Source organism: Vibrio sp. 1CM23M, from assembly GCF_023161755.1.
Taxonomy (GTDB): Bacteria; Pseudomonadota; Gammaproteobacteria; order Enterobacterales; family Vibrionaceae; genus Vibrio; species Vibrio coralliirubri.
This window is the reverse complement of record NZ_JALNTR010000001.1, coordinates 519,043-980,415: the sequence shown is the minus strand read 5'-3', so window position 1 is coordinate 980,415 and position 461,373 is coordinate 519,043. Positions and strand designations below refer to the sequence as shown.

Annotated in this window: 400 protein-coding genes and 2 pseudogenes (2 of these 402 cut by a window edge); 214 read left to right on the top strand and 188 right to left on the bottom strand. The window is 44.9% G+C overall.

Going from position 1 to position 461,373, the window contains the following annotated elements:
• Positions 1-321, bottom strand: partial view of a methylated-DNA--[protein]-cysteine S-methyltransferase gene (locus tag MSG35_RS04165; protein WP_248382963.1) — the 5' portion only. It extends 162 nt beyond the left edge of the window; 321 of the gene's 483 nt are visible here — the first part of the coding sequence; the start codon lies at positions 319-321; its stop codon lies beyond the left edge, outside the window.
• 25 nt (positions 322-346) lie between these two features.
• On the bottom strand, positions 347-1,723 hold the full coding sequence (locus tag MSG35_RS04160; protein WP_248382962.1) for an AlkA N-terminal domain-containing protein: 1,377 nt from the start codon (positions 1,721-1,723) through the stop codon (positions 347-349).
• A gap of 242 nt (positions 1,724-1,965) precedes the next feature.
• On the opposite strand from MSG35_RS04160, the gene MSG35_RS04155 reads away from it, so the two are divergent.
• Positions 1,966-2,169, top strand: coding sequence for a hypothetical protein (locus tag MSG35_RS04155; RefSeq protein WP_048610044.1), 204 nt, complete (start codon positions 1,966-1,968; stop codon positions 2,167-2,169).
• A 215-nt stretch (positions 2,170-2,384) separates the two neighbouring features.
• Here MSG35_RS04155 and MSG35_RS04150 read toward each other — a convergent pair whose 3' ends face one another.
• Positions 2,385-3,275, bottom strand: a complete 891-nt coding sequence (locus MSG35_RS04150; protein ID WP_029405267.1) for a LysR family transcriptional regulator — start codon at positions 3,273-3,275, stop codon at positions 2,385-2,387.
• A gap of 154 nt (positions 3,276-3,429) precedes the next feature.
• Between MSG35_RS04150 and MSG35_RS04145 the strand changes: the two genes are divergently transcribed.
• Positions 3,430-3,783 (top strand): DUF413 domain-containing protein, encoded by a 354-nt coding sequence (locus tag MSG35_RS04145; RefSeq protein ID WP_019819999.1) that lies wholly within the window; start codon positions 3,430-3,432, stop codon positions 3,781-3,783.
• A 604-nt stretch (positions 3,784-4,387) separates the two neighbouring features.
• Positions 4,388-5,188 carry a glucosamine-6-phosphate deaminase gene (gene nagB / locus MSG35_RS04140; protein WP_019819998.1) on the top strand — a complete coding sequence of 267 codons (801 nt, stop codon included), beginning with the start codon at positions 4,388-4,390 and terminating at the stop codon, positions 5,186-5,188.
• A 224-nt stretch (positions 5,189-5,412) separates the two neighbouring features.
• Here nagB and MSG35_RS04135 read toward each other — a convergent pair whose 3' ends face one another.
• The 3 genes from MSG35_RS04135 to MSG35_RS04125 all read right to left on the bottom strand — a co-directional run bounded on the left by MSG35_RS04135 (position 5,413) and on the right by MSG35_RS04125 (position 9,224).
• On the bottom strand, positions 5,413-5,949 hold the full coding sequence (locus tag MSG35_RS04135) for an MltR family transcriptional regulator (protein ID WP_017065079.1): 537 nt from the start codon (positions 5,947-5,949) through the stop codon (positions 5,413-5,415).
• Between the two features lie 50 nt (positions 5,950-5,999).
• Positions 6,000-7,148: a mannitol-1-phosphate 5-dehydrogenase gene (locus MSG35_RS04130; protein ID WP_248382960.1), complete on the bottom strand. Its 1,149-nt coding sequence runs from the start codon at positions 7,146-7,148 to the stop codon at positions 6,000-6,002.
• Positions 7,149-7,331: 183 nt separating this feature from the next.
• The gene (locus MSG35_RS04125) at positions 7,332-9,224 is read right to left on the bottom strand and encodes a PTS mannitol transporter subunit IICBA (protein WP_248382958.1); all 1,893 of its coding nucleotides are present in this window, start codon (positions 9,222-9,224) and stop codon (positions 7,332-7,334) included.
• Positions 9,225-9,795: 571 nt separating this feature from the next.
• Between MSG35_RS04125 and MSG35_RS04120 the strand changes: the two genes are divergently transcribed.
• The 4 genes from MSG35_RS04120 to norW all read left to right on the top strand — a co-directional run bounded on the left by MSG35_RS04120 (position 9,796) and on the right by norW (position 14,558).
• A complete protein-coding gene (locus MSG35_RS04120) occupies positions 9,796-10,662 on the top strand; it encodes a glycerol kinase (RefSeq protein ID WP_248382957.1) in 867 nt (288 codons plus the stop codon).
• Positions 10,663-10,953: 291 nt separating this feature from the next.
• Complete coding sequence (locus MSG35_RS04115) at positions 10,954-11,610, top strand: NAD(P)H-dependent oxidoreductase (RefSeq protein WP_048614093.1); 657 nt, start codon at positions 10,954-10,956, stop codon at positions 11,608-11,610.
• A gap of 277 nt (positions 11,611-11,887) precedes the next feature.
• Complete coding sequence (gene norV, locus MSG35_RS04110) at positions 11,888-13,387, top strand: anaerobic nitric oxide reductase flavorubredoxin (RefSeq protein WP_248382955.1); 1,500 nt, start codon at positions 11,888-11,890, stop codon at positions 13,385-13,387.
• A gap of 1 nt (position 13,388) precedes the next feature.
• Positions 13,389-14,558 carry an NADH:flavorubredoxin reductase NorW gene (gene norW, locus MSG35_RS04105; RefSeq protein ID WP_248382953.1) on the top strand — a complete coding sequence of 390 codons (1,170 nt, stop codon included), beginning with the start codon at positions 13,389-13,391 and terminating at the stop codon, positions 14,556-14,558.
• A 201-nt stretch (positions 14,559-14,759) separates the two neighbouring features.
• On the opposite strand, the gene gltS is transcribed toward norW, so the two are convergent.
• Entirely contained in the window at positions 14,760-15,986 is a 1,227-nt protein-coding gene (gene gltS, locus MSG35_RS04100; RefSeq protein ID WP_248382952.1) for a sodium/glutamate symporter, read from the bottom strand.
• A gap of 316 nt (positions 15,987-16,302) precedes the next feature.
• Complete coding sequence (locus tag MSG35_RS04095) at positions 16,303-16,659, bottom strand: YibL family ribosome-associated protein (RefSeq protein WP_017060971.1); 357 nt, start codon at positions 16,657-16,659, stop codon at positions 16,303-16,305.
• Between the two features lie 326 nt (positions 16,660-16,985).
• Between MSG35_RS04095 and MSG35_RS04090 the strand changes: the two genes are divergently transcribed.
• The gene (locus tag MSG35_RS04090; RefSeq protein WP_248382950.1) at positions 16,986-17,783 is read left to right on the top strand and encodes a DUF4344 domain-containing metallopeptidase; all 798 of its coding nucleotides are present in this window, start codon (positions 16,986-16,988) and stop codon (positions 17,781-17,783) included.
• A 104-nt stretch (positions 17,784-17,887) separates the two neighbouring features.
• Here MSG35_RS04090 and MSG35_RS04085 read toward each other — a convergent pair whose 3' ends face one another.
• Complete coding sequence (locus tag MSG35_RS04085) at positions 17,888-18,274, bottom strand: tautomerase family protein (protein ID WP_017070218.1); 387 nt, start codon at positions 18,272-18,274, stop codon at positions 17,888-17,890.
• 252 nt (positions 18,275-18,526) lie between these two features.
• Here MSG35_RS04085 and MSG35_RS04080 point away from each other — a divergent pair, with 252 nt between their 5' ends.
• From MSG35_RS04080 to MSG35_RS04005, 16 genes are all read left to right on the top strand, one after another.
• Complete coding sequence (locus MSG35_RS04080; protein WP_059017996.1) at positions 18,527-19,147, top strand: LON peptidase substrate-binding domain-containing protein; 621 nt, start codon at positions 18,527-18,529, stop codon at positions 19,145-19,147.
• Positions 19,148-19,257: 110 nt separating this feature from the next.
• Complete coding sequence (locus MSG35_RS04075; protein WP_248382948.1) at positions 19,258-19,905, top strand: sigma-70 family RNA polymerase sigma factor; 648 nt, start codon at positions 19,258-19,260, stop codon at positions 19,903-19,905.
• The gene (locus MSG35_RS04070; RefSeq protein ID WP_248382946.1) at positions 19,898-20,578 is read left to right on the top strand and encodes a ChrR family anti-sigma-E factor; all 681 of its coding nucleotides are present in this window, start codon (positions 19,898-19,900) and stop codon (positions 20,576-20,578) included. The genes MSG35_RS04075 and MSG35_RS04070 overlap by 8 nt, the downstream gene beginning before the upstream one ends.
• Before the next feature lie 143 nt (positions 20,579-20,721).
• Positions 20,722-21,669 (top strand): DUF523 and DUF1722 domain-containing protein, encoded by a 948-nt coding sequence (locus tag MSG35_RS04065; protein ID WP_048614107.1) that lies wholly within the window; start codon positions 20,722-20,724, stop codon positions 21,667-21,669.
• Complete coding sequence (gene phrB / locus MSG35_RS04060; RefSeq protein ID WP_248382945.1) at positions 21,666-23,081, top strand: deoxyribodipyrimidine photo-lyase; 1,416 nt, start codon at positions 21,666-21,668, stop codon at positions 23,079-23,081. The genes MSG35_RS04065 and phrB overlap by 4 nt, the downstream gene beginning before the upstream one ends.
• Before the next feature lie 14 nt (positions 23,082-23,095).
• Positions 23,096-23,527, top strand: a complete 432-nt coding sequence (locus MSG35_RS04055; protein ID WP_248382943.1) for a nuclear transport factor 2 family protein — start codon at positions 23,096-23,098, stop codon at positions 23,525-23,527.
• On the top strand, positions 23,527-24,258 hold the full coding sequence (locus MSG35_RS04050; protein ID WP_248336350.1) for an SDR family NAD(P)-dependent oxidoreductase: 732 nt from the start codon (positions 23,527-23,529) through the stop codon (positions 24,256-24,258). The genes MSG35_RS04055 and MSG35_RS04050 overlap by 1 nt, the downstream gene beginning before the upstream one ends.
• A gap of 2 nt (positions 24,259-24,260) precedes the next feature.
• Positions 24,261-25,532, top strand: coding sequence for an FAD-dependent oxidoreductase (locus MSG35_RS04045; protein WP_248382942.1), 1,272 nt, complete (start codon positions 24,261-24,263; stop codon positions 25,530-25,532).
• Positions 25,529-26,335 (top strand): DUF1365 domain-containing protein, encoded by an 807-nt coding sequence (locus MSG35_RS04040; RefSeq protein WP_017061280.1) that lies wholly within the window; start codon positions 25,529-25,531, stop codon positions 26,333-26,335. Before MSG35_RS04045 ends, MSG35_RS04040 begins: the two co-directional genes overlap by 4 nt.
• A 105-nt stretch (positions 26,336-26,440) precedes the next feature.
• Positions 26,441-27,721, top strand: a complete 1,281-nt coding sequence (locus MSG35_RS04035; protein WP_248382940.1) for a cyclopropane-fatty-acyl-phospholipid synthase family protein — start codon at positions 26,441-26,443, stop codon at positions 27,719-27,721.
• Complete coding sequence (locus MSG35_RS04030) at positions 27,699-28,220, top strand: DUF2878 domain-containing protein (protein ID WP_017061278.1); 522 nt, start codon at positions 27,699-27,701, stop codon at positions 28,218-28,220. The genes MSG35_RS04035 and MSG35_RS04030 overlap by 23 nt, the downstream gene beginning before the upstream one ends.
• Positions 28,221-28,223: 3 nt before the next feature.
• Positions 28,224-28,799: a chalcone isomerase family protein gene (locus MSG35_RS04025; protein WP_248382939.1), complete on the top strand. Its 576-nt coding sequence runs from the start codon at positions 28,224-28,226 to the stop codon at positions 28,797-28,799.
• Positions 28,796-29,338 carry a DUF3833 domain-containing protein gene (locus MSG35_RS04020; protein ID WP_050647555.1) on the top strand — a complete coding sequence of 181 codons (543 nt, stop codon included), beginning with the start codon at positions 28,796-28,798 and terminating at the stop codon, positions 29,336-29,338. The genes MSG35_RS04025 and MSG35_RS04020 overlap by 4 nt, the downstream gene beginning before the upstream one ends.
• A gap of 246 nt (positions 29,339-29,584) precedes the next feature.
• Positions 29,585-29,851, top strand: a complete 267-nt coding sequence (locus MSG35_RS04015) for a DNA polymerase III subunit epsilon (RefSeq protein ID WP_248382938.1) — start codon at positions 29,585-29,587, stop codon at positions 29,849-29,851.
• Between the two features lie 251 nt (positions 29,852-30,102).
• A complete protein-coding gene (locus tag MSG35_RS04010) occupies positions 30,103-30,777 on the top strand; it encodes an SDR family NAD(P)-dependent oxidoreductase (protein ID WP_248382937.1) in 675 nt (224 codons plus the stop codon).
• Between the two features lie 131 nt (positions 30,778-30,908).
• Positions 30,909-31,148, top strand: coding sequence for an RNA-binding protein (locus MSG35_RS04005; protein WP_248382935.1), 240 nt, complete (start codon positions 30,909-30,911; stop codon positions 31,146-31,148).
• 142 nt (positions 31,149-31,290) lie between these two features.
• Here MSG35_RS04005 and MSG35_RS04000 read toward each other — a convergent pair whose 3' ends face one another.
• The 4 genes from MSG35_RS04000 to MSG35_RS03985 form a co-directional block, all read right to left on the bottom strand.
• The gene (locus MSG35_RS04000; RefSeq protein WP_048610087.1) at positions 31,291-31,635 is read right to left on the bottom strand and encodes a ribosome recycling factor family protein; all 345 of its coding nucleotides are present in this window, start codon (positions 31,633-31,635) and stop codon (positions 31,291-31,293) included.
• Positions 31,636-31,810: 175 nt separating this feature from the next.
• Complete coding sequence (locus MSG35_RS03995) at positions 31,811-33,043, bottom strand: PatB family C-S lyase (protein ID WP_248382933.1); 1,233 nt, start codon at positions 33,041-33,043, stop codon at positions 31,811-31,813.
• 122 nt (positions 33,044-33,165) lie between these two features.
• On the bottom strand, positions 33,166-33,633 hold the full coding sequence (locus MSG35_RS03990) for an OsmC family protein (RefSeq protein WP_248382932.1): 468 nt from the start codon (positions 33,631-33,633) through the stop codon (positions 33,166-33,168).
• Positions 33,634-33,662: 29 nt separating this feature from the next.
• Positions 33,663-34,055 (bottom strand): GFA family protein, encoded by a 393-nt coding sequence (locus MSG35_RS03985; RefSeq protein WP_050651206.1) that lies wholly within the window; start codon positions 34,053-34,055, stop codon positions 33,663-33,665.
• 207 nt (positions 34,056-34,262) lie between these two features.
• On the opposite strand from MSG35_RS03985, the gene MSG35_RS03980 reads away from it, so the two are divergent.
• The gene (locus tag MSG35_RS03980) at positions 34,263-35,105 is read left to right on the top strand and encodes a LysR family transcriptional regulator (RefSeq protein ID WP_050632604.1); all 843 of its coding nucleotides are present in this window, start codon (positions 34,263-34,265) and stop codon (positions 35,103-35,105) included.
• 233 nt (positions 35,106-35,338) lie between these two features.
• Positions 35,339-37,366 (top strand): alkyl sulfatase dimerization domain-containing protein, encoded by a 2,028-nt coding sequence (locus tag MSG35_RS03975; RefSeq protein WP_248382930.1) that lies wholly within the window; start codon positions 35,339-35,341, stop codon positions 37,364-37,366.
• A gap of 132 nt (positions 37,367-37,498) precedes the next feature.
• Here the strand turns inward: MSG35_RS03975 and MSG35_RS03970 are convergent, their stop codons facing one another.
• Positions 37,499-38,428 (bottom strand): LysR family transcriptional regulator, encoded by a 930-nt coding sequence (locus tag MSG35_RS03970; protein WP_050643582.1) that lies wholly within the window; start codon positions 38,426-38,428, stop codon positions 37,499-37,501.
• A gap of 173 nt (positions 38,429-38,601) precedes the next feature.
• Between MSG35_RS03970 and MSG35_RS03965 the strand changes: the two genes are divergently transcribed.
• The 4 genes from MSG35_RS03965 to MSG35_RS03950 all read left to right on the top strand — a co-directional run bounded on the left by MSG35_RS03965 (position 38,602) and on the right by MSG35_RS03950 (position 42,778).
• Positions 38,602-39,285: an SDR family oxidoreductase gene (locus MSG35_RS03965; RefSeq protein ID WP_248382928.1), complete on the top strand. Its 684-nt coding sequence runs from the start codon at positions 38,602-38,604 to the stop codon at positions 39,283-39,285.
• A 106-nt stretch (positions 39,286-39,391) separates the two neighbouring features.
• The gene (locus MSG35_RS03960; protein WP_248383250.1) at positions 39,392-40,600 is read left to right on the top strand and encodes an MFS transporter; all 1,209 of its coding nucleotides are present in this window, start codon (positions 39,392-39,394) and stop codon (positions 40,598-40,600) included.
• A gap of 59 nt (positions 40,601-40,659) precedes the next feature.
• Positions 40,660-41,748 carry an alkene reductase gene (locus MSG35_RS03955; protein WP_248382926.1) on the top strand — a complete coding sequence of 363 codons (1,089 nt, stop codon included), beginning with the start codon at positions 40,660-40,662 and terminating at the stop codon, positions 41,746-41,748.
• A 208-nt stretch (positions 41,749-41,956) separates the two neighbouring features.
• Positions 41,957-42,778 (top strand): HNH endonuclease signature motif containing protein, encoded by an 822-nt coding sequence (locus MSG35_RS03950; protein WP_248382925.1) that lies wholly within the window; start codon positions 41,957-41,959, stop codon positions 42,776-42,778.
• Between the two features lie 258 nt (positions 42,779-43,036).
• On the opposite strand, the gene rlmJ is transcribed toward MSG35_RS03950, so the two are convergent.
• The 17 genes from rlmJ to MSG35_RS03865 all read right to left on the bottom strand — a co-directional run bounded on the left by rlmJ (position 43,037) and on the right by MSG35_RS03865 (position 63,522).
• A complete protein-coding gene (gene rlmJ / locus MSG35_RS03945; RefSeq protein ID WP_248382924.1) occupies positions 43,037-43,903 on the bottom strand; it encodes a 23S rRNA (adenine(2030)-N(6))-methyltransferase RlmJ in 867 nt (288 codons plus the stop codon).
• A gap of 201 nt (positions 43,904-44,104) precedes the next feature.
• The gene (gene secF, locus MSG35_RS03940; protein ID WP_050647564.1) at positions 44,105-45,043 is read right to left on the bottom strand and encodes a protein translocase subunit SecF; all 939 of its coding nucleotides are present in this window, start codon (positions 45,041-45,043) and stop codon (positions 44,105-44,107) included.
• Positions 45,044-45,045: 2 nt separating this feature from the next.
• Positions 45,046-46,845, bottom strand: coding sequence for a protein translocase subunit SecD (gene secD, locus MSG35_RS03935; protein WP_017065097.1), 1,800 nt, complete (start codon positions 46,843-46,845; stop codon positions 45,046-45,048).
• Between the two features lie 173 nt (positions 46,846-47,018).
• Positions 47,019-47,483 (bottom strand): hypothetical protein, encoded by a 465-nt coding sequence (locus tag MSG35_RS03930; RefSeq protein WP_248383249.1) that lies wholly within the window; start codon positions 47,481-47,483, stop codon positions 47,019-47,021.
• Between the two features lie 299 nt (positions 47,484-47,782).
• The gene (locus MSG35_RS03925) at positions 47,783-50,551 is read right to left on the bottom strand and encodes a M16 family metallopeptidase (RefSeq protein ID WP_248382923.1); all 2,769 of its coding nucleotides are present in this window, start codon (positions 50,549-50,551) and stop codon (positions 47,783-47,785) included.
• A gap of 238 nt (positions 50,552-50,789) precedes the next feature.
• Positions 50,790-51,638, bottom strand: coding sequence for a LytTR family DNA-binding domain-containing protein (locus MSG35_RS03920; protein ID WP_248382922.1), 849 nt, complete (start codon positions 51,636-51,638; stop codon positions 50,790-50,792).
• 72 nt (positions 51,639-51,710) lie between these two features.
• Positions 51,711-52,745, bottom strand: coding sequence for a histidine kinase (locus MSG35_RS03915; RefSeq protein ID WP_248382921.1), 1,035 nt, complete (start codon positions 52,743-52,745; stop codon positions 51,711-51,713).
• On the bottom strand, positions 52,745-54,037 hold the full coding sequence (locus MSG35_RS03910) for a hypothetical protein (protein WP_248382918.1): 1,293 nt from the start codon (positions 54,035-54,037) through the stop codon (positions 52,745-52,747). Before MSG35_RS03910 ends, MSG35_RS03915 begins: the two co-directional genes overlap by 1 nt.
• A 9-nt stretch (positions 54,038-54,046) precedes the next feature.
• Entirely contained in the window at positions 54,047-54,829 is a 783-nt protein-coding gene (locus MSG35_RS03905) for an outer membrane lipoprotein-sorting protein (protein ID WP_248382917.1), read from the bottom strand.
• Positions 54,822-56,114: an FtsX-like permease family protein gene (locus tag MSG35_RS03900; protein WP_248382915.1), complete on the bottom strand. Its 1,293-nt coding sequence runs from the start codon at positions 56,112-56,114 to the stop codon at positions 54,822-54,824. The genes MSG35_RS03905 and MSG35_RS03900 overlap by 8 nt, the downstream gene beginning before the upstream one ends.
• A complete protein-coding gene (locus MSG35_RS03895; RefSeq protein WP_248382913.1) occupies positions 56,102-56,800 on the bottom strand; it encodes an ABC transporter ATP-binding protein in 699 nt (232 codons plus the stop codon). Before MSG35_RS03895 ends, MSG35_RS03900 begins: the two co-directional genes overlap by 13 nt.
• A gap of 45 nt (positions 56,801-56,845) precedes the next feature.
• On the bottom strand, positions 56,846-57,526 hold the full coding sequence (locus MSG35_RS03890) for a hypothetical protein (protein WP_248382912.1): 681 nt from the start codon (positions 57,524-57,526) through the stop codon (positions 56,846-56,848).
• A gap of 199 nt (positions 57,527-57,725) precedes the next feature.
• Positions 57,726-59,171 (bottom strand): sugar porter family MFS transporter, encoded by a 1,446-nt coding sequence (locus MSG35_RS03885; RefSeq protein ID WP_059017946.1) that lies wholly within the window; start codon positions 59,169-59,171, stop codon positions 57,726-57,728.
• 42 nt (positions 59,172-59,213) lie between these two features.
• Positions 59,214-59,870 (bottom strand): hypothetical protein, encoded by a 657-nt coding sequence (locus MSG35_RS03880; RefSeq protein ID WP_061037751.1) that lies wholly within the window; start codon positions 59,868-59,870, stop codon positions 59,214-59,216.
• The gene (locus tag MSG35_RS03875) at positions 59,849-60,703 is read right to left on the bottom strand and encodes a PfkB family carbohydrate kinase (RefSeq protein ID WP_061040086.1); all 855 of its coding nucleotides are present in this window, start codon (positions 60,701-60,703) and stop codon (positions 59,849-59,851) included. The genes MSG35_RS03880 and MSG35_RS03875 overlap by 22 nt, the downstream gene beginning before the upstream one ends.
• 18 nt (positions 60,704-60,721) lie before the next feature.
• Positions 60,722-61,774 (bottom strand): class II fructose-bisphosphate aldolase, encoded by a 1,053-nt coding sequence (gene fba, locus MSG35_RS03870; RefSeq protein ID WP_248382910.1) that lies wholly within the window; start codon positions 61,772-61,774, stop codon positions 60,722-60,724.
• A 224-nt stretch (positions 61,775-61,998) separates the two neighbouring features.
• Positions 61,999-63,522 carry a glycoside hydrolase family 32 protein gene (locus MSG35_RS03865; protein ID WP_059017939.1) on the bottom strand — a complete coding sequence of 508 codons (1,524 nt, stop codon included), beginning with the start codon at positions 63,520-63,522 and terminating at the stop codon, positions 61,999-62,001.
• A 223-nt stretch (positions 63,523-63,745) separates the two neighbouring features.
• Here MSG35_RS03865 and MSG35_RS03860 point away from each other — a divergent pair, with 223 nt between their 5' ends.
• Positions 63,746-64,975, top strand: coding sequence for an ROK family transcriptional regulator (locus MSG35_RS03860; RefSeq protein WP_059017936.1), 1,230 nt, complete (start codon positions 63,746-63,748; stop codon positions 64,973-64,975).
• An 83-nt stretch (positions 64,976-65,058) separates the two neighbouring features.
• Here the strand turns inward: MSG35_RS03860 and MSG35_RS03855 are convergent, their stop codons facing one another.
• Both MSG35_RS03855 and MSG35_RS03850 read right to left on the bottom strand, forming a co-directional pair.
• The gene (locus MSG35_RS03855; protein ID WP_248382909.1) at positions 65,059-65,934 is read right to left on the bottom strand and encodes an NAD(P)-dependent oxidoreductase; all 876 of its coding nucleotides are present in this window, start codon (positions 65,932-65,934) and stop codon (positions 65,059-65,061) included.
• Positions 65,935-65,946: 12 nt separating this feature from the next.
• Positions 65,947-66,849, bottom strand: a complete 903-nt coding sequence (locus MSG35_RS03850) for a LysR family transcriptional regulator (RefSeq protein ID WP_248382907.1) — start codon at positions 66,847-66,849, stop codon at positions 65,947-65,949.
• A gap of 85 nt (positions 66,850-66,934) precedes the next feature.
• Between MSG35_RS03850 and MSG35_RS03845 the strand changes: the two genes are divergently transcribed.
• Positions 66,935-67,186: a DUF2798 domain-containing protein gene (locus MSG35_RS03845; protein ID WP_248382906.1), complete on the top strand. Its 252-nt coding sequence runs from the start codon at positions 66,935-66,937 to the stop codon at positions 67,184-67,186.
• A gap of 151 nt (positions 67,187-67,337) precedes the next feature.
• Here MSG35_RS03845 and MSG35_RS03840 read toward each other — a convergent pair whose 3' ends face one another.
• The 4 genes from MSG35_RS03840 to phhA form a co-directional block, all read right to left on the bottom strand.
• Positions 67,338-68,054 carry a YebC/PmpR family DNA-binding transcriptional regulator gene (locus MSG35_RS03840; RefSeq protein WP_017057670.1) on the bottom strand — a complete coding sequence of 239 codons (717 nt, stop codon included), beginning with the start codon at positions 68,052-68,054 and terminating at the stop codon, positions 67,338-67,340.
• Positions 68,055-68,150: 96 nt separating this feature from the next.
• Positions 68,151-68,360, bottom strand: a complete 210-nt coding sequence (locus MSG35_RS03835) for a DUF3283 family protein (RefSeq protein ID WP_008216860.1) — start codon at positions 68,358-68,360, stop codon at positions 68,151-68,153.
• Between the two features lie 250 nt (positions 68,361-68,610).
• Positions 68,611-68,949, bottom strand: a complete 339-nt coding sequence (locus tag MSG35_RS03830) for a 4a-hydroxytetrahydrobiopterin dehydratase (RefSeq protein WP_004732613.1) — start codon at positions 68,947-68,949, stop codon at positions 68,611-68,613.
• The gene (gene phhA / locus MSG35_RS03825) at positions 68,939-69,733 is read right to left on the bottom strand and encodes a phenylalanine 4-monooxygenase (RefSeq protein WP_248382904.1); all 795 of its coding nucleotides are present in this window, start codon (positions 69,731-69,733) and stop codon (positions 68,939-68,941) included. The genes MSG35_RS03830 and phhA overlap by 11 nt, the downstream gene beginning before the upstream one ends.
• A 199-nt stretch (positions 69,734-69,932) precedes the next feature.
• Between phhA and MSG35_RS03820 the strand changes: the two genes are divergently transcribed.
• On the top strand, positions 69,933-71,936 hold the full coding sequence (locus MSG35_RS03820) for an acetoacetate--CoA ligase (RefSeq protein ID WP_248382903.1): 2,004 nt from the start codon (positions 69,933-69,935) through the stop codon (positions 71,934-71,936).
• 523 nt (positions 71,937-72,459) lie between these two features.
• A complete protein-coding gene (locus tag MSG35_RS03815) occupies positions 72,460-73,389 on the top strand; it encodes a carbamate kinase (protein ID WP_248382901.1) in 930 nt (309 codons plus the stop codon).
• A 211-nt stretch (positions 73,390-73,600) separates the two neighbouring features.
• On the opposite strand, the gene maiA is transcribed toward MSG35_RS03815, so the two are convergent.
• The 4 genes from maiA to hppD are packed head-to-tail and all read right to left on the bottom strand — an operon-like array spanning position 73,601 to position 77,575.
• The gene (gene maiA / locus MSG35_RS03810; protein WP_248382900.1) at positions 73,601-74,290 is read right to left on the bottom strand and encodes a maleylacetoacetate isomerase; all 690 of its coding nucleotides are present in this window, start codon (positions 74,288-74,290) and stop codon (positions 73,601-73,603) included.
• 38 nt (positions 74,291-74,328) lie between these two features.
• Positions 74,329-75,366 carry a fumarylacetoacetate hydrolase family protein gene (locus MSG35_RS03805; protein ID WP_248382898.1) on the bottom strand — a complete coding sequence of 346 codons (1,038 nt, stop codon included), beginning with the start codon at positions 75,364-75,366 and terminating at the stop codon, positions 74,329-74,331.
• Positions 75,367-75,378: 12 nt separating this feature from the next.
• Positions 75,379-76,509, bottom strand: coding sequence for a homogentisate 1,2-dioxygenase (locus MSG35_RS03800; protein ID WP_248382896.1), 1,131 nt, complete (start codon positions 76,507-76,509; stop codon positions 75,379-75,381).
• Positions 76,502-77,575, bottom strand: a complete 1,074-nt coding sequence (gene hppD / locus MSG35_RS03795; protein WP_248382894.1) for a 4-hydroxyphenylpyruvate dioxygenase — start codon at positions 77,573-77,575, stop codon at positions 76,502-76,504. Before hppD ends, MSG35_RS03800 begins: the two co-directional genes overlap by 8 nt.
• An 83-nt stretch (positions 77,576-77,658) precedes the next feature.
• Here hppD and MSG35_RS03790 point away from each other — a divergent pair, with 83 nt between their 5' ends.
• Positions 77,659-77,841 carry a hypothetical protein gene (locus MSG35_RS03790; RefSeq protein ID WP_248382892.1) on the top strand — a complete coding sequence of 61 codons (183 nt, stop codon included), beginning with the start codon at positions 77,659-77,661 and terminating at the stop codon, positions 77,839-77,841.
• 94 nt (positions 77,842-77,935) lie between these two features.
• Here the strand turns inward: MSG35_RS03790 and MSG35_RS03785 are convergent, their stop codons facing one another.
• Together MSG35_RS03785 and MSG35_RS03780 are read right to left on the bottom strand one after the other, a co-directional pair.
• Positions 77,936-78,595, bottom strand: coding sequence for an HAD family hydrolase (locus tag MSG35_RS03785; RefSeq protein WP_248382890.1), 660 nt, complete (start codon positions 78,593-78,595; stop codon positions 77,936-77,938).
• Between the two features lie 253 nt (positions 78,596-78,848).
• Positions 78,849-81,281 carry a response regulator gene (locus tag MSG35_RS03780; protein ID WP_248382889.1) on the bottom strand — a complete coding sequence of 811 codons (2,433 nt, stop codon included), beginning with the start codon at positions 81,279-81,281 and terminating at the stop codon, positions 78,849-78,851.
• Between the two features lie 88 nt (positions 81,282-81,369).
• On the opposite strand from MSG35_RS03780, the gene MSG35_RS03775 reads away from it, so the two are divergent.
• The gene (locus tag MSG35_RS03775) at positions 81,370-82,128 is read left to right on the top strand and encodes a transporter substrate-binding domain-containing protein (protein ID WP_081229172.1); all 759 of its coding nucleotides are present in this window, start codon (positions 81,370-81,372) and stop codon (positions 82,126-82,128) included.
• 174 nt (positions 82,129-82,302) lie between these two features.
• Here the strand turns inward: MSG35_RS03775 and MSG35_RS03770 are convergent, their stop codons facing one another.
• Positions 82,303-82,863, bottom strand: coding sequence for an NADAR family protein (locus tag MSG35_RS03770; RefSeq protein ID WP_248382888.1), 561 nt, complete (start codon positions 82,861-82,863; stop codon positions 82,303-82,305).
• Positions 82,864-83,052: 189 nt separating this feature from the next.
• Positions 83,053-83,247: a hypothetical protein gene (locus MSG35_RS03765; RefSeq protein ID WP_048660531.1), complete on the bottom strand. Its 195-nt coding sequence runs from the start codon at positions 83,245-83,247 to the stop codon at positions 83,053-83,055.
• 362 nt (positions 83,248-83,609) lie between these two features.
• Between MSG35_RS03765 and MSG35_RS03760 the strand changes: the two genes are divergently transcribed.
• The 3 genes and pseudogenes from MSG35_RS03760 to MSG35_RS03750 all read left to right on the top strand — a co-directional run bounded on the left by MSG35_RS03760 (position 83,610) and on the right by MSG35_RS03750 (position 85,890).
• The gene (locus tag MSG35_RS03760; RefSeq protein WP_248382887.1) at positions 83,610-84,434 is read left to right on the top strand and encodes an ABC transporter ATP-binding protein; all 825 of its coding nucleotides are present in this window, start codon (positions 83,610-83,612) and stop codon (positions 84,432-84,434) included.
• Between the two features lie 9 nt (positions 84,435-84,443).
• Positions 84,444-85,375 (top strand): annotated as a pseudogene (locus MSG35_RS03755) (ATP-binding cassette domain-containing protein).
• Entirely contained in the window at positions 85,372-85,890 is a 519-nt protein-coding gene (locus MSG35_RS03750) for a transcriptional regulator (RefSeq protein ID WP_248382886.1), read from the top strand. Before MSG35_RS03755 ends, MSG35_RS03750 begins: the two are co-directional and overlap by 4 nt.
• Positions 85,891-86,268: 378 nt before the next feature.
• On the opposite strand, the gene MSG35_RS03745 is transcribed toward MSG35_RS03750, so the two are convergent.
• Positions 86,269-88,248 carry a replication initiator protein RctB domain-containing protein gene (locus tag MSG35_RS03745; RefSeq protein ID WP_017071247.1) on the bottom strand — a complete coding sequence of 660 codons (1,980 nt, stop codon included), beginning with the start codon at positions 88,246-88,248 and terminating at the stop codon, positions 86,269-86,271.
• Positions 88,249-89,509: 1,261 nt separating this feature from the next.
• On the opposite strand from MSG35_RS03745, the gene MSG35_RS03740 reads away from it, so the two are divergent.
• From MSG35_RS03740 to MSG35_RS03725, 4 genes are all read left to right on the top strand, one after another.
• Positions 89,510-90,727, top strand: a complete 1,218-nt coding sequence (locus tag MSG35_RS03740; RefSeq protein ID WP_017061213.1) for a ParA family protein — start codon at positions 89,510-89,512, stop codon at positions 90,725-90,727.
• Between the two features lie 5 nt (positions 90,728-90,732).
• The gene (locus MSG35_RS03735; protein WP_017065141.1) at positions 90,733-91,707 is read left to right on the top strand and encodes a ParB/RepB/Spo0J family partition protein; all 975 of its coding nucleotides are present in this window, start codon (positions 90,733-90,735) and stop codon (positions 91,705-91,707) included.
• A 93-nt stretch (positions 91,708-91,800) separates the two neighbouring features.
• Entirely contained in the window at positions 91,801-93,894 is a 2,094-nt protein-coding gene (locus tag MSG35_RS03730) for a GNAT family N-acetyltransferase (RefSeq protein WP_248382884.1), read from the top strand.
• A gap of 419 nt (positions 93,895-94,313) precedes the next feature.
• Positions 94,314-95,984 carry a FapA family protein gene (locus MSG35_RS03725; RefSeq protein WP_248382883.1) on the top strand — a complete coding sequence of 557 codons (1,671 nt, stop codon included), beginning with the start codon at positions 94,314-94,316 and terminating at the stop codon, positions 95,982-95,984.
• A 124-nt stretch (positions 95,985-96,108) separates the two neighbouring features.
• Here MSG35_RS03725 and MSG35_RS03720 read toward each other — a convergent pair whose 3' ends face one another.
• The 6 genes from MSG35_RS03720 to MSG35_RS03695 form a co-directional block, all read right to left on the bottom strand.
• A complete protein-coding gene (locus MSG35_RS03720) occupies positions 96,109-98,223 on the bottom strand; it encodes a type I secretion system permease/ATPase (protein ID WP_017061209.1) in 2,115 nt (704 codons plus the stop codon).
• Positions 98,224-98,241: 18 nt separating this feature from the next.
• Complete coding sequence (locus tag MSG35_RS03715; protein ID WP_050647601.1) at positions 98,242-100,152, bottom strand: LapD/MoxY N-terminal periplasmic domain-containing protein; 1,911 nt, start codon at positions 100,150-100,152, stop codon at positions 98,242-98,244.
• A gap of 5 nt (positions 100,153-100,157) precedes the next feature.
• Complete coding sequence (locus tag MSG35_RS03710) at positions 100,158-100,826, bottom strand: transglutaminase-like cysteine peptidase (protein WP_248382867.1); 669 nt, start codon at positions 100,824-100,826, stop codon at positions 100,158-100,160.
• A 59-nt stretch (positions 100,827-100,885) separates the two neighbouring features.
• Positions 100,886-102,277 (bottom strand): HlyD family type I secretion periplasmic adaptor subunit, encoded by a 1,392-nt coding sequence (locus MSG35_RS03705; protein WP_248382865.1) that lies wholly within the window; start codon positions 102,275-102,277, stop codon positions 100,886-100,888.
• 112 nt (positions 102,278-102,389) lie between these two features.
• Positions 102,390-103,685, bottom strand: a complete 1,296-nt coding sequence (locus tag MSG35_RS03700) for a response regulator (RefSeq protein ID WP_248383247.1) — start codon at positions 103,683-103,685, stop codon at positions 102,390-102,392.
• 68 nt (positions 103,686-103,753) lie between these two features.
• On the bottom strand, positions 103,754-105,676 hold the full coding sequence (locus tag MSG35_RS03695) for an ATP-binding protein (RefSeq protein WP_248382863.1): 1,923 nt from the start codon (positions 105,674-105,676) through the stop codon (positions 103,754-103,756).
• Between the two features lie 167 nt (positions 105,677-105,843).
• Here MSG35_RS03695 and pdxH point away from each other — a divergent pair, with 167 nt between their 5' ends.
• Entirely contained in the window at positions 105,844-106,479 is a 636-nt protein-coding gene (gene pdxH / locus MSG35_RS03690) for a pyridoxamine 5'-phosphate oxidase (protein WP_017061203.1), read from the top strand.
• 102 nt (positions 106,480-106,581) lie between these two features.
• On the opposite strand, the gene MSG35_RS03685 is transcribed toward pdxH, so the two are convergent.
• From MSG35_RS03685 to MSG35_RS03675, 3 genes are all read right to left on the bottom strand, one after another.
• Positions 106,582-107,364 (bottom strand): helix-turn-helix transcriptional regulator, encoded by a 783-nt coding sequence (locus tag MSG35_RS03685; RefSeq protein WP_248382859.1) that lies wholly within the window; start codon positions 107,362-107,364, stop codon positions 106,582-106,584.
• A gap of 364 nt (positions 107,365-107,728) precedes the next feature.
• Positions 107,729-109,558, bottom strand: a complete 1,830-nt coding sequence (locus tag MSG35_RS03680; protein ID WP_248382857.1) for a formylglycine-generating enzyme family protein — start codon at positions 109,556-109,558, stop codon at positions 107,729-107,731.
• A 243-nt stretch (positions 109,559-109,801) separates the two neighbouring features.
• On the bottom strand, positions 109,802-110,905 hold the full coding sequence (locus MSG35_RS03675) for a PEGA domain-containing protein (RefSeq protein ID WP_048610150.1): 1,104 nt from the start codon (positions 110,903-110,905) through the stop codon (positions 109,802-109,804).
• Between the two features lie 507 nt (positions 110,906-111,412).
• Here MSG35_RS03675 and MSG35_RS03670 point away from each other — a divergent pair.
• From MSG35_RS03670 to MSG35_RS03640, 7 genes are all read left to right on the top strand, one after another.
• Positions 111,413-112,237, top strand: coding sequence for an AraC family transcriptional regulator (locus tag MSG35_RS03670; RefSeq protein WP_017061200.1), 825 nt, complete (start codon positions 111,413-111,415; stop codon positions 112,235-112,237).
• Between the two features lie 182 nt (positions 112,238-112,419).
• Positions 112,420-115,557, top strand: a complete 3,138-nt coding sequence (gene putA / locus MSG35_RS03665) for a bifunctional proline dehydrogenase/L-glutamate gamma-semialdehyde dehydrogenase PutA (RefSeq protein ID WP_172378505.1) — start codon at positions 112,420-112,422, stop codon at positions 115,555-115,557.
• A gap of 11 nt (positions 115,558-115,568) precedes the next feature.
• Positions 115,569-116,273 (top strand): 1-pyrroline-5-carboxylate dehydrogenase, encoded by a 705-nt coding sequence (locus MSG35_RS03660; RefSeq protein ID WP_048614230.1) that lies wholly within the window; start codon positions 115,569-115,571, stop codon positions 116,271-116,273.
• Positions 116,274-116,422: 149 nt separating this feature from the next.
• Entirely contained in the window at positions 116,423-117,949 is a 1,527-nt protein-coding gene (gene putP, locus MSG35_RS03655; RefSeq protein WP_170930181.1) for a sodium/proline symporter PutP, read from the top strand.
• A gap of 282 nt (positions 117,950-118,231) precedes the next feature.
• Positions 118,232-119,122: a helix-turn-helix transcriptional regulator gene (locus MSG35_RS03650; protein WP_248382850.1), complete on the top strand. Its 891-nt coding sequence runs from the start codon at positions 118,232-118,234 to the stop codon at positions 119,120-119,122.
• Positions 119,123-119,351: 229 nt separating this feature from the next.
• Positions 119,352-120,152, top strand: coding sequence for a hypothetical protein (locus tag MSG35_RS03645; protein WP_248383245.1), 801 nt, complete (start codon positions 119,352-119,354; stop codon positions 120,150-120,152).
• 327 nt (positions 120,153-120,479) lie between these two features.
• On the top strand, positions 120,480-120,704 hold the full coding sequence (locus tag MSG35_RS03640) for a hypothetical protein (RefSeq protein WP_081008942.1): 225 nt from the start codon (positions 120,480-120,482) through the stop codon (positions 120,702-120,704).
• Positions 120,705-120,766: 62 nt separating this feature from the next.
• On the opposite strand, the gene MSG35_RS03635 is transcribed toward MSG35_RS03640, so the two are convergent.
• Entirely contained in the window at positions 120,767-120,937 is a 171-nt protein-coding gene (locus MSG35_RS03635; RefSeq protein ID WP_019823299.1) for a hypothetical protein, read from the bottom strand.
• A gap of 278 nt (positions 120,938-121,215) precedes the next feature.
• Here MSG35_RS03635 and MSG35_RS03630 point away from each other — a divergent pair, with 278 nt between their 5' ends.
• A complete protein-coding gene (locus MSG35_RS03630; RefSeq protein WP_004732526.1) occupies positions 121,216-121,704 on the top strand; it encodes an Lrp/AsnC ligand binding domain-containing protein in 489 nt (162 codons plus the stop codon).
• Between the two features lie 110 nt (positions 121,705-121,814).
• Here the strand turns inward: MSG35_RS03630 and MSG35_RS03625 are convergent, their stop codons facing one another.
• Both MSG35_RS03625 and MSG35_RS03620 read right to left on the bottom strand, forming a co-directional pair.
• Positions 121,815-122,519, bottom strand: coding sequence for a hypothetical protein (locus MSG35_RS03625; protein WP_017065155.1), 705 nt, complete (start codon positions 122,517-122,519; stop codon positions 121,815-121,817).
• A gap of 287 nt (positions 122,520-122,806) precedes the next feature.
• The gene (locus MSG35_RS03620; protein WP_248382849.1) at positions 122,807-124,657 is read right to left on the bottom strand and encodes an ABC transporter ATP-binding protein; all 1,851 of its coding nucleotides are present in this window, start codon (positions 124,655-124,657) and stop codon (positions 122,807-122,809) included.
• Between the two features lie 586 nt (positions 124,658-125,243).
• Between MSG35_RS03620 and MSG35_RS03615 the strand changes: the two genes are divergently transcribed.
• Positions 125,244-126,218 carry an arginine deiminase-related protein gene (locus MSG35_RS03615; RefSeq protein WP_017061193.1) on the top strand — a complete coding sequence of 325 codons (975 nt, stop codon included), beginning with the start codon at positions 125,244-125,246 and terminating at the stop codon, positions 126,216-126,218.
• A gap of 132 nt (positions 126,219-126,350) precedes the next feature.
• On the opposite strand, the gene MSG35_RS03610 is transcribed toward MSG35_RS03615, so the two are convergent.
• From MSG35_RS03610 to MSG35_RS03570, 9 genes are all read right to left on the bottom strand, one after another.
• Complete coding sequence (locus MSG35_RS03610) at positions 126,351-126,983, bottom strand: alpha/beta hydrolase (RefSeq protein WP_248382848.1); 633 nt, start codon at positions 126,981-126,983, stop codon at positions 126,351-126,353.
• Positions 126,984-127,098: 115 nt separating this feature from the next.
• The gene (locus MSG35_RS03605) at positions 127,099-127,938 is read right to left on the bottom strand and encodes an AraC family transcriptional regulator (protein ID WP_248382841.1); all 840 of its coding nucleotides are present in this window, start codon (positions 127,936-127,938) and stop codon (positions 127,099-127,101) included.
• Positions 127,939-128,052: 114 nt separating this feature from the next.
• Positions 128,053-128,868 carry a GNAT family N-acetyltransferase gene (locus tag MSG35_RS03600; RefSeq protein ID WP_248382839.1) on the bottom strand — a complete coding sequence of 272 codons (816 nt, stop codon included), beginning with the start codon at positions 128,866-128,868 and terminating at the stop codon, positions 128,053-128,055.
• A gap of 105 nt (positions 128,869-128,973) precedes the next feature.
• Entirely contained in the window at positions 128,974-130,113 is a 1,140-nt protein-coding gene (gene flhB, locus MSG35_RS03595; RefSeq protein ID WP_050651151.1) for a flagellar biosynthesis protein FlhB, read from the bottom strand.
• On the bottom strand, positions 130,106-130,885 hold the full coding sequence (gene fliR, locus MSG35_RS03590; protein ID WP_050651150.1) for a flagellar biosynthetic protein FliR: 780 nt from the start codon (positions 130,883-130,885) through the stop codon (positions 130,106-130,108). Before fliR ends, flhB begins: the two co-directional genes overlap by 8 nt.
• A 5-nt stretch (positions 130,886-130,890) precedes the next feature.
• Positions 130,891-131,160, bottom strand: a complete 270-nt coding sequence (fliQ, locus tag MSG35_RS03585) for a flagellar biosynthesis protein FliQ (RefSeq protein ID WP_048610132.1) — start codon at positions 131,158-131,160, stop codon at positions 130,891-130,893.
• Positions 131,157-131,897, bottom strand: coding sequence for a flagellar type III secretion system pore protein FliP (gene fliP, locus MSG35_RS03580; RefSeq protein WP_048610130.1), 741 nt, complete (start codon positions 131,895-131,897; stop codon positions 131,157-131,159). The genes fliQ and fliP overlap by 4 nt, the downstream gene beginning before the upstream one ends.
• 26 nt (positions 131,898-131,923) lie before the next feature.
• Positions 131,924-132,307, bottom strand: coding sequence for a FliM/FliN family flagellar motor switch protein (locus MSG35_RS03575; protein ID WP_048610127.1), 384 nt, complete (start codon positions 132,305-132,307; stop codon positions 131,924-131,926).
• The gene (locus MSG35_RS03570) at positions 132,300-133,067 is read right to left on the bottom strand and encodes a FliM/FliN family flagellar motor C-terminal domain-containing protein (protein WP_048610125.1); all 768 of its coding nucleotides are present in this window, start codon (positions 133,065-133,067) and stop codon (positions 132,300-132,302) included. Before MSG35_RS03570 ends, MSG35_RS03575 begins: the two co-directional genes overlap by 8 nt.
• A gap of 171 nt (positions 133,068-133,238) precedes the next feature.
• Between MSG35_RS03570 and MSG35_RS03565 the strand changes: the two genes are divergently transcribed.
• The 19 genes from MSG35_RS03565 to flgA all read left to right on the top strand — a co-directional run bounded on the left by MSG35_RS03565 (position 133,239) and on the right by flgA (position 148,873).
• Positions 133,239-133,586, top strand: a complete 348-nt coding sequence (locus tag MSG35_RS03565; protein WP_048610376.1) for a flagellar basal body protein — start codon at positions 133,239-133,241, stop codon at positions 133,584-133,586.
• A gap of 20 nt (positions 133,587-133,606) precedes the next feature.
• A complete protein-coding gene (gene flgC, locus MSG35_RS03560) occupies positions 133,607-134,035 on the top strand; it encodes a flagellar basal body rod protein FlgC (protein ID WP_248382837.1) in 429 nt (142 codons plus the stop codon).
• A 36-nt stretch (positions 134,036-134,071) separates the two neighbouring features.
• Positions 134,072-134,740, top strand: coding sequence for a flagellar hook capping FlgD N-terminal domain-containing protein (locus MSG35_RS03555; protein WP_248382835.1), 669 nt, complete (start codon positions 134,072-134,074; stop codon positions 134,738-134,740).
• Between the two features lie 152 nt (positions 134,741-134,892).
• Positions 134,893-136,119 (top strand): flagellar hook protein FlgE, encoded by a 1,227-nt coding sequence (gene flgE / locus MSG35_RS03550; protein WP_248382833.1) that lies wholly within the window; start codon positions 134,893-134,895, stop codon positions 136,117-136,119.
• A gap of 4 nt (positions 136,120-136,123) precedes the next feature.
• Positions 136,124-136,858: a flagellar hook-basal body complex protein gene (locus MSG35_RS03545; protein ID WP_048610119.1), complete on the top strand. Its 735-nt coding sequence runs from the start codon at positions 136,124-136,126 to the stop codon at positions 136,856-136,858.
• An 11-nt stretch (positions 136,859-136,869) separates the two neighbouring features.
• A complete protein-coding gene (gene flgG, locus MSG35_RS03540) occupies positions 136,870-137,655 on the top strand; it encodes a flagellar basal-body rod protein FlgG (RefSeq protein ID WP_048610117.1) in 786 nt (261 codons plus the stop codon).
• 134 nt (positions 137,656-137,789) lie between these two features.
• On the top strand, positions 137,790-138,425 hold the full coding sequence (flgH, locus tag MSG35_RS03535; protein WP_048610372.1) for a flagellar basal body L-ring protein FlgH: 636 nt from the start codon (positions 137,790-137,792) through the stop codon (positions 138,423-138,425).
• On the top strand, positions 138,425-139,552 hold the full coding sequence (locus MSG35_RS03530) for a flagellar basal body P-ring protein FlgI (RefSeq protein WP_086968999.1): 1,128 nt from the start codon (positions 138,425-138,427) through the stop codon (positions 139,550-139,552). Before flgH ends, MSG35_RS03530 begins: the two co-directional genes overlap by 1 nt.
• Positions 139,552-140,070 (top strand): rod-binding protein, encoded by a 519-nt coding sequence (locus MSG35_RS03525; protein WP_248382831.1) that lies wholly within the window; start codon positions 139,552-139,554, stop codon positions 140,068-140,070. The genes MSG35_RS03530 and MSG35_RS03525 overlap by 1 nt, the downstream gene beginning before the upstream one ends.
• On the top strand, positions 140,070-141,449 hold the full coding sequence (gene flgK, locus MSG35_RS03520) for a flagellar hook-associated protein FlgK (RefSeq protein ID WP_248382829.1): 1,380 nt from the start codon (positions 140,070-140,072) through the stop codon (positions 141,447-141,449). The genes MSG35_RS03525 and flgK overlap by 1 nt, the downstream gene beginning before the upstream one ends.
• A gap of 10 nt (positions 141,450-141,459) precedes the next feature.
• Positions 141,460-142,344, top strand: coding sequence for a flagellar hook-associated protein FlgL (gene flgL, locus MSG35_RS03515; RefSeq protein ID WP_248382827.1), 885 nt, complete (start codon positions 141,460-141,462; stop codon positions 142,342-142,344).
• Positions 142,341-143,243 (top strand): OmpA family protein, encoded by a 903-nt coding sequence (locus MSG35_RS03510; RefSeq protein ID WP_248382825.1) that lies wholly within the window; start codon positions 142,341-142,343, stop codon positions 143,241-143,243. Before flgL ends, MSG35_RS03510 begins: the two co-directional genes overlap by 4 nt.
• Before the next feature lie 29 nt (positions 143,244-143,272).
• On the top strand, positions 143,273-143,647 hold the full coding sequence (locus tag MSG35_RS03505) for a flagellar hook-basal body complex protein FliE (protein WP_086968991.1): 375 nt from the start codon (positions 143,273-143,275) through the stop codon (positions 143,645-143,647).
• A gap of 14 nt (positions 143,648-143,661) precedes the next feature.
• Complete coding sequence (fliF, locus tag MSG35_RS03500; protein ID WP_050651144.1) at positions 143,662-145,335, top strand: flagellar basal-body MS-ring/collar protein FliF; 1,674 nt, start codon at positions 143,662-143,664, stop codon at positions 145,333-145,335.
• A 33-nt stretch (positions 145,336-145,368) separates the two neighbouring features.
• Positions 145,369-146,373 carry a FliG C-terminal domain-containing protein gene (locus tag MSG35_RS03495; RefSeq protein ID WP_048610108.1) on the top strand — a complete coding sequence of 335 codons (1,005 nt, stop codon included), beginning with the start codon at positions 145,369-145,371 and terminating at the stop codon, positions 146,371-146,373.
• Between the two features lie 13 nt (positions 146,374-146,386).
• Positions 146,387-147,394, top strand: coding sequence for a hypothetical protein (locus tag MSG35_RS03490; RefSeq protein WP_172378516.1), 1,008 nt, complete (start codon positions 146,387-146,389; stop codon positions 147,392-147,394).
• 61 nt (positions 147,395-147,455) lie between these two features.
• Positions 147,456-147,743: a flagellar biosynthesis anti-sigma factor FlgM gene (locus MSG35_RS03485; protein WP_048610104.1), complete on the top strand. Its 288-nt coding sequence runs from the start codon at positions 147,456-147,458 to the stop codon at positions 147,741-147,743.
• The gene (locus MSG35_RS03480; protein ID WP_048610101.1) at positions 147,733-148,152 is read left to right on the top strand and encodes a hypothetical protein; all 420 of its coding nucleotides are present in this window, start codon (positions 147,733-147,735) and stop codon (positions 148,150-148,152) included. Before MSG35_RS03485 ends, MSG35_RS03480 begins: the two co-directional genes overlap by 11 nt.
• 13 nt (positions 148,153-148,165) lie before the next feature.
• Positions 148,166-148,873: a flagellar basal body P-ring formation chaperone FlgA gene (gene flgA, locus MSG35_RS03475; RefSeq protein ID WP_048610364.1), complete on the top strand. Its 708-nt coding sequence runs from the start codon at positions 148,166-148,168 to the stop codon at positions 148,871-148,873.
• Positions 148,874-148,900: 27 nt separating this feature from the next.
• Here flgA and MSG35_RS03470 read toward each other — a convergent pair whose 3' ends face one another.
• Positions 148,901-150,988, bottom strand: a complete 2,088-nt coding sequence (locus tag MSG35_RS03470) for a flagellar biosynthesis protein FlhA (protein WP_122081370.1) — start codon at positions 150,986-150,988, stop codon at positions 148,901-148,903.
• Between the two features lie 166 nt (positions 150,989-151,154).
• Here MSG35_RS03470 and lafA point away from each other — a divergent pair, with 166 nt between their 5' ends.
• From lafA to MSG35_RS03415, 11 genes are all read left to right on the top strand, one after another.
• Positions 151,155-151,991 (top strand): lateral flagellin LafA, encoded by an 837-nt coding sequence (gene lafA / locus MSG35_RS03465; protein ID WP_048610097.1) that lies wholly within the window; start codon positions 151,155-151,157, stop codon positions 151,989-151,991.
• 95 nt (positions 151,992-152,086) lie between these two features.
• Positions 152,087-153,409, top strand: a complete 1,323-nt coding sequence (gene fliD / locus MSG35_RS03460) for a flagellar filament capping protein FliD (RefSeq protein WP_048610096.1) — start codon at positions 152,087-152,089, stop codon at positions 153,407-153,409.
• Between the two features lie 10 nt (positions 153,410-153,419).
• Positions 153,420-153,824 carry a flagellar export chaperone FliS gene (fliS, locus tag MSG35_RS03455; protein ID WP_048610093.1) on the top strand — a complete coding sequence of 135 codons (405 nt, stop codon included), beginning with the start codon at positions 153,420-153,422 and terminating at the stop codon, positions 153,822-153,824.
• Positions 153,808-154,107, top strand: a complete 300-nt coding sequence (locus MSG35_RS03450; RefSeq protein ID WP_248382824.1) for a hypothetical protein — start codon at positions 153,808-153,810, stop codon at positions 154,105-154,107. Before fliS ends, MSG35_RS03450 begins: the two co-directional genes overlap by 17 nt.
• A gap of 2 nt (positions 154,108-154,109) precedes the next feature.
• Entirely contained in the window at positions 154,110-155,363 is a 1,254-nt protein-coding gene (locus MSG35_RS03445) for a flagellar hook-length control protein FliK (protein WP_248382822.1), read from the top strand.
• Between the two features lie 2 nt (positions 155,364-155,365).
• The gene (locus MSG35_RS03440; RefSeq protein WP_050643529.1) at positions 155,366-155,800 is read left to right on the top strand and encodes a flagellar biosynthesis sigma factor; all 435 of its coding nucleotides are present in this window, start codon (positions 155,366-155,368) and stop codon (positions 155,798-155,800) included.
• 9 nt (positions 155,801-155,809) lie between these two features.
• Positions 155,810-156,517, top strand: coding sequence for a sigma-70 family RNA polymerase sigma factor (locus MSG35_RS03435; RefSeq protein ID WP_050651137.1), 708 nt, complete (start codon positions 155,810-155,812; stop codon positions 156,515-156,517).
• Positions 156,505-157,377, top strand: a complete 873-nt coding sequence (gene motA, locus MSG35_RS03430; RefSeq protein WP_048610084.1) for a flagellar motor stator protein MotA — start codon at positions 156,505-156,507, stop codon at positions 157,375-157,377. Before MSG35_RS03435 ends, motA begins: the two co-directional genes overlap by 13 nt.
• A gap of 10 nt (positions 157,378-157,387) precedes the next feature.
• On the top strand, positions 157,388-158,356 hold the full coding sequence (locus tag MSG35_RS03425; RefSeq protein ID WP_248382820.1) for an OmpA family protein: 969 nt from the start codon (positions 157,388-157,390) through the stop codon (positions 158,354-158,356).
• A complete protein-coding gene (locus tag MSG35_RS03420) occupies positions 158,349-158,639 on the top strand; it encodes a hypothetical protein (RefSeq protein ID WP_048610080.1) in 291 nt (96 codons plus the stop codon). Before MSG35_RS03425 ends, MSG35_RS03420 begins: the two co-directional genes overlap by 8 nt.
• Before the next feature lie 109 nt (positions 158,640-158,748).
• Positions 158,749-159,468 (top strand): lytic transglycosylase domain-containing protein, encoded by a 720-nt coding sequence (locus MSG35_RS03415; RefSeq protein WP_248382819.1) that lies wholly within the window; start codon positions 158,749-158,751, stop codon positions 159,466-159,468.
• Positions 159,469-159,534: 66 nt separating this feature from the next.
• On the opposite strand, the gene MSG35_RS03410 is transcribed toward MSG35_RS03415, so the two are convergent.
• Both MSG35_RS03410 and MSG35_RS03405 read right to left on the bottom strand, forming a co-directional pair.
• Complete coding sequence (locus tag MSG35_RS03410; RefSeq protein WP_248382817.1) at positions 159,535-161,157, bottom strand: phosphoethanolamine--lipid A transferase; 1,623 nt, start codon at positions 161,155-161,157, stop codon at positions 159,535-159,537.
• Positions 161,158-161,390: 233 nt separating this feature from the next.
• The gene (locus tag MSG35_RS03405) at positions 161,391-161,975 is read right to left on the bottom strand and encodes a porin family protein (RefSeq protein ID WP_086968973.1); all 585 of its coding nucleotides are present in this window, start codon (positions 161,973-161,975) and stop codon (positions 161,391-161,393) included.
• Positions 161,976-162,167: 192 nt separating this feature from the next.
• Here MSG35_RS03405 and MSG35_RS03400 point away from each other — a divergent pair, with 192 nt between their 5' ends.
• Entirely contained in the window at positions 162,168-162,707 is a 540-nt protein-coding gene (locus tag MSG35_RS03400; RefSeq protein WP_248382815.1) for a hydrolase, read from the top strand.
• A 53-nt stretch (positions 162,708-162,760) separates the two neighbouring features.
• Complete coding sequence (locus tag MSG35_RS03395) at positions 162,761-163,303, top strand: AAA family ATPase (protein ID WP_248382813.1); 543 nt, start codon at positions 162,761-162,763, stop codon at positions 163,301-163,303.
• Between the two features lie 121 nt (positions 163,304-163,424).
• Here the strand turns inward: MSG35_RS03395 and MSG35_RS03390 are convergent, their stop codons facing one another.
• Both MSG35_RS03390 and MSG35_RS03385 read right to left on the bottom strand, forming a co-directional pair.
• Positions 163,425-164,288, bottom strand: coding sequence for a MurR/RpiR family transcriptional regulator (locus MSG35_RS03390; protein ID WP_248382811.1), 864 nt, complete (start codon positions 164,286-164,288; stop codon positions 163,425-163,427).
• Positions 164,289-164,490: 202 nt separating this feature from the next.
• Positions 164,491-165,765 carry an amino acid deaminase gene (locus tag MSG35_RS03385; RefSeq protein ID WP_248382809.1) on the bottom strand — a complete coding sequence of 425 codons (1,275 nt, stop codon included), beginning with the start codon at positions 165,763-165,765 and terminating at the stop codon, positions 164,491-164,493.
• Positions 165,766-165,941: 176 nt separating this feature from the next.
• Between MSG35_RS03385 and MSG35_RS03380 the strand changes: the two genes are divergently transcribed.
• From MSG35_RS03380 to MSG35_RS03355, 6 genes are all read left to right on the top strand, one after another.
• Positions 165,942-167,375 (top strand): D-aminoacylase, encoded by a 1,434-nt coding sequence (locus tag MSG35_RS03380; RefSeq protein ID WP_059017843.1) that lies wholly within the window; start codon positions 165,942-165,944, stop codon positions 167,373-167,375.
• 104 nt (positions 167,376-167,479) lie between these two features.
• Positions 167,480-167,872 (top strand): RidA family protein, encoded by a 393-nt coding sequence (locus MSG35_RS03375; RefSeq protein ID WP_017065166.1) that lies wholly within the window; start codon positions 167,480-167,482, stop codon positions 167,870-167,872.
• Positions 167,873-168,079: 207 nt separating this feature from the next.
• The gene (locus MSG35_RS03370) at positions 168,080-169,594 is read left to right on the top strand and encodes a sodium:solute symporter family protein (protein WP_081229195.1); all 1,515 of its coding nucleotides are present in this window, start codon (positions 168,080-168,082) and stop codon (positions 169,592-169,594) included.
• Positions 169,595-169,685: 91 nt separating this feature from the next.
• The gene (locus tag MSG35_RS03365) at positions 169,686-170,633 is read left to right on the top strand and encodes a sugar kinase (RefSeq protein WP_248382807.1); all 948 of its coding nucleotides are present in this window, start codon (positions 169,686-169,688) and stop codon (positions 170,631-170,633) included.
• Positions 170,634-170,647: 14 nt separating this feature from the next.
• Positions 170,648-171,277: a bifunctional 4-hydroxy-2-oxoglutarate aldolase/2-dehydro-3-deoxy-phosphogluconate aldolase gene (locus MSG35_RS03360; protein ID WP_161750467.1), complete on the top strand. Its 630-nt coding sequence runs from the start codon at positions 170,648-170,650 to the stop codon at positions 171,275-171,277.
• A gap of 141 nt (positions 171,278-171,418) precedes the next feature.
• Positions 171,419-173,869: a family 20 glycosylhydrolase gene (locus MSG35_RS03355; RefSeq protein WP_248382805.1), complete on the top strand. Its 2,451-nt coding sequence runs from the start codon at positions 171,419-171,421 to the stop codon at positions 173,867-173,869.
• Positions 173,870-173,966: 97 nt separating this feature from the next.
• Here MSG35_RS03355 and MSG35_RS03350 read toward each other — a convergent pair whose 3' ends face one another.
• The 5 genes from MSG35_RS03350 to MSG35_RS03330 form a co-directional block, all read right to left on the bottom strand.
• Positions 173,967-175,523, bottom strand: a complete 1,557-nt coding sequence (locus tag MSG35_RS03350) for a M28 family metallopeptidase (RefSeq protein ID WP_248382803.1) — start codon at positions 175,521-175,523, stop codon at positions 173,967-173,969.
• 160 nt (positions 175,524-175,683) lie between these two features.
• Positions 175,684-178,053 (bottom strand): M4 family metallopeptidase, encoded by a 2,370-nt coding sequence (locus tag MSG35_RS03345; RefSeq protein WP_248382801.1) that lies wholly within the window; start codon positions 178,051-178,053, stop codon positions 175,684-175,686.
• A 573-nt stretch (positions 178,054-178,626) separates the two neighbouring features.
• A complete protein-coding gene (locus MSG35_RS03340) occupies positions 178,627-178,902 on the bottom strand; it encodes a hypothetical protein (protein WP_017065177.1) in 276 nt (91 codons plus the stop codon).
• A gap of 100 nt (positions 178,903-179,002) precedes the next feature.
• Positions 179,003-180,322, bottom strand: a complete 1,320-nt coding sequence (locus MSG35_RS03335; protein ID WP_193841195.1) for an ATP-binding protein — start codon at positions 180,320-180,322, stop codon at positions 179,003-179,005.
• Positions 180,323-180,358: 36 nt separating this feature from the next.
• A complete protein-coding gene (locus MSG35_RS03330) occupies positions 180,359-181,063 on the bottom strand; it encodes a response regulator transcription factor (RefSeq protein ID WP_065677243.1) in 705 nt (234 codons plus the stop codon).
• A 278-nt stretch (positions 181,064-181,341) separates the two neighbouring features.
• On the opposite strand from MSG35_RS03330, the gene MSG35_RS03325 reads away from it, so the two are divergent.
• The 14 genes from MSG35_RS03325 (at position 181,342) to MSG35_RS03260 (ending at position 198,409) form a co-directional block, all read left to right on the top strand.
• On the top strand, positions 181,342-182,451 hold the full coding sequence (locus MSG35_RS03325; protein ID WP_248382799.1) for an alpha/beta hydrolase: 1,110 nt from the start codon (positions 181,342-181,344) through the stop codon (positions 182,449-182,451).
• A gap of 431 nt (positions 182,452-182,882) precedes the next feature.
• Complete coding sequence (gene betI, locus MSG35_RS03320) at positions 182,883-183,485, top strand: transcriptional regulator BetI (protein ID WP_004732441.1); 603 nt, start codon at positions 182,883-182,885, stop codon at positions 183,483-183,485.
• A 125-nt stretch (positions 183,486-183,610) separates the two neighbouring features.
• Complete coding sequence (gene betB / locus MSG35_RS03315) at positions 183,611-185,071, top strand: betaine-aldehyde dehydrogenase (protein ID WP_248382797.1); 1,461 nt, start codon at positions 183,611-183,613, stop codon at positions 185,069-185,071.
• Between the two features lie 72 nt (positions 185,072-185,143).
• The gene (gene betA / locus MSG35_RS03310; protein ID WP_248382795.1) at positions 185,144-186,856 is read left to right on the top strand and encodes a choline dehydrogenase; all 1,713 of its coding nucleotides are present in this window, start codon (positions 185,144-185,146) and stop codon (positions 186,854-186,856) included.
• Between the two features lie 119 nt (positions 186,857-186,975).
• The gene (locus tag MSG35_RS03305) at positions 186,976-187,947 is read left to right on the top strand and encodes a choline ABC transporter substrate-binding protein (RefSeq protein WP_048610016.1); all 972 of its coding nucleotides are present in this window, start codon (positions 186,976-186,978) and stop codon (positions 187,945-187,947) included.
• 95 nt (positions 187,948-188,042) lie between these two features.
• Positions 188,043-188,885 (top strand): choline ABC transporter permease subunit, encoded by an 843-nt coding sequence (gene choW, locus MSG35_RS03300; RefSeq protein WP_248382793.1) that lies wholly within the window; start codon positions 188,043-188,045, stop codon positions 188,883-188,885.
• A gap of 2 nt (positions 188,886-188,887) precedes the next feature.
• Positions 188,888-190,099, top strand: coding sequence for a choline ABC transporter ATP-binding protein (choV, locus tag MSG35_RS03295; protein ID WP_081229208.1), 1,212 nt, complete (start codon positions 188,888-188,890; stop codon positions 190,097-190,099).
• A 362-nt stretch (positions 190,100-190,461) separates the two neighbouring features.
• On the top strand, positions 190,462-190,944 hold the full coding sequence (locus tag MSG35_RS03290; protein WP_017061075.1) for a MarR family winged helix-turn-helix transcriptional regulator: 483 nt from the start codon (positions 190,462-190,464) through the stop codon (positions 190,942-190,944).
• 275 nt (positions 190,945-191,219) lie between these two features.
• On the top strand, positions 191,220-192,635 hold the full coding sequence (locus tag MSG35_RS03285; RefSeq protein ID WP_248382792.1) for a coniferyl aldehyde dehydrogenase: 1,416 nt from the start codon (positions 191,220-191,222) through the stop codon (positions 192,633-192,635).
• 72 nt (positions 192,636-192,707) lie between these two features.
• On the top strand, positions 192,708-193,151 hold the full coding sequence (locus tag MSG35_RS03280) for a hypothetical protein (RefSeq protein ID WP_017070129.1): 444 nt from the start codon (positions 192,708-192,710) through the stop codon (positions 193,149-193,151).
• Between the two features lie 209 nt (positions 193,152-193,360).
• Positions 193,361-194,566 carry an iron-containing alcohol dehydrogenase gene (locus tag MSG35_RS03275; protein ID WP_248382791.1) on the top strand — a complete coding sequence of 402 codons (1,206 nt, stop codon included), beginning with the start codon at positions 193,361-193,363 and terminating at the stop codon, positions 194,564-194,566.
• Positions 194,567-194,760: 194 nt separating this feature from the next.
• Positions 194,761-195,192 carry a tetratricopeptide repeat protein gene (locus tag MSG35_RS03270; RefSeq protein WP_248382790.1) on the top strand — a complete coding sequence of 144 codons (432 nt, stop codon included), beginning with the start codon at positions 194,761-194,763 and terminating at the stop codon, positions 195,190-195,192.
• Positions 195,193-195,296: 104 nt separating this feature from the next.
• Complete coding sequence (locus MSG35_RS03265) at positions 195,297-197,042, top strand: arylsulfatase (protein ID WP_248382789.1); 1,746 nt, start codon at positions 195,297-195,299, stop codon at positions 197,040-197,042.
• A 119-nt stretch (positions 197,043-197,161) separates the two neighbouring features.
• Positions 197,162-198,409, top strand: coding sequence for an anaerobic sulfatase maturase (locus MSG35_RS03260; protein ID WP_248382788.1), 1,248 nt, complete (start codon positions 197,162-197,164; stop codon positions 198,407-198,409).
• Positions 198,410-198,523: 114 nt separating this feature from the next.
• Here the strand turns inward: MSG35_RS03260 and MSG35_RS03255 are convergent, their stop codons facing one another.
• Positions 198,524-199,114 carry a TetR/AcrR family transcriptional regulator gene (locus tag MSG35_RS03255; protein WP_248382787.1) on the bottom strand — a complete coding sequence of 197 codons (591 nt, stop codon included), beginning with the start codon at positions 199,112-199,114 and terminating at the stop codon, positions 198,524-198,526.
• A gap of 319 nt (positions 199,115-199,433) precedes the next feature.
• On the opposite strand from MSG35_RS03255, the gene MSG35_RS03250 reads away from it, so the two are divergent.
• The 9 genes from MSG35_RS03250 to MSG35_RS03210 all read left to right on the top strand — a co-directional run bounded on the left by MSG35_RS03250 (position 199,434) and on the right by MSG35_RS03210 (position 206,902).
• Entirely contained in the window at positions 199,434-200,090 is a 657-nt protein-coding gene (locus MSG35_RS03250; RefSeq protein ID WP_017061081.1) for a QnrS family quinolone resistance pentapeptide repeat protein, read from the top strand.
• A 118-nt stretch (positions 200,091-200,208) separates the two neighbouring features.
• Positions 200,209-200,640 carry a GNAT family N-acetyltransferase gene (locus tag MSG35_RS03245; RefSeq protein ID WP_048610000.1) on the top strand — a complete coding sequence of 144 codons (432 nt, stop codon included), beginning with the start codon at positions 200,209-200,211 and terminating at the stop codon, positions 200,638-200,640.
• A 539-nt stretch (positions 200,641-201,179) separates the two neighbouring features.
• Positions 201,180-201,623: a PTS sugar transporter subunit IIA gene (locus MSG35_RS03240; protein ID WP_017065190.1), complete on the top strand. Its 444-nt coding sequence runs from the start codon at positions 201,180-201,182 to the stop codon at positions 201,621-201,623.
• A gap of 29 nt (positions 201,624-201,652) precedes the next feature.
• Positions 201,653-203,059 (top strand): PTS mannitol transporter subunit IICB, encoded by a 1,407-nt coding sequence (locus MSG35_RS03235; RefSeq protein ID WP_348983472.1) that lies wholly within the window; start codon positions 201,653-201,655, stop codon positions 203,057-203,059.
• Positions 203,060-203,106: 47 nt separating this feature from the next.
• Complete coding sequence (locus MSG35_RS03230; protein ID WP_248382786.1) at positions 203,107-204,378, top strand: zinc-binding dehydrogenase; 1,272 nt, start codon at positions 203,107-203,109, stop codon at positions 204,376-204,378.
• Positions 204,379-204,434: 56 nt separating this feature from the next.
• Positions 204,435-204,953 (top strand): MltR family transcriptional regulator, encoded by a 519-nt coding sequence (locus MSG35_RS03225; RefSeq protein ID WP_164091097.1) that lies wholly within the window; start codon positions 204,435-204,437, stop codon positions 204,951-204,953.
• Between the two features lie 8 nt (positions 204,954-204,961).
• Positions 204,962-205,696 (top strand): nucleoside/nucleotide kinase family protein, encoded by a 735-nt coding sequence (locus MSG35_RS03220; protein WP_019824521.1) that lies wholly within the window; start codon positions 204,962-204,964, stop codon positions 205,694-205,696.
• A gap of 18 nt (positions 205,697-205,714) precedes the next feature.
• Entirely contained in the window at positions 205,715-206,461 is a 747-nt protein-coding gene (locus MSG35_RS03215) for a phosphatase (protein WP_248382785.1), read from the top strand.
• 180 nt (positions 206,462-206,641) lie between these two features.
• The gene (locus MSG35_RS03210) at positions 206,642-206,902 is read left to right on the top strand and encodes a DUF5062 family protein (protein WP_017061084.1); all 261 of its coding nucleotides are present in this window, start codon (positions 206,642-206,644) and stop codon (positions 206,900-206,902) included.
• A gap of 200 nt (positions 206,903-207,102) precedes the next feature.
• Here MSG35_RS03210 and melB read toward each other — a convergent pair whose 3' ends face one another.
• The gene (melB, locus tag MSG35_RS03205; protein WP_248382784.1) at positions 207,103-208,530 is read right to left on the bottom strand and encodes a melibiose:sodium transporter MelB; all 1,428 of its coding nucleotides are present in this window, start codon (positions 208,528-208,530) and stop codon (positions 207,103-207,105) included.
• 70 nt (positions 208,531-208,600) lie between these two features.
• On the bottom strand, positions 208,601-209,953 hold the full coding sequence (locus MSG35_RS03200) for an alpha-glucosidase/alpha-galactosidase (RefSeq protein ID WP_052879301.1): 1,353 nt from the start codon (positions 209,951-209,953) through the stop codon (positions 208,601-208,603).
• A 327-nt stretch (positions 209,954-210,280) separates the two neighbouring features.
• On the opposite strand from MSG35_RS03200, the gene melR reads away from it, so the two are divergent.
• Positions 210,281-211,285, top strand: a complete 1,005-nt coding sequence (gene melR / locus MSG35_RS03195; protein WP_048610301.1) for a transcriptional regulator MelR — start codon at positions 210,281-210,283, stop codon at positions 211,283-211,285.
• Between the two features lie 99 nt (positions 211,286-211,384).
• On the opposite strand, the gene MSG35_RS03190 is transcribed toward melR, so the two are convergent.
• The 3 genes from MSG35_RS03190 to MSG35_RS03180 all read right to left on the bottom strand — a co-directional run bounded on the left by MSG35_RS03190 (position 211,385) and on the right by MSG35_RS03180 (position 214,544).
• The gene (locus tag MSG35_RS03190; protein WP_248382783.1) at positions 211,385-212,014 is read right to left on the bottom strand and encodes a bifunctional 4-hydroxy-2-oxoglutarate aldolase/2-dehydro-3-deoxy-phosphogluconate aldolase; all 630 of its coding nucleotides are present in this window, start codon (positions 212,012-212,014) and stop codon (positions 211,385-211,387) included.
• 15 nt (positions 212,015-212,029) lie between these two features.
• On the bottom strand, positions 212,030-212,998 hold the full coding sequence (locus MSG35_RS03185; RefSeq protein ID WP_248382782.1) for a sugar kinase: 969 nt from the start codon (positions 212,996-212,998) through the stop codon (positions 212,030-212,032).
• Between the two features lie 112 nt (positions 212,999-213,110).
• Positions 213,111-214,544, bottom strand: coding sequence for a PTS transporter subunit EIIC (locus tag MSG35_RS03180; RefSeq protein WP_248382781.1), 1,434 nt, complete (start codon positions 214,542-214,544; stop codon positions 213,111-213,113).
• Positions 214,545-214,805: 261 nt separating this feature from the next.
• Here MSG35_RS03180 and MSG35_RS03175 point away from each other — a divergent pair, with 261 nt between their 5' ends.
• The gene (locus MSG35_RS03175; protein WP_248382780.1) at positions 214,806-216,005 is read left to right on the top strand and encodes an enolase C-terminal domain-like protein; all 1,200 of its coding nucleotides are present in this window, start codon (positions 214,806-214,808) and stop codon (positions 216,003-216,005) included.
• 781 nt (positions 216,006-216,786) lie between these two features.
• The gene (locus MSG35_RS03170) at positions 216,787-217,881 is read left to right on the top strand and encodes a carbohydrate porin (RefSeq protein WP_059017772.1); all 1,095 of its coding nucleotides are present in this window, start codon (positions 216,787-216,789) and stop codon (positions 217,879-217,881) included.
• A gap of 119 nt (positions 217,882-218,000) precedes the next feature.
• On the opposite strand, the gene MSG35_RS03165 is transcribed toward MSG35_RS03170, so the two are convergent.
• The 4 genes from MSG35_RS03165 to MSG35_RS03150 all read right to left on the bottom strand — a co-directional run bounded on the left by MSG35_RS03165 (position 218,001) and on the right by MSG35_RS03150 (position 224,554).
• Positions 218,001-218,708, bottom strand: coding sequence for a GntR family transcriptional regulator (locus tag MSG35_RS03165; RefSeq protein WP_017078485.1), 708 nt, complete (start codon positions 218,706-218,708; stop codon positions 218,001-218,003).
• 334 nt (positions 218,709-219,042) lie between these two features.
• Entirely contained in the window at positions 219,043-221,733 is a 2,691-nt protein-coding gene (ygjK, locus tag MSG35_RS03160) for an alpha-glucosidase (RefSeq protein WP_248382779.1), read from the bottom strand.
• 179 nt (positions 221,734-221,912) lie between these two features.
• Positions 221,913-222,680, bottom strand: coding sequence for a transcriptional regulator (locus MSG35_RS03155; RefSeq protein ID WP_248382778.1), 768 nt, complete (start codon positions 222,678-222,680; stop codon positions 221,913-221,915).
• A 629-nt stretch (positions 222,681-223,309) separates the two neighbouring features.
• Positions 223,310-224,554 (bottom strand): membrane dipeptidase, encoded by a 1,245-nt coding sequence (locus MSG35_RS03150; RefSeq protein WP_048609972.1) that lies wholly within the window; start codon positions 224,552-224,554, stop codon positions 223,310-223,312.
• A gap of 328 nt (positions 224,555-224,882) precedes the next feature.
• Here MSG35_RS03150 and MSG35_RS03145 point away from each other — a divergent pair, with 328 nt between their 5' ends.
• The 3 genes from MSG35_RS03145 to MSG35_RS03135 all read left to right on the top strand — a co-directional run bounded on the left by MSG35_RS03145 (position 224,883) and on the right by MSG35_RS03135 (position 227,545).
• Complete coding sequence (locus tag MSG35_RS03145) at positions 224,883-225,836, top strand: helix-turn-helix domain-containing protein (RefSeq protein WP_248382777.1); 954 nt, start codon at positions 224,883-224,885, stop codon at positions 225,834-225,836.
• 214 nt (positions 225,837-226,050) lie between these two features.
• Positions 226,051-226,674 carry an HAD family phosphatase gene (locus tag MSG35_RS03140; RefSeq protein WP_248382776.1) on the top strand — a complete coding sequence of 208 codons (624 nt, stop codon included), beginning with the start codon at positions 226,051-226,053 and terminating at the stop codon, positions 226,672-226,674.
• A 37-nt stretch (positions 226,675-226,711) separates the two neighbouring features.
• Positions 226,712-227,545, top strand: coding sequence for a hypothetical protein (locus MSG35_RS03135; RefSeq protein WP_248382775.1), 834 nt, complete (start codon positions 226,712-226,714; stop codon positions 227,543-227,545).
• Between the two features lie 114 nt (positions 227,546-227,659).
• On the opposite strand, the gene MSG35_RS03130 is transcribed toward MSG35_RS03135, so the two are convergent.
• A complete protein-coding gene (locus MSG35_RS03130; RefSeq protein ID WP_248382774.1) occupies positions 227,660-228,226 on the bottom strand; it encodes a sugar O-acetyltransferase in 567 nt (188 codons plus the stop codon).
• Positions 228,227-228,344: 118 nt separating this feature from the next.
• Positions 228,345-229,343, bottom strand: coding sequence for an adenosine deaminase (gene add, locus MSG35_RS03125; RefSeq protein WP_048610321.1), 999 nt, complete (start codon positions 229,341-229,343; stop codon positions 228,345-228,347).
• A gap of 126 nt (positions 229,344-229,469) precedes the next feature.
• Between add and MSG35_RS03120 the strand changes: the two genes are divergently transcribed.
• Together MSG35_RS03120 and MSG35_RS03115 are read left to right on the top strand one after the other, a co-directional pair.
• On the top strand, positions 229,470-230,417 hold the full coding sequence (locus tag MSG35_RS03120; RefSeq protein ID WP_017061092.1) for a LysR family transcriptional regulator: 948 nt from the start codon (positions 229,470-229,472) through the stop codon (positions 230,415-230,417).
• 118 nt (positions 230,418-230,535) lie between these two features.
• Positions 230,536-231,990 carry a glutathione synthase gene (locus MSG35_RS03115; RefSeq protein ID WP_248382773.1) on the top strand — a complete coding sequence of 485 codons (1,455 nt, stop codon included), beginning with the start codon at positions 230,536-230,538 and terminating at the stop codon, positions 231,988-231,990.
• Positions 231,991-232,106: 116 nt separating this feature from the next.
• On the opposite strand, the gene MSG35_RS03110 is transcribed toward MSG35_RS03115, so the two are convergent.
• From MSG35_RS03110 to MSG35_RS03070, 9 genes are all read right to left on the bottom strand, one after another.
• Positions 232,107-232,487: a hypothetical protein gene (locus tag MSG35_RS03110; RefSeq protein ID WP_048609959.1), complete on the bottom strand. Its 381-nt coding sequence runs from the start codon at positions 232,485-232,487 to the stop codon at positions 232,107-232,109.
• Between the two features lie 64 nt (positions 232,488-232,551).
• Positions 232,552-234,600, bottom strand: coding sequence for a glycoside hydrolase family 3 N-terminal domain-containing protein (locus MSG35_RS03105; protein WP_248382772.1), 2,049 nt, complete (start codon positions 234,598-234,600; stop codon positions 232,552-232,554).
• 272 nt (positions 234,601-234,872) lie between these two features.
• Complete coding sequence (locus tag MSG35_RS03100; RefSeq protein ID WP_017057788.1) at positions 234,873-235,376, bottom strand: YgjV family protein; 504 nt, start codon at positions 235,374-235,376, stop codon at positions 234,873-234,875.
• Positions 235,377-235,505: 129 nt separating this feature from the next.
• Positions 235,506-236,132 (bottom strand): bifunctional 4-hydroxy-2-oxoglutarate aldolase/2-dehydro-3-deoxy-phosphogluconate aldolase, encoded by a 627-nt coding sequence (locus MSG35_RS03095; RefSeq protein WP_017068137.1) that lies wholly within the window; start codon positions 236,130-236,132, stop codon positions 235,506-235,508.
• A gap of 9 nt (positions 236,133-236,141) precedes the next feature.
• Positions 236,142-237,134, bottom strand: coding sequence for a sugar kinase (locus MSG35_RS03090; protein ID WP_248382771.1), 993 nt, complete (start codon positions 237,132-237,134; stop codon positions 236,142-236,144).
• A 3-nt stretch (positions 237,135-237,137) separates the two neighbouring features.
• Positions 237,138-238,550, bottom strand: a complete 1,413-nt coding sequence (gene uxaC / locus MSG35_RS03085; protein ID WP_248382770.1) for a glucuronate isomerase — start codon at positions 238,548-238,550, stop codon at positions 237,138-237,140.
• Positions 238,551-238,562: 12 nt separating this feature from the next.
• Positions 238,563-240,026, bottom strand: coding sequence for a fructuronate reductase (locus tag MSG35_RS03080; RefSeq protein WP_248382769.1), 1,464 nt, complete (start codon positions 240,024-240,026; stop codon positions 238,563-238,565).
• 96 nt (positions 240,027-240,122) lie between these two features.
• Complete coding sequence (locus tag MSG35_RS03075) at positions 240,123-241,430, bottom strand: TRAP transporter large permease subunit (protein ID WP_048609953.1); 1,308 nt, start codon at positions 241,428-241,430, stop codon at positions 240,123-240,125.
• 15 nt (positions 241,431-241,445) lie between these two features.
• Complete coding sequence (locus MSG35_RS03070; protein ID WP_248382768.1) at positions 241,446-241,958, bottom strand: TRAP transporter small permease; 513 nt, start codon at positions 241,956-241,958, stop codon at positions 241,446-241,448.
• Positions 241,959-242,257: 299 nt separating this feature from the next.
• Here MSG35_RS03070 and MSG35_RS03065 point away from each other — a divergent pair, with 299 nt between their 5' ends.
• The 3 genes from MSG35_RS03065 to uxuA all read left to right on the top strand — a co-directional run bounded on the left by MSG35_RS03065 (position 242,258) and on the right by uxuA (position 245,526).
• Positions 242,258-243,241 carry a TRAP transporter substrate-binding protein gene (locus tag MSG35_RS03065; RefSeq protein ID WP_054542902.1) on the top strand — a complete coding sequence of 328 codons (984 nt, stop codon included), beginning with the start codon at positions 242,258-242,260 and terminating at the stop codon, positions 243,239-243,241.
• 107 nt (positions 243,242-243,348) lie between these two features.
• Complete coding sequence (locus tag MSG35_RS03060; protein ID WP_048610343.1) at positions 243,349-244,131, top strand: FCD domain-containing protein; 783 nt, start codon at positions 243,349-243,351, stop codon at positions 244,129-244,131.
• Between the two features lie 207 nt (positions 244,132-244,338).
• Entirely contained in the window at positions 244,339-245,526 is a 1,188-nt protein-coding gene (uxuA, locus tag MSG35_RS03055) for a mannonate dehydratase (protein ID WP_248382767.1), read from the top strand.
• 100 nt (positions 245,527-245,626) lie between these two features.
• Here uxuA and MSG35_RS03050 read toward each other — a convergent pair whose 3' ends face one another.
• A complete protein-coding gene (locus MSG35_RS03050) occupies positions 245,627-246,400 on the bottom strand; it encodes a helix-turn-helix transcriptional regulator (RefSeq protein ID WP_248382766.1) in 774 nt (257 codons plus the stop codon).
• 97 nt (positions 246,401-246,497) lie between these two features.
• Between MSG35_RS03050 and MSG35_RS03045 the strand changes: the two genes are divergently transcribed.
• From MSG35_RS03045 to MSG35_RS03030, 4 genes are all read left to right on the top strand, one after another.
• Positions 246,498-247,631 (top strand): multidrug effflux MFS transporter, encoded by a 1,134-nt coding sequence (locus MSG35_RS03045; RefSeq protein ID WP_248382765.1) that lies wholly within the window; start codon positions 246,498-246,500, stop codon positions 247,629-247,631.
• A 188-nt stretch (positions 247,632-247,819) separates the two neighbouring features.
• Complete coding sequence (locus MSG35_RS03040; protein ID WP_050643468.1) at positions 247,820-248,338, top strand: TetR/AcrR family transcriptional regulator; 519 nt, start codon at positions 247,820-247,822, stop codon at positions 248,336-248,338.
• The gene (locus tag MSG35_RS03035) at positions 248,335-249,390 is read left to right on the top strand and encodes an alcohol dehydrogenase family protein (RefSeq protein ID WP_248382764.1); all 1,056 of its coding nucleotides are present in this window, start codon (positions 248,335-248,337) and stop codon (positions 249,388-249,390) included. Before MSG35_RS03040 ends, MSG35_RS03035 begins: the two co-directional genes overlap by 4 nt.
• A gap of 234 nt (positions 249,391-249,624) precedes the next feature.
• Entirely contained in the window at positions 249,625-250,719 is a 1,095-nt protein-coding gene (locus MSG35_RS03030) for an HDOD domain-containing protein (RefSeq protein WP_248382763.1), read from the top strand.
• A 101-nt stretch (positions 250,720-250,820) separates the two neighbouring features.
• Here MSG35_RS03030 and MSG35_RS03025 read toward each other — a convergent pair whose 3' ends face one another.
• The 5 genes and pseudogenes from MSG35_RS03025 to MSG35_RS03005 form a co-directional block, all read right to left on the bottom strand.
• Positions 250,821-251,219, bottom strand: coding sequence for a DUF1090 domain-containing protein (locus MSG35_RS03025; RefSeq protein ID WP_172378581.1), 399 nt, complete (start codon positions 251,217-251,219; stop codon positions 250,821-250,823).
• A 152-nt stretch (positions 251,220-251,371) separates the two neighbouring features.
• Positions 251,372-252,892 carry an SgrR family transcriptional regulator gene (locus MSG35_RS03020; protein WP_248382762.1) on the bottom strand — a complete coding sequence of 507 codons (1,521 nt, stop codon included), beginning with the start codon at positions 252,890-252,892 and terminating at the stop codon, positions 251,372-251,374.
• A gap of 10 nt (positions 252,893-252,902) precedes the next feature.
• The gene (locus MSG35_RS03015) at positions 252,903-253,913 is read right to left on the bottom strand and encodes a Gfo/Idh/MocA family oxidoreductase (protein WP_248382761.1); all 1,011 of its coding nucleotides are present in this window, start codon (positions 253,911-253,913) and stop codon (positions 252,903-252,905) included.
• A gap of 113 nt (positions 253,914-254,026) precedes the next feature.
• Positions 254,027-254,926 (bottom strand): homocysteine S-methyltransferase family protein, encoded by a 900-nt coding sequence (locus MSG35_RS03010; protein WP_248382760.1) that lies wholly within the window; start codon positions 254,924-254,926, stop codon positions 254,027-254,029.
• A gap of 152 nt (positions 254,927-255,078) precedes the next feature.
• A pseudogene (locus MSG35_RS03005) lies at positions 255,079-255,260 on the bottom strand (IS110 family transposase); the annotation flags it as partial.
• Positions 255,261-255,358: 98 nt separating this feature from the next.
• Here MSG35_RS03005 and MSG35_RS03000 point away from each other — a divergent pair.
• From MSG35_RS03000 to MSG35_RS02990, 3 genes are all read left to right on the top strand, one after another.
• Positions 255,359-256,261: a restriction endonuclease gene (locus MSG35_RS03000; RefSeq protein WP_248382759.1), complete on the top strand. Its 903-nt coding sequence runs from the start codon at positions 255,359-255,361 to the stop codon at positions 256,259-256,261.
• A gap of 122 nt (positions 256,262-256,383) precedes the next feature.
• Entirely contained in the window at positions 256,384-257,085 is a 702-nt protein-coding gene (locus MSG35_RS02995) for a lipoate--protein ligase (RefSeq protein ID WP_248382758.1), read from the top strand.
• Positions 257,086-257,224: 139 nt separating this feature from the next.
• The gene (locus MSG35_RS02990; protein WP_248382757.1) at positions 257,225-258,232 is read left to right on the top strand and encodes a LacI family DNA-binding transcriptional regulator; all 1,008 of its coding nucleotides are present in this window, start codon (positions 257,225-257,227) and stop codon (positions 258,230-258,232) included.
• 73 nt (positions 258,233-258,305) lie between these two features.
• Here the strand turns inward: MSG35_RS02990 and edd are convergent, their stop codons facing one another.
• Together edd and MSG35_RS02980 are read right to left on the bottom strand one after the other, a co-directional pair.
• Positions 258,306-260,102: a phosphogluconate dehydratase gene (gene edd / locus MSG35_RS02985; protein ID WP_248382756.1), complete on the bottom strand. Its 1,797-nt coding sequence runs from the start codon at positions 260,100-260,102 to the stop codon at positions 258,306-258,308.
• Positions 260,099-260,623, bottom strand: coding sequence for a gluconokinase (locus MSG35_RS02980; protein WP_017059452.1), 525 nt, complete (start codon positions 260,621-260,623; stop codon positions 260,099-260,101). The genes edd and MSG35_RS02980 overlap by 4 nt, the downstream gene beginning before the upstream one ends.
• 242 nt (positions 260,624-260,865) lie before the next feature.
• Here MSG35_RS02980 and ascF point away from each other — a divergent pair, with 242 nt between their 5' ends.
• The 3 genes from ascF (at position 260,866) to MSG35_RS02965 (ending at position 264,495) form a co-directional block, all read left to right on the top strand.
• Positions 260,866-262,344: a PTS cellobiose/arbutin/salicin transporter subunit IIBC gene (ascF, locus tag MSG35_RS02975; protein WP_248382755.1), complete on the top strand. Its 1,479-nt coding sequence runs from the start codon at positions 260,866-260,868 to the stop codon at positions 262,342-262,344.
• A 71-nt stretch (positions 262,345-262,415) separates the two neighbouring features.
• Positions 262,416-263,846: a 6-phospho-beta-glucosidase gene (gene ascB / locus MSG35_RS02970; protein ID WP_248382754.1), complete on the top strand. Its 1,431-nt coding sequence runs from the start codon at positions 262,416-262,418 to the stop codon at positions 263,844-263,846.
• A 31-nt stretch (positions 263,847-263,877) separates the two neighbouring features.
• Positions 263,878-264,495, top strand: a complete 618-nt coding sequence (locus MSG35_RS02965; protein WP_248382753.1) for a bifunctional 4-hydroxy-2-oxoglutarate aldolase/2-dehydro-3-deoxy-phosphogluconate aldolase — start codon at positions 263,878-263,880, stop codon at positions 264,493-264,495.
• Positions 264,496-264,551: 56 nt separating this feature from the next.
• On the opposite strand, the gene tsaA is transcribed toward MSG35_RS02965, so the two are convergent.
• Together tsaA and MSG35_RS02955 are read right to left on the bottom strand one after the other, a co-directional pair.
• Entirely contained in the window at positions 264,552-264,962 is a 411-nt protein-coding gene (gene tsaA / locus MSG35_RS02960; protein ID WP_248382752.1) for a tRNA (N6-threonylcarbamoyladenosine(37)-N6)-methyltransferase TrmO, read from the bottom strand.
• Positions 264,963-264,995: 33 nt separating this feature from the next.
• Positions 264,996-265,886 (bottom strand): DMT family transporter, encoded by an 891-nt coding sequence (locus MSG35_RS02955; protein WP_248382751.1) that lies wholly within the window; start codon positions 265,884-265,886, stop codon positions 264,996-264,998.
• A gap of 119 nt (positions 265,887-266,005) precedes the next feature.
• Between MSG35_RS02955 and MSG35_RS02950 the strand changes: the two genes are divergently transcribed.
• Positions 266,006-266,590, top strand: coding sequence for a TetR/AcrR family transcriptional regulator (locus MSG35_RS02950; RefSeq protein WP_248382750.1), 585 nt, complete (start codon positions 266,006-266,008; stop codon positions 266,588-266,590).
• A 131-nt stretch (positions 266,591-266,721) separates the two neighbouring features.
• On the opposite strand, the gene MSG35_RS02945 is transcribed toward MSG35_RS02950, so the two are convergent.
• The 3 genes from MSG35_RS02945 to MSG35_RS02935 all read right to left on the bottom strand — a co-directional run bounded on the left by MSG35_RS02945 (position 266,722) and on the right by MSG35_RS02935 (position 269,692).
• A complete protein-coding gene (locus MSG35_RS02945; RefSeq protein WP_017059456.1) occupies positions 266,722-267,597 on the bottom strand; it encodes a radical SAM protein in 876 nt (291 codons plus the stop codon).
• A 217-nt stretch (positions 267,598-267,814) separates the two neighbouring features.
• A complete protein-coding gene (locus tag MSG35_RS02940; RefSeq protein WP_248382749.1) occupies positions 267,815-268,636 on the bottom strand; it encodes an SDR family NAD(P)-dependent oxidoreductase in 822 nt (273 codons plus the stop codon).
• Positions 268,637-268,846: 210 nt separating this feature from the next.
• Positions 268,847-269,692: an enoyl-CoA hydratase/isomerase family protein gene (locus MSG35_RS02935; RefSeq protein WP_004732302.1), complete on the bottom strand. Its 846-nt coding sequence runs from the start codon at positions 269,690-269,692 to the stop codon at positions 268,847-268,849.
• A gap of 326 nt (positions 269,693-270,018) precedes the next feature.
• Here MSG35_RS02935 and MSG35_RS02930 point away from each other — a divergent pair, with 326 nt between their 5' ends.
• Together MSG35_RS02930 and MSG35_RS02925 are read left to right on the top strand one after the other, a co-directional pair.
• Positions 270,019-271,392: an MATE family efflux transporter gene (locus MSG35_RS02930; protein ID WP_248382748.1), complete on the top strand. Its 1,374-nt coding sequence runs from the start codon at positions 270,019-270,021 to the stop codon at positions 271,390-271,392.
• A gap of 9 nt (positions 271,393-271,401) precedes the next feature.
• Positions 271,402-272,316, top strand: coding sequence for a LysR family transcriptional regulator (locus MSG35_RS02925; protein ID WP_248382747.1), 915 nt, complete (start codon positions 271,402-271,404; stop codon positions 272,314-272,316).
• A gap of 127 nt (positions 272,317-272,443) precedes the next feature.
• On the opposite strand, the gene MSG35_RS02920 is transcribed toward MSG35_RS02925, so the two are convergent.
• Entirely contained in the window at positions 272,444-274,516 is a 2,073-nt protein-coding gene (locus MSG35_RS02920; protein WP_122081320.1) for an alkyl sulfatase dimerization domain-containing protein, read from the bottom strand.
• 188 nt (positions 274,517-274,704) lie between these two features.
• On the opposite strand from MSG35_RS02920, the gene MSG35_RS02915 reads away from it, so the two are divergent.
• Positions 274,705-275,607 (top strand): LysR family transcriptional regulator, encoded by a 903-nt coding sequence (locus MSG35_RS02915; protein WP_048609931.1) that lies wholly within the window; start codon positions 274,705-274,707, stop codon positions 275,605-275,607.
• On the opposite strand, the gene MSG35_RS02910 is transcribed toward MSG35_RS02915, so the two are convergent.
• The gene (locus MSG35_RS02910; protein WP_082242634.1) at positions 275,604-276,503 is read right to left on the bottom strand and encodes a DMT family transporter; all 900 of its coding nucleotides are present in this window, start codon (positions 276,501-276,503) and stop codon (positions 275,604-275,606) included. The two genes, MSG35_RS02915 and MSG35_RS02910, sit on opposite strands and share 4 nt — an antisense overlap.
• Before the next feature lie 209 nt (positions 276,504-276,712).
• On the opposite strand from MSG35_RS02910, the gene MSG35_RS02905 reads away from it, so the two are divergent.
• From MSG35_RS02905 to MSG35_RS02885, 5 genes are all read left to right on the top strand, one after another.
• Positions 276,713-277,102 carry a VOC family protein gene (locus MSG35_RS02905; protein ID WP_048609928.1) on the top strand — a complete coding sequence of 130 codons (390 nt, stop codon included), beginning with the start codon at positions 276,713-276,715 and terminating at the stop codon, positions 277,100-277,102.
• A gap of 51 nt (positions 277,103-277,153) precedes the next feature.
• A complete protein-coding gene (locus MSG35_RS02900; RefSeq protein WP_248382746.1) occupies positions 277,154-277,678 on the top strand; it encodes a hypothetical protein in 525 nt (174 codons plus the stop codon).
• Between the two features lie 169 nt (positions 277,679-277,847).
• Positions 277,848-279,287, top strand: a complete 1,440-nt coding sequence (locus MSG35_RS02895; protein WP_248382745.1) for a 6-phospho-beta-glucosidase — start codon at positions 277,848-277,850, stop codon at positions 279,285-279,287.
• A 99-nt stretch (positions 279,288-279,386) separates the two neighbouring features.
• On the top strand, positions 279,387-280,385 hold the full coding sequence (locus MSG35_RS02890; RefSeq protein WP_248382744.1) for a LacI family DNA-binding transcriptional regulator: 999 nt from the start codon (positions 279,387-279,389) through the stop codon (positions 280,383-280,385).
• Between the two features lie 203 nt (positions 280,386-280,588).
• Entirely contained in the window at positions 280,589-281,149 is a 561-nt protein-coding gene (locus tag MSG35_RS02885) for a sugar O-acetyltransferase (RefSeq protein ID WP_108100351.1), read from the top strand.
• 45 nt (positions 281,150-281,194) lie between these two features.
• Here the strand turns inward: MSG35_RS02885 and MSG35_RS02880 are convergent, their stop codons facing one another.
• From MSG35_RS02880 to MSG35_RS02840, 9 genes are all read right to left on the bottom strand, one after another.
• On the bottom strand, positions 281,195-282,121 hold the full coding sequence (locus tag MSG35_RS02880) for a LysR family transcriptional regulator (protein WP_248382743.1): 927 nt from the start codon (positions 282,119-282,121) through the stop codon (positions 281,195-281,197).
• Positions 282,122-282,277: 156 nt separating this feature from the next.
• Positions 282,278-283,633 (bottom strand): GGDEF domain-containing protein, encoded by a 1,356-nt coding sequence (locus MSG35_RS02875; protein WP_248382742.1) that lies wholly within the window; start codon positions 283,631-283,633, stop codon positions 282,278-282,280.
• A 52-nt stretch (positions 283,634-283,685) separates the two neighbouring features.
• Complete coding sequence (locus MSG35_RS02870; RefSeq protein WP_248382741.1) at positions 283,686-284,567, bottom strand: hypothetical protein; 882 nt, start codon at positions 284,565-284,567, stop codon at positions 283,686-283,688.
• Positions 284,560-286,974 carry a pilus assembly protein PapC gene (locus MSG35_RS02865; RefSeq protein WP_248382740.1) on the bottom strand — a complete coding sequence of 805 codons (2,415 nt, stop codon included), beginning with the start codon at positions 286,972-286,974 and terminating at the stop codon, positions 284,560-284,562. Before MSG35_RS02865 ends, MSG35_RS02870 begins: the two co-directional genes overlap by 8 nt.
• A 44-nt stretch (positions 286,975-287,018) precedes the next feature.
• On the bottom strand, positions 287,019-287,693 hold the full coding sequence (locus MSG35_RS02860; protein ID WP_048609919.1) for a fimbria/pilus periplasmic chaperone: 675 nt from the start codon (positions 287,691-287,693) through the stop codon (positions 287,019-287,021).
• A gap of 52 nt (positions 287,694-287,745) precedes the next feature.
• Positions 287,746-288,414: a hypothetical protein gene (locus MSG35_RS02855; RefSeq protein ID WP_248382739.1), complete on the bottom strand. Its 669-nt coding sequence runs from the start codon at positions 288,412-288,414 to the stop codon at positions 287,746-287,748.
• A 122-nt stretch (positions 288,415-288,536) separates the two neighbouring features.
• Entirely contained in the window at positions 288,537-289,181 is a 645-nt protein-coding gene (locus MSG35_RS02850; RefSeq protein ID WP_248382738.1) for a response regulator transcription factor, read from the bottom strand.
• Between the two features lie 33 nt (positions 289,182-289,214).
• A complete protein-coding gene (locus tag MSG35_RS02845) occupies positions 289,215-289,973 on the bottom strand; it encodes a helix-turn-helix transcriptional regulator (protein ID WP_048609916.1) in 759 nt (252 codons plus the stop codon).
• A gap of 391 nt (positions 289,974-290,364) precedes the next feature.
• Positions 290,365-291,555, bottom strand: a complete 1,191-nt coding sequence (locus MSG35_RS02840) for an MFS transporter (RefSeq protein WP_048609915.1) — start codon at positions 291,553-291,555, stop codon at positions 290,365-290,367.
• A gap of 246 nt (positions 291,556-291,801) precedes the next feature.
• Here MSG35_RS02840 and MSG35_RS02835 point away from each other — a divergent pair, with 246 nt between their 5' ends.
• From MSG35_RS02835 to MSG35_RS02825, 3 genes are all read left to right on the top strand, one after another.
• A complete protein-coding gene (locus MSG35_RS02835; protein ID WP_248382737.1) occupies positions 291,802-292,683 on the top strand; it encodes a LysR family transcriptional regulator in 882 nt (293 codons plus the stop codon).
• Between the two features lie 244 nt (positions 292,684-292,927).
• The gene (locus MSG35_RS02830) at positions 292,928-294,175 is read left to right on the top strand and encodes an anaerobic sulfatase maturase (protein WP_248382736.1); all 1,248 of its coding nucleotides are present in this window, start codon (positions 292,928-292,930) and stop codon (positions 294,173-294,175) included.
• A 30-nt stretch (positions 294,176-294,205) separates the two neighbouring features.
• A complete protein-coding gene (locus MSG35_RS02825) occupies positions 294,206-295,690 on the top strand; it encodes a sulfatase-like hydrolase/transferase (RefSeq protein ID WP_248382735.1) in 1,485 nt (494 codons plus the stop codon).
• Positions 295,691-295,819: 129 nt separating this feature from the next.
• Here MSG35_RS02825 and MSG35_RS02820 read toward each other — a convergent pair whose 3' ends face one another.
• The 4 genes from MSG35_RS02820 to MSG35_RS02805 all read right to left on the bottom strand — a co-directional run bounded on the left by MSG35_RS02820 (position 295,820) and on the right by MSG35_RS02805 (position 298,340).
• Entirely contained in the window at positions 295,820-296,494 is a 675-nt protein-coding gene (locus MSG35_RS02820) for a Crp/Fnr family transcriptional regulator (protein WP_081229259.1), read from the bottom strand.
• A 145-nt stretch (positions 296,495-296,639) separates the two neighbouring features.
• Positions 296,640-296,930 carry a putative quinol monooxygenase gene (locus MSG35_RS02815; RefSeq protein WP_248382734.1) on the bottom strand — a complete coding sequence of 97 codons (291 nt, stop codon included), beginning with the start codon at positions 296,928-296,930 and terminating at the stop codon, positions 296,640-296,642.
• Positions 296,931-297,136: 206 nt separating this feature from the next.
• Positions 297,137-297,634 carry a hypothetical protein gene (locus tag MSG35_RS02810; protein ID WP_248382733.1) on the bottom strand — a complete coding sequence of 166 codons (498 nt, stop codon included), beginning with the start codon at positions 297,632-297,634 and terminating at the stop codon, positions 297,137-297,139.
• A 139-nt stretch (positions 297,635-297,773) separates the two neighbouring features.
• Positions 297,774-298,340, bottom strand: a complete 567-nt coding sequence (locus tag MSG35_RS02805) for a dihydrofolate reductase family protein (RefSeq protein WP_248382732.1) — start codon at positions 298,338-298,340, stop codon at positions 297,774-297,776.
• A gap of 60 nt (positions 298,341-298,400) precedes the next feature.
• Here MSG35_RS02805 and MSG35_RS02800 point away from each other — a divergent pair, with 60 nt between their 5' ends.
• Entirely contained in the window at positions 298,401-298,964 is a 564-nt protein-coding gene (locus MSG35_RS02800) for a TetR/AcrR family transcriptional regulator (protein ID WP_054542625.1), read from the top strand.
• A gap of 160 nt (positions 298,965-299,124) precedes the next feature.
• Complete coding sequence (locus MSG35_RS02795; RefSeq protein WP_248382731.1) at positions 299,125-300,657, top strand: phospholipase D family protein; 1,533 nt, start codon at positions 299,125-299,127, stop codon at positions 300,655-300,657.
• A 121-nt stretch (positions 300,658-300,778) separates the two neighbouring features.
• Here the strand turns inward: MSG35_RS02795 and nfsA are convergent, their stop codons facing one another.
• The 3 genes from nfsA to MSG35_RS02780 all read right to left on the bottom strand — a co-directional run bounded on the left by nfsA (position 300,779) and on the right by MSG35_RS02780 (position 304,403).
• On the bottom strand, positions 300,779-301,501 hold the full coding sequence (nfsA, locus tag MSG35_RS02790; protein ID WP_248382730.1) for an oxygen-insensitive NADPH nitroreductase: 723 nt from the start codon (positions 301,499-301,501) through the stop codon (positions 300,779-300,781).
• A gap of 248 nt (positions 301,502-301,749) precedes the next feature.
• Complete coding sequence (locus MSG35_RS02785; protein ID WP_248382729.1) at positions 301,750-302,862, bottom strand: outer membrane protein transport protein; 1,113 nt, start codon at positions 302,860-302,862, stop codon at positions 301,750-301,752.
• A gap of 140 nt (positions 302,863-303,002) precedes the next feature.
• The gene (locus MSG35_RS02780; RefSeq protein WP_248382728.1) at positions 303,003-304,403 is read right to left on the bottom strand and encodes a DUF1254 domain-containing protein; all 1,401 of its coding nucleotides are present in this window, start codon (positions 304,401-304,403) and stop codon (positions 303,003-303,005) included.
• Between the two features lie 242 nt (positions 304,404-304,645).
• Here MSG35_RS02780 and MSG35_RS02775 point away from each other — a divergent pair, with 242 nt between their 5' ends.
• The 6 genes from MSG35_RS02775 to MSG35_RS02750 all read left to right on the top strand — a co-directional run bounded on the left by MSG35_RS02775 (position 304,646) and on the right by MSG35_RS02750 (position 312,055).
• Positions 304,646-305,797, top strand: coding sequence for an anaerobic sulfatase maturase (locus MSG35_RS02775; protein ID WP_248382727.1), 1,152 nt, complete (start codon positions 304,646-304,648; stop codon positions 305,795-305,797).
• A gap of 17 nt (positions 305,798-305,814) precedes the next feature.
• Complete coding sequence (locus MSG35_RS02770) at positions 305,815-306,711, top strand: LysR family transcriptional regulator (RefSeq protein ID WP_248382726.1); 897 nt, start codon at positions 305,815-305,817, stop codon at positions 306,709-306,711.
• Positions 306,712-306,896: 185 nt separating this feature from the next.
• Positions 306,897-308,435 (top strand): sulfatase-like hydrolase/transferase, encoded by a 1,539-nt coding sequence (locus MSG35_RS02765; protein ID WP_017096312.1) that lies wholly within the window; start codon positions 306,897-306,899, stop codon positions 308,433-308,435.
• Positions 308,436-308,495: 60 nt separating this feature from the next.
• A complete protein-coding gene (locus MSG35_RS02760) occupies positions 308,496-309,173 on the top strand; it encodes a hypothetical protein (protein WP_248382725.1) in 678 nt (225 codons plus the stop codon).
• 12 nt (positions 309,174-309,185) lie between these two features.
• Positions 309,186-310,634, top strand: a complete 1,449-nt coding sequence (locus MSG35_RS02755; RefSeq protein ID WP_248382724.1) for a DUF1254 domain-containing protein — start codon at positions 309,186-309,188, stop codon at positions 310,632-310,634.
• 176 nt (positions 310,635-310,810) lie between these two features.
• Positions 310,811-312,055: an NADH:flavin oxidoreductase/NADH oxidase family protein gene (locus MSG35_RS02750; RefSeq protein ID WP_248382723.1), complete on the top strand. Its 1,245-nt coding sequence runs from the start codon at positions 310,811-310,813 to the stop codon at positions 312,053-312,055.
• Positions 312,056-312,182: 127 nt separating this feature from the next.
• On the opposite strand, the gene MSG35_RS02745 is transcribed toward MSG35_RS02750, so the two are convergent.
• Positions 312,183-312,809: a TetR/AcrR family transcriptional regulator gene (locus MSG35_RS02745; RefSeq protein ID WP_050643423.1), complete on the bottom strand. Its 627-nt coding sequence runs from the start codon at positions 312,807-312,809 to the stop codon at positions 312,183-312,185.
• A gap of 124 nt (positions 312,810-312,933) precedes the next feature.
• Entirely contained in the window at positions 312,934-313,842 is a 909-nt protein-coding gene (arcC, locus tag MSG35_RS02740) for a carbamate kinase (RefSeq protein WP_050620375.1), read from the bottom strand.
• Between the two features lie 396 nt (positions 313,843-314,238).
• Here arcC and MSG35_RS02735 point away from each other — a divergent pair, with 396 nt between their 5' ends.
• From MSG35_RS02735 to MSG35_RS02710, 6 genes are all read left to right on the top strand, one after another.
• A complete protein-coding gene (locus tag MSG35_RS02735; RefSeq protein ID WP_050620376.1) occupies positions 314,239-315,675 on the top strand; it encodes an APC family permease in 1,437 nt (478 codons plus the stop codon).
• Between the two features lie 16 nt (positions 315,676-315,691).
• Positions 315,692-316,783, top strand: coding sequence for an agmatine deiminase (gene aguA / locus MSG35_RS02730; protein WP_061040106.1), 1,092 nt, complete (start codon positions 315,692-315,694; stop codon positions 316,781-316,783).
• Between the two features lie 171 nt (positions 316,784-316,954).
• Entirely contained in the window at positions 316,955-318,001 is a 1,047-nt protein-coding gene (gene argF / locus MSG35_RS02725) for an ornithine carbamoyltransferase (RefSeq protein ID WP_017078525.1), read from the top strand.
• A 176-nt stretch (positions 318,002-318,177) separates the two neighbouring features.
• Positions 318,178-319,443 carry a RidA family protein gene (locus MSG35_RS02720; protein ID WP_248382722.1) on the top strand — a complete coding sequence of 422 codons (1,266 nt, stop codon included), beginning with the start codon at positions 318,178-318,180 and terminating at the stop codon, positions 319,441-319,443.
• A 177-nt stretch (positions 319,444-319,620) separates the two neighbouring features.
• The gene (locus tag MSG35_RS02715) at positions 319,621-320,604 is read left to right on the top strand and encodes an HAD family hydrolase (protein ID WP_151416807.1); all 984 of its coding nucleotides are present in this window, start codon (positions 319,621-319,623) and stop codon (positions 320,602-320,604) included.
• 247 nt (positions 320,605-320,851) lie between these two features.
• Positions 320,852-321,766: a LysR family transcriptional regulator gene (locus tag MSG35_RS02710; RefSeq protein ID WP_248382721.1), complete on the top strand. Its 915-nt coding sequence runs from the start codon at positions 320,852-320,854 to the stop codon at positions 321,764-321,766.
• A 106-nt stretch (positions 321,767-321,872) separates the two neighbouring features.
• Here the strand turns inward: MSG35_RS02710 and MSG35_RS02705 are convergent, their stop codons facing one another.
• A complete protein-coding gene (locus MSG35_RS02705) occupies positions 321,873-322,913 on the bottom strand; it encodes a DUF1214 domain-containing protein (RefSeq protein ID WP_248382720.1) in 1,041 nt (346 codons plus the stop codon).
• Between the two features lie 279 nt (positions 322,914-323,192).
• Between MSG35_RS02705 and MSG35_RS24015 the strand changes: the two genes are divergently transcribed.
• The 4 genes from MSG35_RS24015 to MSG35_RS02690 all read left to right on the top strand — a co-directional run bounded on the left by MSG35_RS24015 (position 323,193) and on the right by MSG35_RS02690 (position 325,987).
• Positions 323,193-323,315, top strand: a complete 123-nt coding sequence (locus tag MSG35_RS24015; protein WP_258182976.1) for a hypothetical protein — start codon at positions 323,193-323,195, stop codon at positions 323,313-323,315.
• Positions 323,316-323,514: 199 nt separating this feature from the next.
• On the top strand, positions 323,515-324,387 hold the full coding sequence (locus tag MSG35_RS02700; RefSeq protein ID WP_248382719.1) for a radical SAM protein: 873 nt from the start codon (positions 323,515-323,517) through the stop codon (positions 324,385-324,387).
• A gap of 274 nt (positions 324,388-324,661) precedes the next feature.
• On the top strand, positions 324,662-324,898 hold the full coding sequence (locus MSG35_RS02695) for a YdcH family protein (RefSeq protein WP_017067743.1): 237 nt from the start codon (positions 324,662-324,664) through the stop codon (positions 324,896-324,898).
• A 192-nt stretch (positions 324,899-325,090) separates the two neighbouring features.
• Positions 325,091-325,987, top strand: coding sequence for a LysR family transcriptional regulator (locus tag MSG35_RS02690; protein WP_248382718.1), 897 nt, complete (start codon positions 325,091-325,093; stop codon positions 325,985-325,987).
• Positions 325,988-326,091: 104 nt separating this feature from the next.
• Here MSG35_RS02690 and MSG35_RS02685 read toward each other — a convergent pair whose 3' ends face one another.
• The 5 genes from MSG35_RS02685 to MSG35_RS02665 all read right to left on the bottom strand — a co-directional run bounded on the left by MSG35_RS02685 (position 326,092) and on the right by MSG35_RS02665 (position 332,500).
• On the bottom strand, positions 326,092-326,901 hold the full coding sequence (locus tag MSG35_RS02685) for an SDR family NAD(P)-dependent oxidoreductase (RefSeq protein WP_248382717.1): 810 nt from the start codon (positions 326,899-326,901) through the stop codon (positions 326,092-326,094).
• 256 nt (positions 326,902-327,157) lie between these two features.
• Complete coding sequence (gene glpD, locus MSG35_RS02680; protein WP_029224413.1) at positions 327,158-328,717, bottom strand: glycerol-3-phosphate dehydrogenase; 1,560 nt, start codon at positions 328,715-328,717, stop codon at positions 327,158-327,160.
• A gap of 270 nt (positions 328,718-328,987) precedes the next feature.
• Positions 328,988-329,773 (bottom strand): DeoR/GlpR family transcriptional regulator, encoded by a 786-nt coding sequence (locus MSG35_RS02675; protein ID WP_050712352.1) that lies wholly within the window; start codon positions 329,771-329,773, stop codon positions 328,988-328,990.
• Positions 329,774-330,065: 292 nt separating this feature from the next.
• Positions 330,066-331,586: a glycerol kinase GlpK gene (glpK, locus tag MSG35_RS02670; protein WP_017064019.1), complete on the bottom strand. Its 1,521-nt coding sequence runs from the start codon at positions 331,584-331,586 to the stop codon at positions 330,066-330,068.
• Positions 331,587-331,645: 59 nt separating this feature from the next.
• Positions 331,646-332,500: an MIP/aquaporin family protein gene (locus MSG35_RS02665; RefSeq protein WP_019827050.1), complete on the bottom strand. Its 855-nt coding sequence runs from the start codon at positions 332,498-332,500 to the stop codon at positions 331,646-331,648.
• 449 nt (positions 332,501-332,949) lie between these two features.
• On the opposite strand from MSG35_RS02665, the gene MSG35_RS02660 reads away from it, so the two are divergent.
• The 7 genes from MSG35_RS02660 (at position 332,950) to MSG35_RS02630 (ending at position 342,217) form a co-directional block, all read left to right on the top strand.
• Positions 332,950-333,618: a response regulator transcription factor gene (locus tag MSG35_RS02660; protein ID WP_016795398.1), complete on the top strand. Its 669-nt coding sequence runs from the start codon at positions 332,950-332,952 to the stop codon at positions 333,616-333,618.
• A 15-nt stretch (positions 333,619-333,633) separates the two neighbouring features.
• Entirely contained in the window at positions 333,634-335,103 is a 1,470-nt protein-coding gene (locus MSG35_RS02655; RefSeq protein WP_248382716.1) for a sensor histidine kinase, read from the top strand.
• Positions 335,103-336,242 (top strand): ABC transporter substrate-binding protein, encoded by a 1,140-nt coding sequence (locus MSG35_RS02650; protein ID WP_248336189.1) that lies wholly within the window; start codon positions 335,103-335,105, stop codon positions 336,240-336,242. Before MSG35_RS02655 ends, MSG35_RS02650 begins: the two co-directional genes overlap by 1 nt.
• Before the next feature lie 246 nt (positions 336,243-336,488).
• Positions 336,489-337,553, top strand: a complete 1,065-nt coding sequence (locus tag MSG35_RS02645) for a 4-oxalomesaconate tautomerase (protein ID WP_248382715.1) — start codon at positions 336,489-336,491, stop codon at positions 337,551-337,553.
• 304 nt (positions 337,554-337,857) lie between these two features.
• Positions 337,858-339,036, top strand: coding sequence for a tripartite tricarboxylate transporter substrate-binding protein (locus tag MSG35_RS02640; protein WP_228012779.1), 1,179 nt, complete (start codon positions 337,858-337,860; stop codon positions 339,034-339,036).
• Between the two features lie 288 nt (positions 339,037-339,324).
• Positions 339,325-341,328: a tripartite tricarboxylate transporter permease gene (locus tag MSG35_RS02635; RefSeq protein WP_248382714.1), complete on the top strand. Its 2,004-nt coding sequence runs from the start codon at positions 339,325-339,327 to the stop codon at positions 341,326-341,328.
• A gap of 16 nt (positions 341,329-341,344) precedes the next feature.
• Positions 341,345-342,217 (top strand): universal stress protein, encoded by an 873-nt coding sequence (locus tag MSG35_RS02630; RefSeq protein ID WP_048610471.1) that lies wholly within the window; start codon positions 341,345-341,347, stop codon positions 342,215-342,217.
• Positions 342,218-342,434: 217 nt separating this feature from the next.
• On the opposite strand, the gene MSG35_RS02625 is transcribed toward MSG35_RS02630, so the two are convergent.
• The gene (locus MSG35_RS02625) at positions 342,435-342,866 is read right to left on the bottom strand and encodes a PACE efflux transporter (protein WP_248382713.1); all 432 of its coding nucleotides are present in this window, start codon (positions 342,864-342,866) and stop codon (positions 342,435-342,437) included.
• A 130-nt stretch (positions 342,867-342,996) separates the two neighbouring features.
• Between MSG35_RS02625 and MSG35_RS02620 the strand changes: the two genes are divergently transcribed.
• Positions 342,997-343,884, top strand: coding sequence for a LysR family transcriptional regulator (locus MSG35_RS02620; protein WP_248382712.1), 888 nt, complete (start codon positions 342,997-342,999; stop codon positions 343,882-343,884).
• Between the two features lie 112 nt (positions 343,885-343,996).
• Here MSG35_RS02620 and arsB read toward each other — a convergent pair whose 3' ends face one another.
• From arsB to MSG35_RS02605, 3 genes are all read right to left on the bottom strand, one after another.
• Positions 343,997-345,052: an ACR3 family arsenite efflux transporter gene (arsB, locus tag MSG35_RS02615; protein WP_248382711.1), complete on the bottom strand. Its 1,056-nt coding sequence runs from the start codon at positions 345,050-345,052 to the stop codon at positions 343,997-343,999.
• Between the two features lie 105 nt (positions 345,053-345,157).
• Complete coding sequence (locus MSG35_RS02610; RefSeq protein ID WP_248382710.1) at positions 345,158-345,499, bottom strand: winged helix-turn-helix domain-containing protein; 342 nt, start codon at positions 345,497-345,499, stop codon at positions 345,158-345,160.
• 134 nt (positions 345,500-345,633) lie between these two features.
• Complete coding sequence (locus MSG35_RS02605; RefSeq protein WP_248382709.1) at positions 345,634-346,158, bottom strand: HPP family protein; 525 nt, start codon at positions 346,156-346,158, stop codon at positions 345,634-345,636.
• A 140-nt stretch (positions 346,159-346,298) separates the two neighbouring features.
• Here MSG35_RS02605 and MSG35_RS02600 point away from each other — a divergent pair, with 140 nt between their 5' ends.
• The 4 genes from MSG35_RS02600 to MSG35_RS02585 all read left to right on the top strand — a co-directional run bounded on the left by MSG35_RS02600 (position 346,299) and on the right by MSG35_RS02585 (position 349,818).
• Positions 346,299-346,871: a TetR/AcrR family transcriptional regulator gene (locus MSG35_RS02600; RefSeq protein WP_248382708.1), complete on the top strand. Its 573-nt coding sequence runs from the start codon at positions 346,299-346,301 to the stop codon at positions 346,869-346,871.
• Between the two features lie 78 nt (positions 346,872-346,949).
• On the top strand, positions 346,950-347,747 hold the full coding sequence (locus MSG35_RS02595) for a Cof-type HAD-IIB family hydrolase (protein WP_248382707.1): 798 nt from the start codon (positions 346,950-346,952) through the stop codon (positions 347,745-347,747).
• A gap of 180 nt (positions 347,748-347,927) precedes the next feature.
• On the top strand, positions 347,928-348,575 hold the full coding sequence (locus tag MSG35_RS02590; protein ID WP_248382706.1) for a DsbA family oxidoreductase: 648 nt from the start codon (positions 347,928-347,930) through the stop codon (positions 348,573-348,575).
• 34 nt (positions 348,576-348,609) lie between these two features.
• Complete coding sequence (locus tag MSG35_RS02585; RefSeq protein WP_248382705.1) at positions 348,610-349,818, top strand: crosslink repair DNA glycosylase YcaQ family protein; 1,209 nt, start codon at positions 348,610-348,612, stop codon at positions 349,816-349,818.
• Between the two features lie 28 nt (positions 349,819-349,846).
• On the opposite strand, the gene MSG35_RS02580 is transcribed toward MSG35_RS02585, so the two are convergent.
• A complete protein-coding gene (locus tag MSG35_RS02580) occupies positions 349,847-350,704 on the bottom strand; it encodes a LysR substrate-binding domain-containing protein (RefSeq protein WP_017069718.1) in 858 nt (285 codons plus the stop codon).
• A gap of 106 nt (positions 350,705-350,810) precedes the next feature.
• Here MSG35_RS02580 and MSG35_RS02575 point away from each other — a divergent pair, with 106 nt between their 5' ends.
• On the top strand, positions 350,811-351,134 hold the full coding sequence (locus MSG35_RS02575; protein ID WP_061037920.1) for an antibiotic biosynthesis monooxygenase: 324 nt from the start codon (positions 350,811-350,813) through the stop codon (positions 351,132-351,134).
• 3 nt (positions 351,135-351,137) lie between these two features.
• Positions 351,138-352,112 (top strand): Gfo/Idh/MocA family oxidoreductase, encoded by a 975-nt coding sequence (locus MSG35_RS02570; RefSeq protein ID WP_248382704.1) that lies wholly within the window; start codon positions 351,138-351,140, stop codon positions 352,110-352,112.
• A gap of 111 nt (positions 352,113-352,223) precedes the next feature.
• Here the strand turns inward: MSG35_RS02570 and MSG35_RS02565 are convergent, their stop codons facing one another.
• The 7 genes from MSG35_RS02565 to MSG35_RS02535 all read right to left on the bottom strand — a co-directional run bounded on the left by MSG35_RS02565 (position 352,224) and on the right by MSG35_RS02535 (position 358,780).
• On the bottom strand, positions 352,224-352,862 hold the full coding sequence (locus tag MSG35_RS02565) for a 2-dehydro-3-deoxy-6-phosphogalactonate aldolase (RefSeq protein ID WP_248382703.1): 639 nt from the start codon (positions 352,860-352,862) through the stop codon (positions 352,224-352,226).
• Complete coding sequence (locus tag MSG35_RS02560) at positions 352,852-353,760, bottom strand: 2-dehydro-3-deoxygalactonokinase (RefSeq protein ID WP_248382702.1); 909 nt, start codon at positions 353,758-353,760, stop codon at positions 352,852-352,854. Before MSG35_RS02560 ends, MSG35_RS02565 begins: the two co-directional genes overlap by 11 nt.
• A 134-nt stretch (positions 353,761-353,894) precedes the next feature.
• The gene (locus MSG35_RS02555) at positions 353,895-355,040 is read right to left on the bottom strand and encodes a mandelate racemase/muconate lactonizing enzyme family protein (protein ID WP_248382701.1); all 1,146 of its coding nucleotides are present in this window, start codon (positions 355,038-355,040) and stop codon (positions 353,895-353,897) included.
• Between the two features lie 14 nt (positions 355,041-355,054).
• On the bottom strand, positions 355,055-356,323 hold the full coding sequence (locus MSG35_RS02550) for a TRAP transporter large permease (protein WP_248382700.1): 1,269 nt from the start codon (positions 356,321-356,323) through the stop codon (positions 355,055-355,057).
• Positions 356,324-356,332: 9 nt separating this feature from the next.
• Positions 356,333-356,806, bottom strand: coding sequence for a TRAP transporter small permease (locus MSG35_RS02545; protein WP_017089486.1), 474 nt, complete (start codon positions 356,804-356,806; stop codon positions 356,333-356,335).
• Between the two features lie 134 nt (positions 356,807-356,940).
• A complete protein-coding gene (locus MSG35_RS02540; RefSeq protein WP_248382699.1) occupies positions 356,941-357,996 on the bottom strand; it encodes a TRAP transporter substrate-binding protein in 1,056 nt (351 codons plus the stop codon).
• A gap of 58 nt (positions 357,997-358,054) precedes the next feature.
• Positions 358,055-358,780, bottom strand: coding sequence for an IclR family transcriptional regulator (locus MSG35_RS02535; protein ID WP_248382698.1), 726 nt, complete (start codon positions 358,778-358,780; stop codon positions 358,055-358,057).
• Positions 358,781-359,004: 224 nt separating this feature from the next.
• On the opposite strand from MSG35_RS02535, the gene MSG35_RS02530 reads away from it, so the two are divergent.
• Positions 359,005-359,343, top strand: a complete 339-nt coding sequence (locus tag MSG35_RS02530) for a Fis family transcriptional regulator (RefSeq protein WP_248382697.1) — start codon at positions 359,005-359,007, stop codon at positions 359,341-359,343.
• Positions 359,344-359,781: 438 nt separating this feature from the next.
• Positions 359,782-362,013, top strand: a complete 2,232-nt coding sequence (locus MSG35_RS02525) for a hypothetical protein (protein WP_248382696.1) — start codon at positions 359,782-359,784, stop codon at positions 362,011-362,013.
• A 43-nt stretch (positions 362,014-362,056) separates the two neighbouring features.
• On the opposite strand, the gene MSG35_RS02520 is transcribed toward MSG35_RS02525, so the two are convergent.
• A complete protein-coding gene (locus MSG35_RS02520; protein WP_248382695.1) occupies positions 362,057-362,518 on the bottom strand; it encodes a hypothetical protein in 462 nt (153 codons plus the stop codon).
• 180 nt (positions 362,519-362,698) lie between these two features.
• A complete protein-coding gene (locus tag MSG35_RS02515) occupies positions 362,699-363,457 on the bottom strand; it encodes a DeoR/GlpR family DNA-binding transcription regulator (protein WP_017072299.1) in 759 nt (252 codons plus the stop codon).
• A gap of 280 nt (positions 363,458-363,737) precedes the next feature.
• On the opposite strand from MSG35_RS02515, the gene ltnD reads away from it, so the two are divergent.
• The 8 genes from ltnD to MSG35_RS02475 all read left to right on the top strand — a co-directional run bounded on the left by ltnD (position 363,738) and on the right by MSG35_RS02475 (position 373,123).
• On the top strand, positions 363,738-364,652 hold the full coding sequence (ltnD, locus tag MSG35_RS02510) for an L-threonate dehydrogenase (RefSeq protein ID WP_248382694.1): 915 nt from the start codon (positions 363,738-363,740) through the stop codon (positions 364,650-364,652).
• A gap of 2 nt (positions 364,653-364,654) precedes the next feature.
• A complete protein-coding gene (otnK, locus tag MSG35_RS02505; protein ID WP_102442334.1) occupies positions 364,655-365,911 on the top strand; it encodes a 3-oxo-tetronate kinase in 1,257 nt (418 codons plus the stop codon).
• A gap of 11 nt (positions 365,912-365,922) precedes the next feature.
• Positions 365,923-366,570 (top strand): aldolase, encoded by a 648-nt coding sequence (locus tag MSG35_RS02500; RefSeq protein WP_171349682.1) that lies wholly within the window; start codon positions 365,923-365,925, stop codon positions 366,568-366,570.
• Entirely contained in the window at positions 366,570-367,346 is a 777-nt protein-coding gene (gene otnI, locus MSG35_RS02495; RefSeq protein ID WP_248382693.1) for a 2-oxo-tetronate isomerase, read from the top strand. Before MSG35_RS02500 ends, otnI begins: the two co-directional genes overlap by 1 nt.
• Positions 367,347-367,525: 179 nt before the next feature.
• Complete coding sequence (locus MSG35_RS02490; protein WP_050620404.1) at positions 367,526-368,980, top strand: TRAP transporter large permease subunit; 1,455 nt, start codon at positions 367,526-367,528, stop codon at positions 368,978-368,980.
• A gap of 113 nt (positions 368,981-369,093) precedes the next feature.
• Positions 369,094-370,281 (top strand): glycerate kinase, encoded by a 1,188-nt coding sequence (locus MSG35_RS02485; protein ID WP_248382692.1) that lies wholly within the window; start codon positions 369,094-369,096, stop codon positions 370,279-370,281.
• A gap of 300 nt (positions 370,282-370,581) precedes the next feature.
• Positions 370,582-372,033: a catalase gene (locus tag MSG35_RS02480; protein ID WP_048609850.1), complete on the top strand. Its 1,452-nt coding sequence runs from the start codon at positions 370,582-370,584 to the stop codon at positions 372,031-372,033.
• 217 nt (positions 372,034-372,250) lie between these two features.
• Entirely contained in the window at positions 372,251-373,123 is an 873-nt protein-coding gene (locus MSG35_RS02475) for a patatin family protein (protein WP_248382691.1), read from the top strand.
• Positions 373,124-373,243: 120 nt separating this feature from the next.
• Here the strand turns inward: MSG35_RS02475 and MSG35_RS02470 are convergent, their stop codons facing one another.
• From MSG35_RS02470 to MSG35_RS02460, 3 genes are all read right to left on the bottom strand, one after another.
• A complete protein-coding gene (locus MSG35_RS02470; protein ID WP_248382690.1) occupies positions 373,244-374,236 on the bottom strand; it encodes a 2-hydroxyacid dehydrogenase in 993 nt (330 codons plus the stop codon).
• Positions 374,237-374,724: 488 nt separating this feature from the next.
• Positions 374,725-375,057 (bottom strand): DUF1971 domain-containing protein, encoded by a 333-nt coding sequence (locus tag MSG35_RS02465; RefSeq protein WP_009845875.1) that lies wholly within the window; start codon positions 375,055-375,057, stop codon positions 374,725-374,727.
• A gap of 65 nt (positions 375,058-375,122) precedes the next feature.
• Positions 375,123-375,926, bottom strand: coding sequence for a ferredoxin--NADP reductase (locus MSG35_RS02460; protein WP_248382689.1), 804 nt, complete (start codon positions 375,924-375,926; stop codon positions 375,123-375,125).
• Between the two features lie 342 nt (positions 375,927-376,268).
• On the opposite strand from MSG35_RS02460, the gene MSG35_RS02455 reads away from it, so the two are divergent.
• Positions 376,269-377,213, top strand: a complete 945-nt coding sequence (locus tag MSG35_RS02455; protein ID WP_048614542.1) for an acyltransferase — start codon at positions 376,269-376,271, stop codon at positions 377,211-377,213.
• A gap of 152 nt (positions 377,214-377,365) precedes the next feature.
• Here MSG35_RS02455 and MSG35_RS02450 read toward each other — a convergent pair whose 3' ends face one another.
• From MSG35_RS02450 to glgX, 3 genes are all read right to left on the bottom strand, one after another.
• Positions 377,366-378,088 carry a tRNA (adenine(22)-N(1))-methyltransferase TrmK gene (locus MSG35_RS02450; RefSeq protein ID WP_248382688.1) on the bottom strand — a complete coding sequence of 241 codons (723 nt, stop codon included), beginning with the start codon at positions 378,086-378,088 and terminating at the stop codon, positions 377,366-377,368.
• Between the two features lie 131 nt (positions 378,089-378,219).
• On the bottom strand, positions 378,220-379,962 hold the full coding sequence (locus tag MSG35_RS02445; RefSeq protein WP_248382687.1) for a diguanylate cyclase: 1,743 nt from the start codon (positions 379,960-379,962) through the stop codon (positions 378,220-378,222).
• A 231-nt stretch (positions 379,963-380,193) separates the two neighbouring features.
• Positions 380,194-382,188, bottom strand: coding sequence for a glycogen debranching protein GlgX (gene glgX, locus MSG35_RS02440; protein WP_248382686.1), 1,995 nt, complete (start codon positions 382,186-382,188; stop codon positions 380,194-380,196).
• 434 nt (positions 382,189-382,622) lie between these two features.
• Here glgX and MSG35_RS02435 point away from each other — a divergent pair, with 434 nt between their 5' ends.
• The 3 genes from MSG35_RS02435 (at position 382,623) to MSG35_RS02425 (ending at position 385,829) form a co-directional block, all read left to right on the top strand.
• Positions 382,623-383,942 carry a carbohydrate porin gene (locus MSG35_RS02435; RefSeq protein ID WP_248382685.1) on the top strand — a complete coding sequence of 440 codons (1,320 nt, stop codon included), beginning with the start codon at positions 382,623-382,625 and terminating at the stop codon, positions 383,940-383,942.
• Positions 383,943-384,023: 81 nt separating this feature from the next.
• A complete protein-coding gene (locus MSG35_RS02430) occupies positions 384,024-384,890 on the top strand; it encodes a MalM family protein (RefSeq protein ID WP_248382684.1) in 867 nt (288 codons plus the stop codon).
• A gap of 111 nt (positions 384,891-385,001) precedes the next feature.
• The gene (locus tag MSG35_RS02425) at positions 385,002-385,829 is read left to right on the top strand and encodes an alpha/beta hydrolase-fold protein (protein WP_248382683.1); all 828 of its coding nucleotides are present in this window, start codon (positions 385,002-385,004) and stop codon (positions 385,827-385,829) included.
• A gap of 76 nt (positions 385,830-385,905) precedes the next feature.
• Here the strand turns inward: MSG35_RS02425 and MSG35_RS02420 are convergent, their stop codons facing one another.
• From MSG35_RS02420 to MSG35_RS02410, 3 genes are all read right to left on the bottom strand, one after another.
• Entirely contained in the window at positions 385,906-388,731 is a 2,826-nt protein-coding gene (locus MSG35_RS02420; RefSeq protein WP_248382682.1) for an amylo-alpha-1,6-glucosidase, read from the bottom strand.
• A gap of 30 nt (positions 388,732-388,761) precedes the next feature.
• Entirely contained in the window at positions 388,762-389,940 is a 1,179-nt protein-coding gene (gene malE / locus MSG35_RS02415; RefSeq protein WP_048610530.1) for a maltose/maltodextrin ABC transporter substrate-binding protein MalE, read from the bottom strand.
• 368 nt (positions 389,941-390,308) lie between these two features.
• Positions 390,309-391,940: an alpha-glucosidase gene (locus MSG35_RS02410; RefSeq protein ID WP_248382681.1), complete on the bottom strand. Its 1,632-nt coding sequence runs from the start codon at positions 391,938-391,940 to the stop codon at positions 390,309-390,311.
• A gap of 194 nt (positions 391,941-392,134) precedes the next feature.
• Between MSG35_RS02410 and MSG35_RS02405 the strand changes: the two genes are divergently transcribed.
• A complete protein-coding gene (locus tag MSG35_RS02405; protein ID WP_248382680.1) occupies positions 392,135-393,052 on the top strand; it encodes a LysR family transcriptional regulator in 918 nt (305 codons plus the stop codon).
• Between the two features lie 154 nt (positions 393,053-393,206).
• On the opposite strand, the gene MSG35_RS02400 is transcribed toward MSG35_RS02405, so the two are convergent.
• Both MSG35_RS02400 and pulA read right to left on the bottom strand, forming a co-directional pair.
• On the bottom strand, positions 393,207-394,973 hold the full coding sequence (locus MSG35_RS02400) for an alpha-amylase family protein (protein WP_248382679.1): 1,767 nt from the start codon (positions 394,971-394,973) through the stop codon (positions 393,207-393,209).
• 259 nt (positions 394,974-395,232) lie between these two features.
• Positions 395,233-398,874, bottom strand: coding sequence for a pullulanase-type alpha-1,6-glucosidase (gene pulA / locus MSG35_RS02395; RefSeq protein ID WP_248383242.1), 3,642 nt, complete (start codon positions 398,872-398,874; stop codon positions 395,233-395,235).
• A gap of 617 nt (positions 398,875-399,491) precedes the next feature.
• Between pulA and MSG35_RS02390 the strand changes: the two genes are divergently transcribed.
• On the top strand, positions 399,492-399,881 hold the full coding sequence (locus MSG35_RS02390; protein ID WP_248382678.1) for a DUF1294 domain-containing protein: 390 nt from the start codon (positions 399,492-399,494) through the stop codon (positions 399,879-399,881).
• Positions 399,882-399,929: 48 nt separating this feature from the next.
• On the opposite strand, the gene MSG35_RS02385 is transcribed toward MSG35_RS02390, so the two are convergent.
• The gene (locus MSG35_RS02385; protein WP_017058847.1) at positions 399,930-400,514 is read right to left on the bottom strand and encodes a LysE family translocator; all 585 of its coding nucleotides are present in this window, start codon (positions 400,512-400,514) and stop codon (positions 399,930-399,932) included.
• Between the two features lie 140 nt (positions 400,515-400,654).
• Here MSG35_RS02385 and MSG35_RS02380 point away from each other — a divergent pair, with 140 nt between their 5' ends.
• Together MSG35_RS02380 and MSG35_RS02375 are read left to right on the top strand one after the other, a co-directional pair.
• Entirely contained in the window at positions 400,655-401,095 is a 441-nt protein-coding gene (locus MSG35_RS02380; protein ID WP_009845852.1) for an Lrp/AsnC family transcriptional regulator, read from the top strand.
• A gap of 26 nt (positions 401,096-401,121) precedes the next feature.
• Positions 401,122-402,051 carry a LysR family transcriptional regulator gene (locus MSG35_RS02375; RefSeq protein ID WP_081229330.1) on the top strand — a complete coding sequence of 310 codons (930 nt, stop codon included), beginning with the start codon at positions 401,122-401,124 and terminating at the stop codon, positions 402,049-402,051.
• A 143-nt stretch (positions 402,052-402,194) separates the two neighbouring features.
• On the opposite strand, the gene MSG35_RS02370 is transcribed toward MSG35_RS02375, so the two are convergent.
• From MSG35_RS02370 to dsrO, 5 genes are all read right to left on the bottom strand, one after another.
• The gene (locus tag MSG35_RS02370; protein ID WP_248382677.1) at positions 402,195-403,256 is read right to left on the bottom strand and encodes a c-type cytochrome; all 1,062 of its coding nucleotides are present in this window, start codon (positions 403,254-403,256) and stop codon (positions 402,195-402,197) included.
• A gap of 9 nt (positions 403,257-403,265) precedes the next feature.
• Positions 403,266-403,907, bottom strand: coding sequence for a c-type cytochrome (locus MSG35_RS02365; protein ID WP_048610546.1), 642 nt, complete (start codon positions 403,905-403,907; stop codon positions 403,266-403,268).
• Between the two features lie 410 nt (positions 403,908-404,317).
• Positions 404,318-407,410, bottom strand: a complete 3,093-nt coding sequence (locus tag MSG35_RS02360) for a tetrathionate reductase subunit A (RefSeq protein WP_248382676.1) — start codon at positions 407,408-407,410, stop codon at positions 404,318-404,320.
• Between the two features lie 14 nt (positions 407,411-407,424).
• Positions 407,425-408,573, bottom strand: a complete 1,149-nt coding sequence (gene nrfD / locus MSG35_RS02355; RefSeq protein WP_248382675.1) for an NrfD/PsrC family molybdoenzyme membrane anchor subunit — start codon at positions 408,571-408,573, stop codon at positions 407,425-407,427.
• On the bottom strand, positions 408,570-409,406 hold the full coding sequence (gene dsrO / locus MSG35_RS02350) for a sulfate reduction electron transfer complex DsrMKJOP subunit DsrO (RefSeq protein WP_248382674.1): 837 nt from the start codon (positions 409,404-409,406) through the stop codon (positions 408,570-408,572). The genes nrfD and dsrO overlap by 4 nt, the downstream gene beginning before the upstream one ends.
• A gap of 221 nt (positions 409,407-409,627) precedes the next feature.
• Between dsrO and MSG35_RS02345 the strand changes: the two genes are divergently transcribed.
• The 3 genes from MSG35_RS02345 (at position 409,628) to MSG35_RS02335 (ending at position 413,628) form a co-directional block, all read left to right on the top strand.
• Entirely contained in the window at positions 409,628-411,499 is a 1,872-nt protein-coding gene (locus MSG35_RS02345; RefSeq protein WP_248382673.1) for a sensor histidine kinase, read from the top strand.
• Between the two features lie 11 nt (positions 411,500-411,510).
• Entirely contained in the window at positions 411,511-412,113 is a 603-nt protein-coding gene (locus MSG35_RS02340; protein WP_248382672.1) for a response regulator, read from the top strand.
• 306 nt (positions 412,114-412,419) lie between these two features.
• Positions 412,420-413,628 carry a tetratricopeptide repeat protein gene (locus MSG35_RS02335; protein WP_248383240.1) on the top strand — a complete coding sequence of 403 codons (1,209 nt, stop codon included), beginning with the start codon at positions 412,420-412,422 and terminating at the stop codon, positions 413,626-413,628.
• 196 nt (positions 413,629-413,824) lie between these two features.
• On the opposite strand, the gene sstT is transcribed toward MSG35_RS02335, so the two are convergent.
• From sstT to malT, 7 genes are all read right to left on the bottom strand, one after another.
• Positions 413,825-415,039, bottom strand: a complete 1,215-nt coding sequence (sstT, locus tag MSG35_RS02330; RefSeq protein WP_048609829.1) for a serine/threonine transporter SstT — start codon at positions 415,037-415,039, stop codon at positions 413,825-413,827.
• 391 nt (positions 415,040-415,430) lie between these two features.
• Positions 415,431-416,495, bottom strand: coding sequence for a ribosome small subunit-dependent GTPase A (gene rsgA, locus MSG35_RS02325; RefSeq protein ID WP_248382671.1), 1,065 nt, complete (start codon positions 416,493-416,495; stop codon positions 415,431-415,433).
• 484 nt (positions 416,496-416,979) lie between these two features.
• Positions 416,980-417,438: a copper chaperone PCu(A)C gene (locus tag MSG35_RS02320; RefSeq protein WP_248382670.1), complete on the bottom strand. Its 459-nt coding sequence runs from the start codon at positions 417,436-417,438 to the stop codon at positions 416,980-416,982.
• A gap of 83 nt (positions 417,439-417,521) precedes the next feature.
• Positions 417,522-418,118: an SCO family protein gene (locus MSG35_RS02315; RefSeq protein WP_050620424.1), complete on the bottom strand. Its 597-nt coding sequence runs from the start codon at positions 418,116-418,118 to the stop codon at positions 417,522-417,524.
• Entirely contained in the window at positions 418,115-418,555 is a 441-nt protein-coding gene (locus MSG35_RS02310) for a hypothetical protein (protein ID WP_086773612.1), read from the bottom strand. The genes MSG35_RS02315 and MSG35_RS02310 overlap by 4 nt, the downstream gene beginning before the upstream one ends.
• Positions 418,556-418,758: 203 nt before the next feature.
• Entirely contained in the window at positions 418,759-419,679 is a 921-nt protein-coding gene (locus MSG35_RS02305) for a DUF368 domain-containing protein (protein WP_017064236.1), read from the bottom strand.
• 569 nt (positions 419,680-420,248) lie between these two features.
• Positions 420,249-422,957: an HTH-type transcriptional regulator MalT gene (gene malT / locus MSG35_RS02300; RefSeq protein ID WP_248382669.1), complete on the bottom strand. Its 2,709-nt coding sequence runs from the start codon at positions 422,955-422,957 to the stop codon at positions 420,249-420,251.
• 567 nt (positions 422,958-423,524) lie between these two features.
• Between malT and MSG35_RS02295 the strand changes: the two genes are divergently transcribed.
• The 3 genes from MSG35_RS02295 to glgB all read left to right on the top strand — a co-directional run bounded on the left by MSG35_RS02295 (position 423,525) and on the right by glgB (position 430,700).
• Entirely contained in the window at positions 423,525-425,978 is a 2,454-nt protein-coding gene (locus MSG35_RS02295; RefSeq protein ID WP_048614594.1) for a glycogen/starch/alpha-glucan phosphorylase, read from the top strand.
• 185 nt (positions 425,979-426,163) lie between these two features.
• Positions 426,164-428,344, top strand: coding sequence for a 4-alpha-glucanotransferase (gene malQ, locus MSG35_RS02290; RefSeq protein WP_248382668.1), 2,181 nt, complete (start codon positions 426,164-426,166; stop codon positions 428,342-428,344).
• Positions 428,345-428,519: 175 nt separating this feature from the next.
• Positions 428,520-430,700, top strand: coding sequence for a 1,4-alpha-glucan branching protein GlgB (glgB, locus tag MSG35_RS02285; protein WP_248382667.1), 2,181 nt, complete (start codon positions 428,520-428,522; stop codon positions 430,698-430,700).
• Between the two features lie 97 nt (positions 430,701-430,797).
• On the opposite strand, the gene MSG35_RS02280 is transcribed toward glgB, so the two are convergent.
• From MSG35_RS02280 to MSG35_RS02255, 6 genes are all read right to left on the bottom strand, one after another.
• Positions 430,798-431,262 (bottom strand): TetR/AcrR family transcriptional regulator, encoded by a 465-nt coding sequence (locus MSG35_RS02280; RefSeq protein ID WP_248382666.1) that lies wholly within the window; start codon positions 431,260-431,262, stop codon positions 430,798-430,800.
• 225 nt (positions 431,263-431,487) lie between these two features.
• Entirely contained in the window at positions 431,488-432,327 is an 840-nt protein-coding gene (locus tag MSG35_RS02275; protein WP_248382665.1) for an energy-coupling factor transporter transmembrane component T, read from the bottom strand.
• Positions 432,324-434,018, bottom strand: coding sequence for an ABC transporter ATP-binding protein (locus tag MSG35_RS02270; RefSeq protein ID WP_248382664.1), 1,695 nt, complete (start codon positions 434,016-434,018; stop codon positions 432,324-432,326). The genes MSG35_RS02275 and MSG35_RS02270 overlap by 4 nt, the downstream gene beginning before the upstream one ends.
• A 6-nt stretch (positions 434,019-434,024) precedes the next feature.
• Entirely contained in the window at positions 434,025-434,573 is a 549-nt protein-coding gene (locus MSG35_RS02265) for an ECF-type riboflavin transporter substrate-binding protein (protein WP_004732085.1), read from the bottom strand.
• A 302-nt stretch (positions 434,574-434,875) separates the two neighbouring features.
• Positions 434,876-436,006, bottom strand: a complete 1,131-nt coding sequence (locus MSG35_RS02260) for an HlyD family secretion protein (RefSeq protein ID WP_050650987.1) — start codon at positions 436,004-436,006, stop codon at positions 434,876-434,878.
• Entirely contained in the window at positions 436,006-436,401 is a 396-nt protein-coding gene (locus MSG35_RS02255) for a DUF3302 domain-containing protein (protein WP_048610582.1), read from the bottom strand. Before MSG35_RS02255 ends, MSG35_RS02260 begins: the two co-directional genes overlap by 1 nt.
• A 250-nt stretch (positions 436,402-436,651) precedes the next feature.
• Here MSG35_RS02255 and MSG35_RS02250 point away from each other — a divergent pair, with 250 nt between their 5' ends.
• Positions 436,652-437,554, top strand: coding sequence for a DMT family transporter (locus MSG35_RS02250; RefSeq protein ID WP_050650986.1), 903 nt, complete (start codon positions 436,652-436,654; stop codon positions 437,552-437,554).
• 80 nt (positions 437,555-437,634) lie between these two features.
• Here MSG35_RS02250 and MSG35_RS02245 read toward each other — a convergent pair whose 3' ends face one another.
• From MSG35_RS02245 to deoD, 4 genes are all read right to left on the bottom strand, one after another.
• A complete protein-coding gene (locus MSG35_RS02245) occupies positions 437,635-439,215 on the bottom strand; it encodes a GGDEF domain-containing protein (protein ID WP_248382663.1) in 1,581 nt (526 codons plus the stop codon).
• On the bottom strand, positions 439,215-440,684 hold the full coding sequence (locus MSG35_RS02240; RefSeq protein WP_102394047.1) for a hypothetical protein: 1,470 nt from the start codon (positions 440,682-440,684) through the stop codon (positions 439,215-439,217). Before MSG35_RS02240 ends, MSG35_RS02245 begins: the two co-directional genes overlap by 1 nt.
• A 186-nt stretch (positions 440,685-440,870) precedes the next feature.
• Positions 440,871-442,340, bottom strand: a complete 1,470-nt coding sequence (locus tag MSG35_RS02235; protein WP_065676461.1) for a lactate dehydrogenase — start codon at positions 442,338-442,340, stop codon at positions 440,871-440,873.
• 82 nt (positions 442,341-442,422) lie between these two features.
• Positions 442,423-443,133, bottom strand: a complete 711-nt coding sequence (gene deoD / locus MSG35_RS02230) for a purine-nucleoside phosphorylase (protein WP_017061880.1) — start codon at positions 443,131-443,133, stop codon at positions 442,423-442,425.
• A 346-nt stretch (positions 443,134-443,479) separates the two neighbouring features.
• Here deoD and MSG35_RS02225 point away from each other — a divergent pair, with 346 nt between their 5' ends.
• On the top strand, positions 443,480-444,454 hold the full coding sequence (locus tag MSG35_RS02225) for a L,D-transpeptidase family protein (protein ID WP_019821668.1): 975 nt from the start codon (positions 443,480-443,482) through the stop codon (positions 444,452-444,454).
• A 179-nt stretch (positions 444,455-444,633) separates the two neighbouring features.
• On the opposite strand, the gene MSG35_RS02220 is transcribed toward MSG35_RS02225, so the two are convergent.
• Positions 444,634-444,900 (bottom strand): Lpp/OprI family alanine-zipper lipoprotein, encoded by a 267-nt coding sequence (locus MSG35_RS02220; RefSeq protein ID WP_017061882.1) that lies wholly within the window; start codon positions 444,898-444,900, stop codon positions 444,634-444,636.
• Between the two features lie 361 nt (positions 444,901-445,261).
• On the opposite strand from MSG35_RS02220, the gene MSG35_RS02215 reads away from it, so the two are divergent.
• Positions 445,262-446,593 (top strand): DEAD/DEAH box helicase, encoded by a 1,332-nt coding sequence (locus MSG35_RS02215; RefSeq protein WP_048609810.1) that lies wholly within the window; start codon positions 445,262-445,264, stop codon positions 446,591-446,593.
• 134 nt (positions 446,594-446,727) lie between these two features.
• Here MSG35_RS02215 and MSG35_RS02210 read toward each other — a convergent pair whose 3' ends face one another.
• Positions 446,728-447,975, bottom strand: a complete 1,248-nt coding sequence (locus MSG35_RS02210; protein WP_248383239.1) for an SGNH/GDSL hydrolase family protein — start codon at positions 447,973-447,975, stop codon at positions 446,728-446,730.
• 481 nt (positions 447,976-448,456) lie between these two features.
• On the opposite strand from MSG35_RS02210, the gene MSG35_RS02205 reads away from it, so the two are divergent.
• From MSG35_RS02205 to MSG35_RS02175, 7 genes are all read left to right on the top strand, one after another.
• Positions 448,457-449,398, top strand: a complete 942-nt coding sequence (locus tag MSG35_RS02205; protein ID WP_248382662.1) for a triacylglycerol lipase — start codon at positions 448,457-448,459, stop codon at positions 449,396-449,398.
• A 38-nt stretch (positions 449,399-449,436) separates the two neighbouring features.
• Positions 449,437-450,324 (top strand): lipase secretion chaperone, encoded by an 888-nt coding sequence (locus tag MSG35_RS02200; protein ID WP_248382661.1) that lies wholly within the window; start codon positions 449,437-449,439, stop codon positions 450,322-450,324.
• 258 nt (positions 450,325-450,582) lie between these two features.
• Positions 450,583-452,604 (top strand): prolyl oligopeptidase family serine peptidase, encoded by a 2,022-nt coding sequence (locus tag MSG35_RS02195; RefSeq protein ID WP_248382660.1) that lies wholly within the window; start codon positions 450,583-450,585, stop codon positions 452,602-452,604.
• Complete coding sequence (locus tag MSG35_RS02190) at positions 452,605-454,746, top strand: TonB-dependent hemoglobin/transferrin/lactoferrin family receptor (protein ID WP_248382659.1); 2,142 nt, start codon at positions 452,605-452,607, stop codon at positions 454,744-454,746.
• A gap of 9 nt (positions 454,747-454,755) precedes the next feature.
• A complete protein-coding gene (locus tag MSG35_RS02185) occupies positions 454,756-457,083 on the top strand; it encodes a proprotein convertase P-domain-containing protein (protein WP_248382658.1) in 2,328 nt (775 codons plus the stop codon).
• A 4-nt stretch (positions 457,084-457,087) separates the two neighbouring features.
• Complete coding sequence (locus MSG35_RS02180; protein ID WP_248382657.1) at positions 457,088-458,572, top strand: DUF1566 domain-containing protein; 1,485 nt, start codon at positions 457,088-457,090, stop codon at positions 458,570-458,572.
• A gap of 2 nt (positions 458,573-458,574) precedes the next feature.
• Complete coding sequence (locus MSG35_RS02175; protein ID WP_050643358.1) at positions 458,575-459,132, top strand: DUF1566 domain-containing protein; 558 nt, start codon at positions 458,575-458,577, stop codon at positions 459,130-459,132.
• An 88-nt stretch (positions 459,133-459,220) separates the two neighbouring features.
• On the opposite strand, the gene MSG35_RS02170 is transcribed toward MSG35_RS02175, so the two are convergent.
• Positions 459,221-460,864, bottom strand: coding sequence for a methyl-accepting chemotaxis protein (locus MSG35_RS02170; RefSeq protein WP_248382656.1), 1,644 nt, complete (start codon positions 460,862-460,864; stop codon positions 459,221-459,223).
• A gap of 468 nt (positions 460,865-461,332) precedes the next feature.
• Here MSG35_RS02170 and MSG35_RS02165 point away from each other — a divergent pair, with 468 nt between their 5' ends.
• Positions 461,333-461,373: the start of a phosphate ABC transporter substrate-binding protein gene (locus tag MSG35_RS02165; RefSeq protein WP_048609800.1), read on the top strand. 781 nt of this gene lie beyond the right edge of the window; only the first 41 of its 822 coding nucleotides appear in the window; the start codon lies at positions 461,333-461,335; its stop codon lies beyond the right edge, outside the window.

The following is a 461,373-nucleotide window of genomic DNA, read 5'->3' as shown; positions in this document are numbered from 1 at the left end:
CGGGTTGCCTATCGCATCAGCCAGTTGTGCATAACTCCAAGTCTCTCCATAAGGAATGGTCGTCAGCGCCTGCCAAACCGACTGCTGAAATGGCGTGCCCTTGGCTGCGATCGGCACAGAAAACTGAATAACTTCGCCTGAGAAATAGCGATTAAGCTGCTCGATAGCCAATGCAAAGATCGGAAAGCTATCATCTTGAACACCCAACTGTTCCGGCTTGGTGGTATGTGTCTCGAACCAAAGGCCGAGCAAACCTTCATCGTTCGCCTGTAACGTCACGGTTCCCAATGGGCTGTCATAGTAAGTAAAACGGTTGTCCATGATATCTCCTAGCTTAGTATTCCAATTAAGACTGATTCCAACAGTGGAACGTGGCGTAACTCCCCCAAGGTGAAACGCTCTCTGCATTAATGGCAGGTCGATGCTCAATAAACTTCTTCACCACCAAGTCACCAACCAACAAATGATTAGGTTCGCTTAACCCGCGAAGCAGTGCATATTGAATCGTCCAAGGCCCAATGCCTTTTAGCTCAATCCATTTGGAAGGATGTTCAGCTTCATTGTCGACCATGTATTCGGCAAAACGCTTTAGGGTCTCTTTGCGGCTTCCCGGCATTCTCAAGAAGCTAACATCAGCGTCCGCTATCTGTTTTGGGGTTGGGAAGCTGGCTTTCTCATGTTCATCACAAAGCTCTTTGACCAATAAGTTAAGCAGACCAATCGCCGCGGTTACCGAAACTTGCTGCCCTAGAATCGCCCTAACTCCGGCTTCCCAAGCACTCCACACGCCAGGAATACGGATGCCACTCTTAGCCACCAAGTTAGGATCGATAATCGTGAAGAACGCTTCGACCTTGGCAATATCGACATCAAGATCGAACATACGGCGGATATTCGCAATCAAGCTTCTTAACTGGCTTATATCGTCCAACTCAAATTCAATATCCAAGCGGTTCTCTTTGGCTAAAGTCGCCTTGAACCAACCCTTTGACCCGTTCACATTTACCGAACGCTGATAATAATCTTCGCCAACATCTTCTAAGCCCTCAATCATTCTTCGTCGATAAAACCCCAACAAGTGATTCCAATCTAAGGGTCCATGAAAACCAAGCTGAATATGATTACGCAGGGTGTCACTTGGCTTGGCTCGCCTAATTTGGGTTGGCGAAAGCTGCAGCTCTTTTTGAAAGGCATCATTAAAACGGCGCGTACTATTGAAGCCACTAGCAAAGCCGACATCCGTAATGCTCATGCTGCTGGTGTGCAGCAACTGCTTGGCGAACATCAGTTGGCTGTACAGACTATATTGCTTGGGTGACACACCGATGTAATTTTCGAATAAGGTTCGTAAGTAACGATCTGAAATACCTAGCCGCGTTGCAAGGTCGACGATAGATCCTGAATTCAGTGCGCCATTATCAATCAACTGCATCGCACGCAAGAAAGTGGTTTCGACGCCCTTCCATGCTGGCGAAAAAGGCGCGCTGTCTGGTCGGCAACGTAAACAAGGACGATACCCCGCTTTCAATGCTTGAGCTTGATGGGAAAAATATTCGACGTTTTCTTCTTTGGGCGGACTTGCTGGGCAAATCGGGCGACAAAAAATTCCTGTCGTTTTCACCGCTGTAAAAAACATCCCATCAAAGCGAGCATCTCGCGCATATCGAGCCAAATGGCACTGTTCACTGGTTAAGGTGCTGTTGTGATTGATCTTTTTCGACATGCCGTACTCTTCCCATTTACCATAGCGTTTGATCCGATACCTAAAAGTTTACCGTGAACCACCATTGTCGCTAGCCACTTTCGGAAGCGAAGGTCAGATAAATCACAAAAAAGGGTTTTAATTTTATTCAATTCGACTAAATTTAACCTAGAGAAGGCAATCTTCTCACAACGTCAACGATCGGTACTTAGCACGCCAAGATGCAGAGACCGATCGAATATAAATATAAAAAGGAAAAGGCTATGGTTCTTCACACGTGTCGTATTGTTTTATCAAACCAACAGGTTCTCACCAGTCAATCAGTCGAGCAGTCTCTGAGCTTTCTTGAAGACAAAGCGGACAACGGGATTTCTATGATTGAGATTGACGCAACGGATGGCAGTCAAATCCATTCGTACATGTCACACTCTCTTGAAGAGTCTATTGAGAATCTAATGAATCTCTAGAATTTTCGAAGAATAGTGCTTTGAAGTGATAGGGCTGTTAAAAAAGGCTACACATACCAGGCTTAAACGATATTTATGGAATTAGAAACGATCTCTAGTTCCGAAAAGAAGTACATTTCTGGTTTAAAACAAAAATGGCTCCCAACTATACAATTAGTTGGGAGCCATTTTTTATTGAATCTAATCAATAAAGCCATTGCTTACCGCGAATGCCGTTACTCAGGCGCTTGTTCAGCGGCTTGCTGCAATGTGTAAGCAGTCGATGGGTCAATCTCATTAACCAACTTCTCAACCTGCATGATCGCATCAACCGAAGTACTGCTTTTACGGTAGCTCAGATAAATTGGGCGATACCAGTCTTCAACCCCTTTCACCTTATGCAGCTGACCCGAATCGATAAAAGGTTCGACTAGAGACACCGGAAGATACGCACTGCCACCTTTCTCTAAAATGAAATCGAGGGCAATACGCGCTGTAGAGGTGCGTAAATAAGGTGCTGGCACTTTAGGGTGACGTTCTGCGTGTTCAGAACCAAAACGCGTTCCCCAATCCACATACACATACTTGTGTTGGAATACAGATTCCAGATCATCTTGCTGCGTTGATACCAATACCAAAACCAAGTCAGCGACTTTTTTACAGTTCAGCTCTTCTGCTTTGATCTGATCGAACGCGAAAGCCATATCTAAGGTTCGTTCTAACAAATTACGGTTCAGTTGCTCGCGCCCCATCACCTCTGCCATAAAGCCGTAACCACCAAAAGAGTCGGTTACCACACTTAAACAGTTTTGCAGATACGCATCCCAAATATTCGGCGTGCCGCCCAGCGTTAACTGCAAGGCTTTACCACTCTCTAACGACAGCTCAAATTTGGCTTGTTGTAGAGTGGACACCATCACTTCGGCATAACCAATCAAACGTTCACCGGAAGATGTGAGTTTGATGTTATTGCGGTCACGAATGAAGAGCTGAGTATCAAAATAGCCTTCAAGCTGTTTGATCCGCGCACTCACCGCCGCTTGTGTTAAATACAAGTTTTCAGCTGCACGCCCAAAATGGCGCACCCTTGCAACCTCAAGAAAGGTTCTAAATACTTTCACATCCATCAAATACATCTCTGTAATAAATCTGCTAACTAGCCGATCTAGGATTGTTTATCGTAAAGGCAAAAACGTTTTGTTTCCTATTTTAGCCTTTTAACAATATTTTCGCGTGAGCAATAAACACTAATTTCTATCTAACCACATTACTGAGGCTGATATGTCTGAGACCGAATTCCGACACGGAAAAAAACGTTTTTATGACACCATTAAATTCCCGAGAGGGTTCGCTAAGTCGGGTGATTTTACTCTTTCAGAAGAGGAAATCCTAACCTTGTTTGGTGACACTATGCTTGCACTTGAAACTGGTGAACTAGCACCAATCAATGCAGAAGAAAAACACTTCATTAAAGTGTTGTCTCACCCTCATAAGGCAAAGTCCAAGTTAGAGCGTGTTTGGTTGAAGTACATTCAACTGGCTCGTGGACGCCGTCGCTTTCACACCCTAAACGGCTGCAAACGCGGCGAAGTGCCTAGGGAAGAATACGAAAGTGAGTTAGTGTTAGAAGATTAGTAAAATCGCTCAAAGTGATACCTCATCACTTTGGGCTTTTTTTTGCCTTCAAACACATCTTCTTTGTAATTGGTAAGTTTAGCCAACCTGTCCATTTTTACCAATATTTATATACAATTCATAGCGATAGCGTGACTAAAACACAGCTCTCGTTCAATCTTATGGGTATTCATCCCACTGAGATTCATCGTTATTCATCCTGCCCCTGTCTTTTATCACGATAGCGCTCCATTGCCATCATTATTTTTCTAGCTTCAACTATGCTATCAACGCTTGTTTATACGCCGAAACACGTTAATACACCAAAGTTCGTCAATGGCTCGAGCGACGCCATTATCGCAAAAGCGTATCAAAACATAGAAACACACCAACCCTTTCAGGTGCTGAATTAGATCGATATTGCTGTATATGACAAACGTATTAATCTTGTTTAACGCCACCAAATATCCATACAATAATTGTGCAATTTTGAGAGTTCCAGTCACAGTTACGACGAAAAAAGCAAAAACTTGACCTAAAACAATAGCGGAACTGGATAACTTATTTTATAATGCGAATTAATGTTTCAGAACACTATAAAATTTTATTTCTAGGGGCAAAATCAATGAGACTTATTCCATTAAGCAACAAAGCAAAAGTAGGTAAATGGGCTGCTCGTCATATCGCAGATTCGATCAACAAATTCGCTCCAACTGCTGAGCGTCCATTTGTACTAGGTCTTCCTACTGGTAGCACACCTCTAACTACTTACGCTGAGCTAATTGAACTTTACAAAGCTGGCGAAGTAAGCTTCAAGCACGTTGTAACATTCAACATGGATGAGTACGTTGGTATCGAACCAAACCACCCAGAATCTTACCGCACATTCATGCACGAGAACTTCTTCAACCACGTTGATATCCAAGCAGAAAACATCAACCTGCTAGACGGCAAAGCTGAAGACATTGATGCTCACTGTGCAGCATACGAAGAGAAAATTCGTTCATACGGCAAAATCAACCTATTCATGGGCGGCGTAGGCATCGACGGTCACATCGCATTCAACGAACCAGGTTCTTCTCTATCTTCACGCACTCGTATCAAAACGTTGACTGAAGACACTCGTATCGCGAACTCTCGTTTCTTCGATGGCGACATCAACCAAGTTCCTAAATACGCACTAACTATCGGTGTTGCGACTCTTCTAGATGCTGAAGAAGTGATGATCCTTTCTCTAGGCCACAACAAAGCTCAAGCGCTTCAAATGGCTATCGAAGGTTCTGTAAACCACATGTGGACTGTTACAGCTCTACAGATGCACCGTAAAGCTATCATCGTTGCTGATGAGCCAGCTCAACAAGAGCTAAAAGTTAAGACGCTACGCTACTTCCAAGAGCTAGAAGCTGAGAACATCCAAGACCTATAATCGATTGTCTTGAATAGAAAAAGCCACTGAATGTGGCTTTTTTTGTGCCTGTTGATTTTGTATTTAATGGGGAGAGGTATCGGATATTTTTAGAGGAACAAAAACAACAAAGCGATTTATCCAGCGAGAGAAACCGCCATCATTTTAAACTTTGTATTGAAACGAACCAACAGCTACAAGATATGTAGGATGTGAAACAAGATAAGCAGGACTGCAAACTAGAGCTAAGAGCTCAGCGCGTTATCTCGGCATAGGGTCGTAATAATGTCAGTGATAGCCAATACGATCGTCGACTTCACCTTTTGATTATGTCGCCCCAAGAACATTTCAAGCATTGGGCCAGACATGGTTTCCACCATCTCCGCGTCATATTCGATAGGCATAATACGCTGAATCGCGTGCACCTTGTTGAGCTCAAATATCACATCAACTTCTGTGAAGCTGGTGTCTTCACCCTGTATTTTTGCCCACTCTTTCAAGGTAACGAAAACCTCGAGATCGTCGTAGAGTTCTTTACTGATCACGCCAAGCCCGAGTAGCAACTTAGCACGAATCATGATCTCGCCTAACGGCCCACCACTGTTGAGAAGTGGCTCGACAACGAACTTAATTGCAGTGTCGTCTTTCTTAAAGATGTTTTTTAATACGGCATCTACCGTGTCGTCCAATGCATCGTAAGCAGCCATTAGGCAGGCGCCAGCACTCTCAGCTTCCGAAAGGGCTTCGAGTAATTCAGTTTCATGGCTTGTTTGTATTGGCATAACGGCTCGACAATAAGAAAGTGCCACTGGTGTGGCACTTTGATGGTTTATCATTTCAATGCTAGATAAGCTTCTTCCGCTAGTTTAACAACTTCTGAGTCACTATTCAGCTCAGAATAATGCGCTAATGTCTCAGCAAAGCCTTTTTCTGCGAACATTGCTTGAAGTTCAACCGCTTGAGGGTCGTCTTCGTTCTTGTAATGGAACGCAGCTGCGATTGCTTTTACTAGGTGAGCATTCGGTAGGCCGTACTCTAATGTACCGTTTAGAGGCTTAACTAGGCGGTCTTGCGGGCTCAGTTTACGAATTGGCTGACGACCAACGCGGTCTACTTCATCACGTAGGAACGGGTTAGCAAAACGACCTAGAATCTTTTGGATGTAGGCAGCGTGAGCTTCTGGAGCAAAGCCATAACGCTTAATCAGAACCGCACCACTCTCTTCCATCGTCGCTGTTACTTCAGCGCGGATTACGTCATCTTCGATAGAGTCTTTAATAGTCTCATGACCTGCAAGCACACCAAGGTATGCCGTTACCAAGTGACCCGTGTTTAGCGTGAACAGTTTACGCTCAACGAAAGCCATTAGGTTGTCAGTGCATTCCATACCTGGGATGTTTGGAATCTCACCTTTAAATTGTGTTTGGTCTACGATCCACTCGCTGAACGTCTCAACCGTTACCGCTAGAGGGTCTGTTTCGCCCGCTTCTGCCGGTGGAACAATACGGTCAACCGCAGAATCAACAAAGCCAATGTGCTCTTCAGTGAAGGCTTTCATTTCATCAGAAAGGTGCTCTAACACGGCTGCTTTTAATTGGCTAGTACCGCGAACCATGTTCTCTGCCGCGATGATGTTCATTGGTGCAGTGTTGTTTGCTGCTGCACGCTTTTCAATGCCTTGAGCGATAGACTTAGAGATGATTTTAAGAACCGTAGGACCCACTGCAGTCGTCACAAGATCAGACTCAGCAATGCAATCTACTACTGCGCTTGTTGCTGAGTTTACTGCTGTCACGTTCTTAACAACTTCGACAACACACTCTTCGCCAACAATCTTAACTGGGTATTCTTGGCGTTCAATTAACGCATTTACAACCGTTTCATTTACGTCAGCAAACGTAACCTTCATACCAGCATCAGAAAGAAGCTTACCAATGAAACCACGACCGATATTACCTGCACCAAAATGTAACGCTTTCATAATTTTGACCTTATAAATATTTGAATCTAGATAGCTAACTGCTCAACAACATGCCTTGACGATGTGCCCTAGGCATTAAGCAGTAAGCTATTCAGACTGAATCTTGTTAGAAAGATTAAGACCGAAAATGAGGCCAGTAGGGGGATACCGGCCTCCTTCACTCAGGAGCTTGACTAGAGCTTTTTAGTTTCCGTTGAGAATACGTAGAACATCAGCAGGGTTTGTTGTGTTCTGTAGGCATTCCACAGCTTCTTCATCATCGAGTGAATTGGTAATAGCCATCAGCACCATGTTGTGCTCATCGCCTTGTGCGGCAATACCGATAACCATCTTCGCGATATCATCTTCATCTTCGCCCCACTGAATACCTTCAGGGTACTGACAGAAAACGATGCCGGTTTTTTGTACGTACTGTTTCGCTTCGATTGTGCCGTGTGGTACTGCGATAGACTCACCTAGGTAAGTAGACACAAGCTCTTCACGAGCAAACATGCCGTCTACGTATTCTGGTGATACGTTGCCAAGTTTTACTAATTGTTCGCCAGCAAACTTGATTGCGTCTTCTTTTTGAGTCGCTTTAAGGCCAAGGAAGATGCTGTCGTCAGTGAGTGCAAGCTTGTTGCCTTCTTGCGCTGGAGCTGCTGCAGGCGCCGGAGCTTCTACTTTCGCTTCACCACTTTGAGCATCGACAAGTTCTGCAACTAGTTGGTCGTATACGCCGCCGTCTAGGAAGTTGCTTAGAGACATATGCATCGCACCTGGCACAGTGCTACGAGCACGGTCTGTTAGGTCTTTATGCGTAATAACGATTTGCGAATCAGCCGGTAGGTTGTTGATTGCGTAGTTGGTCACTTCAATGTCTAGGCCAGCTGTTGCTACTTTCTTACGTAGTAGACCTGCACCCATTGCACTTGAACCCATACCCGCATCACACGCTACATAAACTGCTTTTACATCCGCTAGGTTTACGTTTGCTTCTGATGCTGCACCTTTAGAAGACGCTTTCATGTCTTTCATTTGTGCAGAAGCTTTTTCTAGAGACTCTTCGTCGTCATCTTGAGCTGAAGTCTTAAGCAGAATTGAAGCCACTAAGAAAGATACTGCTGTTGCTGCGATAACCGATAGAATCACGCCGATGTAAGAGCCTTTTGGCGTCATCAGTAAGACTGCGAAGATAGAACCTGGAGATGCTGGAGAGATAAGGCCAGAATCGAACATTACGTTAGTGAATACACCCGCCATACCACCTGCGATCACCGCAAGAATTAGACGTGGGTTCATTAGAACGTAAGGGAAGTAAATTTCGTGGATACCACCTAGGAAGTGGATGATAGATGCACCAGCAGCAGATTGCTTCGCGCTACCTTTACCAAACACCATGTAAGCAAGTAGAAGACCAAAACCAGGACCTGGGTTTGCTTCGATTAGGAAGAAGATAGAGCGACCCATCTCTTCAGATTGCTGGATACCTAGTGGAGAGAAGATACCGTGGTTGATTGCGTTATTTAGGAATAAGATTTTCGCAGGTTCAACAAAGATAGATGCTAGAGGTAGTGCACCCGCTTCTACCATTGCGTTTACACCAGCCGCAAGTCCGCCAGACAGAATCTTAACCGCAGGACCAATCACGATGAACGCGATGATCGCACAGATCATGCCGATGATACCGGCAGAGAAGTTGTTCACTAGCATTTCGAAACCACTCTTCACTTTACCGTGAACAGCTTCATCGAATTTCTTAATTGCGATACCACCTAGTGGACCTACAATCATTGCACCCATGAACATTGGGATATCAGTACCAACGATAACACCCATTGTTGTGATAGCGCCCACTACCGCACCGCGGTCACCACCAACCATTTTACCACCGGTGTAACCAATCAATAGTGGCAGTAGGTATGTAATCATAGGACCAACCATTGATGCTAACGTTTCGTTAGGCCACCAACCTGTTGGAATGAATAGTGCAGTAATGAAACCCCACGCAATAAATGCGCCGATGTTTGGCATTACCATATTGGATAAGAAACGACCAAAGTTTTGAACCTTAATCTTTGCTTCTGGTGATAACATAGGTAGAACCCCGTAATGTATTGGTTGGTCAAATGACCGAAAGTGTGTACTCAAAAGTCGATTAAAATGTATCACAACATTTCCAAAATGCACCTTAGCCCAACTTTCGTGATATCCATCACACACGAAAAACACTTTCGGGTTAACAAGCACACCTTAGATCACAAAAACACCATGAATTTAAATTACAAAGCCAAATCAATGAGAATAAATATCATTAACACATGATCAGGATCACATTTTATTTTGTAATACTTAAAAATAAATAGTGATCAAAATCACACTTAATAAAATATAGCATCTAAGATCTATATAAACCGTATAAAAAAACATCGTGTCACGTATATAAAATATGCATCCAGATGAGCAAAACCTCTATATTCGTAATTTAATTACAGATTAAGTTACATTTTGCTAAAAATACAAAACGAGACCTAACGCTCTACTAAAAACATAGACCACTGAACTGCAGTTAGTATTGATAGATGTGATATGGTATTTACCAACGCTAACGCATCATATATATCTCCAACACCCATCAGCTGATCACTCCGCTATTTGAGAAAAGACTATGTCAGACAAAATTTCCACATCCGCACTCGCTAAACAAAAAGGCATAGAAGCTAAAGCTTTATTTAGCGATCTAAAAACAGCGGGCTATATAGTGCGTTCACAAGAGCGTTGGATTCTCACTGAGCGGGGAGAAAGCTTTGGTGGGAAATATGTCGAACACAAGAAGTTTGGTGTCTTTATTGTCTGGCCAGAGAAACTGCTTATCGATTTGGAGTCATTCTCAGGGAAAACTCTCACCGCCACCCAGCTTGGTAGCGCCTTTCAACTCAGCGCAAAGAAAATCAACTTACTGCTCAACGAGCTTGGTTGGATAACAAAAGAAGAAGACGGCTGGCACGTTACCTCTACAGGCCTAAAAGCCGGAGGTGAACAAAGGGAAGACAAAGCGACTCAAAACTTATTCGTGGTATGGCACGACTCACTGGTTCGCAATAAACGTTTAAAGCAGTCTGTTGTTGAATTCCTGGGGCATGATGCTGAAAGCCACTCAACCGATGTGTCATTCTCCAGTTTTCGTCAGAAATTCGAGGCGAAGCACCGAAGCTTAGATGGGCATTATGTTCGATCAAAGGGAGAGCTGATCATCGATAACTGGCTTTATATGGCAGGAGTGGTTCATGCGTACGAGCGTCCGCTTCCGATATCAAAAGAAGTGATCAGCGATTTTTATCTACCAAGTGGCAAAGTATACATCCAGTTCTGGGGAACCGATTCTGCGCCCATCGCCGAAGATAAACGTGAAGCGACGAGAAAAATCTATGAAGAGCATGGTTTTGGTCTAATCGAAATCACGCCAGAAGATATCCCCAACCTAGACAGCGTACTTCCGCCATTATTGCGCCAATATGGTATCAAGGCTTACTAAGCTACTGAATCTAGAGATTCCACCTCCATTAAGATCACATTTATCGAATCATTATGGACATTATTAACCATAGTGATTTGATATGTTCGCTATTTTTCCCGAGTCATTCTTCTATTATCTTACACCCATCGACTTGAGCTACCGCAGATACTCGATTTATTGGGGCATGTTCGATAACTATTTAGACGTTCAATCTATAGAGATTCGTTTAAATTCGTTATCCGTTTATTGTTGACGTGACTGAACATAAAACCCTACAACATTTATTATTGATAGATATTAGGATTCAACATGACTCATCCAATCATTACTGATCTAAACACTCGTTACACAGCTAAAAAATACGATGCAGAAAAACGCATCTCTGCGGAAGACATGGAAGTAATCAAAGAAGCACTTCGCTTGTCAGCTTCTTCTATCAACTCTCAGCCTTGGAAATTCATCATCATTGAGAGTGACGCAGCAAAACAACGCTTCCACAATACTTTCGAAAACATGTTCCAGTTTAACCAACCACATGCGAAAGAAGCGTCACACACGATCCTGTTTGCTCACGATCCTAAGTACACTAAAGAGAAATTCGCGAAGCGTGCTGATACAGAAGTAAGCTCTGGTCACCTACCAGCTGAAATGTACGAGCAATTCTTAGGTGCTTACGCATTCGCAGAAATGAACACAGACGAAACAGGTTTCAACGGTAACTGGACTAAGTCTCAAGTTTACATCGCACTAGGTAACACGCTGCACACACTAGCTCGTCTAGGTATCGCTTCAACGCCTATGGAAGGTGTAGACGCAGCTATGATCAGCGAAGAGTTTGCTGACGAACTAGAAGGTCACATTGTTGATGTAGCATTGGCTATTGGCTACCACAAAGACGGCGAAGACTACAACTACGGCAAACCAAAAGCGCGCCTAGCTCTTGATGAAGTCGTTACTACGCTATAACAGACACTGATCTGTAATAGCTGACACAAACAAATCGCACTGCTTTATTTGGCCAGACGCTCGTCTGGCCTTTTTTGTATCTGTTATTTATCCAAACCACTACCTGCCACCAAGTCATAAAGACACATTAAAATCAATATGATTACAAAAATCAACAAGTCATAAAGACACAAAATAGAGCTCAAAAAGCAAACAAAGACAACTAAAACAGCAACTTAAAAACATGGCACGACTAGTGCAATGAGAGCCTTAGATATTTCAATAAGGTATTATCATTATGACTATTCACGTTAAATCAAATGTTCATTGGGTCGGCGTCCACGATTGGGAAACCGAGCACTTCCACGGTAAGGAATACCACATGAACAAAGGCACGAGCTATAACTCATACCTGATCCGTGAAGAGAAGACAGTGCTTGTCGATACTGTCGATCATCGCTTTACTGAGCAATTCCTTGCAAACCTAGAGATGGAAATCGATATCAATGAGATCGACTACATCATTTGTCAGCACGCCGAAGAAGACCACTCAGGCGCGCTCTCTGCGCTGCTTGCTAAAATTCCGAACACGCCAGTTTATTGCACTGAAGCGGGTGTAAATTCCATTGTTGGTCATCACCACCAACCAGACTGGAATTTCAGAACCGTCAAAACTGGCGATACGCTCGATGTGGGGAACGGCAAGCAACTTATCTTCGTTGAGATGAAAATGCTGCACTGGCCAGACTCAATGGCGACTTACTTAACCGGTGATGAAGTCCTGTTTAGTAACGACGCTTTCGGCCAACACTACTGTGACGAAAACCTATTCAATGACCAGCTAGACCAAGTTGAACTACATGAACAATGTCTGCGTTACTTCTCGAACATCCTGACACCGTTTGCGCCGCTAGTTAAAGCAAAGATTGAAGAAGTGCTGAGCTTAGGCGTGCCGATCGATGTCATTGCAACCTCTCACGGCTGTATTTGGCGCGACAACGCGACTCAAATCGTTGAGCAATATTACGAGTGGTCGAAAGCCTACAAAGAAGATCGCATCACGATTGTCTACGACACCATGTCCAACAACACTCGCATGATGGCTGACGCGATCGCAAAGGGTATCCGTAAAGGCAGTCCAGAAACGGCAATCAAGGTCTTCAATATTTCTAAGCACGACAAGAATGACATCCTTGCCAATGTCTTCCGCTCGAAGGGTGTACTTGTTGGCTCATCGACCATGAACAACGTGATGATGCCGCAAATCGCCGCGCTACTTGAAGAAATACACGGCCTGCGCTTTGCAGGAAAAAGAGCCGCAGCATTTGGCTCTTCAGGTTGGACTGGCGGCGCAGTAAAACGCATCGATGCTCGCTTACGTGAAGCCAACTTCGAGGTGAGCGCACCTCAGCACATCCACTGGAAACCAGATACAGACGCACTTCGTCAATGTATTGACTACGGGATGACACTGGCCGAGGTTTGGCGCACCGATGCGGACGAGGTTAGTGAGCCTAAACAAGTTGAGCGCAACGTTCAACGTATTGAATCAGCACCGACAAGCACCCCAACAGAGCTAAAAGACACGACAGAGCAGAAGTCAGAAGAAGCGCAAGATAAGCCTGTACATAGCGCAGATTGCACTTGCTGGCGCTGTACTGTGTGTGAATGGGTGTACGACCCACAACTGGGTGAACCCTACCAAGGCGTTGAACCCGGAACACCATGGGCACAAGTGCCAGATGATTTCCTTTGCCCTGAATGCCATTTAGGTAAAGAAGTGTTTGTGGAGAAGTAACATGTCGAACATTGTGATTGTGGGCGGTGGTTTCGCCGCCCTACAAACCATAAAGATGGTACGTAAAATTGACCAAGATGTCGCGATTACCATGATCACGGCAGATGCAGGGATTGAGTACAGTAAGCCAAATCTTTCACACGCATTCAGCCAAGCTCAAACACCACAGTCGTTAGCCGTTAATAACGCTCAGCAATTAGCTGAGCAGTACAACGTGGTCATCAAAACCAAGGCTTTAGTCAGTGAAATCGATACCAAGCAGCAGTGTGTTCATGTTGACGGGCAAATCATCCACTATTCGAAGTTGGTATTAGCAACGGGGGCTACACCTTTCATACCCCCAGCGAAAGGGCTTAAACGCAGCGCGACCATTACGCTAAATAGCTTGGAAGAGTTCGATAAACACAAAGCTCAGATCGATGAAGCTCAACGTATCACTGTGATCGGTGGAGGCTTGATTGGGGTCGAGCTTGCATTCGACCTTCAAACTGCGGGCAAAGATGTCACGATTATCGAACCCGCAAGTTATCTATTGAACAGCCTTGTGCCGCCTTTCGTTTCACTTGAGTTGGAAAGGGAGCTGGCAAAAGCAGGGGTTACCGTCGAAACCGACTCTGCGATTTGTAGAGTGACTTACCTCCACGATGGAGTCAGGCTACAAACTACCGCCTCTCGATTAATACGAGCAGATATCGTGATTGCCGCAGCAGGATTAAGGCCAAATACGGCTTTAGCCACGCAAGCGGGAATCGAGATCAGCAGAGGCATTGTAGTTGATGACACCCTAAAAACCAGCGCCAACAATGTGTATGCGATTGGTGATTGCGCTGAAATTGAAGGTCGTGTGATGGCCTATTTGCAGCCAGCAATCTTGTCGGCAAACGTATTGGCGAAGCAGCTGACTATGGGTAAAGGCGAGATCAAAGTGGGCGAAGCAAAGCTCAGCTTGCCTCATATGATCACCAAGGTGAAAACACCGAGTTACCCGATTCAGCTAGCAGGGCGCGATATTCACACAGCTCAGAGCTGGGAAACTCGATTCGATCCTAAAGGCATTGTCGCTAAGGGCTTCAATGAAGATAACCAGTTGGTTGGCTTCATTGTCACGGGAGAGCACATCAAGGCTGCATTTCCTTTATTAAAGGAGTTGCAAATCAGTTCACCATCATAAGTACAAAGGTGTAGAAGCCGTCGACTCATTACATAGTTCGGCTGTATTCAACACAAAAATGCACATCAAATTCGGGAAAATTTGATGCTTATACTAGAGCAACTCGAGTATAAGCAAGCAATAAAAAAGCCAGTCAACAGACTGGCTTTCTTGTGTTCATCTTAGTGCGATGAGCTCATCGCATTTAAGCACAGGCGAACATTAACCGATAAACGAGATGTAACCCTGAAGGATAATCAGGTTAACGATATCGATAAAGAAGGCACCAACAATTGGCACCACCATGAAGGCTTGTGGCGATGGACCGTAACGATTCACCAAAGAGCCCATGTTCATTACCGCTGTTGGTGTTGCACCTAGGCCGAAACCACAGTGACCACCTGCCATAACCGCTGCGTCGTAGTTAGAACCCATTACTTTAAACGTCACAAAGTAAGAGAAGATACCTAACACCACCGCCTGAACCGCAAGGATAACCAAGAACGGAATCGCAAGGTCAAAGATGTTCCAAAGCTTAAGGCTCATTAGCGCCATTGCTAGAAACAGTGACAATGACACCGTACCAAGAATATCGACCGTTTCGCTGTCAGTCTTATGCAGCTTAGTCACTTCAAACACGTTAGTGATGAACACACCGATAAACAACGCGTAAACGAAGTCAGGAATCATCAACCAAGAAATTTCAAAAGTCGCCACCCACTGCTCTAGGTACTTCGCACCCGTGATACAGATAAGAAGGATGAACAACACTTCAATCACCTTCTTCGCCGTCACTTTGTCTTCTTCATACTCGTTGTAAGTAACAAGTTCAGGGAAGCGTTCATGCGTTTGCGTGCCAGTGCCGTACTCAGATTCAAGCTGGTTTTTATCAATCAGCTTTTGCGCCACTGGGCTACCGATAATACCACCGATGATCAAACCAAAGGTCGCTGAAGCCATCGCGATTTCTAGCGTATTTGCAATGCCAAACGTGTCTGCAAAAGTTTGAGACCAAGCCGCGCCTGTGCCGTGACCGCCCGAAAGGGTGATAGAGCCAGCAATCAAACCCATCAAGGGTTCAAGGCCTAGTGCCGTAGCTAAGGTTACGCCTACACCGTTTTGGATAATGATGTAAACCGACGCTACCCCTAAGAATAGGAATACCTTAGCACCACCTTTTATCAGCTGCGTGTAGTTCGCCGCAAGACCGACCGTTGCAAAGAACATCAACATAAACGTGTTCTGCAGGGGCAAAGAAAACTCAAGATCAAGGCCGTTAAAGTGCAGGGCTGTAATAGCAAAAGCGACAATCAAGCCGCCGACAATGGGCTCTGGAATGTTGTACTTTTTGAGAATCGGAAGCTTTGCATTGACGAAATGACCTAGAAACAAAACACTAATCGCGATTAGGAAGGATTCTAATGGTCCAATTGAAATTAATTGATTCATATAACCTCTATTTTTTTACGTTCTCATCTTCCCTAATGAGTCTAGTTTTATCTGTAATTATTTGTGCTGCTCTACCTATATTTATACAAACTGGAGAGAAAGTGTGGATTCGAAAAGCGAACACATTACTGCGATCGCTTAGTGCCATGTTAGTAGCACGTTAACTTTTATAGGAGATAAAAGGATTTGTGACAACAATCACCTCCTAAAAGTTGAAAACGGCGTGAGTATCAATGCCGCTGACTCTGCTTTCTTAATACCTAAAAAAGCAAAAAGGAGCTATTTCTAGCTCCTCTTTCATCACCATCGCTGGTAATTAGAATTTTTTCGGCGCGTAACCAGTCATAACCTCAATGCGAAGTTCTTTACCGATCTTCGTCATTGGGTGAACAATGACGAGTCCTTTAACTGACTTTTTAAGTTTACCCATATCCGCTTGCTCAGCCTTAGTGATTTCACGGCTAAATGGCATATCAACCAGAGACTTACGCTCTTGGTTCACATCGTAGCTTTCTTTGTGTTTAAGCTGGGCAATTTTCTTAGTTAGCTTCTTAATCTCTTCCTCGAACTGACGAACAACAGGACGATCATTACGAGTTTTAGCAGCATCTAACTTGTGGCGACACTTGTCTAGACGGTTGTTAATTTGTTGAAGTTCGTTTTTAACACTCATAATAATTTCCTAAGATTAAACAAGCCAATTCGGATTGGGGCGCGGAGTATAGCACAAGGGTTCTGTTGAACCGAAATTTATCTGTTAATTACCAACAGAAACGAATCACATCGACACCGCTCATTCAGCTTGCCTATTCTTTGTGGCGAAACTCTAAGCGGATTATTCCTTGATAGGATAGCGTCTACTTCAAAAATTGCAGTTCTCGATGCATCAAAATTCCGTCTAAACTTATACTCTAACGCAATAACTAAATCAGGGTACACAGCTTGGCGTTGTTACCCCCTGCACGACTCTGATTCACCATGTAATCACAAGGATAGCCGATGACATTATTGAAACGAACATTGACCTGCAGCCTAGCCCTGAGTGCAATGTTTGCCACAACTTATGCATCTAGTGAACAAACAACCCAAAGTAACCTGCTCGTCGAGTACTCTACACCGCAAAATACCGAAGAAGAACAGCTCAAACGAGAGATTCAAAGCAGTGGCGTTAATGACACCGTGGTCGACCTATCCAACCAACGGTTCATGTTTGAGAAGCCATTAACCATTCAATATGGCGGGGAAGAAGGACCGCTCTACGATCCGCAATCCCATCAAGTGCTGATCCCTTATAGCTTTTACGCTGAGTCACTCAATTACTTTGAGAAGAACCAATACGAAAAAGAGTATGGGAAATCTGCGCAAACTGGCGCTATCGATACCTTGCTGCACACCCTACTACACGAAGCTGGGCATGCGTATATCGAAGATCAGAACATTGCCATATTGGGTAAAGAAGAAGATGCAGTTGATAACCTAGCGACGGTGCTACTACTTAACTACGTAGAGCATGGGGCCGACGCTGCTATCAGCGCTGCAGACATGTTCGCTTTCGAGTCAGAAGACCGCCCGGAGTATTACGACTTGGGGGAATACATCGACGAGCACAGTTTCGACCTGCAGCGTTACTTCTCCACGTTATGCTTAGTGTATGGCAGCGATCCTGATGCCTATAAGAACTTGCTCGATGAAGTGGAAAACGACTATTTGAAAGACCGAAAAGAGTTCTGCGTTGAGCACTTTGACGTGATCAATGAAAATTGGCATCAGTATTTAAAAGAGAGTGACGATACTTAGATGCTTAAAGGTTAGTGTCGAGAACTAGGAAAACGGCTTTGGCATCAAATTCCAAAGCCGTCACTCGATAGGTGGGCTTAAGTCTTACGTGTTAAGAGTTAACTCTAAACCTTCACTTTATACTTCAGATCTTGAGCTTCATCGCCGGTCATGCCTCGAAATCCCCAACAGTGCGATGGCTGTTCCTTAATGGTGATTTCAATATCAATTGGAGAGATAGCTAACTGCTTCTCTATCTCAGAAAATATCTTCTTAATTAAGCGCTTTTTGGTGTTTACCGCTCGACCTTCCATCATGTTGATCTCAATGACGGTATAAGCTTCTGTTCTTCCTTCCGGGTAAAAAAAGTCATCTCGTTCCAATGGCACAAACCGATGTGCTCGCTTGTCATCGGGTAAACCCATTTCACTGTTTAAGCACTGCTGCAACACATTAGAGAGCTGCAACTTAATTGGATTTAAGCACTCTTTGATACCATAAATAACAATCATGACCATTCCTTTGATGCGATGTTAGGTATAGAAGAACGTCAGATAGAAGCATCGTCTGGCGACTACCCATTCGCTTACTATTTGTACATATATTACCTAATGACGCGTATGAAAAAAGGTAAAAACAATGAATTTATGAACAGGTGCAACAAAATACCTATCCCTTTGCAAACATAAGCCGAAGCGAATTGATCGAACACCACCCTCCCCGCGTATATCTTCTCAAATCACATCTGAACTAAGGAGTACTATGTGCCGAATTCACCTAGGAAGACCACACGGACAGACGCCGAACCAGAAACACCCGTAGAGTCTTCTCTAGAGCTCGCAGTGTTTCCCCTCCCCATCTTCCTTTTACCGGGAGGCAGACAAAGACTGCGCATTTTTGAGCCAAAGTACCTCGCGATGGTTGCTCACGCAGCGCAGGGAGATGGTTTCATTATTGCCACTCAAGACAACTCTAGCTCTGGTCACCTCAGCTCTTGGGGAACAAAGGTGTGCATCGTTGACTTCAATATGTCGGATGACCAAATATTAGAAATTGATGTCGAAGGCGAAAAATTAGTGCAGTTGCACGGGTCGTTTCGAGACGATGATGACCTGATTAAAAGTAAGTTCAGCTCGTTACCCCACTGGCCAGCCCATGAATATAAAGTGCCTAACGTGTTTACCGCTTTTTTGGTTCAGTTGTTTCGTGACCACGATTCGATAAGAACACTCTATCCCACTCCAGATTTCGAGAGCCCACAATGGATTTGTGCGCGATTGCTCGAAATGATGCCTATCCCATTGGAAAAGAAAACAGAATTTACTGAGCCAGCCAGTTTTCCGTCTCTAGTTCCTTTTTTGAATCAAATCATTACGGGGCAATAAGCACTTTTCTTCACTATAATTTTGTATAGTAGAAATTAATTTAAATTAAAGTGATCCCGACTTTCTCCTTTCACGTAGTGCCTATCAAATTCGCATGATGGTTAGTTACTATGCAAATGGAAAGCAGAAGTTCAGGGAACGGCAAGGAGCATGTCATTATTCCCGATAACAAAGTACCTACAGACAACAAAGTACCTACAGAGCTCTCAAGCTGGTTGGTGTTGGTTGGTACAGACCGAGACAAGCAGGCGTTCACCTGTTTGTTCAAGTTCTTCGCTCCTAAGATTAAGCGTTTTGGTATCAGTAAGTTGGGTGGCGAAGCTGCTGCCAACGAGCTAGTTCAAGACACGATGACTAATGTTTGGAAGAAAGCACATCTCTACAATGCAGATAAAGGCGCTGCGACCACTTGGGTCTACACGGTAATGCGTAATGCAGCATTCGACATGTTGCGTAAAGTGAAAGCGAAAGCCGAACAAACGATAGCCGACGATATCTGGCCAATCGATGCGATGGTAGCCGAGTCTCAAAGCGAAGATTTGCCATTTGGTGATCATTTGATGAGTCGACACGTAATGACTCAGATAGAGAAATTGCCTCTCGCTCAGAAAACCATCGTCAAAGGTGTCTATTTTCAAGAGCTCTCTCAAGAGCAACTCGCTCAGCAACTTGGCGTCCCACTTGGAACGGTGAAATCACGTTTAAGACTCGCTTTAGCAAAATTAAAAGTTCACATGGGGGAACAAGACCATGATTAAACATCACCCAAACGCGGCAATCTTGAAAGACTTCGTCGATGGCACGCTGGCTGATTCAGTTTCTTTGATTGTTTCTAGCCATGTAGAACTGTGTGAACACTGCCAACAACAAGTTAAGCAGCTCACTGCTGAAGCGGCGAATAGTGCATTTGACGCAGAGCCAGTCTTCTCAAATGAAGATCTAGACAACTTCTCAATGGACGACATGGATTTTGATTTTGACGCGATTGAGCAAATCACAGCCGATGCTTCACAGTCAGTTGAATTGACTCCAGAGGTTCAGAAAGTAACCGTCGCAGACACAACATTCACAATTCCTCGCGCCCTCAACTCAGTCGCGAGAAAGGACTGGATGAACCTAGGCAAAATTTCACGAGCAAGACTCGATTTTGCTGACGAAGCACACCACACCAGCTTGTTGCACATCGACAAAGATGGACAAGTGCCTTGTCACACCCACAAAGGCTTCGAGATCACGCTTCTTCTAGAAGGCAGTTTCGAAGACGAAATGGGCGTCTACAACAAAGGTGACTTCATCTGGTTGGACGGCAATCACACTCATCAACCTGCAACAAAAGAAGGTTGTGTCTGTTTAACCGTTTCAAGTGATGCGTTGTACTTCACTAAAGGCGTGAGTCAACTGTTCAACCCACTAGGTAAATACATTTATTAGATTGAAGTATTTACTGGGCTCGTCACAAGACTCGCATAGTTGGCTAGGTAGAAAAGTAATAACCGAACTAAAGTAATGTGGAATAAGCAACAAACCACATAATATAAGAATAACGATGAGCAATGATCGTAAGGAATTGACCAATGGATAAAAAAATAAAAATAGGCATCAGTGCATGTGTCGCCGGTCATAAAGTTCGGTTCGATACTGGACACAAACGTTCGCGCTTCTGCACAGACGATCTTGCAGATTACGTAGAGTTAGAACCGGTTTGTCCCGAAATGGGCGTCGGCCTTCCAACTCCTCGCCCAACCATTCGCCAAACAAGAATGTTAGATGACATCATTCACGTTTCTCGCCCAGATGGTTCAGGTGATGTGACCAACGAACTGATCGAGTTCGGTCAAAATTACTCAAAGAACAACCAACACATTGCTGGCTTTATTGTGTGTCAAAAAAGCCCAACCTGTGGCATGGAACGCGTGAAGGTGTACCACCACCATGGTCGCGGCTCTGAATCGACTGGCGTAGGCATGTTCACCCAACAAATTATGGACGGTAACCCGTTACTTCCCGTTGAAGAAAACGGCCGCCTTAACGATCCCATTTTGCGTGAAAACTTCATGACTCGAGTGTTCACTTACCAAAAATGGCTCGATCTTGTTGATGAAGGCATAACCAAACACAAACTGATTCAGTTCCACAGCGCCCACAAATACTTAGTCATGTGTCACCACGTTGAGGGTTACAAAAGCTTAGGCAAACTGTTAGCGGGTAATGAGTTAGACATCGACGAATTGGCGGCTCAATACATCGAAGGTTTGATGAAGGCGTTATCGCATCACGCGAATCGAGGCAGTCACGCCAATACGCTGCATCACTTGCAAGGTTACTTTAAGAAACAATTGAGTAGCGCTCACAAGCAAGAACTCACCAACCAGATCGATTCTTTCAGAGAGGGCGTGATTCCACTGCTAGTACCGCTGACACTGATCAATCACTACCTAATGGAATACCCAAACGAGTACTTGGAATCACAGGTTTACCTAAACCCTCACCCACAAGAACTTAAGCTGAGATACGGATATTGAGCGACATTTTATGGATACGACGAGACATGAGGATTCACGATAACCCAGCGCTCGTCGCAGCAATTGAAAACGGCGTATCTATCGCCGTTTTTATTTCAACCCCACAGCAATGGCAGCAACATCACCTTGCACCAATCAAAGCTGATTTCATCTATCGTCATCTAAAACAACTCGATTCCCAGCTCGCTGAATTCGGGATGACTTTGCTTCACCTGAAAGCGACCGATTTTGACGACCAATCCAGACAGCTCATCGATTTATGCCAGCAGCTTGATGCCAAGTGCGTCTACGCTAACTCTGAACCAGAGGTCGATGAACAAGCTCGCGATAAAAAGCTGATTTTAAGCGGCTTAAACCTAAAGATCAGCGATTGTGACGTTATGCTGCCACTCGGTAGCGTTCTCAACAAACAAGGCGAGATGTTCAAAGTCTTTACGCCCTTTAAGAACGCTTGGTTAAAAGAAGTTCAGGTGAAAGGCATCATCTGCAGTCCAGCTCCTGTCGTGCCGACTGAACGTTCACAAACACAGCTTCCTGACGACTTACAAGCCTTAACCCTCTCCGCTGACTATGATTTCGACTTTCCTCGTGTGGATTCGAGTCGCTGGCCATTAAGCCAAGATGTATTGGGCAATGTGATCCCCAATTTCTTAGGCAATAAAGTCAACGACTACGCACGTCTGAGAGACATTCCCTCAGTTAAAGGGACATCAGGGCTATCGCCTTATTTAGCGATTGGCGCCGTGAGCCCACGTTGGTTAGCGATTCAATTGATTCAGCAACAGCCCGATCTGTTATTTGATACGCAATTACCGGCCTTTTGTTGGCTCAATGAATTGATTTGGCGAGATTTTTATAAGCATTTGATGTTCCACCATCCTAAACTGGTTAAAGGTGCTAACTTTCAGCAAAAATACAATGGGTTAGATTGGTATCACGATCATCCTAGCTTCAAAGCTTGGTGCGAAGGAAAAACAGGATATCCATTGGTTGATGCAGCAATGCGTCAACTGGTTGAAACGGGCTGGATGCACAACAGGCTAAGAATGGTGGTGGCAAGCTTCCTAACCAAGCACCTGCTTATTGACTGGCGTTGGGGCGAACGTTTCTTTATGTCACACCTTATCGACGGTGACTTTAGTGCCAACAATGGTGGCTGGCAGTGGGCTTCAAGTACTGGCTGTGATGCTCAACCTTACTTCCGAATTTTCAATCCAATCACCCAGAGTGAAAAGTTTGATCCAAAAGGAATTTTTATTCGTAAGTACATACCAGAGCTGCAAAATATCCCAGATAAGCATGTGCATTTCCCACATGAATTTATCGCTAAAAACGGAATAGACAGCGAATACTGGCAACCCATCGTTGAGCATAAAGAAGCACGATTGAGAGCCTTAGCCTTCTTCAAATAATTAGAGTGAATATTATGGATAACTCTCTATGGCTTGATAACTTTCTCAACATGTATCAAGAACTAGGAACCGACAATTTCGACGTGCTAAAGACGGTTTATCACCCTGATATTGAATTCCAAGATCCGCTGCATCATGTCAGCGGTATTTCGGCGCTTACGCACTACTTCGAGAACCTCTATACCCAAGTAACCAGCTGTTACTTTCATATCGAACACACTTTCGAAGTGAACGACGAAGCTTCTGTTTACTGGACGATGCAATTTGCTCACAAACAATTAAATGGGCAAAAGCCAATCGAAGTACAAGGACACAGCCACCTCAAAATGCTCGACGGTCAAGTGGTCTACCACAGAGACTATCTCGACGTCGGCTCTATGTTGTACGAACACATTCCAGTACTGGGCTGCGCGATCAAATCCATCAAAAAGAGGGCGAGCCGATAATGCGTATTATGATTACAGGCGCCACCTCAGGTATCGGCCAATCCCTCGCTAAAGATTACGCTCAGCAAGGGCATCAAGTGATTGCTTGTGGCCGCAACTCAGACAAGCTGCAAGCCTTAGTTGATTCGCACGAGACAGACGTCGCGCATTCATCCATTACGCCGCTCTGTTTCGACCTGACTGATTACCACAACTTCCCAGAACTCGACCAAGACAAGCCGCTCGATCTGCTGATTTTAAATGCGGGTGATTGTGAGTACATCGACGACCCAGTGAATTTTGATGCCGAGCTTTTCGAGCGCGTCATCAACATAAACCTAATTTCAATTGGCTATGCCCTTAAAGCCTGGTTAAAAAACATCAAGCCCGGCGGCCGTTTGGTTTTAGTCAGCTCTAGCGCCAGCTTTTTACCTTTGCCAAGAGCCGAGGCTTATGGCGCTTCAAAGGCAGCCCTCACCTACTTAGGCAGAACACTTTCGGTTGATCTGGCAACGCACAACATTCATGTCTCAATTGTGCACCCAGGCTTTGTTGAAACGCCATTAACCGAGCGAAATACGTTCTCTATGCCTATGATTATTAGTAGTGAGGCCGCAACTCAGCGAATCGTAAATGGTATCGCTCAAGGAAAGAGTGAAATCGATTTCCCAAGACGATTCATCATGTTGATGAAGCTACTAAGAATGCTTCCAACTCCAGTTTGGCAAAAACTCGCTTCAAGGATGGTATAACAATGAAGAAAATCGCCATTATTGGTTCAGGTATCTCTGGACTCACTTGCGCGCATATATTAGATAAGCACCACGACGTAACAGTATTCGAAAAGAATGATTACGTTGGGGGGCACACCGCGACCGTTGATATTGAACATCAAGGCTCGGCGTTTTCGATAGATACAGGTTTCATCGTATTCAACGATCGAACCTACCCGAATTTCAATCAGCTTCTAGAACAACTCGGTGTCGAAAGGCAACCGACCGAGATGAGCTTCAGCGTCCACAACACGACTACCAAGTTTGAATACAACGGCCACAGCATTAATTCGTTATTCGCGCAGAGGAGCAACATCTTCAAACCTCAGTTCTGGTCTTTAGTGTCTGACATTCTCAAGTTCAACAAACTGTGTAAGGCTCAGTTTGAAAGCAATGAATTCACACCAGACGTTACCCTCGGCAGCTTCCTACGCGATAATCAATTCTCCGACTTTTTCAGCCAGCACTATATCCTACCGATGGGCGCGGCGATTTGGTCGACAAGCTTGGAAGAGATGGAAGAGTTTGAGCTGAAGTTCTTCATCCAGTTTTTCTACAACCATGGATTGCTCGATATCGCGAACCGTCCTCAGTGGTATGTGATTCCAAAAGGATCGCGTTCTTATGTTGAAATCATCCTTTCACGCCTAAGTAAGCCTGTTGCACTGAATACATCGATTAAACAAGTGACTCGCAATGAAACAGGCGTCACGATTGAGTTTGAAGATGGCAGCAGACAAGACTTCGACGAAGTAATCTTTGCTTGTCACTCAGACCAAGCCTTACGTCTGCTTGGTGATGCGACAGAACAAGAGCAACAGGTACTGGGCGAGATCCCATACAGCCGTAATGAAGTGGTTCTGCACACCGATACTCGATTGTTACCAGACAGGAAACTGGCTTGGGCAAGCTGGAACTACATGTTGGATGGTGACAGTAAACGACCTGCTTGTGTCACTTACAACATGAACATTCTGCAAGGCATTGAAAGCCAAGTCACCTTCTGTGTCACCTTGAATCAAAGCGAAGCCATCAACCCAGAAAAAATCATTCGCAGCTTTGTTTATCATCACCCGGTACTTAATTCGAACACGGTCGAAGCTCAGCACAAGCGTGAGCAGATCTGTGGCAAAAACCAGACTCACTTTGCCGGCGCGTACTGGTATAACGGCTTCCATGAAGACGGTGTCCACAGTGCACTCGATGTGACCAAACGCTTCGGTTTAGATTTGAGTACGAGTTCAGCGCTATGAACAGTCAAACCCTGACACCCGAGATGGGGATCGCATCCGAAAAGAGTGAAGAGCTCAGCGGTATCTATTGGGGTAACGTCAGACATCGCCGCTTTGGCGACATCACACATGAGTTCAGCTATCAGCTTTATATGATGGGGTTAGATCTTGATGAGCTGCCCCAAACCACTGCGCGCAGTGCGCTGTTCGGAACTCGTTGGTACAACCCGATTCGCTTTGTCGAATCGGATTATCTCGCTGAAAAAAAAGAAAATGTCACCACGGATGAACCAAAATCACTTAAGCAACGTATAGCTTCCAAGGTGCAACAACTTGGTGGAGTTTGGTCTGATTCAAACCGTGTGACGATGCTGGCTCAGTGCCGCTGTTTAGGCATCTATTTCAGCCCAATCAACTGTTTCTTCTGTTATGACGAAACTGGGGATTGCAAGTACATGTTGGCTGAGGTGAGCAACACGCCTTGGCGAGAAAGACACTACTATCTCATCGACATGCACCAAGAATTGAAGGTAAAAAAAGAGTTTCACGTTTCACCGTTCATGGATTTGAACATGACTTATTTTTGGAAAATTAAGCCACCAGCGAAACGCACGTTAGTTCACATCGAAAGCCGCCGAGACGATAAGCTTTTCGATGCGACACTGGCTCTGACGAAACAGTCAGTAACCAAGACAAACATTAGACGAACGGTATTCAAGATTCCGGCGATGACGATAAAAGTCGTGATGGGAATTTATTATCAGGCTCTCAAATTATTCCTGAAAAAAGTACCGTTTGTGGCGCATCCAGACTCAACATCTTAAGCGCTTAAAACAGAAATCGATTCTAGCTTGGGTTCGCTCCAACCAAGGAGCAGAACTCAACTTAGTTGGCACAAAATATTAGAATGAGTTATCAGCGAGGTTTACATGGAACAGCTTGCCAAACAAAACAACAATATTGAACAACAAGCTAAAGCCGTTGCTGTTTCAAGCAACTGTAAATATCGAGCTTTAATCTTCAAGGTTTTAGAAAGCCTACAATTCGCGACGCTTGAGATCATTGAGCGCGACCAGCATTCGGTGTTCGGTGATCGAGAAGCAGACTTGAAAGGTCGAATCGTGATTCATGATGCGACCTTTTTTAGAGATGTCGTCATCAACGGCAGTATTGGCGCATCTGAAGCGTACATCGATGGTAAATGGACCAGTCCAAATCTCACGCGTGTGATTCAAATCATGGCTCGTAACCAAGCCCAATTGGATGAGCTTGATGACAAGACGCAATGGATTTCTCGCATCAAAAACCTCTTGCTGCGTCGTAAGAATGCCAACACCGAGCAAGGCTCCAAGCGCAATATTCTCGCTCACTATGACATTGGCAACGAACTGTACGAGCGCTTCTTAGATAGCTCGATGCAGTACTCTTCCGCTATCTACAGCGAAGACGCAGAAACCTTGTCAAAGGCTCAGCAAAACAAAATGAAAACCATCTGTGAGCGACTAGAGCTGTCGGAGAAAGATAGCGTGGTCGAGATAGGCACAGGCTGGGGCGGCTTAGCCATCTTCATGGCGCAACACTACGGTTGCCACGTCACCACAACCACGATTTCAGATGCCCAACATGCGCTTGCTGAACAGAGAGTAAAAGCGCTTGGTTTAACCGATAAAATCACTCTGCTTAAAGAGGATTATCGCAATCTCACTGGTGAGTATGACAAGTTGGTTTCGATCGAGATGATAGAAGCGGTCGGCCATGAATATCTACAAACCTTCTTTGAAAAGTGTTCGTCGTTACTTAAGCCCTCAGGCAAGATGCTGATTCAAGCGATTACTATTGCTGACAGTCGTTACGACAAATACCGCAAAGGTGTCGACTTTATTCAAAAGTACATCTTCCCCGGCGGTTGCCTACCTTCGGTTTCAGTAATGACCCAACACCTTGCGACCAGCACCGATCTTGTGGTTCAAGAAATTGATGACATTGGCCTACACTACGCTCGAACACTGAATGATTGGAACATCGCCTTTGAAAATAGTTGGGAAGAGTTAGAGTCCCTCGGCTATTCAGAAGAGTTTAAGCGCTTGTGGAGCTTCTACTTCTGCTACTGTGAAGGCGCATTCAAAGAGCGCGTGATCAGCACTCACCATGTAGTCGCAAGAAAACCTCGTTACTTTGGAGCAAAAGATGAAGCGGTTTTGGATTATTAATCTCGTACTGTTTCAAGCGACCTGGGTTTGCAGTGCCTTTTTTACCGCGCAAGCCCCGTTCGTCACACCACTGATTGTAGTGGTTCACTTCCTTCTATCACCGACTCGCAGTAGCGATCTGAAGATACTCATTTTATTACCATTGGGGCTATTGCTTGATAGCCTCTTACTTCACTTCGGCGTGTTTGCCGTCGACTCTGAAATTGCTAATCAATCGTGGTTCCCAGTGTGGCTTGTCTGCCTGTGGATCATGTTCTTAATCAGTTTTAACCACAGCCTAAATTGGCTATTAAAATGCTCGAAAGTGATCTTGTTTGTCATAGGGTTCGTAGCAGGTACTAGTAGTTATTGGGGAGGCATCAAAGCAGGTGCTCTTCTTACTACTTGGCCAGATGCATCGGTAGTTGCTGCCCTTGCAATAAGTTGGGGGATTTTGTTGCCCTTACTGGTGGCCGCCTACTCCAACTTAATACAACCTAAAATGGCAATAACGAGGTGACTTATGGCTTATCCACGCAACCCGACACAAACGTTCAAACCTGAGCGCGGTATTGTTCGCCCTCATCAGCAAGCAAAAAACACACTTTTAAGCTTTATCACTCTCTCGCTAATTTTTGCTGCGCTGCTATTTGCCGGAAACGCTAAAGCCTCTGCTGTCGATGATTTAAGCAAACGTGGTGAAGGTGAAATGAGTTACCTGTTTTGGACTCTCTACTCCGCAGAATTCTACGCGACTCCAACCAACTCTGAACGAGCTTTGAAGCTTGAGTATTACCGCTCTATCGATAGCAAAGACCTCGTAGACGCGACCGAAGATCAGTGGAACAAGCTTGGCTACTCTAATAACAACATTCAACGTTGGTTGAAACCCTTGTACGCGATGTGGCCGAACGTGGAAGAAGGAAGCACACTCACGATTCGTGTCGCAGAAGATAACGTGAGTCGTTTTTACTTCGATGAACAACCGATAGGCACCATTCAAGACAAACAATTCGGCGAAGCCTTTCTAGCGATTTGGTTATCTGAAAACACCTCTGAACCCGGTCTTCGTAAACAACTTTTAGGTTTGAACAAATGAATCCAAAAACAACAATAATAAAATTCGCTCTGGTATTTTTTTCACTCACTTGGCTAGTGGGCTGTGGCTCTGCAAGTTTAGAAGACCATGTCGACACTACGCCAGAGCTCAAGCTTGAAACCTTTTTTAATGGCGAGCTCATGGCCTACGGCATGGTGCTCGACCGCTCTGGTAACCTACTGCGCCGCTTTGATGCCAAACTTATTGCGACTTGGGACGGTGACAACGGAGAAATAAAAGAGTGGTTCTCTTTTGCTGATGGCGAGCGCTCTACTCGTGTTTGGAATCTGCTCAAAACGGGCGAAAACACCTATTCGGGCACCGCCAACGATGTCGTTGGAACCGCTTATGGTGAGACCCAAGGTTCTGCGCTGTATTGGAAATATGATCTGGAGATTGAAGTAGACGGCAGCACCTATGAAGTGGTGCTTGATGATTGGATGTTCTTGATGGACGATAAACGCTTATTCAACAAGACTGAGATGTCTAAGTTTGGCTTTAAAGTCGGAGAGGTCATCTTATACATAGAGAAGATTTAATTTAGCTGCCGTTTCTAATTCTTAGTTTTAAATCGATGACTACATCTACAGTACGTAACAAAACAGCCCACGACGAAAATTGTGGGCTGTTTTATTTAATCCCTCGAATAGCATACCTGCATGCTCAAGCCACTGTGCTAAGATGCGCCACCAGCATACAAATGGACTAGACTGACACTAAGCAGTTCCCATTTGTTTCGCTAAGCGTAGATTCCCTACCATGAATAATTGAAAAGGCTTTAAAGCATGAGCAAGTTGACCTCAGCGGAGCGTAAAGCTCGCGACAATGAACGTTTCTCACAACGCGTAAACGAGCGCAGAGAAAAAGGTGAAGACGTAGTTGCTTACGCACTGACCAACAAAAAAGCTGTAAAATTCCTGACTAAGTCAGAGAAAAAACGTTTCAACGAAACGAGAGCGACTCTGCAAGAAGAGAAGCGAGTGAAAGAACAAGAAGAGCTTAACCGAATCGAAGACGCGTTCACGATCAAACAGTTCGACGACGAAAAATAATCACTTATGATTACTCAAAAGCGCTGGCTCTTATGCCGGCGCTTTTACTTGTTGGTTCGTTATTTTTTAACACTGTTATTTCTGACCAAACCCGTCGATTCTTAACGACTTTCCCCACACTCTTATTCCCCCCCTACCGCTCAACCTATCAACCTATCAACCAGGCTATCGATCAACTTTAGCCATAGATCTCAGAAAATCTTAGCCTAGCCCCTTACTATCTCGAATCAACTCTACAAATTTAAGACAGTATGATTTTAATTACCGGATCAAGCAGCGGTTTAGGCGCAGCTCTCGCGAAACAATATGCTAACGCCGCAACCGACGCTCAGCGCGTAGCCATCACAGGTCGCAACGCACAACGTTTAGCAGAAGTGGCGCAAGGCCTGCCTGCGAATACCATTAGCCAAGCGTGTGATCTCTGCGACCCTCACTCTGTGAGCAAGTTATTGGATACGTTACCTGAAATGCCGAAGCTGGTGATCCACAGCGCTGGCAGTGGCTACTTCGGTAAAATAGAACAGCAAGACCCAGCCACCATCAGCGACATGCTGAAGAACAATATCGAGTCTTCGATCTTTTTGATTCGCGAGCTTGTGCAGCGCTACAAAGATCAATCGGTCACCATTGCTGTGGTGATGTCGACGGCGGCACAAGGTGCTAAAGCGGAAGAGTCCACCTACTGCGCGGCAAAATGGGCCGTGAAAGGCTTTATCGAATCGGTAAGGTTGGAGCTAAAAGGTCATCCGATGAAAATCGTGGCGGTTTATCCTGGAGGAATGGCGACCGAGTTTTGGAATACAAGCGGTAAAGACATGGATACCTCGAGCTTTATGACCGCGCAAGAAGCCGCTCAAATGTTGCAGCAGGCGTTAACCAGCACAGAGCATGGATTCGTATCAGATATTACGATAAACCGCGGCTAGCAGGTAAAAAGCTCGCTTAATCGGTAAATAGAGCGAAGCGTTACCAAAGAAATGATTAGAGTAATTATTTGTGAGGGTGAGCATGAAAGTGTGCGACAATGCTCGGCGTAAATTCATATTCAAGGTTTATTATGAAACTTCTAGTTCGTAACCTATCACGCTCTACATCTGAGCAAGACATCCGTGTGCTATTTTCTGAGTTCGGTTCAGTAAAAGAGTGCAGCCTAGTTTTAGACCAAGAAACTGGCGACTCAAAAGGCTTTGCTTTTGTTGAAATGCCAGAGCAAGAAGAAGCTAAAGTGGCACTAAACAAGCTGAACTTGTCAAAGCTTGGCAAAAACACGATTCGTGTAAAAGTAGCGAACTCTTAATCGAGTCAATGCTTCAAAGCCGCATGGCTTAGCTTAACAGCAGCACAGATGATAAAGCCCGTAACGATATGACGTTTCCAGCGCAATATCGTTACGGGCTTTTTGCTGCTCGCAATTCTCTTTTCACACGATTTGAATACGCCTACAGACCTTCATGTTCATCAATAGCACGTCTTGCTTCGGCCATTGAACATCCAGATTCCATCACCAGTTGAGCCACAGTCATTGAAGGTGTTGCGGCCAACAGAGATGCCAAACACACCACAGGTTTAGGCAGCACTTTGTCGATTGCAATTGCAATCCAACCGTCTTTTTCGTGGGTTAACATCGTTTTAAATTCAATGAGTTGATGCTCTTGAGCGACCAACAGCCAATTACGCGAGCGACGAACTCGTTTCAACTGACATCCACATTCCGCAGCATTCGCCATCACTTGGCTTTTATCACTCACACGATGTACAAAACTATTCAATGGGACGCTAAACATAACTCTCTGCTAATCAATCTATTCCTACCATTCAAGAGCTCTCTACCTATCTCTCAGAACTTTCTAACTGTCACTCAATTAAAACCGTACGTAGGATTACACAGACACAAAAAAACCGCCAGTGATGCACTAATCAGCCTCGCGGTTTTTCGTTCTTTGAGCCTAACGCTCGATATCAGCAGCAGCTTTTTGAAGCGCCGCTATCACAACAAGTTGAACGAGACAGGCTTCCTCGCTCAAAGCCATCAATCGCGTCCGCTAACGCAGTAAATGATTGCTCGATATTGTCACGTGACGTTGCGATGTTCATTCGCATAAAGTTAGGGCTTTGCGCACCAAACCAACCACCTGGGGTTAAGCCCATCTTAGCCTGCTCAAACACCACATTTTTTAGCTCTTCTTCCGAAAAATCCAAGCCAGAGAAATCAAACCACACTTGGTAAGTGCCTTGCGGTTGGAAGACTTTTAACTGAGGAATGCGCTGCTCCGCAAACTCAGTGATCCATTTCACCGTGTCTTGCAGATACACCAACATGCCATCGAGCCACTCACCACCTTTCTCAAAGGCCGCCACGGTTGCAAACGTACTGAACGCATTACCATGGTCAAGATACATCGCCACCACATTAGCTTTGAACGCTTCAAATAACTCATTATTATTGGTGTACACATAGCCGTTTGAGATGCTGTGCATGCCGAAGGATTTCGCCGGAGAACCAATCAAAGCAATAACCTTGTCGTAATCGAAGCTGGTTAAGCTCGTAAAAGCGTGACCTTCAAAAATAATGTCGGAATGGACTTCGTCGCTGATGATCAGCACGCCGTGGCGCTTGGCGATTTCGATGATTTGTTCAAGCTCTTGAGGTGTCCACACTCGCCCAGTCGGGTTATGCGGATTACAGAAAATCATCGTCTTCACTTGTTGGTCGATGATCTGTTGCTCCATACCATCGAAATCAATCTGATAACGCTGTCCGTCATTAATCAACGGGCTATTCACGACCTGACGGCCTGCCTTATTCACCAAATTAGCAAACTGATGGTAAGCCGGCGTATGAATAAGCACACCATCACCCTCATTGGTAAATTGGCGCAGTAACAACGCGATGCCTGGTAACACTCCCGGAACTTGTACGAACTTGTCAGAAGATAGGTTCAGCCCATGACGCTTTGAATACCATTGAGACAGCGCCTCAAACACTGCCTGTTCATTGAACTCATACGAGTATACTCCACGCTCAACTAAGCGATTCAGCTCTTGAGTGATCGGTTCCGCCACCTGAAAATCCATATCGGCAACCCAGTAAGGAAATACATCGGTGGTGTTGTAAATGCTCTCAAGCATCTCTGGTTTGCTTTTGATAAATGCATTTTCACCGTAATTCGATGCACTGTTAAACGCTGTCATGGAGGTGTCCTCAAATAGTATGTTCGGTCTTTTTGCAATCAACGAAATTGCATCAATACCCTTAAGACGATAGCGAGATAAAAAGGACGAAGCTTTTAAAGAAATCTTGTGATTGTTTTAAATTAATCTCTCATCTCGACCACAATCTCTGTTTTTACCGAGTTCGCGATAAAGCAGTTTTTGTGCGCCAAGTGATGCAGTTTGTCGAGCTGCTTGGCGGTGGGCTTTTTGGTACCTAAAAACACTATCTCAGGTCGCAGAGTCACATTAGTGACAGACGAGCGGCCAGATTCATCTTCTTCCAACACACCAATTGCATCATCAACATAAGACTCAATGACGTACTTCTGCTTTGCCGCTATGCCCAAAAACGTCAGCATATGACAGCTAGAAAGTGCCGCGATAAACGCTTCTTCTGGATCAACATTCGCTTCCACCGAAAACGGCAGCGGTACAACATGTGGAGAGGACGAAGCAGGCACAGTGACACCACCATCGAACTCCCACGTATGACCGCGACTGTATTGATTGTCGCTAAAGGCTTCATCTTCTGCTTTTTTCCAGCGAATGATCGCTCCATATTCAGACATAATTTCTTCCCTTTTTAATGCTCAATAAATTAACGATCAGCTGGATGATTGACACCATCGTTGGTCACCACATCACCAATATCAAAAGGATTCACCCCTTCCAAACAGCCGATGTTAAAACCGTATTCATTTGGGCTAGAACGGCGCTGATGATGGGTATAGATACCGCAGTTTGAGCAAAAGTAATGCTTTGCGGTGTTGGTATTGAATTGATAAAGCTTGAGATGCTCTGCACCTTTGAGGATCTTGATGCCATCCAGCGCAACAGAGCCCACAATCGCTCCCCTGCGACGACAGATAGAACAATCACAGCGACGCGGCTTTTCTATCCCGTTAGGTAAGCTGAGCTCTAGTTCAACCGCACCGCAATGGCAGGTTGCCTTGTGAAAAGGTTGGATAACGGTGTTACCGACTAATTTCATGAGCACTCCTTGTACTGGTCACTTTTCACCCATCATATCTTGATTTGTTATTTTGGTAAAAAAATGTGTTTTCCAACAAATATATAGCGCATGTTTTCAATACATAATTTAAGCTAAATCTCGACGCTACTGACTCTACCGTTATCGACACAACGATCACCGAGTCGTATTCAAACTATTTAATCTCTTTCTACAGGGCACACCTATATGAATCTAAATCTGATTAAACACTTTCTCGCAGCCTATGATTTCAATAGTATTTCGAAAGCAGCAGAACATATGAATATGACTCAGCCATCGATGACCGCCGCGATCAAAAATTTTGAAGAGCAGAGCGGAAAAATCATGTTTTATCGCACCAGTCGTTCAATTCAACCGACAGAAGATGCGCATTATCTTGCTGAGCAATGTCGAGAAATATTAGGTCGCCTCGACTCAGTATTTAAAGAAGAGAGAAAACTAAAAATCTGCTGCCCAGAAGTGATCATGCAGGCACTTCCTGGCTATGAAGGGGTCTACTTTGTTGAAACTCCCGCCATTGAATACAGTATTTTAGATAAACTAAGAACCGGAGAGGTGGATATTGTTGTCGACGATATCTCTGTTACTGATCACTCCTTTATTGTTGAATCGATCGGCTCTCAAAAGCTCGCACTCGCATGCCGTAAAGACCACCCGACAATTGGCGATAGCATCTCTCTTGAGCAATTCAAAAACGCCGAGCACATCATGCTGCGCCTAAAAGACAAAAACGTAAGCGCGCTAGAAACCCGAACTGAAGAAGCATTTGATCGTAACGTGGTTCGAGAAGTTTCCGGCCAATCGAATCTACTGTTGAATGCCCGTAATTCAGACGCCGTGTGCATTGTCAGTGAATCCATGTTTGATTTAGCAGAAGAGCTAGGGCTAAAAGTTCTAGAACCACCATTTACACTGCGTGACTACGAAATGAAAATGATTTATCACAAACGTAGTATTCAAGATCAACGACATGCTCAAGTTCGAGAGCACATCAAAAAGCATCTAACAACACCTTCAAAAAATAAATAAAAACTATGCAATAAGTGATAAATCGTAATTAATGGCAATATATTTCACTTTATATAGATAAAATCTATGCTTTTTATAGCTACTACCCAATGGTTCGCCGCTTAAGAACTGCCTAAGATATCGTCATCAACGAGGCACATTACACAACCTCGTATCCTTCAACTTTTGAAGAATGACGAAACAGGATGGATTCTGAGTCTGATTCATACGAAATACAGAACCAGGGTAACACTATGAAAAAAACCATTATTGCTCTCTCAATTTTAGCGTCTTGCAATGTGATGGCTCACTCTCATCATGCATCAGAACGTTTAACTCACGGCGACCATGACCACTCATTCGATATGAGCGAGTACGACGTCGTACTTTCCAATAACTATGACCCGTTTGCTAATGGTATTGAGTTCCTCTCTCCAACCATGTCTGCTGAGCAGCAAAGTTACTTCCCTTTATCTGAAAATTCCTCGACAAAACTAGCGGGGTCATTCCCAGAAATAATTTGGCGAGGTGAGCCTCTATTCACGCCTGAATACAACAAAGAAAACATGGAAAAGGCTTTGCAAGAAGGCAAAATTCATCCAGAGCTAGCAGCTATGGAAGAAGCAATGACCAACCCTGTGATCTTTAAGTTATCAGACCGCATGTACAACGCATTTGGTTTTGAGGGCGCTTCGATCACCTTCCTTCAGGGTGACAAAGGACTGATCATTATCGACGCTGGTTCAACGGCTGAAACTGGTGAAGCCATGCTGTCAGCTTACCGTGAAGCGACTGGGGACGAGCGTGAAGTTCATACGATTTTCTATACTCACCACCACCCAGATCAATGGGCAGGAACCGAGGGGTTAGCAACGCGAGAAGACTTCGAATCAGGCAAAATTAATGTCATCGCTCATGTTGATTTTCAAAAGAAAATGAATGAAGAGTCTGGTATTTATCTTAATCAACAGTCGATTCGAACCGCGTATGCATTTGGTGCCTTTATCCCTCATAACAATGACTACGATAAAGGTGTAAACCAAGGTGTTGGCTACCCAGCAGACATCGTGATGCAATCGCAAAACAAATCCTTCTTCGCGCCCAATATCTTAGTTGACGATCTGATGATCATGAAGGTCGATGGGCTTACATTGGAGTTTTTCCACACACCTGGTGAAGCGCCAGATGGTGTTGCACTCTACGTACATGAAACGGGAGACATGGTCGGTGGCGATACCATTCAAGGTGAAACCATTCCAAATCTCTACACCATTCGTGGTGCCGAGTACCGTGACGGCCTTGAGTGGGCAGATTCTATAGACCGCATGCGTCGCTATCAGCCAAAAACGCTCTCGCTACACCACGGCCGTTCTGCAGTCAGCCAAGAGCGTGCTGAAGATGTGATGAAAGCCTACGCGGATTCACTGCGTTACATGCAAGATCAAACGGTTCGCCATATCAACAAAGGCTATACGATGCATGAGCTTTCGGACAGCATTCGCCTTCCAAAAGAACTCAAGGATCATGACTACTTGCGCCCGCTGCGTGGCTCAGAATATCAAAATGTTGCCAATATCTATGCAGGCAATGTTGGTTGGTTCAATGGTGATGCCAGTGAGTTTGCGAAGCCACCACACAAGGACATGGCGCAACTGTATGTTGATATGATGGGTGGCCCAGACGCCATTAAAAAGGCCGCAGACCGTATGATCGAAAAACAACAGTACGGTGAAGCGATGCAGATCCTAACGCATGTTATCCGCGTCGATCACAGCGATATGTATGCTCGTGGACAAAAAGCCGTTGCACTAGAGCGTTGGGGCTGGGAACAATCGACTCCGGGTTGGCGTCACTGGGCACTCACTGGTGCAGCAGAGCTTCGCGGAGAACTAGATGGTGTACTCGATACAATGAACTTCTTCGGCGATGCCAGCAAGTTCGTTGAGGCACCAACTGATGACGTGATGTCACTGATTCCAACTCGCCTCATAGCGGAGCAACTGAACACCAACGAAACGCACGTTATCAACCTTGTCGTAGATGGAAGCCCATACCTTGTGAACGTCTCTAACCGCACGATGGCTGTCGACAATGGTTTTAGTTCTGAGAGCGCCGATCTCAACGTCGAGATGTCAAAACAAGACCTTGTTCATTTATTCCTAGTCAAAGACATCAATGTTGAAGAATCAACGGCGAAGGCAACCAAGGGTGATATCAAGCAACTTCAACGTTTAGTTGATTTAATTGATACCTTCTCTCCGTTCTACCTACACCTTCGTTAACCCCAACAAATAACCCGTGCCTCATTCATTTGAGGCACGATAAGAGGTTCTCATGATAGACAAAGATACCTTTATCCCAAGAGCGTTAGCGGTTGCCATCGTTGTATTTCTCTTATTTTCGTAACTTGAAAATCAACAACTCGAGTTGACGCAATCTCCAAACCGCTCAAACAGAAAATCAAGAAACAGCCGGATACGCTTCGGCTGATACTTCTTGCTGATATACACCACATTCAAATCGGCACTCGACACCGACATCGCGGTGTTGAAGTTCTTCATGTAGCCATTAAGCAGCGTCACAAGGCGCTGGTTATTGATGTCGTCTTGCACATCCAGCACCGATTTAAGGGCAATGCCCTCGCCTTTTAATGCCCAGTAGCGAATCACTTCACCATCGTCTGAAAATCGCTTTGGAACAACGGTAATCGACTTCTTCATATCATGATCTTGGAAGTGCCATGTCTTGAGCTCTTCATTGCTGCGCAGCATGGCTAAACAGTCGTGCTCAACCAAGTCTTGCGGCGTTAACGGTGTGCCATGCTTGGCAAGATATTCAGGTGACGCACACAGTACACGCCGGCTTGGCGACAAGCGTCTGGATATCAAACTGCTGTCGACCAATTCACCATAACGGACCACGATATCCATGCCAGATTCAGCAATATTCGAGAGGTTATCGTTCAAATAGAGATAAGGGATCACGTCGGGATATTGCTGACAGAACTCAGAGAGAATAGGAAGAATGTACTGCTTTCCGATATCTTTCGGCGCGGCGATTTTGAGTGGACCTTTGACTTCTTTGACGCCATTTTGGATCAGGTTTTCGGCCTCACTGACATTATCTAATATCTCCAAACACGCCTTGTGATACAACTCTCCAGAGTCGGTCAAAGACACATGGCGCGTACTTCGATTCAACAACTTCACACCATATCGTTCTTCAAGTGCCTGAAGCCTTGCTGTCATGGTCGCAGGCGATAAACCCAGTTCACGCCCCGCCGCCGCTAACCCGTGATGCTTAACAATACTGACGAACATCGCCATATCTGAAAACTTATCCATACGATTCTCGCTTCCACCTCTTCGTCTTACTTCTCGATCTTAATGCTCGATCTGAATACTCAGCAACACTATTCAGATTAACCGAATAATGAATTTATATTTTAGCCAATTATCAAATTTAATCGAATAAATATAATGACAAACATCAACAGAACAACGCAGGAATTCAGAGCATGACTAACGAATCGACTAAACAAGAGCAACGCACTTTCGTCATCATTGGTGGCACATCAGGCATCGGCAAAGCACTCGCGATGAAATTGAGAAACGAAAACAACACAGTGCACGTCGCTAGCCGACATACAGGACTTGATATCAGCAATGAAAAATCAATTTGTGAATACTTTGAATCGATTGGCGTGTTTGACCACTTAGTCGTAACAGCTGGCTCATCCGCTCCCGCAGGAAAAGTAACAGACGTAGCAACCGCAGACGCTAAGACAGCTTTTGACACTAAGTTTTGGGGCAGCTTAAACGTAGCAAAACATGCCGCACGCTACATGACGCCAAATGGCTCTATCACGTTCACGACAGGCATGTTGTCTCGCAAAGTAGTGGCTGGCACTTACGTAAAAACCGCCATCAATGCCGCATTAGAAAGCGTGACTAAAATACTGGCGAAAGAGCTATCACCGATTCGCGTCAATACTGTTAGCCCCGGCCTGACCATGACCGAAGCCTACAAAAACATGGACGATTCCGCTCGTGCAAGCATGTACGACAACGCCAAAAACAATCTACCCGCAGGTAAGGTTGGCGAGCCTTCAGAGGTGGCTATGGGTTACCTATTCGCGATTAATAACCCATACGTAACAGGGTCAATCATCGATATCGATGGCGGCGCTCTACTCGGCTAACACCCCGCAAAGACATAAAGACACAAAGAACAATCGTTAGGGCGTTTATCTCAACGTCCTAACAAACAAGAATTTACATAGGTAACTCATCATGAAATCAAAAGCCATGACACAAGAAACCATCCATAAAGAAAAGATGCCATTCCAAGTTTGGATACTGACACTCGCAGCATTTGCAATCGGCACGGCTGAGTTTGTTATCGCAGGTATTCTTCCACAGATCGCCACATCACTTTCAATCACAGAAGGCCAAGCTGGCTACCTTATCAGTGCTTACGCGTTGGCTATCGTTATCGGCGGCCCGATCTTAACCATCTACCTTGCGCGCTTTAATAAGAAGATGGTGCTGATTGGCTTAATGGCACTGTTCATCATCGGTAACGTCTTGTCTGCACTAGCACCAAGCTATCCGCTACTCCTCGCGAGTCGTGTTATCGCAGGCTTAGTGCAAGGCCCTTTCTATGGCATCGGTGCGGTTGTCGCAACCAACTTAGTGTCTGAAAAAATGGCAGGTCGTGCCGTTGGCCAAATGTTCGCAGGCTTAACGCTCGCTAACGTTCTTGGCGTTCCAGCTGGTACATGGGTTAGCTTGCAATTCGGCTGGCACACAACCTTCTTCACAGTAGCAGCACTTGGCACCATCGCAATGATTTCAATCCTGACATCGATTAAATCGACCGGTCACAGTGAAGCAAAAGACATCAAAACTCAGCTGTTTGCGTTCAAAAACCCAATGCTGCTGATCAGCTTGGCAATCACCGCTTTTGCTTGGTCTGGCTTCATGACGCTTTATGGGTACCTTGCACCAATCGCTATGCACATCACTGGCTACGGTCAAGAGTCTGTTACTTGGATCTTAGTGGTTGTGGGTGTCGGCTTAATTATCGGTAACACCTTGGGCGGACGTTCTTCAGATAAAAACCTAGGCAAAGCTTCAATGTTTTGGACTGTCGCAATGATCGTTTCATTGGTTGTAGTTGGCCTTGTGGTAGACAACAAAATCCTATTCGTTGCAGCAGCATTTGTCTTTGGTATTGCATCATTTGCAAACGTTCCTGCCATGCAACTTCGAGTGATGAACAACGGTGGCGAAGGCCAAGAACTGGCAGCAACCGCGAATATCTCAGCGTTTAACTTGGCCAATGCCTTCGGTGGGTTCCTTGGCGGCATGGTACTCGACAGCCAATTAGGCGCAGGCATGATTCCATTCGCAGCCGTTGTTGTCCCAGTGATTGGTTTGCTGCTTATCGCCAAAGCCAACCGAGCTGAAAAGCCACAGAGCAACTCTATTTTCAGCCCAGCAGAAAGCAAGTAACGCTACTCATAGCCCCAACACAAAACTAAAAAACACTGAATTAAAACAAGGTAGACACCATGAACAAATTATTCGAAACATCAGAACTGAAAGGCCTAGCACTACAAAACCGCGTGGTTATGGCACCCATGACACGCGCTCGTACTAGCCAACCTGGAAACGTACCAAACGACATGATGGCAACCTATTACCAACAACGCGCAAGTGCAGGTTTAATCATCACTGAAGCCACCCAAATTTCAGATGACTCTCAAGGTTACTCATTCACACCCGGCGTTTATACCGATGCACAAATCGAAGGTTGGAAGTCAGTAACCACAGCAGCCAAAGAACAAGGTGCCGCGATATTCTGCCAGCTATGGCACGTAGGCCGAGTATCACACCCTACCTTTCAAAAAGGCGAGTTGCCGATTGCACCTTCAGCGCTGGCACCAATCGAAACTCAGGTTTGGATCTCTGATGAGAATGGAAACGGCAACATGGTCGATTGCATCCAACCAAGAGAGATGACCCAAACAGACATCAACCGTGTTGTTCAAGATTTTGCTAACTCAGCGAAAAAAGCGGTCGAGGCAGGATTCAACGGCGTCGAGATCCACGGCGGCAATGGCTACCTTATCGATCAATTTCTAAGAACCAATTCAAATAAGCGCACCGACAACTATGGTTGCAGTCGTGAGAACCGACTTCGCTTCCTAATTGAAGTCGTGGATGCGGTAATTGAAGCGATTGGTGCTGACAAAGTGGGCGTACGTTTGGCTCCGTTCATCACCTTCAAAGACATGAACTGCCCAGATATCGTGCCAACGATTTTAGAAGCGTCAAAGGAACTGCAAGCTCGTAATATCGCTTATCTGCACCTATCAGAAGCCGACTGGGATGACGCACCTGTGATACCTGAAAGCTTCCGTGTCGAACTAAGAGCCTTGTTCTCTAACACCATCATCGTTGCCGGCAGCTACACACCACAACGCGCTGAAGAAGTACTAAGTAAAGGCTACGCCGATCTCGTCGCATTCGGTCGCCCATTCGTTGCTAACCCAGACCTAGTTTCACGCCTACAAAACGGCAGCGAACTATCAGAACTCGATGGCGCTACGTTATTCGGCGGCAACGAAAAAGGCTATATCGATTATCCGGCGTTGTAGTTGTATAGCATTAAACACGCACCAAGCCTGCATGAGTCCTGCAGGCTTGCCTCTTTAGAAACGTGACCGATCCGATACCTTTTTACACTCAAAAATTCACTTGCATATTTTGACCTAAACCACTGTTATATTTGAACTTTACATGAAATTTAAATTATAAAAATATCAATAATAATTAGAATTTAGACGAATAAACGAGGACTCTCCATTGTTCAATGTAGGACAGGTTTACAATCGACGCACAGATATACACGGTCGCTACAAAGGTCAGCAATATGGTGGTATCGCTACGCCTGCAGCCCACCCATATGTATTTATCTTCACTAGCGATGCTGGTGAAGAATTTGGCTACTCTGATGGTTTTAGTGCAGATGGCACTTTCCGATATACAGGAGAAGGGCAAGAAGGTGATATGCAGATGGTTAAAGGAAACTTGGCCATCTTTGAACACCAAAACAACCTTAAAGAAATTCTCTTATTTGAATCTGTCTCAACTGGTTTTGTTAGATTCGTCGGAGTGTGCAACTACCTCTGTCATCACATTGAGCAACGCCCCGACAAGAACGACCAACTTCGTGATGCAATAGTTTTCCATCTAGATATCGTCCCACAAAGTGTCGGCAATACCATTCAAACACCAAAAGCTTCATACCTAACGAAGCCAACTAAAAGTAAATCATTAAGGCAATTACGAGACATCGCCTTAGCTTCAACACCACTTAAAGCTGACCCCAAAGAACAACTCACGCATGTGAAGTATCGTAGTGAAGCCATTAAGCTTTACGCAAAAAAGAGGGCAAATGGTATCTGTGAAGGTTGTGGAGTGCCCTCACCTTTTGAGACCAAGTCAGGTCCTTACCTAGAAGTACACCACCTGACACGGTTAGCAGATGGCGGCGCTGATTGCCCTGAAAATGTGATCGCACTTTGTCCGACCTGTCATCGAGAAGCACACTACTCGCTGGACTCCGCAGATTTCAATGCAAAACTCATCAAGAAAGCGCTAAAGATTGAAAAGAACCTGCTGTAAGCATTTCCTTCAGGCAAAAGAAAGGCTCGCATGACTAGTGCGAGCCTAATGCAGTTTAGGGGGTAAACCACAATCTAGTTTAATTATTTAACTTATGAGCCATTATGCACTTGTGCGCATTGATATTCTATTTTTAAATGATTCACTGCAATTAATCAATCGATAAAAGTTAGCGTTTGGTCAATTTAAACCACATAGATAACAGTGATTTAGTGAGTGATGTCTAGAAAACCATCATAAAACCCATAAAAATCAGATCTATAAGCGTCTCATCTGCCAGTAACCTTCACCACTAGTCGCAAGTTGGCTGTGTAAATAATCGAGCGTATCTGCGACCGTTCCCGCAATGCCTTGTGGTGGATTGAACAACAGCAAGCCACTGCCGATCAGGCGATCATCACCCTTGGGATCTCGAAGGCGAAGCTCCGACTTAATCGGACTGGGTAGCAAACCATCTTTCACCGCTGTCACACAGTGGTTCAGAATCAGTGAGCTCTTGTCATCCGTATAAAGTGGATACCAAATCAAGGCAGATACCTTCTCAGATTGCTGATACGCCTTAACCAAGGCATCAATCACTGCGAGATATTCAGAATCGGTTTCATAGGGTGGGTCGATAACGATCAGGTGATGATTATCGTGCTTTGCCACATCATCAGGCAGCGCTTTGAGCCCGTCGCCTGCGGTAATAGTGAGCTTGCTTGAAACATCAAGATCGCGTTGCAGCTTCTCAATGTTGGTTTGTAATAAGTCGGCTTCATCTTGCTGAATGTCTGAAAAATAGAAGCTATCTTGGCTGCGACCTTGTTGATATGCGATGGCAGCAGAACCGGGATACAAAGAGATAAGCTGATTCGGATTGTAGTATTCCAGCACCGACATAAAAGAGCTGAATGCCGACGGAAGATAAGCCTTGTTGCGCCATAAGTACCCGACCCCTTCCGCAAACTCACCCGCGTGATTGCTTGGTGCTGTGGTGAGGTCATAACACCCAGTACCTGAGTGTGTGTCGATAACGTTGAGGCGAGAGTGTTGCTGCATTAATGACTGAACAAGTGCACTCAATACTGGATGCTTTAGCGCATCACCATGGTCGCCTACATGACATTGATGTCGATATTCCATTCCCTTGCCTCATTTCTACGAACGTCATCTAAACATACTTCATATCATGAGGGCTTGCCTGCTCAATCCATCGTTTTTTGAAATAGGCTCTCTTTTCTGTAACTGTTTGACTCTTATAAAAAATAAAGCCCCTCGTTTTGCTATAAACGAAGGGCTTTGTTGACGTTACTGACTAAGTTGTACTGTTAACCAATAGAGAGCCTAAGGGTACTCGCCCTCAACTTCTACTGGCGCTTTCACTTGGTAGTGACAAGGCTGTAGACCAAGTAACTTAGGCAGTGTGATACCTACTGAAACTGAAGACCACGTACCGCTGACAATACCTACAACCAGTGCAATCGCGAAACCTTGCAGCGCAGCGCCACCAAGTAGCCAAAGCGCCGAAACGGTGATTAGAGTTGTTCCTGAAGTCACCATGGTGCGTGAGAAGGTCGCTTTAACCGATTCGTTAAGCAGGTTATCCGTATCGCCGTTTGGATTGCCACGCAGCATTTCACGCACACGGTCAGCAATGATGATCGAGTCATTCAATGAATAACCCAAAATCGCCAACACAGCCGCTAACACAGTCAGGTTGAACTCGAACTGAGTAAAAGCGAACAGACCCAAGATAAGCGTCACGTCATAAATGATCGCGGCAAGGGCGCCGAGTGCTAAACGCCATTCAAAACGTACACTCAGGTACAGCATGATCATTAGGAAACACACCAATACCGCTAAGCCACCTTGGTCAACCATGTCTTGACCGACTTGAGGGCCAACCACACTGCTGTTAAGCACTTTTACTTGGTCACTTACAGAAGACAAAGCATCCACTAGGTTTGGCTGTGGGGCGTCTGTCAGTTGGCTGTAACGGATTGTCCAGCGATCCTGTTCTGCCATACCAACCACTTGCACGTCTTGTTGGAAAGCCGTATCAAGTTTAGTTTTTAACGCATCTTTGGTGACTTGATCAGAGAGCTGAACCTCGGCAACCACACCGCCTGTGAAGTCCAAGCCCCAGTTAAAACCTTTCACCGCCACCAGCATCACAGAGCTCATGAACAGCACAATAGATATCGCAGACATCACCTTACGAAGGCGAGTCATATTACTATTTGAAAAATAGCGGTCTGAAATAGTCATTTTTGAAGTACTCATACTTAAATCCTTACATCGTGGCGTTGGTCACGCCCCCAAACCAAATTGATGATCGCTCGTGAAGCAAAAATGCCCGTGAACATACTGGTTAGAAGACCTAAGCCCAGTGTCAGAGCGAAGCCCTGAATCGGTCCATTACCGATTGTGTATAGAGCCACAGCAACGATCATGGTGGTGACGTTAGCATCGAAAATTGACGAGAATGCGCTATCGAAACCACGATCGATAGAGCTAGCAAAGCTGCGCCCTTCTTTCATCTTGTCTCGAATACGCTCGAAGATAAGCACGTTAGTGTCTACCGCCATACCGACGGTCAGTACCAAGCCCGCAATACCTGGCAGAGTTAACACCGCACCCGGTAGCAAGGCAATCAAACCAAACAACGTGGTCATGTTAACCACCAATGCACAGTTCGCGACCCAACCAAGGCGGCGGTACCATAGCGCCATAAACGTTAGAGTAAGACCAAGGCCAAGAGCCAAAGCAGCAAAGCCATTCGTTACGTTTTCAGCACCCAGAGATGGGCCAATGGTACGCTCTTCAATGATGGTGACAGGCGCTGTTAATGAACCTGCACGTAGCAGTAGAGCAAGCTCTTGTGCTTCTGCCATGCTGCCTGCACCTGTGATTCTGAAGCGGCTACCCAGTTGAGATTGGATGTTCGCCACACTGATCACTTCACTGGTTTTTTCGCTGTTACCGGCTCTATCACGGCTGTATTCGCTGTAAACGGTCGCCATTGGCTTGCCGATGTTATGGCGAGAAAACTCAGACATTTTCTTACCACCAGAAGAATCCAACGTGATGTTTACTTCTGCACTGCCCATTTCACCAATGCCACTGCGTGCATCGATAATGTGTTCACCGCTCAGCACTGCTTTGCGAGCAACCACGACACGATTACCATCTGAATCTTTCAGAGTTTGAGTATTGCGCGTTGCGTTGTCGTACACCGAATAGAACGCAAGCGAAGCCGTAGCACCAATCACGTCTTTCGCAGCTGCAGGGTCCTGTACTCCCGGTAACTCGATACGGATACGGCTTTCACCTTGGCGTTGAATCGATGCTTCAGTGATGCCTAGCTCTTCAATACGGCTGCGCATGATTTGCAGGTTTTGTTGAACCGTTAGGTTGCGTAGCGTTCTTTGTTCTTCTTCAGACTGAGTTAACGTTAGCGATTTATCTGAACGGTCACGTTGCCATTGTGGGAACTCTTCACGAATCAGTTTCTGTGCTTTCTCGAAATCTGCATCAGTTCGGAAGTTAAACTCAACTTGGTTATTCACCACTTTACCGCGTGCATAACGCACTTGGCTGGTGATCTCGTCGACCACAGATTGCGCTTGTGCGTGGTAAACCGGTTCCATGTCTACTTCTAGCAAGAACTGCACACCACCACGTAAATCAAGGCCTAACTGAATCGGTGCGAAGCCCATGTCAGTCAACCATTTTGGTGCTGCTGGCTCCATCGCTAGCGCAACCGTCGCGTTGTCCAATAGGCGCTCATTCAGCACCTCTTTAGCCTTCGCTTGTTGCTCTGCATCTTCCAAGATCACGACTAAACGTTGGTCTTTTTGAAATGCCGATTTAGCTTGGATGCCTTCGCTCGCAAGGTATTGGGTAATTTGACTCGCATCGATGGTCTGTTCAGAACGATTGTTAATTTGAACCGATGCATTCTCGCCATACCAAGAAGGTAAAGCACTCAGAACCATGATGATGATAGTGGCGATAAGCACCACGTATTTCCACTTTGAGTAGTGGTTTATTTGTTTTCTTTGAATGCGTTTTTTCACAGTCAAGATCTCTTCTTTGAACTAATATTTTGCAAACACGAGCAATGGCTAATCGCAACCAGAACAAGCTGATTGAACGGTAGTGATGCTAAAGCTGATGTCGCTATGTTTGTTTTGGTTAATTGGCGAGTTCAACGGGCACAAGTGACCATCGATACAACCAATTTAGGGTCAAACGATTAGCTAAGAAGTTCTCGGAAATGCGAGTATTGGATGTTGCCCTCTTTCCACCCAGAAAGCCGGGAGGACGGAGAACTCACAATACTGGTCCAGTGCTGCTTGGAATCCAACAACGGCGTGTTGAAAAGCAGAGAAGCCAGTAATGAAGGGGGAGAGAAGTCGATCAGTAGGTGATAAGCTGGCTCAAGATCGGCCACGCTTTCTTGCTCGTTACTGAGCATACGTCTGAAGTTTGCTGCTTGAAGGCTTGATTCGGTGTCGTGATAGTTAGAACTGTCACCAGAAGGCACAGTGCCAAACTGAGCCTTATCGCACTCTAAGTAGCTCGACGGATTATCCGTATCAGCTTGTTTACAAAGATTAGTCTGCGAAGATTGCTCTTGAGCCGAATGAATTTGAAATGGCTTAGAAGGAAACGAATAGCCGTTAGAATTCACTAAGCCAAAGCTCAGTAAAAACAACATTAAGACTAATCGGGTACCCAGTTTAAGCAATCTAATATCCAAACAACATTCTCGTAGATCGTCAATCTACAATACAAATGAAACGCTGTCTTGATTTAAAACATTTTTTTAGGAAATGATACGATGCAACTGATTAAGCGTTCTCGAAATTTAGATTTACATAGATCTAAAACGGCTTAACAACAGATGATACATAGACGTTATGAATGGTGAAAAAACAAGAAAGCCAAGCGATACTCGCTTGGCTTTGAGTTGTCTCTTTCTGTTGGTTTCAGGCTTTAGGCTTTAGGCTTTAGGCTTTAGGCTTTAGGACGCATGATGTTCTTAACCTTACGGCTATTTTCACCAAAGATGCTTTGCACTAACACATTCATCTCTTCTACAGAGACCGATCTCGCAACACGCTCTACTTGAGACAAAGCTTCGACACCGTAATCATGGAGCAAGTAGCGAGACACATACCACGCTTGGTCGATAGAGCTCTTCTCGAGAGGCGTGAAGTCCGCTTCAAACTGTTTCACGACTGCGTGCATTTCCTTTTCAGAAACGCCTTGTAAAAGGTCTGCAATCACTTTATCGATCGCCACTTCGACTTGGTCTACATTTTCTGGCGCTATCATCGCACCAATAACCCACTCATAACTCGGCTCGCTGTCTCGTAACGTTGCATAGGTATATGGCGAGTAATCTAAGCTCAACTCTTCACGAATATAGGTATCTAGACGAGTCGCCAGCAAGCGCTGCAGTAAGTCTTCCATGAAAACATCTTTTGCCGACATTTTAACTTCAATATTAGGCACAGAGATAACTCGTAGGATGTACTCTGCACTATTCACATTGTTGATCGCTACATCAATACGTGATTCAGATGGCTGCTTGTAAGCCACCTTAAAGTCCGGAACCTCGGCATTTTCTAATGGAATCGAAGCCAAGTATTGCTCAACCAAAGGCTTTAATTCACTTGGGTCGATATCACCCACGACCACCAATTGGTTATGTCTCAATTGGCCAAACAGCTGCTGATGAAGATTAGCGACGTCTTCCACAGAAACCGTTTCAACACGCTCTTTATCTACAAGATAATGACCACTTTCCTGACGATAAATATTGTGGTTTACCGCTCGTTCAAACTGACCAACAGGGCTACTCAAGAAAGATTCTTGACCTTGTACAAACTCCTGCTTCACTGCCTCTAACTGCTCGGGAACAATTTTAGGCGCAGTGATGAAGGTATACAGCGCAGCAAACGTATCTTTGAGCCCATCTTTGTTAATACTAAATTCAACACCATGGCGGGTGTTGCCAATAAAGGAATCAGCTCTAATATCTTCACGATCAAAATGCGCTAAAAGCTCAGACCCCGTAAATTCACCGACACCACTTCGAGCGAAGGTAGGTAACGCAACCTCAACAGCTGGGTACAAGCTCGGATCCAAAGCGGCTTTTCCGCCGAGGCTCATGTACATCACCCCAACATCATCACCTGCCTCATAATCACGCAGGTACCACATGTCGATGCCATTGCTTAACGTCCACTTTTGGATGTATGGGTCGACAGACATTTGTTCAGCAAGTACAACCTCGCCTTGTGAGCTAGGTACAGCAAAAGCACTGGCTGTTCCTATCGCAAGCGGCGCAATTCCCGCCTCGCTATACGTGGCTTTTAAACTATCGAGAGAGTTGATGATCGCTGTTCTGTCTTCGGAGTCATCCATCCCAATAACAATAAAGTAATCATCAGAAAGTAGATTCTTGATGTTGTCGTTAATCACTTCAAGGCTCAAGTTAGCAATGAAGGCTTCCAAACTTGCTTGATAGTCGTTCTGTGATTGGACGATTCGATCAGTGACTAACGCACTCGCTTTGTAGTTCGCGTGTTCAACGCTATCCAATTTATCCCAGTCACGCTCGATATTATCCAGCAAGTCTTGGTAGTAGTGCTGTTCGCCAACAATATCCGTTTCCGAAACACCAAAATCACGCAATGACGCCAATGTAGAAAGCAGATCTTGTTGGATAACTTCACGGTCTCCAGCCGGAAACCCAACACTTATTGATGAATAGTGCAGAGCGCCCATCTGATAGCCATCAGATGCTATCCATTGAGTCGGCAGCGCAGCATCATTGAACACCGCTTCTAATCGTAGTCGAATCAATTGTTGAGCGGTTTCATCTAACCAGCGTTGATGCTGCTGAGCATGATTTTCAACTCTATTTAAACCTCGGTTAAACGTCAGAGTGATGCTTGGCGCTTCTCTTCCTGCGTACTCAACATAATCATCTTCATTGAATGACGTCGTTTTCTGTTTCTCTGGTCTCGGCGTATCACCACGCTCCCAGCTAGAAAACTTTTCTTCAATGAGTGGAATCACGGTTTTGATGTCCACATCACCAGAAACGACCAGCTCAACTATTTGAGGTTGATACCAAGTCTGATAAAAGTTGGTGATGCCTTGAGGAGTAGCATTCACAATCGACGATTTCGTCCCTAGTGCATCTTGCGATTCGTACGGGCCGCCTTCAATGAAGTGATCATAATATATATCTCCGAATGACTTATCATCGAGGCGAGCCATACGGAACTCACCAAGAACCACGCCTTTTTCTTTTTCGACTTCTGAACTTGATAGATCCAGGCCATCACCAATGTCACGCATCCACGTCAAAGCAGACTGCAATTGAATGTTATCTGGCAAATCTAACTGGTAGACCGTCTCTTCATAAGAGGTGTAGGCATTAATATCAGCACCAAAGCTAGCGCCTGCGTCTTCGAATAAGCGAATCACATCGTTCTGAGAGAAGTTTTTACTGCCATTGAATGCCATGTGTTCCAAAAAGTGCGCGTAGCCTTCTTGCTGGTCAGTCTCTTGAATCGAACCGGCGTGCACGACTAAACGGACAGATACGGATTCTTCATGATCTGGATAAACATGATAAGTAAGGCCATTTTCTAGTTGGCCTGAAGTCCATGCCGGATCCGGCTGGATTGGCGTTTCGGTAGTTTTTGATGTTGAGCTACAGCCAACTAAGGTGAGGCATAGAGCCGTCGCTAAATAATATGTTTTCATAACAACCTCTTAATGTCATTCACCGACAATATACAGATTGGGATAACGATTATTATTTAATATTGAACCGGATGAGTATCTTTGTGATCTGGATCTTTATTTTATAAATCACCAATCGTTATGTAAGGTCGCTGTGCTCATTTAAATAGGCATTTAGATAAGAGCCTATTACATCGATTTTAGACTCGCTAACTACATATATTAAAATCAATAAGCTACATAAATGTCAGCCAGTTCTCTACATACCCTTAAACAACGCTTGCGAGGCACGACTGATCGGTAGCTTTTCCCCTGACACATACGCCGACATCTGACCTGAGAGCCCTTTCTTCACCTTATCGATGGCCGACACTTTCACCACCACCGAGCGATGGATCTGCCAAAACTCATCTGGGTTAAGCTGCGCAATCAGCTCTTTTAATGATACGCGAAGGATATACTCCTCTAGCGAACCGCCTTGGCCCTTCTTAAATATAGACACGTACTTGTCTTCTGCTTTGAAATAAGCGACATCATCGACGGCGATAAGGTGGATGTCTTCTCCGACACTGGCTTTGAGCCATGTGAGATACTTTTTCTGCGATAGATAAGGAGGCTGCGTTTGCTGTGACGTCGACTGGGATAGCTGTTGAAGCTGAGCCATTAACGCCGTGATATCGGGCTGTTCTGGCGTGCTACCTGTTTGCGTTTGGTTGCTCGACAAACGCGCTTGCACCTTCTGACATGTCGCCAGTAAACGCTCTTCATTGATTGGCTTAAGTAGGTAGTCCATCGCATTGTGCTCAAAAGCTTTGACCGCGTATTCGTCATAAGCCGTGATAAACACAATCAATGGCGGTGAAGCTAGCTTGTTGAGTTGTTTCGCCAGAGAGATACCATCCAGTTCCGGCATACGAATATCGAGAAAAGCCACGTCGGGCTTGAGCTGCTGAATACTCTGCATCGCCTCCAAACCGTTTTGTGCTTTACTGACGATTTCTAACTCCGGCCAAACCTCAGCAAGGCTCTTGTCTAAGTGGTGCCTTAACAGTGCTTCATCGTCTGCGATTATCGCCGTTACGCTCGGCTGTACTGCTGGGTTGTTCATGGTTAGTCCTTTAAATTCACACTGTAAATCGTCTATTTTCCGTCACTGTTCGGTGCTTTCGGGTCTGTAGTTCTAACCTACTGCATCAGCCAACGGCAACAAGATCGTCGAGACTACCCCGCCTTCAGCGTGTTCAGTAATCGTGAGGCTCGCCTTATCACCATAAAGGGTTTCGATTCTTTGACGAATATTGCTCAACCCAACACCGTAACCCGTATTCGCAGAAGGCGTTTTCAACCCAGCGCCATTATCAGCCACTTCAATTTTTAGCTGCAGTGCTTGTTGAGTAATACGAATATTCACTTGGCCACCAGCGGCTTTGGGCTCGATACCGTGCGTGAGTGCATTCTCGACCAAAGGTTGAATCAAGAACGGTGGAATCACCTGCAAATCGCTAATCTCGTGTGTTTCAATCGAGAACGTTAAGCGCTCACCCAAGCGTATCTTTTGGATATTAAGATAAGCGTCTAACAAGTCGACCTCTTGTGCGATGGTCGATTGCTCGGTGCGACTGTTTTTCAAAGTCACACGCAACAAGTCGGTCAGTTTTTCGAGCATCAACTTGGCTTTCGCGCTGTCACTCTCAATCAATACATTGATGGTCGCAAGCGTGTTGAACAAGAAGTGCGGTTCAATTTGGCTCTGTAGTTGTTTAAGCTGACTGAGCACCACCACCTTCTCTTGATCGGCCTGACGACGCTTGGCCACTTCCAATTCGTTATCGGCTCGTAACTGCTGCTCTCGTGTGTAGAAATAGTAATAGCAAACCGAACAGAAAATCACACCGAGCAACACGACAGATTTAAGGTCCGAGATATTGGATCCAAAATATCCGTTCAACCAATAGTGCGCGTTCAAGGTACCAAAGGTCATCGCGATCACCATTGAGATACCCACTTCAAGCGTTCGAGATGTCCTCTTAAACAACTTCACCAAGATGAAAGAAGAACCCACGGCGCTGTAACCAAAGCCAAAACTGATTGCCAGGTTAACCGTTAATCCGCCGCCCCAAATTGTATGGGTTGTAATCGCAATAAGAACACAAAATAACGTGGTGAACGCGAAGCTTTTAATCCATGAAAACCGACTGTTTGAAGAAGTGTCCATTAAAATCGTCCTTTGATATTTAAGAGAATCATATGACTATCGGGTAAGTTGGCGTAAGCAGAATCACTTTTACCGCCTAGAAAGCGTGCAGCAAGTTCCAAATCCAACGATGAATTGCCATTATCTAAAGCCTGATAGTTGAGCCACTGGGTAGCAATAAAGCCGCCGTCTTGAGGAGACAACATGACGTCGAATGTCGGGGTGATATCTTCGAGCCAGCCATGTGTCGAATCCAAAGACCAGTGAAACATGATGTTGTGTTGAACCAAATTGGCGTGTTGATAACCTTGAGCGTAAGAACCAGCCAGTGATGCTGTCATCGGATTAACCGACAAAGACTCGGCACTTTCTATGGCACTTTGCCACTCAGAATCACTCCACGCTCGGCTATCAAACCAGTATTCCAACACCACATTGTGGCCCGTGTCATTGGCCCATGTTACTCCTACTAACGCTTGATAGGCCTGGCCCTGCTCTTCAAGATAAACCGGTTTAAGCATTGAGTCTGGTTGACTGTAGCCAAGGCTTTGTCGCTGATAAACCATCGAACCATGGAACTCCCATGCGAGGTTTAATACCGACACTAAACTCGCCCCAAGTAAACCATGGCGTACATCGTCGTAATAAGCGACCCACTGATATTCGTGGTCGCCAATCAGATTGTAACGACGTATCCCAAAGCCTTGTTGCTGATTCTGCTTTTCGAATTCATTTACATCTTGGGAAGTCCATGACGAATCGCTGTAAAGCAGTGTCCATTCGCCCGTCATATCGAACAGTGACGCAGAGGCCACACCCGCACCCTCTTCTGCGACAATGCCTACTGGGTTTTGTCGATACGGCTTGATGATGTCTAACGGTCGATAGCCATAACCCACACCCCAATCCAAACGAACCTTACCAAGCGTGACATCAAGGTAGTGGTCACCGATTACTGAATTCGACAACTCAACACCACCTTGCCAAAACAACTCACGCACAATAAATTCAGACTCAAAGCTCGCGTCTTGTTCTTGAGGGCTATTACTCAGAATATCGTTGGCTTTCACTGCGAACAGACCAAGCCAATTGCCGTAACCAACCTCTAGATCCAGCAAGCCATTTAAAGACTGACGATTATCAGACGCTAAAGGGCTGAATGGCGACTCTCTCGATTCAACCGCTTCTGCACTCAGTTGCCAGTCCCACGCCAAGCTCAGGTCATCCGCTTGAATCGTGTTACTCACACAAGACAAGGTAAGCAAAGTCGCGATTGAAGGCTTGATGTGGAATCGGCAATTGGAAGCTTTCATGACGCTCACCTACAGACCAGACACGCTGTTACGCGATAGGTAGGCAGGGTTGTAATACTTGTCTTCCAAGCTTTGCTCAATCACTTCGCTATACTCAATCACGGTTTTCTTGCTTGGCTGAATCTTATCGAGCAAGGTCATCGATACCACTGTTGGTAATCCATCACGCACGCCTTCGGTAAACCAAGCTTGTTTCGCCAACTTTCCTGAACGCAGATAAAGATCCGCTTTAACTGGAAACGCTCGGTCTGCCGTTAACCACAGATCAATCGACTGGTAACTCGCACCCTTGGTTTTCGCCGTTAGCTTTAGATGATGAGTATCGAGCGTCTCGCCAGTCGGCATCTCAACTTGTTGCTCGGCAACCCACTCACCTTGGTAGTCTTCGCTCCAAGTGAGTGTCGAGATATCGCCCACCGAGGCTTCACCCAACAATTTTTGCATCGGTGTGATACGAATTGGTCGGCGCGATTTCGGCATCAACAGCCAGTAATTATCTTCAATCATCAGCATCTTCTGACCTGCCTCGACAGCCGATTTGAACACGACCAACGACTCTCGGTTTGGTCTTGTGTAGACGTTGTACTCACGGGTTTTATCGAGCTGTTCGTCTTGATACAGCGCCACCAAAGAAACCACCTTAGACGCTTGTGCACTGTTCAAACGGTAGCTATCGGCCTTAGCGATCATATCAGTGGCTTGTTGTGAATCGACTGCCCAGCTTGGAGTTGATGCTAGAACCAAAACCAATACAGAACCTAAAACAGTGGGTGAACGAGTAAATTTATACATAAACCAGCGCCTCCGTGATTGGCTTATTCACGCCTTTACGAGCAGAGAAATAAGCAGCCAGCAAACATATCGTCAGCACACCTAAAGTGGCGTAACCAACCAATTCCAATGAGAAGTAAATGTTGAGTGGGTAGCCCTCGGTTCTGCCGGGAGGTGGTGGCATTTGGATATCAACCACTAGCAATAACACCGATACTAAGCCACTCACTAACGCGCCAATCGCGCTGCCAATCAGTGCCAGCAATCCCGCCTCTTTTAAGAAACCAGCCACGATTTCAGAAGGGTAACTACCGAGTGCCGACAAGGTGCCAATCTCACGAGTGCGTTCCGTCACCGACATGGTCATAGTATTAAACAGCGACACGAACACCACTAATGCCATAACTGCGCCCATGATGCCGAAGATCCGATCGTAAAGATCTTTAACCTTGGTGTAGAAAAACGCGCGATCTTGCCACGGGGTGATCTCTGTGCCTTGATCGCTTTGGCTCGCACTATTTCGATCTAAAGCTATTTGGATACGCTGTTGAACGGTCGAGGTCTTGCTTGTCTCAAATAGGAACACCGACAAGGTACTGACTTTGTCTGAGGCCAAAAGCTCTTGAGCGGTGGTGATGTGTACATATAACTGACGTTTATCTAGCTCAGGTACCCCTGTCGAGTAGATGCCCTGCACCTTAAAATCAAAGGCGTTCAAAGCACCGTCACTGGTGGTCGCGAGCAATGTTACCCAATCGCCAACGGCAACTTTGAGGTTACGAGCAAGGTCGGTTCCCAGCATCACTTGTGGTTCTTGGTTGTCGTATCTTGGTGATTTCACATCCGATAGGGTTTGACCACTGCGCACATCAAGGAAAGGTCCTTTCATGTCGAACTCGCGCTCATTAACGCCTGTTCCCATAAAGATGGTCGACTTGCTTCCGTTAGACACCAAACCGCTAAAATAAACTCGTGGCTGCACCCCACGCACATCGCTGTCACCAATAATGCTCTTGGTGAGCGCTTGAACATTATCGAGACCATTGCTCAGCGGCATGTCTTCATCTTGCTCAAAATAACCCGGTGTGCTCAAAGTAAGATGACCAGTATCGCGCGCGGTCGATTCTCTCAAAGATTCGTAGGTGTAAAGCCCGTAACCTCCTGCCGACGTCAGCGCAAATACCGCAATCGCGATGATCAATACAGACAGCAAACTACGACGACCGTTTCTTAATAAGTTAAGCCAAGCCAAACGCACCGAAGTTGGAAGTAAAAACGTGCTCATTCTTTGTGTTAACTTGCCCATGAGATCGCCTCCGTGGTTGCATCTTGTGGAGCCAGTTGGCCGTCGATAAGTTCAAACACTCGATCACAACGCTGCGCCATTCTTGGGTCGTGCGTTGCGACGATAAAAGTCGTGCCCATTTCGTGGCCAAGCTCTTTCATAATGTCGATCACAAGGTTGGCAGTGTGGCTGTCTAGGCTCGCGGTCGGCTCATCGGCAATCACCAAGCTTGGGTTGTGAATCAACGCTCTGGCTATCGCGACACGTTGCTGTTGCCCGCCAGAAAGGTTGTCTGGGCGGTGATGAACGTAATCTCCTAGCCCAACACGCTCTAACATGTCTTGCGCTCTGGTCTGCTGTTCTTGTTTCGTGCATTGGTTCAACATCAATGGGTAAGCGACGTTTTCAAGCGCCGTCATCACAGGAACCAGATTGAAGCGCTGAAACACAAAACCCAACGACTGACGACGAAAACGTGCAGCAGCGATTTGTTCTGTTGGATACGCTTTGCCATCAATGTTTATCTCGCCTTGATAGTCCATATCCAACAAACCAAGGATATTCAACAGTGTGCTTTTTCCAGAACCTGATGGCCCACATAACGCCACCATTTCACCACGTTGGATGTGTCCATCGACCCCGTTTAATGCATCAACACGTTGACCGCCCGTGACATATGCTTTGCCGATATCTTTAAATTCAATCATTCCTTTGTCCTCCGCTGACCCATAATTTTTTAGCGTTCGCAGCTGTTATTTGGCTTTCGCTATTAGGGCTTTAGCCGTCATTGTCTCGATGTTGCCAGCATCTGTGTTTTCCATCTTTTCAAGCCACACCTGTGCTTGCTCGAAGTCTTCAGCACGAATCGATGCGGTAATGGCGTAACGGTAAATCCATGAGGTCGCAGCGAAATGCTGTTGTTGGAAATCTTCTTCAGCGAGTAACGAGAGGAAGAGGTCATAACCACGATCAAAATGGTTAAACATGTCTGGCAGAGAGGTGTAAGTAACGGCGGCCATTGCGCGAGTTAGGTAAGAATCTGGCAGCCCTTGAACACGAGGTTGCTCATGAATCGGTTGGTCTTCGTCTTTCAGCAGCACCAGTGATTTATCAATGGTTGATAAGCCTTTCTCCACATACTTCATCTTGTTCCAAGGCAAGAACGCATCACGCCCCATCAGGGTTTCTGTGCTTCCGAGGTAAACCAAGGTCAGTGGTGTCGCACCGTCTTGTTGCAGCGTGTCATTCAGGCGTTCATACGCCACCTCAACCAAATCTTCATTGCCTTGCGCCGCTTGGCTGTAGATATCGAGCACGTCTGAACTTGGGTTCGCCAAAGCTAACGACGGTGCAAACGAAACAAGAGCAACCAGTAATGAACGCTTAAGCAGAGAAGTGGTAGAGCCTGAATTAAATGAGTGTGAAGTAGTCATGATTTCTAATCCCTTTCAAATGTTGACGTTGAAAGGTTAACTAGAATTTGTCATGCCGTTTTATCAATGCGACGAATGGTAATAATGAGGAGTGAATGGTTGAGTTGGGGCGTGAGTGGGGAATATACGTGATAAGTTTCGTGAAAGTAAAAAGCCTCCACATACTGGAGGCTCTATCTATATTAACAACAACTAATCGCTATACTTGCTTTGGCTGAAGTTCTTTTTCTTCGACCTCTTTTATATCAAATCGTTGCTTTAACTCTTTCTCGATACTTTCTAAACTACGATTTGCTGTCTCAGGAAGGATTTTTATCGCAAACCAAACTTGGCCAAGCAGGATAATCGCGAACATGATGAAGAGTGCCGATGTTCCAAATGATTCTCTAAAAGCTGGTGTAAATGAGTTCAAGATAACACCTTGAATCCAGATTGCTGCCGTTGTTATTGAGACCGCGCGGCCACGGACTGAAGTTGGTAAAATCTCAGCTGAAATCGTGAACTTCAGAGGACCTAAACCTAGTGCTGTGAAGGCAACAAAGAACGCCATTAAACCAACTATCAACATAGGTGGAGTATCAGGTCTGTCGAAGAATATTGCCAAACCAATCAAACAAGTGAAACAACCAAGTGCAGAGGTTATTAGCATTTTTCTGCGACCCACTTTATCGATGAATACCATTGATAAAGAGGTAAATATAACGCTTACTAAGCAGATCCAACCAAAACCTCCCAGTGCAGAACCTTGGTTGCCCATTATCTCTTCTAGCATTACAGGGCCGTAGTACATCACAACAGTTACGCCAGACCACTCTGACCATATTGCTAGTAATACACCCGTCATCAAGCCGAAACGCATCACTGGATTTTTGACTAATTGTTTATATGACCCTGCTTTCTCTGAGCGAATTACTTGACGACATTCAATAATCGCTTCTTCTGCTTCACCCTTGGTTAAGAACTTTCTCAGAATGTTAGCCGCTTCCTTTTCTCTAGCTTTAGATATCAACCAACGAGGTGATTCCGGAAAAAATGCTACCAAACCAAGGAAAATAACTGCAGGCAAAAATTCAACAGAGAACATGCCACGCCAGTTTTCAGTAATAAAGAAATGGTCAAGGTAATGACCCGTAACAACGGCAGCCTGGCTGTAGTTAACAATCAATGTGTTGGTGATCACTGAGCAAGTTAAACCGATCACAATGGCAACTTGAAACAGATTACTGAGTTTTCCTCTATGCCTTGCTGGAGCTACTTCGGCAATGTACATAGGGCAAACCACGGTCGCGATACCAATGCCAAAGCCACCAATGATACGTGCCCAGATCAGTAAGTTGAATGAGTTTGCGTACATACAGCCAAGCACCGATACGATAGCTAGTAAAGCACCTAGCATCAGAGGTTTTTTACGCCCAGCATAGTCAGCAATAGGACCTGCGATTATGCTACCAAATAAGCAACCCACAAGCGCTGATGATACATACCAACCTTGTTGTAAGGTCGATAATTCGAACTGTTGTGTGATTTGCGTGATCGTGCCGCCAATAACAATGGTGTCCATTCCAAATAGGAACCCACCAATCGTTGCCGCAGCGCAAATGAATGTTAAAAAGAACATCTTCTTATTGTTTTCGCTAAGAATCATTTGATCTCTCCATGAGAATTGTAGGGTACATGGGACGCTGTTCTAGTGCGTCTGGATTACGTAGTCTGCGTTTGATTCGTATTGTTTTATTTTTAACGCATTGACTAGATCCACGCGCTCGGTTTTATCGAGCGCCTCTTGTTTCGACTTTCCACCAGCTAGGTGTCTTGATATTAATCGCTCTCTGAGTACTTTTTCACTTGCTGTGAGAAAGATCTTCAAGTCAATTAAATCGCTGACTGGTCGCCAGTCTTCGTCGGTTGAGTAGATGTAATTGCCCTCGAGTAAAATAATTTGAGTGTCTGGCTCAATTAAAAAACCTTTTGCAATGGGATCGTGTAACTCACGACAGTATTTCGGCCAAAAAAATGCGTCAGTGTTTGGCGTCACCGCTTTGGAAAGCAAATGTGCCAATGAGGTTACATCAAATGTTTCGATGCTACCTTTGACTGACGTCAGTCCTTTCTCTTTCAGTACCGAATTGGAGTAGTGAAAGCCGTCCATTGGACACAGTTGGGCTTTAAATCCTAACAGTGACAGTCCAGACAGTAGGGATTCAGACAATGTTGATTTACCCGTCGCTGGAGCACCAGAGATACCGATGACAAGAATTTGTTTCCCAGACTCTTGGTAGGTATTGGCGACCAGTTGAGGAACGCTTGCAATGTCATCAACCGTTAACGAATGTGTTTTAGCCATGATCTGGTTCCTAATTCGGTACATGATAATGCCGCTATGTGACTGGCTTTCTTCAGAGAGTCACGGAAATCTTGACTCTCCAAGTAGTAATGGCAAAAAGCCCCATGGAAAATATCTCCAGCACCTAGCGTATCGATAGCATCCACTTTAGGTGCAGGGATTAACCCGCTACCGGACTCATCACTATAAAAAACACCTTTGTCGCCCAGCGTCATTGCCCACTTTTTGATCCCGTGTTGGTCGCAAAGTGCCTGCATTTTATCTTTGTCACCATTGGTGAATTCCTCTGAAACAATAGGAATAGTACAGAGAGATAAAAACTGTTCGCTGTGCGATTTCCAAGTACCAGCGTCTAACACAATATCCCCAGTAAACTCAGCCAAAGCTTGTACGTTTGCGCTAACAAACGGATGCTCATATTGATCAAGTAATACGAGCTTTGCATTATCTAGCCATTTCGGGTCTAAACTCATCACCTTTTCGCAATCGGGCTGACTAGCGTTGACGATGAGCCTAGATGCCGTTTGCTTTGCAGAGATAATGTTCGATAGTGGTAGCTGGTATTCATCGTCTAAACTTAAATCCACAACCGAAATTTCGTGTTCATTAAGCTCTGCTGTCACTATCGATTTATAGAGGTGCTCTTTACCTAAACATGTCCAAAGGTGTACATCAGAGCCTAATGCGTTGCATGCAATGGCAGCATTGAGTGCAGACCCACCACCACCAATAAAATCAGCAATTGCATTCACCTTTTGATCAGGATCAGGCATCACTTCAACAAAGCTCATCAAATCAATCGTGCTTCTGCCTATAAATACACAATTTCCCATACGTAGAACTCCTTTGAATTACAGCTCACCGCTAGCGTAGCGCGTAGCCATATCATCCATAGAAATTTGTGTAATCTTGTCACCGTGACCAGCACAACCAAATCGTTCAAATCGGTTTAAACAAAGCTTCGTTAATTCGTCCATTCCAGCTAACAGGAACTTACGTGGGTCAAACTCTTGCGGATTTTTCATCGCGAGTTCACGAAAGCGACCAGACATCGCCATACGACAATCAGTATCGATATTTACCTTACGAACACCATGTTTGATACCGCGCTCAATTTCTTCGATTGGCACACCATATGTTTGAGGCATTTCACCGCCATTCTCATTGATCATATCCTGAAGGTATTGAGGAACCGATGAGGCACCATGCATAACTAGATGAGTCGTTGGGAGCTTCGAGTGAATTTCTTCGATAACGTTCATCGCTAAGATATCGCCATCCGGTTTGCGAGTGAACTTGTAAGCACCATGGCTTGTACCACAAGCGATAGCTAGTGCGTCAACCTTTGTTCTTTTCACAAAATCAACGGCTTGATCTGGGTCTGTTAGCAATTGGCTCTTTTCAAGGATACCAACAGCACCAACGCCATCTTCAGCTTCCGCTTCGCCAGTTTCTAAAGAGCCAATACAACCCAACTCACCTTCAACTGAAGCACCTACCCAGTGCGCAGATTGAGCGATACGAGAAGTAATATCTACATTGTAATCGTAGCTGCTTGGTGTTGAAGCATCACGCTCCAATGAGCCATCCATCATTACCGATGTAAAACCGTGGCGAATTGCTGACAAGCATGTTTCTTCGCTATTGCCATGATCTTGGTGAAGAACGATTGGTGTTTTCGGGAACATTTCAGCGAGAGCGCAAACCATCTTATAAAGCATCACGTCACCAGCGTAGCTTTTACGAGCATTGATGCTCGCCTGCAGAATGACACCTGAATTACATTTTGCTGCAGCGCGAACAATAGCAAGCCCTTGCTCCATGTTGCTGATGTTGAATGCTGGAACTGCGTAACCATTTTCTGCTGCGTGATCCAGTAATTGTCTTAGTGTAACGATAGCCATTTTCTTCTCCAAAGTGATTTAATTGTTTCTTGCAATTAAATTTACTTAATTTAATTGCAAGAAACAATTAAATAGAATTTAGAATGTGAAAAGGATCGTGTTTTTGTTTTGAGGATCGTTATTTGAGTTGGATAACCAGGACTTTTATTAGGGGATACTTTTTGAGGTACAAAAAAGCCCAGCAATAAGCTGGGCTAAAAAGAAGAAGGAGAAAGCTGAATCAGTTACTCAGCAACACTTTTCATACCGAATGTTTTTAGTGTCTCAATTCTTGCATTACCGTTCTGAGCGTAGACATAGAGACCTGCACTGTCTTCATCAGAGAAGATGTTATTGGTCATCACAGTACGGCCGCCATCGGTAAAGATTTCAACAGAAATACTGTCCATAAAGATACGGATGTTTGCTCGATCTTTACTCGCACACTCTAGTGGACATGTTCTACGTAAGGCTGAACGACTGCCCGATTGAGTGCGATCGAAAGCCAGTTCGCCTTTCTTTAGATCCAACTCAATCAGTGTTTTCTGCTCACCTTTACTGCGAATTTCAAATACAACGCTGTCACAATCGCTTGCAGCTAGGTCAATGTCCGCAATGATTTCACAGTGAACATTATCACCAGCTTCAAATGCGAATTTTTCACCATCGTTTAACTGGAGCTCTGTATGTCTTTTGGGAGAATGGCGCAATTTTTCAACTTCTTGCACAGGCGTGAACTTCAGTTTCCCATCGTGACATAAAGAGACTTCTCGGGCCAAAGTGATACTACCGTACCAACCCAGTTCACTGGTATCGTAAGTGCCATCACACCATGGCATGAATGGCCATGAACCAATCCATGCTTGGATTAGGGTACGCCCATTTTCATCATCGAATACTTGTGGTGCGTAGTAGTCGAATCCCCAATCTAGAGAGCCCATCGTAGACCAATGGAACTTACCGGTTCGGTAATCAAGGTCACCAACAAGGTAAACTACTTGACGTTGCTGCATACCCATAGGTGAATACATAAGGACGTGTTTGTCACCCAATTTGAAGATATTTGGGCACTCAAGCATTGTCCCGAGTTCGCCCATACTCTCTACACAATAACCTACGAATTCCCAATCGGTTAAATTGTCTGATTTGTGAAGGCAGACTTTACCGAATCCATTGGTCTCGTAGTTTGATGGGTTAATTAGATCGCTCACGCCATCTGTTACACCGGTCACCATGTACCATGAGCCTTCATGCTTCCAAACCTTTGGGTCGCGGAAGTCATGTAGGTTAATTCCCTCTGGTGGATCAGATAAAATTGGGTTCCCGTCATATTTGTCAAAGTTAACGCCATCAGTCGACGTTGCCATACATTGAACTTGGCGAGCTTGTGCACATCCCGTATAGAAAAGAGTCATCACACCATCGTTATTCACAGCACTACCCGTGAAGATACCTCCGCCATCCCAACCGTCATATTCTTCGCTTGGTGCTAAAGCTTCTGGCAGTGTTTCCCAGTGAATGAGATCTTCGCTGACTGCATGCCCCCAGTGCATGGTTCCCCACTTACCAGTGAAAGGATGGTGTTGATAGAAAAGGTGATATTTACCCTGATATTGAATCAGTCCATGCGGGTCATTGATCCAGCCTACCGGTGCTTGGTAATGGTAATGCTCACGCCAATGGTGCTGCTTAACCGTATCTTTATGCTCAGCGATGTATTCTTCAACTTGATCAATAATTGCCTGATGCTTCTTCTTATCGAATACCACAAGGACCTCCAATGTTATCGAAATATATTTAATTGCAACCTGCAATCAAATATATTTCATTTAATTGCAGCTAACAAATATAGTATGATGAACTTGAGATTGCGCTCACATAAGTAAAGTAGACTCAATTTCTAACTATATGATTTTATTGAAACTTAACTTTTTCTATATATTGTGTAGATCCATTGGAACGTTATTGCAGATCAAATTGGTCAGGAGAACTATGAATAAGCCTATGAGAAGCGGACTGGGCGTTTCGTTAGATGATGTACAAAATCATAATAAGCGCGTCATTCTTAATGCACTTCACAATAGTGGTAGTTGCTCCAGAAAAGAGATCAGCCAATTGGTTGGACTTGACCAAGCGACGGTGACTAGAGCGATAAAACCTTTAATTGAACAAGGGCTTATTGTTGAAACTGGTGTGCGAAAAGCGGCACGTGGTCGAAGCTCTATCTATCTGGGGTTCAATACCCAACATCTACGAATTGTGTCCGTTCGAATACAGCGTACTAACTTCTCAATTGATACCTACGATCTCAATGGTGTTTCGCTAACCAGCATAGTCAAACCAATTAATACTGATAATAGCCCAGAAGAGCTGATCGAGTATTTGACCAAGCAAGTGAGCGATGTTCTGAAAGATCAGGAAGGTGACATTTTAGGGATCTCGGTTGCGATGCCCGGCCCATTCTTAGAGCAAGATAATAAAATTATACTGATGACTGACGCAAAAAATTGGCAAGATGTTGATTTTATTTCCCACATGCGAGAGCAATTTCCAGACTATCCAATTTATGCAGGCCATGATGCAAAATTGGCTGCGCTCGCGGTTTGGCGCCAGCTACAAAGCACTTATGAAGCAAGCGTTTTACTGTATGTCTCTCTTGGGCAGGGTGTAGGTTCGGGCTTAGTAATTGAAGGGCAGGTTTATCACGGTAGTTTAGGGACGGCTGGAGAAATTGGTCACACATCGATCAATTTTCAAGGGCCGCAATGTAAGTGTGGCAATCTAGGTTGCCTTGAGCTGTATAGCTCAACAACAGCCTTGGTTGAACGTTACAAGGAAGAGGCCTCATTAGAATCCGCGGACTTTGAAATGGTAATAAATGCATTTCATGACAGAGAATCTGCTGCGATAAACGCGGTTGATTACTTAGCTAAGTGCTTAGCACATGGATTAGTGAACAATATTAACCAATTAAACCCTGATTTAGTGGTAATTGGTGATGAACTGACGCAATTAGGGGCTGATTTCTTAAATCGTGTAAAGGAATACACATTTCGTTTATTACTTCCGGATCTGGCAAGCAATATCGAACTGGTTCTTGATGAAAGTGATGAAGATTTGGTTCATAAAGGTAACTATCACAACGTGATGTCAAATGAGCTACTTCTGCCTTTGGCACATCTAGGGATTAAAGCCACCAACACACCTGAAAGTTCTAAATAAAGTTAGCTAACACAAACAAAAATAGCCGCTAATCAGCGGCTATTTTTAATTATCTAAACGAAGCTTCTGTTACTTCGATCTTTCTACTTCTTTGTCTCTTCAACCACAGCTTTCATCAATACCGAGGTATCCATGCGGCCTTGCCCTTCGGCAGACAGTGCCTTGTAAGCGTTGTTCGTCTTTTCAGTTAGTGGAAGTTGGATGCCTTGGCGCTCAGCTTCATCTAGGCAGAAGCCTAAGTCTTTGATCATCCAGTCAATGGCGAAGCCGAAATCAAATTTATCTTGCGCCATTGTCGTAGCGCGGTTCTCCATCTGCCATGAACCTGCTGCGCCGTTTTTAAGGCAATCAACTAGCGTTTGAATGTCCAAGCCTGACTTTTCAGCAAGTACCAAGCCTTCAGACAAGCCATTTAGTACACCTGCAATGCAGATCTGGTTAACCATTTTTGCGCGCTGGCCTTGGCCTACTTTACCCATCAGAACTGACGACTTACCGTAAGCTTCAAATACAGGTTGAAGATCGTTGAATAGCTCCTGTTCACCACCACACATGATGGTTAGCACGCCGTTTTCTGCGCCCGCTTGGCCACCAGATACAGGTGCATCCATAAAGCGAATACCGGCTTGCTTCGCTGCCACTTCAAGCTCTTCAGACAGAACTGCAGACGTTGTAGTGTGATCGACAAGAATCGCGTTTGTCTTCATTGCTGCCAATGCGCCTGTTTCGCTGGTTGTCATGCTGCGTACGTCGTCATCGTTACCCACACAAACCAATACCACGTCAGCTTCCGCTACACATTCAGCCACAGATTCTGCCGCTTTACCTTGGTGTTTATCAGCCCAGTCTAGCGCTTTGCTGTGAGTGCGGTTAAATACCGTTACTTCAAAACCGGCTTTGACTAGGTGGCCTGCCATTGGGAAACCCATAACGCCTAGCCCGATAAAACTTACTTTCATTTCTTTCTCCTTTTATTTGACCAAACCATCGCTATGAAAAGATCGAACACTCTCAATCAATGCATCAATAAGCAAGGTCAAAGCCTTTGGCTGATATTTTCTTTCTTTGTACACTAAATACGCTTGGCGATCACCCCGATGATATTCGGGAAGCACTTGAATCAAATTCATCTCTCGGGATACATGACGAAAAGGCAATGATGCAAGCCCTAAGCCTTTTTGCGCCGCTGCTGCCACCGCATGAATGTCGTTAACGATGAACTTAGGTTTAATCGTGATCATCTGCTCTAAGCGGTCGGATTTGTAGAGCGGCATATCAAACACATCATCAACGTTAATCCAATCTTGAAGCTCTAAGTCGTCCGGCTTTTCTATTGTTGCTCGCGAATCTAAGTATTCTGGGCTTGCATAAAATCCGTGTTTGGCTTTGAAAAGTGGTCGAGCAATCATGCCTTCCATATCCGAGATCTTAAACGTGATCAGTAAGTCACGATCGGTCTGTGGAATAAGCTGCTGCTGGCTCAGGGTTAGGTCGAGTTGAACCTTTGGATATTGAGTGAGAAATTGCTCTACCGTCGAGCGTAGAAAGCCACTGTAGAAGTTATGAGGCACTGCGAGCTTAATCTTGCCTTGGATAGCATCACGCTCTTCCAACAAGCTATTAAAGCCTTGATGGATAGACTCCATGCCACTGCTCAGTGCAGCAAAGGCCGCCTCGCCGTCTTTAGTGGCCACCAGCTCACGACCTTTCTTTTCTAAAAGTCGGATATTGAGGCGATCTTCCAATGCGGTTAGCCGACGCGACATAGTCGACACAGGGAGTTGCAGCCGTTTCGAAGCCGATAGCAAAGAGCCCTCTTCAACCACTGCACAGAATAAGAACAGATCATCAATGTTTCCAAATATGGAATTCATACTTCTACATGTGCCTATTTTTCTCATTAATGGATAAATGTAACCTTATCTCATCAACATCAGAAAATCACGGGAGAAACACAGTATGAGCAACAAACAATTTTGGGTAACCGCGATTTTATCTTCACTGACCATGGCGACCATCATGTCTGGGTTAATTTCTGGCTACAAAATGGGATTCAGCCCCGAGTGGCCGCCAATTTGGCTGCAAAGCTTTTTCATTGCTTGGCCGTGTGCCATCACACTCAACCTCACCGTGCTCCCTTTGATCAGAAAACTCTCAGCATGGATTTGTCGCCCGAGAACGCTTTGCGAACCTGAGATCACGGAACGATGATCAAGGACTTATGACCAAGGAGCTATAGTCTAGGTTCTGCGATCAAAGAGATGCGGTAAAAAGCTATGTTCATGGATAAACGCCTGAATTACAGACATAAAAAAACCGAGCACTAGGCTCGGTTTTTTAATAACTGTTATTACTGTAAAGATTACAGCTCAGCGTTGTGGTAAACCTGCTGAACGTCATCACAGTCGTCAAGCATGTCTAAGAACTTCTGGAATTTCTCAGAATCTTCTTCAGCAACTGGAGTAGTTGTTTGAGGAACGAAAGTGATTTCCTCAACGTCTAGCGTTAGCTCTGGGAACGCAGTGTTTAGTGCAGTCTTCGTTTTGAAGAACTCAGTCGTTGGAGCGAATACAGTGATAACACCGTCTTCTAGCTCAACGTCAGTCACGTCTACGTCTTCCATCATTAGCGTTTCTAGGATGATCTCGTCGTCTTCACCTTTAAACTGGAATACAGCTTGGTGAGCGAACATGTGAGAAACAGTACCTTCAACACCGATTTTCGCACCAGTCTTAACGAAACATTGGCGAACGTCTTGGAAAGTACGGTTGCCGTTGTCAGTTAGACAGTCAACGATTACGCTTGTGCCACCTGGGCCAAAACCTTCGTAACGAGCTGGTTGGAAGTCTTCACCGCCGCCGCCGTTCGCTTTATCGATCGCTTTGTCGATAACGTGAGCGGGTACTTGGTCTTTCTTCGCTTTAGCAATCAGGTGCTTAAGAGGTAGGTTCATGTCTGGGTCAGAGCTACCGTTCTTAGCCAGTACGTAAATCTCTTTACCGTATTTAGAATAAACTTTAATTTTTGCGCCTGCAGTTTTCGCCATTGAGGCCTTGCGCACTTCAAAACTTCTTCCCATCGGGATCTTCTCTCTGATTCAATTAACGGTGCAAATTCTAGCAAATTACTGTGTCATTTCAATTCTACAGCACTGCTGGGCAAGGTTTGTCTGCGTTTATGCGACACCCATTACCCGTTTGTATTTTTCTACAGACTGTTCAAACCACACCTTTTCATCTGGGTCACCTAGCTTCATTGCTTCTTCAACAATGGCTTCAGGACCACATTTCGCTTGCTTCAGTTTCCATACAAGAAACGATGCTTGCTTATCCAGTTCGATTTTATTTTTCTCGCTGGGTGGAAGGAGTGAAAGGTTGATAGACATTATTAGCCTTCGTCTGTAATACACTTGGCCGAGAAATATATCATAGAGCAGCCTCATAAAACCAATACTATGAGTAACAGAAAGGGTTTATGAGACAAGAAACCAAGCAAGTCGCTGATGCAGGTCAAGCTAGTTTGAGAGAAGTTGCGCCCCATGATGAGAAAGTATCACGTATTCGACTCACCTAATGAGACAAATAATGAGTTAATCGCTTCACAGAGGTTGCAAGAGTAACTCCTAACCTACAAAACTATTCACTCACCGCGAACACATCGCAGCGTGAGGCGCAGATGAAATCATTCTTATGCAAGCCTTTGATTGAGTGACTCCACCAAGTAACGGTGACTTTGCCCCACTCCAGTAAGATCGAAGGGTGGTGGAACTCTTCTTCTGCTAACTCTGACACTTTGTTGCTGAATGCCCACGCTTGTTTGTAGTTCTTAAACTTAAACACCTTCTCAAGCTGCGGGATGCCGTCTCTTTCGATAATCTGCCAATCAGACAACTCCAACAGTAAAGATTGTTGCTCATCTTTACTTAGGGCAATCGCGTCGATACTGCAGGCTTCGCATTTTTGTTCATTCAACATGTGTTGGTTCCTTGGGTTCAAAAAGTGGTGGTAGTAACCCCGCGTCTATGGCGAGATCAGCTTGCTGTAATAGGTTTTCCTGACTGATTTTGAAGAGCTCAGATAGCTCGGCGATCACGTAATATTTCGGCTGCATGATGTCGATGCGATAAGGGGTTCTTAACACCGTTTGCAGATCGAATCGCTCCCGAACCGCCAAATCACCGCCCAATGCGTACATGGTTTCCGCCGGAGAAGAGAGAATGCCACCGCCATAGATTTTCAATTGTTGGCCTTCTTTTACTAAACCGAACTCGACCGTAAACCAATACAAACGGGCAAGATAAGCGCGCTGTTTAGATGTGGCGGCTTGGCCTAGTTTTCCATAATGCTCAGTGAAAGCCGCGAAATCGGCATTAGTGAGCATGGCACAATGGCCGAAAATTTCATGAAAGAAATCAGGTTCTTGTAAGTAATCGAACTCGTCTCGCGTTCTCAAAAATGTCGCAACTGGGAATTTCTTATTGGCGAGCAAATCAAAGAATCGGTCAAAATCGATCAATGCAGGCACAGGCTGAACTTGCCAACCTGTTGTTTCCATTAGCACTTTGTTTATCTCTGGCAGCTGGGGAACTCTGTCTAATGGCAGATCCAGCAGGGTCAAACCGTGCAAATAAGCATCGCATGCGCGGTCATTAATCACGTCCAGTTGCCTTTTCACTAAGTCGTGCCAAATGGCGTCTTCTTCGAGGCTCCACTCAACCCATCCCTCTTGGCTCACGGGCTTAGAATGATATTGAGTCATTACACACCTCCTTTCGAATGTCTCACTTTAAGCCTATCTCCACTCCTTATATCCGCCAATTTGCACGATTTTTCGAAACGGGCGATCGTGTAACATTTTATTTACACAATTCCGACAACCCCTTATTTTGCTGATCTTTTGACTTTGTAAAACCTAAATACCAGACTGAAATCGTTAACTTTTTGTTAAAGGTAAAGGAATGCACGAGAGCAATAAGCCAATTTGGCAACCCAGTGACCAACGTATCGCACACGCCAACGTAACCCGATTTATGAATAACCTCGATCAACAGGGCGTATTCGAGCGGAAATTGAAAAACTACACGGAGCTTCATCAATGGTCTGTGGATCAGCCGGAGTCGTTTTGGCATAACGTGTGGCAGTTTTGTGGAATGGTGGGTTCACAAGACTGTATTAGCAAGGCAGAAAGCGAGCACATCAAAACTCAAGGTGAAAGTCGCTGGCAGCAGCCGAAATCGAATCGCGATGCGGTGTGGTTTCCTAATGCTCAAGTTAACTACGCCGAAAACTTGCTGCATTCAGCAAAAGCGTTGCCAAACGAACTTGCGATTTGGTTTGAGAACGAGCGTGGCGAACAGCAAAGCTACACATGGCAAACCTTGTGTGAGGAAGTCTCTAACATTCAACAATGGCTCGTGGATTGTGGTGTACAACAAGGCGATTTGGTCGCCGCTTATACCCCTTATCTGCCACAAACCGTGGTTGCGATGCTAGCGACCACCAGCTTAGGCGCGATTTGGACATCAACCTCGCCTGATTTTGGCGTAGAGAGTGTGATTGAGCGATTCGGACAGGTGAAACCTAAGGTGCTGTTCACCTGTGACGGTTACACCTTCAATGGCAAGACGTTCGATATGACGGACAAGAACCGTGAAATCATCGAGCACTTAAACGCGCTAAAACAGGTGTGTCAGATCGGATATTTGGGAAGGAATGACTTTGAACATGATGTATCGATTCTAAGCTGGCACAGCATCATTCATCACCATCAGCCAAAACCTCTTCGATTCACTCGTGTGAACTTCAATGAACCTCTGTTTGTGCTCTACTCTTCCGGCACAACGGGCAAGCCTAAATGCATTGTGCATTCTGTTGGTGGCACTATCATCAACCACCTTAAAGAGCATCAGCTTCATTGCGATATTAAACCGAGAGATCGCGTGTTCTACTACACCACTTGTGGATGGATGATGTGGAACTGGCACGTCTCTGCGCTCGCGAGCGGGGCTTGTTTGGTTATCTTTGATGGTAGCCCGATTTATCCGCAACCTAACGTTCTATGGGATTTAGCACAGCGAGCTGATGTATCGACATTTGGCACCTCAGCCAAGTACCTAGAGGCGATTGAGAAAGCGGAACTCTCACCGATCGACAGCCATTCTCTTTCTCACTTAAGAACACTGTGCTCGACGGGTTCTGTGCTCTACCCAGAGCAGTTCGATTACGTTTACAAGCACATAAAGCAAGACCTGCATTTAGCGTCCATTTCTGGCGGCACGGATATTTGTGGCTGCTTTGTTTTAGGCAACCCTATCTCGCCAGTGTATCGCGGTGAGTGCCAACAGGCAGGGCTCGGCGTCGACATCAAGGTGTTCAATTCGTTTGGCCAACAGGTTAATCATGAACGTGGCGAACTAGTATGCACCAACTCCCTACCCAACTTTCCTGCCGGATTCTGGAATGACACCGGAGAGCGCTATCACAGCACCTATTGGGATAGGTTTGATAATGTGTGGCATCACGGTGATGAAGTCGCACAGACCGAACATGGCGGTTATCTGTTCTACGGGCGAGGCGACACCACACTCAACCCTGGTGGTGTGCGAATTGGTACCGCTGAGATCTACCAGCAAGTGAACACCATAGACGGCATTGTCGATTCCATCGCAGTCGGTAAAGACATCGACCGCAACGAGCAGATATGGCTGTTTGTTCAGTTACAACAAGGTGTGGTTCTGGATGATGAGTTACTGACAACCATCAAAAGCAAACTCAAATCATCCTGCTCGCCAAGGCACGTGCCAAGCCAGATATTTGCGATCAGCGACGTGCCAAAAACACGCTCAGGAAAACTGGTGGAGTTGGCGGTGAAACAGGTGATCAATAGTAAGAGTGTAGAAAACCTCGGGGCTATCGCTAACGCCGAGGTTTTGGAAGAGATAAAGAGTGTTGTTTCGCTTTAGTGTTGAACCTTAGAAAGTGACTAACTATCTCCGATTTTCATTTGGCTGTCAGATAACACCTAGAGTAAAGGCAGCCGATTGAAAACCGAATCTAAACTTCTATTTAAGCTTGTGAACCCTCGCCTCAGTATAGCCCCGTACTTTTTCTAAAGCTCTTAATGCGATCTGCTCATCATATTTAAAACAAAAATAGAAAATTAATCATTTTATAGCCTGAGATAATATTCACTAAAGACGAATCATTTATTCCAAAAAAGACTCCACCGCTAGATTGTATCCAAGCTTATGGATATTTAATCGAATTGCAATAACTCCCATTTCCACAGCTCCATTTCTAGTGAAATAATAATTTGATAACTATCACATTTAGGACGGTTATTTTCCCATACTATCTCGGCATGTTAATTACTTAAGAGTAATTAAAAACTTAGTCACTGTTATTAACAAGCTTGAATTTAATTAGAAACAAGCGGTTAATCCCTACGTAAAATAAAATCATTATTAAATGATCGGAGACATTATCATGCGTATAGTATTAGCTTTAGGCGGTAACGCTCTTTTAGCAAGAGGCCAAGCATTAACGGCTGAAAACCAACGTGAAAATATAATCAAATCAGCGGCGAGTATTGCCGCGATCGCACGCGAGCATGAGATTGTTATCGTTCATGGTAATGGCCCACAAGTAGGTTTGTTGATGGAACAAAACGCGGCTTATAACGAATATTCACCAGAGACGACCCCGTATCCAATGGATGTACTAGGCTCTCAAACCTGTGGCATGGTGGGCTACATGTTGCAGCAAGAACTAAGAAACATTGACCCTGAATTAGACGTAGCGACGCTAGTCACGCAAACTGAAGTATGCAAAAAAGACCCTGCGTTTGCTAACCCGACTAAATTTGTTGGCCCTGTATATACAGAGCAACGAGCTAAAGAGTTAATGGCTCAAAGCACAATGCAGTTTAAAGCTGATGGCGAATACTACCGTCGCGTTGTGCCTTCTCCTATGCCAAAGAACATTGTTGAAATTCAGCAAATTGAAACACTTCTAGATACAGAAAACCTTGTTATCGCTTGTGGCGGCGGTGGTGTTCCCGTGAGTATTGAGCAAGGTAAGAGTAGTGGCGTAGAGTGCGTGATTGACAAAGATCTTACGGCTGAATTACTGGCTGAAAAAATCCATGCTGACCTATTTATTATCTTAACCGATGGTTCAATTTTCCGTAACTATGGTAAAGAAGACCAAGCAGAAATGAAGCAAGCAACGCCTGCTGGTTTAGCAGAATTTTCATTCCCTGCTGGTTCTATGGGGCCAAAAATTGATGCCGTTTGTAAATTCGTTGAAGCTGGATTGGGTAATGCGGCGATTGGTTCATTATTTGATTTAGATAAAATAATCACCAATGAAGCTGGTACTCTGATTACGAAAGGCGAAGGTATTGTTTATTATTAATATTATCGAATGACAATCACCACTAATATAAAACCTTGGGTTAAAGCCTCTTATTTAATAACGAGGCTTTTTTATTAGGCCTATATTAGTGCTAAACGGGATAAATATTCATACGCTTACTGCATTTAATATATTTAATTTTGGAAACCGCTTCTTCCAAGAAGCGGTTTTGGTAGCTCAAGGGAAGAGTATTTGCGTTTACACAGTGAATCTACATGGACTCATTCGCATCCGCTTGGTTCTCTGGCATCGCATCAATAAAAGCAGGTAACTGATTACACGCTTCGACAATTGAGTTAATCAGCGGATAAGGCGACATATCAACGCCAAAGCGCAGCGCGTTATAGACTTGTGGCACTAAGCAGATATCGACAATGCATGGTGAATCGGTGAGGCTATACACCGAATCACCGTGTGTTTGACGATGCTTAGAAAGCTTCTCTTCTAATGCCGAAAAACCTTGGCTCATCCAATAGTGAAGCCAATCCATTTTTGCCTCTTGCTCGCAAGATAATTCTCGCTCCAAATACTGCAACACACGAAGGTTATTGAGAGGGTGGATCTCTACCGCAATATCCTGAGCCATCGCCAACGCTTGATAGCGCAGTGGTGTTTGCTCTGGAATCAACAAGGAGTCTGGGCTGCTCTCACACAAATAGTTTTCGTCCAAGTATTGCAAGATCGTCAGCGACTGATTGAGTTGAACTTCACCATCCACCAGCACAGGCACTAACTCACTGGCGTTGAGCTCGCGATATTGTGGATCATGCTGCTCGCCGCCATTACGCACCAAATGCACCGATTTAGACTCATAGTCGAGTTGCTTTAGGTTCAATCCAATACGCACCCGATAGGCGGCCGAAGAGCGCCAGTAACCGTAAAGTGTCATGTTCTGATTCATACAATGATCTCGCTTGAGCTGAATCTTTATAATATGGGCTATAACGCTCGATATTGACTGACTTTTTGGTCAATCGCGCCAAAAATGGAGTCACCCGCGGCATCGAACATCTCTAGACGAATAGAATCACCAAACGACATGAATTGAGTCGAAGGCTTACCATCACGAATCGTCTCTATCATGCGCATTTCAGCAATGCATGAATAGCCTACGCCGCCCTCGGAAATTGAGGTGCCGTGGTCAGTGCCTTGCTTATTCGATACCGTGCCCGAACCAATGATCGCACCAGCCGACAGTGGACGAGTCTTCGCAGCATGGACAATCAGCTCCGCAAAATTGAAGGTCATATCGACACCGGTATTCGGGCAACCAAAAGGTGTGTCGTTGTAGGTTGAAGTCAGTGGCAGGTGTACCTTGCTGCCTTTCCAGTGATCTCCTAGCTCATCAGGTGTAACGGCAACCGGAGAGAACGCCGAAGACGGTTTAGATTGGAAGAAGCCAAAGCCTTTCGCTAGCTCTGCCGGAATCAAGCCACGCAAAGACACATCGTTCACCAACATCAGTAGACGAATCGAATCATGCGCTTGCTTAGCGCTAGCACCCATAGGTACATCACCGGTGACAACCGCGACTTCGCCCTCGAAATCGATACCCCACTCGTCGCTGGCAAATTCGATGTTGTCACGAGGGCCGATAAAGGCATCTGAGCCACCTTGATACATGAGCGGATCGACCCAGAAGCTTTCTGGCATTTCAGCACCACGAGCCTTACGCACCAGCTCAACGTGGTTTACATAAGCGCTGCCATCAGCCCATTGATAAGCGCGTGGCAGAGGCGATTCACAATACTGAGAAGCAAACACTTCACTGCCTGTCACATGCCCGTTGTTTAACGAGGTGTATAACTCTTCTAACTGAGAAACAACGCTGTCCCAGTTATCCAACGCCACCTGCATGGTGGGTGCCAGGTGCATCGCGTGAAAGATTTCGGTGGCAGCTACACACTGTTTGAGATCTTTACTCACGACCATCAATAGACCATCGCGAGTACCATTTTTCTTGGTTGCTAATTTCATCCTTGTTGCCCCTTACTTCTCTTGCCAACTGTAGACATATTCTTTGTTCTCAACGCTATCGAGTTCGTCAGAGAACTGCAGTGCATGGCGAGTATCAATCATCACCGCCACTTCGTCGGTAAACTTCTTCTTGTGCGCTTGCCCAGCCTTAAAGGCTTTAGGGTGAGGGCCATGTGTGAAGCCTGCCGGGTGGAAAGTCACCATTCCCGCTTCAATATTGTCGCGGCTAAAGAAGTCACCAGCGTGATAGAACAGTACTTCGTCGTAGTCGTCATTGTTGTGGTAGAACGGCACTTTCAACGCCCCAGGATCGCTCTCAATCGGACGTGGCACAAAGGTACACACCACAAATCCCGCACCAACAAACGTCGTGTGCGCAGAAGGTGGCAAGTGGTAACGATGTGACATCAGCGGTCTGATATCGCGCCAGTTCACTTTCACCACCGCTAAGTCGCCATGCCAGCCAATTGCGTCCAATGGATTGAACGGATAGGTGATGACACTGACTTTGTTGTGGCGCTTCACCTGAACTTGGGTTTGTTTTTCAGAGTACTGAGCGCGGAACTGGTCGTTGATAGAAGGAATATCAAGAACTGCTGGATCAAACACCGCGTGATTGCCGACCATGCCTTTCTCTGGCAGGGAGTAAGCCGCGTCTGTGTTCTCTATCATCAAGATGAACATCGGCTCGCATGGCTCTAAACGCCAGTTGGTTGAGCGCGGGATCATCACGTAATCCCCTTCACTCACTTCTAAATGGCCATAGTCGCAATAGAGATCAGCACTGCCTTGATGAATGAACAGCAGCTCATCACCATCAGAATTACGCACTAAGAAATCCATCTTCTCATCCATGCGCCACACGCGGATTTTGCAGTCCGCATTGTGCAAAAGATGAGGCACAGCCCAAGGGGTTATCTGGCTAGCTTTCTCCACCAGCGTAAAATCAAAAGCGCGAGGACGCAGATCGCCCTCCCACTCCGACCAACCTGTTGGGGCATGTTGGTGATGAAAGTGAGCGGCAGGGCCGAAGAAACCACTCCGACCCGCTTCTCGCTCATAGATGGCCTCTTCGGGGAAGTCGGCATGCGCTTGTTTAGAGCACACCCCCTCCCGATGAGGAAACGAGATCCATTTATGCATCGTCTAATACTCCTCGACGAATCTGGTCCTCTTCAATCGATTCAAACAGCGCTTTGAAGTTACCTTCACCAAAGCCTTCGTTGCCTTTACGCTGAATGATTTCAAAGAACACCGGACCAATTACCGTCTGTGTGAAAATTTGCAGCAAGATGCCGTCTTTGGTCGGCGCGCCATCAATCAGAACGCGAAGCTCGCGCAGCAGATCAGTGTCTTCACCGTGGCCTTTCACACGATCGTCAACTTTCTCGTAGTAGGTATCTGGGGTTGGCATAAAGTCCATGCCGCGATCACGGAGAGTTTTCACGGTTTTGTAGATGTCATCGGTGGCGAGTGCGATGTGTTGGATACCTTCGCCGTTATATTCGCGAATAAACTCTTCGATTTGTGATTTGTCGTCGGAAGACTCATTGATTGGTATGCGGATCTTGCCACACGGTGAGGTCATAGCGCGGCTCACAAGGCCTGTCAGCTTGCCTTCGATGTCGAAGTAGCGAATCTCGCGGAAGTTGCCAAGACGCTCATAGAATCCAGACCACACATCCATATTGCCTTGCTTCACGTTGTGCGTGAGGTGGTCGATTTCATACAAACCAACATTGGCTTTGGCCATACGCTCTTCAGCATCATCATAGAATCGGAAATCGACGTCATAGATGCTCTGCTTGCCATAGCGATCCACAAAATAGAGCAGGCTTTCACCGATACCGTAAATAGCAGGAATGCTCAGCTCCATTGGCCCTATTTCTGTTTTGTACTCTTCACCACCGCCCTTGAATGCTTGCTCCATGGCAGCCGTTGCTTCGTTGACACGAAAAGCCATGCCGCACACCGATGGCCCATGCACCTTAGCGAACGCTTCCGCTTGGCTGTGAGGCTGTTCATTGACGATAAAGTTGATGTCACCTTGTCGATACAGCCAAGCCTCTTTTGAGCGATGCTTGGCGATCTCAGCAAAACCAAGTGACACAAACAGCGCTTTAAGTTGCTCAATTCCCTTGTGGTCAACGGCCGTGTATTCAACAAACTCGAATCCATCCGTGCCAAGCGGGTTGTATGTATCCACCATGAACTTTCTCCTTGTACCTATTGGTTTTGTATTACGTGGTTTTTGTCCTTAATTAAATTTGGCCCACAAGCGGGAAGATTGGAATGGATGGAAGGAAATGGGCAATAACGCTCAAAACCCGTCAAGTTGTAAAATATTTGTTACACACAAAACCTCACAACAACAAAGTGAGTGCTATCAAGGGATTGAAAGATGGTGGTTTGATTTACAGCAGAGCAAGAGATGTTATTGAATTGTTACATGTATCCTTTTGTCAGCTAAGGTGATAAATCAAACATTAGACTGATGATGCAAAAAAGCCGCTGTAGTCAGCGGCTTTATGAGTTCTAGAACGAACCTAATTTGAATATAAGATTCAATTTAATCCCAGTTGAGAATCGACCAATTCGGTTGATCGGCTAACGCTTTTAAACGCGGACATGGGTTTACCAGATAGGCAAAATTAGCGTGTTCACATAAAGGTAAGTCGTTGATTGAATCAGTATAAAAGTGAATATCTGAGTAGTTGGTTTCTTGATTGTCTAACCACTCTTTTAAACGCGTCACTTTGCCTTCACGGTAGCTTGGCACACCTGATATTTGAGAAGTAAAACGGCCTTGGTTTTCAATCAAATCAATACCGAGTGCGTTCTCGATACCAATCTTACGACCCACCGCTTCCACTAAGAAAGTCACGCTGGCAGAGATGATCAGCATATCAATATCATCATTCTCAAGCTGCTCAATCAAAGGTTTCGACTGCTTAAACTGTTTAGGCAAAATATGCTGTTCAACACACTCTTCCACCAAGGCAGTCACTTGCTCTGTTGGCATATCGGCTAATGGCTGCATGGAAAACGTGAGGTAATCTTCCATGTTCAGTTTGCCTTCCGAATACAGGCCCATTAAGCGTTTATCTTCTTCAATAAAGTTGGGCGCAGTGGCAATGCCCTTTTCAACCAAGAACTCATTCCAGAGCATCGCTGCATCGGCATTGATCAGCGTTTCATCCATATCAAATACATACAAAGGTTTGAACATCTTAGGCTCTCACAGGTTGAATTTCGTTAAGGTTAAACAGGAGTTCAAGTTGGCTGAATGCTATAGCGAATGTATGACAATTAGAGCGCATTTCTGTGGCAATTATGTTTCGTGAAGATGACAATCAAGTCTACTCCATTTATTCTAAAATGATAAAGAGGTAGAAAGGAATTCACTTACTGAATACATACAAAAACTCCGACTGACTAGGTCGGAGTTTGGGGTTTAACGATTGGGTTTAATGACGCCTGAGCTAAACAATCTTCTGCTCACTTTCGTCCGTTAGTTTACTCTTATCAGACAAGAAACTGGCTACGATCTCTCTCAGTTTCCCCTGGTTAACAGGCTTAGGTAAAAACTCATCCATACCCACATCAAAACATAGGTGCTTGTCTCGCTGTACGACGTTGGCCGTCAGCGCAACGATTGGAATGTGTTTTGAAGACCCTTCTTCGAGCGATCGGATCTGCTTGGTCGCTTCGAAGCCATCGAGAACCGGCATCTGACAATCCATAAAAATCATCTCGTATTCGTTGGCCTTGAATTTATCGACACCAATTTCACCGTTGTCGGCAATATCAACCTCAAAGCCTAGCTTCTTGAGCATCATCTTGGCAACTTGTTGGTTTACTCGCGAGTCTTCAACGACCAAAACCGTACCACTAAATTCTCCGGCAGCCGCGACAGGTTTTGACTCTGCTTGAACTGGAGCTTGTTTATCGGCTTGTGGGGCGTTTACAGAGACAGTCGGTGCCTCTTTAACAACTGCCGCTGGTTTGGTTAACGGCACAGGCTCATTGTCTTTAAACGCAACCTCACCTCTGTTCGGATAGGTAAAGGTTGAGGTATCAGCGGCTCTCGCGAGTACCTCACTGATGGTCCATTTAAGCTGATTATCTTGGTAAGGGCGCGCAATGTAGGCAACAAAACCGACTTGTTTAGCACGAGCTTCATCTTGCTTTCTAGGGTCAGCCGAGATCATCACTAATTTAGGACACTCGCTACCAAAGCGTTCAACTAAGCTTCTTGCCAGTTGAAAGCCATCAACGGACGGCATTACTTTGTCTATCAGCACGAGATCATAAGGTGATGACTTTGCCACAGACTCTGAAACCAACTCTAATGCTTGGTTTGCCGTTTCACAGCACTCAGACTTAACGCCAAAGGATTGAAGCTGTGTAGACGTTATACGCATGTTCAGCTGGCTATCATCCACAAGCAGAACCGAAACCTTATTGAAATCGATATTCCTTTCATCGGCTTCTAAACACGGGTCAAAGTCAGCCGTAAAAAAGAATGTACTGCCCTTACCTTCAACACTGATGAGTTCAAGCTTGCTGCCCATCAATGTCACGATCTTCTCGCATATTGTTAGACCAAGCCCAGTGCCTCCGTAAATACGTGTGGTACTGCCGTCGGCTTGTTGAAACTTATCGAACACCGATTTCTGTTTGTCTTCTGCAATACCGATACCGCTGTCGACAACCTCGAACTTCACTCTGAGTTTTTGCTCAGGTTCAACCACCTCTTCCAAACGAAGTGAGAGCGTAACGTGGCCGTGCTCGGTAAATTTAATCGCGTTGCCTACTAAGTTATTTAGGACTTGTCTTAGTTGAGTACCGTCGCCAATCACCATGGTTGGGATCTTAGGGTCTATCGCTAATTGGAATCGAAGCCCTTTCTGTTCAGCTTTCACTCGGAAGGTTGATTCAACGTCGGCCGCAATGCCCATCATTTTCATCGGCTCTTGCTGAAGTTCTAAACGACCCGCTTCAATTTTCGAATAATCCAAAATGTCATTGATAAGGTCTAGAAGGGTTAGCGAAGAGGTATTGAGCATGTTGACGTACTCTTTTTGCTCTTTCGGCATATCCATTTCAGAAAGTAGAGACGACAGCCCGATAATCCCATTCATTGGGGTGCGGATCTCGTGGCTCATGTTAGCCAAGAATTCACTCTTGTTACGGTTAGCAACTTCAGCCGTCTCTTTGGCTTTAATCAACTCTTGATACTGTTGACGAATACGTTCAACAGACTGGTTATAGCTACTCTCTAATGTCGAGATCTCGTCGTTATAAGTAAATTCGGTTGGTGTTATGAAGCGCGGTTTGTTGTCTTCAACCTGTTGCTGGTTGATCTGAGAAGACATGGTCATTAAACGTTTTACGACCAGACGATACACGATAGTTAAACATACCAAAGACAACAAGAAGATTTTAACGGCTTCGAAGGCGAGTAACAGTAACACTCGTACTTCAAAGTCATCTAGGATCATGCTCAAGTCTGATTGCACCGTGAGCGTCGCCAACGGGAAGTCTATGCCGCCCATCTGGTGCACCATTTCCCAAGACTGAGAATAAGATTGGCCTTCGGTCTTTTGACCTAACTCTAGAATTTTTTCATCGGGACTTTCGATAAGAAGGTAACTGACCGAAGGGAGGCGAGAGATGCCTTCGGCTTGCACAAACAATTGCTCTCTATCTTCAACCCACAAGCTGGCCGTTAAACCAGACAGGTAGCCAGCCTTGACCTGCTCGATCTGAGAGCTGAGAAAAGAAACTCGACTTTGGTACTCTACATACAACCCGAGACCTGTCACTATAACTGTGAATAAGGTACTGATCGCTATTATCATCCCGATCAACTGTCGGGAGAGTCCAACGTAGCGTTTTCCTTTTGTCACCATACACAAATTACCATTATTGTTATCCTAGCAAACTACAATTACTCAACTAGTATAATAGTAGTCATTCATCAAATAACTAGGGAAGGTTATGAAAAAACATCTTATCGTTGCATCCATAGTCAGTTTGTTTTCAAGCAGTTATGCTTTTGCAAGCGAACCTCTTCACTACTACATTATTGCGAGCCAAGCGCAACCTTTTCAGATCGAAACTGACGGGTCATCTCACAGAGGAATGGTTTCGGATATTGTGGAAGCCGTGTTTGATGACAGCCAATATGAGATCAACTATCACACCTACCCTTTTAATCGAATGATCGACAAGCTCAATGCGAGAGAGAACCCAAACTGGGTTACCTATGGCAGCCCTAGTTGGGGGAATATCCAATCTGTAAACCTATCTGAGGATCCGATTTACAATGTAAAACACGTATTACTCAGCAGCGGAAAAAAGCCGTTTGAGTTCAATACAATCGATGATCTCGATGGGAAAGCAGTGGTATTGCTGAAGGGATTTGAGTATCCGAACTTGGAACCTTATATCCAACAGGGCAAGCTCAACGAGATTCGAGTAAAAGATTACACTGCTGCGTTTCGTGTGCTGAACCGAGCACCTGGCGACACCGTGTTTGTGGAAATGGAATCACGAATCAAATACAACCTAAACGAACAAAAACTGAGTATTGATGATTACCAGATGCAAGAGTTTGGTTCTGTAATCAATAACTACCCTATCCATTTGGCGTTTGACCCTGAGATGGATCCTAAGCTGCAAAGCTTCATCAACCAACGCCTCGACCAAATGAAAGACGATGGACAGCTCAATGACATCGTACAGAGTTACTTGTAGCACCAGCGTTACATCGAACTTAGCAACGGATAGCTTAGTCACGTACTTTAACTCTCGTTAATGCCTGACTCTCTAAAACCTAAAAGGCCGCCCTGCTTAATGCTAGATAGCAGAGCGGCCTTTTAAATGCGTCTAAGGGGTAATCATAAGCATGCCGCTATCTGAATCGACGAATCAGTGCGAAGCAATTAAATGCAGTTGCTGAGTGCGAAGCTGGTGACGCACTGCCATCAGAATCCTGCCTAAATGGTTCTCGCCGGTTCCATCGCCGCCATCGCCCCAGAAGTGGTCTTTGTGCGAATGTTCTTTGATCACTGAATCTCCGGTATTGGTAAGAAACAGCGCAAACTGTGGATTCTGTCTGAACTTCTCAGTCACAATGAACTGCATCACGTCAACACGAATGTCATACCAGTCTTCTCGAACTTGGTCTTCATAGTCACGACTTAAAGAGAACGCTTCAGCAGGGGTACTGGCCTCAAAAATGGCATTGCGTAACGCTCCAGAGGCAAACTTCATCGCTTGATAATAATGTTCGCTAGTTGCCCAAATTTGATCATCAACCTTAATGGGGCAAGCTGCAAAATTTGACAGGTATCCGTTTGGATCTTCAGGTTCATAAAACAGCACTTCTTTGGCTTTAGCCACAGAATTAGACATAGCCTTCTCCTTACCAACGACATCGCATATTTTTGCTTTAACTTTAAAATTAGTGGCGTTGCATATTACTGTCAAACAACTTAGTTCAAGAGTATGTCATGTGTGTGTTTTTCATCTAAAAAGCGTAATGTCAAAAAGGGATCAGCTTAGCGAAACAGTGAGGTCAATAACTAAGATATTGATTTAATCTAGACGGGATTTATGAAAAAAACTTATAAATCAAAGGGTGGCATTGTACCACCCTTCTAAATGCAATGAGGGTTATTAGTGAATAAGACCTAGCTCCCTTGCTTCTTCCAGACTCAAACCGCTTTCTCTAATTTCTCTTAGAGCCTCGATACGACGACGAGCTTCAGCAGACTTCATTTTCTTTTCTGGTTTGAAAGCTACTTCTTCTTCAGCATCCCATTTGTTTGCAATGTTTGTCATTTCATCATGGTTGATAGAATTAATGGACATGTTTTCCTCCGAAAAGCACCATGTAATGGACAGGTAATCTGTAGCAAATGCTTTTTCGCTTGTTAAGAAATTCTGTACTGAAGTGTGATGATTACGACGCTTCATAAAGCTAATTAATAAATGCCTCATTTAAACTTTGCCAAAGCCATTTTCTGCAATTACATTTAAAAGATTCCCCATAAGAAATGTGGTTTGATCCAACTCTCATTTTCCCCGCTTTCAATGCTTCTCTTCTGCTGAAAATTAGTGAAATAACCCAAGATAAATTTCGAGGCACTTCATCCTTTTCGTGCTCGTCGCTTCCACTAAATCCAACACATGTTAATGATAATGGTTATCAATATCATAACTGAGTATTTATCATGTCTGTGGGAAATTCAGATAAACCACTTCTCGAAGTGAAGAATCTATGTGTCGACTACATCACCGATGACGGTGATTTCAAAGCCGTCAAATCCGTTAGCTTTAACATAGGCCAAGGCGAGATTTTCGGCTTAGCCGGAGAATCCGGTTGCGGCAAAAGCACCATCGCATTTGCCATTAACCGCCTGCATAAGCCGCCAGCTTTCATCTCGGGAGGACAGATACTGTTTGGTGGGCAAGACCTACTGAGTTTATCGGACAGCCATTTGAATACCTTGCGTTGGAGTGAGATCGCGATGGTGTTCCAAAGCGCCATGAATTCACTCAATCCCGTATTAACCATCGAAGAGCAGTTTGCTGATGTGCTGCGTCACCATAAAGGAATGAGTAATGAACAGGCCAAAGATCGCGCCGAGAAACTGCTCGACCTTGTGAATATTCCACGCCATCGCCTAACAGAGTACCCGCATCAATTCAGTGGCGGCATGCGTCAGCGTTTGGTGATTGCCATTGCTCTCGCCCTTAACCCGAAGCTGATCATCATGGACGAACCGACCACAGCGCTGGATGTGGTTGTACAGCGCGAAATATTGCAGCAGATACACCAACTCAGAGAGGAGTTTGGATTCTCGATACTCTTCATCACCCATGACCTCGCACTGATGAGCCAGTTGTGTGATCGCATTGCAATCATGCGCCACGGCAAGATAGTTGAGGTCAATAATGCCCATGAGATTCGTAACAACCCACAACACTCCTACACCCAAAAGCTATGGAGTTCTTTCCCTAATATTCATGAACATGCTCACGCGACGGCGTGCTAGGAGAGCTCTATGTCACAACCTATTTTTCAAGTAAAAAACCTCGTTAAAGAATTCACTGTTGGTGGTGGATTTGGCAAAGAAGAGATCTTTAGAGCACTGCATGGTGTGAGTTTTGACTTACATGCAGGCAAAACACTGGCACTGGTTGGCGAATCTGGCTGCGGGAAAAGCACCTGCGCACGATTGATGACCAAGGTTTACCCTGCGACAGAGGGAGAGATACTGTTCAAAGGCAGAGACATCTCTACGCTCAAAAGCCGTAAAGATATCTTGGATTATCGCAGCCGTGTGCAAATGGTTTTTCAAGACCCCTTTGGTTCACTCAATCCCACTCACACCATTGAGCACCATTTAACGCGCCCACTTAAGATCCATAAACAGGTAGCCACTAAACAGGCTCTCACAGAGCGCCTCAAAGAGTTATTAACGCTGGTGGAGTTACCCATCGAAACGCTCGCCAAATACCCGCATGAGCTCAGTGGAGGCCAAAGACAGAGGGTTAACCTAGCCAGAGCACTGGCCGTTGGCGCAGAGGTTATTCTTGCTGACGAACCCACCTCGATGTTGGACGTTTCGATTCGACTTGGCGTGTTGAACCTAATGCAAAAAATGAAAAAAGAGTTGGGGATTGGCTTTTTGTACATAACCCACGATCTTGCCACAGCACATTACATCGCAGAAGAGACAGCGGTGATGTACAAAGGACAGATCGTCGAATGGGGATCAACCCAGTCGATCTTGACCAATCCACAACACCCGTACACTAAGCTGTTGATCTCTGCCGTACCAGATCCCGATCTGCCATTTGGCGAACTCGTCAAAAATGAGCCAAACTATTCAATAGACGCAGATCGTATTCGAGAGCAGAGCAGTGAAATACAGCATGAAATCAAACAAGTTTCTGATAATCACTTGTAAAACAGTGGGATAACGTTGCATGAATGAACTAGACACTTGGTTAGAGCGGATCGGAGATTGGTACAAAGACCGAAAGCATGATCAAGTGGACCGGTTAGAACCTTTGATCTTAACGCCTCCAGATGCACTCTGGGGGCCATTGATCACGGATGAGCAGAGCAAAGGCATCGCATGTTGGCTAGACGGATGCCTGAGAATCTTTACATTCTATCGCCACCTCGCGGATTCATCGAATCCGGGGTTGGCTTCGCAGGAGGCCAGCAGTTCAAGCCATCAAGAAAAGGCCTACCAATACCTGATGTTTGCCTACAGTAAGCTGCAAGCGGTGTCATGCGACCCAAAATCAGAAGCAGGGTTGCAAGAGTGGTGTACACAGCGGCTACAACATTTGTGTGTATTAGCTTTGGAGTTTAAGAACCAACAGCAAGAACCACGTTGGAAAGCAGAATCAGAGAAATTGATCGAATCGCATGTGCGTTTTATGGCAACCCATCCCCGAAACGATGATCAAGGTAGTACTCGACACCACCTCCACTGATCAAGCCCTTCTCGATCAAACACCAAATCAGAATCTCATCAGGGTTAGATCCGTAAAGCATGATCTAGCCTTGATCATGCTTCGGTGTTTAATTATGTAACCTATTGAATTTTAATGATTGACTGAATTTCAGGCAAAAAAAAGCGAGTCCCTTAGGAACTCGCAAAAATCTATTCAGTATGATGTAACAAAATATGAGCCAATCTATTAATCATAAGAAAGGACAAAGGTTGTCTATTCGGGATAAATAATAATCAACTGGATGCGTTACTTTGTCATCACTTTGTCAGCGTTAGGTGCGATTTTAATCAGCACCTAATGTGTTCAAAACTATCCATTCAGCGACGGTAAAACAGGCTTATCGCGATAGGATAATGACTAGTGGCCAATCGCCATTTCATCGAGCGCAAGGAACACGTTTTCGTCTAAATGACCTTCATGAACTTGTTTACACACTTTACGACGCACCGCTAAACCAGAGATCAAACGTTCAATGGACAGATGTCGATTGCTGGTGCTATCACGGTCGTTGTAAAGCTCAATTAAGCGACTCAGTGTTTCGTATGGGATAACGTCCTCCCCTACTCTCAACCAATCAAGCTTCTCAATGAGCTCTGAGCACTCTTCTTTGATTGAGGCATGTGAGTGCCCTGTCATAGCGGATAAAGCCGTTATGCTGCGTTCTAGAGCCTCTGCTGAGGTATATTTAGAGAGAGTAATCATGATCTCGTCTGCATTGATCTCAACAGAGTGTTTACGCTGCTTAACTCGACGTCCCAATTTGCCTCTTGGCGACGGTGCTTTACGCTGAATTGGCTCAAACTCACCGTCGATAATCTCAGACAGCTCTTCCAGCTTCTGCTTAGACACCATCTCGTTACGAAGTGGGTTCGGCAACGTTGGTGCCATATTACGCTTACCTGCGTTAGTGGTACGCGCTCTTGAGTAACGTAAGACCTCTTCCACATTACATTTGATATCTACCTGATAATCGGTCGTTTTCCCTTTTTCGATCAACGCGGTGATCGTCAAGTGATAACCCCAAAGGTTAACCAGGAAGGTATCTTCTTGATCACCGACTTCACCCAGCTTTCTGAGCTCGCGGATCAGATCCATCGAGAAACGACGCCAATCGATGTTACGCGCCAATTTCTGGTTGAGCTCACTGAGCAACATGCTATCTGAATGGCGACGTGCCATGCGGCTTCTAAAGTACGAATACATTTGGAAGACCAAGGTATGTTGCTTCAGGATTTCTGGCGGAAATAGGAAGAAATAGTCACGCGTCAGCAGCTCTTCGTAGAACGAAGGTTCCCAAACCAGGATGTATAGGTTCGGTTTAATGCGAATTTCGCCGTCAGAGCCCTCTGTAGGCGCTTCTTCCGATGCGGTAATGGTTCTAGCTAAGAATCGGAAACGATCACTCTTAAAGCCTTCTGGCATGTTCTCACTAAGCCAACGGCCTGTAAGCTCGTGCAGTTGGAAATCCGTGAATTCGATACGATCAATACTATCGCGGATCGAATCACGTGCAGGACCGCTGTCTTTCTTACCACGTAAAGACAAAATATCAGTGATGTAGAGTGGTGTTTTGTTCGGCGTGTGTTTCGCGTCTAGATGGTAATCATCTTGGTGATGATCATGATATTGAACGGTGAGCGTGAATAACGCGAATAGCGTCATCAGATCGTCAACGGTCATGATATTTTTAGAAGATCTTGTCTCGATCACAGCTCGAGTACCAGAGATCGAAACCATGGATTTCTGGTAGCTCTTACGAGTTCTAGGTGGCGCTAACGCTTGATCAATAATCCCCGCCCAATTGGTTGGCGAAACAATGAATTGATCCGCTTCATCTTTCATCGTTGGTGGGGTATTCAGTCCATGTTCATTCAGTAACCGCTTGTTTACTTTGGTTTGAGCTAGGGCTTTAGAGCGCTTTTGCTTTTCATTTTGCTTCACGCTTTCTGTCACTAAGCTGGTGGCACCCAGTACCGATATCAATTGGTTTGGGTTCACAAAGCGATGCAACATGGTTTTACCAGCAAGGCCTTCTTCAAAGCGAACGGGGATTTGTTTGAACAATCCGATATTGACTGCTGCTCTCAGCCTTTGCTGTAAGGCCGCGCGAGTGACTTGACCATCGGTTGATTCAATAATCTCAGTGGTGGAAACGTACCCGTCTTTGCTGCTAAACCCACGAAGTGAAATTAGGTTAAGAAGCTCAACTATGCTTTTGGTGACACCTTTGAAGTGTTGATATTGTTCTATCCATTCAACGGCTGTTTCAGATACCTCAAATAAATGACCATCTTTGTGGCTTCGTGCCTTAATTAACAATTTCTCTTCTGGTTTCATTTTTGATCCGTATCACACTAACCGTAATTTCACTATAGTTCCTGAATGATAAAGAAAGAATGATCATAAATAAAGAGAATTTATTGGCTTTTAAATAACTGATCTTTTTGATTAATATGATCTTAAATGATTAAGTGATCTAATGATCTGGACGTAACTTTGCTTTTAAGTGGCTGAATTTAAAGTATTAAAATAAATCGCCTTGGAAAGCATGATCATAAAGGTTCCGAAACTATGATCATTAAACTTAAGAAAGCATGATCACAGAACATCAGAACGATGATCATTAAGTCATTGTAAGCATGATCATTATTGGTTCGAAAGCATGATCATTATACTTATACAGCTTATCCACAGATCGGAATTCAACATCGGTTTCTAAGTCGCTTTTGACTTGTCTATGTGGACACTTGTGGCGGCCAATCTATCGGAACAATGATCAAGAGAGCATACTTTTTTATCGTTCCTACCCTATTGAGTGCAAAATTTAGTCTGTATCCGCTGGAAATGGATTGCTTTGATGTATTTAGCGCTGGTGGGTCTTAACTAGGAAGCATGATCATGAAATTGTCATGTTTGTGTATTCTCGGTCTGTGTCGATTGAATTTTCAATCATTGAGCCCTTATTGGCGTTGAATCCCCATTCCAAAAGCATTTGTCCGTAACTTAGCTCATAAATTACATGCTTCCGGAACGATGGTTACTTGATCATTTTTCCGGAAGTTGATCGTTTCCAATGTGCAGTTGCTCGGATCAATATTGCTAAGTTTACGCCTTGATCATGCTTCATAATTTGGCGTTATTAATTATCTTACACTGGATGTGTTCCATGATCATTCTTCCGGTTGAACTCCAATCCTTTGTCGTTTTTTGACACCCCATCTTCTCTTCTGTTTTGAATCTTTTTGTTCATTGAGTGTTTTTTAATTTTTATTGGATTGAAAATCTATAAATTCGAATGCAAATCACACCAACCGTAATCTACGGTTGTATTTCAATCGTTCCGAAGATTTTTTGCTGAAATTCCATTTACATTGTAAATAAGTGATGCTGTAACATTTTAAATGTAAGCAAGAAATAACATGGTTATGCATGATAAAAGCGGTGATTTTTGTGTTTGTCTAAGGCGATGTTTCATCAAATTGTAAAAACGCGGTCTATTTTATGTGATTTCACTCATAAATGTATGTTCATGTTTTTGTTGTGTTTGTTGTTAATCGCTGTACAATTTGTACTTAGTTAATCATTACGGAAACTGGCAATGAAAAGAGAACAAACGATTGATAAGCTCTATCAGCTAGCCGAACAAACTCAACAAGTTCAGGCTGACCGAATTGAGATTATTTTGGAAGAGCGAAGTGATGAACATTTCCCTCCAATGTCTAAAGCTATGATGGAGACTCGTTCTGGTTTAACGCGTCGTAAACTCGATGAAGCGATCACTAAACTTGAAGCTGATGGCCATCAGTTTACAAAGAACAACGCCAATCATTACTCGATTTCATTGACAGAAGCTCACATGCTGATGGACGCGGCAGAAGTGCCAAAGTTCCATGAACGTAAGCAGCACGCTGACAATAAGCCATGGATTATCAACGTACAAAACCAGAAGGGTGGTACGGGTAAATCAATGACAGCGGTTCATTTAGCCGCTTGTTTGTCTCTGAACTTGGATAAGCGCTACCGTATCTGTCTGATTGACTTGGACCCACAGGGCTCTTTGCGTCTGTTCCTAAATCCACAAATTAGTGGGGCAGAGCACGACAGCATCTATTCTGCCGTCGATATCATGTTGGACAACGTGCCTGAAGGCCAAGATGTCGATCTAGAGTTTCTTCGTAAGAACGTACTATTGCCAACTCAGTATCCAAACCTGAAGACAATTTCTGCTTTCCCAGAAGATGCGATGTTTAACGCTGAAGCGTGGCAAAGCCTTTCACAAGATCAGTCACTTGATATTGTTCGTCTGTTAAAAGAGAAGCTTATCGACAAAATCGCCGATGATTTCGATGTGATTATGATTGATACCGGCCCGCACGTTGACCCTCTAGTATGGAATGCAATGTACGCGTCGAACGCACTTCTGATTCCATGTGCAGCTAAGCGTTTGGATTGGGCTTCAACGGTTAACTTCTTCCAGCACTTACCAACGGTTTACGAAATGTTCCCGGATGACTGGAAAGGGCTCGAATTTGTTCGTCTAATGCCAACCATGTTTGAAGACGACAACAAGAAGCAGGTGTCAGTTCTGACTGAAATGAACTACCTGTTGAATGACCAAGTAATGATGGCAACCATTCCAAGAAGCCGTGCTTTTGAAACCTGTGCCGACACTTACAGCACGGTTTTCGATCTAACGGTGAGCGACTTTGAGGGCGGTAAGAAAACTCTAGCTGTTGCTCAAGACGCAGTACAAAAAAGTGCTCTAGAATTAGAGCGCGTATTACATAGCAACTGGCCTTCACTTAATCAGGGATAACAAGAATGGCAATTAAAACATCTGACTTAAATGCAAAGCTATTTGGTAAAGCAAACAAACGTCGCGTAGCAACACCACAAGAAGCGCAAACTGCGGCAAAAGAACAGGCTCAAGTGATCGAGCTTTCTGTTGCTGGCGAAGATCTGGTTTCATTTGAATTGGTTCGAATTCCTGCGGCTGAAGTGGCTACTCGAACGGTTGTTTTTGAAGAGAACGCTCGTGAGCAATCTTTCTTAAACGAGCACGCGCTTTCTGATGTTCTTACAACATTGAAAGAACGTGGTCAGCAATACCCAGCAGTTGGTCGTAAGAACAAAGACGGTAAGATTGAAGTTCTTGATGGTAGCCGTCGTCGTATGTCATGTATTTTGGCTGACAAAGAGTTCCTAATTTATGTTGCTGAAAACATTAACGGCGAACACGCTAAGTTCCTATCAGACGTAGCTAACGCTCATAAACCGCTTTCTCTTTACGAGAAGGGCAAAGAGATGCAAGCGAAGCTGGACAAAGGCGAAGCTGAAGACCAGAAAGCACTGGCAAAAATGTTCCAGTGCAGTGAAGCTTTGGTGAGTGGTGCATTGAAAGCAGCCGCTTTGCCACTTGAATTGCTACAAGCTTACCCAAATGTGAGCGACCTTGGTCGTCCAACTATTGTTAAACTGCACAAGCAGTTTGGTGGATTGACGAGTGAACAGCAGCAAACACTGCTGACTAAGTGTGATGCTTCTGAAGGTTTTGTATGGCAGCGTAGTGAAGCTCAAGGCGTAACTCGTCTAACCAAAGACGTGACAGAAACTTTGGAAGGTTGGATTCTTGAATTGGCGCCAGCGCCAGCGAAGAAAGCTTCTCCAAAAGTTGAGCTTATTAAGGGCCGCGCATCATACAGCCGCAAGGGTTCAAACTTGGCGTTGAACCTTAAGAAGGTTGATGATGCAACAATGGAAGAAATCCTCGCCTTCGTTCAATCGAAGCTCGACTAAGTCGACGACTTTTCATTACTCCTCTAAAGCCGCTTAATGCGGCTTTTTATTTGGCTGTGATAAACTGTGTTTAGATGAATCTGGACGCTAACTATGACAAACCCAACCAACACTTTTCTGCATACACTTTCTAATATCGCTCAACATAACGATCACCGTTACGGCGTGGTCTTTGATGGCGATTTTGATTGGCAAAACTCAGCTGTTTTTACCTTCCTTCAAGACTCACACACTCCGAGCATCTTCCAGATTGGCGGTACGCCATTTGAAGGTGTGATTCATGCTCCAGTAAAAAAAGGCCAACAACTGCTTGGTCGTGAGTGCCAAGTTCTTGTTTGTGACTTTAGAGAGCAGTTTGATGCGAATGGTTTTAGTGCTGCGCTGGGTTCGTTAGTCGGTGGTGGGCTGCTGTTGGTGTTGCCGCCAAAAGTTGGTGCCTCTGAAGATAGCGAGAGCTTTGGTCAACGTTGGTTAAAACGTCATTTCGATAAACTGACCTCTGTTTCACAACACAATGAAGCCGGCGATGTAGTTCAAGCAACTCACGCTCTTCCTCAGATGCAAAGCGCCCAAAACGGATTGGATAAATTTGAACAGCAAAATACGGCTGTTGAATTAGTTAAAAAGGTAGTGTCTGGACATCGTAAACGTCCTTTGATTCTCACTGCGGATAGAGGACGTGGTAAAAGCTCGACATTGGGTATTGCCGCAGCGCAGCTGTTAGTTGAGCGTCACGGGTTTAATATTATTGTTACCGCGCCTTCAGTGAAAGCGGTAGAGCCGGTATTTTCTCATGCTAGCCAAGGGTTAGAATCTTGCGAAGTGGTAAACGCTACTCACATTCGTCATCAAGGTGGCAGTTTAAGATTCGTCGCGGCAGATGAATTACTTAAATCTAAGCCTGATTGCGATCTGTTATTGGTTGATGAAGCAGCTGCAATTCCAATTCCGATGCTTAAATCCATGGTCGACATCTATCACCGTATGGTCTTTTCAACTACGGTACACGGTTACGAAGGCTGTGGACGAGGGTTCGGTATTAAGTTTGAATCTTGGCTTTCTGAGCATCGTCCGGGGTGGAAAGGCTTTAAGCTCGAACAACCGATTCGTTGGAATAACAACGATCCGCTAGAAGCTTGGTTGTTTGATTGCTTCCTACTTGGTAATGACGCATCACTCAGTGAATCGGCGGTTGCTGAACTCGATGGCTTTTCTGCCGAGGTAATCAACCAATTAAACTTGGTCGAGTTATCAAAAGCAGAATGCTTGGCTAATCCTGAGCAGCTACAGCAATGTTTTTCTCTTCTTGTGGATGCGCACTATCAGACGTCGCCAAATGACTTAATACAGTTTCTCAACAATCCAGCAATCCGTTTATACGCCGCTTGGAAGCAAGATGAATGTTTAGGCTGTATGTTAGTGACGGAAGAGGGAGGTTTGGACTGCGAGTTGATTGCTCAAATTCAACTTGGAAAACGCAGGCCTCAAGGTCACCTTGCTCCTGTATTACTGGCAAACCAACTTGGTTGTACTCAGGCGGCGATCAGTCGTTGCCTACGAGTTATGCGTATTGCCGTTTCAACTCGTCATCAAGGTTTGGGTATTGGCCGTTGGATGTTGGCTCAGTTATCACAGCAAACCAGCCAAGCAGATTATCTAGCGACAAGTTTTGGCGCGACCAGCGAATTGATTTCTTTTTGGCGGGGTAGTGAATTCGAAGCTGTGCACATCGGCCACCAGCGAGATCAGGCCAGCGGCTGTCACTCGGTTCTGATGGTTAAGGCGCTTAACTCAAACTCTCAAGGCTGGATAAACCAAGTTAAAAATCACTTCGAGCGTAGCTACTGTTTTCTTGTTTCAGGTTCTTTGGCTTCACTTGAAACCGATATGGTACGAGCGCTGCTGCCAAAGAGTGTTCACACTGTTAGCGAGTTTGAAACTCAGTTAGTTAGAAATTACGTGAACGGTGGCAACAGTTATGATGCGATCAGCTTCAGCGTACTGAACTTGATTCTACTCAGTAACGATCGAAACATAGGTATTTCTGACTTACTCATCGCAAAGGTTGTTCAGCAGAAAGAGTGGGGGACTTGTGTCGAACAGTTTAATCTTGTTGGTCGCAAACAAGCAGAGATTCAGTTTCGTAAAGATGTCGATGCTCTGCTAGCCTATTTACAGTGTAAATAGGCTAGCCATTATTTAAATAGACTGACCGCTACAAATTAGATTTACAGTGTAAATTAGAATCTTGGATTTACACTGTAAACTGAAGCTCCTTATCGAAATCTTTTTTACCCTGATTATCAGTTTCATCACTTCTGTTTCATCTACCCACGACAGCCTTTAATCTTCTAAAGCTATTCGCTTTTACTATCTAGCCCTACATCGAATCAACATTCAATCGCACGAAATATATTGAAAAAAACTTCCCTATGTATTTGTAAAGGCGAAGCAGATCATAAAATGTGTAAGTCTTATTTATGAGTCATGTTTGCAGAATCGAAAGTAAGTGATGTGACGCTGATTATTCTAATAATGTGATACTCAGCGCAGAATGAATTATATAGACTGAATAACAACTGAGTCATTAGGGATACTCAATTCGAATGTGGGATAACATCGTTACATTGTCGGAAGACAAGCAACAAGTAATGGCATGTCTGCCAACCGGGACTGTGGTTGACGCAAGCTTTGGTAACAAGACGCTGCCACCAACCTTGGAAGCTTTGAATGCATCAAACTATTTTCTTTTCGAAGAAGAGGTGTTGCGTTTCGTTACTCTTGCTAAAGAAGGTAAGGGTGAAGCTTATGAAGGAATCTTGATTGCCGAAGTTCGAAATGCCACTGTTGCGGTCGAACTGTCTGATGATGAGATGTTGGCGAGTCTCGTGGTCACTGGTCCCTACAATGGACACCCACTGCGTGGCAGCGACATCATTCATTGTTTATCTCAAGCTCAAATAACAAAAGGAATAAATAAGTTAGCGCTCAGAAAAGTTCTGATGATGAGTAGCAAACTTAAGCCCGGCGAAAAGTTTACTCAGCCAGTCGCTAAAGGGACACAACCAGTAAAAGGTAAAGACGCTAAGTTTGCCGCTTTGGTTGAAGATATTACTCGTCAAGTCTTGAAGCCTCGCAGTAAAGACGAAGGCAAGATTGATATGCGAGACTTGGGACAAACCATTACCGTTGGTCAAAATGATCACTTAATGAAACGTACCCCCGCTACCAAAGGTATCGCTGGCTTTACCGTTCAAGGCCGAATTATCCCACCGCTTCCTGGACAAGACAGTTTAATCAAGCCTGGAAAGGGCACCTACATCTCCCCTGAAGATCCCAATTTACTACTTGCCTCACACCCTGGATTGCCCATCATTAAAGATCGAACCATCGAAGTGGATGACGCCTTATGTGTCAGCAACGTCGATGTCTCAACTGGGCACGTTAAATTTAAAGGTAATGTCTTTGTCTCTGGCAACATCGAGCCGGGTATGATCGTCAAGGCGACCGGAAGTGTTACGGTTGGTGGCTTTATCGAATCGGCCGAAGTTCAAGCTCAGGGGGATATCAAAGTCGCCAAAGGGATTATCGGCCATACGACCAAAGAGGGTGAGCCAAAAAGTTGTAAGGTATTTAGCAAAGGCTCTATCACAGCAAGCTACGCACAGAATGCCGAGCTACAAACGGCCAACGACCTTAGACTTGGTGTGCACAGTATGAGTAATGACATTCGCTGTGGTAACAACCTTATCGTGATGGACAGTTTGAAAAAACACGGCACCCTCAGCGGTGGTGAAGCCAAAGTCGGCGGAAAAGTAGAATGTGTCTTCTTAGGTGTTGAGGGAGATACCGCAACCAAGGTACATGGTTTTGCGCGCTACGATGGTTACCGCCAAAAAATAGCCGAGCTGAAGGAAACTTATAAACACACTCAAGAACAAACCATGGGTGTGATTCGCCAAGAATTAGAATTTAAGAAGCGTCCGAAAGCAGAGAGAAGCGAAGAGCAAGCTCTAGAAATTGAGCAGCAACGTGAGAAGAATAACCTCGCAATTGAAAATACAAAGTCGCAGTTAGATACACTCGAAGCGGAGTTTGAAACCAACCTTGCTGAATGCACGGTAGAGGTACACGAAAAAGTGTATACCCGAGTGACGATTCAATTTGGTGATGAGACAGTCACAACCAAGAGAACCCACGGCGGAAGTGTTTTCTCATTCAACCAATACGAGATTCAATGTTCATTCAAGATGGAGCAAGAGGATATTGCTTTGTAGACTTTTGTGCTGAACACAAAGTGACGTATTGTCTAGGTGTCGATACTGACAAATAGAAAAAGGGGAGCTGATGCTCCCCTTTTGCTTTCTACTGATAATGATTTATTTAGGTGGATTGCGCGTTTTAGCTAACCGCTCTTACTCGGCCTTGTTTAAGGTCTGAAAGAACCTGTGCTTTTGGACCATCTGCAATGATGCAGCCTTTCTCCATTACGATCACTCGATCGACAATATCCAACATCGACGTTTTGTGCGTAATCAGAATCAACGTCTCGCTTGGTAGCAATTGGTTAAGTTGGTGTTTGATGTGCATCTCTGAACGGTTATCCATAGCACTGGTCGGCTCATCCATTAGCAATACTGGCGGACGGCCTAGAAAGGCTCTTGCAATGGCAATTGACTGACGTTGACCACCAGATAGTAAAGCACCACCTTCACCCACTTGGCGTTCTAAACCTGCCGGATCTTGTTGAGTAAATGCGGTTACGCCTGCACGGTTCGCTGCATCCATCACGTCACGGTCATCCACCAAAGGGCGACCTAAGGTGATGTTGTCTCTTACCGAGCCGTAGAACAGGTTACTGTCTTGTGGCACACAGCCTATATTGCGTCGTACGTCGACATGATGCAGTTGCTCCATATCGGTGTCATCAATGCGTACATGGCCTTCTGTGGGCTTGTACAGGCCCATAATCAGGCGTTCTAGCGTGGTTTTACCGGAACCAATACGACCAATGATCGCCACTTTCTCTCCTGGGCTAATATTGAGGGTTAAGTCTCTAATAGAAGCCACGGGTGAATCTGGGTAGTGGAACGTCACTTTATCTAGCGCGATATGACCCTGAATAATCGGACGATGGATATAACGTTTACCTTCTTCTTGTTCATCCGGCATCGACATCACTTGCTCAATCAGAGTCATTGATGACTTCGCTTGGTTGTAACGAGTCGAAAGCAAAGACAACTGAACAAGAGGACCAATCGCTCGGCCGCTCAACATGGTCGCGGCGATCAAGCCACCCATCGTAAGTTCACCTTCCGCTATTAGGTACACGCCGAAAATGATCATACCAACGTTAGTACTTTGCTGAACAAAGCCGGCGGTGTTTTGGATGCTGTCAGTGATGCGTCGGCTTTTGATATTCCAATTCGCCATGTGAGCAACCGCTTCTTCCCAACGGAATTGGAATTGGCTTTGCGCACTGAACAGCTTAACCGTCTCTAACCCTGCCAAACTCTCGATTAAGTTCGCGTACTTCTGCGAAGCAAGACGAGAGCCTTCTTCAATGGTACGGCGCAGTGGGCCTTGGATTAGCAATGCATAGACGATCAAAATGACCACGCCAGCAACGGGAACGAATACAAGGTTTCCAGCCATTAACCAAATGAGTGCTAAGAACATCAGTGCAAAGGGGAGGTCGATGAGCGAGCCAATGGTTGCAGAGGTAAAGAATTCTCGGATTGATTCAAATTCTTGCAGGTTTTTAGCGAAAGCACCGACAGAAGCTGGCTTCGCTTCCATACGAATCCCCAGTACTTTACTGAACAGCTTGGAGGAAATGAGAATATCGGATTTCTTACCAGCAACATCAATGAAGTAGCTTCTCATCAATTTGAGCAGCAAATCGAATAGGAACACGACAAAGATACCACTCGCTAGCACCCATAAAGTTTCAAAGGCGAGGTTGGGTACTACCTTGTCGTACACCAAACGTGTGAACATGGGCGCGGCAATCGCGAAGATGTTGATCAGAATGGAGGCAATCAACACATCTCGGTAGATGTTTTTAGATTCCCAAATCGTACTCCAAAACCAATGCCCTTTGCGTGTTTTTAGAACCTCTGGTGAACGTTCATCATAACGGAACTGTTTCTTGACCAAGAAGTAGCGACCGATGAATTGTTCTTTCAGCTCTTCGACAGGAATGATGATTGGCACCATTCCGCTTTCCGCTGTAATGATTTCCGCTTCTTGCTTCTCTAAATCGATACTGTTGAGAACGCACGCCTCACCTTGTTTAAGCAGTAAAACCGCAGGCAGAATCAGGTGAGGGATCTTTTCTAAGTCGGAACGGTTTTCTTTCGCCACTAATCCTGCTCGTTCAGCAGAACGAGGGAATAGGAAAGGGGTTAGCTTTCCATCGGATAGTGGTAGCCCATTGATCAACGCTTCGGGCGAGTTAGCTAACCCGTAATACCGGCTAACGTAGATCAGTGAGTTCAATAGTGGATCTTGCATGTGATATAACCCTTACAACTATTTATCAACAATGAAGCCTTGGAACACTTCTACGTAGTTATCAGACAGGATATCTAGCTGAGTCTGAGTTTCTATTCGTGACGCGATGGTGGTGACGCCTAGGTTGTGAGCGGTTCTAGAGATCGACGTTAAGGTGAACTTCTGTTTTTCGTCATCAAGATTATGTGTGAACAGGTAATCTAGCTTCACATAGCTTGGACGGTATTCGTTGATGTAATCCAGTGATTGGAAGTTACGTCCGTAGTTATCGACACCAAACACCGCTTCAGCGTTGCGAATGGTGTTACACAAGAGTGCGGTGTAGTGCGGAACGTTGATGAAGCAGTTTTCTGGAATCTCAAAGTGCAACAGGTGAGCGATTGAAGCATTCTGTTCAAGCGTCTTACCGATCCAACGGATGAAGCTTGGTTGAGAAATACTGCTTGGTGAAATATTAATAGCGACAGGGCTGGTTACTTCTTTTGCATTAAGCTTTTCAATCATCTTCTCGATAACGTATTGGTCGAGAATGTGGCTCATTTCAAGCTGTTCTAGGGCGTATAGATACTGGTTTGCACCGTAACGCACGCCATCTTTTTCAATCGCAGAGAACACTTCTTGGTGATACGTTTTACCAAAGGCATTGTTTGCAGCCTGCAGACGGAAGGTAATGAGGTCGTTGATGATCGCTTCTTCAACCAACATGCGCCATTGTTGTTTGCCCATCACAGCGCCGTGATCGTCTGCGGTTACGTAGCCGTAAGACAGCTCTCGGTTCGCCTTGGCACTTGAAAGTGCGTTATCCACCAGCGACATGATTTCAGTACTGGTTTTACGCGTGTTGCTGTATGTCACACCAAGAGCAATGTGTGGGTTCGCAGTGCCTGTTGGGTCTGAACCTAGGCTCTGAATACAGTTTACGATGCTGCTCGCGACAAGTTTCAGTTCGCTCTCATCAATGTTTGGCATGATGAAACCGAACTCGTCACTAGAAATACGAGCGATGGTGATATCTGGTGATGAGATTGAAGCTTGTAGCTGTTCAGCCAGTTGATGAACCAGGGCATCACCTTCTTGATAGCCCTTTTCATCGTACTCTTCACTAATAAATTCCGCTTTAAGCACCGCTAAACCACCTAAGCTCGACTCTTCTAACCATTGTGTTAACTGAGACATGTAGTAAGCACGGTTACCGAGCTGAGATACAGGGTCGATATACGCTCTTTCACGTAACTTCTGAGCTTCTTTCGCTTGGTTTTTAAATGCCAGTTCAACTTGAGTCGACATGTGGTTGATACCATCGACAACCAAGGTTAGATCTTTTGTCTTTGGACGAGCCAGAGGTTCGCCAAACTGATTCTTAGCGATCTGATCCATCTTCGTAATGATCAACGAGAGCGGGCGTAAAGCGCGCTTAAGGATCCAAGAAATAGATACCAAACCGAGCAAGAAGATCGTGCCAAATATGCTCAGTAAGCGGATGAATGCTTGCCAAAGTTGATCATAGGCAGGGCCAGGATGACTTACGATCTCGACTTCGGCCAATTGCATCCAGCCACTGGTGATCACGCGGCGGTCATGAACAGGCTCGAACAGGTTTAGGTTGGTAAACCACTCCGGTACGCCGGTTGGCTTTACAGGGTATGAGCGGAGAATGTCTTCACCGCTGTCGAGAAAGATTAATCGAACGACGGAATAAGAACTGCCATCAAACAGGGCGTTGATAACAGACTCCACTGCCACCTTGTCCTTTTCTTCTAAGTAAGGGGCGAGAGCCAGTCCAACAGTATTAATGGTATTACTTACCTCAGAGCGTTGCTGCTCCTCTAAGTATCCACGGGTGGTATTGAATTCGATCATAAAAACTGACGTCATCAGCAGTATGAACACTGCAACCATCCCGACCACAAGCTGTTTATATAAAGTCATTGTACCTACTCATCGTAATTGATAATGGGTTTGTTTAATTTTAGAGAGCGCTCACGTGAACGTAAGTCGTTCCATAAGCTCAATCTTGAAGATTTCCCTGCTAACTTGCCGCTGCCTGCTGCCGACTTGATCAACCAAAGGTTTTTACCGTTGAAACTGTAAATTGGTCGTAGATCTGGGCGTTTGGAACCGCGTTTAATTTCAGGGTTTAAGTTGTCCAAAATTAGTGGCTCTGCACTCGGTGTTGAGTAGTACGCCAACACCATGTGGAACTGGTTTAGCTCCAGTGCTTTTACGTACACTAATCGTAATTTTTTATCTGGGACGCCCAGTTCAAGCAAAGAGAAGTATTTTGCGATAGTGAAGTCTTCACAATCACCGGCGTTGCTGCCTAAAAATTCCAGTGGTGTTGCCCAGTAGTCATTCTTTCCCCACAGTATGTTGTCATCGACAAAGTACATCTGGTTGAAGAACTGGTTCACCGATCTGAGCTTCTCTTTTTCACTTAATCCGTCGTATGACGTCATATTTGAGCGCCACGTTGTCACTCGCTTTCCGGCTCTATCGCCGTAGGTTTTGGTCACCGCATCTATCCACCGTTGGTCGCTCTTGTTGAGCGCCACAGAGGTAAAAGAGGTGAGGACCAGCAGCAAGAGCGAAATCCGAGACTTCATAGCCTCTGCTCTTGTCTATTTACTGTGTGTTGAAAGGCGTTGTTAAACATCAAACGTCCTTACTCTTTTAGTGCATTGTTTTGAGCGCTTAATATTGGCTTCAACATGTACTCAAGCACGGTTCTTTTACCCGTGATGATGTCGACAGAGGCCGTCATTCCCGGAATAATTGGCAGTTCTTCGTTTTTACCAAAATTGTGTTTTTCGGTGCGTACACGCACGATGTAGAAGCTGTTGCCTTCTTCATCTTGAGTGGTATCGGCGCTGATGTGCTCTAACACGCCTTCTAGACCACCGTATTTAGTGAAGTCATAGGCACTAAATTTAACGATGGCAGTCAATTCTGGGCGCAGGAAAGCGATATCTTGCGGGGCGATCTTCGCTTCAACCAATAGAGAGTCTTCTGTCGGTACAATCTCAACGATGTCCATACCCGGTTGGATAACCCCGCCGACAGTATTAATACCAAGAGTTTTAACGGTGCCGGTTACCGGAGAAACCACCACAGTACGGTTTACTCGGTCTTCAAGGCCAACAGCCGATTCGGTCATTGCAGAGAGCTTATCTTGCGCTTGATTGAGTTTTTCTTGTTGTTCGGAGCGGAAGTTCAGTGCGGCATCAATACGGCTGAGCATGGATTCTTTGATGGCTGAACGTAACAGAGGGATTTTTAGCTCGCTTGAGGTCATTTCTCGGCGAGTGTCGTTGACTTGTCTTTGCAGTTTAAGTAATTCAATTCGTGGTACTACCCCTTCATCGGCGAGGGGCTTGGTGATATCCAGCTCTTGGCGAGCAAACTGGTAGCTCTGTTTTAGGTTTCGAACACGCGCTTTAATCTCAACTAGGTCTTGCTGTTTCTGTTCAACTTGTTGATCAAAAACGGAAAGTTGGTTTCTCAGATTATTGAGATCTTGACGATATTCTGCTTTTTGACGATTAACCAGTTGAGGTTGAAGTTCATAGAATTTAGGTGGGAAGGCGAGCTTGCCATAATCGAGAGTGACACTTTTCTTCCATTCTTTTTCAGAGAATTCTTCGTTGATGACAACACTGGTCAGGGAAGCGGAAAGCATTAACACGTTGGCGGTCAAGTTCGCGACTTGTTGTTCACGTTCGCGGAAGTCAGAACGGAATCGTGTGTCATCGATTAACAGCAGTTGTTGGCCTTTTTGAACTTGTTGGCCTTCTCTAACTAAGATCTCTTTAACCAAACCACCCTCAAGGTTTTGCACCACTTGGAGCTGAGAGGAAGGGATGACTTTGCCTTGGCCAACGGTAACTTTGTCGATCTCTGCCCAGGCAGACCACCCAATAGCAGCAATAAAAAACAGAACGATCACCCACAACATAATACGCGCACTGGTGGGCGTATTGAGGAGCAGTGCCGCTGTTTTATCATCGACATACTCAAGCTCGGTCTCGTTCAATTTGCTGAAATTTTTCTGACTCATAACAGTCCTTGTTCGCTAAATAAAAGTGCAACCCTATTGAGTGTATTCTTACTTTTGATAAATGTTAAGATTTTGCTCCTTTAAATCTTTGAATTTATATATTTTTTAAGACTTATCGGTTCTTGAAATCTGTTTTATCGAGTTGGTGCTTTCTTAGTTTGTCATACAGTGTTTTTCGCGACACCTGCAGCTCTTGTTGTACTTCTTTTAAACGACCTTGATGACGATGTAGCGCCTCAATCAAGAGAATTTGTTCAAAGCTATCGGTGCGTTGGTTTAACGACCGTTGTTGTACTTCAATACTCATATCGAGTTCATTGTCGTCATTTGGCTCATTAGTATCGCTGTCGAGCGACGGCTGTTTAATTTGAGTCAGCACTCTGAGTTCAGCATGTTGGCGAAGCTGACGAATGTTCTCCGTCCAATGCGTTGCAATGAGTCGCTGAATCTCTTTTTCTGTAATGACGGGTGGCGGCAGTTGATAGCGACTGGCTGCACCGCGAGCAAAGTGCTTGAACAAAGAGCCAATATCTTCCGTTCTTTGCGCCAAGGGTAGTAAATTAAATCGGCGCAGTTCACCTGTAATTGTAGTAGGAACTACTGTAGTTGCGATAATGATACAAGTTGCATTGGTCTTGCATGAGTTTTCACGAAGTAGAGTGGGTTTTAGGTTCGCTAACCACAGCCATTGATCCTGAGTTAATGCTTCTGTCTCATGGATATAGAGTGTTCCACCTTGATGCTTCAAGAATAGTTGCAAAACAAACTGATGGAATGTCGCTTCGTCACTACGTGGCAAATTAAACGCAGCGACAGGGCAAAGCTCTGCGGTCTGATGACTGTGTAAATCATGGGTGTATTGTGCAGTGACCCTTTTCCCCGTCCCTAAATCACCAACAAACAATAGAAGTGGGTTAGTTTTGGTATCTAGGGTGATCAACTCTCTGCGTAATGCCTGCATCGATGGTGATTGACCAATCAGTTTCGGGCCAACCTGATTTTGCATTGCCAACTCTTTACGCAATAGGTTGTTCTCTTCAACCAGTGCGAGTTTATCTGTCGCTTTTTTAACGGCAGTGAGTAGAGCATCGACCACAAATGGCTTTTCCAGAAAATCGTAAGCGCCGGCTTTCATCGCGGACACCGCGGTTTGCACGTCACCATGTCCAGTCAGCACGATGATCTGAAAATGAGGATTTTGGCTCAGTAACTTTTGCGTTAATTGAATGCCATCCATTACCGGCATGTGAATATCGGTGATGACAATTCCGGCTTGCGTGGTATCTATTTTCTTTAATGCCTCAATAGCATTGGGAAAGCAGACGATATCGATGCCTTCAATGAGCATGGCTTGTTCTACGGAGTCTCGAATGGCGGGTTCATCGTCGACAAAATAGAGTTTAGGCATAGAGTGCAAAAGTCGAGTCCTTAGCAGTAGGTGAGATTCGTTTTCTAATCAGCGATAACAACGGCGTGTTAGCCCTTATCGTTATATAACGGGATGTTTAGCGAGAATACCATGCCTGAAGGCTCTAACCGGTTCGCGCTGATCGTGCCGTGATACGCTTCAATAATCCGTTTCGATATTGAAAGCCCTAGCCCTAAACCTTCCGGTTTGGTGGTAAAAAACGGGTCGAACAGCTGATCTAGCTTATCGTTCGGCATGCCAATTCCGTTATCCCAAATGATCAGCTGACAAGAGTCATGATGCAGTTGCCATTCGATGCCTACCTGTGGGCTAGCCTGTTGGTCAACGCTTTCCAGGTTTTGTTGCTCCTGCAAGATTTTCTGTTCAAGAACTTGCTGTTGAAGCGCTTGAGTCGCGTTGTGAATCAGGTTCACCAGTACTTGTTCGAGTTCGGTTGGATGAATCGCAATATTGATATCATCTGGCACCGTGCTTAGCCTCAGCGTAATACCTTGCTTGATCATCAGCGCACTGAGAATGCTGGTGGCGTTATTGACCGCTTGATGCAGGTTCGCCACATGATGTTCTTGTTTGGTGACCTTGCGAGTAAAGACTTTGAGTCGCGCGATGATGTCGGTAATGGTGTTGTTGAGGCCAATCATTTTCTCAAGATTGCTTTTCACCAAATCGGTTCGTTCCATTTCAAGCAGTTTTAAGCTGTTCTCACTGTAGGTTCGCAGTGCTGCAAGCGGTTGGTTGATTTCGTGGTTAATGCTGGCTGACAGCTCACCGAGTACCGCTAATTTCGCGGTTTGTGTCAGCTCTTGCTCTGTCTGTTTCAACTTAGATTGCGACTCTTGGTATTGAAAAAGGGTTTGTTGCAGCTGTTGATTGGATTGCTTCAAGTAGTGGGTACGTTTATCTACGGTTTGTTCTAGGTTTTGGTTGAGTCGGGTCAACGCCACTTTCGCGAGATAAGTCTGGCGCCACGACCAAGCGATGAGCATCACCAAGCTGTAAATCACCACGAAGATGACATCGATCTGCAAGATTTTAATAAGTTCAGCTCTGGTCTCTTTTAGGGCGACGACTTGGTACTGGTTGTTGCTGACCGCTGCAGGGTAAAGATTAAAAGCACCAAGCTTGAATAACTGGTTGGCGGTAAGCTCTTTTCGGATGTCATTGGATTTAAGGTTATTAGATTGATTGGCGTTGCTCGCTTCTGACTGAGAGCTTGAAGAACGAAAAACTTCGATGATCGAAATTTCGCTTTGACCGTATTGGCGCTGAAGTGCGATATCCGTTTGTTGTTGCTGCGTTAATGGCAATAATGAATGGTAAAGCCACGGAGCTTGGCTTGATAGAAAGACCACTTGGTTAGAGTCGAGTACTACGATCTCAAAATCGTCGCTGGTTAGGATGTTTTCGAGATTTTCCAAGCTCACTTTTACGGTGATAACGCCAACAATTTCCTTGTCGATATACAGAGGTGAAGACAGAAAATAACCTCGTACGTTCGAGCGAGCGCCTAGCGCGACATATTGTGTGTTGTTACCTTGAATTGCAGAAGCAAAGTAGGGACGAAACGAGAAGTTCTCACCTACAAAAGTACGAGGCTTTTGGTAATTACTGGAAGCGACCACAGTACCGCTCGGGTCGTGAATATAGATGGTGTCGGCCTGGCTTTGATTCGACCATTCAAACAGCAATTGATTGAGCTGCGCAGCGGAAATCTTGTCTGATTGTGGTGATGAGTCAAAATAAGAGAGCAAGCGCGGGTCATGGCTGAGCAAATCCGGGATCTGTTTGAATTTATCCAATTCAGAGTCGATTTGTAGATTGGCTTTATTCGCTGCTTCATCGAGTTGCTGAGTGACGATTTTTTCTTGGAATTGCACTGCCAGAAAGTGGGTTGCAGTCAGCCCTGCAGCTCCCAATAACAATGAGAATAAAACAAAGGGCGTCATTAGGTTAGGCAGTATTTTTGTCACTCGGATTTCAACTTGTCATCGGTTTGTATAAAGATTATCAATATGATGGAGAGAGTACCGAGATCTTGTTAACACAGAGCACCTTCTGTGAGACAAAACCATGGCTTAGACTTGTGTTTCAAAGGATTACGGCGCAAAATCACAAAAAAATTAAAAGGAGCAACCAAATGGAACTGACAGATATTCGTCGCGAATACGCTAAGGGTGGATTGAGACGCAAAGACTTGGCCGCAGACCCGATTGAGCAATTCAATCTATGGCTAGAGCAAGCCATTGAAGCGAAGTTGACGGACCCTACTGCCATGACAGTTGCTACGGTTGATGAAAATGGTCAGCCATTCCAACGAATTGTTCTGCTGAAGAATGTTGATAAAGACGGTTTCGTTTTTTACACCAACTTAGGTAGCCGTAAAGCGCACCAGCTTGAGCACAACAGCAAAATCAGTTTGCACTTCCCTTGGCATCCACTTGAGCGACAAGTTCATATTACAGGCACGGCTGAAAAGCTGACCGCTATGGAAAATATGAAATACTTCTCGTCACGTCCAAAAGAGAGCCAATTGGCCGCGATTGCAAGTAAGCAGAGTAGCCGCATCTCAGCGCGTGGGATTTTAGAAGGTAAGTATCTAGAGCTTAAACAGAAGTTTGCCAAAGGCGAGATTCCCGTGCCTTCTTTCTGGGGTGGCTTCCGAGTTCGTGTTGATAGCATTGAGTTCTGGCAGGGTGGTGAACACCGCTTGCACGACCGTTTCTTGTTCTCTCGCCAAGACAACAGCTGGGATATTGATCGCCTAGCGCCTTAGGCTGCTTGATCGCTTAGCTGCTTAATAGATCCAAAAATGCCGTTGATTAGACTTATCAAATCAACGGCATTTTTTTGTCTGCATTTTCAGTTGAACAGTCAATCAGTCACTGTGTAGAACAACAGATATCTGTTTTTTGAGCAGAGTTTCAGGGATCACTGAGCCTAATCCTGAGTCCAACGCATACTCAATCAATTGGCTTTTACTGCGTGCATCGAACTTCTGTTTCAATCTGGCGACATGACCTTCGACCGTTTTGATTGAAATGTTTAACGTTGACGCGATGTACTGTGGTTTCTTGCCGAAAAGCAGTAAGAACAGTACCTCTGATTCTCTCGAAGTCAGCCGCTTTTGCAGCTTAGACACGCGCGGCTCTGACCCTGCAAGCGATGCCTGATCGCCTTTTGTCCCTGTGGCCTGACAAACCCAATGACCGACCTCTAAGATCGCGGTATCAGTAAGCTCTTGGCCATAGAAGATGGTGCCTTGGACGTTGTCGTCATCATCAAGCCAAGGGGTTTTGGTAAAGATATGGGCGTGCCAGCGTCCGTCTGGATAGGGGTGAATATCGAGAATCTTAAGGGTGCTGCGTGTATCCATCACATGTTTGTCTTGAGCTCTGAAATCTTGTGCGCACTCAGTGGTTTGACTGGGCATGTCGAAGTCGGTCAAGCCAGTACAAGTTTCATTGGGTTTTAAGCCAATCAATTGGTTGTAAGCAAGGTTGGCGTACACGAAGACCGAGTCAGTATCTTTGCAGCCCCAGCAGCCTGGAAGTTGTTCGAATAAAGAACGATGTATGGAGTTGAGAGGATCTGGCAAGGTTTTATCTCGTAAGCTGAGGTATGGCAATGATATCAGTTTCTTATAGCGCTGCAATGTCAATTAGAGTACGAAAAATAAGGGGTGACTGACAGTTAAACGGACTGCTGATTAACTGTGTCAATCACGGGGGATCGATGGGCATAAAGGGTGATAATCAGGCAAAAAAAAGCCAGCCTGAAGAGGGGCTGGCTAAAGACAAGATATGCCTTGTCGACATGTAGAAGATTTTCAGTCTAATTTACGAGGGTCAGGTAAATTAAACTGAGGCATCAATTTGATACCCAGAGTGACTTACTACTCTATCGACGAATCTACTCCTAGGAGTGCTTATGTATAAGGGGGGAATTCCCCTATAAATGCTGCTCAATGTGATAATTGAGAACCTAGAGTAAATATTGGGGGTTCTGAGCCTATGACTGGGAGCCTACAGCTCTCGTACTACTCGGAATCCTAGATAGTTCGCTGCCGTTGAAGGCGGTACGTACAGTTCGTTAAACACCTTTGCCTCTTCAGGAGAGAAGCTCCACGCGCCACCCTTCGCTAGGCCTTTCTGAACGGTTGTCCACTCCCATACATTACCCACCATGTCGTAGAAGCCTGTTGGCGTTGGTAGGAATGACTTAACTGGAGATGTGCTAACGTTTGACCAAGGTGTACCCGCCCAACCTGTGTTGGCTTTGCCTGAACGGAATTCATTGCCCCACCAGAAGTTGGTGTCTTGGCCAGCTCTTGCTGCAGCTTCCCACTCTTGTGGTGTTGGCAAGCGGTAAGTGAAGCCGGTGTTTTTAGATAACCAACGTGTATAAGCTTTGGCATCGTTTTGGCTAACACAAACTACCGGTGAGTTATCAGCTTGCTTAAAGCCTGGGTTCTGCCAGTCATTGTCTGAAACGGTTGTGATCTCTGCATTGACGAATGTATCGCAGGTGTTCATCAGCTCAGCGTCTGTCTGGTAGCCTGTGTTTTTTACGAATGCTTTGAAGTCTTGAACACGGGTTGGTGTTGCGGCTAATGCAAACGGCTGTTTGATCGTCACTTGTTGTGCGTTGTTTTCACCCAGTAGGTAGCGACCCGAGCCGACAACAATCATTTCAGGGCTCTGAATGTCGTTACCCATCGGATCGGCAAACTTGGTGCCGACATTTAATGAATTCTGTTTGGCTTGCAATACGGCTCGTAGGTTGTGATCACGGGCAATCTTCAATTCTTGGTGGAAAGAAAGGTAGCCTTCTTTTTCGATCGTGACCATGTGTTGGCCTGTCGGTAACATCACCTCAACCGGTGTACTGCCATAGTTCACGCCGTTGATAGAGACATTGTCGTTGTATTGATTTGAACGCACCACCAAGTTAACCCAAGCCACTTCTTTTTGCTGGTCGTTGGCTTGCTGCTCGCTTTGCGTGAAACAGTTTGATGACTGAATACCAAGCAGGCGACAAGGTGTGTTCTTATCTGGACGAGTTTCTAGGTTCGCCGCAATCACCGCTCGGTAACGGTTATCTTCAGAGAAGCCAGAGGATTTCACTTTATGTTGCAGAACGTGAATGTTCAGCGAAGCAGACGCAAGGTGCTCCTTCACTGTTTTCGATTCAGTCGCGTTATCGACTAGGCTGTGTTGAAATTGTCTTACCGCTTTTTGAAGTGCCAAAGTCACCGTTTGGTCTGAACACTGTGCTAGTGTCATATCGCTGCTGCAGCGGTTGGTAAAGCTAACCGTTTGCTCTTCCGTTTGAGTGATCTCGTTTCTTAGTCGCTCTGCTCTTGCTCTTAGCTTGTCTTGGTTCAGGTTTGCGATTGAAGCTTCTGCCGCGGATTTCTCGGCTTGGATAGCCTCAAGCTCGATCACTAAGCCTTGCTGCTTTTGCTCTGAGTCTGAAATCGCAAGCTTGCCCTCTTTTACGGTTTTCCAAGCGTCTTGGAAGCGGTTTTGAGCAGGCGAGATATCGAAATCGGGCTCATCAATCATGCGCGTGTAATCTTGCTCTAGGCTGGCTTTTGCCTTTGTGAGTGTTTGCTCTGCTTGAGCCGATAACTTAGCTAGACGTGCCGTTTGCTGCGCCTGATTGTCGACTTCGTTTTGTTTGTCAGCTAATTTCTTCCCAACAGCCGTTAAGTCGGCATGCTTTTCGAAAAGTGAGCTTTCAATGTCGGTGACAGAAGGCGCGATCGCTGGTGGTGTTGCCTCAGCAAAAACAGCAGGCGTCATTAAGCAGGGAGCAAGTGCAAATAATAGAGTAGGAAGACCTTGGCGCATGATGGGCTACTTCAATCGTAATTTAGGTTAATCGAATATTCTAAACGAGAACGCCATTTCGTCTGCAGCTACTGTTTATAACGATAAAACAAGGTTATAACGACCATACAAGTTTGTAACGATCATACAGTTTATAACTATCAACAAAATGGCGAGTGTTCATTCAGCTTTGTGAAATAGGCACGGCTATCTGATATAGAGCTAAGCGTTTTGAATTGGCTCAGCTCTATGTAGAAAGGGTATTTAGCTTTCTTTGCTAGGAAGAAGCTTAACCCAAATCGTGTCGCTGCCGTTGATGGTAACTGTGCGGTTGTAAGACTCGTAACCTTGTTTTGAAATGGTTACTTGATGACGACCACTTGGTAGCGCAACCTCAAGAGGTGTACTGCCATACTTAATGCCGTTGATGGTTACTGAGTCGTTGTACTGATCAGAACGAACCGTTACGTTAGCCCACTGCTTGTCACTCTTCTTAACGACTGCTGCGTCACTGCCTGTTAAACAGTAGCGAGTCGAAACATTCAATAGGTTACACGCTGCCACTGCTTCAGGTTTTGCTTGAAGTTGAGCTTGCATCTGCATGAAGTAAGAGTTGTTACCAGAGAAACCACTCTTGATCGCTTGGCTGTCTTGAACATGGATATTCAGCTGAACACCTTGTAAGTTTTGCTTCGCAAGTGTGCTTTCTGTGAGCTGCTCAAGTAATTGGCTCTTGAACGTTTGCACGGCTTTTTGATTGGTCAGGTATTTACCCTGAGCAGTACACTCACCCAGTGTCATTGTTGATGAACATGTGGTGGTGTAGCTGGTTTCAAGAACCGCACTTTCACGCAGTTCTGTTGCGATGCGTTTTACGCGAGCTTCAACTTTTGACTCTCTCAAGTTTGCCAGCTCATTATTTAGGCGAGCTTGCTTTTGCTTGATTTGAGAAAGGTGAATTTCGCTCTCGTTGATCGCTTGTTCGTTATCTAGCTGAGACGATTGATTCTCTTTAACCGCAGCCCAAGCATCTTGGTAACTTTTCTGGAAAGAGACCAAATCCGTTTCTGGATCTTCAAGCAAGCGACTGTACTGTTTGTCGAGTACAGACTTGGCTCTGTTGCGTTTTGCCTTAAGTTCTTCACCTTCGCGCAACAACTTACTGTTTTTGTTTTGTAGTTGTTTTAGGTTCTCAGTCGCCGATACTTTGGTTGCTGAAATACGCTCAATATCTGAGTTTTTCTCTGTTAGCTTTGCATCGATAGCTGAAACGGGATCGACTTGATTCAGTTCTTCAGCGGATACCGATGCAGATACCCAAAGTGGGGATAGCGCAAGTAAAAGCGCTGAAATTCGAAAGTTAGTCATAGGTCCCTGCAACTTGTAGATTGAAAATTGGCTCGTTAATAAAGTGTCTACTTCCTAGTTGTGAGTCACTAGTTATTAGCAATTAACACAGTACCCGTCTTTATACCGTTTTATTGCTATCCAATCTACTCAAAAGCCAAGTTTCGGTACTTCGGATACACTTTTTACAGGTTTATCGCCAATTATTTGAGCTATATAAGAAAATTTATTCATTATTTTGGCGTGATGAAGCATTTATTGACCACATGGTTTTTCGTGCTTGTGTGATTGCTTGTGTGATTGCTTGTGTGATTGCTTGTGAAGTCCCTAAACTCGCCGGAACGATTGGTTTTACAATGCCCGTAGTTTGTACACTCTTGATCATCTTTCCGGAGGCATGATCAAGACGATCGCCGTAATGATCTTCTGTTTAAGGCGAGGAAATGACTCTCATGATCATTTACAAATTCATCTTGTGCAGATTTCAGAGTATTATTCTCACTATGTCGATCTGAGTACTTTGCTGTCATGCCAAAACCTTTACCCTTTCCAAACCTAGACTTGTCCCCGCTAGGCCTTACTGGCCCTCGCCCTGCGGAGATCATTACTTTGCCTTCGCATATGGATTGTCACGATCACCACTATTCGCAAGTCGTGATTGGTTTAAATGGTCAGGCGGAATTTGAAGTTTGTGGTAAAGGTAATCTTATCGGGCCGGGTCAAGGTTGTGTGGTAACAGCGAGCTCTGATCATGCTTTCGGTGGGGTGGTTGGTCAGTCGGATATCCTAGTGCTCAATATGCCTGTGCCAACCGATGATGACCCTCTAATGTTAGAGAAGATTAACCAGTTAGAATCATCGAACGTCTACTTCCAATTAGACGCGCAAATTCAAAAGCTTATCCATATGTTGGTGCAAGAAATGCAGGCGAGCCCGGATGATCTATTGTTAAGCCGTGCCTGTAATGACACGGTGATCGCTCTGATGCAAAGGCACATTTCGGCATTTGAAACCTCAATTAAAGACTCGCGTTTTGATCTTGAAGCACTGGATCGCTACATCGAACAACACCTCGCGAATAAGATCTCCGTCGCTCAGCTTGCGGGCAGCGTGTTCTTGGGAGAAAGCCAGTTCCATATGCTGTTCAAAGAGCAAATGGGCATTACCCCTCACCAGTATGTACTTGGTAAGCGTATCGATCGTTCTCGCCGCTTAATTGAACAAGGTAATCTTAGCCTTGGTCAGGTCGCAGAACTGGCTGGTTTCTCCGGTCAATCCTCTTTTACTCACACCTTTTCACGCCTTCAAGGCATGTCTCCATCCCAATACAAAAAGAAAATTTCTGTTAAATAGTGAAACAAAACGGCATATTATTTTAAAGTTTCATATGTGACGTTGTGTTTGTTTTGTTAATAAAGCGAGTTTTTAGCAAAAAACTCGGAGTTTTTGACAAGTAATCCTTATATACTCTAAATACACTGCAGCCATTGTAGAGATCCCCGGGCTAATTCCGGGTGTGAGATTAAGGAAAACGCATGTTTACAGCTACTGATGTGTTAAAGCCAGAATTCAATGAGCAGTCGCTTACTGATCTATGGTCGCTTATCTCACCATTATATATGGTGGATGAAACCCAATGGCTAGAGCAACTTCTGCCGCTAGCTACCCCTTCTGAGTCAGAAAAGCAGCAAATTTCAGAGAAAACGACCTCATTGATCGAAGCTATCCGTGCGGATAAGACTTCTATCCAGATGATCGATGCACTGTTGCTTGAATACAGCTTAGATACTCAAGAGGGCATCTTGCTGATGTGTCTGGCGGAAGCCTTGATGCGTATTCCTGATTCAGCAACCGCTGATGCATTGATTCGCGACAAACTCAGCGTTGCGGATTGGAAATCTCACCTAAAGAATTCTGATTCAGTGTTTGTTAACGCATCCACTTGGGGCTTAATGCTAACGGGTAAGGTGGTTGGGCTTTCATCTAAAGAGCAGAGTGCAGGTCAAGCGGTTAACCGTTTAGTGAACAAGCTTTCTGAGCCGGTAATTCGTAAAGCGATGCACCAAGCAATGAAGGTGATGGGTCACCAATTCGTTCTTGGCCGCAGCATTGCTGAAGCGCAAAAGAACGGTAAGTCTATGCGTGATAAAGGTTTTACCTACTCATACGACATGCTAGGTGAAGCGGCACTGACCACTGCTGATGCAAACAAATACTTCAAAGATTACCTAATGGCGATTGAAGCCGTAGGTCGAGACACATACGTCTCTTCAAAATCTAGCCCAGCACCGTCTGTTTCTATCAAGCTTTCTGCGCTTCACCCTCGTTATGAAGTGGCGAACGAAGACCGCGTATTGACGGAACTTTGCGACACGCTAGAACAGCTATTGCGCCGTGCAGTCGAGCTTGATGTTGCAATTACGATTGATGCGGAAGAAGCGGATCGCCTAGAGCTTTCTCTTAAATTATTCGAAAAACTGTACCGCACTGATCTAGTAAAAGGTTGGGGTAAATTTGGTCTGGTTATTCAAGCTTACTCAAAGCGTGCACTTCCGGTTCTAGTATGGCTAAACCGCCTAGCGAAAGAGCAGGGTGATTTGATCCCGCTTCGCTTAGTGAAAGGCGCTTACTGGGACAGCGAAATCAAATGGTCGCAACAAGCGGGCTTTACTGATTACCCAGTTTACACACGTAAAGAAGCGACAGACGTAGCTTACCTTGCATGTGCGCGTTACCTATTGAGCCCAAGTGTTCGTGGCAATATCTTCCCGCAGTTTGCGAGCCACAATGCTCATACGGTTTCTGCTATTGCAGTAATGACCGAGCATAAAGACTTTGAATTCCAACGCTTACACGGTATGGGTGACTCACTTTACAACCATGCGATGGAAGCTTACCAACAGTCAGTACGTATCTACGCACCAGTTGGCAGCCACAAAGATCTACTGCCATACCTAGTACGTCGCTTGCTAGAAAACGGTGCAAACAGCTCGTTTGTACACCGTCTAGTTGATGCTCGTTGCCCTGTGGCAGAGCTGACCCAACACCCTGTCGATATGCTTCTTGCATTCGATACGCTGCACAATACTAAGATTCCTCTGCCTCCAGCGGTATTCCCTGAGCGTAAAAACTCATACGGTGTGAACATTGATATTGAAAGCGAAGCGCATCAGTTTGAAGAGCAAGTAAAAGGCTTCTTAAACAACCAATGGACTGCGGGCCCTGTGATCAACGGTGAATCTCTTGCCGAAAGCATGATCAAGGCTGATCAGAATGTTGAGCAAGTGACTGCACCTTATGATCGTCGTATTAATGTCGGTCAGGTGGCTTTCGCTAACCTTGATCATGTTTCCGCAGCGATCACTGGCGCAGATGCAGCATTTGCTGATTGGAACGCAACTTCAGTTGAAACCAAAGCGGCAGCGCTTGATAAGCTGGCTGACCTGATGGAAGACAACCTTGCTGAGCTGGTGGCAATTTGTCATCAAGAAGCAGGTAAGACGATTCACGACAGCGTTGATGAAGTGCGTGAAGCAGTCGACTTCTGTCGTTACTACGCAAAACAAGCGGATAACCTACAAGGTTTCGAACTAAAAGGTTTTGATGGTCAAACACGAATCGCTTCTCGACAAGGTCGTGGTGTGTTCGTTTGTATCAGCCCTTGGAACTTCCCTCTAGCTATCTTCCTTGGCCAAATTACAGCAGCTTTGGTTGCGGGTAACACGGTTGTGGCGAAACCTGCCGAGCAAACAAGCTTAATTGCAGCTCGCGCAGTGGAACTGATGAATGAAGCGGGTTTCCCTGCTGGCACGATTCAGTTATTACCGGGTCGTGGCGCTGAGATCGGCAGTGCACTCACCAGTCATGATGCGATTGCGGGCGTTGCCTTTACGGGTTCAACACCAACAGCACAACGTATCAACGTGTCATTGGCGAGTCGTAACGCTAAGCCTGTTCCGTTTATCGCGGAAACCGGTGGTCAGAATGCGATGATCGTCGACAGTACCGCACTGCCTGAACAGGTAGTCCGTGATGTTATTCGTTCGGCATTCGCTTCAGCAGGTCAACGTTGTTCTGCACTGCGTGTGCTTTACATCCAAGAAGACATCGCAGACCGTGTGATTGCATTGATTCACGGTGCAATGGATGAGCTGAGTGTTGGCATTCCACACCTTCATAAAACCGATGTGGGCCCTGTGATCGACCAAAACGCGAAACAGAAGTTGTTGGCACACTTAGAAAACATGACCAATACCCAGAAGAAGGTGGCTCAACTTTCTCTAGGTACGGATTGTGAACATGGTGACTTTGTTCCACCAAGTGCGTTTGAAATCGATGACATCAGCTGCTTGAAAGAAGAACAGTTTGGCCCTGTGCTGCACATCGTTCGCTTCAAAGCGAGTGAACTGACACAAGTAGTAGACCAAATTAACCAAACTGGTTTTGGCCTAACTATGGGTATCCACAGCCGTAACGAAACAACTTACCGTTGGATCGAGAAACACATTCGTGTGGGTAACTGCTACATCAACCGTGACCAAGTGGGCGCTGTTGTTGGTGTTCAACCATTCGGCGGTCAAGGCTTGTCGGGTACTGGCCCTAAAGCGGGTGGTCCTCACTACCTATACCGCTTTACTGATGTTCATTTTTCTCAATCACAAGACAAGGCATAAGGAGCAATATTATGGTTCATCAAGTGACAGGTTTTTCTGATGCTTTGTTAGCGTGGGAACAATGGAATCTTACCGACTTTGATCATAAGAGTGCTCAGGTACTTTCATTTAAATCAGAGATCGAAAGCCAATCTGCGCCTTTGGCAGCGGTGGCGACTTATCATCTAGAGCAAGCCTCTGCGCTGCTTTCTGAACATCACCTAATGGCGGGTCCAACGGGCGAAACCAACGAGTTGTATGCCGCTGGCCGCGGTGTGGCTTTGGTGATTGTTGATGATTGCGAAGAGAAGCTGCCGGCACTGCAAACTGCAACAGCGATGATTACTGCAGCACTATTGGCAGGTAACAGCGTTCAATTGTGCAGTGATGACGTGCAGTTCAACACCTTAATTGCTGACGCCGCGAAACAAGCGAATCTACCAACTAACTTAGTACAGGTTTCCTCGTATGACGCTGCTCAACAGCTGCTGTCTTGCGATGTGCGAAGTGCAGGTTACGTGGGTAATTCACAAACGGCACAAGCTATCAATTTACAGCTTGCTAAGCGTGACGGTGCAATCGTCGGTTTAGTGGCTGAAACGGATCTGGCGACAATGAATGTTGCTAATGATCCACACCTATCGCTGCGCTTCATTACCGAGCGTACGCGAACTATAAATATAACAGCCGTGGGCGGTAACGCGACCTTGCTCGAACTTGGAAGCGAAGCTCACTAACCTTCAGTAAAATTGGCTCTAAGCACTTTGGGTTTGTCCATTGTTGGTTTTTTCCATTTTTGGATTTAACCCTTAGTGCTTTGGAGCCTGAATACCTAACTCAATGCACTCGCTTGCCTTTACGGTGAGTGTCTTGCATTGAATTAGGCATGGAAGGCTTTCTACAAAATGAGGACTATCAAATGATAGAAAACAGTTTTGCAATAACGACGACGTTCATTGCGTATCTAATTATGATGCTAGCGATCGGTGTTATTGCTTACAAACGTACATCTAACTCAACTGACTACTTCCTAGGTGGTCGTTCGTTAGGCCCATGGCCTGCTGCACTTTCTGCTGGTGCATCAGACATGAGTGGTTGGTTGCTACTTGGCCTGCCTGGTTACGCTTACGCTGCTGGCTTTGAAGCATTCTGGCTTGCTGGTGGCCTACTGGTTGGTACTTGGGCAAACTGGTTGATCAGTGCTAAACGCCTACGTACTTACAGTATTACAACTGAATCACTGACGCTGCCTGAATTCCTATCTCGTCGCTTCAACGATAACTCTAAGCTGATCCAAACAATTTCTGCTTTCTTTATCCTTTTATTCTTCCTTTTCTACACAAGCTCAGGCTTGGTAGCAGGTGGTAAATTGTTTGAAACGGTATTCGGCCTAGATTACACAACGGCGGTAATCATCGGTACCGTATGTGTGGTTTCGTACACCTTGTTTGGTGGTTTCCTAGCGGTATCTTGGACTGACTTGGTTCAAGGCTTACTAATGTCTGCTGCGCTATTGATTGTGCCAATCGCAGCAATGAACGGCGGCCTTGGCCAGCTATCGACTGACCTTCACAACATCAACCCAGAGCTACTCACGCTATGGAATGATGCGAAAGGTGAGCCCCTTTCTGCTATCGCGATCATCTCGCTAGCGGCATGGGGTCTAGGTTACTTCGGTCAGCCACACATCCTTGCTCGTTTCAAAGCAACGCGTAGCAATAAAGACCTAACAACCGCGCGTCGTATCGCAGTGGTATGGACTGCACTGTCTATGATTGGTGCAATGTTGGTTGGTCTTGTTGGTCTAATCTACGTAACTAACTCTGGTGCACCTAAGCTAGACGATGGCGAGAAGATCTTCATGCTTCTTGTGAACGCGATGTTCCACCCAGTAATTGCAGGTATTTTACTGGCGGCAATCCTAGCGGCAATCATGAGTACTGCGGATTCACAACTTCTTGTTTCTTCATCTGCAATGGCAGAAGATTTGTATAAGCAAGTTCTGAAGAAAGACGCTACGTCAGAAGAGATTGTTCGTGTAGGCCGTTTCGCGGTTATCCTAATCTCTCTTATTGCACTTGTACTAGCGATGACGCCAGACAGTTCAGTACTTGGCCTTGTGTCTTACGCATGGGCTGGTTTTGGTGCTGCATTCGGCCCAGCTATCGTATTGAGCCTGTACTGGTCTCGTATGAACCGTAACGGCGCTCTAGCGGGTATCGTGGTTGGTGGTGTGACGATTGTACTTTGGAAACAGTTCACGGGCGGTTGGTTCGATGTGTACGAAATCGTACCGGGAATCATCCTATCGACTCTTTCTATCGTTATCGTGAGTCTAATTACGGGCGAGCCTGAAGACGAAGTTAAGAAGCAACACGCTGAGTTCGAGAAGAACCTCGTTGAGCTAGACTAATTTACATTGTAAAACAGATGTGAATTAGCAAAGAACGTTAGCTAAAAAGAAATTGAAAAATAAAAGCAATAGAGTCACTTCGGTGGCTCTATTTTTTTGCCTATATCTCAATGCTTTGACCTTGTGTTGCGTCTGGTAAGTTGAGTGTATTTAGTATGTTTACCTTGTTGGTGACGCTGGTTAAGTCATACTTCTAAGCTCGGAGCATTTCAGTTCCCACTGCGATACATTACTCTTGCTAAGAGCAGTTGAGCAGTTGAGTAGATGAATAGGAAGTTAATAGTGCCTCAAGTAATCCCGAATATTGGCTTTAACCATGAGAAAACGGCGCAAGCTGAGCTGGAGTTTGTGCCCTTGTCTCGGCTCTATTCAGAAAGCAATATTAACCACGATCCTCAATTGCCACATCGTGTCAGCTTCTTCCTGATTCTGTTTATTGAGCAAGGCTTTGGCACGCACATGGTCGATTTCCAAGAATATCCTTTTAGCCAAGGGAGCGTGTTGTTCATTCAAAGAGAGCAGGTGCACGCCTTTGATTTTAGTAACAAGCCACAAGGCACTGCGGTTTTGTTTACTCAAGCGTTCTTAGACAGCGTTCACGCTAATATGAAGTTGCCAAACTACACGCCTACTCATTTGAACAAGGCGCACTCGGCATTGTTGTCACTTGATGAGTCCCACCAAGAGCGGACGCAAAGTATTATTCAGCAAATTATGACGGAACTGAATCAGCCAGAATCCGATCCCTTGATTGTGATGTACTTGTTCTCAGCACTAGCTCTGATTCTTCATCGCCTGCGACCAGAAGTGAAGCAAGACGCCTTGAGCTTGCAGCAGAACATTAAGTTTGCCCGCTACTTTGAGCTTCTTCAAAACAACTACCTGCGCGTGCGTGATGCAAACTGGTACGCCAATCAAATTAACACCACCTACAAGACGTTGAACCAAGTGTGCAAAGTCGCAACGGGGTTAACTGCTAAGCAGATCATCGATTCTTTTACCGTTTTAGAAATGAAGCGTCAGCTGGTGGTAACCAATATTACGTCTCAGAAAATGGCGTTGGATTTTGGGTTTGAAGACGCCAGTAATTTCGTTAAGTACTTTAAAAATCATACTCAGATGACGCCGAGTGAGTTTCAAAAGAAGTATTCCAAGCCTTCACTCTCTGAATAACTAGTAGGTCGACACGAATCATCTAAGGTTCGATATCTACCATTTTTCTGCCTAAATCCACTCTGCCGTGAGCCTCTTTAGTTGACTAATATAGTTTCCAAGCCAACGAGAGGACTCAATAATGAAAACAATAACCAACGCATTCCCAACAGCAACATTCAAAGCAGCTGAATCTACAGCGACGAAACTCAAATCAACACTACTCACGGCAAGCGTACTCGCGGCCTCTATGATTACCGGCACGGTTGCGGCACAAGAGATATCTATTCAAGAAAAAGCGGTAGCGGTTATTTCGATCATTGAAACGGGCGACGCAAAAGCGGTGAGCTACATTAACCCTGAAAAGTACATTCAACATAACCTAGCGGTAGGTGATGGCTTAGCGGGCTTTGGTGAAGTATTACAAATACTTCCAGAAGGTTCAGCGAAAGCACAAGTGAAGCGCTCATTTCAAGACGGTGATTTCGTAGTAACACACACTGAATACAACTTCTTCGGCCCTAAAGTCGGCTTTGACGTGTTCCGTTTTGAAGAGGGACAGATAGTTGAACATTGGGATAACTTGCAAGAAATTGCCAAGCCAAACGCAAGTGGACGAACTCAATTAGATGGTGCGACTAAAGTCGTAGACCTCGAGAAAACGGATAAAAATAAGCAACTGGTCAGTGGGTTTGTCAAAGACATCCTGATCGGAGGTGATATGGCGAAGATTAATAACTATATCGACCATGAAGACAGTGCTTACTTACAGCACAACCCAGGCGTAGCCGATGGCCTAAGCGGTTTGGGTGAAGCTTTGGGGGCGTTAGCGGAAGCGGGCATGCCAATGGTTTATACCGCTAACCACAAGATTTTGGGCCAAGGTAATTTTGTGTTGTCGATCAGTGAAGGCCAGTTCATGAATAACCACGTCGCTTTTTATGATCTGTTCCGTGTTGATAACGGCAAGATCGTTGAGCACTGGGATACCATCGAAACCATTCCTGCGCGTTCAGAGTGGAAAAATGACAATGGTAAATTTGGCTTTTAAACCTAAGTGAAATTGAAGCAAATATGACTTATTTAAGCGGTACTTTCATCGAGGAAGTGCTGCTTTTTTATTGCTCAATTTGGTGGTTAACATGGGGGAGGTACTGTCGTTATAGGATTTTACAATGTAAATTGAAACGAGTGAACGAGAGAAATTGCATGGAAGAGGTTGGACCTTTCTGGCGTTTGATGTCAAAAAATGAAACAGAAAAATGGCTATTTTTTGAACTTGGCGCTCACTTTTGTGATTAGCTCGGTGAATTGTTGAACTGAATTGGACATGATGTGTCAATTGTCAGTAACCACTAAAGACCTATAGGACAAAGGTATGCCTGATCTCTATTGCAAAGGATGTAAAAAAACAACACTACATAAGTCTATAATGAAACGTTGTGAGTCAGAGCCCGAGACAACTTCTGGCCGTATGATGCAATGGACATCAAAGCTATTTAGTGGAAATCTGTATTACGATATGGAAACTCAGCACTTCTGCCGCACGTGTAACTGCCGTTGCGAAACAGGAAGTACAGTGCCCCAAGTTGGTTTAGCTTAACTTACAGTAAGCGCTCACTAACTTAGATCAAAAAACCTCCGTTTTAGGAGGTTTTTGCGTTTCTATGCGGCTTTGAGTGCTAGCTCAGCATCAATGGCGTCGCCATCAATCTTCACATCCCAACCGTAGTTTGAGTACTCATTTGCTAGTGCCTGAGCAACATCTTTTGATACCGTTACGTGTGTCCATGAACCAATACCGTAAGGTTTATATGCGAGTTCTTGCGTTTTCATAATAGAGTCATCCTTTCTCTTTGATAATTCTATTATTCACTTTGGCCTATATGCTTTCTTTCGTTTCCGGCTCAACTTATTTGTTAATCGGGTCATTTCTATAATAATTTGTTAATAACCAGAGTTTGATTTATAAGGGTTGTTATCTATTTGTATGTATTTATATTTGGTGTGAATATCATCTGTGCATTTAGTTTTTAAATGTGTGAGCGAGGTTTTCTTCGATTGCTCTTGGTATGGAATATACTGAGCGGAATTTAGAATGTTTAAGGAATGTTATGTCTCAGCATCAGCTCGATCGTATCGATAAAGAGATACTAAGAATTCTGCATATGAAAGGGCGTTTACCTGTGGTTGAACTGGCAAAACAGGTCAACCTTACGACGTCACCTTGCTCTGATAGACTCAAGCGATTGGAGAAAGAGGGCTACATCACGGGCTATCATGCTGAGCTTTGTTCAGAAAAGCTGGGACTCGATGTTCAAGTCTTTATCCATATTCGTCTCGATCAGACTAGCTTTTCGATCTTCGACAAATTTGCCCAAGCGGTAGAGATGATGCCTGAGGTGGAAGAGTGCTACTCACTGTCGGGTGACTTTGACACCATGATCAAGGTTCGAGTGAAAGACATGAAGGCGTATCAAGCGTTTATGGCAACGAAGTTGGGCACCTTACCTGGTGTGATTCAGACACGCAGTGAAGTGGTGATTGAAGAGCACAAAAAGGGCTTTGGTGTGAACCCTGAGTTGTTGGCAACTCTAAAATAGTGGCCTGATTTCGCCTTACCAAGGTGATTTAGATATAAAAAATGGAAGCTAATAAGCTTCCATTTTTTGTTGAGCGTCAGATAAAGAGCAATCCGATAAACGTGTTCGGCTTACAGCGTAATGGCCGCAGAGATTAAGCCAATCACACCACCGAAGACACCGCCCCAAACCACAAGCCAGCCAAGGTGTTTCTTGATCATGGTCTGAACCATCTCTTTAACCAGCTTAGGTGTTAGTTCATTCAAGCGCTGATCGATGATCGCCTCAATGTTCTCTTTAATTTCATCCATCATCGCAGGCGATTCTAGCTCGTCTTTGATGGCATTTTTTACAGAGTCACTCTTGCTGATTTCAATCACTGATTCTTGCATCTTCTCAACAAACGGCGCTTTCATTGGCTCTAGTGCTTCTGTGCCACCAAACATTGCCAACATACCGCCAAACTGAGAGTTCTCGATAACATGCACCAGTGAGTCGAATGCAGGGTTAAAGTCGATCTTCTGAATCACAGGCTCTAGATTGAGCGACTTTCCTGTCATCTCGCTGCTTAGGAAGCGATCGATGTTACTTTCTGTAAAGAATTGCTCCATCATCAGTTGCTTGATGGCTGCCTTGAACTCTTCAAAGCGCGCTGGAATAACGCCAGAACCGTATAGGCCGGGTACTTTCTCGAACAACATGTGAATCGCAAGCCAGTTGGTGATGGCACCAGAAAAGGCGAATAGGCCTGCATAAAGCAAGTATTGGTTTGCTGTCGCATAGCCGCCAGCAAGCAGTGCTAACGCAATAACGTTAGTTAAGACACTTTTGTTCATGGTTGATCTCTAGAAAGAATATTGCGCGCATTTTAAGAAAAAAACGCCAAGAAAAAAACAAAAGGATCGATGAAGTTTATTGGACAGGTAACAAAGAGCACCAAATAGCAGGCATAAAAAAGGCTAGCCTCCCCCCGAAGTCTAGCCTTATTCCAGAACGCGCAAGCGAGGCGTCTTTGGTGTTAATGTCATTATATAATTACGACATAACATTCTGCCACGTGTAATTTTACCGCTAATAAACAAATTGGTGTGAATCACGCCGCACTTTTAAAATAGCACAAAAATTAAGCGCTCGTGGCTTGCTCAAGGTCATCGGCAATGAAGCCACCGGTTTGGTGATTCCATAGCTGCGCATAAATACCATTCTGGTTAATCAGCTCTTGGTGCGTGCCTTCTTCTACGATATTGCCGGCATCAAGCACGATCAGGCGATCCATCGCAGCAATGGTCGACAGGCGGTGTGCAATCGCAATAACCGTTTTGCCTTCCATTAGCTCAATCAAGCTCTCTTGAATCGCTGCCTCTACCTCAGAATCGAGTGCAGACGTTGCTTCATCGAGAACAAGTAATGGAGCATTTTTCAGAAGAACACGTGAGATAGCGACACGTTGACGCTGACCACCAGAAAGCTTAACGCCACGTTCACCCACTTGAGCATCGTAACCAACGTTGCCAAACGGGTCGGTTAGCGTTTCGATAAACTCATGCGCGTGCGCTTGTTTAGTCGCCGCGTATACCTCTTCGTCTGATGCCTCTGGTCGACCGTAAAGAATGTTGTCTTTGATCGAACGGTGCAGCAGTGAGGTATCTTGAGTCACCATACCAATGTTGCAGCGCAGAGAATCTTGAGTAACGCTCGAGATCTCTTGGTCATCAATCAGGATGCGGCCACTTTCTACATCGTGGAAACGCAGTAGTAAGTTAACTAGGGTCGATTTACCTGCACCTGAACGGCCAACCAAGCCCACTTTTTCACCCGGTTTGATGTTGAGGTTGAGGTTGTTGATCACCCCCTTATTCTCACCGTAGTTAAAGCTCACGTTGTCGAAGTGGATACCGCCTTGTGGAACGTCCAGAGGCTTCGCGTCTTTCTTGTCTTCGATAGCGATAGGTTTAGACAGGGTTTTAATGCCATCAATCACGGTACCTAGGTTTTCAAACAGGCCACCAATTTCCCACATGATCCATTTCGACATGCCGTTAATACGCAGAGCCAAGCTGACCGCAATCGCAATCGCACCCACGGTGATCGCATTGTCTAACCATAGGTAGATAGAGATACCCGCAATGCTGAACACCAATAAATAGTTAGCGAACTCAACGCAGATGTTGAAGCCAGTAACCAAGCGCATTTGGCGATGAACCGTATCTAAGAAGCCTTCCATGCCTTCTTCTGCGTATTCGGTTTCTCGCTTGCTGTGTGAGAACAGTTTCACGGTTGCGATGTTGGTGTAGCTATCAACAATACGACCTGTCATCAGTGAACGAGCATCCGCTTGCTCTGAAGACACGTCTTTTAGCTTTGGCACGAAGTGCAGTTGAATGCCGATGTAAACGAATAGCCAAATCAGCATCGGAGCCATCAAGCGCCAATCTGATTCAGCAAGCATGAACAGCATCGCCGTGAAGTAAACCGTTACGTAGACAAACACATCGACCATTTTGGTCACGGTTTCACGCACCGCGAGCGAGGTTTGCATCACTTTAGTCGCGACACGTCCGGCGAAGTCATCTTGATAGAAGGACAGGCTTTGCTTCAAAAGGTAGCGGTGCGCTAACCAACGAATCGACATTGGGTAGTTGCCCAGCAAAGTTTGGTGAAGCAATAGCGAGTAAACACTGATCAAGATTGGCATCACAACCAACAGCAGAATACCGAGCCCCATCAATGTCGATTCGTTGTCTGCTAAGAAAGTGTCTGGGTTGCTTGTTGATAGCCAGTCGACCAACTGCCCCATGTAACCGAACAGCGCGACTTCGATGATCGCGATGGTCATGCTCATCAACCCGAGCAAGATCAACGGTTTTTCGAAACCTCGAGTGTAATGGCGGCAGAATGCCAGTATGCCAGTAGGAGGTTGTATCGGCTCTCCCTTTGGAAAGGCTTCAGTAAAGCCTTCAAATTTCTTGTACATAGATTTCCCTTTATAAACTAGTGCATCTATAAGCGACTGCATCGTTGGTGCAGCTTTGTTTTTATGGTCTTGATTTGAAATTTAACTGTCTTAGTTTGAAATTATATAAGCGCCCATGGGTTCTTATCAGTATTAAGTCATTCGATGGATTTTGTTCTAGCGCCTATTTAGGCACTTGGCTTTAAAACACTAAAACTTTGTCTAAGCGATGCAGGAAAGGTCCAAAGAGTGTCTTTCATGACGCTTATTTTAGATTGAATTAGACAGGAAAAGTTAAGCTTATTTCAAACGTAATTGATTGTTATGCAACGGTGATAATCCTAACGTTAAATGGATTAAATTGTAATCAAAACTCGTGATAGGCGAGAAAATGGAATCAGAATATTTATCCATAAAGTGACTTAACGAATATGCATACAGTTGGTTCTTTCTGATGTGCTGTTATCTTGCAGTAAAAATTACCGATTAATCTAAGATCTGCAGTAATTGTTTGGGATAAATATTCAAATCATTATTCTTTTCAGTGAATCTTGTCGTAACAAGTTGTTTACAATTCTGAAGTAAATAAAAGATAGGGACGGTCGAAATGTTAAACCTACACAAAAAATCACTTCATATTACTAATGTTCAAAACGCCAATTGCGTTGTTATGGTGCCGCCAAAAGAGTTTAAATTTAACGAAGAAACAGCACGTGATAACGAATTTCAGCACAGAGTGAATCTGACCGAAGCTGAGGTGAAGGTAGAAACGATGGCTGAATTTAAGGCCATGGTCGCTTCGTTGCGTAAAGAAGGTGTGCAAGTTGTAGAGTTTGATTACCCAGAATTGGGCGTTGAAACGCCGGATGCTGTTTTCCCAAACAACTGGTTCAGTACCTGCAGTGATGGAAGCTTATTCACGTTCCCTATGGCGTGTGAAAACCGTCAAAACGAAGTTAAGCCAAATGCTCTTATTGAAGCGTTAGAAGCGTCGGGTCGTATTGTTAACCACAGCGAGTCTCTAGAGTCTTACATCGCGCAAGGCTCTTATCTAGAGAGCACGGGCGTGATGGTTATCGACCATATCAACAAGACCATCTACGCTGCGCTTTCTCAGCGTTGTGACCGCGAAGTATTGGAAGATTACGCAAAGCGCATTGGCTATTCTCGCGTGGTCTCGTTCCAAACGGCATTACCGTCTGGCCAACCGATTTACCATACCAATGTGATGATGGCGATTGGTGATAACTTCTGCGTGATCTGTGATGAAGTGATCCCAGAGTTTGAGCGCCGTTTTGTGGTGAAGTCGCTTGCTAAAGATAAGCAGGTTATCTCTATCTCAATTGATCAGATGAACCGATTCTGCGGCAACATTCTGCAACTGGAGACGGTGAATGGCGACAAGGTGATCGCGATGTCTCAATCGGCTTACGATGCGTTTTCTCCAGCCCAGTTAGCTCAGCTTTCGACACATGGCAAGCTGCTGCCATTTAACGTGAAAACGATTGAAGACATTGGTGGTGGTTCGGTGCGATGCATGTTGGGTGAGGTGTTCCTACCAACGCGAGTAAATCGTCTTTAACAAGCACTCACTTTAGCAATGAATCTTTGAATACCACTCTTATCGCAGAGTGGTATTTTTGTTTTTATCTATCACAAATAAGAGAACAAGAGCTCGATACAGGAGTCAACGCTCAACAGCTAACGGAAAAAGCTATGAAGCGTCCTTGAAAGCTCTGTGTTCGATGAACTGAACCGACAGTGTCACGACTTCCTTGGAGTAGACAAGCGCTGTGTGGTTGAGTTTGAGGGCGTAAGTATCCGTTGCTCCTCTCAGGTTGGCGTCTTCGAGTGTGACTGTGCCATCGCCAGGGTTTCTTCCCAGAACAATACGTCCGACTCCGGCGTCGTAGGTACCCGTAATGACGCCAATCGGCACATCAATATCGTAGTCACCCAAGCCATCGCTTAAGATCATTTTGCTCGAACCAAATATAAATCCAAGCCCATGATTAGACAGTGTTTTGGCGATGGTTGCCCCATTGTGCGGCGTACCTGCCGTAATAATGCAGGTGTCGGCAAAATTGGGCTGATAAAACTTAAAGTAGTGACGAATGAGTAAGCCACCGAGTGAGTGACCAAAGAAATAGACCTCATCGTACTCATTAAAGCGAGCATTTACGAAGCGATTGAGGCGTTTGGCTGCAGAAGGGAAACGCAGCGAGTTGTAGGCAAACTTGTGCGTTGTAAAGCCGCGTTTTTTGAAGTTTCTATCTAGATATTGCATGATCAACGCAGGCATATATAGACCATGAATTAAAACTATATGTTTGTTTTTATTATTCATTTTTGTCCTCCGTCTGATGATGTCCCCAGTATATTTAGTCGCAAATCTAAACTCAATAAAACTTGCGACTAATGGGACACAAAAGACAGAGAGTCCTTGATCGATAAAGGTTGGGTTAGTCCGATCTCACTCCACCATAAACATCTATGGTTAAACCGCCTTGTTTGGCGTAAGTATTGGGTGTTAGACCGATGGTTTTCTTTAGGTAACGAATCAGGTGCGGTTGGTCGCTAAACCCAAATTGAAAGGCGACGTCCATCCAGTCGATGTCATCCAAATTTCGCTTATACAAGTATTCCAACATCGCTTCGAGTTTGTTCATCGATTGGCACTGTTTTAATGTCAGCCCTGTTACCTTGTTGAAGCTTCTTTCCAATGTTCTTTGCGAGCAAAACAGCTTGTGTCCAAGCTCTGCAATCGGTGTCGAACCAAGCACACCCAACACCTTGCGTGTGAGTTCGCTGTGCCTATCCGTTTTAGCTGTCGATAGCCAAGGAAGCAGCAAATCATCTAACTGCTGACAGCAGGCCTCAACATCGGTTTGAGCAAGCTTGATCAGCGACATTGCTTCGGCATTAGGATTATCTAACAAACTCGCGAGATCGATAGGGTTAACAGTGTCTAGGCTGGGGTGCGGACAGTCTGGAATATCTAACGTGTACAAGGCTCCGACATGGAATTTAATACCTAGGTGAACAAAGGGCTTTGAGTGATCCAATTCGATGGCTTTATGGTGTGGTAACAGCAGATGGCAGCCAACGCCTTGATCGACCTGTTGCTCAATCGTGTAGTGATATGCCTGCTCGCTTGGCGATAAGATCAGGTGTGCCGATGGATCGGGATTGAGTATCGGAAATTGATGAGTTTGAGCGTCGGGCGTCTTTTCAATCAGCCAGTAGCAATCAATGAACTGAGCAACTTCAAGAGATTTTGGAGACTGTAACCAATTGATCATTAGACCTTCTATTCGAAATGACTGCCATCCACAACTATATGTGTATATCGCTGCAGGTGACAGTTTTTATCAGTATCTATTATCAGAACTGAACTTTCAGCTTAGTTCTGAAATTTAGTCAAAATCAAACTGTAAGATACGATGTTTTGAAGACAATCCAGCGCGAGTGATGGCCTTTTGTGCTCCAATGTTGCTGCTTTCCGTAGAACACATAGCTTCTAACCCTTGGCTGTTAGCGAGCTGCTTTAGAAAGTTAAGAACACGCGTTGCTAAGCCTTTACCGCGTTCTTTTGGAGCGACAATCATGCCTAAGTCAGCATACTGCGTTTGATGCTCATCGAACTTACGGCACTCTCCTGTCGCTAGAACACGGTTATTTTCCCAGTAGCCCCATAGCTCTTGGCGAGCAATTAAGTTGCTGTAGTAACCGGTCAGCCATTCTTTGGGAGCGCCAATCGCTGATGAAGCAAATTCGACTAGTTGCTCGAGTTGCTCTTGCGTCGCGAGAGTCATCTCGATGTTTTCAATGCTGTTTTCGACGGCTGTTGGACGCTGGCGAAACATCAGTGCGTTGACTTTGAAGGACTCAGTATTGTCCAAGCATAGTGATAAGTATTGAGGCTCTGCGGTGCTCACGAATGCGCCTTGTACTTCACCAATCACTGAGCTGTTGTTTTCTACGATTAAGGTAAACAAGTCTGCAATATTGGTGTTGGCGGTTGGTGCTAGATAGAATTGAAGTAAGTAGCCTTCACCATTCAATACGCAATAACCGACAAGTTTGTCGCCTTCGTAAAAGCTGTAATGGTCAGACATAGGTACAAAGCCGAAGTGCCACATGCCATCAAGTGGTGCTGTTGACTCAGCAAAGTAAGCCGTTTTAAGTTCGCTCAAGTCGCTAAGTGATGTGATTTTTTTGATGTCTAACATCGCGTTAATTCCTGTTGTTTCAATAGCTGCAAGTGTAGGCGACTGCTTTAAGAAGGTATTGAATAAAAACGACAGTTTTATGTGTTTCACTAGTGGAGTAGCGGCCTAATCGTTTGGATCAGACCATGATTTAGGAATGTTGAAGTGGGGCAAATTGGTGGGTTTGTTTCTTTCGCCTTTGCGCCATGCTTTTAGCTGATTCACATAAGTTAGGATGTGCGCTATCGCGACAAAGAGTTGGTTTGGAACCATTTGGTCGATTTGAGTGGTGTTGTAAATCGCCCTGGCAAGTGCAGGGCTCTCGACGACTTCAACCTCGTTTTTAGTCGCAAGCTCTCTAATGTAAAGTGCCACATCATCTTGCCCCTTCGCGACAACAAACGGTGCCTCTGCTTGGCTTAAATCATAAATTAGGGCAATGGCGTAACGGGTCGGGTTGGTTAACACAACGCTCGCTTTAGGCACGCGCTCATTGGCACTTCTCTTGGCATTTTGAGTCTGTATCTGACGGATTCGAGCTTTAACCTCGGGCCTACCTTCTTGGTCTTTGTGCTCATCTTTGACCTCTTGCTTGGTCATTTTCATCTGTTTTGTAAATTCATGCCGCTGATAAGGGAAATCAAATAAGCCAAACAGTAAGACGATTAAAAGAAGGTAGCCTAAGTACTCAATGGTAATGGTTGCTACGGAAAGTACGACGGTATCAAAGTGGGCACTGACTAGGTTTGTGATCACCGAGATGTAGCTCGATATTACCCAATACAGTAGGGTAAAGAACAGAGAGACCTTAATGATGTTCTTAAACAGTTCGACGATCGATTGAGAGGAAAATATGCGTTTCAGTCCTTTGAGTGGGCTTATCTTTTCCCACTTGGGGATCAATAAAGATGGGCTGAATATCCACCCACCAAGTAGCGTTGAGCCGACGATCGCGGCGATCATTTGATAAATCAGTAGCGGGAAAAATAGCGTGATCATCGAAAAAAGCGCGGTGCCTACTAACTCAACGATAGCCATTGGCTGGCTGACTGTTTGGCTATCAAACTGAAAGCTCACAAGAAACAGTTCAATGAAGGTCTGTTTAATCATGTCTACATTCAACACATAGTAAGCAACGACGCTGACAAGGGTTATTGAAGAAACGAACTCTTTAGCGCGCGGTACTTGCCCTTCTCGCCTAGCTTTGGCGAGCTTATGTTGACTGGGTTGCTCGCTCTTATCTCCGGAGTCTTGATGATCAGACATTAGGCAGCCTCAACATATAGTGCAGATGCTGGTTCAACTCTAATACCAGATCAAAATAGTGATCGCCGATACCGGTTAGGGAGGCCATTAATGCGAATAAGCCAAGTAGCATGGTCATTGGAAAACCAAGTGCAAAGACATTAAGAGACGGTGCCGCTTTGTTCATTAGACCAAACGTGATGTTGCTCAATAGCATCACGACAATAGCAGGCACCGCAACCAGCAGGCCGGTCGCAAACATCCAAGAGACCATTTTCAAGACGTATTCAATGCTGTTGAAAGGGAAGGCTGAATTGAGAGGCCAATATTCAAAGCTTTCTTTAAACACAAGCAGCATCACTAGGTGTCCATCTAAAGAGAGGAAAAGCAGCATAGAGGTGATGAACATGATTCTGCCAATGATGGCGATACTAACGCCGTTGGCAGGGTCATTCATTATTGCCATGGCTAACCCCATTTGCATGGAAATCGCTTGCCCCGCAATTGAAAAAATCGTGAAAAATATCATCACCGCAAAGCCAATTAAAAACCCAAATATGAGCTGGTAAAAAGAGAACAGTAGAGTGTCGATGCTGAAAGGGTTAAATGGAGGAACCTCCTTCACTAAGGGAGCGAGAAGCAAAGAAAAAATAAAAGCAAACAGCAACTTAACTCTTACCGGTATCGCGTTATCACCAAAAAATGGTGCGATAAGAAAAAGCCCAGTAAATCGGACAAATGGCCACCAGAGTATCCCTAGCCATTGGGTGATATCAGTAAAGGTTATTTGCATTAGGGCTAGCCAACCTTGCTTGGTATCGTATTGAAGATAAACAAGAATAGGTCGTTGATCTCTTGTAATAACCAATGGCCTGAAAGAATGATGCATAACAGAGTTACTAATAGCCTAGGAAGGAAGCTAAGGGTTTGTTCATTGACTTGAGTTACCGCTTGGAAAATTGCGACGACCAAACCCACGACAAGGCTAGGCACAATAAGAACCGACACCATAAGAATGATCAGCCAGATTGCTTGGCTTACCAGGGTGACGGCTTCTTCCGGACTCATCCACTTATCCAAAAACTGTTGGCTAAACTCCCCATGAGTAAGCCCCAGCCATCGACGATGACAAATACCAGCAGTTTAAAAGGCAGAGAGACAATCAAGGGCGACAACATCATCATCCCCATCGACATCAGAACAGATGCCACCACTAAATCGATGACAAGAAAGGGCAAAAACAACATAAAGCCAATTTGAAAGGCGGCCTTTAGCTCGCTCAGTAGATAAGCCGGCAGTAATACTAAGAAGGGAATATCCTGATCGGACTCTATGGAGGTTTCGCCTGCTATTTTGGAGACTTGTTCGAGTGCCTTACGTTGCGTTTGGTCCAGCATGTATCGACGCAGCGGCTTTTCTGCTGTGGCTAACGCTTCCATCAAGGACACTTCATCGTTCGAGTATGGAATGTAAGCGGTATCGTAAATCTTGGTCCAGACTGGCCTCATGATCAGCAAAGTAAAAATGAGTGCAATCCCCACAAGCACCTGATTTGGTGGCGTTTGTTGCAGACCGAGCGCTTGCCTTAAAATGGCCAAGACAATGACGATTCGCGTGAAGCTGGTGCACATGATCACGAAAGCTGGAACGAAGCTCAGTAATGTCATCAGGATTAGAATCTGCAATTTAATGCTGTATTCAGTGCCGTCAGATGTGGTTGTTTCACTGAGAATCGTCAGCCCTTCTGCGTGCGATGTACTCGCGAATAACGCAAAAGCTAGCGTGAAGAATATTCGTTTCGGCATCGTACTCTTTGCGTTATTCAAAGGAGCTACTTACTTGGTTTCTTGATGATGCTCAGTAACCTAACGCCATACTGACCATTCTTGGATACTATCTCCCCTGTGCCAAACGCGGTGCCATTGATCTTGATATCGACGGGGTCGCCTTCATGTTTTTCCAGCATCACGACACTGCCTGCTTTTAAGTTCAGTAGCTCATCTAATATCAATGTCTTACGTGCAACCTCAACGGTGATGTCGACAGGGATACTTTTTAGCAGAGAGATGTTACTCATATGCTCTTTGTCGTCTCCCAAGTCCAAGTCGTCGGTAAGATCATCCAAATCTAAGTCATCAAGATCTGGTAATTCATCATGAAGGTTTAAGTCGCTCATTGAGCTGTCAATGTTGTGTGTCTCTTTGTCGTTAGCCATCGATTTCGACTCCCAGTTCAGAGTTTATGGATTGAAGTTTGCCAAAAAAAGTAGGGTGTCCGTTGACCTTGACCGTGAGGTTTTTGCACAAGGTCATGGGCATAAAATCCCCGGGTTTTAGCTGAGAAAGCTCATGGAGTGTGCACTGCCGGTGAAGCATGACGCACCCTAGCTCAACGGGCTGATAGCGTAAGTTGTCGAGTATCTCTTCCCGATCAAAGGTTTCGTTACTTTCCATCATGTCGCGCAGCTTTTTCACGTATTTGTTGTCGATCATGAAGGTCAGATCGAGCTGTTGGTCGTCGAACTCAAACGTAATGGTGACACCAATGTCAGAGGGCTGATGGTCGGTGTGCTCAATGGCATAGTGATTGGCATCGGCAGTCAGCGCGTTGGTTATCGCCATGGCGAATTTTTGAAAAAGCCTTAGGTGGGTTTGGGTTAGCGCAATGTCGTTATTGCTACGCTTTGATTTCTTGAGTGGTAACGGGTTGTTGAGGTGCTTGTGTAGCAGAATATCGGCAGCTTGTGGCGCAATAAAGAAAAAAACATGCCCAAATTCCTCAATATGAAGAACGGTTTTGATGCTATTTGCTGGAGGTCGACGAGCTTCTGAAAACGTCGCTTTTACGTGACGGCCCGCAAAGTTAAACTTAAAAATATCAATAATTTCTGTAGAGAAATGGCTTGAGTGCCTTAACAGAAACTTACGCATTTTTATGCTCGGATTTCCGAATTCAGTCAATGATAACTTCTTCATGTCAAGTACCAATTGTTGATTTTTGCGGTCATTCTCAAATTTGACACGCTAATTAATCCTAACTATAGGTTAAAGCAATCTCATTTCAACTTCGGTTGTGAGAGAAAATATAAAAAGTTAAAGGCCTACTTCTTAAAAGGATTAAGGCCAAACAACGACGAGGCTAGGGCAATGATTCACTTAGACGATGCGCTTGGGGTACACCCAAAAATGGTGCAGTTTCGTTTGGACAGAGCAGCAGTATTGAGCTCCAATATTGCTAACGTGGACACGCCTAATTACAAAGCGATGGATCTAAGATTCGAGGCGGTACTCAGTGGTATTGGTCACTCAAAAGACTGGTACATAGGTACGACGGCTCAATATCGGATTCCTGTGCAAAGAACACGAGATGGCAACACTGTTGAGCTAGAAAATGAGCAAGCTAGGTTCGCGAAAAATGTGATGGATTATCATCAGAGCCTTGCGTTTTTGCAGTCTAAGATCAACGGGATAAAGTCTGCCATCAAGGGACAATAAGTGAATTAGGTAGGGACATCATGGCTTTCTTAGGTATCTACGAGACGGCAGGCTCAGCGATGAGTGCGCAGACCGTCAGGCTTAATACTATCTCCAGTAATTTGGCGAATGCCGATTCCGTATCTGGTGACCCATCACAAGTCTATAAACCGCTAAAACCGATTTTCTCAGCGGTCTATAACCATTTCAATGCACAGCAAACTCAACTGCAAGGTGTGGTGCCGATTCGTATTGCCGATGTTGTGGAAGTCTCCTCAATGATGGAAGGGCGTTACGAGCCCAACAATCCTCTCTCCAATGACGAAGGGTATGTTTATTACTCTGGCATTAATGTCGTTAACGAAATGGCTGACATGATATCGGCTACTCGTAGTTTTGAAGCCAGCGTAGAAGTGCTCGGCAACGTAAAGTCGATGCAACAATCACTGATGGGGCTTTGGCGTAGTTAATGTAACTGCTGCCAATGACGCCAGAGGAATTACACCATGACGACGATATCCGGTGCGGCGCAGGTCAATAATATTGAGTCTGCGTCAACGATCACCCCTCAAGATAATCCGAATAGCGCGAGTGCATTAAAGAATGAGTTCATTACTTTAATGGTGGCTCAGATTGAAAATCAAGATCCACTCAACCCAACTGACGGCACGGAATATGTCGCACAGTTGGCGCAGTTCTCTCAGGTTGAAAGTACAGAAAACCTTGTTCAGCTGACGCAAAACAACTCGACAATGCTCGATAACTTACAAGTGCTTAGCACCGCCGCGCTGATTGATAAAACAGTGACGGTAAAAAGTGAACGCTTGTCTGCATCGGGTGTTGATCAGCATGCGGGATACGTTGAGTTACAGGCGCCATCGAATACCGTGATACTGGAGTTAGTTGACTCACTTGGCAACGTTAAGTCGATGAACCTTGGTCCGAACAGTGCAGGGCGAGTGGATTACACATTGGATGCGCAAGCCATGGGGCTGACGGGTGAGTACCAAATGCGTATCAAATTGGACAGTGGACAAGATTATCAGCCATCGATTTATCAGTATGGCCAAGTGGAACATGTGACGACACCTTTAATCGGTGGTACCAGTCACTTGCAGGTAAAGGGAGTTGGCATGGTGGCGTTTTATGACGTTGCTGCCTTCTCAAATGAGTAAAGTTTGAAATAGGTTAAAAGATTTTCGCTATATTTTTTCGGCTTTTGCCGGTTTTAGTTTGTTTTTTAAAGTAAGTAAGATGGCGGCTGTCGTTCTTCGCTAGCTAAGTAAACATGCGGAGATAGCCTCTTTAGCGTGAAGAGGAAGACATTATGAGTTTTAGTATTGCACTGAGCGGGCTTAATGCCTCGAACTCAGAGCTGAACACCATTTCGAATAATATTGCTAATGTTTCTACGACAGGTTTTAAAGAGTCGAGAACCGAGTTTGCTTCCGTTTATAGCGGTAGTGAAGCTGGTGGCGTTGAAGTGGTTGGGGTTTCGCAAAACTTTGAGAAAAGTGGAACGGTTACAGGTACAGGGCGATCTCTGGATATGGCATTGAGTGGTAATGGCTTCTTTGTGCTTGAAGACAGTAAAGGGCAAACCCTCTATACCCGTTCTGGTATTTTCAACATGAACGCCGATGGCGTGATCACAGCAAATAGTGGTGCGGCTCTGCAAGGTTACTCGGTTGATGGCAATAATAACCTGCTGTTGGGGTCGGTAGGCACCGTGCAGATCAGTACTGCATCCTTGCAGGCTAGGGAAACAGATGCCATTGAGTTTGTTGCCAATTTAGATGCCAGAGAGCAAGTTCCCGCCACCGCATTTGATTACGGTGATTCATCCACCTACAACCATTCCTATACCACTCCAGTTTATGACTCTCTAGGTAACCCACATACGGTGAGTCAGTACTTTGTAAAAGGTGCATCCAATGATTGGGATGTCCATGTTTTGGTTGATGGTAAAGCGATTGATGGCGCTGATGCCTTGATACCTGTCGCGTCACCAACTGCAACAGACACAGCAAATTTTACTTTTAATGCCGATGGCACCATTTCGTCAGGGGGAAATTATTCAGTCAGTTTTGACCCTGCGAATGGGGCGAACAGTGTTACGGTTAATATTGACCTTGCTGCGGTCACTCAATTTGGTAGTGACTTCGTTGTCTCCAAAAATAGCCCGAATGGTTATACCTCTGGTGACTATGCCAGTGTTCGTATGGAAAACGATGGCCGTATATTTGCGACCTACACCAACGGCCAATCTCAATTGCAAGGTCAGGTGGTGCTTGCCGACTTTGCTTCTCCTCAAAACATGATCAAAACCAGTGATACCGCTTGGTTGCAAAGTTTCAGTTCCGGTACGCCAGTTCTTGGTACCGCGGGCAGTGGGGTATTCGGTGATTTGACTTCTGGTGCACTCGAAGGTTCTAACGTCGATCTGACGTCTGAATTGGTGGCCTTGATGACGGCTCAACGTAACTATCAAGCCAATACCAAGTCGATATCGACATCGGATCAATTGACGCAAGCCTTGTTCAACGTGGTGTAGCGCTATGAATCCTATTCTATTCAGTGCAGCGAAAGGTGCAGAGCGAACCATGCTCGCTCAGCACGTTCGCGCAAATAATTTGTCCCATGCGGATACCGTAGGTTTTAAAGCCTTAATGGAGCACTCAACACCGATGCGCCTTGAGGGCTCAGGCTTTCTGACTTCCGTCACGTCTAGAACCAACTCATCGATTAATAACTTTGCTCAGGGTGAAGATATACGTACAGAGCGACCATTGGATATTGCGATCAATGGTGATGGTTTTATTACGCTCGAAGGGCTAGAAGATGAACCTGCTCAGCTCTTTACCCGGGCGGGTAATTTTCGATTGGATGGTAATGGGCAACTCTATCTTGGTGAGCGTCGGGTGATGTCGACAGAAGGTCCAATGGTGTTACCAGATTTTGAGTTTGTGTCGGTGAGCTCGAATGGGTTGGTGTCTATTACCCCAATTGGTGGTGAGGCGTCGCTAGAGGTTGGCGCCCTCAAGCTGGTTAAGCCTGAGAATGAGCAAATGACCATGCATGCCAGTGGTCATTTTGTTCCGAAAGGTGGGCAAGCATTGGCTGAAGATTTTACCGTTCAGGTTCGTTCAGGTTATTTAGAAGCGAGTAATGTCTCCAGTTTAGAAGAGCTGGTCAGCATTATGTCGCTTACTAGACAATACGAAATGCAAATTGAAGTGATGGCATCTGCAGATGAAATCGCTCAGATAGGCAATAAGCTTCTCAAAGCTTAAGGAAGGGAATTATGCACAGTGCCTTATGGATATCCAAAACAGGGATGGCCGCACAAGATGCAAAAATGACGGCTATTTCGAACAACCTTGCCAATATCAATACGGTGGGTTTCAAGCGTGACCGCGTGGTGTTCGAAGATCTTTTTTATAGCGTCGATAAACAAGCGGGTACCGAAACCACAGAGCTCAATGAACATCCAACAGGTATTCAGCTTGGTAATGGTGTTCGAGTGGTCGGCACCGAGAAAGTGTTTACCCAAGGGAATATTCAGAATACGAATCAACAGTTTGATTTAGCTATTTTGGGGGATGGTTTTTTCCAGATAGAGAACTCAGAAGGAGAACTGCTTTATACCCGAAATGGGCAATTTCAAACTAACTCTGATGGGCAGCTAGTCAACACGCAAGGCTATCCTTTGATTCCTGAAGTTGTCATTCCTCCAGAAGCGACCCTAGTCAGCATTACTGCTGATGGTGTGGTCAGCGCCACGATACCGGGCCAAGTTAACCCTGAAGACCTAGGGCAAATTACCATCGTTAAATTCATGAATCCTGCGGGGCTTTCTGCTCAAGGGGGAAACCTATTTATTGAAACTGAAGGTTCAGGTGAAGCGGTCGAGCTCGTCGCCGGAACAGAAGGTTCAGGCCAATTAAAACAAGGAGCACTTGAAGGGTCGAACGTACAGGTGGTGGAAGAGATGGTCGATATGATCGCCACCCAACGCGCTTATGAGATGAGCGCCAAGATGGTCAGCGCAGCCGATGAGATGCTGCAGTACATCGCGCAACAATCATAGCTTTCGCTTTAACGAGCGAATAGCGATGGTCGTTAGGGAGTTCTGACATGGAAAAGTCAATCAAACCAGGGTTGGGTAAGGCGCATGCAATCTGTGTGATTTATTACCTAACCGTAGTTACCTTGCTGGTGGTGATGGTTGCCGGCTGTGCTGGTCGTCAAGACGATTTTATTCCACCATCGCCGAATGATGAAGCGTATGCACCGCCAGAGCTGGACTATCAAGTGACAAGAGTCAGCAAAGGCAGCCTTTATACGGGCACCACCTCGATGACCCTGTTTCAAGATCGAAGAGCGTACCGTGTGGGCGATATTTTAACGGTGTTGTTGGATGAAAAGACAGAGTCAGATAAGAGTGCCTCAACTCAATATGGCAAAGATTCCAGTGCCAACATTACCGCGCCCACATTGGGCAACAAGACGTTTGATGACGTGAGTGCTTCCGTTGATGCCACCCGTGATTTTGATGGTGCTGCTGCCTCAAAGCAAGGCAACAGCTTATCAGGCTCTATTACTGTCACCGTTTACAACGTCTTGCCCAATGGTGTGCTTAGGGTAAGAGGTGAAAAGTGGCTCAAGCTGAACCAAGGGGACGAATATATTCGTCTGACCGGCAATGTCAGGGTCGATGATATTCAGGCAGACAATACCCTCTCCTCCCAGCGAATCGCTGATGCAAGAATCACTTATGCTGGCCGCGGCTCGTTTGCTGATACCAATACTGCAGGTTGGTTGACCCAGTTCTTCAATTCGCCATGGATGCCATTCTAATGAAATCCCAAATTCGCTTCTACTTAACCTCGTTGGCGTTGCCTTGGTGCTTGCTCTGTTTTACTTCGGTGGTCGATGCAGCGCGGCCGATTGCTGAAGTCGCAGAGGTGTATGGAGACAGACAAAACCAACTTATTGGCTATGGATTAGTTGTCGGCTTGGACGGGTCTGGTGATAAATCGCAAGTGAAGTTCACGCAACAATCAGTGGTTAACATGATCAAACAATTTGGGGTGCAACTGGATGATTCCACCAACCCTAAACTGAAAAATGTCGCCGCCGTTAGTGTCACAGCCATGGTGGAGCCTCACCAAGGAGCAGGTCAAACCCTGACGGTGACGGTGTCTTCATTGGGGGACGCGAAAAGCTTGCGCGGCGGCACCTTATTGCTAACTCCATTACGAGGTATCGATGGCGAAGTTTACGCAATAGCACAAGGCAGCCTAGTTGTTGGTGGCTTCAATGCTACCGGTGAAAACGGAACCAGCATTACAAGAAACACACCGACCGTCGGGCGTATTCCCAATGGTGCGACCTTGGAGCGTGAGGTCTCGACCGGTACTGATTTAGAGCCAACGATACGCTTGCAACTCAAACAACCGAATTACGAAACCGCGCTCAATGTTTCCAAAGCCATTAATAAGATGTTCGGCGGGCAGGTAGCCAAAGCGCTCAATAAAGGTCAGATCCAAGTCTCTGCCCCGATTGATAGCGAAGACCGAGTGATGTTTGTTGCCATGATTCAAGAGCTTGAGGTTGAAGAGGGGCGACGACTGCCTAAGGTCGTGTTCAACTCTCGCACCGGAACTGTGGTGATCAGCCAGAACGTGACGGTGTCTGAAGCTGCGGTCAGTCAAGGCGGGATTACCGTGACGATATTGGAATCTCAATCCGTTTCTCAGCCTGGTGGTGCTTTCAATACTGCTGGAGAAACCGCGATTATTCAGAACTCTCAAGTGAGTGTTGATGAGGAAGATGGGACCACTATGGTTTGGCCGAAAGGGACTAATCTGCAAGAGATCGTTGATGCGATTAACAACATTGGTGCGACACCAGAAGCGCTTATGCAAATATTGCAGGCACTCGATGAGATAGGTGCCATTAACGGTGATTTGGTGGTGATCTAATGACGAATCTAACGGCTTTGACTCACGTGGCGCTTGAACCGATATCGAGTAACCAAGCGGCGCCAATACTGGACAACCCCAAAATGGCAGTGTCGGTTAAACATGCTGATCATCCGCTGCCATTTGCAAGATTAATGATGAATAGAGCGCCTGAAACGGTGCACATGGCGAAAGCCAGTGCAGGTTCAAGCCAAGCTATGACCAACTTTTACTTAGACAACAACGCGCTTGCTAAATTGAAGCATGACAATTCTGCCTCAGGATTATTAGCGGCTTCACAGCAGTTTGAGGCGTTGTTTTTACAACAAATGCTGACCCGAATGCGCTCTGCCAGCCAAGCGCTTAGTGACAAAGATAATCCGTTGTCGATGAAATCAGACGATATGTTTCAGGGCATGCTAGATGCTCAGCTTGCACAACGAATCAGTCGTCAATCGTCGTTTGGATTAGCCGAGATGATTTTTAAACAGTTGTCATCACAAGTTATCGGCCGACCTTTTGATAAGGAGAATCAGTAATGGGAATGACCAACATCGGATTAAGTGGTGCGCTCGCCAACCGTGTAGCTCTCAATACAACGGCGCAAAATACCGCTAATGTGAATACCCCTGGGTATAGCCGTCAAATCGTGACGATGGAAGCCAGTTTATCTGGCAATGCCGTGAATGGTATTAACTTAGGCTCCGGCGTTGAGGTTAGCGATATCCTGCGGATTGCCGATCAATCGTCTATTAATCGACTAAGAGAAGCGACGGAATCTGCCCAATATAGCCAAAGCTATTTTAATGGTTTGTCCAATTTGGAGAACTTGTTAGGAGCTGATGGACTTAGCCTCACACAGGGAATGAATGGATTTTTTGCTGCCATTGATGAGGCCAGTGTGACACCTGAAAGCGTCGCTTTTCGCCAGCAAGTACTGACAAATGCTGATGCTCTAGCGCAGCAGTTTAACGCCGTATCCGCTCAGTTGAGTCAGCAAGAAGCCGCGCAAAGTGAGCGTTATGGCGCACTGGTTACCCATGTGAATAGCCAATTAGAAAGCATCGCTTCTCTAAACCAAAAACTGCAAGAAGATGCGCTGCTCGGCAAGAGCGTTGGTGGCTTACAAGATGCGATGGATAAACACCTCAATGAACTCTCTAAGTCTCTCGATGTTAAGGTGATCTACACCAATGGCGGCGTCGAACTCTCGACACCAAACGGTCAGCCTTTAGTAATTGGTGGTTATGCCGCATCGCTTGAGCGAGACCTATCCAGTGGCGATCCTTACAGCACAGATCTGAACATTACCTTTCAGTCGATGACGACGCCTGTTGATGCTTCGTTAGGTGGAGAGTTAGGGGCGCTCGAAGCGCTAAAAACGAACCAATACGATCCCATCCAAACGCTGTTAGCAGATCTTGCCAAAGGCTTGGCTGATGGAGTGAATACGGCATTGAGTTCAGGGTTTGATCTTAATGGTGTAGCTGGTCAGAACTTGTTTACCTACACCCCAGGCAGTGAAGCCTTATCTTTGGCGATTGATCCTAACCTCACTGCACAAGACTTAGCCTTTTCATCGAGTGCGACCCTTGCCGGAAACGGCGATGTGTTGAAAGACCTATCGATGTTGTCACAAACACCACTAACCAATGGCTCTGTGGTGGGAGAAACACCCTACAGCGCCTATTCAGGGTTACTCGGTGATATCGGTATTTTCACTCGACAGGCGCAGAGCGAGGCAACGGCAGCTCAAGTCAGCATGGAAGACGCACAAGTGGCGAGAGACAGTGTCAGTGCGGTTAATTCCGATGAAGAGGCCGCCAACATGCTGCTGTACCTCAACGCTTATGAGGCCAACATGAAAATTATTAGTACGGCGAATCAGATGTTTCAGACCTTGCTAAGAGCATTCTAGGAGAAAAGTGATGCGTGTAACGGACTCCCAATTTAACGCGGTGATGCAGCGTTCATTAATGGACAACAATATCCGCTTGAACAAAGTTTTTGAGCAAATGTCGACCGGGCTGAAGATCAATCATTTATCCGATGACCCGATTGCCGCTGTGCGCCTTGAAGGGCTCAAAAAGACCGTCTCTGACAATCAGCAGTACCAACGCAATATCGAAAACGTGCAGTCACAGCTGACGCGCTACGAAACTAACGTCAACACGCTTGAGGAGCTCTCTCAACAAGTGAACGAACTGCTCCTACAAGGGAAAAACGGTACGCTTGATTCACAGAGTAGAGCGGGGATAGTGCTAGAACTTAAGTCCCTCAAAACGGAAATGTTGAACACATTGAACCAAGCCAATGATGGCAGTTATCTCTTTTCAGGAACGGATATCAGCACCCCAGCGATCGCTACAACACCGCCTTATGCCTTAAATCCCAACTTAGATTATCGCGAGACTAAGGTCGGTGATAATCAGTACGTACCGAGTAACTTAACCATCACCGATACCATAGGTAGTAGTGCAATTTTTACTGATTTAGACAATGCGATAGCAGAATTGGAGCTTCCAACTGGGGGATTTACTGCTGCTTTAGATAACGCGCTCAATACCAATCAAGCGCTTCATCAAAGCTTGTTGGTTTCATTAACTGATATTGGGAGTCAATACAACGCCTTAGACAGGCTGAAAGAGACCAGTATCGATATGGTGTTCTTTGCAGAAACCGTTCGCTCTGAGCTAGAGGAACTCGATTATGCAGAGGCATCCGTTGAACTTAACCAAGGTATGATCGCGCTAGAAGCTACGCAAAAAACCTTTGCGCGTGTTGCCGGAATTTCACTGTTTGATTTGCTATGAATAAATACTTTTGGGCAACCGTTAGCTTGGGCACTTTCTCTGTCTTTCGCCGTGCACTTGGCAAGATGCTGAGCGCATTGCTGATAGGCTGGGGAGTGGTGCTGTCGACTCAGGTTTTGGCGCAGCGCTACATTGTTCCGTTCGATAGTGTCGAGTGGCGGTTCACAGAGTCTGTCGATCAGTGTGAATTGAACTCTTTCGATCCTCACACCGGCTTTTCTGTGCAATTCATTTTGTTGGCGGCAAGCCCGATGGAGGTCAGAGTGGAAAAGCGTGGTGTGCGTTCACTTCCGACATCAACGTCATTCAATACTACAGAGCCTGTTTGGGGAACGTCCCAGTCTTACACCACAACCACCATCGAAAGAGTAAACAAGCAAGGGGCCGCTCTCGTGACAGACGATGGCGCAACCTTGATGTTGGATGATATGGCAAGTGGCGCTTGGTTTAACGTTAATGCGATGGACTTTGATGTCTATTTCCCAACCACCAACTTTAAGCCAGCTTTAGAGCAATTTAATGAGTGCCGTTATGGCTTGCCGCCGGTCAACTTCCAGCATGCGCGTCGAGTTGAATTGCGCTTTCAGCAAGGGGCGGTGTCACTCACCGAAGGGCAGAAACGCACCATTAATGACATCAGCACCTTGGTCAAACGAGACTCGAGAATCATTAGAATCCTGATTGATGGTTACACCGATAATTCCGGTGATTCCGTCGCTAATTTACAACTTTCAAAGCAGAGAGGATCCGACGTTGCGCAGTGGTTTATGGGCAATGGCGTGTCAAAGAAAATGATTGAGATACGTGGCCACGGTGATCGTTATCCAAAGTATGACAACACGACTCAGCAAGGCCGGGATAAGAATCGTCGCGTAGAGATTCGGTTAGTGCGCAAGTGATGCAACCGCGAGGGTAAACAATGGAAAAGATGACTGCAGTCCAAATGCAACAAGCAATGTTAGGGAAGATAGAGCAGCAGCAAGAGGTTGCCAGTAATCCGTTCTCTAACCAGGCTGTCACGGGAGCGATGGTGAGAGGCATCACGCATGACAATCACACGGTTAACCCGGTATCCGATAATTCACTGGCGTTCAGCAACACCTTGAAAAGTGTGCTCGATACCGTAGATAGATACCAATCTCATGCTTCGGAAAAAATCACTGCCGTTGAGTTAGGTAAAAGCGATGATTTATTGGGAGCGACGGTCGCATCACAGAAAGCTCAGCTCTCATTTAATGCATTGATGCAAGTGCGCAACAAGATGGTGTCCAACTTTCAAGACATCATAAAAATGCCAATTTAGGCTAGGGATTAGCGATGGCAGCAGAAGCAGAAACTCAACCCGCGTTGACCAATAATATGGGAGTAGCCAAAGAGAAGCTCACTGAGGCCTCTAGTTGGCTCACGAGGTTTTGGCAGAGTTCACAGCGCAACGTCATTATCATCACTATTTTTGCGACGATTACTGCGGCGATCATCGTGATTATGTTGTGGACGTCATCAGAACGGTTTAGACCTCTCTATAGCAAATCAGCGAACTTCGATTCTAGCCAAGTGCTGCAAATGTTGGATGAGGAATCAATACGTTACCAGTTGAGTCAGGACGATGGGCAAATACTGGTTCCCGAAGGTGACGTCGCCAAAATCCGCATGATATTGGCGTCTAAAGGCTTAAAAGAACAATTGCCGAGTGGCTTTGATTCGCTAGATAGCTCAAAGAGCCTCGGCGAGAGTCAGTTTATGGAAAATGCTCGCTATCGCCATGCTCTAGAGGGCGAGTTAGCGCGCAGTATCACCACCATGAGTGCAGTGAGCTTAGCTCGTGTTCATTTGGCCATACCGAAGGAAAGTTTGTTTATGCGTGATGACGCTGAGCAGCCGAGAGCCTCGGTGATTGTACATATTATCAATGGAATGGATCTTAAGCCGACTCAGGTTGAGTCCATCATTAACTTAGTGTCTGGTGCGGTTATTGGACTTAAATCGGAACATGTGCGAGTGGTCGATCAACATGGTCGTTTGTTATCAAATGATGCGACGGTTGGGGACATTACCGTGACGACTGGCAAGCAATCCGATTACAAGCGTAACCTTGAAAAAAACTTGGTCGCTCAAGCGACTGACATGCTGACCCCAATTCTCGGTGCAGCCAACTTTCGAGTTCAAATTGCCAGTGATATTAATTTTTCTAAGGTTGAAGAAACAGAAGAAATCTACGCTGATCCTGTGGTTCGAAAAGAGACCTTATTGAGTGACATGAACGAGTCGTCGATGGCGCTCGGGATTCCGGGGGCATTGAGCAACACACCACCAGTGACCGATGGAGAGCCTCAACCAGAGCCTAACGCCAAGGTCAATCGAAGTGAAACATCGCGTGATTATGCGGTGAGTGGCAAGGTTCGCCATACTCAGCATCAGCAAGGTGTATTGCAGAACCTTTCTGTCTCTATTGTGGTGAACGACTTAGCGAACCCCAATCAAACTTGGACACCTGAAGAGCTTACTAATGTTGAGAATGTGGTTCGTTCGGCAATAGGGTTCAATACCGAGCGCGGCGACAGCATTCACATCACTCACTTCCCTTTTGTGATTGCCAGTATTCCAGAGCAAGCCCCGATTGCTTGGTTTGAGAACACGCATATTATGCAGCCTCTTAAATATCTACTTGGAGTGATGCTCAGTGGCTTGATGATCATGGTGGTGCTGCGACCTCTAGCACAATACCTTACTAAGTCAGCGGAGCAAGAAGAGCTGGAAGCGGAAAGCATGGAATACGATGACGTCATTACCAAAGAAGAGCGTGCCGCTGATGCAGCCTTACAATCCAAACTGGAATCGTTAGGTATTGATGCAACCGGTATTAAGGCGCTTGATGACAACTTGCCATCTGCGGATAGCCCACTCGAAGTTCAAATTAAACATCTCAAATTAATCGCAAAAGAAGACCCGAATAGGGTGGCTGAGATTTTACGTACTTGGATACAAGCATAACGAATCAAATAAAAGTCAGTAGGGAGAAGGTGCATGGATGGTAAACAAACCTATCAATCAGTGGATGGCGTCGCGATGTTGGTGTTGACGATGGGAGAGGACATCGGTTCTGAAGTACTCAAAGGCTTCACCCATGAAGAGATCAAACAGATCACGCATGCCATGAGTAAAATGAAGGACATCAAAGCCAAAGATGCGCTGGTCTCTTTGTCGGGCTTTTTTGATGATTTTCGTAAGCACTCCGGGATTCTCGGCGGGACACGACAATACATCACCAATGTGCTGGAAAAGACGTTAAACGGCAATTTGGCGAGAGATCTTGTGTCGGAGATTTATGGCGATGAGATCCGCTCACATGCTGAAAAGCTGGCATGGATTCCTCCGGAGCTTTTGGTCAATGATCTCAAGAAAGAGCACATTAACCTGCAAGCGCTATTGATTGCCCACCTCCCTTTGGAATACAGCGGTCGTGTTATGGAGGAGTATGAGGAACAAGAGTGCCATGCGTTAATCCTGCAAATCTCTAAGACACAGGTGTTAACCTCTGGTTTGATGGAGACACTAAAAGACCTTATCGATCGCTGCAAAGTCAATTATCACAGCGGCGGGTCTGCCAGCCTGCAGGGTTCGAAAGTGGTCGCGAACCTTATCAACCGTTATTCCGGTGACAAAAGCAATTTATTCCAATTCCTTCATGATCAAGACGCTGAAGCCGCAGAGCTGGTGGAAGAGGCGATGTTTGATTTCTTCACCCTATTTAATCAAGACCTAGAAACCATCAACCTGATTAACGAAAGAGTCAGCCTGGAGCAATGGGCATATGCACTCAAAGGTACCAATAAAGATTGTCGCCTTTACATCATCAACTCTATGCCACAACGGGTATCGACAGAGCTCAAAGAAAATCTGGTACGCATTGGTGCTGTGCCGGTCAGTCAGGTTGAGCAAGCACGTAAAGATATCATTGATATCGTCAAACAAATGCAATCGGAAGAGATCATCAAGCTGAACTTTGCTAACGAGCCAAGGTTGACCTAATCGGAGATGTGGTATGAAACTCACGGGTATTACGCAGCGCAAAAATCAGGTGAATCCGACAACGACGGGAAAAATTAAAAAGCCGGAAAAGCTAACCAGTAACAAGCCGAACAATGCACTCGTTAGGCAGCAAATGGTGCAAATGAACTTGCAAGAAAGGCCTAAGCTGATTGCTGAGGTTGCCGATTCTCACAAAATGTACAGCAGGCTTATGATGGCGGGGGAAGTGCTACGAACTGTGGCGAGCGAATTGATTAAGCTGCGCCAGTTAGCAGAACTGAATCAATACAGCCCAGAACAAGCCAATCACATTGATGTGATTAAGAAAAAATTGGTGTTTTGGAGTCAGAAAAGATTGTTTGGTGACTATGTCGTGGACTCGAGTTTTGCACCGATTCAAGGCGATAATCCTTTTATCGAATTTACGATTCCGGGGCTCGACTTACAGCGAGAACGGTTTCGTGATGAGGTTGTCTCTCTGTACATCAATAACCGTTTGATACCGTTGGCGTTTGAACGTTCAGAAGACAGAGAGGTATTGCTAGAACAATTCAAGATGATGTTTGCTTATGCGCACTTGCAGCTCAGAATTAATGAACAACAAGAGTTTGTGATCGGTATTCGGGACCAACAATGGCGTTTGTGGGATGGGCAGGTTTTCGTTTCAGGCCAAGGTGGTCGGTATGCTGAAGGGCCTCCGATTGCGGTGCCGGCTCAAGCTCGCTATCCCGTGTTGGACGACATCAGTCGCTTGTTGGTCAATGAGCCGGGCTCAAATCAACAAATCGACGCCTTGCTTGAACGGGTTAATAAACTGTATTTGGCATTATCGAAAATGTTGAAAATGAAAAGGCAAAAAGCTGACCAGCTTATCGCGTTTTGTTCACACCCCGAGTTGCAAAAATTAGGCAGTTTTAAGCATCAGTTAGTGAGTAACCCAGAGCTGTCGCTTAGGTCAATTCATCGCGGCTTTAGTGGGCCAACCAGAGACAATGTAATCAAACTATTAAGAAAAAGGTGAAACAGAGACGAAATACTGCCGTTATAGTTAATTAGTAGTGCAGCAAAATGGGTAGGCAGAGATGAGTCAAATTAAGGTCGACAATGTGAAACACGTTGTGCCTCATACTCAGGTAGATGTGGTTCAAAACAAAAAAACCGAGCCCGATCAAAAAGCGAAGGTGAAGCCGATTAACCTCTCTCAGCATGAAGTGGAGTTACTCGATAATACCAAGAGCCTTTTTGACGGTATAGACGATATCGATATGGCTAAAGTCGAGCAGATTAAAGCGCAAATTTCCACGGGAGAGTTAGTGTTTGATATGGATGAGCTAGCGAAAGTCATTACGAGACTGGATCATGGAACGTAGAAGTGACCTGATTGGTTATATTACCTATGGTCAGCATGTGCTGGCTTTGTCGGGCGAGTTATCTGCACGTTTAGATGATATTCGTGCTGCGATATTGAATCGTGAGTATCAGAAGCTGGAATCCCTCAATCAAGCGGTCACATCACTGACTCAACGGTTAGCTGACGCTGACGCCAAGCGATTTGCTCTGGCCAAACGGCTCGGTTGTAAGGAGCGACAGTACGCAAAAAACATGCAGGCTCGGCTTAAAGGAAAGGCACTGCAACGCGTTCAAACGTTGGATGCGGAAATTGAGCAGTCGATAAACCAGTGTAAAACCAAGTTGGCGCGCCAAGGCAGTGTCATGGTGATGCAGCATCAAGCAATGGAAGAGGCGCTTGGTAAGCATCAATTAAGAGTCAATGTTTAGGCTGAGGCGGTGTATGGTTAGGTTATTAAAGCTAGCTGGTACATTGCTGCTCGTCTATGGTTGTGTGACCAAGGTGAATGCAGAATCAGATAGCATTGCACTTGAACAACAACTCTCCACTCAAATCCATTCGCTCATTGAGCAAACCATTCGCTACCGCTATCCCCAACAGTACCAACTCGATGTTCAGCTGCGTTTTTCTCGGGCTATTCATCAGTTACCGCCGTGTACTGAGTCTGTTGAAGTGACCCATAGAAGCAAGATCAAGCTTGGCAAACAAAAGTGGAATGTGCGCTGTGCGCCTGAGAGATGGACCCTTTCTGCGACCTCAACGTCGACAATAACCGTCTGGACTGCGACAGCTAATAAAGCACTTAAGAAAGGCCAACGGCTAACGCATGACGATATTACGATTGAACCGATCAAGCTCTACAAAGACCAAAAGGTGTTCTTCAAGGCCAGCGAAATCGTTGGCAGCAAAATTAAGCGCTCAGTGAACAAGGGAGGTTTGTTGACCACTTCCTCTATGTATTTGGATTATGACGTTGAAAAGGGGCACTCTGTCGATGTGGTTTTTCAATCGAATCGTATACGTTTAGAAACGTTAGGAATGGCGTTAGAAAGTGGGCTGATAGGCGACACGGTCTCTGTTAAGAATCGACAGTCTGGAAAGTTACTACGCGGCGTCGTCATTGAAAAAAACAGAGTTCGTGTGTTCTAAAATCAGATTCAATGAGCGAATTATTATTTACTCCACATCCCCTAATACATTTAATCCATACTCATTTGGGATCTCATTGTAACTCAGAACAATCAGCTCTTTGGCAAAGGCCTTGGCTAACTTGGCTATCATAGGGCGTGTGGTGGGAGGTACTACGATGACCGGTGGCAGGTTTTGGCTCTGCATGGTTTGTACTATGGTCGGCATGCGATTTTGGAATTTCTGCAAGATCGTCGGTTCAACAGGAATCGAGTCCAGAGGAATATTGGGGTCGCTTTGCTGACTCAAAGAGATCGCGCCCTTTAACTCTCCTTCTAAGATTGCACCAATAATGAAAGCATGGATAGTCTTGCTGTTTGGCGAGATCAAATTGACGATGGTTCGTTTTAACGCGACCCGGATATTAGAAGACAGCAAGATTGGGTCTTTTATGGTGTCGACGCTTTCAATAATAGTGTTGGCGATGGTCCTCACGTTAATGATAGGCACTTGTTGAGCCAGTAACTGACGGATGACCTGCATTTGTAGGTTCGGACTAATAACGTTTGCTAGGTTCTCTGCAAGCTCTGGATGCTGCATAGCAAGTCGCTGGTTGAGGGCTTTCACGTCATCATAATTGAAGATGTTTTCTAGGTGTTCGCTGCACACTTTACTGACGTGAGTGGCGATGACATCATGCACCTCAATAACTTGAAAGCCATGATTGATCGCTTTGGTTTTATCCCCTTTTTTAATCCATAGCGCTGGAAGCTGATAGGCTGGGTCGATGCCAACAATGCCATCGAGATCAGGATGCTCAATATGGTTGCCTACTGCCATCGCTTTATCGGCATAAACTTCGCCACGCTCAATCTCATCGCCATCAATGCTAATGGCGTACTCGGAAGGTTTTAGTGAGAGGTTGTCGGTTATCACCACCTCTGGCATCACAAAGCCTATTTGTTCACTGAGTGTCTTTCGGCTGCCACGAATACTCTTAATCAGGTTACCGCCCTTTTGAGAGCTTGCTAAAGGAACCAACTTGAAGCCTAACGACAGGGCAATCACATCCACGTTGGGAATAATGCTCCAATCAATCGTATTTTCTTGATGAGGCTGAGGAAGCGTATCTAAATCGGGGCTTGTATCGGGCGTAACATGCTGAAATTTAGATTGTCTCCAACCGACAAACGCTAACAATACGGTAAAGGTATAAAAGGCTAAGTGCGGCATGTTTGGTACGCTACCAATAACAAACATGACTCCCGCAGCCATGTATAAATTGTTCGGTGACGCAAGTAACTGCCTTTTCACCGTTTGTGCCATGTCGTTATCGTTATCACTAATTCGCGTCACGATGATAGCGGCGGATGTGGCCAGTAACAGCGATGGAATTTGTGCAACCAGACCATCACCAATGGTCAGTAGGGCATAGGTTTGGAAAGCTGCTTCTGCGGTTAGGTTGTGCTCAAATATTCCTATTAGAACCCCACCGATTAAGTTGATGAACAGGATTAATAGCCCAGCAATCGCATCACCACGAACGAACTTACTGGCACCGTCCATTGCGCCGTAGAACTCCGCTTCTTCTCCTACTTCTAAACGTCGAGTTTTGGCTTCTTTCTGATCGATAGCGCCTGCATTTAAGTCTGCATCAATGGCCATCTGTTTCCCTGGTAGGGCGTCCAGAGTAAAGCGTGCTGATACTTCTGAAATCCGTTCGCCCCCCTTGGTGATGACCACAAAGTTAATGATCATCAAGATCACGAACACCACGATACCGACAACGTAGCTCCCGCCGATAACCACTTCACCAAAAGACTGAATCACCTTACCAGCGGCGTCTCCGCCATTGTGACCTTCGAGTAGAACGATACGGGTAGAGGCTACATTGAGGGTTAATCGAAGTAGGGTAGCGACAAGTAATAGCGAGGGAAATATAGAGAAATCAAGCACTCGTGAAACGGTACTGCTGACCAGCAAGACGACGATGGCAAGCATGATATTAAAGGTAAAAAACGTATCCAATAAAATTGGTGGCAGCGGCAGAATCACCATCGCCAAGATCATGAGTAACACAATTGGAATTGTTAGCCGTGCAGCTATTGCATTTAATACGTGTCTCATAACAACCATTATTATGAATATTGTTGATTAATATACTAGGATACTTTTACGCACTTCTCATTTTTGAGTCTTGCTATTTTTAAATTTAGTGATCTTTTTTCCGAAAAATATGAAATGAATTTTTTCCACTGTCGTTAACAGTTAGTGAACAGCAAACACAGATGGGGAACATCAGATGGCTATATCAGTACATACAAATTACGCAAGCTTAGTGACTCAAAATACATTGCAGTCGACCAACAGTGCATTAACTAAATCCATGGAAAAACTGTCTACCGGCTTTCGAATTAACTCAGCTGCCGATGATGCGGCAGGCCTACAAATTGCTAACCGCTTGGAAGCTCAATCACGCGGGATGAATGTAGCAATGCGTAATTCTCAGGATGCGATTTCTATGATGCAAACTGCAGAGGGGGCCTTTGACGAGATGACCAATATTGCTTATCGAATGAACGACCTAGCCGTTCAGTATGCAAATGGGACTAATTCTACAGCAGACCAAACTGCGATTGATGTTGAGTTTAATGCGCTCAGTGATGAGTTAGCTAACATAGCGTCGAATACAAATTTTGGTGGTACCAATTTGCTCACTACAGGTAGCTTTGGTGCCGGTGCGGTTGTGTTTCAGATAGGTACCTCATCAACGGAAACCTTATCGGTTGATGCATCAACTGAAGTCGGTGCGGTGACAGGTCACGCACTAGCTGCTGGTGGCGGTGCTTTAAGTGCAGCATCTAATATTGATGCTCTATCTGGTACAGGTGGCCTTATTGAGCTGTTGGGTACTGCGCGAGCAGAGTTCGGTGCGAATATTAACCGTCTTGAACACACTATTACCAACCTTGGCAATATGACGGAAAACTTAGAGTCTTCTAAAGGTCGAATCATGGATACCGATTTTGCCTCTGAGTCTGGAATGATGAGCAAGCAGCAAATGCTTATGCAATCGGGTGCTTCTATGCTGAGTGCATCGAAGATGGTGCCTCAATTAGCGATGAGCCTATTGGGCTAGTTTGAGTAGCAATTATTTACTCAGTAGCGGCTATATATTAGCCGAGTAGCAGGAGGGTAGAGCTGTACCTCCTATACGAGTTAAGGGGAAGAGTTATGAACGTTGATGCGGTTCAGTTAGCTAGCAATTTTGCTAGTCTAGATGTGCAGCCTTTTGAGTTGCGCTATACCCAAAAGTTGTCAACGATTACCTCAAAGAGCTCTGCGATTGGTAAAGTTAAAACGGCCCTTCAGTCGCTTGAAGATAAAATTTACGAGTTTACTCAATCTGGGTCCAGCCTAACTCAAACGTCAACCTCGACATCGAGTGATGACTATTTCTCTCTCTCCGTCGACTCTGGTGTGAATGACATCAACTTAGATGTTTTTGTGCAACAGATGGCTTCCAATCATCAAGTAGTTTTTGATGCCAACTCGGTCGATTCAAATGATGTTATGGCGTCGGGAGGCGTGTTTTCTGTCACTCAAGGCGGCGTTACTACAGACATCAACATTATGGATGCAGACACTGACGTAAGTGGTGATGTTACGTACAGCGAGTTTGTAAGTTACTTCAATGATCAATTTGACGGTTCTATTCAAGCCACTCTCGTTAAGTCGCAAGGGTCGATGAAAGTGCTGTTTGGTTCTGAAAATGAAGGCGCTGACGCTGCTTTTACTTTGTCTGCAGATGCCGCCAGCGGTTGGGATACGGTGGTGGCAGCAGCAAGCGCCGCACCAATGCAAACAGCCCAAGATGCGGTGATCGCACTCGGTGGCGAGTTTGGCACTCAACTTACTAATTCAAGTAATACCTTTGAATCACTCATTGATGGCGTTGACCTTACGGTGACTAAATCGAACAACAGCGGAGATTCAGCAACAAAGATTGAAATTGGCGATGATCTTTCCGCCACGGTCGCTTCCTTACAAGAATTTGTTGATGCCTATAACAGCGCTGTTACTGAGATCACTAACCTAACCGCTTCTGGTAATGAGGATGAGACAAGGGGCGTATTGGCTTCGGATAGCGCAGTGCGCAGCATCAAAAACCAACTGGCTAGCGTTATACGTGATGACTACAACGGTACTCGCTTGTTTGAGTTAGGACTTGAAATCGACCGCGATGGCAAACTTAGCCTCGACTCCAGCAAATTTGAAAGTGCGGCAACGACGGTCGATTTTGAAACACTATTCACTGGAAGCGGTGGAGTCTTTGAAGCTTTTGAAAGCAAACTTGAAACCTATATCGACTTCTCTAACGGCTCCCTGAGTCGACGAATAGATACGCTCGATAATGAAAAGAGCCGCATTAATGACGCCTTAGCGGCGCTCGACACTCGCTATGAGACTTACTACAACCGCTACCTGTCTCAGTTTACTCAACTGAACTCACTCAGTAGTCAATTGGATTCGGTATCTGGACTTTTCACTATCTAAGGAGCAACACATGCTTTTAGGGAAACAGCAGCAAGCCAACTATGCCAATGTTCAAGTGACGGCTAATGCTTCAGTGTCGTCGAGCTTTGAATTGATTTGTATGTTACACGAGCGACTGATCCAAGAGTTAGAAAGTGTCAAATTTTCAATTGAAACCAAAGACTTGGAGCTCAAGTCTAACGCAACGCAAAAATCGATTGATATCTTAGTTGGGCTCGATGCATCTCTGGATTTATCTACTGGGGAAGAGCTTATCCAAAACATACACGCCTTGTATGAGCACGCCATTGCGACTGTATTTGAGGCATCGAAAGAGATGAATACCGAACTTATCGTTAAGTTGATTGGTGTCGTGACCGATCTGAAAGAGGGATGGGAAGGCGCAATGGAGTGGCTTGATGAAGCCCAGTCCTAAACAGGTAGAACGTCTTGTCAGTAAGTTAGAGGACGCAGAAAATCGCAAAAAATTTGCTGAGATCGTGAAGCTTAATCTGTTGGTGAAAAAGGTGCTGCTAGAGGTTGAACAGTCGCACCCTGATTATGTTGCTATCGTTAGGCGACTTAAGTCGGCTCATGAGCAATGTCGAATCTTAGTGACTCATGAGCAAGCCTTATTAAAACAGCAGCTTAGTAACAATATCAGTCTACGTGAACGTGACAAAGCCTATGCTCAGACACAGGTCAGAGCGGGAGAGTAATTATGGAATTGCAAGCACAAACGTCGCCTTATCGGGGCAGTTTGGATTTACTGTCGACGGCAAGTCCTTCAGTGAAAAGTAACACCGCGAGTACCTTAACGGCGCCTCTAGCTTCTGAGCTGGGCGAGATACGTATGACGCCGCTTGCGCAGTCTTTTCAGTCGCTATTTTCGGTGCTTGATCAGGTGAGTTCGTCTATGTCTGCAATTTCTCCAGATTCCGCTTTGATACCTAATATGAGTGCCTCTGAAAGCACGGCTAGTTTTTCTCATTCGGTACTTTCTTACTCACAACTATCTAATCCTGAACTATTGAGTCCTGAGTTTGATACTACTCATTCTCACTCACCTCTAACTCGATTGGAGGCATCAGGGGAAGGGTTGAATTTGGGTGATAGAGCTGTGGTGGAGTCACTCGACTCGCCACAAGATCTCGTGCAGCAGCCACAGGTTCAACTGCCGCAGTTAAGCACGATTGCTCGTCTTGTTACCCAGCAGTTGGAATTGATGAATCAAAGACGGGGAGCGGGTTTTGAATTCAGTTTAAAGAGAAGCTCGCTATTATCTTCTAAAGGAGTGGATCATTCAGGGGCTGATTGGCAAGCGAGCACGCCTTCATTTGTTGGTCACACCCCCAATAGGTATACCAGCTCAGAGTTGGCCTTGTCGTTTAATCATCAGCTAGCCAGTTCAATGTTCAATGCCACTCCAGCAAGCCTTAAGTTAGGGGCTACTTCCACCACTCTATTGTTAATGGGGCAGCCCATCGTTGAAGCGGTTAATGCTACCAGTGATAGCAGCTATGTTAGGACTTCGGCTCCGATGGTAGAGACGACCAAAGAGCTTAGCTTAGAAAGTCAAAGGCAGATACATCAAGTATTGAGGGATAAAATCCAGCTTCAGTTCGACACGTTAAATCAGGCGGCTCGAATTCGCTTTGATCCACCAGAGTTAGGCAAGGTAGAGATGTACATTCGCGTTGATGGTGACAAAGTGAACATCCAAATGAGTGCGTCATCGGCGCTAACCAGAGAGGCGATCTTAGCGACATCGGAGCGTTTGCGACACGAATTGATTTCGCAAAATTCAGAGTTGTCTGAGGTGAACATTAGTCTTGACCAACCTAGCCACCATCAACCTGAGTCGAAGCAACAAAATCAGCCGTTCGAACAAGAACGCTTATCCTCTAGTGATGCTCATACGCAAGATCAACCCGAGTATGTACTGGAATACCAAGCATATATTGCGAGGGTCTGAACATGATTAAAGTTTTCATCACCTTTGCTTTAACTCTCGCATTATGTGTGACCGGATTTTGGTTTTATCAAACCAATCAACTGAATATGGGACTGTTGAGTTCATGGTTAACCCCAAGTGAGCCGGAACCGGCTCCAACGCAACAGATCGAGGTTCAGTTAGAAAATGTACTCGTACCGATTAACCTAGGTAACCGACAAAGTCTGTTGTTATTGGATGTCTCTATGTTTACGCCAGAACGGAACAGTGGTTACGTGCACGAGCAGCTCAGCCGAATCAAAAATCGAATCATAAAAAAATTCAGTGTGAAGGAGGCGTCTTACTTCTATAACAAACAGTTTATTTATGTCATTCAAGACGACTTAAAAGACGATTTGGACGAGTTACCCAGCTTACAAGTGGGTGATGTGCTTGTGACGAAAGCGGTATTTCAATAGGTCGCCATCATGTTAATGCAGCCTAAGTATCAACATACCCAAACCGATGACCAAGCGACGCTACAGGAGCTCGAGAAGTTGGTATTGCAGCAAAACATTAAGTTGATTAATGGGCTGCTGTATCAATATCGCTATGCGGTTGATGAGGGGACGTTTGAGGACCTTAAACAAACCGCCATGATGACCTTAGTGATTGAACTGAGAAAGTTTGACCATGTTGCAAATGATGATTTTCGCCGTGCCGTTGCGGTGCGCATTCGTGGTGAACTGATCGATGAATTGCGTCGACGTGACTACATGGAACGAGATAAACGCCAGCTCGTCAACCGCATCAAACATGCCGAGCGGCAGTTACTTCAGCAACTCGGTAGGGAGCCAACCAGTAATGAAGTCTGTCGACACTTAGGGGTAGAAGCGGATGATTACCAGCAAGCAATGACCCTCGTGGATGTTTTTGATGATATCGAGTTGGAATCTGTAGTTACTGCAGTGCCCGAAACCGATAAAGAAGTATTGTTTAACGAGGTGAAGCTGGTACTGAACTCACTCCCAGCAATGGAACAGCGGATTTTGTATCTGATTTATGTGAAGAGCTTGAGCACCAAAGAGACGGCGTTAGTCCTCGATATCAATGAGATTAAGGTTCACAGGCTCAAACATCGAGGTTTAGACATTCTCAAAAGCAGAATTAAGGAGAGTGATGTATGCAAAAGTTAATCGGCATTGTTGTCGTATTAAGTGTGATTTTTGGTGGCTTCATTTTCCTTGGTGGTAAGTTTGAGTTCATCTTTAAGCTGTCAGAGATCATCATTATTTTTGGTGCAGCCTTCGCTAGCTTGCTGATGTCTACGACCTCTTCAACCCTCAAATTGATGGTGCAACAGATTGGTATTGCGTTTCGCTCTACTCCTTACAACAAGGACTATTATCAGCAGTTACTGTCTTTGATGTTTGAGCTGATTAATACCGCGAGAGTGAAGAACATCAAAGCGTTGGATATTCATGTTGAGAACCCGGAATCGAGCAAGATTTTCGCGAAGTATCCTCGAATTACCAAAGACGCGTTAACCACACAATTCATTATCGATTCATTTCGTCAGGTGATTACGGGCAAGCAATCTCAGCATTTGCTCGAGGCTTTTCTTGAAGAAGAAATCGAACATTTGGAAGACGAATATACTAAGCCGTCGGAGAAGCTACATGCCACTGCTGAGGCGATGCCAGGGTTAGGGATCTTAGCGGCTGTGATGGGAATAATCCTCACTATGCAGGGGCTGGATGGTGAGATAACCGAAATTGGTAAGAACATTGCTGGCGCATTGGTGGGTACCTTCACTGGCGTTTTTGGGTGTTACTGTGTGTTAGGTCCGATGTCGAGCAGCATTAAAGATGTGTCTGAGAATCAGCTCGCGCCACTGTTTTGTGTTAAGTCGATATTGTCAGCTTATGCTCAAGGCCAGTCGGCTCACATGTGTGCTAATGCAGGTCGAAAAAATATCGAGACTCGCTACAAACCATCATTTGTTGAACTTGAGAAGGCGGTTGAAGTGTTAAGACAACAGCCGTCATCAAGTTGAGGAGACGATGATGCAGCAACCTCAAGTCATTATTCAGAAAAAAGGTCGCCGTAAGCGCAATGAACTGCAACATGGTGGCTGGAAGGTCGCAATGGCGGATCTGATGATTTCGTTGATGTGTCTCTTTTTGGTGCTGTGGATTTTGCAGGTGGTGGATGTGGATGATCAGAAGAAACTGCTTAACTACTTTGCTTACGGAAATGATCCAATCATGCACCTAGGTACCAGTGAAAGTGGTGGTAATTCCATAAACCCATTGCCACTGCCTCATGTCGCGACCTCTCACTATGATGCCGATCTTCATCGAATTAATGATACCTCAGTGTTAGAAGGCGAGTTTAATAGCCAACAGGAGCTTGAATTGCTGGCACAACGTATAACTCAAGAGCTTTCAGGTATTGATGCACTAGGCAGTGTCAGTGTTTTCGTTACGCCGCAGGGAGCCAGATTGGTGATTGCTGATTCAGACAAAGGGCCGATGTTTTTCCGAGGCGGAGCTAAAGTGACGCCATTTTATCAAGACCTGTTATTGAACCTCGCAAGGTTACTCGAAAAAATCGAGAACAAGATGATCATTACTGGTCACACAGATGCCAGTCGTTATAAGGGTAGCCGCATGACGAACTGGGAACTATCAAGCAATAGGGCAAACAGCGCACGTTACTATCTCAATAAAGGGGGGCTTCAAGAGCACCATATCTTTCAGGTCACGGGTATGAGTGATACCGCCCCTGTTGACTATGAGAATACGAAATCTGGAGTCAACCGTCGTATAGAGTTGTATATATTGACCGCAAATACCCTAGAGCAGCTGAATAAAGTCTATAAGTCGTTTTCGATAGGCAGTGCCACAAGAGCTTCTCCACTTGGTCAGCATGAGTTAGATAAGGTGTTGCCCGAAAGTAAGAGAAGAGCCGTTAGACAAGCGGAGTTGAACCAACCTGTCACTTCTTTTGAAGTGCTAAGTCGTTATGACTGAATCAATCAACGTCATGTTTAATTCACGGAAGTGCCTGGCTTGGTTAGTGCTCATTGATTATATTTTAATTGGCTATTACGTCTATTTAGCGACGAGTTTGCTGTATTTCGATGTTTTTATCGTAGGTTTGCTGATTGCTATCTACAATATTTTGCTAGTCATGTTTATCGTTCAACAGCCACAAGGTTTTATCTCTCTCGAGAAGGATAAGCATTTAGTGATTCCCATTTGTTTTGCGGTATTTTTGGGTTGCACCATCGTGGTATTAACCTTTTTTTGGTGATTCTTTGAGTGAACAGATCTATAGGTGTGCTTCCAAGGCTGACGGTGGGTATCAACAGGGATAAGAACAATTAACACTTATAATAACAATACGATGATGGAGCGATGTTTTGGCTAAAGGCTTTGGCTTTCAACTTCTGGTGCACTGGTTTTTAGGACTGGTGTTATTAATTATGTGCTTTCAAAGTAGCTCCAGTTATGCGCAAAACCGTCCATCCCAAAATGTCATCCAACCCCACATAAACACGCTTAAACCATACCAAAACCAAATACTGAAAAAGCTAGAAGAGTTCGACCCACTGGTTAACGAAATCTTTAGACAGCTTGCCGAGCGGTCTTTACCTGATAGCTTTGTGTTTGTGCCTATGCTTGAGTCTTCGTACAACTCCAATGCTATATCCCCCGCTAAGGCGGCAGGCTTATGGCAGCTGATGCCAGCCACTGCTGAAAGGTTTGGTTTGACGGTTAATGACAGGCAAGATCAAAGGTTTGAGATTGAGCCTAGCACTCATGCGGCTATGCAGTATCTCGATTTTTTATATCGTAAGTTTGATGGTGATATTAACCTGACTCTTGCGGCATATAACGCTGGAGAAGGACGGGTACAACGAGCAGTAAAAAAGGCGGGTAGTCGGCAGTTTTCCGATTTAAGGTTACCCAAAGAGACGGTTGACTATGTACATCGTTTTTACGCCCTGTTGGTGTTAGTGGATGTTACTTCACTCAAACAGAATACGGTTGCTCCAATGTGGTTATTTGCCAGTGAAAGTCACTGGCAAAGTACTCCTTTGGTTAACTTGACTCCTTTGCCGCCATTGATTTCGCTGTAATGGCGACCGAATGGTGCTTATGTAAACTAACCTTTGGAAATTAATTTAAATAAGTCACCTATAAAACTAACGACACGCAGCGAAAATATCTTGGTTCTCTCGGTATTCTTTGGTTTGCACGTCCATTAGGCCAAGGAGTGAGTCAAACAGGTTGTCTTGGGAAAAGCTCTGTTCTTTGCCTGCCTTTCTTAAGCAGGTTTGGTTTATCCCTTTCTGCTCGGCAAAACCATCAGACATCCACACGATCATAGGCACATGGGTTTGCTCTTTCGGTGCCAATGAATAAGGCATGCCGTGCAAGTAGACGCCGTTTTCCCCTAAAGATTCACCATGATCGGAAATGTACATCAGCCCCACGTTGTACTTATCAGTGAGTTTCTCTAGCTTTTTCATCGCCTGTGAGAGAAAGAAATCCGTATACAAGATGGTGTTGTCGTAGGTGTTAACCACTTCCTCTTTGGTGCAGTTTTCGATATCTGCACGAGCGCAGTCAGGCGTAAATTTCTTATGTTCTTCTGGATAACGCTCAAAGTACGTTGGGCCGTGAGATCCCGCAATATGATAGAAAATGATGCTATTTTGCTTGAGATCTTGCGTATCTTGTTCGAAGTTCTCTAGCATCGCTGTGTCGTAGCATACGTCGTTATTACACAACGGGTCGCTGTCCTTGGCGACGAGCGTCATCTCTTTGATTCGGTGTGCGACCGCCTTATCCCCACCATCATGTTCTCTCCAGATAGAGTGAATGCCCGCGCGGTTCATAATGTCGACCACGTTATCTTGGTTGTAGGCTTTGTCGCGATCATAGTTGCTGTGATTCATGTTTGAGAACATGCAGGGTACAGAAACTGCGGTGGCTGTACCGCACGACTGAACATCAGAGAAAAATATTGGGTTATAAGGCTTGGTATGAGCGTTGGTTTCTCTCTCATAGCCATGATATTGGTAGTTATACACGCGAGCGGTTTCGCCAAGTACAAACACCAATAAGGTCGGTTTGGTTGCCGCTTTTGCTTGTGGTTTGAGTTGAGCATCTAACCCCAATTCTTGATAGGGGATGGGCTGTTTGATGTAGGTGTTATTGATGTATTTGACCGTTGATGCCACATACTCGGTCGGAATGATCATCTTTTTGATGTGCGAGTTATTGCGGCCAAACGATACGTAATCTTTGTAGAAAAGCCCGGCAATAATCGCAATGACGATCAAAGAAGAAAGTAAGCCAATCGATTTCCAGACAAAGAAATCCTTCCAAGACTCTTTATCAAGTTTGGTAAATAACAGGATGAGTGACGGAATACCACCCATAGCAAGTAGCCATAAGATCGAGTGACCACTGATATAGCTTGCTGCTTCACCGCTATTGGTCTCAAACACATTCTCTATCATGCCGTAGTCGACGAATATACCGTAATTAAACATGCTGTAACTGACTAAGGTTGACGTGATCAGCAATAAGATGAAAAACGGCTTAGAGAAGATAGGCCAGTTGAAAACTTGGAAGATGAAATTAAAGGCAGCAAGGAAAAAGATAGGAATGGAGATAAGAAACGCAACGCTTTCAGATTTCGATGCCTGAACAATACTAAACAGTTCTTGGGAGAGAGGTAGATTAACGACAAGCAGATAATACACGGCCAAAATAAAAGGCAGCTTGTTTATCGACATGTTTAAGCTTGGTAGATTCATAGGTCTTGTTTTCCTGCGTCTCTTATCCCTTTATTTTAGTCTCGCTACCAAGAAAGCTCTAATATCAACGCATAAAGCTCAATAAGTGGTGGTGAGCGATAAACCGGCTAAAGTGAAATGACGCGATAGGGCGTGTAGAAACAAAAAATTCACTTTACTGAGTGACCTTCATGACAAGGTGGAACAGCAAAGTGAATTAGTATGTTCAGCTCGTTCTATGTGGTTCAATCACATTAGAAGTTGTATGAACCACCGAAGCTAATGCTGTTGAAGGCAAGCGTGTGGTCACCAGCTGATATCTGAGAGTTACCAATTTGGACCGTGTCGTCTACGCTTACTGCATCCGCTTGCGAGATCAAGCGTAGCGTTAGGTGTTCGATTGGCGTGTATTCAACACCTACACCAAAGTGGAAACCTGTACCGCTGTCATCAGCGTAACCAGCACTCTTATTTGCGTTTAGATCAACAGAGCTTAAACCTGCAAGCACGAATGGACGAATCGTGTTGTCGAACGTATAACCTAGGTTTGCTGACAACGAAATAGAAGTTGGCGACAGCTTTTCAGCGCTATTTTTGTAGTCTGCATAATCGTTGTAGCCAAGTTCAACACCAACGATACGGTTGAACTGGTAGCCGCCGTATAGGTTGTAGCCCATACCGTCTGAATCTAAACTACCGTGGCCGTCTGTATCAGAATCTTGGTAGACACTAAGTCCGCCACCAATGTATGCACCGCCATCAGTACCTGCAGCTAAAGCTGGAAGAGAAACTGCGCTGATTAAACCCAGTGCTAATGCTGATTTCGTTATCTTGTTCATCGTTCTTACTCACTCTTAAATGTCATGCCAGTATCAATAATTTTTGTTTTGCGACCTTTCGACCGTTGGTGAGTATTATTCCGTAGTCTTATACCTATTACTGTATGGCTTTGTAAGCTAAATCGTTACATAGTAGAAAATATACTCATCAGATTGCGTAGTGAGTTAGGCTGCCAAAAACAAGGAATACACATGCTAATGAGACAAAACACAGGTTTGGTGATTGTGGACGTACAAGGTAAGCTCGCACGCCTTGTTGATGACAGTGATGCGCTGATTGCTAATTGCGGAAAGTTGGTTCAAGGAGCGCAGGTTTTGGGTCTGCCAATTATTCGTTTGGAACAGAATCCAGAGAAGCTAGGTGCGACGGTCGATGAACTCAATGACCTTTTGAGTGATGCTAAACCAATACCTAAATTCACGTTTAACGCGTGTAACGAGCCCAAGTTTGTTGAGGCAGTGCAAGATAAAGATGTTGATACGTGGTTGGTGTGTGGGATTGAGGCTCATATTTGTGTCTATCAAACCGCAATGGGGCTGTTGGAACTTGGCTACAAGGTTCAGGTAGTTGGTGACTGTGTTAGTTCGCGAACAGCACTTAACAAGGATCTGGCAATCCGCCGATTAACAGATGCTGGTGTCCAAATTACGGGATTAGAAATGAGCCTGTACGAGCTAGTGAAAGATTGTCGCGCACCAGAGTTTAAGCCGATCCTGGGCTTAATTCGTTAACTTGGGTTTCGTTACGGCCCGATTCGTTAATTTTCCCCTTTGAAGAGGTTCATTTGAACAATCTAATCGTGTTTACCGGTGGCCCGGGCTCAGGAAAAACCTCGGTTATCGATGCGTTGAAAAGTCGTGGCTATCGCTGCGCACCAGAGGTTGGGCGTAAAGTGATTCAACACCAAGTCGAGCGAAAAGGGAGTGCTTTGCCATGGTTAGATAAAGCGGCTTTTCGTGATGAAATGGTGCGAGAAGAGTTAGTTAATTACCAAGTATTTGAGGCAAGTGAACAACCCGTTTTCTTTGATAGGAGTATCGTAGATTCATACGGTTACAGCTTGTTGGAATCTTTGCCGATTTCTGAATCTCTGTTGAATCAATGCAATGAGCTTGAATACAACAGCAAGGTATTTATCTTCCCACCATGGGATTCGATTTTCATCAATGACGAAGAACGTAAACAAGATTTCGATGAAGCGATCGCCACTTACGAAAAGATGGTGACAACTTATACCCAGTTTGGTTATCAGCTGGTGGAAGTGCCCAAGCTATCTATTGAGGAAAGAGTCGAGTTTATCTTAGCTTCGTTTAATTCTGGCGAGTGACAGCCTGTAGCACACAAGTGAAAAAGCCCCGTAGTAACGACTCGATGGAGTGAATACTGCGGGGCTTTTTAATTCAGATTCTATTTTGATTTAGCTGCGACAAGCTTGGTGTCGGTAACGTTTAATCACCGAGAGGTTGTCGGTCGCCACCACCTCGGTAGGAGTCTAAAGCAACCTTCAAGCGGCGCAGTTTATCGCGCGAGCGGTTCTTGTGATTGACCGCCATACCCATAGAAAGCACATCCACTAACGCTAGCATTGCGTAGCGAGATGCCGATGGTTTGTAGATGAAATCAGTTTCCATGTGCTTAATTGGCAGAACAATATTGGCAATCTTTGCCAGTGGCGTGTCTTGCGGAGTAATTGCGATGATCTTAAGCCCATACTGCTTAGCCAGCTCTGCAGTTTCAGTGATCACGGGTGTAAAACCGGTCGCGGAGATCATCACCATGACATTATTGGCATCTGCTGTCGCAGCAACCATGCGTGACATTAAGCCATCGTTGTACGACACCACGGGGTAGCCCAATCGGAACAGTCGATGTTGCAGCTCTTGAGAGGCGATAGTCGAACCACCACCCATGCCGATAGCAATGATCTGTCTGGCGTTATGAAGCCAGCTGACTGCGGTTTCAACGTCTTGCTCTTTGAACAAGGTGCGGTTGATGTCTAGGCTCTGCTTGATCGATTCGTAGATACCTTGATAACCCGTTTGGTCAACCGGTTCGAGAATAAAACGCTGGCCAACTGTCAGTGTTTGAGCAAGCTTGATCTTCATATCACGTACGTTGCTGCAGCCGATAGCCTTAGCAAAACGTGTAATGGTGGCTTCACTCACTTGAGCGCTTTCAGCAAGCTCTGTGATGCTGGCATTGGCAGCAAAATCAATGTCGTCCATGATCAGCTTAGCGACTTTTTTCTCTGCATCACGAAGAGCGGGAAAACGCTCCGTTATCTGTGAAATGATATCTACTTCTAAACTCAAGAATCCTGATCCTTTGTTGATGGGGCTAATCGTTATTACCTAGTTATTAAGAATCTAGCTCGTAAGAAGCAAGCTCTTTAGCTCTTTAGCTTTTTAGCTTTTTAGTCATTTAGCCATTGAGCACTAATCCATTTAAAACTAAGCCTTAGCCCCGTTAGTATATCTTATTGTTTCGCTGATTCTAGCTTATTGAAAAATCGAACTAGAAGCAGGTTTCCACCCAGTTTGTTACCTGATGGTCGTCATCGCTGATGGCAATGTAGCGCCACTTATCGAAAGTTAAACACGGGTGTGAAGTTGAGAATGCAATCATGTCGCCCACTTCAATTTCAGAAGAACCGTCCGTTTCAACAAAGGTATGCTGATCCATCACGGCGGTCGCAGTCAGCCCTTTCACAGAGATAGCTTCGCCATTGCGATAGCCGCGTTCGGCAATAGGTAAACCCGCATCAAAGGCCACATCACGCTTGCCTAACCCAACCACTAATTTGGTAGGCTCCGGACGAGATATTACATACGCCCATACCTCAAGTGCTGATTCCAGATCTCCACCCAATTCACACGCGTAACCTTGGTTTACTTGGGCACGCTGTAACACTTTGCTTTGAGCGTCTAGGTAGATGCCTGTGTCGTGAATCGCGTAACAGCCAGGGCGGATGATCGCCAAGTAATCGGTTAGGTTCGCTAAACATTCTGCAACCACGTCATACCAAGCAGAGCCAGCACCCGTGATGATAGGTTGCCCTACAATTAGGCCATCTGATGTGAGGCTTTCGACCGAAGTCAGTGCCTGTTTTAAGAAGGTGCGAATGTCTTGTTCTGCGTTGTCACCGTGAATCACACCCTCATACACCTCAATACCCGCGAGCGAAAGGGCAGGTGTGTCTTGGATGGTTTGAGCCAGTTCTAGAACTTCTTGAGGTGAACGACAACCACAGCGACCACCCGGCACACCAAATTCGATCAGTACTTTTAGCGTCTGCTTTGTATTAGCGAAATATTGGCTAAGTTGCTGCACGTTTACCGATGAATCCACACAACAGTAAAAGTCGACATCAAATTCACTGATCAGCTGTTCAACGATCGCCATGTTGGTTTTACCCACCAACTGGTTGGCCATGATGATTCGTTTTGCACCCGCCATAGCAGCAACTTCTGCCTGTGCAGGCGTGGCTACTGTTATGCCCCAAGCGCCATTTTCTAGCTGTTGGCGAAAAAAATCAGGGGTCATTGATGTTTTGCCATGCGGTGACAATTTAACCTGATGGTGATCGGCGAATGATTGCATCCAATTTAGGTTATTGGTCAAGGCAGATTGTTTGATAATTGCTACCGGAAGCGAAATATCTTCATCAACCAGTCGGTAAATACCGTTCTCAGATTGTGATACTGCTCTCCCTTTTTGGCCTTTTTCAGTCAAGATGAAACTATCATTTTGATACTTTATAACATCTTTTTGTGCAGGGTTATGTTTCATTGCTGATTCCTAACATGATTTAAGTTGTTGTTATTTAATGTTTAAATATATATTCGATCTAATTTGTGGTAGAAACTATCACACAAATTAAAATATTGTGTGTGTTTTGTCACTGAAAATAATCGGCTGGATTCTTAATATAGCTCCATCAACACAGTGGATTGAGAGAGTGAAAAATGTTGTTCGATACGATAATCAAAAATGTAGAGGTGTTTGATGGCACCGGCGAACAATCGTTTTGTGCCGATGTAGCAATCCTTGATGGAAAAATCGCCGAAATTGGTCAAATCGATCACGAAGATTGTGGTCAGTTGGTCGAGGGAGCAGGCTTAGCATTGGCTCCTGGATTTATCGATGTACATACACATGATGATACCAACGTAATTCGTTACCCAGACTGCCTACCTAAGATCAGCCAAGGTGTGACAACCGTGATTGTTGGCAACTGTGGCATCAGCGCATCGCCAACGGTTTTGGCTGGTGATCCACCTGACCCAATGAATCTGTTAGGCGCGCAGGCTGATTTTAAATACCCAACTTTTGCGGCGTATGCACAAGCGGTAGAGCAAGCTCAACCCGCAGTAAACGTAGCAGCGTTGGTTGGCCACACCACACTGCGTAACCAAGTGATGGACGACCTGCAACGCACCGCAAGCGAAGACGAAATCGCAGCGATGCAAAGCAACCTTGATTTAGCGATGGCGCAAGGTGCATTAGGTTTGAGTTCAGGTCTGGCTTACGCAAGTGCGAAACAAGCGAATGCCAACGAAGTGATGCAGTTAGCAAAGGTACTGTCTAGCCACGGCGGCATCTATACCACGCATATGCGTACCGAATTTGAAGAGATCTTAAGCGCGATGGAAGAGGCGTTTGAGACAGGACAATACGCGAAAGTGCCAGTTGTCATCTCTCACCTTAAATGTGCAGGTGCGGGCAACTGGGGCAGAACCGTTGAAGTACTTGATTTGATGGACAAGGTTTCCGAGCACCAAGATGTGTCTTGTGACTGCTACCCATATTCAGCGAGCTCTTCAACACTGGATTTGAAACAGGTGACGGATGATTTCGACATCTTCATCACTTGGTCTGAAGCAAAGCCAGAACATGCAGGAAAAACGCTTAAGCAGATTGCTGATCAAATGAATCTACCCCTGATGGATGCGGCGAAAGCACTTCAACCAGCGGGTGCGGTGTATCACTGCATGGATGAGAACGACGTAAAGCGCGTTTTGAAATACAAGTTAACCATGGTCGGTTCTGACGGTTTGCCAAATGACCCGCATCCACACCCAAGACTGTGGGGCACCTTCCCGAAAGTATTGGGTCACTACTGCCGAGATGAAAAACTGTTCTCGTTGCCAGAAGCGATTCACAAGATGACCGGAATGTCGGCAGAGCGTTACAACTTAGCGGGCCGAGGCGAAGTTCGCTGCGGTGCATTTGCCGATTTAGTTTTATTTGATCCAAAGAATATTAAAGACACAGCAACATTTGAAAATCCTATTTCAGTTGCTGAGGGAATAGAAAGTGTATTTGTAAATGGTGAGTTAACTTACCAAAAAGGAAAAGTAAAAAATAATCGTTCAGGCGTTTTTATTTACCGAAACTAGATTCTAATTATCAAATTAAATTTACGGTGAATATAAAAATGACGAATTAATTTAAATATATTGGAACATAGCCAATATTATCTATAAAGAAGTGGAGTTAAAAAATGACTATTAAACGTTACGGTGTTGAAGGCGGTACAGGTACAGGCGGACAACATTTACCATTTGCACGCGCAACTGAAGCGGGTGGTTTCCTGTACGTTTCTGGCCAGACACCGATGACAGATGGTGAAGTGGTTGAGGGTGGCATTGTTGACCAGTCTCGCCTAGCGATCCAAAACTGTGTCGATATCATGACTGAAGCGGGCTACGGCCTAGAAGACGTAATGCATGTAAAGGTTGTGCTAACGGATTCTCGTTACTTCCAATCTTTTAATAAGGTATTCAAAGAGTTCTTCGGTGCTAACCCTCCGGCACGTATCTGCATGGTCTGTGACCTAGTGGTAGACGTGAAAGTTGAAGTAGATGTGACTTGCTACCGCGCTGATCGCGTTTAGTAATAACCTAATCACAATAACCTACTTAGAGAGTATTAGGGGGTAAGCATCCCTGTTATTATCCTTTAATACTCTCACCCTACATTTATAAAAATTACTTTAATTAAAAAATATACAAAACCAACAAAGTAATTATATGAAATATAAAATGAATGAATCATAAATAAAGTTCAGGAATGAACTTAATATTTCACTGAGAGGTGTCAAATGAACAGCACACTTTTTCTTACAGGCTTCGGCGTGTACGTATTATTTTTAATTTGGTTAGGCTGGTTTGTCTCGCGTAATCAAAAATCTGGCGAAGATTTCTTATTAGGCGGCCGTGGCCTGCCATTATTCTTAGTATTGGGTACAACCGTCGCGACTATGGTCGGCACGGGCTCAAGTATGGGTGCGGTTGGCTTCGGCTACGCGAATGGTTGGGCTGGTGCTCTGTACGGCATTGGCGGTGCTATCGGCATCCTATTGCTAGCCCTTTGGTTTGCTCCGGTTCGTAAACTGAACTTCATGACCATGAGTGAAGAGCTGGCTTACTACGTAGGTGCTAACCGAATCGTGAAAAACGTGGTTGGTCTGCTTATCTTTATCGCGTCGATCGGTTGGTTGGGTGCGCACATTCTAGGTGGCGGCATGTACCTAGCGTGGATTGCAGACATCGACCTTAACCTTGCGAAGATTATTATTGCTGCGGCATTCACTATCTACGTGGTGATCGGTGGTTACACTGCGGTTGTATGGACCGATACTATCCAAGCTATCATCCTTTTTGCTGGCTTCATCTTGATGGCGGTTATGTCTGTGGATCACATTGGTGGCATGGACAACCTTTACGCTGCGATGGATCCTGCTGCTACAAGCTTTTTAGCAATCGATAAACTGGGCATTCTGCCTGCTGTATCTCTGGCTGTGGTTATCGGTGTGGGTGTACTGGCGACGCCTTCATTCCGTCAACGTATCTACTCAGGCAAAGACGTTAAAACCATCCGTCGCTCATTTGTTGCATCGGGTGTGTTGTACCTTTTCTTCTCAATCATTCCTGCAATCATTGGTATGGCTGCACACGCAATCGACCCATCATTGGATAACCCGAACTACTCGTTCCCTTACGTAGCTGCAACGGTTCTTCCGGTTGGCGTTGGCATGATTGTTCTTATCGCGGGTCTTTCTGCAACCATGTCGAGCGCAAGCTCAGATGCGATTGCGGGCGTGTCTATCTTACTGCGTGACGTTTACGTGATGTTCACAGGTCGCGTACCAAACAAAGAGTCGATGCTGAACTACTCTCGCTTGGCACTGATTGTGGTGATTGGTTTTGCATTGCTGTTCGCACTGACGTCGAACGACATCATTGGCTACATCACTAAGATGATTTCAACCGTAATGTCGGGCATGTTCGTGTGCGGTATGTTGGGTAAATTCTGGAAACGCTACAACTGGCAAGGTGCGCTTGCAACGCTAGCAGGTGCTTCTGTGGCTTCATTTGTAGTGATGCTAAACGCTGACTACACAGCCTTCTGGGGCAACCCTGTGATTCCTTCATGTCTGTTTGCTCTAGCAGCAGGTGTGGCAGTGAGCCTATGCACTCCGGCTAATCAAGTAACACCAGAAATGGCGAAAGCGATTCTTGATGATGAACGCGCTCTGATGGAGATGGAAATGTCTGATTCAGGTGTAATTGAAGAAGAGGCTGCACCTCAACGCCCTGCAAATCAAACAAGCTAAATCTGGTCTCCACAACTTGTTTGCTTAATTCAGGCCCTGCTTAACGGTAGGGCCTTTTCTAAAGTCAATTATCTCTATTTTAGGAGCGGCTATGTCGGCATCTTCTCTGTTCAATATTGCTTTCTTCGGCGAATGTATGGTCGAAATAAGCGGCTCTCCATTAACCAAAAAATTTGGCGGTGACACGCTCAATACCGCGCTTTACCTTTCTCGCTTAACCCAACATCAAAACTTGTCCGTTCATTACGCGACGGGTTTAGGTAGCGATGAACTGTCTCAGAACATGATTGATAGTTGGCAGCTAGAAGGTATTCAAACCAATTTCGTCGAACGCATCCCAAACAAGCTGCCCGGTTTATACATGGTCGAAACCGATGAAACGGGTGAGCGACACTTTCACTACTGGCGCAACGATGCGGCAGTAAAATCTTACTTCCATGCTAATGACTTGAATAAGCTTGAAATCGCCCTGACAGAGAAGCAAGTCGACGCGGTTTACATCAGCGGTATCAGTATCGCGATCTTGGATGACGCCTCTCGTGAGCGCCTATTCAAAGCCATTAGCGTGTTCTCAAACCAAGGCGGAAAGGTGATTTTTGATAATAACTATCGCCCGCAACTTTGGAGCACCGAGCAAGCTCGACATTGGTATGCCAAGTTACTGCCGCTGGTGGACATCGCCTTGATTACCGAAGACGACGATCTGCTTGTCTGGGGGAACTTAGAGAGCGTTCAACAACGTTGCCTTCGTTTGGGTTGCCAAGAGATCGTCATCAAACGTGGCTGCGAGCCATGCAAGATTGTTCAAATTGAACAGGACGATATTGTTGAGAATTATGTTTCAGCGACACGTGTTTCTAACGTGGTCGACACCTGCGCGGCGGGCGATTCATTCGCCGCGGGTTATTTGGCAGCTCGCCTTATTGGTGAGAGTGCCACCGACGCAGCCGAACTTGGCCACCAACTGGCTTCAATCGTTATTCAATACTCTGGCGCCATCATCCCCGTGAGCGCTATGAGCCAACTGATTAAAAAATAAAAAGCGGAATTATTATGTCTCAAGAAATGATCAACACACTTAAGCAATTCAAAGTTATCCCTGTTATCCAAATCAACAAGGTTGAACACGCGATTCCACTGGCAAAAGTGTTGGTAGAAAACGGCCTACCCGTTGCTGAAGTTACATTCCGCACTGAAGCGGCAGCAGACGCGATTCGTGCGATGCGCGATGCGTATCCAGAGATGTGTATCGGTGCTGGCACAGTATTAACGCCAGCGCAGATTGACCTAGCGAAAGAGTCGGGCAGCGAATTCATTGTGGCTCCGGGCCTAAACCCAAACACCGTAAAGCGTTGCCAAGAAATCGGTATGCCAATCGTTCCGGGCGTAAACAATCCAAGCCAAGTCGAGCAAGCGCTAGAGCTTGGCCTTAACTTCTTGAAGTTCTTCCCTGCGGAAGCGTCTGGTGGCATCAACATGGTGAAATCTCTGCTAGCGCCATACGTTGATGTGTCTTTAATGCCAACGGGCGGTATCGGAAAACACAACGTTAATGACTACCTAGCCGTGGATCGCGTGGTGTGCTGTGGTGGCACGTGGATGGTATCGCCAAAGATGATCGAGAACGAACAATGGGACGAGATCGCGGTGTTGGTTCGTGAAGCGGTTGAGTTGGTTAGCTAATCATAAGTTTGTGAGCTCATTCGCTTTACACAGACGATAGGCTTTGAGATCACGATAAACAACAGCAGTGGCTGAAGGTTCTGTTTTGTGAATCGCCTCCGATAAACAAAACAGAACGTCCGTTATATAGGAAAACTAATAATGAAAAAAACTATATTGTCTCTATTGATTTCAGGTTCAGTAGTGTCCCCAATGGCGTTAGCAATGGCTCCGAATACCGATCTAAATTTAATGCCGTACCCACAAACAGTCGAGCTGCAAGCTGGGCAAGTTAAGGTCGACGGTAACTTCAAGGTTTACATCAAAGGCTTTAACTCTGATCGCGTTGAATACACTGCGAAACGCTTTATCGATCGCCTAGAGCGCCAAACTGGCGTGCCGATTCTAAACTGGCAGGTTGATAGCGCAGACGAAGCGAACCTGATCATTGATATCGACGCGGCGCCAAAGTCTGAAGTACAGAACATCGATTCTGTTGAGTCTTACAAAATTACCACTCAGGGTGATCAAATTACGCTGAGCTCACCAAGCCCATACGGCACTATTCACGGTATTGAAACCCTTTTACAACTCGTCGAAACGACAGCGACTGGCTACCATATTCCTGCCGTAACAATTGTCGATGAGCCTCGTTTCCGTTGGCGTGGTGTCTCTTATGATACCTCGCGTCATTTCATTGAATTCGATGTGCTGATTCGTCAGTTAGATGCGATGGCATCGGCGAAGATGAACGTTTTCCATTGGCACTTCTGGGACGACCAAGGTATTCGTATTCAAACGGAATCTTGGCCGCGTTTGTGGTCTGAAACCGCTGATGGTAATTACTACACCAAAGACCAAGTTCGTTATCTTGTTGAGTACGCTCGTAACCTTGGTATTCGTGTGATTCCAGAGGTGTCTCTTCCGGGTCACTCTTCTGCGGTTGCTTATGCTTACCCGCGCCTGATGTCGGGTGGTGAAGGCCAAAGCTATGAGCAAGAGCGTGGTTGGGGCGTGTTTGAGCCATTAATGGATCCATTGAATCCAGAGCTTTATGAAATGCTGGGCGATGTGTTTGATGAAGTGACCGAGCTGTTCCCAGATGAGTATTTCCATATTGGTGGCGATGAGCCGAACTACGCACAGTGGAAAAACAGCGAAAAGCATCAAAAGTTCATTGAAGAGAACAATATCGATGGCGAGCGCGGCTTGCAGTCTTACCTCAATGTAAAAGTTGAGAAGATGCTCGAAGAACGCGGTAAGAAGATGACCGGTTGGGATGAGATTTGGCATAAAGATTTGCCAACTTCGATCGTGATTCAAAGTTGGCAAGGGCACGACAGTATTGGTCAAGCGGCAAAAGAGGGCTACCCAGGTATCCTTTCTACGGGTTACTACCTAGATCAACCTCAGCCGACTAGCTACCACTATCGCAATGACCCAATGCCAATTGGCATAACGGTTGACGATAAGCTGCACAGTGGCGAGAAGTTCGTGACGTATCAATGGCAGAAACCTCGTTCTAAAGGCAGCCCACGTAAGGGAACGCTGACTATCATTGAAGCGAAAGACGGTACTTTCCGTGCGTTTAGTGATTACAACGGTAAGTCTCGCGAAGAGATCTACATTCTTGATTATGTGCCTGGTAAAACCTTTGTCGGTCACTTCGATAACTTCATGTCTTATACTGAATTCAACTTGAATCTGAATCCAAATGGGTTTGCTGAAGGCAGTTATCAGTTGATTGGTAACGTGCGCTGGCCAACCACAGGTGAAGTGATTGCGAGCAGTGATGTTGAAGGCAGCGTGATTCCAGAGCCAAATGGCGGTTACCCTGCTGAATTAACAGATAAAGAAAAAGAACTGATCTTAGGTGGTGAGATCACCATGTGGCTAGAGAACAAAGATAGCCTCACAGTAGAAAACTACCTATGGCCGCGTAGTTATGCCATTGCAGAGCGTTTCTGGTCTGATGCGGAATTGACGGACGAACGCAGCATGTACAAGCGTATGAAAGCGATGGATACATGGTCTGAAGTGTCTGTTGGACTTCGTCATCATGCGGACGCTGACATGCTGTTAAAACGTATTGCCAAAGGGCAGGATATCCACGACCTGCGCGTGCTTGCGAAGTACACCGAGCCAGCACAGTACTACGCACGTAACTGGGAGAAGTGGAACTCAACAGAGCCTAAAGGCACTTTGTACAGTCAGTACGAGCGCCTAAACCGCTTTGTTGATGCGCTGCTGGTGGAAAGCTACGCAGTGTATGAGATGCAAGATTTAGTCAATGAAGTCGCGACGGGTAATCAACAAGCGCTAGAGCAACTCGCTCAGCATTATCAGCAAGCAAAATCGGCTGCACTTGCCGCTGAAACTGTCTTTGCAGGTAATGTGTCTTCGGTAGAGACTGTGGTGGTTGCAGAGAAAACCGTTGAAGTCGCAGATTTAGCGTTAACCTTGATTGCTAAAGCGCAAGCAGGCGAAAAGGTGAGAGAAGCAGACGTGAATGCTTACCAAGCGATACTGTCTGACTCAGCGAAAATCTACGACGAATCGATCATCGCGATTGTTCGCCCAACAGAGCTACTGTTGAAGCAGCTAGCTGAGTAAGTCGCTAACTGATGAGCTGATAAGTCACACGCCAATAAGTGCATCAAAACCGCCCTCTGTGGGCGGTTTTTTGTTTTAGCCAGTCAGTCAATTAACTTTACAGCCAATCAGGGACGAAGTTAGCGACGATAGTGACATCACTAAAGTTACGGTAACCGCGCACCATGATGTTGAATTCACCCGCAGGTTCGTTCAATACACACTGTTCGTTGCTGCTGTTCTGGTATGGACGGCAGTCGTAGTTCGCTTTCGATACGGTGCCGTTGTGTTTCACATACAAGTCGGCATCGCCACTACGAGGGCCGGTCAAGGTTACGGTTAATTGACCTGCACTTTTCGTCGTAAATGTGAAGAATTGCTCTTCACCATATCCTGCAGTAAGTCCTTCAACAGGCACGTCATTTTGCAGCTCTTTAGGACCTGCAACAGGCGAATCAAGGCTGGTTTCTACTAGGTAAGCAATTGCCAACTTAGCGAACTTGGTCGCGTGTGTCGCCGTTGGATCTGAGTTTTCAAGCGTGTCGTGCTCTGTATGGATACTTGGGTTGTAATCATTGAACATGCTCTCGAATGGCATGGCTGCTGGGTAGCCAACATTGTGCCAAGAGGCGTGATCAGAACAGGCATAGCCGCAATCATCAAAACCGTAACTGATGTCGCTCGCGTAAGTGTCGATCAGCTCGCTTAAGTAGGCGGTGAGGTTGCTGTCGGTGTAGTCCGTGATGAAGGTGATATCGTGCGCAGAACCGTTGTAGTTGGTCATGTCTAATTGCAATACGGACACAACGTTGGCTTGCTCATCTCTTAAAGCGTTGGCGACATCTTGAGAACCACGTAGGCCCACTTCTTCTGCCGCATAACCATAAAACTTGATGGTCTTGTCTGGCTGAATACCACTGGCGATCATCAGGCGAAGCGACTCTGTTACCGTAGCAATGCCAGACGCATCATCATCAGCTCCCGGTGAGATTGTGCCTTCGCTTGTCCAAGAACCTACCGTTGAATCAAGATGGCCGCCAACCACCACGATCTCTTCAGGATATTTAGCACCAAGCAGTGTCACTTCAACGGATTTCTGCGGATATTCAGCATGCGCGATTTGGCGTGCAGACGCATACGGCACATCTTGAATTTCGGTTTTCCAGCGCTCTAAAAGCCAATCCGAAGCAGCGACACCAGTAGAAGTAGTATAAAAACGGTTGGTGAAGTTGGTTAGATTTTCGATGGTCGCGACCATGTTGTTCGGCTCGACCTGAGCGAGTAGATCGTTCACTGTGTCTTGATGGCTGATCACCGGCTTTTCGAAGGTGCTCATTGTCAGTGGCATCGCTGCGGCTTTGAGTGCGCTTACTTTGTCTTCGTGCACCATGTAGCCACCACAACGGTGGGTTTCTTCGTGCATGTGGCTAGAGAGTTTCGCCAGCTCTTTCTGGTTGATTTTCGCGACGATGGAATGCTTGTTTCCAGTCACGCTTGGATAAACCGTTGCGCCATGCTGAGTCATTATATGCTGTGCGTCAGCATCGGTGGTGATCCAAACTTCTTCGTTCGCTGGTGGTGTGATGCCTAGTGATGCGTAAGCCGAAGTACTGTTGATTAAGGCTAAAGAACCTCCGAGTACAGCCAAAGCTAGCATGCTTTTTTGAATAGCCATTTGTCGTCCTTTTTATGGTGAGTCTTGTTATGTTGATGGGGGTGATTTTTGTGTAATACGTGGTTTTTTCATGTAGGCGTTTCATTAGCTCATTAGCTCATTAGCCAAGTAGCTCAATCGCGAGAAGGGCTCCCATAAGGAGCCCTGAATCTACTTTCGATTATTGAGTTTTAATGAAACGGTAGTGCTTGGTTTCTGAACAGATATCGCTTGAGGTACACACTTGGTACTCCACATCGACTGTGCCGTTGTGACGGAACTTGTCGACGTATGAGTTAAAGTCTGTCGCACCAACATTCTTGCCATTACGCTTAATCACGAAGTAGTCATTGGTGTCGTAATCCCATGCCAGCTTAACGCGAGCTTTGCCATTCGGGTTTTTGTTACCAAACTTCAGTTTTAATGGGAAGCCTTCCGCTGAGTCACCTTCAATCGTGATCGACTTGCTGGTTGATGTTGCAACGCCTGCATCGTCAGTCACTGTTAGCGTTACCACGTAGTCGCCAGCTTCAGCGTAGGTATAACGAGTCACTTCACCTGTTTGCGTGTTGCCATCGCCTAGATTCCATTGGTAAGAGACGATTTGACCATCGCTGTCTGCACTTGTGCTGCGTAGCTCGACTTCTTTACCGACAATCGTGTGTTCGAAAGAAGAGACGGGTGGCACGTTAGCGCTGCCAGATTCGTACGATGCTGTTAGGTTTGCACCTGTGTAATCTGAGTAACCTAAAACGTTAACCGTGTAACGACCTGCGGTTGGGTTTTCAATCACACACACTTCATCGGTCACGGTTTCGCTCTTACAGATATTATCTTGAGAGCTTGGCGCATAATCTAGGCCGACATAAATATCTGGGTCACCCGTAGACACAGCAAGATCAATCGTCAGCTTCTCTTGGCCTGATGGTACTTCGATATCAAAGTAAGTTTTCGAACCTGTTTCACCAGCAACTGCGACTTCAACACCATTTTCAAGGCGTTGGTATTCCGGCTCTGGTGGAAGTGGTGGTTCGCCACACGGTGACACGCCCACTAAGTTGAACGCGGAAACAACATCATCAGCACTGTAGCCAAGGTCGGTTGCAGAGTTTTTCACGCCACAAGCGCCCTGCCAAAAGTCACTGTTTTCAGACCAGTAGATCTGGTTGGCTAGCACGAACAGTTCGAACGCTTTCTTGGTGTCCCAACCTTGTGTGGTTGCAAGATGGTAGAACGCCTTGTTGAACACGCCAGAGCTGTAGTGCACGTTTAAGCCATCGTAGTACTCAGATGCATTGTTGATTGAAGAGCCATCGCGTGATGGATCGTCCATGTAACGCAGCGCACCTTCGCCTTTAAAGATATTGCGCCCGACCATCCAGTCGTTGGTGCCTTTCATGTAGTATTCTGCGGCTTCACCTGCCATGTCAGAAAAGGCTTCGTTCATACCGCCGGATTGGTTTGCGTATATCAAACCTGAGTTTTGCTCAGTGAAACCGTGGCTCACTTCATGGGCTGATACATCTAGGCTAACAAGCGGGTAAAAGAAGCTTTCACCATCGCCAAAGGTCATGGCTCTGCCATCCCAAAAAGCATTCTCGTAGTTTTCACCGTAGTGAACACGCATCATGAGTTTGAAAGAGAGTGGCGCTGTGTCGAACCAGTTTTTATACATGTCGAACACAATGTTACCGAAGTAATGGGCATCGTTGAGTGGCGAGAACGCGCCGTTCACGGCTTTATATTCGTTACGAGGACATTCATAGCTGTAAGTGGTATCGCCGTCGGTCGCGCCATTTAGGTCAACGGTAACGACATTTTCAGACTCCATTACACATTCTGTGCCCACTTCTTGAACATCAAGGTAGTGGTAGTCGGTGCCGTATTCGTACATGCCTGTTTTTTCGTTGCCACCAGGGCCAGTACCGATCTGAGCATGGGCAATACCTTCCCAGCGGTCGATGACTTCACCTGTGTGCGCGTCTAGCATGGTGAACGGTCGAGTCGGCTGTTCACTGCCTTCTACTAGGTAAGAGACAACGTACACTAGTCGTGTTTTATCTACGCTTTGCTGTCCGATGCCTTGCTTCACAGAGCCTTGATAGATAAATAGCTGATGTTGAACGTTGTCTAGAGATTTGCTGGTTAAGCCTTGAGTCTTTAGATCTTTACTTGCGAGTTCAACCGCTTGAGTGCTGTTGATTGATGGCTTAACAAAAGATCGCTCTAAGGTCGTTGTTTTAAGGTAGCTCCCTTGAACCGACTTTAACGCCCCACCTTGTGCACTTTGGGTGGCATTTAGGTAATGTCCCCATACCGGGGTACCCCAGATGTTCTGCTGGATCTTAACTTTATAGATACCACGCTTTTTCAGGTTTACTTCTTTGACCATCTTGAAGCTAGAGGCGTTACTGACTCCTAACTGAGCGTTTAACCCAGAGAAGTTAGTAAAGTTGATCGGTTGATCGATTTGAACGGATTCACTTGCATGCACTGACAAAGACATAGCACTGGCTATAGCAACGGCAACTAAACGCTTTCTTATTTTCATTGTTGTTTTCTCTTTCCATGTAAAATCCAAGAAAACGTAACAAATTAATCACAGCGAATTTACATCATTCGATCTGATTAATTAGTAGCATGGCAACGATCTCTTTTATTCATGAAACTTATATTTCTCGTATTTACAGATAGTTATCATTTCTGTTTATTTTTGAACGCACCCATATGTTTTATTTATAAAATCGTGACACTTTTATTAAGTGTTAATTTCTCTTGGAAATTAAGATTTTCGAGTAAATTGATCTGTGCCTCAATTAACGGATTTTGGGTTGATAGAAGGATCAACGATTTGAAAGTGTCACTTTAAGCAGAAGGCCATTTAGCGAATTTAGGGGCAATTTTGATAAGAAATCGAAGACTTTTCGGCTTATTTTTCGAATTGTTAGTTAAAAGAGGGAAGGGGAATCGGGCACTTGTTTGGCACAGAGCACAAAATCTGCTGGATGAAAAAAGCCAGCGACGGGTCACTGGCTTAGATTAACTTAGTTTGTGCAGGCTACTGAATATAGGTAGGCAACTGCGACACTTAATTATGGTACGTGGCTAACGTCACTATAGCGAATTACTGCTTTTTACCGCCAACTTGTACGTAGTCGATACCGATAATACGGTTGATGATACCCAGAACAGAGCTCGTATCAGAGTTTGTTGAGCGAATCGTATCAACCGTTGCACCTTCAGGTACTAATTCCATTGCGCGGTCTTGAGTATTACCTGGAACTTGGAAACCGACAATGTTGAAGCTTTCAGCGTGCGCTGTGTAAACTTCTTCATTGTGGCTAATACCAGAACAACCCGCTAGAGAAACAATGCCTAAAACGACTAATAACTTTTTCATACAAACACCTTAAGAAAGATTGGAATTTAGATTCAATAAGTTCATTGGGAGACAGCATCTCCCGACCGATGTTGAACATTATTCCAGAGGTGTTTTGTAGTTACTGTATGGGTTTGTCAGCTGAATCATTACATAGCTGAATGGTTATGGTGAATACCGCACCCTTTAAGGTCTGGCTCTGACCTACCTCCACGGTTGCGTTGTGTTGAGTACAGATCTTCTCAACGATAGAAAGCCCTAAACCATGGCCGCTCTTGGCTTTGTTACGCGCTTTGTCGCCAACGTAAAACGGTTCAAACAGGTGAGCTTGATGCTCCTTTGCCACGCCATCACCATCATCATGCACCGCGATCTGTAGCTTATCTTGATGCACGCTTGCTTCAATTGACACTTGCGAACGTGCGAATTTCATTGCGTTACGAACGAGGTTATCTAGTGCTCGGTTGAGTAGCGTTTCATCTGCCATTATCGAGCTAGGTTGCTCTGGCAGTGATAGGTCGATGCTGAGCTGCGTGTCCTTGTTCCAACGCGTCATTGCGTGGTCGAGAAAGTCTCGAATCTCTAATGGTTGTTGTAAGTTTTCTAGGTCAGTGCTATCGAGTTTGGCGTAATACAATAGCTCATCGACCATCTTTTCCATCTCTTCCGTGTCTTCGACAATACTCTCTATCGTGCTCTCTTGTTCTGCGTTTAGCTGGGTGTCTTTCAACATTTCAGCTTGCCACTGAATACGGAATATTGGCGTGCGCAGTTCATGAGCGACAGCATTAGTGAGTGAGCGATTACTTTCTACTAAGCGATGAATTCGATCGGCCATTAGGTTGAAGGATTTGTTCAGTGAACCAATCGCAATACCACTTGAAGTCTCGGCTCGTGTCGAGAGATCCCCTTCCGCAAAACGCAGAGTGGCCGCCTCTAGCTTTTTAACTCGGCGGAAGATAATAAATAGATGACATAAGCCATATAAGATAAAGCTAGCTAAAAAGAACAACCAAATGAGGTCATCCTCCAACTCTATTTTTTGCCTAACGAACGCTTCACTGTTGGGGAGGTAGTGATAGGTATTGTCACTGCTTGTTAAGCGAAACCATAGGTCACGTTCATCATCGTGAAAAACAAAGGTATTCGGGTTAGTGCTGAAGAACTCTGAAACGGGACTAGGTATTTCATCGTCTGGGCTGAATGTAACCAATTTATTTCGTGTGGTTTCTACAAACTGGTTTATCGCTTGATGGGCCGCTTCAAGGCCTTGATTTTTAGCGATATTCTCGATCAATTGCTGGTGGGCAGCCGCTTCGTAATCTTCCAGTACATATTCGTAGTCGGTATTGAGCTGGTAGACGCTAATCTCGTAGGCGACAAGGCCGGCCATAAAGCAAACTAACAGCCCTATTAAGGACTCCAAAAAGATACGTCGCATAATCGCTCTCTTTTATTACGCTCGTATTGAGCGAGGTTAACGCCAGGCGGTCGAAACAAATAAGTAACCCTTCCCGCGAATGGTCTGAATTTTCTCTGCTGGTGTGTGGTCGTCGCCAAGAATCTTTCTTAGGCGCACTATTTTATTATCAATCGTTCGATCGATTCCGTCGTACTCAATACCACGTAGCGTTTGTGTCAAATAGTCACGTGATAGCGGAGTATCAGGGTTACTCGCTAATAACCACAACAGGTCAAATTCGCTGTCAGTTAGTGATAAAACGGCACCTGAAAGTTCACACTTCTTATAGGTGTTTTTCAGAACCAGTTGATCAAACTGAAGGTTGTCTGAGTCATCGACTGAAGCTGTATTGGTGTCTTGGCGGCGTAATAGTGAACGAACTCTGGCCAGCAGAACTCTTGGTTTGATTGGCTTGGTGACATAGTCATCAGCGCCTGTCTCTAAGCCTGCAACGTGGTCGAAATCATCATCGCTGGCGGTGAGCATTAAAATCTTACCTTTAAAGAGCGTGCGCGTCTGTCGGCATATTGTCAGTCCATCGGTTACAGGGAGCATTAAATCCAACAACACGATATCAGGCTGTTCGGCAAGGATGGTCTGTGCGGCATCACTGCCATCATCGAGTGTGGAAACATCAAAGTCCTGCGTAACAAAGTAATCCTTTAGCATTCGCTGAAGTTTCAAATCGTCTTCTACGATGATCATTTTAGGTTTTGTCATTCCATTCTCAGCCTTATCGTGTGTTTCATTTATTGAGATTACGTGAGGGAGCCTTTTTGAGTATCTAGTTATTGTGGCATACCCAATTCACAGGCCTTACGTAAAATACCTAATGCGAATGATTAAACACTTTATAAGTTAGTTCAATGATGAATTGGCATTTATAGGAAAATAAAAAACATTGTTCAAATAGGTTCGACATTCTCATACATTCTCACGACAGATAAATTCAGCGCTAAATAATAGAATTTTCCAATCAAACATTTTGGGAATGACGCATGAATAACTATAGAAAAACGTTACTGGCACTGCCCTTGATTATTTTAGCTGGGTGTAATTCAAGCTCCAACTCGAGTAAATCGGCAGGTAACGCGGCGACTAAAGCACAAGTGAAACCTAAGGCGGATTACGTATTTTCATCATCGAAACTGGGTGAGTTGTATAAAGAGCGACAAGAGGTTCAAGAAGCCATAAAACTTGATTACAACGGTGTGCAGTATGAAACCGTTTTGTTTGCGGAAGATATTAGTGATAAGCAAAAAGTGGTTAGGCTTGCGAATAGTTTAGGTCAAAGTGTGGATCTGTACCTCCCTGATGCAGGGTTTGATAGCTGCGGTATCTACACAGAGAGCAAGGGTTTGGACGTGTTTGATTGTGGTGCGGCTCAACGCTCAATCGGCAATGACACCACGTTAATTAACACGACGACGAATACTCATAAACCGGTCGAGCTTGAGTATCACAATGAATTGATTCAATACGTGACTAGCCTTGGGTCTACCATTTTGAGTAAATCTAAAAGTGGCAACAAGGTAACCATCACTACATCGTTTGCTTTCAACGCTTTTTACCGTGATGTGCTCAACGAGACTGGCGCTGTTGATCGAATTCGGTCGACTCTGGGTGCATCAACCTATTCTCAGCTTTTTGATATCGTGAAATTGTATCGAGGCAGCGAGATGACATTGAAGTTTGCTAACCATATTGGTGGCAGCGCTGATGACGATATCAATATGTACACCGGGCGCATGATCCACAGTAACAACATGACGACGATCGTAACACCTACGGGGTCGGTGTTCTCTGGCGGCACGGATCTGTTCGCGGCGGGTAACCCACGAGTTTTGCAACGCGCTGATACCACCAAAGCTATTGAGCTGAATAAACAGGTGGGTGTGCACAGTTGGGCTGAGGGTGATAAAACGGCTAAAGAATTCCCATACACCAACGAAAGTCATCGCCAACAAGCGACCTACTTTAAAAAGGTAATGGGAGACAAAGGAATCGACTTCTATATATTCACTTTAGATTCTGCTCCGGCTTCTGGCGAACACTGGGTGACTAAGGCCGATTCAGATAAATACGGTTTTATTACACGTATTGAGTAGCTTAGGCTCGAATTAAAGTTAGTAACAACTAGAGAAGGTTGGTGATGACATTGTTGTCACCAACCTTTTTTGTTCATTTTTTGATTCGTTACCTGTGTTGATTGTGGATTTCCTTGTCTTAAATTTCAGTATGAAAATTCCTTGATACTTCCTTTCCACTCCCTCCCCAAAAAGTTTCTACAAGGACTCTCACTGATTGATTTTTGAACTTTTCAAGCAAAAACATTTGACCAATAACTATCACACCTCAAATCTTTAATTGTTTTCGTTAGTGCTCTAAATGATATTTAATTTATTGTTTTATAATGGTTTTTGTTGTTTTGAATGCTGTGTTGTTACGAGTTTGCTTTAAATAATCATTTGAACCCTAACTAAATTTCTGTCATTTTATATTTAACTGAACGTTCAATATAAAATAAAAGGACTGAGAAATGCCGAAGGTTGGGATGCCTGATATACGTAAACCACAGCTTGTTCAAGCCACCATGACGGTGATTGATCGAGTGGGTTTGCATGCCGCGAGTATTGCGTTGATCAGCAAAGAAGCGGGAGTCTCCACTGGCATTATTAATCACTATTTTGGCGGGAAGCATGGGCTGCTCGAAGAGACCATGCGTGAAATCCTTCGCCAACTTTCCAATACCATCACGACTTCACTAAAAGCACTTCCTGTTGATGCTCACCAACAGAGAATTAACGCGATCATCGATGGTAACTTCGAAGGTTACCAAGCAGAAAATAAGGTCGCGAAGGCGTGGTTGGCATTTTGGTCATATTCAATGCATGACGAGCAGCTGAAAAGACTGCAACGTGTGAATGAAAAACGTTTGATTTCACACTTACGTCTTGAGTTGAAAGGTATTTTGAATCATGAACAAGCGGATCTCGTTGCTCACGGGATTGCGTCTCTGATTGATGGTTTGTGGCTGAGAGGCACACTAAACCCAGATGGTATCGATGCTCAAAAGGCGCGAGCTATCATCAATGATTATCTAGATAAACAACTTACGTTCTACTCGTGTCACAGCAAATAGATCGCAGTGGTAGCGTTAGACCTTGAGCTAGACCTAGAGCAAGAACTAGAACGACCACTATTTACACCCAATACTCACATATAGACCAGTAGAGTCTAATAACAATAATTAAGTCAGAATCTCAAATGGAAATGAACTCGTTATACATCGATGGCGCAGCGGTTAAAGCAACCTCTGGTGAAACCTTTGATAGCATTAACCCTGCCAACGGTGAACCTATCGCGACGTTAGGCCAAGCATCTTCAGCAGATGTCGACAGTGCTATTGAATCTGCGAAACGCGGGTTTGCGGTATGGTCTGCAATGACCGCTGTGGAACGCAGCCGCATTCTGTTGAAGGCAGTGGAAATACTTAGAACTCGAAATGATGACCTTGCAAACCTTGAGGTTGTTGATACGGGCAAGCCGCTGCAAGAAGCGATTGAAGTGGATGTGGCGTCTGGCGCTGATGTTATTGAATACTTTGCTGGCTTGGCACCAACGCTACAAGGCGACCAACAACCGCTGAGCGAATCTCAATTTTTCTACACTCGCCGCGAGCCGCTAGGCATCTGTGCGGGCATTGGTGCGTGGAACTACCCTATCCAAATCGCGATGTGGAAATCGGCTCCGGCATTAGCTGCGGGTAACGCGATGATTTTCAAGCCTTCAGAAGAAACGCCGCTAACGGCGCTCAAGCTTGCTGAGATATTTACCGAAGCTGGTCTTCCTGATGGCGTGTTCAACGTGGTTCAGGGCGATTACCGTGTTGGTCAGATGCTAACGGCGCACCCAGATATCGCGAAAGTATCGTTCACGGGCGAAACCGGTACCGGTAAAGCGGTAATGGCAGACAGCGCTAAGACGCTGAAATCAGTCACCATGGAACTTGGCGGCAAGTCACCGATGATCGTGTTTGATGATGCGAAATTGGATGATGCAGTGTCAGCTTCGATGGTCGCAAACTTCTACACTCAAGGCGAAGTGTGTACTAACGGTACTCGTGTTTATGTACATGAAAACATCTACAACGCATTCATCGACCAACTTAAGACTCGCACTGAGAAGCTGATCATTGGTAACCCAATGGATATGGAGACTCAGATCGGCGCGTTGATTTCTAAAGAACACCTTTCAAAAGTCCTTGAAGCAATTGAGCTAGCTAAACAGTCGGGCGCAACCCTGCTGACGGGCGGCTATCAAGTGACAGACAACGGCCTCGAAAATGGTAATTTTGTTATCCCAACCGTGTTTGTGGATTGCGAAGACAACATGCCTCACGTTCAACAAGAGATCTTTGGCCCTGTGATGTCAGTGTTGAAGTTTACCGACGAAGACGATGTGATTCGCCGTGCAAACGACACCAAATACGGCCTTGCGGCTGGTGTGTTCACGCAAAACCTTTCTCGTGCGCACCGTGTTATTCATCAAATGCAGGCAGGTATTTGTTGGGTGAACACGTGGGGCGACTCACCAGCAGAAATGCCGGTTGGTGGTTACAAGCTTTCGGGTGTTGGCCGTGAAAATGGACCAGAAACTCTACTTCACTATACGCAGACTAAGAGCATTCTTATTGAACTTGGCGACTACGCCAGCCCTTATGCCTAACGCGTAACATTCAATTTTATGGGTTAGCTTAACAGAGCTAGCCCTACTGACTCATCTCAGGGAAATCAAAACATGGAACAACGCTACGATTATATTATCGTCGGCGCGGGTTCGGCCGGCTGTGTGTTAGCGGATAGGCTAACGGAAAGCGGTGAACATAGCGTTTTATTACTGGAAGCTGGTGGAACGGATAAGAGTATTTTTATCCAGATGCCAACCGCGCTTTCTTACCCAATGAATACTGAAAAGTACGCTTGGCAATTTGAAACAGAGCAAGAACCGGGCCTTGATGGACGCGAACTGCACTGCCCACGTGGCAAAGTGTTAGGCGGCAGCTCATCAATTAACGGCATGGTTTATGTTCGTGGCCACGCGTGTGATTTTGACCAATGGGAAGAAGAGGGCGCAGCGGGTTGGAACTACCAAGCATGCTTACCTTACTTCCGCCGTGCTGAATCATGGAACAAAGGCGGTGATGAATACCGTGGTGACAATGGCCCTGTCGGCACTTGTAACGGTAACGATATGGAGCTCAACCCGCTTTACCAAGCATTCATCGATGCAGGTAAAGATGCCGGTTACCCAGAAACCAACGATTACAACGGCTACCAGCAAGAAGGCTTCGGCACTATGCATATGACGGTAGACAAGGGTGTTAGAGCCTCAACCTCTAACGCTTATCTACGCCGTGCTTTGAAGCGTTCAAACCTGACCTTGAAGAAAGGTATCGTGGCGCGTCGTTTCCTACTTGAAACACAAGACTCAGAAGGTCTATCGGGCTTGAAAGCGGTCGGTGTCGAGTTTGAAAAGTCAGGCAATACCCAAGTGGCTGTGGCGAACAAAGAAGTGATCTCTTCTGCGGGTTCTATTGGCTCGGTTCAACTGCTGCAACTTTCTGGTATCGGCCCGAAAGCGGTGCTTGAAAAGGCCGGCGTTGAAGTTAAACATGAACTAAGCGGTGTCGGTGAAAACCTTCAAGATCACTTAGAAGTGTACTTCCAATATCACTGCAACGAACCGATCACGCTCAACAGTAAGCTTGGCTTGGTCAGCAAGGGCATGATTGGCGCGGAATGGATTCTGACTCGCAAAGGCCTTGGTGCCACTAACCACTTTGAATCGTGCGCGTTCATTCGTTCTCGCAAAGGATTGAAGTGGCCAAACATTCAATATCACTTCCTGCCAGCAGCGATGCGTTACGACGGACAAGCGGCCTTTGATGGTCACGGTTTCCAAGTACACGTTGGGCCTAATAAGCCAGAGAGTCGCGGTACGGTTGCGATCACTTCTGCTGATCCGCATGCCAAGCCAGAGATCATTTTCAACTACATCTCGACTGAGCAAGACCGCCAAGATTGGCGCGATTGTATTCGTCTGACGCGTGAAATTTTGTCGCAACCTGCGATGGATGTGTACCGAGGCGAAGAGATTCAGCCGGGTCTAAGTGTGACTTCTGATGAAGCAATCGACGAATGGGTTAAGCAGAACGTGGAAAGTGCGTATCACCCTTCATGTGGCTGCAAAATGGGCGCTGATGATGATCCAATGGCAGTGCTTGATGAAGAGTGTCGCGTTCGCGGTATCGACAGCTTACGTGTTGTTGATTCGTCGGTTTTCCCAGTTATTCCAAACGGCAACCTGAACGCCCCGACCATTATGGTGGCTGAGCGTGCTTCCGATTTGATTTTGGGTAAGCCAATGCTCAAAGAGCAGGACGTTCCAGTGTGGATTGCACCTGAATGGCAAGAGAAGCAAAGAATCAATAAACCAGTAAGAGAAGCGTAAGCCTCTGTTATTGAGATAAAAATAATAAAAAGTAACAACCAAAATTAGTCAAAAGTCAGCAAAACTGCCCTGATTAGTATGAGTTAGGGCAGAAAAAGGAAAGATAAAAAGGAATCATTATGACGACTCAACATAAACAAACCGCTACAAAAAAGGTATTAGCAACATTAGCCATCAGTTCATTTGCATTTGGTGCTAACGCTTCTATTGAACCACAGCAATGTGAAAACGTCCGCTTCGCTGATGTAGGCTGGACTGACATTACCGCAACAACCGCCGTTACTTCTGAACTATTAAAAGGCCTTGGTTACAAAACCAAAACCGACCTACTTTCAGTACCGGTGACATACTCTTCAATGGCGAACGGCGATATTGACGTATTCCTAGGCAACTGGATGCCAACCATGGAAGGCGATATTGCTAAGTACCGTGAAGCGGGCACGGTTGAAACCGTTCGTGCCAACCTTGAAGGCGCAAAATACACGCTAGCCGTACCAAAATACGTGTACGACTCAGGTGTAAAAAGCTTCGCCGACCTAGCAAAACATGCCGACAAATTTAAAGACCGCATCTATGGCATCGAGCCGGGTAACGACGGTAACCGCCTAATACAATCAATGATTGATTCAGACGCGTTTGGCTTGAAAGATTTCAGCCTAGTGGAATCAAGCGAAGCGGGCATGGTGTCTCAAGTGTCACGCGCAGCACGCCGTAGCCAATGGATTGTTTACCTTGGTTGGGCTCCGCACCCGATGAACAGCAATGTTGAGATGGAATACCTTTCAGGCGGTGACGACTTCTTCGGCCCTAACTACGGTGGCGCGAATGTTTACACCAACGTTCGTTCAAACTACCTGTCTGAGTGTGCAAACGTCGGTCAACTTCTACAAAACCTAGAATTCACTCTAGAGATGGAAAACCAGTTGATGGAAGAGATTCTTAACCAAAAAGTGAAGCCAGAAAAAGCGGCTCAACAATGGTTGAACAACAACCCTCAACAAGTTGAAGCTTGGTTAGACAACGTAAAAACGCATAAAGGTGAATCAGCGACTCAAGCCGTTACTGAATACCTAAAGCAAGTTAAAGCTTAGTTCTACCTATCTCAACAGCTACATAAATAATAAAGGTGGGCTTGCCAATTTATCGATTGGTTTGAAGTAGCCCACCCATAATAAAAGGCAATATTGTGAATTTTATTACGGAAAACAAAATCCCTGTCGGACAGTGGATGGAAGCGGGTGTTGATTGGCTAACAATCAATGCAGCAGGATTCTTTGACGCTATTTCGATTTTTCTAGAAACCGTCATTATGTTTTTAGTCGACGTATTTAAGTGGATGCCGCCTGCACTGCCAATCGTGATTACTGCTGCGATTGCATGGTACTTACACCGTAAACCTTCGCTAGTGATCTTTGTGGTCGCGGCACTGCTGACTATTCTTAACCTCGGCTACTGGCAAGAAATGCTGGAAACCTTTGTTCTCGTCTTTGCGGCGACAACGATTTCCGTATTAATTGGCGTACCGGTTGGCATCATGGCAGCGCATCGTCCTTGGCTCTATACGATGTTGCGCCCAATTCTCGATTTAATGCAGACCGTTCCAACTTTCGTTTATCTGATTCCAACTCTGGTTCTATTCGGCTTGGGCATCGTTCCTGGCTTAATCTCGACCATTATTTTCGCGATAGCTGCGCCGATTCGTTTGACTTGTTTAGGGGTAACGAAAGTCCCTGAAGAGCTGATTGAAGCGGGGAAAGCCTTTGGTGCAAGTCGCATGAAGTTGCTATTGAAAGTAGAACTGCCAGCGGCTCTGCCAAGCATCATGGCGGGTGTCACCCAATGTATTATGTTGTCGCTTTCGATGGTGGTTATCGCCGCTCTTGTTGGTGCTGACGGGCTTGGTAAACCTGTTGTTCGTGCATTGAACACAGTGAACATCTCACAAGGTTTTGAAGCCGGGTTAGCGATTGTTTTAGTCGCAATCATCCTTGACCGCTTGTGCAAAACACCAAACCAGAAGGAAGCTTAATCATGTCTATCTCTCAGGAACAAAAGGCAATGGACGCGATTACCATTAAAAACCTTGATGTTGTGTTTGGTAACAAAGCCAATCAAGCGCTTGAGCTACTCGATCAAGGTAAAACTCGCCAAGAGATCATCGATGAAACAGGTCAAGTTGTCGGCGTAGACAATGTGTCGCTGACGGTGGAAGAAGGCGAGATCTGTGTATTGATGGGTTTGTCTGGTTCTGGTAAATCATCTTTGCTTCGCGCAGTTAACGGCTTGAACGAGATCAGCCGTGGTTCACTGACAATCAAAGACGGTGACCAACAAGTCGATTTAGCACAGTGTGATGAAGCGACTCTGCGTCATCTTCGTACTCACCGTGTATCAATGGTTTTCCAAAAGTTTGCTTTGATGCCATGGCTTAACGTATTAGACAACGTGGCGTTTGGTCTTGAAATGCAGGGTGTAGCAAAAGATGTTCGTCGTGCAAAAGCGCGTGAGCAATTGGAAATGGTCGGCCTAGCCGAATGGGAAACCAAATTCCCGCATGAGCTTTCTGGCGGCATGCAGCAACGTGTTGGTTTGGCACGTGCGTTTGCAATGGATACTGACATTCTATTGATGGATGAACCGTTTTCGGCGCTTGACCCACTGATTCGTGCTCAACTGCAAGATGAACTGATCACGCTGCAAAACAAACTCAACAAAACGATTCTGTTCGTGAGTCACGACCTAGATGAAGCACTGAAGATTGGTAACAACATCGCGATCATGGAGTCAGGCAAACTGATTCAACACGGTAAGCCTGAAGAGATCGTATTGACGCCAAAAACAGAATACGTAAAAGACTTCGTGGCTCACACCAATCCATTGAATGTGCTTAAAGGTCGTTCTTTGATGCAGCCTCTTGATTCACTGACACAAGAGAATGAAAGCTGGAAGATCTGCGATTCTAAAGATCTCTGGATTGAACAGAGCGAAGGTGCTTTATCTGTGAAAGGTGAATCTGCTTTGGCGCTTGTCGAGTGGAGTGAGTCTGACGACTTAACTGCGATCAGCGAGTCGAGTGTAGTTGTGGCAAGCCCGGAAATTGGCATGCGTGATGCGATTAAACTGAAACAGCTAAGTAATCACCCGATTTTGCTGGTGGAAGACAATCAATTGGTGGGTATTTTGGATAACAGCGAGTTTTACAACGCACTAACGGGTAATTTTCAGATGAATACAGCCGCGTAAAATTTCGTTTTCCAGCTTGGCGATTAGGGCTGGTTTTTTATTAGGTGGAGAGGGTTAAGTCTCTCTACCTCTATGATTATTAAAATATATTATTGTTTGAACTTGTATTCTCTGACTCACTATTTTTGACTTCATTGAAGCTTTCATTTCCCCTTCATTAAGTAAAAGTGCCGTACCACGCAAGTTTAGTGGTATAGAAAAGATTGAGAATAGTATGAACATCAGTACAATGCGGAAAAATCAATGAAGTAATTTATCAATTTACAGTGTAATTCGAGCTCACCTGACGTAAATAATCAGGACATATCATCGCTTCGACGCTGTAAAACCATTCACAGTATATTAGTACAAAGGTCTGCATCTTGGACAAACATGACGAAATCCTGGTCGCTATTCGCCAAATTATTCGCGCTATCGATTTACACTCGAAAAAGCTGAGTAAAGAGTATGGTTTGACTGGCCCTCAATTAATCTTAATGAGAGCAATCCAAGAAATGGGTAATGTGACGATCAAAGAATTGTCTAATCACACCAATGTAAGCCAAGCCACCACAACCACGATCATCGATCGCTTGGAACTTAATGGCTATGTACAACGTGTTCGCAGCTCGTCAGATCGCCGCAAAGTACACGCAAACCTGACTGAAAAAGGTCAAGAGTTGCTAAACAATGCGCCACCACCGCTGCAAGATAACTTCGTTAAAAAATTCCAAAACCTAGAGCCGTGGGAGCAAAGCTTGCTGCTTTCTTCAATGCAGCGAGTATCATCAATGATGAACGCAGAAGACATCGACGCCGCTCCAGTACTTCAACTTGAAGGCATTGCAAACGTAGCCAAGAGCTAACCTTATTTATAAATTGTTTATTTAGAACAACAACTTAAATAATTGTCAAATGGTCGCACTAAGCGGCCATTTTTGATCCTGCAATTTAAAATCTCTATTTGCCCTGCGTGTTAGTTACGCCTTCTTATTTTAAATCCCCCTGACTTTTTGCCCCGTTTGTAGTCGCCTCATTGGATTGTAATCAAAACTCCATTGACGATTCTCTGACAATAAAACACTAGACCGACCGGTCTGTTGTGTATTATTGTGTGTTCATCTTAACCACGAGGTGATGTATGAAACACGAATTGACGCCAACACAAATGATTATGAAGTTGAACAGCATGCAGGGAGCTTTTGCACAGAAACCGATGCCAGCGATATCGGAGAGAATTGAGCAGTTGCTCGCACTTAAATCTGCGCTTATCGATTACACAGATCGTTTGTGTGTAGCCGTGAGTGAGGACTATGGTCACCGCAGCCGACAAGACACTTTTATGGCTGACATATTGCCTTGTATCGGAAATATTGATCACAGCATTGAGTGTTTGCCTCATTGGTCGACATCTTCGATTCGTCATTCCGGTCCATTGCTTTCAACCTCTCGTGTGGAGGTGGTTTATCAACCCAAAGGCGTTGTCGGGATTATTGCACCGTGGAACTTCCCGATCATGTTATCCGTCGGCCCACTTATTTCGGCGCTGGCTGCGGGCAATCGCGCAATGATCAAGATGAGTGAATTTACCCCAGCGACGAACCAAGTATTAACAGCGCTATTGGCGGAAGTTTTCCTTGCCGATGAGGTGTGCTTGGTTGAAGGTGAGGTAGAAATCGCAGCCGCATTTTCGGCGTTGCCGTTTGATCATCTTCTGTTTACGGGTTCAACCCAAGTGGGTCGCCAAGTGATGAAGTCAGCGGCTGATACGCTAACCCCAGTCACGCTAGAGCTGGGTGGAAAGTCGCCGGTTATCGTGGCAGAAGACATGCCGATCGATATTGCGGTAGAGCGAATTATATATGGTAAAAGCCTAAACAACGGCCAAGTCTGTGTCGCTCCAGATTACGTGCTACTCCCTGAAGATAAGCTCGAAGCCTTCATTCTGGAGTACAAAAAACAATACCAACAGCTGTTTGATGAAGGGATCTACTCTGAGAGTTTAACCTCGCTCATTAACCCTCGCCAATGTGATCGTATTGCTGGTTTATTGAATGAAGAGCAGGAAGCCGGGACACGAATCGTTGCTTGCCATGACGAAGCGATGGACCTAGATACTCATCGGTTAGTGACACATTTGATCGTTGAACCAAGCCTGTCATCCAAGGTGATGAACGAAGAAATTTTCGGCCCATTATTACCCTTGATTACGTATCGCAATGTCGAAGAGGCGTTCCAAGTCATCAATAGCAAACCAAGGCCTTTGGCACTCTACCTGATGAGCTTTGATTTGAGTTTACAGGCGCAGGTTAAGCACCAAGTTCACTCTGGTGGCATGTGTATTAATGACTGTGTGTTCCATTTAGCGGTTGATGACGCGCCGTTTGGTGGTATTGGTGAATCAGGTCAGGGCAACTATCACGGCAAAGAAGGTTTCCTGACTTTCTCCCACGCCAAAACAGTCTTGGAAACGGGTTTAGATCATCGAGTTAAGTATCTGTTTTCAAAAGAAGACAACGAATTAAAAACAGCAGTGATGGGCATGCTTGGCCAGTAAATCATTGTTGGTATGACACTGTTTATTTTTCAAAAAGTTATTTTCACGAAATTATTTTAAGAGGTTACTTTTATGTTGGAACGTTTTTTTGAACGTACGATCAAATCGTATTTGATGATTACAGGTTTCTTAACGGCGACGGCTTTTTCCACTTTCCTCGCACCTGATTGGAGTATGCAGACGCTGTTTTCGTACAACGACACCATGATGGAAAACAAAGAGTACTTGCTGGGGACTTATCAGCACTGGGGTGTGATGGTTGGCTGTATTGGTGTGTTGTTGATGTTTTCGGCGAAGTACAAATCGCTGCGAACCTCGACCATGATTTACAGCGCATTTGAGAAGTCGATGTTTGTTGGCATCTTCTTATACAACGTGTGTATCAACGATTATGAGTGGTTCTATGGCTGGAGCGGCGTGTTTGCGCTCGATGGATTTGTGACCGTTTATTCTTTGGTTTATCTGTACTACTACCTCACTAGAGATAAGAGTAAGGTCCCAGCTCACCTTCGTTAATCGTTTGTGAGTTGCTCAGGGTGAGTCAATGACACTTCTTTAATTATCAATATCTTACTTATTATTACGGCCCGCACTTGCGGGCTTTTTTCGTTTTGGGGCAATGATCCATAAAGATCTTAATTGACATATCTTTGACATTTACACTCTAGACCGACCGGTTTGTTTTGGTTATTGTTTAGTCATCAACTAGAAATGAGGTAAACACCATGACAACCAATAATTTTAACTTTCAACTTAAAACCATTGTTCATGCTCAAGAGAACGGCATTGAAAATATCCCTTCTCTGTTTGGTCGCTTAGGTGCGCAAAGAGTCGTGCTCTTTTCTGATAAAGGTTTGGAGTCTCTTGGCTTTGTTGAGCAGTTCTCGGCGTTGTTTGTAAACCAGAATGCGAATCAGGAAGCGAGCCAACAAACTGTCCAGCTTGTTGGCGTGTACACCGATATCGCGCCAGACGCGACTTGCGACAACATCAACGCAGCCATTGAGTTTGCAAATAGCGTCAATGCTGATGCGATCTTGTCTGTTGGTGGCGGCAGCGTGATTGATGCCTCTAAAGGTGTGAAATACGCATTTCATAAGAAGATAGATGACATTCGCGCCGTGATTGCGGGCGGCGGTCATATGGATGTGTGGCCAAACAATGAAGATATTCGAGTGCCCCACATTGCTGTTCCGACAACGGCTGGTACGGGCGCAGAAGCCTCTCCGATTGCTGTTTTTTACAACGAACATGAAAATATTAAGGCAAGCCTAGTCGCATCGGGATTGGAAGCTGATATCGCGATTCTTGATCCAACCGTTACCACTAAGCTGCCAGCTCACCTGACTCGTTCTACCGCCATGGATGCACTAACACACGCTGTTGAAGCAATTGTCTCGCCAATGAGTAATGCATTCACCGACGCTTACGGCATTCAGGCTGCAAAACTGATTGTTGAAAACTTACCCTTGGCACTTAAAGAGCCAGAAAACCTAACAGCACGCGGCAATCTTCTTCAAGCGAGCACCATGGCGATCTCTGCTTTCTATTCGTCTTTGGGCGGTATTCCGATTCATAACTGTGCTCACGCTTTTGGTGCGATTAGCCACATTCCACATGGCGATGCCAACACGGTACTGATGCCGGTTGTGATTGAAGCGCTGCCTGAATTCTATATGCCGAATGCGGCGAAGTTAGCTCAAGCTTTCTCGGTCGACACGGCGGGAACCGATGAGATGGTTTATCAGAGAGTGTTGGATTTCTTAAACAACTTCCAAACCAGTGTCGGCGCGATGAAGCGTTTCAGCAGCTGGGACTTTGATGAGCAAGAGAAGAGCAACATTGCGGAAGCGATTGAAAAAGACATCTGCTTTCAGTTCTACCCAATCTCGAAACAGGCGATTGAAACCATCATTGAGAAAGCGATTTAAGTCCTTGTCTTAATTGACTGAATTTTATGACCATTTAGTTCAGTCCTTGATTCACTCACAACTATTACTCGAGAGCCAATTATGAAAATTGAAAACGTATTGCTATCAAGCTTGTGCATCATCGCGCCATTCCTACTTTTTACCTAACTCATTCAACAGGGACGTTGTGACCTTTATTCCCGAGGAGGAAATAAATGATCAATAAACGTTTAACTACCGTGATTCTGACTGGTGTTTTGGCTGCTCTGTTTTTTGCCAAAGCAAGCGTTGGAAGCGAAAGCTCTAAGAACGCAGCCACCATGGATCAATCGCAGCAGCATCAAGATGTCGTGCAATTGTTGGATGAGGCTTACCAAGGGCAATTGGATGCCCAGCTCTCTGTCGCTTACTTATATCTGAGCGGAGAGGACGTAGAACAGAATGATGAAAAAGCCGCGGAGTGGTTCGTCACCGCAGCCAATAACGGTAGCCCTGAAGCTCAAACGCAGCTTGGGTTGATGTATATCTCTGGAAGTGGCGTTCAAGCCAGCCAAGCGGAAGCTGTCATCTGGATAGGCATGGCAGCAGCTCAAGAGTATGACCCTGCGCTCGACTTATTACATTGGATGTCGCAAGCCGCGCACTAATTCAAATCCTAACTCAGGTTAATCACAGAAAGGTTAACCACAGAAAAAGTTAATCATAAAAAATTAATCATAAAAAATTAATCACAGAAATTGGAGAACGTCTTATGCAGACATTCAAGAAATCTTTAGTGTTCACGGCAATGGCGGCGGCAAGCAGTGCTGCTCTTGCGGCTGAATCAGAAAAACCGAATATTGTTGTAATTGTTGGCGATGATGTGGGCTTTGCAGATACACAGCCTTATGGCTCAGAAGCGGATACCCCAAACCTAATGGCGCTGGCTGAAGAGGGGGTTAAGTTTACTAACTTTCACGCGTCCCCAACGTCATCGGTAACGCGCTCTATGATGCTAACCGGAGCAAACAGCCACGAGGTTGGGCTTGGTACCTTCGACTATGCCGTCTATCCGGGCGCGATTGGTAAGCCGGGTTATGAAGGTTACCTCACCAAGAAAGGTGTTACGGTCGCCACGCTGCTTGAAGAGAGCGGCTATAACACTTACCTCTCTGGTAAATGGCATTTGGGACACGAAGATGGGTTTTTACCGGATGATCGCGGTTTTGGTGAGAGTTACGGTATTTTAGCGGGCGGTTCGAATCACTTTAACCGAGATATGATGTTCCCAGCCAAAAACGCTGCGACAGCGGATGCGCTGCAAAAAGGCGATATTCCAGGTGTTGAAGTTGAGCCAACTTACCGCAACGGTGAAGTGGTTGAGGATAAATACAAAGGCGAATACTCAGACCAAGTTTACACCAACGAGATCATCAAGATGATCGACAGCAAAAAAGACGACGGTAAGCCTTTCTTCGCTTACGTCCCATTCACCGGTATTCACCTGCCACTGCAAGCGCCTGAATCTGCTTATCAAGATAAAGTCGATTACTACGTTGAACATGGTTGGGACTCGGTTCGAGAAGATCGTTTCGAACGCATGAAAGAGATGGGCGTGATTCCTAAAGAGGCTGAGATTTCAGGACGTAATTCATTAAGCCGCCCTTGGGACTCGCTCTCTGAGAAAGAACAAAAGTGGTACGGCAAGAAAATGGCTGTGGCGATGGGCATGATGGAAATGCAGGACCAACAAGTCGGTCAGATAGTTGATTATCTGAAAGAAATCGGGGAATACGATAATACCTACATCATGTATCTAGCGGATAACGGCCCAGAAGCGGCGGATATTACCGGTGAAAACATCAGTGACCTGATCCGAACGTGGACCGCTCATCACTTCGATAATTCGACCGAAAACTTAGGTAAGGCGAGCTCCAGTGTGTCACTTGGTCCTGAGTGGGCAAGCGCTTCAACCGGCGGCCTATCTTGGTACAAAGCTTACACAGCAGAGGGCGGTATTCGTGTGCCGTTTATCGTTAAGCCTGCCAAAGCGCTTCTAGAAGGTGAAGATGCGTTACAGCCGGGAACTCAAACAGACGACTTATCCCAAGTGAAAGACATTGCAGCCACGATTCTCGAGATTGCAGAGGTAGAGCATCCAGGAACGGAATATCAAGGTCGAGAAGTAGCGCCGATGAGTGGCGTGAGCTTGTTGCCTTACTTCAAAGGTGAAACGGCAGAGGTGCACAGTGCCGATAATGCGATTCCATTTGAATTGTTTGGTAGCGGGATTTTGCTCAAAGGTGATTACAAGATCATCCGAATCTCTACCGGTATGGGCGGTGACAGTGAATGGCACTTATACAACACCAAGAAAGACCCTGCTGAGCAACATGACTTGAGAAATCAAATGCCAGATCTGTTCCTTGAAATGGTCGCTGAATATCAAGAGTACGAAAAAGCGCAAAACATCGTCCCGGTTGACGAAGCGTGGAACCCGTTTGAAAACGTGAAATAGAGGAAATGAACCACTCGGCCAACCTAATGCCATCAAGCTTGGTTGGCCGATGAACACCGTGTAAAGGAATTACGAATTGTTTTGGCTAATACAATAACTTTTACATCGAGGCACTCTTCATGACGACATTATCGCTATCAAATTTGAGTTCAATTCCGCAGTTCAATGGCAAAGCACACAGTAAGCTTCAAGCGCTAGCAAAACCGATTGGGGCGGTGTGTAATATCAGTTGCACCTACTGTTATTACCTAGAGAAACAGCAGCTGCTTGAATACCCAAAAGGCTCTCAATATACGATGGATGAAGTCCTGTTAGAGCGTTATATCAAGCAATATATAGAAGGGCAGAATACGCCTGAAATCATCTTTTCTTGGCATGGTGGAGAGCCTACCTTGTTGGGGCTTGAGTACTTTAAAAAGGTCGTTGAGCTGCAGAAAAAATATTGTCCTAGTTACAGCAAGATCAGCAATGACCTTCAAACCAACGGCACGTTATTGAATGATGCGTGGTGCGAGTTCTTCAAGAACAATGACTTTATCATCGGCGTCAGTATTGATGGACCAGAGCACCTACATAATCACTACCGAACTAACCGTGCAGGCAAAGGCACTTTTTCTCAAACAATGCGTGGCATTCGCTACTTGAAACAACATAACGTCGAGTTCGCGACTCTAAGCTGCGTGAATGATGTGACAGGAAAGTATCCATTAGAGGTCTATCGCTTTCTACGCGATGAAGTGGGTTCGAAGCAATTGCAGTTTATACCTGTGGTCGATAAGCGCGAAGCTCACACCAACAATAAATGGTTGAGCAACCAACAAGCGATCATTCCCGTATCAGGCGAGGTTGAACCGTGGAGTGTCGGTTCTGCGCAATGGGGACAATTCCTCACTACCATTTTTGACGAATGGTTCGAACATGATTTTGGTCGGGTGTTAGTGCCGTACTTTGAAAATTTTGTCGGTGTATGGATGGGCAGAGAAAGCACCATGTGCACCTTGAGTGAGATCTGCGGCAAAGGGTTAGCGGTTGAGCCCAATGGTGATGTGTACTCATGTGACCATTATGTATTTCCTGAATTTCAGCTGGGTAATATTCAGGAGCAAGCACTTTCAACTTTAGCCTTCTCGCCAAAGCAGCAGCGTTTTGGGTTCGCCAAACAAAAGTCTCTGCCGAAACAATGCCAAACCTGTGAGTTTAAATTCGCATGTCATGGCGAATGCCCCAAAAACCGTATCATCACAAGCCGAGATGGTGAGGCGGGGTTAAATTATCTCTGTGAAGGTTGGCTGAGCTTCTTCAAGCATATCGACCTGGTTATTAAGGGCTTACTCAAAGCCAATAATATTGCGTCTCGTCTGGGGTAACGGAGTAGGTGTGAATGGATTCAATCAAGATTTAAGTTAGATAGAAGGCTCGCTAAATTGTGCGAGCCTTTTGGTATTTAGTATTTAGTATTTAGTTTCTGGTAACGGGGGTATCTAGTCAGCTGATTCTTGTGCCGAGCTCATGGCAAGAATGGTTTCATCCATGGCATTGTTTAGAATCGAACGGTTACGCTGCATAGCGGCCATGAGCGTTGAGCCAAGCCATAAACCATAAAGCGTTCGAGATAGCGATTCTGGCTCTGCGATAGTGAAATCACCGGCCTCATTGCCTTCTTCAAACAGCTTCGCCATACGCAGGATGATCTTTTCAGCGCCTTCTGCCATGGTTGATTGCAATGGATTAGCAGATCCAGCTACTTCTCCCGCCAGTTTTACGACAAGACATTGGATATTGAAGTCTTCAGTCAGTTTCGACGCACACCAAAACTCGAAATAGGCTTTAACGCGGTCACGACGAGAAAGCGACTCATCACTTAAAAAGTCATCCAGTTTAGCGAGATGCTCATCAAAGTAGTTAGTAAGAAGGATCTCACCAAAGTGTTCTTTGGATTTAAAGTAGTGGTAAAAAGAACCCTTCGTGCCTTCCGCTTGGTTGATGATTTTCATCAGGCCAACACCAGCAAACCCGTGTTCATTAATAAGGCTAAACCCTGCATCGAGCATAGCTTGTCGCATGTCTTTCATTGTTCTTACTCTTTATGCTGAGAATGAGGAATAGTGTAACCAGCAACATACCAACCGTCCAGTCTAGCGCGTTAGGACGCGGTCAATAATTGACTCGTTTCGTCAAATTGATTTTTCTCTTGCTTACACTTCTAAGCGATAAAACTTTTTTCAAGTTAAGCGCATGCTATAAAACGAAAATAACAACCTTATAGGGCTTGTTTGGTGCCTTAAAATGGCTAAATTGGGGTGTTTTAAGTTGCTGTTTTTGTTGGTTTTTAATTTGGTGTCTTCTTGAGATCGCAATGATAGTCTTAGCTTAATTTCTTTAGGGGGCTAAATGGACACTAATAACAGCACTTATCATCACCACAGTTTTGCTCAGCAAGACTTATCAGAGCTTACATTTACAGCCTGTACGTTTATCCGTTGTGATTTCAGACGTTCGAACTTACGTGACGCAACGTTTATTAACTGTAAGTTTATTGAACAAGGCGATATTGAGGGATGCCACTTTGATGTTGCCGACTTACGAGATGCAAGCTTCCAGAATTGCCAGTTGGCGATGGCGAATTTTAGTAATGCGAATTGCTATGGGATTGAGCTACGTGAATGCGACCTGAAAGGGGCGAACTTTACTCGCGCTAACTTTGCCAATCAGGTAAGCAATAGAATGTACTTTTGCTCTGCGTATATTACGGGCTGTAATCTGTCATACGCCAATTTTGAACAAGCTTGTTTAGAGAAGTGTGAGCTGTTTGAGAACCGTTGGATAGGCACTTACCTTGGCGGCGCGTCACTGAAAGAGTCTGATCTCAGCCGAGGTGTGTTCTCGGAAGATGTATGGGGGCAATTCAGTATGCAAGGTGCTAATTTATGCCATGCTGAATTAGAAGGGTTAGATCCTCGCAAGGTAGACACATCGGGTATTAAAATCGTTGCTTGGCAGCAAGAGCAACTGCTTGAAACCATGGGTATTGTGGTAATGCCTGATTGATAGAGCTTGTGAAATCAGTAAATCGAATAGGGAAGACGGTTGTTTTGTTTTTCTAACCACTGCAAACTACGGGCTCGCGGCTGCACATGTTTATATTCAGTTCAATCTAGAGAAAATTATGACTATAGAAAGTGTGCTTCCTGAAGATTACGCCGAAATGCTTAATGTTTGGGAAAATTCGGTCCGAGCAACTCATGACTTTATTACAGAAGAGGATATTGAGTTTTTTAAACCCATCATCATGGAACATGCGTTCCCTGCGGTTTCTTTGAAATGCGTGAAAAATGAAAATGGTTCGATTGTTGGTTTCGTGGGCGTCCATGAAGCAAAGATTGAAATGCTTTTTGTTTTGAATGAAGTTCGAGGACAAGGGGTGGGCTCGGTGTTGTTGCAACATGCGATTGAGCAGCTAGCAGCCACCAAAGTTGACGTCAATGAGCAAAACCCACAAGCGGTAGGCTTCTATCAGCACATGGGGTTTAAAGTAGAATCACGCTCACCACTTGATGATATGGGAAAACCATTTCCAATTCTGCATATGACGCTGTAAGACTCGGTTGTCGTATCACTCGGTTGTAATCAACCACAGTCGCTAGAAGAAAAGCCCAAAGCTAATAACTTTGGGCTTTTCCGTATCTGAACCAATGATAACCAAATTATCCAATATGAGGCAGATCTGAATAGGTGCGTGAACGAGGTGTTACTCACTTACAAAGCGGTGGTGTTTGTATTTCATACGGGATCTTGGTCACTGATCTTAGCGCTTAACATTACCCAAACGCCCAAATTAAATGTAACCATCATCACAATTAATACTTGGTCAATACGTATAAATGGATCTTTATCACGTTTGTGTAATCTTATTTAAATCCTATAACTGGGATTACTATCAAATTTAAACTATTGACTTGTTGTTAATAATAAAATTGTAATTAAATTTCATGACAAATATGAGAGGTAGAGAATAACTAATCGTTTGACTCTGATATTTAAGTGATCTGGATCTTACTTTATTGCCATTTCTCTATTCTTCTACTTCCATTGATAATAATCCCAACAACAACGAACAAAGAATAACTGGGATATATTATGCTTTATGACCTTATTGACCACGACCTAATTGATGTTATTAACCACTCTGAATACAAGTGGGAAGATGCAGTTAAGGAAACGACTCGTTACCTACAAGATAAGGGCTACGTTACCGATAACTACGCAGACGCGATCATTCAGTCAACGCATGATAATGGACCTTATTACGTTCTTTGTCCAGGTATTGCAATGCCTCATGCACGCCCAGAAGCAGGTGTACTAAAGACTGGACTTGGTATTCATGTCTTTTCTAACCCGGTGGATTTTGGGTCTGATATGGGGCCTGCCAATGTCTTATTAACATTAGCTGCAAAGGATTCAGATACACACATTGAGGTTATTCAAGCGCTTAGCGAAATGCTGGTTGATGAAGAAAACATTGCCAAACTGGCTGCTTCTTCTTCAAAAGCAGAAGTGCTTGAAATTATTAAAAGTTACTAATAATAACCTTTGAAAATAAGGAATTTAACGTGTCTACAAATATAAGAGCCAAAGTGCAAGCTTTTGGTGGTCATCTGACTGCCATGGTATTGCCAAATATCGGAGCCTTCATTGCTTGGGGCTTCATTACCGCATTATTTATCCCAACAGGTTGGATGCCGAATGAGTATTTCGGTGAGCTTGTTGGTCCGATGATTACCTATTTATTACCGTTACTTATTGGTTATACCGGTGGTCAGATTGTTGGTGACAAGCGTGGTGCTGTAGCTGGTGCTATCGGTACTATGGGTGTTATTGCCGGCGCCGAGATTCCAATGTTTGTTGGTGCAATGATCATGGGTCCACTAAGTGGCTGGGTGATTGTTCAAATCGATAAACGCCTACAAGACAAGATCCCTTCTGGTTTCGAGATGGTGGTAAACAACTTCTCGTTAGGCATCTTCGGCATGTTGATGTGTCTATTTGCTTACGCGATTGTTGGTCCTGCTGTAACTGCAGCGAACCTATTCGTTAAATCGGGCATCGAAGCGCTTGTAGCGACTGGCTTCCTACCGTTACTTGCAATTATTAACGAGCCAGCAAAAGTCTTGTTCCTTAACAATGCTATCGACCAAGGTATTTACTACCCACTAGGTCTACAAGCGGCGGCGGAAACGGGCAAATCTATCTTCTTTATGGTGGCGTCTAACCCTGGCCCTGGTTTAGGTATGCTTCTGGCTTACGCTAAGTTTGGTCAAGGTCTAAGTAAGAAATCAGCACCAAGTGCAATCATCATCCACTTCTTCGGTGGTATTCATGAGCTGTACTTCCCATACGTGCTAATGAAGCCAATCATGATTTTAGCGATGATTGCAGGTGCAGCAACAGGCATCGCAACGTTCAATCTACTTGATGGTGGTCTGGTGGCTGGTCCAAGCCCTGGCTCAATCTTCTCTTACTTAGCTCTAACACCAAAAGGCAGCTTCTTCGCGACCATCGCCGGTGTAACAACAGCAACGATTGTTTCTTTCTTAGTCGCAAGCGCAATCCTCAAAGTAAGCAAGAAAGAAGAGTCTGAAGAAGAGTTTGAGCAATCAATCACAGACATGAAAGATATGAAAGCTGAAGGTGCAGCAGCAAAAGCGCCAGCACAAGCAGCGGTAAAAGCAGAAGCGAAAGACATTAAATTTGTCGCCTTTGCATGTGATGCAGGAATGGGCTCAAGCGCCATGGGAGCATCGACTTTCAAACGCAAACTAGAAAAAGCCGGCTTTAACGTTGAAGTGAAGAACTTCGCAATCGAAAAAGTGCCGAGTAACGCGGACGTGGTGGTGACCCACGAGAGTCTAGAGAGTCGAGCGATTAAAGCAACGGGTTTACCAGTAGTGACTATCAAGAACTTCTTACATGACCCTGCATTAGACAACCTAATGAACACCATTGGTCAACAAGCTTAATTTAAATTTTGGGGCCACTCAGTGGTCCCACTTTCGGAGAGAAAATCATGACTCAAACAACTGCTGCTGTTATCCGTGGTGAAAAAGATGTTCAACTTAGAACGTTCGATCTTCCAAAAATTTCTGATGATGAACTATTAGTTAAAAATATCTCAAACAGCATCTGTCTTTCTACTTACAAAGCTGCGCTGTTAGGCAGCAACCATAAACGTGTACCGGAAAATATTGCTGAAGTTCCCGTAATGACAGGCCACGAATACGCAGGTGTGATTGTGGAAGTGGGTGCAAACTTGCAAGATCGTTTTACGGCAGGTGAACCTTTTGTACTGCAACCTGCTATGGGACTTCCTACGGGCTACTCGGCAGGTTATAGCTATGAAACGTTCGGCGGCAATGCAACGTACTCAATTATCCCTAAAGTAGCAATCGACTTGGACTGTGTATTGCCTTACAAGAGTTCGTACTACGCTAATGCCTCTTTAGCTGAACCTATGTCATGCATCATTGGTGCGTTCCACGCAAGCTACCATACAACGCCTTACGTATATGAACATCAAATGGGCATCAAAGAGGGCGGTGCTCTTGCATTGTTAGCATGTGCAGGCCCTATGGGTATTGGTGCAATTGACTACTCGATTAATGGTCCAGTCAAACCAAGTCGAATCGTTGTCACCGATATTGACGAAGCGCGCCTAGAGCGAGCTGAGAGCCTAATTCCTGTATCAAAAGCAGCAGAGAACGGTATCGAACTGTTCTATGTGAATACCGCTAAGTTAGAAGATCCTGTCTCACACCTTAAGCAGCTGAATGATGGCAAGGGGTATGATGATGTCATGGTGTATGCCGCGGTTGCACAAGTGCTTGAGCAAGCGGATGAGTTGCTAGGCAATGATGGTTGCTTAAATTTCTTTGCTGGCCCAACGGACAAGCAGTTCAAAGTACCATTCAACTTCTATAACGTTCACTACGAAGCGACTCACATTGTTGGCACTTCTGGTGGCTCTACGGGTGATATGGTCGAGTCTATTGAGCTTTCAGAAGCGAATAAAATCAACCCTTCATTTATGCTGACACATGTTGGTGGTCTAGAAGCAGCACCGCATACAATTCTCAATCAGTTAGATATTCCGGGTGGCAAGAAATTGATTTACCCACATATCGACTTACCGCTGACAGCGATTGACCAATTCCATACACTGGCAGAGCTGTCTCCATTCTTCCTGGATCTTGATGAAATCTTGAAAGCCAATAATTACGTTTGGAATGAATTGGCAGAAAAAGCGCTACTTGAATTTTATGATGTGAGCTTAACCGTTTAATATGGTTCATTATTGTGGTGGCGAGCCAGCCACCACAGCTTCATGAGGTAATTGATATTTTGTTGCAAGATGAATTATTGGATGCATTGGAACAGTGTGATTCCGCGACGAGTTTGATCGAAGCGTCTAATAAGTTAATAAACCAAAAACTGAAAAAGCTATTACCGAACGTGTTTGTTCAAGATGCTTTGGTGATGGAGTACGCCGTCGTACCTCTTTTAAAAGAAGATGGGCCTCTTGTGACAACCGACGTCGCCTCTAAATTGATGTTTGCGATGGGTAAGATCTCTTTGGAAACCTACGCTGATATTGGCTTATTCGACCAAATGTATGAATACACTAGTAAGCAATCGCAAGTACTGACATTTGGTGATGACATGGTTTACGACTTCATCAGTAATCAATCAAACCTCTCGAAAGGCAAAGATAGCTTCTACTTAGATTCAATTAACCAATTAAAATTCTCGTCATTCGATTCATTCACTCAAACACGTTACGAATCGCTGATTAAAACAGTGCTGAAACTCTGTTGCGAGAACTTGTTGGAAAGTATTGAGAAAGAGATATTAGGATAAGGTTGAACATGAAAGTTTCCTTAAATGTGAGTGGCTTTGAAACCGAAGCGACATTCCCTGATAAAGATATTGAACAGATTCATAAACCACTGGTTGAAAAATTTACGCGACTTTTTGAGCAGAAAAAAGAACGTACGATAATCTTTTTGTGTGCCCCTCCTGGCAGTGGTAAATCGACGTTAGCAGCGTTTTGGGAGCATTTGTCCCATCAACAAACCAACGTTGAGCCACTTCAGGTATTGCCATTTGACGGTTTTCATTACCCCAATGAGATATTGGACTCAAACTACATCGTTCGTGATGAAGAGAAAATTAAACTCCGTACCATTAAAGGCTCTCACGAAACGTTCAACCTAACCTCGTTGATCGATAAGTTGAAACAGCTGAAAGTAAAAAATCCTACGTGGCCGTATTACGATAGAAATCTTCATGATCCTGTGGATGACGCAATCTCGGTAGACAAGGACATTGTCGTGATTGAAGGCAACTGGTTGTTACTGAACGAGCCTGTTTGGAATGGATTGCATGAGTTGGCTGATTTCACCATCTTCATAGACACCGACGCTAAGTTCCTCGAAGAGCGCTTAGTAAACCGCAAGGTGCGAGGAGGTACCACATTAGAAGAGGCGGTCGAGTTCTATAAAAATTCAGACTCAAAGAACGTCGATAAAGTGTTAGACCATTCTATTCCTGCTGACCTAACACTCTTCATGAATCAAGACGGTTCGTTTCAAATCAATTAAACAATTTAGGAGGTCATAATGGAGATTGTTGTCGACAGCCATACTCATACATTGGCAAGTGGCCATGCCTATAGCACCATTATCGACAATGCACTGGCATCGAAAAATAAGGGGCTAAAACTCCTTTGTACAACGGATCATGCTCCTGAAATGCCGGGAGCCCCCCACTACTGGTTTTTCAATAACCAAAGGATTTTGCCCCGCTTTCTGCACGATGTAGGTATCTTGCGTGGTGTGGAAGCCAACACATTGAATACTGATGGAGAGTTGGATCTTCCTCCCTCTTCTTACCAACACTTAGACTGGGTGATTGCGAGCTTACATGAGCCAGTTTTCAAGCCATCGACGGAACAAGAACATACACAGGCGTTAATGAACGTCATTAAGAGTGGCAAAGTTGATGTGCTAGGGCACTTAGGGAACCCAAACTACAAGTTCGATATGGAAGCGGTTCTGCTGTGCGCAAAGGAGCACAATGTTGCGATTGAAGTGAACAATACGTCGCTGACAGGAAAGAGCCGAAAAGGAAGTGATGTGCGATGCTCAAAAATTGTCGAGATCGGCAAGCGAGTTGGCGTTTACTTTTCTACAGGTTCTGATGCGCATTTCTGTGAAGAGATTGCTCATTTGGGTCTTGTAAAAGCATTACTTGAAAAGCACGGTGTGGAAGAAGACAAAATAATCACTACCTCAACATCCCGCTTTTTGAACTTTTTATTATTGCGCGGTAAGAGTCGAATCGAAGAATTTGCACACTTATATTAAGTGTGTTGTTGAGTTAATGATTACTGGTATCAAAAAGCCCAAAGCTAATAACTTTGGGCTTTTCCGTATTTGGAGTTTGTTATTTATCAAAGCTATTCCTCAAATTGAGAACGAAGTAATCTTGTGAGTTTTTCGGTTTGATATACTCAGTATTCATTCGATAAAGATGATGGAGATGATATGTCGAAAACCGCGAAGATCATTAATGAAGATAAGCTGGTAAAAAAAGCAGTTGAAGTCGGTTTTAAGATGGCAAAGCTACAAGGTTTTGATTTGCCAAATTCATCCCAACCGATAAAGGTTAAAGCGGTGTACTTGTTCCTGGTTGAAGTCAATCAGATCACACCGTTACCGGACGATAAGCTTGATGGCGCGAACATTAAGAAGCGTTTAGCACTCTGGCTTCATAAGGCACTGCCGGATAATGACCCGCTAAAATAAAGAAGTTCTGAAGACTGGTGCAGTTCACCTGATTTGAACTGATGATTGGCAACCTTTCCCCTAATCTCACTTATTGTTTTAATGTACGAAAGCCTAGCGATTACTCGCTAGGCTTTTTAGTTTCCGGGATTTTTTGCATCGATGATGTGCTGATTGTTTTGACTTTTCTGTCCCCAGTTTCTTTGACTTATTACTTGGATCTAAATTGCTTGTACTGGTTTGGTTGGCTTCGAAGCTTCTCCTGTGCTTGAGTCATCGTTTGTAATGTGGTCGTATTTCTCTGTTAAGTGATCTTGAATCTTTTGGTGGTATGCGCCGTTCAGCTTGTAGAAGCGGAAGTAGATGATTAACGCAATGGCAAAGAAGAAAGCAGGTAGGCCGACCATGATGCATTGCATGCCGAAGACGGTTTCAGGGCTTTGCGTTACGTTGGGCACATAGTCAACTGCAGTGAGGGCGATACCGATAAAGAAAGCGGCAAATGCCGAACCTGCTTTTACGACCAAGGTTTGCACCGAGTAAGCGATACTTTCACAACGAGAACCCAGTTTAAACTCACCGTAATCGACCGTGTCTGCCACCATAATCACGTTCAGTACCCAGAACAGAGCGGTACCGATTTGTAGGAAGACGCCTGCCGTTGATATCAGCAGAATACTTTGTTTGTCATACATGCCGACGTAGATGAGTACCGCGCTGCCTAAGATAGGGAAAGTGGATGCACAGGCCCATAAAACTCGGCGTGAGAACATTTTCGCAAGTTTAGGGAACAACACTAGAGTGATAAGGTTCGCGATACCTGCATACGCCATGTAGTACGGGAACAGCTCTTCATTGCCGACCACATAAGTAAAATAGTAAACCGCGAAGGCGGTAATGATGTTGGTCGCAAGGTTGTAAGACAACGCCATACACAGAACACTGGTCAGTTGGTCGTTTTTGTAGATAAGTGACAGTAGCTTTTTCAGTGAAACCTTTTCTTCAGGTTGAGTTGTGTCTAGGTTGGCGGTTGAATAACGTTCTTTCACATTACGCAATGTAATGAAAGTTGATACCAAGAAACAAGCGATCAACAAGAGTGTAAAAATCTGGAAGCCGAACCCTTTGTCGTCACCACCTACGTAATTCACGAAAGGCATCGCGATAGCCGCAGTGACAATCCAAGCTAGGCTAGCAAAGAAGCGAGGGTATGGGACGAGCTCTTCACGTTCACGCTTATCTAAGGTGAGTGTTGGAACCAATGACCAAAAAGGAATATCCATTAATGTGTAGGTCATGCCCCAAAGAATATAGGTGACAGCAGCGTAAGCGATTAGCCAAGGGCCTTCGATATAGTGAGCACTAAACACCATCAATAGCACGACTGAGTTGGCGAGCGTGCCGATTAAAATCCAAGGCTTGAATTTACCCCAACGAGTGCGGGTGTTATTGACCAGCCATCCCATAATTGGGTCATTGACCGCATCCCAGATACGCGCGACGAGGAAAATAGTACCGACTGCAGCGGCAGAAATACCGACCACATCCGTGTAGTAAAACATTAGGTACATATAGACGATGGTGATTGCGAAGTCTTTACCAAATGCGCCAAAGCCATAACTGAGTTTGGTATTCATTGAGATACTCATTGCCACTCCTTACGCCTCCTCACTGAGAAGGCGTTAATATTCACGTTATTGTATTTTTATTAGTATGAAATTACTTGTTAACCCACTCTGGTAACCAACCTTGATGAGCCTCAATCAAGTCATCAACCAGCGCGTATATCTCTTCTATTCCAAGTACTGCGGCGGTATGAGGATCAAGCATCGCAGCATGATAAATACGGTCGCGGTTTTCAGTGAGAATGGCTTCGGTTAATAGAGTTTGAACGTTGATGTTGGTTTGCATCAATGCCGCTAAGTGATTTGGTAGGTGACCAACTTTGATCGGTTGCACACCATTCGCATCAACTAAACAAGCGACCTCAACACAGCAACCTTGCGGTAAGTTATCGATTAAGGCTTCGTTTTTAACGTTGCCATAGATGACGCTCGGTATACCTGTCCAGATGGAGTTCATGATGGTGCTAGCGTATTCATGGGATTCTTCAACGGTGATCTTATCGGCCGTTTTGAACTCTTGAAGATCCTTTTTCCAATCGGCGATCTGTTCGACACAACGCTTAGGGTATTCATCAAGTGGCACTTTATAACGTTCGATTAAATCTGGACGATTTGGCTTGATAAAGTAGGGGGTGTATTCAGAAAAATGTTCAGAAGACTCTGTCACGAAGTAGCCAAGCTTCTTAAACATCTCATAGCGGACTAAGTTGGTGCAGCGACCATTGTGATAAATCCCCGGTTTAGGTGCTTGGCCACTCTCAAAGGCTTCCAGTAGGTCTGGATAAATGTCGACGTACTCGCCACTTGCTGTTTTCTTCTCGAGGGTCAGGTAGTAAGCCATGTGGTTGATGCCCGCGCAGGTGTAGCGAAGGTCTGCGTAATCTAAGTCTAGGTCTCGTGCTAGCTCTTCAGCAGTACCTTGAACAGAGTGACATAAACCGACTTGTTTAATGTGCGGATACTTCTCGTACATTGCCCATGTGTTCATTGCCATTGGGTTGACGTAGTTGAGCATGGTCGCGTTCGGGCAAACCTCGGTCATATCTTCACAGACACTCCAAAGATGCGGGACTGTGCGTAGCGAACGCATAATACCGCCTGGTCCTAGTGTGTCTGCGATGGTTTGTTCCAGACCATGGCGCTTACACACGTCGAAATCTGTGACGGTACAAGGTTCGTAACCGCCGATTTGGAAAGCGATGACGACAAAATCTGCGTCTTGTAGTGCTTCTTTCTGATTTAAGTGACATGAAATAGAGCCAGTAGCGCCTGATGATTCCATCAACTTACTGACGACAAGGTGAGACTCTTCTAAACGGGTCTCATCAATATCCATCAAGGCGACATGAGCGTTTTGTAATGCCGAACGGTGGAAAACGTCACCAAGAATGTTCTTAACAAAAATGGTTGAGCCAGCACCGATGAATGTGATCTTAGGGCTTTGCATAGTGGAATCCTTTATCTCTCTGAGTTCTTTGTTGATGCAGATAAATTACACCTAGAACCCATGTCGATTCGTCTCAGATAATCTAATAGCTCTCCCGTTTTCTAATATTTTTAAATCACCCAACGAAAATCTTAGGAAATGGGACAACTTGCTGGCTTTTAAGGAGAGAGCTTATGCAATGAAGCGAGTTTTGCACTTAAGATACTGACTCTAATCACATCGTGATGATCTTATGAATTGGGGTACTGCGGCTCTATGATCGCCTTCAGAGTTTTATTATCGAGGAACTGCTAAAACTCAGCTATACGATTTCCTAAGGAGCGAGATATGCCGCAATCAGCCCCAGATACGGTGAGAATTATCACTTTAGATAAGTACTCATCCGAGACCGTGTCGGTAAGTCCGCTTTCTCTCTATTCTTCCTATGAGAAAATCGATATCGAACTCAGAGCGCCTCACTCCATGCCAGGCTATCACTGGCATGGTCAAGTTGAGGTGAATATTCCCTTTGGGGATGATGTGGAGTACATCATTAACGGCAGTCCGGTTGTGGTTAAAAGCGGATCGATTGGCTTGTTTTGGGCATCGGTACCGCATCGACTTACCAATCCAGGTCAATGCCATAATATGGGGATCATTAACATACCGATTCACCATTTTATGTCGTGGGCTCTCAGTCGGGATTTTATCAATCAGATAACTCATGGCAGTGTATTGCAATCGAATTCCTGTGCGTTGATCAGTGAGTTTGAAATCTCCCGCTGGGCACAAGAGATAAAACATTCGTCCGAAAGTCGTCAACAGTTGGCTATGGATGAAATTGGCTTAATGCTTAAACGAATCTGCCTTGATGGTTGGCAACAACTGCTGGTAAATCGACAGGATAAGTCGACTAAGAAAGGGGTATCGAAACACTCCCAATTCTATGTCAGTCAGATGTTGGAATACATTGCGACTCACCATAATCAGCCATTAACCGTTAAAGGTATCGCTGAACATATCGGGTTACACAGCAACTATGCGATGAACGTATTTCAACGAACGATGCAGATGACCATTAAGCAGTATATTACTGCGATGCGCATCAACCACGCTCGTGCTTTACTGAGTGATACGGATAGAACCATTCTCGATATCTCACTCACGGTGGGCTTCAATTCGAGCAGCCGATTCTATGAAACCTTCCAAACGTACATTGGTGTTACGCCGACTCAATATAGAAAATTAGCTAGAGAAGATCACCGATGGAGCAGTCATGGGGCCAGCCCGCTATACGACCTTGAGAAAGGAGCGTGTGATGGGAAAAGGCCATTAACGACGACAGACAGTTAGCGGTATTGATACAACTCGATAAAACAAAAGCCACAGCGTTTTGCTGTGGCTTCGTTGTTATAGAATCAAGCGAACTTGTTCTTTCTAGAACGTTATCGCTCAACGATTCACTTGCTCAACAATCTCGCGTGTTAGGCGTGCGATCTCGTCCCACTCCCCGTTTGTAACCAGCTTCTTGTCTACCATCCATGTACCACCGCAGGCTAATACCTGAGGCACGGCTAAGTAGCTATCGATGTTTGATGGCGTGATACCGCCAGTTGGCATCAGTCTAATGTCGCCGTATGGGCCAACGAGTGATTTCACCATGCTGATGCCGCCAGATGCTTCTGCTGGGAAGAACTTCAAGGTTGTTAGGCCCATCTCTAATGCTGCTTCAACAGTGCTTGGATTGTTCATACCTGGAATGATATCGATGCCGATCTCTTGGCATGCTTTAACTGTGTTCGGATTAAAGCCCGGTGATACAACAAACGTTGCGCCCGCTTCTTTTGCTGCGAGTGCTTGCTCACGGTTCAAGATGGTGCCCGCGCCGATCAGCATGTCAGGCTGTGCTTGGCGAAGCAGTCGGATAGCTTCAACAGCGGCGTCTGAACGGAACGTAATCTCAGCCGCTGGAAGCCCATTCTCAGCCAATACTTTGCCTAGAGGGATAATATCCTCTGCGTTATCAATGGCGATAACAGGGATAACTTTAAGTGCTTTTAGCTGTTCGTTAATTGTAGACATGTGTACTTCTTAATATCAGTTTGAAAGAGTGTCGGTGATGGATTTTGGAATGATTGCGCCATGATGTTGAATCACCAATCCGGCTAATGCATTACCTTGATGGCAGGCTTCTTCAATAGAACCTCCAGCGAGATAGCAAGATAAGAAACCGCCGTTAAAAGAGTCGCCAGCAGAGGTGCTATCCACCACAGTCTCGACAGGTGTCGTTGTGATTTTTACGGGCTCATTTACGGGGTTTTCGCTGATCAAGCAGCCTTCAGCACCCAGCTTGACAACAACGGTTTTGACACCGAGTGCATGCAGCCTTGTTATGGTGTCTTGTGGTGTTTGATCGCTCCACAACAGTTGCTCATCATCGAACGTGACTAGGGCTATATCGGTCGTTTTATAGCCCAATAGATAGCATTCTTTAGTTGCGGCTTCTGAGCTCCACAACTTTGGTCGATAGTTACTATCAAAGGCGATGGTAACGCCACGTTCACGCAGGCCTTCTATGATAGTGAGCAACTTTAGTTGATCGCTGTGTGGCAGTATCGCGAGGGAAATGCCACTCAGAAACACCATATCAACATCACGAAGTTGGTTGGCGATCTTATCGAAATCGGGGTGCTGTACCATGTAGCGAGCCGCCGAATCGTTGCGCCAGTATAGGAAGGTGCGCTCACCAACATCGTCGAGTTGAATGAGATAGAGCCCGGGTGAACGCTGCTCATCAATAAGTACGAACTCGGTTGATAGTCCTTCATCTTGCCATCGGTTAAGCATCTCTTGGCTGATAGCGTCTGAGCCTAGCGCCGAGACATAGCTTGTTCGTATCGCTGGATTCGCAGTGTTATTGCTGCTCATGGGATTGTTAACCGCAGCGCTGCGGTTCAAGTAGATTGCCGCGTTTAATGTGTCTCCACCATAGCTTTGTTGCATGTTGCCAAATGGCGCGCCATTCAGTTCAATCATGCACTCACCGATGATTGCGATGTGGGTCATAATATAGCCTTAGAAAGGAAAGGTTGGATTTGCTCGTATGAAGAAAGCATGACCATAACTAGATGCGGTCATGCTTTTTCGATTCTAATCTTACGGGAGTAAGACTAGCCGATTACTTGTTGTCTAGTTTTACGAACAACAGCGTGAGAATATAAGACAGTGCAAATACACCCACCACGCCCATCAGTGCTTGAATGAAGTTTTGCGTACCGCCTGCAAGGTAAGCTGGCAGGCTGAATACAGAAGAAAGAATGTAGCTTGTTAAGTGCGTATCGATTGTTACCGAGATAGCACCGAACACACCTGCAGCCAAACTCGCGGTCATCATCGCTTTGGTGTATTTCGTTAGTACACCAAATAGAGCCGGCTCCGTGATGCCTAAGATCGCGGTAACACTTGAGCCCATCGTAATTGAAGATTGCTCTTTAGAAACCGTTTTACGTTGCTTGTGCCAGATAGCCATTGTCGCGCCAGCAATTGCCATGTTACCCAAACACATGATTGGCATAAGTAGATCCTTACCATACAGTGCGAAGTTGTTCAGGCTGATTGGCGTCATGCTGTGGTGAATACCAAATACAATCGTAATAGGACGAGTTAGACCAAACACAAAGCCCGTTAACGTCGGAGAGATTTCCAGTAGTGAGCTCATCACCCAACCCGCGCCGTTACTTAGCCAGATACCCGCAGGACCCACAAATGATAGTGTGATGGTTGAAGTCACCGTAAAGGCAAGCAGTGGCGTAAATACTGGTTTTGCAGAAGAAGGGACTAGACGGTCAACTAACGGAGTCACTTTAGACAATAACCAGATTGCGAGAATAGCGGGTACGATAGCGCCGCCGTAGTTGAGAAGTTCAATAGGAACCACACCAAGAACCGTCAGCTCAGGTGCAGCGCCAGCATCCTTTAGCATCGCCGCTTTATCTACTAGCTTGGGTGCTAGCATTGCAGACGAAACAGCAAGTGCTATGTACTCATTTACTTTAAAGACCTTGGCTGCAGAGAAAGAAACCAACATAGGTAAGAAGAAGAACACAGCTACAGAGATAGAACGGAAGAAGTAAACCGTGTCTGAGGTTTCAGAGATAACATTGGTTGCAATAAGGCCAGACAACAGACCCATTAGCATACCGGCACCAGCAATGGCTGGCACAACAGGACCAAAGATACCCGCGACAATGCGCATCACACCTTGGAATAGCTTGCCTTTCTCTAGCTCATCAGCAGGAGCTGCGTCAGCTTGTTGAGTGTTTGAGAGTGCGTTGAACCATTTCTCGACCTCAACTCCAATGATGACTTGGGTTTGGCCTTGTTGAAGGACCACACCTTTCACATCTGCGATCTGCTTGATCGCTTCTTCGTCTACCAACGATTCGTCTGCTAATTTGAAGCGCAACCTTGTCATACAGTGCGTGATACTCACGATATTGTCTTCACCACCAACAGCGGTGACTAATAACTGTATATTTTCGTTGAAATTTTTCTTTTTCGATGATGACTTAGAGTTATTCACAACGGCATCACTCTTTTCTACCATTTGCATACTACACCTGTTATTGGAATATATTTAACTCGAGAAATCATAACGACAACCAATTTAAATCCAACGGAGTAAAAAGAGATCTCAATCACATTTAAAATTCGAAAAATTAATTTTTCAGCGTTTTTTGCCAATTGGTATGTTTTGTTTATCAAAAAAAAACACTTAACGTACCAATTATTTTTGGGCAAAAATTAGCGCTTGAAATGTGATTTTTAAAGCGGTTAGATAATAGGAGTTGACTTAAGTTTAGGTTATTTAATTGTGAAAGAAACTATTATATCCGATATCCATTGTATTATTACTAAGCCAGACAGACACAATCTCATTACCGTTGTCGTTGAAACGAATGAAGGTGTGACTGGCTTTGGCTGTGCGACATTCCAACAAAGACCGCTTGCTGTAAAAACAATGGTCGATGAATATTTAAAGCCTATTCTTATTGGTAAAAATGCCAACAATATTGAAGACTTATGGCAAATGATGATGGTCAACGCTTATTGGCGAAATGGCCCTGTTATCAATAATGCGATTTCTGGTGTTGATATGGCACTGTGGGATATTAAAGCCAAATTGGCAGGCATGCCGCTACACCAATTATTTGGTGGTAAGTCTCGTGATGCTATTCCTGTATACACACACGCGACTAGCGACACGATGGAAGGGATTTATGAGCTGGTGGAATCTTTCCTAGACAAAGGCTACAAGCACATTCGTTGTCAGCTTGGTTTCTATGGCGGTGTTCCAACCGATTTACATACTACTCAAACCCCGACTGAAGGTTCGTACTACGACCAAGATCAGTACATGGACAATACTCTAACGATGTTTAAGTCGCTGAGAGAGAAATATGGTAACCAATTCCATATTCTTCATGATGTTCATGAGCGTCTTTTCCCAAATCAGGCAATACAATTTGCGAAGGAAGTCGAGCAATATAAGCCGTATTTCATTGAAGATATTCTGCCGCCAAATCAAACGGAATGGTTGGATAATATTCGCAGCCAGAGCTCAGTTTCATTAGGTTTAGGGGAGTTATTTAATAACCCTGAAGAGTGGAAATCATTGATTGCTAACCGTCGCATTGATTTCATTCGTTGCCATGTTTCACAGATTGGTGGTATTACCCCAGCTCTGAAACTAGGCCATCTATGTCAGAACTTCGGTGTTCGTATTGCATGGCATTGCCCGCCAGATATGACGCCAATTGGTGCAGCGGTAAACACGCATTTGAATGTGCATTTACACAATGCCGCCATTCAAGAACATGTCGAGTATAAAGAGAATACGCACAAGGTATTCCCGAACGCTGCAGAGCCAATTAATGGCTACTTATACGCTTCTGAAATCGCAGGTATTGGTGTTGAAATCGACCGAGAGGTCGCAGCTGAGTTCCCTGTTATGTATCGCCCCCACGAGTGGACTCAAAGTCGCCTTCCTGATGGCGCGATTCACACTCCATAACTCATTGAGTTAACCAAAATGGCCGCAGATAGCGGCCATTTTTTTGTCTGAAACTTACCGTTCGTTTTAGCTTCTTTGTCAGTCTGCGTTCTCAATTTGTTGCTGTTGCTGTTGCTGTTGCTGCTGCAGTTGCTTAACTAAGCTAATCAATCAGCAAGTAATCAGAATTTTCATATCCAAACTATTAGTATTACCTCTCACATACCTTCAATTAACTGACTTTAAATAGTTCAGTAATAACAGGCTGACTTTAATGAAAAACGTTCCACTATAAGTTCGGAAATTAGTTTGCCTACTTTAAAAGTTTGTCTTTTCGATATAGATTAATTTTTATTTAATTGGCTCATAAAAAAGTAATGATGTACATTAATTATCACTATTAATATTTTAAATACTTCTTCATTAACCTTTGGTTAATTTAAATGCCAATAAAAAATATGATGGTTATTAAAACAGTTTAATTTAATCTAAATTAAGTGGTTTAGCGTATTGCTATAAAACCACCCAAGTTTTGACTGTTATTTAACCTGTATTGTGCAATAGAGATTATTTTAGTTTTTAATTTTGCGATTTACATTTAAAGCGTTGAATTTAAAGGCTATTTTTATAAATATAAAACAGTGATTTAGGTCTGCAATTCCAGATGGATAATATTGTGAGTGAGGAGTTAATTAGTAAATATACGCCCTAGAAATCGAGTCGAATACTGTCCATATATTTCAACTTGAAGTTCAAAAAGTTGCTATGCAACTAATAACAATAAAATAATATTAGGGTTTATATGAAAAGCACATTCAAGCTGTCTTTAGCTACTGTTTTAGTTTCTTCTGCAATGGGAGCTCATGCAGGCATTGCCATTGTTGATACAGAAGAAGGTAACTTCTCTGTCGGTGGTAACGTGGAGCTGAACTTCAACTACCAAGATAGAGAATCGAATGATAACGGTGACGCAGAGTTCAACCAAGATGGTCGAGTTCTGATTGAGTTCGCTGGCGAAAAGTACACCAGTAATGGTCATTATGTTGGGGTTAAAGCGCAGCCTCTATTTGAAAGCACAGGCAATGTCGCACTCGATGATGCCTACTTTGAGTTCGGCAAAAAAGACGGGTGGGCGATCAAAGCGGGTCGTTTTGAAGCCTACGATATGTTTCCTGTCGGCCTCGATGTTTTCCTAGAGTATTCAGGTGATACCTCAAATGAACTTTATACGGGTGGCAGCGCTTATGTGTATCAGATGAAAGAAGCTCGCGGTCGTGGTTCTGATGGTCAGTTGATGTATAGCCAAAGTTTTGGGGATCTGTATGTCGAGGTTGGTACGATGATCGGTGACCGCTCTGACTTGTTCTCTGATAGCTACCATGGTGTGGACGTAGACCACGACAACGCCAAAGATGCCTTCCTTGTTCGCCCGGTTGTGTCATATAAAATGGGTGACTTTACTGTTGCAGCCTCAATGGAAACTAACTTAGTCAGCGATGCCGTTGTCGACACCTCGGGTAAAGATATCTCTGACCGAACTGGTTACGGCCTAACAGGTAATTGGTCTAATGATTCTTGGAGCGTTAACGCTAACTTTGCTTACTTAGATGCTGTCGATGAAACCAATGCAACCGCGGGTTTGAACGCGCTTTATAACAACTTCGGTATCGGTTACATCTACGGTGCGAACGAATATGATTCCACATGGGCGAAAGGCGATGTGACGGTTAACACGGGTTACGCATCTTATGAGTTCCAGAATGTGCTCGAAGTACAAGACTTCTCTGTTCTTCTTGGTACTTACTACACGACGGTCGACAACGAAACGACCAATACATCTGCGTTCTCTGAAGACGATGATTTTGGTGCTCGTGTACGTTTGTACTACGAATTCTAATAACGGTTGATTTAATTCTACTAACAACCCGCCACTGTGCGGGTTGTTGTTTTTTTGTGGTACGGAAAACTAGAGAAATTAAACGTGGGAAGACAAGTGGCTCAATACAAATTAAGCCGTTACTTTTTGTCTCGGAAGCTCATGCTCTCACTGTTAAAAGGCGTGTGGTAGGTGCATTGGTAGTTGATGTCGATGATATCGCTGACGATGAACAGCTCACCCGATGCTAAGAAACCTCGGTTGGTGATATTCATCGCCGCCGCATTTTTTTTGCAGCCGAGCAACTCTGCATCTTCTTTAGAAACGTTGATCGCTTGATACGTTGTTAAGTAGCTATCGATCTGAAGGCCTTTCGCCAATGCATGTTTCTGGATTGAGCTTTCAATGATCTCGGCATTCATCTCTGGGAAGACACTGACAGGGATCTTGGCTTCTTCAATCTGAACTACTTTGTTGTTAATCAATCGAAGCCGTCTAATTTTCCAAATGTAATCATTGTCGTCTAAAGAAAAAATCTGCTGTTCGTGGTTATCGGGCAGCGCTTTATTTAGCTGGAGCTTTTTATAAGAGATCTCTTCAAAACTGTTTTCAGTGATGGAGTTGTACACCAGTGGTGTACCAATGAGAGAAGTGTTGACGAAGTAACCAGAACCCACCTTAGATTTCACCATGCCAATAGCCTCTAGCTTGGCTAGTGCTTTACGAATCGTGAAACGAGATAATCCATATATTTCAGACAGTTCTCGTTCCGCAGGAAGCTTATGGCTGATACTGTTTTGGCAAATTTTGCTCACAATATCTTGAACAACTAATTCATATTTTTTCATTCTAAAAACTTAAAAAAGCACTCATGGTGATTAAATTATAGTTAACTAAATCAGATACTCAGCGCATTCCGAACTAGCCGATAATTCTAACATAGAAGGCCAATTAGATGATGAGAAATAGGGTGTTTTGGAGGGCGAATTCAAGGGTTACTTCTGGGTGTGTGACTTCATTCTCCTTCTTGGTTAGATAAGCGTGAAGGCGAGGTCACCTGCAAGCAGAGAATAAAAAAGCCACAGCATTTACTGTGACTTTTGAACCTGACTTGAAGATGTTTAAGCGGTTGCAGATAATAGGGGGGCATCTGCAACGCCTAATATCTAATGAGTGTGGCTGCTATTTGCCCACAAAACCGTTGTACAACATGTAAAGGTGCGCTGCACTCCAAGAGAAGTTATTCGCGCCCTGAACCTCACCCGTTTCTGGGTTGTAGTTTTCCTGAATCGGGGTAGCTTCTGTTAAGCCTTGCGCATTTTGGAATAGCTTGTCGACCATTTGACGCGCTTCCACACCGTATCCATAGTTGTCCATACCGCGTACACCAAAGTAGAACTGATCCAGCCATACGCGACCACGCCAGTATATGTCTGGGCCGTAAGCTGGGTTGTCCATTGATGCCGTACCTAGCGGAATCTTAGGTGAGTTAAACTTGCTGGTATTTAGCATGTTCTCTACGACTTTATCCGCGTGTTCTTGAGTCGCTGCGTTGTTGAATAGTGGTGACCAACCTTCAGGTCCCATACCGCGCTTCACCAGTACCGGACCTGCACATTGGTTAGGGAGTCCATTTGGTACCACTTCAATATCGTAGTAGAAGCCCGTTGACTCATCGTACATACAACGGTTGATGTATTCTTTGGTATCGGCCGCTTTTTCTGCAAACTCAGCGGCTTTGTCTGCTTTACCCAATACGTCGGCAATTTGTGACAGGTATAGGTTGTCTGAGTACCAGTAAGAGGCTTGATCTACCGACTCTTGCATTAATGAGTAACCAGATAAGCTGTCTGAATCATCCGTGTTTTCGTTGAACTTCACCTCCCAGTCTTTCTTCGCCAGAGCCAGTTTGTCCATGTTCTCAACTGAATCATCAAGGTAGGTCACCACTGAACCATCTGTACCCATAGCCATGTCATACGTATTGTCGAAACCATTAGTGTCATGAGCGTAGCGGCCCATTTGGTCTATCACTTCCGCTTTTTCTTGAGTCGGTTGTTCAGATAATCCTTGTAGGTTATCGATAGTGTCGATAAAGCCGAACACGCCTGCGTTATCACGACCCGACTCCCAACCCGCCGCTACTTTCGCTGGGATACTCATTGCTGTGTAATCACCTGTAGTCAGCAATTCATTGTACTTCTCGATACTCGTTTCTTTGATCCACTGGTCGCCATTAGCTTCGTCTTTGTATTGGAACTTCATATCGTCAACAGACGCATCTGATCCCCAAGAACCGTCATTCACGTCACCTGTGAAAACCGTGTGGATTGGATCTTTCGCTGCGCCGTATTCTGGAATGCCGTTCTTGTTGGTATCACGAGCACGTAACCACCAATCGTGGAACGCAACTAGCTTCGGATACATTTCTTCCAGCCATCTTTGTGCTTCTTCTGGACGATTATGTTCGTCTTTCAGAGCGGTATACACTTCCCATACCGCCCATGCTGCCAGTGATGGTTTGGTATTTCGTTCATTCCAGTTCAGGCCATCGGTCGCTTGAGGGAACACTTTTTTGTATTCCGCTGACATGCCTTCCCAGCGTTCTGCTGGTAGGTTGTAAGTCACGACATCAAGTAGGTAGCCTTCATCCCAAGGGCGGACTGGATCATCAGACTGCACTTGGTATTGGAATACAGTACGAATATTTTCCATCGCTACATCTGGGTTGAAGTGTGACATTGCGTAAGCTTGCTTCCATGTATCCCACGGCCATGTCATATTGCCCGAGAAGTAAGGGGCCGTAACGGAAGGGGTTACCGTGTCGTGATCAATTGCACCCGCAGCACCACGCCAGTTCGCGTTTAATGTTTCCATTGCTTTTACTGCAACAAACTCATGTTCTTTTGAAGCCGCATCGTTGGTGAGACCGTTTTCTAGGTATTCTTCCCAACGCATGGCTGAATCGTGCATGTAACCTTTTGGATCGGCCATCACCTTATTTAGTTTTGCAAACTCAGACGCTTGCTCTTTGGTGTTTTGAATGTGAGTGTAAGCCGTGTATAACGTGATCTCTTCGCCATCGCCTAGAGAGGCCGTTTGCACGAAACCTTTCTTGTCGTCATTGATGGTAGAAGTTTCTGGTTTGATAGAACGTGTCACTTCGAACTTTGAATCGCCAGATGTCAACAATGACCATGAATCACGAACTGCGCCAAAAGAGACTTCTACACCACTGTCTGTCGCTGTAATTTCACGGGAGTAAGTGGGGTAAGCTTCTTCAACACTACGAACTGTGCTGTCTTCATTCTTGTATGCCGTGCCATCATCAGTACGATAGTTTTGCATCAACTCACCATCCCATTCACCTTGAATATCAAGCTTATTTGGATTTTTGATGGTGGTTTTTACAAGAGAAGTACGATTAGTCACAAAACGCATTTCTAGCTCGGCTTCGATACCGTTATCGCCTGTATACGCTTGAATCAACGCACCTGGTTGTGAGTATGCGTTTGTCAGTTCTAGCGGCATAACCTGACCATCAACAGTCAGAGACAAGCGGTCAAAACGTGCTGCCATGAATGACACGTATTCTTCGGTCAGCAGTGCTGTACCACCTAAAGTTATTTCACCACCTTTGGTGTCTAATGTGTGACCGTGCCATGAGCCGTTATCGAACATCGGAATGTAGCGCAGGTGACCACCGTGTAAATCACGCAATGCCACTGGTACCCCTGCACGATCGATGGTGTTGTGGAATTCGGTCGCTTTAAGTGGAGCATCCACATTCGAACTATTATCGTTACTGTTGCATCCGCTTAGCGTTAGAGCAACGCCGACAGCAACCGCACATAAAGACGTTTTAAACTGCATGTTATATCCTTCATTTATAGGTTTTTGAACCTGATCAGGCGAAAAAAGGTCGAGACATGCCCTGCCGAGTTTCGTGATGAAGATTCAGCCTTATTTATTTCATTTATTGGTATGAGAAAAGAACGCTTATTTACGTCTGTTCTTTATTTATTCAACTTGTTTAAATAATAAGTAATTAATTATTTTTCGTTTGCCATCGATATGGATTTTAATAATTCACCATCAATGTTTGGAATCGTATCAGAAAGAAATATCTGATTGCCTGGTGTGTAGGTCATCAATACATTTCTGAGTCGTTCGCTACCTTCACCGTTCTTGTTTTGTAAATCAAACTCAATCAGTTTGTTGTATACTTCGTTCGCCAGTTTCTCTTCTTGTTCTTCAGTAATAGCAATGCTTCCCATACAGATAGGGGGACGTACATCATGGCTGAAAACTTCATTTCGAAAACGTTTAGCGAATAAAGTATCAAGCTTAGAACCTTCTTCAAAAATAAAACGACCTTGATCTTTGAATCGGTATTGGTCATTACCTTTTAATTCAAGATAATCCATCATTTCTAATGCGCGAAAATATATGGCGACTGACGTATGGCTCAGTCGGTATTTACTGGCAATATCTTGTGGTGACCATTCTTTTCGTCGTAATAGATACAAAAAGTCAAACAAATATGGGTACTGGTTAAATATTTCACTGTTGACATCGGTGATAAATTGTTCGTTATCTTGCTGTAACTGTTTGCCTCGCATAGATAATTCTACCAAGTCAGTATCTAAATGAGTGGCATACGAAAGTATTTTGTCTAGCCCCAAAGACGTATTGTGCAGTTGCCTTTTAATGGTTGAGAGAGGAATTGCCATCCCAGCAGAGAGGTCGGAATAACAAATCCCTTTCTCTTTGATTTTTTCTCGTAAAGCAGCAAGTAAATACGTTGCGGAATTATTCATCTAACAATGCCTGTTTTATTTTTGTCAGCATCCCTGATAATAAATTCAAGAGAGTCCTACTCTTGTGATTCTGGTTCCAAACATTTCCAACATTTATTATGAGTTAAATAACTACCAAGCTTGATATTTTTACTTGTTGCTATCTGTACAAGTTTTACTCAATATTATTAGTTTTTATCTCTTTGTCAGTATGCGATGAGTATAATTGTTTTGATGCATAAAATTAAGTTAACGGTGGTTTTTAGTAAAAGTTTTCTTTGGAGAGGTTAATTTATTAGGTGGGAAGTATCAAAAAGCTGTACTTAGGAATTTAGTCTAGCTTGATATCACAAAATATTCGCGAGTGACTGGTATTTCATTGAGTTGGTGACCAGTGAAAACCTTGTTATAAGGAGTGAAGAGGTTAGTTAAATAGAGAGTGGAATTATTGAAGCGTAATCATATTATATAATTATGTTCTAAATTTTTATGTATTTATTCTATTTATTGTTAGACCTGAAAACTATTTGGTGCCTCACCATTCTCTTTCTTAGCTAGGTAGGGGGAAGGCGAGGTCACGTGCAAGTAGATAATAAAAAAGCACGCCCAATAGGACGTGCTTCGAGTGTTTGAGCTTTGTTGGTTGCGAGCTACATAGCTAAGTTTTCATTTCTTAACTTGGTGAGCGCTTTTAGACGCTTTGTATACTCTTTTTGGAACTCGTCAGGGTCAGCGCCCTCAGATACTTGAGCGTACACTCGCATCTTGTTGCCGCCGTAGATCTTAGCTAGATCATCGTTACTGTAACCGCGTTTCCACAGTTCATCAGTAATCGCCGCTAGGATCTTCGACAGTTCACCATTACCGGTAGCGCCTTTGTTGAACGCCTCAATCATGTAGCCGCCATCGTCGTACATTTTCGCGTTCTTGGTTGCGAAATCCACAACCATTGCGGTAGAGAACATATCATCAGTTGCGATACCTACGTGGTCAACGCCTACCAATTTCACGTAATAGTCGATCATATCTGCAGCTTGCACTGGAGAAATATCTTCAGGCCAAACGCCGTCCATCATCCATTCCGTGAAGGTTGGGGCAACGTAGCCACCTGATTTAGCCGCGCGTATCGCTTCATCGTCAGGAATCGCACGGTAGCAACCTTGTGGCGTTGCATCTGGCTCACTCTTATAAAGCCCAGCAGGCACTGAGTGCGTGTAAACAAATGGGGTTCCAGGATACTTTTCTTCCATGTAATCCATTGCGTCATTTGCTGTCTTTGAGCCTGTGTGGCTGAGGTCGAGAATGACTTGATACTCGACCATCGAATCAATAACAGACTCACCCCAAGGTGTTAGGCCAATATCTCTACCGTTAAATGCGGCTAATTGTCCTGAACCTGTTCTGAAAATGTCGTTGTACGCCAAGATCATGCTTTTTAAGCCCATGTCTTTTAGAATCGCCATTTTGGTCACATCTTCTTCCAAAATAGTGGCGGTTTGGCTGTTCCAAAGTACGGCGGTTTTGCCTTCGGTGTGCGCTTTCTCAATGTCATTATTGGAATGCGCGATGATGAAATTGTCAGGTTGTTTTGCCATCGCAGAGCGGTGTTTATGATGGTGAAACAAGAAGTCATCAAAGTTGTGATCAGCAGCGGTAATGGTGTATTCATGCCCTGTGATACCTGCATCACGAGCATCTTGGAAGTAATCCAACAGTTGTTGCTCGTCCTGCCAACCTGCACCATAAGGGCTCGCGAGCATACCAATGACAATGGTGTCTTGAACAAATGTTTTAGCCTTATCTGATGCAGGCCAGGTCTTACTCTCAACACTTGCCTGTGCAACACCAACACTCATTGCAATGCTTGCTGCTACTAACGTTATCTTTTTAAACATGAAAACCTCTCAATTACTGGCTTAAGTCCATTTATATTTTTGCCTAGATTTAATAGTAGACCCTGACGGTATCGTTGAGTTATTTAAAATTGATAACCCTGTCATACTTTGTAATCAAAGCGTTACGTCCTGAATTGTGATTTCGCCCTAATGCTAAAAACTTAAAGCGCCTTTTGTTAACTTGAGGTAATAGTAGCTAAGCTAGAAAAGTAAAATGTGCATTTTGTGCCACTGAGCTTAGACTGGTATTGATGAAGAAATTGATGCTGATATTGGGTTGAGTTGTGGATTTAACCTGTTTTGAACAAGACAAAGGAATCGTGAACTGATGCTTGAATTACCATTGATTGCGAAGAGTGTTGTGAGTCATTTTCAGCAGTGCGTGCGAGAAGATAAGTCATTAGATCGATACCATGCCGCGATAGAAGGGCTCGGAGTTCAAGTGAGCATGCCATTCTCAATGGATACTTCACCTGCTCAATATGTCTCGTTTAATGTTTTTATTCAGTTCTTAGAGGGTTTGAGGAAGGTATTACCATCCGAGATGTTTGTTTCTTCGTTATTATGCAGTGCTCAACGAGCCGCGCTCGAACTCGATTTTTCTAACCTTTTAGCTCAAGATTTTCTGTCTCTTTTTCCGTTTGAACAATGGTCAGTCGAATCGTCTTCACAGCCATTAAAGCTTTCATTTCTAGTATCTAATCACTCGCTCAATGGTATTGAAGCCGAGCTATTTTTGATCGTTTATAGCAACGCTTATTTCAAAACTCAGCAGATTGATATTGATAAGCCAATTCGCTACGACTTAGTTTCGGTGTCGGCGAGTGCGTTAAGTGAGTTGAGAATACAAACGGAAACGCCACAGTATTTAGGTCAAACTGAGACGTGCATTTCGTATAACCCCATTGTTCGAGATTGCTCAATCAAAGCGGTATCAACGGTTACTACTTCTACCTTCAAGGTGGCACAAGCATTGCTTCCTTATATCGGTCGAGTCGATGTAGATTTGGTGATGTTTGGTCAGATAAACCGGATTGGTAAGCGTACAATCCAAAGGGCACTTAGTGAAGAGGGGACGACCTTTCGAACCATTAAAGAGACCCTTTCTTTTGAATTCGCCAAGCGCGTTATGACTGAGCAAGATTATTCGATCTCAGATATTGCACTTCACTTGGGATACGCAGATGCCTCACAATTTATAAGAGCGTTTAAGCGATCGAACGGAATAACACCACTTCAATGGAAAAAGAACAATAAAGGTATAGGCGTATTGCGCTTCTAAAGCACCAACCATATTCTCTTCAGAAGCTGATTTGTGTTAGTTATTTCTTAGTTTATTGATATTGAGAAGGCCGTCGTAATGATGGCCTTTTTTGTACTCTATTGATTGTATATTCTACCCAAGGCTTTTAATTTATAAACGTTCGCTATGAATCTTGATGTGCGGCGCTTTGTGTCGATTTTTCATCAATGACATAGTGATAATGGGAGTGTGTATGAGTTCTAATGAAATCAAAAATGTGGTGTTTGATGTAGGCAATGTCATTGTGCGTTGGGCACCTCTGGAAATTGCCCGGCTTACTTTTGGTGATACTGAAGAATTGGAGTCTCGAGCTCGTTCTATTTTTCAAAGTACGATTTGGATGGATTTGAACAAAGGATTCTTGACCGAAAGTGAGGCCAAGCTGCGTTATCAACAAGAACTCGACTTATCCCCGTTAGAGTGCGAACGCTTGTTCTATTACGTTAAGCAAACGCAAATCTTACTGCATGGTTCAGTTGAACTCATCGAGCGTGTAAAGCGATCGGGTTATGGTGTGTACGCGCTTACCGACAATGTGGTTGAGATTGTTGAATACTTAAAAAATACTTATCAATTTTGGGCGTTGTTTGATGGTGCGGCAGTATCTGCTGAACTTGGTTTGCTTAAGCCACAACCTGAAATCTACCAAGCGCTGTTATCGAATTATGGGCTCAAAGCTTCAGAAACCGTCTTCCTCGATGACATGCCTTATAACGTTGAAGGTGCGAGAACTGTGGGTATGGCGGCTATCCAGTTTACTAATGCTGTTCAGTGTGAAAATAGCTTACAGGCGCTTGGCCTTAATTTAATCGATTGACGCCTTGGCGAATGAGTTAAATTTGAGGATGTAGAAAATGAAAAGATACCCACCTAAGTCTATCGTTGCATTCTTGTTTTTGACTATATCGGCGCTGGTTTTAGTGGTGGCTGTCGTGCTTCAAATCCGCGGTGAGCAAGCATGTGATGGTTGCTATGAATCAGATAAAGGACAGTTCAAGTTTGTCCTTTATGATGGTACTTCACCTGCGATAATTCCAAGTATTCACAACGAGCTATTGCTCAAACAGATTCCTTTGATGAAGAGCTTCGGTCTTGACTCGATACCGGTTATAACGGTGAGAGTATGGCAAAGCCAAAAGGCGTACTTAGATGAGCAAGAGCGTAGTATTGGTCAGCGATATGCGTTTTCTACAGGCTACATCGAGCCTCAAAGTAATGAAATCAGGCTGCTTTATTTTGGTGGCGAAATCCAACGAACGGCACTGCATGAATTTGTGCATTTACTGACACTTCAAATTCACCCTAATTTCGTGAACAACCCTCGTTGGTTGTGGGAAGCCGTGGCTATCTATAAGTCTGAAGATTACTGGTTCCACATGAATAACCGGAATGCAATCAAAGCCCGTTTTGATGGGCTTGTTCAAGAGTTATACATAAACCCTAATGGTGGTGCAACAATCTACGAAGTTGGTTATACCATCGGTGAATTTATCGAGCGTTCTTGGGGAGAAGAGGCTTTTATCAAGCTCATAAAGAGTAACGGCGATGTATCTGTAATAACGAATGAGCCGATAGAGTCGCTATTTTCAGGGTGGAAGGATTTCGTGAAAAACACCTATCTTAGCTCACCACAAACCGAGTATGAGAAGGCTTTAGAGCGAAGCCCATTACAGGCCTCAGAGCAGTGAATGAGATAAACTGTGTAGAAAGTTAACTGTATGATAGAGCAATGCTGCTTATTAGATTAAGAGCCATGTTATTGAAACATGGCTCTTTTTAGATTTGGATACGCGCTTTCTTGTTTAGTCGCGGGTTTGTTCGGTATTCAAGTGTCGAATCAGCTTCGCAGGTGTACCGCCGTATAGGCAGTCTGGTGGTACATCACTGTTGACGACTGAGTTCGCTGCGATAACTGAGCGATCGCCAATCGTCACGCCTTGGTTGATGACTGAGTTTCCACCAATCCACACATCGTCTTCGACTGTGATAGGCAGGCAGAAAGTTTCCCATTTACGGCGGCTGAGATAATCCAGTGAGTGAGAGGCTGTGTAAAACTGGACACTTGGTCCTATCAATACATTGTTGCCAATTTTGATATTCGCGCCATCAAGCATCACCACGTTCATGTTGATAAAGGTGTCGTTACCGATCTCGATGGTTTTGCCAAACTCGCAATGAAAAGGAGGACGGACAATGCTGCTGCCTACTTTACCAAACAGATTAGCTTGCAGGCTTGGTTGTTGAGTATCGTCTGAACATTGATTGAAGTCCGACAGCGCCTTACTGGCGTGAGTGCGCATGTGGTCTATTTCATGGTCTGCGCCATCAAAAATCTCGCCGGACAGCATTTTCTCGAGTTCTGTTTTCATTGTTTGCATCCCATTCGTCAACATCGATATTAGAATACGGATAATTGGACATAAAAAAAGAGAAAAGCCTACGCCTTTCTCTTCCTGTTTTTCTACTTAGCAATCAAGATTGCTCAAATTAGATTTGCTCAACGAAACCCATTAGGTGCTTCTTCACTTCGTCTGAAGCAAAAGCGCTCTCTACAGAGTACTTGTAGATCTCTGCGTAGTCTTCTTGTGTTAGACCGAACGTTTCACATACACGCTTCACTTCGTTAGTCATGGTTGTGTTCGACACAGTGCGGTTGTCTGTGTTGATCGTTACAACGATGCCGTCTTTCTTGAATTCAGCAATTGGGTGATCGCTGAATTTGTGAATACATTTAGTTTGCACGTTACTTGTTGGGCAAGTTTCAAGTGCAACTTGCTTCTCTTTAACGATGTTGTATGCGTCTTCGTTACCTTGGATGTGAACACCGTGGCCGATACGCTCAGCGTCAAGCAGTGTTACTGCATCGTAAACGTTCTGACCATGCCATTGCTCACCTGCGTGAACTGTCACACGGTAGCCTTTTTCGATCGCGTATTGCGTGTACTCAGGGAATTCAGCGCAGAAGCCCGGCTTTTCACCGCCAGCAATATCAAACGCAACCACGCCTTTACCTAGGTAAGGTTGGCCTGCGTCGATTACATCTTTGATTGAGTCTTTCGGGAACATACGCAGTACAGACATGATGTAGTTGCCTTTGATGTCGTACTTCTCTTCTGCACGCTTCATGCCTTTAACCGCACTTGCGATGATCGCATCAAGAGACAAGCCCTTGTTTACGTGAAGAATCGGTGCAAAACGAACTTCTAGGTATTTAACGTTCTCTAGTGCTGCGTCTTCGTAAAGCTCAAAAGAAATACGCTCAATCGCTTCTTCCGTTTGCATCACTTGCAGTGGCAGGCTAAAGCAAGCTAGGTACTCATCAAGGTTTTTGCAATCTTCAGGCACTGTTAGAGACTTTACTACCGCTTCACGGTCTTCTGGAAGTTCGATTCCGTACTGTTTCGCCAGATCAATAATGGTGTCTGGACGAACGCTTCCGTCTAGGTGGCAGTGCAGATCAATCTTAGGGAGTGCTAGAAAATTCATGAGTATTCCTTAGGTCTATTATTTTTTGAGTTATTAACTCATAGGTTACATGGGCTTAAATTAACAAGTTTGTGATATGATTTAAAGTGACATAAAGTCATCATTAATCTGAATCTAAGGAATATCATGGTAGATGTTAAGAGCTTACTCAAATGTGATATGAATTTACTGCTGTGTTTACACGTGTTGCTTGAAGAGCGCAGCGTTAGCAAAACAGCAGAGCGATTGTTCCTTAGTCAGTCCGCGGTGAGTAAGCAACTCACCAAGCTGCGTTCTTTATTTGATGACCCTTTGTTTGAACGTGAGTCAAAAGGTTTGTTTCCAACCCCGAAAGCCACCTCTTTAGCGCCCAAGATTCATCAGATCCTGCTGCAAGTTGAACAGCTAACCGTGCCGGACATCTTTGAGCCGAAAGACAGCGAACGCACTTTTAATATCGATCTAGTCGAAACCGCTTATACCGCGATTTACCCTAAATTTATGCCTAACGCGCTAGCAGATGCGCCCAACATTACGGTAAACAGCACAACTTGGAGCAGCGAAACTTTTAAGCGTTTACTAAAGCGTGAGGTCGATTTCGGGATTGGAATTTTTGAGCTCGATGAAAGGGCGAGTACCCACATTCAAAATATCCCTGCCGAGCTAAATCATGTCGAGTTGCTGCAAGATTACTCTGTGTGTTTAATGCGTAATGATCACCCAGTGCTTCAAGAAGAGTGGAACCTGCAAGCCTTCCTTAAATACCGTCATATTCAGTTAGTGACGGGTGGCGTTGGCGACTGGTTGCTACTGGAAATCTTGCAAGCCAAACAGCTTCAAATTAACAAAGCCGCCAACGTGTCGGACATCACCAGCGCAGTAAAGTTGTGCAAGCAAAGCGATTTGCTGATGTGTTATCCGTACAACTCGGTTCGTGACTATATTGAGAGTGGCGAACTGGTGATGAAGCCGATTCCGATTGAGTTGGTTCCCGGTGGTTTGTTTCTGCTTTGGCATCGTTACTTTGACTCTGAACCAAGCCACAAATGGCTTCGCGACCTCATAGTCAATAAGACCCAAGAACCTCAGCTGTAAACTGCAAGCTACGATGATCAAAACGGCGAAATAACTTTTTTTAAATTTATTTCGTCTTTTTAGAATGAGCATCGTCTTATTACGGGTGCCAAATGCCCGCCAAGAATGAGATATCTAAATGAATCCAATGCCATCGATTCCGCAACAAGTCATTGAAGATGCTTGTGAGTGGGCAATTATGCACGGTGTCGCTTTTCGTCAGTCTGACAATACCGCGAGACATTGCCCGTTTAGCCTTGCTCCAATGAGTATTGAGAGTGAGGTTTTTGAACACCTGTTGAAGGTGACGCCGCTGATCACCAAGCTCATCAATAATGTTTCTGAAGACCACGACTTTTTACAGTCATCATTGAGCGATATGGCGAAAGCCGATCCGTTTTTTGGTCGTCTGATGGCGTTGCACCGACAAGCCCATGGCAGTGCGGATGAGCGCTTGAATCCAGCGCGACAACCTTTGTTGTTGATGCGTACTGATTTTATGGACGATCGCCAACACGGTGCCAAAGTGATTGAGTTTAATGGTATTGCGGCAGGGATGGCGCCTTTTGGTCAACGAGCAACGGAATTTCATGCGTTCATGCAAAATCAGTGGCCAAACGTTTATAACCATTGGTTGGAAGAATTGTCAGCAACACCGGCTGAAAACCAAGGCTTAACGCAGTTGGCTTATGGTATCGCTAATGCTGCAAGGCCAGTGAAAACCGATTTTAATGAGCAAGATAAACCGGTGTTCTTGATGGTGGTGCAGAAGAATGAAGACAACGTTTATGACCAACATTTGCTTGAAGTTGAGCTACAAAAACAGGGTGTTCGCACGGTTCGTCGTACCTTTGAACAATTGAGCTGTCAGCTTTCATCGGGCGATAATCAACGCCTGCTATTGAAAGATGTCGGAGCTGTCGATGTGGTGTATCTAAGAGCTGGCTATCAGTATTCCGATTACTGGGCTCCAGAGCTAAATGAATCGGTTTGTTGCCATACGCTAAGTCAGACTCGCTTGTTTATGGAACAACACCATGTCGCAATGAACGCGACCATCAGCCAGCAATTAGCGACCAGTAAAACCATGCAAATGCTGCTGACCATGATGCCAGCAGCAGAATACGCACGTTGGGGTTTAACGCGAGAAGAAGCCGAACTGGTCAAGAGTGTTCTGGCTGATATGAAGCCTATCACCAATGAAGCAATTGAATGGTTTAACACACAAGCTGATAAGCAAGAATGGGTGCTGAAAAACCAAGGTGAGGGCGGTGGTCATTGTGTATTCGGTGATGACATCAGCGAGCAACTGAGTCAGCTTAAACCAGAAGAGTACGACGCGTGGGCATTGATGCAGCGCTTGTACCCGCATGAACGTGACGTGCCGACCATTGCAGTGCGTGACACTCAACAAACGCTCGTGACAGACTTAGTCTGCGAAGTGGGTTTGTTCACCGCTTACTTCAAAGGTGAACCAGTAACAGAGTTAGACGGCTACGCGGGCTATTTAATCCGCAGCAAACCCGCTAGCGAAAATGAAGGTGGAATCCACAGTGGAAAAGGGATTCTCGATTCGTTGGTGTTGATTGATTAGTTCTGAATTCTAACGAGTAACAGACAGCAGTAAGGCCAACGTTTATACGCTGGCCTTGTTTATGATTCTTTGCAGATTAGCGCCAAGTTGGATAAGCGACTCGGCTTGTCGTTACGTTATGCTGGAACCTTAAAACAAGAATCTTGATTGCTGTATTTTGGTACGAAGCACAATTTGTCTGCCGACATTTTTAAGCCGTTTTGCATCTGGATATGTGTTACCGCCCAAATCACGCAGCCGTGAGGCAAATTGAATAGCGAGCGAGTTTGAGTGAACAACACGCCGTCATCATAGGCTGGTGTAATGTTCGTCGCTTTGCCTTGCCACGCCTTATGAGCGGTTTGCACATCAATATTTGGAACAATCAATGAGAGCATTTCTGGCTCAACGTCTTTTACGACTTTCAAGCAGATACGACACCCATCGTAGTATTGTTCTATCCAGATTTTATGTGGAATAGCGTGATCATCCCAACCCAGTTGTAAGATATGTTCCATGACTTTGTCCTTGGTATCTAAGAAGGAAAGGCAGTGCTCAACACTGCCTGAATTAGCTCAAATATTATTCGTAACTTAAACCATGTCCGAACGGGTAAAGGGTGTCGGCTTGATCATACCCAGGGTAGTCTGAGTCTTGGTTTTGAATGGCTTGGGCACTGTTCGCTAAAGCAAATGGCAGTTTACCTTGAGGAGCAAAGTTGCCTGAAAGCACTTCCATTAGGTTGCTGTCCGAGACACCAAATGTGGCTATCACGGCACCGGCTTGCTTAAGATTACTTTGATCGTCTAGCACGAAGGGTTGTCTAAAGTTGATGGACAAGACCGTTTTGTCAGAACCCACTTCGTCCATAACGGCTTTGATGTCGCTTAGGCTTGGTTCAATATGCCAAGATGCAGCTGTAGCCATTTCACTGAATGCAAGAATATCGAGTTCGTCTGGGTTCGCACCACCAAAGATAAGATCAGGATCTGAACCTTCGTTAGATACGCGAACACGAATAACCGCATAGTCCGTATCGGCTGGTACTGGTGGACGCGTTTCTCCCGCTTCGTAATCACCGGAAGTCACGGCAAAGTTGTACTTGTCGTCTCCAGCAATGTTTTCGTCCATTCCCATGACATACAGAGCAACAGGAGCTTGTGCGGTTGATTCAGCTAAAGGTAAAGTCTTATTGGTATTTTGAAGTAAGACGACAGACTTTTTCTGTGCGTAATCAGCGCGTTCTTGGTACTTCTCATTGCCTAAAATCTCTTGGGCTTTTTTCTCATCAACGTAAGTGTTTTCGAAAAGGCCAAGCTTGAATTGTTCTTCAAGTAAGCGTGTTACTGATAGGTCGACACGCTCTTCGGTGATCAGATCCTTTTCGACCAGTTTCACGATGACTTCTTTATCATGGAAACCTGAAAGAACATCGACTCCAGCCTCGACCGCCATTGCAACTTGCTCATCAATCGTTTTGTGTTCTACACCCCATGCTCGCTCACCAATAATGCCGGTATCTGAGTTCACGTTACCTGTGTAGCCCAATTCGTCTCTGAGCAGGTCGGTGACAATACCTTTTGAAAACGACATGCCAACATCGTTTGGCATCCACTTTTGATCTACAGGGATGCCGTAGTAAGGCATGATTGAAGAAGCGCCAGCCTCAATCGCGGCAATAAACGGTTTTAGGTGGTAATCAAAATTGTTCTTTGGATAGACTTGGTTCTTACCAAAGTCATAGTGTGGGTCACCGCCGTTTTCTTGTGGACCGCCGCCAGGGAAGTGTTTGATGGTTAGCGCGATACTGTCTTCGTTGACCTCACCGCCACCCTGCAAGCCTTTGATCAGTGAACGCATAATGTCAGACGCTAAATCGGCATCTTCGGTAAAGGTTTCGTGTACTCGATACCAGCGAGGTTCTGTCGCCAAATCCATCATGTATCCGTACATACTGCGCAGGCCAATTGAAGACCATTCTTCATTCATGATGCCAGCAAATTCAGTGATTAAATCCATGTCGCGAGTGGCTGCTAAACCTGCCTCTTTAGGCCAAGCCGAAAAGGCACCTGAAGAAACGTTGATCCCTGCTTTTGCAGATGGATCAATGTGGTTACGAGCATTGGACTTGAATAGAGCGGGGATACCCATTCGAGTTTGTTCACGCAGTTCTTGAACACTATTCATGAACTGGGCAGCTTCTGTTGGGGTTATCTGACAGCCTGAACGGCCAGAATCACAGTCAGGTGCATTCATTGGTGTTTCGATAACGGTGTTACGGAAGATAAAGCGCGTCATTTGGGCATCGGCAATCATGTCTTGCCCTGTACTGCTAACAAGCCCACCTTCGGACGAGTTTAAGGTGTCAATGAGCATCATGCCGGCTTTCTCGTCTAGCGTCATTCGGCTAACCAAGTCTGCTGCTCGCTCTTCTGGAGATAATCGCCAGTCTTCAAAGGGTTCCAGTGTTCCATTGCCGTTAGAATCTCGGAATTGGTAACCTTCAACGTTCAATACATCATGAACACGAGAGTGGACTTGGGGCTGTTGGAAGTTATTGTCGCTATCAGATGAGTTGCATCCTGCAAGAAGCAACGCGATTGCTATAGGTGTCAGGGTAAGACGCTTCATGGTCACGGTCCTATTGTTGGTATAATAATAAGTACATGACCAATTTTAATAATTAACGGATTATTGGTTAACCAAAATAAATCAAACTAAAGATTTGGATCACCATATAAATTTAATTGGTGATTTAATTCAATTTAGTATTGGAAATATATTGACGATGTTTAAATAATGTAAACTTAACTAGATTTAAATTTTTTATATCCAATTAATTCCCCATTTAATTAGTGATGTATTACTTCCATATTTTAAATCTAGAATAAAAAATATATTGCCTATTTTATAGTTAACAATCTGCGCTGATGTAAACGATAGATAGTGACCATGTTGGTGACTATAAAAGTGATTTCGACAAAGGACCCGCCAATCGAACCAATCCAAATGTTATGGCTAGCCCAACAGAAGGAATTGAATAAGATCAAGGATCTCAAGGCGATGCCTTGTCTGGAAAAGAGTGCCCATGTCGCAACGGATGAACCAACAACCGTAATAAACTCAAAGAAATGATTCATGTTGGGTAAAGTCATGCACCACATTAAGCCAATAAAGAACCACATCACTTTGCGTGATTGAGTTTTTATCGATACGTAACTGCGAATAGCATTAATAATTACGCCTATAGCCGCCACTATGGCACCCATTAATATGAAATGGATGCTCATGACAAAACAAAAGATCATCATTTGATAGCGAAAACGCATATCATCTTTTTGCCAAAAGGCCATTACACCGATACAAAAAGCCAGGCCGCCAACTCCTTGTGTTATCCAGTTTTCCATATTTAGCCTTTATTTTTAGATGCTATCGATCACGATTAAATATTAACTTTGAGAGAATAATGCTCAACCATAAAATAACCCTCCAAAAGGAGGGCTAGATATAACGCTAAAGGTGCTATTGCATTAGGTTTAATTGACTAACTTAACGGCTTCACGAGTTAAATGAGCCAGCTCTTCCCAATTACCTTCTTCAATCAGCTTCTTATCTACCATCCAAGTACCACCACATGCGAGCACTCGAGGTATCGCTAGGTAGTCTTTAATGTTGTTTGGGTTAATGCCACCAGTCGGCATGATCTCAATATCCGTGTAAGGCGCAAGAAGTGACTTAACCATGTTGATGCCACCTGATGCTTCAGCAGGGAAGAACTTCAATGTGGTTAAACCCATTTCTAGAGCGGCTTCTACTGTACTCGGGTTGTTGACCCCAGGAATGATATCAATACCAATCTCTTGGCAGGCTCTTACCGTGTTTGGGTTAAATCCAGGAGAAACGACGAACGTTGCGCCTGCTTCTTTAGCGGCGATAGCTTGCTCACGATTGAGTACAGTGCCTGCGCCGATCAACATATCTGGTTGTGATTCACGAAGTAGACGAATAGCTTCAACTGCAGCTTCCGAACGGAATGTAATTTCTGCTGCAGGTAAACCATTTTCAGCTAACACTTTACCCAGAGGGATGATGTCTTCAGCGTTGTCGATAGCGATCACAGGGATAACTTTCAGTGTTTTCAGTTGTTGTTTGATGTTAGACATTGGTATTCCTTAAATGGCTGTGATGGCCGCTTGAGTTAGTTCTTTAGCAATAATGGCACCACGATGTTGGATAACGACGCCTGCCATGGTGTTACCGCGCTGGCATGACTTTGTTAAGTCTTCGCCCGCAAGGTAAGCAGATAAAAATCCGCCATTGAATGAGTCTCCTGCCGAGGTCGTATCAACGACATGTTCAACAGGTAGGGTCGGCACCGCCCGTGGAGTCGAAGCAGTACCAGAATCTGGATTTATGTCACCCTGAAAGGTGGCATCTTGAATGAGACAGCCATCTGCACCCAGTTTAACGATGCATCGCTTAACCCCCAGCGCCGTTAGACGTTCGATAGTTTGTTCAGGTGAAGCATCTCCCCAAATTAACTGCTCATCATCGAATGTTACTAACGCTAAATCCGTCAATGTATACATGGCTTGGTAACTGTTTTTGACGGTTTGGTTTTCGTCCTGTGGCCAAAGTGCAGGGCGGAAGTTACTGTCGAAGGCGATCTCAACACCTTGCGTCTTCAACTCAACCAAGATGTTCAATAGCTCGATACGATCTTGCTCAGGCAGAATCGCTAATGTGATGCCGCTGAGAAAAACCATATCGACATTGCGCAGTGCCTGTTTTATCTGATTGAAATCTGGGTGCTGCAGCAGGTAGCGCGCAGCCGATTGATTTCTCCAATACAGGAAGGTACGTTCACCTGCGTCATCAAGCTGAATCAGGTATAGGCCTGGAGTACGTTGGCTGTCTTGAAGAACAAGGTCAGTCGATACCCCTTCTTGTTGCCAGCGTTCTAACATTCCCTTGCTAATCGGGTCTGCGCCCAAAGCCGTGACGTAGGACACTTTGATGTCATCTTGATTGAGGTTGGCCTCGCAGCCGCGGCTTAAATAAACCGCAGCATTGAGTGTGTCTCCGCCAAACGTTTGATGCATTGAGCCGAACGGTTTGCCGTTCAGCTCGATCATGCATTCACCAATAATGGCGATATGTTTCATTGATTACGCCCTCTCTTCGAAGTAGCGTTTTGCGTTTCCAAAGCAGATGTCTTCGACCATCGGGCCAAGCAGTGACATGTCGTTTGGCACCTCGCCGTTTTCAGCCCAACGACCAAGCATGTCACACAGAATTCGGCGGAAGTATTCGTGGCGTGTGTACGACAAGAAGCTGCGAGAGTCAGTCAGCATGCCGACAAACTGGCTAAGCAGACCAAGTTGAGATAACTGTTCCATTTGGCGTTGCATGCCGTCTTTCTGATCGTTGAACCACCAACCAGAACCAAACTGAACTTTGCCCGCGATGCCGCCACCTTGGAAGTTACCAATCATGGTGGCCATCATCTCGTTATCGCGAGGGTTTAAGCAGTAAAGGATGGTGCGAGGTAACTCGTTGCTTTGATCCATCTCGTCCAACAGGTGAGCCAATTCGAAGGCAAACGTCTTATCGCTGATCGAATCAAACCCTGCATCTGCGCCTAACAGCTGGAACATACGCGTGTTGTTATTGCGCTGAGCACCAATGTGAAGCTGCATTACCCAACCCATTGCGGCGTAGCGCTTACCTAGCCACACTTGAACCGCTGTTGAAAACTGCGCACATTCTAGATCGGTGAGTGCTTCACCATTGAGGCGTCGAGTTAACAGGGCATCCAAATCCGATTCTGATGGAATAGGTGCGTAGCGAACCACTTCAATACCGTGGTCTGCTGCACGGCAACCATGGTCGTTGAAATGCGTTAGGCGGCTGTCTAAAGCACTCAATAGATGATGGAAGTGAGTGATCTCAACGTTGGCAACCATGCCTAATTTTTGTAGGTAATCAGCAAAGCCATCAAGTTCAATTTTGAACGCTTTATCTGGGCGCCAGCTTGGTAGTACCTTCACATCAAATGAACTGTCTTGAGCGATCGCTTTATGGTGTTCAAGAGAATCAATTGGGTCGTCTGTCGTACCTGCCATCACCACATTCATTTGCTTCATGATGCCGCGAGCACTAAATTCTGGTGTCGCTAATAGCTCGTTGCCTTCGTGCCAAATTTGGTCTGCGGTTTCTGGACCAAATAGAGTGCCAGTAATACCAAATGGGCGGCGCAGTTCTAAATGAGTCCAGTGGTAAAGTGGGTTGCCCAAGGTTTGAGGGACGGTTCTAGCCCATGCCATGAACTTATCATAATCGCTTGCGCCTCCAGTAATCAGACGCTCATTAATCCCTGCTGAACGCATACCACGCCATTTGTAGTGGTCACCTTCAAGCCAAATCTTAGACATGTTTTCGAACTGACGATCTTGAGCCACTTCTGCCGGGTTTAGGTGGCAGTGATAGTCATAAATCGGCTGGTGGCTTGCGTGTTCGTGGTACAAGCGGCGCGCTGTCTCATTCGACAGCAAAAAGTCTTCACATAAGAAATTCTTCATTGTTTGTACTCCTTACAACGCAGCCACGGTCGCAACAGCACCGTGTTCAATTAATGATTGGTACGCTGAACTTACCGCATCAATCACCTGCGGGTTTTGGCCTAGTTCGGCAGGGAAAATCGCTTCAACCGCAAGTAATGCCGGAACAACAGAAACATTGAGTCCATGCTGGTCGCAGATCTGGCGAAGTGTGTCTGCCATAGGATCGCGAACATCAATCTCGTTGCCTTGCTCGTTAACGCCAGATACATAGCGCATCCAGCCAGCGATGGCGGTTGCAAGCCACGAGAAATCTGAGCCTTGCTCTAAATGGAATCGTAAGCTGCCACCCATACGTTGAGGGATCTTCTGGCTGCCATCCATCGCAATCTGCCACGTCTTGTGCTTCAAGCTTGGGTTAGTGAAGCGGTTGATCAGCAAGGTTGCGTAACCTTCTAAATCAGTCCCTTCAGGCATCGTTAACGACGGTGCTTGGGATTTCATCATCATGTCAAAAGCGGCTTTTCGGTAGCCAGCATCCGTCATGGTGTCGGAAATATGATCGTAGCCACCAAGGTATCCAAGGTAAGCAAGGAAAGAGTGACTGCCATTGAGCATGCGCAGTTTCATCTCTTCGTAAGGCACTACATCTTCTACGAACTCTGCGCCAGCGACATTCCAGTCTGGACGACCTGCCACAAAGTTATCTTCAATCACCCATTGGCGGAAGGGTTCACAAGCGATGCCACATGGGTCTTCACAACCAAGCAGTTCTGCAATTTCTGTCAATGTTTCTTCTGTTGCTGCGGGTACGATGCGGTCAACCATGGTGCATGGAAAGGTGACATTGGTTTCAATCCAATCACGTAATTCTGGGTCAAGCAGTTGAGCGAACTTAATGATCGCTGCTTTTGCTACATGACCGTTCTCTTGCACGTTGTCGCAAGACATAACCGTGAACGGTGTTAAGCCACGTTCGCGGCGAATTTTTAGGGCTTGGACAATATAGCCGAGCGCTGATTTTGGTTGAGTTGGGTTAGCTAGGTCAGCGATGACTAATGGATTATTTTTGTCGAGTTTTCCTGTCGCTGGGTCAGCGCAGTAGCCTTTCTCTGTGATGGTCATAGAAACGATAGCCACTTGAGGCTCAGACATTTTTTCTAATACGGTTTCGATGCCATCTAGGCTTGGGTGAAGAGATTCGGTCACTGAGCCGATCACTTTAACGTCTGTGGATTCAGCGCCTTTTTCAGCTACGGTGTAAAGGTGGTCTTGCGCGCGAAGTGATTCAATTAGGTCTTCGCCGCCGAATAGGTTTATCTCACAAATGCCCCAATCAGTATTGGTTTTGCTGAGCATTTCATTGGTGAACAGCGCTTGGTGTGCTCGGTGAAATGCGCCGAAACCAAGATGCACAATACGGCTTTGGAGTGCTGAACGGTCGTAGTCAGGTCGTAATACAGTGTTTGGCAGCGTAGAGTTAGCAACAGTCTTCATTATTCAGTTCCTTTTCCCGCCAGCGAACCAGCGGGATTTTATTATTTGGTAAAACGTTTGAGTGTTTAGCAGTCTTAGAATGTATCTGTGACCAAATTACGAACCGTAGCCCAGTACCAATTCAGGTAGGAACAAGCTCAGCTCAGGGATAAAAGTAACGGCCATCAAGGCTGCAATCAGTGCTGCGTAGAATGGCAGCAAAGGTTTGATGACTTTGTCGATGGCAATGTTGGCAACCGAACAACCAATGAACAGAGCACTACCTACTGGCGGTGTACAGATACCGATAGCAAGGTTGAAGGTCATCATGATGCCGAAGTGAACAGGGTCGATGCCTAGGTCTAGCGCAATTGGTAAGAAGATTGGTGTGAAGATCAGTACCGCTGGTGTCATATCCATGAAGATACCCACAATCAGCAGAATGATGTTGATGATCAATAGAATCATTAGCGGGTTATCAGAAACCGCCAGTAATGCATCAGCAATCATGTAAGGCACATCGGCGTTCGCCATTGCCCAAGACATACCCATTGATGCGCCAACCAGTAATAGAACGATAGATGTTGTTACTGCAGACTCAAGGATGATCTTTGGAATATCGCCCCATTTCACTTCACGGTAGACAAGCACAGCTAAAACAAACGTGTATACCACAGCAATTGCAGAAGCCTCAGTTGCAGTAAAGATACCGCCAATGATGCCGCCCATGATGATGCCGATCAGTGCTAAAGAAGGTGCCGCTTTTAAGAAGGTATCCCAAACCATTGATAATGAAGGACGCGCTGCCACTGGGTAACCGCGACGTTTCGCGATGATACCCGCCACAATCATGATACTTAATCCCATCAAGATACCTGGGATGTAACCCGCTAAGAACAGCGCCGCAATTGAAGTACCACCAGAAACCAACGAGAAAACGATCAGCGTGTTACTTGGCGGAATCAATAGACCAGTAGGACACGACGTAATGTTTACCGCAGCAGAGAAGTTTTCGTCGTAGCCGTCTTTCTTTTGCAGAGGAGACATGGTGCCACCCACTGCAGCAGCCGATGCAACCGCTGAGCCTGAGATAGAACCAAACATCATGTTTGCCATCACGTTTACGTGTGCCAATGAACCAGGTAGACGACCACCTAACACTTTCGCGAAGTTGATCAAACGCAGCGCGATGCCGCCTTGGTTCATGATGTTGCCCGCCAAAATGAAGAACGGGATTGCCAATAGTGCAAAGTTATCAAGGCCAGCGGCCATACGTTGAGCAACTACAGCGATTGCAGGCTCAAGTGGTAAGCTCATTAAGATGGTTGCTAGTGACGATAAACCAATCGCAAAAGAGACCGGTACACCGATTGTAAGCAGTACAGCGAAACTACCGAATAAGGTCAGTATTACTTGCCATTCCATTGTGAAATCCTTCTATCAATCAAGTTGTGAGTCGGTGATCAAATCGTCACCTGACATTAATTGTTCAACGCGTTCGTAGGTAAATACGACGGAGTAAAAAATCATCAAAGCGCCACTAATCGGTAAGCAGAAGTAGATGTAGCCCATTTCTAAACCTAGAGCGGGAGTCAGCTGTCCCATCGCAAGCGTTTTAGCAGCAAGTTGGCTTCCACCGTGTACTAGAACGATATAAGAGAAAGAAGCGATGGCTATTTGGATAACGATTTCGTTGATTAATTTGCGTTTGCCAGTCAGCTTCATCGTAAGCAGGTCGATGGCAAGGTGGCGTTTCAGACCCGTAGTGTAAGCAGCACCAATTAAGGCTACCCACATAAAGAGATAACGCGCGAGCTCGTCGGTAACAGTACTTGGTTTGCCAATAACATAGCGGGATAAAACCTGCCATATCACACACAGCACTAAGAAAGACGATAGAGACACTGTAAAGGCGGCCAACCCTCTATTTATGTAACTGACCAATTTATTCATGTTTATTTCCTTTCAACAAAATTGCGTATCTCATAACAATTGGTTTACCAATGTAAGAAATTGTTTCTATGTAGGGATGGGATGTTCAAAAATCTGGCTGAATCATAAGCTATTCATTTTTTGGTTGGCGTGAGCAACTTCACAAATGATTTTGGTTGACCAATTTATGGGTTTTTATTGTGATATTGGTCAATCAATTTTAATTTCAGCTTTGACGGTTCCTTTTTTGAGCCCCAATATGAGCCCATAACAAAAAACACCCTACATTTTGGATAACCAATCCACGGAGAATAAGAATGATGATGACGCGTAAAACTTTGATTAGTGCGGTTGTCGGTGCTGCTTTGACTTTTGGAGCAACAGCTTCTGCTTATGCAGCGACAACATTGAAACTGAGCCATAACCACCCTCGTGACCATGCAGTACATGAAGCGATGACGTTTATGGCGAAAGAAGTACGTGAATTGACTGACGGTGAGGTGCGTATTCGTATTTACCCTGATGCTCAATTGGGTACACAGCGTGAATCTATGGAGCTGATGCAGAACGGCGCTTTAGATATGGTGAAAAGTAATGCTGCTGAGCTAGAAGCTTTTTCTCCTGCTTATTCATCATTCAACATGCCTTACTTATTCCGCGATCAAGCGCACTACTACAGTGTGACTGATGGTGAAGTAGGCCGTGACATTCTTAACTCTTCTCGTGATAGCGGCTTTATTGGTGTGACTTACTACGACGCTGGTGCGCGTAGCTTCTATACCAATAAGCCAATTAACACACCAGAAGATCTGAAAGGTTTGAAAGTTCGTGTTCAACCAAGCCCATCAGCTATTGCGATGGTGAAAGCGTTAGGCGGTAACCCAACGCCACTAGCTTACGGTGAGTTGTACACAGCACTGCAGCAAGGTGTCGTAGATGCGGCTGAAAATAACATTCCTTCTTTCAGCTTGAGCCGTCACAGTGAAGTGTCTAAATACTTCAGCTTAGATGAGCACACGATGGTTCCGGATGTGTTGGTTATCTCAACCAAAGCATACGATAAACTGACTACAGAACAACAAGATGCGTTAATGAAGGCGGCAAGTGATTCATCTGAATTGATGAAAAAATTGTGGGCTGAATCGGAAGCAAAAGAGCGTGCTAAAGCCGAGAAAATGGGCGTTACTTTTGTGGAACCAGACAAAGCTGCGTTCGCACTAGCGGTTCAACCTATGTACGACGCGCTAGATAAAGCGGACCCAGAATTGAGCGCATTGATTGACCGTATTCAGGCGGTTGAATAACGAGAAAATATAGGAAAAAGAGTAATACAAAAACAAGGTGTTACTGCATTTTAAGATATAGAGGTTGACCAATTATATTTGGTCATTATGATGGCGAGAGAAATACAATGGAAAGAAGTGACAATATCATCATGATGCCTTTCGAGCCGAAAAGACCTTATCAGGAGATAGGGTTAGTACTAAGAAAAGAACTGATTGAAGGCCTGTATAAGGTCGGAGATAGGTTACCTCCAGAACGCGATATCGCTGATCGTCTAGATGTAAGCCGCACTGTGGTGCGTGAAGCAATCATCATGCTGGAGCTTGAAAACTTAGTTGAGGTGAAAAAAGGGTCGGGTGTTTATGTCCTGAACATTCCAACTCATTCTCGCGAGAATGTGGTCAGCGATGATGCTGGTCCATTCGAGATGCTGCAGGCCCGCCAATTACTAGAAAGTAATATCGCGGAGTTTGCGGCAACTCAGGTCACTCCGGGCGACATCATTAAGATGCGCTCTGCACTCGAACTCGAGCGCGAAGAGCTTGCAAGCGGCACCACCGATTGCAGCGGAGATGAAAGATTTCACATGTGTATTGCAGAGGCAACTCAAAACTCTGTGCTGGTAGACATGTTGAAACAATCCTGGGAGCGACGCGAAAAGAGTCCAATGTGGAATAAACTCCACTCTCACATCAGTGGTCAAGATTACCGTGAAGAATGGTTAGATGATCACGCTCGTATCCTCGCCGCCTTACAGCGCAAAGACCCTGTCGCTGCTAAGAACGCAATGTGGCAACACCTTGAGAATGTTAAACAGCGTTTGTTAGCGCTGTCAGACATTGATGACCCAAACTTTGATGGTTACTTATTTAGCTCCAACCCAGTGGTGCTGCTTAGCTCAGAAAGCTAGTTCTGAAGCTAATGTTGAATTCAGCGACAAGGCTCCTCTTGAAAGCTGATTCATTCACTAGGTTGTAGATAGGTAATCGTCTTTAGACCGGCGTAGACCGGTGCTATCTCGGGCAGTAATTGTCATTGCTGCCATTAAGAAGTCGTTATTGCATTTAGCTTGATTAATTCGAGCCGGCTAAGTGCGTCTTAAAGAAAGGTAAGTCTCATGGAACAAACGTGGCGTTGGTACGGCCCTAATGATCAAGTTTCGCTAGACGATATTCGTCAAGCGGGCGCAACTGGTATTGTGAATGCACTGCACCATATTCCAAATGGTGAAGTTTGGACAAAAGAAGAAATCCTTAAGCGTAAAGCCATTATCGAAGAGAAAGGTTTAACGTGGTCGGTCGTAGAAAGCGTGCCTGTGCACGAAGAGATCAAAACTCAAACTGGCAACTACCAGCAATGGATTGAGAACTATAAGCAAACTCTGTCTAACCTTGCTGAGTGTGGCATCGATACGGTTTGTTATAACTTCATGCCCGTGTTGGATTGGACACGTACCGATTTAGAATTTGAAATGCCTGATGGCTCGCGCGCACTGCGCTTTGACCAAATCGCGTTTGCGGCATTTGAGCTGCATATCTTGAAACGTCCAGGCGCAGAATCGGACTATTCAGAATCAGAGCAAGCTCAAGCGTTGGATTACTTCAACAAAATGACGCCAGAGCAAATTCAGCAACTGACCAATAACATCATCGCTGGCCTGCCAGGCGCTGAAGAAGGTTACACACTAGAAGCGTTTCAAGCACAGCTAGATCGCTATGCGGGAATCGACAAAGACAAGCTACGTGAGCACATGTCTTACTTCCTTGCTGAGTTGATGCCTATCTGTGATGCGAATGGTTTGAAGATGGCCGTTCACCCAGACGATCCACCGCGTCCGATTCTAGGCTTGCCTCGCATCGTTTCAACGATCGAAGACATCGATTGGTTGACCGAACATGTGCCAAGCAAAATGAATGGCTTGACGATGTGTACGGGTTCATACGGTGTTCGTGGCGACAATGATCTGGTTAATATGATCAAAAAGCACGGTGACCGAATTTACTTTACGCACCTGCGCTCAACTAAGCGTGAAGAGAGCAACCCAATGACATTCCACGAAGCAGCGCACCTAGATGGTGATGTGGACATGTACAACGTTGTGATGGCTATTTTGGATGAAGAAAATCGTCGTGCAGAAGTGGGCGATCACCGCTTAATTCCAATGCGTCCGGATCACGGCCATCAAATGCTGGATGACCTTAAGAAAACCACTAACCCAGGTTATTCGGCGATTGGTCGATTGAAAGGCTTAGCTGAAGTTCGTGGTTTAGAGATGGCATTGAAACGCGCTTTCTACACCAAGTAACGACCGCATCTAGCTTTAAAATACGCCTAAAAACCAGAACTCATGTTCTGGTTTTTTTGTATCTGAGCTCAGTAAAACCTAAGAGTTTGGATCACTAAGATCACGTCCCTAACTTGGTAAACGCCAACGGGGTTTGTCCAGTTTGCTGTTTGAAAAAGGAAATAAACGCACTGTTGGATGAGAACTCTAGCAGATGAGCCACATCACAGACTTGTCGGTTTTCTGAGAGCAGTTCAATCGCTTTAAACAAGCGCCATTGCTGTCGCCACTCTTGATAAGTCATGCCTGTTTCGGCTTTGAATAATCGAGTAATCGTTTTGGTGCTTGCGCCAACCGAGTTCGCTAATGTCGAGAGGGCTGGGGCAAGAAAGGAAGCGGTTCGGACTCGTTTACAAAAGCTTTTAAAACGGCGATCTGTTGGTAGCGGCAAGATAAACGAGTGTTGGTTAGCGCTGTAAAACTCTTCCCAGAATAGGTTGGCGGTATTGGTGGTTTGCTCGCTGGCAATGTCCCAATCCCAGAAAGCCATCTTATTGATCAGGGCTTTTAAAAGCTCATTCACTTCCACAATTTCAATCGCTTCTGGGCAGGTGTAGATACTGCTATCAAAATAGAGCGACCGATAAGCAACCACATTGGTCATCTGCGCTCGATGCTTGGTATAAGGCGGGATCCACACGGCTTTAGTCGGCGGCAAAATGCAAATGGCGTTTTCTAAGGTCAAGGTGATGCAACCCTGCGGAGCATACAGCAGCTGTCCTTTTACGTGGTGATGTATTCCTGAATCATGCTGACCTAGCTCTGCCGCAATCCCTATTACGGGCGCAGGTGAGCTGTCTGCATCAAACTCAATCGTTTCGCTGATTAATGCCATTTGTCCTAATCTTGTTGTTTTTGGTTTTAATGTTGTTAACGAGCCAAGGTTAGTTTCCCCTAGACTCCTCGTCAAGTTAACTAGTCTTGGAAAAATGATGAAAACAAAACCTTCTTTATGGCAAATGGTGCTATTGCTGATGTTCCCTCAAATCGCAGAAACCATCTATAGCCCGACTCTGGATTCAATATCGAAATCCTTTGATGTGAGTTACGCACAAGCGGCGCAAACCCTCTCGATCTACTTCTCAGCGTTTGCGCTCGGTGTGGTGGTATGGGGCATATTGGCAGACAAATGGGGACGCCGGCCAACCATGTTATTGGGCTTGGGGTTATTCGCGTGTTCTGCGCTGATCGCAATGCAAACCAATAGTTTTGTTTGGTTGATGATAGCCAGAGCCATGGGCGCTTTCGGGCTTGCGGTGGGCTCGGTGGTGACACAAACCATGTTGCGCGATGCCTTTAGCGGCGCTGAACTGGCCAAGGTGTTTGGTTACATGGGGATGGGGCTGTCGATTAGCCCAATCATCGGGCTGCTTCTTGGCGGTCAATTAAGCCAAGCGGGCGGGCATCAATATGTGTTTATTGCCTTGTTTATTATGGTGTTAGCGCTGTTGGTACATAGCCTATGGTCATTGCCTGAAACGCAACAATCTGAGCAGCCATTGCAGTTAAAGTCACTCAGTATTCACATGATCAAAGATAGCGATATATGGATGTCTGCGTTGCTGGTCGCGTCGTTCAATATTGCGCTGTTTTCCTATTATCAATTGGGTTCATTTGCCTTCATTCAACTTGGATTCAGCGTCGAGCAGTTTGGCTACAGCGGCATTGTGCTTGGGTTCGGGACTCTGTTAGGAAGTTTGGTGAGCAAGACATTGTTGAAGCGACAGGTGTCTTCAATGTCTTTGATTGGTATCGCGGCAGGACTTCAAACATTAGGTGCGGTGGGTGTCTACTTTTCACAACACTCAATATGGTTTTTACTTCCGATGATGCTGGTGGTCATGGCATTTGGTATTGCGATTCCCAATGTGTTGAGTCGCGCATTAGTCAGCTACCGATCTCAAGCGGGAAGTGCAGGCGCACTGTTTGGTTTGATGTATTACACCTTGATCGGCTCAGGGCTCGCTTTAGCGGGAATGATTCAAGATTTAGGGGTGGTGTTGGTACTTTGCGGCGCTTTATCTATTCTGGTGACGATACGCAGTCCACTCCAGCTTAAACGCTAAGTCTCTCATCTGTATTGATAAATTCCGTGTCCTGCTTGGCGCGGAATTTATCATTTCTTGGTTTGTAAATTTGGATATTGACAGGGGTAGAGTGATCGTTCTACCCTGTAAGTAGAACAATCATTCTACCATTGTTATGCCAATCACAGTTATTTACTACGATTGGTATTCGGTATTAAGAGAGCACTATGTTGAGAGAACAGATTGCAGCAAGCTTAGAGGTGGCGTTTAGCCAGCAAGGTTTTGCTGAGCCGAGTGTTGCACAACTGAAAATGGCGTGCGATGTAAGCCTAAGAACCTTGTATAAACACTTCCCTTCAAAAGAAGCGATGATTGTTGGTGCCTTGGAATATCGACACCAACGTTACCTAGATTTCTTGTTGGAAACGTCGCCTGAAAAGGGGCTCGCATCGGTTACTCATATCTTCAATAAGCTTCAACAATGGTTAGAAGAATATGCGCCGCACGGGTGTATGTCGATGAATGCGATGGCCGCGTTTCCCGATAATGAGCTTATCAGCCAAGCGGTTACACAGCACAAAGAACAAGTACGTTTGCTAATAGGTAAGCAGAGCCTGCGGGAGGATCTCGCGACACCGCTGTTTTTACTTCATGAAGGCGTATCAAGCGCGTGGCCAGTCTTAGGCGAAGAAGCAGTGGCATCGGCACAGAATATGGTGACCAAATTACTCAAGGAAACAGTATGAATTTCGAGATACCAAAAACAATGAAAGGCGCAGAGATGCTAGGACACGGCGGGGCAGAGATGCTTGGGTACCGTGAAGACATTGCTGTTCCACAAATTGAGCCTAATGAAGTGCTGATCAAAGTGATGGCAGCTGGCGTTAATAATACCGACATCAACACGCGAATCGGTTGGTATGCAAAAAGTGATGATTCAGACGATGCCAGTTGGTCTGGCGAAGCGTTGAAATTCCCTCGCATCCAAGGTGCCGATGTGTGCGGTTTCATCGTAGCCGTTGGTAACCAAGTTTCGGTTGAACGTATTGGCGAGCGTGTTCTGATTGAACCTTGTTTGACTGAGGTTTATGGGCAAGATTTACCACAGCCATGGTATTTCGGATCTGAGTGCGATGGTGGTTTCGCTGAATACACCAAAGTGGCGGCGAAACACGCTTACGCGGTGAACAGCACCATGTCGGATGTTGAGCTGGCGTCTTTCCCATGCTCTTACTCGACCGCAGAAAACATGCTGACTCGCTCGAATGTGATTGAGGGTGATCGCGTGCTTATCTCTGGCGCATCGGGCGGTGTGGGCTCTGCGGCTATTCAGCTAGCAAAAGCTCGTGGCGCGTATGTTATTGCCATCACTAGCCCAAGCAAGAACCAACAGTTACTTGAACTTGGCGCTGATGAAGTGATTGCCCGTGATGCTGATTTGGTTAAAGCGCTAGGCGAAAGCAGTGTGAATGTGGTTATCGACTTAGTCGCCGGTGATAAGTGGCCTGAATTCCTTGAAGTGCTGAAACCACACGGTCGTTATGCCGTATCTGGCGCAATTGGTGGCGCTATGGTTGAGCTTGATGTCCGAACTTTGTATCTCAAAGATCTCAGCTTTTTTGGTTGCACGGTTTTAGAATCACAAGTATTCCAGAATCTAGTCAACCGTATCGAGAAACAGCAGATTGGCGCCATCGTTGCACAGTCTTTCCCGTTGGCTGAAATTCATACTGCACAAGATGAATTTTTGAAGAAAAAACACGTCGGTAAGATCGTGTTGGAAGTCGCTCAGAGCTAACTCTTGGCAGTCACACGTCTAATCTATGGAAGAGCGAGCAAGCGTTATTTGCTCGCTCTTTTTGTTTCTGGCGAATGCTGGCGGGCTTAGTCTCGCAGCCCGTTGAGTAACAGATCCTATACAGCTGAGAAATTAATGATTCATTTGTCACTGTGTGGTTTATGGATCAACTGTGCGATAATCACCGTCGTTATATATCCCGAATTGTTTGATAATCATCTAGGAGCCGTATTGATGTTTAAAAGGGTATTGCAGGCACTATTCTCACCTTTTGTTGATTCAAAAAACAAACCCTCTGCAGAGCCTGCCCAACAAGAGCAACAACAAACCGTTGTTACTGATTCTGTTCAGTCTTCAATTTTTGTTCCGCCGTCGTCCGATCAACCATCATCATTGATCGTCGATAAGACGCTTAGCCTTCATGATGGTGAGTTCCTTGATTATTTGTTTGGAGAGTCTCGCCTTCGCACGGAGTCAGACCCATTTAGTGATTTTGTTGCTTGTCAGATCGAACGCTTGATTCGCTCTCCAAAAGCCTTGCTTAATGAACTGCCAGTGATGCCAGCCTCTGTGACCACGTTAATGGCAGAATTACAGAGCGATGAGTTTGATGTAGATGCTCTGTTAAGAGTGATTGAGCGTGAGCCGAGTATGGCTGCCGATGTGATTAAACTGGCAAATAGCGCCTTTTACAAACGCAATGAAAAACAGGTTACCGACCTAAAAACAGCATTCCTAAATATAGGTTCTCAAGGGCTTGTTGAAGGGGTGGTGAATAGCTACATGAAGAATTTCACGCCGGGGAACAATATTTACTGGCGTCACTTCGGTGAGAAAATTTGGAATCACAGTGTTCAGACTGCGTCGTTTTCTAAGGAGTTGATGAAAGACTCTTCATCTCAAGAAGATCAAGCGGCGGCGTACTTTGTTGGGTTGATTCGAAACTTAGGCAAGATGATCATTTTCCAGATGATGGTCGAAGCCTTCAAGCATGTTGATCCTTCTGTTCCACCTAACTCGTTAGCATTGAAGCGCCTGATGAACAGCTACTCTATTCGCCTGATTTACACCATTGCTAAGTTCTGGGAGCTGCCAGAATCTGTGTTGACCGCAATTGGCTACCAAGAGTCGAGCCGATACGAATGTACGCCACTTGGTCAAGCTGTGTTTGAAGCCAACTATTTGAGTGAGTTGTACTATTTACTGGAGGAACAAACGATTGAAGTCGAGCAGTTTAAGCGCAGATGCAAAGAAACACTAACGTCTCCGGCGGCATGCAAAGTGGCTAGCCGGATTTATAAAGAGTCTGAATTGGCGCTGGTAGGATAATAACGCCTGGCGTTGGCTAGGTTGATTCTGAAGTCGTCCTAAAGCGGTATTTTCTAAATGGTCTTACTAAGCAGTAAGACCATTTTTGTTTCAATTATCGATTAAGGGATCTTAGCCAGCTCTTGTTTCAATTCATCGATTTTACGCAGTTCTTTTTCGATCTTACCCTCATACTTTCGAATCTTATCCGCTCTTTCATCTCTTTTTGCTTCTTCTAAATCGGCTTGGTATTCAGCTAAATCTTGTTCATTGGATTCAATCTTCTCACGGAGATCATCCTTCAAACCTTCATTGGTGCAGTTCTCTTTCGCGGCTTTCAACGCTTTTGTTAATCGCTCTACTTTGTACTTATTGTCGTACTGTTCCGCTTTCTTTATCTGATATTCGATCTCACAGAACTTCTTTTCACAGCCTGTAAGTACGTCGCATTGGGTGCTCGCCATGCTGTTAAAAGAGAGTACGCAAAGAAACAGTAATGAGCCTGTTAGGTGTCGAGTCATGGCTTACCTTCTTATTGGATCTATTTAGTTTGTGCTTATATTTGTTGAATCTCACTTCGAGAGTACATTAGCACCCGCTCACTTTGCTATTGGCAGGGGAGTGTTAAAGATAAGTCTCTGTGCCTAATGGCTTATTTTGAACAGGACTAGATTTACAAATGGCTAATCCACAGCTTGTCGAGCTCACACCAACCGAAGCCATTCACTTGCGCGCCGTGTATCTTTTCAGAAACCTCTAAGTTGAACGCCTCTTGCTTAAGCTCAACCACAACCCCAGAGTCATTCAACCAATGCTTGAGTTCTAACAGTGTATTCATCGCTAACTCAACGTTGGGCTGGTTTGTTATTGAGGCTAAGCCTTGTTCGATTTTCTCTAGCATCTCAGAAGGTAAAGTTAATTCCTCAAATGGGAAGCGAGTGAAAAAGCTTAACCACGCAGTGAAGGTGTCGTTCTCATCAATAATGCTGCACAACGTGACGTCTTTGGTAGTTAGGAAGTTAGTTAGGTAGTGGCCATATTCCACGTTGGTTTTGTGGTTGCTAGATACAGACAGCTGCTCGAAAAGGGTTTGGCATTCAGAGGTGTCTTCAACGGTGAACTCACGAACGGTTGAAGACAACATCGGGTTTTGAATCTTAAAGAAGGTTGAGCCGAAATCCGGTTGGGAAGCATGGTCATCGCCACGCACGGTGGTCGTTTTCTCGGGCAGTTTCACGCACACCTGATTTTGAGCGCAGGCTTTGCTCTGTGCCCATTCAGGATAGACCCATAACTCGACTCGATTGAGAATAGGCGTGCTGTGTGAATAGGCGCTATTACGGCTTAATCTCAACATCTTGCTTGAGAAAATGTCTAATGAGAACGCGCCAGATCCAATCAGTCTATCTGTCGGTGATGAGTGATCAAATACGGAGGCTTCAGCCCTAGCAAGTAGACGCGGTAAATGCCAATCAGGTTGATTCAATTTCACGACAACCACATTGCCTGCCGAGACAGAGACCTCATCAATATGCTGATAACAGCGACGCCATATTTTGCTTTGGCAGAGCGAGTTTAGGCTGCGTGCTATGTCTTGAGGTTCAAGCGTTCGACCGTTATGAAAGTGAACACCATTGCGAATCTGAAAGTGCCACTGTGTCGCATCTTGATTAGGCTGCCAATGATAAGCCAGATCGCCGCTGAGTTTGCCGTGCTTAACGGAGGTTAGGCGTTGGCAAATTTGCATAACTAAGAAACGTTCGGTGCGTCTAAGCACGCGTTGAGGGTGAAGAGCCTCGAGTTCTCGGTGAAAGGGGATGTACGCGATATTCTGCGCCGACGGATTGCTATTGCTTAGAAAGGCTTGCAACTCAGCGCCAGCATTGCGGCCATTGAAGCTCAAGGTGCTAAACACCTGTTCTATGTTGCCTGCGTCAGCTTGGGTTTGTGCGTATTGGTAACACGCCTCAATGGGCTCAACCAGACACGTCAGCTGTGCCTTCTTGCTGCGGCCTGAGCTGGCTTGCCATTCAATCCAACCTTGTGCTGTCATCGCTTTGAGTAAAGTCTGAACGTGACGTTCACTCACGTGCAGCAGTGTGGCCAGTTGGTTGACCTGACAATGTGATACTCCAGGCCCAAAAGCCTGAAATATCTTTTCATACAGTTCAAGCTTGCGCTTAAGGTTGCCCAATTTGCTTTTCCTAACGACGAGGTTGAGTTAAATGTGGATAGCCAGAGTCAATCAGTGCTTTTTCCATCGTATCGAGAACTCGAGAGGTTATCTCTGAGCTTAGGATATCCGACTCAGTTTTACCTTGAAGCACCAATCCTGAAAAATGGTCGATTTCAAATTCGAACCCATTCCCCGTCACTCGGCAGTTGATGGTCGACTTGTTGCCTTGATGTTCAATCTCAATAAAGGCCGGATTCCACCATTTTTCGTGAATGGTGATCTTGGTATCAGGCCCACTCAAATGTGCTGTTCGGGGAAGGTTCTGCACCGTTGATGCCGATATTTTTCCGTTCATATCACCAGAGAATGTAAAGCACGCATCGGTATCAACATTCGCCCCCTCATAAAGACACGACATCTCTACCTGAGGTTTTGAAGGGGTCACACCCAGTGTTCTGCACAGATCGTAAAAGAACCAAAGCCCATAGACCCCAACATCAAGCGTTGCTCCGCCTGACAAATCCGGATTGAAGATAAACAAATCGGGCTCATAGTCATGATGGTTACCAAAGCTGGCTTCGATTGAGTCTATCTGAATATTGTTGTCGACCAAGAATGATTGGAGCTCACGATACGCGGGAAACACCACGGTTTTCATTGCTTCTAGCAACATCACACCATTTTGATTTGCGAGGGCTTTCATCTCAAGCCAGTCAGCAAGGTTGGTAAAAGCCGGCTTCTCGACCAATACGTGCTTATTGTTCTTTAGAAACAGTTCGGCGAGTGGCTGGTGGTATGGGTGAACCGTAGCGATGTAAACCGCTTCAACACTTGGGTCATTCGCCATCTCTTCATAAGAGCCATAAGCCTTGTCGCAACCAAACTTGTTGGCGAACGTGGCTGCGCGTGAGTGATCTCTTGCGGCAACGGCATATAATTCACCATGCAGACAGTACTCGGTTACAGCTGTTGCGAATCGATTGGCGATATTGCCTAGCCCTGCGATACCCCATTTGATTTTTCGTTGCGTGTCGCTCATCAGTTGCTCCAAATCGTTGTTTTGTATCAGTGTACTCAGAGACGCCACATACAAATAGAGAACAGATTTCTCAACCTGTTCTCTATTTAATTTATTCTAGTTGAAGCTCAGGATTAGCTCTGTATGGAGCGTTTCCAATCGGCTAGAGCTTGAATGTGTTTTGGCCCGATGCCACAACAGCCACCGACGATATTCGCGCCCAGTGCATGCCAACGTTTAGCGTAAGTTAAGTAACCTTGGCCATCCAGCTCACGCATTTCTTGAAACATGTCATTCGCTTCATGTTCGCTGCTGATAGGAGCAAAGTTATTTGCGTAGACACCAATTTCTAAATCACTGCCTAGCTCATCGATCACTTTCTGAGCATCAATAATGGCTTGATCCATCACTTCTGGCACTGAGCAGTTAAACATAATGCCTGTCGCGTTTGATTGGCAGGCAAGTTTGATTGAGTCTGTTACGCTCTCGCCAGAACGAATATTGGCAGAATCGCCCTTGGTATCTTCCAAGCTAAAAGCGTAATAACACGGTTTGTTTGATTGCTTGAGTACCGCATGAATGGATTCGAACTCTTGCAGGCTACAGATGGTTTCCGCTATCCAAAGGTCGATGTTCGGGTCTTGTGCATCGTAAAGGGTTTGAATGATTGGCGCAGCCTCTTCTACCTTAAACAAGTCTGGTCGGTAGCTGCCAAATGGTGGTGGAATCGCGCCCGCCACTTTTACGGTGTGAGAAGCATTGTCAGCAACTGCTTTAGCCAGTTCGCCAGACAGTGCTGCGAGTTCAAAGCCTCGTTGCTCGAACAGCTCTTCGCCTAAGTGAAAGGGTACACACGCGTAGCTATTGGTGATCAAGATTTCAGCACCTGCATCGACAAAATTTTGATGCGCTTGGCTAACAAAGTCTGGTGCTTCAATCAGCGCTTGAGCACTCCAAAGCGGTTGAGAAAATGGCGCGCCAATTTCTTTGAGTTCTCGGCCCATGCCGCCATCAAGTATGGTTAGTGTTTTCATATTCAATACTATCTAAACAATTGCTGAAGTTCTGCCGCCACCATATCAGACAACCTTGTCAGACAGAAGCCATCAAGACTCTGTGTTATCGAGAAAAGGTGTCGGACTGTTTTGGAGATAGCCACGGCATAATTTAGATTCACCCTTTCTCAATAATGTGCACCACCACACGTATCACTACCTATACGTATGAGTTGCATATTTGCTATTGTAGTCAGTAGTTTAGAGCGGGTTACTGACTTATGAAGCAGGACCTTACCATTTTGGTCTACAGCATGAACTCTGAAGTGGTTTTAGCTAGGTCGATACCGCAGAAATAAGAATAATCAGACATGGTGCCTCCGATGCATTTTAATACCACATAAGGGGGGCAGAACCTCGGTAGGGGGAATCCATGTCATTCGTTATACGTATTAGTTCAGAGGAAGTATTATGCAGTTATTTTTCCATGATGTTGGCTTAAAAGGAGCTAATGCAGATTTCCCCAAAACTGTCTTTGGTGAAGTCGCTGTTTCCGATATCGTCGAATATTGTCCACCTCATCTACAAGCGGAAATAGAAGATAAGCTTCTGGCTGAGTTTCCCGATGGCTGGTGTAACGTCTGGGGAGTCCCTGATGGCGCCAAGAGTGTTATTCGTCAACTTAAAGTTGACGATGTCATGCTTTTAATCAAGACCACTGGTGGTGATGGTGAAATGCCTGCTCTTTGTCATATAAAAGGCTTTTGTAAAGAGCAGCTTTTAGACCTTTCAAACTTTTTGTGGGGAAGTAGTCATTTCCCCTACGTGTTCTTTTTCAAAACTCAGTATATCGAACTGACTTGGACCCAGTTCAAGAAAGATGTTCAATATATGCCTAACTTTCGACCGTCAGGAAATGTTTATCGTGTGAGGAGCGATCGACTTGAACATTTTGGCGGTTCAGAAGGCTATGTCAGTCATCTTTTACAAAAAATATATGTAATCGATGATTTAGGTGACTATGAGATTCGAGATAACTCACCAGAGCAGGAGTATGCTGAGGGCGAACGGCAGGTGCGAGAAGCTTCATATTTCAAGCGTAACGCTAAGTTAGTAAAAGACGCAAAAGCCGAGTTTGGTTTTATATGCCAGGTTTGTGATTTTGATTTCGAGTCGGTGTATGGAAAAGAATTAGGCGCTGGTTTTATCGAGTGCCATCATAAGAACCCTCTATACGAAAAAGATGAGAATTACATCAGTACATTAAATGACGTTTGTGTGGTTTGTTCAAATTGTCACCGTATGATTCATCGCACTAAGCCAGCAATGAAACCTGAAATTCTAAAAGCAAAGCTGCTCAAAAAATACGTATAACAAACAACTATGGCGCCAATAATTAAATTTTGGTGCTGTTTTCATCTCACATAGTCCCATATGTCATCAACCATTGCAGAACGTTAAATGGTAGGTCACCACAATCTGTAGAGGAAAGTGCATTGAAGCTAACGAATAAACTCGTACGTTACCCGCACATTGATGTTGATCGTGCGTTTGAAAAAGAAGCTGATTTATTGCAGCAAATTCAGGCGGGTGAGATTGGACAAGCCTTAATGCTGTGGCAAGCAAAAACGCCAACACTCGTTTTGCCCGCAGGTAAAAAGTGGCCAGTGACCGTAGAGTCTAGAAAGCAACTCACGGCACAAGGCTGGCAACTCACCTCACGTAAAACAGGTGGCGCTCCCGTTCCCCAACTGCCGGGGATCATTAACTTATCGCACATTTACCATTGGCCTCGTGATGAAGCCTACAACATCCAAAAAGCGTATCGACATTTATGCGACGTCTTAACTCTGTTTTTCAAAGAATTGGGCATCGATGTGGATGTACACGCGACTCCCGGTTCTTATTGTGATGGCGACTACAATCTCAATATCAATAAACAAAAAATAGTGGGCACTGCGCAGCGTGTTTTGCTTAAACAAGGGGGCGGCCAAATCGTACTTTCGCAAGCTTGTATCTTGTTGGATGTCGACTTAGAGAACATCGTTGTGCCCGTGAATTTTTATAATCAAGTTTGCGGGAATCCAACCGTGGTGGATGCGCAGGTTCATACTCCGTTGTCCGCACATTTGACTAGCCTTCCCAACATCGACTCACTCTTTCAGCAGTTAAGCCAAGCTTTCATCAAGCACGCGTAATATCAACCTTTCGCTAATGCTAATTTGCCAATGGATGAACCATTTCAATACTATGTGTCGATGACAACGAATGGGTTGAACTTAAGGCGGTGAGAACTTTATAATGTTACTTGTAACATAATAAAGAGTTCAAATAGTTATGACAGAACAGCAGAAGAAAACTCGAACCACACTTCAAGATGTTGCAGACAAAGTGGGGGTCACAAAGATGACCGTCTCTCGTTACATGCGCAATCCCGATTCAGTCGCAGCCAAAACTCGCGTTAAAATTGCTGCGGTTATTGAAGAGATGGGATACATCGAAAACAAAGCGCCAGCTATGCTCTCGAAATCGTCGAGTAAAGCGATCGGTATCTTGCTCCCTTCGTTATCAAACCAAATCTTTGCCGCGTTTGTTCAAGGTATCGAAACGGTTACTAAAGAGAATGGCTACGAGACGTTGCTTGCTCACTTTAGCTATGATGCTGTGGAAGAAGAGGAAAAAATTGCTTCGCTGCTTTCGTATCAAGTTGATGGGTTGATATTGACGGAAAGCCATCACACCCCCCGCACGTTACAGATAATCAAGAATTCAGGTGTTTCTGTTGTTGAAACAATGGAGCTCCCAACCAATCCGATCGATATGGTTGTTGGCTTAGACCATATTGATGCTTCTTACCATGTCGTGAAGCGAATGATTGAAGCTGGAAAGCGCTCTATTGCTTACTTTGGCGCTCGACTGGATGCGCGAACCAAGCTGCGTTTGCAAGGCTATGACAAAGCGATGCATGAGGCTGGATTAGAGCCTAAACATGTGTTGACTGAACAGCACTCTAACTTCTCTTTGGCTGAAGATCTGCTTGATCGCGCTCTTGCGGATTACCCAGATCTAGATGGCGTGTTCTGCACCAATGATGACATCGCGATAGGTACCTTGCTCATTGCCCAGCAACGTGGAATCCAAGTGCCGCAACAGCTATCTGTGGTGGGCTATAACGCGTTAGATATCGGTCAAACCATACGCCCAAAACTGACTAGCGTGGATACGCCACGTTATGAAATAGGTAAGAAAAGTGCCGAGCTACTGCTTGCCCGATTGAAAGGTGAGCCAGTCACGGAAACGGTTGTGGATATGGGCTATCGCATCACGGATGGCGAAAGCGTTTAACCAAGTATCGTGGAAACTGAAAGGGGCATCGAAATGATGCCCCTTTTGCTTTTACATTTAAGCGATAACACAGCTAGACGATAAAACTCGCCCCTTGTTCTGCACTCGAAACGCTTTGGCGCATCACACTAAATAGGTTGCGCCCCATGGTTTGTTGGTTGGTGTCTGCCTCAAACACTCTCGCTTGGCGAGATTGCATGTCGTTGAGGTTATTGAGTTCGCCACTCGCGCAATCTAAGCGCAGGATATCGCCTTCGCGAACAAGCCCGATAGTTCCGCCTCGAATCGCCTCTGGTGAGACATGAATCGCGGATGGGATCTTTCCTGAGGCTCCAGAAAGGCGCCCATCAGTAACCAGAGCCACTTTAAACCCTTGTTTCTGAACATTACCTAGAATCGGCATGAGCTTATGCAGTTCAGGCATGCCGTTCGCAGCTGGGCCATTGTTTATCACCACAACAATGCAATCTTTGTTGAGCTCACCTCGTTGATACGCGGCTTCTACCTTATGTTGGCAATCAAAAACTACCGCAGGTGCTTCTATTACACGTTGCTCTTCTGCAACCGCTGACACCTTAATCACTGCGTTGCCAAGGTTCCCAGAAAGGACTCGCGTTCCGCCTGTGCTTTGGAATACCTGTTCTTGGCCTGCAATTACCTCTGCGTCTGCCGACTGTTTGCACTTTTTCCACGTTAGCTTTCCATTTTCAAGCTCTGGAATACTCATTTGATCTTCAAACGAGCCAAAGGTAGGTGTGACATCTCGGTGCAGTAAGTTGGCTTGATCTAAACGGCGTAACAGCGCGGGAACTCCTCCTGCCGCTTGGAACGCATTCATATCTGCTGGGCCGTTCGGATAAACTCGAGCAAGTAAAGGCACCACATCGGATAGATCGCTGATGTCTTGCCAAGTCAGAATAAATCCTGCTGCGCGTGCTACCGCGACCATGTGAATGCTGTGGTTGGTACTGCCACCTGATGCGAGTAGGGCAACAATGCCATTGATTAAGCTTTTAGCGGTAAAGACTTCAGAAAGTGGGCGGAAGTTTGCGGCTTGTGGTGTCATTGAAGCAATTTCAATGGCGGCATGCTGAGTGAGTGATGCGCGCAATTCCGAGTCAGGGTGAATAAACGCTGAGCCCGGAAGCATCAGCCCCATCGCTTCAAATACCAGCTGATTGGTATTGGCTGTGCCGTAAAAAGTGCAGGTGCCCGCTGAGTGATAAGCGTTGCACTCCATATCCAGCAAGGCACTTTTTCCTACCTTGCCAGCCGCGTATTCTTGGCGAATGTGTACTTTCTCATCATTGCTGATGCCCGTTGCCATCAAGCCTGCCGGAACAAAGACGGTTGGTAGATGCGCAAAAGAGAGCGCGCCCATTAGTTGTCCTGGAGCTATCTTGTCGCAAATGCCAAGTAATAGGGTTGAATCAAACACGTTATGACTCAGTGAAAGAGCCGTCGATTGAGCAATCAAGTCCCTTGAAAACAAAGACATATCCATGCCTGGTTGGCCTTGAGTTACCCCATCGCACATCGCGGGAACGCAGCCTGCTACTTGAGAGGTGTGGCCGAACTTAGCTAACGCCTTTTTGATCTGATCTGGATAGTGTTGATACGGCTGGTGGGCGCTTAACATATCGTTGTAAGAGCTGATTAACGCCACATTGGATTTAGTGAGATCAAGAATCGAGCGTTTCTCATCGGAGCAAGAAGCTGCGACAGCGTGAGCCAAGTTGCCGCAAGAAAGCCCTTTGCCACCTTTGCCTGCAGAGGCTTGATGTTGAGTTCGGTTTAGAAACGCTTCACGAGTCGTTTTGCTTCGTTCAATTAATCGTTGAGTCACCGCTTGGATGGTTGGAAGGGTCATGCTGTTTCTGCCTCATCAGTCATTGAAAGCACAATCGCAGCACAGTCCACAACGTCATCAATATCGCCATCAATGCTGATGACAACCGTATCTGGCTCGTGATCGGGTCTTTCTAATGTTTCGAACTGGCTTTTAATCATGTTCTCTTTCATGAAGTGGCCTTGGCGCTGACGCATTCGATGCAAGATCAGGTCAATGTTGCCATCTAAAAAGAGAAAGGTGAGGTTTTTGTTCCCTTCGCGAATTTGGTCGCGGTACTTCTTCTTCAACGCAGAACACACAATAATGCCGTGCTCATTTTTGCTTTCTAGGCTGTACGCTGCATCACGAACGCGTTCCAGCCATGGAATGCGATCATCATCATTAAGAGGTTGGCCTGACGCCATTTTTTGAATGTTTGCTCGAGGATGAAGGTCGTCACCATCAATGAACTTACGCCCAAGTTTTTTTGCCAACTGCTCGCCTATCGTGCTTTTCCCACAAGCACTGACACCCATGACGATGACACTACTACCAGCCATAACTCAATCCTCTTAACAAATTTGCGCGTGATCTCAATTTTGAACATCGCTTGTAAATATGGCTTTATCTTATAAGCGTTACCGGTAACATGTTACCGGTAACTTAAGGAAGTGTGATGAAGGACACAAAACAACAATTCACAACAATTGTGATTGTTTTTGCATCCTACTGACGGAAAATTAGTCACATCTCACTATATTCGCGTTTAAAAATCACTGGAAAGAGATCTTTGGGGGATAAAATGGCCAACGATTACCGCGCAATTGCGAAATCTGTTGTTGAGCATCTTGGGGGCAAGACAAATGTGGCTGCCCTAACACACTGTATGACTCGACTACGATTCGTTTTACACAGCCAAGATGGCGTCGATATTAACAAGCTAAAAGCACTGAAAGGTGTGATGGGTGTTGTTGATAATGGAGACAAAGTACAAGTTATCATTGGTAACGAGGTATCGTATGCATACAAAGAAGTGATGGCGCTTTGTGAGCTATCCACTGTATCTGAGTCAGAGGTTCCTGCTAAAAAAGAGAAGCTAACGGCTAAGTCAATTGGTGCGAAAATGTTGGACGCACTGGTTGGTACCATGTCGCCTCTTATCCCAGCAATCATTGGCGCTTCAATGGTCAAACTGCTCGCCATGGTACTTGAGATGCTGGGCTGGGTTGAGCCAAATGCGCCTACCTTGATTATCTTGAAAGCGATTGGCGATGGCGCCTTCTTCTTCCTACCGGTTATGGTTGCCGCTTCGGCATCAATCAAATTCAAGACCAATATGTCTCTTTCCATTGCGATTGCCGGTGTCTTAATCCATCCGAACTTCATGGAATTGATGGCGCAAGCGGCAGAAGGCAAGCACGTTGATTTCTTCGGTATCCCAATCACGTCAGTAAAATATACCTACACGGTTATTCCTGTACTTGTGATGACTTGGGCTCTTTCTTACATAGAACGTTGGGTAGATAGCATTACCCCAGCTGTGACTAAAAACTTCTTGAAACCTATGTTGATCGTATTGATTGCAGCTCCGGTTGCTATCGTACTTATCGGTCCATTTGGTATTTGGGTAGGTACTGCACTTTCAGCGCTAGTTTATACAATTCATGACACATTAGGTTGGTTGTCAGTTGCTATCATGGGTGCACTTTGGCCTCTACTTGTTCTTACTGGTATGCACCGTGTATTTACTCCAACGATTATTCAAACCATTGCCGAGACAGGTCGTGAAGGTATGGTTATGCCTTCAGAAATCGGTGCCAATCTCGGTATGGGTGGTGCGTGTTTGGCTGTTGCTTACAAAACCAAAAACAGCGCACTAAAGCAGACATCATTAGCCGCGGGTGCTTCGGCTATCTTCGCCGGTATCTCTGAGCCTGCATTGTACGGCGTGCTTGTTCGTCTGAAACGTCCACTTATCGCAACAATGATTACTGGTTTTATCGTAGGTGCATTAGCGGGCATGGGTGGCCTTGCGAGTCACTCGATGGCAGCACCAAGCTTGTTTACGAGTGTTCAGTTCTTCGATGTGAATGACCCGATGAGTATCGTTTGGGTGTTCGGTCTGATCGCATTGTCTATTGTTCTGTCATTTGTTCTGACCCTAGTTTTAGGCTTTGAAGATGTTCCAGAAGATGATGCCGATGAGAAAGCAACTTCAGAGCCAGCAAACAAAGAAGCTGGTAAGGCAGAAGACAAGCCGACAGTAGTGTCCGCGTCTTAATTAGAATTGATTAATTTATTCAGTCACCTTACTTCAGCGTAAGGTGACTTTTATTGTTTCCGAGGTATTCGATGTCAAACATTCAATTTCCCGAAGATTTCTTATGGGGTGGCGCTATTGCCGCAAACCAGTCTGAAGGCGCTCACTTAGCGGGTGGTAAAGGCCTAACAACCGTTGATATGATCCCTTACGGTGAGAACCGTATGCCAATTAAGCTTGGTCAGGTTGATAAGGTCACGCTCAGCGAAGACGAGTTTTACCCAAGCCATAACGCGATAGACTTTTATCACCGTTACAAAGAAGACATCGCCTTGCTGGCAGAGATGGGATTTAAAGTCTTCCGCGTATCCATCGCTTGGAGCCGAATCTTTCCAAAAGGTGATGAGCTAGAGCCGAACCAAGCCGGTTTAGATTTTTACCGTGATGTTTTTGAAGAGTGTAAGAAATACGGTATTGAGCCGCTCGTTACCTTGTGCCATTTCGATGTGCCAATGCACTTGGTCAGCGAGTATGGTTCGTGGCGTAATCGTAAGATGATTGAGTTCTTTAGCCGTTACGCGAGAACCTGTTTCGAGAACTACAAAGGCTTGGTGAAATACTGGCTAACCTTCAACGAAATCAATATTTTACTAGCGAGCCCGTTTTCTGGTGCTGGATTGTTGTTTCAGGAAGGCGAAAATCACGATCAAGTGAAGTACCAAGCTGCTCACCATGAGCTAGTAGCAAGCGCTTTGGTAACCAAGATTGCCCATGAAGTTGATGAGCAAAACCAAGTGGGTTGTATGCTGGCGGGCGGTAACTTCTATCCATATTCATGTAAGCCAGAAGATGTGCTGATGGCGATGGAAAAAGATCGCGAGAACCTGTTCTTTATCGATGTTCAATCACGTGGTTACTACCCATCTTATGCTCAAAAAGTGTTTGATAACAAAGGTGTGGTGCTTGAAACACAAGAAGAAGATTTCGAGATTCTAAAGAACACCGTCGATTTCATCTCATTTAGTTATTACGCTTCACGCTGTGCTTCTGCCAATATGAATGCGGGTAACACCAGCGCGGCTAATGTTGTTAAGTCCATCAAAAATCCTCATCTTCCAGCAAGTGATTGGGGCTGGGTCATTGACCCTACAGGTCTTCGAATCACGATGAACACACTCTATGACCGATACCAGAAACCACTTTTCTTGGTAGAAAATGGCTTAGGTGCTCGTGATACCTTGGATGACAATGGTGAAGTGAACGATGATTACCGTATTGATTACCTTCGTCAGCACATTGTTGCGATGCATCAAGCAATGGAAGACGGTGTACCATTGATGGGTTACACACCTTGGGGTTGTATCGATCTTGTTGCGGCATCGACCGGAGAGATGAGCAAGCGCTATGGGTTTATCTACGTGGACAGAGACAACCTAGGCAATGGTACGTTAAATCGTATTCCTAAAAAGTCATTCCACTGGTACAAAAAAGTGATCGCAAGCAACGGCAGCGACTTGGCTTAATTTGTCTGTTTGATAATGAGAGAAATGAACAATGAAAACAATTGAACAGCGACTCAGAGATATTCGTATCGTTCCGGTGATCGCCATTAATGACGTTGCTCAGGCTGTGCCGCTTGCGAAAGTACTGGTTGAAAATGGCTTGCCTTGTGCTGAAGTGACATTTCGTACAGAAGCGGCAGCAGAGTCGATTCGTTTGATGCGTGAAGCTTACCCTGAGTTACTGATTGGCGCAGGTACTGTGCTGACTACAGAGCAGGTGGATACTGCCATTGATGCGGGTGTTGATTTTATTGTTAGCCCAGGCTTGAATCCAACCACAGTCAAATACTGTCAGCAAAGAGGGGTTACGATCGTTCCTGGAGTGAATAACCCAAGCTTGGTTGAACAAGCAATGGAAATGGGGCTTAAGACACTAAAGTTCTTCCCAGCAGAGCCATCTGGCGGTATTGCTATGTTGAAAGCGTTGACGGCTGTTTACCCGGTTAACTTTATGCCGACAGGCGGTGTAAGCCCAGCGAACGTTGAGTCTTACTTATCACTGAAATCAGTCGTTGCCTGTGGCGGTACTTGGATGGTACCGACCGACAAAATGGACAAGGGTGATTGGGATGGAATCGCAGAGTTAGTTCGAGCGATCGGTTCTAGATAGTTCGATAGAGAGCGACATAGCTAGAAAATGAAAGGGCCAGCTGATACTGGCCCTTTTTATTTGTTTTCACTCAGCTCTCTATAGATCGCGGGTTTGATATCCAACAGTGGTGTGTTGTTCAAGCAATCTAAACCTCTCACGGTTACGGTGCCATTCTCGATTTTTTCAATCGGTAGCACGGCGGCACCAATTGGGTTTGGTCTGTGCGGTGAGCGCAGTGCGAAGGTGCCTCTGGTCGGCGTTTCGTCATTCCTGCTTTGTACCAATTCATCTCGGTTAGCGCCTTCTAGCCAATAGAGAATCAGGATGTGGTCGCCAGTGTTTAAGCCCAGTAAGCCTTGCTGATAAACGTCATCTAAGATGATTTCACAGATCGGGCCGTTGTCCGGTTGGATGTTATTCGGACACTCCGAAACCGAGTGATAAGGCGTGGTAATTCGGCCAATAAATTTCAGTTCTGCAGCCATATTTAGCTCCTATTAGTCTCTTTATTAATCGATTTATTTGTCATCGTTTTTCATGGTCACTAAGGTGTAGATGAAGATCGTAATCAAGATCACCACACCGCCGACAATACTGGTCATTGGTGGGATCTCAGTGAAGAAGATAAACGCCCAAACTGGTGCTAACACAGTTTCCAACATCAGAGTCATTGATACCTCTGGCGCGGTAATGTGGCGCGTTGCGACCATAGATAACACTCTGCCGACAGGAGCCGTAAACAAGCCCATCATGCCCATGATTAACCACGTTTCAATGTTGTAGCTTGATGGAGTTGCGAAGAAAAACATCACAACCGCTAGCAACAAACCACCTAGGCCCACACTCGCCAATCGGCTGACGTCTTGATATTTACGCAGCAAGGTAAACATCATAGATAAACAGATCACTGCGAATACCGCTAAAGCATCACCCATCCAATTACCTGAAGAAAACGAACCCGAAACGACAATCGTAATACCAATCATCACCGCAACAATGGCAACCAAAGTCGATCGACTAGTGGCTTCTTTCAAGATCAACCAGCTGAAAATAGCCGCAACAGCAGGGGCCGCACTGAGGATCACAAAGGTATTGGCAATCGAGGTCATCTTAATGCTGAACACCAAGCCTGAGGCACTGCCGAGCATAAGAATACCCGCTGCCAACAATGGCCAACCGCTCTGTACGACTGCTTTTCGGATTCCACGTTTGTCGTTGAACTTAAGCAAAATCGGCATCGAGATTGCGCTGAATAAGCCGAACAGAAAGGCAGTATCGAATCCGCTGACACCGGCATAACGAATGAAGATGGGATCAATACTCATTAATACGGCACCTGCGATCGCGAGGGTAAAGCCGAGGGTTCGTGTGTTTCTTGCTTCAGTTTTAGGGAGGTTCATTGTCGTCATTTCTCTGTCCAATTATCTACTACCAATAAATCATACTAGTGAGTATGATTTTAAGAATTGGTTGAGTCAACACAAATCATACTTTAAAGTATGATCTCTGTTTTGGGGGGGACGAAGTAATGAGCAAGATTGAGCAGAAGAAAGAGAAGAAACGACTCGCGATTTTAAAAGCGGCGAAGGAGATATTCCTCGCGGAAGGCTATGTGCAAACCAGCATGGACCGAGTCGCTAGTGAAGCGAAAATGACCAAGCAAACGCTTTATCGTTACTTCTCTTCTAAAGATGTGTTGTTTGAAGCGACATTAAGACAAATGGGTAGCCAGACAGACGATAAGTTGGTGGTGCATTTGCAACACACCGATACTCGACAAGCGCTATTGGGCTTCGCAAAAGACTTCGTTTTGTTTCACCTTTCGAGCGAGCATATTGCGACCTTTAAGCTGTTGATCGCAGAAGGCAGCAAGTCTCCAGAATTGGTCAGCCGTTTTATGGACGTTGGCCCAGATGATACCGATCGTGTGCTTGCTCAGTTTTTCAATGAACGATTCGATATTGAAGAACCACAAACCAAAATTAAGCTTTGGCTTGGTATGGTGATGAGTGTCAGAGAGGGTGTGTTGATGGGAATGCCTGCACCCACAGAACAAGAGATTGCAGCTCACGTGGAAGCGAGTACTGACTTGTTGTTAGCGGCTTTGGCTTAGGTAGAGCTGTGAATCTGAAAAAGTAAGATATACGTTAGGCGCTGCTGGACTTTGATTATTCCATAATTTGGAGCTGCAACGCCTGTCGTTTGGTCTGTTTACGTTTACTGTTTACGAATTAAATCGAGCTATTACCAAGCAAAGGTTTTAATGACGTTTTGCTTAGTGATTGGGTTATGAGCGATGTCTTGATTTATCTTGTCAAGAAACGGCTTGCGAGCTTGAGGCAACATGCCACGCATTGGTGAGATGTTATTGCCGTGGTCGCCCCAGTAGTAGCAATCGAAATCTTCTAGGTTTTCGAGCAAGTATTTTTCTTCTTCCAGAATCTGCAATGGCGTTGGTAAAACAAACTCGCCACGGTTTACTTCTTTTTCCAACACCGACCCCGGTTGAACGGCTAAAGCCATCGGTGCAATTGCATCTGGCTGCATGATGTTCAGCAAGCTGGTGGTATTAATCGCATGCTCTATAGAACGCTCTTTGCCGCCAAGGCCAAAGATGAAAGAAGCCAGCACCTTGATGTCTGCTTCACGGGCTAGGTTCATACCTTCAATTGCATGCTCACGCGTCATGCGCTTTTGAATGCGTTCAAGCACAATTGGGTCACCGGACTCCAAGCCTGAATAGGCCATGCTTAAACCTGCCGACTTAATCTCTTTTAATTCAGACAAGCTCTTACGACGGAAGTCATTGAACCCTGAATACAGAGAAATGTTCTTGATCTCTGGGAAGGTGATCTTGATGTAATCCAGAATCGAAATCAGCATCTCGGTTCGGATTGCCATTACGTTACCATCGACTAAAAAGATAGACTCTACATGCGGGTAGATCTTTCTCGCTGCATCAATATCTTCAAAGATGTCTTTGATGTCTCTTACTTTGAAACGCTTATCATCAAACATCGTGCAGAAGGTACATTGGTTGTTACTGCACCCCAATGTTGTCTGGATGAGTACGCTCTCTGCTTCCATCCAAGGACGATAAACTTTACCTTCAAAACGCATAAATGCTCCTCGGCCGTAGCCTGTGTTGTTTCGACGAGGGCAAGTTTAACAATCTGCATCTTGGGTGATAATTGGGCAAAGCGGGGAATCAGTATTAAAGAAATTTTAATAATCGAAAGAGCGCGCAGTTCTTTGTCTGTATGGATAGAACTGCGGCTTGGATTGTGTGTGTGGTGGTGGGGGGGAGTGTTAGTGGTCGTTCTTTACTGATGAATGATCAATGCGCAACGCACAGCTTTTCTTCGAGTAATTGATCAAGCACTGTCACCAGCTTGTGGTTCTTAGTGTTGTCTAATGCGTCGGCGTGCGGGTCTTTGAACAACCCAGAATCATTATCAAAATATTTACCGGAAGCGTTGGCAAACTCATCACTGAGCGCAGCACGACAAAGAATGTCGGCTCCAATCGCTAGGTCGTTACCATCAACGCCATAAGCATCTTTCACTAATTTACTGCCAAGGAAAGAAGCTGGGTTTACAGGGATAATTGCGGTGCCTTTGTCTAAAAGAGTATTGGCTAATTCGATGGACCACATCGTTAGTGCGAGCTTACTTTGTGCGTAAACCGGACCATCCAGTTCACCCGCATTCGGGCTGATTAATGCATCTAAATCTACGGTTGCTTGAGCTGCTGAAGATAGGTTGACGATACGGCCAGTCGCATCAAAAAGAGGGAGCAGTTTTTGTGTCAGTAAATAAGGCGCGATGGTGTTAACAACAAAACGCACATCCAGATTATCAGGGGTAGTAATGTCGGACACCTTGTAGACGCCAGCGTTGTTGATGAGTATATCGAGTCGTTTGTGAGCGCTTTTGATTTGGGTTGCGAGCGCCTCAACTTCAGAGAGCGTCGATAGGTCTGCGATGTAGCTTTCGATGATTGCATTCTTAGACAGGCGAGACAAAGCGGTCACGACTTTATTGACCTTAACTGGGTTGCGGCCATGAATCAGAACATGGTGCCCTTGCTGCGTTAGTGCTTTTGCGGTCTCTAAACCAATGCCATCCGTGGCACCTGTGATCAGAATTATTTTTTGCATATTCCGTCCTTCAAAAAATAGTTTGAACAACGTTATAACAAAGATTAATGACACATAGTTGCATTTGGCTCACAAGCTGAAGACTCAAATGTGAGTCTATGGGGCAAATAATGACCATTTTAACACTTGGTGGTTAACCGTTGGCGTTTAACGATTAAGTAAGACAATGGGTCAGTTTGTGGCTGACCCAAATTAAGAGAAGTGACCGAGTTATTTGATGTCTTGAACGTTCATAACCAGAGTTTCCCAGTTACGTTGGTTTTCCATATCGTGCTCTAGGCCTTGCTCATCGGCAATTTGGAAGCGCTTAACCGCAGGGGTTTTGCTGGTGGCTTGATACAACCAATATGCTTCCGCTTTGAGTGCTTCGTCGATCGGTTTATCGATAGACTCGTACACCGCTTGCTTACATGCATTGATCGATTCGGCAGGGAATTTTGAGATTCGTTTGGCTAGAGTATCAACATATTCGCCAATTTCATCTGGCTCTAGTGCCTTGTTGATGGTGCCGTATGCTTCGGCTTCGTCAGCATCAAAGTCTCGTGCACTTAGGACGATTTCGAGTGCGCGACCTAAGCCGACTTGGCGTGCCATACGTGATGCGCCACCACCACATGGAAGGATGCCCATACCCACTTCCATTTGCATAAATTTGTATTTACCACGAGCCGCGAATCGCATATCACACGCCAGTGCAAATTCGTGGCCTCCACCTCGAGCGAACCCTTCAAGCTTGGCAATGGTGGCTTGTGGCAGTTTGCTGATTCTTTCTAGCACCACTTGCAGGTCGAGTAACTTCGCTTCTTCACGAGAAACGGCTTCTGTCGACATGTCTTTTAATAGATTAGTGTCGTAGTGGCAGACCCAAACTTCAGGGTTTGCTGACTGAAATACCACGACCTTGATGTCACGATCGCGCTCTAGTCTCATTGCTAAACCATTGAGGTCGGCAAGCATCTCTTGCCCTTGAACATTCACAGTACCGAAGTCAAAAGTGACGGTAAGAATTCCATCCTCGGCTTGAGCTTTAAACGTTGTATAACCTTGATATGCCATTTCCATATTCCTTCTGAGAGATTTCATTTCAGCCTATTCAGTGTGAATGCGACCTAAATTCAGGCTAGCGAGGAATGTTCGAACCAACAATTAACCATTAAACGAAACACTATTAACGAATTATTAAGAGTTTTGACGGGTTTTATAATTTCAATATATTCAGTGTCTTAGATGGATGTTTTAACGTTAAAGGTGTCTTGCTAATTCGATTGTCAACGAAATCTAAAAACTCATTCCTTGTTTGGTGCTCTTATCCTTTTCATTTAGCTTCGTATACTGCTCAACTAGGTAATTAGCCCAAGGTACAGACAAGAGTGAACCGACTTATGCAGATGAGATCCGCGACTTTGAGAACCATTATTGAGAAAACGCTGCCACTGACGCTGGGTGTGTTTGCGATCATGATGGTGCAATTGGTCGATTCGATCTTTATTGGTCAGCTAGGGGTTAATGAGTTGGCGGTTCACGGTATCACCTTGCCATTCCAAGCGGCGTTTACCGGGGTTCAAGTGGGCATCGGTGTGGCGGCAACGTCCATTATTTCTCAAGCGGTAGGAGCAAAGGAGCAACGTAAATCTACTTCAATTGCCACGTTGTCGGTCGGGTTTGGTGTCTTGGTGATTGCTCTGATCTGCTTAGGCCTGATTGTTTTTAGCGATTCTGTTTTCGCGTCGTTTGTGAATGATGTCTCTGACGCTCAATACCAATCCATGCTGTCGATTTTTAATGTGTACTGGCCGTTGTGGCTGTTCAGTGCGTTGATGGTGGCAGTGCTTTATCTGGCCACCTGCGTTTATCGTGCCAATGGTGATACTAAAACAACCGGCAGCATGTTCTTGGCTGCCAGCGTGATTAACCTAATTCTCGACCCTATTCTGATCTTTGGATTGGATATGGGCATTGCAGGGGCGGCGATCGCATCGAGCATTGGCTACGCATTCGGCGCAATCTACATGCTAATCAAGTCTCGCGGCAAGGGTTGGTTTGGCTTCAATGGCGCGTGCCGTAACCAAATTAAAGGCTACAGTTTTGAGCTATTCAAGACGGTAATGCCAACCACTGCGAATCAGATATTACCTGCGGTCAGCGCATTCTTCTCAATGCTTTTGATTGCGAGAATCGGAACCGATGAGATGGCTTTTTGGAGCTTACTCGCCCGTGTTGAAAGTTTTATGCTGGTGTTTTCTCTTGCTCTGACGATGTCTATCCCGCCTATGATTGGTCGTTACCTAGGGGCGCAGCAGCGATGCAAAATCCCCGAGCTATTGAATACAACAGCGAAGTTCTTACTGGTTTTCCACACTGTGATGGCCGCATTATTGGCGCTGTTTAGTGGCTGGATTATTCCTGTTATCTCGGAAGAACAAAGCATACGCAGCTGGTTTGAAGTGACCTTGTTATTTATACCATTCAGCTATGGCCCACTAGGGCTGTGCATGTTGGTTGCTTCGGTCTTTAATGCCTTGGGTGTGCCTCGTAAAGCTTTGAATGTCTCTTTTTTACGCTTGTTTGTTTTCTACATTCCTGCTTTATGGCTCGGCTCGATAACTGGAGACATGATCAATGCGGTTATTGCTGCGACCGTCGCCAATGTTTTAGCGGGCGCTTTTGCATGGTTTAAGCTTAATGCCTATATTAAAACTCACATTATTCCCCGTGCCGCTGCAGCCAATAAGCAGCGTGTACTCAGCGCAGGCTAGCCATTATTGATGAATATTGAACATCTAAAATTGTTTGTGCGACTCGCGTCTACGCACAATATCAGTCAAGCAGGACAAGAGCTTGGGTTGTCACCTCCGGTAGCCAGTATTCATATCGGAAAGCTCGAAGAGAGCCTAGGTGCCCGTCTTGTGCATCGCACCACGAGAAAGGTCTCCCTGACCGAAGAAGGCATGGCATTTCTTCCTCACGCCAAGCAAATCCTTTTGAGTGTTGAAGCGGGTGTTGCCTCTGTCGGAACCGGTAATGAACTACCAAAAGGGGTGTTGCGAATATCTGCACCTTCTTCGTTTGGTCGAATGCATGTTATGCCAGCGCTAAAAGGCTTTTTGGTTAAGTATCCAGATTTGTCGGTGGACATTTCACTCAGTGATTCAATCGTCGATCTGGTCGATGGTGGCTTTGATGTGGCGATTCGTAATGCGGAGCTACAAAATTCAAGCCTGATCGCTCGTAAGCTCTCTACTGATAAACGTATTTTGTGTGCGTCGCCAGAATATTTGGCAGCTCATGGCTATCCGAAAACACCAGAAGACCTCAAGCAACATCAATGTATCAATCAAACCGGCTTGGAAGGGTGGACGTTCGATACGCCAGAAGGCGATGTCACCATCAAGAAGAAAGGTGCGATCCGCGTTGATCACGGTGAAGCTGTAAGGGATGTATGTGTCGATGGCTTGGGCATTGCCATGTGTGCGACTTGGATAGCATACAAGCAGCTCGCGGAAGGTTCGCTGGTTGAGGTGTTGCCGGAGTACCCTTTAAAAGATGAGGCGGCTATCTGGGCGGTATACCCGAGTGCCCAGTTGCTTGCGCCTAAGGTTCGCGTATTTATCGACTACTTTGTTCAATATTATGGTTCACCTTCTTATTGGGATTGCGAAGTAAACGGTCAAGCTCAGTAGCGATTCAGAAGCACTTATTGAGAACAAATAAGAAAGCCCCGACAAAAGGTAGGGGCTTGTTTTTATGTTCTTTATAGAACGTTTTTTCTAGCTAACTGCTGTTGTTTTTATTTAGTGTATCTGGCGTTTAATGAGCGTGTACCGCTGAATCTTGGTATAGCTCTGCATCAACTTCTTCGCCTTTGTTTGGACGCGGTACAATCTCAAAAGAGGTGTCAGCTTCTGTCAGTGAAGACAGCAGTTTGTTAAGTGATGTCTTATCACCTTTCACGCCTGCTTGTCCGTCTTCTAACAGTTTTCCAAGGCTTGTTTTCTTAAGCACGATGTCAGACACGTCAGACTTATTGATGATCAGTGTTGTATCCGCATCTTGCAGTTCGTTCACTTGGATGTTGTTCAGGTTGCCGTTAGACATCTCAACGTAGTAGAACTCTTTTACATCAGGCAACTGAATATTCAACGTAAATGGTGTTTCTTGTGCCTTTAGCGAATCCACTTTAACTGCTAAGTAATCCAGCAAGTTCTCAATGGTCATATTCGCTAACACATCCGGAGATGCAGTCTTTGGTGCGCCCGGTTGTGTGCCAATACGAAGCTCTTGAGCGCCGGTTAGGTAGATGTTTCTCCAACCTGCCCCTTCTGATTGATAACCCAATTGCTCGTACGTATCTGCCAATAAGCCACGTGCAACTTTGTTCTCTGGTTCTGCTTGAATCACCTTATTCAGTGCTGTTGCAACGAAGCGGTATTCACCTTCTTGGAAGTCTTGCTGCGCTTTTTCAATCACAGCGTCGCTGCCGCCCATGTATTCAACAAACTTCACTGACTCTGGCTTGATTGGTAGTGGATTTAGGTTAGCTGGGTTCATGTCGAAGTAACCAAGATACATGTTGTACACCGCGCGGGCGTTGTGAGAGTAAGTACCATGGTAACCGTTGGTGTGCCAAGACTGTTGAATGCTGTCTGGCATGACCTTGTAAATCTCGTCCCCGATGTCTTGTAGAACCACACCGTTATTGGCTAAGCGAAGCGTTTGGTTATGAGTAAAACCGTAAGCGTCACGCTGCATTTTTAGGTAATCAGAGATCTCTTGTTCGCCCCAAATTGGCGATGAATGAGACGCAAACAGCACCTCAGTATCTTCACCCCAAGTGACTAACATCTCGTTGATCTTCTTAGACCATTTCAAGCCGTCACGTACTTTAGCGCCACGCAGCGTGTACAGGTTATGCATGCCTTGGTAGGTCAGTTCGCCAGTCCAAAGTGCTTTCATGCTTGGAATATACGTCACCATTTCAGAGGCCGCTTCGGTACCTGAAGCATCCATGAATTGCATTTCTAGGCCGTCAATAACCAGAGTTTCAATCTCTTCGTTATGGTTCAGCTCGTAGTCTGGCAGTACGTAAGTAATGCTACCGGTTGATAGGCCTTTCGACAGTGCAGCATCAACAATACCGTGCTCGTGTCGGTTCAGGGTTGCACCATACTGATAAGCGGTACGACGAGACATTGCATTACCCGCCAATACGTTTTCGTCGACGATCTCTTTAGTAATGTTTTTCGAACCGTACACTTTTACATCTGGGTATGCGTCTTTGATTGCTCTTGCGCCACCAAAGTGATCAGCGTGCGAGTGAGAGTAAATCATAGCAACGACGGGCAGTTCGCCGCCATCAGGCACATTGCTCTTGAAGAATTTGAGTGATTTAGCGGCCGCTTCTTTGGTAAGAAGAACGTCGTAAGCGATCCAACCGTTGTCACTACGAATGAAAGAGATAGACGCTAAGTCAGCACCTCGAACTTGGTAAACTTTACCCGGAACAACTTCATATAAGCCTTCTGCTGCTTGGTTCAATACCGCTTGGCGCCACAGTGAAGGGTTTACTGAATCTGGTGCTTGGTCTGCATTCGTCACACTTGGGTCGATAAAGTTAAAGCTATTGCGAATGATGTCGCCCGTCTCTTGGTCGAAGCTAGCAATAAGACCCTTGTTGTTATTGTCGAAAGCGCGAGTGTCGGCAAAGTTAAGTGTTTTTGCGAACTCTTGGTTTGCCTTGGTCGTCATCTCGGTTGCGCTTTTGCCACCTTGGTCGCCAATTTCGCTGAAGTGTGCGTGGTCATGGTTAGCTGCAACTGCAGGGAATGCGAGCGAGATAGCTAGGAACAGTGATGCATTTTTGAACGTGCGTGAAGTCGTCATAAGAGCCTCTTCATTTCAGAATTTTGTTTCGTTGAGGCGATTATAGGAATAAGACATATAGCAAAAAATAAAGTAAGCTTTATTTAATACATCACGATTGGCTATGTATTGAGTCATGCAATGGTTGGGGAACGAAGGCGAATCCTGACCTATGATTGATTAAGACCACATTGACAGGGAGAGTAACGGTGAGCGACGTGGAAAAGTTGGATTTAAATCTATTGAGCGTGTTCTTAGAAGTGTATCGATTAAAGTCGATCACGCTTGCATCAGAATCGCTTGGTATGACTCAGCCTGGGGTTAGCGGGGCATTGAAGCGATTGCAATCTCAGCTTGATACCGACCTGTTTATTCGTGAAGGGCGTGGGATTATTCCGACTAACGCTGCGGTGCAATTGGCAGACCGAGTAGAGCCTGCTCTAGAAGGGATAAGCAGCGCAGTAAGCACTTTAAAGACATTTGATAATCAGCAGCATCATGTGTTTCGTATCCTGGTGAATGAGATTGGATTAACCAAGCTTCAACCTCTCGTCGAGCAAGATGAGACGTTGGGCAATATCTCGATTGAATTCAATATGGTGCCGAACAACGAAGAAGAATTATTGCAAGGCTTGAGCATGCAACAAGCTGATTTAGCGATTGATATCCATTACCCGCAAGTTAACGGCTACATGAAGCAGCCTGTGATTGAGGATGCACTCGTATTGATAGCTCGAAAGGGGCATCCTAGAATCAATGGTTCAGTGACTGAAGAGCAATATTACAACGAAAAGCATGTTACTTTTAGAATGCGTCGAACCCGTTTATATACGGCAGATTATTTTACCAAGTCACCACTGAAACAGAGAAAAGTGAGTGCAGAGTGTGACTCACTGATGACCATGTGTGTGCTGGTATCGGGCTCAGATTGTGTTGGCAGTACGTCGCGTGATTTTGCCAATCAATTTTCTGAACCTTTCCAGCTTCAAGTCCTTGATCAGCCGTTTGAAATCTTACCGATGCAGCAATACATGATCTGGCATAAGAGAACCGATTTGAATCCTGCTCATCAGTGGTTGAGAAACAAGATTCAACAATACATGGCTGATTAACGAGCCGCTCTTGCTGCTCGTTTTTGTTTGGCGCTCTCTATCATCTTAGAAGGCGTCATACCGGTTACTAACATGGTACCGGTAATAACCAGAACCGATCCGAAAATAGTATTAAGGCCAATCGCTTCGTCTAAGAAAAGGTTGCCCCATAAGATGCCAAACACTGGAATCAAAAAGGTAACAGACAGAGCCGAAGGCGCACCCAATTCAGAAACGAGATTGAAGTAAAGCAAGTAAGCAAGGCCAGTACACACGGCGCCTAATAAGATCACCGATGTGGTGATGGTTAGATCCGGAGCCTCTCTCATCGGCATAAAAAAGACAAACGGCAATACGATTAAGACCGCCGCCCACATGCTGCCATGTGCATTATTGAATGCCTCAACTTTAGGTGCTTGTTTGGTATAGTTTGATGCTATTCCGTAGCTAAAGGCAGCCATCACCGCAGCTAAAATAGGAAGTACAGCCTCATGGCCAATGTTTATTGCATCCCAACCAACGAGTACTCCTACTCCCGCTACCCCAATCCCAAGTCCTAATAGAACTCGCGCCTCGAGTGCTGTTTTAGTCCATACCGCACCGATGATTGCCGCCCATATTGGCGCGGTAGAGTTCAAGATGGCGAGTGTCGAGGCGTTCAGTGTCTGCGCGGCATAAGCGAACAGTAAAAAGGGAACTGCGGTATTAAACAACCCAAGAATAAAGAAGTGTTTAGCGTGAGTGTTGAACGTCAGCTTTTTTCTTAAATACAAAGACACCAACAGTAGCGTGATTGCTGCAAATAGTACTCTTGCTTCAATCAACACTGCTGGGCCCAATGGATTAGCGGCAATTCTCATGAACAGAAACGAACCGCCCCATATCGCAGCGAGAGTTATTAATTTTAGAAAGTTCACGGCGTATATCTCAGAATGTGTAAAACACCGACTATTGATCAAAGCTATATATTACACAAGCTTAGATATTAATACTGTGCAGCTAATTGTTGTGATTTTGATAACCAAACGGCTCGCTAAATAGGAACACTTTTGATGAATTCTGTTCTGTTTATCCTTCCTAATTTGGCGGGTAATCTAGCGTTAGACATCAAACTTAGGCAAACAAAATGAAGATTGAACACATCGCAATTTGGACCAAAAAACTCGAAGTTTTGAAGAGATTTTACGAAGACTATTTCGGTGCGACATCGAACTCAAAATATCACAACCCAACTAAAGGGTTTTCTTCATACTTCCTCTCGTTTGAAACGGGAAGTCGTTTAGAGATCATGGAAATGGATTCTGTGCCTGAATCGAAAGATGACATCTATGATCAGTTTACAGGCTTTGTTCATATGGCGATTTCATTGGGGTCGGAGCAAGCGGTCGATGCACTCACTCAACGCTTGGTCGAAGACGGCTATGAGCGCTTAGATGGCCCAAGAAGAACAGGCGATGGCTATTATGAGAGCTGTGTACTCGATCCTGATGGTAATCGTTTGGAACTTACCGTTTAATGTAGAGACTTAATTGAGTTACTCATCTACTAACGGAACTGAGGTATGACAATGATGAAGCTTGCTTTGACTTTCCTTTTTAGTCTTGGGCTTATGGGATGTGCTACCTCAGAACCGGTGTATGAGCAGGAGGCGGACTCAAAGCCTGAACCATCCCAACCCATAGGTTACCTTGGCTTCAAAGCCCATCAAGAGTGGGCCATTCAATTCAATGATTGCACGGTCTACGATTTAATCGGCGCACAGCCCTACCAGTGGTTTGATCGCACTTTAGCTTCTGTGAGCTGTTATACATTTAAGCCAAACGATGCCATCGAGCCATTATCAGTCTATGCTGACGCAGATTTTGCCAGCAATAAGCTAACGCCGATCGACCGCTTTCAAGAGTTGCAAGTATCAGAGTCTGGCTGGGGCAATTTTCCTGCCGTCTATGAGACCAACGGCACCAACTGGTTGAAAGTCAAAGAGGGTTGGATTCACCTCACACTAGCCGATCAGACACTCGTTCAGTTCTACCCGGGAACTCAAGACCAATCTGGCAAATCACTGCATGATCAGTATTTTGAGCAGCATTGATCGTAATGCTGACTCTTGACTAGTCTGTAGTTCGATCAAAAAAGATCTTTTAACTATTGCTGAGACCGGTTTCAATCTGTATCTTTGCTTTTATTGAAATCGGTTTCAGAGTTGTGAGCGCAGCTCTAATCCTGGTCTTTTTCACGAATAACTTGTAGCGAGTAATGGTATGAACAACGAATTTCCGAACGATTTTTTATGGGGCGGTGCAGTAGCAGCGCATCAACTAGAAGGCGGCTGGGATGCGAATGGTAAAGGTGTCAGTGTTGTTGATGTATTAACAGCGGGCGCTCATGGTGTACAACGTCGAATCACCGATGGTGTCATTGACGGCGAAAACTATCCAAACCAAGTCGCAGTGGATTTCTACCATCGCTACAAAGAAGACATTAAGTTATTCGCTGAGATGGGCTTTAAGTGTTTCCGCACCAGTATCGCGTGGACGCGTATCTTCCCAAATGGTGACGAATCAGAACCGTGTGAAGCGGGTTTAGCATTTTACGATGATCTGTTCGATGAGCTGTTGAAATACGACATTCAGCCAGTGGTCACGCTGAGCCATTTCGAAATGCCTTACCATCTAGCTAACGAATATGGCGGCTGGATGAACCGTAAAGTGATCGACTTCTTCGTTAAGTATTCAACTACGGTGATGGAGCGATACCAGCACAAAGTGAAATACTGGATGACGTTTAATGAGATCAACAACCAGATGAACACTTCGGCAGACATCTTCGGTTGGTTATGCTCTGGTGTGAAGTTTCCACAATGCGAAAAGCCGCAAGAAGCCATGTATCAAGCGGTTCACCACCAATTTGTTGCCAGTGCGTTGGTGGTTAAAAAAGGTCACGAGATCAATCCAGATCTTCAAATCGGCGCAATGTGTGCGATGGTGCCTTTCTATCCTCGTTCTTCAAAGCCAGAAGACATCATGGTGGCACAGCAAGCGATGCGTGACCGTTACTTCTTCTCAGATGTAATGGTGCGTGGTCATTACCCAAATTACGCTAAGCGTGACTGGGCAATCAAAGGCTTCAACATTGAGATGCAGCCCGAAGATGAGCAGATCCTAAAAGAAGGTAAGGCCGATTACTTAGGCTTTAGTTACTACATGTCGAATACTTTGGATTCTTCTTCGCATCAGTCGACTGAAGAGGCGATGGACGGCGGTCATGAAAACTCGGTTGATAACCCGTTCATCCAGTCTAGCGATTGGGGCTGGCCAATTGACCCAACGGGTTTGCGTTTCTGTTTAGCGTCTCTGTATGAACGTTATGAAGTGCCATTGTTCATTGTTGAGAACGGTTTTGGCGCTGTTGATACCATTGAAGAAGATGGCAGCATTAATGACGACTACCGCATCGCTTACCTTGGTGACCACATCAAAGAGATGAAAAAAGCCGTTGCGTTTGATGGTGTTGATTTGATGGGTTACACCCCTTGGGGCTGTATCGATTTAGTGTCGTTCACCACGGGCGAGATGAAAAAACGCTACGGCTTCATTTACGTAGATAAGCACAACGATCAATCTGGCTCACTTGAACGCAAACGCAAGAAGTCGTTCGAGTGGTATAAAGGCGTGATTGCATCTAACGGTGCCACTATTTAGAATGCATTTCCCAGCGCAGTTATGTGAACTGTGATCTGTCATTTTGCAATGAATTAGTCGGCCTATGTCGGCTAATTTTTTATAAAGGAAAAGAAGCGAATGGTAACCATGCTTGATGTCGCGAACCGCGCAGGCGTATCTAAATCGACCGTTTCTCGTGTCTTAAATGGCAAGAACATCGTGCGCCCAGATGTGGTGAAAAAGGTATTTGATGCGATTCAAGAAACAGGTTATCGACCGAACTTGTTGGCTCAGCAATTGGCGACCAAGAAGACCAATTTCATCGGCTTTGTAATCACCAATGAGTTGTTCAATGGCCCTTACTTCTCTTCCTTGATGTATCACGCGGCTTCTTATAGCGAAAAGTCGAATCACCAGCTGGTGATCACCGATGGTAAACACAGCGCAAAAGACGAAAGAAAGGCGATCAACTTCCTGCTGGATATGAAGTGCGCGGGCATCATCATCTATCCGCAATGCTTAACCGAAAGCGAGATTGCAAAGATCATCGAAAGCACTGACACACCGATTTTAGTGCTCAACCGAGAAATGCCGTCGAAGCCTAATCATGCCATTACCACCGACCACTATCAGAGCGCTTGTTTGATGGTTGAACACATCATCGAGCAAGGCCATACAGACATTGCAGTGATTCGAGGAAAAGCCGGCTCTTCGACTGATGAGCAGCGTTACCAAGCCTATCAAGATGTGTTAACCAAGCAAGGTATTGCACTAGATGAAACCAAAGTCGTTCAAGGTGATTGGACAATGGGGAGCGGTTACCACGCGGCTCAAGCTTTAGTGGAGAATAAAGCAAGCTTCACTGCGATCTTGTCTGAAAACGATGACATGGCGATTGGCGCGATTAAGGCGTTAACTGAACTAGGGTACTCATTGCCTCAAGATGTTTCTATCGTTGGTTTTGATAACAGTAAAGTAGGGGCGTTTTTAACGCCAAGCTTAACGTCTGTCAGTGTGCCATTAGAGCAAATGACGCAAAAGGCGATCCTGCAAATTGTCGGTGAAACAGAGCAAGCGACCACCATCAATACCACTGGCAGTTTGGTGTTACGTGATTCGATAGCGAAGCTAAATTAGCACCGTTCGAATTTCATATTTCACCTACAAAAAGTGACGAGCTGCGCATCTCTTCAACCAAGCGTAAACACTCCTTATTCACTGTTATTTAGATGTGCGATATTGCGTTTTTGGGTCGATGAATTGACCTGCATTAGTTAAGTAATGTGAAACTAGCTAAGTAATATAAAAATAGCTAAGTGATGTGAGAACAGGTAAGTAACGTGAAAACAGAAAAACAAAAAATGCTAGCAGGCGAACCTTATCAGGCTTGGGATAAAGAGCTTTATTCAGCTCGTATCGAATGTCGTAAGGTGCTTCAAAAACTCAATAACAGTATTCCAGACACACCCGAATGGGAAGCGGCAACGCAAGAGCTCATTCCGGGCTGTGAAAATGCACACTTAGAGCCGCCGTTCCGTTGTGATTACGGCTCGAACATCAAGCTGGGCAAGAACTTCTACGCTAACTTTAACTGTGTGATTTTGGATGTGGCTGAAGTGACTATTGGTGACAATGTGCTGCTTGGCCCGAACGTTCAAATCCTGACCGCAGGTCACCCACTCGATGTGAAAGGCCGTGTAGAAGAAGGCGTTGAGTTTGGCACACCGATCAACGTCGGCAACAATGTTTGGCTTGGCGGCGGTGTAATCATCTGCCCGGGTGTAACCATTGGAGAAAACAGCGTTATTGGCGCAGGCAGTGTGGTAACTAAAGACATCCCAGCCAATGTGGTTGCAGTCGGTAATCCATGTAAAGTGCTGAAAGCGATCGATAACGAGTAAACTCGTCGATACTTGAGAAATGATTTAATTGTTTTGACTCAGGTGTTAAGAGTATTTCAATGACAGCTGTTTAGATGTTTCAGAAAAAATACTCCTAAGCCATTGATGGCTTGGGTCATTGTTTCTTGATGCATGCCAGAACATTGAAATACTCAACCAATCAGGTAAGAAATCGCATTGCAATGTTTTTAGGTTGAAATAACGAAAGTACTTATCTAAAAGAGTGCTTGGAAATATGCCGATATAGTCGTTTTGTTCAATAATCGGCAACATTTCCGTGATGCTGTTCGAGTGCCATGCAATGTCTCGTTTTCTTAATAACCTTTCTGCTGTTAGCCCTTTATTCAGCAAATAGCTTTGCACCTGACCGGGTACCGTATGTGTGACGTGCCTTTCATTTAAAAACTCTGTTGCTGTAATACTCGACCCAGTTAATCGAGGGTGTCCTTTGCGGCAAATAACATTGAGCTGGTTTTTGACGATCACTTCTGAACATAGTTGTGGGTATTGGCCATAATCAACGTCTAAGGTGATATCGAACCTTTTTCTCAACATACTTACTGTCTCTGATTGGCTTACATGTGCTTCTGCTTTGATGCTTGCCAAGGGAGCTGCTTGACCAATAAGCTTTGATGCGACAGGTAGGATGCTTAAACCGAATACACTTAGCGCAGAGACGACAAACTCTCGCTCACAATGTTTTGGGTCAAAGGTACGATAATAAGGCGTAGTGAGTTTGATGTCTTCGACCGCAGAGGCTAGCGTCGGATAGATACTGATTGCCAACTGAGTAGGTGTTATTCCATGGCTTTCTCGGAGAAATAAGGGGTCATCAAATAGAGCCTTAAGTCGAATCGCACTTTGGCTTATTGCAGATTGACTGACGCCAAGCCTTTTTGCAGCGCGGCTAAAACTGCGCTCTTCCATAATCGCAACGAAAGTTGGAATAAGGCTAAAGTCTGAATATTTCATTGGTCATCGTGTAGTCGGCATATTGATTGTTCAACTTATACCGACTGTTGTGCTAAAAATCACCATTAATAGAGGTGGAATGAGACTTTATAGGCTTTCTTTAATGTTCATTTATCCCGAATGATTTCATTCGATGCTATATCCCTGTTCATCGCCTTAAATTGAGCTCTGTACTAGGTTTCTTCCTCGGTGCTTGGCTTGATACAAAAGTTCATCAGCAGAAATGATGGCCTCTTCAATTGATTGACCTGTTGATAAGTCCACAAGCCCTAATGAAGCTGAAATGCCTCCGTTGACTTGATTGTGCAACTGCTGATCGCTTGATATTTTAGCGCGAATACGGTCGGCGAGTTTTACGATATCAGATTGCTTCTCTGTTTTAATGATCACAATAAATTCATCACCTCCGATCCGATAGCACTCATCGTGTCTTCTAACACTCTCTAACAATATTTCACTCACTCGAACCAAAACACAGTCGCCTATGTGATGGCCATATTTATCATTGATCATCTTAAAATGGTCGAGGTCTATGGCGATAACGCCGACACAGCGAGCTTGTTCATGTTGTTGGGTTTGTTCGATACGCGAACTTGCAGTTTCAAGGTAAAGCCGGTTTTTAAGCCCTGTAAGCGTATCTGATTGTAGTGCTTGCGCTGTTCTGTCTTGATAGCGAGAAAACGCCTGCATTAATACATAGAACAACCCCAACAACAGAATGATCTCAATGAGATTTTGCAATGAGACAATGATCTCAACAACGGAGGAGGTCATGTTGTCGAACACCAATAAGTTCGCGTTTAGTTGGGGGAGAGGTACTGTGATCAAATGAAAATATCGATTGTCGTCTGAGCCGAGCCTAAAGAACAGTAAGTTCCCGAGGTGTGTCTCGGTAAAGTGGAGGGTTGTATCAGCATTTACTTGACCGGATCTAATGAGGTTGTTGGTGAACGTGATTTTCGCGGGCTCACCAGAAGGCATGAAGACTTCTTTTTTCTCATTCTCAATCATTATGATGGTGTTCCACCCAGAATTAATTTTCGGGAAGTAGGGCATTAAGTCAAAGTGGGTTTCAAAATAATTGGGTGGTTTTATGCTACCTGCGATTAGATGTACTTGAGAGTGTGCTTGGTCATAATCTAAACCCCAAAGTGTATGTTTATGTTTGATTGCGTTGATAAATGTAGACGACTCAGGGTTTAAACCAAAGCGACGCGCGACGATTTGAATATCGCTACCACTGAAAGGAGATGAAGATGAATGAAGTACCCCTTCCAAGCTATTAATATCGACGTGGCCAAGTGAAGGCGATAACGTAGCCCCTAATATTTCTAACGTTCGGGATATATTATCTTGGACAAGAAACTGGATGAGCTGAGTTCTATGTTGTTGGTCTTTTTCAACAAACCCAATCAGCTTTCTAATATCACCAATGTGCAAACATAAGATACTCAGTGCAGCACAGGCTATCATCCAGTGGCGTTGTTTGATGATGAATTTCAATATATTCATATGGTTCACCCTTGTCTCGAAAACTCAAAGCCCGTGAGTATCCCCTGCTCATTCAGTAAATGGGGTCTATGGCTTTTACTTGTATCTGTAGCTCTTCTTTGTAGTGTCCTGCTCGCGATAGGTTTGTATTTCCAGTGATTTTTAAGTCAAAAGGGATATTGTGTTTTCCCCTTGAATAACGCTTTATCGGAAGCATTTGATGCGTTGGTGATATTTCAGTCCCGTCAACGATAAGCTTGTACTCAATCGTCCATTTTGGATTCTGAGAATTAACCAACTGTCGATATTTGGGTTTTACCCATAGCTCGGTGCGTGAATTTGAACTGATTACAAAGTCGGTTTGATAGCGCTTGCTGTTTGATAGAACACCCAAAGCCCAGCGATACCCTGATGTTGTTTTATGAAAATTGTTACCTTTGCCAGACCAATCCAAAGAGACAAATGACTTAACTTTGTAGTTTGCGTTTGCTGAGAGTGTCACGGTCTGGTCGTTTTTGAACTGCAATTTGACGAGAAATGGCACCGCATACTTGGCCGCATAATTAATTTTTGCTTTGGGATCGACTAATGAGAAGCGAACCGGACGATTCTGCTGAGAGCTAAGTAAATATTCACGCTCTTTGGGGTCATAGGACAGCATAGTTTGATTCTGATTAATGAAGTGAATATGTGAAGATTTTGGGCGGTCTAACACCTTTAAACGTACAGATTTCAGTGCACATTGTTCAGTTTTAGAACGAAGTTTTTTCAACTCAAATCGGATGCTGGCATAGCCGGATTTATCAAATTCGAGCGGGGTGTTGCTCGATTGGGTTATATCCCAGACGCCTGCACAATTCGTGGCAAAGGCCATTGAGGGGTATGCAATAGCTGACGCAAGTAGATATGACGTCAGTAGCCATTGCACTGTCCTCATCAAGAGTTTTCTATTCATGACTCGCTCCTTGTATGAGTTGAATCTCTGGAAGACGAATTAAATTGTCCTCTGATTCCGGGATGTTCATGTGTCCTTTAATCTCTGAGTTCATGGGTTGAATTTTGTAGCGTCCACTGCGGATCCCTTCTACAACGAATCGTCCACCTTTATTGGTGAAGAATGGGATGGAATCGCCTGTATCGCTGATAAAGTAACCCTGAGTTAGTGACAACGGTTTTCCATCGCTTAAGCTCAATCTTCCGATCACGGTTTTGGATGCGTCTGAGCCAACAGTGAAAATGTGACTGGTGTATGCGCCAGGAGTAACGTTGTAGAAGTAATTACCGATGTCGTAGCCAATCGGTGCATCCGGTGCATCCACCGTGAAGCTTTGAGATAGATGAGCGGTAGAAAGGCTTATTGCATTGTTGAGTCCATTTGAAGAGATGGCTTCGGCGTTATCGTCTTCATCGCTGTTTATCAATACTTTTGAGTCTAAGGTGTCATGAACTTGCACGACCGCAGCTGCACCGTATATCGGGCGTGACCAAGATAAGGTGCCGTCGCTGATTGTGAATGCGGTACTTGGTCTAAAAGAGGTGACGACGGTGTCTTCAGATTCGGTTGAGTTATAGTAGGTGACATCACCGTCGTAGCGAACTCGGTTACTGACGTAATCACCACGCAGTTGATATTGGCCTTGGTCAGATTCCACATCTGCAGATAACGCATAACCATATTGACCAACTTGGTTTTTACTAGGCTTACTAAAGCTTGCACGTCCGATCTCAGTATCACTTGCGTATCCTGCATCTGCGGTATATTGACCGTCATCAGAACTCCATGTCCAATCAATAGATACGGTGCCTTCAGTATTTGAAACTCCCTCATTTGGGTCTTCTTCATGAGTAATACCTAAACCAATCACAACATTGGAGTAAGACCAAGATGTTGAAGCCTCTGCACTCCACTCAGCTTCGTAGCCACTCTCTTTATCTAGGTTGTATGAAAGGGACAAGTAAATATCGTCGGTAATACCTAAGGTATAGCTGACCGCTGCTGAGTGGCCTGTAGTGCCTTCTTCTGTCCAAGGCTGATAGGAGTAGGAATCATAAGACTCAAGGGCGATACGTAAATTGGGGGCGCTGTAGTTGTTTTGATCCCAGAGCGAAGCGGCATAATCGATACTCGCAATATAGCCAGTTTCATCGTATTCGCTGGATTGGCTGCCCGAGAGTCGAAAGCCAATATTACCGATTGAAGTCCCAAGCGTAGAGATTCCCCCCAGTACGAATCCGTCTTTATGGTAAAAGCCGTTTAGTCCTAGAGTTAAGTATTCGGTTAAGCCATAGTCATAAAAAGCACTGGTGATTAGGTTATCGGTATCGTACTTATAGTTACTGTCTTCTATTTCTGAAGGAGCGCCTAAATACATACCAAAGTCTGATATTCCTTCTTTAAGCAACTTCGAATTGTAGAACACGCTGTAGAGGATGGAATCTCGTCTTCCTGATTGATATTCAATATCTAAACGAACGTCGTTACTACCTGAAGAGAGCGGTAAGTTGTCGAGTAGGTAGCGGCCCGGCGGAAGACGAAATTCTGTTACGTAAGAATCGTTGATGTAGAGTTCGATGTCGGCTGATTCTTCAAGAACTAATGCCTGAGTACCGCCTACCTGAATACTGCGATTAGGTTGTAATGCTGAGTAATTACGTTCAAAACCGATTCCACCAAATTGTTGGCTAGGTAGGTGGCCTGAAGTGCTGTTGACCTGATCGCCAAATGTTACTCGGTAAGGAACTTCTGCACGGTCAATAAAGGCCGATATATCACCACGATAAAAACTTTGGTCCTCATCGGTGCCGCCATCAAAATACCCTGAAAGTTTATAATTCACCCCCCGAGCTCCGGCAAAGTTCCCTGTAGAGATCCACTCTACATTCCACTTTTGTTCTCCACTTTGAGTCTTGACCCCTCGTGTATCCGATACGCCAAAGTTAAAGTTATTGATGTTAGTAAAAAAGGCTGACGTAGAATAAATAGGCGAAGAGTAAGGGGAGCTGAAACTCAAAGCTTGTTCTTTTCGTACATCTTGAACAAAAGACAACGAGATAGACATGTCGGACGATGAGAAGGAGAGTAATATTCCCCACTCTTTAAGTATTTCAACTGAAATAAAAGTGTCTTTGTACGAAGACAAGTTACCTGACACTTCGCTCGTAAGCGCTGATGCAATCAGTTTATGTAGTTGTTCTGTATTAACTTTAGAGATAGTTTTGCCATCAGAAAAGGCATCAACATCGCCCACTGTTGAGCCCAAATAGTTGATTGGAAATGGGAATAACCAATCCGCGGAATAGGCGTAAGGTTGGGTTAGCAAACATAGAGAGACGCACAGAAGAACTGTGTAGTATCGGCTCATGTTTACCTCCCAATAAAGCTCGTGTAGAAGCCGGTGGTTCAGTGCTAATCATTTTTTTTAATGGTGATACCAGTGACTTTTTTGAACTCGTTTGGAATAGGGTAATAGGCGGTGGCGCCAGGCATTAAGTAACCACTTGTCTTAGTGTCTATTTGGCTCCAAGGAAGGTCTTTTTTCTCGCCATTCATTTGAAGTTCGAATACTGAATGAAGCAAGTTCACTAAGACTTGGCTGGTGTTTTCTACCACTATGTTCCTGTCTTTAATCGAGGGCTTCATAGTCGGCTTTATTGAGTTAGGAGATACAAAAGCTAAGGTCGAAAAACTAAGAAGTGTTTTTATTTTACTGTCACTATCTTCAGGCCCTTCAACTTCTAGTTCGTTGAATTCGATTCGGTACAGTTTGGTCATTGTGAGAGCATCGCTAGGGATATAGCGCACCCGAATTTTTTGAGAACTTTGTGGATCTACCATTATTTGAGGAGGCAAAATGAGAAAACTATCCTCATTAAGCGTTAGCACCTCACCGGTTTCATCGTAACTTACGTCATACACCACAACTTCAATTGGAAGTGAACGGTCTTGAGGATTATTGATCGTATAGCTTGAGAGAGCCTTTCCTCCAAATTCGTTCATTTCTTGATACATGGGGGTAATTTCGTAGCTGAAAGCGGCGGTGTGGAAGAGTAGCAGACTGATAAATAAAGTAATGTTTTTCATAAAACCCTTCCTTGGTAAAATGAGCCCACATTTGCGGGCTCTAATTTATGAGCTAAAAGCCACACATGCGATGGCAAGTTTTCGCTTGGAGTTTCACATACACTGTAGAGCGATAATTACCGGCTCTTGCTAGAGCTGCACCCTCTGTAGTAATACTAAGAGGAACTTCTGCAATTCTTGCTTGTTGGTGTTCGCCACTCCATTTAACTTGGAAGTTACCTGTCGTATTACCAAACAAACCATCACTTGCTTCGCTTGTATCGAAAATGTCAGTTTGATTTGCTTGTAGCGTGTAATCGATACGTTCTTTACCAATGGCCATGCCAAAACGAGTCATTTTGAAAGGTGTGGCAGTCATATCGACTTCCATTGATTTTCCGTAGTTACACCACGCGCGAAGCTTTGCAATTGGCTTACTAGCTGTTAACCCTGAGACCAAATTTTTGCTTTCTGCCAACATGTCAGTTAGGTGGATATCGCCATTCACAAACTCTCCGGTTTGTGCTGACTTTAAGTTGAGTACACAACGTTGTGGAATCGTGCCTTCCATGCGAATGTGTGCTCCATCAGTGTTACTTGCATTGCTGAGTAGGGTGTTAGTTGCTCCACCAAACTGGACGACATTTGCCTCTAATTTAGCTCCGCCAGAACCACCATGTGCAAAGCTATTTACGCTAAACATCACACCTGCTACTGCTACTGCTATCATTAACTTTTTCATAATTATTCCCTCATTACCTGTGTTATTACCGACAACAACTAGATAATAATTTGCCGTTAAGATATGTGCCTCGCAAAGGTGGGTGATATATTTAATAAACAAGTATGAAAAGAGTGCTAATTTTAAACAGTTAATTCATGTGCTTTTGCAAATAATTCGTACCGTGAGTGAACATCTAACTTAGACATCACATTGTAAGCGTGAGTCTTTACAGTATTTATGCTCACATTAGTGTCTCTTGCTATTTGAATGTTCGAAAATCCTTGTAACATTAACTCAAAAACGCGCCTTTCTTTTTTCGTCAAAGAAAATTTACTCGTAACTTTTTCTGTTATAGATATTGGTGTTTTTTGTGTGTCATTAATGCATAGATCAATAATGAAACTTTCCATCACATGACGTGGGAACCATAATTCACCATCTTGAATAGACTTAATGGCTTTAGGCAGAAATTCAAAGTGATTGGTTTCAATTTGACCAAAGAATCCAAGCTGTAAATAGTCATAACAACTTGAACTAGTAATGTTGATCGCAATCCATTTGTCCTTCCTATTTACGATAGATAAACCACATTTGTTTGGCATGGGGATGGTTTGCCTATCGTAAATGACGATGCCTCTATAGCTAACATTAAGTTCAGAAAAGGATTCAAGAGCTTGAAACTGACTCAATGGGAATGCAAATTTCAAAATGTCTTGTATAACCCTAGATAAAACTATATCTCTAGTAATTAAACATATATATGGAGATGGAAGGTGGTGTGACATAAGTACCCTACCTTGTTGCGTTTTTCGACGGAATTATGTGTAAACTAAGCGCGCTGATTTATTCATCAACCACTGGCCTTGTCCAAAGCGTGATATCAGCTGATTTTGATTTTTACATTGAGTTTTGTGAAGAATGCTTTTGATTTGGGTTCTGACTGTTTCTTTGGATACATTGCGTATTTGCGCTACTTCTGAACCAGTTAACCCTTTGATTATTAGTTCTAAAACAACAAGCTCCGATTTTGTAAGAATCGGGGGCAGGATTGTGGTTGTAGGTTCGGCGTAGCGGTTCCAATGCAACAACATTGTATGGTGAGCTATCCAAGAATTTGCCCAAGCGATAGTGATGTCACAGATGAGCTCAAGTTGGCGGAATTCTTCTGGATTCAGTGCATTTATGCTGTGGAGAACAATGACTATCTCATAATTGTAAGAGAGTTCATCAGTGATTGAATAGTGATTTAGAGCATGGGTAATGATCGACAGCTCTTGATGATCAAAGATTCGATTTTCAATTATGGTGTCTTGGCTATGGAATAATTGACCTTTCTTATCCATTGAGAGTAAAGATAGGTAAGAGTCAAGCTTCTCTGTGACTCGCTTTGAAATAGAGATTCTATCATTAACACTTTTTATATACTTGAAAACAGGTTTTTTGTTTTTTGACATGATAACTAAAGTGGCATGTTCAATCCCAATTTCTATGAGCCCATCTTTAATTTCCTCTTCTAATTCAGAAGGGGATTTATTAAAACCATGATCTAATGGAATTGTGTTTTCTGATATCTGCATCTCTCATTCCTTAAGCTTGCATCAAGCGGATATTTTCATATTGTCGTATGTTTTCCACTATCTTATCTAGATATTAGTCACCTATTGATGTCTTTATCATCACCCAATTGGGTGAAAACTAAATAATATGACCTTGATTTCGCAAGGTATTATTGTTAATTAATTAGTATTGATCTAAATCAAAGTTAATGAGTAAGTTATTAAAAAGAAAATTAAATAACTAATTGATATTAAAAAAATACATTTGATAGTATCCATACTAATTATTTCTGAAGCAATGTTGATTCGCTTATATCAGGTATTAGTGGTGAACTTATCAGTAAGGTGATTTTCAATAAAGAAAAATGGCGAATAGATAGTCTATTCGCCATTTTATTTATTGAGTGACCAACTAGATGTTTTGGATAGGAGAGCCCACTTGTTGACCTCTCTTGTCTAACGCACCACTGAATCGAGTCAGAACAAGAGCGATCAAAACGATCACAGCACCTACCCAAGGGGTGTTCATTAATCCAGATTTCGCGACAATCAAACCACCGCCCCATGAGCCTAATGCGATACCGACGTTGAAGGCTGCAATGTTCAACCCAGAAGCGACATCGACTGCGTCTGGTGTGTATTTCTCAGCCAGTTTCACAACATACACTTGTAGCCCCGGAACGTTACCGAATGCGAACGCACCCCAAACCAAAATGGTAGCAACAGCTGCGTAAGGGTTTACAGCGGTAAAGTTGAATACCACCAGTACCGCGGCTAAACCAGAGAAGATAACGGTCAGTGCTTTAATCGGGCCCATCTTGTCGGCCATTTTACCGCCCCAGATGTTACCTACCGCCACTGACACACCGTAAACCAACATGATGAGACTGATAGAGCTCGAATCAAACCCTGATACGTTTTCCAGTATCGGAGCAAGGAACGTAAACGCTGTGAATGTACCGCCATAACCTAGTGCTGTGATAGCGTAAACCAACAGTAAGCGTGGTTGAGTTAGAACCTTTAGCTGTGCCGAAATCTTCGCCGCAGGTGGTTGCTTAAGGTTGCTTGGAACCAAGATAGCGCTACCGATAAGAGCAATAAGACCAAGCAGAGCCACGATCAAGAAGGTTGCTTGCCAGCCAAAGGTTTGGCCGATGTAAGTGCCCAGTGGTACGCCTGTTACCAATGCAACCGTTAAACCCGTAAACATGATCGCAATGGCGCTGGCTGCTTTATCTTTTGAAACCAAACCTGTCGCGATGGTCGATCCAATCGAGAAGAACACACCATGGGCAAGGCCAGTCAAAATTCGTGCGGCGATGAGCGTGTTATAGCCTGGAGCTTGCCATGCCAATAAGTTACCAATGACAAACAATGCCATCACGGTCAGCAACACCGATTTACGATTCCATTTGCCGGTTAATGCAGTTAATACTGGTGCGCCAATAGCAACGCCAAGCGCGTATAAACTGACTAATAAACCTGCTGATGGCAGAGATACATTCAAGTCGCTCGCCATGGTAGGAATCAAGCCTACGATGACAAATTCTGTGGTTCCGATGGCAAAGGCGCTGAGCGTCAATGCAAGTAATGCTAATGGCATAATCATCTCTCTTATTGTTCTTTGTTAAATACCGAGCGCGATAAAATGGGGCAGCTTGTGACTGCAATAGGAGCGCTTCGTTTGATGGCGAGGATTATCTAGCAATATATATTTGTGATAAATGACCTAATTAACAAATAACCTTTGTTAAATTTGCAATAATTGAAGGGTTAACCGATCATTGGATTAAGCTGATGAGCACAAGCGAAATGACATTAAACAAAATGAAGATAGCGAAGGAGCCTTATGTTAACCCGTTCAGATGATTTAGAAATGGTACTCACCGTTGTCGATGCTGGTGGTTTTTCTGCGGCGGCAGAGGCGCTGGATGTGCAGGTCGCCAAGGTATCTCGTTCGGTGAGTAAGGTTGAGTCGCAACTCGGCGTTTCAATATTCAACCGAACAACGAGACGCGTGGAATTGACGGAGGAAGGGCGGCAGTTTGTCGATTCAGTCAGGGTGGGATTACAGATGATTCAGAGCGCGGAAGAAGAAATCGTGTCGCGCGGTGAGTTGCCAAAAGGTCGTTTAAGAGTCGATGCCGCCAGTCCATTCGTATTCCATCAGCTAGTGCCTTTGGTGCAGTCATTCAAAGAGGCTTACCCAGACATTGAGTTGGAACTCACTTCCAACGAAGGCTTCGTTGATCTTCTGGAAAAGAGAACTGATGTTGCGATTCGAATCGGTAAGTTGTCCGACTCAACACTGCACGCACGCCCGTTAGGAAAAAGTTTACTCCATATTGTGGCGTCACCTGATTATCTCGCTAAGCGTGGGCTGCCCACCAAACCTGAAGATTTGAGTTCACATCAAATTGTGGGTTTTGCAGGGAACAAAGTGCTTAACCATTGGCCTTTACCAAACCAAAGTTATGTCGCGCCTACCGTGACAGCCAGTAATGGTGAAACCGTGCGTCAACTGGCATTAGCTGGAAATGGGATTGCTTGTTTATCGGGTTTTATGGTGCAGGAAGATATGGCTGCGGGTCGCCTAATCCCTATTCTGGAACAAGATAAACTTGCCAATACAGAGCGAGAGCGAGTGAATGCGGTTTATTACAAGTCGTCCTCTGTCTCTAAACGTATCTCGGCGTTTATCGATTTTATACAGCCCCGTTTGAGCTTGTAGGGAAGCATGAAACACTCTTTAGCAGCACACAGCCAAACCGTTATTTGAATCGTTTGAGAACGGGTATTCGTATCAATGTTTAGAGAGCACATATTGTTGTATTGAGATTCGATCAGTGGATGTGATCTCAATAGCGTTTACTGACTCTCACTGATTAAAATCACCGCTTTTCGGACATTTGTCCTATTGACGAAGCTTATCAGTTTTTAGCATGCGCATATTGAAATTGAGTAGGTAATCGAAGATGGGTATAGATACTTTTTCACCTCAAGGCTGTCATGTTATGGCAAAGCCTTCGGGTTCTAAATGCAACATTGATTGCAGCTACTGTTTTTATCTTGAAAAAGAAAAACTCTATCCTGAATCTGCCAGTTCAGCGACCTCTTGGAAGATGGATGATGCCACGTTGGAGCGTTATGTTATTCAACATATTGAAGCGCAATCGTCCAATGAGGTGACTTTTGCTTGGCAAGGCGGTGAACCTACGTTGCTTGGCTTGGCCTTTTTTGAAAAAGCCGTCGCTTTGCAAAACAAATACGGTTTGGGTAAAACCATCATTAATACCCTGCAAACGAACGGCTTATTGCTTGATGAGTCGTGGTGTCAGTTCTTCAAATCTCACCAATTCTTAATTGGCATCTCGATTGATGGTCCTCAACATCTGCATGATGCCTATCGTAAAACACGCTCAGGGAAACCTACTCACCACAAAGTTGAAGCGGCGATCAATCTGCTCAAATCCTTTGGTGTTGAGTTTAATACACTAACCGTTATCAGCGATGTGAATGCCAAATCTCCGTTAGAGGTGTATCACTACCTTAAGGGGATCGGAAGTGCGCACATGCAGTTTATTCCGTTGGTGGAACGTGAAGCGCAGCAGCAAACGGAAGATGGCTTAACCCTGTTACATCCTGGGCGGTCGGAAGCGGTAGCTCTTTGTGATTGGAGTGTGGGTTCAGAACATTACGGCTTGTTTATGGCTGCAATTTTTAGAGAGTGGGTACGGCAAGATGTTGGAAAGGTGTGGGTACAGCTATTTGAGAATACCTTTGCAATGACATGTGGCCAGCCAGCACAATTATGTGTGTTTTCCGAAACGTGTGGCAGTGCCTTTGCGATGGAAAACAATGGCGATATTTACGCCTGTGACCATTATGTCTTTCCAGAATTTAAGCTTGGGAATATCCATACCACTACCATCAAAGAGATAAACGAAAGCCACGCGAACCAAGAATTTGGTCAAGATAAAAAGCAATCACTTTCTCAAGATTGTTTGCGTTGTGAATATCGTGCGGTGTGCAATGGCGGCTGCCCTAAACATCGTTTTTCTTTCTCCTCTTCGGGTAAGCCTGATCAAAACTACCTTTGTCATGGCTATAAAACGTTTTTCTCGTATTCAGCGCCTTACATTGATCTTATGAAGAAGCTCTATCAAGCCGGGCATCCTCCTGCTGCCATCATGCAAATCATCAAAAACAAAGAATCCCAATAACTCATCCCCTGAATATTCATGGAGTCGAACATGAAAAAATTTCCGCTTAGTGCGGTTTCAAAAGCGTTCGCGCTTGCGGCAATGACCTGCTCAGGCAGTGTTATCGCTGAAGAAGTCAAACAACCCCAACAACCGAATATTGTGGTCATCATGGCCGATGATCTTGGTGATTGGGCGACAAGTCACCATAACAAATACGTTGAAACACCCAATCTAGAATACCTTTCAGAAACCGGTGTTCGTTTCGATAATGGTATGACGCCAGCACCTGTGAGCTCTGCTGCCCGAGCTTCATTCCATACTGGTAAAATGCCCTCTCAGCATGGTGTGTATGATTTCTTAGCGGAAGACCCTAAGTTTGATGCCGGTTGGTTAGATGGTGAGAAATTGCTGTCGGAACGTTTACAAGATGAAGGGTATCGCACTGCATTAATTGGTAAATGGCACGCCACGACTGATAGTAAAGATCCGATTCGCGGTTTTGATCGTTGGTTGAGTTACGACGCGTTAGAAGCGGGTTGGAAAAACCAATACCTCCATTCTGGAACTGTATTGTTCTCGCGAGATGGTGAGAATGAAGAACACACCGGTATTCAAGCGCAGTTCTTAACCAAGGAGACCATTAAGTTCATTGATGAGCCAAGTGATAAGCCTTTCTTTGTTAGCCTTAACTATGTTGAGCCGCATTTCCCCTTTGAAGGTTTACCAGAACGATTGGTAGAGAAATACCGCGATATTGCCCATAAAGTGGTGTCTTACGGTGGGAATTCAGTACTAGAACATATGAGTGCTTATACCTTGGTGCCGTCTGATCATGAAGAGAAGCTGGCGCAGTATCTGGCTGCAGTGACTTTACTGGATGAACAAGTCGGCCAGTTGATCGATGGTTTAGAGGGACGTGGTTTGATGGATAATACCGTGATCGCTTTTGTTTCTGATCATGGCTTGTTGATGGGGCAATATGGCTTATACGGTAAGATCAACGCCAGCTTCCCATACAATTTCTATGAAGAGACGATTCGCGTGCCTTTCATCATCAAAGGCCCTGAAGGCATGGTGCGTCAGAAACAAGTGCGTGGTGAGTTTGTTGATATCTTAGATCTGCATACCACCATCATGGAGCTCGCCAGCAATGGTAAAGGTTATGATATGAGCTATGGCCCAGGCAAGTCTTTGTTACCTATGATGAAGGGTGAGCGCGTTCGTGATTGGCGTCAGTACCAATTCTCAGAGCGTGGTAATGCACGAATGATCACTAACGGGCATTGGAAGTTGGTGCGTTACTATAATAAGAACAATGAGCCGATCGACCATTGGTATGATTTGAGTAACCCAATGGGTGAGGCGTATATCGCAGAGCCACCACGTCAAGCGGTTCAGGATACTATGACAAAAGCGTTGGATGAATTTTTTGCTCAGTACTCCAGTGATGAATACTCAGGTTTGAACATGTGGAAGATGGCTTACCCTAATTTCACTACTGAGAAAATCATTGAACATGAGCTGTGGAACTAACTCATAGTTTCTTCAAGCTTAGTCTTAATGATTGTCGATAATCAAAATAAACGGTGGCCTATGGGTCACCGTTTTACGTTTGTGGGAGCGTTGGAATAAGTGAATAAATTACTAAGTATTAGAATGAAGTTATTGCTTTTCGGACTCTTTCAAACGAGTCGCTTCGAGTTTGTCTAGATTGATGATTCGAATACTTTTTCTTGTAACGGAAATCGCGCCGCTGTCATTCAATTGCTTTAAAATTCGATTGTAAACGCGCAGGCTTGTGCCTAGTCGTTCACACTCTAAGCTTTTGTTTACGATGTAATCTTTATCTGGATTCAGGCTGTGAAACTGCAACAAGTCATCAATTACACAATAGGTGATTGAGTGGAGAATATTACGCGACATTCTCTCGACCGATAAATACCATTTGGAGGTGAGGTGTTTAAAAGTCTGTGCTGCCAATATAGGGGTTTGACAGATTAGCTCGGCAAACATCGCCCCATTCATAATGAATCCTTCACAATCAGATTCTGCTTTCACTGAGTAGAAGCAGGGTTTCCCTGAAAACAACTCCATAAGCCCAAGAAAACCATTGTGGTTGAATGTTCCTACCTGATATCGACGACCGTAACGTGAACTGCGAGACAACGAAATAGCTCCCCCAGTAATGAAGATGATGTCGTTTATCTCTTGCCCCTGTTGAAATATAGGATCGCCTTTCTTAATTGTATGCTTACGAAAGGACAAGGCTTCTCCGTTTTCAGATAAGAAGTCGAGGATATGTGATGTATAGTAAATATCATCTTCAGTGACCAGCATAAAGTGATTAGCTCGGAGCCTATTTTCAGAGGGGATAAGAGACCATTGTATAAGAAAAACGGTAAAACAAAAGTAACTAAAAAGCCCCACAGTAAAGACTGTAGGGCTGGATATTTGGAGGCTCGTAGCTAGCTTTCATTCACACTTAAGCGATCTTAGTCATCTCGTTAAGTGTAAATGACGTAACACTACCTTCGGTTGCTGCCATGTATTCAGCAAGGTGGGTATTACCCATGTGTGTTTGCCAAAGTTCACATGATGTCCAGTTTTCGTAGAAAGTGAAATGTGCTGGATTTTCATTGTCTTGATGAAGGTCGTAGTTGATACAGCCTTCTTCAGCGCGAGTAATATCAATCAGCTTTAGCAGCTCTGCTTTAACCAATTCAATTTTGTCTTCGTTAGCGACGATGTTTGCGACGATAGTTAGCTGAGTCATGTTCGTACCTATATTATTTTTCACCGAAATGGTGATTTGTCTGTGTATACAGCGCCACTCTTTGTTCATTGAGCTGCAGTCTGTGTCGATGGATAAATAATAGTAGGAATATTTGAAACGATAAACAGTGCTACATTTGAATTATTGTCAAAAAATAATTGATAATAGCTTGGGTATTATGTGCTACTCGGCGTAGGTGAGGAGTGTTAGAAGCCGCCCGCCCACGCATCAAAATCGTCAATGTTGTCGAGCTCTTCTTTAGTTCTTGGGGCTGGGTAATAAGGCAGAGCCAATCTTTGAGCGGAAGGTTGCAGTTCCCAATCGGGCGTAATCTTGAGTCGGGTTAACTCATCGTTGAGGCGCACAAACATATAGTAGCCATCGGCATGGGTATTGGCGTAACTCGCGATAGTTGCGATATCACCGGAAGGTAATTTTACGTCTCGACCCAGTGGATAGAGTTGGTGCAATGCGAAACTCACTTTGGGATCTTTAAGTTTGCCTTGCTTAAAGCGTTCTAATCCGATGGCGGTTGAAGTGGTGCGCGGCTTCCAGCCTGTGAGGAACAATCCACTCAGGTTATCTTGGAATGGCTTGCCCTTTCTACTGCCTTCATTGGTAATGAATTGAACCGTCAGCGTGTCTCCAGATTCTTGCAGAATTTCTAAAAACTGTTCACCAGTGCGATCGACCAAAAGCTTCATAATATCCAGCTACCATCAAGAATGAGAGACGATAAAGGGTACTACTTTAGGGGAGGCTTGTGTAGAGACGGTAAAGCTTACGTCGCGTGAACAATGTTTTCGGTGTTGATCCTTTCATGCCCTTAGAGCAACAACAGCTTTAACGCTTACGCAAGTAATGAGTTTGCACTATCTCATCAAGGTACGTCGTGACGCCTTTCAACGTAAAATCGACCGGAGACACTAAGTCACCAAATAACGGGGACCCACCACCAAGCACGACAGGAATGGTCGAGATGATCAGCTCATCAATCAGGTCTTCTTTCAGGAAGTTTTGAATGGTGATGCCGCCATCGATGTACAAGTTCTTTAGGCCTTTGTTATTCAAATCCGCGACAATCTGTTTAAGATCTCCCTTCATCAAAAATACTTTACCTTCAAGCTCTTGAGGTACTTCATTCAAAGTGTTGCTCAGTACATAGACTGGCTTGCTGTAAGGCCAATCAATGCCAAAGCTCAGCACCATGTCCATTGTATTACGTCCCATGACCAGCGCATCGATACGATCGGTATGAGCGTTGTAACCCATGTCATCACCGTCTGGGTTTGGAATCGCTTGCAGCCAATCTAAGCCGCCTTGTTTGTCTGCAATGTAACCGTCAAGACTGGTTGCGATGAATACAATATTTGACATTTTTAACTCCGATATCGATGAGAAACTTGGCATCTACACGGTAATAAATTAAAATATTCTACAGTGTAGAAATAAAGTTTAAGAGGTGACGGTATGACTGTCAAGGATCAGAAACGAGGTCGACCAAAGAGTGGATCAAGCCAACTCAGCGCACAGAGAATTCTCACTATTGCCAAAAGCATGATGCGAGAGAGTGGCAAAGTGCCAAGCATTCGAGGGTTGGCGACGGAACTCGGGGTCGATGCGATGGCCATATACCATTACTTCAAAAACAAAAACGATCTGCTTGAGGCAATCACGGTTTCTTTGATTGAAGAAGTTGCGCAGCCAGAGCTGATCCAAGACTGGCGAGATAACCTTTATCGGCTCAGTGTGAGTTACTTGTCGATGCTCAACGAATATAGAGGCTTGTTAGAGACCTTATTGACCATGAAATCCCTCGGGCCGATGGAGGTATTTAGTGAACGTTTTGAAGCGGTGTTGAGCCCGTTAGCGTTAACGGAAGAGCAAACAAAAAATGCGTTGGACTTGCTGGTGGATTATTTACACGGCTACGCTTTGGCGTTGAACTGCAACCCAGACCGAACAGAGCTCACCATTGAAATGGTCGAAAAGCCGCTGAGTTTATACTGTTTGGCGCTCACTCAACTTAAGTGATCTGTAGGCAATTTACTGACCTTTAAATTTATACTGGATAATTACCTATAAATTTCAGGCTTTAGCAGTAATAATCAATGAATAGATCGGAACAGCTTGTTCATTGAAAAGCTGTCCGGAAAGTTTCTAAAGACGCCATCGTGAAAAGGAAGTCAGATACATGCCTGTGCTCCAACGCATCAGTTTAACGTTAATCTTAATCGCCGTTTTAGGTGGGTGTTCTTCACTTCCTGAAGGCATCGATCATCCAACAGAACCGCCAACCTCTCCTGCACCTAGCGCTTTATCAGTTCTAACCAATGAATTTCAGCCTGAAGCTTTAGAGCAAGGCACCACTGCGGTTCGTCTGCAAGAGTCGGGTTGGGATGCCTTGGCACAGCGATTAGCGTTGGTCGAAAGTGCCGAGCACACCATCGACATTCAATACTACATCTGGAACTCTGACGAATCGGGCAGTTACTTAGCCAGCCGTTTATTAGCAGCGGCCGAGCGCGGTGTGAAGGTGCGCGTAATGCTGGATGATATCAACCTCAACGAACGTGAAGGTTTATTATCGGCACTCGATGCGCACCCTAATGTCGAGATTCGTATCTTCAACCCAACACCAACACGTCGCGGTTTTAGTAAATGGCTGAGCTTTGTCGGTGACTTTTCTCGTTTAAATCGCCGTATGCACAATAAGTCGTTTACCGTAGATGGCACTTTGTCTGTGGTGGGCGGCCGTAATATTGGTGATGAATATTTTGACCTTTCTGATGAAATTAATTTCCGAGACCGCGATGTATTAGTCATGGGCTCGGTAGTTAACACCATCCAAACCAGTTTTGTTGAATACTGGAACAGCCGTTGGTCTTACCCTGTCGATATGCTGGGTGATGACGAACAACCTGATATCTCGAAGATCGATAATATTGTCGTTCCGCATTATCAAAATTACCCTGAATTACCATTAGATCGCAAGGCTGCTGATAGCTTACTGAAAGAGGTGATTGGTGAGATGACTTGGGTGAATGCGCGTTTTGTTTACGATCAACCCGTCCCTGATGATTCAGACAATACCGATGAACCGAAAGCGACCGCGATTCTTCTAGGGAAATTAGCGAGCGAATCGAAACAAGAGATCTTATTGGAATCCGCTTACCTTGTATTCGATGATGGTCAGCTTGAAGAGTGGCAGGTATTGAACAACAAGGGCGTTGAGATAAAAGCGCTAACGAACTCTATGGCCTCTAATGATCTGGTGACTAATCACTCCGCTTATGCGGGCAGACGTTACGACATGTTGGAGCATGGCATCGACCTGTTTGAGCTAAAACCAGAATCCAAGCTGTGTGAAGCATCGACTCAAGACGTGTCTAAATGTGCGCCTGAGACGGCCTATGGCTTGCACGCTAAATCAGTCGTATTTGACCGCAGCATCGCGAGCATCGGCTCATTTAACTTCAACTTGCGCTCTACCTATCTCAATACTGAATCGGTTTTGATCATCGAGAATAAAGAGATTGCTGAAACGTTAGCAAAAACTATTGAACAAGCAATGAGTGACGATAATAGCTGGCGCTTGGAACTTGAAGACGGCGATGTGTATTGGTATTCAGGTGAGCAAAGTTGGGACAGCGAACCTGAAACGGGTAAGTGGGAACGAATGCAGTCAGGCTTCTTACAATTGCTACCGATTGAGAAATATCTGTAAGCTAGCCGCCTCCGGATAAATAAAAATGTCAGCGCATAATACGCTGACATTTTTGTTTGTACTGCTGTTTGTTGCAAGCTCTTAACGGCTTAACGGCTTAACGGCTTAACGGCTTAACGGCTTAACGCTTGGTCAGCTGCTTGCTGTTTAAGTAAGGCAGGATATGCGGGCGAGATTCGCCAGACAGTTTTTGCGTGATCTGCTGTGACCAACTGCTCTGCTTTTGATTGCTTGAACGGCTTGCGTAGTAGCTCTGCATTGAATCATCGTAGCTGGCAATTTCATCTAGGCTCAGCGGTTGGTATTGGTTTTCGTGCATCACCACATGAGCAGGAAGGCGAGGCTTAACCTCTGGTTGTTGTGCCGAGTGACCTAAGCACATTCCGAACAACACGGCGGTATGTTGTGGCAGTGCTAACAGTTCATCGACTTGTTGTGCGCTGTTACGCAGCCCGCCAATGTACACGCCACCCAAACCTAGAGACTCAGCAGCCAGCATGCAGTTTTGCGCCATGATGCCAGAATCGACAGCGCCAATCAGGGTCAGTTCAGTAAAGTCGGTTTTCACTTCAGGGTTAATTTGAGCGTGGCGTTGATAGTCGATACAGAACACCAAAAACTCAGCCGCGTTCTCAACGTAAGCTTGGTTGCCTGCGTATTCGGCTAGCAACTTGCGCTTCTCTGTGTCTGTCACTCTCACGATAGAAACAGCCTGCAGTAAGCTCGATGATGAAGCCGCGAGACCAGCCTGAATAATCACATCAAGTTGTGCTTTTTCAATCGGTTGATTTGTATATTGACGAATGGAGCGGTGCCCCAGAATAGTTTCAATCGTGCTGTTCATAACTCTCAGACAGTCCTTGTGATGATAGCGTAGAGAATCACAATAACGACAATTACCATGAGCGTAAAGGGCGTTAGAACCTTTCTGGTTGGCAGAATGATATTCATGAATTTAAAAGGATTGCTGTCACAGCCAATCCTTTTTTGTACGGTTTCTTGCTAGAAGCTAGAAGCTAGAAGCTAGAAGCTAGAAGCTAGAAGCTAGAAGCTAGAAGCTAGAAGCTAGAATGGAACGCTCAAGAGTTCGCTTTAATGGCGAAGAGACAAAGTGATGAAGTGAACTCTGTTGGTCGAATAGCTGCCAGAAGGCTGAAATAGTCCTGAGTCAGCATTAATTTCACCATGGCCTAGATCTTGATATTGGTAGCTCAACCCTAGATGTAAGTCATTGGATATCTTCTTCTCAGCGCCGAATCCGATACGCCACTGTTTATCGAGCGGGAGTAACACATCTCTGTTTTGACTGCTCAAAGGGCTCGTGTCACCGCTCAGTCCGCTGTACAGCAACCAATCCTCATATGCGTATTCCACACCGACCCCAAGAGAGTAAGTGGTTGAGTATTTGTCATCATAATCTTGCCAAGTCTCCATGTTGGAGCTGAGTAGAAGGTTTAAGTCTTCATTTAATGAATGCTTCAACCCTAAGTTTAAGCTTCGAACCCACGTCAGTTCAGAGCTAATTCCAAAAGCGTTGGCGTTATCAAGGGAAAGGTCGTGATCAAATTGGCCCTGATAACTGACACCCAATTGTGTGTTGTCACTGATGTGGTGATTGAGACTCAGGCCGAATCCTAGGTCGAGGCTATCTCCTTGGAGTTCTCGACCGTTCAAAGCTTGAGTTTCAAGAGCTGCGTGCTGCAATATCAAAGAACCACCAAGAGACAGTTGTTCACTAACTTGATACGACAATGACGACGTTAAGTTGAGTGCCGAAATGCTATTTTCTTTGATCAATAAAGCAGGGTGCGCGCCAACGCCGTGTGAGTATTCAACGCCAGTGCCGCCAGCTGCGTGCAATGCTGCGCCAACGACCCATTGATCGTTGAGTCTTGATGCGTAAGACAAATGAGGGAGAACATCGGCGCTGCTTCCCGTGGTCGAAGCCGAGTTATCGTCACGGACAAAAGTGGTTTCAACATCGAGGTATTGAACGCCGAGAATCCAAGCGCTTTCTTCAATAGCCGATAACCCCGCAGCATTGGTGATCACGGCGGATGCATCGTTCGCGGTGACGTTCCCTGCGCCTGCCGTGCCGACGCTTTTAGTGGTCGCAATCTGAGATAGATTTAACCCTCCCGCGTGAGCAAGAGAGCTGACTATCCCTGTTACTAACAGAGACAGTGTGATGAAAGGTGTTTTCAAGAATAGAACCTTATTTTCAGTGTATGAGTTATGTTGCTAGCAGTTTGAGTCATGTATTTAGGGATAAAACGAATTACCACGAGCGAACATTAAGAACGCCGTGGCAATTGACTTGATCGACTTAATTGACCTAATTGGGGTTAGAGTTTTTCAACTTGTGGCAGTGGGTATTCATTGTCGAGAACGGCTTGAGTTGGCTCATACAGGCGCATGTGAAGATAGAAGTCATCTTGAGGGGCTGGCAGCCAGTTACACGTTGGATCGGACGGTTTTACGTATTGAATGCATATTGGCAAGGTGCCGTCTTCTGCGTATTTCAGCTCATCTTTACGATTGGTTGAGATGGAGTAACGTTGAATGAAGTTCTCAACCATGAACAGGTTTTTAGCGTCGTACATGGTCAAAGACCAAAAGGCGTCAGCGGGTGCATCGGCAGGCATGGTCATTCGATATTGATTGTCTCCCGACAGCTGCTCGCCATTCGAGTCCGTGTATCGATTTGGGTAGAGTGCTCGCTCTGGCACATTCAAACCAGCCGCACGCATATTGATGCTCGCTCGGCTTAGGTAATCATTTCCGTAACGGCCACCCTCGTACATCATCGACCAGCCATTATTGACATCACCGATGCTTCGACCTGCGTATTGAATGATCTGTTGTGAAGACTCAATCGCGCGCATTAGCCCTTTTTTCTGTGCTGAAGTTAGCGCTTCAGGGTTAAAGGGGGTCGATCCTCCAATACCAATTTGTTGGAACTGATCAACGATGGCAGCATCTTCTGGAATCGGGTTTTTACGTAGTTCACGGTCAATTAGCGAATACCACTCTAACCCTTCAGGCCTCGCCATGGGTGGGATGCGACCTGTCGAAGCTTTGAGTTCTACGATGTCATGCTCTGCGCCAAGCTGATCAAGTGGGTAGCTGAGGAATTTATCGTGAGTAACCAACGCGTCATTGAGGTCTTGCTCGCCAAACACGCCCGTTCGTTGAATCAACCAAACCATAGGAGTGCGAGACTCTACGACACGATCAATCCCCTCTGGCACTTCGCCAGCCCATCCTTTGTTGACCAAAAGCACTTTTGAACCTTGGTCGCCGACATTCTTCACGTGCAGATCTTCAATCGAATCTGAGTAAGCATCCAATAACTGAACAATGTAGTAACGGTTATCGGTGCGAGGAATATCAATCACCATTGGGCCCGATAAATCTAGATCGTAGTGAGCTTGTGAGTAGAGCGTATCGTTGTTGACGGTCGGTACAATTCTATCCTCAGGACCGGATAGAACGCGTGTTTTACCCATCTCATTCAATGGTGCCATGGCGTTGTCCATCGGCGCATCAACAGATGTGGTCGTTTGCCTAACTGCAGCCACGGTTAATGGACCCGTACCATAGATAAATGCTTGAACACCTAGATTGTAAGCGAGCTCTTCTTCAGGGTTAATAGATTGTTGGGCAAGGGATGGCATCGCGATAATACTGGACAAAGAACACACTAAACTGGTCAGTACACTTTTCTTATAGAGGAGCTTTCTCATGGAACACCTTAGATCGTAGGAACAGAATTAGGCATTTATCATATGAGCAAGTGAGATTAAGGAGTGTAATAGCCGATATTAAGGATGTTAATAGTCTCTTTTTACCTTTCAAGTGGTTGTTTTAACTAACATTGATTTAGGGTGGTGAAGTGCCCCTACGACGTGTGCGAGTAGGGTGCTTGAGGCGCTATTGTTTGATTGATTTTCGGTTGATATGTTGGCAAAAAAGTACGGGAATCGATATGAACACATCTACTTATCCTTTTAGCTTATTCATTAAAGCAGAAGGGGCTCAGTGCAATCTGGATTGTAGCTACTGCTATTATCTCAATAGACAAGATGGCGATAAAAGATCGTCAATGTCTCTGGACATGATGGAGCAAATTGTCGGTGCTCATATCGACGCGCAGCCAATGAAAGATCAGCAAGTGGACTTTATCTGGCATGGTGGCGAGCCTATGTTAAGAGGGCTCGATTTCTATGAAGCTGCGATGAAAACGCAGGCAAGCAAAGCGACAACCAAGCTCGTCGTGAATACGATGCAGACCAATGGAACCATGATTAACGATCGTTGGGCGAGTTTTTTTGCTAAACACAATTTCATGATGGGCATCAGTATCGATGGGCCCAATATTCTGAATGACATCGCTCGGATCGACAAAAATGGCGAGTCGTCTTTTGAGCGCACAATGCGTGGGATGTCTTATCTAAAGAAGCACAATGTTGATTTTAATACGTTAACGGTAGTGAACAATAAAACCTACAAACACGGTAAAACGATCTATCAGTTTTTGGTTGAAAATGGCAGTGGTTACATGCAGTTTCAACCTTGTATCGATCATGAGTTAGACAGGCGAACAGGGCACGACTGGTCGTTAACGGGGGAGCAATGGGGGCAATTTCTTTGCGACTTGTTTGATGCATGGAGCGCCAATGATGTCGGTAAAGTGTATATCCAGTTTTTTGAAAACTGTTTAATGGTGTTGATGGGCTACCAAAGCCAAATGTGTCATCACAGCGCGACTTGTGGACAGCAATTAATGGTTGAGCATGACGGCAATGTTTACAGTTGTGACCATTATGGGTATCAAGATCATCAATTGGGTACCATGAACAGTGATAAGCTTGCAACTATGGCGAGCTCACCAGAACAAATCGCGTTTGGCACCAACAAATATGATGAGTTAAACAGCACTTGCCGACGTTGTGATTTTGTTGAACTCTGCCAAGGTGGTTGTCCTAAAAACAGAATAGCAACAACCGAAGATGGCAGTCCGATGAATCATTTGTGCCAAGGGTATGAGATGTTTTTTCTTCATGCATTACCCAAATTACTGCCTATGGTAGAAGCGATGAAAAAAGGGTATTCGCCAGCGTACTTTCCACTTTTCTAAATCATTTGGAGTAGGGCATGACCAAAGACCTAAACTTACTGCGGCTCATTTTGGTGCTTAATGAAACTCGTCAAACGGTGAGTGCAGCCAAAGCCTTGAACGTAAGTCAGCCGACGATCAGTGTCATGCTTCGTAAGCTCAGAGAACAATTTGATGATGAGTTGTTTGTTCGAGATAAAGCAAGGCTTGAACCCACTCCAAAATGCTTGAAGCTTATCGAAACCTTGCCTCTGCTATTAGAGCAACTAGATAACCTTTACATACCCAATGATGAGTGGGGCTTGGAAGATTTAAGAGGGGAGATTCAAATCATGCTGCCTTCCCCGCTGTTGATCCCTGTGGGTGTGCCATTAATCAAAAAGCTGACCAGAGAAGCGCCGCAAGTGACGTTTCAATGCTCACCTTGGTTAGATAATGGGGTGCAGTCCCTAGAGACCAACCGAATGTGTTGGGGAGTGAGCTATCTTCCTATGGACGTCAATAAAACCCTGACTGAACGCCCAGTTGGCTTTGATAAGTTCATGTTGGTGTTAAGAGCTGACCACCCAATTCAAGGCAACTCCCTTGAGGAGATTCTGAAATACCCACTCTGTATCAATATGATCCCTGGTTACATTCAGCCGTCCAAGACGGAAATGTTGATCAAAAAATATGACTTAGATAAACACATCGGGCTCAGAAGCAACAATATGAATTTGATGCTAGAGGTCGTTAAAGATAGCGACTTCATCTATGTGACATCGTCTAAATGCCGCTATTTGCTTGATCACTCTTATCGTTGTATCGATTTACCGCCGGAACTATTGAAAGACACCTATCGTCGAGAATTGGCACTGTTTACTCATCAAGCAAACCGCAATAATCCGTTCACGGATTGGCTTCAAAAAGAAATTACGTCGATTATTCAATCCTAGCATCACGCTACTATTCCCTTTAAATAACGCCCCTTTCTAACGGCCACTATTAAGAATCGTAATAGTGGCTATCAAGCCATTTTTGGCCTCTTTCTTATACCATTTACCTCAACAATGGTTCGCTGAGACATGCACAATTTTCGTTGTGACTTCAGCGATTTACTCATAGTGAATGAGGGTTATAAATGTATAAGTCTTTTGTTAAATCCGCTCTGGCGCTCTCGGTACTGGCGAGCGTCAATGTACACGCAGCGAGCCAACCCAATGTGGTTGCCATCATGCTCGATGATGTGAGCCCAACGGATCTGTCTGCCTACCACCGCGGTTTAGGCGCAGTGGATACGCCGAACATTGATCGAATTGCCGAGCGCGGCATGATGGTCAGTGATTACTACGCACAAGGCAGCTCTACCGCGGGGCGCTCTGCCTTTATCACAGGTCAATATCCTTTCCGAACAGGCTTAACGTCTGTCGGTCAGCCGGGCTCTTCACTTGGCCTTCAAAAAGAAGATCCAACCCTAGCCGAAATGCTGAAAGACAAAGGCTATGCGACCGTGCATGTCGGTAAAAGTCACCTAGGCGATAACAACAGTCACTTACCAACGGTGCACGGCTTTGATGAATTCTTCGGTTTCCTTTACCACCTCAACGTTATGGAGATGCCTGAACAGCCGGAATTCCCAACAGACCCTAACTTCAGAGGTCGCCCTCGTAATGTTCTTCACACCATCGCTACCGAGAGTGTGGACATGCAAGAAGACCCAAGGTTTGGTGTGGTTGGAAAGCAAACGATTGAAGATAAAGGTCCTTTAGGCTCTAAACGCATGCAAACCGTTGATGGCGAATTTTTGGAGTTTGCTACTAATTGGCTCGATAGACATGAAGCAGAGAAAGACGAACAACCTTACTTCATGTGGTACAACCCGACTCGTATGCACCAAAAAACACACGTGCGTCCTGAGTATCAAGGCGCGAGCCAAATCAACACGTATTACGATGGCTTGATTGAACTTGATGACCAGATCGGTGTATTACTCGATAAGTTAGAAGATCTTGGTGAAATTGATAACACGATAATCTTGTTTACCTCAGACAACGGCGTAAACCTAGATCATTGGCCTGATGGTGGTTCTGCCTCTTTCCGTGGTCAAAAAGGCACGACGTGGGATGGCGGTTTCCGTGTACCAATGCTGGTCAGCTGGCCAGATAAAATCCCTCAAGGTGAATACACCGATGGCTTCATGACTTCTGAAGACTGGGTGCCAACCATTATGGCTGCAGTGGGTGAAGGCGACATTAAGCAAGAACTGCTTGATGGAAAAGAGTTAAACGGCGAGCGTTATCAAGTCCACTTGGATGGTTATAACCAGCTGGATATGTTGACCAAAGGTGAGCCGAGCCAACGCCATGAGTTCTTCTTCTACAACGAGCAAGATTTGAATGCGTTCCGAGTTGATGATTGGAAAGTGCACCTAAAAACCAAAACGGAGTGGATTGCGCCTCCTGAAGAGTGGCCACTAGGGATGCTCATCAACATCAAGGCTGATCCTTATGAGCGTAGCCCTGATACTCGTGGTTGGTTCTTATGGATGAAAGAGAAGTCTTGGGTATTACCAAAGCTGCAAAAATCAGCGGCGGAATATCAGAAGTCACTTAAAGCGTTTCCACCAAGACAGAAAGCCGGTGGTATTGGTATGGCAGACAAATCAGTGGTTGCTGACTAACCCAAATACGACTAATGCAAGGTGTGCTGTAACAAGCGCACCTTGCTATCGGACAATAATATGAAGAAACCGTTACGTCTGCTCACGGGCACCTTTTCCAGTTTTACACTCTCTATCTTTGCGCTTATCCCCTTTGCATTTTGTGTTTCCGCTCAAGAAGAACCTGCCAGTGACATGGCTGATCCAATGGCTGTTTATACGGGAGGTGAACTTATTGCGGGCAATAAAGGGCTTGGCGCTACCTTCCAGTTTGGCGTGAATCGTGGCGATTGGGGTGTGTTGGGTAAGCTGGAAGGCAAAAACAACTTTGAAAACTATCGAGCACGATTCTTCACACCCAATAAGAAAACGGGCACCGGCTTATTTGTTGATGCTGGACACGACTTCTCCAACGATGGCATAACCTCAAACTATGCGTCGGCGGGCATCATGCAGTCGTTCAAGCTGAGCGATAAGGTTAACCTGTACAGCGCCCTAACGTACGGACAAATGTGGGAGGAGAGTAATCAGTTTGAGGACACGCAAATCATCAGCAGTATTAACTACTTAAAGTACGATTTTGCTGACCAATTTTATCTTCTACTCGCTCCTCAATACACCTACGGATTAGATGGTGAGAACACACGAGATTTCTCTGCTGAAATGCAGCTGGGCTACAAGGTCGATAGTGACAACATCATCATCTTTAGTGGTGATACTGACAACAACACTTGGATCACCTTCCGTACTCGTTTTTAGTTAGGACATTAAATGATGAAAAAAAACATACTTGCGACAGCACTGGCTTGTGCTTTCATGGTTGCACTTCCGTCTCCGGTACTCGCGAGCCAATCCGTGGACGCGACGAGCGTAGCTGTGGCAACAAAAACAGCAATGGAGATAAAAACGGAAACTCTCCCCGTTGAGATGGCGAGTTTAGCGTCGCTCAAAAAGGATAATCAGCTATTGGCACAACTTGCCTATGAGTACGCGTACTCGATAGATGAAGCCTACAAATACTTTTACAAAACCGTCGTTGAGCAAGACTACCCTTTGAATCGATTCCAAAATATTCGAATACTTGCTGACGACACTTACACTGCGCACCCGACGATTAACAATGACACGTTACATTTGATGGGTTGGATGGACCTAGCAGCAGAGCCTGTCATCGTTACGATTCCAGACCATGATGACAATCGATACTGGTTGTTCCATACCATGAATATGCAGCATTTTACTGACTCGGCTTTTGGCTCTCCACAGCGAGGCACAAAAGGCGGCAGCTTCATGTATGCAGTTGAAGGGTGGAAAGGTGAAGTGCCTGCGAGTGTCGATCAAGTCATCTATGTCGAGCACCCGCTGGTCAAAATGATGGGTCGAATCATGGACCTTGGCGGTGACGATTCTGCAACTGCTCAAAAGTTAATGGATCAATGGAATGTTAGGACGTTGTCGGAATATTTAGGTCAGAAAGGGCCAGATCCTGTTGAACGCGAGTATCCAGACCCTGAAGATTCTAATTGGGTCGAACGAACCAATTTCATCCTGTCTGAAGGAACAATGAAGACGCATGACCAAAAGCTGCTTGAACTGTTCGAGTACATTGGCTTAGGAGATGTTGAATTAGGCAAAACCAATCATCCATTTACGGCAGAGCAGCTTAGTATGCTCGAGTCTGGTCAAAAAGACGGACTGGAACGAATCATTAATGCGGGCTTTGATGATTCACGTGACGTATTAGGCACTCGCGATGAAATGACCAAGGTTCCAAGCTTTCAACACGCCTACGGCACCTTAATGGGCCAATGGGGGTTGCCTGCAAAACACACTATGTACAGCGGTGACTTCTTCGATAGTGAAGGTGGTGCGCTCGATGGTAGTAAGTATGATTACACGGTGACCTTCGATGCGCCACCGCTAGAAGAGGGTGGTTTTTGGTCATACACGGCCTACAGTGGTGAAACCCGATTGATGGAGAAAAATGACTTAAACCGTCATTCCCGTGGAGACAGAACGCTAACGCCTAATGCTGATGGTAGCTACACCATTTACATGAGTAGCGACGTAAAAGGGCATGAAGATGATCCTAACTTCTTACCTATCCCGGATCACCAATGGTATTCAGTGTTACGCATGTACACGCCCGGTGAAGAGGTAAGAACAGATAAATGGAAATCAACACCGTTCACCAAGGTCAAAAAAAACACGATAAAGTGATGCCTTAAATCACCTGATTAAGGTTTTGTTTATTATCGATTAATGCCAGCTGCTATGCCGCTGGCATTTTTTATTGAGCGAAACTTGCTTCGAAATAGGCGTTAAATGCTCAGAACTGTAGAATAAAATAGGGCATACTGGACTGAATATATAAACCAAAGAAAGTAACCACGCGCATGAATCCAATCTGCCTCAACGACCCTTTTTCTCTTCCTAATGGCCAAGTGATCAAAAATCGCCTGTTCAAATCGGCAATGAGTGAACAGCTAGGTGATAAACACCATAACCCTAAGCAAGGTTTAGTTACGCTCTATCAGCGTTGGGCTCAAGGAGGAATTGGCTTATCCATGACGGGTAACGTGATGGTCGATAGGGGGGCGCTTGGTGAACCTAAAAACGTTGTGTTGGATGAGCACAGTGAGTTAACCGTATTTCGTGAGTGGGCGAGAGCCGGAACACAGAATGGTTCGCAGATATGGATGCAACTGAATCACCCAGGTAAGCAAATCCCTAAGTTCTTATGTGATAGCCCGGTTGCCCCTTCAGCTATCTCTTTAGAGCGTGGATTAGAAAAAGGTTTCAATACGCCACGAGCTCTGACTGAGACGGAAATAATCGCAATTATTGATAAATTCGCGTTGAGTGCAAAGCTTGCAAAACAAGCGGGTTTTACTGGTGTCCAGATTCACGGTGCTCATGGTTATCTTGTCAGTCAGTTTTTGTCTTCGAGACACAATCAACGCCAAGACAAATGGGGTGGCTCACTCGAAAACAGACTTCGTTTCGTGCTTGAGGTTTATCGCGCGATTCGAAAAGAGGTCGATGACGATTTCCCTGTCGGAATTAAGCTCAACAGTGCTGACTTCATGAAAGGTGGCTTCACTGAAGAAGAGTCGATGCAGGTTGTGCAAACACTGAGTGATAACGGTATCGACCTGATTGAGATATCAGGCGGCACCTATGAAAGTCCATCAATGATGGGTTCGAAAAGCAAAGCTGAACCAATCAAGGCCAGCACGGTAAAGCGTGAAGCGTATTTTATGGATTACATGGTGAAGGCGAGAAAACTCGTCAACACGCCGCTGGTGGTCACGGGTGGTTTTCGAACCGCGCAGGCAATGAATGAAGCATTAAACACCTCGGCGACCGATTTTATTGGTATTGCACGCACAATGGCGGTTGATCCTGATTTCCCTAACAAGTTAATTGAAAACCCTAGTCACGGCATGCCACTAACGGTGCCAACCACAGGAAAACCCGCTTTAGACAAGATGGCGATGGTCGGGCTAGTTTGGTATGAACATCAGATGTGGCGCATCGCCTCTGGCAAGAATGCCGACCCCAAATTAAGCGCATTAGGTGTGGTGTTAAAAACCATTCTCAGCGCCGGCTGGCACGCCTTCAAAAAGCGCAGAGCGTAAGCAGTAATGGATTGATAAAGCAGAACTTTGAGGAATTGAAGTTCTGCTTTTTTGTTAGGTCAGCGAGTTTAGTTTGGTCATCGAGCGAAAATAGAAAGGCAAGACGTTATCGGGATTACCGTTTCTCTTAATGCGTATGCAGCATGTTGGGTTCTGTTCTTTGACAGATATGCGGAATATACAGTTGAAGGTAAGACTCAGTCAGTCGGATAGCTTCATTGGCAAGTTCTGGTGTGATGCAGCCATGTTGGCGATAAGATAACGAGTATATTTTATCTGCGACTTGCAGTGAGATAGCGAAGACATTGATGGATTGCGGTAACTGTGGGACATCAAAAAACTGTCGATAAATCGTTTCTACTTCTTTACCAAGAATTAAGTCATTCTCGGTGTCTGCATGACCTAACTCCGTGAACGTATGACGACCTAATATAAGTTTTTTGGCAATAGGGTGATCGTTGTAATAATTAACATACGCTGTTTCAATCATGCGGTTGATGTCAGTCCAATGATTAACATGCTCGGCATCTATACATTTACCTAGCAGAGAGTCGAAATCAATAAATACATCATCTAGCAAGTTATGGAATAAGTTCTCTATATTTGGGTAGTGATGATAAACCGTGGATGTTGCCATTCCACACTCTTTAGCAACATCATACATTGAAATATCAGTCGCTTCGCGGCGTTCCATTAGTTGCACAACAGCATCATGAATTCGAATTAACTTTTCTTCGGTGGTTACTTTGCGCATCTAATGATCCTCATTGTTATTTGGAACACAAAAAACATAAAGGGTTTTCAAGCAAAGTTCCAACTGAAATATCAAAACTTAGACTTTATTACCCTTTATTTATATAAAACATTATAACCCAATGTTAGGCGTTAATATGTGTCCCCGTTTTACCTTCTATGATCTCTAGTGCGCTCGATAGATCACCAATGTGTCCGTGTTGTTTTGTCTTTTCAACAAAAAGACAGCATGCGTCTACCTTCGGCCCCATAGAACCTGCTGGGAAAGTGTACTTTTTCATTTGTTCAACTGACACGTTCTCAAGCTTCTCTTCCTTTGGAGTTCCCCAATCTAAACAAACATGAGAGCCGTCAGTGAGGATCAGTAAATGTTCTGCGCCGATTTCTTCTGCGATAAGAGCCGCTGTCATGTCTTTGTCGATTACCGCTTCAAAACCCACATAAGCGCCATCTTTTTCGACGACTGGAGCGCCACCGCCACCGCCACAAATAATTAGGTGCTCTTTCTCTAGCAAGTCTTTGATGGCTTTTATCTCTAGCACTTCTTTTGGCGAAGGAGATGGAACCACACGACGCCAGTGTGCGCCGTCAGGTTTCACAATCCATTGGTTGGCTTCTGCGAGTTGTTTAGCTTGTTCTTCTGTATAGACAGGGCCAATAAACTTGGTTGGGTCGGCGATCGCAGGGTCGTTCTCGTCAATCACAATGCGAGTCAGAATTGTCGTAGTAAAGCGGTCTTGAATCGCAGCGTTCAACCCTTGTTGAATAAGGTATCCAATCATTCCCTGAGTCTCAGCTCCAAGGACATCAAATGGGTAAGGAGGACAATCTTTGTAAGCATTGTTCTGTAATGACAGTAGCCCTACTTGAGGGCCATTTCCGTGCACAACAACTAAACGGTAGTCTTTACTGAGTTCAGCCAAAGAGCTGGCGGTTTGCGCGATGCTCTTTTTTTGGTTTTCACAACTCATCACTTCACCACGTTGTAGTAAAGCGTTCCCACCGACAGCAACAACAATAATAGGCTTCGACATGTTTAATTCTCCAAATAATATTTTGCTCTTGGCAAATAAGTTGGTTTGAATTGTATTTAAATATTGTCGGAGTCGTGGGGATAAAAATCACAATTCGATTTGTGCTTAATATTTGATGTTTTTAGTCGCCTATATGTCACAGAAAGCCTTAATTATCTCTAGATTAACTAGATATGTGATCTTGGTTTTGAAATAGAAAATGTATTTATTAATCGAATGGTTATTGACCAAAATCAAGTATTCCGACTTTTAGCATTATAAATCTAATATTTGTTGGGTTTATTTTGTTTTTGCTCCGAACTCGTTTGTGTAAAACCGATATTCAATTTTCATCCCAGTTCACTTCATCGTTTTGCCGTTTAATTAATCCCGAATTAGAGATTAAGGAGCTAAGAGATGAGTAACGAAACGCAAGGAAAAATGGGGGTTACGGGAATTGCACTCTTTACACTATGTGCAGTTTTGGTGGTCGACACATTAACCGCGTCAGCCAGTATTGGTGTCAGTGCCATTGGTTGGTGGGTGTTAATGCTGGTCTTCTTTGTCATTCCATATGGCTTAATTACTTCGGAATTGAGTACCACCTACCCAGGTGAAGGTGGGATATACGATTGGGTAAAACAAGCTTTCAATTTTAAATGGGCAGTGAGAACAACGTGGTTTTACTGGATTAACGTTGGTTTATGGATGCCTGCGGTATACATCATGTTTGCAGGGATGTTTGCCGAACTCTTTATGCCAGGTCTGTCTTTATGGGGACAAATCGCCATCTGTATATTACTGACGTGGTTAACGGTTTGGATCTGTAATGTGTCTGCCGACATCGGTGTTTGGGTCACGAATATTGGTGCAATATTAAAAATTGTTGTGATCAGTACATTGGGTGTGGGTGGCTTCATCTATGCAATGAAAAACGGCGTTGCCAACGAATTTACGTTGCCAGCTATGATGCCTTCATTGGATTCTGCGGTCTCTTTCTTACCAGCGATTGTGTTCAACCTAATGGGTTTTGAACTGGTTGCGACCATGACTAAAGAAATGAAAGATGTTCGCGACATGCCTAAGGCCGTCTTCCTTTCTATCGGTATCACCGCTTTCTTATACATCTTCGGTACGGTAGGCATCTTGATGGCGCTTCCTGTAGAAAGCATTGGCTTAGTGTCTGGTCTTATCGACACATTCAAAACACTCTTCGGTGCTGGCGTGTTTGGTACAGCCATGGTGTACATCTTCGGTACTTTCGCTCTGCTAACGCTTATCGGCAACATGGTGAGCTGGACAATGGGTGCGAGCCGAGCTGCAGCTGAAGCCGCTCAAGAAGGTGAACTTCCAGCGCCTGTCGCGAAAGTATCAGAGAAAGGTTCTCCAGTTGGTGCAAACAATATCACAGGCACTGTATCAACGGTCGTCATCCTGTCTTACGCGCTGTTTGCCCAAGGTAATGATGATCTGTTCTGGTCGATATTTGCCTTCTCTAGCTGCATTTTCTTACTGCCTTATCTGTTCATGTTCCCTGCATACCTAAAGCTTCGAGTGGTTGATGGTAAACGTGAACGCCCATTCAAAGTACCTGGTGGCATGGCGGCACAGTGGGTGATGTCCATTGTTTGTTTCTTCGTCATCCTTCAAGCCGTGATTTTATTTATCTTCCCCGAGGCTCTTGATCTCACCGTTGCTGATTGGGGATACACAGGACCTGTTTTGATTGGCGTGATTGCCACCATCCTCGCTGGTGAGTGGATTCTACTAGGCGCTCTAAAGCGTAAGAAGCAGCAAGGCTCGGACGATAACGACACAGCCGACACGCAAGATAAAAAAGAAGCTCAAGCATAATTTAGGGGACATAACGATGAAAAAACTGATTGAGACTACTCCAAAACATGATGGCTTCAGAATGCCAGGAGAACACGAGCCACACAGCGAAATTTGGATGGCTTGGCCAGAGCGTACTGACAACTGGCGCAATGGTGCAAAACCAGCACAAGCGGTGTTTGCAGACGTTGCTACCAAGATCAGCCATACGACACCAGTCACCATGCTCGCGAGTTCAGACCAATACGATAACGCAGTATCTCGTTTACCAGAGGATATTCGAGTATTGGAAATCTCGACTGATGACTCTTGGATGCGCGACATCGGTGCGACTTATGTTGTTGATGACAGCGGTGAACGCCGAGGAGTGGATTGGGAATTCAATGCATGGGGCGGGTTTGTGGATGGATTGTATTCACCGTGGAACCGCGACAACCAAGTCGCTCAAAAGATGTGTGAAACCATTCGTGACTCTCGATACCGCGCTCCAATCGTACTAGAAGGCGGCTCTATTCACGTTGATGGCGAAGGCACGCTCTACACAACAGAAGAGTGCTTGTTACACGAAAGCCGAAACCCAGATATGAGCAAAGAAGAGCTGACGGAAGTACTTTGCGAACACCTCAGCGTTGAGAAGGTAATTTGGCTACCTCGTGGTTTATACAACGATGAAACTAATGGTCACGTCGATAACATCCTTCACGTCGTGAAGCCGGGTGAAGTCGTTTTAACGTGGTGCGATGACAAGAATGATCCTCAATATGAGATCAGCAAAGAAGCCTATGACTACATCACCAGCCAGACCGATGCCAAAGGCCGTCAGATAAAAGTACATAAGCTGCCAATGCCAGGCCCTCTATTCATGACCGAGGAAGAAGCGGCAGGTATCGATATCGCAGACGGAATGGAGCGAGAAGCGGGCGAGCGTTTAGCGGCATCGTATGCCAATTATCTGATTACCAATAACCAAATTGTGTTGCCGCTTTTGGACAAGCGCTACGACAACGATGTTATCGGGATCTTGGAAGGCATTTATCCAGGCTACGAAGTGAACGGCGTTCCGGCTCGAGAAATTTTGTTAGGTGGCGGCAATATCCACTGCATCACCCAACAAGTGCCAAGAGTTTAGTTACAACGATAAAACCTAATAACAACTAAAGACTGAGAACAGTCGTTAATACCAAAATTTAATCCCAAACGTAGCGGTTCTTGAAAGTGATGGCAGGTATTCAAAATCAAATTGCCATGAAAGTGAACTTAAAAGAACCGCACACAAAATCATGAAAAATAGGAACTTATTATGAAATTACCTTCTTCTAGCGCAACTGAACTAAACAAAGCAAACCTAGAGCACATGGTTTCCATGAAAGATTTCTCTGTCGAAGAGATGGACAACATGATGGAGCTGATGACTCACCTGAAGCAGGCGCGCAAAGACAACGCTATTCCACCACTGTTCAAAGGCAAGTCAGTTGGGATGATCTTCGAAGCGGGTTCTACTCGTACACGTGTTTCTTTCGAGGTGGCAGCAACATTACTGGGGGGGCATGCGCTATTCCTATCACCAAAAGACATTCACTTAGGTGGTAAAGAGTCGATTGATGATACTTCTCGAGTGTTATCACGTATGTGCGACATCATCATGGCTCGTACCAATAGTCCTGAAACACTAGATGGCCTACTTGAAATGTCGACAGTGCCAGTGATTAACGGCCTTGATACGCGTTTCCACCCAACTCAAATGCTTGCGGATCTCTACACGATCAGAGAGCACATTACAGATGGACGTAAGCTATCAGACCTAACCTTAGCATTCATGGGTGACGCGACAGATGTGTGCCGTTCTTTGATGCTGACTTGTGCTAAGTACGGTATGGGCTTTAAGCAAATTGGTCCTAAGAAATACCACATGGAGCAAGAGTGGATTGATATGGCACTGAACTTTTGTGAAGAGTCTGGTGGCAAGATTGAAATTACTGATGATGTAGAACGCATCAGCGACTGTGATGTGGTGTACGGCGATAGCTTCTACTGGGTGACGCAAATGGATGAGAAGGAAGAGCGCCTTGCAGCATTCATGCCTAACTACGTTATCACAGAAGAGCTAATGGCGAAGGCTCGCCCAGGCGCAATGTTGCTGCACTGCCTACCTGCTAATGACAAAGAAGAAGTGACTCGTGGCGCACTAGAAAGTGAATACTCAGTGGCGTTCGATGAAGCCGAAAACCGACTAACAGCTCAGATGGCTATTTTGGTGTACTTCACACATAAAGATGCGGTTATCCCAACACAAGAAACCGTTAAGCATCATGAAGAAAAAATCAGTAGCTTCCTAAGCACTCTGTAGAGGTTTATTTGTGGGGGCGTAAGAACCTCCACTGTGTCGCTCTGAATTAAGCTGAACCAGTATTTATCATGATTTATTGGTTCGGCTATTTTTGTGCCTTTTATTTTGAAATGTCGGTAAACATGCAGCTAATTGGCTCTACCTGACATCAATACTCGAATAGGAGATGTATCGACATGAGTGCCGATATTATTAAAGTTTCAAGAAACACTGAAGATGCACCATTGAGCCCTTTCTCAACACAATCGGTGGCATTCTCACACTACAATAACCTCTCAGCTCAATTACCGATTGATCCAAAAACGGGCGGCTTGATCTCAGGCTCTTTAGAAGATCAAACCAAGCAGTGTTTGTTAAACATTCAAGCAATTGTGGAGAGCATTGGACACCGCATGCACGATGTTGTGAGAGTAAATATATATTTGAAAAACATTGCCGATCTCGACACTGTGAATGAAGTTTATGCATCGTTTTTCCAACACTACGTACCAACGTGCACGACACTCGCTGTCGCTGATTTACCGTTTGAAGGATCTCGCTTACAAATGGACGCTGTGATCTCGAATGGTGAAGGCACTTACCCACAAGCGGCTTGTGAGTTAGTTAAAATCGCGAGAAATACCCAACACGCACCAGTCAGTTCTTTATCAACTCAGACGGTGGCTTTCTCTCACTATAATCACATTTCAGCACAGTTACCGATTGATCCTCAGTCGGGTAGCATCGTCGCTGGTGGAGCAAAAGAGCACGCGATTCAATGCCTCAAAAACATAAAATCGATACTGGAAAGTGTTGATGTTCCTCTTGATGACATTGTGAAGGTGAATATTCATGTGAGAAGCCTTGATGACCTTGCAGCAGTCAATGAAGTGTATACCACCTTTTTCCCGGATTCCGCGATTGCAAGAGCTGTCGGCTACATGCCAGCACGCTCGGTGACGGTGGTTGAAGGCCTTGCAATGGGAGCGTTAGTACAGATGGATGCGACCGTGTCACACGGCGATGGCACTCCGCCGCAAGCGGTTGAAGACCGACATGGGATTGTAATTAATGCGAACAATACCAAAGCTGCCCCAATAAGCTCGCTTTCAACGCAAACTGTGGCCTTTTCACACTACAACAATATCTCCGCTCAATTACCGCTAGACCCAAGAGTTGGAGCGATTGTTGCGAATGGCGCAAAAGAGCAGGCGATGCAGTGCCTGAATAACATTAAAGAAGTGATTGAGAGCGTTGGCCATGTCATGGATGACGTCGTGAAGTTGAAGATCCAATTAAGAGACATGACAGATCTAGATGTGCTCAATGACGTGTGCGCGCATTACTTTGAAGGTCCATTACCTGCGCGCACGGTTATCGGTGTGTCTGATATTCCTATGGGTGCTTTAGTGCAAATTGATGCGATTGCTTCCAATGGTGAGGGTACTCCACCTAGCCTTTAAGCTTTCTATTTAGCTTTTTAAACAACGAGGGTTGGCCGTGAGGTTAGCCCTCGTTTTACGTTTGTCCCAATACCAACATGAGTATTGGTTATAGTGTCCATAAGTGGAAAATCAGAGTAGACCAACTAGGATGAATTACATTAAACCCGGTAATTAATTCAACAACATGGTAGTGCTATGAAGAAGATAACCCTTTTATCCGTCGCGATCTTATCCAGTATGTCTTTCTCATCTTTTGCTAAAGATTGTGATCCTAACTTGCTGCCATCTTGGAAGGACAGTGACAGTAAATCCGCCATCGTCGACTTTGTGGGCCAAGCCACCAAAGCTGAATCCGATACGTTCGTTGCGGTAGCCGATCGCATCGCCGTGTTCGATAATGACGGTACGCTTTGGTCAGAAAAACCTTACTACTTCCAACTAGCCTTTGCACTAGACCGTGTAAAAGAGATGGCGCCTGAACACCCTGAATGGAAAACAGAAGCACCGTTTAAGTATGTACTTGAAGATGATATTGAAAGTGTTCTGGGCAGTGGCGAAGAAGGGTTATTGAAAATCATCATGGCGACACATTCTGGTATGACAGTAGAGCAATACCAGCAAGACGTTGAGCAATGGTTGGCGGTAGCAAAAGATAAACGCTTCAATAAAGCCTACACAGACCTTACTTATCAGCCAATGAAAGAGATGCTGACTTACCTGCAAGAGCATGACTTTAAAACTTACATTGTGTCGGGCGGAGGCGTTGACTTTATGCGAGCGTGGGCTCCAGAAGCTTATAACATCCCGCCAGAGCAGATCATTGGTAGTGCGCTTAAATATAACTACAGCTATAACGATGGTAAGCCGACGGTTACCAAGGATTCGTCCATTTTGACCATCGATGACAAAGCCGGAAAGGTCACTAACATTCAGCATATTATCGGCAAAAAACCTATTCTAGCGGTCGGTAACTCAGACGGTGATCAAGCCATGATGCAATGGGCAACGAGCCAACCCAACTCAATGGCGATGATTGTTCATCACACTGATGCTGAGCGCGAGTGGCAGTACGATCGTAAGTCCCATGTTGGCAAGCTTGATAAAGCACTAGATGAGGCAAATTCCAGAGAGGATTGGACACTAATCGACATGAAATCCGATTGGTGTGAGGTGTATTAACGTCTAGTTTACACTCGGTAAAAACAACAAAGGCTCGGATTGTTGATTCGAGCCTTTTTTACAACAAGTATTTTCGAAGGAGCAGAGGGTAAGCGAGTTTGTATGAGTCACATACTTAGAAAAGAGTTAAAGATCGTTAAGCGAATCAATCGTCAAATGAGCCATAATGAGAGAGATATTCGCTAAGTTAGCTTTTATCGCCAGACGGCTAAATATCTCCCTGACCAAACTTTAATGACAGGTAACTATGAAACAATTGGATCTCAATTTAATCCGCGTTTTTCTGGTTTTGCTAGAAACTCAAAATACTCGCATTGCTGGCAATAAATTGGCGCTGAGTCAGCCCGCAGTGAGTAAAGCACTAGGGCGATTGAGAGAATACTTTGATGACGAATTGTTTACTCGTGTCCATTCAGGTTTGAAGCCAACTCCACGTGCGTTAGAGCTTGGTGAACGGCTGCCAATGATCATGGAAAGCTTGGACGACGTGATTCTTGAAACTCCAAGCTTTGACCCTGCCGAGTATCAAGGCAACATCACGATTGCGATTAACGGTTTTATCTCGAACTGGCTTGGGGCGCGTTTATGCCTTGGTCTCATTCAAGAAGCGCCGAATGCTCAAGTCAATATTGTTAATTGGGGCTCTCAAACGCTGAAAAAATTGTTGGATGGCGAGATACAAGCAGCTATCAACTTTTCTCCAATCGACACGAATAAGCAGTTTACCCATCAGATTATCGGTGAGGATGACTTTGTCGGGTTGGTTAAAACCGGCCATCCATTAGCTGGCAAAGTGATTTCACAGCAAGAGATAGATGAAGCGGAATACGCGAGTTTGGTGATACCGGGGTGGAATGATATTCAGCCTTATATCGCTAAGCATTTGTCGACAGAGCAGCTTAAAGTGAAAGCAAGAAGCTCGTATTTGCACACGCTATTAGAGGTCATTAAACAAAGTGACATGATTCTACCGTGTTCCAAGCAGCTCGCTCTTTATCTTCATGAAGAGTTCGATTATCTCTCTTTTCCTGATTATGCACCGGAAGAGCTCAAAAAGATCGTGTTGGTGGAATCTCATAACAAGAGAATGCACCCGATGAATCAATGGCTTAAGCGCAAAATTGTCACTACCTCCCAAGCCATCATAAAAGAAAAGCAATAAGCCTCTCAAATGAGAGGCTAGATTATTGTTAGTAGCTGTGATTGTTAGCAGCTGTTATTGCCAGTTAATTAACACTAATCACTCGCAACTCAGTCGTTATTCCCCGCTACTTAGCCGTGACCTGTGGGAAGTTGTGCATCTCACCTGATGCTAACGCTTCATCGCTAGGACGGTATGCACGAACTGCGAAGTTCCAGCCATCATCGTTTACTTCAATTACGTTATTTGCAGCGTCACAGGTTTGCCCTTTTGGCGCAAAGTGAATCGTGTAAGAACCGTCTTTATTGGGTGTTGATGTCGTTGAATCAGCGCTGTTGTTGTTCGTCATTAACCAACCTTGGCTTGAATAGGCCGTAATTGACCAATAACCGCCTTCGTCATAACGTAATGAGGGTGCTTCAAACGTGATGTTTGCACATTCTGTTTTACCCGTGCCCGCTCGTGATGTATACACAGCATGCTCTGCCGGCATACCAGCCCAACCTACCGCAGTACCAATCATAAACTGCTTGTTATCTGATGTTGCTGTGATGTTTGGTGTGAAGGCTTCTTCTGTCTTGATGTCATTAACTAGCTTCTCCCATTTCGCTCGGACGTTATCTCGAGAAGCATCATCCCAATCAGAAGCAGGTTCAAAAGGCTTAGCTGATTTCGCATTAATGACCGCCGCATCTTGCAGTCGATGCGCTTCATCTGCGCCGGCACTTGTTGCAGTTCGCATCAGTATGTAGATGTAGTCTGAACCTGCGATTTCTGAGTCGATGTAAATTTCTTCGCCACCATAAATGGCCATGTGGTTGTCATGATTGTTATTGAAGATATGCATGATCTGGTACGCATCGCCTTTCGCCAGTTTGAATGTTGCGCCTTCTGAGACATCGACAACCGCGGTTGAATAGAGCAGGTCGGTGTTAGAGCGGATAATCATTTGGTTCTCTACCGTTACGTTCTCGCGATTATGCTCAAAAACATTAACCGGTTGATGCTCTAACTGTTGAGTGAAGTAAAGGTCGCTTTCTGCACGAGCGAAGTTTTCGTCGGTTACTTCAACTGCTGCCATTGTTTGCATTGATGTGATGGTAATCAGTGTTGCTAAAATGGTCTTTTTCATATCGTTTACCTTGAGGTCGTCATTAGGAGATGACACTAATGTATCGCTCTGGTGGTGATTCTAAAAATGAATTGATGTTATTTAGATAATAACTAAAAGGAATTGGTGCGCTGGTTTTTGTGAAGCTTAGAGAGAGTTGTGACTGTTTTTTGTTCGTTTGGTGAAAGTTTTTTGCACGAAGACAGGTCGTTAGTTAATGAAGCGATGCTTTGTTCATTAACTAAGGCTTTATCGGCAGGTAAGGCTTTAGTTAATGACTGAGGTATCCGCGCTTTTAAGCACAATGCTTTAGTCATGACTAAAAGAGGATTAATTATGAAATGGCTTATCTTATCTGTAACGCTATTGTTCGTGGCAGGATGCCAATCGACGGGCTCTCAAGAAGCACAAGTCGGTGACGACATGAATCGAGTGCATACTCAGGGGTGCAGCAGCTAATCTCTTTTTGTGGAAACACCTTTTCAGCTGCTCTAACAAAGAGTGCCCCCTATAAAGCCTTGTGTTGTCACAAGGCTTTTATTTTATACAAAATCTAAAAACTGATTCGACTATATTGCGAATTATCAATGAATACTGGTGTTGATAAACTCTGTTTTATTCAAGCACGCACTCGTGCTTATAGACCGGAGAAACCGATATGAATTACGAGGGAAAAGTATATCGTCCATGGACAGAGGCGAAGAGCATTCTGATTCAAACCACTTTAGGTTGCAGCATCAACACGTGCACGTTCTGTAATATGTTCAGCGATAAACGATTCAAGGTTCGTGATATTGAGGATGTGTTTAAAGATATCGAAGAAGCGCGTTTGATTTACCCTTATGTTGAATCGATTTTCCTTATCGATGGTAACGTGATGGCCGCTCGTACGGACTACCTTCTTAAGATTTTGGATAAGCTTCGTCATACCTTTCCTGAAAGCAGAAAAGTTTCGCTTTACAGTGGATTGAGCGATTTCCGTCGTAAAAGCCGGAGCGAACTTAAAGAGCTTAAAAGTGCTGGTCTAACTATGGCTTATGCGGGGTTGGAGTCGGGCGATACGGTTGTACTCGACAACATCAAAAAGCGCATGACACCAGAACAAGCGATCGAAGGCATGGCATTAGCCAAAGAAGCCGGCATTGAAACCTTACTTTCGTTTATCTTCGGTCTTGGTGGGCGCGATCGCTCACGTGAACATATTGTCGAGACCACAAGATTACTGAATATCATGAAGCCTGAGCAGATAGCACCAATGGCGTTAGCGATTCAGCCAGGGACCGTGATGGAACAGGAAGTAAAAGACGGTAAGTTCGTTATGCCGACGCAACTTCAGATCCTAGAAGAAGAAAAGTATCTGCTTGAGAACCTAAACATCGACACTTTCTATTGGGGTGACCATGGCAATAACATCGTGAATCAGAAAGGTTTCCTACTTGATTCAAGAGAGCAATTTTTGGCTAAGGTGAACCGTGCGATAGCATCAAACCCAATGGCTAAAGATAGTGTTATCCAGACGTTTGCTTGGTAGCGTTTACTTAAAAACGATATTTGCAGGCTAAGTAAAAATCGAAAGAAGTATTGTTTTTGAGGCGGGATAATCGCCATAAACCTACTTCCGTTACTGAGACAATTCAAAATCAGCAAAGCCATTTTCTTGGTGGATGTTGTAAATTTGTGAATCTGAATTGTCTATATTCTATGCTGTGTACTGGATCTCATTTGTTATTTGAACCACTTGCTAAGGTTAATAATGAATGTGTTTAAGACTAACCCAATCACTTTACTCAACTTAAGAGGTTTCTATGCTAGGTGAAAATCATTCTCTTGTTCACGAATTTCCTGAAATGAAAGATAAAATTGCTGAGCTTGTTAAAACTGACGATGGCTTTGCAGCAGACATGAAGACGTACGACAACCTTGATAAAGAGATTCGTAAGCTTGAGCTGAAAGATTCACCCATTGATGACGGCTCGATGCACCAACTGAAACATGATCGTTCTGTACTGAAAGATGCACTGCATGCACGTTTAACTGGCTAGTGAGCGGGTAATTTTGCTGATTAGCTAAATGGCGAATTGCAGACTTAGACAAAAAACTCCTTCGGGAGTTTTTTTCGTTTTGGCTCAATAACCTCTTCACAATTCAACTGAGTTAATACGTTGTATTGTTATGTGAATGACGCATAATGAGGGTTACTCGTACACGATTTTTAAGATTTTATTGGTAATCTCATGAATATTGAACACCTCAAATTGTTTGTTCGTTTAGCTTCCACACATAACATCAGCATGGCTGGGCAAGAGCTTGGTTTATCACCTGCTGTTGCAAGCTCACACATCAGTAAGCTGGAAGACAATTTAGGCGTTCGCTTGGTTCACAGAACCACTCGTAAGGTCTCTTTAACCGAAGAGGGGGAAGCATTCTTACCTCATGCTGAAGAAGTGCTATCGAGCGTCGATGCAGCCAAATCGGCGGTCGGTGTGGGTTGTGATTCTCCAACCGGAACGCTGCGAGTTACCGCATCTGCGTCTTTTGGGCGTTTGCATCTTGTGCCTGCTTTACCTGGATTCTTAGAACGCTACCCTGGGTTAAAAGTCGATCTCAGACTATCAGATTCAATGGTAGATGTTGTTGAGGGTGGCTTTGATATCGCAATTCGTATCTCAGAGCTGAAAGACTCGACACTGATTGCCCGAAAATTGGCGACAGACAAACGCATTGTGTGTGCATCGCCTGATTACTTAATCAAATACGGTAAGCCAGCCACACCTCAAGATCTTAACGATCATCAGTGTATTAGCCTAATTGGTTTAGAAAACTGGACCTTCAATACCGAAAGCGGGCCTAAGACGATTAAGGCATCGGGATCGTTCAGGGCAGATAACGGAGAAGCACTGCGTGACGCAGCTTCTGGTGGAATAGGTATCACGGTGACGTCGAATTGGTGTGCGTATGAGCAACTGAAAAGCGGTCAACTGATTCAAATATTAGAAGATTACCCATTAACCTCAGAACCTGCGATTTGGGCTGTGTACCCAAGCACAAGGTTACTTGCGCCAAAGGTGAGAGCCTTCATTGACTACTTCTCTGAATATTATGGTAATCCGCCGTATTGGGAACAAACGTAGAGACAAACGTTGTACGAAAAAGCCCTGTGTTTCTAACTTAATACATTAGAAACACAGGGCTTTTTATTGAGATTTGCAAATCAACTCAGCATGAGTCATCGCGATTAAGAAAGCGTTGCTTTGATGATATCTTCAATTTTAGCGACAACTTGCTGCGACTTATCGCCGTAAATTGCATCTGGGTGCGGGTTCGCAAACGTGTTGTTGTCGTTATCAAAGTATTGACCGCCCGCTTGTGCGAACTCGTCAGACAATGATGCGCGAACCAGAATATCAGAACCTATGCTTAGGTCGCCGCCTGCAATGCCGTAAGCGTCTTTCACCATCTTGCTGCCTAGTAACGAAGCTGGGTTGACCGCAACCACCATTGGCCCTGTAGAGCCTAACTCTTTTGCCATTTCACGAGTCCACATAGTGATTGCAAGCTTGCTTTGTGCGTAAGCGTCACCATCAGACATTGGCTTCTTGCCTTCTAGCGCTTCGATGTTCACTGCTGCTTGCGCCGCTGAAGACAGGTTCACCACTCGGCTAGATGCATCGAGTACAGGTAGCAGACGTTTAGTCAGGTGGTATGGTGAAATGGTATTCACAACAAAACGAACATCTAAACCGTCTTTAGTGATTGGGTTCGGAGTGTTGAACACACCTGCGTTGTTAATCAGTACATCAATCTTATCGTGACCAGCAATTATTTCGTCAGCCAATGCATCCACATCAGCCAGAACAGACAAATCTGCCACGTAACTTTGAATTTGCGCTTCAGCAGAGATAGCCACAAGTTGCTGCTCTACGTCTTTGAGTTTGCTTGGGTTACGTCCATGCAATAAAACGTGGTGACCTTGTTGAACAAGTACTTTTGCCGTTTCGAAGCCGATACCATCGGTAGAGCCTGTGATCAGAATAACTTTTTGCATGGAATAGATTCCTTATTAAAGCGCTGACATGGTGAGCGTTTTTTAAATGTGTTGTTTCGTTGAGATAAAGAATAGCAACCTTTTGTGAAGTTGATAATCAACCGGATTAATAAAACACTATTTAGTTTTTGTTGAAAATAGAGGTGTGAACAAAGTCTCAGGCCGAACGGAATAGCAGACAATAAAAAAGCTTAGCGCGGGGGACGCTAAGCTTCGTTGTTAAGTATGTTCTTGAACCATGTTTAAGCTGGTGGGGTTAGCCTACTTGAGAAAAGCTTACAACCTTGCTTTGTAGCTTCTCTTTCAGGTAATCCGTCACCGCTTGCTGCTCGGATTCGCTCATGTACAGGCCAAGTTTGGTTCTGCGCCACAAGATGTCTTCGTCAGTCATTGCCATCTCTTCATTGATCAAGTAATCGATTTCAACTTGATAAACGCCATGCGCCTCGCTTGAGAATTGAATGCCAAGGTCTGCTTCGCTGTTTGCGCCTTCCAATAGCTTCCACGTGTAAGTACCAAATTGAGTTACGTAGCGAAGCAATAGCGCTTCAGATGCCCAAGGGTATTTAGTGTGGATCATCTTCGCAAGCTGCTCTCGGCTGCAACTAAAGTTACCACCTGGAAGCGTGTCGTTCGCTGTCCATGGCGCACCCATGTTGGTTAGGTGTGGCTCAAGCTTCTTAAGTGCCGCTTCGCCGAGCTTACGATAAGTGGTCAACTTGCCACCGAAGATCGAAAGCAGTGGTGCTTGATCAAGCTCTGCGTCCAATTCCAACGTGTAGTCACGAGTGATCGCTTGTGGTGAATCCGATTCGTCGTCACAAAGCGGTCTTACGCCACTGTATGTCCAAACCACATCTTCACGACCAAGCTGTTTAACAAAGTGCTGGTTAACGATATCAATCAAGTAATCCACTTCAACATCATCAATTGCGACGTTACGAGGGTCGCCTTTGTATTCAAGGTCGGTAGTGCCGATGATCGAGAACTTATCTAGATAAGGGATCATGAACACAATACGATTGTCTTTGTTTTGCAGAATATACGCTTGTGGTTCGTCGTGAATGCGTGGCACAACAATGTGTGAGCCTTTGATAAGACGAATATTACGAGGTGAAGCCTGCTCTAATCCATCATCAAAGAATTGCTTAACCCAAGGGCCTGCTGCGTTAACTAGTGCTTTCGCTTTACGTTCAAAACGCTGGTTTGTCATCACATCAAGGATCGTCACATGCCAAATACCACCTTCACGGTGCGCTTTTTCAACACGGCAGTAGTTACGTACTTCTGCGTTGTTCTCTTTTGCTGCCAACACGTTAAGCAATACCATACGCGCATCATCAACCCAGCAATCTGAGTATTCGAAGCCTGTCTTCATTTCTGGTTTCAGTAGGCCTGATTTCGCTAGGTTGACTGTCTTACTTCCTGGAAGAGTGGTGCGCTTACCCAAGTTATCGTAAAGGAATAGGCCACAGCGAATCATCCAAGCTGGGCGTAAAAATGGTCGATGAGGTAAACGGAAACGCATTGGCTGAGCAACATGAGGCGCTTTTCTTAACAAGACTTCACGTTCAGCGAGTGCTTCCGAAACCAAACGAAATTCGTAATGTTCAAGGTAGCGTAGGCCACCGTGGATAAGCTTTGAGCTGGCAGAAGACGTTGCAGATGCGAAATCATTTGCTTCGTATAAGCCAACGTTTAGACCACGACCTGATGCGTCTGCCGCGATGCCTGCACCGTTGATGCCGCCGCCAATCACGATCAAGTCTAAAGTGGAAGATGTACTGTTGTTTGAATTATTTTGTTGAGCACTCATGGTTTTGACCTCTTTCTGAGCGAACGAGCATTTTAGAACATAATTGAATCCTATATGAACTTTCGTTTGCGGTCATTTATTATTTTCGTTTATGCGCGTTTTATGTGATTTGGGCATAAAAAAACCTCTGCTTATGAAGGCAGAGGTTCAAATAAGTCTAATTCGAGCATAGAAGCGACAGTGACAGCGAGCAAGTTTTACTTTATTAACTTTTCTATAAAGAATTGTGATTCATTTAAGAAAGTGGCGTCACTGAGCTCTTGTTTTGATTTATTCGCTAATAGGACGAGCGGTATCGATCACTTCTAGCGGTATTGCGGAATCTTTAAGGATGTTGAGAATCTCTTCTGGTGGCTGCTTATTAGTAAACACCATGTGGGCTTGAGAGATATTGCCGAGCTTAACCATCGCGTTACGACCAAACTTAGTGTGGTCGACGGCTAAGAAGATGCTGCGACTGTTTTCGATGATGGCTTGTTTTACACGAACTTCGTGGTAATCAAAATCGAGCAGTGAGCCATCAAAGTCGATGCCACTGATGCCTAAGATGCCGAAATCAAGGCGGAATTGTTTAACGAAATCGAGCGTTGCTTCACCCACGATGCCGCCGTCGCGGTTTCTCACTTCGCCGCCCGCTAAGATAACCTTTATCTCTGGGTTCGGAAGAAGGATGCTGGCAACGTTAATGTTGTTGGTGACGACTCTTAGCTGTTTGTGATTTTTATTGAGCGCGCGTGCCACCGATTCTGGCGTGGTGCCGATATCAACGAACAGGGTTGCACCATCTGGGATGTGTTTAACCAGTTCGTCGGCGATCACGTCTTTTTCGTTGAAGTTAAGCGCTTTACGCGTGTTATAAGAGGTGTTTTCCGAGCTTAAAGGAATGGTTGCGCCGCCATGATAGCGACGAATTTTGTTGCTATCGGCAAGTTCATTGAGGTCTCGTCTGATGGTTTGTGGGCTGACATCGAACTTTTCAACGAGCTCTTCGGTGCTCACATATCCTTGTGTTTTTACCAGATCTACAATCTGCTGGTGTCTTGGTATCTGCTTCACTTAACTTACCACTCCCTGCGCGCAAAGGGCTCTAGCGCGTCAAAATCGAAAATATAAAATCACGCTATTGTGCTCGAATTGATGAAAAGAGAGAAGTAATGATGGTAAGGAATCATGTCTAAACCGCAAAAACGCTGCGCAAAACGTGGAATTTGAGCCTGAAACGCAAAAAAGAGCACAAAAGAGTGCTCTTTTTAGTTTCGTTTGCTGAGGTTCGAGCAATCTAATCGATGAGATTGCTCGAGTTCCTAGATCAACGGTTAATGATTAACGATGAGCTGAATACTCAGTATTACTCTTCGTCGTCATCGTGCAGTTCAGACCAAACCTGTGCACACTTGATTGCACGCTTCCAGCCTTTGTAACGGCGGTTACGTTTCTCTTCGTCGTGGTGTGGCATGAAGGTGCGGTTAAGAACGGCTTTGTCTTGAAGCTCGTCAATGCTGTCCCAGAAACCAACCGCTAGGCCAGCAAGGTAAGCGGCACCAAGAGCCGTTACTTCCGTTACTTCAGGGCGGTGAACTTCGGTATCAAGCACGTCTGATTGGAATTGCATTAGGAAGTTGTTCGCTACTGCGCCGCCATCAACACGTAGGTTCGCTAGCTTGATGCCTGAATCAGCTTGCATCGCGTCTAGTACGTCACGCGTTTGGTAAGCAATGCCTTCCAAGGTTGCACGGATGATGTGGTTCGAGTTAACACCGCGAGTCAGGCCAACAATTGTACCGCGAGCGTAAGCATCCCAGTATGGTGCGCCTAGGCCAGTGAATGCAGGAACCACGTATACGCCGTTTGAAGAATCTACTTTGGTTGCGAAGTACTCAGAGTCTTCTGCGCCAGCCAGTAGTTTCATTTCATCACGTAGCCATTGGATTGATGCGCCGCCCATGAATACTGCACCTTCAAGTGCGTATGCAGGCTCACCTTTAGGACCACATGCCAGTGTTGTTAGTAGGCCGTTTTTCGATGTGACTTTCTCTTGGCCTGTGTTCATTAGAAGGAAACAACCAGTACCATAAGTGTTCTTAGCTTGGCCTGCTTCTACACACATTTGACCGTAAAGTGCCGCTTGTTGGTCACCCGCAATACCCGCGATTGGAATACGAGTACCGCCTTTACCACCAAGGTTCGTTTGACCGTAAACCTCAGAAGAACGCTTCACTTCAGGCATCATTGATGACGGGATACCCATTTCATCAAGTAGCTTTTGATCCCAGCATAGGTCGTTGATGTTGAACAACATAGTACGTGACGCGTTAGTGTAATCCGTAACGTGAACACGTCCTTGAGTCATCTTCCAAACCAACCACGTATCAACCGTACCGAACAGTAATTTGCCAGCTTCAGCGTCTTCGCGAGCGCCTTCAACGTTGTCTAGAATCCATTTTACTTTGGTACCTGAGAAATACGGGTCAAGGACTAAGCCAGTATTGTCACGTACGTAGTCTTCTAGGCCACGCGCTTTTAGGTCTTCACAGATGTCTGCTGTACGGCGACACTGCCATACGATTGCGTTATAAACAGGCTTGCCTGTCTCTTTGTTCCAAACAATGGTGGTTTCACGTTGGTTCGTGATACCAATGCCCGCTAGCTCATCGCTGCGGATGCCTGCTTTAGCAAGAGCTTCAACCAATGTAGAGCTTTGAGTCGCCCAGATTTCCATTGGATCGTGCTCAACCCAACCGGCTTTTGGATAAATCTGAGTAAATTCTCGTTGAGAAGAACTAACGATGTTTGCATCGTGATCGAGGATTACAGCGCGAGAACTTGTGGTGCCTTGGTCTAGGGCAACAATGTATTTTTGCTCGGTCATGGTAAGAATCCTTTTTCTTTCGTTATTTATATTTTAGTAAATGTAGGGTCGCTTAGGAATTAAGCTTGAGCTTGTTCAGCTTCTTGTTCTGTTTCACATTGGTTTGGAATTGTGCAGCCTTGGCCTTCTACTGGTAGGTAAGCACCGATAACACGTGGGTACAACCAACCACCAAAACACGCACCCGCAATTGGAGCAAGAATTGGAACGATGAAGTAAGGAATATCACGAGCACCGCTTAGTGCGAAATCCCAACCTGCAAAGTAAGCGAACAGTTTTGGTCCGAAGTCACGAGCAGGGTTCATTGCAAAGCCTGTCAGTGGACCTAAAGAACCACCGATAACCGCGATAAGAATACCGATCAGTAGAGGGTTCATTGCACCGCGAGATGCGCCGTTGTTCTCATCACCTAACGCTAAAATGGCAAACATCAACACTGCAGTAATCACGAATTCCACAGCAAAAGCGCCGAAGAAAGAAAGTGAAGCATGTGGGTAAGTCGAGAAGATACCAGCAGTTGATAGTGCGTCTTGGCTGCTACGAACGAAGTTATGTGCGATTTCGTAGTCAGTAAATAGGTTGCTGTACAGGCTGTAAACCAATGCTGCAGAGCAGAAAGCGCCAAGCAGTTGCGAAATGATGTAAGGCACCACTTTCGCTTTATCGAAGCCATGGAACATGGCCAGTGCAATCGTTACGGCTGGGTTGATGTGTGCGCCTGAAACGCCGGCAGTACAGTAAATTGCAATCGCAACACCGAAGCCCCAGATGATGCTGATTTCCCATTGTCCGAATGTCGCACCGGTTAATACCAGAGCGGCCACACAGCCAACGCCAAAGAATATGAGTAATCCTGTACCGATAAATTCAGCCAAGCATTGCCCAAATAAAGAAGGGTGTTTGTTTGTTGTCATGTTCGAGTCCTTTTTAGTTTTGCTTATCTAGCACGTGTATTGTGCATATATTTGCGAACTCGAAAATAAACGAACATCAAAAGTGAGCGTTTGAGCATAAAATTGTTAATTAAAGTCACTTGAAATGTTAATCCGAACACTTTTGCTCGGAAAAGATGCTCGCATGAACGTCATTGCTCGAATGGATGTGTTTCGAGGTCGCTAAAACTACCTGTATGTAAACGGATGCACAACTGGTACGAGGAGTTTATGTTTGGATTTGTGATGCTACTTCGTGAGTGGTGGATTATTAGACGTAGCTTGATGATATTTAACACACTTTACCTTGTGTACTGAACAGAATGTTCTAAATGTGATGTGGTACTGTGCTTTGTTTTATTATTGTTACTTTTGTTATTGAAATTGCCATCATACTTGAGAACAATCGTCTTCTTTATGCGGGGGATAAGATGCGAATATTGGTAGTTGAAGATGATCGCTTGATCAGTGAAGCAATAGAACAGCGCTTTATCGACCTAGGTCATGGTGTTGATTGTGCCTACGATGGGGCTGTCGCGTTCGCCATGATCAGCCACACCGATTTTGATTTAGTGATCCTCGATCTAAACCTGCCCAATAAATCGGGTGAGCAGATCATCAAACGTATTCGCCAATCGTCTGATACCCCTGTTCTCATTCTTACCGCGCGCAGTGAAGTGTTTGACCGAATTCAACTTTTGGATCTGGGCGCTGATGATTATCTCACTAAGCCTTTTGATTTTGGTGAGTTAGAGGCTCGCTGTCGCGCGATCGTTCGACGTCGTCAAGGCAGCGATCAGAACACAGTGACGTTTGGTGACATTGAGTTCGACAGTGCCGGGTGCATTGTGAAAGTGAAGGGCGAGGTCATTGAGCTTAAACAGCGTGAATATCGCTTATTAGAAATCTTCCTGAACCATCTCAACCGTGTGATGAGCAAAGAAGAGATCATCGATCACTTATATAACTTCGATAACCCACCCAATACTAATGCGATTGAAACCTACGTTGGTCGCTTGAGGAAGGCGCTAGCCAATAGCAATGTCGAGATCAAAACCCTACGTGGCCTTGGTTACGTGCTCAATAAAGTCGAAGACTGAGCTTAGGAGTATTAGGTGACGGCACTGACCCAATCTGTCCGCTTTCGTTTTCGAACAAAATCGCTGAGATTTCAATTATTGTTCTCTGCGACCTGTCTGTTGTGCCTGATTAGTTTGCTCACTTTGGTTGCGGTAAAGCGCTACGCCTATCAAACCACTCAGATGTTTTATGATCGCCAGTTGAATAACGCGGCTCTGCAGATCATAGAGCAGGTTCGTTTTAATGGCTTAACATTCAGTGTCGACATTCCCACAGCGGCCTTTAAATCACTGGCAGATTCCCCAAGAGATAAGGTTTTCTATCTGGTTGTTAGTTCTCCGAGTTCATCGGAGTCTGGTTACATTACGGGTTATAAAGAATTGCTTGATGACCAACTGGTGCGTGACCAAATTGAGCAATACCAGATAAAACTCGAACCAGAGGCCGCTTATTTTTACTTAACCTTCAAAGATGAATGGGTGCGTTTGTCTTTGGTCAGTCGCATCATGAATACCCGCGAAGGGCCTCAGAATATCTACGTGCTTGTGGGGCAAACCACACAAGCGAGGCAAGTATGGGAGAAGCAACTCTCGGACCACGCAGTCAAGCTACTACTTGCGGTGATGTTAAGTGCGTTGTTGGTGATTTTTGTGTTGATTGTAAAGGTGCTCAAGCCGGTTAATGAGATCAACAATAAGATGGAAAGGCGTTCCAATCTCGACCTGACCCCAATTAACCTCGATGCTCCTGAAGAGGTTGAGCACTTGGTCGACACCATTAATGTGTTCATGTCTCAGCTCGATAAGAACTTAACCAACCTTAAGAACTTTACCGGCGAAGCTGCGCATCAGTTAAAGACACCAATCGCAGGGATTAAAGCCCAAATCGAACTGGCTAAAAGTAAAGCGAGTGATCGTCACACGCTCGATTATTTGGATAAAGTCACCGGTGCGTGCGAGGTGCTTGAGCGCACGGTGGAGCAGCTGTTGAACCACGCGACGATTCGCCATCGTTACCAAAGTATCGAACCTACAGATATTGATTTTAATGAGTTAGTCAAACAAACCAGCCGTGGCTTGGCGATGAATGCACTCAATAAAGACATCGAATTGAGCTACATAGAATCACTTAAATTTCACATTCGAGGCGACAGTTTCGCCTTAACTCAGATGCTGACGAATCTCATTGAAAATGCCATCAAGTACTCCCCTAAAGGCAGCACTATCGAGGTTGAATTAGTACAGCAAGGCAGCAAAGCGGTGCTGTATATTCGCGATTTCGGGCCGGGCATTGATGAGCAAGATAAGCCTCATGTGTTCGAGAAGTTTTATCGCAGCCCGAATGCGATTAGCCAAGGCACAGGGCTAGGGATGAGTATCGCGTTAGATGTTGCCCAAAAATCCAATGCAATTCTGAGCTTAGAAGATACAAACCCAAATGAAACGGATAATCGCGGTCTTACGGTGAAAGTTCAGTTCCCGCATACCTATTGGTGGGAGGTTTAATGATCAAACTAATACGGGCTTGGATTACAGGGCTAACTTCGGCGGTGCTGCTAGCAAGCGCTCTATTTGTTACGAATGCCACCGCACAAGCTAATCAAGGCGCTAGTCGCCAAGACTCTGTTCACCAAGACAATAGCAACCAAGGTGATGACAATGAAGATGCACTGGTGATCTATGGTGCGGCCTACTTGTCAGAAATGAAGCCACTGCTCGATGACTTCCAACGTCGAAATCCAGATATTACGGTTCGCTATCAAGCGATGAGCAGCAATGTATTAGATGCTCATATTCGAGACCAAAAGCCGGATCAACCTGACATCACCATCAGTTCTGTGATGGATTTACAATTGCGACTTGTTAATGATGGTTACGCATTACCTTACCAAATCAATGTGCCGGGCTATGGCTCTCAATCGGGTATTGTTCCGCACTGGAGCCAATGGCGAAATGAGTTGTTTGGTTTTAGCTATGAACCTGCTGTGATTGTGTTTAATCAAGCTTTTCTTGAAGGCAAAGAAGTCCCGCTTAGTCGTGTTGAGTTGTTGAGTTTTATTCGTCAACATAGTGATGAGCTGATGGGGAAGATAGGGCTGTTTGATATTCGTGATGTGGGTATCGGTTATCTGCTTTGGTCCTTTGAACGAGCACAAACAAGTAACTACGGGCAGTTTTTAGAGTTGTTTAATCTTCATCACGCGCGCACCTTTGATAGCTCCGCCTCGATGCTCAAGGCGTTGACCAATGGTGATATCTCGATTGCCTACAACATCATGGGCTCGTACGCGAACTCATGGGAATCAAAGCACAAAGATGTGGTGATTGTGGCTGCGAATGACTATACCCCTGTGGTTATTCGAACTGCATTTATCAACAAAACCACTCCGCGGCCAGCACAAGCTCAAGCCTTTATCGATTATCTGTTTTCCTATTCAGGACAGAAGCTAATGGCAGAAGAAACCAACATGCCTCCAGTGCGCACCGATATAAAAAGTGCAAAATCCGCCGTTGTCTTACGTGAACAGTTTGCGAACCAACTTAAGCCTTTGCCATTAGATGTCAGCTTGTTGATCTTCTCAGATCAAAGCAAAAAATCGTTAGTGATTACGGAATGGGAGAGTGCCTTAAAAAGCTACGACTAGCCTTATTCTTATTTCAGTTCAGTTCAGTTCAGTTCAGTTCAGTTTAGGTCAGGTTAGGTCAGTTTTAGCCTCGGTATTAACCCTCTGTTATTCTGCCTTTGAACCGACTGAGCCAAATGTTGGTTTGTCTGCCCCTGCTAAATGTCACCGAGTCAGCTGCATGACAGTTTCGTTTTTTACTCTTGAAGTCCACAAATGAGCATGGATTTGCTCTTTCACTTCAAGAGTAAGAGGTTGAATACGGTCATGAATGAGAATATTTCCTGCATGTTGATCCGCGGTGGCACATCGAAAGGTGCATACTTCCTAGCCAGTGATTTGCCTGAAAGTGAGCAAGAAAGAGATGAACTGCTCGTGCGTATTATGGGCTCTGGTGAGGGACAGCAAATTAATGGTATTGGTGGCGGAACAACGTTGACTAGCAAGGTCGCCATTGTTTCTAAATCTTCAGAAGAAGGTACCGACTTAGAGTACTTATTTGCTCAAGTTGGCGTTGAAGAAAAAGAAGTCGATACTCGCCCCTCATGTGGCAATATTCTCTCTGGAATCGTGGCGTTCGCCAGTGAAAATAATTTGGTTAAGTTAAGCAGTCCATCGACCATGTTGCGTGTCAGAAACATCAACACCAATACGATTATCGAAGTTTCCGCCGAAAGCCCAAATGGCCATTTACGTTATGACGGTGATGTGCGTGTGGACGGCGTTCCCGGAACTGGCTCTCCTGTTTTGCTCAATTTCTTAGATGTCGGAGGCTCCAAAACGGGCAAGCTATTTCCTACAGGCAAGGTGCGCGATGAGGTCGAAGGCGTCGAATTGACGTGTTTAGATGCGGCGGTGCCTATGGTACACATTAATGCTCAAGACCTTGGCTTAACGGGTAATGAAACCAAGCAACAGCTCGATGACAATGCTCCCTTATTGGAACGTATAGAGTCTATCCGATTGGTGGCAGGCCGATTAATGGGTATGGGCGATGTGACGGGGAGTGTGGTACCTAAGGTCTCCTTGTTATCGGCACCAACGTATGGTGGACACATCACCTCTCGATACTTTGTGCCACACAACTGCCATGCAAGTCATGCTGTTACAGGAGGGATTTGTGTAGCGGCGGCTTGCATGATTCCGGGCACGGTCGCCCATGAAGTGTGCCAAGGCATTAACTCTGAAACAGTCGTGATTGAGCACCCTAGTGGACAAATCCAAGTCAATATCAAAGTAGAGCCGGGGGAAGTTGAGCCTGCGGTTCGCCAAGCGGCGTTGGTGCGCACAGCTCGCCCGCTGTTCAAAGGTCAGGTTTACCCGACGTTCTAATCTAATCTGCTTTATTAGCTATTTCATGTCGCTAGCCTTTGGGCTGGCGATTTTTTTATTCTCACCTTCATATTCTTTTTATCCCTAAACGGCTCTCCTAAACCACGTAAAATCTAGAAATTTTCTGCACCAATTCAGCGCACTCTGCTCTGTTTTTGTGCCTTAAAGGGCGATCTTTGTAACACTTTTGTTATCAAAATGGAGCGTGTCAGTTGGGTGACAGGTTCGGCGACTAATTTGTCAGAAACCACAAAAAACAGTCCAACTGCAGACAACACGCAGTAAATGGATATTAGGAGGCACGATGCTGAACGTACAACTACCCGGCAATACACAACTATCTACTAAGGGTTCGTTATTCTCGAACGGTTCTTTTCTTATGACTCAAAAATTGTCTAAGTTAAAAGTTTGCCAATCACTCTTGGTCACGCTACTTGGTGTGGGGGCATTATCTCATCACGCACAAGCCGAAGAGGTTTCGTTTAAAGGTGAGCGTGTCGAGTTTGTGATGCCTTACAAAGAGGGCGGCGGTACCGATACATGGGGGCGTTTCTATGCACCTTATTTGTCTCAATCGTTACCGGGCAATCCTGTAGTGGTAGTGAAAAATATTCCGGGTGGCGGCTCAACAAAAGGCGCTAACCAATTTGCTCGCCGTGCGAAAGACAACGGCCTCAACATCTTTGCAAGCTCGGCATCAACCCAATATCCCTATCTTCTTCAAGATCGCCGAGTTCGTTACGACTACAACGATTGGAGCGTGATTCTCGCATCCCCAACCGGCGGTGTTGTATATGTTTCGCCTAAAACGGGCATCGAGAACGTACAAGATCTTTTCGATAAGAAAGATCAAATCAAGTTTCAATACGCAAGCCAAGGTGCGACCTCGATTGACTTAGTACCACTGCTAGCGATGGATCTACTTGGTTTGGAGGTACAAGCGATTTTCGGTATGCAAGGGCGAGGTGCTGGTCGACTGGCGTTCGAGCGAGGCGAAGTGAACATCGATTCTCAAACTAGCTCATCTTACATCGACAAAGTGACGCCGCTAGTCAATGAAGGTAAAGCGATTCCATTGTTTAGCTTCGGTGTATTGGGTGAAGACGGCAAGTTGAAGCGTGATCCTAATTTCCCAGAGCTTCCTCACTTCGCTGAGGTCTACCAAATGTTCCACCCGGAAGAGGCTGAAACTCAAGGCTACGCAGTGTGGCGCTCATTCTTCATGGCTGGATTTGCTGCTCAAAAGATGATTTTTGTGCCTAAGTCGACACCAGAAGAGACAGTTGCAGCATGGCGCGCATCGGCTTCTGAATTAGTATCTCAACCTGATTTTCAAAAACGCGCAGTCGAAGTTTTGGGTGATTACCCGCAATTGACTGGCGAGCAAGCACAGTTAGCGTTAAACGCCGCTTTGTCGCTTGATGAAAGTAACCTTGAATGGGTCAGAAACTGGCTGACCACAAACTACAACACCCGTTTCTAAACAGGCTATCCAGAAGCCCAAGAAAACATGAGTTTTAACAACGCTCAGTACTAACTGGCAGTGAGACCGCGGCGCAAGATCGTGGCTCACGCCTTTTCATCTCACTTTTATATTGTTACGTAATTTCAATAGCGTACGTAACTTTTATATCGCTACGTAAAAAAGTAAGCGCCAAACTCCAATAGCATGGGCTTATACGGATTGAACCGTAGGGCTTTTGACATCCATGGATAGGTAAGCGGTGGTAAACGAAGCGAAAGTGAGTTTCATGATAGAAAGGATTCAACGATGTTTAACGAACTCTTTGCTGCACTGGAAACCATATTAAGCGTCCAGCACATCACCTTTATGTTAGGTGGTGTGTTACTGGGTCTCGCGATTGGTATCTTTCCAGGGCTTGGCGGTATTGCCGGCTTATCACTACTGCTTCCATTCCTGTATGGCATGGACCCAATCTCAGCCTTGGCGATGCTTATCGGCTTGGTTGCGGTTATTCCAACGTCTGACACTTTTACCTCGGTATTAATGGGTATTCCGGGCTCAAGTGGCTCGCAAGCAACCGTGCTTGATGGCTTCCCTATGGCGAAAAAAGGCGAGGCGGCGCGTGCGTTATCGGCTGCGTTTACGTCATCGCTATTCGGTGGTCTGTTTGGCGCGGTGATACTGACCGGCTTTGTGCTGATTGCTCGACCGGTGATCCTCGCTTTTGGTTCTGGTGAGTTGTTCATGCTGACCTTGTTGGGTTTGAGCATGGTCGGTGCGTTAGCAGGTAAGAGCTTAGTAAAAGGCTTGTCGGCGTGTGGTATGGGCGTATTGCTTGGCAGTGTTGGTAGTGCCCCGGCAACTGGCGAATATCGAATGACCTTTGACAACTTCTACCTAATGGATGGCATTCCTCTGGTTGTCGTTGGCTTAGGTATTTTTGCGCTTCCTGAGATTATCGATCTGCTTCGTCAAAATAAGCCAATCGCCAATGTTAGTAAACTTGGCAAGGGTTGGTCTGCGGGCGTTCGTGACTTCTTGGAAAACAAATGGCTCGCGGTGCGTTGTAGTGTGATCGGCTGTATTGTTGGTGCGCTTCCCGGCCTTGGTGGCAGCGTAGTGGATTGGATCGCTTATGGTCATGCGGTGCAAACCACTAAGAAAGATCCTGAATTCGGTAAAGGCGATGTGCGTGGTGTAATTGCCCCTGAATCGTCGAATAATGCGAAAGAGGGCGGTGGTTTAGTCCCTACGCTGTTATTTGGTATTCCGGGTTCTGGCAGCATGGCGGTATTCCTCGGTGGCATGGTGTTGGTGGGCTTAGAACCGGGCCCTGCGATGGTGAGTACTGACCTCGATATCACTTACACCATAGTATGGTCTTTGGCACTTGCGAACGTGTTCGGTGCTGGCGCTTGTATGCTGATTTCACCTTGGGTGGCTAGGCTGACCACGGTTCGTTATACGTTGCTTGCTCCATTCATGGTGATGGTGATTTGTTTTGCTGCATTCCAAGCAACACGCGACCTTGGCGACTTAGTCACGCTATTAAGCATAGGTACGCTGGGTGTGCTGATGAAGCGTTTCGACTGGCCTCGCCCAGCGTTCTTGATTGGTTTTGTACTGGCGAATGGTATGGAAACCTACCTGTATCAAGCTGTGCAGTTTGATGGTGCTGCGTTCTTACTCCGCCCTGGCGTGATGATCATTGGTGCGCTGACGGTCTTCTCCCTGTTCTTCATGTGGCGTCAAAGCGTCAAGAAAAACAAGCAAAGTGAAGTACAAGACACTTCGACCGAAACGGTTCAACCTTCAGTGAGAATCAGTAACCGTAAGCCTCAAGTTATCTTCGCTGCTTTGGTCAATATCGCGTTTATGTATGGCATTTATGACGGCTACCAACAGAGCTTCTTAGGTGGTGTGTTCACTATTATCATTGCCAGCATTATGTGGGTGCTATCCGCTGTGGTGCTATTCCAACTGCTGACCAAACCAGAAGGCGATGCTGTCTACTTCGATAATGAGTATGAGCAAGGGTACGCCTTTGATACCAACAGTATCAGCATGATGCACTACCTGTACTGGCTAGGCGCATTGATCCTTGGTTGCTACTTTGTGGGCTATGTGATTTCTATCAGTGCGTTCTTCTGTTTGTTCCTGATGAGTAAAGCAGGGCTGAGCTTGATCCGTTCAGCATCGGTTACCGTTGCTGCCACCGGTTTCTTACTGGGTTTAACTCACCTAATGGTATTGGATTTGCCGATTGGCTTGCTACAAGAAACCGTTAATCTGCCTTGGCCAATTGGATAATAGAGGGAAAGAAATTATGACGATTCGAACGATTATTATGCCTTTCGCTTCTACGGCAAACTCCGCTGAAAGATTAGAAGGCGCGCTGAGCATTGCACAATATTTTGGTGCACATTTGGATGTGTTACACGCTCAAATTAGCCCACAACAGTTGATGCCAGAAGAGCGACAACTGTTACCGAGTAAGTGGTTAAGCCGTATCGACCAGTTAGTTAATAACTACGTTGCAGAAGACATGAACCAGTCTGAACTTGAGTTCACTACCTTGTGCGACAAGCTCGAAGTACCGTTGTGTGACAGTGATAACCTAGTGATGAATGAGGCCAATAAACACGTGAGTGCTCAATGGCATAATCTAACGGGTTATCGAGCGGATGTTGTATCTGAGCGCGGGAAGGTGTCTGACTTAATCATTATCCCTAAACCGCTTAATGGCAAAAGTAGCGTAAGTTTTGACGTGGCGATAGAACATGGCAGTCGCCCCATTTTGCTGATGCCACGTGAGCAAAAAAGCTTTAACCCAGAATGCATTATGATTGCTTGGAATGGCGATGATCCGGGGGCGAGGGCTGTGAAAGCTGCGATGCCGCTGCTTAGAAAAGCAAAGAACATCGTGGTGGTAACCAGTGAGCGTTCACTCAACAAAAAGCCTAACCAACAAGATTTAAAGCGTTACTTGGGGCTACATAACATTGAAGTGGAGTGTATTTCGTTTAAAGAGGGCAGAATAAAAACGCCTCAAGCGATCCTTGCTCATGCCGAGCAGTTTCATGCTGACTTGATTGTGGCTGGTGCGCTTGCTCATAAGAAGATGCATCAACAGATGTTGGGTGGCGTTACCAGAAGGTTATTGAGCAAAACCAACGTGCCTCTGTTCATGGTGAGCTAATAAATCGTGAGTGATTGGTTTCCCTACATCACTCACTGATTCATCGAAACTTAACTGCTGTCATGTCAGGCGCATGACAGCTTAGATTGTTAGAGTAAACTCATGGGCTAACTGATATGTGACCCGTCCGTCTATGCTTATGTGGTCATCGTATTTATTCTCCTTTTTACGATGACTGATTACCAGTTAGCCCCTTTTTATTTCAATGTGTGCAGCTCTAAACCAGAGCTGCCACTTTTCCTTTCGCTACCAATTGATCTCGAACCGAGTCGTATGCCCAGTTGAACGCAATCGCGTAAAGTACGAAGAAAATAACTAGGCCGATGTCCATGATCAGTACGGTTAGGAAGTCGAGTTGTAGAACCCACATCAAGACAGGCAGAGTCACTGTCATCAAGCCAAGTTCAAAACCTAATCCGTGCAAGACACGTGTTTTCTTAGTTCTTTTGCTTCGGTCAGCTCCGTAAATTTTGTCGTAGCCATAGTTGTAAACGTAGTTCCAAGCCATCGCTATCAATGATATTGCGAGCGCTAAGCCTGCCATTTCACCTGCGCCGTTTCCTGTAATATAGGTTGCAAGCCCTGCCATCAAAACCAAAGCAACCAATTCAAATAGCACCATGTGCAAAATGCGTTCTTTATGTGACATTTTTCTAACTCTCTTTACGATTAAATAGCCGCCTATGGGCTAATGACTTGGCTAGATAATATCTACTTAAGTGATAATATAAAGATAGTTAGCATCACATATAGTGATAGTAAGTTTTGGGAGACACCGAATGTACAACATTGAACAACTGAAAATGTTTGTGTATGCCGTTGAATTAGGGTCATTTTCTGCCAGTGCTCGTCAACTGGGTAAGGTACAGTCGGCGGTGAGCCAAGGCATCAGTAATCTTGAAATAGATTTTAATGTTGAGCTTTTTGATCGTTCCACTCGAAAGCCTTCACTAACCAAAGCGGGCGAGCAGTTATTTAAACAGGTGAAAGCGATCGTACTGCAGGTTGAAGATCTGAATGTGACGGTTAGTGCGATGGGCAGCGGTGAAGAGGGGCTCATCAAAATTGCATTAGATGATTCACTATTGGTCCCGAATCTATCTAAGATCCTTAGTCAGTTCAGTAAACAATTCCCAGCGACTGAAGTTGAATTGGTTGCGTGTACCACAACAGAGGTCAATCCGTTGATTATCGAAGAGAGAGCCGACATTGGATTGATGTTTACCAATTTGGCTTTTGATGTCGGTTCTGAGCCATGCTTTATCGGCCACCTACCGTTTATTGCTGTGTGTCATCCAAGTCATTCACTCGCAAAAACAGGTGTCGCGAAACTCTCTGATTTACTCCCGCATCGTCAACTAATGTTGAGGGGAGACAAAGGTAAGGTGATGGATCAGTTTCCACTGATTGCCGGAAAGGTATGGTGGTCAAACAGCTTTATCGTTATCAAAGAGATGGTGCTCGGCAGCGATATTGGGTGGGCATACTTACCCAAACACCTTGTCGAAGAGGAGCTGAACAAACAGCGTTTAGTGGAGATTAATGTCTCATTCGATCACAAAACATGGTCGCCGCCCGTTGATCTTGTTCTGTCTAAAACACGCTCAAAAGGTCCTGCATTACTTTGGCTTGAACAAGCATTGAAAGGCCTATTAGACGAAACGTAAGCTGGACGAGACATAAATTGGTTCAAACTGAATAAAGAAAAGGCTCACCGTTTAACGTGTGAGCCTTTCTGTTTGATGTGATGCTGCTTTTTGTTAGCTGTAACTCTAGATGCTAGACGCTAGATTTAACCGTCTGACCGTTGTAGTACTTGTCTTTCATCTTAAGCGCCACGTTCACTAGGTAAATCAACACAGGTACTTCAATCAGTGGACCGATAACACCGGCAAACGCTTGGTCTGAGTTGATACCGAATACTGAGATAGCAACGGCAATCGCTAGCTCGAAGTTGTTACCTGTCGCTGTGAATGCAATTGATGCGTTCTTGTCGTATTCAATACCCATCTTCTTACCAATGAAGAAGCTGATGAAGAACATCGCTGTGAAGTAGATAGTCAGTGGAACCGCAATCAACAATACGTCCATTGGCAGTTCTACAATCATCTCGCCTTTTAGGCTGAACATCAGAACGATAGTCGCCAGTAGCGCAATCAGTGTGATTGGAGAGATACGTGGAATAAACACATCGTTGTACCACTGCTCGCCTTTCATCGACACAAGGATCTTACGGCTTAGGAAGCCCGCTAGGAATGGGATACCTAGGTAGATAAGTACACTGTGTGCAATGTCGATCATCGAGATATCAACCAACATGCCTTCGTAACCAAATACTGGTGGAAGAACGCTGATGAACAACCACGCCATAAAGCTGTAGCTCACCACTTGGAATGCACTGTTTAGAGCAACCAATGCCGCGCCGTACTCTTTGTTACCGCCGCCGATGTCGTTCCAAACTAGAACCATCGCCACACAACGAGCAAGACCAATCAGAATCACGCCGACCATGTAACCTGGGTGGTCACCCAAGAAAGTCAGTGCCAATACAAACATTAGAATTGGGCCAACAAGCCAGTTCATGATCAAAGATAGTTTGATCGCTTTCTTATCTTTTACCACGGTGCCTAGCAGGTTGTAGTTAACCTTAGCCAGAGGTGGGTACATCATTAAGATAAGGCCAATCGCAAGCGGAATGTTGGTGGTACCAATAGACATAGATTCGTTCCACTGCTCGATCTGTGGGAATAGGGTGCCAAGCAATACACCAAGACCCATGGCAATAAAGATCCACAGTGTTAAGTAGCGATCTAGAAAACCTAATTTTGGCTTCATGATATTTTCTCTTTGGTTGATATCGTTAATCGTCGAAAAGCAATATTAAAAAACAAAAAAATACGCTTAGTTTATTCTGTATTCGACAAACTAAGCGCGATGAATCTATTTCAAAATGGTGTCGATTAGCGATTCAAATTGCTGAATATTACCTCGATTAATGCGGTAGCACATTTTCGGTGGTATCGATTCAGCAGTGATGAAGCCAGAGGTTTTCAAGATTCTTAGGTGCTCTGATACTGTCGATTGTGCTAAACCTAATTCGCTAACCAAGTCGCTGTTCAAACAGCCGCCCGATTTTTCTAGCGTTGAAAGGATACTCAATATACGAACTCTTGCCGGGTGAGCGAGCGCTTTGGCTAGAGTTGCCATTTGCTTTTCAGCTTCGACATCACCGTGTCCGATTGGCAGAGCACAGCCACCAGTTGTAGAGCAAGTTTCGTTCATATTGATGTTTCGCTTTCCATAATCGTTAAAAGACGATTAATAGTAAGCCCATTTTATATAAGGGTCAATGTGATCTTTCAATTTGCTTTTAAATTGGATGTCAAAATCCATATTTATCATTGAAATTCAATGGACTAAGACTTGGATGAACCAAACCAGTATAACGGCCACTTTTGTTGTGAATCGCTGTTATTCAATAGCGCACTGATACCAACCAAAGCGATGCTGCCTACTAATACGGGAGTGAATAAGAACGTCCAATCCACATGTGCGGTACCTGCCAAAGCTATCACAATCGGATTAGCGCCAGCGGGTGGGTGAACCGCTCGACAGTATTGCATTAGCATGATGGATGAGCCGACAGCGATTGCCATGGTCAAATAAGAATCCCCAAAGCCATACAACGCGATTAAGCCCACGGCAGCCGAAATAAAGTGGCCCGCAATGACGTTTCTAGGTTGAGCTAACGGCGATGTAGGCACCGCAAACAGCAGTACGCACGTCGCACCAAATGGAGCCATTAACCACGGGAACCCAGAACTTTCTGCGAAAAGGCACAAGGTTAAGATGCCCAGCGTACCGCCAATAAAACCTTTAATAAGCTGGCTAATGCTTGCTTTCGGAGGAAGGGCTCCACCACCAGATAGTTTGCTGATCATAATCGTTTCCTCTTCGTTTTCTGTTTTTTATTGAAAGTGTACAGGTCTGTACTGTTTGATTTGGATGATACAGATCTGTACACTTCTTGCAACGAGAAATTGAGCTCTACGATTTCAGAGCGAGTCGAGGTTGATGAACGATGAGTAAAAAAGATCTGATTCTGGATGTAGCAGAATCGTTGTTTAATCAGTTTGGTTATACCGCTGTTGGGGTGGATATGATTAGAGATGAGGCAGCGGTTTCCAAAACATCCATGTACCGCCACTTTGGATCGAAAACCAAGCTGATTGAAGCCGTGTTAGAAAGGCGTCATCAGCGTTTCGAGTCGAGTTTAGAAGCGGCGCTATCATCAACGTCTGGATTACAAAACCAACTGGATGCGCTGTTAGATTGGCACCTTGCATGGTTCGAACAACCTGACTTCAAAGGCTGTATGTTTATGCATGCGCTCGCCGAATTTAAAGAATCGGAAGATGACATTGCGATGCTCTCACGACAGCACAAGGTTTGGCTCAAAAACAGCATTCGTGATGTGGTAAGAGGTAATGAAGAAGTAGACACTGCAATACTTGAATTACGCAGTGAATCAGTCATGACTTTCATCGAAGGCCTTATTGTAAGAAGTGAGTTTGGTCAGCTTGAATCAAAGTCAGACTCAAACAGACAAGCCTATCGAAAAGCATTGCATTCATTGGCTACTCTAACGATATAATCGAACGCATAACCGTTACACAAGATAACGAAAAATCATAATTTACACTTTAATCTTTACTTATAGGTAAGCCCTGAAATGCCACAACAGAACATCAAATTTATCGCTGCTGATATGGACGGCACTCTGCTTAATGAACACGGAAAGTTAGACCCGGAATTCTTCAATCTTTATGAGCAACTAGAAGCTCAAAACATTATTTTTGCTGCGGCATCGGGTCGTCAGTACTACAGCCTGATGGAAACCTTTGCTCCACTTAAAGATCGTATGATGTTCGTTGCTGAAAACGGCACATTGGTGATGCACAAAGGCCAAGAACTTTACAGCTGCTTACTTGATACTGATGCCATCAAAGAGATCATTAAAGAAGCGCGTGCTATTAAAGGCGCGCATGTGGTGTTATGTGGTAAGAAATCGGCGTACATTGAAACCAAAGATGAGCGTGCTCTAGCGGAGATCTCTAAGTACTACCATCGCCGTGAGCAAGTAGAAGACTTACTGACGGTAGAAGACGATTTCATCAAGGTGGCTATCTGTCACTTCGACGGTTCACAAGAGAAAGTGAACCCAACTATTGATGCCAAATTCGGTGAGAACTACCAAGTGGTTGTCAGTGCAAAAATTTGGTTGGATGTGATGAACGCTGAGGCATCAAAAGGCGCGGCGATTAAACATCTACAAAACACACTCGGCTTCACTTACGAGCAGACCATGAGTTTTGGTGACTACCTGAATGACTTGGAAATGCTTAAAGAGAGCTACCACTCTTACGCGATGGAAAACGCACATCCAAAGCTGAAAGAGATCGCTCGTTTTGGCGCGCCAAGTAACGTTGATGCAGGTGTATTCCAAGTGCTTGAGAAGCTGCTAGCGTAACGCTCTTAAGCTCGATTCGATTTTTATCAAAGCCAACTCGTGAAAATGAGTTGGCTTTTTTGTTGGCTGCTGTTGTATTGAGTTAAATTTGAACGAGTGTTCAGCTTGTTGTAATCTAATCAGAAAGATGGGTATTCACTTTGAATTGAATACGCCTTAGTAACGATATTTGGAATGACGATGAGCAAGAAACTTCAACTTGATATTATTTCTGACGTGATGTGCCCGTGGTGCGTAGTCGGTTACAAAAACTTAGAGCAAGCCGTTTCAGAGCTTGGCTTAGAACAACAGATTGAACTTGAATGGCAGCCGTTTGAGCTTAACCCTGATATGCCGCAAGAGGGCGAAAACCTGCGTGATCATATCATGAGAAAATACGGTTCTAGCGCAGAAGAGAGCCAGCGTTCACGTGAACAGCTTGCGGCTCGTGGCAAAGAGGTTGGTTTCGATTTTAACTTCTATGACAGCATGAGAATGGTCAATTCACGTCATCTACATGTGCTTCTCGATTTTGCACTAGAGCACGGTAAACAGACTGAGTTAAAGCTACGCTTTTTTACTGCTCACTTCACAGAGCAGAAAGACCTGTCTGACCTTGAAGTCATGGCACAAGAGCTTGAAGCGGTTGGGCTAAACTCAACGAAGGCACTGAAGCGCCTAAAGAACACCGACAACTTGAAGCAAATTGAAGCGCAAGAGTTTGAATGGCAACGCATGGGGATCTCTGCGGTTCCTACTGTGGTGTTCAATCGTAAGAGTGCAGTAACGGGCGCGCAGACGGTAGAAACCTACAAGCAGATTCTTCAAGAGCTTATTGCTGAATCATAAACGGATCATTGCTATCAATTAGAGTCTGAATTTCATGGAATCACTGTCACTCGCTCAAGCGCAAAAACTGGTATTGCTTTCGCAAAAGCTGCCGCCTAAGAAGTTGCCACCTAAAAAGCAACGCAATGGGGGCGCTTTGGCGAACACGTTGTCTGCGATTGAAAACCTTGGGTATGTGCAAATTGATACCATCTCTGTGATTCAGCGAGCTCACCACCACACGCTGTGGAATCGCAATCAAGGCTACCAATTGAACCATCTTGATAAGCTGCTAGAGCATCGAGAGGTATTTGAGTATTGGTCGCATGCCGCCGCGTATTTACCCATGCGTGACTTCCGATTCAGCCTACACCGCAAGAATGGCTTTGCGAGCGGTAAGCTCAAGCATTGGTATAAAAAGGATGACGCACTGATGGCTCATGTTCTCAAACGTATTGAGAATGAAGGGCCGTTAATGGCGAAAGATTTTGAAGGGGATAGGCCAAACCCCGGCGGTTGGGGCGGTAAACCGGCCAAGCAAGCATTAGAAACATTGTTCATGCAAGGCGACTTAATGGTGCCAAGCCGAGTTAACTTTCATAAGGTGTATGACCTAACCGAGCGAGTGTTGCCGAGCGGGATTGATGCTTCTGAGCCGACTGAACAAGAGTACATCGAGCATCTGATAACACGTTACTTAGAGGCTAACGGAGTTGGAATAGCGTCGGAAATGAGTTATCTACTCAAGAACATAAAGCCTCTGATTCAGAAAACACTCCAACAGATGCTTGAAGATAAGCAGGTTCTGAAAGTAGATATTCAAGGCTCTGGTTACTATGTCCTGCCAGGTGCTTTTGATCTGTTGAATCAACCTCTTTCCAGAACCAAGCTTAAGATACTGTCTCCGTTTGATAACCTGCTGATTCAACGAAAGCGAATGCACTCATTGTTCAACTTTGACTACCTCCTTGAATGCTATGTTCCAGAGGCCAAGCGTCAGTTTGGTTACTTTAGTTTGCCGATTCTATGGCAAGGTAAACTGGTGGCGCGAATGGATTGCAAGGTCGACAGGAAGACCCGTTTACTCAATATCCGTAACTTGGTTGTGGAAGAGCGAATTAAAAACCATGAGTCGTTGGTTCATGCTTTATGCGATGAACTAAAACACTTCATGGTGTTCAACCTATGTGATGAGATGATCGTCCATAACACCACGCCCTCTGATCTTGGCAAGCGCTTGATGAGCCAATGGCAAACAGTCTAGCGGTCTTTGTTGTTTAGAAAGCGCTTAGTTACTCAGCAAACGCAGCTAACAAGAACTCGACAAAGGTTCTGTTCTTCAACGACAGTTGCTTGGTTTTGTAGAGCAAGTGAATCGGCTTTGGTAACGGCGCCATGCCGGGTAGGATTTCCAACAACGCTCCACGATCAATCTCTTCTGCGACTAAGATAGTCGGTTGCAACAACACGCCCACACCCTGCAGGGCGGCATACCGCAACACATCACCATTATTCGACATCAAGCGCACACGTTCTTTATTCGGTGTGGCGTGAGGAGCTTGGCTGCTGTAACTGAATCCAAGCGATGGGTGCTGCGCCAAGTCTTCCAATACTCTGATTTCAGCATGTTGGTTTAGGTAAGCGGGCGCCGCGCAGTAACACATCTCATAATCCCCTAAATACCTTGCGACCAAGCTTGAATCGGATAGGTCACCAATTCGCACAATCAGGTCAATGTCAGATGAATAAGGATCAACAAGGTCATTATTCAACATCAGCTCAACGTTAATGGTTGGGTGATGCGCGAGAAACTTAGCTACGATAGGGGCGAGTACCTTGTTTCCATAGGTGACAGGGCAGTTTATTTTTACCGTGCCTTGTGGTTGATTTTCCAAGGTTTGAATCAGGTTCTCTGCATTGCTGATGTCTTCGAGAATTCGCTTACATTCTCGATAATAAAGCTGACCTGAATCAGTTAAAGACTGCTTACGCGTGGTGCGGTGGATCAGCTGAGACTTCAAACTGGCTTCTAAGGAATGGACATGTTTACTTATCATGGTCGCCGACAGGTTGAAGTGGTTTGCGGCGCTACGAAAGCTGCCCTGTTCCACTACGTAGACGAAGACTTTCATGCTAGTTAACTTATCCATTGAACACTCTTGGTTGATAAACAATAAACAAAACGCGAGTTTATCAATTATTAGGGGTTAATTATATTAATGGCAAACCGATAATTAACTAAAATAAGAGCGTGAAATGCCTCAAACGAATGAAACCATCTTTGTTACTGCCGAACTTAAGATCAAAACCAACATTGAGCGAGCTGCTGCGATCGAAGCTATCGAACAGTTTTGTTTAGACATGCAAAGCGAGCCGGGCTGCCTACAAGCAATTGCAACCTATGATCAAAGTCAAAGCGATCGTGTGATCTTGCTTGAGCAATACGCAAACCGCGAGGCGATTAATCAGCACTTTGGTATGCCTCATACCCAAGCGTTTATTGAGCGTGACATTACCGAGTTGGTTCAAGCGTTCGAAACGGAACGTGGACCTATCAAAGCACAAGAGCAGGAGATCTAAGATATGAAATGGGGAATCCTAGGAACCAGCTTTATCTCCGGCGTAATGGCAGATGCGATTAAAGGCGATGCTCAAAGCGAGTTGTATGCCGTTGCTGGTCGTACTGAAAAAACACTTAACGAGTTTGCTGCCCAATACCAACCAACACGAACCTTCAACAGCTATGAAGCCTTGATTGAAGATGAGTCGGTCGACATTATCTACATTGCTCTGCCAAACCATGTCCATCATGAGTATGTGATTAAAGCAGCTCAAAAAGGCAAAGCGATCTTGTGTGAGAAGTCTCTGTCGGTAGATATGGAAAAAACCGAGCAAGCTTTACTAGCCGTGAAAGAAGCGGGCGTATTCTTTGCTGAAGGTCTGATGTATTTAAACCATCCACTTATCACCAAGCTTCATCAAGAACTGGCAACTGGTGAGATTGGCGAAGTGCGTTCAATTCAAGGTTCCTACGTTGCGGCGATTGATCAGTTCGTGAATCCTGCGAGCAAAGGCGCGCTATACAACCTTGGCTGTTACCCAATGTCGCTGATTCACTCTGTTGCGCAGCAGCAATTTGGCGAGAGTGTGTTCGATGGTGTGCAGATATCAGCAATCGGTCGACGAGGCGAAGATGGCAATATCTGTGAATCGTCGGCGATGATGCGTTTCAATGACCGCTTTACCGCGCAAATCCATACTGCTGAAGACCACGGTTTAAAGCACGGCTTTACGATCCTAGGCAGTAAAGGCTGCATTACGCTAGATACTAATCCATGGCTACCTACCGAAGACAACACATTCACGGTAGAGATCTATGAGACGTCGACACGTGAAGTGAAAGTTGAAGCGCAAGGCGATGGCTTCCATTATCAAGTACTTAATATCCTCCAAGCAGTCGAGCGAGGTGACACACAACTTGCTGCGCCAATGGCGAGCCACCAAGACTCTCGCGTGATCATGAAGTTACTGACTGATTGGGAACAAGCGGCGAGCTAAGGTTTTAGTAAAAGAAATACGACTCATATTGTTCTGTATGACTTGATAACAAATCACGTAGACAAATATGAGCCGTATTGTTGGTTCTGCTTACATTTTGGCCGAGCTTACTTAAGCTACAGACGCCTTAAAGGCGGTATTGAATGCTTTTGCATTGGCACGAATCTCGTCGTCAGATAAGCCAGGCTTGTACAGTGACGCCCCTAAACCAAAGCCTTTTGCACCGATGTCTAAGTACGGTTTCATGCTCTCGACGGTAGGGTTGATTCCTCCTACAGGTAAGCAGATTACCTCGGGAGGCAGTACGGAATTCAACGCTTTAAAGCCATCAAGGCCAAGCACTGAAACTGGGAATAGCTTTAACCCTGTCGCACCGGCAGCAAGTGCAGCGAACGCCTCTGTTGGCGTAACAACACCAGGGAAGCTGACGCAACCTGCAGCCGCTGACATTTTCACGACCTGTTCGTTGAAGTTCGGCGTTACCACTAAGTTTGCACCTGTATCAATCACAGCTTGTGCTTTTTCTGGTGTGGTAACGGTACCCGCGCCAATTAAATATTGATCACCGAAATGTTCGACTAGCATTTTAATGCTGGTCAATGCATCTGGTGAGTTCAATGGCACTTCAATCATTGAGAAGCCTTCCTCAATCAAAATCTGCGTCACACGAATACAATCTGCCGGTTCTACACCACGGATAATGGCAACGAGTGGTAAGTGATCACTTAGGTTAAAGTCTTTATTTTTCATTGTTCATTGCCTCTTTAATTTTTAACATTCCAGCGATGAAAGTGTCATCGCCATTCACGTATTCGGTTGTTTTATTTAGCTGACGACATGCTTGGTCATAGCGTTCTGATAGGGCTTTTCCGCCCACCAAGTAAATGCTCTCTTGATGCAGTTCTCGTACTTCGTTGCCGATTAACAGCCCTGATAAGTAATCAAACACTTCACTCTCTTCTAGATTGCCGAATAGACGATGCGTTCTGGCTTTGAAGAGCTGATTGGTGATTGACGGGTTCGAGCTTTCCTCTACCCCTTTTACGAAAGCAGCGTTGGAGCTGGCTTGTTTAGGTAAGCCACGCCCTAGGATTGTGTGTGTCGACAGTGCAGAAAAAAGTTCGCCAGTCATGTAGGTTGAAAACGAGACTAACTTACCCGCTTCAATATATGCGTGTTTGCTGTGAGTACCCGGGAAGGCTGCTTCAAGCGTCGGTTTACCTGCTAACTCAAGAAGTCCAAACAACTGAACCTCTTCACCGCGCATGACGTCGTAGTTGCCATGCTCATCACAATGGCTGACACCCGGTATGATGGTAGCTGTTGCCCCCCAAGGAAGCTCGAATTGGTGGGTGTTTTGAGCCAAGGACTCCACATTAGTTGGAGTGGAAACATACGGGACGTTAACCCAACCTTGTGCAGAGCCAACCATGCCAGCCATGTAAATTGGTAAGTGTTGGTACTCGCCAAGCCACTTGCTTAGTAATGATTCAAGTTCGGTTGCAAAGGCACCATCTTCAACCTGAAGCAGTCCCATTTTGCGTTCTGTTTTATCAACGACCTGTCCTTTTTCATCCATGGCAAAGGCACGAAAGTTTGTCGTTCCCCAGTCTAGAATTAGCCAACTGATTGTGTTTTTTTGATTCATAATTGCAGCTCACAGACGCGCCCTAAGACGCGCAGTTTTAGGTTTAGTTGATGTACATTTTTATCGGTTTACTTTGTCGAACCGTTAACGTTTCGGGTCTAGCTAACTCTGTTTATTTAGTTAACCTTGCCTCTTTAGTTAACTTTGTATTGCTTGATGATGTCGGTATTCACATCGACACCGATGCCCGGTTTGGTAGAGATTTGTACCTTGCCGTTTTCCATCTTGATGCCATCGCAAATGAGATCTTTGCGGAATGGGTGTGAAGATTGGTCAAACTCAAGCATTGGCTCGATAGGGTTGAGTGATAGTGGTGAACTTGGGAGTGAAGCAATAAACTGCAAAGAAGCCGCAATGCCAATACCAGAGCCCCATACATGTGGAATCATCATGGTATGGTTAGCCTGCGCCATTGCTGCAATCTTCTTGCACTCCGTGATACCACCTGAAGAACATAGATCAGGTTGAATCACATCTAACGCTCTCTGTTCAAGCCAAGGGCGGTAACCCATTTTTCCAAACAGTTGCTCACCTGCGGCGATATAAGTTTTAGAAAGGTTCTTGATTTCTTGGTAGCCAGCAATGTCTTCCGGAGCTAACAGCTCCTCTAAGAAGTACAAGTTGAACTCTTCTGTTTCCTTGATGATGCGACGTGCTGCTGCCGCGTTGTACGCCCCATTAGCATCAGCCATGATCTTCACATCATTACCAACTGCTTCACGAATTGAACGAATGAAGGCGATATCTTCCTCTACGCCAAATCCAATCTTAAGCTTGAAGGCTTCAAAGCCGCCATCGACATAACGATGTGCTTCTTCGATCGCGGCTTCTGGATATTTTGCATCTGCAATACGGTAGAAGCCCGTTGCATAAGGGGTGACTTCTTTACGGAAAGCACCACCTATGAGAGAGTGAATCGGTTTATTGAGAGCCTTACCAATGACATCCCACAGCGCAATATCAACACCGCTGATTGCGTTGACTGCAGAACCACCTTGACCGTATGGACGAGTCACGTTGTACATCTCTTCCCAAAGCACTTCTACGTCGAATGGGCTACGTCCAAGTAGCAGTGGCTTAAAGGTATGCTCGACAAATGCAGCAGCGATGTGTGGGCTTTGCAGTCCATGACACAAGGCTTCACCAAAACCGATAACACCTTCATCGGTAACAATTTCGATGATCATTGAGCTACGGTTATGAACCCAGCCTTGTGCGAAGTAAAACGGTGTCTCTAGTGGAACTGAGATTGCGTGTGGAATGACATCAATAATTTTCACAATAAATACCTTACTTAAATCAGAACCAAAGAGATCTGAGGAATAAATACAATCAGCGTTAGCGCAAACATCATCGCTAGGAAGAACGGAATAATTGCTTTCGAGAGTTTCTCAACAGAGACCCCAGAAACACTTGAGCCGACAAATAAGTTTAGACCCAGAGGAGGCGTGATAAACCCGATAGCTAGGGTTACTACCATGATGATGCCTATATGAACTGGGTTGAAACCAAATAACATGGCCACAGGAACCAGAATAGGCGTCAGGATAATGATTGCTGCTACCGTCTCCATGAAGCAGCCGACAACGAGCAGTAGTGCTACCATCAAGATAATGAAGATCACCTTGCTATCAGAGAACTCAAGCATCGCGTTAGCAATTTGTGTTGGAATTTGCTCAAGTGCTAAGTACTTACCAAAAGCAGTCGCGGTACCCACAATCAACAACACAATCACGGAAGTAATCACCGATTTAGTGAAGATTTTTGGTAAGTCTGTAAAGGTAATTTCTTTGTAGGCGAATAGGCTCACAATAAGGCCATAAACCACCGCTACTACACTTGCTTCTGTTGGGGTGAAAATACCGCCGTAGATACCACCAAGAATGATTACTGGGATAAGCAGTGCGAGTTGAGCGTGTTTAAATTGAGCCCACACCTCTTTCCAGCTAAACGGTTCGTCTGAACCTTTGTAGCCTTTTTTCTTAGAGTAGATGTATGCCCAAGCCATCAAACAAAGCGATACCAAGATGCCTGGGATGATGCCTGCAATGAATAAGTCGCCAATTGATACGCCTGCAGATACGCCGTACATCACCATTGGGATGCTTGGTGGAATCATGACACCAATCGCACCTGCCGCTGTGACAACCGCGGTTGCAAAGCCCTTGTCGTAGCCGTACTTGATCATCGCTGGAATCATGATGCCGCCAACCGCTGCTACTGTAGCTGGGCCTGAGCCCGAGATAGCAGCGAAGAACATACATGTAATGATTGAAGCAATCGCGAAGCCACCCGTGATGTTTTTCACTAATGAGTTAGCAAAGTTCACCAAACGTTGCGAGATACCGCCGCTGCCCATGATGTCACCCGCTAGGATGAAAAATGGTACTGCCATAATTGGGAAAGAATCGACAGAGGTGATTAAGGTACTCACAAGAAAATCAACGCTTAAGGTGCCGGTTGAAATAATGGTGAGTAGCGTTGCCATACCCAATGAGATAGCAATGGGCACAGAGGCAATAACGAGTAGTGCGAAAGTCGCAAACAAAATAAATACTGACATGATTACCTCCTATTTCGCTGTTTTGATGTCATCAGTGGTGGATACCATCTGTTGAATCAACCTGATTGATGTAAGTGCAAAGCCTACAGGGCCTGCTAGATAAACGATCCACATTGGCAATCCAAGTGCTGGTGATGTTTGACCTAAGTAATATAGGTTCGCCACCATCTGCGTTGATTTAAATAAAATAACAACAGAGAATGCTAAGAAGACGAAGTCCGAAAATAGGCTTAGGTACTTTTTTTCCTTCTCATCAATTAACATTGCTATGGCTTCTATTTTTATGTGGCTCTTTTTCGCGACAGCAAAGCTGATACCGATATAAACTAACCAAATGAAACAATAGCGAGCTAACTCTTCAGTCCAAGCAATTGAATAATCGAATGTTCTGGATACTACTTGTAAGAATATTGCCGCCGTCATAATAACGAGCAGAATTACGGCTATCGTATTTTCAAAATACTTATCTAACCAATTCAACATAATAAGGTTCCTTGTTCACTTATTATTTAGACCTATTACTTGTCTATTATTTACTAATGATAGTTATGAGGGTTAATCATCAAAATAGTCAGTATTAATAATGTAATGGTCTAAATGTTAAGTGATGGCTTGGGTTACTGAGCGGCTAATTCGTTTTCAGCTTTTTTAATTTGTTCTTGGAAAGTGGAGACAACATCTTTGCCAATGATTGGTGTGTACTTCTCAATAACGGGCTTAGTCGCTTCTTGGAAGCCAACCAGTGCTTCAGGTGTTAGCGTTACGACTTCCATGTTTTGTTTAATAACATCCAAGCTTTCAAGATTGACTCGACGGTTAACTTGACGCTCGTAGTCGCCAGCATCAATAGCGGCTTGGCGCAGAACCCTTTGATCGTGACGGCTTAGTTTGTTCCATGTCGCTTGGCTAACAATTAAAGCCAATGGCGTGTATACATGGCCTGTGTTTGATAAAGTTTCTTGTACTTCGAACAAGTTGTTCAGTGCGATATTCGGATATGGGTTTTCTTGCCCATCAACTGTGCCTTGCTGCAGTGCTGTGAACAGTTCGTTGAAGGCCATCGGCGTTGGGGTTGCGCCCATCGCTTTCCATGCGTCTAGGTGAAGTGGGCTCTCCATAGTACGGATCTTTAGGCCTTTCACATCTTCAATCGATTTCACAGCACGACGTGAATTAGTGACATGACGGAAGCCATTTTCCCAGAAATCTAGGCCGACTAAGCCTTTTGACTCTAATCTTTTCAGCATGTCGTCACCAAATTCGCTACGTAGCACTTTATCTGCGACATCTTCACTGGTGATCATAAAGGGAAGGTCGAACACATTGTATTCAGGGTAGAAGTTAGCCAATGGACCCGTAGATGGAATAGATACGTCAAGTGTTCCTAATTGCAGCATTTCAATCGCCGCACGGTCATCACCTAATTGCGCTGAAGGATATATATCCACCTTCAGTTCAGTAAATTTCTCAACAATTTCTTTAAACTTAGCAGCACCATCATAGATAGGGTGTTTGTTATTAGAGCTCATGCTGAAACGTAATGTTTGAACTTGAGATTCACTTGCTGCAATACCCGATTGGTTATTTCCTTGAGAATTTGTAGCAATAGCTGCACCAATGATTGAGGCGACAAACACCCCACCAATGGCTAGAATTTTTCCGGTTCTAGACATAGTCGTACCTGATTAATTTATTATTTATATAAAGTGTACGTTACATACACCTGTAGGGTTAATTAAGTTGCTTGGATATTTTCTGACAATATTCAGTAATAACAGGGATTAACTCTGTCATTCTCTCGTCAGACATATATTCTTTAATGCTGGTTACTGATATAGCCGCAATAATATTGTTATATTTATTTCTTATTGGTACAGCAACGCAACGTACAAGGTCTTCGTTATCTTCTAAGTCATAGCTATAGTCATGCTTAGAATATTCATTCATTCTTTTTAGCATCGACTCGACGTCATGATTAGTTTGCGATGAAATAAGTCGAATCCATTCCATTTTTGGCATATCAATCATTAACGCTTTTCCTATCCCCGTTGCAGACATTGGCAGTCGGTCTCCCACTTGAGATCGCAGTTGAATTGCACGCTCTCCCGGGATTTTATCTAGGTAGAAGATTTGATCCTCATCTTTGATGCCTAGATGGACGGTATCTTTAGTTTGAGCAGCAAGTTCGCGAATAAAGGGTTTCGCAATTTCTTTGAGAGGCATGTCTTGTTGGGCGCGGATACCAAGTTGAATCATTTTAGTACCTAGCACTAGACCAATCCCTTTCACTTCTCGGATATAACGAGCTTCAATAAGGCCTTGGATAATTCTGTGCACCGTAGATTTCGGCAGCTGCAAATATTCACACACATCTTTCAGTTGTCGATTACCTTCAGCGATCGAGTCGATGACCGCGATTGCTTTTACCAACGCTTGATTACCTTGTAACTTGCTCATAAAACCGCCTCTCGTTGTATGAGAGAAATATAGCGGTAGTTTGCTATTGATAATGTGATAACTATCAACATTCCACTTTGTGAAACAAGAGTCCCACATTGTGGAATTCATCGGTGTAAGTATAAATACTTTGCATTTGAAAGCGCCACAGTGTCCAATATCAGGTAGTACAAAACTTACCGAAAAACCTTATTTTTTAAGGTGTTAAATAGGAACTTTGCCGCATGCGTAAATCAGATAAGAAAATCGAAAATCAAATCAGAGACGTGTTAACTGACGTTTGTGAAGACACGCTGAAAGGCTTCGATGGTTTTTTGTGGGTGACTCACTCGGTCAACTTCTCCTCTTTTCCGCAAAGTTTGAAAATTGTCTGCGTATTCGATACTAATCAGGATAGAACGAACTTCTTAAATGGCGAAGGTCAACAGAGTGTTTCTGGGGCTATTCAACAAGCGTTCAATCAAGTTGGAATTCAACTGAAGAATATCGATAAGCATGTGAGCTACGATACGCAAGAAAACTGCGACCGTGACCATCGAGGAAAGTGGAACAAGAGGCTTTAAGGCGCGTAGTCATCGTTCTTGTTTAGATGACCGAGACTAGCCATCCAAATTGAGTTTCAACATTGCGGCGCTCAAACTGAGATTCGATACAGAAATCCAAGTCCTATTCTGAGTTCTAGGCTCTGATAACCCTCCATCTGCCAAATCGATTTATTCTCATTTTGAGAAAATGTGCGCTGATTTCTCGTTAGCCGGAGATACTTGGTTTCCAAATAAAATTAAAATCATAAAAATTTATCTTTTCCTTAATACATTGATTTTGAATCGGCATTTGCTCGTCTTCCTTGTCATGGATGAAACAATACAGACGAGCACTTGAACAATGCAGCCATGTAGTCGATACTTTTTCGTATTTTGATTCCTAAATTGACACGTAAGTTGGCTGACTTTTCGTCTTGTGATTTAAGGCATGACAGTATCGATTAGGAAATTTGAATCATGAAAACCTACATTTCTGGGCTGCTCGCACTTATACCGTCATGTTTAATCGCTGGCTACGCTTTTGCTGTTGGTACAGCAGTTGTGCTGCCAGGGCAACATGAAGCGGGTGTTGATCTATCGGGCTCCCCACTATCTGCGAATGCCGTCATTGATTGGGAAATTTCCAACAGTGATATTGTGTTCGGAGCTTATGCCGACAAAGCCGACAATGAGCGGGCTACGACAATTGGTTATATGTACAACCAAGTCATGGCGATGAACTCGGGTTGGTTGGAGAACGATCTCCGTAACCAAGCTGAGTTAGAAGGCCTCAATTTCGAAGACTATTTCCTGCACTTTTCTGAAGATACTGTCATTGCCGATGTTGATAAAACTCACGGCGAAAAGAATCTGTTAAACCGAAAACCTATGATCTTGGGTTATACAGCCAGTGAAGACCATGCAGGCTTTTGGCTGTATCAAGAGCCTCCGTGGGATGCCGATGTGTTTGAGAATTTCGAACAGGGTGGGGCTTTGTATGTGTATCATGCTGAGCAATTCGAACGGCTGACCTTTAAATTCTCACAGTTTGCTGGCAGCGGCGAATTTTGGATTGAATACCCAACAGCTATTGATTCTCACGGAAGGGTTTCACAGTGGGAAAGGCTCGATGTAAAGAAAGACAAAACGCTCAGCATGACCAAAAACCAATCGGTGATCTGGAACCTTCCTAATGACTGGGTAAGAGCCACTACTCATGATGGGAGCGGTGCTAGTTATGGCGGCGGCCAGTATTTTGGTTCCACCTTTTTGAGAGAGGGTGGGCGCTTATACGTTGTGAGAGTTCGTTGGCAAAGTGAGAACGCCGACGACAGGCCGCGTTTAAAAGAAGTAAAACTCAAAAACAGTTTTCCAACCGTCAAGTTAACCGATGCTCCGACTTCAACCCCGGACGGCAATGCTATCAGCCAATGGCGAAAAATCCGCGGTTTTGATGTGTCTGCAGACCTAGATGGTGATAACTACTTGTCGCCAAGCGAGTATCGAAATCGAACCAATAAGAACGCAACAGCGCGTTTTCGTTGGGAATCAAGAGTGGTGCCATTTGGTCGAATGTGGAGCGCTAACTCATCTTGGTCGTTAACAAACGTCGCAAACGCGGATTATCTATCCGCTATTCATCGCTACTACAAGCAAAGCTGGGCAAGCCAAGGTTTGAATGGTGCGTACAACGACGACACAAATAAACTCATTGGTTCGAACCAGTTCTATGTTCATTCTGGCGGGCATGTTCAAGAGTTAGGAGCAGTTGCGGGTTCGAATCAAGCGGATGATCTCTATAAACAACAATTTTCAGCGTTTCTGAAAAATCTATCTGCTTTAGAAAGTGAAGCGTCGATTGGGTTGAATATCGGAACCGCGAACTTACTGGGTCGAAATGGACAGTCTCATCTTAGCGAGGCGGGATCTCTGTATTTACGGGAACACTACATTTTTCCATCTACTGGGTTTAGTGGTTATTCGGGAATCTCTAAATTCTGGGATAATTCTGCGCTCGCCTACAATGGACAAAGTGTTATTTTTCAGGCGACAACGCGTTATGGGCGAGTTCAGTATCTTGGAAATAGTGAAGAGAACTGGAAGCAAGACCAATACTCGACCCTAGCGATCTACCACCTCAATCGACATGCTCAACATAGCTATTTCAATCAGTGGAACAATGGTTACGTCTATGGAAGTGGTAACACGACTGCAGATACTTTCTGGCAAAGTGGTGTCCCTAAAAACATCGCCTATCAACCAAGTTCGTTATTGGCCGTTGATTTGGGAGAGCCGAGTCATCAAATCCCACAAGGCTTTGAACCGATGCCTTTGATGCTTTCGACAACGACACCTCAGCCCGCTGACTACACCATCGTTGGCGATTCCTCAATGAACGAATTGGTGCATGCTGATCTACCCAATGGTATGACTCACGTTCTACCGACGTTTACGTACTTTATGTATCAATCTGAAAATCAGGTGGTCGCTGGTGGCTCTGAGGACATGGTGTTAGCGAGAGAGTTCAGCAATGGTCGTGTGTTGTATCGTACGGATTTCCATGGTAAGAATCCGAGCTTTTATGAAACGTCAAAACTCACCATTACGCTGGATGTTCCAATGAAACCTGTTGATGCTAGCGGTAACGTTGGTGACTATGTGAGTGAAATAGAAATTGGCGGTTATGAAGGGCTGTTCTTACTTTATTAGAACCAATGTGAGTGAGTACTCTCGAACCAGAGCAGACTAGAGCTTAGGTTCGGGATATGAGCTTATTCTTTTTACACTGCTTAAACTCTTTGGCGATCCACGATTGCTCGTTTAAACCATTGTCGATTAGAGCAAAAAGGTAGCCATCGACTTTGCCTGACGCCGCAGGATATTCTTGAAAAGCGTGCTTAGTGTAGCCGGGGTAATCCGTCTCGTATTGAGCGTCTAACTGCTTACCGAGTTGACGCCATTTTACGAATAACTCAGAAGAAGATGTCTCAACCTTATATTGACCCAAAATACGTTGGTGATGAGTTAACGCCACTTTAGCGCAGTGGTTGGTCTGTACGACTTTTTGTATCAATTCAACTTGTTCTTCACTCATGGTTTTCGCCAGTACATTCTCTTGTTCGATGCGCGCCATTCGCTCACCAAACGTTTCAGCATGGGTGGAAAACACAAAAGTAAGCGGTAAAGCCGATACCAAAAGGCGCTTGTAGAACATAACCAGACTCGTTAAAAGGATTCGCGGCTATTATGCCGCCCGCCGGCAATATTATTAATGAATATAAACGTTTAATTGTAAGAATTATTTTTATCGAGTAGATAAATAGATGACTTTGGGGTTGTTGTATTCAGGCTCTGAATGTTGGGTTAGTGAGTCTGAAATTTGATGAGGGATCCGTTACGAATTAATGACCTTGATGCCTTTGTCTTGAAGCTCATCAATCACACTACTCGAAAGATCAATATCGGTGATCACACCATCAAGCGCACTTAAATCTAAGGCGTGGAAAGTAGCGATACGTCCGTATTTGGTTGAGTCTGAAATCAGATAGTTTGAATGAGCTGCTTGAACAATGGCTTGTTTGACTAACACCTTATTTTCACAAGGTGTCGAGAGCCCTTTTAGATTCCAAGATGAAGATGAGATAAACGCAATATCAATATTCATCCCTGCCAAGAACTCAGCTACTTTGCCCCCAATACTTGATTGATTTTCACGGTCAATCTTGCCACCAGTATGGTAAATCTCAGATTGTGTGCTGTTCATTAGGTACGCGGCAATCGCGAAGTCATTGGTGATGATAAGCAGATCATCTCGCCCTGCAAGTTGGTGGGCGATCTCCAAAGAGGTTGTTCCAGCGTCTAGGTAGATAGTCGAATACTCAGGAACCAATTGAGCAGCTAGTTGACCTATTTGAGCTTTTTCGCTTGCTTGCTGTTCTACCTTTATGTCGTGTGACAATTCGCTGTGAAGTGCTTTAGTCAGTTGAACGCCACCCGAAACTGAAATCACTTTCCCTGATGTCTCTAGCTTTACGATATCTCGACGAATGGTCATATGAGACACCTCTAAGTGCTCAACAAGCTCAGAAATACTGATCACTTCTTGGTGTGATAATAGTGACAAAATGGTTCTCTGACGTTCCGCTGGAATCATGATTCTTCTTCTATGTTCTTATTTTTCATCATCCTATCAATCTTTAGCTGTTTTGTGAATATCTGTGAATATCTGTTGTGGAATAGCAATTAGAACTGTGATTTCTGCCGAAATTACCCTTATCTAATGCCTCTAAAGGGTTAAATTACTCAGGCGTGTTAACTTTTGTTAAAAGTGTGACTTGTCACTAAGTCGCATTCGATTGCTTCACATATAATCACAAACATAAACAAGAATTAACAAATCTAGAATTCAATAATTACGTGAAAGGCATCTTGCTATGAATGAAGTTCAATCTGTTGGTGTTATCGGTTTAGGTTCTATGGGCATGGGCGCAGCGAAGTCATGCGTGCGTGCAGGCCTTGATGTATATGGTTTCGATTTGAATCCGCAAGCGCTTGAAACCTTGGGTGAATATGGCGCAAAAGCGGTCTCTACAAGCGCGGTTGAGTTTGCCGACAAACTTGATTCAGTTTTGGTATTGGTTGTGAATGCAGCTCAAGTTAACACGGTACTGTTTAAGACTGGTCTTGCGGCGGCACTAAGACCTAACACGCCAGTTATGGTCTCGGCAACGATCTCAGCAGAAGACGCGAAACAAATCGAAGCTCAGCTTGCTGAATATGATCTTGTGATGCTGGATGCTCCAGTATCCGGCGGTGCAGTAAAAGCAGAAGCGGGTGAAATGACCATCATGGCTTCAGGTTCGACAAGTACATTCGAAGTATTGGCTCCGGTACTTGATGCAACTGCAGCTAAAGTCTACAACATCGGTGAGACCATTGGCCTTGGTGCGACCGTTAAGATTATCCACCAGTTACTAGCAGGTGTTCATATTGCTGCGGGCGCTGAAGCGATGGCACTAGCCGCACGCGCAAACATTCCGCTTGATTTGATGTACGACGTTGTTACGAATGCAGCGGGCAACTCTTGGATGTTCGAGAACCGCATGAAGCACGTAGTCGATGGTGATTACTCTCCAAAATCTATGGTTGATATCTTTGTGAAGGATTTGAACTTGGTATCAGATACCGCTCAAGACCTGAAATTCCCACTCCCATTATCAAGTGCAGCACTGAACATGTTCGTTAGCGCGAGTAATGCTGGATTTGGTCAAGAAGACGACAGTGCAGTGATAAAAGTCTTCCAAGGTATTGACCTACCGGGTGTAAACACGTCAAAGGCGGAGAAATAATCATGTTATTAGGTGTTATTGCAGACGACTTTACAGGTGCTACAGACATTGCTGGTTTCTTGGTTGAAAACGGTATGCGCACTGTTCAATTGAATGGGATTCCAACGGGAGAGTTTGACACATCAGCAGATGCTGTAGTGATCAGCCTTAAATCTCGCTCTTGCCCAGTTGACGAAGCGGTGACGGATTCGGTTACTGCGCTTAAATGGCTTCAATCTCAAGGCTGCCAACAGTTTTACTTTAAATACTGCTCAACGTTCGACAGTACCGCTGAGGGCAATATTGGTCCCGTAACAGATGCACTTTTGGCGGAACTTGGAGAATCTTTCACTATGGTTTGCCCTGCATTGCCAGTAAATGGTCGCACGGTTTATAACGGTCATTTGTTTGTTTTTGGTGAGTTGCTCAGTGATTCAGGTATGCGTAATCACCCTGTTACACCAATGACGGATTCAAGTGTGGTTCGAATGATGGACGCACAATCAGAAGGTGTTTCCGGTTTAGTTAACTTTCAAACGATTGAACAGGGCGCTGATGCGGTTACCGCTCGTTTTAACGAACTCAAAGCTCAAGGTAGTCGCTACGCCGTGGTAGACGCATTTAATGCAGAGCACTTGGTGACGTTAGGTCAAGCGGCTAAATCTCTGAAACTAATCACAGGTGGCTCAGGCCTAGCTGCTGGTATCGCTAAAAATTGGACAGAACATCTTGCTGACCAAAGTGATGCAAAACATGCCGGTAGCCCAGTCAAAGCACCAACCGTTGTGTTCTCTGGTTCTTGTTCAGTGATGACTAACCAACAAGTTGCGGTATATAAGCAGCTTGCTCCTCACTTTGCTATCGATGTGAAGGCTTGCTTAACCAATGATCAATACGCCAATGAAGTGTTCGATTGGGTGATGACCAATAACCAAGGCGAGTTTGCTCCTTTGGTTTATGCAACCGCAGATGCTGCCGCACTAAAAGCAATTCAAGAAGAATACGGCGCACAAGCTTCAAGCCACGCCGTTGAACAATTTTTTAGTCAACTCGCTATCAAACTACAACAACATGGCGTGAAAAACTTCATCGTTGCTGGTGGTGAAACATCAGGCGTCGTGACGCAAAGCCTAGCCGTGAAAGGTTTTCATATTGGTCCTCAAATCGCACCAGGTGTGCCTTGGGTTAAATCGGTCGAAGGTGAGCTATCACTAGCGCTAAAATCGGGCAATTTTGGTGACGAAAACTTCTTCGCTAAAGCTCAATCATTCTTTTCATAAGCGAGATTCAAATGAGTAAAGTTTTGATGAACGAGCAGCAGTTAAGAGAGCAAATGGTCACGCTCGCTCGTTCAATGTTCGAACGAGGTTACGCCACTGGTGGTGCAGGTAACCTGTCTATCAAATTACCTAATGGGCATTTTCTAGCAACACCAACAGGCTCTTCATTTGGTCGCCTTGTCGCTGAGGAATTGTCGGTTGTTGATATCGATGGCAACCACATCTCAGGTAAGAAGCCTTCTAAAGAAGCGGCATTCCACCTAGCGATTTATAGAAATAATGCGGAGTGCAATGCGATTGTACACCTGCACTCTACATACCTAACTGCACTATCTTGCCTTGAAGGGTTGGATCGTAACAACGCGATTAAGGCTTTCACACCGTATTTCGTGATGCGAATTGGCGAGTTACCAGTCATTCCTTACCTACGTCCGGGTGACCCGCAAATCGCTGAAGAGTTGGCAAAACGAGCAGGTGATTATCGAGCATTTTTGTTAGCAAACCACGGCCCAGTAGTAACAGGCACTGACTTTGTTGATGCCGTTGATAACGCTGAAGAGCTAGAAGAGACCGCCAAATTAGCATTCTTATTGAAAGGGAATGATATCCGTTACCTAACGGACGAAGAAGTGATGGATTTAAAAGGGAGAGGCAAATAATGGCTAAGTTCGCAGCAAACTTAACGATGTTATTCACAGAAGTACCATTTTTAGAGCGCTTTGAAAAAGCACATCAAGCCGGTTTCAAAGCAGTTGAATACCTATTCCCTTATGCATTTGAGGCCGAAGAGCTTGCCGAAAAAATGCAAAAATTTGGCTTTGAACAGGCTCTGTTCAACATGCCTCCGGGTGATTGGGACGCAGGTGAACGAGGCTTCGCAGCGATTCCTGGCCGTGAAGAAGAGTTTAAAGCCAGCGTTGATACGGCACTTATGTACGCTAAAGCGCTGAACTGCAAGAAAGTTCACGCGATGTCAGGTCTACATGATGCGAAGTTCACGAGACAGCAACACGTTGAAACCTTTATCTCAAATATTCGTTTTGCCGCAGATAAGTTTGCTGAGCAAAACATCGAATTGATGATTGAACCGCTGAATAGCCGTGATGTTCCTAATTACTTCGTTGCTCACCAACGTGATGCTGTCGAACTGATTAAGTTGGTCGATAGGCCAAATGTGAAGCTGCAACTCGACCTTTATCACGCGCAAATCATGGATGGTGATTTAAGTACTTTGATTCGTGAAGTGGCTGCTTATATCGGTCATATCCAAATTGCTTCTGTACCAGAAAGGCATGAACCATCGGAAGGCGAACTGAATTACCCACATCTATTTAATGTTCTGGATGATTCAGGTTACCTAGGTTGGATTGGTTGTGAATATAACCCAAGAGGCACGACAGAAGAAGGGCTTAGCTGGGTAAAAAGTTATTTATAGCGCGGTGTGAATGGCGTTTATATGTAACGAACCATAAAAGTAAAAACTGATTTAGATAATACGGCTTACAGGTAAGCCAACACATAACGATAAAGTGCAATAGGTGATCCCGATATTACCTATATGCACCACCCTACAATTTTCATAAAAATGAAGAAAGAGACAAAAGGAATATAAAAATGGATGGAGCACTGATAGGCATCGTAATTGGCATCTTAGCCATGATGGGTATGATCATTAAAACGAGAATCCCAGTCGCACTTGCTATGGTTATTGCAAGTATCATCATGGGTCTTTTTGCGGGTATGGCGCCAACAGAGTTGATTGATGCAATTAAAGCAGGTTTTGGTGGCGTGCTTGGTGGCATTGGTTTGATCATCGCATTCGGCGTTATCATGGGCGCGTGTTTTGAACGCTCTGGAGCCGCTGTTCGAATGGCAAAAACGTTTGTAAAGCTGTGTGGTAAAGGTCGTGAAGACTTAGCACTAGGTTTTACAGGGGTGCTTGTCGCTATCCCAGTTTTCTGTGACTCTGCGTACATCATTTTGCATTCTCTTGTTCGCGCAATTTCACGTGATACGGGTAAGTCAGCGGTTGGCCTTGGTGTAACTCTAGCGCTTGGCTTGCTTATCACTCACGCCCTTGTGCCACCAACACCGGGTCCAGTTGCTGTGGCTGGAATTCTGGGTGTAGATCTAGGTGAATACATGTTATGGGGTTTGATGGTTTCTATCCCTATGATGCTTCTTTCTATGATTTATATTCGCCGAGTAGGTAACGAGTACTACCGCGTACCAAACGGAGAGACATGGATTACTAACCAAGCTGATTGGGCAAACCTTGAGAAAGTAAAAGAAACAGATGACAGAGAGCTACCAAGTAACTTTTTATCATTCGGTCCAATTCTGCTGCCAATCGCATTCATCCTAATCAACACGCTTGTTGGTCAAGGTGACACTGCAATGCACAACGTTATTTCGTTGATTGGTAACCCAGTGGTTGCTGTTGGTATCGGTGTTCTTATGGCGCTATACGGTCTTACTCGTCATATTGAGCGCAAAGACATGGTTAGCTCTATGGATGATGCTCTGTCTACTACAGGTCTAATTCTTGTGGTAACTGGCTGTGGTGGCGCAATGGGTGCAGTACTTAAAGCATCAGGTGCTGGTCCTCAAGTAGCCGAAGCTATCGCGAGCAGCGGTATTCCACCTCTACTTGTACCACTAGCAATTGCTTCAATGCTTCGTCTAATCCAAGGTTCAGCAACGGCATCAATGATGGTTGCAGCAACGATGACACTGCCTCTAGTCGAAACGTTAGGTCTAGACCCAGTATTCGTAGCACTTGCATGTGCGGTAGGTCCGGTTGGCTTCTCTCATTTGAACGATTCATACTTCCACATCATCAACCGTACGTTAGGTATTACTGAACTAGCTGACCAAATTAAGATCTGGTCTGTGTCTTCAACCATCGCATGGGCGATTGGTGCAAGCATCATCATGATTCTAAACTTAGTGTTTGGTAAAGGCGGTACGTTGATCGACCCACTTATTCCAATTGCGGTCCTAGGCGCTGTATTTGTATGGCTAAAAAGCAAAGAGAAATCACAAGTAAAGACAGCCGTTACTAACTAATACTACTTACCTTTATATACTGCCCCTATTAAGTGATTAGCTTGCTGATCTTCAATAGGGGCATTTTTGGATCGGGCACTCATCAAAACTAATTTTTTTTTGGATCTCTCAGTATGAAAATTGTTATTGCACCAGACTCGTTTAAAGAATCCTTATCGGCGGTATCGGTGGCGGCGTGTATTGAAAAGGGCTTTCGTGAAATCTTCCCTGATGCTGAATTCGTGACCTTGCCTTTAGCCGATGGTGGCGAAGGTACGGTAGATGTATTGCTACAAGGTTTAGCCGGACAAAAGCGAACACATCAAGTTGAAGGGCCATTGGGCGAATTGGTTAATGCTGAATGGGCGATGTTAGAACCGTCAGTTCAGAGCTCCAAGAGAACGGCTTTGATAGAGATAGCTGCTGCATCGGGTTTGGACTTGTTGAAACCAGAGCAGCGCGATCCATTGGTGGCTTCTTCATTTGGTACTGGGCAATTGATTTTGGAAGCGATAGAGCAGGGCGCTCAAACGATTATTCTTGGATTGGGTGGCAGTGCGACCAATGATGGTGGTGTGGGTATTGTTCAAGCTCTAGGTGGTCGATTGCTGGATGACAAAGGGGAAGATAGCATTGGGCAAGAACTGAGCAGGGGCGGTGCTGCACTAGCGGATTTAGCATCGATTGATCTTACTGGTTTAGATTCACGCTGTGCTGATATTGAGTTAATTGTGGCGTGCGATGTCGATAATCCGTTGTGTGGTGACAACGGTGCTAGCCATATATTCGGGCCACAAAAAGGGGCGACTCCTGACCAAGTATTGATGCTTGATAAGGCGCTTGAGAATTTTGCTCAAGTTGCTGAATCTCAAGGTTGTACTCATGGTGGTGACCCTGTTCACAAGCGCACGGGTTATGGTGCGGCTGGTGGTGCTCCAATGGGGCTTGGATTGTTGTTTAGCATGCAGATCAAACCGGGTATTGAGATGGTGCTTGATGTTTTGCAAGCCGATGAAGTATTGAAAGGTGCAGATCTTGTAATTACCGGTGAAGGGCAAATGGATAATCAAACTCTGCAAGGAAAAACACCTTACGGCATTGCTAAACGTGCGAGCTTACAGGGTATTCCGACCATAGGGATTGCAGGTTCTTTAGGTACAGAAGTCGAAGCCTTGTATGGTGAAATGAGCAGCTTGTTCGGGACGGTAAGATCACCTCAAACTTTAGAAAAAGTACTACAAGAGGCTGATATCAACTTGACGAGAACGGCAAGAAATATTGCAGCGACTTTACGGTTAGGTCACAAAATATCGCAAAAATAGCGAGTTTTGATAGAACACGATCTATCATGGGATTAACTTGTAACACCATGTAACCTGTTGATTGTTATGTTGTAAATATTACTGTCAATATTGAATGATTATGATTATGATTATGATTTAGATCATTCAATTGATAGGTTTTGTCCATGATAACGATAATTACAAACGATTATATTTTACTTTGATTCAAGCTTATTCTATATCCTTAGTTACTGCGTGGTTTTGTGTGATGAATAACTACCATACAGAAGTGGCGGTGCAACAAAGATGCTGCACCTAAAAGGTAATAAGGAATTGATGATGAGTAAAAAACTAACTACAGCTGCGGGTTGTCCTGTTGCTCATAACCAGAATGTTCAAACTGCGGGCAAACGTGGTCCACAACTTCTTCAAGACGTTTGGTTTTTGGAGAAATTGGCCCATTTTGATCGTGAAGTGATTCCAGAGCGTCGTATGCACGCGAAAGGCTCAGGTGCTTACGGCACATTTACCGTTACACACGACATCACAAAATACACCAAGGCAAAATTGTTCTCTGAAGTAGGTAAAAAAACCGACTTGTTTGCACGCTTCACAACAGTAGCGGGTGAGCGTGGTGCTGCCGATGCTGAGCGTGATATCCGTGGCTTTGCATTGAAGTTTTATACTGAAGAAGGCAACTGGGATATGGTGGGTAACAACACGCCAGTATTCTTCCTTCGTGATCCTCTTAAGTTTCCTGACTTAAACCACGCGGTGAAACGTGACCCACGCACCAACATGCGTAGCGCGAAAAACAACTGGGATTTCTGGACTTCTCTTCCGGAAGCTCTGCACCAAATTACTATCGTAATGAGTGACCGTGGTATCCCTGCCACTTACCGACACATGCACGGTTTTGGTAGCCACACGTTCAGCTTCATCAACGCTGATAACGAACGTTTTTGGGTGAAATTCCACTTCAAATCTCAGCAAGGTATTAAGAACCTTTCTGATGCAGAAGCGGCACAAGTGATCGGTGATGATCGCGAAAGCCACCAACGTGATTTGCTAGACAGCATCGATAACCAAGATTTCCCGAAATGGACGTTGAAAGTTCAAGTGATGCCAGAAGCGGATGCAGCGAAGGTTCCATACAACCCGTTCGATTTGACTAAGATCTGGCCTCATGCAGATTACCCGTTGATTGAAGTGGGTGAGTTTGAATTGAACCGCAACCCACAAAACTTCTTCGCTGAAGTTGAGCAGTCGGCATTCAACCCTGCGAACGTGGTTCCAGGTATCAGCTTCTCGCCAGACAAGATGCTACAAGGTCGTTTGTTTGCTTACGGTGATGCACAACGTTACCGTTTGGGTGTTAACCATCAGCACATTCCAGTGAACGCGCCTCGTTGCCCAGTACACAGCTACCACCGTGATGGTGCGATGCGTGTTGATGGTAACTTCGGTGGCACACTAGGTTATGAGCCAAACAACGAAGGTCAGTGGGCAGAGCAGCCAGATTTCGCTGAACCAGCATTGAACCTAGATGGTGCTGCAGCGCACTGGGATCACCGCGAAGATGAAGATTACTTCTCACAACCGGGTGATCTGTTCCGTCTGATGACGCCAGAGAAGCAAGCGATTCTGTTTGATAACACTGCTCGTAACCTAGGCGGCGTACCAAAAGAGATTCAATTGCGTCACCTAAGACACTGTTACAAAGCCGACCCTGCATACGGTGAAGGCATTGGTAAACTGCTTGAAATCGATGTGAGCGAATTTAAGTCGTAATCAATCATCTTGATTCGTTAATTGAAAGGCCGTTGAGTGAATTACTCGATGGCCTTTTTTGATCTCGCTGAATATCAAGCAACCCTAAATCATTGAAAAATTAAACAATCCACATTGATAGTTTTTACCTATCGAATTGATAAATCAATCCCATTATCTTTGTAAGAGTGATCGGATTATTCTACGACTATCAGTTTATAAAGTAGAAGAGTTTGAGATGAATAAGAGCGCATTAATCGTTGAAGGTGGAGCAATGAGAGGCATTTTTGCTGCCGGAGTTTTAGACGCCTTTATGCAAGACGATTTCCGTCCTTATGACTTTGCCATCGGCGTATCTGCAGGTGTGTCGAATCTGGTTGGCTACTTATCTCATGCACCAAAACGCAGTTATGATGTGATCACCACGATGGCGACGGATAAGACCTTCTTTAATCCTACTCGCTTTGCCAAAGGTGGTAATTTAGTGGACGTGAAATGGTTATGGAACGAATCCAATCAGCGTTATCCGCTCGATTGTGGTGAGCTTTTTTCAAGTATCCCACTCATCGCTGCTGTAACAAACGTCGATACGGGCAGTGCAGACTACTACCATATTAAGCCAGAAAACCTTTCTAACGTGGTGGAAGCGACCACCGCTTTACCTATTGCTTACCGCGAGACACCGTGTTTCTCTGGCGGCTGTTATACCGATGGTGGTGTCGCGGATTCGATTCCGGTGCGCGAAGCATACCGTCGTGGTGCGCGAGACATTACGGTGATTCTTTCTCATCCTTTAAGTTACCGAATGAAGCCTCAAAAGCACCAATGGATGCTGAAGAAACTATTAAAGAAATTCCCAAATATTGCTGAATCGATGGCGGTGCGTGCCGACAATTATAATCAGTCTCTGGAGTTCATTCGTAACCCACCCAAAGATGCGACCATTAAAGTGATAGCGCCGCCAGAAGCGTTCGCAGTGAAGCGTTTAACTATGGATCAAAGTACTCTTAATGCAGGTTACGAGATGGGCATTAAAGCGGGTGAAGAGCACCTTGCCATTCGAAAAGGCGTGTATGGTTTAGACACCGAAGATTGCCATTTCTGCGTCTAGAAACGTTTTTAGGATACTGGATAAACGACAAAGCCACGCAGTTCACTTCAGAATAGCGTGGCTTTGTATTTGCAGAGCGAGTTTGTTTTTAACTCAATCTGCTATTAACTCAGTCTGCTATTAAACGAGTTCGTTGCCGCTAGTGTTGCCAGCAAAGAAAGCATCGACACTGGTGAGCGTTGTATTGGCGATGTTGAACAGAGCATCTTTGGTCAAGAAAGCTTGGTGACCTGTGAACAATACATTGTGACAAGCAGATAGGCGACGGAATACGTCATCGACAATCACATCGTTAGATTTGTCTTGGAAGAACAACTCCTTCTCGTTGTCGTAAACATCAAGGCCAAGCGCACCAATCTTACTCTGTTTAAGCGCTTCGATAGCAGCGGTTGAATCAAGCAGTTCACCACGGCTGGTGTTGACGATCATCACGCCATCTTTCATCTTCTCAAATGCCGTTGCATCCAATAAGTGGTAGTTCTCTTTACTCATAGGACAGTGCAGAGAAATCACATCAGACTCTTGGTAAAGCTCGTCGAGTTCAACGTATTTAGCGCCCAGTTCTTTTGCCAATGGGTTCGGGTACGGGTCGTAGCACAAGATGTTCATGCCTAAACCTTTCAGAATTCGCATTGTCGCTAGGCCAATCTTACCTGAACCAATCACACCAACGGTTTTAGCGTGGAAGTTAAAGCCTACTAAGCCTTCAAGAGAGAAGTTCGCATCACGAGTACGTTGGTATGCCTTGTGTAGTTTACGGTTCAAACACATCATCATGCCAACCGTGTGTTCTGCTACCGATTCTGGTGAGTAAGCCGGAACGCGAACCACTTGCAGGCCAAACTCTTTGGCTGCGTCTAGGTCTACTTTATCAAAGCCCGCACAGCGCATCGCGATCAGCTTGGTGCCGCCTTGACCAAGAATCTCTAACACGTCTCGCGATAGGTCATCGTTTACAAACGCACAAACCACTTCGTTGTCGTGCGCCATTTTTGCTGTTGTTGTAGTGAGTCGAAAATCGTGAAAATGAAACTCAGCGTTGAGTTCGCCTTTTGCCAATTCGAATGATTTCTCGTCGTATGATTTTGAGCTAAAAAAAGCAATGTTGAGCATGGCTTCCTCTCTTACCTAAAATATAAATAACCCACTGATTCATTCTCTGAAACGGGATTAAAACAAGGGCATGTTGACCTTTCGCGGTTAAGTTTTGTTCGAGATAAAATCGTTTTAATCGCGACGAGAGGTTTGCCGCCTAGTCATTCTAAGCAAAACCCTCTCAACAAAGAGTAAAACGATTTTAGCCGAACCCTTCGGGCAGTGTTTGTGGTTCCTTTCTACAGCGTTATCGAATTCTCATGTAGGCGAGCTACACGTCGAATTCTCTGCCTTGTATAAATAACCCACAAACGGCTGCAAAAATCAGCTCGATAGGTCAACATGCCCTACAACTCTGTTCAGTGTGCTAGAGTTTTTTTCTCTTGTCTATCACCATTAGTCACTGTAATTACTATGGTTATTTGGTCTTTTTCTTCACTTCTTGAACATTAAAAAATCACAGTACGAGGCAGCTTGCTTATAAGTTCATCAATATTGAATGGATCTTACTTTCGGGTGTTGAACATCTTCTTGGTCTCTTTCTCGGACCAGAAGTTAATGTTGAATTGTGCGTCGTCGCTAAGCTCTACTCGATGCCAATATTGAGGTGGGCTTGTGGCAAATTGTCCAGCTTCGATTGTGATAACACTTTCGGGTTCTGTCGCTTCTGCATCGGCAAAACCGTAGAAGGTGACCGTGCCTTCCATTACGCAGATCTGGCCGAATACGCCCTCAGCGGTATTGTGATGATTGAGAAGCGCAGCTGGTATGTTGTCTTTGGTGAAAAATGGAGTGGAACGTTGAATTTTCCAGTGTGACGGAATACGTAAATGACTCATATAAAACCTCTTCTCTAACTGTTCTTTGAAAGTTGTGCTTCTGTCTAACGGGTGGCGGTTGTTATTTACCAGTAGTTCTCACTACTGAATTGACCGGGCTTTCTGCGTAAGTGCTTTTCGAAACCTAAGCTGGTTAGTGCTTCACTTGTGTCGCGAACCATTTGCGGATTGCCGCAAAGGTAGAAAAAACTGCGGGTTTGATTGAAAGCGACAGACGCGGTTTGCTCAAGGTCGCCTCCAAGTAACAAGCTTGGGATTCGTCCGCGCAAAGTTCCGGTGACTGATTCTCTAGAAATAATTGGCACATATTGTAGTTTCCCTTGGAAGTGATGAACGAGTTGAGCGATACGGTCTCGATAAGTCAGGTCTTGTTCTGTTCTTACGGCATGAACCAGTACAAGGTTTTTGAACGAGGCGACTTTTTCAGATTCGGAGCCGTTTTGCTGTTGTATCTGCATGCTTTCGAGCATTGAGATAAAAGGCCCAACCGCGGTTCCGGTCGAAAGCATCCATAGATCGTCGGCGATCTCTGGGATCTCATCCAAGGTCATAAAGCCACTTGGGTCTTTGCCGACAAAGATGTCATCGCCCACCTTCAACTCATGAAGTTGAGGTGAAAGTTGACCGTTCTGATCCTTAATAATCAAAAACTCCAGATGTTGATGACCTTGTTCGTGCTCTGGTGCGTTTACCATCGAATAGGCGCGTCTTACGAACTCATCCTCACTGTTAAGCAAGCCAAGTTTCGTGAACTGCCCCGCCTGATAGTGAGAGACAGGAGCACTGACTTGAAGTGAGAACAGTTGATCTGTCCATTCCGTCTTGTTTAAAACTTTACCGGCTACCAAACCATGAGGAATATCTGTCATATCATCACCTTTACGTAGAGAAGTTATCTCATTAAGGATACTCAACTATTTACATTTTGGAGTTGCATGTACCATGCCAATAATGAGAATGCTTATCAATACTGCTTTTGTGGTGAAAATAATTTGAAATTGTGTCAAATGGACTTATTTAACTTTGAGTCTAAATGACATCATTGATATTTTTTGATGCTGATTTTGTTGATTAAGAACGATGAATTGGTCTTTAGATACAAGCAAAATTAGTGCAGTGGTTTGACCCCTAGGGTATTCAACTAATTACTAAAGAGAATATTTTGCAGATGAGTATAATGGCGGCTTTCGATCTCAATATAGCCGTGTTTTATGCTTGATAATCTTCGTATGGCCTTGAACGTATTGTTCGTGACCATCAATACCGCAATGACTGCGTTTACCGTGAGCTTCTTTGGCCTCATCAAATTGATTCTGCCAATCTCTGTTGTACAGAAGTCGTGTACTCGTTTAGCTAACTTCACATTTTGGTGCTGGGCTTCGCTCAACCTTTGGATGTTGAACGTGAACAACGACATCGAGTGGCAAGTCGAAGGCGGGGAAGATATCTCGACCAAACAGTGGTATTTGATGATGTCGAATCATCTGAGCTGGGCGGATATTGTTATTCTGTCTTCTATCTTGAAAGACAAGATGCCGATGACTAAGTTCTTCCTTAAGCATGAACTGCTGTATGTCCCTTTTGTTGGGTTGGCATGTTGGGGGCTAGATATGCCCTTCATGAGACGTCACTCTCGTGAGTTCTTGCTGCGTAACCCAGAGCGTCGTAATGATGACTTTGATGCAATCAACAAAGCGTGTACGAAGTTCAAGCTAGCGCCGACAACCTTGGTTAACTTCGTTGAAGGCACGCGTGCCAATCACGAGAAACTGGCGACCGCGAAAACACCTTACCGACACCTATTGAAGCCTAAAACTGGTGGTGTAGCATTTGCATTATCGGCAATGGGACCAATCTTAGATGGCATTGTTGATGTCACTCTGGCTTATCCAGAAAACCAGACTTCTCCGTTTGAAGACATGCTAAAAGGCAAAATGACCAAGGTCGTGGTGCGTATTAAATTGCATCCGATGGACGAGAACGTGAACGGCAATTACTTTGAAGACAAAGCGTTTAAGCGCCGTTTCCACAGTTGGTTGAATAGCACTTGGAAAGAGAAAGACGCCTATCTTGATACGGTTTATGGGGTTGATACGCTCTGTGAGGCTGAAACGATTGATGGGCTTGATGCTGTTCATAAGAAACAAGAGCAGTAAGCTCAAATCAAACAGATAGCATCAAAAAAGCCGACAGTTCACTGAACTGTCGGCTTTTTTATTGAATAGGTTTCATTGGTTTTGAACCGTGAAGTTAGTGCTTACTATGTTTTTAACTCTTTAAGGTGAAGACACTCAAAGAGAGTGTAAAGTTAAATTGCTTGATAAGCCTCGATGATGTGTTTTACTTGGCTCAGTTTGCCTTGCTTCTCTTGTCCTTGATGGATGCGCAAGTAGTGTTGCAATGTTTTGGCTTTGTATTGTTGTGATACCTTCACTTGTTCATCACAACTTGGTGTCCAGATCTTGTCACCGACGTTTGATATCTCGCTAATGGTTTGGTTCTTTTTAGCATCACCTTGGTTATTACTCACCAATAAAATCTCGTAATAACGACGGTTCTCTTCAATCAACACTTCATCAATAAGACCAAAATTGAGCGCCTTTAAATGGCTTCTTAGCTCGAATTGCTGATGCACCGGACAAAGCAAGAAATCGATCGCTTTGTCTGGGTGTTGACGATGAATATCATCAACGAGCTTTTGAGTAAGATCGCCACCGACGCCTGCAATAATCACCAGGTGTTTGCCAGTATGTTTCTCAAGTGGGATAGCGGCGACATCCATGCAGTAGACTTGCCATTGGCTGGTAACCGTTTGTTCGGCTTTATTACTTTGTGGAAAGTAGCGCGCTAGCTTTCCTTCAAGCTCACTCATCAAAGACGGGACAATATCGACAAAGTGAATCTGAGGCGCTTTATTATCCGACAACAGTTGAACACCCAAAAAGCCATGATCACAACAACAGTCCCAAATATGTTGGTAGTCATTGCTGACAAGGGAGTGGAGAGTTTGCAGTCGGTTACTTAGCTTCATAAGGTTCGCGTCGTTAGAAAAGGGATGTTGTCTTATCGAAGGCGCATTGTAATGACTTTCTAGAAAAACAAAAGCACCTAGGGTGTGAATCCTAGGTGCTTTGTAGTGGCTACAGAAATGTAAGTATAGGTTTACGATGCTTTGGCAACGGCTCTGATATGGCCTTCCACTCGGTTCTTACCAAGCTGTTGTGCGATAAGCTTTGCCTGTTCCGCCAGCGCTAAAGCTGAGTCTGTTTCACCCTCTATTTGCGAGTATCCCACGCTAACCCCTAGCGATAAGGTGATATCTGGAGTGACGATGGTTTTCTCCGCGATTCCGACTCTGCACTGGTCTAGCTGGAATTTTGCATCTTTCACATCATTGGCTTTGAACAATACCGCGAACTCCTTTCCTCCAACACGCGCCAAGCAAAGTCCTTTCGGCTTAGGGAAGTAATAACGTATCGATTCTGCAGTCAGCTTGATCATTTTGTCACCCACCGCTTCACCGTAGGCACGGTTTACGTGGTCGAAGTTATCGATATCAAGCAGAGCAACATAGGTATCGTGCTCGCTCGCGTAGTTTTCGATGGCGAGACTGAAACTGCTCTTATTGTCTAACTGCGTCATCAGGTCTTTGCTACTCAATTGATGTTGAAGCAGTAAGTTAGACAAAGAGACTTCAGTGTAATCACGGATCATTCGCAGAATACTCTGGCTGATCGGTAAGTTTGCGTTTACGTACAACACTGCGATCAACTGCTTACGAGAGTGTAAAGGAATGCAGTAATGACGTTGGTGTATTTTGAGTTTACACGCTAATGGGTCTGCGTACTTACCACTTCGGTAAGCCATGGTGTCCGGTGTAAATCGCTCTGCAAGGGCTTTGTCACAATGTACCGTTGATTTGTTTCCGTGATAGTCGATGGTACTGAATGAGTGGTTCTCAGGCTGATAGAGACAGAATTGAATGCCTTTTTGGTAGGTAAAGCTGTCCAGTATGGATTTTAACTCTCGCTTAAAGCTTACAAGGTCATCGACTTTATTCAGTTGTGACAAGGACACGTTCAAACGATAAGCCAAATAGTTTGCGCCAATCCACAATAGAAGCAGTGAACCAAGTACCAAGCCAGTTAGTGTAAATTGGTGTGAGCTGGTTAAGATATCGTGGCGATCGGTACCTGCGATGAATACCCAATTCAAGCTGTTGTCAGCGTCAAACACCGATATTTTGAAGTTATCTTGATAGTAATATTCGTGCTTACCAACGGTTTCACCTTGTGAGAGTTGATGGCTGATACCTGCGTGATAGCTGACTGATTTAGTTCCGATACGTTTTGGATCTGGGTGGAAGACCAGTCGTTCTGTTGCTCGGTCAACCACAAACACATAGCCGTGATTAAGCGTTTTTAAGTCTCTTAAGCCTTGTGTGGTGTGTAGAAGGTCAAACTCAATCCATATTTCTTCATTCAATTTTTCCGCCGTGTGTTTAACTGCGAATACCCAACGACCATCTGCTTTTTGGTAAATCGAAGAGATGTAGAAATCTTCAACCACACTGTCTATTGAGTTCCATTTTATGGAGTCGATTTGTTCATGGGAAAGAGGCAATCCACGACTTGATATATATTGTTGGGATTGTGGTTGGTAACGAACGATATCGGAGAAGTTTGGTGTTCTTTTTAGAATATTATCACTCAACTCTCTGAATTTTTTATCACCGACTGGAGCCGTTTTAGGTAAGCCTAAACTGGTTTCTAAAAAATAGAGTTTGCCGAATGTGGCTTCGATGTTGGAACGAATGGTAGAGCTTGCGATACGAATGTTTGATGATGATTGTTCTGTTGCTGTTGTTTCTACTTTTTCAAGCTGAGCCACAGCAAGATAGAGCATCCCTCCAGTTAATAAAATAATGTATGGTTTAAAAAGCCGAATTAATGTTTTAGGTAAAGCCATGATATCCAAAGACGTTATAGATTCATTTTTATAGTACGGCAATACTAAACAGTTTCATTAACCACATCAATGCAAATGATTCCATATGGATAAATGAGTTTTGTGATATTCAGCTAACAAAAAAGCCAGCTATAAATATAACTGGCTTCTATGGTTTTCGGTGTTTTATTAAGCTGACTTAGCTTTTACTTTAATCAAATCAGTCTTCTCTGGTGAGTAGTGCAAAATTGCCATCGAAGTGGGCGATAACAACATTTCACCTTCTGCATGACCTGGTTTGACGTTTCGCGAGTTGGTATCACAGATGGTTACCCAGTTTTGTTCACGATCATTAGGTAACGAGAAACGTGCTGGCGCATTGGTTTGGTTGATCAGATAAATCAACTCGTCGCCATTTTTACCAATACCTAAATGCAAAGCTACTGAGCTTAAGCGGTTCCAATCATCATGTTCCATAAGTGTGCCATCGACACGGCTCCAGAAGATGCGGTTAGAGTTACGCTTTTCGCCACTGAATGCCTTAATAAACGGCACCATGTATTGCTGACGAGCAGAGATCATTTCAGATAACCAAGTCTTGAAGTAAGTCTTGCGCTCTGAATCTTCCCAGTTAAGCCAGCTGGTCACGCCATCTTGGCAGTAAGCGTTGTTGTTACCTTTTTGAGTATGAGATAACACATCGGCCGTCAAAATATGGGGAATACCAAAAGCAAACAGCAGGCTCGCCATGAAGTTGCGTTTCTGCTTTTCACGTGTCGCGATAACTAACAGGTTTTCGGTTTCACCTTCAACACCGTAGTTTTCAGAGCGGTTGTCGCCGTGTCCATCGCGGTTGTTCTCACCATTCTCTTCATTATGCTTGTGCTTGTAAGAAACCAGATCCTGCATGGTGAAGCCATCATGGTAAGTGATGTAGTTGACGGTTAATTTGTACGGCCAATGCGCTGCACTGTAGATATCGCGTGACCCCATCAAACGGGTTGCAAACTCTTTCAGATAGCCTTGATCACCGCGCCAGAAGCTACGTGTGATGTCTCGTAGTTTGTCGTTACACTCATTCCAGCCTAGCGGGAAATTACCCACTTGGTAGCCATTCGGGCCGATGTCCCAAGGTTCTGCAATCAACTTTGTTTCTTTAAGTACAGGGTCTTGAGCCACAGCTTTAAAGAATGCAGCCTCAGGGTTGTAGTTATCACCCTCGCGTCCTAACGTTGCTGCTAGGTCAAAGCGGAATCCGTCGACTTGGAACTCACTCACCCAGTAGCGAAGCGTATCCATCACTAAGTTGAGTGCAGGCTGGTGGGTGAGATCAACGGTGTTACCACAACCCGTAAAGTTTGCGTAATGGCAGCCATGTTTAATGTAGTAGCGGCTATCTAGCGCTTTGAGGTTGAAGGTTGTACCACCTTCGCCACCCTCTGCCGTGTGGTTGTACACCACGTCTAGAATGACTTCGATGCCATTTCGGTGAAGTTCACGAATTGCGATTTTGAGTTCATTAACGGCGTCTTTTTCTGCGTAGCGTGGGTCTGGCACCATGAACAAGTATGGGTTGTAACCCCAATAGTTCACTTTATCCATGTCCAAGAGATGAGGTTCATGCATACACGCAGCAACGGGTAGAAGCTGTAGAGAGTTGATATTTTGTTGTTTGTAGAACGCAAGCATTTCAGGGCTCACTAACCCTAAGTAACGACCTTTAGTATTGGCTGCTACTTCTGGGTGGAGTTGAGATAGACCTTTTACATGCGTTTCAAAAAGAACGGTATCTTCGCGACTAATGCGTGGCTTCTCTACGCCTTGCCAATCGAAGGTGTCATCAACAACGACACATTTCGCCATCGCAAAGCTTTTTTCATTGGTATATGGCGTGACGTAATCGAGCGGTTCGCTTATTGCTTTGGCATATGGGTCTGAAAGCAGGATAGGGCCATTGTCCGTTTCTGCAATGAAACCGTATTTTTGTCCCGCTTTAATACCATCAATAAAGACATATCTGATATCAGCGTATTCATTTTCTAATTTATAAGTGGTGAATTCGTCGTTCTCGTCAAAAAGAGCGAGAGAGAGTGATTTACAGTCAGGAGAATAAATTGAAAAGTTACAGCCAGTGTTACCTAGCGTTGCGCCTAGTGGATAAGGGCGAGCGAGCGTTCTAGTCATTGCTTGATTTCTTGTTCGTTTATCGACATCAGTGAACTATAAGTAAAAAGCTTTGTCACAGTAAGGTCAAGCAACTTCACAGAATAATTATTGTTAAAAAAATAATTTACCGATTAGGTTCAAATTATATATTTGAAGTAGATCCCACTTATATTGAATAATTAGATCTGTGTGCTGTCTACTCCTCCTAGATTAAGTGATCTAACTCCTGTAAACACCGTTCTGTATAAATTCTACTCCCTTCTCATCCCCCTTAATTTAGTTCAGGGCGGAGGAAGTCAAACTTGTCATCCCCTCTTAATATTGGCTCCGTTGAAACGAATCAGGGGAAACCCTAAACCTCTCTATCTTACGTCCGCCATAACTGCCTTTGGTTGTCGCAAGAGAGCAAAAATATAAAACCTAAAAATAAATCGTCCTTAATGGAGTTAAGAATGAAAAAAGTAAGTTTGATTGCTGCAGCGGTGACTACTGCACTTATGGCTGGTTCTGTATATGCAGAAGAAGTAGCTCTTGATGTAACAAGTGGTGATGAAGCAATGGAAGTTGAGGTTAAAAACCCAACGGAAGTTATTGCTGATGGTTGGGAAGTTCACGGTTACATGTCTTCTAACGTACGTGTTGTAGATGGTAAAACAGTCGATACTGAATTTGGTAAGCCAGATTACAAAACTGCGGGTACACATGGTAAGAGCACTAACCAAGTTGAATTCGTAATTAAGAAGCACTCTGAATACCAAAATGGTGTTTGGGCTGACTACGTTCTACGTACTGAATATGGTAATGGTAACTCTTACGCATACTCTTCTGAAGGTGGACAGAAGCAGAATACTGACTCTCAGTTTGAAGTAAAAGAGGCCTTTGTTGAACTAGGTGGCGTTCTTGGAGAAGACACATCAATTTGGGCTGGTCAACGTTACCTAAATCGTGCTGCAGGTATCTTGTCTGGTGAGTTCTGGAAACAATCATCAGGTGTTGGTGCTGGTATCCAAACTAAGTTAGGCGGAAATACTGCAGGTATTGCATACACGATGGCTGATACAAATGATTCCATCAATAATGGTACTGACCGTGCAACACTTTCTTCTCTTGACCTCTACTATTACGGTGTTGACGCAGGTATCGGTTCATTAGATTTTGATTTGAAATACGGCCAACAAGCTCTTGACGGAGAAAATGACGACGGCTTCGGTGCGTCTGTGACTCTTAATACTAGCTACTACGGCTTAGATGGTTGGACTCAAAACGCAATTGCATACGGTACAGGTGTAATGCAAAACCGTGGCGTGAACTTCGGTAACTGGTCAGGCGGTAATGATGATGCTGAGTCTCTATTCTTGACTTCTTACGGTGTCTTAAATATCTCAGAAAGATGGCAGCTAGGTACAGAAGCGACATATATCACAGCTCTTGATGAACTTTGGGGCGCTGAAGGCCTAACACGTTATATTGTTGCAGCTCGTCCTTCTTACAAGCTTAACGACAATATTCGTTTAGAGGCGACAGCTTCTTACGCACACGAAGAAGGTGATGAAGGTTACTGGGGGCGCACCGGTGATGATGTGGAAAGTGATATTCTTAACCTAGAAATTGCCACAGCATTCACAGCAAACTCAGACTACTTTGGTCGCCCACAAGTAAAACCTTATATCAGCTACATTAAAGCTGACGACGAAGCAAGTGCTAAGCAAATTGGTATCGAAAACGGTAAAGACCAATTTGTATTCGGTGTGCACACTGAAATTTGGTTCTAAACCATTTACAGTATAAGGCAGCCAATTGGCTGCCTTTTTCCGTTTTCCCCAAAACAACAACCAATAGTGAGAGAGATTAAAATGACAAATAAAAGCTCTATGTTAGCCGTGGTACTAGGTGCCTTGCTAAGCGGTTGTGCTTCAGATGCTCAAGTTCAAACTAAATTAGATGCCCCTACCAACGCAGAAGTATGTTGCAGCGATTTTTCTCAGTTCCCATACGCTCGATTAAATGACAATGAAGATTTAAAATTTGATATCGACCTGGGTTCACCTGTCGGTACATTTACGACCGGTAATAGCCACTTTGCAGCGTTCAAGTTCAGCGAGCGCTCTGGTGAGATGCTAGTTAAGCTCTCTAGTTTGATGATCGATGACTCTGTTTTCGCTCCAGAAGCTATGCTCCTTGATGAGAACTTTAAGCCAGTACAAACATTGAAGTTTGAAGACTTTAAGGTTCAGGCATCCGATGCGTTTACACGCACTAGTTACATTGAGCGCTTACGTGTTGATGCAAGTAAAACACCTTACATTATTATTTACACACCAGCTGATGAGTTAGGAAAAGCGATTAGAGTTGATCACCCTGCGAAAGTTCGTGCGAAAGAGTTTGGTGAAGTGATGCCTATGGTCACTGACCCTGTATACACCAATCAACTAGGTGGTCGTCTAGTATTAGAAGTTGAAACTCTAAAGCTTCGCCCTTACCGTGCTAAAGCTGCTGTAGTTCCAGTGGCTGCTGTTGCCGCACCTGCGGTAGCGACAACTAACAAAGCTGATACACAGATTCGCGTACAACAAGAGACAAAAGACTTCTATTTATCTGCTATACAAAATGCGGTTAAATCTGGTGATGTACCTAAAGCTTTAAGTTTGTTGGATGAAGCAAAAGCTCTCAATGTTGAAGGTGCACAAGAAGCCTTTGTACGAGCTGTCAACGCAAAATAGCTTAATAGCTTAATAGCTTAATAGATTAGTAGCCTTGTAGCTTAGATCGAACGCTCCTTTAAGGGGCGTTTTTTCTATCTGTATTCATATATTTCAGGTTTAGAGGTAGTTATGCAATCTGAATTGATTCTTATTGATGAGTTCCTAATCCCACAGCTTAATCGAACTCGCACACTTCGTATTTATCTTCCTGCGGGTTACCGACAATCAGAACAAGCTTATGCGGTCTTATACATGCACGATGGGCAGAATGTCTTTGAAGAGTCCACAGCGACATATGGGATGTGTTGGGATGCACGAACGACCCTTGATGAGATGCAGAGACTTGGTAAATTATCTGGGTTAATTGTCGTAGCAATCGACAGTAGTGATGAGCTTAATAAGATGGGGCGTTATAACGAGTATTCACCTTGGAAAGCACATCGAGACATAAAAGAAATGGGCATGGATGAAGAGTTACTTAAATTTGGTGGTAAAGGTGACGATTACATGGCTTTCATCTGTCAAACATTGAAGCCTTATATAGACCAAACATTAAGAACAAAGCCTAGCCGAGAGTTTACGTATCTTGCTGGTAGTTCGATGGGGGGATTAATCAGTTTGTACGGAGGCTCTCTATATCAGGATACCTTTGGCGGACTTGGGGTCTTCTCTCCAGCGTTTTGGTTCAATAAAACCTCATACTTCGAATATATGAAAGAGTTTAACTTTAGGTATCCAACAAAAATATATATGGATATGGGAACGGATGAAGCTCGCGAAGGCACAACAGTCGATTTCGCTGATGTATATCTAAGTGGTTCGCGAGAAATGAATAAGTTACTCGCTCAAAAACGGAACGTGACGCTGTTTTATCAAGAAGGTAAAGATCATAAGCATAATGAAGCGGCTTGGTCTCTGCGATTCCCTGACTTCATCGACTTTATTTTTAGACAATAAAAGAAGGCCTAATTCCATTCTCTTTCTAGTGATAAGTGGATTAGGCTTTCTTGATATCGGCTTGCTAACGATGAAATTAGTCTTTGGCTACTGATAGCTGTTGTTTATTCCGTTTATTCAACAAGTAGTCATTGTTAAACATGCAACGGTGTTTCTTGGAAAAATCAGGTTTAGCAAATTGTAAGTCACTTAAGATGGTATTACTTTGTTTAGGTTGAATATCAATATGCGCCTGTTTATTGCTTACAGTGACCTGATTTTGGAGACTATCGACCATTATTTCCAACTGCTCCGTCAATGGTGTTGAGATAACAGCCACAGATTTTTGGTCTATATCCAGTTTAAGAACTAATGTTATTTCGGAACTTATTGTACCTTCTAAATTTGACTGAATTTCGTAGTGACAAATACCATTTTTAGATTCAAATGCTAGCCGTAGTTGATTTCCTTTCCCAAAAGGTAGCGTAGCAACCAATTCATGCCAACAACTTGGAAGGTTGGGTGTTAGGTGTATCTCTTTATCTAATAAGCGTGGGCAGTATCCCAAATAGTCCTGTTGCGCGTTACGTGCATATTCGGAAACAGACCAAGCTTGAGCGAATGTGCCTGATTCTACAAGATCGCGGCCATCGACTTGGTAGGCGTCCAAGTTCTCACTCATTGTTCCTCTACAGCCTTGTGTAAGGATTTGTCTCGCCAAGTTTTTAGATAGTTGGTAACTGAGGTCTTGCTTCTTAAACTTGTTGAGAGCAGTGATGGTAAAGCCTGCATTCCACCCCCAGATCGTACCATTGTGATAAGCCGCGTCTTTGTGGTACATGACTTGATTGTCATGATATGGGTGAAAATCAACGTGCTCTTGTTGTAACGAACAGATCCCCCATGGGAACAATAGCGTTTCGACAGCATTCTTGACGATGTATTGCTCTTTTTCATTCTGATTAAGCTCAACTTTCTGAGGAATTGAAATCGTCATGAGTTGGTTTGGACGCACGCTATAATCTGGAACGTCACCTTCAGATAAATGGTCGGCTAATCGATTATGTTCATTATCCCAAAATTTGGTTGCGAAGTTTTCCTTCACTTTTCCTGCTTGGATTGTCCAGCTCTTTTCTGCTTCGGAGTCGCCCACTAAAGTTGCGAGTTGAATGGCACTGTTTAAGCTCTCAAACCATAAAGCTTGGATATCATTGGCTTTAGGTCCACGAGGAGACCAAGGTGTCATCCCATCAATTTTTGCATCCATCCATGTATCAGGGTGGCGATGTGCCATCAAGCTATCTTCACTTAAGTAGTGTTTTTCGACACCTGTGATGAAACGCTTCAGGGTTGGGTAAATAGCCTTAGCGAACGCGATATCACCAGAATAGTTGATGTATTCGAGAGCTTCTCGAATCATCCACGGTGTGCCATCAGTAGTGTTGTAAATGATGTTCGTTTTACTTGTCACGCGATTGGGGATTCGGCCAAAATTCACGGAGCTTTCGTCGAGCATCTGCATTGATGCAAAGTTTTCAATTATCTCTTTGGCTTCGCTAAATAAGCCATTAACCAAGCTTGTTCCTGATAAAGCGATAAACGTATCGCGGCCCCAGCAGTCTTTGAACCAAGGTAGCCCAGCCCAAATACCGGTCCCAAATTCATGGCTAACAAAGGCTCTACTGGCAAGACGTGACCACATAACCGCTCGGTTGTATTCCAGGTCGTTGGTCCACAAATAATTATTGGTCAGGAAGTCATAAACTCGCTGCTGGTGAAGAACGTGCTCGTTATTTTTGACAGCTTGATTTACCAGTAAACTAGCGGATTCAAGAGTGTCAGCAAAGCCTAAATAGACAATAAGGTCTGTTTGTTTATTCGACGTTGAGAGCATTAGTTTTACATTACTCTCAGAGAGTTGAACTAAGTCGCGCAGTTCATGATGATCGTCTAGTGAGACCTCTTTTGCATGTATTGAATGGTTGCTAGCAATTGCTACAAATCTTGGGCTGCCTTCAGGGCAAACTTGAGGGCTGAGTTCTAAGACTACATTTGAGCTTGAGGTATGAACTGTAGAGTGAACAGTCGGTATGTTGAGTTCTGGAATCAGGCTTAAAATGCTTGGTTTGTTTGACGAAACCGTGAGCGATACAAGCCTCGAACCTTGAACAAGGCTTAGCGATTCCTGACTATTGTCGTAATGATGCTCAATTCCATAAGGCATAAGGCGAGCACATTGAGCTTCTAGCTTATTATTAAACTTGCCGTTGGTATAGCTGGCGAAGGAGCCTAGTATCCAACCTTGGTGGTGGCGATATTTTCCACTGTTTACATAGTTATAGGTAGTACCGTGATAATAACCATCGACGTTATCCCCGAATACAAACGGGAATGACTGTTTTTCTGTGATGGCTAGTTCTTGGAATAGTTGCTCGTGTGGTATTGCAAACTCAGGGTGCTTCCAGTCAGGAAATACGCCCTCAATCTCAATGAGCTTAGTATCAAGGCGCTCTCGTTGAGGTGTTGATTGAGTGTTGTATTCACCTTTGCTTATGGTGAGGGTTGGAGTCGACGAGGAGAATTCAACTTTCAAGGAGTACTGACCTGCCTCGGTGGGAGAGAGTAGTAGGTCATTGCCAATTCCTTGTGTATTGATAAGAGAGATTGCTTGTTCGAACTCGCAAAGTGTTGCTTCACTTTCATGCCCAGAAAGTGTCCATTGCTTCGTTCCATCGGAATCAGAGATCTTGAAGCGATAAAGATCGGTTGATAAGCATATGCTTGCTCTATAAGAGCCATCTTGCTCCTTGATAAGTGGGGTGTCTAACCCCCAACCATTAAATGTACCTTTGAGATAAAGAGTAGGGATTTGCATAACGAGGTGACTTCCAAAACAAAAAAGGCACAGCATGCGCTGTGCCAAAGGACAATAGGATATTAATAAGAAGAAAGGTTATTTGGTTATTTGCTTAGCTGCTGTGTCTAGTGCTTCTTTAACCGTTTGCTTACCTTGCATTGCGTTATCGATTGCAGCACCCTCAGCGAACCAGTAAGCGGTCATTTGAGGGATGTTAGGCATGATCTCGCCGTTTTCAGCGTTCGTCATAGTTGACTTGATGCGTTCATCACTCTCAAGGATCTTTTGGAATGATTTTAGTGTCACGGCGCCAAGAGGCTTATCATCATTCATGGTTTTCAAAGCATCGTCTTGGAATAAGTAGTTTTCCAAGAATTCGACAGCAAGATCAGTATTCGGACTTGCAGCATTGATGCCTGCACTTAGGATTCCAACAAACGGGTTACCCTTACCACCATTTAATGTCGGCAATTCTGCAACACCATAATTAACGCCAAGTTTATCTAGGTTGCCCCAAGACCAAGGGCCGTTAATGGTCATCGCAACGTTACCATTGGTGAACTCAGCTTCAGCTACTGAGTAATCCATGTTCGGGTTAACAACCCCTTGGTTTACCATATCAACTAAGAATTGAAGACCGTGAACGCCTGCTTCATTGTTAACACCAGTGCTTTTTGCGTTATAGCCTGTTTCTGTTTTCTCAAAAGCGAATGCACCACCGGCAGAGATCATTGGCCATGTGAAGTAAGCATTTTTCACATCCCACATAATGGCTTTTTTATCTTGTTTAGCCATCTCTTTTTGAATAGCAGCAAGTTCTTCCCATGTTTTCGGTGGGTTTGGAAGTAGGTCTTTGTTGTAGATTAGAGAAGGTGCTTCGATTGCGAGAGGGTACCCTACAATTTTGCCGTTCACCGTTACCGCATCCCAACTGAAGTCGACAAGCTTTTCTTTGAATTCTTTGCTTGGGTTTAGTTCGTGAAGTAAACCTGATTCAGCGTAACCACCAAAACGGTCATGTGCCCAGAAGATGATATCTGGACCGCCGCCTGTCGCAGCGTGTTGTTGGAATTTTGCTTCCAGTGAATCTGGATACTGAACATTGATTTTAACGCCCGTATCTTCTTCAAATTGCTTACCAATTTCAGCGAGACCGGCATAACTTTTATCGCCGTTGATCCAGATAGTAATTTCACCTTCTTCCATAGCAAAAGCTGGTGCATTAAAAAGAGCAGCAAGGGTACAAATAGACAGTGTTTTCAATAGAGGTTTCATAGTTTCATTCCATATTCAGAAGGTTATCCATAACGATAATCACTTCTATCAGTTCTTATTATCTTGGAGTGATTTTATCGGTTTCCTTGTGCCTTGAGAAATAGGTAAACAAACAGAAGATATAGTAAAAATCTATACCATTAAGGCGAAGCTAGAGTTTTAGAGGAAGATGGACAGCTTTTGTGATGTTGAACGTGAAAAGAAATGTGAAGGTGGGCTCAAACAAATTGCTGGTCATTTAGCTATAGCTGGCTAAGGAGGGGGTTGCATATGTAGGTTTATGCTGTATGAGTTAAAACCACTGATTGGGAACAATAAAAAAGGCAAGGGATTACCTTGCCTTTGTGCGGGGGTTGGAGCTTATAGGGCTATAGTTTTAAAGCAAAAGATTCATAAGGTGCTAAGTGTAATAGCGTATCTACACTTGAAACTTCACCATAGTTGTTGATTAGGCAAGTCGGCGTTTGGGTGCGATATTGTTCAGGAACTTCAAGAGTTAACGACTCTCCTGAGAAGTTACATACGATAAAAAGCTGTTCACCATCCAATTCACGAACGTAGGCAAAAACCTTGTCGTGTTCTTCAAAAACAGGAATGAAAGATCCGTAGACAATTGCTGGATGAGCTTTGCGTAACTCAATTAATTTCTTGTAGTGGTAAAATATTGAACCTGAATCGGCTAATGCACTTTCGACGTTTATATCCGGGTAGTTTGGATTGAGCTCAATCCACGGCGTTACGTTAGAGAACCCTGCGTTAGCTTGATTGTTCCAGTGCATTGGTGTTCTGGCATTGTCACGGCTGTTCTCGTGAATGGCATCCATCATGTGTTCATGAGTGACACCAGACTCTGTTTTTACTTTGTAGAAGTTATGAGTCTCAATATCCTTGTACTGATCCAAGCTATCGAAGGCAACGTTCGTCATGCCAATTTCTTCACCTTGGTAGATATAGGGTGTGCCTTTCAAGAAGTGTAGACAAGTCGCAAGCATTTTGGCTGACTCAACTCGGTAGTTTTTGTCATCACCGTATTTTGACACCAAGCGCGGTAAATCGTGGTTATTCCAGAATAGAGAGTTCCAGCCACCATCTGCCAATTCTAGCTGCCATTTAGTCAGAACATTCTTGAATTCTCTAAGGTCGAGCGGAATAGGATTCCATTTGTCACCGTTTTCCCATGTCAGTGTGATGTGTTCAAATTGGAATACCATCGATAGTTCATTTCTATCTTGTCCGCTGTATAGTTTAGCGATCTCTGGTGTTGCGCCCCAAGTCTCTCCAACTGTTAACAAATCTTTATTGCCAAAGGTAGCCTGATTCATTTGTTGTAATAGCTTGTGTAGTCTTGGCCCGTTGCCCGTAATTCCTTTATCGATCTCTTTACCGATAAGGTCTATCACATCTAATCGGAAGCCACCGATGCCAAGGTCAATCCACCAGTTCATCATATTATGAACTTCTTCTTGTACCTTCGGGTTTTCCCAATTTAAATCTGGTTGACGTTTTGAAAATAGGTGGAAGAAATATTGTTGTGTTAGCTCATCCCATTGCCAAGCGCTACCGCCGAAGATAGATTCTTGGTCGTCTGGTACGCTCCCATCCGGTTTTGCATCACGCCAGATATAATAATCTCTATATGGGTTATCTTTTGAAGAGCGAGCTTGTTCGAACCAACGGTGTTCGTCTGACGTGTGGTTTACCACTAAGTCCATGACAATCTTGATGTCACGTTTTTTTGCTTCGTCCATAAGGCGTTGCATGTCTTCCATGCTGCCAAATTCTTTAGCAATCGCTTGGTAGTCAGAGATGTCGTAACCATTATCATCCATTGGAGATCGGTAAACAGGCGATAACCAAATGACATTGATGCCAAGTTCCTTGAGGTAATCGAGCTTACTGATAATCCCATTTAGGTCGCCGATACCATCATTATTTGAGTCTAAAAAACTACGCGGGTAAATTTGGTAGACTACCGCGTCATGCCACCATTTCTGTTCCATCTCAATTTCCACTTAATTAGTTAATTGCCTTTACTATAGTGATTTCACCTTTGAGTGGGAAATAGCATTACTAATGCCCTATATAGAAAAATCCTATATCATGTTGCCTATCCGCTGTGTGCAAACATCAGTGGGGTAATTTGTCGAATTTCTAACCTCGCATTTTGTGATCGAATGCAAACTAAGAGAATCTTATGAACAAGCTATATCGATATTTTCTGATGGTTGCGCATACCGGTAGCATTAAAGGTGCTGCAGAAAAACTGAATATAAGCCAGCCTTCCTTGACTGCTGCAATTAAGAAATTAGAGAGTGATATTGGTGTTGCTATTTTTATTCGGAAGTCAAAAGGCGTTGAACTTACCGAGTATGGGGTGCTGTTTCGGGAGTTTGCGCAAGAGCAGCAAGAAAAGCATCTGTCGCTAATGCACCGTTTTACCGATATGCAGCAGCGCCAATTAGGTAAATTGAAGCTCGGCACAGGCGAAGCTTGGTGGGAACAATTTGTCTGTAAGGCTGTTGAAGAGTACAAACAACAAGAACAAATGGGTTCGCTACATTTAGAGTTCGGAAATAATTTATCTTTGATGCATCACTTAGTTCAAGGGGATATAGATCTGTTTGTTGGCCATGAAATTTATGGGTTGCATGAGCGATGTAAAGTGACTTTCTACCCACTATTTCAAGACAAAGAAGCTGTGTTTGTTCGAGATGGTCATCCATTGTTAACAAAAAAAAATCTCGATGTCAGCTTGTTAAGGCGTGATATGTTGGATTATCCAATACTCCAAGTGACTCCCGATCACTCGAGACATAACTCCGTACTTTCTGATCACGTAAATTCACAATCTGGTGGGCGAGATTCTGAGGTAGTAGGAAGAGATGTTTATGATGTTGATTCTCTTTTTGCGAGCTTAGATATGTTAAGAATGTCCGATGCAGTTATGCCATACAGTCATAAAATGTGTGATTGGATGAAAAAAAGAGGATTTGAAACTTTATTGATTGATGATTCTAAGCGAGGGAATGTTGGTCTTTACGCGAAGCAGGGAGCGGACGACCTGAAGATTAAAACCTTCATTGAAATTTTACAAAAGGCTAATTTTGATTAGGCTTTAAAAACTAATAGGATTTTGTGCAATTTCGATGGTTCAACATCTCCACTGCTCATGGCATTTAGGTACTTAACATGTTTGATATTTACGTTAAGTACCGTTTATCCTTATTTCGATGCTGCAATAATTAATGACTTCGAGAGTCAGTATATTAGATAGCTAATACCCAAGCGAAAGCAGCTAGGGGATTTAATTCAGCACTGAAGTAACCGACGCCACTTTCCACATATAGTGTCTGTTGTTGGACGCCTTCAATATGTTCTTTTAGCACATAGCTTCCGTCTGCGATTCCCAGCTCTTGAATCACTTCTGCAGTAATCTTCAACTCGATATTATCCGTTATGCTTTGGCTAAAGTTAGCAGCTGCGATAACAAGCTCTTCGTTATTAAAGCGCAAGAAAGCATAAACAGAATCACTTAGCTGATTGGATTTGTGTAAATCTTGGTACTCTCCAGTCATAGATGAATGGTTCAGTGCAAACGTCATCACTCGCTTGTAGAAGAGTCTGAGTTGCTTTTCATCATTGTTGAGTTGCCCACCATCGAACTTTCCTCCGTTCATCCATTTTTGATGTTGAGGAACACCGATGTAATCGAATATAGATGTGCGAGAAGGTTGTCCAAAACCTGCATTCTCCGCACCTGGTTCGCCGACTTCTTGCCCGAAGTAAATCATGGTTGGAGAACTACTTAATAGCGTACTAACCAACATGGCTGGCTTAGCGATGTGTGGGTTACCGACAAACTCTGGAGATGCTACACGCTGTTCATCGTGGTTGTCTAAAAAGTGCATCATGTGGTGTTCAATGTCCATCATTTGATGTTGAATCTCAGGGATGATTGCCGTTGAAGCCTTACCTTGCATGATTGCCTTTAGGCCGTCATAGAGATCAACTTTGTCATATAGATAGTCCATTTTACCTAAGCGAATATAATCGCGATAAAGGTCTGGTTGATATACTTCTGCCATCAAAAATGCATCTTGATTCTTTACTTTTATTGATGAGTTTAGATAGCTCCAAAATTCGACAGGTACCATTTCTGCCATATCGTAGCGAAATCCATCAACGCCTTTGTCTAACCAATACAAGGCAATGTCTCGAAACTTAACCCATGAATCTGGTACGTCAACTTGCTGCCAGAAATGGTAGTGAGCTAGGTGGTCACGTGTAGCATAGTCATTTGGCAGTTCAGGGAAGTCTTTTGAGCCGTCTGGGCGCACACCATAGTTTATCTTTACCGTTTCATACCAATCATCGAAGTTTGGTTTGCTTAAGCGAGACCCATTTCCTGTCCATTTTGCTGGTGATTCAAGGAAGGATGAGGCTAAATTCTGGTGTTGTTCTCCTCCTAGTGGGATAAAAGCGGATTCGAACTCGGGGAGTTCAAATGAGCTACCAGGAATGTAATAGAAGTTGTTGTTTCGGTGGTATTCAATAGTTTTGTCGTCCTGCTCACCAAAGTCACTTATTCCCTCTGGATTATTTAATCCTTTGTAATTACGAGCGATGTGGTTAGGGACAATATCTATGATGACTTTTAAGCCATTGTCGTGACTTCTTTTTATTAATGTTTCGAATTCTTGTAAGCGCTGCGCTGGGTTGTCTGCAAGATCTGGGTTTACGGAGTAGTAATCTTTGACGGCATAAGGAGAGCCTGCTCGCCCTTTTACAACGCTTGGGTGATCGTCTGAGATGCCAATGTCTTTGTAGTCGTTGATCACTGCATGATGCGGCACTCCGGTGTACCAAATATGTGTGATGCCGAGTTCTTTAATTTCTGAAAGGGCTTTGTCAGTGAAGTCACTAAACTTGCCAATACCATTTTGTTCAATGGTTCCCCACGGTGTGTTTTGTGTTTTCTGATTACCGAACAAACGTGTAAAAACTTGATAGATTGAATGTTTCTTGTTGTACATACTTATATTCCATCTCGTGAAGTAGAGGTGTAGACCTTTATGTTTGGGTTAGGAGGCTAGCTCAATCAGAATGCTGCTTTATCCTCCTTAGTTAAGAAATTCGGGGCGTAGTTGTTGTGGTATGTGAGCTGCTACTCAAAAAGAAGGGAGGTACTGTTGTTTGGCATTACTTCAATGTATTAGGTTCAACAGCCGTTAAAAAGGGGAGATCGTGTCTCCCCTAACAAACGAGTATGTTTTTAATTGTTTGTTGTTGAATCTATTGTTTAGTCACAGAAACTACAGCTTTCTCCACATTGTCATCTAATTCATGAATCGCATTCAGAGTGAATGTGTAGCTGCCCGCTTCTGTTACGTTTAATTTACAATCTCCCGCGTTGCCAATGCCGATAGATCCATCAGCAAGTTCAACGGAATCACAACCAAAGTTAGGTGATACCCAATCAGCATCAGCAAACTTGAAGCCATAGTTACCCGCTTCCAAGTTGCCTGTCACAGAATAAACACCATTAGCGACAAAGCTCATTGCCCAATCATCCGTTGCGCCCCATCCATTCATGTCACCTTTAACGTAAACTGTTGTTTGGCCGTATGGCGGAATGCTAGATACATCCTTGCCTGTGTTATCAACCGGTAGGCCGGCACCTTGTGAATCACCTTGAACTTGTACAAATACAGCGGTGGTTATTGCAGGTACTGTGAAGGTTTCAGCGGCAAAGCTTGAACTTTTCACTGTATCGTCAGCCGAGTTTTGTTGAACGTCATGAAGTGTAAAGCCTGTCGCTCCTGTGATTTTGAACGATTGAGATTCATTAGTTGAGTTTACAACTGCCACAATCGCATCATTTGCAGGGTCAAGATCGTCGCCCGCAGACACACCATCATCGATAGACATGACAATCAGGCCTTCGATTTGATCTTCACCAACATTGCGGAAGTCGACTCGCTTCATAACTTCGTCTGCTGTGTCTAAGCGGAACAGTTCGCTTGAGCTACGGATTTTTAATAGCTCTAGGAATTGCTGCTTAGTCAGATTAATGTCTTCTTCGTCTGGTTTAGCCGTTGGGTCAGCAATGATTGTTTTGATCAGATCCCAGTTCGCACCATCTTTGTCTTCACGAGGTAAGCCGACGTTCCAGTTGTTATCAGTACCATCAAACATGACGCGGTTGTACCAATCACCTGAATCGTAAGAGTCGCGCTGCATTGATTTAGAACGCAACAGCTCAGAACCCATATGGATGAATGGTATTCCTTGGCCTAACATCACGGTAGAGAGTGATACAGACTGCATACGTGCACGCTCAGCAGAGCTAGTACCAGTGGCGATTTTGTATGCGTTGTTGTCCCAAAGCGTTTGGTTATCATGTTTCGACACGTAAGAGATGTTCTCTGAAGGCATCTTGGTGTAACCAGCTGGCGCACCGTTGTAATCAACGTTTTTACCCAGTTTGGTATCGCCTTTGTAATCAATCAATACGTATTCTGCGAGGTTACCTGCCATGCCTAAACGAACAAGGTCTTGGTTATGTAAACGACCATTGATCGAATCTTGATCAACTTTGGTTTCTTCGTTGGCAATCGCTGCGTTACCAAAGCCTTGGTTAAAGCGAAGTGGGTGGTTGCCTTCTGAATCGACGCCGCCATCAAACGGGCTACCGCCACGAACTGCGTCACGTAAACGGTCTGAGAAGGTCCCGATTTCTGTGCCCGCCATGTTGATTTGGTTTGCTTGATCGAAGCGTGCATTGTTAGCTACTTCGCCAAAATCCCAACCCTCACCGTAGAACAGCGTGTTTTCGTCGATTTTACGTACTTCAGCAAGAGCTTCTACCATTACGTCTTTTGGCTGGTGGCCCATTAAGTCAAAACGGAAGCCATCCACTTTGTAGTCTTCAGCCCATACCTTGAGTGAGTCGACCATCAATTTACCCATCATCAGGTTTTCGGTCGCAGTGTTGTCACAACAAGTCGAGTTTTCGACGCCACCAGTGTTGACGTTAAGACGGTGGTAATACCCAGGGACAATTTTATCCAGTACCGACTTATCGTTCACACCAGACGCATTGGTATGGTTGTATACCACGTCCATGATCAGCTTAAGATCCATGTCGTGTGTCGCTTTCACCATTTCACGGAACTCTAGAATACGTTTCGAACCATTAGGATCGGTCGCGTAACTTCCCTCTGGCACCGTGTAATGGAATGGGTCGTAGCCCCAGTTGAAGCTATCAAGCATACGAAGGTCATTCATTAATGCTTGTGCGTCACCCGTTGAAGGGTCATAACCATCGAGTACATCTTCGATGACTTTGTTTTCGTCTTCGCTTCCACATAAGGCAGCAGTCGGTTTTACATCACACAGTTTGCCTACGGTGTCGGTGATATCAACACGGCTCGCGGCATCTTCATCAACGGTAGCGATATCAAATGCTGGTAAGATATGCAGTGTAGTTAAACCTGCTTGTTGCAGAGCCTGTAGGTGTTTGACCGACTCACGATCAGCTTCTGTGAGAGCGAGGTATTTTCCATTTAGGTTAGCTGTGCCTAGTTTATCGCTGAAACTAAAGTCACGAAGATGAGACTCATAAAGTACGTGGTCTTCGTCTTTCTCTACGGTTGGTCGTTGGTAGTCGTCCCAGTTCGCTGGTTTCAAAGTTGAATCATTCAGGTCGATGACTTGAGAGTATGCCGAATTCTTCGATAAGCTGAGAGAGTATGGGTCTGTCACTAGGCGAGTTTCGATATTGCCAGTGGTTGGATGGTAAACCTTCACTTGGTAGCGATAGTAACTGTTGACTGCATTAGACACCGCGTCAGTCGCCCAAATACCTGTTTCAGTGTTTTCCGTCATCGGGATGACTTGTGAGGTCTGGAGATCTTCGCTGTACAGGACGAGTTCTACATCTTGAGCTGTTGGTGCCCAAAGCTTGAAGGTTGCCGCACTGCCTTCAACAATCGCACCTAATTCTTCTCTCATTGCATTACCAGCATCTTCGCTAGCAAATACTGCATCAAGCACACCAGGTTTTTGAACCTCAGTTGAAGAGGTAACATCGCCATTGGCATTGTAAGCAACAAGAATTATCTGAGATTTTAAAATAGTGCGAAGTGTGCTGTCGTCAACGTCGATAGCCAGGGCTGGTAAGCTTGCAAGGTGGCGGAAACGCTCTTTTAATTCAGAGGATAGCTCGCCATCTTTGGCGAGATCAACGGCAGTGCCACCGACAATCTCTTTGTCGTCGTTCATCGTGATGCTGTTATCGAGTGCGTAGAACAGTTTCACAGAGTCGGCATTGCTAGCGGCTTCCCAAGCAATGGTGGTCACATCTAACCAATGTGCTTTTTGGCCATCAATATTGACTGGGCGCTCTGAAATTGGGTCGTAATACAACTCGCTGCTGCCATGGAACCCGAATACACCTTGTGAATCACCGAGCTTCGTTAGCTCGATTTTAGAATTGGCACTGCCAAACGCTTTTTCGTCGCCATTATGTAAGATGAAGTTCATGCATTTATGTGGGTCAGAAGCATCAGGATCCACTTTCAATACATAGTAAGCACCGTAAGTATCGCTGATACCATCGTATTCGTAAGGGCTGTTCCAATCGGTTCCGGTTTCACTCAACCCCATGCCGACTAAGTCTGTGCTAGTACAACCTTCGCCATTCCATAGGTGAAGCCCCCAACCGTCGTAAGTAGAGCCCGAAGTGCTCGCGGCTGCAACATCACGTTTGTAATACACAACGACTTCGTTTTCGCCTGCTTTGTATAAGCCATCGTTGCCTGCGTCGGTGTCATTGTCGCTATCACTGCCACAACCTGCGATCAAAGTCGCGGTGAATAGAGGTAAAATTGCTTTGGCCAAAGTAGAGCGCTTGAAGCTTCTCTTTTTGGTCACATTGAAGGTATTTCGTAGAGAGATAATTTTATTAATATTTATGTTGTTCACGTTTTGATATCCATATTTCACTTTTTATGAAGATGAATATCCTAGCTTTAACCAAGGTCAACTATTTGTGATAGAAATATATAAAGTTATTTTTAATTCGTAAATATAGGAAACCTAGTGTCAAAATCACGCTTTGTAATTGGTTATTGTTAAATTAATTGGATCAATGACTCATTTGTTTAATATCAATAATGTAAGGCGTAGAAGCTAGGCGTAGTTAATAAGGATGAGAGCTCATCCTTATTAATGTGAGATGAATATCACTTTAGAATGTTCTTATTTTTTAAGAGTAATAAAGTTTTCACGTTCTATTTATTATTATTGTTATTAATATTAACATTAGTGATTTTTATGTATTAAGGATGATAGCGGCACTCAAGGGGCAGCAAAAAATTAGGTAGATTACGTCAGTTTCATTTGCAGATATCTGCAATTCTTATATATTTCCCACAGTGTATTTAAGGAGAAGGTATATTCTTTGGGAGCGAAACCACCAGTTATCAATCCTTATCAAAATCTACAGGGCGTAATTGCCACAGTATGTGAGCTGTTGCCCAAAAGGAGTCATGTTGTCTTCATCTATTCAAATCGTTATCACCTATTTGGTTCTGGTGGGGGTATCTGTGTTGTTTGCAGAAAGTTCTAAAGCGCTGTTGGTGTGGTATTTGGTTATCGGTGTGGTGACGTTTTTTGTGTACGCAAAAGACAAGCGAGCAGCGATCAATGGCAATTGGCGTGTGCCAGAGAAAACCCTGCACATCTTTTCTGTTGCTGGTGGTTGGTTAGGGGCGTTGATTGCTCAAGATAAGCTGCGTCATAAAACGCAGAAACAGCCGTTCAGAGCGATATATTGGGTGACAGTGGCAGTGAATGTTGCGGCGTTTGTGTGGACACTAACCCCGAGCGGGCAGGCGACATTTGGGCGTTGGCTTAGCGAGGTTATTGGATACTTGTAAATTGATGGCTAGTAATCACTTACTAACCATCATAGGGAAGCTATCTGGTTACAACATCGGAATCGTTGAGGCTAGAAGCAAGCCTGCCATACCGTAGTTGAAGCTTTTGATACGGACCGGTGTTGTTAACCAGTGTTGCAGTTGTTTACCTGCCGCTGTCCAGAATGTCACGGATGGTAAGTTCGCGAGCGTGAAGATACCAGCGATGATCGCAAGCTCCCACCATGAACTGCCGCTGCTGTAGACTGAAATCGCCGTCAGTGCCATCGACCAACCTTTAGGGTTCACCCACTGAAAACTTGCCGCGCCGATGAAGGTCATTGGCTTATAAGCCTCGGTGCTTTTGGCTTTGCCGCTCAATGCTATCTTAATTGCAAGGTACACAAGGTAAGCAAGGCTCAGGTATTTCAAGATTTGGTGCGTAACCGGATAAGCGTTGAAAATGCCCATTAAACCGAAGCCAACTAACAGCAACATGGCTGCAAACCCTAGAGCAATCCCAAGCATGTGCGGAATAGTACGGGCAAAGCCAACATTTGCTCCTGATGTCATGAGCATGATGTTATTTGGACCTGGCGTGAAGGTCGAGACGAACGCAAACAAGGCAAGTGCGCTAAGTTGTTCTAAAGGCATTATGGTTCTCCAGCAAAAAATGAACGAAGTGACTGACCGGTCATGACTTTCACGTGTTGAGAAATATAGTAGGTGGAAAGTGAGGCAATTATGTGCTTTTATTTCCTCTATTATCACTAAATGCACAATAATAAGTACTTATGGATAGATTTGACGAAAGGATATTGCAAGAGCTTAAATTGGACGGCAGAATCTCCAACATTGAGCTTTCAGAGCGGATTGGCTTGTCGGCTTCAGCGACCTTAAGACGAGTACAAGATCTTGAGCGTAAAGGCATCATTCAAGGTTACCGTGCGGTTCTGGATAATGGGCTGATGGGGGTAGGTTTTATTGCTTATGTTTCGATTGGTTTATCAAGCCACAGCAAAGCGGCTCAGCTGGAGTTTGAACAGCACGTCAGTATGGAAAAAGAGGTGGTGGAGTGTCACAACATTACCGGTGCCAACGAGTATTTGCTAAGGGTAGAAACCAAAGACCTACCGGGCTATAAGAAGTTTCATGCCGATGTGCTTGGGGAATGTGCTCAGGTGCAATCTATTACGACTATGGTTGTGATGGACACCCCTAAAGACGAACGCTAGTCGAGTTTTATTTCAGGAGAGGCGCAGTGCCAAATACCAATCAGTTGTTATTGTTCTTAGATGTGGTTCAACAAGGGTCGTTTACCAAAGCGGCAACCTTGCACGATATGGATAACTCATCGCTCTCCAAACAGATCAAAAAGCTTGAGCAAGATTTAGGTGTTCAGCTGCTGAACCGTTCTACACGCTCGTTTTCGTTGACTTCGGCGGGTGAGGATATTCTCGCGCAAACCTATGTGTTGAAAGACACCATCAATCAAATCCAAGGTATTGCCGACTCGTACCAATCTGAACCCAAAGGTGTGCTACGAATTACGTCGCCTATCTATTTTGGGCAGCAATATCTGCAACCTATCATCACTCAGTTTATGAGGAAGTACCCTGATGTTCAGATCGTACTCTCACTAGACGATAAGATCGCCAACATCATTGCAGGGCAGTTTGATATCGCGTTTCGTTTCAGTAAGCTCGTTGAATCGAATTTGATTGCCAAGAAGATTGCCGACAGTAACTTCATGCTCGTTGCATCAAACGATTTTGTGAAGCAGCATGGTGAGCCGAAGACGCCACAAGATTTGCTCGCGCTACCTGCTGTGATTTATACCAATGGCGATATGACGGTTGATCATCTCCGTATCAGTGAAGAGCCGCATGGCGACACTTTTCAAAGCCTGACGATTCGTGGCAACTATAAGGTGAGTGATGTTCGCACCATGGTCTCTTGTGTGAAAGATGGCTTAGGATATGGCTTCCTTGATCAATCAAACCTGTATGCCTCAATGAAAGAGCTCGGCTTAGTCACTTTACTTCCTGATTACCCGATTTCGACGATTGATACCGCAATCTACGCTGTGTATCCGCACCGCAAGCAGACCAAGCTAGTGAAAGAGTTCATTACTACGGTTCAAGACTATATTGGCTCTCCAACCATTTGGGAGAAGATGCAGCAAGGTTAGCTGGATTTCTAATCGTTCAAACATAAAAAAGGAGCCTGAACGTCGAACGTTTTGGCTCCTTTTTTATTGTTCCTGCTATAACTGATTTACAATGTAAAGCTTAGCTATAGCTGGTGTGAACGGTTCATATTCACTAATACCTATTAATGCTCATGAATCACTTCTTTACCACTCGGATAAGCTTTGGTACCTAGTACATGACCATCAACTTCTTTGCCATAGTAGCCTTGGTGATTGTGGTATCGCTTAGCATTGCCAGCAACATCACCCTTGTATCTAGGATCTTGTGGGCGTTCATGACTATTCACAAATGCAGCCACATCCCAAGCATCTTGAATCGAAAGTTGCTGGCTCTTTCCAAGCGGCATGTTTTCATAGATGAAATAGGCAGCGGTGTTCACCCGGTGCATACCCGCGCCCCAGTTATACGCGTTTTCACCCCACAGTGGTGGGAAGTATGAACGGCCGTCAGATCCTTTAATACCTTCACCATTTTGACCATGACAGGTTTGGCAGCTGGTTTGGTAAACCTTTTCGCCACGCGTTATCGATGGCTCTTGTTCAGGATTAGCAATCTTAGGATAGCCACGGCCTGCCAGTTTGCTTCGGTCATCAATTGGGTATTTGCTTAACAGCTCTTCCGGAAGAGGGAAGCTTTCCGCTTTACCACCGACTTGTAAGTCGGCATCGCTGATCTCAGGAACAGGCGTGTCTTGCATGCCGTTCTTATCTAAGATTCCGCCCATCGCCAGCCAGTATGAATACGCCGTCAGTGCGACCATCTCTTTTGAACCCTCAGCCGGTGGTAGACCATTCATTGAGTAGGTAAAGCAACCTTGGATACGCTCTGCGTAGCTGTTTACCTTGTCGTTTTTAGAACGATACGCAGGGTAGGCCATGTACGCACCCCAAAGAGGGGCTGCGTTAGGCTTCATGCCTGCTTGCATGTGGCAGTTGACACAGTTTTGCTCGTTGCCGACGAATGTACCACGCATCTGTTGTGAATCGACAAACAGGGAATAGCCCAGTTTTACTTTGTCGCCAAATTCCCCATCAGGAATATCTACCAAGTCGCGTGGCACCAGATATTTATTATCTTGTGGTTTTTCAACGGCGGGCAGTTCGGTTTGGCGATCGGGCAACTCAGCTTCGGCATAAGCGATTCCAGAGGCAAGGGTTGCGGTAATTAGAAGTAATGTTTTCATGCGAGCCCTTTAGTATCGGAAAGATGCGAAGTAGTAAGAGAGGTTTTTGATCTCATCGTCGGTCAACTTGCCGGCGATATTACCCATCATGTTTAAATCATCACCCTTACGAGTGCCGTTTTTCCAAGCGTTGAGCTGAGTCTGAATGTAGTCGGCATGCTGGCTCGCTAGGCGTGGGAATTTGTCGACACCCATACCACTTGGCCCATGACAGGTTGCACAAGCAGGAATGTTTCGATCCCAATCGCCTTGGAATACAAGTTTACGATAGGGATTATCGATATCGGCTTGTGAGCCGCGCTGTTCTAAATCGGTGAAGTCGTATGAAGGCAGTGAAGCGAAGTATTCTGCAACTTCACGACGAATCGCAGGATCAGAGACACCATCAGCCATGCCTTTCATGATCGCGCTTTGACGCTCGCCACTTGAGAAAAGAACAAGCTGATGTTCGAGGTAATCAGCATTGAGCCCTGCAAGCATCGGTGCGATGTTGGGCATGCCTTTCCCGTCGGCTTGGTGGCAACCGCTACAGGTTTCTGCGGCTTCTGGCATTGGATTGGGTGCTGCTTGTGCAAAACCGGATAAAGAAAGGCTTCCCAGAGCAGCGATGCAAAGCGTTAGAGTTTGAGTTTTTATGTTCAGCTTAATCATGAGGCGTCGCTATTGGTTGTAATGCACGCATTTTCGACATAATTGGTTGTTCGCGCTATTGTGGATTTCCACATTAATTCACTGGGAACTTGAGGTAAGTCTCACATTAATAACCTCAATCACCATGGTGGTATTGATGTGGATTTCGATAGGCGAATCCAACTGCCGTTAACGAAGTGCAAGGGAACTGCCATGTTCGCCTCGGTGTGACTGCTTGTTAAGGCTCTTTATGGCACCGATTGTATAAGCATAGACGCTTGATGGGGCTAGGTGAGAAACTTGCTGGGAAGTGATGTGAAGAATTGATGGTTTGGCGTGGAAAAGCTTAAAAAAGAAGAGCAACCTCGAATGACGAAGTTGCTCTACTGTGCTCAGTCTTGATTTGACTGAAATAGGGGAGGTTTGAACGTCTAGACTTTGTAGATCTTAGCCGGAAGCGCTTGTCTTGCAGCTGCACCCACAACCCAATCCAACATCACGCCTTTGCCTTCTCTCGTCGGGTCAATCAAGCCTATATCATTGATGTTAACGCCATCGTTCGACTTCATCTTCACAGGTTGTTGTGTGTTACCGATCCAGTGCGCACGCTCACCGAGTTCTTTATGACCAAAGCCGTGTTCAAAGCCTAATGTTCCCGGTTTGATGCCATCAATCACCATCGCCAACGCATGTGTGGTTGAACTCGGTGTTTCAATAGCAAACACGTCACCGGTTTTGATACCCGCAGAAGAGGCGTCTTGCGGGTGGATGTAAACTGGATTTTCCCCCTTGATGGATTCTAAGCGTGGTGACAAGTTAGAGACCGCACTGTGAATGTTGGACTTAAAGTTGGTTAGCGTAAATGGCCACTCTTTTGCTGGGAACTGCTCTGCCAAAGGTGTGCCGTCTGCCAGCTTTTGTGGATACCATGTCGGGCAACCCATGTACTGCTCACCACTGATGGTGTTGCGAGAAGTACCGAGCTTTTCATTCCAAATAGCCAGTGGTTTGGTCCATTTATACTTCATGGTTTCATTGGTGTAGGCATTGGTGGCGTCTTCGAAACGACCGCCACGCGCAAAGATATACGCTACCTTGAGCATCTCTTCAGGCTTGAGTGTTTTGTTCATCACAGGCACTAGGCGTTCTAGACCAGACCAAACAATATCTTCCGCATCGACATTCGGCACGCCACCTTTTACGAACGCTAAGTTAGCAGCCGAGCGCAGGTAGAAGTCTTCAGCGCTATGAATACCGTGCCAGTTACCTTGATTGTCTTTGATTACGTTGTCGCCGAAGCCACCTAGGCCAAGCGTTTTCGCTAGATCAATAAAGAAGTTCTCTAGGTTGATAGCACGTCCGTCTTGAGTGCGTGAGGTTTTAGGTTCGACAATCGGCCAGCGAGCGGTGATCGCTTTAGTTGCAACGCCATGCCAAGGTGTTGCCATGCCCCAGCTTTCGTAGGTCACTGTGTCTGGCACGAGGTAATCCGATAACGCTGTGGTCTCATTGATGAAGGCATCGATAGACACGATCAAACCAAGCTGTTTTGGATCCTTAAGCTTTTCACCCAGCAAGTTGTCTAAACCCGGAACACCATAAAGTGGGTTCGCCATGTGGTTAATCCATGCCTTTGCTCGGTAAGGGTAGCCATCAATTGCAGCTGATAAGTGCTCAGTTAAAAGCGGTGCTGAGATTGGGTACCACGGCGCGCGCGTTGGGTAAGGTGATTCACCTGCGGCAACGCGACGTTTGTATTCGCTGGTTTTTTGATACGGGAACTTGCTGCGGGACAAGAACACACCTTGAGGCTTAGTCTTACCTTTAAACTTGGTAAAGTCGTAACGTGGGCCTGCAACCGAAGTTGGGTAGCCGCCCGCTTTCGCCATCGCACCGCCTTTCGCGTTGATGTTACCGATCAGCGCGTTCAGCATCAGAATAGAGAACGAGTTGTAGAAGCCGTTGGTGTGCATGTTGCCACCGTGAGTATCCACGACTGCTTTTGTCCCGTAGCTGGTAAAGCGTTTCGCTAGCGCAATGATCTGGTCTTGTGGGATCTCACACTGCTCGCTGTAGTAAGCAAGGTCATATTTGAAGGCTTCTTCTTTCAATCTTTGAAGAGAAGATTTAACACGAACAGTCTGACCATCGATTTCTACGTCTTGATCGACGAACAGAGCCGCTTCATTCACCTGAATATGTGATGTTAATAGTGACGTTGTCACATCTAGTGCGATAAATCCGTCATCGTCAGACATCGGTTCGCCTGTTTCTAGCAAACCTATATCCGATGCACGAAGCATACGTCCATTTTGTGGGTGTGATTCGTCACTGATCACGAGGTGAGATGCGTTACACCAGTGTGTGGTGCCTGCTTTCTTCATCGCTTGCGCACTTGGGCGAGACAAGAAGTCGTGATTGTAGCGCTGGTTGTCGATGATCCACTGGATCATACCCAGAACTAATGCTGAGTCAGTGCCCGGCTTGATCGGCAGCCAGTTGTTGCGATCGCCCGCTGCAAGGCTTGAAGATCCTGCCGGAAGGCTTGGAGTGACAATGGTGTAGCTGAGTTTTCCGTTGGTACGAGCCTCAGCCAATTGTCTTGCTTGGCGCTTAAACGGGTTACCCGCTTGAGCCGGAGACATACCGATGAAAAGAATGAACTCTGCGTTGTTGAAGTCAGGCTTTAAGTGCGAGAACTTGTCTAGATCGTTCATGATCGCGCCTGAACCTGCACGGAATGCGTAACCACAGTAAGATCCATGGTGACCAAAGTTGCGTGTGCCGTAGCTGTTAAACGCAAAGCGCTTCAAGATGTCGTCACGACCTTCATTTCCGGCATTGGTCACCAATAACTGGTTCGCTTTTGGGCCGTATTCAGGGTTGTTTGGATCAAGTGGTGTTTCGATGTCGCGAATCGATCGCAAGCCTTCAACTTCGCCTTCTCCGAACAAGTCACCACCTTCGGTGATCTCAGAGATAAGTTGCTCGTAGCTGATCGGTTCCCACTTACCTTCACCACGCTTACCGACACGTTTGAGCGGTTGAGTGATTCGGTATGGGCTGTTTTGGATCTCTAACATACCATTACCACGGGCGCAGGCAGTCGAGCGGTTATTGATACCTGATTCACCAGACAAGCCAATGTAGGCGCCTTTTACTGGTGTTTTGAACGGGATTTGCTGATCACTTGATAGCGGGTGATACGGGTTACCTGAGATACGTAAGATCTCATCATTGCGATTATCGATTCGTACACGCAAGCCACACAGCGTCCAGCAACCAAAACACATTGATGGTGCAACGCGTTGGTTCGGATTCGGCGAGATCTTACCTTGCTCATCGACACTGTATTCCGTCTCTAACGAATTACCGTGGTGGATATGGTTGGTTTTCTTACCCGCGGTGCCATCGATAGCACCGTGAACCATGTGCTTTGTGGTTGTCGCATAACCTGCAGCAAAAGCTCCAACACCACCGGCAGCAAGGCCTGTTTTCAAAAATTGACGACGTTTGTTATCCATGATGATTCCTCAGACTACAAGCTATGTGAGCGGTTAAGTGGTGATGATGTTTTTTGGCTTGGCTTAGATGCTGTTTTTGTCGCAGAGCCAGTTGTTCTTGTCGATCCAGCAGACACGATTTCAGAGGCGAACAACGCAAGTGCTAGCCACAGGCCACACATACCAACAATGCCGAGTAATCCTGCGCTACCCATTGGCAATTCATAAGGGAATGCACCCACATCAAAACGGGGAATGGTTTGAACTTCCATCATGGTGACCCAACGTACCGCCCATGCTGAAACGATGGTCGCAAGCGCAACACAGATAATTCCTAGCTTACTTTGCGATAGGAGTTGCAGTGGCAGCACTAAGATCATGCACAGCAAAATACTGGTGGTCATGATGCCTAGGTTGATACCCCAAGCGTCGTTCTCATACAGATTGAAGTGACCATGGTTAGATGCCCAAATCGACGTAAGAATGATGGCAAGACCACCCGTTAAAGTAATGGTTCTTTGTACGAGCGATAAGTCTGTTGGTTTTAAGCTTGGCTTGCTTGAAGGCAGTAGAGCCCAAATTAACAGCGTTAAGCCCGTTGCAGCAAAGAATGCGGTCGTGAACCAAAGCAGTGGAGAAGCCGGTTGATGCCAAAGCGGTCGGCTCGCCAAAATTGCAATCTCTGCACCTGTATAAAGCGCGATGCTTAGGCCCGAAATAGCCGTCACAGCAGCGAGTGCAATCATCAGCTTTGACGATATTTGCCATTGACCTAGCGTCAACCAAGACAAACGTTTTAGAAATGGGTTTTCACTTTGTTTAAGCTGTGCGATGTCGTCACGCAGGTAAACCCAAGCAGTCGCAACAGCCAGACCAGAGAATAGAGGTAGAAACAAAGAGCCTAATGACATCCATGACCAAGGCGTGATGTGGGCATAGAAGTGCCAAGCACGTCCCGGTTGGTGCAAATCACCGGTTAATGCTAATGGCCCAACAATCGCGCCGATGGCCATCACAAGTACAAGGGCAGAGCGGAATTGATGGCTGGTTGAGTTTTTGAATATCAGTGAAATCAAGAACAGAATAGCCGCTGCGTAAGCTGAACCTATGTAGAAGAAATATTGAACCGCCCACGGTAGCCAAGCGATCTCTTGAGCGGGGACTAACACCTCAGTGATATTCATGCTGTCTCTCCTTGTTTGCCTTGTGTCGCGATTGCCAATTCTTGTTTGCTAGAGGATGAGTTATCGATGGCGGCGGGATCATAAATCGCAGGCTGACCTTCGATATGGCTAACGAAACGCTCGTTCATGCCGATATAGAAAACATGTGGGTTGGTATTTTGCTCTGGCTTGAGCACCTTGATGTCGTCTTGGTTTTCATTAAGCAGGCGGTTGATCTCGCTGTTTGGGTCTTTGAGGTCACCAATAACGCGCGCACCACCAACACAGGTTTCGACACAAGCGGGCAGTAAACCGTCTTCAAGGCGGTGTGCACAGAAGGTGCATTTGTCTGCGGTAAAGGTGTCGTTATTGATGAATCGAGCGTCGTAAGGGCAAGCTTGAACACAGTAAGCACAGGCTACGCAGCGTTCGTTGTCGACCATTACAATACCGTCTTCACGTTGGAAGGTCGCTTGAACAGGACAAACCTTAATGCACGGAGCATCGTCGCAGTGGTTACACAGACGAGGCAACATGAATGACTTCACGTCTTGTTGAGTAGTCGAGCCATCATCAAGGGAGACTTCATACTGTTTTACGGTGGTTCTGAATTGGCCAATTGGCGCTTGGTTTTCAACGCTACAGCCAACAGTACACGCCTGACAGCCAACGCATTTACGTAAATCAACCGCCATGGCGTAGCGTTTACCTACTTCACCTTTGCGGTCAGGTTGGTTGTTATTGCGAATGGCTGTGCTTGCGACTGCGGTGTTGATTCCGGTGATGGGAATGAGCGCAGCACCAGCGGAAACCTTGCCGAATTGGCTGAGAAACCGTCTTTTCAATGAGTCCATGTTGGTACCTATAAATGGGTATTCTATCTGTTGGGCTCATTGTCAGATTTTGGGCGTACGCGGGGTATTGTGGATTTCCACATACCCAGATCAAAGTTGATCTAGAACAAATGTGGTTTTACCAATCTAGCTGTTATGCTTTGTTTAAAGGCTCTATTTAACGTGTCGTTAATGCGTTATTTGAGTGTGAATATGCCGTCAGTATGGAGAAAGATATTTTAGTGACAGTCCGAAACCTAATATCAATCGTTAGCCTTTGTTGGTTGAGCTTAACCTCAGGAATCTGTTTAGCCGCGCAAACGGAGCAAGAGATTACAACGACAAGCACTGTTGAGTCGGAGCAGGTTATTGAGGTCGGTGTGCTGGCTATCCGAGGCAAGCTTTCCGCACAGCAGCGCTGGCAGCCGATGATGGATTGGTTGTCGGAGCGCATTCCCAGCAAACACTTTGTTCTCAAGCCTTTCAACTTGGAAGAGATGGCTGATGCGGTAAAAGGTGTTGAGGTCGACTTTGTCATCACCAACCCGGGTCAGGCGGTTCGATTAGGGCGTCAATATGACCTCTCTTGGATGGCAACCATGACCAGCCATAACTTCGAAGATCGAAGCATCAGCAATACTCGAAGTATTGGTTCTGCCTTGGTAGTGAGAAGAATGTCACCTTATATCTCGCTCGAACAATTAAGCGGTAAGCCGATTGCGGCAGTATCTGAAAATGCATTTGGCGGCTATCTAACAATGCGTTATCAAGTAATGCAACAAGGGCTTAATCCCAACCACTTTTTCTCTAACACCCAATTTTTAGGTTTCCCGATCGACGCCAGTTTGTATCAACTGCGTGAAGGGCACATTGAAGCGGCTGTTGTACCAAGCTGTTTAGTTGAGAACATGATCAGTGAAGGTTTGCTGGTGGCGGGGCAATATCGAATTATCGAGAATCAAGCGCCAGAAGGATTCCGATGCCAAGTGTCTACGCCGTTGTACCCCAACTGGTCGTTCGCCAAAACAGAGCGGGCTTCTTCTGCACTGGCTAAGCAGATGAGTCAGGTGTTATTTGCGATGCCTAAGAGCAGTGCACCGGCCATTGCAGCGAATGCATCGGGTTGGACGTCACCGACAAGTTTGCTCTCAATAGACAAGCTTTATCAACAACTCGACATGCACCCACTGCAACAACCTTGGTGGAAAGAGGCGTTAATCTGGCTCAAATACAATCAACAGTGGGCATGGGCGTTCTTTATTATGGTGGTGTTACTGAATGCTTACCATTTTTGGTTGGAATACAAATTCAGCCGCAGCAAAAAACAGTTAGAAGCCACGTTGCACAAGCTGAAAAGCAAGAGTGAACAGTTAGAACATTCACAACGTATCGCAGTAGTTGGTGAACTTGGAAGTAGCTTAGCACACGAGATCAATCAGCCTTTGGCCGCAATTCGTAACTATAGCGAAGGTGGTTTACTGCGGATTTCGAAGAACAAACCGCTGACTGATATCGAGCCTGTATTTGAGAAGATCCAGTCGCAAGTGGACCGTGCAGATGCAATCATCCAGCGCTTGAGAAACATGATCAAAAAACGCTCATCAGAGAAGTCTCAGACCGATATCGAGCAGCTGCTTACAGACACCATTGAGTTACTGCAATTTCGATTACAGAAGCACAAGATAACCATTGAACGTTATGCTGTGGGCAAACCTATCAAGCTAAATGTTGACCCTGTGGGTTTGCAACAGGTGATTGTAAACCTGATCAACAATGCAACGGATGCGTGTAATGCACAACAGCATCGCGAACAAAGCGCTGCGTCTGATATTGATAACAAAAACAGTGAGCCAGCGACAATTAAAGTGATTACCGAGTATCAACCGGATAAAATAATGTTGTCGATTATCGATAACGGAACGGGCTTAGATTTCACTGAACAAGAAGTGACTCAAGCCTTTGTGAGCAGCAAAGAAAATGGCTTGGGGCTTGGGCTCGCGATTTGCCAAGATGTTATTGAAGATCACAGTGGTCAAATGACGATCACGTCACTCACCCCACATGGATGTCATGTTGCGGTGACACTGCCTTCCTCTCTTTCAAATGATTCATAAGGAATCTTGTTATGTCTGAACTTCATCAAAGGCTTCCGGTCTATGTGGTTGATGATGATGAGTCGATGCGCGACTCGTTGGTGTTCCTATTAGAAGAGCATGATTTCACTGTGTCAGCTTTTGAAGATGGCCCGAGTTTTTTAGACTCAGTGGATTTGAGTGCGGCGGGTTGTGTGGTTTTAGACAGCCGAATGCCAGAGATGAGAGGGCAGCAAGTTCATGAGTTGATGGTAAAAGCGCAGAGCCCACTGTCGGTGATTTATCTGACGGGTCACGGTGATGTGCCAATGGCGGTTGAAGCCTTACAAGCCGGCGCGGTGAACTTCTTTCAAAAGCCAGTGAAAGGCAATGAGTTAGCTGAGGCGATCAAACAAGGTTTGGATGCTTCTGAAAAGCACTTATACATGAACGTGTATCGCCAAGCGTACGCGTCGTTAACCGAGCGTGAGATAGGCATCCTCAAACAAATTATCGACGGTAAGCGTAACCAGAAAATAGCCGATGAATTGTGCATCGCAATGAGAACCGTGGAAGTACACCGAGCGAGTTTGATGAAGAAGTTTTCTGCGAAAACGGTCGCTGAGTTAGCATACATTTATGGGCAGCTTACCTAACCATAAGTGTAAGAGGTAGAGAGTGGGAAATCATTCCCTTTACTACAGATTTTCTGGTGAAAGGTGGTCTTCATAAGTAATCGATATTGAAGCAAGATCACATCATTTATGGAGTGCATACGGATAGGTCTAAGTAGACTTTTTATCGTTATGTATTCCTGAGATACTGAACTGAGTTCATTTTAGGGCGGAACGTTTTAATAACGGCGCTTTTCCCTGTAATTCGAAACATTCACTATAGGTTGATAACTCCTCGACACCGAGGCTGATATCAACCGAGTTAGGTTAAAATATTTTATGAGTACAATGGGAATCGCAATTGGTGCGACGGCTCTTTCGTTAATACTTGTCGCCGTGTGGCTGATCTCTTTATCGCTAAGAAAGCAGCGCTTGGAACAAGAACGTAAGGCTCGTGCTGTCGCTTACCGAAAAGCGATTGAAAAAGCGCGCATACAAGAGCAAAAAGAGCGTCACTTCAAAGCCGAAACCGGCCATATACCGTCGATTTTGTATTTGGCAAAAGAAGCGGAACGTAACAATATTAAGGAAGCTCTGTATTGGTACGACAAAGCGGCGCAACTCGATAATATCAATGGCATGTACGGCATTGTGCGCCTAAGTATGAAGCGTAAAGAAGACCTGATTTTAAGAGAGAAAGCCAACTTTTGGCAGTTAGCAATCTCTGCTTTAGACAATGACGTATCGGCGAAATTCGAGATGGGCAAAGCGCTCGTCTTTGGTCGTGGAACCGATAAGAACATCCCTAAGGGTTATACCTATATTGAAGAGTCTGCGGCTGGTGGTAATACCGAAGCGATGCTGTTTATCGGTGACTGGTGTCTCGATAAAGAAAACCCAGACTACTCAGCTGAAAGCTCTGTCGAGTGGTACCAAAAGGCTGCTGAAAAAAATAACCTAGATGGCAAGATCAAACTCGGTATGAGTTATTTGAACGGTGTGGGTGTTGAGCCTAACCATGGCGAGGCTGTTTACTGGTTTGAGACAGCCGCAGAAAAGAACAGTGCAGAAGCGATGTTTAGAGCAGGCGAAGCTTGGATCGACCATGGTGAACACGGCAACGCCATCGCTTATATCTGGTTATTCCTATCAGCTCATTTTGGTTACTCAGAAGCCAAACATTTGAGAGATAAAGTAGGCGGGGAGCTTGGTGTGGATGCTGTCGTGGGCTTACAGGCTCTGACTAAGCCGATAATGACTAAGCTGACCCAAGAAGCAATCACTAAGCACTCAATCATTAAAGCGCTCAACAAGCTCTACAAGCGTAATATACCGATTCCGAAGAAAGTGAAAGAAGCGTCTGATGAAGAAGGTGAGGCGCTAAATGTAGATGCGAGCCATTTAGATACTCAATCGGCGAGTGCTCAAGATACGAATGTTGATTACAGCCAACAGGTCAATGCCGATCAGGTAGCAACAGATAAACCAGCTAGTCAGAATAGTGGCTCTTTAGATTTCAGCCAGTCTGCTGTTGAATCTAACTGGAACAGAAACTAGTAAATTGCACTCATTGATTGTGTACGGTTGATAGGTCTTTTTAGCTCTAATCGAGACACTCAAGACAACAAAAAGGGAAGCTGATGCTTCCCTTTTTATTTATGTGCTATTTGCTTTTAGAGCTTAGAGCTTAGAGCTTAGAGCTTAGAGTGAAAGCCTAATGGCTAATGCCTAATGCCTAATGCCTAAGAGCTTATTAAGCTTTGTTTTGCTCAGCTTTACATACAGCCGCAGTGAACACGACGTCTGTTGAGCTGTTAAGCGCTGTTTCAGCTGAATCTTGAATCACACCGATAATGAAACCAACCGCTACAACCTGCATCGCTACATCGTTAGAAATACCGAATAGGCCACATGCTAGTGGGATAAGCAGCAGTGAACCGCCAGCAACACCCGATGCGCCACATGCCGAAATTGCAGCAACAAGGCTTAATAGAATCGCAGTGAAGATATCAATCTCAATACCCATTGTGTGTACAGCAGCAAGTGTTAACACAGTGATAGTGATTGCAGCACCCGCCATGTTGATCGTTGCGCCTAGAGGAATAGATACAGAGTAAGTATCTTCGTCTAGGTTTAGCTTCTTACAAAGGTTCATGTTCACTGGGATGTTTGCAGCACTTGAACGAGTGAAGAATGCCGTTACACCAGATTCACGAATACATTGCAGTACAAGTGGGTATGGGTTCTGTTTTGTTTTTGCAAATACAAGCAGTGGGTTAACCACAAGTGCAATGATCAGCATTGAGCTTAGTAGAACCGCTAGCAGTTGACCGTAGCTTGCTAGTGCATCGAAGCCCGTTGTTGCAAATGTTGTCGAAACAAGACCGAAGATACCAAATGGCGCAAGACGAATAATGAAGCGAACAATGTGTGAAACACTGTGGCTAAGGTCTTCGAAAACCGCTTTGGTTGTTGCAGATGCGTGGTGCAGTGCAAGACCAAGACCGATTGCCCAAGCAAGAATACCGATGTAGTTCGCGTTCATTAGTGCGCTAACTGGGTTATCGACAAGCTTGAATAGAAGGGTATGAAGAACTTCCGCGATACCTTGAGGAGGGTTAGCACCTTCAGCGCCAGCAACCAGTGTCAAAGTGGTTGGGAACATGAAGCTCAGTACTACAGCAGTCAGTGCAGCAGAGAACGTACCAATCAGGTAAAGCACAATGATCGGACGCATATGAGTATGCTGACCTTTCTTTTGGTTTGCGATAGAAGCTGCAACAAGAATGAATACTAAAATTGGGGCAACAGCTTTCAGAGCACCAACAAACAGACTACCTAGTAGGCCTGCATCTTGAGCTGCTGAAGGAGAAACCATGGCGAGAACGACACCGAAAACAATACCAGCAAGGATCTGTAGAACGAGATTTCCACGAGCGATGCGGGCGAGCATGTTGTGATTTTGCATAAAATACCTGCAATTGTTAATTTATTATAGTGATGTATCTTTTTATAAAGTTGTACCAAATCCGACTATACACTAGTGGAATGGGCGGTCATATTAGCGGGATCTAAGAGGGTGTCTAGGAATAGTTTACTTTTAGGGTGATTGTTTGCGCTACGTGGTGTTTTTAGATCTAAATGTTAAGTAAATGTATTTTGATTGAGCTATAAATCTACAAAATGACATTTAATAGACTTAATATACTGTAAATTTGGAAATGTAAACGGCTATTGGTAAGAACATTGTGTGCATAAATAGTCACACTAAGACCAAATTGAAACAAAAAGCCCCACGTGTTTAACACTATGGGGCTAAGCTTGTCTCAAATACAACTTATAGTCGTTAACTTAAAGGTTTAGTCAGAAGCTTTTTTAAGATTTCGACTTTCTGATTGAACGGTTTTGTACATCTTCGAAAGCTGCTTACTGTTAGCACGTTGCTCTGCCAATGAAGCACCATTTCTGGCTTGCTCTCGCAATAGCTTTTGATAGTTATTAAATCGTCTTTCAGACAACTCTCCATTCTCAATGGCTTTGCGTATTTTGCATCCAGGCTCGGACTCATGATGGCAATCAGAGAAGCGACAGTGCAAAGCTAACTCTTCGACATCAGAAAAGGTTTCGCTTACCCCTTCGGCGCAGTCTGCAAGTTGCAACTCTCGCATTCCTGGCGTATCAAGCAGTAAGCCGCCCGATGTCAGTAAATGCAGTGAGCGTGACGTCGTTGTGTGTCGGCCTTTGCTGTCGTCTTCACGAATGCCACCCGTGGCTTGCTGAGTCTCCCCAAGCAGTGAGTTGACCAGTGTAGATTTCCCAACACCAGACGACCCCATCAAAGCCACCGTTTTTCCCGTTTTACACCAAGGTGCTAATACTTGAGTAGAGTCTTGGTCTAGGCTATTAACGGCTTCGATCATCAGCATCGGATCTAAGCTTTGCACTTGCTGTACTTTGTCTTGGTAGTCGTCACACAAGTCTTTTTTAGTGAGTACGATAACGGCTTCAACTTGCGCTTCATTAGCGAGAGCGAGATAACGCTCGATGCGGCTTAGGTTAAAGTCGTTATTTAACGAAACTACGATAAAAACCGTGTCGATATTGGCTGAAATATATTGTTCAGCTACGCGACTGCCAGCAGCTTTACGGCGGAAGAGCGATTGACGGTCTAGTAAACGGTCGAATTGCAGATCGGAGTTCAGAATTACCCAGTCGCCAACGGTCATTGCCGGTTGGTTTTGGTGGATGGGTAGAACAATTTCACCTTGCTCTGACGCTAAGGTATAGCCATTACGGTGATGTGCGACGATACGAGCAATGACGGAATAGTCATAGTCTTCGAGTGTCAGTTGTTGTTGGAATACAGGTTGCCATCCAAGTTGTTGAAGTGACATTGGATGAGAAAATGCGTTTTGTGAATTCATGTTTATTTACCCAGACGTGCGAGCTTTCTTTTCTTGTGAGAGCATTAAAGTCTTATCAGTGCATTAACATCTTGTGAGATCTCAGGTTGTTGACGAGATCAAAAAGCGTTGATGAGATAAAAGCATCGAAACGTCAAAAATGTTTTGAGCTTGGGTCGAATTCAAATAGATAGGACCCCGGATTGAGTCATGCTTACAGGCATGCAGATATTGATCACTTACGATCAACAGTAAACCGGGTAAAAGTGTGCGGTCGTCAATGGATGACGATAAGTTGGTATGTCGGTGTTTAAGTTTGATTAACCAAACAAATTAACGCGTTACTTTTACTGCCAGTTTTAGTGTGTTCATTACAATCATCTTCTATTCTCCTTGGTTTATTAATGTGTTCAGGCTTTGAATAAAAAGCGCACTCAGTTTAACAAAAAGCCACGATGGCGAGAAGTCATCGTGGCTTAAATTATTTTATCAATTGTGAATACGGTTAATGATGGTCGTGGTTCATCTTTTTCATGCCGCTCATCACTTTCTTCACGGGTGCGTCGAAGGTCTGTGTTTCACCATTGGCAAAGGTCAGTGTCATCTCGATTTGCTCACCTTCTTTTAGGCTGCTTTTTAGGTCGAACAACATGATGTGTAGGCTACCTGGTTTAAGTACCGCTTCACCATTTGCTGGGATTGTAATTTCTTGAACTTGGCGCATCTTCATTACGTCGCCGTCAACGATAACATCATGAAGCTCTACCTTGCCTGCTGCGGGTGTGGTCGCAGAAACGATAGCGCGATCTTTGTCACTGTGGTTCATCAAAGTTGTAAATACTGCGCTGTTCACTGCTGAAGGCGGTGTTGCACGAGCGTACGCGTCGTGAACCATAATGTCGCTATTCGCGTGAGCAAAGGGAGTGAGCAATAAGCCTGCTAGAGCAAGTGCTTTTAACTTCATGTTGTTGTCCTTATTTTTATGTTTTGGTCTGGGACCTGACTTTATGTTTGAACTTTATTCGTTAAGTTCTTTGTTCTTACGTTTTACTGCGTCAATTGGTTGATGGCCTCAACAATCGGCGCTGGCGTTAACGTATGCGGCACTTTAGTAATCAAGGTGCCGTCGGGCTTTAAAAAATAAAAATATGAGCTGTGGTCAAGGGTGTATTCCAACTCTGAACCTTCCAGCTCGGTCTTTCTGAAAATAACACCGTAGTTGTGTGCAAGCGTGGTTGTCACATCTAACGGACCACTTAACCCTTCCATCATTGGGTGGAAGTATTGTGCGTATTCGTATGAGGCTTCTGCTGCATCGCGCTCAGGGTCAAGAGAGACAAACATCGGGCGAATCTTGGCTTTTGCTTCGTCAGAGACTTGGTTAAGTGCACCAGCTAACATTGCTAGTGAGGTAGGGCAGACATCTGGGCAACGTGTGAAACCGAAGTAAACGATACGAATTCTGTCATCGGTTTGGTCAAAGATTTCGGTTGGCTGGTTATCTTTGCCGAAAAGGGTTGTTGCAGAGAATTCTTGTTTTGCAGCGTGTTGCTCTTGAGCTTCGTTTTGCCCATCAAGATAGCTTTTGACACCAAAGCCAAGTACAAACGCTACCACTAATGCTAACGACCAATTCTTACTCATCTTGCCATCCTTATTGCAGGGTTTACGGTTTCAACACCATCGGTGAGTTCGCCAAGCCAAGTCATTTTATCCATGGTGCACACAGGTAAAATCACGTCACCTTCATAGGTATTGTCGCCAATATTCTTTAATTGAAAACGTGCCGAGCCCATTTCCATCTCTAAGCCAGTGAGTGACAGCATTAATGTGTCAGAGGCTGCGCCTTGCCAAACTACTTTGATTTTACTTGGAACGAGTGGCTGTGCCGTCTCACTATCGAGTGTCATCGCCACCGCATTTTGCTCACATGATGTGGTTGAAAGCATGCAGTAATCATCCAAGTTGACGTCGGCAGTTGAGTGCTCCATCGCTGATTTAAACTGCTGAATTGCTTGCGGCCCATAAAAGCCTGCCACGAGAGCGATCCCAACAGCAGCAACCTTTAATGCAGAGTGCATGTCGTGTTCTCATCTAATTTTATAAGAGCGGCGATGTTATCATACCCCTCAATACGTGCTTGTATCAAAAAGCAATTTTGTGCGTATGGTAGAACTAAAAAAGCGAAGCCATTGGCTTCGCTTTTGTCTGTTTAATAGATATGTGAGCTTAGTATTTCTAAGTTCTATCCATTCTGAACATGTTCCAGAAATACGTTGAATGATTAGTCAGCGTTACGCTCTGCGAACTTCTCCAGGCCTAAAACCAATGCAATCGCAGCAAACATCATCACAATCGCCATGACCAACTGAGAAGGCTGAGAGGTTACCGCTTCAAAATCAAACGGTGATAGGTTTTCTTGAATCAGAGGAACTTGTTCACCTTTTGAGTTTGTGCGCCAGCTGATGGTCTCTTTCCAAGGCCAGATCTTAGGCAGCGTACCGATCATCAAACCGGTTAAGAACACTAATGTGAAATCACGGAATGAACGCAATAGCCAAGACAGTACGTGTGAGAAAGTCAGCAGTCCGATCACACAGCCCGCAAGGAATAGCGCAAGTACATCGACTTGAAATGATTTAACGGCGCCAAGCACGGGGCCATACATGCCAATCAGGAGCAGAATAAAGCTGCCTGAAATACCGGGTAAAATCATCGCGCAGATAGCAATCGCACCCGCAATCAATACGTTGATGCTGGTTGGCTCCATTTGCAGCGGTTTAAGCACGGTAATGCTATAAGCGAAAGCAACGCCAAGCAGCAAAAACACGAAGCGAATCATATCGCGTTTCTCTACTTGCTTAAGAATATGGAAAACCGATACCAAGATCAGGCCGAAGAAGAAAGACCACAGTGGAACAGGGTGGGTGACTAATAACCAAGAAATCAATTTTGCGAATGTCGCAATGCTGGTGAATACGCCCGCGAACAGTGAAATTAGGAAGAAACCATTGATGTGATTAAACGCGGCTTTGAAGCCTTCGCGTTTCCATAAGCCAAGTACGCTAGGGTTAATTCTGCGAATGCTTTCTAACAGCGTATCGTAGATACCAGTGATGAATGCGATGGTTCCGCCCGACACGCCAGGAACAACGTCTGCTGCGCCCATAGCCATGCCTTTGAAAAAAGTACTTAAGTAGTTCATTGCTTCATAGAGTTGAGGATGATTTTGTGCAGTATACAAACTTTAGTGTAAAAAAAGTATGAATATGCTTTTGGGGAAAGGCTTTTATTACTCTATTAATTGTAACTCAATAAGTTGAAGTGAATATTTGCCTAACATTTATATAACAACCACTTAGTGATTTGTCATTAAGAGCAGAGATGAAACTGATCTCTTATCGATATTGCATCTTGGTTGCATTATGCAAATGCACTTTGCAATTCGCATGACAAATTCATGGTTTTTATGCGATGCAGGGCTTATAAAACGTCGAATAAAAGTTGGCACGCTAACTGCATTCTATACATTGACCCTTCTTAAGCCGAGGGTCACCTAGCCAACTGACGTTGTTAGTGAACTTATGATTTGTTCACAAATATATAGAGCCAATCGCGATTATTGCGGTTGGCTATTTTTTTGCCTGTCATTTGGTGATTGTCTTTTTTCATTTCCCGTTCCTACATTTTTAGGCTCTAAACTTCAGATGAAAAAAAAGCCAGCCATCATCGGTGACTAGCTTAAGTTTGTCTCGAATCAATCTCGAATCCGTTTTAGTACCCCATCAACTGCAGCAAGTTCTCCGCTGTGCTGATTGCTTCTTTACGGTTAGCAATGTTGAGCTTTTGGTAAAGGTTACGGATGTGAGTCTTGATCGTGGTACCCGCTACATCCAGCTCTTGAGCGATCTGCTCATTACTGAATCCTGAATAGATCAGACCAAGTACTTGCCATTCACGCTGGGTGAGTGGGCTAGTTCGCACCAGCTCAGGAATATTCGGGTGATTAACCAAGTTCTCAACAAAGTCTTCATCGAAATGCACCGAACGACTGCGTTGCGTAGTTGAGATATCCTTCATGATTTGTTGCGCGCGGTGACGTTCTAAATCACCTAAGCCAGGCTTGTTGCTCAACTTATCTAGGATATGCCCGATAGTCCCACCGTCGACTAAGAAGTTACCGACCATACCGGTTTGGTTAGTCATATGAAGGGCTTCTTCAAGCAGTACTCGTGCGCTGTCTTCATCGTTAATTTGTGTGCGTAACACGGCTTCAACGATCAAGTTGCGGTTGGTGTCTGTAATCAGGTGCGAACGCTGGGCTTCACTCTTAAGGAAAGTCAGCGCTTCTTCCGCGTCTTCATATTGCTCAAGGATGATGTGAGCACGAACGATGTTTCGCCACTGAAGTTGGCAGAAGTGGTTGCTTGCCGATTCAGGTCGAACCGCCACACTCAGCCAATCACGGATAGCTTCTTTATCGCCTTTTACTTGCCAGAACAGAATCAAAGATAGAGAAGCGTTCGCTGTCCAATCTACGTGGTAAGTCGATTGACGCAATAGGTGCTGAATCTGGTCAATAAACTTCGACGCTTTATCAATCTCGCCGCGGCTCAATGAAATACGAGCCAACATAGAGTAGCTGTGTAGATGTTTACTCGGAGAGTGGTGTCCAAGAATATCTAAGCCTTTGTAGCAACACTCTTCCGCTTCATCTAGTCGGTTCCAACACCAGAAGATCTGAGCGCGAACACGCAGCAAAAATTCATGCAGAGGCACGTATTGAAGCTGGTGCTCTTCAATCAATTTGAATGCACTGTCTTGTAGCTCAAATGCAGCTTGAACATAACCTTGAGCAATCAAGATTTCGCTTTGTTGCAGAATCGCCCACAGAGCCTGATGGTAAACCTGATACTGACGTGCCAGTTTTTCTGTTTGTTGCATCATCGGTAGCGCACGGCTTAGGTTACCCATTACGTGATTCACTTCGCCCACAACTGAGGTCGCGACAATGCGGCTGCGATAAACGGTGGTGTTCAACTGACTCAATGAAAGCTCAGCCAATTCCAACGCTTTCTCAGGCTCATTGCTGTTGATGGCTACTTGTGCACGTAAGGCGTTGTATTGGCCTTGCTGCTGAGTATCGAGTTCAATGTTTCGAGCTTGATATTGAGTCTCAGCCTCTTCCAGCAAAGTACCCACTTGATCATAACGGTGCTGACTTTGTGCAAGCCATGCACGTAGCATCGAAAGCTTTGGCTCGCTGTAGAGTTGATCGGTAGTCAGTTGCTTGATCGCCATCTCTAAAGATGAAAGCTCACCTTGGTTGAACATCGGCCAACCGTGTTCAGTCAGGATTTGAATGATCAGTTCTGGATCTTCAGCGCGCTGTGCGTGACGTAGTGCTTGGTGTGGTGTGTTTTGCTTGATCCACGCTTTTGCAGCACTTCGATGCAGTTCTGCTTCTTGCTGAGGAATTCGAGCTTGGCGCTCATGTGCGAGGAATTCACCAAACAAGTTATGGAAGCGATACCAGTTCTTTTCACCTTCAAGCGGGTAGATGAACAAACCAAAACGGTTGAGTGATTCGATCATACCTAACGCATCTTCACGCTGTGTAAGTGCACACACAAGTTCATCGTTGAAGTGATCAAGCACTGAACATTGCATCAAGAACTGTCGGGTTTCTTTGTCTAGCAGGTCGAATACTTCTTCAACCAAGTAGTCCCAAAGATGGGCGTGATTAAAGTGAGAGAACGACTCTGCGGACTGTGCAAGAGTGCGTTTTTGGTGTTGTGCTTGTAGCGCGATAAGTTGCAATGCAGAAGGCCAACCTTCTACATAACTACAAATGCTATCTGCCGTCGTGTCATCAATGCCGTCGGCTACGCGTTGGTTGAAAAAGCGTGTGGTTTCTTCGGTATCAAACGCCAACGAGTCATTACCTAATTCGATCATTAAGTCACGAACGCGCAGGTTTGCTGTACCAAGTGGTGGCGTACCACGACTGGTGACAACCAACGTTAGGTTATCGGGCATGTGTTTGAGGAAGAAGCGCATGGCTTCGTGGATGTCGTCATTGTTGACCAAGTGATAGTCATCCAACACCAGAAAACACTCGTGATGGAATTCCGACATCTCGGAAAATACTTCACTTAATAAAGAATGCAGCGATGAAAACTGTCGTTTTTCTGCCAGCTTTTGGGCATTCGGACAGGCATTTTGAGTCGCCTTATTAAGTGATTGAAGTAGGTAGTTGATAAAGCGGAAGGCATCGTTGTCGCTATCATCAATGCTGTACCAACCCACATTGGGTTTATCTACCAACCATTGTGCAGCCATGGTGGTTTTGCCGTAGCCCGCTGGAGAGCGGAACAACACAAGCTTATAGCAATCTGCATTGTGAAGCAGATCGAGAACCCTAGGTCGTAGGATTGCATTATGTAAGCGGCCGGGACGAGTCAGTTTCGAAGGGATCCACATATCGAAGTTTTACACCTATTCCGTGGCTATGTTCTGGAATATCCCAATCTATCGTTGAGTGCACTCCAATGACATTAGCCTAATTACTTAAGTCTTTACTCATATTACGTGAAGCCAAACGTTACCGACTATGATCCTCCTCAGAAACCTTGCGCTCCTGCATGTTTTTGGGTGTCTACGCCCTTTATTTGAGACTTTGCTCACGTTGCGGGTTGGTTTGTGAATGTGACTTCGTTCATCCCTACACGGGAATCTATGCAAAAGATGAGAGTTGGAAATTATTTTCGTGATCTGAATATCAGATTTGACAATGACTTTAATCTGGTTAAATAAAAGTCACATCAATTGAAGTTAAGTTATCGAACGGGAGCTTGTGATCTTAGTCACTCCAAGTTTTTGTTCTCAGTCAGAACATGAGAGTCAGATCACTAACCCTAAGTCGGTACGCCCCCTACGCCCTCCCATCTACTCCTAGTCAGTTGCATTAGCGGGAGGATGTTTAGTTTATGGTGACCATGCACGATATGTCACAGATGAATTAGAACTATTAAAAGCGAGATTTCTGAAATGAAACCAACTCAGCAAAAAACTTTCGATAAAGTGTCATTCCAAGAGAGTGTTAAGAAACATTTATCTGCAACCTACGCAACAACCGTTGAAACAGCAGACAGCCGTTCATGGTATCTAGCAATGGGTCGTGCTCTTGCAGAGCTAACGACTTTTGACCTGCTAGAAACAGAAAATGATGAAAAAATTAAGAACGCGAAGAGCGTTAACTACCTATCACTTGAGTTTTTGATTGGTCGTCTAACAGGTAACAACCTGATCAGCATGGGTCTTTACGAACAGATCACTCATGCAATGGAAGAGCTAGGTCAAAACCTAACTGACCTTCTAGAAGAAGAACGCGACCCATCACTAGGTAATGGTGGTCTTGGTCGTCTAGCTGCTTGTTTCATGGATTCTTGTGCCGCTCAAGAATACCCAACAGTAGGCTACGGTCTTCACTACGAGTACGGTCTATTCAAACAATCTTTCCAAGACGGTCGTCAACAAGAAGCACCTGACGCATGGCGTGGTGTTGAAGGTTACCCATGGGAAGTAGCTCGTCCAGAACTAGCACAACACATTGGTTTTTACGGTCATGTAGACGTTGAATTCGTTGACGGTAAAGAAGTTCGTACTTGGGTTCCAGGCATGGAAGTAAAAGCAATGCCTTGGGATCTACCTATCGTAGGTTACGAGTCAAACACAGTTTACCCGCTGCGTCTTTGGGAATGTCAGGCAATCGCACCATTCTCGCTAGCAAGCTTTAACAACGGTGATTATTTCGAAGCGCAACACTCGCTAATCGATGCAGGTAACATCACTAAAGTTCTTTACCCGAACGACAACCACGAGAAAGGTAAGACTCTGCGCCTAATGCAGCAGTACTTCCACTCAGCAGCGTCTGTTCGCGATATTCTACGTCGTCACGAAGCAGCAGGTTTCTCTCTAGAAGATCTGCCTAAGCAAGAAACGATTCAGCTTAACGATACGCACCCAACGATTGCGATTCCTGAGCTAATGCGCATCTTGATTGACGAGAAAGGTCTATCTTGGGATCAAGCATGGGAAATCAGTGCTCATACGTTCGCATACACGAACCACACACTACTTCCTGAAGCACTAGAGACTTGGTCTGAATCTCTGATCAACCGTCTTCTTCCTCGTCACATGGAAATCATTTTTGAAATCAACCACCGCTTCATGCAAGAAGTTCGCAAGATGTGGCCTGGTGACGGTGAGAAGCAAGCGAAGCTTTCTATCATCCAAGAAGGTTTCCACCGCATGGTTCGCATGGCAAACCTATGTGTGATTGGTTCTTACAAAGTAAACGGTGTAGCTGCGCTTCACTCACAACTGGTTAAGAAAGACTTGTTCCCTGAGTTCAACGAAATCTTCCCAGGTAAACTAACTAACGTAACGAACGGCATCACGCCACGTCGTTGGTTGAAGTTCTGTAACCCAGGCCTATCTACGCTAATCACGGGTAAGATCGGCACGGAATGGCCAGCAAAACTTGAGCAGCTAGAAGGCATCGCTAAGTTTGCAACAGACGCGAAATTCCAAAAAGAATTCATGGCTGTTAAGAAAGAAAACAAACAGCGCCTAGCTGATTGGGTTCAAGAGAACATGGGTATCGAGCTAGATACTAACGCTATCTTTGACGTTCAAATCAAGCGTCTTCACGAATACAAGCGTCAGCACCTAGATTTGCTACACATTCTATCTCTGTACCACCGTATTCTTAACGAACCAGGTTTCGAGTGTGAGCCACGCGTATGTTTCTTCGCAGCGAAAGCAGCACCGGGTTACCACCTAGCGAAAGAGATCATCTTCGCGGTTAACAAGATTGCAGAGAAGATCAACAACGACCCTCGCATCGGTAACAAGCTTAAAGTGGTATTCATTCCTGATTACCGTGTAAGCATGGCTGAAATCATCATCCCTGCAGCAGACGTTTCTCAGCAAATCTCACTAGCTGGTAAAGAAGCATCTGGTACGGGCAACATGAAGATGGCTCTAAACGGCGCGCTAACTATCGGTACGATGGATGGCGCAAACGTTGAGATTCGTGAAGAAGTGGGTGATGAAAACATCTACATCTTCGGCCTAGACGTTGATGGTGTTCAAGCACTGAAAGCTCAGGGCTACAACCCATACGACTACTACAATGCAGACCCACTACTGAAAGCATCTCTAGACCTACTGACTGGCGATGAGTTCACTCCAGGTCAACCAGGCCTTCTACGTGCAACGTTTGATAGCCTGCTAGACGGTGGTGACCCTTACCTATGTCTTGCTGACTTCGCGTCTTACGTGAAAGCACACGAAGACATGGGCACGCAATACAAAGACCAAGCAGGTTGGGCTAAGAAAGCAATTCTTAACACAGCATTGGTTGGTAAGTTCACATCAGACCGCTCTATCCGCGACTACGTGAACAACATCTGGAAACTTGAAGCGGTTAACCGTTAATACTTCCAAAGTAGCCAAGGCAGTTTCTGCCTTGGCTCAATTAGCTTGTGAGCAAACGAAAGGCTTAAAGGTTTCGTTTATAAACAAGCTGCTTACAAACCGATTGTCACAAGCTAATTGATTAGTAAAAATTAAATTAACAACCCTACAAAATAGAAAGCGTCAGAACGTTTTCGGAGAGAGCGATGAAAGAACAGACCGTATTAAAACAAGTCGCAGAAATGGCAAACATTGCCGACAGTTACGTTAGTGCGTGGGGCGATGAAGCACAAGTATCAGACGAGACGATCACGTCTCTATTGGCTTCGTTGGGCTACGATACAAGCAGCGATGATGCACTGCTTAAGTCAGCAGAAAGAAAACACAAAAAAGATGTACTAGACCCAGTTCTTGTCTTGCGTGACGGTGAGCCAGTAGAAGTGGCGCTTAATCTAGGTGTAAGTGCTCGTGAAAGTGAGTTCAGCTGGCGCTTAGAAACCGAGCAAGGAGAGGTACTTGAAGGCTATCTTCAATCTCAAGTCGTTCGTGATGAGCGTGCCGAGGGTGGCCCTTTAGTGTTTGCATTGCCAAGTGATTTGGCATGGGGTTATCACAAGCTCATTGTGAGCCGTAAGCGCCGTAAGAAGCCTTACGAGATGACACTGATCATTACGCCAAAAGCGTGTTTCAAGCAGTCACCAATCGAGCAAGGCAAAAAGCTTTGGGGACCAAGTGTTCAACTTTACACACTAAGAACTCAGCACAACTGGGGTATTGGTGATTTCGGTGACCTAAAACAGCTTGTTGCGGATATCGCTTCTCGTGGTGGTGACTTCGTTGGTCTAAACCCAATTCACTCATTGTTCCCTGCTAACCCTGAAGGTGCGAGCCCATATAGCCCATCTTCTCGTCGCTGGTTGAACATCCTATACATTGATGTGAGTTCAGTTCCTGAATTTGCACTAAGTGCAGAAGCACAACAAACTGTAGGCAGTGCAGAGTTCCAACAGCGTCTACAAAAAGCACGTGAAGCACACTGGGTAAACTACACCGAAGTGTCTGAGCTTAAGATGAGCATCTTGCCTCTGTTATTCGCAGAATTTAAGACTCGTCATCTAGACAAAAACAGCGATCGTGCACAAGCGTTCTTAGCCTTCGTAGAAGAGGGCGGCGATAGCCTGATGCATCAAGCTGCGTTTGATGCGCTGCACGGTGAACTGCATGCTGAAGACTCTGGCATGTGGGGATGGCCAGTATTCCCTGAGAAGTACCGTACATTCGAAAGCCCTGCGACACAGAAGTACATCAAAGAGAACCTAGAAAACGTTCATCTGTACATGTACCTGCAATGGCTAGCGGATTGCCAGATCAACGATGCACAGTCTCTTGCTGAAGAGAAGGGCATGGCTGTCGGCCTTTACCGTGACTTAGCGGTAGGTGTTGCAGATTCAGGCAGCGAAACTTGGGCTGACGAAGGCAACCTAGTGATGGATGCGAGCATCGGTGCTCCACCTGATATTCTTGGTCCTTTGGGTCAGAACTGGGGTCTACCTCCGCTAAACCCAGAAGTGCTTCAAGAAACAAGCTACGCCGCTTACATCAAGCTACTTCGTGCAAACATGAAGCACTGTGGTGCTCTGCGTATTGACCACGTATTAGGTCTACTGCGTTTGTGGTGGATTCCAAAGGGTGAGAACGCAACTAAGGGTGCGTACATCTACTACCCAGTACAAGATATGCTGTCTATTCTGGCGCTTGAGTCTCACCGTTACCAATGTAGCGTTATCGGTGAAGATTTAGGTACGGTACCGGATGAGATTGTCGACATCCTTGCAGATGCTGGCGTGCATTCTTACAAAGTGTTCTTCTTCGAAACATCAGAAGACGACGGTGGTTTCATCTCACCAAAACACTACGCATCACAATCGATGGCAGCACTGTGTACTCACGATATGCCAACGCTTCGCGGCTTTTGGCACTGTGATGACCTAAAAATGGGCCAAGAGATTGGCTTATACCCAGATGCAGAACAATTAGAAACCTTGTTCGATGACCGCCTAGAGTGCAAGCAAGGTATCTTAGATTCAGTAGCATGGCATGGTTTCCTACCAGAAGGTGTGGGCCGCGATGCGAGCCAAGTACCGATGGACTCTTACCTTGCTGAGGCACTTCAACTGCACGTAGCGGCTGGTGGTTCAACATTACTGAGCGTTCAGCTAGAAGATTGGCTAGAGATGGATAAGCCAGTAAACATTCCTGGCACGGTCGATGAATACCCTAACTGGCGTCGTAAACTATCAATGAACTTGGACGAAATATTTGCCCACGAAGGTGTTAATCGTATCGCTTCTAAGCTGACTGACGTTCGAGAAAAAGCAGGTAAGTAATGACATTGAGTGACTTGAAATTAGGTGGTTTTTTGCTTACGCCATACGAAACTACAACCTCGGTCACTCAATAATGAATGCTCATCTGGTAGAATAAACCGTCGTTATATTGCCCGCACTAATAGCGGGCATTTTTGTATTATGTTTTTTGGATGTTTGGTTAGGGAGAAACGTTTTGGAACTAAGTTCGATTTCAAAGCAAAAACAAATATATACCCAACTATCACAGGCTTGTTTCACAGACCCATTCGCGTTTTTAGGGCCATACCTACCTTCTGAGCAAGGTGCATTACGTGTGTGGATTCCTGGGGCAGATAAAGTCGAGTTGATTGTTGGAAAGGAACCTCGTATTGAGTTAGCGCGAGAGGATGAAAGTGGTTTCATTCTTAAGCAAGAGAGAGACTTACGTTTCACTCACTATAAGCTTGCGGTTGACTGGGCTGGCGTAGAACAGATCATCGATGATCCGTACCAGTACCACGATCTGTACGCGAGTTATGAAGATCTTCATACACCGAAAGATATGTATCATCACATGGGGGCTCAGTTTATTACGCTAGAGCGTGATGGACAGACGATTTTAGGTACGCGTTTCTTGGTGTACGCACCGCATGCAACTGCGGCAAGCTTGGTGGGTAACTTCAACGCTTGGGATGGTCGCCGCCACCCAATGCAACGCCTAGATTACGGTATGTGGGGCTTATTCATTCCTGAACTGGAAGAAGGCGCTCAATACAAGTTTGAATTAAAAGGACCAAATGGCGAAGGCTTACCACACAAAGCTGACCCATGGGGTTTCTACTCTGAGCAATACCCATCGTTCTCATCCGTGACTTACGATCACGCTCGTTACGAGTGGCAAGATACTCAATGGCAAAATCGCCCGGTAACGCAAAAGCGCAAAGAAGCGCTTTCGTTCTATGAATTGCATGCAGGTTCTTGGAAGCGTAACGCTGAAGGTGAATTCTTAAATTATCGCGAGCTTGCGGCAGAGCTGATCCCATACTTAACGGATCTTGGCTACACGCACGTTGAGCTAATGCCAGTTTCAGAGCACCCATTCTACGGTTCTTGGGGCTATCAGCCTGTTGGTCTATTTGCACCGACTAGCCGTTTTGGTTCTCCGGATGATTTCAAATACTTCGTCGATCAATGTCACCAAGCGGGTCTTGGCGTTGTTCTGGATTGGGTTCCAGCTCACTTCCCAAGTGATGATCACGGCCTAGCAAACTTCGATGGTACGCCATTGTTCCATGATCCAGATCCGCGTCGCGGTTGGCATCAAGATTGGAACTCGTACATTTACGATTTAGGCAGAGAGCATGTTCGTCGTTTCTTAGTTTCTAATGCACTCTACTGGTTCGAGCAATTCCACATTGATGGCATCCGTGTTGATGCAGTCGCTTCGATGCTGTACCTCGATTACTCGCGCAGCCATGATCAATGGATTCCGAACGCGGACGGCGGCAATGAAAACTACGACGCCATCGCAACTCTTAAGTGGATGAACGAAGAAGTGTACAAGCACTTCCCGAATGCGATGACGATTGCCGAAGAGTCTACAGCGTTCCCAGGTGTTTCGGCACCCACTTTCATGGGCGGCTTAGGTTTTGGCTTTAAGTGGAACATGGGTTGGATGCACGATAGCTTGTCTTATATCCAAGAAGATCCAATCAACCGTAAATATCACCACGATACGATTACCTTCCCTCTGGTTTACGCACACAGTGAGAACTACGTATTGTCTCTGTCTCACGATGAGGTGGTTTACGGTAAGGGCTCTATCCATAACAAGATGCCGGGTGATGAGTGGCAGCAAACGGCTAACCTACGTGCTTACATGGGTTATATGTATGCGCAGCCGGGTAAGAAGCTGAACTTCATGGGCGCAGAATTTGGCCAGACGGCTGAATGGAACCATGACGACCAACTGCAATGGTTCTTGCTGGATTACGAGCGTCATCAAGGTGTTCAGCGTTTAACGAAAGACTTGAATAACCTGTACCGCTCTGAAGCTGCAATGCACGATCTTGATTTTGACCCGAAAGGCTTTGAATGGCGTCTACAGGACTCTGCTGAAGCGAGTATCTTAGCGCACGAACGCATCAGTGAGTCTGGTGAGCGTGTATTAATTGTCTCTAACTTTACGCCAGTTCCTCATGAGCATTTCCGCTTAGGAGTCCCTGCAAAAGGTGAGTACTCACTACTGTTAAATACAGACTCTGTGGACTATGCAGGCAGCGGTTTTGAAGTGAAGCAGACTGCTGAGATTGAATCGGTAGAAAGCGAAGGGCTAGACACTTCGATTGAGCTACGCTTACCGCCGTTATCGACCGTTTTTTACAAGCTAAATTAGGTCTATAAGTTGAGCAAGTCATCACTGCTCACTTTTTTAAAGTCTAAAAAAGGGAACCGTAGGGTTCCCTTTTGCTATTTTAGTAAGCTGGTTAGCGTTACTTGAAGTTGGTGAGATAGAACATTGAGCGTCCGACTACCATTTCAAGGATTCGAACAGAGTCGTTGCCAAAACTGTCCAACATCTTTTCACGAAATTCGCCGTTCGAGCTGAGATTAAATTGTTCAGGATTCTTTATTTGCGAAGCATGGAAGAACATCAATTTAATCACGTATCGAAACTGATCATTATCTAGAGCGGCTTGCCAAGACTGGATAAACAGCGCTTCCGATGAAAAGTCTAGACTGTCTATAACGATCGATAACATGTGTTCGTGAAGTACTGAACGAATAGCGCGTGTCGACGGATAATAGCCCTGAAGCGTCGTTAAACTAATGCCAATTTCTTGAGCAATCCTTGCATAAGTCAGTGCTTCATGTCCTTCAGCCAGAAAAAGGTTTAGTACGATTTCATCGTAGTGTTTTTGGTTTTCTAGTTTCTGTACTTGAGTAATTCGAGCCATTACAAATCTCTATTGAGTGTAACATTCTGTAAACAACATATATTAAGAGTTTCTTATAGATATCTCAAACGCTAGAGGTAAAAAAAGCGTTAGTTTATCGTCAAAAGTCGATAGCTATAGCTCGTTCGCTTGAATTTTGACCAGGCTTTGAGTCCACACAAAAACACCGCCCTATTGAGCGGTGTGTTATTTAAAGTCTTTGTTTATCTTTGCTAATTCAGATGACTAGAACGGATACCAAAATAACTTCGGCTCTAGAATGCGTTTCGCAATGGCCAACACCACGATAAAAGCGATGACACTCAAACAAACAAAATCGATACGTTTCAAAGGTGCATAGCTATACCAAGTGCGTGCTTTGTGTCGACCAAAACCTCGTAATGTCATTGCGTTAGAGATCTCGTCTGCGCGGTCCAAGCTAGAGAAAATGAGAGGTCCTAGAACCTTAGCCACATTTTTGATTCGAGTAACTAGGGGAGCCTTCTTTGAAAGCTCTACACCACGAGCCTGTTGAGCATGCATGATATTGATGAAGTCTTTTTTAACTTCAGGCAAGTAACGCAGTGTTAAGCTCACCGCGTAGGCGATCTTGTAGGGAACACCGATACGGTTGAGGCTAGCAGCAAACTCCGTTGGATGCGTTGTGAAGACAAAAATCAACGCTATCGGGAACATGCTCATGTATTTGAGCGTCACAGTAACCAAGTAAAACAGAGTCTCTTGGCTCAACGAGTAGTTACCCGGCAATGTCAGCAATAAGGTCTCGCTGCCGATGAGCTCAGTACCTTGCTGTGGAGCCAGTAGATACATGAACAGAGCATTTAGGCTTAGTACACTCGCCGTTCCTAATAACAAAGGCTTATACACGCGTACAGGCACATTGGTCAGCTTTAGCAGATATAAACCAGTCACAATAAGCAGCGTAATCAATCTCAGGTCGAACGTAGTCAATACCACGGTTACCCAAGCTAAGAAGAGTGCAAACTTGGTGATGCCGTTAAGTGCATGAAGTGGTGATTTTGTATCAATGTAATTGATGCCGAATTTTACTTTTGATGCGTTCATTGAGCGCTTCTCTCGTAGTCGATGAAGTACTGCATAAACGCATTGGTGTCGTCGATTTTCATCATAGTCGCGAGTTCATAAATGCTGGTGGTACAAAGATTTGCACGTTCTAGAAGTGATGGTTGGCTAAACACTTCCGTCATCGCTGCATTCGCAATCAACTTGCTGTCTGCGATTACGATTGAACGTGTGGTGTACTCGAGAACGAGGTGCATGTCGTGTGAGATGATCACAACGGTAATACCCAAATCACGGTTAAGCTTTTGGATGAAGGCCAGCATGGATGTGTAGTTACGGTAGTCTTGACCTGCAGTCGGTTCATCCAAGATAAGAAGCTCAGGCTCCAGCACCAAGATAGATGCGATGGTTACACGTTTTTTCTGGCCGTAGCTCAGGGCTTCGATCGGCCAGTGGCGGAACTTGCTCAGCCCACATAGCTCAAGAACATGCTCTACTTTTTCTGTGATCTTCTCTTCTGCAATGTTGCGGTTACGAAGACCAAAGGCAATCTCGTCAAAAATCATATGATGCGAGATCATATGATTTGGGTTCTGCATCACGACACCGACTTTCTGGCTTCTTTCAAAGATAGAAAGCTCAGATAGGTCTTCACCATTTAGATAGGAAGAGCCTGAATCGGCATCGATCACACCCATGATGAGTTTAGTGATGGTTGATTTACCCGAACCGTTTTTGCCTAGAATCGAAACGAACTCACCTTTGCCAATCTTGAAACTCACATCTTCGAGTGCGTTCTTCTCGCCGTCGTAAGAATAAGTTAGACCATGAACTTCGAGTAAAGGTGGGTACTGCTTCTCTGCTACCAGGGCAGGGCGCTCAGCAAACCATGCTTGAACAGCAGGACGGAACCTTTTGTAGTCTAAAGCTTTGAGGTTTGACAGCTTGTCTTCGCTGGTTAGTGGTGCTTTCGCCGCCTTAAGCGCCGACAAGTAAAGCGGTTCACGAATACCGTGTGTATCAAGTAATTCAGAAGCCAAGATTTCATCGGGTGTTGTGTCAGCAACGATTTCACCGCGTTCCATTAAGATCACGCGGTCGATATCGCGATGTAGGACATCCTCGAGGCGGTGCTCGATAATCACGATGGTCTTGTTGGTTTCTTTATGCAGCTGGTCGATGATCTCAATCGTTGCCTTACCCGTTTTTGGGTCAAGGCTTGCTAGAGGCTCATCAAACAGCAAGATATCAACGTCATCAACTAAGATACCCGCTAACGATACTCGCTGTTTTTGACCACCAGAAAGGTCATGAGGTGAACGTTCAAGCATGTCCGCTAGGTCGACCATTTTTGCCGTCGACTTAACTAACGGGTACATGTCAATGTTCGACATCAACTGGTTTTCGAGTGCGAAAGCGATATCTTCACCGATACTCAAACCCACAAATTGGCTGTCAGTATCTTGTAATACCGTGCCGACTTGCTCGGTATAATCGTGCATCGAAAACTCAGAGATATTCTTGCCGTTTATCTCTAAAGAGCCCGACACCTCACCTTTGATTGCATGAGGTATCAAACCATTGAGACACTGACCTAGGGTAGATTTACCACTACCACTTGGTCCAATAATGACGATTTTCTCTCCTTTCTCTATCCTTAGATTGATATTTTTTAGCGTCGGTTTATCCAGCGACTCATATCTAAAAGAGAAGTTCGAAAATGCTATAGTCATTATCGCTTATGCCTCAGTCAGGTTGCGGCTTTGTTTGTTGCGTTTAGCGACTGATTTTAGGATCAGGAAGCCCACAACAGCGATCAGAACGGTGTTACCCGCTGCGATGATAGACAGTTGAGTGAAGACTTTAGTAAACGGTTCTGCGTATAAGATGGTGTCGAGGAACGCAGAGCAGCCATAGCCAACAACGTTACCTGCAAGGGCCAGTATCACGAACAATACAAAATCTTTCATTGGCAGTTCGCCTTGTTGAAGGCGGTTCTTAGTCATCATAGGGAACAAGCCGATAACCATGCCTACGATACCTGAGCCTAGTACCCAAGTTAACCACACGCCCCAGCCTGCGAACAGATCCGTTACCCAGTGACCGATAAAGCCAACTAAGAAGCCAACAATTGGGCCGAACAAAACAGAAAACAGTGCTAGAACTGCCATCGCTGGTTTCAATGTCGTGTTCGCAAACACTGGGACACCAAACATAGGTAAACCACCAATGCCGTACAGTGCCGCGCCAATGGCAATAACGACCACTGTTTTAGCTGAAAAGTTCATAGATAACCTCGAATACTGAAAGATAAAGCTTAATAAAGAACGAATATTCGCCATTATTAATATGCGTCTCAATGAGAGCGTTTTTTGGGCAAATATAAAAAATAAGGCGCGCATTATACAGTAGAACCCTTCCATAAGGGAAGGTAAGTGTCTAGATGTCTAAAATTCCATCTGAACACCGAAATATCGTGTAAAAAGTGCAATTTTACGGTTAATCAAGCAACAAAAAAGCCAGAGCGAGTCTAGCTTTTTCATTCGTCTTAACAATGTGTTAAGCGGGTTCGTCACATATCTACGACCGTTTAGTGGTCTAGGTATAGATAGTTTTGCCAACTCTTCATGCGAATAAGGACCTTACGCATGATAGACACGTGAGTGAAGCTGTCAGAATAAACGGCAACTTCAACCGCGGTGCCCATAGGTAAATGGTAGTCAGACAGATCATCTGTGATGCTCAATTTAACAAACACACGACCACTGGTACGCAACGCATCAGTACCTAGAAGCGCGCCTCTAGCTTGGAATTGGCTCTCACCAATAGCTGGAATCACTTCATCAATACGTCCTTTGAATATCTTCCCTGGCAATGCTCTAAACAAGAACTCAGCTTCGTAACCCGGTTGCAGGCGTTGTAAGGAGTTTTGTCTGAACGCAGCGGTATAGAATTGTTCTTCTGTGTGAACAAAGGTCATCACAGGAGCTAAAGGAAGCGGCACTGCCATAACGCCTGGGCGCAATGCTAGTTGCGTAACGTATCCGTCAGTGGGAGCTCGAACCACGGTTTGCTCTAAATCAAACTGAGCTTTACGCAATTCAGCCAGTAAGCTTAAAACGGCTGTATTCTCGCCACCAATTTCAGAGTCTAAGGCGATTTTTGCTTGTTCTAGATTAGCATCTGCCACTTTTACGGCAGCTTCTGATGCCTTGTAAGCTTGTCTGCGAGTATCTAATTGTTGCTCGGTAAAGGCTCCGCTGTCATAACCGCGCTTGTAACGAGAGAATTCACGTTGGGCTTTATCTCTCTCTGCGATGGCTTTGATTTTTGCAGCCTCAGCTTCAGCCACTTCAGATTCCATTCCAAGCGCACCTTGGCTTGCTTCCTTTACTTTAGCTTCTAATCTTGCAACTTCAGCTTCGAATGGAACTGGGTCGATTTTGAAAAGAATATCCCCTTCCTTCAGAGGTTTGTTTGCCTCTACTGGCACTTCGATAACTTTACCCCTAACGCCTGAAACGACTGGCGTTGTTGAGTAAACTTGATTACCAATTTGCGTGAAAGGGTGGTTGTAGTTCATCAGTAGGATCAAAGTACCTATGATGACGACACCACCAAGAACGGCGGTAGGTACTGTCCATTTATTGAGCGGGATATTAAATACTTTGAAGATGGTGATACAAAGTGCCGCGTAGGTCATTATCAGCAGTAAATCCATTACTTAGCCTCCTGATCTTGAACGTTGTTTGTCTCTTTCTCTGGACTGTTTTGCTCAGCACCAGCTTGCTTGAGCTGTGCGATTTCTTCCTGAAGGGTACTCACTTGATCGATGAGAATATCGACACGATGATGAATATCGTGTTGCTCTTCTTCTAATTTAGCGAAGCCCCAACCACGATCTTTACGCCACAGCGTTGCCCAGATCCAAAGGAAGGGCCAAATAGCGTGTAAGGTGAATAGGCTAACCCAGCCTGAGACGTGAATAGCATCTTGATGAGGGTGGTTGCGTTCTTTCGCAATTTCATAGGGAATATCGTGAATAACGATGATGCCGTAAAAGATAACCAATGCTACGAAAATCAGTAGACCGAGTGCAAAGTAGTCTAAAAACATAACAGATCCTTGTAATGTTAGATATTAGTTATAAATATACTACGCTATCATCCAAGTAATTGTTATAAAAATGATTTACCGAGTTGAAAATAATGTGTTGTCGCTTCTAATGCGAATAAAAGCATTGATGAATCTTATAAAATCTCATCGTGTTTGAAGTGGCTATTTCGGCTTTCAGGTTGGTATTTCAGCTGAAATGATGACAGCTACGATTCTAAATGACGTGCATAACCACAAGGAACAAATACGGATGTATATAGGTGAATTGGCGGCCATTGGTGCTGCAATTGTGTGGGCATGTGCGACATGGATCTATGGGCAATTTGGACATCGCTTCTCTGCGATGCAATTGAACATTGTTAAGGGTGTGGTGGCGTCAGGGATGATGTTGCTGGTGATGCCTCTTATCCCGATGCCGGAGTTTGAACTGAGTACCAACCATTTTCTGATATTGGCAATTTCAGGTGTGATTGGCATTGCGATTGGAGATAGCGCCTATTTTGCGGCGTTGAAAAGAATCGGTGCCAATAAGACGCTGTTACTGGAGTCTTTAGCACCGCCTCTTTCTGGTGTGCTGGCATTAATGTTCCTTGGTGCTGTATTGACAGTGCAAAGCTGGCTCGGTGTCGTGATTACAACACTGGCGGTGACCTTTGTTGTCTTCCAGCCATCAAAATCGGCGAGCGGTGAATCGAATGACCAAGCGCAGTGGGGTGGCATTGGTTATGGACTTGTGGCGAGTGTCTGTCAGGCATCTGGTGTGGTTATTTCTCATTACGCGTTAGTGGCGGGCGATATTCCACCATTGTTAGGTGCACTGATTCGCCTGACTATCGGCGTGTTTGCTGTGATGCTGATTATCCCTTTTGTTGAAAAGAAGCCGTATTCATCGATAAAAAGAGATCTATGGGAAATGACTAGGTTCGATAAACTGTGGTTATTAGGGGCAATCTTTGTCGGAACGTTTCTCGCTCTATGGCTTCAACAAGTGGCGCTGAAAAATGCTAACCCTGCGATTGCACAAACGTTGATAGCGACCAGCCCGGTCTTTATTTTGGTGATTTATGCGCTGAAAGGGGAGAAGGTGTCAAAACAAAGTATCATCGGCACGCTTGCCGCCCTTGCTGGTATTTCTCTGTTCTTTTATCAATAAGCTGTTGGCCTTAGCTACAGAACTACAGAACTACAGAACTACAGAACTACAGAACTACAGAACTACAGAGTGACATGCCATTACTCTGTACACACTTGATTACGGCCGTTGGCTTTAGCTCGGTATAGCGCTTTATCGGCACGGTAGAAGGTACGTTGAGTATTCTCTCCGTCACGATGCAAAGTGATACCGATACTCACGGTCAAACCGCGCTCCCCAAGTATTTCATGCCATCCAAATTGGAAAATGCGCTCTCGATAATTTTCAGAGTGCATTTCTGCTTTAGGAAGATCAGTGTTCTCAAGAATGACAAGGAACTCTTCTCCACCAAACCTGACACACGATGCGCCTCTAAACTTAAAGTATGAACGCAGCTCTTGAGACACACTAACAATCGCTTTATCACCCACTAAGTGACTCAGTTCATCATTGATAGACTTGAAGTGGTCAATATCGATAACCATCAGTGCGAAAGAGGTATCGTGTAGCAGCATGTCTTTCAGTTTCACATCTAACCAGCGACGGTTGTGTAGCCCGGTCAATGGATCGGTGAACACGTCTTGTTGGAGCTGAGCCACCGCATTCTTGTGTTGCTCGGTTGTCTCTTTCAACTCTTTGTTCTCTTGTTCAGAGAGAATGAGTTTGAGTTGTAATTCAAAACGGGACAGGCGGCGTAACTGGCTTGCACCGAGTTCACTGATCGGGATCTGCTTCATCAGATCGGTTTCAATTCGGTAGCCTTTTTTCTCATAGCTTAGCGCTTCTTGAAAACGCCCTTGATTCATACACACATCACTTAGCGAATCGTAGAATCGTTTTGCAAGTACTGGCGACGAGTAGGCTTTTACACGTTTGTCCGTGCTCGACAAAATCATGCTCGCGTAGTCTTGCTTACCAGTTGCGCTTAGGCAATGTGCTAGCTCTAGACGAGTCATGGTTGCGAGCCAGCTTGCTTGAGTGTTGTTGGCTGGGTATTGAACTTTAGACAGACAGCGTAGCGCTTCGTGGTATTTTTTCTTAGCGCGCAGCACCTTTGCTTGGTAAAGCAATATTTGAGCTGTGAGCAACTTGTCACTCACCAAAATACTCAGTTCTTCGCACTCATTCAGTAAATCGCTGGCTGCTGTAATGCGATTGAGTAGAAGTAGGCTTGCTACCATATGCAGCTTGAATTTGAGGCGAAGTGAGCGACTGCTTATCGCATGGTCTATGCTGCTGATTTTTTGGTAGTAACGCAGAGCTCTGTTGTGATCGCCATAGGAATCGCACAGGTTGCCCATGCCTAAAATTGCTAGTACATATTCATCGATATGGCCGTGTTCAACCGCGATTGTCGATGAACTGACGAATTCATTGAGTGCTGAGGTGTAATCACCAATTTCAACTAAGCGGTCACTTAGGCTGCTCTTGACTGTCAAAATGTCTTCAATATCGGCAGGAAGGTGGAGCAGATCGAGTGCTCGTCTTAACTCTTCGATACTGGTTTGATTTTGTTGTAACTCGGCACGGTATTCAGAGCTGATGATATAGCAGTGCGCTTGCTCTGTTTGCGTTGTCGAAACGTGCTGGCGAATGTGGTTCCAGAAGATGATCGCTTCTTCACCTGATACCGATGAAGGGTCTAAACCGGCGTCTGTGATCTTGCTTAATAGCGTTTCCATTATTCTATTACCTCAGCATCGTCTTCTTCTAATTGTTCAAGCGTAAACGGGAACGTCAAAATATCATTGAGGCTGACGGTCGGTCTTGAACCTTTTAATCCTTTTCTATGCCAAGGATAGATATCAAGCATGGTGCTGAGAGTTTGGAAGGTTTGCTCTGCGGCTTCGCCTTTTTCGGAAAGCATAAGAGCCACACGTTCAGAACTTAGCCTTGCAATGAAGTCATTCTGGTTACATAAAGCATGAGCAATCTCGGTACAGACATCTAAGTAATCAGTATCGACATGATGGAACATAATGATGCTGTGGTTTGAACGCTTAAGCTCTGTCTTAAACAGTACCAGTTTTTCCCACCAAAAGGTTTCAGAGACAACGTAAGAGAGGTGCTTTTCAGGATCGTATTCGTGTTGGCCACGAATACGATTAATCAGCTTTCGTGCCCTCTGTTCAAGCTGGCGTTTTGAACTGCGTGCTTTGTCCAAGCCGACACGATTAGTTTGCTCTTTAAGCATACCGATAGAATATTGACGGTACTTTTTAAAGGCGACGAGTGCGGCTTGGAAGTCTTGGTTTTCTTCTGCAACTAAGGATTGTTGGTAACAGATTTGGCTTAACAACTCGCCATTATCGAACTCGTTTGCGGATTGTTCTGCGAGCCTTAGTAATTCTGCCGCCTGTTCTGGTCTTTTTCTCAAGAGTTCCAATCTAGCTCGGCTGATATATGAGTGCGCCTTCATCCAAACGAGGTTGTGTTCTACGGCTAGATTGTGTGCTTTGGCCGTGGCGCGCTCTGCGTCATCTAAGCGTTCGAGACCAAGTAGGGCAAGGCCTCGGAAGTCCCACACCTCAGCGTGCCAAGTGTTATCTTTATGATCTTTTAATGCTTCTTCTGCGCCGTCCAATACCGATAGCATTTCAATATAGTTGTTGAGCAGGTAGTAATCCCACGCGAGCAGTATTCTGGCTTTGCCTTCTAACCAACCAATGCGGCTGTTGTTAGCCACTTTAACGGCAAGCTGGTGGGTAGAACGTGCAAGTTTATATTCGTGGGTCATTCGCCAAATATTGCCAAGGCCAATGAGGCATTCAATTTGAATTTCGACTTCATCAACCAACGCGGACTGCTCTAAAGCATTGATCCAGAACTGCTGGGCGGAATAGTACTTGGCTTGCCCCCAGAACTGGAGCGCGTGTAAATGGAGGATTTCAGGGAGAAAAAGGTCGGTATCTAATCGGCTTTGGCGCTTGTAGGCTTCCTTGATGTATTTTAAACCTTTTTGGTAATCCATCAGGTTCCAGCTACACCTTGCCATTAGCATCAATGACTGGATGGCACCCTCTTCAAACAGAACTTGCTCTGATCGGACTAGGCACTGTTGGGCAATCTCTAGGATCACTGACGGCTCAGAGTCGACACGAGTTTTAAGTTTTTCTAATTCTGTTTCAAGAAGGTACTGATTTTTGTCCAAGACTTACATCCATGATTATCGAACATATTGATAACACAATCATTATAAGAGTGTAATTTGAGATAAGCACCAATTATCTTTCGTAGAGCGTCAAAGGAACATCGATCTTTTCTAATTATGGGTGTTACCTCATGTTGTCGCTTTAAAATCAATGAGTTCCCGAATAATTACCTAAAGGCTTTGTTGCTATGAAAGTAGTTGCTTTAGAGTTAATGGCAGCTCTGCTACGCCTAAACGTTGTGCTGCCGTGAGCCCTTGCTTATCTTGGTAGCACAGATTGTGCCAAGCTCTAAATATGTCGAGCAATGGAAGAATGCCCCCAGGACGAAGCTTACGTCTGGGCTCATTAATAAAGCTATCAAATAACAGCTGAAAGCGTTGTTGATAGAACTTAGTTTGTTGAATTGAGGCCGTGTTAAACCACTGTTTTGGTTCTGGATTGTTACCGGTTAGGTAGCAGATACCTTTCTGATTATCACCCTGATTGGCAATAGCCCAGCGATCTCGCCACCAACTCATGTGAACGATGTCGATCTTTTCAAAACTTTGGTCGTCTTGCCAGCCTGAATCTTCCTCTACATACATAAGGTCAATATTTTGACTCTGAATACGCGGCAAACATACGCTTAAAGCGGCAGATCTTAGTAATGGATCTTGTGGCATATAGATGGCGACATGTTTGTCTTCGTTACACATATCCAACACATGTAAGAAGTGAGCATAAGAGGTATAAGGCGGTCGAATGAGTGCACCCTTTGAAGGGTAGCTAAATGTGGTGAGGTTACCCATTGGGTCCTCAACGTTACCTCTCGCAAGAATCACCTGGTATTGCTGTTCAATGCGCTCTTTTAGTTTGTCAGAGGGCTGAGGCAGTTCGAGATTTGCTTCTGAAGAGTGCTCTTTGGATACAAATCGTGCCACATCATCATAAGGATTGTGGTCCACGTTCCCCGATGGTTCTTCATTTTGAGAGTAGTTAACGTGTTGGCAAAGGATATAGCCAGAATGCGCCTCACCCGTCGCTATCCAAACCACACCGTTGTTACTTTGTGGCTGTAAGCGCTGATAATGGGAAGCGAATTGATAGTCTTTGGCATGGTTAACCCATCGTGCATCGATCATCGCTAATTTACGACGACAACGGCTCGCGATATGGTCAACATGATCATAGAAAGTCTTTGGGTTGATCTCTAATTTTCGGCAGATTTCACGTACGGAATAGCCCATGAACAGTAAGCCCATGAGGTTCTCTTGAAATTGGAGTTTTTTGTTGGATCCAGACCATTTATCAACGAAGGTTGATTGGCAGTCTTTGCATCGATAACGCTGCCTGTCACCACTGTAGCCGAAGGCATGATAAAGATGTTTATGGGTATGAACCGATAAGCCGAAATTATCGCAATCATCATTACGACAAGCAGGGAGCCCATCGCTGTGAAGTTGTCTTAGGCGATGAAGTTCGCTTAACACTTCACGGTTGTTAAGTAAGGGGGGGAAAGCTCCACATTCACGACAAACCATCGCTGGACGCTTAGGGTTCGCGTGTTGCAAAACATACCGTTTTGCATCGCTCAAGCCAAAGTTGTCACACGCCAATGTTTTACAAAAGTTGAGTTGCAAACCATCCGCATCTTTTGGCAGCTTGTCGTTAGACACGATCTCCCCCTCGGGATTATTTGAGCAGCCAAGCGAGCCTGGCTGCGGGGTAACGCTTTTCAATGTATCTTTGATCAAATCGTTAGATGTTGATTGCTGTCTCTAGAGCAACTTTCATCATGTCGTTGAAAGATTTTTGACGCTCTTCAGAACTTAGTTTTTCACCACGGATGATGTGGTCAGATACTGTTAGGATAGTTAGTGCTTTAGCACCAAGGTCTGCAGCAACACCGTAGATACCAGCCGCTTCCATATCAACACCTAGGATGCCTAGCTTTTCCATTTTTTCGAAAAGGTCAGCTTCTGGAGTGTAGAAAAGGTCTGCAGAGAATACGTTACCAACTTTAACTGGAACTTCTTGTGCACGAGCTTGGTTTACTGCTTCTTCTAGAAGACCGAAATCAGCGATAGCAGCGAAGTCGTGGTTGTTGAAACGAATACGGTTTACTTTTGAGTCAGTAGATGCACCCATACCGATAACAACGTCCATTAGTTTAACGTCGTCACGTACTGCGCCACAGCTACCTACGCGAATTACGTTTTTCACGCCGAACTCAGCGATTAGCTCGTGTACGTAGATGCAACATGATGGGATACCCATACCGTGGCCCATTACAGAAACTTTCTTACCCTTGTAAGTGCCTGTGTAGCCAAACATGTTGCGAACGTCACAAACTTGCTTCACGTCATCAAGGAATGTTTCTGCAATGTATTTTGCGCGAAGCGGGTCGCCCGGCATAAGTACTGTTTCTGCGAAATCACCAGCTTGAGCATTAATATGAGGTGTAGCCATGGTCGTTCTCCAAAGTTTAAACGGTAATTATAGGAACAGGATTTAATCAATTACCGATTCTGTTGAATTGAATTCGTTTTGTTGAGGCAATATTAGCGAGTTAGAACGTGGCTCCATGAGACTTTAGTCACAAAACAGGTCTGCCATTATAGTTTTATTAATATTGATAACCAAATATGTTGAAAGCGTAAAGGCAATCGATTTTGTATGGGTAAATTGCAAGCGAATGAGAGGAAAAGGCCTACACATAAACTTGTTGCCTATCAGTTTCGAGACAACAATACGTTGTAGAGACGTTTGATCAGAGATAATCTAAACTTTGATAAAAGACAAACCAAGGATTTGTATGTCGTATTGCGTTAAACCGACGCCTTTGCCGTCAATGAAAACACGACTTCACAGGGCGGCGTCGCTTGTTGTAAGAACCACTTTGCTTGCCAGCGGGATAGCTTCATCGTGGGTGTCTGCTGCAACCTTTGAATTGCCACCGACAGAAAGCCGCATTGTGGGCAGAATCCAGCAGCATGAAGTGGCGGCGGGCGAAACCTTGGCCATCATTGCCAAGCAATACGATATTGGTTTTCTCTCTTTAATGGCAGCTAACAAAGGGGTGGATCCTTTTCTTCCCGCGGAAGGCTATGTGTTAAGCATTCCAAGCCGCTTGATTTTGCCTGACACCCCAAGAAAGGGGATCGTCATCAATCTTGCTGAGTTAAGGTTGTATTACTTTGAGCCCGAGAAAAATCAGGTGCATGTTTTCCCTGTCGGCATCGGTCGAGTGGGGCGCGATACTCCCGAGATGATCACCAAGATAAGCCAAAAAAGACCGAATCCAACATGGACGCCACCAAATTCAATCCGCAAAGAGTATCTTGAAAAGGGTATTGAATTACCGAGAGTGGTTCCCGCTGGGCCGGAAAATCCATTGGGTGAGTATGCTTTGAGACTTGCTTATGGCGCTGGCGACTATTTGATCCATGGTACTAACAAAGACTTCGGAATAGGTTTACGAGTTAGCTCTGGTTGTATCCGAATGGAACCTAAAGATATTGAGTGGCTATTTGAGCAAGTGAACCGTGGTGAACAGGTCACCATTATCAATGAGCCGATTAAGGTGTCATTAGAACCAGATAGAAGTGTGTTTGTTGAAGCGCACGAGCCATTAACTCGAAGTGATGGTTCAAAGAAATCATTACAGATCCCTGTGGAACTAAAATGGTGGCTTGAAGACGCAGAACTGCCAAATTCAAAGGCGAAAGCGGTTATCTTTGCTCAAAACGGCGTACCTGTAGAGATAGCACCACCTGTGATTGAGTTTTAATTCGACTGCCTCTTCTGTAACAAGGGGCGTTTTATCTTTTCTCTACTCGAATCAATACCTTCTACTCGAATTGGTATCGCCCAAAAAAAAAGCACCACATTCGTTAAGAAGTGGTGCTGTCTATATACTGCTTTTTGCGACTTATTTAATCTACAGCTTAATCGCGATTAGATCTCAAACTACTTAGTGTAAGACTCAGCGATGTTATCGATGCGTTCGTTAGCACGATCCGCTTCTTCTTTCGCTGCCATAGCGGCTGCTTCTGCTTCTTGAGCCTTCATTTCTGCGGCTGCTTTGTCACTCTTAAGTGCTTCAACTTCGCTTGTAAGTTGAGCCACTTGGTTAGTTAGTTGATCCATTTCTGACACTGCAGCTTCTTCTGGCTCTGAAGAACAACCGGCTAGAATGAAAACTGATGCTGCAGCTGCGATTAACGTCTTATTCATAAGAACTCCTTGCTTATTTATCATCAAAAGATGCGCTATACATTCTTTATCATATAGTCGCTTCATTAATGATTGTAGCGACTAATTTTTTAACTGCAAAAACAATAACTAAAGAAATTGCTAAATTTTTGAGGTAATTAGCTAAGCATCACGTTCTGTCTCACTTATGAGATGCAGGATTTAGAGACGACTTGAAGGTGTTTTTGGAGGGCCACCCCTTTGCTAGCAATGCATATAATGTTCTAGCTAAACATAGATAAAGGGATAAATTTACTGTGATCTCTATCCTTATAAAGTACTTTCGCGGTATCATGTCACGTTAAATTAATTTTATTCAATACCATCATGACTGGAGAGTCCTTTGCACTTTAAAGATTTAGGCTTAGATAACCGCTTACTGAAGAACTTAAAACATTACGACTTCAAGAAGGCGACAGAGATCCAATCAAAAGCGATCCCTGTTGCTATTGCTGGTAAGGATCTATTGGCTTCATCAAAAACGGGATCAGGAAAAACATTGGCGTTTGTGTTGCCAATGATACATAAAGCATTAAAAACAAAAGCGTTTTCTGCTAAAGATCCTCGTGGTGTAATTTTGGCTCCTACTCGTGAGCTAGCGAAGCAAGTTTACGGCGAACTGCGCAGTATGCTTGGTGGTCTGTCTTATGAAGCGGCGCTTATCTTAGGTGGTGAGAACTTTAACGACCAAGTTAAAGCACTGCGTAAGTACCCTCGCTTTATCGTAGCGACGCCTGGTCGTCTTGCTGACCACCTAGAGCACCGCTCATTGTTCCTTGATGGTGTTGAAACGCTAATCCTTGATGAAGCAGACCGTATGCTTGATCTTGGTTTTGCTCCAGAACTGCGTCGCATTGCGAATGCGGCTAAGCACCGTCGTCGTCAGACGCTAATGTTCTCTGCAACGCTAGACCACGCTGAAGTGAACGGTATTGCCAATGAAATGCTAGACGCACCTAAGCGCATCTCTGTGGGTGTTTCTAACGAGCAGCACCTTGATATCACTCAGAAATTCTACCTATGTGATCACCTAGATCACAAAGAAGCGATTCTAGACCGTGTACTAGAAGAAGCTGAATACCGTCAGGTTATGATCTTCACAGCAACTCGTGCTGATACTGATCGCCTAACGGATAAGCTGAATGAGAAGAAGCTTAAAGCCGTTGCACTGAGCGGTAACTTAAACCAAACGCAGCGTAATGCGATCATGAGTCAGTTTGAGCGTGCGGTTTACAAGATTTTGGTAACAACCGATGTTGCTTCTCGTGGTATCGATATTCCAAACGTAAGCCACGTAATCAACTTTGATATGCCAAAGCACACCGAAGAGTACGTTCACCGTGTTGGTCGTACTGGCCGTGCGGGTAACAAAGGCGATGCAATCTCTTTGGTTGGTCCAAAAGACTGGGACAGCTTCAAGCGTGTTGAGCTTTACCTTCAACAAGATCTTACTTTCTCTGTGCTTGAAGGCCTAAAAGGTAAGTTCAAAGGTATTAAGCCTCGTAAACCTGCGTTTGCTAAAGGCGGCCCTGCGAAGAAGAAAACCAACACTCAAGCGAAGAAAACGCCGAAGAAACCAGTTAAGCGCGATAAGAGCTTCCACCAGAATGTGGCAGTGGGTGATACAGTATTTATCCCTAAGAAGAAAGTTGCGCCAAAAACTGACGACGAGTAATCAACTTGCGTGACCTAAAAGCTTAGCTTTGAAAGGTTGATGCAAATAAAAAACCGCCATTATTAGGCGGTTTTTTGTATCTGACTTTTGTGCCTAAAAGGTGCTACCTAAAGTTAAAGTTCAACTTGGCGACTTTAGAAATCGAATGTCGAGAATGAAAACGCTAAGATATGGTCGGCAATGTATTTGTGTGTGGCGGTGGTTGGGTGGGTCACGCCCCAGAATACATAACTGTCTGCACCATAGGTCGCACAATCATTGGTTAAGCTGTGGCTTTTCAGGTAGTCGGCCGCTGAGCTTCGATTAATATCAAGACAAGCATCACTCGCGTTTCGAAAGCCATGTTGTTCTGGGTTGTCGGTAATGCTGGCGAACAACGCACTTGCATCGAACAACACCACGTTTTTCCCCATACCTTGGTAATACTCGGCTTGAGCTTTGATGAACTGGTTGAATTCTAAGATCTTGCCACGAACTTTTATGATCTCTTGTTCGGTAGAGTATTTGAATTGAGGGGCTTTGGTCGCATCGGGTAAGGTGAACAGCAGGATATTGTTCGCACCGGATTCCGTTAATCGGATCAGTGCGCTGCTAAAGTCAGCCTTCACATCGGCGACTTCTCGGTTGTAGTTCATGAAGTCATTGAGACCAAACTCTAAAGTAAATAGTGAGTTTTCCGGGCGATAGTTTTTGGCAACTTTCATGTAGGTTAGATAAGAGGTGACTTGATCATAAACACCAGTCAATGCTACGTATTGGTTGGTACCTGCTGCGCCGCCTACTGCCCAGTTATACAGAGGGACATCTTTCGCTTTTGCTAAGTACTCTGTCCAGACTAAACCATTCGAAAAGTGCCCTAAAAACCACGAATCTGCGTTAGGAAAAACCCATTGTGAGCCATTAAATAGATTACCAGTGTCGGACAGGCTATCACCAAAGGATACAATACGGTTGATGCTATTGGCTTGAAAAGCGTTGTCGTTGGTCCAGATTGAGTGGTTGTAAGAGAAGCGATTGTCTGCCGCAAAATAGGTGATGTCGGCGGCGTCATGTTGGATGTCGAGTGTCTGTTCGCAACGCTGTTTGATTTCAGATTGAGGCGCATCACTGTAGAACATGTTTTTGAAAGAAACAGAAGACCACCAATATCCGTTGATCGTGTAGTAATCACCATTCTCTTTCTTTGCCCATTTCCAGTCGGTGGCTGGGGAGTCATGAGAGGCATCGGTTCGATACCAACATCTAACATATGAATAGGTCTCTGAGCCTTGTGTACTGAGTACTTGTGCAGATGTAATCGATTCTGGTGTTGGTATTGAGTCTTCAGCGGCATAAGCGCCAAAAGGCAGGGCTAACGTGAGTATTAAAGCCGTATTTTTCATCACTGTATTCTCTTTTATATTTAGATGAGCCAAACAAAAACGTTGTTGTTTGTTTCTTGCTGATAACTGGATAAGTAAATAACTGGTACGACCTATATCTAAAATCAATAATTAACGTCAATACATTCAGGTTTGTGGTGTGTCGTTAATGGCATAAGTATCAAGTTTTCAACGAGTTTATGGTTGAAAAATACCTGTTTCCAAACGGTTGTTTGTCGAAAAATTTTGGTTTATTGAGAATTTGGAATTGATATTTGAGTCGGGATATTGAATGAGTAATCTCATTAATATTAACTAAATATTAATTTAATCAATTGCTTATGGTTTAGTTTTTATCACGATTCTGGTCGTCTGATGTTCATCGCACCTGTTTAATTCAAGTTCGCCATCACAAATATCAAGTCGTTACTTTCTATTTTATAAAATCATCATCTACGGTTCTTTTACTCATCAGAGGTCTAATCTGTTTAAGGAAAGAGCATTGAAAAAGATATTAATTTGGACGATAGCCTGCCTATCCAGTTTTGGCGTATATGCCGGAACGAGCGCATCAGCATTAGAAGCCAGCGGATACACTGAAACAAAATACCCCATTATGTTGGTACATGGTCTGTTTGGTTTCGATACATTAGCGGGCGTCGACTATTTCTATGGCGTACCTGAATCCCTAACCAAAGATGGTGCGAGCGTATACGTCGCTCAGGTCTCTGCAACCAATAGTTCTGAGGTCCGTGGTGAACAGTTACTCAGCCAAGTTGAAACGCTGTTAGCTGCAACAGGAGCAAGTAAGGTGAATCTGGTTGGTCATAGCCACGGTGGGCCTACGACTCGTTATGTTGCGTCGGTTCGACCGGATCTTGTTGCTTCAGTGACCAGTATTGGCGGTGTGCATAAAGGTTCTAAGGTTGCTGATCTCGTTAGAGGGAACGTATCTGAAGGCTCTGTCACAGAAGGTATCGCGGTGAAATTAGCAGGTGGATTAACGACACTGATTAACCTTTTATCTGGTGGAACGGATCTCGATCAAGACGGCCTCGCTTCTCTTGAAGCATTGACCACAGAAGGCTCACTAGCATTCAACCAGTTTTACCCTGAGGGCGTTCCGACCTCTGAGTGTGGTGATGGTGAGTGGAAAGCAAGTAACGGCGTTTATTACTATTCATGGACAGGGTCTTCCACTTTTACCAACCTTCTTGATCCTACCGATGGAGCGATGACAATCCTAGGCTTAGCTTTCAATGAACCTAATGACGGGTTAGTAGGAGCATGCAGCGCCCATTTGGGCAAAGTGATTGGTGATGATTACAAAATGAACCACCTAGATGAGATCAATGGGTTATTGGGGATTCACCACTTGTTTGAAACCGACCCTGTAACTCTATATCGTCAACATGCCAATCGATTGAAGTTGGCTGGTTTGTAGTCTGCAAAGCCGTTTAATAAGAAAACAAGGAAAGTATGATGAAAAAGACCGCCATTTTGTCGATAACCACGATAGCCCTGATGAGTACGGCGGCGGTCTTTTTATATCTAAATAATCAAGATACACATACTGACGACGAACAACGCGTCTCCGCATTGAAAGTTGCCTCTCAGAAAGATACCGACATCGATAACGCATCAGCCAAAGACATGATGGAATACTTCGTGTCCGGTAATACCGAACTAACACTTGAAGATATTCGTGACAATGTGGCAAAACACCATGAGCAATCACAAGCTACGATTGTCGATGAAGCACTGTTTGCCAAGTATCTTGAGTACAAGTCGGCACTGATATCGTTGGACGTGCAGTTAGATACCACATCCATTTCCGTTGATGATCTACGTGCACTCAATCAAGCGCTCCTTGACCTTCAAGCTCAGTTCTTCAATGAAAGCGAGATAAGTATTCTGTTTACGCACGACAACAGAATGAGAGAAATCGCCTTAGAAAAGTTACTTCTGAAACAGGAGGGATTAGAGGATGAAGAATACCAACAAAGACTTGAATCCTATTTATCTGAGCAACCTGATTATGTTCAGTCGAGTCACCAGAATCAGGTGTTACTCCAACAACTCTCTAGCTCTGAAGGTCTCAATGAACAGGGTAAATACTTAAAGAGAAGCGAACTTGTTGGTGAAGAAGCAACCCAAAGGCTTGAAGCACTTGATAAACAAAGAGCGGCCTTTGAAGACTCGTTAGAGGTCTACTTCGCAGAACGAAATGATGTTTTGAACGACTTAGCCCTATCAGAAACCGAACAACAAGAGACAATTGCGCAACTTAGAACTGAACATTTCCTACCAGAACAGCTTAGAAGGGTAGAAGCGATTGAAAGAATTCGAGCTAATGAAGCTAAACAGTAAAGTCATTTAGCTTAATTAAGTAAACGATTGCTTATTCTGTAATAAGGTAAATTATTGCTTATAATCAAAATTATCAACTACCTTTCTTCTCCTGAGTAAACATAAATATTTCATAGTAATACAAGACCAATTCATAATTAATTGACGTATCTATCGTGATTAATATCACACATTCATGTAAATGATAATTGATCTCATTATCGTTTGGGTGCAGTATACGCGAAATTTATTAAATTAGCGTATGGATTTGTTGAGTTTATGAAAGTGTTTGTGTTGTTAGCTTTTACTCTTTTACTGATGGGGACGGTCAGTGCTTCCGATCAGTTCTCTTGGCTTAGAGATGATTCCCGTAGCGCGAGCAACGTACTCAACTATCTTAATCAACTAAATAATAAAACTAAGCAATATCAAGAACGTATTCGGTTATTGAGTGAATCCTTGCAAGACAATTGGCAGGACAATCGCCCAGAGAGAGCTGACAAACCGTGGTTTGAAATCGGTGGGTATGAGTATGCGATCCTCAATCACAATGGTGAAAGAGTTTTGTCGTCCCGATTGGTTGGGAATGAAGAATCAACGGAGCTACTTAACCTTGACGATCGATCTACCGGTCTTGATTACTATCAGTTAGCTGGCTGGGCATTAAACTCAACCAGAACACAGCTGGCGATCGCAGAAGATGACACAGGATCAGAACAGTACCGAGTCAGTGTTGTTGATCTTAAAACTCGTCAAGTTACCCCAATTGCGCGGAATGTAGACAGTACACTTGCGTGGTCGAAAGACGATCAATCTCTGTATTTGGTTCAACTTGAGCAACAAACTTCGAGACCTTATGCGCTAACGCAATACTTCTTAGACCAGTCAGAACCAAATCAATTAATTGAAGAACCAGATTCTGCGTGGTTACTGTCGTACTACCTTTCAAGTGATACGCAATTTGCTATCGTTCAGGCAAACAATGAAGATTCAAGTGAGCAACGCCTGTTAAATCTTGATACCGGCGAAATCTCTAAACCTTTCTTACCTCGCAGAACTGGCGTGGAGTACTACGTTGATGTTGTTGGCTCTCGTTTATTCTCAAACAGTAACCATGCTCGCAAGGGATTTGCTTTTTACTCGGTAGCGCTTAATCAAGCATCAAAAATAGATAATTGGAATGCTGTTTTTAAACCGAGTGATGAATCTAGAATCAGTAACTTTCATCTGTTTGAGTCTGGGCCTGTGATCATCACCCAGACTGGTGCGTCTCAATTCTTACAATTCTTCGATAACGACGGCCGTCATCGTTCAAGACAGCTGATAGCAGAACTGGGTCAAGTTGCTTGGGTAAGCCAAGTAGGTGACTACCAAAGTAACAAACTGCACATTCGAAGCATGTCTTTAACTCAGCCAGCGAAGTGGGAGCGGCTGAATACTGACACTCTAAAACGAGAGCTCTTCTCTCAAGATCACTACCCTGAATATCAAAAATCTAACTATTATTCCGAGCAAGTCATCGTCAACTCTGGCGGGGTAGCGATCCCAGTAACTTTGGCGTATCGCAAGGATAAGCTCACGAAGGATACACCTCTGTTTTTGTACGGGTACGGGGCCTACGGAATGACGATGAAGCCTTACTTTATGCCCCAAATCATTAGCCTACTTGATGAGGGCGTGATTTATGCAATTGCACATGTTCGCGGTGGCGGCTTTTATGGTGACGCTTGGTACCAAGCAGGAAAAGGGGTCAAAAAAGAGAATGCTATCTCGGATTTCATTGCTGTAGCTCGAGATTTGACGACATACGATCAAGGTAGACGCCCAATTTACGCTATGGGTGGAAGCGCTGGTGGCACTCTTGTTGCCGCAGCATTAAATCAGGCTCCTGACTTGTTTAATGGTGCAGTCCTTAAAGTCCCCTTTGTCGATGTCGTGAACAGCATGTCTGATTCTGTAATACCTCTAACGGCTCAGCAGTATGGTGAGTGGGGCAATCCAAATATTGCCGATGAATTGAAGGTAATGCAGCAATACGACCCTTATCTGAATCTTAGCGAACAAAACTACCCACCAATATTGATTCAGGTTGGCCTCAATGACCGCCGAGTTCCCTATTGGGAAGGAGCTAAGTATTACGCAAAACTTAGCGAACTAACGACCGGGAGCGGGCCTTATTTATTGTCGACAAACTTTACTCAAGGGCACTCGGCAGACAGGCGACGATCGCAATCGCAACAAGCGTTTGAGTACGCATTTCTTTTATCACTTATCCCAAAAGACATTAAAGCGGAGCAGTAAATGAAGCTTTCCCCCTTATCAGCGGCAGTACTGAGTGTACTTGCTGCCAACCTCGTGCACGCCGAATCTGAGGTTTATCACTTTGAAGAAGTGATCGTAACAGCGAATAAAATAGAACAGCCACTATCCGAAGTCGCTGGGTCAGTGGCTGTGATCACTGGTGAAGAACTAGAGAAAAAGGGTGCAACAGAGCTTTATGATGCAATAAAGAGCGAGCCGGGAGTTAGTGTTTCTGGGGGAGCGGGGCGACCTCAAAACATCACTATCCGCGGAATGACAGGTAACCGTATCTTGATTGTGAAAGACGGAATCAAGTCTGCTGATGGCTTTGGTGCCAATGACATCAATGACAAGATTGGGCGTAACTCGTTTGATATGTCTAACCTAGAAAGTATTGAGGTTATAAAAGGGGCGAGTTCGTCTGTATTTGGCTCAGGTGCTATTGGTGGTGTGGTGGTGGTTCGGACTAAAAAGCCGGGGGACTATTTAGAGGACAAAGATTTCTATAGTGATGTCTCTGCAACCTATACCGGTATCAGTAATAAATATAAAGGTGCAACAAACCTCGCCTTCCGTTCGGGAAAATTCGAAAGCTTGGTTAATCTTTCTTATTGGGAAGGTGAAGAAACACGAAATTTTGATGAAGACTTATATAACCGAGACATAGATGGTGTCGGTGGTGGTTACACCTTGAACTACTGGTCAAGTGATGCCTTGATGCTTAAAGGGAATGTTGAGTACTACAAAGAGAATCTAAGTCGAAAAGAAGGTACCTCTAAGATCCAAAAAGACGGTAAGTGGGACACTGAAGATTTTGACCAACAGTCTTATACTGAGACGTTTTCTGCGTATGCGGGCTTTGAGTATCTGCCCCTAAATTCTTGGTTTGAGGAGTTAGATGCCAAGATATATTGGCGTGATATGACTAATGAGGACACAACGAATCGTTTGATGTCTCGAACCAACAACAACGTTTCCGAGCTTCGTAGAACGATTGATGTTCGTGGTTTCACAGATCAACTTCTTGGTGCTAACGCCGATTTTATTAGCGCATTCCAACATCAAAACATGATCCATACCTTGTCTTATGGCATGAGCATGGAAACCAACCTCCATGAGCGTCCAAGTCAATCTTCTGTTTTAGACTGGAACGGAGTGTCACTTAACGCGGATGTCCCTTTTGCTCCAGCTCGCTCGTACAACTTTGCTGCATTTGTTCGTGATGCGATTGAAATTGATCAGTGGACGGTGACGGCAGGTGCCCGTTTTGATTTACACCAGTTGAAACCTGAGTCACAGAGCACGATCAATGGCTACGAAGTGAAGGAACAAAGCTCTAGCGAGTTCTCACCTAGCTTATCGGTGAGTTATCAGTTAACAGAATCTCTCAACACATACCTTTCGTACAACCACGGCTTTAGAGCTCCGGGTTATGACAAAATTTATGGTTATCAAAACCATGACTTTGTCCCAATTACCCCATTTGTCATTGTGCCTAATATGGACCTAGAGGCCGAAACCAGTGATTCGTTTGAGCTAGGTAGTAAGTTTGATAATGGCCCAACTCAGTTATACGCCGCCGTTTTCTATCAGAAGTTCGATAATTTTATCGACGTTAAACAGATCACGTTTGTGCCTGACTCAAATACAGGCAACTACTACAAGCAGTATCAAAACGTAAATGGAGTCGAGACGTACGGCATCGAAGCGTCAATTGCGCATCGTTTGAGTGACTTTTGGAGTGTGAGTACCAAAGTCGGTTTTGTTGATGGTGAAGATGAGGATGGAGAAAAAGTTCGCACATTAACCCCTTGGGAAGGCAATGCCGAGGTGACTTATGACGACAACATGTTCTCCGCTTACGCGATGGTTAATTGGGCTCAAGCTATGGATAGCGTACCTCTGTGTGAAGATGATTTAGGTATCGTTACTGACTGTGCGACCACTTCTGGCTGGGCAAGTGTCGACTTGGGAGTCAGTTACTCTTGGAATTTTGGTTTGGATGTTAGCGCCAATGTGATGAATCTATTCGACAAAGAATATATCCGATACCAAGACGTTGCGGGTATTGCGGACAACAATAAAATTTACTCCACAGAACCTGGCCGCTACTTCACCGTTAACGCCAAGTATGCGTTTTAAGGAGGGTATATGAAAAAGAGCCCTCTATACCTCACTTTGTTCTTGGTTTCAGCAGCCAGTAGCGCTGCCGAGTGGGATTACCCAATTGATAATACTGTTGTGACAACGCAACAGGAAGCCAAAGCCTATTTAGAACAAGCTTACCCTGAGGTTGGTACGTTTAGGTTTCGTTATCAAACTCAGTCTAAGTTGGGGCACCACTACAACTTCGATGTATTGATCGAAGGCGAGTACCAACAACAGAAGTCTGTGGTGTTATCAACCAACATAGACGAGCAGGTTTCGCGAGTCTTCAGGAGTCTGGAAAATACCGTATTACTCAATGGAATTCCGACAACGGCAGCTGAGCTTGAAGTTCCTCGTTTGCTAGAAGCTGAGCGAGCGCCAAGCTTAAGCAGCGGGCAAGTGGTTTCGACGCATGTAAATGTATTCAGTCCAGATTTGAGAACTATGGACAAAGCTGCACCACCAGAATCTTTACTTACCGATGTTAGCCAATACCCGAGTCTTCCACATTATGTACAAACTGATGTGGAGGTTTTGAACCACAGCGATGGTATCTACCTTACCAATGATCGTGTCTCTCAGGTTGATGCAGCTGCCTTATATTCGATTGATACTGGCTCGGGTGCTGTAACGAACCGTGATGCTTCAAATTTCCTCGCAGCTGAAGGTGTCGCTAAGTTTACTGACCTAGCTGAACTACAAAATGTAGATTGGCAAGATACACGATTCCCGCAATTAATGGTTTTCGCTCACCTTGATCAATCTTTGCGTTATATCAGCAACTTGGGCTTCGATCTGTTTGAAGAGCAACTTGAGTTCGATGGCAGAGGTTTATCCGCAGATAACTCGACCTATTACTATGGCCCCAAAGCCGCTTTGTTTGGTATCGGTGGAGGATCTCCTGATGCACTAGATGGTGATGTGATCCTGCATGAGCTGGGGCATGGGATTCATTATCACATAGTAAAAGATTGGGCTTATGGTCATACCGGCGCAATCGGTGAAGGTTTTGGTGATTACTGGGCGGGTAGTTTTAGCTTTCGTACTCAATATGAAAATGCTCAAACTCGTGGACAAGAGTTCGAGATCGATACCGTCTTTAACTGGGATGGATACTTCGGGGTCAGGAATACCACTCGCAGCCTATGGAACCAGAGAGCACGTTACTTTAGACAAGCGGAATATCGCCCTCATGAAAGCGTTGCGGGTGAGCTAGGTGATGAGCTTTGGTCAACGCCTTTGTTCCAGGCTCTGAAAGCATCGGTTGAACAATATGGTGAGCTCGCTTTTAAAGAGTTCGATTCAATTGTACTCGAATCTATGTACGGGGTTGGTCGTGGGTTGAAGATGCACAATCTAGCTGAGAGCACGCTGTTTGTGGCTCAAAAACTGTATCCAAATCGCGATTATGCCGAAATATTGAAGCAAAAATTTGATGTGCATGGGCTGGTAATAGAGGCGTTTAAGGTTGAAGTTGCTAGCCGCTATGTTGATCCAGAAAAAGCGCTAGCGATCGAGTTGTATCCCACGCTCAGACAGGCACAGGTCGACGGTCAGGTCAAAATATCGACATTAACACAGCCATTCGTTAGCGATCCGGTTAACCAGCTGTTGATAGAGGCAAAACTTCCTACTGGTGAGGTTTGTGGTTCGTCAGTCATCATGAATACGAGCGTCGATTATCAATACAGCGACGCTTTGAAATCACAAAACTGGCAGCATAATTTGTCACTTGTTTATGGGTTACCTGTCCTCGAACCTGATATCAAAGAAATGAACGGCTATCTTCCAGACAGCAGATTGAGCTCAACAAATCAGCCGATCGTTGGGTTTAAAACATTTAATTTTACCCTAAATGGAGCGGTTCAAACGGCAGACGAAAACTTCGGAGTGTACCTAGAGATCGGTCACCCTCGATTGAGTGATTTAGTGGTCACCTTGATTTCACCTAGAGGGACACGGATAGATTTACTTAACCATAAATCGACGCGATTTTCTGGCTTTGATGGTTACTTCACACTCAAGCATGACTCGATTCTAGATTCGTTTAAGGGGGAGCCTATTAACGGATCTTGGCGCTTAGAAGTTGCCGATTATGTGAATGGTGAAACTGGGCACTTAAAACGGTGGGGGCTTGGCACGATTTCGAAATACGAATGTGGAGAAACAACGACTTCACCACAAGAACCAACAGCTACCAGTGGCTCTTCTGGTGGTTCTGCTTCACTCATATCAATTCTATTCATGTCCTTGCTCTCGTTCGGCAGGTCATTTGGTACGCGTTACTTGTCTCTAACGGCAAGGCTCTTTAAAAACAAAACAAGAAGATAACTCTATGAAACCTCAATTGACAATTTTGGCCATCTCTTTGGCTCTTGCTGGCTGCGGTGGTTCGGGCGGTTCCGATACCTCTGCATCTGCAGCGCCAACCTATACCGTGTCAGGTACAGTGACAGCACAGAATGTAGACTTGCAAAGTCAGGTCTGCGCAGACATAAACCAGAACTACATGTGTGACAGCGGAGAGCCTAGTTCAACAGCTAACGCGAATGGTGAATTTAGTATTACCAGTACTAAAAAATCGATTTTATCGGTGCCTTTGTTAGCACAAGTCGATACGGGGATTGCTGCAAATAGTGCAAGTGGTTCTGCATCTTCTTACGCTTACATAGCGGCACCTGGTTTACAAAAAAACGCTGGGAATGAGATCAATGGTATTAGCTCATTACTGGCTGGTTATGTTGCGGATGGATTGACGGTTACTGAGGCCAACAGCAAGTTAAAAGCGCAGTTGGCGAAAAGTGGCATCTCTATTTCTGGTGACATACAAGATGATTTATCTGCGTCTGAGCTCGCGAGTTTGGAGCAAAATATTGTATCAACAATTAAGGCGTTTAAGCACTCGAATCGTGCATTCATGCTCGCTCAGTTGAGTGCGAAGTTTGATAAGAGTGCGGCTGATTATGTCAATGGAGTACTGACTAATGAAGAGGTTGTCGCTTTTGCAAACTTCTTAGAGGGTGAATTGAAAGCTGCGACAGCATTGAATGATACCGGTGTCATACGTTACTTCTCTGATATTGATGACACACAAGATGTGGCAGAACCACAGAGCTCATTCCCCGGTCAAGATGTAGAGTATGGTTTTGATAAAACCGAGTTGAATACGAACACTGGCAATGGTTTTCAGTACGCGAAGTTGGATGCTAATGGTCAGGTGCTTGCCGATGATGCAGCAGAGTGGTCTTGCGTTTTGGATCAACGCAGTGGCTTGATTTGGGAATCGAAAACGGATGATGAAAACTCGATTCAACACAAAGACCGCTTATTAGCCCTTGAACTACCTGGAGTAGTAACGCCTTACGATCAGGATGTTGATCTAGCAACGTGTAATACCAAAGGCGATCAAGTTTGTACGACCCAAGATTACGTGGAGCACATTAACTCAATTAACTTATGTGGAAAATCTGACTGGCGTTTACCAACATTTCATGAATTTTATAATCTACTCGACTTTGGTGAGACAGAAACCAACTCGGATGGTAAGGCTTACGGTTTAACTTATAAGTACTTCCCCCACCAAACGGCTGGGATCGACTACACAAGCTATATAGGGTCGGTATGGAATCAATCCATTATTTATAATCAGTACAGTAATACTGCCGTTGATGGGGGCTTCTATTACAACGAAATTGGCACCCTTGGCGGCGATCGTGGATACATCAGTTCTCTCGAAATTTACTCTGGCGACGTTGATTCTTCAGACAATTACGATTCATACCAATTTCCAGCTCGTTTAGTTTCACTACAAGGTAAATAGCGATGAAAAATTTATTAACCATTACTTTGATTGGTCTATTTTCTGCGGGTGCAATAGCACAAGAGTGCAGCTTGAATATCGAAAAATCAGCTCCAAGTACGCGTTACATTGCGAATGATAATGGGACGTTTAGCGATGAACTGACTGGATTAACTTGGATGCGTTGTCAACTAGGTAAAACTTGGGATACGAAGACATTAGCTTGTAGTGGACCTGCTGAAACGTACCATTGGCAAAGTGCGCTCTCCATGGTTGAATCAATTAATGACCAGAGTGGTAGCCATGTGTTACATCAGTTTGCAGGCGTAAAAGAATGGCGCATGCCAAACATCAAAGAGTTGGTATCATTAAAAGAGGTGGCTTGTCACTCTCCAGCAATAAGTCACAAGGTGTTCGGTGATACGTTTAACGTTGAAGTCGGAAACTTAGCTTCATTTATTTGGAGCTCAACGCCTGCAGGTGGTGGACAGAGCGTGATGACGTTTGATTCGATTAATGGTGAGGTTTACCAGTATAACGCTGCACAATATAAATTTAGCGTCTTATTAGTTGCAGAATAATTTAATGGAAATGTTCTGAATAAAAAGGCCGTGGTTCTCCACGGCCTTTTAGGTTTTGGTATTTAGGTCTTAACTTAAACCTTAAACCCTAGACCTTAAAATAATCCAACTGCTGCTTCTGTTGTTCGGCTAGGTTAGATAGCTCGTGGCTTGCTGCTGCGGCTTGAGTAATGCCGGTTACGTTTTGGCTTACTAGGCTGTAGATATTTGAGATATTACGGTTGATGTCTGAGGTTACTTGGCTTTGCTCTTCGGCGGCAGAGGCAACCTGAGTGTTAATCTCAGTCATGTCCGTCACCGAGTTAGCAATGCCTGAAAGCGCCGCGCTTACTTCACCTGCAAGAGCTTGGTTGTGTTCTAGCATCGTCAGTGAGCTGCTCATGCTTTCATTCGCGTTACCGGATTGAATCTGCAAACCTTCAATGATGGTTTGGATCTCTTTGGTTGAATCTTGTGTACGTGCCGCTAGCATTCGGACTTCATCAGCAACCACTGCGAAACCACGGCCGCTTTCACCTGCACGAGCTGCTTCAATTGCTGCGTTAAGTGCAAGCAGGTTAGTTTGTTCAGAGATACTTTGAATTACCTCAATCACTTTACCAATCTGTTCAGAGTGCTCTTTTAGCGTGCCCACTACATTTGCAGCTTCGCTTAGTTGAATCGCCATCTGTTCGTTAGCTTTGTTGCTTTCATTAAACAAGCTCATGCTGTGTGTCGCCATTTCGTCAGCTTGCTTAGACGCTGAGTCGGCTTGTACTGCGTTCTCATTAACGTGTGCTGCCGTGCTTTCTAATTGGTTTACAGCAGAAGCAACTTGTTCTACTTCTTGCTTCTCTTGGTCTGAATTAACGCTCGATTGTGTCATGACTGCTGCTAACTCTGTCGACGCAGAAGCCACTTCGATACTGATTCGAGACAGCGAGCTTACCGTGTCACGCAGTTGTTCAACAGACTGGTTTACGTCTTGCGCTAGGCGTGAGATTTCGTTGTCGCCATACTCTTCTGCTTTAACTAACAAATTACCTTTTGCTACTTCTCGCATGGTTTCTTGAATGTTGCTGATCGGCTTAACAATGATGCCAGCCAGCGTCCAACTGATAATTAGAGCTACAGACAGGATCACCAACAGTGCAATGGTCGCAGTAGTCAGTGTGCTAGCGTGTTGCTGGCCGTTGATGTCGACCTCTTGAGTAGCAAGCAAGTTCAGCTTCTTAGACAGAGTGTTGATCGCTTGCACCATTTCATTACCCGCGTGCCGGTATTGGTCGATTGCGATCTGGTAGCGGTTTTCAAAATCTGAAGAGAGTGATGTATCGCCGTGTTTCGCTCTTAATAGAGGAAGCATGGTGGTGCGAGAAAAGTCGACATAGTGATTCATCGCTTTGTTCATCGCCGCTACTTCATCTTGCATGCCTGGCACTGTGTCTAATGAATTCAGTAGGCGAGTATTCTGATCACGTTTTTGGTTTAGTGTTTCAACCAGTGTTTTTACGTCATCAGCATTGAATAGACTGTAAATCGCTTTGATACGCATGCCATAGCTGTTGTCGACGATTTCGCTAAGTTCTTCTTTATGTAAGATTAATTGGTCGGTTGCTACTGACACATCTTTGAATGCACTTTCTAGCTTTTCACCACCGATAATGACACCGGCTAAAAGTAAAACGACGGAAAATAGTACGGGTATAAGAATTTGTATTTTGATTGATAAGCCACTGAGAAGTTGGCGCATGTAATGTCCCTCTTTGAATAAATAAATGAGCAGAAGCAATTGTTATTATTGTAATTAGCAGGTGATTCTAACTTCTGAGAATGACAATTCAATCAGTAATGAATTCGATTTTGATATATGAGATAGATATTTGATAAATTTTGAATATTTATTGTACAAACAAGGCTTTAGCCATTTTTAAGGTAGGGTTATTTGGTACAGAACCTTGTGTGGTATTAGGTAATAAAAGGGATGGCGAGATATTGAGCGGTTTAGCTTAAATAGGTTGGAATGAATTTTCGGTGCCTATGAGTGGGGCTAATTTATTACTTTAAGGCTATTTGGTAGGGGAGAAACAAGAAAAAAAATTGTAGTTGTCATATAGGCTTCAATTAAGTGAAACACAACTGTCATATTCAGATTCTAAAGTAGGCCTCGTTCAAGCAAAACACAACATTACGGCAATAACGCCACTAAAGGAAATTTGTGATGAAAAAGACAGTTATCGGTGCAATCGCACTACTAGGCGC

What these genes read in the sequence shown, in the direction of transcription:
- MSG35_RS02755 (WP_248382724.1), top strand. Translation starts at nt 309,186, where the DNA reads ATGATGAAAAAAAACATACTTGCGACAGCACTGGCTTGTGCTTTCATG.
- MSG35_RS02545 (WP_017089486.1), bottom strand. Translation starts at nt 356,806, where the DNA reads ATGTTGAATTGGTTAGATAAGTATTTTGAAAATACGATAGCCGTAATT.
- MSG35_RS02360 (WP_248382676.1), bottom strand. Translation starts at nt 407,410, where the DNA reads ATGGATAACAAACGTCGTCAATTTTTGAAAACAGGCCTTGCTGCCGGT.
- betB (WP_248382797.1), top strand. Translation starts at nt 183,611, where the DNA reads ATGGAAATGAACTCGTTATACATCGATGGCGCAGCGGTTAAAGCAACC.
- MSG35_RS03730 (WP_248382884.1), top strand. Translation starts at nt 91,801, where the DNA reads ATGACAAACCCAACCAACACTTTTCTGCATACACTTTCTAATATCGCT.
- MSG35_RS04120 (WP_248382957.1), top strand. Translation starts at nt 9,796, where the DNA reads ATGTCAGACAAAATTTCCACATCCGCACTCGCTAAACAAAAAGGCATA.
- flgE (WP_248382833.1), top strand. Translation starts at nt 134,893, where the DNA reads ATGAGTTTTAGTATTGCACTGAGCGGGCTTAATGCCTCGAACTCAGAG.
- MSG35_RS03710 (WP_248382867.1), bottom strand. Translation starts at nt 100,826, where the DNA reads ATGAAGTCTCGGATTTCGCTCTTGCTGCTGGTCCTCACCTCTTTTACC.
- MSG35_RS04040 (WP_017061280.1), top strand. Translation starts at nt 25,529, where the DNA reads ATGAACAGTCAAACCCTGACACCCGAGATGGGGATCGCATCCGAAAAG.
- MSG35_RS02780 (WP_248382728.1), bottom strand. Translation starts at nt 304,403, where the DNA reads ATGAGAAAGCTCCTCTATAAGAAAAGTGTACTGACCAGTTTAGTGTGT.
- MSG35_RS02430 (WP_248382684.1), top strand. Translation starts at nt 384,024, where the DNA reads ATGACAAATAAAAGCTCTATGTTAGCCGTGGTACTAGGTGCCTTGCTA.
- MSG35_RS03555 (WP_248382835.1), top strand. Translation starts at nt 134,072, where the DNA reads ATGACGACGATATCCGGTGCGGCGCAGGTCAATAATATTGAGTCTGCG.
- fliD (WP_048610096.1), top strand. Translation starts at nt 152,087, where the DNA reads ATGAACGTTGATGCGGTTCAGTTAGCTAGCAATTTTGCTAGTCTAGAT.
- ygjK (WP_248382779.1), bottom strand. Translation starts at nt 221,733, where the DNA reads ATGCAGTTTAAAACGTCTTTATGTGCGGTTGCTGTCGGCGTTGCTCTA.
- glgX (WP_248382686.1), bottom strand. Translation starts at nt 382,188, where the DNA reads ATGACTAGAACGCTCGCTCGCCCTTATCCACTAGGCGCAACGCTAGGT.
- MSG35_RS03930 (WP_248383249.1), bottom strand. Translation starts at nt 47,483, where the DNA reads ATGTTGTTTTTACTGAGCTTTGGCTTAGTGAATTCTAACGGCTATTCG.
- MSG35_RS03970 (WP_050643582.1), bottom strand. Translation starts at nt 38,428, where the DNA reads ATGGATAAGTTTTCAGATATGGCGATGTTCGTCAGTATTGTTAAGCAT.
- MSG35_RS04145 (WP_019819999.1), top strand. Translation starts at nt 3,430, where the DNA reads ATGTCTGAGACCGAATTCCGACACGGAAAAAAACGTTTTTATGACACC.
- MSG35_RS03355 (WP_248382805.1), top strand. Translation starts at nt 171,419, where the DNA reads ATGAAAAAAACTATATTGTCTCTATTGATTTCAGGTTCAGTAGTGTCC.
- MSG35_RS03850 (WP_248382907.1), bottom strand. Translation starts at nt 66,849, where the DNA reads ATGAATTCCATATTTGGAAACATTGATGATCTGTTCTTATTCTGTGCA.
- nrfD (WP_248382675.1), bottom strand. Translation starts at nt 408,573, where the DNA reads ATGAATATCACTGAGGTGTTAGTCCCCGCTCAAGAGATCGCTTGGCTA.
- MSG35_RS02365 (WP_048610546.1), bottom strand. Translation starts at nt 403,907, where the DNA reads ATGATTAAGCTGAACATAAAAACTCAAACTCTAACGCTTTGCATCGCT.
- fliR (WP_050651150.1), bottom strand. Translation starts at nt 130,885, where the DNA reads ATGCAAATAACCTTTACTGATATCACCCAATGGCTAGGGATACTCTGG.
- MSG35_RS02830 (WP_248382736.1), top strand. Translation starts at nt 292,928, where the DNA reads ATGGGTATAGATACTTTTTCACCTCAAGGCTGTCATGTTATGGCAAAG.
- MSG35_RS03010 (WP_248382760.1), bottom strand. Translation starts at nt 254,926, where the DNA reads ATGAAAACACTAACCATACTTGATGGCGGCATGGGCCGAGAACTCAAA.
- MSG35_RS02540 (WP_248382699.1), bottom strand. Translation starts at nt 357,996, where the DNA reads ATGTCTAGAACCGGAAAAATTCTAGCCATTGGTGGGGTGTTTGTCGCC.
- MSG35_RS03860 (WP_059017936.1), top strand. Translation starts at nt 63,746, where the DNA reads ATGAATAAGCCTATGAGAAGCGGACTGGGCGTTTCGTTAGATGATGTA.
- fliQ (WP_048610132.1), bottom strand. Translation starts at nt 131,160, where the DNA reads ATGAGTCCGGAAGAAGCCGTCACCCTGGTAAGCCAAGCAATCTGGCTG.
- MSG35_RS03495 (WP_048610108.1), top strand. Translation starts at nt 145,369, where the DNA reads ATGGATGGTAAACAAACCTATCAATCAGTGGATGGCGTCGCGATGTTG.
- betI (WP_004732441.1), top strand. Translation starts at nt 182,883, where the DNA reads ATGCCGAAGGTTGGGATGCCTGATATACGTAAACCACAGCTTGTTCAA.
- MSG35_RS03325 (WP_248382799.1), top strand. Translation starts at nt 181,342, where the DNA reads ATGAATAACTATAGAAAAACGTTACTGGCACTGCCCTTGATTATTTTA.
- flgC (WP_248382837.1), top strand. Translation starts at nt 133,607, where the DNA reads ATGGCTTTCTTAGGTATCTACGAGACGGCAGGCTCAGCGATGAGTGCG.
- MSG35_RS03070 (WP_248382768.1), bottom strand. Translation starts at nt 241,958, where the DNA reads ATGAATAAATTGGTCAGTTACATAAATAGAGGGTTGGCCGCCTTTACA.
- MSG35_RS02520 (WP_248382695.1), bottom strand. Translation starts at nt 362,518, where the DNA reads ATGTTCTACAAGCGCCTTTTGGTATCGGCTTTACCGCTTACTTTTGTG.
- MSG35_RS02860 (WP_048609919.1), bottom strand. Translation starts at nt 287,693, where the DNA reads ATGAAAAACATTACTTTATTTATCAGTCTGCTACTCTTCCACACCGCC.
- putA (WP_172378505.1), top strand. Translation starts at nt 112,420, where the DNA reads ATGTTTACAGCTACTGATGTGTTAAAGCCAGAATTCAATGAGCAGTCG.
- MSG35_RS03110 (WP_048609959.1), bottom strand. Translation starts at nt 232,487, where the DNA reads ATGGAACATATCTTACAACTGGGTTGGGATGATCACGCTATTCCACAT.
- MSG35_RS02750 (WP_248382723.1), top strand. Translation starts at nt 310,811, where the DNA reads ATGAATCCAATCTGCCTCAACGACCCTTTTTCTCTTCCTAATGGCCAA.
- MSG35_RS02630 (WP_048610471.1), top strand. Translation starts at nt 341,345, where the DNA reads ATGACGATTCGAACGATTATTATGCCTTTCGCTTCTACGGCAAACTCC.
- MSG35_RS03845 (WP_248382906.1), top strand. Translation starts at nt 66,935, where the DNA reads ATGAGCAACAAACAATTTTGGGTAACCGCGATTTTATCTTCACTGACC.
- MSG35_RS03700 (WP_248383247.1), bottom strand. Translation starts at nt 103,685, where the DNA reads ATGCCTAAACTCTATTTTGTCGACGATGAACCCGCCATTCGAGACTCC.
- MSG35_RS03340 (WP_017065177.1), bottom strand. Translation starts at nt 178,902, where the DNA reads ATGAAAAAGTTATTAGTCGTTTTAGGCATTGTTTCTCTAGCGGGTTGT.
- motA (WP_048610084.1), top strand. Translation starts at nt 156,505, where the DNA reads ATGCAAAAGTTAATCGGCATTGTTGTCGTATTAAGTGTGATTTTTGGT.
- MSG35_RS02695 (WP_017067743.1), top strand. Translation starts at nt 324,662, where the DNA reads ATGCTAGGTGAAAATCATTCTCTTGTTCACGAATTTCCTGAAATGAAA.
- MSG35_RS03900 (WP_248382915.1), bottom strand. Translation starts at nt 56,114, where the DNA reads ATGGGCAAGTTAACACAAAGAATGAGCACGTTTTTACTTCCAACTTCG.
- MSG35_RS03090 (WP_248382771.1), bottom strand. Translation starts at nt 237,134, where the DNA reads ATGAAACATATCGCCATTATTGGTGAATGCATGATCGAGCTGAACGGC.
- MSG35_RS03635 (WP_019823299.1), bottom strand. Translation starts at nt 120,937, where the DNA reads ATGAAAACGCAAGAACTCGCATATAAACCTTACGGTATTGGTTCATGG.
- MSG35_RS02380 (WP_009845852.1), top strand. Translation starts at nt 400,655, where the DNA reads ATGGATAGATTTGACGAAAGGATATTGCAAGAGCTTAAATTGGACGGC.
- MSG35_RS03775 (WP_081229172.1), top strand. Translation starts at nt 81,370, where the DNA reads ATGAAAAAACATCTTATCGTTGCATCCATAGTCAGTTTGTTTTCAAGC.
- nagB (WP_019819998.1), top strand. Translation starts at nt 4,388, where the DNA reads ATGAGACTTATTCCATTAAGCAACAAAGCAAAAGTAGGTAAATGGGCT.
- MSG35_RS02650 (WP_248336189.1), top strand. Translation starts at nt 335,103, where the DNA reads ATGATCAAACTAATACGGGCTTGGATTACAGGGCTAACTTCGGCGGTG.
- MSG35_RS02820 (WP_081229259.1), bottom strand. Translation starts at nt 296,494, where the DNA reads ATGCTGGTCACTGAAGATGATATTTACTATACATCACATATCCTCGAC.
- ascB (WP_248382754.1), top strand. Translation starts at nt 262,416, where the DNA reads ATGTCAAACATTCAATTTCCCGAAGATTTCTTATGGGGTGGCGCTATT.
- MSG35_RS04005 (WP_248382935.1), top strand. Translation starts at nt 30,909, where the DNA reads ATGAAACTTCTAGTTCGTAACCTATCACGCTCTACATCTGAGCAAGAC.
- MSG35_RS02565 (WP_248382703.1), bottom strand. Translation starts at nt 352,862, where the DNA reads ATGAAAAATAAAGACTTTAACCTAAGTGATCACTTACCACTCGTTGCC.
- MSG35_RS03680 (WP_248382857.1), bottom strand. Translation starts at nt 109,558, where the DNA reads ATGCGCCAAGGTCTTCCTACTCTATTATTTGCACTTGCTCCCTGCTTA.
- MSG35_RS03145 (WP_248382777.1), top strand. Translation starts at nt 224,883, where the DNA reads ATGCTTGAATTACCATTGATTGCGAAGAGTGTTGTGAGTCATTTTCAG.
- MSG35_RS02515 (WP_017072299.1), bottom strand. Translation starts at nt 363,457, where the DNA reads ATGATTCCAGCGGAACGTCAGAGAACCATTTTGTCACTATTATCACAC.
- MSG35_RS03980 (WP_050632604.1), top strand. Translation starts at nt 34,263, where the DNA reads ATGAATCTAAATCTGATTAAACACTTTCTCGCAGCCTATGATTTCAAT.
- MSG35_RS03965 (WP_248382928.1), top strand. Translation starts at nt 38,602, where the DNA reads ATGACTAACGAATCGACTAAACAAGAGCAACGCACTTTCGTCATCATT.
- MSG35_RS03820 (WP_248382903.1), top strand. Translation starts at nt 69,933, where the DNA reads ATGCACGAGAGCAATAAGCCAATTTGGCAACCCAGTGACCAACGTATC.
- MSG35_RS03565 (WP_048610376.1), top strand. Translation starts at nt 133,239, where the DNA reads ATGATTCACTTAGACGATGCGCTTGGGGTACACCCAAAAATGGTGCAG.
- MSG35_RS02850 (WP_248382738.1), bottom strand. Translation starts at nt 289,181, where the DNA reads ATGTCACACCACCTTCCATCTCCATATATATGTTTAATTACTAGAGAT.
- MSG35_RS03510 (WP_248382825.1), top strand. Translation starts at nt 142,341, where the DNA reads ATGAATAAATACTTTTGGGCAACCGTTAGCTTGGGCACTTTCTCTGTC.
- MSG35_RS03910 (WP_248382918.1), bottom strand. Translation starts at nt 54,037, where the DNA reads ATGAAAGCTTCCAATTGCCGATTCCACATCAAGCCTTCAATCGCGACT.
- MSG35_RS04000 (WP_048610087.1), bottom strand. Translation starts at nt 31,635, where the DNA reads ATGTTTAGCGTCCCATTGAATAGTTTTGTACATCGTGTGAGTGATAAA.
- MSG35_RS02710 (WP_248382721.1), top strand. Translation starts at nt 320,852, where the DNA reads ATGAAACAATTGGATCTCAATTTAATCCGCGTTTTTCTGGTTTTGCTA.
- MSG35_RS04150 (WP_029405267.1), bottom strand. Translation starts at nt 3,275, where the DNA reads ATGGATGTGAAAGTATTTAGAACCTTTCTTGAGGTTGCAAGGGTGCGC.
- MSG35_RS02620 (WP_248382712.1), top strand. Translation starts at nt 342,997, where the DNA reads ATGTACAACATTGAACAACTGAAAATGTTTGTGTATGCCGTTGAATTA.
- MSG35_RS03335 (WP_193841195.1), bottom strand. Translation starts at nt 180,322, where the DNA reads ATGCGACGTATCTTTTTGGAGTCCTTAATAGGGCTGTTAGTTTGCTTT.
- MSG35_RS02950 (WP_248382750.1), top strand. Translation starts at nt 266,006, where the DNA reads ATGAGCAAGATTGAGCAGAAGAAAGAGAAGAAACGACTCGCGATTTTA.
- MSG35_RS03880 (WP_061037751.1), bottom strand. Translation starts at nt 59,870, where the DNA reads ATGGCTAAAACACATTCGTTAACGGTTGATGACATTGCAAGCGTTCCT.
- MSG35_RS03995 (WP_248382933.1), bottom strand. Translation starts at nt 33,043, where the DNA reads ATGACAGCGTTTAACAGTGCATCGAATTACGGTGAAAATGCATTTATC.
- MSG35_RS03440 (WP_050643529.1), top strand. Translation starts at nt 155,366, where the DNA reads ATGATTAAAGTTTTCATCACCTTTGCTTTAACTCTCGCATTATGTGTG.
- glpD (WP_029224413.1), bottom strand. Translation starts at nt 328,717, where the DNA reads ATGAGTGCTCAACAAAATAATTCAAACAACAGTACATCTTCCACTTTA.
- MSG35_RS04030 (WP_017061278.1), top strand. Translation starts at nt 27,699, where the DNA reads ATGAAGCGGTTTTGGATTATTAATCTCGTACTGTTTCAAGCGACCTGG.
- MSG35_RS03705 (WP_248382865.1), bottom strand. Translation starts at nt 102,277, where the DNA reads ATGAGTCAGAAAAATTTCAGCAAATTGAACGAGACCGAGCTTGAGTAT.
- MSG35_RS02195 (WP_248382660.1), top strand. Translation starts at nt 450,583, where the DNA reads ATGAAAGTGTTTGTGTTGTTAGCTTTTACTCTTTTACTGATGGGGACG.
- MSG35_RS02390 (WP_248382678.1), top strand. Translation starts at nt 399,492, where the DNA reads ATGTTGTCTTCATCTATTCAAATCGTTATCACCTATTTGGTTCTGGTG.
- MSG35_RS04075 (WP_248382948.1), top strand. Translation starts at nt 19,258, where the DNA reads ATGCAAATGGAAAGCAGAAGTTCAGGGAACGGCAAGGAGCATGTCATT.
- MSG35_RS02845 (WP_048609916.1), bottom strand. Translation starts at nt 289,973, where the DNA reads ATGCAGATATCAGAAAACACAATTCCATTAGATCATGGTTTTAATAAA.
- MSG35_RS03400 (WP_248382815.1), top strand. Translation starts at nt 162,168, where the DNA reads ATGCTAATGAGACAAAACACAGGTTTGGTGATTGTGGACGTACAAGGT.
- MSG35_RS03100 (WP_017057788.1), bottom strand. Translation starts at nt 235,376, where the DNA reads ATGGAAAACTGGATAACACAAGGAGTTGGCGGCCTGGCTTTTTGTATC.
- MSG35_RS03105 (WP_248382772.1), bottom strand. Translation starts at nt 234,600, where the DNA reads ATGAAGCGTCTTACCCTGACACCTATAGCAATCGCGTTGCTTCTTGCA.
- flhB (WP_050651151.1), bottom strand. Translation starts at nt 130,113, where the DNA reads ATGTCTGATCATCAAGACTCCGGAGATAAGAGCGAGCAACCCAGTCAA.
- MSG35_RS03800 (WP_248382896.1), bottom strand. Translation starts at nt 76,509, where the DNA reads ATGCATAAATGGATCTCGTTTCCTCATCGGGAGGGGGTGTGCTCTAAA.
- rsgA (WP_248382671.1), bottom strand. Translation starts at nt 416,495, where the DNA reads ATGAATTCACAAAACGCATTTTCTCATCCAATGTCACTTCAACAACTT.
- MSG35_RS04045 (WP_248382942.1), top strand. Translation starts at nt 24,261, where the DNA reads ATGAAGAAAATCGCCATTATTGGTTCAGGTATCTCTGGACTCACTTGC.
- MSG35_RS02775 (WP_248382727.1), top strand. Translation starts at nt 304,646, where the DNA reads ATGAACACATCTACTTATCCTTTTAGCTTATTCATTAAAGCAGAAGGG.
- malE (WP_048610530.1), bottom strand. Translation starts at nt 389,940, where the DNA reads ATGAAACCTCTATTGAAAACACTGTCTATTTGTACCCTTGCTGCTCTT.
- MSG35_RS03360 (WP_161750467.1), top strand. Translation starts at nt 170,648, where the DNA reads ATGTCTCAAGAAATGATCAACACACTTAAGCAATTCAAAGTTATCCCT.
- MSG35_RS03670 (WP_017061200.1), top strand. Translation starts at nt 111,413, where the DNA reads ATGCCAAAACCTTTACCCTTTCCAAACCTAGACTTGTCCCCGCTAGGC.
- MSG35_RS03305 (WP_048610016.1), top strand. Translation starts at nt 186,976, where the DNA reads ATGACGACTCAACATAAACAAACCGCTACAAAAAAGGTATTAGCAACA.
- MSG35_RS02270 (WP_248382664.1), bottom strand. Translation starts at nt 434,018, where the DNA reads ATGACTATAGCATTTTCGAACTTCTCTTTTAGATATGAGTCGCTGGAT.
- MSG35_RS02640 (WP_228012779.1), top strand. Translation starts at nt 337,858, where the DNA reads ATGCTGAACGTACAACTACCCGGCAATACACAACTATCTACTAAGGGT.
- MSG35_RS03615 (WP_017061193.1), top strand. Translation starts at nt 125,244, where the DNA reads ATGTTAAACCTACACAAAAAATCACTTCATATTACTAATGTTCAAAAC.
- MSG35_RS04010 (WP_248382937.1), top strand. Translation starts at nt 30,103, where the DNA reads ATGATTTTAATTACCGGATCAAGCAGCGGTTTAGGCGCAGCTCTCGCG.
- MSG35_RS02485 (WP_248382692.1), top strand. Translation starts at nt 369,094, where the DNA reads ATGAAAATTGTTATTGCACCAGACTCGTTTAAAGAATCCTTATCGGCG.
- MSG35_RS02990 (WP_248382757.1), top strand. Translation starts at nt 257,225, where the DNA reads ATGACAGAACAGCAGAAGAAAACTCGAACCACACTTCAAGATGTTGCA.
- ltnD (WP_248382694.1), top strand. Translation starts at nt 363,738, where the DNA reads ATGAATGAAGTTCAATCTGTTGGTGTTATCGGTTTAGGTTCTATGGGC.
- MSG35_RS03385 (WP_248382809.1), bottom strand. Translation starts at nt 165,765, where the DNA reads ATGAAACATAACCCTGCACAAAAAGATGTTATAAAGTATCAAAATGAT.
- MSG35_RS03485 (WP_048610104.1), top strand. Translation starts at nt 147,456, where the DNA reads ATGAGTCAAATTAAGGTCGACAATGTGAAACACGTTGTGCCTCATACT.
- uxaC (WP_248382770.1), bottom strand. Translation starts at nt 238,550, where the DNA reads ATGAAGAATTTCTTATGTGAAGACTTTTTGCTGTCGAATGAGACAGCG.
- MSG35_RS03480 (WP_048610101.1), top strand. Translation starts at nt 147,733, where the DNA reads ATGGAACGTAGAAGTGACCTGATTGGTTATATTACCTATGGTCAGCAT.
- MSG35_RS02590 (WP_248382706.1), top strand. Translation starts at nt 347,928, where the DNA reads ATGAGCAAGAAACTTCAACTTGATATTATTTCTGACGTGATGTGCCCG.
- MSG35_RS02685 (WP_248382717.1), bottom strand. Translation starts at nt 326,901, where the DNA reads ATGCAAAAAGTTATTCTGATCACAGGCTCTACCGATGGTATCGGCTTC.
- MSG35_RS02400 (WP_248382679.1), bottom strand. Translation starts at nt 394,973, where the DNA reads ATGTACAACAAGAAACATTCAATCTATCAAGTTTTTACACGTTTGTTC.
- MSG35_RS02570 (WP_248382704.1), top strand. Translation starts at nt 351,138, where the DNA reads ATGAAATGGGGAATCCTAGGAACCAGCTTTATCTCCGGCGTAATGGCA.
- MSG35_RS02605 (WP_248382709.1), bottom strand. Translation starts at nt 346,158, where the DNA reads ATGATCAGCAAACTATCTGGTGGTGGAGCCCTTCCTCCGAAAGCAAGC.
- malT (WP_248382669.1), bottom strand. Translation starts at nt 422,957, where the DNA reads ATGTGGATCCCTTCGAAACTGACTCGTCCCGGCCGCTTACATAATGCA.
- MSG35_RS02940 (WP_248382749.1), bottom strand. Translation starts at nt 268,636, where the DNA reads ATGCAAAAAATAATTCTGATCACAGGTGCCACGGATGGCATTGGTTTA.
- MSG35_RS03425 (WP_248382820.1), top strand. Translation starts at nt 157,388, where the DNA reads ATGCAGCAACCTCAAGTCATTATTCAGAAAAAAGGTCGCCGTAAGCGC.
- MSG35_RS03435 (WP_050651137.1), top strand. Translation starts at nt 155,810, where the DNA reads ATGTTAATGCAGCCTAAGTATCAACATACCCAAACCGATGACCAAGCG.
- arsB (WP_248382711.1), bottom strand. Translation starts at nt 345,052, where the DNA reads ATGAAGCCAAAATTAGGTTTTCTAGATCGCTACTTAACACTGTGGATC.
- MSG35_RS03990 (WP_248382932.1), bottom strand. Translation starts at nt 33,633, where the DNA reads ATGTCTGAATATGGAGCGATCATTCGCTGGAAAAAAGCAGAAGATGAA.
- flgA (WP_048610364.1), top strand. Translation starts at nt 148,166, where the DNA reads ATGGTTAGGTTATTAAAGCTAGCTGGTACATTGCTGCTCGTCTATGGT.
- MSG35_RS03815 (WP_248382901.1), top strand. Translation starts at nt 72,460, where the DNA reads ATGCGTATAGTATTAGCTTTAGGCGGTAACGCTCTTTTAGCAAGAGGC.
- MSG35_RS03505 (WP_086968991.1), top strand. Translation starts at nt 143,273, where the DNA reads ATGACTGCAGTCCAAATGCAACAAGCAATGTTAGGGAAGATAGAGCAG.
- MSG35_RS02265 (WP_004732085.1), bottom strand. Translation starts at nt 434,573, where the DNA reads ATGAACTTTTCAGCTAAAACAGTGGTCGTTATTGCCATTGGCGCGGCA.
- MSG35_RS02170 (WP_248382656.1), bottom strand. Translation starts at nt 460,864, where the DNA reads ATGCGCCAACTTCTCAGTGGCTTATCAATCAAAATACAAATTCTTATA.
- MSG35_RS02560 (WP_248382702.1), bottom strand. Translation starts at nt 353,760, where the DNA reads ATGAATCAAAAAAACACAATCAGTTGGCTAATTCTAGACTGGGGAACG.
- MSG35_RS03760 (WP_248382887.1), top strand. Translation starts at nt 83,610, where the DNA reads ATGTCTGTGGGAAATTCAGATAAACCACTTCTCGAAGTGAAGAATCTA.
- MSG35_RS03895 (WP_248382913.1), bottom strand. Translation starts at nt 56,800, where the DNA reads ATGATTGAATTTAAAGATATCGGCAAAGCATATGTCACGGGCGGTCAA.
- MSG35_RS02320 (WP_248382670.1), bottom strand. Translation starts at nt 417,438, where the DNA reads ATGAAGTTAAAAGCACTTGCTCTAGCAGGCTTATTGCTCACTCCCTTT.
- MSG35_RS02635 (WP_248382714.1), top strand. Translation starts at nt 339,325, where the DNA reads ATGTTTAACGAACTCTTTGCTGCACTGGAAACCATATTAAGCGTCCAG.
- MSG35_RS02410 (WP_248382681.1), bottom strand. Translation starts at nt 391,940, where the DNA reads ATGGAACAGAAATGGTGGCATGACGCGGTAGTCTACCAAATTTACCCG.
- MSG35_RS03410 (WP_248382817.1), bottom strand. Translation starts at nt 161,157, where the DNA reads ATGAATCTACCAAGCTTAAACATGTCGATAAACAAGCTGCCTTTTATT.
- MSG35_RS02250 (WP_050650986.1), top strand. Translation starts at nt 436,652, where the DNA reads ATGTATATAGGTGAATTGGCGGCCATTGGTGCTGCAATTGTGTGGGCA.
- MSG35_RS03450 (WP_248382824.1), top strand. Translation starts at nt 153,808, where the DNA reads ATGAAGCCCAGTCCTAAACAGGTAGAACGTCTTGTCAGTAAGTTAGAG.
- MSG35_RS03045 (WP_248382765.1), top strand. Translation starts at nt 246,498, where the DNA reads ATGAAAACAAAACCTTCTTTATGGCAAATGGTGCTATTGCTGATGTTC.
- MSG35_RS03835 (WP_008216860.1), bottom strand. Translation starts at nt 68,360, where the DNA reads ATGTCTATCAACCTTTCACTCCTTCCACCCAGCGAGAAAAATAAAATC.
- MSG35_RS04090 (WP_248382950.1), top strand. Translation starts at nt 16,986, where the DNA reads ATGACATTATTGAAACGAACATTGACCTGCAGCCTAGCCCTGAGTGCA.
- fliP (WP_048610130.1), bottom strand. Translation starts at nt 131,897, where the DNA reads ATGCCGAAACGAATATTCTTCACGCTAGCTTTTGCGTTATTCGCGAGT.
- MSG35_RS02945 (WP_017059456.1), bottom strand. Translation starts at nt 267,597, where the DNA reads ATGCGTTTTGAAGGTAAAGTTTATCGTCCTTGGATGGAAGCAGAGAGC.
- nfsA (WP_248382730.1), bottom strand. Translation starts at nt 301,501, where the DNA reads ATGAACAGCACGATTGAAACTATTCTGGGGCACCGCTCCATTCGTCAA.
- MSG35_RS02530 (WP_248382697.1), top strand. Translation starts at nt 359,005, where the DNA reads ATGCGTAAATCAGATAAGAAAATCGAAAATCAAATCAGAGACGTGTTA.
- MSG35_RS02865 (WP_248382740.1), bottom strand. Translation starts at nt 286,974, where the DNA reads ATGAGCCGATACTACACAGTTCTTCTGTGCGTCTCTCTATGTTTGCTA.
- secF (WP_050647564.1), bottom strand. Translation starts at nt 45,043, where the DNA reads ATGAGTACTTCAAAAATGACTATTTCAGACCGCTATTTTTCAAATAGT.
- MSG35_RS02875 (WP_248382742.1), bottom strand. Translation starts at nt 283,633, where the DNA reads ATGAATATATTGAAATTCATCATCAAACAACGCCACTGGATGATAGCC.
- pdxH (WP_017061203.1), top strand. Translation starts at nt 105,844, where the DNA reads ATGGAACTGACAGATATTCGTCGCGAATACGCTAAGGGTGGATTGAGA.
- MSG35_RS02580 (WP_017069718.1), bottom strand. Translation starts at nt 350,704, where the DNA reads ATGGATAAGTTAACTAGCATGAAAGTCTTCGTCTACGTAGTGGAACAG.
- lafA (WP_048610097.1), top strand. Translation starts at nt 151,155, where the DNA reads ATGGCTATATCAGTACATACAAATTACGCAAGCTTAGTGACTCAAAAT.
- MSG35_RS03035 (WP_248382764.1), top strand. Translation starts at nt 248,335, where the DNA reads ATGAATTTCGAGATACCAAAAACAATGAAAGGCGCAGAGATGCTAGGA.
- MSG35_RS03030 (WP_248382763.1), top strand. Translation starts at nt 249,625, where the DNA reads ATGTTTAAAAGGGTATTGCAGGCACTATTCTCACCTTTTGTTGATTCA.
- MSG35_RS02965 (WP_248382753.1), top strand. Translation starts at nt 263,878, where the DNA reads ATGAAAACAATTGAACAGCGACTCAGAGATATTCGTATCGTTCCGGTG.
- MSG35_RS03675 (WP_048610150.1), bottom strand. Translation starts at nt 110,905, where the DNA reads ATGACTAACTTTCGAATTTCAGCGCTTTTACTTGCGCTATCCCCACTT.
- MSG35_RS03000 (WP_248382759.1), top strand. Translation starts at nt 255,359, where the DNA reads ATGCAGTTATTTTTCCATGATGTTGGCTTAAAAGGAGCTAATGCAGAT.
- MSG35_RS02255 (WP_048610582.1), bottom strand. Translation starts at nt 436,401, where the DNA reads ATGTTTTTAGACTACTTTGCACTCGGTCTACTGATTTTCGTAGCATTG.
- MSG35_RS02245 (WP_248382663.1), bottom strand. Translation starts at nt 439,215, where the DNA reads ATGGAAACGCTATTAAGCAAGATCACAGACGCCGGTTTAGACCCTTCA.
- MSG35_RS02260 (WP_050650987.1), bottom strand. Translation starts at nt 436,006, where the DNA reads ATGGATTTACTGCTGATAATGACCTACGCGGCACTTTGTATCACCATC.
- MSG35_RS02475 (WP_248382691.1), top strand. Translation starts at nt 372,251, where the DNA reads ATGAATAAGAGCGCATTAATCGTTGAAGGTGGAGCAATGAGAGGCATT.
- MSG35_RS02920 (WP_122081320.1), bottom strand. Translation starts at nt 274,516, where the DNA reads ATGACGACTTCACGCACGTTCAAAAATGCATCACTGTTCCTAGCTATC.
- MSG35_RS03230 (WP_248382786.1), top strand. Translation starts at nt 203,107, where the DNA reads ATGACTCAAACAACTGCTGCTGTTATCCGTGGTGAAAAAGATGTTCAA.
- flgH (WP_048610372.1), top strand. Translation starts at nt 137,790, where the DNA reads ATGGTTGCCGGCTGTGCTGGTCGTCAAGACGATTTTATTCCACCATCG.
- MSG35_RS02225 (WP_019821668.1), top strand. Translation starts at nt 443,480, where the DNA reads ATGTCGTATTGCGTTAAACCGACGCCTTTGCCGTCAATGAAAACACGA.
- MSG35_RS02900 (WP_248382746.1), top strand. Translation starts at nt 277,154, where the DNA reads ATGATGAAGCTTGCTTTGACTTTCCTTTTTAGTCTTGGGCTTATGGGA.
- MSG35_RS02825 (WP_248382735.1), top strand. Translation starts at nt 294,206, where the DNA reads ATGAAAAAATTTCCGCTTAGTGCGGTTTCAAAAGCGTTCGCGCTTGCG.
- MSG35_RS02660 (WP_016795398.1), top strand. Translation starts at nt 332,950, where the DNA reads ATGCGAATATTGGTAGTTGAAGATGATCGCTTGATCAGTGAAGCAATA.
- MSG35_RS04085 (WP_017070218.1), bottom strand. Translation starts at nt 18,274, where the DNA reads ATGATTGTTATTTATGGTATCAAAGAGTGCTTAAATCCAATTAAGTTG.
- MSG35_RS03490 (WP_172378516.1), top strand. Translation starts at nt 146,387, where the DNA reads ATGAAACTCACGGGTATTACGCAGCGCAAAAATCAGGTGAATCCGACA.
- MSG35_RS02340 (WP_248382672.1), top strand. Translation starts at nt 411,511, where the DNA reads ATGTCTGAACTTCATCAAAGGCTTCCGGTCTATGTGGTTGATGATGAT.
- otnK (WP_102442334.1), top strand. Translation starts at nt 364,655, where the DNA reads ATGTTATTAGGTGTTATTGCAGACGACTTTACAGGTGCTACAGACATT.
- MSG35_RS02735 (WP_050620376.1), top strand. Translation starts at nt 314,239, where the DNA reads ATGAGTAACGAAACGCAAGGAAAAATGGGGGTTACGGGAATTGCACTC.
- MSG35_RS03925 (WP_248382923.1), bottom strand. Translation starts at nt 50,551, where the DNA reads ATGAAAACATATTATTTAGCGACGGCTCTATGCCTCACCTTAGTTGGC.
- MSG35_RS03645 (WP_248383245.1), top strand. Translation starts at nt 119,352, where the DNA reads ATGATTACCGGCACGGTTGCGGCACAAGAGATATCTATTCAAGAAAAA.
- MSG35_RS03720 (WP_017061209.1), bottom strand. Translation starts at nt 98,223, where the DNA reads ATGCAAGATCCACTATTGAACTCACTGATCTACGTTAGCCGGTATTAC.
- MSG35_RS04020 (WP_050647555.1), top strand. Translation starts at nt 28,796, where the DNA reads ATGAATCCAAAAACAACAATAATAAAATTCGCTCTGGTATTTTTTTCA.
- tsaA (WP_248382752.1), bottom strand. Translation starts at nt 264,962, where the DNA reads ATGGCTGCAGAACTGAAATTTATTGGCCGAATTACCACGCCTTATCAC.
- MSG35_RS02425 (WP_248382683.1), top strand. Translation starts at nt 385,002, where the DNA reads ATGCAATCTGAATTGATTCTTATTGATGAGTTCCTAATCCCACAGCTT.
- MSG35_RS04135 (WP_017065079.1), bottom strand. Translation starts at nt 5,949, where the DNA reads ATGCCAATACAAACAAGCCATGAAACTGAATTACTCGAAGCCCTTTCG.
- MSG35_RS03120 (WP_017061092.1), top strand. Translation starts at nt 229,470, where the DNA reads ATGGTAGATGTTAAGAGCTTACTCAAATGTGATATGAATTTACTGCTG.
- MSG35_RS02470 (WP_248382690.1), bottom strand. Translation starts at nt 374,236, where the DNA reads ATGCTCAACATTGCTTTTTTTAGCTCAAAATCATACGACGAGAAATCA.
- MSG35_RS03115 (WP_248382773.1), top strand. Translation starts at nt 230,536, where the DNA reads ATGAATCCAATGCCATCGATTCCGCAACAAGTCATTGAAGATGCTTGT.
- MSG35_RS03210 (WP_017061084.1), top strand. Translation starts at nt 206,642, where the DNA reads ATGTCGAAAACCGCGAAGATCATTAATGAAGATAAGCTGGTAAAAAAA.
- MSG35_RS03920 (WP_248382922.1), bottom strand. Translation starts at nt 51,638, where the DNA reads ATGAACAACCCAGCAGTACAGCCGAGCGTAACGGCGATAATCGCAGAC.
- MSG35_RS02310 (WP_086773612.1), bottom strand. Translation starts at nt 418,555, where the DNA reads ATGCACTCTGCATTAAAGGTTGCTGCTGTTGGGATCGCTCTCGTGGCA.
- MSG35_RS02795 (WP_248382731.1), top strand. Translation starts at nt 299,125, where the DNA reads ATGCCTGTGCTCCAACGCATCAGTTTAACGTTAATCTTAATCGCCGTT.
- MSG35_RS02765 (WP_017096312.1), top strand. Translation starts at nt 306,897, where the DNA reads ATGTATAAGTCTTTTGTTAAATCCGCTCTGGCGCTCTCGGTACTGGCG.
- MSG35_RS02295 (WP_048614594.1), top strand. Translation starts at nt 423,525, where the DNA reads ATGAAACCAACTCAGCAAAAAACTTTCGATAAAGTGTCATTCCAAGAG.
- MSG35_RS02930 (WP_248382748.1), top strand. Translation starts at nt 270,019, where the DNA reads ATGCAGATGAGATCCGCGACTTTGAGAACCATTATTGAGAAAACGCTG.
- MSG35_RS03960 (WP_248383250.1), top strand. Translation starts at nt 39,392, where the DNA reads ATGACACAAGAAACCATCCATAAAGAAAAGATGCCATTCCAAGTTTGG.
- MSG35_RS03420 (WP_048610080.1), top strand. Translation starts at nt 158,349, where the DNA reads ATGACTGAATCAATCAACGTCATGTTTAATTCACGGAAGTGCCTGGCT.
- MSG35_RS03265 (WP_248382789.1), top strand. Translation starts at nt 195,297, where the DNA reads ATGCAGACATTCAAGAAATCTTTAGTGTTCACGGCAATGGCGGCGGCA.
- MSG35_RS03745 (WP_017071247.1), bottom strand. Translation starts at nt 88,248, where the DNA reads ATGAAACCAGAAGAGAAATTGTTAATTAAGGCACGAAGCCACAAAGAT.
- fliS (WP_048610093.1), top strand. Translation starts at nt 153,420, where the DNA reads ATGCTTTTAGGGAAACAGCAGCAAGCCAACTATGCCAATGTTCAAGTG.
- MSG35_RS02855 (WP_248382739.1), bottom strand. Translation starts at nt 288,414, where the DNA reads ATGAAAAAGTTAATGATAGCAGTAGCAGTAGCAGGTGTGATGTTTAGC.
- MSG35_RS04130 (WP_248382960.1), bottom strand. Translation starts at nt 7,148, where the DNA reads ATGAAAGCGTTACATTTTGGTGCAGGTAATATCGGTCGTGGTTTCATT.
- MSG35_RS03280 (WP_017070129.1), top strand. Translation starts at nt 192,708, where the DNA reads ATGTTGGAACGTTTTTTTGAACGTACGATCAAATCGTATTTGATGATT.
- MSG35_RS02690 (WP_248382718.1), top strand. Translation starts at nt 325,091, where the DNA reads ATGAATATTGAACACCTCAAATTGTTTGTTCGTTTAGCTTCCACACAT.
- MSG35_RS03640 (WP_081008942.1), top strand. Translation starts at nt 120,480, where the DNA reads ATGCCTGATCTCTATTGCAAAGGATGTAAAAAAACAACACTACATAAG.
- MSG35_RS02465 (WP_009845875.1), bottom strand. Translation starts at nt 375,057, where the DNA reads ATGAGTCATTTACGTATTCCGTCACACTGGAAAATTCAACGTTCCACT.
- flgG (WP_048610117.1), top strand. Translation starts at nt 136,870, where the DNA reads ATGCACAGTGCCTTATGGATATCCAAAACAGGGATGGCCGCACAAGAT.
- MSG35_RS03350 (WP_248382803.1), bottom strand. Translation starts at nt 175,523, where the DNA reads ATGGCTATTCAAAAAAGCATGCTAGCTTTGGCTGTACTCGGAGGTTCT.
- MSG35_RS02455 (WP_048614542.1), top strand. Translation starts at nt 376,269, where the DNA reads ATGCTTGATAATCTTCGTATGGCCTTGAACGTATTGTTCGTGACCATC.
- MSG35_RS02385 (WP_017058847.1), bottom strand. Translation starts at nt 400,514, where the DNA reads ATGCCTTTAGAACAACTTAGCGCACTTGCCTTGTTTGCGTTCGTCTCG.
- MSG35_RS03190 (WP_248382783.1), bottom strand. Translation starts at nt 212,014, where the DNA reads ATGTCTACAATTAACGAACAGCTAAAAGCACTTAAAGTTATCCCTGTT.
- MSG35_RS03750 (WP_248382886.1), top strand. Translation starts at nt 85,372, where the DNA reads ATGAATGAACTAGACACTTGGTTAGAGCGGATCGGAGATTGGTACAAA.
- MSG35_RS03630 (WP_004732526.1), top strand. Translation starts at nt 121,216, where the DNA reads ATGTCTCAGCATCAGCTCGATCGTATCGATAAAGAGATACTAAGAATT.
- MSG35_RS02715 (WP_151416807.1), top strand. Translation starts at nt 319,621, where the DNA reads ATGAAGAAGATAACCCTTTTATCCGTCGCGATCTTATCCAGTATGTCT.
- MSG35_RS03140 (WP_248382776.1), top strand. Translation starts at nt 226,051, where the DNA reads ATGAGTTCTAATGAAATCAAAAATGTGGTGTTTGATGTAGGCAATGTC.
- MSG35_RS02175 (WP_050643358.1), top strand. Translation starts at nt 458,575, where the DNA reads ATGAAAAATTTATTAACCATTACTTTGATTGGTCTATTTTCTGCGGGT.
- MSG35_RS03095 (WP_017068137.1), bottom strand. Translation starts at nt 236,132, where the DNA reads ATGTCTAACATCAAACAACAACTGAAAACACTGAAAGTTATCCCTGTG.
- MSG35_RS24015 (WP_258182976.1), top strand. Translation starts at nt 323,193, where the DNA reads ATGAAATGGCTTATCTTATCTGTAACGCTATTGTTCGTGGCAGGATGC.
- MSG35_RS03855 (WP_248382909.1), bottom strand. Translation starts at nt 65,934, where the DNA reads ATGAAAGTAAGTTTTATCGGGCTAGGCGTTATGGGTTTCCCAATGGCA.
- MSG35_RS02890 (WP_248382744.1), top strand. Translation starts at nt 279,387, where the DNA reads ATGGTAACCATGCTTGATGTCGCGAACCGCGCAGGCGTATCTAAATCG.
- choV (WP_081229208.1), top strand. Translation starts at nt 188,888, where the DNA reads ATGTCTATCTCTCAGGAACAAAAGGCAATGGACGCGATTACCATTAAA.
- MSG35_RS03275 (WP_248382791.1), top strand. Translation starts at nt 193,361, where the DNA reads ATGACAACCAATAATTTTAACTTTCAACTTAAAACCATTGTTCATGCT.
- MSG35_RS03255 (WP_248382787.1), bottom strand. Translation starts at nt 199,114, where the DNA reads ATGAAAGACATGCGACAAGCTATGCTCGATGCAGGGTTTAGCCTTATT.
- MSG35_RS03525 (WP_248382831.1), top strand. Translation starts at nt 139,552, where the DNA reads ATGACGAATCTAACGGCTTTGACTCACGTGGCGCTTGAACCGATATCG.
- MSG35_RS04025 (WP_248382939.1), top strand. Translation starts at nt 28,224, where the DNA reads ATGGCTTATCCACGCAACCCGACACAAACGTTCAAACCTGAGCGCGGT.
- norV (WP_248382955.1), top strand. Translation starts at nt 11,888, where the DNA reads ATGACTATTCACGTTAAATCAAATGTTCATTGGGTCGGCGTCCACGAT.
- putP (WP_170930181.1), top strand. Translation starts at nt 116,423, where the DNA reads ATGGAAGGCTTTCTACAAAATGAGGACTATCAAATGATAGAAAACAGT.
- edd (WP_248382756.1), bottom strand. Translation starts at nt 260,102, where the DNA reads ATGACCCTTCCAACCATCCAAGCGGTGACTCAACGATTAATTGAACGA.
- MSG35_RS02895 (WP_248382745.1), top strand. Translation starts at nt 277,848, where the DNA reads ATGAACAACGAATTTCCGAACGATTTTTTATGGGGCGGTGCAGTAGCA.
- MSG35_RS02335 (WP_248383240.1), top strand. Translation starts at nt 412,420, where the DNA reads ATGGGAATCGCAATTGGTGCGACGGCTCTTTCGTTAATACTTGTCGCC.
- MSG35_RS02835 (WP_248382737.1), top strand. Translation starts at nt 291,802, where the DNA reads ATGTTAACCCGTTCAGATGATTTAGAAATGGTACTCACCGTTGTCGAT.
- MSG35_RS03530 (WP_086968999.1), top strand. Translation starts at nt 138,425, where the DNA reads ATGAAATCCCAAATTCGCTTCTACTTAACCTCGTTGGCGTTGCCTTGG.
- MSG35_RS04035 (WP_248382940.1), top strand. Translation starts at nt 26,441, where the DNA reads ATGGAACAGCTTGCCAAACAAAACAACAATATTGAACAACAAGCTAAA.
- MSG35_RS02585 (WP_248382705.1), top strand. Translation starts at nt 348,610, where the DNA reads ATGGAATCACTGTCACTCGCTCAAGCGCAAAAACTGGTATTGCTTTCG.
- MSG35_RS03905 (WP_248382917.1), bottom strand. Translation starts at nt 54,829, where the DNA reads ATGTATAAATTTACTCGTTCACCCACTGTTTTAGGTTCTGTATTGGTT.
- MSG35_RS02280 (WP_248382666.1), bottom strand. Translation starts at nt 431,262, where the DNA reads ATGGCTCGAATTACTCAAGTACAGAAACTAGAAAACCAAAAACACTAC.
- malQ (WP_248382668.1), top strand. Translation starts at nt 426,164, where the DNA reads ATGAAAGAACAGACCGTATTAAAACAAGTCGCAGAAATGGCAAACATT.
- fba (WP_248382910.1), bottom strand. Translation starts at nt 61,774, where the DNA reads ATGGCTATCGTTACACTAAGACAATTACTGGATCACGCAGCAGAAAAT.
- MSG35_RS03975 (WP_248382930.1), top strand. Translation starts at nt 35,339, where the DNA reads ATGAAAAAAACCATTATTGCTCTCTCAATTTTAGCGTCTTGCAATGTG.
- MSG35_RS02525 (WP_248382696.1), top strand. Translation starts at nt 359,782, where the DNA reads ATGAAAACCTACATTTCTGGGCTGCTCGCACTTATACCGTCATGTTTA.
- MSG35_RS02315 (WP_050620424.1), bottom strand. Translation starts at nt 418,118, where the DNA reads ATGAGTAAGAATTGGTCGTTAGCATTAGTGGTAGCGTTTGTACTTGGC.
- aguA (WP_061040106.1), top strand. Translation starts at nt 315,692, where the DNA reads ATGAAAAAACTGATTGAGACTACTCCAAAACATGATGGCTTCAGAATG.
- MSG35_RS04125 (WP_248382958.1), bottom strand. Translation starts at nt 9,224, where the DNA reads ATGTTATCACCAGAAGCAAAGATTAAGGTTCAAAACTTTGGTCGTTTC.
- MSG35_RS04015 (WP_248382938.1), top strand. Translation starts at nt 29,585, where the DNA reads ATGAGCAAGTTGACCTCAGCGGAGCGTAAAGCTCGCGACAATGAACGT.
- MSG35_RS03250 (WP_017061081.1), top strand. Translation starts at nt 199,434, where the DNA reads ATGGACACTAATAACAGCACTTATCATCACCACAGTTTTGCTCAGCAA.
- MSG35_RS03185 (WP_248382782.1), bottom strand. Translation starts at nt 212,998, where the DNA reads ATGACCCACATCGCAATCATCGGTGAGTGCATGATTGAACTGAATGGC.
- MSG35_RS03220 (WP_019824521.1), top strand. Translation starts at nt 204,962, where the DNA reads ATGAAAGTTTCCTTAAATGTGAGTGGCTTTGAAACCGAAGCGACATTC.
- MSG35_RS03570 (WP_048610125.1), bottom strand. Translation starts at nt 133,067, where the DNA reads ATGAAGAAGTTATCATTGACTGAATTCGGAAATCCGAGCATAAAAATG.
- MSG35_RS03625 (WP_017065155.1), bottom strand. Translation starts at nt 122,519, where the DNA reads ATGAACAAAAGTGTCTTAACTAACGTTATTGCGTTAGCACTGCTTGCT.
- MSG35_RS03075 (WP_048609953.1), bottom strand. Translation starts at nt 241,430, where the DNA reads ATGGAATGGCAAGTAATACTGACCTTATTCGGTAGTTTCGCTGTACTG.
- MSG35_RS03065 (WP_054542902.1), top strand. Translation starts at nt 242,258, where the DNA reads ATGATGACGCGTAAAACTTTGATTAGTGCGGTTGTCGGTGCTGCTTTG.
- MSG35_RS02275 (WP_248382665.1), bottom strand. Translation starts at nt 432,327, where the DNA reads ATGAACGCATCAAAAGTAAAATTCGGCATCAATTACATTGATACAAAA.
- MSG35_RS02480 (WP_048609850.1), top strand. Translation starts at nt 370,582, where the DNA reads ATGAGTAAAAAACTAACTACAGCTGCGGGTTGTCCTGTTGCTCATAAC.
- MSG35_RS03040 (WP_050643468.1), top strand. Translation starts at nt 247,820, where the DNA reads ATGTTGAGAGAACAGATTGCAGCAAGCTTAGAGGTGGCGTTTAGCCAG.
- MSG35_RS03985 (WP_050651206.1), bottom strand. Translation starts at nt 34,055, where the DNA reads ATGAAATTAGTCGGTAACACCGTTATCCAACCTTTTCACAAGGCAACC.
- rlmJ (WP_248382924.1), bottom strand. Translation starts at nt 43,903, where the DNA reads ATGGAATATCGACATCAATGTCATGTAGGCGACCATGGTGATGCGCTA.
- MSG35_RS03130 (WP_248382774.1), bottom strand. Translation starts at nt 228,226, where the DNA reads ATGAAAACAGAACTCGAGAAAATGCTGTCCGGCGAGATTTTTGATGGC.
- MSG35_RS03375 (WP_017065166.1), top strand. Translation starts at nt 167,480, where the DNA reads ATGACTATTAAACGTTACGGTGTTGAAGGCGGTACAGGTACAGGCGGA.
- MSG35_RS02800 (WP_054542625.1), top strand. Translation starts at nt 298,401, where the DNA reads ATGACTGTCAAGGATCAGAAACGAGGTCGACCAAAGAGTGGATCAAGC.
- MSG35_RS03890 (WP_248382912.1), bottom strand. Translation starts at nt 57,526, where the DNA reads ATGACTACTTCACACTCATTTAATTCAGGCTCTACCACTTCTCTGCTT.
- MSG35_RS03150 (WP_048609972.1), bottom strand. Translation starts at nt 224,554, where the DNA reads ATGTTTAAAAAGATAACGTTAGTAGCAGCAAGCATTGCAATGAGTGTT.
- MSG35_RS03380 (WP_059017843.1), top strand. Translation starts at nt 165,942, where the DNA reads ATGTTGTTCGATACGATAATCAAAAATGTAGAGGTGTTTGATGGCACC.
- MSG35_RS02210 (WP_248383239.1), bottom strand. Translation starts at nt 447,975, where the DNA reads ATGAAAAATACGGCTTTAATACTCACGTTAGCCCTGCCTTTTGGCGCT.
- flgK (WP_248382829.1), top strand. Translation starts at nt 140,070, where the DNA reads ATGGGAATGACCAACATCGGATTAAGTGGTGCGCTCGCCAACCGTGTA.
- sstT (WP_048609829.1), bottom strand. Translation starts at nt 415,039, where the DNA reads ATGCAAAATCACAACATGCTCGCCCGCATCGCTCGTGGAAATCTCGTT.
- MSG35_RS02600 (WP_248382708.1), top strand. Translation starts at nt 346,299, where the DNA reads ATGAGTAAAAAAGATCTGATTCTGGATGTAGCAGAATCGTTGTTTAAT.
- melB (WP_248382784.1), bottom strand. Translation starts at nt 208,530, where the DNA reads ATGAGTATCTCAATGAATACCAAACTCAGTTATGGCTTTGGCGCATTT.
- MSG35_RS03605 (WP_248382841.1), bottom strand. Translation starts at nt 127,938, where the DNA reads ATGATCAATTGGTTACAGTCTCCAAAATCTCTTGAAGTTGCTCAGTTC.
- MSG35_RS02935 (WP_004732302.1), bottom strand. Translation starts at nt 269,692, where the DNA reads ATGGCATATCAAGGTTATACAACGTTTAAAGCTCAAGCCGAGGATGGA.
- MSG35_RS02665 (WP_019827050.1), bottom strand. Translation starts at nt 332,500, where the DNA reads ATGACAACAAACAAACACCCTTCTTTATTTGGGCAATGCTTGGCTGAA.
- MSG35_RS02905 (WP_048609928.1), top strand. Translation starts at nt 276,713, where the DNA reads ATGAAGATTGAACACATCGCAATTTGGACCAAAAAACTCGAAGTTTTG.
- MSG35_RS02595 (WP_248382707.1), top strand. Translation starts at nt 346,950, where the DNA reads ATGCCACAACAGAACATCAAATTTATCGCTGCTGATATGGACGGCACT.
- MSG35_RS02405 (WP_248382680.1), top strand. Translation starts at nt 392,135, where the DNA reads ATGAACAAGCTATATCGATATTTTCTGATGGTTGCGCATACCGGTAGC.
- MSG35_RS03780 (WP_248382889.1), bottom strand. Translation starts at nt 81,281, where the DNA reads ATGGTGACAAAAGGAAAACGCTACGTTGGACTCTCCCGACAGTTGATC.
- MSG35_RS03260 (WP_248382788.1), top strand. Translation starts at nt 197,162, where the DNA reads ATGACGACATTATCGCTATCAAATTTGAGTTCAATTCCGCAGTTCAAT.
- ascF (WP_248382755.1), top strand. Translation starts at nt 260,866, where the DNA reads ATGGCCAACGATTACCGCGCAATTGCGAAATCTGTTGTTGAGCATCTT.
- MSG35_RS02840 (WP_048609915.1), bottom strand. Translation starts at nt 291,555, where the DNA reads ATGCCATTAGCATTACTTGCATTGACGCTCAGCGCCTTTGCCATCGGA.
- MSG35_RS02700 (WP_248382719.1), top strand. Translation starts at nt 323,515, where the DNA reads ATGAATTACGAGGGAAAAGTATATCGTCCATGGACAGAGGCGAAGAGC.
- MSG35_RS03740 (WP_017061213.1), top strand. Translation starts at nt 89,510, where the DNA reads ATGAAAAGAGAACAAACGATTGATAAGCTCTATCAGCTAGCCGAACAA.
- MSG35_RS03875 (WP_061040086.1), bottom strand. Translation starts at nt 60,703, where the DNA reads ATGGGAAATTGTGTATTTATAGGCAGAAGCACGATTGATTTGATGAGC.
- otnI (WP_248382693.1), top strand. Translation starts at nt 366,570, where the DNA reads ATGGCTAAGTTCGCAGCAAACTTAACGATGTTATTCACAGAAGTACCA.
- MSG35_RS03805 (WP_248382898.1), bottom strand. Translation starts at nt 75,366, where the DNA reads ATGAAATTAGCAACCAAGAAAAATGGTACTCGCGATGGTCTATTGATG.
- MSG35_RS03240 (WP_017065190.1), top strand. Translation starts at nt 201,180, where the DNA reads ATGCTTTATGACCTTATTGACCACGACCTAATTGATGTTATTAACCAC.
- MSG35_RS03180 (WP_248382781.1), bottom strand. Translation starts at nt 214,544, where the DNA reads ATGCAAATGGTAGAAAAGAGTGATGCCGTTGTGAATAACTCTAAGTCA.
- MSG35_RS02645 (WP_248382715.1), top strand. Translation starts at nt 336,489, where the DNA reads ATGAATGAGAATATTTCCTGCATGTTGATCCGCGGTGGCACATCGAAA.
- MSG35_RS02770 (WP_248382726.1), top strand. Translation starts at nt 305,815, where the DNA reads ATGACCAAAGACCTAAACTTACTGCGGCTCATTTTGGTGCTTAATGAA.
- MSG35_RS03245 (WP_048610000.1), top strand. Translation starts at nt 200,209, where the DNA reads ATGACTATAGAAAGTGTGCTTCCTGAAGATTACGCCGAAATGCTTAAT.
- MSG35_RS03575 (WP_048610127.1), bottom strand. Translation starts at nt 132,307, where the DNA reads ATGGCTAACGACAAAGAGACACACAACATTGACAGCTCAATGAGCGAC.
- MSG35_RS03445 (WP_248382822.1), top strand. Translation starts at nt 154,110, where the DNA reads ATGGAATTGCAAGCACAAACGTCGCCTTATCGGGGCAGTTTGGATTTA.
- flgL (WP_248382827.1), top strand. Translation starts at nt 141,460, where the DNA reads ATGCGTGTAACGGACTCCCAATTTAACGCGGTGATGCAGCGTTCATTA.
- MSG35_RS02450 (WP_248382688.1), bottom strand. Translation starts at nt 378,088, where the DNA reads ATGAAGCTAAGTAACCGACTGCAAACTCTCCACTCCCTTGTCAGCAAT.
- MSG35_RS03725 (WP_248382883.1), top strand. Translation starts at nt 94,314, where the DNA reads ATGTGGGATAACATCGTTACATTGTCGGAAGACAAGCAACAAGTAATG.
- MSG35_RS03200 (WP_052879301.1), bottom strand. Translation starts at nt 209,953, where the DNA reads ATGCAAAGCCCTAAGATCACATTCATCGGTGCTGGCTCAACCATTTTT.
- MSG35_RS02550 (WP_248382700.1), bottom strand. Translation starts at nt 356,323, where the DNA reads ATGTCAGTATTTATTTTGTTTGCGACTTTCGCACTACTCGTTATTGCC.
- MSG35_RS02880 (WP_248382743.1), bottom strand. Translation starts at nt 282,121, where the DNA reads ATGAAATATTCAGACTTTAGCCTTATTCCAACTTTCGTTGCGATTATG.
- MSG35_RS03025 (WP_172378581.1), bottom strand. Translation starts at nt 251,219, where the DNA reads ATGACTCGACACCTAACAGGCTCATTACTGTTTCTTTGCGTACTCTCT.
- MSG35_RS02370 (WP_248382677.1), bottom strand. Translation starts at nt 403,256, where the DNA reads ATGAAAACATTACTTCTAATTACCGCAACCCTTGCCTCTGGAATCGCT.
- MSG35_RS03830 (WP_004732613.1), bottom strand. Translation starts at nt 68,949, where the DNA reads ATGTTGAATGAACAAAAATGCGAAGCCTGCAGTATCGACGCGATTGCC.
- MSG35_RS04070 (WP_248382946.1), top strand. Translation starts at nt 19,898, where the DNA reads ATGATTAAACATCACCCAAACGCGGCAATCTTGAAAGACTTCGTCGAT.
- MSG35_RS03050 (WP_248382766.1), bottom strand. Translation starts at nt 246,400, where the DNA reads ATGGCATTAATCAGCGAAACGATTGAGTTTGATGCAGACAGCTCACCT.
- MSG35_RS02180 (WP_248382657.1), top strand. Translation starts at nt 457,088, where the DNA reads ATGAAACCTCAATTGACAATTTTGGCCATCTCTTTGGCTCTTGCTGGC.
- MSG35_RS03660 (WP_048614230.1), top strand. Translation starts at nt 115,569, where the DNA reads ATGGTTCATCAAGTGACAGGTTTTTCTGATGCTTTGTTAGCGTGGGAA.
- MSG35_RS03765 (WP_048660531.1), bottom strand. Translation starts at nt 83,247, where the DNA reads ATGTCCATTAATTCTATCAACCATGATGAAATGACAAACATTGCAAAC.
- MSG35_RS02745 (WP_050643423.1), bottom strand. Translation starts at nt 312,809, where the DNA reads ATGCGCAAAGTAACCACCGAAGAAAAGTTAATTCGAATTCATGATGCT.
- MSG35_RS04055 (WP_248382943.1), top strand. Translation starts at nt 23,096, where the DNA reads ATGGATAACTCTCTATGGCTTGATAACTTTCTCAACATGTATCAAGAA.
- argF (WP_017078525.1), top strand. Translation starts at nt 316,955, where the DNA reads ATGAAATTACCTTCTTCTAGCGCAACTGAACTAAACAAAGCAAACCTA.
- MSG35_RS03135 (WP_248382775.1), top strand. Translation starts at nt 226,712, where the DNA reads ATGAAAAGATACCCACCTAAGTCTATCGTTGCATTCTTGTTTTTGACT.
- dsrO (WP_248382674.1), bottom strand. Translation starts at nt 409,406, where the DNA reads ATGGACTCATTGAAAAGACGGTTTCTCAGCCAATTCGGCAAGGTTTCC.
- MSG35_RS03885 (WP_059017946.1), bottom strand. Translation starts at nt 59,171, where the DNA reads ATGATTCTTAGCGAAAACAATAAGAAGATGTTCTTTTTAACATTCATT.
- MSG35_RS02500 (WP_171349682.1), top strand. Translation starts at nt 365,923, where the DNA reads ATGAGTAAAGTTTTGATGAACGAGCAGCAGTTAAGAGAGCAAATGGTC.
- MSG35_RS02190 (WP_248382659.1), top strand. Translation starts at nt 452,605, where the DNA reads ATGAAGCTTTCCCCCTTATCAGCGGCAGTACTGAGTGTACTTGCTGCC.
- MSG35_RS03840 (WP_017057670.1), bottom strand. Translation starts at nt 68,054, where the DNA reads ATGGGAAGAAGTTTTGAAGTGCGCAAGGCCTCAATGGCGAAAACTGCA.
- MSG35_RS04050 (WP_248336350.1), top strand. Translation starts at nt 23,527, where the DNA reads ATGCGTATTATGATTACAGGCGCCACCTCAGGTATCGGCCAATCCCTC.
- MSG35_RS03345 (WP_248382801.1), bottom strand. Translation starts at nt 178,053, where the DNA reads ATGAAAATAAGAAAGCGTTTAGTTGCCGTTGCTATAGCCAGTGCTATG.
- gltS (WP_248382952.1), bottom strand. Translation starts at nt 15,986, where the DNA reads ATGAATCAATTAATTTCAATTGGACCATTAGAATCCTTCCTAATCGCG.
- MSG35_RS03470 (WP_122081370.1), bottom strand. Translation starts at nt 150,988, where the DNA reads ATGGTTGTTATGAGACACGTATTAAATGCAATAGCTGCACGGCTAACA.
- MSG35_RS03015 (WP_248382761.1), bottom strand. Translation starts at nt 253,913, where the DNA reads ATGAGCGACACGCAACGAAAAATCAAATGGGGTATCGCAGGGCTAGGC.
- MSG35_RS02625 (WP_248382713.1), bottom strand. Translation starts at nt 342,866, where the DNA reads ATGTCACATAAAGAACGCATTTTGCACATGGTGCTATTTGAATTGGTT.
- MSG35_RS02870 (WP_248382741.1), bottom strand. Translation starts at nt 284,567, where the DNA reads ATGAATAGAAAACTCTTGATGAGGACAGTGCAATGGCTACTGACGTCA.
- MSG35_RS03715 (WP_050647601.1), bottom strand. Translation starts at nt 100,152, where the DNA reads ATGACTTTATATAAACAGCTTGTGGTCGGGATGGTTGCAGTGTTCATA.
- MSG35_RS03365 (WP_248382807.1), top strand. Translation starts at nt 169,686, where the DNA reads ATGTCGGCATCTTCTCTGTTCAATATTGCTTTCTTCGGCGAATGTATG.
- MSG35_RS04095 (WP_017060971.1), bottom strand. Translation starts at nt 16,659, where the DNA reads ATGAGTGTTAAAAACGAACTTCAACAAATTAACAACCGTCTAGACAAG.
- MSG35_RS02805 (WP_248382732.1), bottom strand. Translation starts at nt 298,340, where the DNA reads ATGCCAAGTTTCTCATCGATATCGGAGTTAAAAATGTCAAATATTGTA.
- arcC (WP_050620375.1), bottom strand. Translation starts at nt 313,842, where the DNA reads ATGTCGAAGCCTATTATTGTTGTTGCTGTCGGTGGGAACGCTTTACTA.
- MSG35_RS02815 (WP_248382734.1), bottom strand. Translation starts at nt 296,930, where the DNA reads ATGACTCAGCTAACTATCGTCGCAAACATCGTCGCTAACGAAGACAAA.
- MSG35_RS04155 (WP_048610044.1), top strand. Translation starts at nt 1,966, where the DNA reads ATGGTTCTTCACACGTGTCGTATTGTTTTATCAAACCAACAGGTTCTC.
- MSG35_RS03155 (WP_248382778.1), bottom strand. Translation starts at nt 222,680, where the DNA reads ATGAATAATTCCGCAACGTATTTACTTGCTGCTTTACGAGAAAAAATC.
- fliF (WP_050651144.1), top strand. Translation starts at nt 143,662, where the DNA reads ATGGCAGCAGAAGCAGAAACTCAACCCGCGTTGACCAATAATATGGGA.
- MSG35_RS02760 (WP_248382725.1), top strand. Translation starts at nt 308,496, where the DNA reads ATGAAGAAACCGTTACGTCTGCTCACGGGCACCTTTTCCAGTTTTACA.
- MSG35_RS02435 (WP_248382685.1), top strand. Translation starts at nt 382,623, where the DNA reads ATGAAAAAAGTAAGTTTGATTGCTGCAGCGGTGACTACTGCACTTATG.
- MSG35_RS03620 (WP_248382849.1), bottom strand. Translation starts at nt 124,657, where the DNA reads ATGTACAAGAAATTTGAAGGCTTTACTGAAGCCTTTCCAAAGGGAGAG.
- MSG35_RS02490 (WP_050620404.1), top strand. Translation starts at nt 367,526, where the DNA reads ATGGATGGAGCACTGATAGGCATCGTAATTGGCATCTTAGCCATGATG.
- MSG35_RS02575 (WP_061037920.1), top strand. Translation starts at nt 350,811, where the DNA reads ATGCCTCAAACGAATGAAACCATCTTTGTTACTGCCGAACTTAAGATC.
- glpK (WP_017064019.1), bottom strand. Translation starts at nt 331,586, where the DNA reads ATGACCGAGCAAAAATACATTGTTGCCCTAGACCAAGGCACCACAAGT.
- MSG35_RS03165 (WP_017078485.1), bottom strand. Translation starts at nt 218,708, where the DNA reads ATGAAAAAATATGAATTAGTTGTTCAAGATATTGTGAGCAAAATTTGC.
- MSG35_RS03060 (WP_048610343.1), top strand. Translation starts at nt 243,349, where the DNA reads ATGGAAAGAAGTGACAATATCATCATGATGCCTTTCGAGCCGAAAAGA.
- MSG35_RS03600 (WP_248382839.1), bottom strand. Translation starts at nt 128,868, where the DNA reads ATGTTAGACATCAAAAAAATCACATCACTTAGCGACTTGAGCGAACTT.
- uxuA (WP_248382767.1), top strand. Translation starts at nt 244,339, where the DNA reads ATGGAACAAACGTGGCGTTGGTACGGCCCTAATGATCAAGTTTCGCTA.
- melR (WP_048610301.1), top strand. Translation starts at nt 210,281, where the DNA reads ATGCCGCAATCAGCCCCAGATACGGTGAGAATTATCACTTTAGATAAG.
- MSG35_RS02925 (WP_248382747.1), top strand. Translation starts at nt 271,402, where the DNA reads ATGAATATTGAACATCTAAAATTGTTTGTGCGACTCGCGTCTACGCAC.
- MSG35_RS02980 (WP_017059452.1), bottom strand. Translation starts at nt 260,623, where the DNA reads ATGGCTGGTAGTAGTGTCATCGTCATGGGTGTCAGTGCTTGTGGGAAA.
- MSG35_RS03170 (WP_059017772.1), top strand. Translation starts at nt 216,787, where the DNA reads ATGAAAAGCACATTCAAGCTGTCTTTAGCTACTGTTTTAGTTTCTTCT.
- maiA (WP_248382900.1), bottom strand. Translation starts at nt 74,290, where the DNA reads ATGAATCAGAACATGACACTTTACGGTTACTGGCGCTCTTCGGCCGCC.
- MSG35_RS03735 (WP_017065141.1), top strand. Translation starts at nt 90,733, where the DNA reads ATGGCAATTAAAACATCTGACTTAAATGCAAAGCTATTTGGTAAAGCA.
- MSG35_RS04160 (WP_248382962.1), bottom strand. Translation starts at nt 1,723, where the DNA reads ATGTCGAAAAAGATCAATCACAACAGCACCTTAACCAGTGAACAGTGC.
- betA (WP_248382795.1), top strand. Translation starts at nt 185,144, where the DNA reads ATGGAACAACGCTACGATTATATTATCGTCGGCGCGGGTTCGGCCGGC.
- MSG35_RS04065 (WP_048614107.1), top strand. Translation starts at nt 20,722, where the DNA reads ATGGATAAAAAAATAAAAATAGGCATCAGTGCATGTGTCGCCGGTCAT.
- MSG35_RS03080 (WP_248382769.1), bottom strand. Translation starts at nt 240,026, where the DNA reads ATGAAGACTGTTGCTAACTCTACGCTGCCAAACACTGTATTACGACCT.
- MSG35_RS02955 (WP_248382751.1), bottom strand. Translation starts at nt 265,886, where the DNA reads ATGACGACAATGAACCTCCCTAAAACTGAAGCAAGAAACACACGAACC.
- MSG35_RS04115 (WP_048614093.1), top strand. Translation starts at nt 10,954, where the DNA reads ATGACTCATCCAATCATTACTGATCTAAACACTCGTTACACAGCTAAA.
- MSG35_RS03270 (WP_248382790.1), top strand. Translation starts at nt 194,761, where the DNA reads ATGATCAATAAACGTTTAACTACCGTGATTCTGACTGGTGTTTTGGCT.
- deoD (WP_017061880.1), bottom strand. Translation starts at nt 443,133, where the DNA reads ATGGCTACACCTCATATTAATGCTCAAGCTGGTGATTTCGCAGAAACA.
- MSG35_RS02445 (WP_248382687.1), bottom strand. Translation starts at nt 379,962, where the DNA reads ATGCTCTATCTTGCTGTGGCTCAGCTTGAAAAAGTAGAAACAACAGCA.
- MSG35_RS03545 (WP_048610119.1), top strand. Translation starts at nt 136,124, where the DNA reads ATGAATCCTATTCTATTCAGTGCAGCGAAAGGTGCAGAGCGAACCATG.
- MSG35_RS03405 (WP_086968973.1), bottom strand. Translation starts at nt 161,975, where the DNA reads ATGAACAAGATAACGAAATCAGCATTAGCACTGGGTTTAATCAGCGCA.
- MSG35_RS02810 (WP_248382733.1), bottom strand. Translation starts at nt 297,634, where the DNA reads ATGAAGCTTTTGGTCGATCGCACTGGTGAACAGTTTTTAGAAATTCTG.
- MSG35_RS03285 (WP_248382792.1), top strand. Translation starts at nt 191,220, where the DNA reads ATGAAACACGAATTGACGCCAACACAAATGATTATGAAGTTGAACAGC.
- MSG35_RS02305 (WP_017064236.1), bottom strand. Translation starts at nt 419,679, where the DNA reads ATGAACTACTTAAGTACTTTTTTCAAAGGCATGGCTATGGGCGCAGCA.
- MSG35_RS03915 (WP_248382921.1), bottom strand. Translation starts at nt 52,745, where the DNA reads ATGGACACTTCTTCAAACAGTCGGTTTTCATGGATTAAAAGCTTCGCG.
- phhA (WP_248382904.1), bottom strand. Translation starts at nt 69,733, where the DNA reads ATGACTCAATATCATTCTAAGCCCGTGAGCCAAGAGGGATGGGTTGAG.
- hppD (WP_248382894.1), bottom strand. Translation starts at nt 77,575, where the DNA reads ATGGTGGATACATACAACCCGCTTGGCACGGATGGATTCGAGTTTGTT.
- MSG35_RS02610 (WP_248382710.1), bottom strand. Translation starts at nt 345,499, where the DNA reads ATGAACGAAACTTGCTCTACAACTGGTGGCTGTGCTCTGCCAATCGGA.
- MSG35_RS03330 (WP_065677243.1), bottom strand. Translation starts at nt 181,063, where the DNA reads ATGACAAAACCTAAAATGATCATCGTAGAAGACGATTTGAAACTTCAG.
- MSG35_RS03790 (WP_248382892.1), top strand. Translation starts at nt 77,659, where the DNA reads ATGGATGGAAGGAAATGGGCAATAACGCTCAAAACCCGTCAAGTTGTA.
- MSG35_RS02460 (WP_248382689.1), bottom strand. Translation starts at nt 375,926, where the DNA reads ATGACAGATATTCCTCATGGTTTGGTAGCCGGTAAAGTTTTAAACAAG.
- MSG35_RS02535 (WP_248382698.1), bottom strand. Translation starts at nt 358,780, where the DNA reads ATGAGCAAGTTACAAGGTAATCAAGCGTTGGTAAAAGCAATCGCGGTC.
- MSG35_RS03370 (WP_081229195.1), top strand. Translation starts at nt 168,080, where the DNA reads ATGAACAGCACACTTTTTCTTACAGGCTTCGGCGTGTACGTATTATTT.
- MSG35_RS02200 (WP_248382661.1), top strand. Translation starts at nt 449,437, where the DNA reads ATGAAAAAGACCGCCATTTTGTCGATAACCACGATAGCCCTGATGAGT.
- MSG35_RS02220 (WP_017061882.1), bottom strand. Translation starts at nt 444,900, where the DNA reads ATGAATAAGACGTTAATCGCAGCTGCAGCATCAGTTTTCATTCTAGCC.
- MSG35_RS03610 (WP_248382848.1), bottom strand. Translation starts at nt 126,983, where the DNA reads ATGAATAATAAAAACAAACATATAGTTTTAATTCATGGTCTATATATG.
- MSG35_RS02720 (WP_248382722.1), top strand. Translation starts at nt 318,178, where the DNA reads ATGAGTGCCGATATTATTAAAGTTTCAAGAAACACTGAAGATGCACCA.
- MSG35_RS03215 (WP_248382785.1), top strand. Translation starts at nt 205,715, where the DNA reads ATGGAGATTGTTGTCGACAGCCATACTCATACATTGGCAAGTGGCCAT.
- norW (WP_248382953.1), top strand. Translation starts at nt 13,389, where the DNA reads ATGTCGAACATTGTGATTGTGGGCGGTGGTTTCGCCGCCCTACAAACC.
- MSG35_RS02185 (WP_248382658.1), top strand. Translation starts at nt 454,756, where the DNA reads ATGAAAAAGAGCCCTCTATACCTCACTTTGTTCTTGGTTTCAGCAGCC.
- MSG35_RS03955 (WP_248382926.1), top strand. Translation starts at nt 40,660, where the DNA reads ATGAACAAATTATTCGAAACATCAGAACTGAAAGGCCTAGCACTACAA.
- add (WP_048610321.1), bottom strand. Translation starts at nt 229,343, where the DNA reads ATGAATTTTCTAGCACTCCCTAAGATTGATCTGCACTGCCACCTAGAC.
- MSG35_RS03785 (WP_248382890.1), bottom strand. Translation starts at nt 78,595, where the DNA reads ATGTTCAAACCTTTGTATGTATTTGATATGGATGAAACGCTGATCAAT.